At 65.3% G+C, this 452551-nt stretch carries 436 protein-coding genes, 4 tRNA genes and 1 riboswitch (1 of these 441 cut by a window edge); of the genes, 142 read left to right on the forward strand and 298 right to left on the reverse strand.

Annotated elements, in window-relative coordinates; translation table 11 throughout:
• Positions 1-93 precede the first annotated feature (93 nt).
• A complete protein-coding gene (locus ACWGQ2_RS03750; RefSeq protein WP_452014518.1) occupies positions 94-930 on the reverse strand; it encodes an IclR family transcriptional regulator in 837 nt (278 codons plus the stop codon).
• A 218-nt stretch (positions 931-1148) separates the two neighbouring features.
• On the opposite strand from ACWGQ2_RS03750, the gene ACWGQ2_RS03755 reads away from it, so the two are divergent.
• The 4 genes from ACWGQ2_RS03755 to ACWGQ2_RS03770 are packed head-to-tail and all read left to right on the forward strand — an operon-like array spanning position 1149 to position 5189.
• Entirely contained in the window at positions 1149-1964 is an 816-nt protein-coding gene (locus ACWGQ2_RS03755; RefSeq protein WP_452014520.1) for a 2-keto-4-pentenoate hydratase, read from the forward strand.
• Positions 1964-2953: an acetaldehyde dehydrogenase (acetylating) gene (locus tag ACWGQ2_RS03760; RefSeq protein ID WP_452014522.1), complete on the forward strand. Its 990-nt coding sequence runs from the start codon at positions 1964-1966 to the stop codon at positions 2951-2953. The genes ACWGQ2_RS03755 and ACWGQ2_RS03760 overlap by 1 nt, the downstream gene beginning before the upstream one ends.
• Before the next feature lie 2 nt (positions 2954-2955).
• The gene (gene dmpG, locus ACWGQ2_RS03765; RefSeq protein WP_452014524.1) at positions 2956-3966 is read left to right on the forward strand and encodes a 4-hydroxy-2-oxovalerate aldolase; all 1011 of its coding nucleotides are present in this window, start codon (positions 2956-2958) and stop codon (positions 3964-3966) included.
• A 32-nt stretch (positions 3967-3998) separates the two neighbouring features.
• Entirely contained in the window at positions 3999-5189 is a 1191-nt protein-coding gene (locus ACWGQ2_RS03770; RefSeq protein ID WP_452014526.1) for a flavin reductase, read from the forward strand.
• 7 nt (positions 5190-5196) lie between these two features.
• Here the strand turns inward: ACWGQ2_RS03770 and ACWGQ2_RS03775 are convergent, their stop codons facing one another.
• Entirely contained in the window at positions 5197-6576 is a 1380-nt protein-coding gene (locus ACWGQ2_RS03775; protein ID WP_452014528.1) for a TetR/AcrR family transcriptional regulator, read from the reverse strand.
• 160 nt (positions 6577-6736) lie between these two features.
• Here ACWGQ2_RS03775 and ACWGQ2_RS03780 point away from each other — a divergent pair, with 160 nt between their 5' ends.
• Positions 6737-8041: a glutamyl-tRNA reductase gene (locus ACWGQ2_RS03780; protein ID WP_452014530.1), complete on the forward strand. Its 1305-nt coding sequence runs from the start codon at positions 6737-6739 to the stop codon at positions 8039-8041.
• Between the two features lie 52 nt (positions 8042-8093).
• On the opposite strand, the gene moeB is transcribed toward ACWGQ2_RS03780, so the two are convergent.
• A complete protein-coding gene (gene moeB / locus ACWGQ2_RS03785; protein WP_452014532.1) occupies positions 8094-9269 on the reverse strand; it encodes a molybdopterin-synthase adenylyltransferase MoeB in 1176 nt (391 codons plus the stop codon).
• 150 nt (positions 9270-9419) lie between these two features.
• Between moeB and ACWGQ2_RS03790 the strand changes: the two genes are divergently transcribed.
• Genes ACWGQ2_RS03790 through ACWGQ2_RS03800 form a run of 3 tightly spaced genes read left to right on the forward strand, consistent with a single transcriptional unit; the run spans position 9420 to position 10613 of the window.
• Entirely contained in the window at positions 9420-10034 is a 615-nt protein-coding gene (locus ACWGQ2_RS03790; protein WP_452014534.1) for a TetR/AcrR family transcriptional regulator, read from the forward strand.
• Positions 10035-10080: 46 nt separating this feature from the next.
• Positions 10081-10305 (forward strand): DUF3107 domain-containing protein, encoded by a 225-nt coding sequence (locus tag ACWGQ2_RS03795; protein ID WP_325791789.1) that lies wholly within the window; start codon positions 10081-10083, stop codon positions 10303-10305.
• Between the two features lie 5 nt (positions 10306-10310).
• Positions 10311-10613: a hypothetical protein gene (locus ACWGQ2_RS03800; protein ID WP_452014536.1), complete on the forward strand. Its 303-nt coding sequence runs from the start codon at positions 10311-10313 to the stop codon at positions 10611-10613.
• Between the two features lie 3 nt (positions 10614-10616).
• On the opposite strand, the gene ACWGQ2_RS03805 is transcribed toward ACWGQ2_RS03800, so the two are convergent.
• Positions 10617-11699: a GDSL-type esterase/lipase family protein gene (locus ACWGQ2_RS03805; protein ID WP_452014538.1), complete on the reverse strand. Its 1083-nt coding sequence runs from the start codon at positions 11697-11699 to the stop codon at positions 10617-10619.
• A 139-nt stretch (positions 11700-11838) separates the two neighbouring features.
• Positions 11839-12552 (reverse strand): ferritin-like fold-containing protein, encoded by a 714-nt coding sequence (locus ACWGQ2_RS03810; RefSeq protein ID WP_452014540.1) that lies wholly within the window; start codon positions 12550-12552, stop codon positions 11839-11841.
• Positions 12553-12975: 423 nt separating this feature from the next.
• On the opposite strand from ACWGQ2_RS03810, the gene ACWGQ2_RS03815 reads away from it, so the two are divergent.
• Positions 12976-14610: a DEAD/DEAH box helicase gene (locus tag ACWGQ2_RS03815; RefSeq protein WP_452014542.1), complete on the forward strand. Its 1635-nt coding sequence runs from the start codon at positions 12976-12978 to the stop codon at positions 14608-14610.
• A 21-nt stretch (positions 14611-14631) separates the two neighbouring features.
• Positions 14632-15573 (forward strand): DNA-methyltransferase, encoded by a 942-nt coding sequence (locus ACWGQ2_RS03820; RefSeq protein WP_452014544.1) that lies wholly within the window; start codon positions 14632-14634, stop codon positions 15571-15573.
• Positions 15574-15659: 86 nt separating this feature from the next.
• On the opposite strand, the gene ACWGQ2_RS03825 is transcribed toward ACWGQ2_RS03820, so the two are convergent.
• The 3 genes from ACWGQ2_RS03825 to ACWGQ2_RS03835 form a co-directional block, all read right to left on the reverse strand.
• Entirely contained in the window at positions 15660-15791 is a 132-nt protein-coding gene (locus tag ACWGQ2_RS03825) for a putative transporter small subunit (RefSeq protein ID WP_452014546.1), read from the reverse strand.
• Between the two features lie 45 nt (positions 15792-15836).
• A complete protein-coding gene (locus ACWGQ2_RS03830) occupies positions 15837-17495 on the reverse strand; it encodes a sodium:solute symporter family protein (RefSeq protein ID WP_452015339.1) in 1659 nt (552 codons plus the stop codon).
• A gap of 463 nt (positions 17496-17958) precedes the next feature.
• Positions 17959-18807, reverse strand: a complete 849-nt coding sequence (locus ACWGQ2_RS03835) for a PHP domain-containing protein (RefSeq protein ID WP_452014548.1) — start codon at positions 18805-18807, stop codon at positions 17959-17961.
• A 134-nt stretch (positions 18808-18941) separates the two neighbouring features.
• Between ACWGQ2_RS03835 and ACWGQ2_RS03840 the strand changes: the two genes are divergently transcribed.
• Positions 18942-20513, forward strand: coding sequence for an aminopeptidase P family protein (locus ACWGQ2_RS03840; protein ID WP_452015341.1), 1572 nt, complete (start codon positions 18942-18944; stop codon positions 20511-20513).
• A gap of 87 nt (positions 20514-20600) precedes the next feature.
• On the opposite strand, the gene ACWGQ2_RS03845 is transcribed toward ACWGQ2_RS03840, so the two are convergent.
• A complete protein-coding gene (locus ACWGQ2_RS03845) occupies positions 20601-21581 on the reverse strand; it encodes a general stress protein (protein WP_452014550.1) in 981 nt (326 codons plus the stop codon).
• 120 nt (positions 21582-21701) lie between these two features.
• Between ACWGQ2_RS03845 and ACWGQ2_RS03850 the strand changes: the two genes are divergently transcribed.
• The 3 genes from ACWGQ2_RS03850 to ACWGQ2_RS03860 are packed head-to-tail and all read left to right on the forward strand — an operon-like array spanning position 21702 to position 24723.
• The gene (locus tag ACWGQ2_RS03850) at positions 21702-22988 is read left to right on the forward strand and encodes a magnesium transporter MgtE N-terminal domain-containing protein (RefSeq protein ID WP_452014552.1); all 1287 of its coding nucleotides are present in this window, start codon (positions 21702-21704) and stop codon (positions 22986-22988) included.
• A complete protein-coding gene (locus ACWGQ2_RS03855) occupies positions 22981-23571 on the forward strand; it encodes a DUF1003 domain-containing protein (protein ID WP_452014554.1) in 591 nt (196 codons plus the stop codon). The genes ACWGQ2_RS03850 and ACWGQ2_RS03855 overlap by 8 nt, the downstream gene beginning before the upstream one ends.
• A gap of 48 nt (positions 23572-23619) precedes the next feature.
• Positions 23620-24723 carry a P-loop NTPase gene (locus ACWGQ2_RS03860; protein WP_452015343.1) on the forward strand — a complete coding sequence of 368 codons (1104 nt, stop codon included), beginning with the start codon at positions 23620-23622 and terminating at the stop codon, positions 24721-24723.
• Between the two features lie 29 nt (positions 24724-24752).
• On the opposite strand, the gene ACWGQ2_RS03865 is transcribed toward ACWGQ2_RS03860, so the two are convergent.
• From ACWGQ2_RS03865 to sigE, 3 genes are read right to left on the reverse strand one after another with little or no spacing between them, the layout of a single operon-like run.
• Positions 24753-25196: a Sec-independent protein translocase TatB gene (locus tag ACWGQ2_RS03865; protein ID WP_452014556.1), complete on the reverse strand. Its 444-nt coding sequence runs from the start codon at positions 25194-25196 to the stop codon at positions 24753-24755.
• A 50-nt stretch (positions 25197-25246) separates the two neighbouring features.
• Positions 25247-26158 (reverse strand): anti-sigma factor family protein, encoded by a 912-nt coding sequence (locus ACWGQ2_RS03870; RefSeq protein WP_452014558.1) that lies wholly within the window; start codon positions 26156-26158, stop codon positions 25247-25249.
• 5 nt (positions 26159-26163) lie between these two features.
• Complete coding sequence (gene sigE, locus ACWGQ2_RS03875) at positions 26164-26775, reverse strand: RNA polymerase sigma factor SigE (RefSeq protein ID WP_452014560.1); 612 nt, start codon at positions 26773-26775, stop codon at positions 26164-26166.
• Between the two features lie 348 nt (positions 26776-27123).
• Between sigE and ACWGQ2_RS03880 the strand changes: the two genes are divergently transcribed.
• Positions 27124-27768 (forward strand): O-methyltransferase, encoded by a 645-nt coding sequence (locus ACWGQ2_RS03880; RefSeq protein ID WP_452014562.1) that lies wholly within the window; start codon positions 27124-27126, stop codon positions 27766-27768.
• On the opposite strand, the gene ACWGQ2_RS03885 is transcribed toward ACWGQ2_RS03880, so the two are convergent.
• The 5 genes from ACWGQ2_RS03885 to ACWGQ2_RS03905 form a co-directional block, all read right to left on the reverse strand.
• Positions 27765-29159, reverse strand: a complete 1395-nt coding sequence (locus ACWGQ2_RS03885) for a leucyl aminopeptidase family protein (RefSeq protein ID WP_452014564.1) — start codon at positions 29157-29159, stop codon at positions 27765-27767. The genes ACWGQ2_RS03880 and ACWGQ2_RS03885 overlap by 4 nt on opposite strands.
• A 232-nt stretch (positions 29160-29391) precedes the next feature.
• Positions 29392-29559 carry a DUF3117 domain-containing protein gene (locus ACWGQ2_RS03890; RefSeq protein WP_082413265.1) on the reverse strand — a complete coding sequence of 56 codons (168 nt, stop codon included), beginning with the start codon at positions 29557-29559 and terminating at the stop codon, positions 29392-29394.
• 183 nt (positions 29560-29742) lie between these two features.
• Positions 29743-30333, reverse strand: coding sequence for a DNA-3-methyladenine glycosylase I (locus ACWGQ2_RS03895; RefSeq protein ID WP_452014566.1), 591 nt, complete (start codon positions 30331-30333; stop codon positions 29743-29745).
• The gene (locus tag ACWGQ2_RS03900; protein ID WP_452014568.1) at positions 30330-30773 is read right to left on the reverse strand and encodes a DivIVA domain-containing protein; all 444 of its coding nucleotides are present in this window, start codon (positions 30771-30773) and stop codon (positions 30330-30332) included. The genes ACWGQ2_RS03895 and ACWGQ2_RS03900 overlap by 4 nt, the downstream gene beginning before the upstream one ends.
• A gap of 35 nt (positions 30774-30808) precedes the next feature.
• Positions 30809-31579 (reverse strand): LOG family protein, encoded by a 771-nt coding sequence (locus tag ACWGQ2_RS03905; protein WP_452014570.1) that lies wholly within the window; start codon positions 31577-31579, stop codon positions 30809-30811.
• Positions 31580-31758: 179 nt separating this feature from the next.
• On the opposite strand from ACWGQ2_RS03905, the gene ACWGQ2_RS03910 reads away from it, so the two are divergent.
• The 4 genes from ACWGQ2_RS03910 (at position 31759) to ACWGQ2_RS03925 (ending at position 35072) form a co-directional block, all read left to right on the forward strand.
• The gene (locus ACWGQ2_RS03910) at positions 31759-32508 is read left to right on the forward strand and encodes an amino acid ABC transporter ATP-binding protein (protein WP_452014572.1); all 750 of its coding nucleotides are present in this window, start codon (positions 31759-31761) and stop codon (positions 32506-32508) included.
• 81 nt (positions 32509-32589) lie between these two features.
• Entirely contained in the window at positions 32590-33429 is an 840-nt protein-coding gene (locus ACWGQ2_RS03915; RefSeq protein ID WP_452014574.1) for a glutamate ABC transporter substrate-binding protein, read from the forward strand.
• Positions 33430-33528: 99 nt separating this feature from the next.
• Complete coding sequence (locus ACWGQ2_RS03920) at positions 33529-34203, forward strand: amino acid ABC transporter permease (protein ID WP_325789145.1); 675 nt, start codon at positions 33529-33531, stop codon at positions 34201-34203.
• Positions 34200-35072, forward strand: a complete 873-nt coding sequence (locus tag ACWGQ2_RS03925) for an amino acid ABC transporter permease (protein ID WP_452014576.1) — start codon at positions 34200-34202, stop codon at positions 35070-35072. Before ACWGQ2_RS03920 ends, ACWGQ2_RS03925 begins: the two co-directional genes overlap by 4 nt.
• An 80-nt stretch (positions 35073-35152) precedes the next feature.
• On the opposite strand, the gene dapE is transcribed toward ACWGQ2_RS03925, so the two are convergent.
• The gene (gene dapE, locus ACWGQ2_RS03930) at positions 35153-36247 is read right to left on the reverse strand and encodes a succinyl-diaminopimelate desuccinylase (RefSeq protein ID WP_452014578.1); all 1095 of its coding nucleotides are present in this window, start codon (positions 36245-36247) and stop codon (positions 35153-35155) included.
• Positions 36248-36280: 33 nt separating this feature from the next.
• On the opposite strand from dapE, the gene dapD reads away from it, so the two are divergent.
• From dapD to galE, 3 genes are read left to right on the forward strand one after another with little or no spacing between them, the layout of a single operon-like run.
• Positions 36281-37252, forward strand: coding sequence for a 2,3,4,5-tetrahydropyridine-2,6-dicarboxylate N-succinyltransferase (gene dapD / locus ACWGQ2_RS03935; protein WP_452014580.1), 972 nt, complete (start codon positions 36281-36283; stop codon positions 37250-37252).
• A gap of 24 nt (positions 37253-37276) precedes the next feature.
• Entirely contained in the window at positions 37277-38152 is an 876-nt protein-coding gene (locus tag ACWGQ2_RS03940) for a hypothetical protein (protein ID WP_452014582.1), read from the forward strand.
• Positions 38153-38201: 49 nt separating this feature from the next.
• Positions 38202-39221, forward strand: coding sequence for a UDP-glucose 4-epimerase GalE (gene galE, locus ACWGQ2_RS03945; protein WP_452014584.1), 1020 nt, complete (start codon positions 38202-38204; stop codon positions 39219-39221).
• A gap of 138 nt (positions 39222-39359) precedes the next feature.
• Here galE and ACWGQ2_RS03950 read toward each other — a convergent pair whose 3' ends face one another.
• From ACWGQ2_RS03950 to fdxA, 3 genes are all read right to left on the reverse strand, one after another.
• Positions 39360-40652: a citrate synthase gene (locus ACWGQ2_RS03950; RefSeq protein ID WP_422402202.1), complete on the reverse strand. Its 1293-nt coding sequence runs from the start codon at positions 40650-40652 to the stop codon at positions 39360-39362.
• A gap of 187 nt (positions 40653-40839) precedes the next feature.
• Positions 40840-41994: a succinyldiaminopimelate transaminase gene (dapC, locus tag ACWGQ2_RS03955; RefSeq protein WP_452014586.1), complete on the reverse strand. Its 1155-nt coding sequence runs from the start codon at positions 41992-41994 to the stop codon at positions 40840-40842.
• A complete protein-coding gene (gene fdxA / locus ACWGQ2_RS03960; RefSeq protein ID WP_452014588.1) occupies positions 41994-42314 on the reverse strand; it encodes a ferredoxin in 321 nt (106 codons plus the stop codon). Before fdxA ends, dapC begins: the two co-directional genes overlap by 1 nt.
• A 124-nt stretch (positions 42315-42438) precedes the next feature.
• Between fdxA and ACWGQ2_RS03965 the strand changes: the two genes are divergently transcribed.
• Positions 42439-42687 carry a hypothetical protein gene (locus ACWGQ2_RS03965; protein WP_452014590.1) on the forward strand — a complete coding sequence of 83 codons (249 nt, stop codon included), beginning with the start codon at positions 42439-42441 and terminating at the stop codon, positions 42685-42687.
• A gap of 31 nt (positions 42688-42718) precedes the next feature.
• Positions 42719-43237, forward strand: a complete 519-nt coding sequence (locus tag ACWGQ2_RS03970; protein ID WP_452014592.1) for an ArsR/SmtB family transcription factor — start codon at positions 42719-42721, stop codon at positions 43235-43237.
• On the opposite strand, the gene ACWGQ2_RS03975 is transcribed toward ACWGQ2_RS03970, so the two are convergent.
• The 7 genes from ACWGQ2_RS03975 to ACWGQ2_RS04005 all read right to left on the reverse strand — a co-directional run bounded on the left by ACWGQ2_RS03975 (position 43234) and on the right by ACWGQ2_RS04005 (position 53402).
• The gene (locus tag ACWGQ2_RS03975) at positions 43234-43668 is read right to left on the reverse strand and encodes a hypothetical protein (protein ID WP_452014594.1); all 435 of its coding nucleotides are present in this window, start codon (positions 43666-43668) and stop codon (positions 43234-43236) included. The genes ACWGQ2_RS03970 and ACWGQ2_RS03975 overlap by 4 nt on opposite strands.
• A 76-nt stretch (positions 43669-43744) precedes the next feature.
• Positions 43745-45667, reverse strand: a complete 1923-nt coding sequence (typA, locus tag ACWGQ2_RS03980) for a translational GTPase TypA (protein ID WP_325789162.1) — start codon at positions 45665-45667, stop codon at positions 43745-43747.
• Positions 45668-45881: 214 nt separating this feature from the next.
• A complete protein-coding gene (locus ACWGQ2_RS03985) occupies positions 45882-47570 on the reverse strand; it encodes a dipeptide ABC transporter ATP-binding protein (RefSeq protein WP_452014597.1) in 1689 nt (562 codons plus the stop codon).
• Positions 47567-48520 (reverse strand): ABC transporter permease, encoded by a 954-nt coding sequence (locus ACWGQ2_RS03990; RefSeq protein WP_452014599.1) that lies wholly within the window; start codon positions 48518-48520, stop codon positions 47567-47569. The genes ACWGQ2_RS03985 and ACWGQ2_RS03990 overlap by 4 nt, the downstream gene beginning before the upstream one ends.
• Positions 48513-49439: an ABC transporter permease gene (locus ACWGQ2_RS03995; protein ID WP_325789166.1), complete on the reverse strand. Its 927-nt coding sequence runs from the start codon at positions 49437-49439 to the stop codon at positions 48513-48515. The genes ACWGQ2_RS03990 and ACWGQ2_RS03995 overlap by 8 nt, the downstream gene beginning before the upstream one ends.
• A gap of 142 nt (positions 49440-49581) precedes the next feature.
• Positions 49582-51213, reverse strand: coding sequence for a peptide ABC transporter substrate-binding protein (locus ACWGQ2_RS04000; protein ID WP_452014601.1), 1632 nt, complete (start codon positions 51211-51213; stop codon positions 49582-49584).
• Positions 51214-51569: 356 nt separating this feature from the next.
• Entirely contained in the window at positions 51570-53402 is a 1833-nt protein-coding gene (locus ACWGQ2_RS04005; RefSeq protein ID WP_452014603.1) for an ABC transporter ATP-binding protein, read from the reverse strand.
• 91 nt (positions 53403-53493) lie between these two features.
• Between ACWGQ2_RS04005 and ACWGQ2_RS04010 the strand changes: the two genes are divergently transcribed.
• Positions 53494-54123, forward strand: coding sequence for a PH domain-containing protein (locus ACWGQ2_RS04010; RefSeq protein ID WP_452014605.1), 630 nt, complete (start codon positions 53494-53496; stop codon positions 54121-54123).
• A gap of 35 nt (positions 54124-54158) precedes the next feature.
• On the opposite strand, the gene ACWGQ2_RS04015 is transcribed toward ACWGQ2_RS04010, so the two are convergent.
• The 3 genes from ACWGQ2_RS04015 to ACWGQ2_RS04025 all read right to left on the reverse strand — a co-directional run bounded on the left by ACWGQ2_RS04015 (position 54159) and on the right by ACWGQ2_RS04025 (position 58714).
• Positions 54159-55178, reverse strand: coding sequence for an ABC transporter permease (locus ACWGQ2_RS04015; RefSeq protein ID WP_452014607.1), 1020 nt, complete (start codon positions 55176-55178; stop codon positions 54159-54161).
• Entirely contained in the window at positions 55175-56716 is a 1542-nt protein-coding gene (locus ACWGQ2_RS04020) for an ABC transporter permease (RefSeq protein WP_452014609.1), read from the reverse strand. Before ACWGQ2_RS04020 ends, ACWGQ2_RS04015 begins: the two co-directional genes overlap by 4 nt.
• Positions 56717-56914: 198 nt before the next feature.
• Positions 56915-58714: an ABC transporter family substrate-binding protein gene (locus tag ACWGQ2_RS04025; RefSeq protein WP_452014611.1), complete on the reverse strand. Its 1800-nt coding sequence runs from the start codon at positions 58712-58714 to the stop codon at positions 56915-56917.
• A gap of 320 nt (positions 58715-59034) precedes the next feature.
• Here ACWGQ2_RS04025 and ACWGQ2_RS04030 point away from each other — a divergent pair, with 320 nt between their 5' ends.
• Entirely contained in the window at positions 59035-59646 is a 612-nt protein-coding gene (locus tag ACWGQ2_RS04030; protein ID WP_452014613.1) for an NAD(P)-dependent oxidoreductase, read from the forward strand.
• Positions 59647-59837: 191 nt separating this feature from the next.
• Complete coding sequence (locus ACWGQ2_RS04035) at positions 59838-60059, forward strand: hypothetical protein (RefSeq protein ID WP_452014615.1); 222 nt, start codon at positions 59838-59840, stop codon at positions 60057-60059.
• Here the strand turns inward: ACWGQ2_RS04035 and ACWGQ2_RS04040 are convergent.
• Positions 60056-61075, reverse strand: coding sequence for a hypothetical protein (locus tag ACWGQ2_RS04040; RefSeq protein WP_452014617.1), 1020 nt, complete (start codon positions 61073-61075; stop codon positions 60056-60058). The two genes, ACWGQ2_RS04035 and ACWGQ2_RS04040, sit on opposite strands and share 4 nt — an antisense overlap.
• A 91-nt stretch (positions 61076-61166) precedes the next feature.
• Here ACWGQ2_RS04040 and ACWGQ2_RS04045 point away from each other — a divergent pair, with 91 nt between their 5' ends.
• A complete protein-coding gene (locus tag ACWGQ2_RS04045) occupies positions 61167-61730 on the forward strand; it encodes a TetR/AcrR family transcriptional regulator (RefSeq protein WP_452014619.1) in 564 nt (187 codons plus the stop codon).
• Here ACWGQ2_RS04045 and ACWGQ2_RS04050 read toward each other — a convergent pair.
• The 3 genes from ACWGQ2_RS04050 to ACWGQ2_RS04060 form a co-directional block, all read right to left on the reverse strand.
• Positions 61727-62422 carry a hypothetical protein gene (locus ACWGQ2_RS04050; RefSeq protein WP_452014621.1) on the reverse strand — a complete coding sequence of 232 codons (696 nt, stop codon included), beginning with the start codon at positions 62420-62422 and terminating at the stop codon, positions 61727-61729. The two genes, ACWGQ2_RS04045 and ACWGQ2_RS04050, sit on opposite strands and share 4 nt — an antisense overlap.
• 73 nt (positions 62423-62495) lie before the next feature.
• The gene (locus ACWGQ2_RS04055; RefSeq protein WP_452014623.1) at positions 62496-63053 is read right to left on the reverse strand and encodes a dihydrofolate reductase family protein; all 558 of its coding nucleotides are present in this window, start codon (positions 63051-63053) and stop codon (positions 62496-62498) included.
• Positions 63054-63187: 134 nt separating this feature from the next.
• Complete coding sequence (locus ACWGQ2_RS04060; RefSeq protein ID WP_452014625.1) at positions 63188-63541, reverse strand: DUF1801 domain-containing protein; 354 nt, start codon at positions 63539-63541, stop codon at positions 63188-63190.
• Between the two features lie 242 nt (positions 63542-63783).
• Here ACWGQ2_RS04060 and ACWGQ2_RS04065 point away from each other — a divergent pair, with 242 nt between their 5' ends.
• Positions 63784-64281 (forward strand): hypothetical protein, encoded by a 498-nt coding sequence (locus tag ACWGQ2_RS04065; RefSeq protein ID WP_452014627.1) that lies wholly within the window; start codon positions 63784-63786, stop codon positions 64279-64281.
• Positions 64282-64299: 18 nt separating this feature from the next.
• Here ACWGQ2_RS04065 and ACWGQ2_RS04070 read toward each other — a convergent pair whose 3' ends face one another.
• The gene (locus tag ACWGQ2_RS04070) at positions 64300-64737 is read right to left on the reverse strand and encodes a VOC family protein (RefSeq protein WP_452014629.1); all 438 of its coding nucleotides are present in this window, start codon (positions 64735-64737) and stop codon (positions 64300-64302) included.
• 122 nt (positions 64738-64859) lie between these two features.
• Here ACWGQ2_RS04070 and ACWGQ2_RS04075 point away from each other — a divergent pair, with 122 nt between their 5' ends.
• A complete protein-coding gene (locus ACWGQ2_RS04075) occupies positions 64860-65504 on the forward strand; it encodes an NAD(P)-dependent oxidoreductase (RefSeq protein WP_452014631.1) in 645 nt (214 codons plus the stop codon).
• A 127-nt stretch (positions 65505-65631) separates the two neighbouring features.
• Positions 65632-66477: an SDR family NAD(P)-dependent oxidoreductase gene (locus tag ACWGQ2_RS04080; protein ID WP_452014633.1), complete on the forward strand. Its 846-nt coding sequence runs from the start codon at positions 65632-65634 to the stop codon at positions 66475-66477.
• Between the two features lie 139 nt (positions 66478-66616).
• Here the strand turns inward: ACWGQ2_RS04080 and ACWGQ2_RS04085 are convergent, their stop codons facing one another.
• The 5 genes from ACWGQ2_RS04085 to ACWGQ2_RS04105 form a co-directional block, all read right to left on the reverse strand.
• The gene (locus ACWGQ2_RS04085; RefSeq protein WP_452014635.1) at positions 66617-67603 is read right to left on the reverse strand and encodes a hypothetical protein; all 987 of its coding nucleotides are present in this window, start codon (positions 67601-67603) and stop codon (positions 66617-66619) included.
• 135 nt (positions 67604-67738) lie between these two features.
• Positions 67739-68704, reverse strand: a complete 966-nt coding sequence (locus ACWGQ2_RS04090) for a restriction endonuclease (RefSeq protein WP_452014637.1) — start codon at positions 68702-68704, stop codon at positions 67739-67741.
• A 308-nt stretch (positions 68705-69012) separates the two neighbouring features.
• Positions 69013-69972, reverse strand: coding sequence for a hypothetical protein (locus ACWGQ2_RS04095; protein WP_452014639.1), 960 nt, complete (start codon positions 69970-69972; stop codon positions 69013-69015).
• A gap of 99 nt (positions 69973-70071) precedes the next feature.
• Positions 70072-70917 carry a hypothetical protein gene (locus ACWGQ2_RS04100; protein WP_452014641.1) on the reverse strand — a complete coding sequence of 282 codons (846 nt, stop codon included), beginning with the start codon at positions 70915-70917 and terminating at the stop codon, positions 70072-70074.
• Positions 70918-71019: 102 nt separating this feature from the next.
• Entirely contained in the window at positions 71020-72072 is a 1053-nt protein-coding gene (locus ACWGQ2_RS04105) for a DUF4238 domain-containing protein (protein ID WP_452014643.1), read from the reverse strand.
• 188 nt (positions 72073-72260) lie between these two features.
• On the opposite strand from ACWGQ2_RS04105, the gene ACWGQ2_RS04110 reads away from it, so the two are divergent.
• A complete protein-coding gene (locus ACWGQ2_RS04110; RefSeq protein WP_452014645.1) occupies positions 72261-73019 on the forward strand; it encodes a hypothetical protein in 759 nt (252 codons plus the stop codon).
• A gap of 193 nt (positions 73020-73212) precedes the next feature.
• Here ACWGQ2_RS04110 and ychF read toward each other — a convergent pair whose 3' ends face one another.
• The 3 genes from ychF to ACWGQ2_RS04125 are packed head-to-tail and all read right to left on the reverse strand — an operon-like array spanning position 73213 to position 76311.
• Positions 73213-74298 (reverse strand): redox-regulated ATPase YchF, encoded by a 1086-nt coding sequence (gene ychF, locus ACWGQ2_RS04115; protein WP_452014647.1) that lies wholly within the window; start codon positions 74296-74298, stop codon positions 73213-73215.
• Between the two features lie 56 nt (positions 74299-74354).
• Entirely contained in the window at positions 74355-75428 is a 1074-nt protein-coding gene (locus ACWGQ2_RS04120) for a 4-hydroxy-3-methylbut-2-enyl diphosphate reductase (RefSeq protein ID WP_452014649.1), read from the reverse strand.
• A 58-nt stretch (positions 75429-75486) separates the two neighbouring features.
• Entirely contained in the window at positions 75487-76311 is an 825-nt protein-coding gene (locus ACWGQ2_RS04125; protein ID WP_452014651.1) for a hypothetical protein, read from the reverse strand.
• Positions 76312-76497: 186 nt separating this feature from the next.
• Between ACWGQ2_RS04125 and xseA the strand changes: the two genes are divergently transcribed.
• Complete coding sequence (xseA, locus tag ACWGQ2_RS04130; protein WP_452014653.1) at positions 76498-77769, forward strand: exodeoxyribonuclease VII large subunit; 1272 nt, start codon at positions 76498-76500, stop codon at positions 77767-77769.
• Positions 77770-77795: 26 nt separating this feature from the next.
• Complete coding sequence (locus ACWGQ2_RS04135) at positions 77796-78020, forward strand: exodeoxyribonuclease VII small subunit (RefSeq protein ID WP_325789197.1); 225 nt, start codon at positions 77796-77798, stop codon at positions 78018-78020.
• A gap of 56 nt (positions 78021-78076) precedes the next feature.
• Here ACWGQ2_RS04135 and ACWGQ2_RS04140 read toward each other — a convergent pair whose 3' ends face one another.
• From ACWGQ2_RS04140 to galU, 11 genes are all read right to left on the reverse strand, one after another.
• A complete protein-coding gene (locus ACWGQ2_RS04140) occupies positions 78077-79294 on the reverse strand; it encodes a pyridoxal phosphate-dependent aminotransferase (protein WP_452014655.1) in 1218 nt (405 codons plus the stop codon).
• Positions 79295-79425: 131 nt separating this feature from the next.
• The gene (locus tag ACWGQ2_RS04145; RefSeq protein WP_452014657.1) at positions 79426-80394 is read right to left on the reverse strand and encodes a glycine betaine ABC transporter substrate-binding protein; all 969 of its coding nucleotides are present in this window, start codon (positions 80392-80394) and stop codon (positions 79426-79428) included.
• Positions 80391-81140 (reverse strand): ABC transporter permease, encoded by a 750-nt coding sequence (locus tag ACWGQ2_RS04150; protein ID WP_452014659.1) that lies wholly within the window; start codon positions 81138-81140, stop codon positions 80391-80393. Before ACWGQ2_RS04150 ends, ACWGQ2_RS04145 begins: the two co-directional genes overlap by 4 nt.
• The gene (locus tag ACWGQ2_RS04155) at positions 81140-81832 is read right to left on the reverse strand and encodes an ABC transporter permease (protein WP_452014661.1); all 693 of its coding nucleotides are present in this window, start codon (positions 81830-81832) and stop codon (positions 81140-81142) included. The genes ACWGQ2_RS04150 and ACWGQ2_RS04155 overlap by 1 nt, the downstream gene beginning before the upstream one ends.
• A gap of 3 nt (positions 81833-81835) precedes the next feature.
• A complete protein-coding gene (locus tag ACWGQ2_RS04160) occupies positions 81836-83005 on the reverse strand; it encodes an ABC transporter ATP-binding protein (protein ID WP_452014663.1) in 1170 nt (389 codons plus the stop codon).
• A gap of 127 nt (positions 83006-83132) precedes the next feature.
• Positions 83133-83594, reverse strand: a complete 462-nt coding sequence (locus ACWGQ2_RS04165) for an NUDIX hydrolase (protein ID WP_452014665.1) — start codon at positions 83592-83594, stop codon at positions 83133-83135.
• Positions 83591-84514, reverse strand: coding sequence for an N-acetylglucosamine kinase (locus tag ACWGQ2_RS04170; protein WP_452014667.1), 924 nt, complete (start codon positions 84512-84514; stop codon positions 83591-83593). The genes ACWGQ2_RS04165 and ACWGQ2_RS04170 overlap by 4 nt, the downstream gene beginning before the upstream one ends.
• Positions 84515-84584: 70 nt before the next feature.
• Entirely contained in the window at positions 84585-85850 is a 1266-nt protein-coding gene (locus tag ACWGQ2_RS04175; RefSeq protein WP_452014669.1) for a phosphotransferase, read from the reverse strand.
• A gap of 5 nt (positions 85851-85855) precedes the next feature.
• On the reverse strand, positions 85856-86812 hold the full coding sequence (locus ACWGQ2_RS04180) for a hypothetical protein (RefSeq protein ID WP_452014671.1): 957 nt from the start codon (positions 86810-86812) through the stop codon (positions 85856-85858).
• A gap of 97 nt (positions 86813-86909) precedes the next feature.
• The gene (locus ACWGQ2_RS04185; RefSeq protein ID WP_452014673.1) at positions 86910-87527 is read right to left on the reverse strand and encodes a GNAT family N-acetyltransferase; all 618 of its coding nucleotides are present in this window, start codon (positions 87525-87527) and stop codon (positions 86910-86912) included.
• Positions 87528-87531: 4 nt separating this feature from the next.
• A complete protein-coding gene (gene galU, locus ACWGQ2_RS04190; RefSeq protein WP_452014675.1) occupies positions 87532-88434 on the reverse strand; it encodes a UTP--glucose-1-phosphate uridylyltransferase GalU in 903 nt (300 codons plus the stop codon).
• A 68-nt stretch (positions 88435-88502) separates the two neighbouring features.
• On the opposite strand from galU, the gene ACWGQ2_RS04195 reads away from it, so the two are divergent.
• The 3 genes from ACWGQ2_RS04195 (at position 88503) to ACWGQ2_RS04205 (ending at position 90400) form a co-directional block, all read left to right on the forward strand.
• Positions 88503-89105: a 5-formyltetrahydrofolate cyclo-ligase gene (locus tag ACWGQ2_RS04195; protein WP_452014677.1), complete on the forward strand. Its 603-nt coding sequence runs from the start codon at positions 88503-88505 to the stop codon at positions 89103-89105.
• Positions 89106-89196: 91 nt separating this feature from the next.
• Positions 89197-89502, forward strand: a complete 306-nt coding sequence (locus ACWGQ2_RS04200) for an FmdB family zinc ribbon protein (protein WP_452014679.1) — start codon at positions 89197-89199, stop codon at positions 89500-89502.
• A gap of 133 nt (positions 89503-89635) precedes the next feature.
• Complete coding sequence (locus tag ACWGQ2_RS04205; protein ID WP_452014681.1) at positions 89636-90400, forward strand: RcpC/CpaB family pilus assembly protein; 765 nt, start codon at positions 89636-89638, stop codon at positions 90398-90400.
• Between the two features lie 16 nt (positions 90401-90416).
• Here the strand turns inward: ACWGQ2_RS04205 and ACWGQ2_RS04210 are convergent, their stop codons facing one another.
• The 12 genes from ACWGQ2_RS04210 to groES all read right to left on the reverse strand — a co-directional run bounded on the left by ACWGQ2_RS04210 (position 90417) and on the right by groES (position 107278).
• Entirely contained in the window at positions 90417-90917 is a 501-nt protein-coding gene (locus ACWGQ2_RS04210; RefSeq protein WP_452014683.1) for a hypothetical protein, read from the reverse strand.
• On the reverse strand, positions 90889-94821 hold the full coding sequence (locus tag ACWGQ2_RS04215) for an AAA family ATPase (protein ID WP_452014685.1): 3933 nt from the start codon (positions 94819-94821) through the stop codon (positions 90889-90891). The genes ACWGQ2_RS04210 and ACWGQ2_RS04215 overlap by 29 nt, the downstream gene beginning before the upstream one ends.
• Before the next feature lie 87 nt (positions 94822-94908).
• Positions 94909-96498 carry a glutamine-hydrolyzing GMP synthase gene (guaA, locus tag ACWGQ2_RS04220; protein ID WP_452014687.1) on the reverse strand — a complete coding sequence of 530 codons (1590 nt, stop codon included), beginning with the start codon at positions 96496-96498 and terminating at the stop codon, positions 94909-94911.
• Between the two features lie 69 nt (positions 96499-96567).
• Positions 96568-96993, reverse strand: coding sequence for a DUF3817 domain-containing protein (locus ACWGQ2_RS04225; protein WP_452014689.1), 426 nt, complete (start codon positions 96991-96993; stop codon positions 96568-96570).
• A complete protein-coding gene (locus ACWGQ2_RS04230; protein ID WP_452014691.1) occupies positions 96990-97799 on the reverse strand; it encodes an SURF1 family protein in 810 nt (269 codons plus the stop codon). Before ACWGQ2_RS04230 ends, ACWGQ2_RS04225 begins: the two co-directional genes overlap by 4 nt.
• A gap of 56 nt (positions 97800-97855) precedes the next feature.
• The gene (locus ACWGQ2_RS04235) at positions 97856-98347 is read right to left on the reverse strand and encodes a PTS sugar transporter subunit IIA (protein WP_452014693.1); all 492 of its coding nucleotides are present in this window, start codon (positions 98345-98347) and stop codon (positions 97856-97858) included.
• Between the two features lie 16 nt (positions 98348-98363).
• A complete protein-coding gene (locus tag ACWGQ2_RS04240) occupies positions 98364-100085 on the reverse strand; it encodes a glycerol-3-phosphate dehydrogenase/oxidase (RefSeq protein ID WP_452014695.1) in 1722 nt (573 codons plus the stop codon).
• A 52-nt stretch (positions 100086-100137) separates the two neighbouring features.
• On the reverse strand, positions 100138-101277 hold the full coding sequence (locus ACWGQ2_RS04245; protein WP_452014697.1) for a GuaB3 family IMP dehydrogenase-related protein: 1140 nt from the start codon (positions 101275-101277) through the stop codon (positions 100138-100140).
• A 79-nt stretch (positions 101278-101356) separates the two neighbouring features.
• Positions 101357-102874, reverse strand: coding sequence for an IMP dehydrogenase (gene guaB / locus ACWGQ2_RS04250; protein WP_452014699.1), 1518 nt, complete (start codon positions 102872-102874; stop codon positions 101357-101359).
• A gap of 117 nt (positions 102875-102991) precedes the next feature.
• A complete protein-coding gene (locus tag ACWGQ2_RS04255; RefSeq protein WP_452014701.1) occupies positions 102992-105094 on the reverse strand; it encodes an acyltransferase family protein in 2103 nt (700 codons plus the stop codon).
• Between the two features lie 205 nt (positions 105095-105299).
• Positions 105300-106910 carry a chaperonin GroEL gene (groL, locus tag ACWGQ2_RS04260; RefSeq protein WP_452014703.1) on the reverse strand — a complete coding sequence of 537 codons (1611 nt, stop codon included), beginning with the start codon at positions 106908-106910 and terminating at the stop codon, positions 105300-105302.
• Between the two features lie 71 nt (positions 106911-106981).
• Positions 106982-107278 (reverse strand): co-chaperone GroES, encoded by a 297-nt coding sequence (gene groES, locus ACWGQ2_RS04265; RefSeq protein ID WP_055239413.1) that lies wholly within the window; start codon positions 107276-107278, stop codon positions 106982-106984.
• 372 nt (positions 107279-107650) lie between these two features.
• On the opposite strand from groES, the gene ACWGQ2_RS04270 reads away from it, so the two are divergent.
• From ACWGQ2_RS04270 to ACWGQ2_RS04285, 4 genes are all read left to right on the forward strand, one after another.
• A complete protein-coding gene (locus tag ACWGQ2_RS04270; RefSeq protein WP_452014705.1) occupies positions 107651-108604 on the forward strand; it encodes a siderophore ABC transporter substrate-binding protein in 954 nt (317 codons plus the stop codon).
• Positions 108605-108681: 77 nt separating this feature from the next.
• Complete coding sequence (locus tag ACWGQ2_RS04275) at positions 108682-109728, forward strand: ABC transporter permease (RefSeq protein ID WP_452014707.1); 1047 nt, start codon at positions 108682-108684, stop codon at positions 109726-109728.
• 28 nt (positions 109729-109756) lie between these two features.
• Positions 109757-110737: an iron chelate uptake ABC transporter family permease subunit gene (locus tag ACWGQ2_RS04280; RefSeq protein WP_452015345.1), complete on the forward strand. Its 981-nt coding sequence runs from the start codon at positions 109757-109759 to the stop codon at positions 110735-110737.
• A complete protein-coding gene (locus ACWGQ2_RS04285) occupies positions 110734-111492 on the forward strand; it encodes an iron ABC transporter ATP-binding protein (protein ID WP_452014709.1) in 759 nt (252 codons plus the stop codon). Before ACWGQ2_RS04280 ends, ACWGQ2_RS04285 begins: the two co-directional genes overlap by 4 nt.
• A 52-nt stretch (positions 111493-111544) precedes the next feature.
• Here the strand turns inward: ACWGQ2_RS04285 and ACWGQ2_RS04290 are convergent, their stop codons facing one another.
• The 5 genes from ACWGQ2_RS04290 to ACWGQ2_RS04310 form a co-directional block, all read right to left on the reverse strand.
• Positions 111545-112693 carry a MalY/PatB family protein gene (locus tag ACWGQ2_RS04290; RefSeq protein WP_452014711.1) on the reverse strand — a complete coding sequence of 383 codons (1149 nt, stop codon included), beginning with the start codon at positions 112691-112693 and terminating at the stop codon, positions 111545-111547.
• Between the two features lie 84 nt (positions 112694-112777).
• On the reverse strand, positions 112778-113917 hold the full coding sequence (locus tag ACWGQ2_RS04295) for a hypothetical protein (RefSeq protein WP_452014713.1): 1140 nt from the start codon (positions 113915-113917) through the stop codon (positions 112778-112780).
• A 149-nt stretch (positions 113918-114066) separates the two neighbouring features.
• Entirely contained in the window at positions 114067-114495 is a 429-nt protein-coding gene (locus tag ACWGQ2_RS04300) for a hypothetical protein (protein ID WP_452014715.1), read from the reverse strand.
• 81 nt (positions 114496-114576) lie between these two features.
• A complete protein-coding gene (locus ACWGQ2_RS04305) occupies positions 114577-115974 on the reverse strand; it encodes a hypothetical protein (protein ID WP_452014717.1) in 1398 nt (465 codons plus the stop codon).
• Positions 115971-116309 carry a DUF6507 family protein gene (locus ACWGQ2_RS04310; RefSeq protein WP_452014719.1) on the reverse strand — a complete coding sequence of 113 codons (339 nt, stop codon included), beginning with the start codon at positions 116307-116309 and terminating at the stop codon, positions 115971-115973. The genes ACWGQ2_RS04305 and ACWGQ2_RS04310 overlap by 4 nt, the downstream gene beginning before the upstream one ends.
• A 176-nt stretch (positions 116310-116485) precedes the next feature.
• On the opposite strand from ACWGQ2_RS04310, the gene ACWGQ2_RS04315 reads away from it, so the two are divergent.
• Positions 116486-117712 (forward strand): THUMP-like domain-containing protein, encoded by a 1227-nt coding sequence (locus ACWGQ2_RS04315; RefSeq protein ID WP_452014721.1) that lies wholly within the window; start codon positions 116486-116488, stop codon positions 117710-117712.
• On the opposite strand, the gene ACWGQ2_RS04320 is transcribed toward ACWGQ2_RS04315, so the two are convergent.
• Positions 117709-118521, reverse strand: coding sequence for a shikimate 5-dehydrogenase (locus ACWGQ2_RS04320; RefSeq protein WP_452014723.1), 813 nt, complete (start codon positions 118519-118521; stop codon positions 117709-117711). The genes ACWGQ2_RS04315 and ACWGQ2_RS04320 overlap by 4 nt on opposite strands.
• Positions 118522-118812: 291 nt before the next feature.
• On the opposite strand from ACWGQ2_RS04320, the gene ACWGQ2_RS04325 reads away from it, so the two are divergent.
• Positions 118813-119961: a glutamate--cysteine ligase gene (locus ACWGQ2_RS04325; protein ID WP_452014725.1), complete on the forward strand. Its 1149-nt coding sequence runs from the start codon at positions 118813-118815 to the stop codon at positions 119959-119961.
• 941 nt (positions 119962-120902) lie between these two features.
• Complete coding sequence (locus tag ACWGQ2_RS04330; protein ID WP_452014727.1) at positions 120903-121982, forward strand: DUF222 domain-containing protein; 1080 nt, start codon at positions 120903-120905, stop codon at positions 121980-121982.
• A gap of 237 nt (positions 121983-122219) precedes the next feature.
• Here ACWGQ2_RS04330 and ACWGQ2_RS04335 read toward each other — a convergent pair whose 3' ends face one another.
• The 14 genes from ACWGQ2_RS04335 to glmS all read right to left on the reverse strand — a co-directional run bounded on the left by ACWGQ2_RS04335 (position 122220) and on the right by glmS (position 138702).
• Positions 122220-122738 carry a hypothetical protein gene (locus ACWGQ2_RS04335; protein ID WP_452014729.1) on the reverse strand — a complete coding sequence of 173 codons (519 nt, stop codon included), beginning with the start codon at positions 122736-122738 and terminating at the stop codon, positions 122220-122222.
• Positions 122739-122843: 105 nt separating this feature from the next.
• A complete protein-coding gene (tsaD, locus tag ACWGQ2_RS04340) occupies positions 122844-123920 on the reverse strand; it encodes a tRNA (adenosine(37)-N6)-threonylcarbamoyltransferase complex transferase subunit TsaD (protein ID WP_452014731.1) in 1077 nt (358 codons plus the stop codon).
• Positions 123917-124396 carry a ribosomal protein S18-alanine N-acetyltransferase gene (gene rimI / locus ACWGQ2_RS04345; RefSeq protein WP_452015347.1) on the reverse strand — a complete coding sequence of 160 codons (480 nt, stop codon included), beginning with the start codon at positions 124394-124396 and terminating at the stop codon, positions 123917-123919. The genes tsaD and rimI overlap by 4 nt, the downstream gene beginning before the upstream one ends.
• 26 nt (positions 124397-124422) lie before the next feature.
• The gene (gene tsaB / locus ACWGQ2_RS04350; protein ID WP_452014733.1) at positions 124423-125091 is read right to left on the reverse strand and encodes a tRNA (adenosine(37)-N6)-threonylcarbamoyltransferase complex dimerization subunit type 1 TsaB; all 669 of its coding nucleotides are present in this window, start codon (positions 125089-125091) and stop codon (positions 124423-124425) included.
• Positions 125092-125173: 82 nt separating this feature from the next.
• The gene (gene tsaE / locus ACWGQ2_RS04355) at positions 125174-125716 is read right to left on the reverse strand and encodes a tRNA (adenosine(37)-N6)-threonylcarbamoyltransferase complex ATPase subunit type 1 TsaE (protein WP_452014735.1); all 543 of its coding nucleotides are present in this window, start codon (positions 125714-125716) and stop codon (positions 125174-125176) included.
• Complete coding sequence (alr, locus tag ACWGQ2_RS04360) at positions 125713-126918, reverse strand: alanine racemase (RefSeq protein WP_452014737.1); 1206 nt, start codon at positions 126916-126918, stop codon at positions 125713-125715. Before alr ends, tsaE begins: the two co-directional genes overlap by 4 nt.
• A 34-nt stretch (positions 126919-126952) precedes the next feature.
• Positions 126953-127459 carry an N-acetyltransferase family protein gene (locus ACWGQ2_RS04365; RefSeq protein ID WP_452014739.1) on the reverse strand — a complete coding sequence of 169 codons (507 nt, stop codon included), beginning with the start codon at positions 127457-127459 and terminating at the stop codon, positions 126953-126955.
• Between the two features lie 8 nt (positions 127460-127467).
• Entirely contained in the window at positions 127468-128514 is a 1047-nt protein-coding gene (mgrA, locus tag ACWGQ2_RS04370; RefSeq protein WP_452014741.1) for an L-glyceraldehyde 3-phosphate reductase, read from the reverse strand.
• 48 nt (positions 128515-128562) lie between these two features.
• Positions 128563-130332 (reverse strand): malto-oligosyltrehalose trehalohydrolase, encoded by a 1770-nt coding sequence (treZ, locus tag ACWGQ2_RS04375; RefSeq protein WP_452014743.1) that lies wholly within the window; start codon positions 130330-130332, stop codon positions 128563-128565.
• Positions 130329-132641 carry a malto-oligosyltrehalose synthase gene (gene treY, locus ACWGQ2_RS04380; protein WP_452014745.1) on the reverse strand — a complete coding sequence of 771 codons (2313 nt, stop codon included), beginning with the start codon at positions 132639-132641 and terminating at the stop codon, positions 130329-130331. The genes treZ and treY overlap by 4 nt, the downstream gene beginning before the upstream one ends.
• A complete protein-coding gene (gene glgX, locus ACWGQ2_RS04385) occupies positions 132638-134824 on the reverse strand; it encodes a glycogen debranching protein GlgX (protein ID WP_452014747.1) in 2187 nt (728 codons plus the stop codon). Before glgX ends, treY begins: the two co-directional genes overlap by 4 nt.
• 55 nt (positions 134825-134879) lie before the next feature.
• On the reverse strand, positions 134880-136421 hold the full coding sequence (locus ACWGQ2_RS04390) for an NAD(P)H-hydrate dehydratase (RefSeq protein ID WP_452014749.1): 1542 nt from the start codon (positions 136419-136421) through the stop codon (positions 134880-134882).
• 9 nt (positions 136422-136430) lie between these two features.
• Positions 136431-136781 (reverse strand): holo-ACP synthase, encoded by a 351-nt coding sequence (locus ACWGQ2_RS04395; RefSeq protein ID WP_325789262.1) that lies wholly within the window; start codon positions 136779-136781, stop codon positions 136431-136433.
• A 40-nt stretch (positions 136782-136821) separates the two neighbouring features.
• Positions 136822-138702, reverse strand: coding sequence for a glutamine--fructose-6-phosphate transaminase (isomerizing) (glmS, locus tag ACWGQ2_RS04400; RefSeq protein ID WP_452014752.1), 1881 nt, complete (start codon positions 138700-138702; stop codon positions 136822-136824).
• A 114-nt stretch (positions 138703-138816) separates the two neighbouring features.
• On the opposite strand from glmS, the gene coaA reads away from it, so the two are divergent.
• Together coaA and mscL are read left to right on the forward strand one after the other, a co-directional pair.
• Complete coding sequence (gene coaA / locus ACWGQ2_RS04405; RefSeq protein WP_452014754.1) at positions 138817-139797, forward strand: type I pantothenate kinase; 981 nt, start codon at positions 138817-138819, stop codon at positions 139795-139797.
• Between the two features lie 50 nt (positions 139798-139847).
• Entirely contained in the window at positions 139848-140255 is a 408-nt protein-coding gene (gene mscL, locus ACWGQ2_RS04410) for a large conductance mechanosensitive channel protein MscL (protein ID WP_452014756.1), read from the forward strand.
• A 22-nt stretch (positions 140256-140277) separates the two neighbouring features.
• Here the strand turns inward: mscL and glmM are convergent, their stop codons facing one another.
• From glmM to ACWGQ2_RS04480, 14 genes are all read right to left on the reverse strand, one after another.
• Positions 140278-141648, reverse strand: a complete 1371-nt coding sequence (gene glmM, locus ACWGQ2_RS04415; protein WP_452014758.1) for a phosphoglucosamine mutase — start codon at positions 141646-141648, stop codon at positions 140278-140280.
• 520 nt (positions 141649-142168) lie between these two features.
• Positions 142169-142666 (reverse strand): 30S ribosomal protein S9, encoded by a 498-nt coding sequence (gene rpsI / locus ACWGQ2_RS04420; protein ID WP_091602713.1) that lies wholly within the window; start codon positions 142664-142666, stop codon positions 142169-142171.
• 39 nt (positions 142667-142705) lie between these two features.
• Entirely contained in the window at positions 142706-143149 is a 444-nt protein-coding gene (gene rplM / locus ACWGQ2_RS04425; protein WP_422402461.1) for a 50S ribosomal protein L13, read from the reverse strand.
• Between the two features lie 279 nt (positions 143150-143428).
• Positions 143429-144358, reverse strand: a complete 930-nt coding sequence (locus ACWGQ2_RS04430; protein WP_452014761.1) for a tRNA pseudouridine synthase A — start codon at positions 144356-144358, stop codon at positions 143429-143431.
• 38 nt (positions 144359-144396) lie between these two features.
• Entirely contained in the window at positions 144397-144924 is a 528-nt protein-coding gene (gene rplQ, locus ACWGQ2_RS04435) for a 50S ribosomal protein L17 (protein ID WP_452014763.1), read from the reverse strand.
• Between the two features lie 64 nt (positions 144925-144988).
• Positions 144989-145999 (reverse strand): DNA-directed RNA polymerase subunit alpha, encoded by a 1011-nt coding sequence (locus ACWGQ2_RS04440; RefSeq protein WP_055239375.1) that lies wholly within the window; start codon positions 145997-145999, stop codon positions 144989-144991.
• Positions 146000-146184: 185 nt separating this feature from the next.
• On the reverse strand, positions 146185-146586 hold the full coding sequence (gene rpsK, locus ACWGQ2_RS04445) for a 30S ribosomal protein S11 (RefSeq protein WP_055239374.1): 402 nt from the start codon (positions 146584-146586) through the stop codon (positions 146185-146187).
• 67 nt (positions 146587-146653) lie between these two features.
• Positions 146654-147031, reverse strand: a complete 378-nt coding sequence (gene rpsM / locus ACWGQ2_RS04450) for a 30S ribosomal protein S13 (protein ID WP_055239373.1) — start codon at positions 147029-147031, stop codon at positions 146654-146656.
• A gap of 176 nt (positions 147032-147207) precedes the next feature.
• The gene (gene rpmJ, locus ACWGQ2_RS04455) at positions 147208-147321 is read right to left on the reverse strand and encodes a 50S ribosomal protein L36 (RefSeq protein ID WP_012397712.1); all 114 of its coding nucleotides are present in this window, start codon (positions 147319-147321) and stop codon (positions 147208-147210) included.
• Positions 147322-147390: 69 nt separating this feature from the next.
• On the reverse strand, positions 147391-147612 hold the full coding sequence (gene infA / locus ACWGQ2_RS04460) for a translation initiation factor IF-1 (RefSeq protein ID WP_055239372.1): 222 nt from the start codon (positions 147610-147612) through the stop codon (positions 147391-147393).
• A gap of 188 nt (positions 147613-147800) precedes the next feature.
• Positions 147801-148559: a glycerophosphodiester phosphodiesterase gene (locus tag ACWGQ2_RS04465; RefSeq protein WP_452014767.1), complete on the reverse strand. Its 759-nt coding sequence runs from the start codon at positions 148557-148559 to the stop codon at positions 147801-147803.
• A complete protein-coding gene (locus tag ACWGQ2_RS04470; RefSeq protein ID WP_452014769.1) occupies positions 148556-149932 on the reverse strand; it encodes an ABC transporter substrate-binding protein in 1377 nt (458 codons plus the stop codon). Before ACWGQ2_RS04470 ends, ACWGQ2_RS04465 begins: the two co-directional genes overlap by 4 nt.
• Before the next feature lie 72 nt (positions 149933-150004).
• Positions 150005-150898, reverse strand: coding sequence for a carbohydrate ABC transporter permease (locus ACWGQ2_RS04475; RefSeq protein ID WP_452014771.1), 894 nt, complete (start codon positions 150896-150898; stop codon positions 150005-150007).
• Positions 150895-151893 carry a carbohydrate ABC transporter permease gene (locus ACWGQ2_RS04480; RefSeq protein ID WP_452014773.1) on the reverse strand — a complete coding sequence of 333 codons (999 nt, stop codon included), beginning with the start codon at positions 151891-151893 and terminating at the stop codon, positions 150895-150897. The genes ACWGQ2_RS04475 and ACWGQ2_RS04480 overlap by 4 nt, the downstream gene beginning before the upstream one ends.
• Positions 151894-152154: 261 nt before the next feature.
• Here ACWGQ2_RS04480 and ACWGQ2_RS04485 point away from each other — a divergent pair, with 261 nt between their 5' ends.
• Positions 152155-152631, forward strand: coding sequence for a DUF2243 domain-containing protein (locus tag ACWGQ2_RS04485; RefSeq protein ID WP_452014775.1), 477 nt, complete (start codon positions 152155-152157; stop codon positions 152629-152631).
• Positions 152631-153476, forward strand: a complete 846-nt coding sequence (locus tag ACWGQ2_RS04490; RefSeq protein ID WP_452014777.1) for a cytochrome c oxidase assembly protein — start codon at positions 152631-152633, stop codon at positions 153474-153476. Before ACWGQ2_RS04485 ends, ACWGQ2_RS04490 begins: the two co-directional genes overlap by 1 nt.
• A gap of 31 nt (positions 153477-153507) precedes the next feature.
• Here the strand turns inward: ACWGQ2_RS04490 and map are convergent, their stop codons facing one another.
• From map to ACWGQ2_RS04615, 25 genes are all read right to left on the reverse strand, one after another.
• Positions 153508-154329: a type I methionyl aminopeptidase gene (gene map, locus ACWGQ2_RS04495; RefSeq protein ID WP_452014779.1), complete on the reverse strand. Its 822-nt coding sequence runs from the start codon at positions 154327-154329 to the stop codon at positions 153508-153510.
• A 20-nt stretch (positions 154330-154349) separates the two neighbouring features.
• Positions 154350-154922, reverse strand: a complete 573-nt coding sequence (locus ACWGQ2_RS04500; protein ID WP_452014781.1) for an adenylate kinase — start codon at positions 154920-154922, stop codon at positions 154350-154352.
• On the reverse strand, positions 154919-156232 hold the full coding sequence (secY, locus tag ACWGQ2_RS04505; RefSeq protein ID WP_422402105.1) for a preprotein translocase subunit SecY: 1314 nt from the start codon (positions 156230-156232) through the stop codon (positions 154919-154921). The genes ACWGQ2_RS04500 and secY overlap by 4 nt, the downstream gene beginning before the upstream one ends.
• 251 nt (positions 156233-156483) lie before the next feature.
• Positions 156484-156939, reverse strand: coding sequence for a 50S ribosomal protein L15 (rplO, locus tag ACWGQ2_RS04510; RefSeq protein WP_055239363.1), 456 nt, complete (start codon positions 156937-156939; stop codon positions 156484-156486).
• Between the two features lies 1 nt (position 156940).
• The gene (gene rpmD, locus ACWGQ2_RS04515; protein WP_055239737.1) at positions 156941-157153 is read right to left on the reverse strand and encodes a 50S ribosomal protein L30; all 213 of its coding nucleotides are present in this window, start codon (positions 157151-157153) and stop codon (positions 156941-156943) included.
• Positions 157153-157827, reverse strand: coding sequence for a 30S ribosomal protein S5 (gene rpsE / locus ACWGQ2_RS04520; protein ID WP_176697540.1), 675 nt, complete (start codon positions 157825-157827; stop codon positions 157153-157155). The genes rpmD and rpsE overlap by 1 nt, the downstream gene beginning before the upstream one ends.
• 29 nt (positions 157828-157856) lie before the next feature.
• A complete protein-coding gene (rplR, locus tag ACWGQ2_RS04525; protein ID WP_091602676.1) occupies positions 157857-158240 on the reverse strand; it encodes a 50S ribosomal protein L18 in 384 nt (127 codons plus the stop codon).
• A gap of 2 nt (positions 158241-158242) precedes the next feature.
• On the reverse strand, positions 158243-158779 hold the full coding sequence (gene rplF / locus ACWGQ2_RS04530) for a 50S ribosomal protein L6 (protein WP_055239360.1): 537 nt from the start codon (positions 158777-158779) through the stop codon (positions 158243-158245).
• An 18-nt stretch (positions 158780-158797) separates the two neighbouring features.
• Positions 158798-159196 carry a 30S ribosomal protein S8 gene (gene rpsH / locus ACWGQ2_RS04535; RefSeq protein WP_091602669.1) on the reverse strand — a complete coding sequence of 133 codons (399 nt, stop codon included), beginning with the start codon at positions 159194-159196 and terminating at the stop codon, positions 158798-158800.
• Positions 159197-159282: 86 nt separating this feature from the next.
• Positions 159283-159852, reverse strand: a complete 570-nt coding sequence (rplE, locus tag ACWGQ2_RS04540; protein WP_055239358.1) for a 50S ribosomal protein L5 — start codon at positions 159850-159852, stop codon at positions 159283-159285.
• Positions 159852-160211, reverse strand: a complete 360-nt coding sequence (gene rplX / locus ACWGQ2_RS04545) for a 50S ribosomal protein L24 (protein WP_055239357.1) — start codon at positions 160209-160211, stop codon at positions 159852-159854. Before rplX ends, rplE begins: the two co-directional genes overlap by 1 nt.
• A 3-nt stretch (positions 160212-160214) precedes the next feature.
• Positions 160215-160583, reverse strand: a complete 369-nt coding sequence (gene rplN / locus ACWGQ2_RS04550; protein WP_055239356.1) for a 50S ribosomal protein L14 — start codon at positions 160581-160583, stop codon at positions 160215-160217.
• Between the two features lie 389 nt (positions 160584-160972).
• Entirely contained in the window at positions 160973-161278 is a 306-nt protein-coding gene (gene rpsQ, locus ACWGQ2_RS04555) for a 30S ribosomal protein S17 (RefSeq protein WP_055239355.1), read from the reverse strand.
• Positions 161275-161595: a 50S ribosomal protein L29 gene (gene rpmC, locus ACWGQ2_RS04560; protein WP_055239354.1), complete on the reverse strand. Its 321-nt coding sequence runs from the start codon at positions 161593-161595 to the stop codon at positions 161275-161277. Before rpmC ends, rpsQ begins: the two co-directional genes overlap by 4 nt.
• A 2-nt stretch (positions 161596-161597) precedes the next feature.
• Positions 161598-162014: a 50S ribosomal protein L16 gene (rplP, locus tag ACWGQ2_RS04565; protein ID WP_055239353.1), complete on the reverse strand. Its 417-nt coding sequence runs from the start codon at positions 162012-162014 to the stop codon at positions 161598-161600.
• A complete protein-coding gene (gene rpsC, locus ACWGQ2_RS04570) occupies positions 162015-162842 on the reverse strand; it encodes a 30S ribosomal protein S3 (RefSeq protein WP_055239352.1) in 828 nt (275 codons plus the stop codon).
• The gene (rplV, locus tag ACWGQ2_RS04575) at positions 162843-163208 is read right to left on the reverse strand and encodes a 50S ribosomal protein L22 (RefSeq protein WP_055239351.1); all 366 of its coding nucleotides are present in this window, start codon (positions 163206-163208) and stop codon (positions 162843-162845) included.
• Positions 163209-163246: 38 nt separating this feature from the next.
• A complete protein-coding gene (gene rpsS, locus ACWGQ2_RS04580) occupies positions 163247-163528 on the reverse strand; it encodes a 30S ribosomal protein S19 (RefSeq protein WP_055239350.1) in 282 nt (93 codons plus the stop codon).
• Between the two features lie 12 nt (positions 163529-163540).
• Complete coding sequence (rplB, locus tag ACWGQ2_RS04585; protein WP_055239349.1) at positions 163541-164380, reverse strand: 50S ribosomal protein L2; 840 nt, start codon at positions 164378-164380, stop codon at positions 163541-163543.
• Positions 164381-164410: 30 nt separating this feature from the next.
• Positions 164411-164716 (reverse strand): 50S ribosomal protein L23, encoded by a 306-nt coding sequence (gene rplW / locus ACWGQ2_RS04590; protein WP_055239348.1) that lies wholly within the window; start codon positions 164714-164716, stop codon positions 164411-164413.
• On the reverse strand, positions 164713-165327 hold the full coding sequence (gene rplD / locus ACWGQ2_RS04595; RefSeq protein ID WP_152226477.1) for a 50S ribosomal protein L4: 615 nt from the start codon (positions 165325-165327) through the stop codon (positions 164713-164715). The genes rplW and rplD overlap by 4 nt, the downstream gene beginning before the upstream one ends.
• 4 nt (positions 165328-165331) lie before the next feature.
• On the reverse strand, positions 165332-165988 hold the full coding sequence (gene rplC, locus ACWGQ2_RS04600; RefSeq protein ID WP_055239346.1) for a 50S ribosomal protein L3: 657 nt from the start codon (positions 165986-165988) through the stop codon (positions 165332-165334).
• 16 nt (positions 165989-166004) lie between these two features.
• On the reverse strand, positions 166005-166313 hold the full coding sequence (gene rpsJ / locus ACWGQ2_RS04605) for a 30S ribosomal protein S10 (RefSeq protein ID WP_003803825.1): 309 nt from the start codon (positions 166311-166313) through the stop codon (positions 166005-166007).
• A gap of 507 nt (positions 166314-166820) precedes the next feature.
• Positions 166821-166949, reverse strand: a complete 129-nt coding sequence (locus tag ACWGQ2_RS04610; protein ID WP_452014789.1) for a hypothetical protein — start codon at positions 166947-166949, stop codon at positions 166821-166823.
• Positions 166950-167081: 132 nt separating this feature from the next.
• On the reverse strand, positions 167082-172226 hold the full coding sequence (locus ACWGQ2_RS04615; protein WP_452014791.1) for a hypothetical protein: 5145 nt from the start codon (positions 172224-172226) through the stop codon (positions 167082-167084).
• Between the two features lie 228 nt (positions 172227-172454).
• On the opposite strand from ACWGQ2_RS04615, the gene aroA reads away from it, so the two are divergent.
• Genes aroA through ACWGQ2_RS04630 form a run of 3 tightly spaced genes read left to right on the forward strand, consistent with a single transcriptional unit; the run spans position 172455 to position 178837 of the window.
• Positions 172455-175484 (forward strand): 3-phosphoshikimate 1-carboxyvinyltransferase, encoded by a 3030-nt coding sequence (gene aroA, locus ACWGQ2_RS04620; protein ID WP_452014793.1) that lies wholly within the window; start codon positions 172455-172457, stop codon positions 175482-175484.
• Positions 175481-176665 carry an acyl-CoA dehydrogenase family protein gene (locus ACWGQ2_RS04625; RefSeq protein WP_452014795.1) on the forward strand — a complete coding sequence of 395 codons (1185 nt, stop codon included), beginning with the start codon at positions 175481-175483 and terminating at the stop codon, positions 176663-176665. The genes aroA and ACWGQ2_RS04625 overlap by 4 nt, the downstream gene beginning before the upstream one ends.
• Positions 176666-176692: 27 nt before the next feature.
• A complete protein-coding gene (locus ACWGQ2_RS04630; RefSeq protein ID WP_452015350.1) occupies positions 176693-178837 on the forward strand; it encodes an oxidoreductase in 2145 nt (714 codons plus the stop codon).
• On the opposite strand, the gene tuf is transcribed toward ACWGQ2_RS04630, so the two are convergent.
• The 18 genes from tuf to rpoB all read right to left on the reverse strand — a co-directional run bounded on the left by tuf (position 178830) and on the right by rpoB (position 202074).
• The gene (tuf, locus tag ACWGQ2_RS04635; RefSeq protein WP_055239344.1) at positions 178830-180020 is read right to left on the reverse strand and encodes an elongation factor Tu; all 1191 of its coding nucleotides are present in this window, start codon (positions 180018-180020) and stop codon (positions 178830-178832) included. The genes ACWGQ2_RS04630 and tuf overlap by 8 nt on opposite strands.
• A gap of 223 nt (positions 180021-180243) precedes the next feature.
• Positions 180244-182358, reverse strand: a complete 2115-nt coding sequence (gene fusA / locus ACWGQ2_RS04640) for an elongation factor G (RefSeq protein WP_452014797.1) — start codon at positions 182356-182358, stop codon at positions 180244-180246.
• A gap of 113 nt (positions 182359-182471) precedes the next feature.
• Positions 182472-182942 carry a 30S ribosomal protein S7 gene (gene rpsG / locus ACWGQ2_RS04645; protein WP_055239342.1) on the reverse strand — a complete coding sequence of 157 codons (471 nt, stop codon included), beginning with the start codon at positions 182940-182942 and terminating at the stop codon, positions 182472-182474.
• A 1-nt stretch (position 182943) separates the two neighbouring features.
• A complete protein-coding gene (gene rpsL / locus ACWGQ2_RS04650; protein ID WP_055239341.1) occupies positions 182944-183318 on the reverse strand; it encodes a 30S ribosomal protein S12 in 375 nt (124 codons plus the stop codon).
• A gap of 326 nt (positions 183319-183644) precedes the next feature.
• The gene (locus ACWGQ2_RS04655; RefSeq protein WP_452014800.1) at positions 183645-184436 is read right to left on the reverse strand and encodes an IclR family transcriptional regulator domain-containing protein; all 792 of its coding nucleotides are present in this window, start codon (positions 184434-184436) and stop codon (positions 183645-183647) included.
• 20 nt (positions 184437-184456) lie between these two features.
• On the reverse strand, positions 184457-185137 hold the full coding sequence (locus ACWGQ2_RS04660) for a 3-oxoacid CoA-transferase subunit B (RefSeq protein ID WP_452014802.1): 681 nt from the start codon (positions 185135-185137) through the stop codon (positions 184457-184459).
• On the reverse strand, positions 185134-185817 hold the full coding sequence (locus tag ACWGQ2_RS04665; protein ID WP_452014803.1) for a 3-oxoacid CoA-transferase subunit A: 684 nt from the start codon (positions 185815-185817) through the stop codon (positions 185134-185136). The genes ACWGQ2_RS04660 and ACWGQ2_RS04665 overlap by 4 nt, the downstream gene beginning before the upstream one ends.
• Positions 185818-185832: 15 nt before the next feature.
• Complete coding sequence (locus tag ACWGQ2_RS04670) at positions 185833-187035, reverse strand: thiolase family protein (protein ID WP_452015352.1); 1203 nt, start codon at positions 187033-187035, stop codon at positions 185833-185835.
• A gap of 130 nt (positions 187036-187165) precedes the next feature.
• Entirely contained in the window at positions 187166-187525 is a 360-nt protein-coding gene (gene pcaC, locus ACWGQ2_RS04675; protein ID WP_452015354.1) for a 4-carboxymuconolactone decarboxylase, read from the reverse strand.
• 99 nt (positions 187526-187624) lie between these two features.
• Entirely contained in the window at positions 187625-188425 is an 801-nt protein-coding gene (locus tag ACWGQ2_RS04680) for an alpha/beta fold hydrolase (RefSeq protein WP_452014805.1), read from the reverse strand.
• Complete coding sequence (locus ACWGQ2_RS04685; RefSeq protein ID WP_452014807.1) at positions 188422-189813, reverse strand: lyase family protein; 1392 nt, start codon at positions 189811-189813, stop codon at positions 188422-188424. Before ACWGQ2_RS04685 ends, ACWGQ2_RS04680 begins: the two co-directional genes overlap by 4 nt.
• Before the next feature lie 4 nt (positions 189814-189817).
• On the reverse strand, positions 189818-190384 hold the full coding sequence (pcaG, locus tag ACWGQ2_RS04690) for a protocatechuate 3,4-dioxygenase subunit alpha (RefSeq protein ID WP_452014809.1): 567 nt from the start codon (positions 190382-190384) through the stop codon (positions 189818-189820).
• Positions 190384-191208 (reverse strand): protocatechuate 3,4-dioxygenase subunit beta, encoded by an 825-nt coding sequence (gene pcaH, locus ACWGQ2_RS04695; RefSeq protein ID WP_452014811.1) that lies wholly within the window; start codon positions 191206-191208, stop codon positions 190384-190386. Before pcaH ends, pcaG begins: the two co-directional genes overlap by 1 nt.
• Positions 191209-191343: 135 nt before the next feature.
• Positions 191344-192540 (reverse strand): 4-hydroxybenzoate 3-monooxygenase, encoded by a 1197-nt coding sequence (locus tag ACWGQ2_RS04700; protein ID WP_452014813.1) that lies wholly within the window; start codon positions 192538-192540, stop codon positions 191344-191346.
• A gap of 189 nt (positions 192541-192729) precedes the next feature.
• Complete coding sequence (locus ACWGQ2_RS04705) at positions 192730-193524, reverse strand: IclR family transcriptional regulator (RefSeq protein ID WP_452014815.1); 795 nt, start codon at positions 193522-193524, stop codon at positions 192730-192732.
• A gap of 51 nt (positions 193525-193575) precedes the next feature.
• The gene (locus ACWGQ2_RS04710; protein WP_452014817.1) at positions 193576-194301 is read right to left on the reverse strand and encodes a hemerythrin domain-containing protein; all 726 of its coding nucleotides are present in this window, start codon (positions 194299-194301) and stop codon (positions 193576-193578) included.
• A 194-nt stretch (positions 194302-194495) separates the two neighbouring features.
• The gene (locus ACWGQ2_RS04715; RefSeq protein ID WP_452014819.1) at positions 194496-198386 is read right to left on the reverse strand and encodes a DNA-directed RNA polymerase subunit beta'; all 3891 of its coding nucleotides are present in this window, start codon (positions 198384-198386) and stop codon (positions 194496-194498) included.
• A 187-nt stretch (positions 198387-198573) separates the two neighbouring features.
• Entirely contained in the window at positions 198574-202074 is a 3501-nt protein-coding gene (rpoB, locus tag ACWGQ2_RS04720) for a DNA-directed RNA polymerase subunit beta (protein WP_452014821.1), read from the reverse strand.
• 606 nt (positions 202075-202680) lie between these two features.
• On the opposite strand from rpoB, the gene ACWGQ2_RS04725 reads away from it, so the two are divergent.
• Complete coding sequence (locus ACWGQ2_RS04725; protein ID WP_452014823.1) at positions 202681-203901, forward strand: acetyl-CoA C-acetyltransferase; 1221 nt, start codon at positions 202681-202683, stop codon at positions 203899-203901.
• 2 nt (positions 203902-203903) lie between these two features.
• Complete coding sequence (locus ACWGQ2_RS04730; RefSeq protein WP_452014825.1) at positions 203904-204386, forward strand: aminoacyl-tRNA deacylase; 483 nt, start codon at positions 203904-203906, stop codon at positions 204384-204386.
• 88 nt (positions 204387-204474) lie between these two features.
• Here ACWGQ2_RS04730 and rplL read toward each other — a convergent pair whose 3' ends face one another.
• The 8 genes from rplL to ACWGQ2_RS04770 all read right to left on the reverse strand — a co-directional run bounded on the left by rplL (position 204475) and on the right by ACWGQ2_RS04770 (position 209722).
• Positions 204475-204852, reverse strand: coding sequence for a 50S ribosomal protein L7/L12 (rplL, locus tag ACWGQ2_RS04735; protein WP_091602597.1), 378 nt, complete (start codon positions 204850-204852; stop codon positions 204475-204477).
• Between the two features lie 61 nt (positions 204853-204913).
• The gene (gene rplJ, locus ACWGQ2_RS04740) at positions 204914-205480 is read right to left on the reverse strand and encodes a 50S ribosomal protein L10 (protein ID WP_152226442.1); all 567 of its coding nucleotides are present in this window, start codon (positions 205478-205480) and stop codon (positions 204914-204916) included.
• Positions 205481-205764: 284 nt separating this feature from the next.
• The gene (locus ACWGQ2_RS04745) at positions 205765-206856 is read right to left on the reverse strand and encodes a GNAT family N-acetyltransferase (protein ID WP_452014828.1); all 1092 of its coding nucleotides are present in this window, start codon (positions 206854-206856) and stop codon (positions 205765-205767) included.
• Positions 206857-206979: 123 nt separating this feature from the next.
• Positions 206980-207687 carry a 50S ribosomal protein L1 gene (gene rplA, locus ACWGQ2_RS04750; RefSeq protein WP_325789315.1) on the reverse strand — a complete coding sequence of 236 codons (708 nt, stop codon included), beginning with the start codon at positions 207685-207687 and terminating at the stop codon, positions 206980-206982.
• A gap of 136 nt (positions 207688-207823) precedes the next feature.
• A complete protein-coding gene (gene rplK, locus ACWGQ2_RS04755; protein ID WP_091602584.1) occupies positions 207824-208255 on the reverse strand; it encodes a 50S ribosomal protein L11 in 432 nt (143 codons plus the stop codon).
• Positions 208256-208381: 126 nt separating this feature from the next.
• Positions 208382-209179: a transcription termination/antitermination protein NusG gene (gene nusG, locus ACWGQ2_RS04760; protein WP_452014831.1), complete on the reverse strand. Its 798-nt coding sequence runs from the start codon at positions 209177-209179 to the stop codon at positions 208382-208384.
• A gap of 98 nt (positions 209180-209277) precedes the next feature.
• Positions 209278-209547, reverse strand: a complete 270-nt coding sequence (gene secE / locus ACWGQ2_RS04765; RefSeq protein ID WP_091602578.1) for a preprotein translocase subunit SecE — start codon at positions 209545-209547, stop codon at positions 209278-209280.
• 102 nt (positions 209548-209649) lie between these two features.
• A tRNA-Trp gene (locus tag ACWGQ2_RS04770) sits at positions 209650-209722 on the reverse strand.
• Between the two features lie 379 nt (positions 209723-210101).
• On the opposite strand from ACWGQ2_RS04770, the gene ACWGQ2_RS04775 reads away from it, so the two are divergent.
• Positions 210102-211325: a pyridoxal phosphate-dependent aminotransferase gene (locus ACWGQ2_RS04775; RefSeq protein WP_452014833.1), complete on the forward strand. Its 1224-nt coding sequence runs from the start codon at positions 210102-210104 to the stop codon at positions 211323-211325.
• Here ACWGQ2_RS04775 and ACWGQ2_RS04780 read toward each other — a convergent pair.
• Entirely contained in the window at positions 211322-211978 is a 657-nt protein-coding gene (locus ACWGQ2_RS04780) for a LuxR C-terminal-related transcriptional regulator (protein ID WP_452014835.1), read from the reverse strand. The two genes, ACWGQ2_RS04775 and ACWGQ2_RS04780, sit on opposite strands and share 4 nt — an antisense overlap.
• The gene (locus tag ACWGQ2_RS04785) at positions 211975-213252 is read right to left on the reverse strand and encodes an ATP-binding protein (protein ID WP_452014837.1); all 1278 of its coding nucleotides are present in this window, start codon (positions 213250-213252) and stop codon (positions 211975-211977) included. Before ACWGQ2_RS04785 ends, ACWGQ2_RS04780 begins: the two co-directional genes overlap by 4 nt.
• 134 nt (positions 213253-213386) lie before the next feature.
• Between ACWGQ2_RS04785 and ACWGQ2_RS04790 the strand changes: the two genes are divergently transcribed.
• From ACWGQ2_RS04790 to ACWGQ2_RS04810, 5 genes are all read left to right on the forward strand, one after another.
• Positions 213387-214916 (forward strand): PspC domain-containing protein, encoded by a 1530-nt coding sequence (locus ACWGQ2_RS04790; RefSeq protein ID WP_452014839.1) that lies wholly within the window; start codon positions 213387-213389, stop codon positions 214914-214916.
• On the forward strand, positions 214913-215209 hold the full coding sequence (locus tag ACWGQ2_RS04795; protein WP_452014841.1) for a hypothetical protein: 297 nt from the start codon (positions 214913-214915) through the stop codon (positions 215207-215209). Before ACWGQ2_RS04790 ends, ACWGQ2_RS04795 begins: the two co-directional genes overlap by 4 nt.
• Positions 215210-215291: 82 nt before the next feature.
• Positions 215292-215531 carry a PspC domain-containing protein gene (locus ACWGQ2_RS04800; RefSeq protein WP_452014843.1) on the forward strand — a complete coding sequence of 80 codons (240 nt, stop codon included), beginning with the start codon at positions 215292-215294 and terminating at the stop codon, positions 215529-215531.
• Between the two features lie 151 nt (positions 215532-215682).
• Positions 215683-216711, forward strand: a complete 1029-nt coding sequence (locus ACWGQ2_RS04805; protein WP_452014845.1) for a 6-phosphofructokinase — start codon at positions 215683-215685, stop codon at positions 216709-216711.
• 65 nt (positions 216712-216776) lie between these two features.
• Entirely contained in the window at positions 216777-217496 is a 720-nt protein-coding gene (locus ACWGQ2_RS04810; RefSeq protein WP_452014847.1) for a GNAT family N-acetyltransferase, read from the forward strand.
• A gap of 53 nt (positions 217497-217549) precedes the next feature.
• Here the strand turns inward: ACWGQ2_RS04810 and ACWGQ2_RS04815 are convergent, their stop codons facing one another.
• The 4 genes from ACWGQ2_RS04815 to ACWGQ2_RS04830 form a co-directional block, all read right to left on the reverse strand.
• A complete protein-coding gene (locus ACWGQ2_RS04815; protein WP_452014849.1) occupies positions 217550-217948 on the reverse strand; it encodes an ankyrin repeat domain-containing protein in 399 nt (132 codons plus the stop codon).
• Positions 217949-218037: 89 nt separating this feature from the next.
• Positions 218038-219135: a CAF17-like 4Fe-4S cluster assembly/insertion protein YgfZ gene (ygfZ, locus tag ACWGQ2_RS04820; RefSeq protein WP_452014851.1), complete on the reverse strand. Its 1098-nt coding sequence runs from the start codon at positions 219133-219135 to the stop codon at positions 218038-218040.
• Positions 219136-219196: 61 nt separating this feature from the next.
• Positions 219197-219796, reverse strand: coding sequence for a nitrobindin family protein (locus ACWGQ2_RS04825; RefSeq protein ID WP_152226415.1), 600 nt, complete (start codon positions 219794-219796; stop codon positions 219197-219199).
• A 223-nt stretch (positions 219797-220019) separates the two neighbouring features.
• Positions 220020-220769, reverse strand: coding sequence for a hypothetical protein (locus ACWGQ2_RS04830; protein WP_452014853.1), 750 nt, complete (start codon positions 220767-220769; stop codon positions 220020-220022).
• 136 nt (positions 220770-220905) lie between these two features.
• Here ACWGQ2_RS04830 and ACWGQ2_RS04835 point away from each other — a divergent pair, with 136 nt between their 5' ends.
• From ACWGQ2_RS04835 to asd, 10 genes are all read left to right on the forward strand, one after another.
• On the forward strand, positions 220906-221616 hold the full coding sequence (locus ACWGQ2_RS04835; protein ID WP_452014855.1) for a winged helix-turn-helix transcriptional regulator: 711 nt from the start codon (positions 220906-220908) through the stop codon (positions 221614-221616).
• A gap of 41 nt (positions 221617-221657) precedes the next feature.
• Positions 221658-222626 (forward strand): mycothiol synthase, encoded by a 969-nt coding sequence (mshD, locus tag ACWGQ2_RS04840; RefSeq protein ID WP_452014857.1) that lies wholly within the window; start codon positions 221658-221660, stop codon positions 222624-222626.
• Between the two features lie 93 nt (positions 222627-222719).
• Positions 222720-224945, forward strand: coding sequence for an RNA degradosome polyphosphate kinase (locus ACWGQ2_RS04845; RefSeq protein WP_452014859.1), 2226 nt, complete (start codon positions 222720-222722; stop codon positions 224943-224945).
• Between the two features lie 38 nt (positions 224946-224983).
• Complete coding sequence (locus ACWGQ2_RS04850) at positions 224984-226018, forward strand: NUDIX hydrolase (protein WP_452014861.1); 1035 nt, start codon at positions 224984-224986, stop codon at positions 226016-226018.
• A gap of 87 nt (positions 226019-226105) precedes the next feature.
• Positions 226106-226630 carry a ferritin gene (locus ACWGQ2_RS04855; RefSeq protein WP_452014863.1) on the forward strand — a complete coding sequence of 175 codons (525 nt, stop codon included), beginning with the start codon at positions 226106-226108 and terminating at the stop codon, positions 226628-226630.
• 141 nt (positions 226631-226771) lie between these two features.
• The gene (locus ACWGQ2_RS04860; RefSeq protein WP_452014865.1) at positions 226772-228487 is read left to right on the forward strand and encodes a hypothetical protein; all 1716 of its coding nucleotides are present in this window, start codon (positions 226772-226774) and stop codon (positions 228485-228487) included.
• The gene (locus ACWGQ2_RS04865; protein WP_452014867.1) at positions 228484-228885 is read left to right on the forward strand and encodes a GntR family transcriptional regulator; all 402 of its coding nucleotides are present in this window, start codon (positions 228484-228486) and stop codon (positions 228883-228885) included. The genes ACWGQ2_RS04860 and ACWGQ2_RS04865 overlap by 4 nt, the downstream gene beginning before the upstream one ends.
• Positions 228882-229688: a thymidylate synthase gene (locus ACWGQ2_RS04870; protein ID WP_452014869.1), complete on the forward strand. Its 807-nt coding sequence runs from the start codon at positions 228882-228884 to the stop codon at positions 229686-229688. The genes ACWGQ2_RS04865 and ACWGQ2_RS04870 overlap by 4 nt, the downstream gene beginning before the upstream one ends.
• 13 nt (positions 229689-229701) lie before the next feature.
• Positions 229702-230364, forward strand: a complete 663-nt coding sequence (locus ACWGQ2_RS04875) for a dihydrofolate reductase (protein ID WP_452014871.1) — start codon at positions 229702-229704, stop codon at positions 230362-230364.
• Positions 230365-230388: 24 nt separating this feature from the next.
• On the forward strand, positions 230389-231531 hold the full coding sequence (asd, locus tag ACWGQ2_RS04880; protein ID WP_452014873.1) for an aspartate-semialdehyde dehydrogenase: 1143 nt from the start codon (positions 230389-230391) through the stop codon (positions 231529-231531).
• Positions 231532-231639: 108 nt separating this feature from the next.
• On the opposite strand, the gene ACWGQ2_RS04885 is transcribed toward asd, so the two are convergent.
• The 8 genes from ACWGQ2_RS04885 to ACWGQ2_RS04920 form a co-directional block, all read right to left on the reverse strand.
• A complete protein-coding gene (locus tag ACWGQ2_RS04885) occupies positions 231640-232875 on the reverse strand; it encodes an MFS transporter (protein WP_452014875.1) in 1236 nt (411 codons plus the stop codon).
• A 51-nt stretch (positions 232876-232926) separates the two neighbouring features.
• Positions 232927-233406, reverse strand: a complete 480-nt coding sequence (locus tag ACWGQ2_RS04890) for a MarR family winged helix-turn-helix transcriptional regulator (protein WP_452014877.1) — start codon at positions 233404-233406, stop codon at positions 232927-232929.
• Between the two features lie 113 nt (positions 233407-233519).
• On the reverse strand, positions 233520-234593 hold the full coding sequence (locus ACWGQ2_RS04895; protein ID WP_452015356.1) for a UDP-N-acetylmuramate dehydrogenase: 1074 nt from the start codon (positions 234591-234593) through the stop codon (positions 233520-233522).
• A 5-nt stretch (positions 234594-234598) separates the two neighbouring features.
• Positions 234599-235030, reverse strand: a complete 432-nt coding sequence (locus ACWGQ2_RS04900; protein WP_452014879.1) for a MaoC family dehydratase — start codon at positions 235028-235030, stop codon at positions 234599-234601.
• A 2-nt stretch (positions 235031-235032) separates the two neighbouring features.
• Complete coding sequence (locus ACWGQ2_RS04905) at positions 235033-235482, reverse strand: FAS1-like dehydratase domain-containing protein (protein ID WP_452014881.1); 450 nt, start codon at positions 235480-235482, stop codon at positions 235033-235035.
• The gene (locus ACWGQ2_RS04910; RefSeq protein WP_422400607.1) at positions 235479-235709 is read right to left on the reverse strand and encodes a hypothetical protein; all 231 of its coding nucleotides are present in this window, start codon (positions 235707-235709) and stop codon (positions 235479-235481) included. Before ACWGQ2_RS04910 ends, ACWGQ2_RS04905 begins: the two co-directional genes overlap by 4 nt.
• 59 nt (positions 235710-235768) lie before the next feature.
• Complete coding sequence (locus ACWGQ2_RS04915; protein WP_452014884.1) at positions 235769-236680, reverse strand: DUF2797 domain-containing protein; 912 nt, start codon at positions 236678-236680, stop codon at positions 235769-235771.
• A 126-nt stretch (positions 236681-236806) separates the two neighbouring features.
• Positions 236807-237505 carry a maleylpyruvate isomerase family mycothiol-dependent enzyme gene (locus ACWGQ2_RS04920; RefSeq protein ID WP_452014886.1) on the reverse strand — a complete coding sequence of 233 codons (699 nt, stop codon included), beginning with the start codon at positions 237503-237505 and terminating at the stop codon, positions 236807-236809.
• Positions 237506-237817: 312 nt separating this feature from the next.
• Between ACWGQ2_RS04920 and ACWGQ2_RS04925 the strand changes: the two genes are divergently transcribed.
• The 4 genes from ACWGQ2_RS04925 (at position 237818) to catC (ending at position 241643) form a co-directional block, all read left to right on the forward strand.
• Positions 237818-239200 (forward strand): MFS transporter, encoded by a 1383-nt coding sequence (locus ACWGQ2_RS04925; protein WP_452014888.1) that lies wholly within the window; start codon positions 237818-237820, stop codon positions 239198-239200.
• Between the two features lie 113 nt (positions 239201-239313).
• A complete protein-coding gene (locus ACWGQ2_RS04930) occupies positions 239314-240237 on the forward strand; it encodes a LysR substrate-binding domain-containing protein (RefSeq protein WP_452014890.1) in 924 nt (307 codons plus the stop codon).
• Positions 240234-241337 carry a mandelate racemase/muconate lactonizing enzyme family protein gene (locus tag ACWGQ2_RS04935; RefSeq protein ID WP_452014892.1) on the forward strand — a complete coding sequence of 368 codons (1104 nt, stop codon included), beginning with the start codon at positions 240234-240236 and terminating at the stop codon, positions 241335-241337. Before ACWGQ2_RS04930 ends, ACWGQ2_RS04935 begins: the two co-directional genes overlap by 4 nt.
• 27 nt (positions 241338-241364) lie before the next feature.
• Positions 241365-241643: a muconolactone Delta-isomerase gene (gene catC / locus ACWGQ2_RS04940; RefSeq protein WP_452014894.1), complete on the forward strand. Its 279-nt coding sequence runs from the start codon at positions 241365-241367 to the stop codon at positions 241641-241643.
• Between the two features lie 43 nt (positions 241644-241686).
• Here catC and ACWGQ2_RS04945 read toward each other — a convergent pair whose 3' ends face one another.
• The 5 genes from ACWGQ2_RS04945 to benA form a co-directional block, all read right to left on the reverse strand.
• Entirely contained in the window at positions 241687-244509 is a 2823-nt protein-coding gene (locus tag ACWGQ2_RS04945; protein WP_452014896.1) for an AAA family ATPase, read from the reverse strand.
• Positions 244510-244568: 59 nt separating this feature from the next.
• Positions 244569-245399, reverse strand: a complete 831-nt coding sequence (locus tag ACWGQ2_RS04950; RefSeq protein WP_452014898.1) for a 1,6-dihydroxycyclohexa-2,4-diene-1-carboxylate dehydrogenase — start codon at positions 245397-245399, stop codon at positions 244569-244571.
• Positions 245396-246967, reverse strand: coding sequence for a benzoate 1,2-dioxygenase electron transfer component BenC (benC, locus tag ACWGQ2_RS04955; protein ID WP_452014900.1), 1572 nt, complete (start codon positions 246965-246967; stop codon positions 245396-245398). The genes ACWGQ2_RS04950 and benC overlap by 4 nt, the downstream gene beginning before the upstream one ends.
• Before the next feature lie 118 nt (positions 246968-247085).
• Positions 247086-247622: a benzoate 1,2-dioxygenase small subunit gene (gene benB / locus ACWGQ2_RS04960; protein ID WP_452014902.1), complete on the reverse strand. Its 537-nt coding sequence runs from the start codon at positions 247620-247622 to the stop codon at positions 247086-247088.
• Positions 247623-247656: 34 nt separating this feature from the next.
• Positions 247657-249039 (reverse strand): benzoate 1,2-dioxygenase large subunit, encoded by a 1383-nt coding sequence (gene benA / locus ACWGQ2_RS04965; protein WP_452014904.1) that lies wholly within the window; start codon positions 249037-249039, stop codon positions 247657-247659.
• Positions 249040-249363: 324 nt separating this feature from the next.
• Here benA and catA point away from each other — a divergent pair, with 324 nt between their 5' ends.
• A complete protein-coding gene (gene catA / locus ACWGQ2_RS04970) occupies positions 249364-250263 on the forward strand; it encodes a catechol 1,2-dioxygenase (protein ID WP_452014906.1) in 900 nt (299 codons plus the stop codon).
• 127 nt (positions 250264-250390) lie between these two features.
• On the forward strand, positions 250391-251647 hold the full coding sequence (locus tag ACWGQ2_RS04975; protein ID WP_452014908.1) for a benzoate/H(+) symporter BenE family transporter: 1257 nt from the start codon (positions 250391-250393) through the stop codon (positions 251645-251647).
• Positions 251648-251681: 34 nt separating this feature from the next.
• Here ACWGQ2_RS04975 and ACWGQ2_RS04980 read toward each other — a convergent pair whose 3' ends face one another.
• The 4 genes from ACWGQ2_RS04980 to ACWGQ2_RS04995 form a co-directional block, all read right to left on the reverse strand.
• Positions 251682-253133, reverse strand: a complete 1452-nt coding sequence (locus tag ACWGQ2_RS04980; RefSeq protein WP_452014910.1) for an APC family permease — start codon at positions 253131-253133, stop codon at positions 251682-251684.
• Between the two features lie 102 nt (positions 253134-253235).
• Positions 253236-254720: an aldehyde dehydrogenase family protein gene (locus ACWGQ2_RS04985; protein WP_452014912.1), complete on the reverse strand. Its 1485-nt coding sequence runs from the start codon at positions 254718-254720 to the stop codon at positions 253236-253238.
• 27 nt (positions 254721-254747) lie between these two features.
• The gene (locus tag ACWGQ2_RS04990) at positions 254748-255938 is read right to left on the reverse strand and encodes an acyl-CoA dehydrogenase family protein (RefSeq protein ID WP_452014914.1); all 1191 of its coding nucleotides are present in this window, start codon (positions 255936-255938) and stop codon (positions 254748-254750) included.
• Positions 255939-256004: 66 nt separating this feature from the next.
• A complete protein-coding gene (locus ACWGQ2_RS04995) occupies positions 256005-257384 on the reverse strand; it encodes an aminotransferase class III-fold pyridoxal phosphate-dependent enzyme (protein WP_452014916.1) in 1380 nt (459 codons plus the stop codon).
• An 81-nt stretch (positions 257385-257465) separates the two neighbouring features.
• Here ACWGQ2_RS04995 and ACWGQ2_RS05000 point away from each other — a divergent pair, with 81 nt between their 5' ends.
• Positions 257466-258974: a PucR family transcriptional regulator gene (locus ACWGQ2_RS05000; RefSeq protein WP_452014918.1), complete on the forward strand. Its 1509-nt coding sequence runs from the start codon at positions 257466-257468 to the stop codon at positions 258972-258974.
• Here the strand turns inward: ACWGQ2_RS05000 and ACWGQ2_RS05005 are convergent.
• The 5 genes from ACWGQ2_RS05005 to ACWGQ2_RS05025 all read right to left on the reverse strand — a co-directional run bounded on the left by ACWGQ2_RS05005 (position 258959) and on the right by ACWGQ2_RS05025 (position 263380).
• Entirely contained in the window at positions 258959-260161 is a 1203-nt protein-coding gene (locus ACWGQ2_RS05005) for a CaiB/BaiF CoA transferase family protein (protein ID WP_452015358.1), read from the reverse strand. The genes ACWGQ2_RS05000 and ACWGQ2_RS05005 overlap by 16 nt on opposite strands.
• A gap of 212 nt (positions 260162-260373) precedes the next feature.
• Complete coding sequence (locus tag ACWGQ2_RS05010) at positions 260374-260940, reverse strand: type 1 glutamine amidotransferase domain-containing protein (protein ID WP_452014920.1); 567 nt, start codon at positions 260938-260940, stop codon at positions 260374-260376.
• 91 nt (positions 260941-261031) lie between these two features.
• Entirely contained in the window at positions 261032-262930 is a 1899-nt protein-coding gene (locus ACWGQ2_RS05015) for an AAA family ATPase (RefSeq protein ID WP_452014922.1), read from the reverse strand.
• 231 nt (positions 262931-263161) lie between these two features.
• Positions 263162-263235 (reverse strand) — tRNA-Met (locus tag ACWGQ2_RS05020).
• 73 nt (positions 263236-263308) lie between these two features.
• Positions 263309-263380: transfer RNA gene (locus ACWGQ2_RS05025), tRNA-Thr, on the reverse strand.
• A gap of 234 nt (positions 263381-263614) precedes the next feature.
• Between ACWGQ2_RS05025 and ACWGQ2_RS05030 the strand changes: the two genes are divergently transcribed.
• Together ACWGQ2_RS05030 and ACWGQ2_RS05035 are read left to right on the forward strand one after the other, a co-directional pair.
• Positions 263615-265003 (forward strand): protein kinase domain-containing protein, encoded by a 1389-nt coding sequence (locus ACWGQ2_RS05030; protein WP_452014924.1) that lies wholly within the window; start codon positions 263615-263617, stop codon positions 265001-265003.
• Between the two features lie 46 nt (positions 265004-265049).
• Positions 265050-265334, forward strand: a complete 285-nt coding sequence (locus ACWGQ2_RS05035; RefSeq protein ID WP_452014926.1) for a PLDc N-terminal domain-containing protein — start codon at positions 265050-265052, stop codon at positions 265332-265334.
• A 49-nt stretch (positions 265335-265383) separates the two neighbouring features.
• On the opposite strand, the gene ACWGQ2_RS05040 is transcribed toward ACWGQ2_RS05035, so the two are convergent.
• The 3 genes from ACWGQ2_RS05040 to ACWGQ2_RS05050 form a co-directional block, all read right to left on the reverse strand.
• Entirely contained in the window at positions 265384-267312 is a 1929-nt protein-coding gene (locus tag ACWGQ2_RS05040; RefSeq protein WP_452014929.1) for a DEAD/DEAH box helicase, read from the reverse strand.
• Between the two features lie 317 nt (positions 267313-267629).
• Complete coding sequence (locus tag ACWGQ2_RS05045) at positions 267630-268283, reverse strand: MOSC domain-containing protein (protein WP_452014931.1); 654 nt, start codon at positions 268281-268283, stop codon at positions 267630-267632.
• A gap of 10 nt (positions 268284-268293) precedes the next feature.
• Positions 268294-269580, reverse strand: a complete 1287-nt coding sequence (locus ACWGQ2_RS05050; protein ID WP_452014933.1) for a glycosyltransferase 87 family protein — start codon at positions 269578-269580, stop codon at positions 268294-268296.
• 243 nt (positions 269581-269823) lie between these two features.
• Here ACWGQ2_RS05050 and ACWGQ2_RS05055 point away from each other — a divergent pair, with 243 nt between their 5' ends.
• Entirely contained in the window at positions 269824-270240 is a 417-nt protein-coding gene (locus tag ACWGQ2_RS05055; protein WP_452014935.1) for a hypothetical protein, read from the forward strand.
• 11 nt (positions 270241-270251) lie between these two features.
• On the opposite strand, the gene ACWGQ2_RS05060 is transcribed toward ACWGQ2_RS05055, so the two are convergent.
• Together ACWGQ2_RS05060 and ACWGQ2_RS05065 are read right to left on the reverse strand one after the other, a co-directional pair.
• Positions 270252-271400 (reverse strand): cystathionine gamma-synthase, encoded by a 1149-nt coding sequence (locus ACWGQ2_RS05060; RefSeq protein ID WP_452014937.1) that lies wholly within the window; start codon positions 271398-271400, stop codon positions 270252-270254.
• Positions 271401-271457: 57 nt separating this feature from the next.
• A complete protein-coding gene (locus ACWGQ2_RS05065) occupies positions 271458-272828 on the reverse strand; it encodes a cystathionine beta-synthase (protein ID WP_452014939.1) in 1371 nt (456 codons plus the stop codon).
• A 123-nt stretch (positions 272829-272951) separates the two neighbouring features.
• On the opposite strand from ACWGQ2_RS05065, the gene ACWGQ2_RS05070 reads away from it, so the two are divergent.
• The gene (locus ACWGQ2_RS05070; RefSeq protein ID WP_452014941.1) at positions 272952-273905 is read left to right on the forward strand and encodes a DNA-3-methyladenine glycosylase family protein; all 954 of its coding nucleotides are present in this window, start codon (positions 272952-272954) and stop codon (positions 273903-273905) included.
• Between the two features lie 39 nt (positions 273906-273944).
• On the forward strand, positions 273945-274223 hold the full coding sequence (locus tag ACWGQ2_RS05075) for a putative quinol monooxygenase (protein ID WP_452014943.1): 279 nt from the start codon (positions 273945-273947) through the stop codon (positions 274221-274223).
• A 42-nt stretch (positions 274224-274265) separates the two neighbouring features.
• On the opposite strand, the gene amt is transcribed toward ACWGQ2_RS05075, so the two are convergent.
• The 6 genes from amt to ACWGQ2_RS05105 all read right to left on the reverse strand — a co-directional run bounded on the left by amt (position 274266) and on the right by ACWGQ2_RS05105 (position 279370).
• Positions 274266-275855: an ammonium transporter gene (amt, locus tag ACWGQ2_RS05080; protein ID WP_452014945.1), complete on the reverse strand. Its 1590-nt coding sequence runs from the start codon at positions 275853-275855 to the stop codon at positions 274266-274268.
• A gap of 324 nt (positions 275856-276179) precedes the next feature.
• Positions 276180-277406, reverse strand: a complete 1227-nt coding sequence (gene fdhA, locus ACWGQ2_RS05085; RefSeq protein WP_452014947.1) for a formaldehyde dehydrogenase, glutathione-independent — start codon at positions 277404-277406, stop codon at positions 276180-276182.
• Between the two features lie 246 nt (positions 277407-277652).
• Positions 277653-278051: a thioredoxin gene (gene trxA, locus ACWGQ2_RS05090; protein ID WP_422402432.1), complete on the reverse strand. Its 399-nt coding sequence runs from the start codon at positions 278049-278051 to the stop codon at positions 277653-277655.
• 76 nt (positions 278052-278127) lie between these two features.
• The gene (locus ACWGQ2_RS05095) at positions 278128-278574 is read right to left on the reverse strand and encodes a MarR family winged helix-turn-helix transcriptional regulator (protein ID WP_452014949.1); all 447 of its coding nucleotides are present in this window, start codon (positions 278572-278574) and stop codon (positions 278128-278130) included.
• A 176-nt stretch (positions 278575-278750) separates the two neighbouring features.
• A tRNA-Tyr gene (locus ACWGQ2_RS05100) sits at positions 278751-278832 on the reverse strand.
• A gap of 91 nt (positions 278833-278923) precedes the next feature.
• Positions 278924-279370, reverse strand: a complete 447-nt coding sequence (locus tag ACWGQ2_RS05105) for a hypothetical protein (RefSeq protein ID WP_452014951.1) — start codon at positions 279368-279370, stop codon at positions 278924-278926.
• A gap of 150 nt (positions 279371-279520) precedes the next feature.
• On the opposite strand from ACWGQ2_RS05105, the gene ACWGQ2_RS05110 reads away from it, so the two are divergent.
• Complete coding sequence (locus tag ACWGQ2_RS05110) at positions 279521-280012, forward strand: YajQ family cyclic di-GMP-binding protein (protein ID WP_055239270.1); 492 nt, start codon at positions 279521-279523, stop codon at positions 280010-280012.
• An 88-nt stretch (positions 280013-280100) separates the two neighbouring features.
• Here the strand turns inward: ACWGQ2_RS05110 and ACWGQ2_RS05115 are convergent, their stop codons facing one another.
• From ACWGQ2_RS05115 to ACWGQ2_RS05125, 3 genes are all read right to left on the reverse strand, one after another.
• A complete protein-coding gene (locus ACWGQ2_RS05115) occupies positions 280101-280784 on the reverse strand; it encodes a histidine phosphatase family protein (RefSeq protein WP_452014953.1) in 684 nt (227 codons plus the stop codon).
• A 33-nt stretch (positions 280785-280817) separates the two neighbouring features.
• Positions 280818-281690, reverse strand: a complete 873-nt coding sequence (gene htpX / locus ACWGQ2_RS05120) for a zinc metalloprotease HtpX (RefSeq protein WP_452014955.1) — start codon at positions 281688-281690, stop codon at positions 280818-280820.
• A 139-nt stretch (positions 281691-281829) separates the two neighbouring features.
• Positions 281830-283101: an MFS transporter gene (locus ACWGQ2_RS05125; RefSeq protein ID WP_452014957.1), complete on the reverse strand. Its 1272-nt coding sequence runs from the start codon at positions 283099-283101 to the stop codon at positions 281830-281832.
• Between the two features lie 145 nt (positions 283102-283246).
• Between ACWGQ2_RS05125 and ACWGQ2_RS05130 the strand changes: the two genes are divergently transcribed.
• On the forward strand, positions 283247-283990 hold the full coding sequence (locus ACWGQ2_RS05130) for an MBL fold metallo-hydrolase (RefSeq protein ID WP_452014959.1): 744 nt from the start codon (positions 283247-283249) through the stop codon (positions 283988-283990).
• On the opposite strand, the gene ACWGQ2_RS05135 is transcribed toward ACWGQ2_RS05130, so the two are convergent.
• A complete protein-coding gene (locus ACWGQ2_RS05135; RefSeq protein WP_452014961.1) occupies positions 283987-284718 on the reverse strand; it encodes an esterase/lipase family protein in 732 nt (243 codons plus the stop codon). The genes ACWGQ2_RS05130 and ACWGQ2_RS05135 overlap by 4 nt on opposite strands.
• Positions 284715-285473, reverse strand: a complete 759-nt coding sequence (locus tag ACWGQ2_RS05140; RefSeq protein ID WP_452014963.1) for an alpha/beta fold hydrolase — start codon at positions 285471-285473, stop codon at positions 284715-284717. The genes ACWGQ2_RS05135 and ACWGQ2_RS05140 overlap by 4 nt, the downstream gene beginning before the upstream one ends.
• Before the next feature lie 111 nt (positions 285474-285584).
• On the opposite strand from ACWGQ2_RS05140, the gene ACWGQ2_RS05145 reads away from it, so the two are divergent.
• Together ACWGQ2_RS05145 and ACWGQ2_RS05150 are read left to right on the forward strand one after the other, a co-directional pair.
• Complete coding sequence (locus ACWGQ2_RS05145) at positions 285585-286052, forward strand: Fur family transcriptional regulator (protein WP_422402422.1); 468 nt, start codon at positions 285585-285587, stop codon at positions 286050-286052.
• Positions 286053-286094: 42 nt separating this feature from the next.
• Positions 286095-287585 carry a catalase gene (locus tag ACWGQ2_RS05150; RefSeq protein WP_452014965.1) on the forward strand — a complete coding sequence of 497 codons (1491 nt, stop codon included), beginning with the start codon at positions 286095-286097 and terminating at the stop codon, positions 287583-287585.
• A 167-nt stretch (positions 287586-287752) separates the two neighbouring features.
• Here the strand turns inward: ACWGQ2_RS05150 and ACWGQ2_RS05155 are convergent, their stop codons facing one another.
• Genes ACWGQ2_RS05155 through ACWGQ2_RS05180 form a run of 6 tightly spaced genes read right to left on the reverse strand, consistent with a single transcriptional unit; the run spans position 287753 to position 292919 of the window.
• Positions 287753-288640: a prenyltransferase gene (locus ACWGQ2_RS05155; protein WP_452014967.1), complete on the reverse strand. Its 888-nt coding sequence runs from the start codon at positions 288638-288640 to the stop codon at positions 287753-287755.
• Positions 288637-288975 (reverse strand): lycopene cyclase domain-containing protein, encoded by a 339-nt coding sequence (locus ACWGQ2_RS05160; protein WP_452014969.1) that lies wholly within the window; start codon positions 288973-288975, stop codon positions 288637-288639. The genes ACWGQ2_RS05155 and ACWGQ2_RS05160 overlap by 4 nt, the downstream gene beginning before the upstream one ends.
• On the reverse strand, positions 288972-289322 hold the full coding sequence (locus ACWGQ2_RS05165; protein WP_452014971.1) for a lycopene cyclase domain-containing protein: 351 nt from the start codon (positions 289320-289322) through the stop codon (positions 288972-288974). The genes ACWGQ2_RS05160 and ACWGQ2_RS05165 overlap by 4 nt, the downstream gene beginning before the upstream one ends.
• On the reverse strand, positions 289322-290932 hold the full coding sequence (crtI, locus tag ACWGQ2_RS05170) for a phytoene desaturase family protein (RefSeq protein WP_452014973.1): 1611 nt from the start codon (positions 290930-290932) through the stop codon (positions 289322-289324). The genes ACWGQ2_RS05165 and crtI overlap by 1 nt, the downstream gene beginning before the upstream one ends.
• Positions 290929-291849 (reverse strand): phytoene/squalene synthase family protein, encoded by a 921-nt coding sequence (locus tag ACWGQ2_RS05175; RefSeq protein ID WP_452014975.1) that lies wholly within the window; start codon positions 291847-291849, stop codon positions 290929-290931. Before ACWGQ2_RS05175 ends, crtI begins: the two co-directional genes overlap by 4 nt.
• Positions 291850-291851: 2 nt before the next feature.
• Positions 291852-292919: a polyprenyl synthetase family protein gene (locus ACWGQ2_RS05180; RefSeq protein WP_452014977.1), complete on the reverse strand. Its 1068-nt coding sequence runs from the start codon at positions 292917-292919 to the stop codon at positions 291852-291854.
• Positions 292920-292954: 35 nt separating this feature from the next.
• Here ACWGQ2_RS05180 and idi point away from each other — a divergent pair, with 35 nt between their 5' ends.
• Positions 292955-293485 carry an isopentenyl-diphosphate Delta-isomerase gene (idi, locus tag ACWGQ2_RS05185; RefSeq protein ID WP_452014979.1) on the forward strand — a complete coding sequence of 177 codons (531 nt, stop codon included), beginning with the start codon at positions 292955-292957 and terminating at the stop codon, positions 293483-293485.
• On the opposite strand, the gene ACWGQ2_RS05190 is transcribed toward idi, so the two are convergent.
• Positions 293433-294218: a glycosyltransferase family 2 protein gene (locus tag ACWGQ2_RS05190; RefSeq protein ID WP_452014981.1), complete on the reverse strand. Its 786-nt coding sequence runs from the start codon at positions 294216-294218 to the stop codon at positions 293433-293435. The two genes, idi and ACWGQ2_RS05190, sit on opposite strands and share 53 nt — an antisense overlap.
• 84 nt (positions 294219-294302) lie before the next feature.
• Here ACWGQ2_RS05190 and ACWGQ2_RS05195 point away from each other — a divergent pair, with 84 nt between their 5' ends.
• The gene (locus tag ACWGQ2_RS05195; protein WP_452014983.1) at positions 294303-294932 is read left to right on the forward strand and encodes a hypothetical protein; all 630 of its coding nucleotides are present in this window, start codon (positions 294303-294305) and stop codon (positions 294930-294932) included.
• Between the two features lie 174 nt (positions 294933-295106).
• Here the strand turns inward: ACWGQ2_RS05195 and ACWGQ2_RS05200 are convergent, their stop codons facing one another.
• The 9 genes from ACWGQ2_RS05200 to exaC form a co-directional block, all read right to left on the reverse strand.
• Positions 295107-296294 (reverse strand): TerC family protein, encoded by a 1188-nt coding sequence (locus tag ACWGQ2_RS05200; RefSeq protein ID WP_452014985.1) that lies wholly within the window; start codon positions 296292-296294, stop codon positions 295107-295109.
• Between the two features lie 182 nt (positions 296295-296476).
• The gene (locus ACWGQ2_RS05205; protein ID WP_452014987.1) at positions 296477-297100 is read right to left on the reverse strand and encodes a nucleotidyltransferase family protein; all 624 of its coding nucleotides are present in this window, start codon (positions 297098-297100) and stop codon (positions 296477-296479) included.
• Between the two features lie 102 nt (positions 297101-297202).
• Positions 297203-297502: a DUF4193 domain-containing protein gene (locus tag ACWGQ2_RS05210; RefSeq protein ID WP_055239253.1), complete on the reverse strand. Its 300-nt coding sequence runs from the start codon at positions 297500-297502 to the stop codon at positions 297203-297205.
• A gap of 120 nt (positions 297503-297622) precedes the next feature.
• Entirely contained in the window at positions 297623-300244 is a 2622-nt protein-coding gene (locus ACWGQ2_RS05215) for an MMPL family transporter (protein WP_452014989.1), read from the reverse strand.
• 36 nt (positions 300245-300280) lie between these two features.
• Complete coding sequence (locus tag ACWGQ2_RS05220; RefSeq protein ID WP_452014991.1) at positions 300281-300892, reverse strand: TetR family transcriptional regulator; 612 nt, start codon at positions 300890-300892, stop codon at positions 300281-300283.
• Positions 300893-301032: 140 nt separating this feature from the next.
• Positions 301033-301416: a hypothetical protein gene (locus ACWGQ2_RS05225; RefSeq protein WP_452014993.1), complete on the reverse strand. Its 384-nt coding sequence runs from the start codon at positions 301414-301416 to the stop codon at positions 301033-301035.
• Between the two features lie 104 nt (positions 301417-301520).
• Positions 301521-301925 (reverse strand): DUF779 domain-containing protein, encoded by a 405-nt coding sequence (locus ACWGQ2_RS05230; protein WP_452014995.1) that lies wholly within the window; start codon positions 301923-301925, stop codon positions 301521-301523.
• Entirely contained in the window at positions 301925-302944 is a 1020-nt protein-coding gene (gene adhP / locus ACWGQ2_RS05235) for an alcohol dehydrogenase AdhP (protein ID WP_452014997.1), read from the reverse strand. The genes ACWGQ2_RS05230 and adhP overlap by 1 nt, the downstream gene beginning before the upstream one ends.
• A gap of 59 nt (positions 302945-303003) precedes the next feature.
• Entirely contained in the window at positions 303004-304527 is a 1524-nt protein-coding gene (gene exaC / locus ACWGQ2_RS05240) for an acetaldehyde dehydrogenase ExaC (protein WP_452014999.1), read from the reverse strand.
• Positions 304528-304718: 191 nt separating this feature from the next.
• Between exaC and ACWGQ2_RS05245 the strand changes: the two genes are divergently transcribed.
• Entirely contained in the window at positions 304719-306383 is a 1665-nt protein-coding gene (locus tag ACWGQ2_RS05245) for a DHA2 family efflux MFS transporter permease subunit (protein WP_452015001.1), read from the forward strand.
• Here the strand turns inward: ACWGQ2_RS05245 and ACWGQ2_RS05250 are convergent.
• The gene (locus ACWGQ2_RS05250; RefSeq protein ID WP_452015003.1) at positions 306380-307708 is read right to left on the reverse strand and encodes a GAF domain-containing protein; all 1329 of its coding nucleotides are present in this window, start codon (positions 307706-307708) and stop codon (positions 306380-306382) included. The two genes, ACWGQ2_RS05245 and ACWGQ2_RS05250, sit on opposite strands and share 4 nt — an antisense overlap.
• Positions 307709-307914: 206 nt before the next feature.
• Complete coding sequence (locus ACWGQ2_RS05255; RefSeq protein ID WP_452015005.1) at positions 307915-309342, reverse strand: FAD-dependent oxidoreductase; 1428 nt, start codon at positions 309340-309342, stop codon at positions 307915-307917.
• Between the two features lie 138 nt (positions 309343-309480).
• On the opposite strand from ACWGQ2_RS05255, the gene rarD reads away from it, so the two are divergent.
• Positions 309481-310497 (forward strand): EamA family transporter RarD, encoded by a 1017-nt coding sequence (gene rarD, locus ACWGQ2_RS05260; protein ID WP_452015007.1) that lies wholly within the window; start codon positions 309481-309483, stop codon positions 310495-310497.
• 79 nt (positions 310498-310576) lie between these two features.
• Here rarD and ACWGQ2_RS05265 read toward each other — a convergent pair whose 3' ends face one another.
• The 4 genes from ACWGQ2_RS05265 to ACWGQ2_RS05280 all read right to left on the reverse strand — a co-directional run bounded on the left by ACWGQ2_RS05265 (position 310577) and on the right by ACWGQ2_RS05280 (position 316191).
• On the reverse strand, positions 310577-312049 hold the full coding sequence (locus ACWGQ2_RS05265) for a CAP domain-containing protein (protein WP_452015009.1): 1473 nt from the start codon (positions 312047-312049) through the stop codon (positions 310577-310579).
• Between the two features lie 339 nt (positions 312050-312388).
• Entirely contained in the window at positions 312389-313942 is a 1554-nt protein-coding gene (locus ACWGQ2_RS05270; RefSeq protein ID WP_452015011.1) for an APC family permease, read from the reverse strand.
• Positions 313939-314820 carry a universal stress protein gene (locus tag ACWGQ2_RS05275; RefSeq protein WP_452015013.1) on the reverse strand — a complete coding sequence of 294 codons (882 nt, stop codon included), beginning with the start codon at positions 314818-314820 and terminating at the stop codon, positions 313939-313941. The genes ACWGQ2_RS05270 and ACWGQ2_RS05275 overlap by 4 nt, the downstream gene beginning before the upstream one ends.
• 6 nt (positions 314821-314826) lie before the next feature.
• Positions 314827-316191 (reverse strand): flavin monoamine oxidase family protein, encoded by a 1365-nt coding sequence (locus ACWGQ2_RS05280; RefSeq protein WP_452015015.1) that lies wholly within the window; start codon positions 316189-316191, stop codon positions 314827-314829.
• 196 nt (positions 316192-316387) lie between these two features.
• Between ACWGQ2_RS05280 and ACWGQ2_RS05285 the strand changes: the two genes are divergently transcribed.
• A complete protein-coding gene (locus tag ACWGQ2_RS05285) occupies positions 316388-317035 on the forward strand; it encodes a TetR/AcrR family transcriptional regulator (protein ID WP_452015017.1) in 648 nt (215 codons plus the stop codon).
• A 140-nt stretch (positions 317036-317175) separates the two neighbouring features.
• Here the strand turns inward: ACWGQ2_RS05285 and gabT are convergent, their stop codons facing one another.
• On the reverse strand, positions 317176-318531 hold the full coding sequence (gene gabT / locus ACWGQ2_RS05290) for a 4-aminobutyrate--2-oxoglutarate transaminase (protein ID WP_452015019.1): 1356 nt from the start codon (positions 318529-318531) through the stop codon (positions 317176-317178).
• Between the two features lie 168 nt (positions 318532-318699).
• On the opposite strand from gabT, the gene ACWGQ2_RS05295 reads away from it, so the two are divergent.
• The 3 genes from ACWGQ2_RS05295 to ACWGQ2_RS05305 all read left to right on the forward strand — a co-directional run bounded on the left by ACWGQ2_RS05295 (position 318700) and on the right by ACWGQ2_RS05305 (position 321358).
• The gene (locus ACWGQ2_RS05295) at positions 318700-320124 is read left to right on the forward strand and encodes a PucR family transcriptional regulator (protein WP_452015021.1); all 1425 of its coding nucleotides are present in this window, start codon (positions 318700-318702) and stop codon (positions 320122-320124) included.
• Between the two features lie 79 nt (positions 320125-320203).
• Positions 320204-320836, forward strand: a complete 633-nt coding sequence (locus tag ACWGQ2_RS05300; protein ID WP_452015023.1) for a putative glycolipid-binding domain-containing protein — start codon at positions 320204-320206, stop codon at positions 320834-320836.
• Positions 320837-320932: 96 nt separating this feature from the next.
• Entirely contained in the window at positions 320933-321358 is a 426-nt protein-coding gene (locus tag ACWGQ2_RS05305; RefSeq protein WP_452015025.1) for a hypothetical protein, read from the forward strand.
• Between the two features lie 63 nt (positions 321359-321421).
• On the opposite strand, the gene ACWGQ2_RS05310 is transcribed toward ACWGQ2_RS05305, so the two are convergent.
• The 3 genes from ACWGQ2_RS05310 to ACWGQ2_RS05320 form a co-directional block, all read right to left on the reverse strand.
• Positions 321422-322432 carry a polyprenyl synthetase family protein gene (locus tag ACWGQ2_RS05310; RefSeq protein WP_452015360.1) on the reverse strand — a complete coding sequence of 337 codons (1011 nt, stop codon included), beginning with the start codon at positions 322430-322432 and terminating at the stop codon, positions 321422-321424.
• Between the two features lie 88 nt (positions 322433-322520).
• The gene (locus ACWGQ2_RS05315; RefSeq protein WP_452015027.1) at positions 322521-323858 is read right to left on the reverse strand and encodes a geranylgeranyl reductase family protein; all 1338 of its coding nucleotides are present in this window, start codon (positions 323856-323858) and stop codon (positions 322521-322523) included.
• Positions 323855-324586: a demethylmenaquinone methyltransferase gene (locus ACWGQ2_RS05320; protein ID WP_452015029.1), complete on the reverse strand. Its 732-nt coding sequence runs from the start codon at positions 324584-324586 to the stop codon at positions 323855-323857. Before ACWGQ2_RS05320 ends, ACWGQ2_RS05315 begins: the two co-directional genes overlap by 4 nt.
• Positions 324587-324729: 143 nt before the next feature.
• On the opposite strand from ACWGQ2_RS05320, the gene ACWGQ2_RS05325 reads away from it, so the two are divergent.
• The 5 genes from ACWGQ2_RS05325 (at position 324730) to ACWGQ2_RS05345 (ending at position 329544) form a co-directional block, all read left to right on the forward strand.
• Positions 324730-326049, forward strand: a complete 1320-nt coding sequence (locus ACWGQ2_RS05325; protein ID WP_452015031.1) for an isochorismate synthase — start codon at positions 324730-324732, stop codon at positions 326047-326049.
• A gap of 99 nt (positions 326050-326148) precedes the next feature.
• Positions 326149-326934: a basic amino acid ABC transporter substrate-binding protein gene (locus ACWGQ2_RS05330; protein ID WP_452015033.1), complete on the forward strand. Its 786-nt coding sequence runs from the start codon at positions 326149-326151 to the stop codon at positions 326932-326934.
• A gap of 189 nt (positions 326935-327123) precedes the next feature.
• On the forward strand, positions 327124-327909 hold the full coding sequence (locus ACWGQ2_RS05335; RefSeq protein ID WP_452015035.1) for a basic amino acid ABC transporter substrate-binding protein: 786 nt from the start codon (positions 327124-327126) through the stop codon (positions 327907-327909).
• An 81-nt stretch (positions 327910-327990) separates the two neighbouring features.
• Entirely contained in the window at positions 327991-328776 is a 786-nt protein-coding gene (locus ACWGQ2_RS05340; protein WP_452015037.1) for an amino acid ABC transporter permease, read from the forward strand.
• A 6-nt stretch (positions 328777-328782) separates the two neighbouring features.
• The gene (locus tag ACWGQ2_RS05345) at positions 328783-329544 is read left to right on the forward strand and encodes an amino acid ABC transporter ATP-binding protein (RefSeq protein WP_452015039.1); all 762 of its coding nucleotides are present in this window, start codon (positions 328783-328785) and stop codon (positions 329542-329544) included.
• Between the two features lie 75 nt (positions 329545-329619).
• Here ACWGQ2_RS05345 and menD read toward each other — a convergent pair whose 3' ends face one another.
• From menD to ACWGQ2_RS05360, 3 genes are all read right to left on the reverse strand, one after another.
• Complete coding sequence (gene menD, locus ACWGQ2_RS05350) at positions 329620-331329, reverse strand: 2-succinyl-5-enolpyruvyl-6-hydroxy-3-cyclohexene-1-carboxylic-acid synthase (RefSeq protein WP_452015041.1); 1710 nt, start codon at positions 331327-331329, stop codon at positions 329620-329622.
• Positions 331330-331430: 101 nt separating this feature from the next.
• Positions 331431-332435, reverse strand: a complete 1005-nt coding sequence (locus ACWGQ2_RS05355) for an o-succinylbenzoate synthase (protein ID WP_452015043.1) — start codon at positions 332433-332435, stop codon at positions 331431-331433.
• A gap of 18 nt (positions 332436-332453) precedes the next feature.
• Complete coding sequence (locus tag ACWGQ2_RS05360) at positions 332454-332975, reverse strand: MarR family winged helix-turn-helix transcriptional regulator (protein ID WP_452015044.1); 522 nt, start codon at positions 332973-332975, stop codon at positions 332454-332456.
• Positions 332976-333435: 460 nt separating this feature from the next.
• Between ACWGQ2_RS05360 and ACWGQ2_RS05365 the strand changes: the two genes are divergently transcribed.
• The 12 genes from ACWGQ2_RS05365 to ACWGQ2_RS05420 all read left to right on the forward strand — a co-directional run bounded on the left by ACWGQ2_RS05365 (position 333436) and on the right by ACWGQ2_RS05420 (position 346558).
• Positions 333436-334314, forward strand: a complete 879-nt coding sequence (locus ACWGQ2_RS05365; protein WP_452015046.1) for a transketolase — start codon at positions 333436-333438, stop codon at positions 334312-334314.
• Entirely contained in the window at positions 334314-335279 is a 966-nt protein-coding gene (locus ACWGQ2_RS05370; RefSeq protein WP_452015048.1) for a transketolase family protein, read from the forward strand. The genes ACWGQ2_RS05365 and ACWGQ2_RS05370 overlap by 1 nt, the downstream gene beginning before the upstream one ends.
• A gap of 41 nt (positions 335280-335320) precedes the next feature.
• Entirely contained in the window at positions 335321-336388 is a 1068-nt protein-coding gene (locus tag ACWGQ2_RS05375) for a zinc-dependent alcohol dehydrogenase (protein ID WP_452015050.1), read from the forward strand.
• Positions 336385-337914 (forward strand): sugar ABC transporter ATP-binding protein, encoded by a 1530-nt coding sequence (locus tag ACWGQ2_RS05380; protein ID WP_452015052.1) that lies wholly within the window; start codon positions 336385-336387, stop codon positions 337912-337914. Before ACWGQ2_RS05375 ends, ACWGQ2_RS05380 begins: the two co-directional genes overlap by 4 nt.
• Before the next feature lies 1 nt (position 337915).
• Positions 337916-338899, forward strand: coding sequence for an ABC transporter permease (locus tag ACWGQ2_RS05385; RefSeq protein WP_452015054.1), 984 nt, complete (start codon positions 337916-337918; stop codon positions 338897-338899).
• Positions 338900-339009: 110 nt separating this feature from the next.
• Complete coding sequence (locus ACWGQ2_RS05390) at positions 339010-340038, forward strand: sugar ABC transporter substrate-binding protein (protein WP_452015056.1); 1029 nt, start codon at positions 339010-339012, stop codon at positions 340036-340038.
• A gap of 14 nt (positions 340039-340052) precedes the next feature.
• On the forward strand, positions 340053-340874 hold the full coding sequence (locus ACWGQ2_RS05395) for an SDR family NAD(P)-dependent oxidoreductase (protein WP_452015058.1): 822 nt from the start codon (positions 340053-340055) through the stop codon (positions 340872-340874).
• Positions 340875-340948: 74 nt separating this feature from the next.
• Positions 340949-341731, forward strand: coding sequence for an SDR family NAD(P)-dependent oxidoreductase (locus ACWGQ2_RS05400; RefSeq protein ID WP_452015060.1), 783 nt, complete (start codon positions 340949-340951; stop codon positions 341729-341731).
• 12 nt (positions 341732-341743) lie between these two features.
• Positions 341744-342601, forward strand: coding sequence for a sugar phosphate isomerase/epimerase family protein (locus ACWGQ2_RS05405; RefSeq protein WP_452015062.1), 858 nt, complete (start codon positions 341744-341746; stop codon positions 342599-342601).
• Between the two features lie 153 nt (positions 342602-342754).
• On the forward strand, positions 342755-343828 hold the full coding sequence (locus ACWGQ2_RS05410) for a 1-phosphofructokinase family hexose kinase (protein WP_452015064.1): 1074 nt from the start codon (positions 342755-342757) through the stop codon (positions 343826-343828).
• A 158-nt stretch (positions 343829-343986) separates the two neighbouring features.
• The gene (locus tag ACWGQ2_RS05415; RefSeq protein WP_452015065.1) at positions 343987-345480 is read left to right on the forward strand and encodes an aldehyde dehydrogenase family protein; all 1494 of its coding nucleotides are present in this window, start codon (positions 343987-343989) and stop codon (positions 345478-345480) included.
• A 178-nt stretch (positions 345481-345658) separates the two neighbouring features.
• Positions 345659-346558 carry a phosphatase PAP2 family protein gene (locus ACWGQ2_RS05420; protein WP_452015067.1) on the forward strand — a complete coding sequence of 300 codons (900 nt, stop codon included), beginning with the start codon at positions 345659-345661 and terminating at the stop codon, positions 346556-346558.
• On the opposite strand, the gene ACWGQ2_RS05425 is transcribed toward ACWGQ2_RS05420, so the two are convergent.
• Genes ACWGQ2_RS05425 through pdhA form a run of 5 tightly spaced genes read right to left on the reverse strand, consistent with a single transcriptional unit; the run spans position 346555 to position 352306 of the window.
• On the reverse strand, positions 346555-347793 hold the full coding sequence (locus ACWGQ2_RS05425; protein WP_452015362.1) for an MFS transporter: 1239 nt from the start codon (positions 347791-347793) through the stop codon (positions 346555-346557). The genes ACWGQ2_RS05420 and ACWGQ2_RS05425 overlap by 4 nt on opposite strands.
• Positions 347772-348623, reverse strand: coding sequence for an MBL fold metallo-hydrolase (locus ACWGQ2_RS05430; RefSeq protein ID WP_452015069.1), 852 nt, complete (start codon positions 348621-348623; stop codon positions 347772-347774). The genes ACWGQ2_RS05425 and ACWGQ2_RS05430 overlap by 22 nt, the downstream gene beginning before the upstream one ends.
• 51 nt (positions 348624-348674) lie before the next feature.
• Complete coding sequence (locus tag ACWGQ2_RS05435) at positions 348675-350096, reverse strand: dihydrolipoamide acetyltransferase family protein (RefSeq protein ID WP_452015071.1); 1422 nt, start codon at positions 350094-350096, stop codon at positions 348675-348677.
• Positions 350093-351145 carry an alpha-ketoacid dehydrogenase subunit beta gene (locus ACWGQ2_RS05440; protein ID WP_452015073.1) on the reverse strand — a complete coding sequence of 351 codons (1053 nt, stop codon included), beginning with the start codon at positions 351143-351145 and terminating at the stop codon, positions 350093-350095. The genes ACWGQ2_RS05435 and ACWGQ2_RS05440 overlap by 4 nt, the downstream gene beginning before the upstream one ends.
• A gap of 12 nt (positions 351146-351157) precedes the next feature.
• On the reverse strand, positions 351158-352306 hold the full coding sequence (pdhA, locus tag ACWGQ2_RS05445; RefSeq protein WP_452015075.1) for a pyruvate dehydrogenase (acetyl-transferring) E1 component subunit alpha: 1149 nt from the start codon (positions 352304-352306) through the stop codon (positions 351158-351160).
• Positions 352307-352515: 209 nt separating this feature from the next.
• Between pdhA and ACWGQ2_RS05450 the strand changes: the two genes are divergently transcribed.
• A complete protein-coding gene (locus tag ACWGQ2_RS05450) occupies positions 352516-352965 on the forward strand; it encodes an Lrp/AsnC family transcriptional regulator (protein ID WP_452015077.1) in 450 nt (149 codons plus the stop codon).
• Positions 352966-353065: 100 nt separating this feature from the next.
• Here ACWGQ2_RS05450 and ACWGQ2_RS05455 read toward each other — a convergent pair whose 3' ends face one another.
• From ACWGQ2_RS05455 to paaA, 11 genes are all read right to left on the reverse strand, one after another.
• Positions 353066-353329 carry a DUF6480 family protein gene (locus ACWGQ2_RS05455; RefSeq protein ID WP_452015079.1) on the reverse strand — a complete coding sequence of 88 codons (264 nt, stop codon included), beginning with the start codon at positions 353327-353329 and terminating at the stop codon, positions 353066-353068.
• 94 nt (positions 353330-353423) lie between these two features.
• On the reverse strand, positions 353424-354662 hold the full coding sequence (locus tag ACWGQ2_RS05460) for a Dyp-type peroxidase (RefSeq protein WP_452015081.1): 1239 nt from the start codon (positions 354660-354662) through the stop codon (positions 353424-353426).
• Positions 354662-355255: a copper chaperone PCu(A)C gene (locus tag ACWGQ2_RS05465; RefSeq protein ID WP_452015083.1), complete on the reverse strand. Its 594-nt coding sequence runs from the start codon at positions 355253-355255 to the stop codon at positions 354662-354664. The genes ACWGQ2_RS05460 and ACWGQ2_RS05465 overlap by 1 nt, the downstream gene beginning before the upstream one ends.
• Before the next feature lie 115 nt (positions 355256-355370).
• Positions 355371-356006 carry a copper resistance CopC family protein gene (locus ACWGQ2_RS05470; protein ID WP_452015085.1) on the reverse strand — a complete coding sequence of 212 codons (636 nt, stop codon included), beginning with the start codon at positions 356004-356006 and terminating at the stop codon, positions 355371-355373.
• 54 nt (positions 356007-356060) lie between these two features.
• Positions 356061-356675, reverse strand: a complete 615-nt coding sequence (locus ACWGQ2_RS05475) for a hypothetical protein (RefSeq protein WP_452015087.1) — start codon at positions 356673-356675, stop codon at positions 356061-356063.
• Between the two features lie 190 nt (positions 356676-356865).
• Positions 356866-357633, reverse strand: coding sequence for an enoyl-CoA hydratase/isomerase family protein (locus ACWGQ2_RS05480; RefSeq protein WP_452015364.1), 768 nt, complete (start codon positions 357631-357633; stop codon positions 356866-356868).
• Between the two features lie 35 nt (positions 357634-357668).
• Positions 357669-358829: a 1,2-phenylacetyl-CoA epoxidase subunit PaaE gene (gene paaE, locus ACWGQ2_RS05485; RefSeq protein WP_452015089.1), complete on the reverse strand. Its 1161-nt coding sequence runs from the start codon at positions 358827-358829 to the stop codon at positions 357669-357671.
• 3 nt (positions 358830-358832) lie between these two features.
• Entirely contained in the window at positions 358833-359378 is a 546-nt protein-coding gene (gene paaD / locus ACWGQ2_RS05490) for a 1,2-phenylacetyl-CoA epoxidase subunit PaaD (protein WP_452015091.1), read from the reverse strand.
• A gap of 5 nt (positions 359379-359383) precedes the next feature.
• A complete protein-coding gene (paaC, locus tag ACWGQ2_RS05495; protein ID WP_452015093.1) occupies positions 359384-360202 on the reverse strand; it encodes a 1,2-phenylacetyl-CoA epoxidase subunit PaaC in 819 nt (272 codons plus the stop codon).
• Complete coding sequence (gene paaB / locus ACWGQ2_RS05500; RefSeq protein ID WP_325791826.1) at positions 360199-360561, reverse strand: 1,2-phenylacetyl-CoA epoxidase subunit PaaB; 363 nt, start codon at positions 360559-360561, stop codon at positions 360199-360201. The genes paaC and paaB overlap by 4 nt, the downstream gene beginning before the upstream one ends.
• Before the next feature lie 2 nt (positions 360562-360563).
• A complete protein-coding gene (gene paaA / locus ACWGQ2_RS05505) occupies positions 360564-361547 on the reverse strand; it encodes a 1,2-phenylacetyl-CoA epoxidase subunit PaaA (RefSeq protein ID WP_452015095.1) in 984 nt (327 codons plus the stop codon).
• Positions 361548-361761: 214 nt separating this feature from the next.
• Here paaA and ACWGQ2_RS05510 point away from each other — a divergent pair, with 214 nt between their 5' ends.
• Entirely contained in the window at positions 361762-362310 is a 549-nt protein-coding gene (locus ACWGQ2_RS05510) for a hypothetical protein (RefSeq protein ID WP_452015097.1), read from the forward strand.
• 92 nt (positions 362311-362402) lie between these two features.
• Positions 362403-364586 carry a S9 family peptidase gene (locus tag ACWGQ2_RS05515; protein ID WP_452015099.1) on the forward strand — a complete coding sequence of 728 codons (2184 nt, stop codon included), beginning with the start codon at positions 362403-362405 and terminating at the stop codon, positions 364584-364586.
• A 59-nt stretch (positions 364587-364645) separates the two neighbouring features.
• On the opposite strand, the gene ACWGQ2_RS05520 is transcribed toward ACWGQ2_RS05515, so the two are convergent.
• A complete protein-coding gene (locus ACWGQ2_RS05520) occupies positions 364646-365440 on the reverse strand; it encodes a DedA family protein (protein WP_452015101.1) in 795 nt (264 codons plus the stop codon).
• A 161-nt stretch (positions 365441-365601) separates the two neighbouring features.
• Between ACWGQ2_RS05520 and ACWGQ2_RS05525 the strand changes: the two genes are divergently transcribed.
• The 3 genes from ACWGQ2_RS05525 (at position 365602) to ACWGQ2_RS05535 (ending at position 368232) form a co-directional block, all read left to right on the forward strand.
• Positions 365602-366078: a hotdog fold thioesterase gene (locus tag ACWGQ2_RS05525; protein WP_452015103.1), complete on the forward strand. Its 477-nt coding sequence runs from the start codon at positions 365602-365604 to the stop codon at positions 366076-366078.
• A 96-nt stretch (positions 366079-366174) separates the two neighbouring features.
• Positions 366175-367518: a phenylacetate--CoA ligase PaaK gene (paaK, locus tag ACWGQ2_RS05530; protein WP_452015105.1), complete on the forward strand. Its 1344-nt coding sequence runs from the start codon at positions 366175-366177 to the stop codon at positions 367516-367518.
• A gap of 69 nt (positions 367519-367587) precedes the next feature.
• Entirely contained in the window at positions 367588-368232 is a 645-nt protein-coding gene (locus tag ACWGQ2_RS05535; RefSeq protein WP_452015107.1) for a TetR/AcrR family transcriptional regulator, read from the forward strand.
• 97 nt (positions 368233-368329) lie between these two features.
• Here the strand turns inward: ACWGQ2_RS05535 and paaZ are convergent, their stop codons facing one another.
• Positions 368330-370414, reverse strand: coding sequence for a phenylacetic acid degradation bifunctional protein PaaZ (gene paaZ, locus ACWGQ2_RS05540; protein ID WP_452015109.1), 2085 nt, complete (start codon positions 370412-370414; stop codon positions 368330-368332).
• Positions 370415-370692: 278 nt separating this feature from the next.
• Between paaZ and ACWGQ2_RS05545 the strand changes: the two genes are divergently transcribed.
• Both ACWGQ2_RS05545 and ACWGQ2_RS05550 read left to right on the forward strand, forming a co-directional pair.
• On the forward strand, positions 370693-371670 hold the full coding sequence (locus tag ACWGQ2_RS05545; RefSeq protein ID WP_452015111.1) for an SGNH/GDSL hydrolase family protein: 978 nt from the start codon (positions 370693-370695) through the stop codon (positions 371668-371670).
• Between the two features lie 140 nt (positions 371671-371810).
• Positions 371811-371944: riboswitch (SAM riboswitch) on the forward strand.
• A gap of 15 nt (positions 371945-371959) precedes the next feature.
• Entirely contained in the window at positions 371960-372346 is a 387-nt protein-coding gene (locus ACWGQ2_RS05550) for a hypothetical protein (protein ID WP_452015113.1), read from the forward strand.
• 61 nt (positions 372347-372407) lie between these two features.
• On the opposite strand, the gene ACWGQ2_RS05555 is transcribed toward ACWGQ2_RS05550, so the two are convergent.
• On the reverse strand, positions 372408-373154 hold the full coding sequence (locus ACWGQ2_RS05555; RefSeq protein WP_452015115.1) for a tyrosine-protein phosphatase: 747 nt from the start codon (positions 373152-373154) through the stop codon (positions 372408-372410).
• A 95-nt stretch (positions 373155-373249) separates the two neighbouring features.
• Between ACWGQ2_RS05555 and ACWGQ2_RS05560 the strand changes: the two genes are divergently transcribed.
• Both ACWGQ2_RS05560 and ACWGQ2_RS05565 read left to right on the forward strand, forming a co-directional pair.
• Positions 373250-374053, forward strand: coding sequence for a MerR family transcriptional regulator (locus ACWGQ2_RS05560; protein WP_452015117.1), 804 nt, complete (start codon positions 373250-373252; stop codon positions 374051-374053).
• A gap of 43 nt (positions 374054-374096) precedes the next feature.
• Positions 374097-374657, forward strand: coding sequence for a hypothetical protein (locus ACWGQ2_RS05565; RefSeq protein ID WP_452015119.1), 561 nt, complete (start codon positions 374097-374099; stop codon positions 374655-374657).
• A gap of 577 nt (positions 374658-375234) precedes the next feature.
• Here ACWGQ2_RS05565 and ACWGQ2_RS05570 read toward each other — a convergent pair.
• From ACWGQ2_RS05570 to ACWGQ2_RS05585, 4 genes are all read right to left on the reverse strand, one after another.
• Positions 375235-376083, reverse strand: a complete 849-nt coding sequence (locus ACWGQ2_RS05570; protein ID WP_452015121.1) for a 3-hydroxyacyl-CoA dehydrogenase family protein — start codon at positions 376081-376083, stop codon at positions 375235-375237.
• Positions 376080-376847, reverse strand: a complete 768-nt coding sequence (locus tag ACWGQ2_RS05575; protein WP_452015123.1) for an enoyl-CoA hydratase/isomerase family protein — start codon at positions 376845-376847, stop codon at positions 376080-376082. Before ACWGQ2_RS05575 ends, ACWGQ2_RS05570 begins: the two co-directional genes overlap by 4 nt.
• The gene (locus tag ACWGQ2_RS05580; RefSeq protein WP_452015125.1) at positions 376847-378058 is read right to left on the reverse strand and encodes a thiolase family protein; all 1212 of its coding nucleotides are present in this window, start codon (positions 378056-378058) and stop codon (positions 376847-376849) included. Before ACWGQ2_RS05580 ends, ACWGQ2_RS05575 begins: the two co-directional genes overlap by 1 nt.
• A 108-nt stretch (positions 378059-378166) precedes the next feature.
• Positions 378167-378496 (reverse strand): antitoxin VbhA family protein, encoded by a 330-nt coding sequence (locus tag ACWGQ2_RS05585; RefSeq protein ID WP_387012761.1) that lies wholly within the window; start codon positions 378494-378496, stop codon positions 378167-378169.
• A gap of 94 nt (positions 378497-378590) precedes the next feature.
• Here ACWGQ2_RS05585 and ACWGQ2_RS05590 point away from each other — a divergent pair, with 94 nt between their 5' ends.
• Positions 378591-379031 carry a VOC family protein gene (locus tag ACWGQ2_RS05590; protein ID WP_152226179.1) on the forward strand — a complete coding sequence of 147 codons (441 nt, stop codon included), beginning with the start codon at positions 378591-378593 and terminating at the stop codon, positions 379029-379031.
• Here the strand turns inward: ACWGQ2_RS05590 and ACWGQ2_RS05595 are convergent.
• Both ACWGQ2_RS05595 and ACWGQ2_RS05600 read right to left on the reverse strand, forming a co-directional pair.
• Entirely contained in the window at positions 379024-379338 is a 315-nt protein-coding gene (locus ACWGQ2_RS05595) for an AzlD domain-containing protein (protein WP_400486220.1), read from the reverse strand. The two genes, ACWGQ2_RS05590 and ACWGQ2_RS05595, sit on opposite strands and share 8 nt — an antisense overlap.
• Positions 379325-380011, reverse strand: a complete 687-nt coding sequence (locus ACWGQ2_RS05600) for an AzlC family ABC transporter permease (RefSeq protein ID WP_400486218.1) — start codon at positions 380009-380011, stop codon at positions 379325-379327. The genes ACWGQ2_RS05595 and ACWGQ2_RS05600 overlap by 14 nt, the downstream gene beginning before the upstream one ends.
• A gap of 68 nt (positions 380012-380079) precedes the next feature.
• On the opposite strand from ACWGQ2_RS05600, the gene ACWGQ2_RS05605 reads away from it, so the two are divergent.
• Positions 380080-380634: a helix-turn-helix domain-containing protein gene (locus ACWGQ2_RS05605; protein WP_400486216.1), complete on the forward strand. Its 555-nt coding sequence runs from the start codon at positions 380080-380082 to the stop codon at positions 380632-380634.
• A 55-nt stretch (positions 380635-380689) separates the two neighbouring features.
• Here ACWGQ2_RS05605 and ACWGQ2_RS05610 read toward each other — a convergent pair whose 3' ends face one another.
• The gene (locus ACWGQ2_RS05610; protein ID WP_452015129.1) at positions 380690-381442 is read right to left on the reverse strand and encodes a CPBP family intramembrane glutamic endopeptidase; all 753 of its coding nucleotides are present in this window, start codon (positions 381440-381442) and stop codon (positions 380690-380692) included.
• A gap of 45 nt (positions 381443-381487) precedes the next feature.
• A complete protein-coding gene (locus tag ACWGQ2_RS05615; RefSeq protein WP_452015131.1) occupies positions 381488-382168 on the reverse strand; it encodes a TetR/AcrR family transcriptional regulator in 681 nt (226 codons plus the stop codon).
• A gap of 218 nt (positions 382169-382386) precedes the next feature.
• On the opposite strand from ACWGQ2_RS05615, the gene ACWGQ2_RS05620 reads away from it, so the two are divergent.
• Positions 382387-383316 carry an NAD(P)-dependent alcohol dehydrogenase gene (locus ACWGQ2_RS05620; RefSeq protein ID WP_452015133.1) on the forward strand — a complete coding sequence of 310 codons (930 nt, stop codon included), beginning with the start codon at positions 382387-382389 and terminating at the stop codon, positions 383314-383316.
• 14 nt (positions 383317-383330) lie between these two features.
• Here the strand turns inward: ACWGQ2_RS05620 and ACWGQ2_RS05625 are convergent, their stop codons facing one another.
• From ACWGQ2_RS05625 to ACWGQ2_RS05655, 7 genes are all read right to left on the reverse strand, one after another.
• Positions 383331-384200 (reverse strand): NAD(P)H-hydrate dehydratase, encoded by an 870-nt coding sequence (locus ACWGQ2_RS05625; RefSeq protein ID WP_452015135.1) that lies wholly within the window; start codon positions 384198-384200, stop codon positions 383331-383333.
• A complete protein-coding gene (locus ACWGQ2_RS05630) occupies positions 384184-384909 on the reverse strand; it encodes a histidine phosphatase family protein (RefSeq protein WP_452015137.1) in 726 nt (241 codons plus the stop codon). Before ACWGQ2_RS05630 ends, ACWGQ2_RS05625 begins: the two co-directional genes overlap by 17 nt.
• Before the next feature lie 31 nt (positions 384910-384940).
• On the reverse strand, positions 384941-386182 hold the full coding sequence (locus ACWGQ2_RS05635; protein WP_452015139.1) for a nitrate/nitrite transporter: 1242 nt from the start codon (positions 386180-386182) through the stop codon (positions 384941-384943).
• Between the two features lie 20 nt (positions 386183-386202).
• Entirely contained in the window at positions 386203-386955 is a 753-nt protein-coding gene (narI, locus tag ACWGQ2_RS05640; protein ID WP_452015366.1) for a respiratory nitrate reductase subunit gamma, read from the reverse strand.
• A 104-nt stretch (positions 386956-387059) separates the two neighbouring features.
• Positions 387060-387758, reverse strand: coding sequence for a nitrate reductase molybdenum cofactor assembly chaperone (gene narJ, locus ACWGQ2_RS05645; protein WP_452015141.1), 699 nt, complete (start codon positions 387756-387758; stop codon positions 387060-387062).
• Positions 387755-389431, reverse strand: a complete 1677-nt coding sequence (gene narH / locus ACWGQ2_RS05650) for a nitrate reductase subunit beta (protein WP_452015143.1) — start codon at positions 389429-389431, stop codon at positions 387755-387757. Before narH ends, narJ begins: the two co-directional genes overlap by 4 nt.
• Positions 389431-393156 (reverse strand): nitrate reductase subunit alpha, encoded by a 3726-nt coding sequence (locus ACWGQ2_RS05655; RefSeq protein WP_452015145.1) that lies wholly within the window; start codon positions 393154-393156, stop codon positions 389431-389433. Before ACWGQ2_RS05655 ends, narH begins: the two co-directional genes overlap by 1 nt.
• 126 nt (positions 393157-393282) lie before the next feature.
• Here ACWGQ2_RS05655 and ACWGQ2_RS05660 point away from each other — a divergent pair, with 126 nt between their 5' ends.
• The 3 genes from ACWGQ2_RS05660 to ACWGQ2_RS05670 all read left to right on the forward strand — a co-directional run bounded on the left by ACWGQ2_RS05660 (position 393283) and on the right by ACWGQ2_RS05670 (position 396454).
• On the forward strand, positions 393283-394236 hold the full coding sequence (locus ACWGQ2_RS05660) for a 1,4-dihydroxy-2-naphthoyl-CoA synthase (RefSeq protein ID WP_452015147.1): 954 nt from the start codon (positions 393283-393285) through the stop codon (positions 394234-394236).
• Positions 394237-394242: 6 nt separating this feature from the next.
• The gene (locus ACWGQ2_RS05665; protein WP_452015149.1) at positions 394243-395379 is read left to right on the forward strand and encodes an AMP-binding protein; all 1137 of its coding nucleotides are present in this window, start codon (positions 394243-394245) and stop codon (positions 395377-395379) included.
• 190 nt (positions 395380-395569) lie between these two features.
• A complete protein-coding gene (locus ACWGQ2_RS05670) occupies positions 395570-396454 on the forward strand; it encodes a 1,4-dihydroxy-2-naphthoate polyprenyltransferase (RefSeq protein ID WP_452015151.1) in 885 nt (294 codons plus the stop codon).
• A 6-nt stretch (positions 396455-396460) separates the two neighbouring features.
• On the opposite strand, the gene ACWGQ2_RS05675 is transcribed toward ACWGQ2_RS05670, so the two are convergent.
• From ACWGQ2_RS05675 to ACWGQ2_RS05695, 5 genes are all read right to left on the reverse strand, one after another.
• Complete coding sequence (locus tag ACWGQ2_RS05675; RefSeq protein WP_452015153.1) at positions 396461-397144, reverse strand: response regulator; 684 nt, start codon at positions 397142-397144, stop codon at positions 396461-396463.
• A gap of 28 nt (positions 397145-397172) precedes the next feature.
• Positions 397173-397739, reverse strand: a complete 567-nt coding sequence (locus tag ACWGQ2_RS05680) for a sensor histidine kinase (protein ID WP_452015155.1) — start codon at positions 397737-397739, stop codon at positions 397173-397175.
• Positions 397740-397747: 8 nt separating this feature from the next.
• Complete coding sequence (locus ACWGQ2_RS05685; RefSeq protein WP_452015157.1) at positions 397748-398260, reverse strand: hypothetical protein; 513 nt, start codon at positions 398258-398260, stop codon at positions 397748-397750.
• 63 nt (positions 398261-398323) lie between these two features.
• Complete coding sequence (locus ACWGQ2_RS05690; protein ID WP_452015159.1) at positions 398324-399268, reverse strand: hypothetical protein; 945 nt, start codon at positions 399266-399268, stop codon at positions 398324-398326.
• 205 nt (positions 399269-399473) lie between these two features.
• Complete coding sequence (locus ACWGQ2_RS05695) at positions 399474-399782, reverse strand: DUF4229 domain-containing protein (RefSeq protein WP_452015161.1); 309 nt, start codon at positions 399780-399782, stop codon at positions 399474-399476.
• 125 nt (positions 399783-399907) lie between these two features.
• On the opposite strand from ACWGQ2_RS05695, the gene ACWGQ2_RS05700 reads away from it, so the two are divergent.
• Entirely contained in the window at positions 399908-400285 is a 378-nt protein-coding gene (locus ACWGQ2_RS05700; RefSeq protein ID WP_452015163.1) for a PLDc N-terminal domain-containing protein, read from the forward strand.
• 6 nt (positions 400286-400291) lie between these two features.
• Here ACWGQ2_RS05700 and ACWGQ2_RS05705 read toward each other — a convergent pair whose 3' ends face one another.
• The 6 genes from ACWGQ2_RS05705 to ACWGQ2_RS05730 form a co-directional block, all read right to left on the reverse strand.
• Positions 400292-401704, reverse strand: a complete 1413-nt coding sequence (locus tag ACWGQ2_RS05705; protein ID WP_452015164.1) for an MFS transporter — start codon at positions 401702-401704, stop codon at positions 400292-400294.
• Positions 401705-401950: 246 nt separating this feature from the next.
• Positions 401951-402982: a c-type cytochrome biogenesis protein CcsB gene (gene ccsB / locus ACWGQ2_RS05710; RefSeq protein WP_452015166.1), complete on the reverse strand. Its 1032-nt coding sequence runs from the start codon at positions 402980-402982 to the stop codon at positions 401951-401953.
• Positions 402982-404718: a cytochrome c biogenesis protein ResB gene (gene resB, locus ACWGQ2_RS05715; protein ID WP_452015368.1), complete on the reverse strand. Its 1737-nt coding sequence runs from the start codon at positions 404716-404718 to the stop codon at positions 402982-402984. Before resB ends, ccsB begins: the two co-directional genes overlap by 1 nt.
• A 68-nt stretch (positions 404719-404786) precedes the next feature.
• Positions 404787-405503, reverse strand: coding sequence for a cytochrome c biogenesis CcdA family protein (locus tag ACWGQ2_RS05720; protein ID WP_452015370.1), 717 nt, complete (start codon positions 405501-405503; stop codon positions 404787-404789).
• 77 nt (positions 405504-405580) lie between these two features.
• On the reverse strand, positions 405581-406180 hold the full coding sequence (locus tag ACWGQ2_RS05725) for a redoxin domain-containing protein (RefSeq protein ID WP_452015372.1): 600 nt from the start codon (positions 406178-406180) through the stop codon (positions 405581-405583).
• Between the two features lie 95 nt (positions 406181-406275).
• Positions 406276-406938 (reverse strand): histidine phosphatase family protein, encoded by a 663-nt coding sequence (locus ACWGQ2_RS05730; protein ID WP_452015374.1) that lies wholly within the window; start codon positions 406936-406938, stop codon positions 406276-406278.
• A 145-nt stretch (positions 406939-407083) separates the two neighbouring features.
• Between ACWGQ2_RS05730 and ACWGQ2_RS05735 the strand changes: the two genes are divergently transcribed.
• From ACWGQ2_RS05735 to ACWGQ2_RS05745, 3 genes are all read left to right on the forward strand, one after another.
• Complete coding sequence (locus ACWGQ2_RS05735; RefSeq protein ID WP_452015168.1) at positions 407084-407623, forward strand: YceI family protein; 540 nt, start codon at positions 407084-407086, stop codon at positions 407621-407623.
• 206 nt (positions 407624-407829) lie between these two features.
• Entirely contained in the window at positions 407830-408621 is a 792-nt protein-coding gene (locus tag ACWGQ2_RS05740; RefSeq protein WP_452015170.1) for a hypothetical protein, read from the forward strand.
• Between the two features lie 172 nt (positions 408622-408793).
• On the forward strand, positions 408794-409705 hold the full coding sequence (locus tag ACWGQ2_RS05745) for a hypothetical protein (RefSeq protein WP_452015172.1): 912 nt from the start codon (positions 408794-408796) through the stop codon (positions 409703-409705).
• A gap of 20 nt (positions 409706-409725) precedes the next feature.
• Here the strand turns inward: ACWGQ2_RS05745 and ACWGQ2_RS05750 are convergent, their stop codons facing one another.
• The gene (locus ACWGQ2_RS05750; protein ID WP_452015376.1) at positions 409726-410436 is read right to left on the reverse strand and encodes a redox-sensing transcriptional repressor Rex; all 711 of its coding nucleotides are present in this window, start codon (positions 410434-410436) and stop codon (positions 409726-409728) included.
• Between the two features lie 124 nt (positions 410437-410560).
• Positions 410561-410824: a glutaredoxin family protein gene (locus ACWGQ2_RS05755; protein WP_452015174.1), complete on the reverse strand. Its 264-nt coding sequence runs from the start codon at positions 410822-410824 to the stop codon at positions 410561-410563.
• 66 nt (positions 410825-410890) lie between these two features.
• On the opposite strand from ACWGQ2_RS05755, the gene ACWGQ2_RS05760 reads away from it, so the two are divergent.
• Entirely contained in the window at positions 410891-411703 is an 813-nt protein-coding gene (locus ACWGQ2_RS05760) for an HAD family hydrolase (protein ID WP_452015176.1), read from the forward strand.
• Between the two features lie 107 nt (positions 411704-411810).
• On the opposite strand, the gene ACWGQ2_RS05765 is transcribed toward ACWGQ2_RS05760, so the two are convergent.
• From ACWGQ2_RS05765 to ACWGQ2_RS05775, 3 genes are all read right to left on the reverse strand, one after another.
• Positions 411811-411909, reverse strand: coding sequence for a 30S ribosomal protein bS22 (locus ACWGQ2_RS05765; RefSeq protein ID WP_003792170.1), 99 nt, complete (start codon positions 411907-411909; stop codon positions 411811-411813).
• A gap of 190 nt (positions 411910-412099) precedes the next feature.
• Complete coding sequence (locus ACWGQ2_RS05770) at positions 412100-412312, reverse strand: helix-turn-helix domain-containing protein (RefSeq protein ID WP_055239164.1); 213 nt, start codon at positions 412310-412312, stop codon at positions 412100-412102.
• A 149-nt stretch (positions 412313-412461) separates the two neighbouring features.
• Positions 412462-413559 (reverse strand): 3-deoxy-7-phosphoheptulonate synthase, encoded by a 1098-nt coding sequence (locus ACWGQ2_RS05775; protein WP_452015178.1) that lies wholly within the window; start codon positions 413557-413559, stop codon positions 412462-412464.
• A gap of 284 nt (positions 413560-413843) precedes the next feature.
• Between ACWGQ2_RS05775 and ACWGQ2_RS05780 the strand changes: the two genes are divergently transcribed.
• Positions 413844-415097, forward strand: a complete 1254-nt coding sequence (locus ACWGQ2_RS05780) for an alpha-hydroxy acid oxidase (RefSeq protein WP_452015180.1) — start codon at positions 413844-413846, stop codon at positions 415095-415097.
• Here the strand turns inward: ACWGQ2_RS05780 and gdhA are convergent.
• The 3 genes from gdhA to ACWGQ2_RS05795 all read right to left on the reverse strand — a co-directional run bounded on the left by gdhA (position 415094) and on the right by ACWGQ2_RS05795 (position 418334).
• Entirely contained in the window at positions 415094-416434 is a 1341-nt protein-coding gene (gene gdhA, locus ACWGQ2_RS05785) for an NADP-specific glutamate dehydrogenase (protein ID WP_452015182.1), read from the reverse strand. The two genes, ACWGQ2_RS05780 and gdhA, sit on opposite strands and share 4 nt — an antisense overlap.
• 88 nt (positions 416435-416522) lie before the next feature.
• Complete coding sequence (locus tag ACWGQ2_RS05790) at positions 416523-417068, reverse strand: ArsR/SmtB family transcription factor (protein WP_452015184.1); 546 nt, start codon at positions 417066-417068, stop codon at positions 416523-416525.
• Positions 417069-417125: 57 nt separating this feature from the next.
• Complete coding sequence (locus tag ACWGQ2_RS05795; protein ID WP_452015186.1) at positions 417126-418334, reverse strand: acetoin utilization protein AcuC; 1209 nt, start codon at positions 418332-418334, stop codon at positions 417126-417128.
• A gap of 107 nt (positions 418335-418441) precedes the next feature.
• Between ACWGQ2_RS05795 and ACWGQ2_RS05800 the strand changes: the two genes are divergently transcribed.
• Both ACWGQ2_RS05800 and ACWGQ2_RS05805 read left to right on the forward strand, forming a co-directional pair.
• Positions 418442-419851: a TrkH family potassium uptake protein gene (locus ACWGQ2_RS05800; protein WP_452015188.1), complete on the forward strand. Its 1410-nt coding sequence runs from the start codon at positions 418442-418444 to the stop codon at positions 419849-419851.
• Positions 419844-420512, forward strand: a complete 669-nt coding sequence (locus tag ACWGQ2_RS05805) for a potassium channel family protein (RefSeq protein ID WP_452015190.1) — start codon at positions 419844-419846, stop codon at positions 420510-420512. The genes ACWGQ2_RS05800 and ACWGQ2_RS05805 overlap by 8 nt, the downstream gene beginning before the upstream one ends.
• A gap of 7 nt (positions 420513-420519) precedes the next feature.
• Here ACWGQ2_RS05805 and proC read toward each other — a convergent pair whose 3' ends face one another.
• The 6 genes from proC to ACWGQ2_RS05835 form a co-directional block, all read right to left on the reverse strand.
• Positions 420520-421365: a pyrroline-5-carboxylate reductase gene (proC, locus tag ACWGQ2_RS05810; RefSeq protein ID WP_452015192.1), complete on the reverse strand. Its 846-nt coding sequence runs from the start codon at positions 421363-421365 to the stop codon at positions 420520-420522.
• A 225-nt stretch (positions 421366-421590) separates the two neighbouring features.
• Positions 421591-422424, reverse strand: a complete 834-nt coding sequence (locus ACWGQ2_RS05815; protein WP_452015194.1) for a sugar phosphate isomerase/epimerase family protein — start codon at positions 422422-422424, stop codon at positions 421591-421593.
• Positions 422421-423470, reverse strand: a complete 1050-nt coding sequence (locus ACWGQ2_RS05820) for a Ppx/GppA phosphatase family protein (RefSeq protein WP_452015196.1) — start codon at positions 423468-423470, stop codon at positions 422421-422423. The genes ACWGQ2_RS05815 and ACWGQ2_RS05820 overlap by 4 nt, the downstream gene beginning before the upstream one ends.
• A gap of 87 nt (positions 423471-423557) precedes the next feature.
• On the reverse strand, positions 423558-426275 hold the full coding sequence (gene topA / locus ACWGQ2_RS05825; protein WP_452015198.1) for a type I DNA topoisomerase: 2718 nt from the start codon (positions 426273-426275) through the stop codon (positions 423558-423560).
• A gap of 162 nt (positions 426276-426437) precedes the next feature.
• On the reverse strand, positions 426438-428057 hold the full coding sequence (locus tag ACWGQ2_RS05830; RefSeq protein ID WP_452015200.1) for a DUF7059 domain-containing protein: 1620 nt from the start codon (positions 428055-428057) through the stop codon (positions 426438-426440).
• 121 nt (positions 428058-428178) lie between these two features.
• On the reverse strand, positions 428179-429636 hold the full coding sequence (locus ACWGQ2_RS05835) for an MDR family MFS transporter (RefSeq protein WP_452015202.1): 1458 nt from the start codon (positions 429634-429636) through the stop codon (positions 428179-428181).
• 123 nt (positions 429637-429759) lie between these two features.
• Here ACWGQ2_RS05835 and ACWGQ2_RS05840 point away from each other — a divergent pair, with 123 nt between their 5' ends.
• On the forward strand, positions 429760-430359 hold the full coding sequence (locus ACWGQ2_RS05840; protein WP_452015204.1) for a TetR family transcriptional regulator: 600 nt from the start codon (positions 429760-429762) through the stop codon (positions 430357-430359).
• Positions 430360-430375: 16 nt separating this feature from the next.
• Here ACWGQ2_RS05840 and ACWGQ2_RS05845 read toward each other — a convergent pair whose 3' ends face one another.
• Positions 430376-432145: an FAD-binding protein gene (locus ACWGQ2_RS05845; RefSeq protein WP_452015206.1), complete on the reverse strand. Its 1770-nt coding sequence runs from the start codon at positions 432143-432145 to the stop codon at positions 430376-430378.
• Positions 432146-432307: 162 nt separating this feature from the next.
• Positions 432308-433201 (reverse strand): oxygen-dependent tRNA uridine(34) hydroxylase TrhO, encoded by an 894-nt coding sequence (trhO, locus tag ACWGQ2_RS05850; protein WP_452015208.1) that lies wholly within the window; start codon positions 433199-433201, stop codon positions 432308-432310.
• A gap of 83 nt (positions 433202-433284) precedes the next feature.
• Between trhO and ACWGQ2_RS05855 the strand changes: the two genes are divergently transcribed.
• A complete protein-coding gene (locus tag ACWGQ2_RS05855; RefSeq protein ID WP_452015210.1) occupies positions 433285-433935 on the forward strand; it encodes a GNAT family N-acetyltransferase in 651 nt (216 codons plus the stop codon).
• Positions 433936-434004: 69 nt separating this feature from the next.
• Complete coding sequence (locus ACWGQ2_RS05860) at positions 434005-436380, forward strand: DEAD/DEAH box helicase (RefSeq protein WP_452015212.1); 2376 nt, start codon at positions 434005-434007, stop codon at positions 436378-436380.
• Positions 436381-436460: 80 nt separating this feature from the next.
• Here ACWGQ2_RS05860 and ACWGQ2_RS05865 read toward each other — a convergent pair whose 3' ends face one another.
• The 7 genes from ACWGQ2_RS05865 to ssd all read right to left on the reverse strand — a co-directional run bounded on the left by ACWGQ2_RS05865 (position 436461) and on the right by ssd (position 441562).
• The gene (locus tag ACWGQ2_RS05865) at positions 436461-436847 is read right to left on the reverse strand and encodes an Rv3654c family TadE-like protein (RefSeq protein ID WP_452015214.1); all 387 of its coding nucleotides are present in this window, start codon (positions 436845-436847) and stop codon (positions 436461-436463) included.
• Positions 436847-437218 carry a TadE family type IV pilus minor pilin gene (locus ACWGQ2_RS05870; protein WP_452015216.1) on the reverse strand — a complete coding sequence of 124 codons (372 nt, stop codon included), beginning with the start codon at positions 437216-437218 and terminating at the stop codon, positions 436847-436849. Before ACWGQ2_RS05870 ends, ACWGQ2_RS05865 begins: the two co-directional genes overlap by 1 nt.
• On the reverse strand, positions 437196-437576 hold the full coding sequence (locus tag ACWGQ2_RS05875) for a DUF4244 domain-containing protein (RefSeq protein WP_452015218.1): 381 nt from the start codon (positions 437574-437576) through the stop codon (positions 437196-437198). The genes ACWGQ2_RS05870 and ACWGQ2_RS05875 overlap by 23 nt, the downstream gene beginning before the upstream one ends.
• A gap of 205 nt (positions 437577-437781) precedes the next feature.
• Positions 437782-438384 (reverse strand): type II secretion system F family protein, encoded by a 603-nt coding sequence (locus tag ACWGQ2_RS05880; protein WP_452015220.1) that lies wholly within the window; start codon positions 438382-438384, stop codon positions 437782-437784.
• Between the two features lie 16 nt (positions 438385-438400).
• Positions 438401-439159: a type II secretion system F family protein gene (locus ACWGQ2_RS05885; protein ID WP_452015222.1), complete on the reverse strand. Its 759-nt coding sequence runs from the start codon at positions 439157-439159 to the stop codon at positions 438401-438403.
• Between the two features lie 73 nt (positions 439160-439232).
• Positions 439233-440441: a TadA family conjugal transfer-associated ATPase gene (locus tag ACWGQ2_RS05890; RefSeq protein ID WP_452015224.1), complete on the reverse strand. Its 1209-nt coding sequence runs from the start codon at positions 440439-440441 to the stop codon at positions 439233-439235.
• Positions 440438-441562 (reverse strand): septum site-determining protein Ssd, encoded by a 1125-nt coding sequence (ssd, locus tag ACWGQ2_RS05895; protein WP_452015226.1) that lies wholly within the window; start codon positions 441560-441562, stop codon positions 440438-440440. Before ssd ends, ACWGQ2_RS05890 begins: the two co-directional genes overlap by 4 nt.
• Before the next feature lie 162 nt (positions 441563-441724).
• On the opposite strand from ssd, the gene ACWGQ2_RS05900 reads away from it, so the two are divergent.
• Entirely contained in the window at positions 441725-443437 is a 1713-nt protein-coding gene (locus tag ACWGQ2_RS05900) for a bifunctional 3'-5' exonuclease/DNA polymerase (protein WP_452015228.1), read from the forward strand.
• Here ACWGQ2_RS05900 and ACWGQ2_RS05905 read toward each other — a convergent pair whose 3' ends face one another.
• From ACWGQ2_RS05905 to ACWGQ2_RS05915, 3 genes are all read right to left on the reverse strand, one after another.
• On the reverse strand, positions 443438-444121 hold the full coding sequence (locus ACWGQ2_RS05905) for an NUDIX hydrolase (protein ID WP_452015230.1): 684 nt from the start codon (positions 444119-444121) through the stop codon (positions 443438-443440).
• Positions 444118-444909: an endonuclease III gene (nth, locus tag ACWGQ2_RS05910; RefSeq protein WP_452015232.1), complete on the reverse strand. Its 792-nt coding sequence runs from the start codon at positions 444907-444909 to the stop codon at positions 444118-444120. The genes ACWGQ2_RS05905 and nth overlap by 4 nt, the downstream gene beginning before the upstream one ends.
• A gap of 76 nt (positions 444910-444985) precedes the next feature.
• Entirely contained in the window at positions 444986-446386 is a 1401-nt protein-coding gene (locus ACWGQ2_RS05915) for a hypothetical protein (protein WP_452015234.1), read from the reverse strand.
• A gap of 321 nt (positions 446387-446707) precedes the next feature.
• On the opposite strand from ACWGQ2_RS05915, the gene acs reads away from it, so the two are divergent.
• On the forward strand, positions 446708-448696 hold the full coding sequence (gene acs / locus ACWGQ2_RS05920; RefSeq protein WP_452015236.1) for an acetate--CoA ligase: 1989 nt from the start codon (positions 446708-446710) through the stop codon (positions 448694-448696).
• 103 nt (positions 448697-448799) lie between these two features.
• On the opposite strand, the gene ACWGQ2_RS05925 is transcribed toward acs, so the two are convergent.
• Entirely contained in the window at positions 448800-449222 is a 423-nt protein-coding gene (locus ACWGQ2_RS05925) for an organic hydroperoxide resistance protein (RefSeq protein ID WP_452015238.1), read from the reverse strand.
• Positions 449223-449350: 128 nt separating this feature from the next.
• Between ACWGQ2_RS05925 and ACWGQ2_RS05930 the strand changes: the two genes are divergently transcribed.
• The 3 genes from ACWGQ2_RS05930 to aroQ all read left to right on the forward strand — a co-directional run bounded on the left by ACWGQ2_RS05930 (position 449351) and on the right by aroQ (position 451842).
• The gene (locus tag ACWGQ2_RS05930) at positions 449351-449923 is read left to right on the forward strand and encodes a TetR/AcrR family transcriptional regulator (RefSeq protein WP_452015240.1); all 573 of its coding nucleotides are present in this window, start codon (positions 449351-449353) and stop codon (positions 449921-449923) included.
• 108 nt (positions 449924-450031) lie between these two features.
• Positions 450032-451360, forward strand: a complete 1329-nt coding sequence (locus ACWGQ2_RS05935) for an MFS transporter (protein ID WP_452015242.1) — start codon at positions 450032-450034, stop codon at positions 451358-451360.
• 8 nt (positions 451361-451368) lie between these two features.
• A complete protein-coding gene (aroQ, locus tag ACWGQ2_RS05940; RefSeq protein WP_452015244.1) occupies positions 451369-451842 on the forward strand; it encodes a type II 3-dehydroquinate dehydratase in 474 nt (157 codons plus the stop codon).
• Here the strand turns inward: aroQ and ACWGQ2_RS05945 are convergent.
• Positions 451832-452551, reverse strand: partial view of a MarP family serine protease gene (locus tag ACWGQ2_RS05945; RefSeq protein WP_452015246.1) — the 3' portion only. Its footprint extends 462 nt past the window's final position; the window shows 720 of its 1182 coding nt (coding positions 463-1182); the start codon falls outside the window, past its right edge; it ends in the stop codon at positions 451832-451834. The two genes, aroQ and ACWGQ2_RS05945, sit on opposite strands and share 11 nt — an antisense overlap.

Here is a 452551-nt window from a genome sequence, read left to right on the forward strand (position 1 = left end):
AACCGGATCCGAGCCGGATCCGAGCCGGAGCTGCGGCGCAGAAAGGGCGGGGGTGCAGCTGATCGCTGCACCCCCGCTCTTTGTTTTTTTGCCCTAGAGCCGGGCCGGCTGGCGGACCGGCTCAGCGGGATACAGAGCTGCCGACACCTGCCGGGCAACATGCAGGACCATCGGCGCCACCCGTTCCAGCGGATCTCCTGCACGCCCCACGAGGGAGATGCTGGCCACCGGCTCCCTTCGGCTGCGCACCGCCGCGGCTACACATCCGATGCCCGAAAAACTCTCACCCGTCTCATAGGCGACACCGCCGCGCTGTCGGACCCGGTTGAGCTCGGCGTAAAGGGCGGCCAGGTCGGCGATGGTCTGCGGCGTGGCCGGGGTGAGCCCTTCCCTGAACAGCTCATCAACCCGCTCGGGATTCATCCAGGCCAGCATCGCCTTGCCCAAAGCCGTGGCATGCGCGGGCGCGCTGCCTCCGACCCGGGACGGAACCGACACTGCTGACGGCCCGCCGATCTTGTCCAGGTAGTGCACGCTGGCGCCATCCATGACGGCCAGGTGCGCCACCATCCCGGTCCGCACAGACAGGCTGTGCAGGAGCGGTGCCGCTTCAGCACGAAGCTGGCTGTGTCCGTTGTCCAGCCCGCTGTACCGCAGTGACCTCCATCCCATGCCATATCCCTCGGGAGTGTGCTCAAGCCACCCCATCTGGGCCAGCTGGTCCAGGATCCGGTGTGTGGTGGAGCGGGGAAGGTGGGCGCGGGCTGCGATTTCATCCAGCAGCAGCTTCACGTTGCGGGGCTGGAACGCTTCCATGATCAGGGTCATGCGGGCAACCATCGACGGCGGGGCGCCGCCTGCATCCTGCAGCGGCCGGACAGCCGGCGCCTGGGCAAGCGCGCTCACCGGGACCGCCGGGAGTACGCGCATTCGGGACGCCGCAGCGCCGCCGTAAAGGAGACATTCATCCTTGAACCTCCAGTGACTGTTCTGACGGCACATGTGATGTGTGCCACTTCCAGCTTCACTGTACAGATCACTACAGGAGAGCGCCAGAGTTACACGCAGAACTGCATCCCGCTCTCCGGGACTGCCGGCGCAGGCCACCAGACACGGCGGCATACTGAAGCCTCGATCAGGGAGAATTCATGACTGCAACCACCGACACAGCAACCGTGAGCCAGGCGGACATAGCCGCTGTGGCCCAGCGGCTGCGCCGGGCCGAGAGCACCGGCATGCCCGTTGATCCCGTCCGCGGAATCCTTGCCGGCGGCGGCATCGACGCCGCCTATGCCGTCCAGCGCGCCAACGAAGACGCCTGGACCGCTGAAGGCAGGCGTATCGCCGGACGGAAGATTGGACTCACCGCTGCCTCGGTCCAGGCCCAGATGGGAGTGAACCAGCCGGATTTCGGGGTGCTCTTTGCCGACATGTGCCTCGCCGACGGTGAAACGATGGCGGCCACGGACGTCCTGCAGCCCCGGATCGAGGCAGAGGTTGCGCTGGTCCTGAAGAAAGACCTTCCGCACCCGGACACCACGGTTACCGAACTGGCAGCAGCGGTCGACTACCTGCTCCCCTCCATCGAAATCGTCGGCTCGAGGATCCGGAACTGGGACATCTCCATCCTGGACACCATTGCGGACAACGCCTCCTGCGGCCGGATCGTGACCGGGCTGAACCCCGTCCTCCCATCCGCCGTGGACCTCGCCTCCGCCGGCATGGTCGTGGAAGTCAACGGCAGGGTCGTCTCCGTCGGCTCCGGTGCAGCCTGCCTGGGGCACCCATACCGGGCCGCACTCTGGCTGGCCCGGCGCATGGCCGGGCTTGGCCGTCCGCTTCAGGCCGGAGAAATCGTCATGACCGGAGCCCTCGGGCCCATGGTCAGCTTCCCGCCCGGCGCCAGCGCCGTGGCAAGCATCCAGGGACTCGGCCAGGTCCGCATCAACCTAGAGGAGAAATAGTGGCAAACACGCAAAACGCCGGCAGCGAGCGCTGGCCGGTAGCTGTCATCGGCCCCGGAAACATCGGAACCGATCTGATGATCAAGATCCTGCGGGGCTCCTCCCGGCTTCAAATGGGAGCCATGGTGGGTATTGAGCCCGGCTCCGACGGTCTGCGCCGGGCAGAGAGCATGGGCATTCCCACCACGTCCGACGGCGTCCGCGGGCTGCTGGAAATGCCGTCCTTCAAGGACATCCGCGTTGTCTTCGATGCCACCAGCGCCTCCGCCCATGCCGCGAACTGGGAACTCCTGCGCGACACCGGGGTGCGGGTCCTGGACCTGACCCCGGCCGCCGTCGGACCCTACTGCATCCCCGTGGTCAACCTGCAGGACCATCTGGACGCACCCAACCTGAACATGGTCACCTGCGGAGGCCAGGCGACCGTTCCCATGGTTGCCGCCGTTTCCCAGGTGGCACCGGTGAGGTACGCGGAAATCGTCTCCTCGGTTTCTTCCCGCTCGGCCGGACCCGGAACCCGGGCGAACATCGATGAGTTCACGGAAACTACTTCCCAGGCGCTGGTCCACGTGGGCGGCGCGCAGGAGGGCAAGGCGATCATCATCATGAATCCCGCCGAGCCGCCCATGCTGATGCGCAACACGGTCTACTGCCTGGTGGAAGGAACCCCGGACCACGCGGCGATTGAAGCCTCGATCCTGTCCATGGCTGCACGCGTCCAGGAATACGTTCCCGGCTACAAGCTCAAGCAGGCCGTCCAGTTCGAGGTCTTCGGTGCCGGGAACCCCCTGCACCTGCCCGGTTCCGGAAGCTTCACCGGCACCCGCGTCACCGTGATGCTTGAGGTCACGGGCGCCGCTCATTACCTGCCCGCCTACGCGGGCAACCTGGACATCATGACCTCCGCAGCCAAGGCCGTAGCCGAGCGCTGGGCCGAACTGGCCGGGGTCGGAGAACACAGCAGCACACCGGCAATGCAGGAGGCGTAAGAATGGCCAAGCTCTATATCTCAGACGTCACCCTGCGTGACGGCATGCACGCGATCCGTCACCAGTACACCGTTGACCAGGCGGTTTCGATCGCCGCCGCACTGGATGCAGCCGGCGTCGCTTCGATCGAGGTGGCCCACGGCGACGGGCTCAACGGGTCCTCCTGTGTGTACGGCTTCGGCGCCCACACGGACCTCGAGTGGATCTCAGCCGTAGCCGCTGCCGTCAAACAGGCAAAGGTAGCCACCCTCGCCCTGCCCGGAATCGCAACGATCCACCATCTCCGGGATGCACGCAGCGCAGGCGCCTCCGTGGTCCGCGTCGCCACCCACTGCACCGAGGCGGATGTCTCCGCCCAGCACATCGCAGCAGCACGCGAGCTGGGGATGGACACCGTCGGGTTCCTGATGATGTCCCACATGTCCCCCGCAGCGGAGCTGGCCGCCCAGGCCAAGCTGATGGAGTCCTACGGGGCCACGTGCGTCTACGTTGTTGACTCCGGCGGAGCCCTGACCATGCCCGGCGTCGCCGAGCGGGTGGATGCCTTCCGCCAGGTCCTGGATCCCGCCACGGAAATCGGCATTCATGCCCATGAGAACCTTTCGCTCAGCATCGCCAACTCGCTCACCGCCGTCGAACACGGTGCCGTGCGGGTCGATGCGTCCCTGGCCGGGATGGGCGCAGGGGCAGGCAATGCACCTCTGGAAGCGTTCATCGCCGCGGCGGACAAGTTCGGCCTGGAACACGGCTGCAGCCTCCCCGCCCTGATGGACGCAGCAGATGACCTGGTCCGTCCGCTGCAGGACCGGCCGGTCCGGGTAGACCGCGAAACGCTTTCCCTGGGGTACGCCGGCGTGTATTCGAGTTTCCTCCGCCATGCCGAGGCCGCCAGCAGCCGCTACGGCATTCCAACCACGGACATCCTGATGGAACTGGGCAAACGGCGTATGGTCGGCGGCCAGGAAGACATGATCGTGGACGTAGCCCTGGACCTGATGGCACAGCAGCACTAACCGGTGAATGAACGTTTGTGAAAGGACAACTAATGAGCGCTGTCAGCACGCCAGAGCGCACGCCGTCGGGCAACCCGGTGGACTTCCGCAACGTCCTGGGCCACTTCCCCACCGGCGTTGTACTGATCACCGGAATCGCGGACGACGGTTCACCGGTGGGAATGATCGTCGGTTCCTTCACCTCCGTTTCCCTCGATCCGCCCCTGGTCGCTTTCCTGCCCACCCTGGCTTCCCAGACCTTCAGGAAACTGCGGACCGCAGGCTCCTTCTGCGTGAACGTCCTCGCAGCGGACCAGGAGGATCTGTGCCGCCGGTTCGCCGGCCGGGCTGAAGACAAGTTCGACGGCGTCAGCTGGTCCCCGTCGCCGTCGGGCGCTCCGGTGCTCGAGGGCAGTGTCGCCTTCATCGACTGCACGTTTGATTCGATCAACGACGCCGGTGACCACCACATCGTGATCGGTGCGGTCCAGGTCCTGGAAGTGCTCCGTCCGGTGGCACCGCTGCTGTTTTTCCAGGGCGGCTACGGCCGCTTCGCCCCGATGTCCATCAGCGCCGCCTTCGATGCCGACCTGATCGCAGGGGTGCGGCTTGCCGAGCGGGGACGGGCCGAGCTGGAGCGCCTGGCCGAAGACATCGGCGCCGAGTGCACCGCCATGGCAGTGATCAGTGACCAGATGGCGGTCACGGTGGCGGCCTGCGGCTCCTCTGCCGGATCCACCGCCCGGATCGGTGAGCGGATTCCGCTTATGCCGCCCATGGGAGAACTGTGCCTGGCCTGGGAAGAACCCGCTGCCATTGAGCGGTGGCTTGCCCGTGCCGTTCCCAGCGACGAGTGCACACCGGATCAGTACCGCGGGCGCCTGGCCGCGGTCCGGGAGCGCGGATGGTCAGTGACCATGCGGGGAAGCTACCGGGACGAGGAAATCTACGAGGCACTGCGCGAGTATTCCTCCGGCTGCTACACGCCGGCGCAGGAGCGCCGGATCCGGGAAATCATCTCCCGCACCTCCAGCAGCTACGCACCCGTAACCCTGGAGCCGGGACAGAGCTACGACGTCGATTCCGTCCTTGCGCCCGTCCGCGATGCTGCCGGGAACGTACGGCTGGTGCTGCGGCTCTCCGGCCTTCCGGGGCCGGCATCCGCCGAGTCCATCCAGGCGTGGGCACAGCAGCTGCTGCAGTCCGCGCGCAGTGCCGAAACGCTCCTGGGGTCCGGGAGCTGAGAACTGCCTAGTCCGCCGGCCCGGCCCCGGCCGGCGGACCCGTGGTTTCCAGCTCACACTGGGCGAGCGCGGCGGCACGGTACAGGGCTGCGCAGACCAGGTCGGTGAGCAGTTCCGGATCCCAGGGCTGGTCATCAATCTGCCGGCTGAGCATGAGGCCTTCCAGGAGCCTGAAGAGGCATTCGGAGAGATAGGCCGCCAGCCGCCCGGTGTCCGGGAGGCCTGCCGGGAGAACCGTCCGGAACCACTGTGTGGTGGTGTCCTGCATGTCCTGCAGCACCTGTTCCAGGCGGCGGCGTTCAGCTTCCGGCACCGCACCGCGCTGCAGCAGCAGGAGCAGGCCCAGCCGCAGCACTGAAGTTTCGCCGGCGAAACCGGCAACGGTCGGCAGGAGAACACCCTTCAGCACCGCGGACCAGTTCCCGTCCGCGGGGCGCGGGACGAAGACCGGGCGCCCGTCTTCCCAGCGCCGGCACGCGCTGGCAACCACAGCGGCCAGCAGCTCGTCCTTGTCCTTGAAGGACCAGTACAGCGAACTTGCGGGCAGCCCTGCCTTCTCGCAGACCCGGGCAACCGTGACACCGCCGTAGCCGTACTCTTCGATGGTCTCTTCCGCAGCCCGGAGGAACACTTCACGGGGTCCGTCCGGCTCCCCTGCGGTTCCCGGCTGGCGCGGTCCCTGTCCCGGTCCGGTGCCGGGGTGCGGGGCAGGCTGTGTGTCCAGCCCCCGTTCGGCCAACCGGTCCGCAGCGGCATCCAGACAGCAGGCGAGCAGCCAGGTAACCCAGCGTTCCTCGAGCACCTGGGATCCATGCCGCTGGATAAATGAGCTGTCACGGATGGCAACAGTGAAACGTCCCATCAGCACTCCCGCGTCCTGCCGCTTGTGCATGGCGGGAGGCAGCGAGCGTTCCCACCACTGCCCCAGCCAGGTGAAGCTCTCGCTGCGGATTTCAAGGAAACGGGTGCGGCACGTCAAGTTGGTCTGCGGACGCACCACGGACAGCTGCAGGCCGAAGCGCCAGTAGTCCATCCCTTCGTCTGCGGGAGGAAAGGCCAGAAGCTTGCCGAACAGATCCGCACGGCGGGGCTCAAGCGGCCGGGAGTCCAGCCAGTTGGGCGTGCCCTGGGCCTGCGTCCGGAAGGCGTGCTCCAGTGCAGCGGAAAGCAGCTGGTCCTTGTCCGGGAAATGCCAGTAGATGGAGCTGGCACTCAGCCCGGTGGCCTTGCGGATCATGGTGACCTTCGTCCCCTCATATCCGTGCCGGGCAGCCAGCGAAACCGCCGTTTCCAGGATCAGTTCCCTGGTCCGCTCACCCTGGGGGTTGGGTCGGTCGGTCTTGCGCTGCGCCAATGCCTGCCACCTGCTGTTCTCGGATCTGTCCACTCACCGTGCCTGCCCTGAGCCTACCCACATTCGGTCCGCGCCCGCCGCCGCCGTCCGGCTGCCTGGCTGCGCGCCACGGGCAAAGATGCGGACCAAATCACCTGTGACCGGTGTCTCGAATAACACCCTTTGCGCTCACAGTGGCTAGTATTAACCCACTGTGGTTCTCTTATCCCTCATCGCGACCCATTCTGACGTAGACCTGGAAACCGTCGCCCGGCTTAGTGCGGGTGCGCCCAAGGTCCCTTCCTCCCTGCTGGAAAACGGCCCCGCCGTCGCCGGTGCCGTGGTTCTGGCCACCTGCAACCGCTTTGAGGTGTACTGCGAGGCCCGTTCGGAGGCAGACGTCGAAGCTGCCCGTTCCGCGGCCATCGCAGAGATCAGCCGGCACTCCGGCCTGGACGAGGATCTGGTCTCCCGCTCCTTCACCACCAACACGGGCCAGGACGTCGCCAAGCACCTGTTCGCCGTTGGCGCAGGCCTGGACTCCGCCGTAGTCGGGGAACGCGAAATTGCCGGACAGGTCCGCCGGGCGCTCATTGAAGCCCAGGAGAAGGGCACCGCCAGCGGAACCCTGACCCGCCTGTTCCAGACAGCTTCCCGCACCGCCAAGGACGTCGGCGCGCTGACTGCGCTGGGCAAACGCGGGCTTTCAATCGTTTCGGTCGCCCTGGAGCTGGCCACTGACCTCTCCGTCGACGCCGACTGGCGGAAGAAGGCCGTTGTGGTCTTCGGTACCGGCGCCTACGCCGGAGCCACCATGGCCCTGCTCAAGGAGCGCGGCTGCACGGACATTTCCGTCTATTCCTCCTCCGGGCGCGCAGAATCCTTCACCGCTTCCCGCGGCGGAACCGCACTGGACCGGGACTCCCTCGGAGCGGCCGTTGCCCGCGCCGACGTCGTCATTGGCTGTTCGGGCTCGGACAACCAGGTCAGCGCCGATGACATTGCCCGCGTCCGCGCCGGTTCCACCAACCCCCTGATCATGATTGACCTGGCACTGACGCACGACTTCGATCCGGCTGTCAGGGAGCTCGACGGCGTGGACCTTATCACCCTTGAATCCGTCCGTCTGGCTGCTCCGGCCGAGCAGGCCGAGTCCCTGCAGCAGGCCAACCGGATTGTCACCGATGCAGCCCAGTCATTCTCTGAGGCCCAGCTCAGCCGGGAACTCGACTCCGCGATCGTGGCTCTGCGGCGCCACACCCTTGGCGTCCTGGACAAGGAACTTGAAAAGGTCCGCGCGCAGCACGGCTGCACCGGTGCCGCCCAGGAAGTTGAATTCGCCATGCGCCGGATGGTCAAGGCACTGCTTCATGTCCCGGCTGTCCGTGCCCGGGAACTGGCTGCCAGCGGCCAGCAGGAAGACTACATCCGCGGCCTTGAAGCCATCTACGGCATCAACGTGGACCAGCCGAAGGAAAAGCCCGGGGAAGACCCGGCGGATACCGCCAAATCCGCCTAAGGCAGGCGTGCGTACCGCCGTTCTGCGGCGTTCCGTATGTTCCCGACGGCGGTCAGTAAACCGGCTTATCCGGTTCCACCGTGCGGACCCAGTCCAGGATCCCCCCGTCCACGTTGAAGGCGCGGTCATAGCCCCTGCTGCGCAGGAACGCCGTCACTTCCGCTGACCTTCCACCGGATTTGCAGTGGACATAGACGGTGCGTCCAGGTTCCGGCATTCCCTCACCGGCAAGAATGTGTGCCCGCGGCACCAGCCGGGCGCCGTCGATGCTCACGATCCGGTGCTCCCCGGGCTCCCGAACGTCCAGCAGGTCGAAATCCGTCTCTCCTGCCGTTCGTGCAGCGAGCAGGCGGGAGAGCTCCGCGGCGCTGATGCCGGGGACCGCTGCCGGAGCCTGCGCTCCAAGGCCGCAGAAGACCTGGTAATCGAGCAGTTCCGTAACGGGTGCCCGTTCCGGATCCCGGCGCAGGCCCACCTCACGCCAGCTCATGTCCTGGGCATTGAACACCAGCAGTCTGCCCAGGAGTGTGCGCCCGGTCCCGGTTATGAGCTTGATGGCCTCGTTGACCATGACCGAACCAATCTGCGCGCACAGCACCCCCAGCACTCCGCCCTCGGCGCAGGAGGGAACGGATCCGGGGGCCGGGGGTTCGGGATAGAGGTCACGGTAGGTGGGTCCGTGCGCGGACCAGAATACGCTCACCTGGCCGTCGAAGCGCAGGATCGATCCCCAGACACACGGTTTGCCGAGGATCTCCGCGGCATCACTGATGAGGTAGCGGGTGGCGAAGTTGTCCGTTCCGTCCAGGATCAGGTCATAGCCGGAGAAAATCTCCAGGGCGTTCTGCTCATCCAGCCGGACTTCGTGGAGAATCACCTCCACCAGGGGGTTCAGGGCAAGGACGCTGTCCCGGGCGGAACGCGCCTTCGAGGTCCCGACGTCGTGCACGGAGTGGATGACCTGCCGCTGCAGGTTGGAGGTATCCACAGAATCATCATCGAGGATCCCCAGGGTTCCCACGCCCGCGGCTGCAAGGTACAGCAGAGCAGGCGAGCCCAGTCCTCCGGCACCTATGACCAGGACTTTGGCATTCTTCAGTCGCAGCTGCCCTTCCTCACCGAATCCCGGCAGGATCAGGTGCCGGGAGTAGCGTTCCTTCTCTTCCTTGCCCAGCCGCGGGGCGGGCTCGGTCAGGGGCGGCAGGGCGGTTGCCGTGTGAATGCTCATGGCATCCAATCTAAGCCCCCGGGACCGTGCATTCGAGGCTCTTCCCCGCCGGGGCGGCCCGGCTTGCCTTCCCCCGCGGTTACCCGCGGGTAAACTGTTGTTCGATGACCCGGGCCACTGTCCGGGCAAAGTTGGAGAGGTTCCTTACACGTGAGCAATCAGCCTGCCGGCAAGTCCACCCGGCTCCCCCGGGAAGAGCGGCGCCGGCAGCTGATGCGGGCAGCACAGGAAGTGTTCGTCAGCCGTGGCTTCCACGGAGCTGCGATGGACGAAATTGCGGACACCGCACAGGTCAGCAAGCCCGTGCTGTACCAGCACTTTCCCGGCAAGCGGGAGCTCTACCTCGCACTGCTGGACGATCATCTGGGCACCCTCACGCAGTTCCTCCAGACCGCGCTGACTTCCACCACGGACAACAAACTGCGTGTCCGGGAGACCATGCGGGCCTACTTCCGCTTTGTGGCACAGGACAGCCAGGGCCACCGGCTGGTCTTCGAGTCGGATCTGACCAGCGATGATGAGGTCAGTTCCCGGATCGAAGAGTTCAACGCACGGTTTGCCAGCGACATCGCGGACGTCATCGCGGAGGACACCAGGCTCTCCCACATCGAAGCCACCCTGCTTGGACGGGCGCTGGCCGGAATGGCGCAGGTCAGCGCGCGGTACTGGCTCGAAACAGACGGACACCTGGACATCGATGCGGCCAGCGAGCTGGTCTACCGTTTAGCTTGGCGCGGAATCAGCCGGTTCCCCAAGGAAATCTAGAGTAGATTCATCCCCACTTGAGTTCATTTAAACAGGAGGCACCACGGTGGAAGTAAAGATCGGTATCCAGAACGTCGGACGCGAGATCGTGTTCGAGTCCGGGCAGAGCGCGGACCAGGTCGCCGACACCGTCGCCGAAGCAATCAAGGGCTCCAAGGAACTGCGTCTGACAGACGAAAAGGGACGCCTCATCATCGTTCCGGCGGGAGTCATCGGCTACGTTGAAATCGGCGCCGAGGAAGTACGCCGCGTCGGATTCGGCGCCCTCTAGGCATCATGGCCGAAGTGCTGCTTGCTGCCGCCGCAACGGCGGCAGCCGGCTTTCTGGTCTGGGGCGCCGACCCGCGCCGCAGCACTTACGGCATTCTCCTGCTGCCGGGGATCTCCCTGGCAGCAGGGCTTGCCCTCTGGATCATCCTGCAGTTCACTCCGGCAGTCACCAGCGCCTCATTCTCCTGGCTGACCTGGGCCCTGCCCGTTGCGGCCGGGCCGGCAGCCGCTGTGGCTGCGGCTCTGCTAACCGTTTACAGGCGCCGTCCGAGGGACAGCGCCGAGCGTGAGCGGATCCTGAAACTCTAGCCCTCAGCCGTTCCCTTCGCTGCCGAGCACGGCTTTCAGCTCCCGCGTGAATACCGGGGCCACAGCTTCATGGCCGGCCCTGCCCAGGTGCAATCCGTCCTCGAGCTTTGAGTCCAGGGAGTACCTCTTCCACCAGTCCTTCGGGCTCACGAAGTCCAGCCCTTCCTCCGCAGCGACCCGCGCCAGCAGATCGTCGATCTCCGCGCGGCGGCCGGAGCCGTCACCGATCACGCCAACCATGACGATCCGTGTTTCCGGATAGGTCCGTTTGATCTCCCGAACCAGCTGCTTGGCGTTCTGCCGAATCTGTACATTCCCCGCTTCGGCTGCATCGTTGCCTCCGCCCTGGAGGATGACCAGGCCCGGGTTGCCCGCGGGCAGCAGCCATTCCTCGGCTTCGAGTGCCTCGGGATAGCTGTGCACCGTGCCGTTGCCCTTGGTGTACCCGGTGCCGCCGGCACCCAGGATCGCCGGCTTGTAACCCAGTGCCGCCAGCCCTTTCCCCACCCAGGTATCCCGGCCGGCCTGCGAATCCCCGATAACCACAGCTGCCTCTTCCACCGCCGGGTCGTAGGACATGATCCTTCCCAGCCGGGGCGCGAACATCAGGGTGCCCTTCTGGAAGTCGGTGCGGTAGTCACCGGCAAAGCTGTACTCAGATGTAACCGGCCAGCCCAGGGTCCGAACCGATGATTTCCACCGCTCAAAGATGTCCGTGCGAAGGGCGCGTATGCCTGTCTCCGGAGACCAGACCAGCGTCTCGGTCCCATAGGAGAAGTAGCATCCGGGGGCAGGCACCGAACACTGCGGAGCTGCGGCCGGTTCCGGCAGCGGCCGGCCGGCCTCCGCCCGGGCCTGGACAAAGATTTCCAGGGCCGACCAGGCCTCCGCCGGGACACCCTGCGGAGGCGGGGTCTTTGCGCCCGGTTCACTGCCGGGCAGCTCAGGTACCGGAACTTCTGCGGCGGCCGCAGGGAGCGGCTGCTGCGCCGGCAGGGCGCCGCAGCCCGACACCGCGGCCACGGCCCCGGCTGCTAGGACGGCGCAGACGATCCGGCGCAGCAGACCGTTTGAATCCGAACTCATGCTGCTCCCCAGCCTTTTCCTGCACATGCCTGTTGCGTCATGGCCTGCGCAGTCTTCCTGCACGGCACGGGATCAACGCTACAGGCGCATACTGCCGCCCCGGCGGAACCTGCACAAACGAATCGCCGCCGCTGCCGGGTCAGGCAGTAAGCCCCAGAAGCGACATCCGCCGCGAGTGGTTGCGGGTGAGCTGGCTGAAGAGGTCACGGATCTGGGCGTCGTAGGCCTCGCGGCTGGGGAATCCGTCCAGGCCCTGGGGCAGTGCACGTTCAATCACTACGCGCTGGGCCTGGGTCAGCGCCTCCCCCACCAGCCGGCGCCCCCACAGCGCAAGGCGGGACGCCAGACGCGGATCATCCTTCAGCGATTCCTGAAGCCGGGCAAAGAGCACTTCGCCCGGAGCCTCGCTGCCGGTTGTCTGCAGGGAAGCGATCAGTTCGGAGCTGGCCGGATCCAGAAGGGACCCAAGCGCGGCGTAGAAGTCATCGGAAATAGCGTCGGTGACGTAAAACTTCATTAGGGATTCGTACCAGTCCCCGGGCCGGGTCCGGTCGTGGAACGCATCGACGGACTGCTGGAACGGTGCCATGGCGTCCTCCGCATCGATGCCCATTGCCTCAAGGTACGCCGTAACCCGCTCGAAGTGGTTGTACTCGCGCACTGCGAGCCTCCCCAGCGCCGCGCGGTCCCGCAGGCTGGGCGAGAAGCGTGCGTCAGAGGACATCCGCTCAAAAGCGGAAAGTTCACCGTAGGCAATGACTCCCAGCAGGTCCGAGAGGAACCGGCGGTATGCCTCCGGTGTGCCGTCTGCCTGGTCCTGGCCCGTCGCCGGTGCTGCGTTGTTCTCGCTCATATGCCCAGCGTACCGGTGTGTCCGGGCTCTCATTCGCTTCGCCGGCGGCGGTGTCGCAGGAGCCTGCGCACCGGGCCGCCGCCCCGCCAAACTCGCTGGTGCAGCCTAATGCGGCCCGTCAGGGCTGTACCGGGTAGACTGGAAGGGTAGTAAATGGATGCCCGGTCGTTCCCACGTTCTTGAAACCTTCATGAAATGCCGGTTGGAGACACTAACCAGCCGGCTGTGAGACCCGCAGTACCTACGCGAACTTGATATTTTCCGGCCGCTGCCTTTGCCGAATGCAGTTGGAGTGGCCAGCAGTCCTTAGCCCGCGATCGGCTTCCGCTGGACGCATCACCTGCGCGCCATCCGCTCCGGGATGGGCCCCATGCCCTCTCGTCGAGCGCGGCGCCGCAGAATGCCTAACTGAACGGTATGTAATTGAACACTGAACTTTCCCAGGTCAGCGATGCGCAGCTGACCGCAGATGACAGCAATGAAGAACTCGAAGTCACCGAGACCATCGCAACCACGGATGCCGCGGCCGAAATCCCGGAACTGACGTTCGCAGATTTTGGTGTCCGCAGCGAGATTGTTGACTCCCTCGCCGAGGCTGGCATCACGCACCCCTTCCCCATCCAGTCGATGACCCTTCCGGTTGCCCTGGGCGGCCACGACATCATTGGCCAGGCCAAGACCGGTACCGGCAAGACCCTCGGCTTCGGCATCCCCGCGCTGCAGCGGGTAGTGGCCCCCGCCGACGAGGGTTACGACGCCCTGCCCGCCCCGGGCGCCCCGCAGGCCCTGATCGTCGTCCCCACCCGTGAACTCGCGGTGCAGGTTGCCAGCGACCTGACGACGGCGGCACGCCGCCGCGGCGCCCGGATTGTCACCATTTACGGCGGCCGGGCGTACGAACCGCAGATCGAAGCGCTTGAAGCAGGCGTTGAAATCGTCGTCGGCACCCCCGGACGCCTGATCGATCTGCACAACCGCCGCCAGCTCTCACTGAAGAACGTACGCATTGTGGTTCTGGATGAGGCTGACGAGATGCTGGACCTCGGCTTCCTGCCCGACGTCGAGACCCTCATGGCAGCCACCCCGGCCACCCGCCAGACCCTGCTCTTCTCCGCAACCATGCCCGGCCCCGTCGTCGCCATGGCCCGCCGTTACATGACCAAGCCGACGCACATCCGCGCCGCTGATCCCGAAGACGAGGGCCTGACCAAGAAGGACATCCGCCAGGTTGTTTACCGGGCCCACAACCTGGACAAGAGCGAAGTCGTGGCGCGCATCCTGCAGGCCCGCGGACGCGGCCGCACCATCATCTTCACCAAGACCAAGCGCACCGCGGCCAAGCTCTCCGAGGAACTGGTGGACCGCGGCTTCGCAGCCGCCGCCATCCACGGCGACCTGGGCCAGGGCGCCCGCGAGCAGGCCATGCGTGCCTTCCGCAACGAAAAGGTCGATGTACTGGTCGCCACCGACGTCGCCGCCCGCGGCATCGACGTCGACGACGTCACGCACGTGATCAACTACCAGTGCCCCGAAGACGAGAAGACCTACCTGCACCGCGTAGGCCGTACCGGGCGCGCCGGCAACAAGGGCACGGCCGTCACATTCGTTGACTGGGACGATGTTCCCCGCTGGGGCCTGATCAACAAGGCCCTGGGCATGGACCAGGCCGAGCCGCTCGAGACCTACTCTTCCTCCCCGCACCTGTACACCGACCTGGACATTCCCGAGGGAACCAAGGGCCGGCTGCCGCGCAACAAGCGTGTGCTGGCAGGTATCAATGCGGAGAAGCTTGAAGACCTCGGCGAAACCGGCAAGTCCGGCGGACGCCGCGCGCCGCGCTCCGATTCGGGCCAGCGCTCCGGCGGCCGTTCCTCCGACCGCAGCCGCGGCTCCCGTGAAGGTTCGCGCGACGGTGCCCGCCGCAGCCCGGAGAAGGCCGCTGAAGCGCCCGCCGCCGCAGCCGGTGAAACCGCCAAGGCAGACCGCCCGCGCCGGAACCGCAGCCGCACCCGCCGGCGCAACGGCGAGGTTGTCAGCAAGGCACCCGCCGCCGAATAGGCCGGGATCACCTCCACACGGATGAGCACACCTAACTGGACGCCGGACGGCGGGTCGCTGATAGTCCACGCAGACAATGCGGACTATCTGCCGACCCTGCCGGACGGCTCCTTTACCCTGATCTACGTCGACCCGCCGTTCAACACCGGGCGTGCCCAGCGCCGGCAGCAGACCACCATGGTCCGCAGCGCCGAAGGCACAGGCGACCGGACGGGGTTCAAGGGCCGCAGCTACACGACGGTTAAGGGCCTGCTCTCCAGCTACGACGACGCGTTCGAGGACTACTGGGCGTTCCTGGAACCCCGCATGGCAGAAGCCTGGCGGCTGCTGTCCGACGACGGCACCCTCTACGTGCATCTGGACTACCGCGAGGTGCACTACGTGAAGGTCATGCTCGATGCGCTCTTTGGCCGGGACTGCTTCCTGAACGAAATCATCTGGGCCTATGACTATGGCGGCCGGGCCAAGAACCGCTGGCCCGCCAAACACGACAACATCCTGGTCTACGTCAAGAACCCGGCTGCCTACCATTTCGACAACACCGAGGTGGACCGTGAGCCCTACATGGCTCCCGGCCTGGTCACGCCGGAGAAGGTAGCGCTGGGCAAGCTGCCCACGGATGTCTGGTGGCACACGATCGTCTCGCCTACGGGCAGGGAAAAGACCGGCTATCCGACGCAGAAACCCGAAGGCCTGCTGCGCCGTGCCGTGGCTGCCTCCAGCCGCGAAGGCGACTGGGTGCTGGACTTCTTTGCAGGCTCCGGGACACTGGGCGCGGTAGCCCACAAGCTGGGCCGCCGGTTTGTCTGCGTGGACGCGAATCCACAGGCGATCGAGGTCATGGAGCGCCGGCTGGGGCATGCGGCGCAGGTGCTCATTCCGGCCAGGCCCAGAAAGACAAGGCGAGCCCCGGCGAGTGTGCCGGCAGCAGCGCCGGCGGACGCCGTCGACGCCGGGCAGTAACTTTTTCGGACAAAAGCGCCGCCGGGGCAGGATTAGATCCTGCCCCGGCGGCGCTTTTTCAATCTCTGAACACGGCCGGGGGCTAGCTAGATGATGCTTCGGCCCTCGCGGCGGGACTGAATCCAGTCCCGGAAGAATCCCCGGCAGATGACCGCGAGGATACCGGTAACGATGACAGGCCACATCAGAACATAGACGGTAAGCCAGAATGCTGTCATGGGGTGTTCGCTCCTTACATGGTGCGGTTATTGGGTCGGTGAAGGTCAGGCTCGGGCGGCGGCTGCATCCTCTGCGGGCCGGCGGTCGTAGTCACCGATCCGCTGCTCAATAAGCCCGAAGTCGAACTCGTTCCGGTTGCGGAAGGACAGCAGGAAACAGAGCACCGTGCTGACGGCGTAAGCCACCAGGGACCCCGTGAGTACCTCATAGTCATGCAGGAACCCCATGACAAACGGCGCGGACAGTACTGCTCCGGCCGCACCGGCAGCCAGCGCCGGCCGCAGGCCAAAGAAGCCGAAGCACATAAGTCCAAGGACAACTCCAATGCCAACTACGGATATGGCGTCGAAGAGATACCCGGTGGCTCCGTCCATGGAGATCCAGCCGAACCGCACCGGGATAAAGACGGCCAGGGCTGCCAGCACCGAGATGGTGAAGGCCTTGTTCGTGACCTTGTTCCAGTAGAAGCTGGCCAGCACCGGGAAGACGAGCGCGCCCCAGAGCGCACCAACGAACACCAGCAGGTCGAGGATATTCATCCGGCCGCTGGCAAAGTAGAGGCCTGCTGCGGTGGCAAGCACCATGGAGATCCGGCCTATAAGGAGCATGGTTTTGGGATTTGCCTTACCCTTCCGGGCCACATTCTGGCCGTAGACGTCGGCCATCATGATCGATGAAAGGGCTGAGAGATCAGAATCGGCAGTGGACGAGAGTGATCCCAGGATCATGATGAAGAAGACGCCCAGGAGAATCGGCCCCAGATAGGTTGAGGCCATCTGCGGGATGAGGTTGTTCAGATCTCCTTCAGCCGGGTTGATGCCCAGATACAGGGCCATGACGCCGAGCATGCCGACGCCTATCACCGTGGCTCCGTAGCCGATTGTGGCGGTGACAAAAGTCTTCCTGATCAGGTCCTCCCTGACCGCGAACAGGCGCTGGGCTATGGTTTGGTTTCCGATGGCGTAGGCGAGGACCGCGGCGATGTAGGGAGCACCCTGGTTCAGGAACGCTTCGGAGGAGAAGAAGCTGGACTGCTCCGCCGTCAGGTTGACAGCACCCGACTCGAACATGCCCGGCCCTCCGGCCGCAAAGAACACCATGGGGATAATCACTGCCACGGCTCCGAGCATGGCCACCACCTGGGCAAAGTCGGTGAGGACTGACGCCCTGAACCCGGACCAGAGCGTGTACAGCAGGACCCCGGCAGCTACCGCGACGATCCCCTGCTGGAAGCTGAACGGCGACAGCAGCGCAACCAGGGCCCCGCCGGCAATGAAGTTTGAGGTCAGCGAAATAACGCTGCCCACCACGTTGGAGCCCGCCAGCATCAGCTGGCTGGATTTTCCATGCCTGGCCCTCATCACTTCTGCCAGGGTGTGCGCCTTGGGCGCGACTTTCCTGATCCGGCGTCCGAACGGGTAGATGAACAGGATCATCAGGGCGCCCCACAGCCCGTAATGTATCGGTCCCGAAATGCCGTAGGTGTACCCGGACGTGGCCGAGGCGTACATGGATGACGCCCAGATCCACGTGGCAGTCATGCTGGCGGCCGAAACACCGAATCCGATCTTGTTTCCCGCGGTCATGTAACCGTCGGCATTTTCATTCTTTTTGCCAATGAACGTGGACATAAGAAATGTCCCACCGTAAAAGAGGACAAACAGCGAAACTACTGTCCACGCCCCCAGCTGATAAAACTCCATTCCGTCGTCAACCACATTTTCCTCTCCTCCGCAGCCGGCTAGGCCCAGCGGGTCATCAATGCGAAAAGGCCACCGATTCGTTCGGCGGGCCTTGCGAAAGACGGCAGGCGCGGTGAGCGGAAGTGTTCCGCAAGACCCCATAAGGCTGCCTGCACATCGGGGAAGCGGCGCCCGCGGCGCCGTCAAGGGTGTGGTGAGTTCACTCAAACCACGGCCGGCAGCACAGCTGCCTTCAGGATGCCCCCTGTTGCGTCAAGGCACAGGTCTCCGTTCCGCGAACACCACCCCATGGCATCCGCGGACAATTGACAACATAACATATTTCATCAGCGAAATATGAAAAAGAATGGTATCCGGTTCCGCATCACGGCCGAACTACGCCGAATTCCAGAGCAATACCGCGGTTTTTTGAGAAATTGACGAAAATAGGCTAGCCGGCCTTCTTGGACGCGGCGGCGGTGTACTACGGAGTGACGATTGCGGTGCCCGTGCCGAGCTCGGCAATCCGTTCCAGCACCTCCGCGCTGGTGGTGTTCTCCCCCAGCAGATTGGGCTTGCCGGTCCCGTGGTAGTCGCTGGACCCGGTCACCAGCAGTGAATGCTCCTCGGCGAGCCGGCGCAGGTACGCGCGGCCGTCCTCCGGATTATCCCGGTGCTCGATCTCCAGCCCGGCCAGGCCTGCACCGATCATCTTCCGGTAGGTGGGCTCCCCCACCACGCGTCCGCGGGAGGATGCTTCCGGGTGGGCGAAAACGGGAACACCGCCGGCCTCACGGATCAGCCGCACGGCGTCGGCCGGGTCCGGAGCGTAGTGCGCCACGAAGTACCGGGAGCGGGCAGTCAGGATTCCGGTGAACGCGGCCGACCGGTTCGGCACCACCCCCGCCGCTACCAAAGCATCCGCGATGTGCGGACGGCCAATAGTGGCCCCGGGCGCGACCTGTTCCTGCACATCTGCCCAGCTGATCGGGTAGTCCTCGGCCAGCCGTTCCACCATGCGCTCAGCCCGGCTTACGCGGGCCGTGCGGGACTTTGCGATTTCGGCCAGCAGGCCCGGGTGGGAGGGGTCATGGAGGTAGGACAGCACGTGCACGCTGATTCCGTCCTCTGTGCGGCAGGAAACTTCCATGCCCGGAACGAAAACCAGTCCCAGTGCGCGTGCCGCTTCGGCTGCCTCGCCCCATCCTGCCGTGGAGTCGTGGTCCGTCAGGGCTACGGCGTCCAGGCCGGCAGCGGCTGCGGAGGCCATCACGGCTCCGGGCGCTTCGGTGCCGTCGGAGACATTGGAGTGGGTGTGCAGATCGATTCTCACACCTACAATCTACGCGGTCCGGGGCGCGGATCCGGTGCGCGGATCCGGTGCGGGCACCCCGCAGCCGCCGGCGGATGTTTGGCCCTGTTAACTGCCGGTGAGAGCATATACAGGTGAGTACTGAAGCCAATTCAATGAACCCCGCCCAGTCCGGCCTTGAGGAACTGTCCGAGGGACAGCCGCTTGAGGACCGCGTGAACAACCGCTCCCAGCGCCCCACGTCGCAGGCGTTCAAGGACTTTATGTCCTCCGGCTGGGCGTCCGCGTCCGATGAGCTTCCGGAGCAGTCCGCAGTAGCGCCGCACGCTGCCGCCCGGCGCCGTGCACTCTCCGAGCGTTTCAAGGGCGAGCGCCTGGTTATCCCGGCCGGCCCCCTGAAGGTCCGCTCCAATGACACCGATTACCGGTTCCGCCCGCACTCCGGGTTCGCCCACCTCACCGGTCTTGGCCTGGACCATGAGCCTGACGCCGTCCTGGTCATGGAACCGGTGGAAGAAGGAACCGGCGACGACGGCGGCCACCACACCGCCACCCTGTACTTCCGTCCGCTGGCCGGCACGGACAGCGAGGAGTTCTACTCCAACGCCCGCTACGGTGCGTTCTGGATCGGTTCGCGGCTGGGCCTGGAACAGGTCAGCGCACTGGTTGGCCTGAGCACCCGCGACCTCTCCGAAGCTGAAACCGCCATCACCTCCAACGTGGGCGATCCGCAGTTCGGCGGCGTATCCGTCCGGCTGCTGCGCAAGGTTGACGAGATGGTTGACGCCCTGGTGGACACTGTCCGCTACAACACGGCCATGGACCCGGAGAACATGGACTTCAGCGCACTCGATGCCCGCGATGAAGAACTCACCGAGGCCCTCTCCGAACTTCGCCTGGTGAAGGACGCCTGGGAAGTTGAGCAGATGCGCGAAGCGGTCGCCGCAACCGTGAACGGCTTCACGGAAGTTGTGAAGATCCTTCCCCGTGCCATTACCCACCCGCGCGGTGAACGTGTGGTTGAAGGCGCCTTCTTTGCCCGGGCCCGCGAGGAAGGCAACGATCTCGGTTACGACACCATTGCCGCCGCAGGCAACAACGCCACCGTGCTGCACTGGATCCGCAACAACGGTGAGGTCAAGGCCGGAGACCTGCTGCTGCTGGACGCCGGCGTGGAAGCGGACAGCCTCTACACCGCTGACATCACCCGCACGCTGCCGGTCAACGGCACCTTCTCCGAGGTCCAGCGCCGTGTGTACCAGGCAGTGCTCGACGCCGCCGACGCAGGCTTCGCAGCCGCGAAGCCGGGCAACAAGTTCCGCGACGTGCACGCCGCAGCGGTCCGTGTGCTGGCCGAGCGCCTTCAGGACTGGGGCCTGCTCCCCGTTCCGCTGGAGGAAGCCCTGTCCGAGAACGGCCAGCAGCACCGCCGCTGGATGCCGCACGGCACCAGCCACCACCTGGGCCTGGACGTGCACGACTGCGCGCAGGCACGCCGTGAGCTCTACCTGGACGGCATCATCGAAGAAGGCATGGTCTTCACCATTGAGCCCGGCCTCTACTTCAAGGAAGAGGACCTGACCATCCCCGAGGAGTACCGCGGAATCGGCGTGCGAATTGAGGATGACGTCCTGATCACCGCAGACGGCGCCGAAAACCTCAGCGCTGCCCTGCCGCGCGATCCCTCCGACGTTGAGGACTGGATGGCAGGCATCTACGCCTCCTAGCCTTCCCTTCTCACCCCGAGATAACAGAAACTGCCCGTTTGAAGCTCCAAACGGGCAGTTTCTGTATGTTCGGGAAGTGAACTGAGGCTAGCGTCCCTCACCGGGAGCGCTCGGGTTGTCCTCACCCGGAGCGGCCTCGCCGGAGGAAGGCTGCTGGTGCGCTCCTGCCTGAGGCGCGTGTTCCGGAGCGGGGCCTGCCTGCTGCTGGCCTTCCGGGGCCGGGCGCTGCTGCGCGGCTTCGGGAAGGCGCACTCCGTAGCGCGGGCGTCCGTCGGGCAAGTCCGGGAACTGTCCGCGGGGTGTGCCCGAGGCTGCTGCCGGCTGCGGCGCCGGCTGCTCCTGGCCCGGGTTCGGCTGGGCTGGAACCTGATGGGCTCCTGCCTCCGGGCCGGCCGCCGGTGCACCGGGCGTACCGTCGCTGCGTCCTGCTCCGCGGGTTCCGTACGGGTCAGCCCAGGAGGAAGGCCGCTCCGGCGCCTGACCGGCATACGGCGGCTGCTGCTGGTAGGGAGGCTGCTGCTGATACGGCGGCTGCTGGAACGGCTGGCCCGACGGCGGAGCCGGGTGTCCGCTCTGGCCCACCATGGGCAGCTGCGACAGCAGGCGACGGGCCTCGTTGGCAGCCTCAGGAGCCACAATTACGTCGTAGCTGGTGGCGATCACCTGGCTGGTGGAGGTGAAGTCGCGGCGGCCGCGCTGGAAGGCATATGCCAGGACGCCGAAAAGCAGCCAGAAAATGGCACCCAGCGCCATGGAGGGAATCAGCGACAGGTAGGAGTCACCGCCGCCAAAGAGCATCAGGGCAAGTCCCACGAAGAGGCCGAACCACGCACCGGTTGCCGCGCTGGACATTGCCACGCGCGGATAAGTCAGCCGGCCGGTCACCCGTTCCACGGACTTCAGCTCGTTGCCCACGATGCTGACCAAGTGGACGGGGAACTTCGAATCCGCCAGGTAGTCGACCGCCTTCTGGGCGTCCAGGTAAGCCGTGTAACGGCCCACCAGCTCACCCCTGGGAAGAGTTCGTCCGGGGTCCCGCTGCGATGAGGCGCCAAATAGGTTCGACATTCCCCTATTCTTTCGCAGTTAGGGGGTTTGTGGACCCATGTATCGCTGGCAGTGAACGTCCCACGCCAGTGCGGCCGTTCGAATGCGCCGAAGACGCCGCCGCCAAGTAGCCTAAGTAGGGTGAGCACTAATCCTACGCGCGTCTTTATTGCACGGCTGCTGGGCCTGGATGTCTTCGACCCCCTGGGCGACAGGCTGGGCCGCCTCCGGGATGCCGTGGTGCTGGACCGCGGGGCAGGCCGCCCGCCCCAGGCCGTGGGCATCGTCGTCGAGGTCCCGGGCAAGAAACGCGTCTTTGTGCCCATCACTCGCATCACCTCCATGGACCCCAGCCAGATCATCTGCACCGGCCTGGTCAACCTGCGGCGGTTCCAGCAGCGCGGCGCCGAAATGCTGGTGGTTGCCGAGCTGTTCGACAGCCGCGTTGTGCTGGCCGACGGCAGCGGCGAGGCGACCGTGGAGGACATCGCTATTGAGCAGAACCGTGCCGGGGACTGGCATGTTTCAAGTCTTTTTGTGCGGCGCGGGGGCGGCGGTTCCCGGCTGCGCGGACTGCGCCGCCGGGGCGAGCTGCTGATCATCGAATGGTCCGAGGTAGGCCAATGGGATATCACCGGCCCGCAGGCCGCCACTCAGTTCGTCGCCCAGCATGATGACCTCAAGGCCGCAGACTTCGCCGAGGCCCTCCATGAGATGAGCGGCAAGCGCCGCATCGAGGTAGCCAGCGAACTGCAGGATGAACGCCTGGCCGACGTGCTGCAGGAACTGCCCGATGACGACCAGGTGCAGATCCTGCAGTCCCTTGACGTTGAGCGTGCCGCCGATGTGCTCGAAGAGATGGACCCCGACGACGCCGCTGACCTGCTCAACGAACTCCCCGAGGAGCAGAAGGAAGAACTCCTGCAGCTGATGGAACCGGAGGACGCCCGTGATGTGCGGCGGCTCCTGCAGTATGAAGAGGACACCGCCGGTTCGCTGATGACACCGGTCCCGGTGATCCTGCCGCCCGAGGCAACGGTCGCCGAGGCCCTCGCGCACGTGCGCCGGGAGGAACTCACCCCGGCCCTCGCGTCCTCAATCTACGTGTGCCGTCCGCCGCTGGAGACGCCCACGGGCCGCTACCTCGGCGTCGTGCACATCCAGCAGCTGCTGCGCACCGCTCCCCCGGAAGCCCTGGGCAACATCCTGGATACTGATCTCGAGCCGGTGCGGGACTTCGCGAACATCGCCGAAATCTCCCGGATGCTGGCAACCTACAACCTGAACTCGCTGCCGGTGGTCAATGACACCGGACGCCTGGTGGGAGCCGTGACAGTCGACGACGTCCTGGACCACCTGCTCCCGGATGACTGGCGTGCCTCCGAAGACACCGGCCCCATAACGTGGCAGGGAAGGAAGAATGGCTGAGAAGAACCGCCCCCGCACTGACGGCCTCGACACCCCGCGCACCGCCCGGACCAGATGGTTCCCGCGGCTGTCTCCAAACCCCGATGCCTTTGGCCACGCCACTGAGAACTTCGCCCGGTTTATGGGCACCCCGCAGTTCCTGCTCTACATGACGGTATTCTGCGTTGTGTGGCTCGTCTGGAACACCTGGGGACCTGAGCCGCTGCGGTTCGACAGTGTGGCCCTAGGCTTCACGCTGCTGACCCTGATGCTCTCCCTGCAGGCTTCCTACGCGGCTCCCCTGCTGCTGCTGGCGCAGAACCGCCAGGATGACAGGGACCGGGTCTCCATGCGGCAGGACCGCGAGCGTGCCGAACGGAACCTGCTGGACACCGAATACCTCACCCGGGAGATCGCCGAGCTGCGCATCGCCCTGCGGGAAGTCGCCACCCGAGACTATGTCCGCTCGGAAATCCGCGGCCTCCTCGAGGAACTCCTTGAAGCCAATGACACAGACGGCCAGCGGCGCAGCAGCCGCCGCCGCGGCCAGGACGGCAGCACAACCCCGCCGTCCAAAGCCACCTCAGGTGCAGGAGAAGACTAGGCAGTGCCCGAAACACACGAACATCTGGCCCAGCTGGCCCGCGCGGCCATGGAACGGGTCATCGACCCCGAGCTGCGCCGTCCCATCACCGAACTCGGCATGCTGCGCAGCGTGGAGGTCGACGACGCCGGCAGCGCCCGCATTGGTGTCCTGCTCACCATCGCAGGCTGTCCGCTGCGCGGAACCATTACGGCCGACGTCGAACGCGAGCTGGCGGGCGTTCCCGGCATCACCTCCGTGCACGTCGATCTCGACGTGATGAGCCCGGCACAGCGTGAGGAACTCAAGGAGAAGCTGCGCGGTCCCGGCGGTGCCCGCGGCGTCCCGTTCAGCCGTCCGGGCTCGCTGACAAAGGTTTATGCCGTTGCCAGCGGCAAGGGCGGGGTGGGCAAGTCCACTGTGACCGTTAACCTGGCCGCGGCGATGGCTGCCTCCGGGCTGCGCGTGGGAGTGGTCGACGCCGATGTGCACGGCTTCTCCGTCCCGGGCCTGCTCGGCATTACGGCACCGCCCACTCGGGTTGACGAGATGATCCTGCCGCCGGTGGCGTACGGCATCAAGACGATCTCCATTGGCATGTTCCTGGACAAGAACCAGCCGGTTGCCTGGCGCGGACCCATGCTGCACCGTGCCCTGGAGCAGTTCCTCACCGACGTCTATTTCGGTGACCTGGACGTGCTGCTGCTGGATCTGCCTCCGGGGACGGGAGACATCGCGATTTCGGTCGGGCAGCTGCTGCCCTCTTCAGAGATTCTGGTGGTGACCACGCCGCAGGCGGCCGCAGCGGAGGTCGCGGAGCGTGCCGGTACGGTGGCGGCGCAGACCGGCCAGAAGGTGGCCGGTGTCATCGAGAACATGTCCTGGCTGGTCCTGCCCACCGGAGAGCGCATGGAGCTTTTCGGTTCCGGCGGCGGCGCCCTGGTATCCGAACGGCTGGGGTCCATCCTCGGCTATGACGTTCCGCTGCTGGGCAGCATTCCGCTGGATGTGCGCCTTCGCGAAGGCGGGGATGCCGGTCTTCCGGTTGTCCTGGATGAAGCTGCTGCCGGTCCGGATACGGCCGGGGGCGAACTCCGCCGGATCGCAGCGGAACTGGCGGGAAGGCCGCGGGGCCTGTCCGGGCTCAATCTTTCGGTGACTCCGCGCGGCTAGGCGCAGCAGCACGGCAGCGGGGGATGAACCTACGTGGCCTCGGCGTCGAACGGTGCAGGCTCGCCTTCGGCCAGGCGTTCAATGCGCTGCACGGGAGGCGGCGGCGCTGCTGCAGTGCGTACCGGTGCAGAGGCGGCCGGGGATTCGGCTCCGGTGCGGGCCGCAGCCGGGCGGACGGATCCATTGCTGCGGGCAGTGGCCGGGCGGACGGCGTCCTCAACGTCGTCGAGCAGCGCTTCCTTGATAATCCGGCGGGGATCGTATTGGCGGGGATCCAGTTTGCGCCAGTCAACGTCGTCAATTTCCGGGCCGACTTCTTCGCGCAGCTGTTCCCGCGCACCGGTAGCCATCCGGCGAAGCTCGCGGACCAGCCGGGCCAGCTGGGAAGCGTACTCAGGCAGGCGTTCGGGACCAAGAATGGCCACGGCGAGGATCGCCAGGATGATCAGCTCATAGCCGTTAATTCCGAACACTTTTGAAGGTTACCTTTTCCGGCTGGACGAGGGCCACTTTGAACGTGGACTCAAAGTGAACGTCCCGCACCGGCGAGCAGTGCAAGGCCGTGCATAACCCGGTCAACAGCGCCCGAATCCGCGTCCCTGGCGGGCACCAGCAGGCGGGCGGACTCGCTGAGGGAGAGTTCTCCCACAACTGAAGACAGGGTTTCTTCCGGGACCGAAGTGGCCAAAGTGTAAGTAACATTCCGCGCAGAGAGCACTGCCTCGCCAGGCCGGTCCTCATCACGCCATATCCGGGGGGCCGTCGCCGGCGCACCGGAGGGCGCGCTGAATCCCTCTTCCTCCACGGGTTTGCCGCTGACGGCGTGCAGGACCCGGGGGTTGGCGTCTCCCTGCCGCGGACGCTGCTCGTAGAGCGTGATGCTCTCCCCGTTGCGGGTCAGCTCCAGGGCCACGGCGGGATGTCCCGCTACCTTCAGGGTGCGCGCCGAGGCGAGCGTAAAGCCAAGTTCGGTGAGTTCCGGGCAGGACCATCCGGCGGCGCGCAGGTGTTCGACTTCTTCGCTGGACAGGCTCCGCTGCTCTGCAAGCTGGTTCCAGCCGGCCATCAGGTGTGCCTGCTGCGGAGCCGAGAGCGGTTCCTCGGCGAGGCTTCCCAGCACATAGGCACCGGCGAGCACAAAGCCTGAGACCATCGTCAGGATTCCGCCGATCGCCACGGCATAGCGTCCGCGCTCCCGGCCGGCCGGCGCCTGGAACTCGCCGGCAGCGGCTCCGTCTGCCACGATCCGGCTGGCCAGGTCTTCCCGCGGGGAGGGCACCTTCATTGCCTTCAGCCGGCTGCGCAGCCGGCGTTCTTCCTCCACCTGGCAGCGGCATGCAACGCAGCGTGAAAGATGGTTCTGGACGGCGGCACGTCTGCGTGCCGGCAGTTCCTCGTCCAGGAATTCGCGGAGATGGCGTTTGGGGTGGCGCATATGCTCTAGCTGGCTCCTGCCACGCGGGGAAGCTTCAGTCCTACTGAGGGGGTGCGGCGCTGGGCCGGGTCACGGTGCGCCAGCTTTTCCTTCAGCATGCTGCGGCCGCGGTGGATGCGGGAGCGGACTGTGCCCAGCTTCACGCCGAGGGCATGCGCGACCTCGTCGTAGGAGAGGCCTTCCAGATCACAGAGGACGACGGCGGCGCGGAAGTCCGGCGGCAGTTCCTCCAGGGCGCGCTGAATGTCCACATCCAGGTTGTTGAACTCGAAGCTGCGCTCCGGTCCGGGGCCCTGGCTGGGAAGCCTGCTCTCTGCTTCTTCGCTCATCCCGTCGAACCGAATGCGGCTGCGGCGCCGCGCCTGGTCCAGGAACAGGTTGGTGGTGATGCGGTGCAGCCAGCCGTCCAGGGTTCCGGGCTGGAAGTTCGCGAGGGAGCGGAAGACGCGGACAAAAACTTCCTGGGTGAGGTCCTCGGCGTCGTGCTTGTTGCCGGTTAGCCGGTAGGCCAGGCGATACACCTTGGCAGAATGGGTTTCCACCACTTCCTGCCAGGTCGGACGCACCCAGTCAGTTTCCGCGGATGCTTCAGCAGCAACGTCCAGTGTCCCCGTCACGGTCTTCCTCCCTTCGCAACGTAATCTGCGGCCCGCAGCAGTCGGCCGTGCACGCCTGCAGGCTGGTGATCGTCAGTAGGTTCACCATCCATGTTTGCGCATATTTCTGGGAGTTCGCTGTTAGCACGCCCTGTGGAGGGAGACAAGTGGAGGCGGGCAGTCTTTGTGCGCACTCCGGCTCCGCGGTACGGCGCACGGTGCCCGGCTGGGCGGAATAACGCTTCGGTGGCCTTAAGCTTGTAGTGCCGCAGTGTCCGCCGCGGAACCCGCGGCGCCCCGCCTGTTTTCTCCGGCGTTTCCGGCACGCGCAAAACTTCTGGATGATTCGAAGAAAGAGACAGTGCACCCATGAGCGCCGACAAGCAGAGCACGTGGTCCTACACGGAGGGACTGCCGTTCGAGGATGAAGTCCTGCTCCGCGCGCGCGAACGTTCCCATGAACTCGGTGTCACCCCGGTCAGCTCCGGGGTGGGTGCGGCGCTGACCGTGCTGGCGGCGTCGTCCAAAGCCCAGACGGTGGTGGAGATCGGAACCGGTGCTGGGGTCTCCGGCGTCTGCCTGCTGCGCGGCCTGGGCGCCGGTTCGGTGCTGACCACCATTGACTCGGACGTGGACCATCTGCGCGCGGCCCGACTGGCCTATTCGGAAGCCGGTATTCCCGGCAACCGCACCCGTACCATTTCCGGCCGTGCCGCCCAAGTGCTGCCCCGGCTGACGGACAATGCGTACGACCTGGTATTCGTCGATGCCGACAAGCCGTCCTTCCTGCTCTATGCCGAACAGGCGGTGCGGCTGCTGAAACCGGGCGGGCTGCTGATTATCAACGGCGCGCTGGACAATGGGCGGGTAGCCGATCCGGCTGCACGCGAGCCGCTGACGGTGACCATGCGCCAGGTGGGCCGGCTGATCCGGGACAACGATTCCCTGGTCTCAGCGCTGCTGCCCACCGGCGACGGACTTCAGCTGGCGGTAAAGACGGCACCGGCCCGTTAGGCGTTTTCGGCCCGCGCCCGCGCAGCCCGCGCGCGCAGGAACGAAATCAGCAGCCTGGCACCAAAGCCCGTAGCTCCTTTGGAGTACTCATGGGTATCCGAGGAGACTTCCATGGGTCCGGCGATGTCCAGGTGGATCCAGGGTGTTCCGTCGACAAACTTCTCCAGGAAGAGTGCAGCGAGGATTGCTCCGCCTCCGGCTTTGGCCCCAACGGGGGCAACATGGGCCAGGTCCGCGGTATCGGATTCAAGCAGATAGTCGTAGTCGGGCACCAGGGGCAGCTGCCAGAGCGGCTCTCCGCTGCTGCTGGCGGCAGCTTCCAGTGCGCTGAGCAGCTGCGGATCATTGCCGAAGAGAGCAGCGTGGCGTTTGCCCAGCCCCACCATCGCGGCACCGGTCAGCGTTGCGACGTCGATCAGCGCCGTGGGCTTCAGCTTCTGCACCGCGAAAGCAAGCGCGTCGGCAAGCACCATGCGGCCTTCCGCATCCGTGTTGCCGATTTCCACCGTGGTCCCGTTGTAAATGCGCACAACGTCACCGGGCCGGTAGGAAGCTCCGTCCAGGGCGTTCTCGGCAAGTGCCAGCAGCCCGGTCACTTCGAACGGAACCTGGAGTTCAGCGGCGGCCTGCACGGCAGCAAGGACCACGGCGGATCCTGCCATGTCCATTTTCATTGCCGGCATGGATTCGCGCGGTTTCAGGGAGATGCCCCCTGAGTCAAAGGTGATGCCCTTGCCCACCAGAACCACGCGGTCCGCCGCGGCGGAGCCATCCGGCCGGTAAGTGATGCGGGCCAGGCGCGGTCCGTTGGCCGAGCCGGAGCCGACGGCGGTGAGCCCGCCGAAACCTTCGGCCGCAAGTGCCTGCGGATCGCGGATTTCCACGTCCAGGCCGTGGGCGGCTGCCACGGCAGAAGCCTGCGCTGCGATCCACTCCGGCGTCGCAGTGTCCGGTGGAGTGTTGGTCAGGTCCCGGGCCAGCCATGCTGCACGTGCAGAGATTTCCGCAAGTTCCAGGGCCTGCGGCGCCAGGCCGGTCACTTCCATTTCCTCAGCCATCGGTTTTCCGGGCTTTTCCAGCCCGGTCCGTGGTGAACGGTAACCGCCCAGGAAAAAGCCTTCAAGGAACGCCTGCTGTGCCTGAGCGGTCAAAGAATCAATCACGCTCATCCGGATCTTCCGGGCGCCGAAGGTGGCACGGGCCAGGCTGGCACCGGCTCGCCGCAGGCTCTGGTGGGATTCATCCCCCACACCCAGATAGATGAGTTTGCCGGGCAGGTCGGTGGATCCCCGCGGCGGTTCAACAACGAGGTGCTCCCCCGCTTTGCCGGTGACACCGGCGGCCTCGGCCCGTGCGGCGACGTCGATCCCGTAGCGCACGGCAGCTTCCACTGCCCCCCCGCCGCGGTTCGGGAACCGCCCGGTCCCCGGACGGCCCGGGCGCTATGGCAACGGCGAGGACGTCAACGCCTTCCTCCGGCTTCGGGGATAGGCCTGAGTCCGGATCCCCGGGACGCTCCGCCAATGGAGCGATCCCGGAAACCCTTGTCATGGACATCCTGCGCGGTGCCCCGGGGGCACCCGCAGGCTTTGAATTCTGCCTGGAAGGACGCATGCACCCAGCCTAGCTGGTGACGCCGAGGAGGCATTCCTTGAGCTTGCCCGCTTCTTCAGCATTCAGTTCAACGACAAGCCGTCCGCCGCCGTCGATGGGCACCCGCAAGATCAGGCTGCGCCCTTCCTTGGTGACCTCCATAGGTCCATCACCCGTACGCGGTTTCATCGCAGCCATCTTGAAGTTCCCCTTTCAAAAGTGCACTGCGGGGTTATTCCCCGAGTAATCACCGTTCCTGCTGCCGCGCGCGCCCCCATGGTTGTTAGGGTGCCGAGCGGCATTTGGTGCCATTATTCCGCACAAACCGTAAGCAGGCGAAATTTCGGTGTGTCTGAGGACACATGTCGCAGGTGACGGGGATTACGCGGGAGGTTCAGGAATGGACCGGAATTCACATGCAGCGAGGTGATCGTTTGCGTATCCGGTGGCCTGCAGCATCGCATATGCGGTCACCGGGCCCACGAATCTGAAGCCCCGCCGCCGCAGTTCCCTTGACAGGCTGCGGGACTCTTCGGTCTCTGCCGGTACGTCGTCAGTGTCCAGCGGCGCCGGCCGCAGCGGGGTGCGGTGTTTTTCCAGCAGGGCGGCAAGCGTTTCACCGTCCGGCAGCGCCAGCAGGGCCCGTGCATTCTGAATCGTGGCGCGGATTTTTGCCTCATTGCGGACAATCTCCGGGTTGCCCATCAGCGAAGCCACCTCTGCCTCGCCGAAGCCGGCTACGGTGTGCGGATCAAAGCCTGCGAAGGCACTGCGGAAGGCTTCACGTTTGCGCAGGATGGTGATCCAGCTCAGCCCGGCCTGGAACCCTTCAAGACTCAGCCGCTCGAAGAGCGCGTTCTCCCCGTGTACCGGCCGACCCCATTCGTTGTCGTGGTAAGCCAGATACGTCGCACTGCCCAGCGCCCAGGGGCAGCGCAGCCGCCCGTCCGGACCCGCAAGCGCAGCGCTCACGGTTCCTGCCGCCCGGTGCCCTCTTCCCGCGGCTGCACCAGGGCATGGCGGCCAGTGCGCGGCTGCGTACGGGTCTCCGGCCCGGCATGCTCCGCCTGGCCCTCCTGCCGGTTCAGGGTCTCCGGCTCCCGCAGCTGGGCCAGGGCGGCATCACGCTCCAGCAGCGCGGAGGCCAGCTTTTGAAGGACCTCGTCCACTTCATCCATCCGGTATCCGCGCAGCGCCACGGAGAACTTCAGGTCCGCTATGTCCGCCGCACCGGGGTTCTCCGGAAGAAGCACCGGAGGAAGCCGCGCATCAGGTTCACCAAGCACGTCTGCAGGCACGGCACGGTACACCCCGGTGTCTTCAGCGCCGCGGCGCCGCGCACCAATCCGGCCGGATGCAAACACCGCCACGGCACCCACAGCGGCAATTCCAAGGAACGCAAGCAGGATCATCACCGGACCATCGTCGCAGATGTGTCCGCCGGCGGTCAGAGCGAGAGGTGCCCCGCACTGTCAGCGATGATGAGTTTCACGGCCTCGGCCGGGTCATCAACAACATGCACCAATTCCAGGTCCTTGGCGGAAATCATTCCCTCTTCCAGCAGCGTTCCGCGCACCCAGTCCAGCAGCGGCGCCCAGAAGTCCGTGCCGATCAGCACGATCGGGAACGATGTCACTTTCTGCGTCTGGACCAGGGTCATCGCTTCGAAAAGCTCATCAAGGGTTCCGAAACCGCCCGGCAGCACAATGAATCCCTGTGCGTACTTCACGAACATGGTTTTGCGCACGAAGAAATAGCGGAAGTTGATGCCCAGATCCACCCAGTCGTTGAGACCGGTTTCGAAGGGCAGTTCAATGCCCAGCCCAACAGAGACTCCCCCGGCCTCCACTGCGCCCTTGTTGGCCGCTTCCATGGAACCGGGGCCGCCGCCGGTGATCACGGCCAGACCAGCTTCTGAAAGCAGGCGCCCCACGGCCTCACCGGTCTCATACCAGCGTGAGCCCGGCAGGCTCCGCGCCGAACCGAACACACTCACCGCCGGGCCCAGCTCGGAGAGCGTGCCGAAGCCCTCAACGAACTCGCTCTGGATCCGCAGCACCCGCCAGGGATCAGTGTGGGTAAAACTCGTTCCGTCTGCGCTGTCGAGCAGGAACCGGTCCGACTGCGGAACACGGGCCTGCCCCCGGCGCAGTTCCACCGGGCCGCGTCGTTTCGCCGATGCCGGACGGGTGAAGCCTTCTTCGTCGCTGATAGCCATCTACCAAGGCTAGCGTCACAGGCGTGATGAGCACCTCATCGTGCATCCCCGGGCGGGGCCGGTGTCATTTGGTTTCTCTTGAGTCACGATTTGTCCACGTCAGAGTGATCGGGGACACCGGGGGTTGAATTGTTCGCTATCTTCTACCTATGACCAGTGACACAACATCAGGGCAGCCGGTGCCTGAGCAAGCAGGCCCCCTCGTCTCGCTGAAGAACGTAAACAAGCACTTTGGGGACCTCCATGTGCTGCGGGACATCAACCTTGATGTGGCGCGCGGCGAAGTAGTTGTGGTGATCGGCCCCTCGGGGTCCGGCAAATCGACACTGTGCCGCGCCATCAACCGCCTCGAGACCATTGACGACGGCGAGATCACCATCGACGGGAAGGCACTTCCTGCAGAGGGCAAGGCACTCGCCAAGCTGCGTGCCGACGTCGGCATGGTTTTCCAGTCGTTCAACCTCTTCGCGCACAAGTCCATCCTGGACAACGTGGCCCTGGGCCCCATCAAGGTCAAGCGGACCAAGTCCGCTGAGGCCAAGGAGAAGGCGATGGCGCTGCTCAAGCGCGTCGGCGTCGACAACCAGGCCAATAAGCTGCCCGCGCAGCTGTCCGGCGGCCAGCAGCAGCGCGTCGCAATCGCGCGGGCGCTGGCAATGAAGCCGAAGGTCATGCTTTTCGATGAGCCGACTTCGGCCCTTGATCCGGAAATGATCAACGAAGTCCTGGACACCATGGTGGAGCTGGCCCAGGAGGGCATGACCATGATCGTGGTGACCCATGAAATGGGCTTCGCCCGCAAGGCAGCAGACCGCGTGATCTTCATGGCTGACGGCCAGATCGTTGAGCAGGCTGCACCGGAAGAGTTCTTCACCAACCCCAAGAGCGACCGGGCCAAGGACTTCCTCGGCAAGATCCTCGCCCACTAAGGCGCCACCGGTTTTTCACCCACCCTTTGAGGCAAGGCTGCGGGCCCCCACGGGCCTCCGGCCGCAATGCAAGGAGAAAAAATGCGCAATACCCGTTACGCAGTTGCCGCCATGGCAGCAGCTGCCGCACTGACCCTGTCCGCCTGCGGCGGCGACTCCGGCACCGATTCGGCTGATTCCGGCGACGGTGAGACCATCCGTGTAGGCATCAAGTTCGACCAGCCGGGCCTCGGCTTCGACGAGGGCGGCTCCTACAGCGGCTTCGACGTGGATGTGGCCAAGTACGTAGCCAACGAACTCGGCTACGGCGAAGACCAGATCGAATGGATCGAGACCCCCTCCGCCCAGCGCGAGAACATGCTCGAAAATGACCAGGTCGACATGATCTTCGCGACCTACTCCATCACGGACACCCGCAAGGAAAAGGTCGCTTTCGCCGGACCGTACTTCGTTGCCGGCCAGGACCTGCTGGTACGCGCCGACGATTCCGAGATCAAGGGCCCGGAAGACCTCAACGGCAAGATCCTGTGCTCGGTCACCGGTTCCACCTCAGCACAGAAGGTCAAGGACACCCTGGCCAACGAAGCAGAGCTGGTTGAACAGCCGAGCTACGCCGAGTGCGTCACGGCCATGCAGGGCGGCGCCATTGACGCCGTCACCACCGATGACATCATCCTCGCCGGCCTTGCTTCCACGGACGCCAACAAGGGCCAGTTCAAGGTTGTCGGCAACACCTTCTCCGAAGAGAAGTACGGCGTCGGCATCCAGAAGGACAGCGACAAGTGTGAAGACATCAACGCTGCCATCGAGAAGATGATCGAAGACGGCGCGTGGGAAGAAGCCATCAAGAAGAACACTGAAGGCGCTGACTACACGTTCAACGCCGAGCTGAACCCGCCGACCATGGACGCCTGCGCCTAAGCGGCCCGCCTCCGCTTAGGTTTCGGCGGCAACGTTCGGGGCAGGGCTGCGGCCCTGCCCCGAACTCCGCTCCATATATTTTTACGGAAGAGGTGACATATGGAAGGTTTCCTCGAGCTCTTCGGCGAATACGACGTCGTCGGGGCCTTCTGGGTCAACATCCAACTGACATTCTGGGCCGCAATCTGGTCCCTGGTGCTCGGCACCATCCTGGCCGTGATGCGTATTTCGCCGATCGCCAGCCTGCGCTGGTTCGGCACCGCCTACGTGAACATTTTCAGGAACACTCCGCTGACCATCATCATGGTCTTCGGCACCCTGGCTCTCTGGTCCCAGCTCCAGGTCAGCCTCTCCAGCGATTTCAACCTCAACTTCTTCCGGCTCGCCGTCCTCTCCCTCTCGGTCTACCACGCAGCGTTTGTCTGTGAGGCAATCCGAAGCGGCGTGAACACCGTGCCGCTGGGCCAGGCCGAAGCGGCCCGCTCCATCGGCCTGTCCTTCCTGCCCGCGGCCTGGCTGATCATCCTGCCGCAGGCTTTCCGCGGTGCCGTTGCCCCGCTGGGCAATGTCCTGATTGCATTGGCGAAGAACACCACTGTCGCCGCTGTAGCATCGGTGGCTGAAGCCTCCGGGCTGATGAAGACCATGATCGAATTCCGGCCTGATCTCATGACGCAGATCTTCCTGACCTTCGCACTTGGTTTCGTGCTTATCGTGATCCCCATCGGCCTGCTGACAACCTGGGCCTCGAAGAAACTGGCGGTGGCACGATGAGCCAAAGTGTCCTGTTTGACGCCCCCGGACCCCGGGCGCGCCGCCGCATCATGGTCGGCAACATCCTGGGTGTGCTGTTTATCCTCGGCGTCCTGGCCGTAATCGTGAACGGCCTGGCCGAGAAGGGCCAGTTCGACGCCGCCAAGTGGGATCCCTTCGTCGAGGGCCGCACCTGGGAGTACTTCATGCTGCCCGGCCTGCTTGAGACGCTGAAGGCGGCAGGGGTCGCGATCGTCACCTCGATCGTCTTCGGCCTGGTCTTCGGGCTTGGACGGCTTTCCTCGGTGAAGGCCATCAGCTGGGTGGCCGGCGTGATCGTGGAGTTCTTCCGCGCCGTGCCGGTACTGCTGATGATGATCTTCTTCTACCAGTTCCTCTCGAAGTCCACGCCGGTCCCCTCCTCGGACGTGCCGTTCGTGGCCGTGGTCCTGGCACTGACCCTGTACAACGGCTCCGTGATTGCCGAGCTGGTGCGCTCGGGTGTGTTCGGCCTGCCCAAGGGCCAGCGTGAGGCAGGTCTGGCGATTGGCCTCACCCGCAGCCAGTCGCTGCGCATCGTAGAGGTGCCGCAGGCCCTGGTGGCCATGCTCCCGGCCCTGCTTAGCCAGTTCGTGGTCATCCTGAAGGACTCGGCACTGGGTACCTTCATTGGTTACACCGAGCTGCTTGGCTACGCCCGCAGGCTAGCCTCCGGCGAAGGCAACATCCTGCCGGCGCTGCTCGTCACGGCGGCGATCTTCATTGTTTTGAACATGATTCTGACTTTCGTGGCCCAGCGGCTCTCCCGCCGGCTTGGGGCACGTGCAGGAACCCTGCTCAAGGCTGACGACGCTGTTGAACCTGAAGGGGTTCCTGCACCCGCGAAGTAGTCCTCACCGCATCGAGATAACAGAAAGTGCCCTTTAGAAGCTTCTAAAGGGCACTTTCTGTTATCTCGATGAGGTGGCCGCTAGGAAGCGAGCCAGGTTTCCAGCGCGCGCAGGCAATGGCGGATGGCCCCGGCGCTGACGTGCTCATTGTCGGAATGGGCCAGCAGTGCGTCGCCGGGTCCGAAGTTCACGGCCGGGATGCCCAGGGCACTGAACCGGGCGACGTCGGTCCAGCCGTACTTCGGCTTGGGCTCGGCTCCCACGGCCTCAATAAAGCTCGCGGCAGCGGGCCGGTCCAGGCCCGGCCTCGCACCGGCGGAAGCGTCGGTGCGAACCAGGTCGAAACCGTCCAGCAGTTCCCGTACATATGCCTCAGCCTGGGCCACGTCCTTGTCCGGGGCGAAGCGGTAATTGATCTCCACCACTGCCGAATCAGGGATGACGTTGCCAGCGGTTCCGCCATGGATTTTCACGGCGTTCAGGGATTCGCGGTAATCAAGTCCTTCAACCCGGACGGTGGCCGGCTGATGGTCCCGCAGCCGCACGAGAATCTCGGCAGCGCCGTGGATTGCGTTCTCCCCCATCCAAGCCCGGGCCGAGTGTGCAGCCTTGCCGGTAGTGCGGGCCTGGAACCGCATGGTGCCGTTGCAGCCGCCTTCCACGGTTCCGTCCGTGGGCTCGAGAAGAATCGCGAAATCAGCTTTCAGCCACTCCGGAAATGACTTCTCCAGCCGGCCCAGGCCGCTGAGGGAAGCATCTACTTCCTCATGGTCGTAAAAGACGAAGGTAATGTCCCGGCTGGGGTCCGTGAGGCCGGCGGCAAGCGCAAGCTGGACGGCGACGCCGCCCTTCATGTCTGTGGCACCCCGCCCGTAAAGAACCTCCCCGTCCCAGCTCGAGGGTACGGTTCCGCGGGAACCCGGGACGGTCGGCAGCGGGACGGTGTCCAGGTGTCCGGCCAGGATCACCCTTTCGCTGCGGCCCAGGTTGGTGCGGGCCATCACGGAGTCGCCGTCGCGCACCACTTCCAGATGGTCCAGGCCCTGCAGGGCCGCTTCGACGGCATCTGCAATGGCGGCCTCGTTACCGGACACACTCTCAATGTCCATCAGCGCCGCGGTCAGGTCAGCGACGTCGTCGAGCAGGTTCAGGGGTTTGGCAGGTAATACGGTCACCGCTCCAGACTACCGCTCGGTAGAGTAGAACCCATGACTTCAAGCACTTCCTCAGCCCCCACCCCACGCACCGCGTCCGGTCTCGGACTGGCCACCGTAGCCGCAGACGGCACGGTCCTGGATGTCTGGTACCCCCGTCCCGCCCTTGGCACCCTGGAGAACGACGCCGCGCTGGCAGCCGAACTCGGGAAAACCGCAGAGGCCATGGCTGACGAGGTCCGGGGAACGCGCGGCGAGGTCGTCGAAACCCAGATCGACCTTGACGAGGCGCCGGCAGCAACCGCCGACGCGTATCTCCGCTTGCATGTCCTCTCCGCCCGCCTCGCAGCTCCGAACACCATCAACCTTGACGGCATCTTCGGTGTGCTCCCGAACGTTGTGTGGACAAACTTCGGCCCCTGCCAAGTGGCAGGTTTCGACCAGGTCCGCGTTGGGCTGCGCGCCCGCGGCGCGGTCACCGTCTACGGCGTGGACAAGTTCCCCCGCATGGTGGACTACGTCCTGCCCACCGGCGTGCGCATCGCCGACGCAGACCGCGTCCGTCTGGGTGCACACCTGGCCGAAGGCACCACCGTTATGCACGAAGGGTTCGTCAACTTCAACGCAGGAACCCTCGGCACCTCGATGGTAGAAGGCCGGATTTCGGCCGGCGTAGTTGTCGGTGACGGCTCCGACGTCGGCGGCGGCGCGTCCATCATGGGCACCCTCTCCGGCGGCGGCAAGGAGCGGATCACCATCGGCGAACGTGTGCTCCTGGGCGCCAATTCCGGTGTAGGCATCAGCATCGGAGACGACAGCGTTGTGGAGGCCGGCCTCTACATCACGGCCGGCACCCGTGTCAGCGTCTCAGACCCCGAAACCAACGAGGTCCGCACCGTCAAGGCAGCAGATCTCTCCGGCGTTCCCGGCCTGCTGTTCCGCCGCAACTCCTCCACCGGCGCCGTCGAAGCCCTCCCCCGGCTGGCCCGTACCGTTGAGCTGAACGAAGCCCTGCACGCGAACTAGGACCCGGACTAGGGAGGCAGGGCAGTGGCCCGCACCGTGCAGCCTGCGGCACGGCGCAGACGCATCAGCGTGCTGCTTCTTGCTGCCGCAGCCGCGGCGGCAGTTCTGCTCTGCCTCCTGGTCCTGGCCATCAACCGGAATGAGGAGCGCCCGGTGCGCGAACGCTGCACGGCAACAGTCAGCGGCGCTTCCTGGTCCCTGAACCCGGACCAGGCCGTCAACGCCTCCACCATCACGGCCGTTGCCGTCACCCGCGGCCTTCCGCCGAGGGCGGCGTCCATCGCCCTGGCCACGGCAGTGCAGGAATCCGGGCTCCGCAACCTCGATTACGGGGATGAAGCCGGCCCGGATTCACGCGGCCTGTTCCAGCAGCGCCCTTCACAGGGCTGGGGCTCGCAGGAGCAGATCATGGACCCGGTATACGCAGCTAACGCGTTCTATGACGCCCTGGTTCAGGTGCCCGGTTACCAGGATCTGCCCATCACGGTTGCCGCCCAGACCGTGCAGCGAAGCGCCTTCCCGGACGCATACGCAGACCACGAGCCGGAAGGCAGGGCATTCGCCTCAGCCCTGACCGGCCAGTCACCTGCTGCCCTCGCCTGTACGCTCAATCCCGCTCAGGCACCGGGAGATCCGAACGCTGTTCTTGCAGCTGTGTCTGCGCTCTACGGTGAGCAGCAGGCTATGGTCCTTGGCGAGGTGCTGGTACTAGGCGCATCAGGAGAATACGGCTGGTCACTCGCCCAGTGGGCCGTGGCAAATGCGAAGGCGCTGAACATCAACGAAGTGTCCTATGACTCCAGAACCTGGACCCGGGGCAGCGGAGAATGGACTGCCTCCGATGCTCCTTCCACCCAGGTAGCCATCCATATTGCACCGGTGTCAGTAGGCCAGGGCTAGCGGCCGGCCTGCACACACTCCTGCCCGGCGGACCCACTAGGCTGGAAGCATGCGAATACTAGTCACCGGAGGAACCGGCTACATCGGGTCCCACACCACGCTTGAGCTGCTGAACGCGGGGCACGACGTCGTTGTGATGGACAACCTCGCCAACTCCAGCACTGAATCCCTCAACCGGGTCCAGGAACTCACCGGGCGCACCGCTGCGTTCGTGCAGGCTGATCTGCTGGATCCCCAGGCGCTTGAAGCGATCTTCACCGAGCACTCCCCCGAAGCTGTCATCCACTTCGCCGGGCTCAAGGCCGTGGGCGAATCCGTGGCCAAGCCGCTCCACTATTACCGCAACAACGTTGCCGGCACGCTCAACCTGCTGGCGGCCATGGACCGGCATGACGTACGCACCATTGTCTTCAGCTCCTCAGCCACCGTGTACGGAGCGTCCGAAGAGGTGCCTCTGGTGGAGAAAATGCCGATGGACGCCGTAAACCCCTACGGACGCACCAAGGAACAGATCGAGGACATCCTCGCGGACCTCGGCGCCTCGGACGAGCGCTGGAGCATCGCCCTGCTGCGTTACTTCAACCCCGTTGGCGCGCACGAATCCGGTCGCATCGGAGAAGATCCCACGGGTATCCCCAACAACCTGCTGCCCTTCGTGGCGCAGGTAGCCGTGGGACGCCGGGACAAGGTCATGGTCTTCGGCAATGACTACCCGACCCCGGACGGCACTGGTGTGCGCGACTACATCCATGTGATGGACCTTGCTGCCGGCCACCTCGCCGCGCTCGATTACATCGCAGCACGCAAGGGGGTCAAGCGCTGGAACCTCGGCACCGGCAACGGTTCTTCGGTCCTGGAGGTCCTGGCCGCGTTCTCCAAGGCAGCCGGACGGGAAGTTCCTTATGAGTTCGCTCCGCGCCGCCCGGGAGATGCCGCAGTAAGCTACGCCGATCCCTCTGCGGCCCTGGCAGAACTGGGCTGGTCTGCCGGCCGGTCCCTGGACGACATGTGCCGGGACCACTGGAACTGGCAGAAGCAGAACCCGCAGGGCTACGCCGCACAGGCCTAGCCTCAACCGCCGAGAGGCCAGTTACGGCTCCTTTGAGGCTTCAGAGGAGCCGTAACTGGCCTCTCGCGAAGCGGAAAAGGACGGGCCCGCATCCTCATGGCTGAGGAAGCGGGCCCGTCCTTTAAGAAGTTGCCGGGTTTAGCGCTCCGGGTAGTTGCGTTCCGGAAGGCCCGTGTACAGCTGGCGCGGACGGCCAATCTTGGTCTGCGGGTCCTGCATCATTTCACGCCACTGGGCGATCCAGCCCGGGAGGCGGCCGATGGCGAAGAGCACGGTGAACATCTTCTCCGGGAAGCCCATCGCCTTGTAGATCAGGCCGGTGTAGAAGTCTACGTTCGGGTAAAGCTTGCGCTCGATGAAGTAGTCGTCCGCGAGGGCCTTCTCTTCGAGGCGCATGGCGATGTCCAGCAGCTCGTCATTGCCGCCCAGGTCCGCGAGGATCTCGTGTGCGGTGGCCTTGACGATCTTGGCGCGCGGATCGTAATTCTTGTAGACGCGGTGCCCGAAGCCCATGAGCTTCACGCCGTCTTCCTTGTTCTTGACCTTCTCCATGAAGTCTTCCGGCTGCATGCCGGTGGACTGGATGTCCCGCAGCATGTTCAGCACGGCCTCGTTGGCGCCGCCGTGCAGCGGGCCGAAGAGCGCGCTGATGCCGGCGGAAATGGAGGCGAACATGTTGGCGTTGGAGCTGCCGACCAGGCGCACGGTCGAGGTGGAGCAGTTCTGCTCGTGGTCCGCGTGCAGGATGAGCAGCAGATCCAGGGCCTTGACCAGCTTCGGGTTCAGTTCATACGGCTCAGCCGGCAGGCCGAAGGAAAGCCGCATGAAGTTCTCCACCAGGTTCATGGAGTTGTCCGGGTAGAGCATGGGCTGGCCGATGCTCTTCTTGTGGGCGTAGGCCGCAATCACCGGCAGCTTTGCCATGAGGCGCACGGTGGAGAGTTCCACCTGCTCCTCGTCGAAGGGATCCAGCGAGTCCTGGTAGAAGGTGGAGAGCGCGCTGACGGCGGAGGAAAGCACCGGCATCGGGTGGGCGTCGCGCGGGAAACCGCCGAAGAAGCCTTTGAGGTCCTCGTGCAGCAGGGTGTGGCGGCGGATCCGGTGATCGAAGGCCTCGAGCTCTGCCGGGGTGGGAAGGTTCCCGTAGATCAGCAGGTAGGAGGTTTCGAGGAAGCTTGAGTGCTTGGCCAGCTGCTCGATCGGGTACCCGCGGTAGCGCAGGATTCCGGCATCGCCGTCGATGTAGGTGATCGCCGAGGTGGTGGCCGCGGTGTTCATAAAACCGGGGTCAAAAGTAACGGTGCCGGTCTGCTTCAGCAGCTTCGATACGTCAAAACCGTCGTTGCCTTCTTTGGCCGCGATGCGGGGCAGCTCAAGCTTGTCCGCAGGGTCGGTCCCATAGTGCAGTTCGGCACTTGGTCGCTCAGTCATGTTTCTCCTTCAGGAGTTTGAAGAACCCACTGCTACGGGCCCGCATCCTCGTGAGAAGAGCGCCCATAGAACACATTCGTGCTTTTATCTATTTCGCTAAAACGCTACCGGGTTACCGGGGGATACCACTAATCGGCAGCCATGTTGTTGTGCAAGCGCAACATCAGTGCATAATGCCACCGGCCAATCAGCCTGCAGCTTCCGCCAGCCGCCGTGCAGCGGCTGCGACCCGTTCGTCGCTGCCGGTGAGCGCCACCCGGATGTAGCCGGCACCGGCGTCTCCGTAGATGACCCCCGGACCCACAACGATCCCCAGGGAGGCAAAACGTTCCACCGTGGTCCAGGTGTCCTCACCTGCGGTCGCCCAGAGGTACAGACCTGCTTCGGAGCTGCTGATCTTGAGTCCGAAGGCTTCCAGCGCCGGAACCAGAAGTTCGCGCCGTGCCCGGTACTTGTCCTTCTGCTCCGCGATGTGCCGGTCATCCGAGAGGGCTGCGAGCATCGCTGCCTGGACGGGTGCGGGGACAATCATCCCGGCATGCTTGCGGCTGTTGACCAGGTTCGCGATGATCGCGCCGTCCCCGGCCACAAAAGCCGCGCGGTAACCGGCCAGATTGGACTGCTTGCTCATCGAATAGACGGCCAGCAGCGACTCGTTGCTGCCGCCGCTGACCCGCGGGTCCAGGACGGAGGGAACCGGGGCCCCGCCGCGTGCGGTGTCCCATTCGCCCCAGCCGAGTTCGGCGTAGCACTCGTCCGATGCAACAACCGCACCGAGTGCACGGGCCTGGTCCACCAGGGCCGCCATAGATTCCGCACTGCGGACGCTGCCGGTCGGGTTTCCGGGAGAGTTGATCCAGACGAGGCGGACGCGCGCCCGGGTCTGCTCATCGAGTTCGGAGAGGTCATCGGCGGCCACGGGCGTTGCGCCGGCCAGCACGGCACCCATGTCATAGGTCGGGTAGGCAACGGTGGGACGGACGACGACGTCGCCGGCGCCCAGCCCGAGCAGCAGCGGCAGCCAGGCCACCAGTTCCTTGGAACCAACGGTGGGCATGATGTCCTGCGGGTCCAGTCCCGGCACCGACCGGCGCCGGGCGAACCAGTCGGCGATTCCCTGCCGCAGCGCGGGCGTACCGTGCGTGGTGGGATAACCCGGCGCGTCAGCAGCAGCGGCCAGGGCAGCCTGGATGAAATCCGGGGTGGGATCCACCGGTGTGCCGATTGAGAGGTTCACGGCGCCGTCAGCATGGGCGGAAGCCTGCTCCACGTAGGGTGCCATGGCTTCCCAGGGGTACTCCGGAAGATCCAGGCCAAAACCGCCGGAGGCCTTGGTACTCATTACTGGTTCTGCGGCGGCAGGGCGGCGATCATCGGGTGATCCTTGTGTGTGTTGCCAAGCTTGGCGGCGCCGCCGGGGGAACCCAGGTCATCGAAGAACTCGACGTTGGCCTTGTAGTAGTCGGCCCACTCTTCAGGGGTGTCGTCCTCGTAGTAGATGGCCTCAACCGGGCACACGGGTTCACAGGCACCGCAGTCCACGCATTCATCCGGGTGGATGTACAGGGAACGTTCACCTTCGTAGATGCAGTCCACGGGGCACTCTTCGATGCATGCCTTGTCTTTTACATCCACGCATGGCTGCGCAATTACGTACGTCACGTCCCTTTGCCTTCCTTGGTGTGCGGATTTCCGCGTAGCCGCAGATCTCCACGAGGTAATGCTTCCACGTTAGTAGTCCGTACCATTATCTCCCAGCCGGGAGGGTGCCGCGTACTATGTAACGGTGAGAACCCCATCCCCCGAGGAGCGGCTGCGTGCAGCCGGAACCGGGCAGCGCGCCGTCGTGCGTTACCGCATTGAGGGAGGCCTGACGGATGCTCTGGGCACCATCACCGCCCTGGACGCCGAGGGGTGCACCATCGAGACCCGGAGCGGCCCGGTGACCATCCAGTGGTCCCTGGTGACGGCGGGAAAACCGGTGCCGCCGGCACCGGAACGCCGCAGGCCGCGGTCCCCCCAAAGCCCGGCCTAGGCCGCCGCCCGGCCCGGCGTATGCTGGGTTGATGCCAAAGGATGATGTGATTCAGGCCCGGGGACGAGCGCTGAGCTCCCCTGTCCGCCTGCGGATCCTGCGTTTGTGCCTTCACGCGGACCGTACCAATCAGGAAATTGCCGAGGCACTGGAGCTGAACCCCGCGACGGCACTGCACCATGTGCGGACCCTGCTGGGCACCGGATTCCTCGCGGCCGGCACACCCCGCAGCGGCAACCGCGGCGCCAAGGAGATCCCCTACCGCGCCACGGGACTGAGCTGGAAAGCGTCCCTGCCGGAGAGCGCCAACATGGTCTTCATTGAGACATTCCTGCAGGAAATCGAAGGTTTGCCCCCGTCTGACATTGAAGTGGTGCGCATGGGGCTGTGCCTTAACGAGGAAAACCGCCGCGTGCTCATGGAGAAGCTGCGGGCGGTTTTCGACGATTATGCACTGCGTGGTCCGGATCCGGACGGCACACCTACATCCCTGATGCTGGCCCATCACCTGGACCGCACCAGCGAACGGCTGGCTTCAGGAGCCGCCTAGCCGGCCGGGCCCGGGCCCGGCCGGTAACCCGGGTCCGTCCCGTAAGGCAGCACCGGGTTCGCAGCAGAGGCACGCTCATAGCGGGCTTCCCGCCGGAGCACGACGGCGGTCACCAGGACCGCTGCCACTGTCGCCAGAGACTGGCCAAATAGCCAGATAAGCCCGGCGGTAACAACCGGCAGGTCCAGCCCGGAGGACGTCCCCGTGACGATCAGCGGACCGCTGAACATATCCAGGGAGAACGCACCAAGCAGGACATAGGTCAGCACGCCGGTGGCGGCGCTGACGGCCACCGAACGTGCCCACAGCCCGGCAAAGACTGCGACGGCGGCACTGAAGACCAGCGCGCCGACAGCACCCAGCGGCAGCGGGGTATCCCCTGCGTACAGCACCTGGGCGTGCAGTGACGTTCCCAGGATGCCGGCAGCCAAGGCACCAAGCACCACGGCAACAGGGCCCCGCCAGCGCGGGACTCTGTTGCCTGGTGCCTGGAACTGGACGATTGGACTAGGCCTTTGCGCGGGCGCGGTTGGCCTTGGCGCGCTCGTTGGCGTCCAGGATGAGCTTGCGGATACGGATAGCCTCCGGGGTGACCTCCACGCACTCGTCCTCGCGGGCGAACTCGAGGGACTCCTCGAGCGTCAGCTTGCGCGGCGGGGTCAGGTTCTCGAAGGTGTCCGAGGAAGCTGCACGCATGTTGGTGAGCTTCTTTTCCTTGGTGATGTTCACGTCCATGTCATCGGCGCGGGAGTTCTCGCCGACGATCATGCCTTCGTAAACCTCGGAGGTCGGCTCCACGAAGAACGAACCGCGTTCCTGCAGGTTGATCATGGCGAACGGGGTGACGACGCCGGCACGGTCAGCGATCATCGAACCGTTGGTACGGTATTCGATCGGACCGGCCCACGGCTCGTAGCCCTCGGCGATGGAAGCGGAGATGCCGGCGCCGCGGGTTTCCGTGAGGAAGCGCGTGCGGAAGCCGATCAGGCCGCGGGCGGGAACGATGAATTCCATGCGGACCCAGCCGGTGCCGTGGTTGGCCATGTTGACCATGCGGCCCTTGCGGGCTGCCAGCAGCTGCGTCACGGCGCCAAGGTATTCCTCGGGCACGTCGATGGTCATGTGTTCCATCGGCTCGTGGACCTTGCCGTCAACCAGCTTGGTAACAACCTGCGGCTTGCCGACGGTGAGTTCGAAGCCTTCGCGGCGCATCTGCTCCACCAGGATTGCCAGGGCGAGCTCGCCGCGGCCCTGGACTTCCCAGGCATCCGGACGCTCGGTGGGCAGCACGCGCAGGGAGACGTTACCGATCAGTTCCTTGTCCAGGCGGTCCTTCACCTGGCGGGCGGTGACCTTGGCTCCCTTGACCTTGCCGGCCAACGGGGAGGTATTGATGCCGATGGTCATGGAGATCGCGGGATCGTCCACGGTGATCAGCGGCAGCGGCTTCGGGTTCTCCACGTCGGTGAGCGTTTCACCGATGGTGATGTCCTCGATGCCGGCGACGGCGACGATCTCGCCGGGGCCTGCGGACTCCGCCGGAACACGCTCAAGTGCCTTGGTGGCCAGCAGTTCGGTGATCTTTACGGTCTTCAGGGTGCCGTCGTGGCGGGCCCAGGCAACCTGCTGCCCCTTGCGCAGGGTGCCGTTGAAGATGCGCAGCAGCGCCAGGCGGCCCAGGAAGGGGGAAGCATCCAGGTTGGTGACGTGAGCCTGAAGGACACCTTCGGGATCGTACGTCGGAGCCGGGATGTGGTCGATGATGGTCTTGAACAGCGGTTCCAGGTTGTCATTCGCCGGAGCCTGGCCGTCTGCCGGCTGCTCCAGGGAGGCTGCACCGACGCGAGCGGCGGCGTAGACAACGGGTACGTTCAGGACCAGGTCAAGATCCAGGTCGGGAACTTCGTCCGCGAGGTCGGAGGCCAGGCCAAGGAGCAGGTCCATGGATTCGCTGACAACCTCGTCGATGCGAGCGTCGGGGCGATCGGTCTTGTTGACCAGCAGCACCACGGGAAGCTTGGCGGCCAGCGCCTTGCGCAGCACAAAACGGGTCTGCGGCAGCGGGCCCTCGGAGGCGTCGACGAGCAGCACAACGCCGTCAACCATGGACAGGCCGCGCTCGACCTCTCCGCCGAAGTCCGCGTGGCCGGGGGTGTCGATCACGTTGATGGTGATGGTTTCGCCGTTGGCAGCCGGACCGTTGTAGAACACGGTGGTGTTCTTGGCCAGGATGGTGATGCCCTTTTCACGTTCCAGGTCACCTGAGTCCATCACGCGTTCTTCGACATCTCCGTGCGAAGCAAAGGAGTTCGTCTGCTTGAGCATGGCGTCGACGAGGGTCGTTTTGCCGTGGTCAACGTGGGCCACAATAGCAACGTTGCGGAGATCGCTACGCACTGCGCTGTTTACAGCCGTGTTGGTTTCTGACATGCGTGAAGACTCAATTCATAGGTAACAGTTCGGGGATAATTCACAGTGGTCCGGAATCGATCCGGAGAATCCGGCAGTTCTGTACAAATGCTGCGTTGGAACACACGTGTAAGAAGTCACCGAGAGGCCGCCGTCAGCGGGCACCATACCATTCTAGTCGTTTTGCCAAAGGTTCCCTAATGCGCTCTAAGCTGCGGCCCGCAGGCCGGGGAGCTTATGCCGCTTCCGGGGGCAGTTCCAGCCCCGCACCGGGGATCGCTGCGAGCAGGGCCTTGGTGTAGTCCTGCTGCGGGTTGCTGAAGACTTCATCCGTGGTTCCAGTTTCCACCACCTTTCCCTTCTGCATCACGCAGACGTCGTCCGCGATCTGCCGGACCACCGCCAGGTCATGCGTAATGAAGAGGTAGCTCAGGCCCAGGTCCGCCTGCAGTTCGGCAAGCAGATTGAGGATCTGCGCCTGCACCAGCACGTCCAGGGCGGAGACCGCCTCATCACATATGACCACTTCCGGATCCAGGGCCAGGGCACGGGCCACCGCAACGCGCTGGCGCTGGCCCCCGGAGAGTTCGTTGGGGAACCGGCGCATCACGCTCGAAGGCAGTGCCACCTGGTCCAGCAGCTTCCGGACTTTCGCAGCCCTGCTGGCCGCGTCCCCTATCCCGTGGACACGCAGCGGCTCTTCGATCGTGTGGAAGATGTTGTACATCGGGTCCAGCGAGCCGTAGGGGTCCTGGAAAATGGGCTGCACCCGGCGGCGGAACGCGAAGAGCTTCTTCCGGTCCAGGCTGGTCGTATCCACTCCGTCGAAGAGGATGCTGCCGCTGGTGGGAGTTTCAAGGTTCAGCATCATCCGGGCAACCGTTGACTTGCCGGAGCCGGATTCGCCGACGACGGCGGTGGTGGTCCCCCGCGGGACCGAGAAGGAAACATTGTCCACGGCTTTGAAATCCGTGTGCCGCCCCAGTCCGCTGCGCAGCCTGAAGACCTTGGTCAGGTTGCGGACTTCAATGATGCCGGGCTTGCCGGCATCCTCCGGCGCGGCCGGAGCTGGTGCCTCCAGGCCCCGGTCCCGGAGGCTGTCGATCCGCTTGGACGCGAGCGACGGCGCGGATTCAACGAGCCGCCGGGTGTAGGGGTGCTTCGGGTTCCGCAGGATCTCCAGCGCTGGTCCGGACTCAACGACACGTCCCTTGTACATCACCACCACGCGCTGGGCGCGTTCGGCGGCCAGGCCCAGGTCATGGGTGATCAGCAGCACGGCCGTTCCCATTTCCCTGGTCAGGGACTCCAGGTGGTCCAGGATCTGGCGCTGCACCGTGACGTCCAGCGCCGAGGTCGGCTCGTCCGCGATCAGCAGCCGCGGTGAGCAGGAAAGGCCGATGGCGATGAGGGCCCGCTGGCGCATACCCCCGGAGAATTCGTGCGGGTACTGCCTGGCCCGGGAGGCGGCGTCGGGCAGGCCTGCCTGGCTCAGCACCCGGGCAACGTCCGCGTCAGTGGCGGGACGGCCGTTTGCCTTCAGCGTTTCGCGGACCTGGAAACCGATCTTCCACACTGGATTCAGGTTGGACATCGGGTCCTGCGGCACCATGCCGATCGAATTGCCGCGAAGCTCCACGATCCGCTTGGCACTGGCGTGGGTGATGTCTTCACCGTCAAAAATGATCTGGCCGGCGCTTACCTGCCCGTTGCCGGGCAGCAGGCCGATGGCTGCGAGCGCCGTCGTCGATTTTCCTGATCCCGACTCCCCCACGATGGCCACGGTTTCACCCGGGAGCACGGTCAGGTTCGCATCCTGGACGGCGTTGACCGTGCCGTTGGAGGTATTGAAGGAAATCGCGAGCGAGCGGATATCCAGCAGCGGTGCCGGCTCGGTGGCCGGGTTCTGGGCAGTGGAGGTCATAGCTTGCGGGCTTTCGGGTCGAGGGCATCACGCACGGCGTCGCCGAGCATGATGAAGCTGAGGACCGTGACGGACAGCGCCCCGGCTGGCCACAGCAGCGCAGCGGGGTTGGCGCGCAGCGAGGTCTGGGCAGCAGAAATGTCATTGCCCCAGGACATGATGTCCGGCGGCAGGCCGATCCCCAGGAAGGACAGAGTGGCTTCAGCGACGATGAAGGTGCCCAGCGAAATGGTGGCAATAACGATCACCGGTGCCAAAGCATTGGGCAGGACGTGCTTCACCAGGGCCTGGAACCGGGAGACGCCCAGAGCGCGGGAGGCGACGACGAAGTCCGCGTTGCGCACGGAGATCACCGCTCCCCGGGTGATACGGGCAATCTGCGGCCACCCGAAGACCACCAGGGTCAGGACTACGGTCCAGATATTCCGGTTCTCGCGGAACATGGGAAGCTGCATCACAATGATGGCGCCCAGGATCAGCGGCAGTGCGAAGAAGATGTCGCCCAGCCGTGCGATGACCGCATCCAGCCAGCCGCCGTAGTAGCCGGCGAGCGCGCCCAGCGTTCCGCCCAGCAGCACCACCGAGGCAGTGGTGATAACGCCGACCAGCAGGGACGCGCGGGTGCCGTAGATCAGCCGGGCGTAGACGTCGCAGCCCTGCAGGGTGAAGCCCAGCGGATGCCCGGGGCTCGGCCCTGCGTTGGAGTCCGCCAGATAGCAGGCCCCGTCCGGCGGCGTCTGGGTGAAGAGCTGCGGAAAGGCCGCCACGGCAACAATCAGCAGGATCATCAGGGCAGAGATGATGAACAGCGGCCTGCGGCGCAGGTTCCGCCAGGCCTCTCCCCACATGCTCAGCGGGGCCTTGCCGTCCTGGACTGCGTCGGTTTCCGGAAGTACGTCCGAATCCGCCGCCGCAACAAAGTGCTCCTGGGTCCGGGAACTCTTACTCATAACGGATCCTTGGGTCCAGCCAGGCGTACAGCAGGTCTACCAGCAGGTTCGCCACCACATAGACCAGGACCAGCACGCTCACAATGGAGACAATCGTGGGCCCTTCGCCGCGGATGACAGCCTGATAGAGCTTCTGCCCGACGCCGGGCACGTTGAAGATGCCCTCCGTGACAATTGCGCCGCCCATCAGCGCACCCAGGTCTGCGCCCAGGAACGTGATAACCGGGATCAGGGAGTTGCGCAGAATATGCACGGTGACCACGCGCCCGCGGGAGAGGCCCTTGGCCGTGGCGGTGCGGACGTAGTCGGCATTCATGTTTTCAATGACTGAGGTGCGCGTCAGCCGCAGGACGTAGGCGAAGGACGCCAGTCCCAGGACGACGGCGGGAAGTATCAGATCGCTCCAGCCGGCACTGGCCCCCACTGTGGGAGCTGTCCAGCCGAGTTTGACGCCGATGATGAACTGCAGCAGGAAGCCGAGCACAAAGACCGGGATGGCGATGACCACCAGCGAAACGAAAAGCACGGTGGCATCAAAGATGCGGCCCTTCTTCAGACCTGCAATGAGGCCAAAGACAATCCCGAACACTGCTTCGAAGAGCAGCGCCAGGACAGCCAGGCGCATGGTGACCGGGAAGATCTGGGCCAGGACTTCGGCCACGGGACGGCCGGAGAAGTCGTTGCCCAGGTTAAAGGTCAGCAGGTTCTTCAGATACTCGAAGTACTGAACGATGAAGGGCTGGTCCAGGTTGTACTGTTCACGCAGCTGCGCGGCGACTACCTCGTTGACCGGCCGGTCCCCGAACAGTGCCGCGATCGGGTCCCCGGGGAGCGAAAAAACGAGGAAATAAACCAGCAGGGTGGCCCCGAAGAACACCGGGATCATCTGCAGGACCCGGCGTGCAATGTATCTGGTCATCAGCGGGCCCTGACCTGGTCAGCTCGAAGGGCTGGTTTGAACATGGAAATCCATCCTGTTCTGACGGCAGACGGCCGGGGCCGTTCCCGTTCCTGCCCCGGTGGACAGGAACGGGACTCGGCCGCCGGCTCGCCGGCCAGGCTTACTTGCGTGCGATGTTGTAGTAGACAGGCACGCCGTTCCAGCCGGTTTCTACGTCAGTGACGTTGCTGCTCCAGCCGGTCTGGGATACCTGGTACCACAGCGGAATTACCGGGAGGTCCTGCAGCAGGACTTCCTGGGCCTGGTTGAAGATGGCCGCACCTTCTTCAGCGGTCGGCGCAGACAGGCCCTTCGAGAGCAGGTCATCGAATACCTGGCTCGAGTAGTCGCCGTCGTTGGATCCGGCGCCGGTTCCGTAGAGCGGGCCGAGGAAGTTGTACAGCGACGGGTAGTCCGCCTGCCAGCCCGTCCGGATGGCTCCGCTCAGGGTCTTGGCTGTGGCATCCGAACGCAGTTCCTTGAACGTGGAGTACGCCTTGCCCTGAGCATCCACACCAAGGACGTTCTTCAGGGAGTTGCACACCGCGTCAACCCATTCCTTGTGGTCCCCGTCGGCGTTGTAGCCGATGGTGAAGGCCTTGCCCTCGGGCCACGGGGAGATGGCTTCTGCTTCTTCCCAGAGTTCCTTGGCACGCTCGGGGTTGTAGGCCAGCACTTCCGAGCCGGCAAGCCCGGAATCGAAGCCTTCAATGACCGGAGCGGTGAAGTCGGTGGCCGGCTCCCGTGCACCGGAGAAGATGACATCTGTGATCTCTTCGCGGTTCACTGCCATGGAGATGGCCTGGCGGCGCAGCGCACCGGCTTCCCCGGAGAACTCATCGAGATACTCGGGAATGGTGATCGTCTGGTTCTGGGCCGTCGGCTTCTCCGAGTAGCGCCCCTCACCCAGGTCTGACTTGAAGGTCTTCTGGGCTGCAGCCGGCATCTGGTCCAGCACGTCCAGGTTGTCCGCCTGCAGGTCCGCGTACGCGGCGTCGTAGGAGGAGTAGAACTTGAACGTCACCCCGGTGTTCTGCGGAACCCGGGTGCCCGTGTACTCGGGGTTGGTAACCAGGTCGATCTGGACTTCATGCTGCCAGGCGTTGTCTCCGGCCAGCATGTAGGGGCCGTTGCCTACCGGGTTCTCCCCGAACGCTGCCGGGTCCTCAAAGGCCTCAGCGGGCAGCGGGTAGAAGGCGGTGTAGCCCAGACGCAGCGGCCAGTCGGATTCCGGCTGGGAGAGCGTCACGGTGAAGGTCTTCTCGTCGAGAACCTGCAGGCCGCTCATGGTGTCTGCGGTTGCGCCCTCGGCACTGACTTCGTCATACCCTTCGATGCTCTCGAAGAAGTAGGAGTTCAGCTGTGCGTTCTTGGCAGCAGCCCCAAAGTTCCATGCATCCACGAAGGATGAGGCCGTCACGGGTTCCCCGTTGGAGAAGGTCTTTCCGTCCTTCAGGGTAATCGTGTAATGCTGCGAGTCCTCGGTCTCGATGGACTCGGCGATTTCATTTACTGTCTTGCCGTCGGCGTCGTAGCTCACTAGGCCTTCGAACAGAAGGTCCATGATCCGTCCGCCGCCCACCTCGTTGGTGTTCGCGGGAAGCAGCGGATTCTGCGGCTCGGTGCCGTTGGCCGTAATGCTCGTAGTGGTGGCAGCGGAGTTACTGCTCTCGGTTCCTCCGCCGCAGGCTCCCAGCGCTAGGGCGGCGACCACCGCCACGCTGACAACCTTGGATACGCGCTGTAAACGCATTCCGCCTCCTGGATAGAAAGGAAGCCGGTGTCTAGTTTCCGGCGCTGATGCCCGGGTAGCAGCTGCTGGGAGGGACCCAATGACTCTTCCTCAGACCTCAGCAAATGGTCCTTGGCTCCCGGGGTTTCCGGGCAACCAAAAGGGGACATGCCCGGACGAGCGACCCGTTGTTCAGGTGCTCTCGAAGCCTGTCCCCCTGTGTAAAAAGTATATAGACGCGCGGCGGCATATAACGATTCGAGGACGATGTTAGATCCGCCACGTGATTTGCTGGACAAATCACCAAACTTATAATAAGCGCGCTTAAACAGCGGAAGGGCCCTCCGAAGAGGGCCCTTCCGAATGGCTGCGGATGCCTACAAAACGTCTCCGGCGGAGGACATCAGTTTGGCCCGCAGCTCGCGGCGCTCACGCTGTTTGTCCGGATCCGGCAGCGGCACCGCTGCGATGAGGCGCTGGGTGTACTCCTCCTGCGGGTTGCGCAGGATCTGGTCACGCGTGCCCTGTTCCACGATTCGTCCGCTGCGCATCACGCAGATGTGATCTGCCAGCACATCCACCACCGCGAGGTCATGGGTCACGAACAGGCAGGCGAAGCCGAGTTCGCGCTGCAGGTTCTGGAACAGCTCCAGGACCTTGGCCTGCACGGACACATCGAGCGCCGACGTCGGTTCATCCGCAACCATCAGCTTGGGCTTCAGCGACAGAGCCCGGGCAATGCCCACACGCTGCTTCTGGCCGCCGGAGAGCTCATGCGGGTAGCGGTTCCGGTACGCACGGGGCAGCTCAACCTGGTCCAGCAGTTCCTCAATCCGCTGCTGCAGGGCAGCTCCCTTCGCCTCGCCGGCGAGGAACATCGGTTCGCCGATGCTCTCACCGATCGGCAGCCGCGGGTTCAGCGAGGACGAGGGGTCCTGGAAGACCATTCCCACCTGGCGGCGCAGTGCGTGCATGGCCTTGGAGTTCGGCTTGAGCTCGGAGATGTCCGTACCGACCACCCTTAGCTCGCCTTCGGCAACCGGAAGGAGCCCGACGGCGGCACGGCCAATGGTGGTCTTGCCGGACCCTGATTCACCCACCAGGCCCATGACCTGTCCGGGAAGGATCCGCAGATTGGCACCCTCCACGGCACGGAACGCGGCGACCCGGCCCTGCTTGGGGTACTCGATGGCCACGTTTTCCAGGACCAGCACAGGCTCGCCGCCGGCTTCGTCGATCTTGGCTGCGGCGTCGGTCCGCAGGCCGGAGAGGACCTCCGCTTCGCGCCGTTCAAGTTCAGCCTGGTCAACGGACTCAAGCTCAACATGCGTTGCAGCTGCCAGGGCAGCTACGACGTCGACGTCGCCGTCACCGTCAGCGCCCTGCCCCAGGTGCGGGACGGAGTCCAGCAGTGCCTGGGTGTAGGGGTGCTGCGGGTTGGCGAAGATCTCTTTCGCCGTTCCGGTTTCCACGATGACGCCGTGGCGCATCACGGCGATGCGGTCAGCCAGGTCGGCCACCACGCCCATGTCGTGGGTGATCAGCACAATGGCCGAGTTGAGCTTGTTACGCAGGTTGCGCATGAGGTCCAGAATTTCGGCCTGGACCGTAACGTCGAGTGCGGTGGTGGGTTCGTCAGCGATCAGCAGCTTCGGATCGCAGGACAGTGACTGCGCAATCATGGCACGCTGGCGCTGGCCGCCGGAGAGCTGGTGGGGGTAGGACTTGAAGGCCTTCTCCGGGTCCGGCAGTTCCACCATGTCCAGCAGCTTCAGCGCACGCTTGCGTGCCTCGTCCGGGGAGAGCTCATTGTGCAGCCGCAGTGTCTCCACAATCTGGAACCCCACGGTGTAGACCGGGTTCAGGGCCGTCATGGGCTCCTGGAAGATCACGGCGACGTCGTTGCCGCGCACCTGGCGCAGCTTGTGCTGGGACAGCCCCAGCAGCGGTTCGCCGTCCAGCAGGACCTCGCCGGTGACCCGGGAGTTCTTGGGCAGCAGGCCAAGCAGCGCCATGGAACTGGCGCTCTTGCCGGAACCGGACTCACCCACGATTGCCAGGACTTCACCTGCGTTGACGTGGTAGTTCAGGCCGATGGCGGCGGGGACCCATTCCTTGTCCACGCCGAAGTCGACGGAGAGGTCGCGGACTTCCAGGACCGGCGGCCGGCCAGTGGAGCTCGCCTGCGGTGTGCTGATGGTTTCAGTCATGGCGGTGGTTTCCTTCCGTCCAGGCTGCGCGCCGGCCCCGGATCACCGGGCCGATTACGGAGGCGCCTGAAAATGCTGTAACGATGGGGGTATGCCGAACCCGCAGAGCGAGCCCGTGACCGAAGTTTTCCGCCCTCGAACCACCAAATGGTTCGTAGGCATTGCCGTTCTCCTCACGGCCGCCGCGGTGGTCTCCGCCGGACTGAGCTCGGGTGCCGGAGGCGTTTTGGCCACCGCTCCCCTGCTCCTGATTCCGGCCGGCGCGGCGTGGCTGTTCTGGTATCCCAGTGTCCGGGTATCCGCCCTCGGTGTGAGGCTGGACAACCCGTTCCGGACCGTCCAGGTACCCTGGGCTGCCCTGATTCATGTGGATACCAAGTTCGCGCTGAAGCTCGTCACCCCGAAGGGCTCCTACACTGCGTGGGCTGCTCCCGCTCCGGGCGTCTGGGGTACCCATGCGGGCAAACCCGAACACCTGCGCAACCTCCCCGGAACCACGTACGGCGTAGGCGGCTCGGTGCGTCCCGGCGACCTCAGCAACACTGATTCCGGCCAGGCCGCGCGCATGGTGCGCGAACGCTGGGAAACCCTGGTCAACGCCGGCCGGATCGATCCCGACCAGACCGACACCGCCCGCGCTGCCGTGAGCTTCAACTGGCGCTGGATCCTGGGCCTTGGACTGGGGGCCGTGGTCCTGTTCGCCCTGGCGGGGCTGGCCTAGACCGGCCAGCCCCGCTTCGGCGGAAAGAGTTCCCACTAGTTGCCAGCCGTCTTGGTCTTGACCTTCTTGGCATTGAACTTCTTCTGCCGCGGGTCAAAGGCGTCGCGCAGGCCGTCACCAATGAAGTTGATGCACAGGCAGATGGCCACAATGAACAGGCCCGGCCACCAGAACAGCCACGGGCGGGTCTGGAACGCCTCCTGGTTCTGGCTGATGAGCAGGCCAAGGGACGTATCCGGAGGCTGCACGCCAAAGCCGATGTAGCTGAGCGAAGTCTCCAGCAGGATGGCCGTTGACATCAGCAGCGTCGTGTTGACAATGATCACGCCCACGGCGTTGGGCAGGATGTGCTTGAAGATGATCCGGTTGTTGGAGGCTCCCGCAATGCGCGCCGCGTCAACGAATTCCCGTTCGCGGAGCGAAAGGAACTCGCCGCGGACCAGTCGGGCAAGTGACGTCCAGGTGGCAAGGCCCAGGAAGATGCCGAGCAGCACCACGCCGATGCCTTCGCCGACCAGGCGGTTTGCGATCTGGCCCAGCACAGCAGCCATGACGATGATCGGGATGATGATGACGACGTCGGTCAGGCGCATCAGGACGGCTTCGGCCCAGCCGCGGAAGTAGCCCGCGACGGCTCCGACCACTGAGCCAACGATGCAGGCGATGACGCCGACCAGAACCATCACAATGATGGACTGCTGCGTGCCGCGCATGGTCATGGCGAACATGTCACGGCCAATGCGGTCCTGGCCGAACGGGTGCTCGCCCCAGTTGAAGAGGTTCACGAAGGTGGGAGCACCGCCGTTGATCTGTTCGGTGAACTGCCGGTGGTCGTACTTCCACCAGCCCGGAATACCGGCGAAGCCAATCGAGCTGAAGGCAAGGATGCAGATCAGCACAAAGACAACCAGCGAGATCATCGCCGCAGTGTTGTCAAAGAAACGCTTGCGGACGATCTGTCCCTGGGACAGGCCCTTGGTCTTCCCCTTGGCGTCCTGCGCGGGGTCTGTTCCCGGCGGGTTGGAGGGGGTTTCGGCGGAAAACGTAGTGCTCATGACTTCACCCTTACGCGCGGATCAAGGACGGTATAAACAAGGTCTGCCACCAGGTTGAAGACCAGGGCCAGAATGCCGGTCACCAGGAAGAAGCCCATGATCGGATTCGGATCCACACGGCCCAGGGCCTGGACGAACAGCTGGCCCATGCCGCTGAAGGCGAAGACCTGTTCTGTGATCACCGCACCGCCGATCAGCGCGCCGATGTCGAAGGCCACAATGGTGGCCAGCGGGATCAGGGCGTTGCGGAAGGCGTGCCGCATGACCACAGTGCGCTCAGAAAGACCCTTCGCGCGCGCCGTGCGGATGTAGTCCATGTTCATGATCTCCAGCATGGAAGCGCGGGAGTACCGGCTGTAGCTGGCAAGAGACGCGAGCAGCAGCGCAATGGTGGGCAGCAGCAGGTGGGTGAAGGTATCCACGCCGCTGATCCAGAAGTCCCCGTTCAGGCCGGGGGTGGACGCGCCCACGGTGGCGATCGGCCGGTCGCGGATGCGTGAGTTGTCCATGTAGGCCGGCCAGGCGTACATAAAGCGGTCCAGCACAATCAGCCCGCCAACCAGCAGGCCGGTCAGGGCCGCCCCGCGCATGCTCTGGCCGCGGTCGTAGCCGCCCATCAGGTAACCCACCAGACAGCCGACGGCGACTGTGGCCAGGGCCAGGAGCAGGATCATCAGCCAGGTGGCCGAGTTCAGCAGCGGCTGCACGGCGTAGTAGGCCACCATGCCGAGCGCAACGGTGATCAGGGCTGAGTAGAGGGCCTTGCGGTTTTTCAGTCCGGCACTCAGCAGCGTCACGCCATAGGCGATTGCCACGCCGGTGACGGCAATGACTACCGGTCCAAGGCTCGGGGTGGAGAACCATCCGGTGGCACCGAGGACAAAGAGCAGACCGGCTGCCGCGGCGAAACCTGCCACAAATGCTATGACCCGGCGCCGGATGCTGCCGCCTGCGAATACTACCCAGATTAGGCCGCTGGCTATGCCTACACCCAGCACGACCGAGGTTGGTATTTGTGGATCGGCGAGGAAGTTGTTGAAGCCGATGGCACCGTATTCCTTCAGCAGGACGGCCAGCCAGAAGATCGGCAGGGAGAAGAAGAGGAACGCCATGAAGGTGACGCCGTAGTCCAGCGAGCTGTACTGGCGCAGGGCAGTAATGATGCCCAGGGAGATGCCCACGATGATGGCAAGGATTGTTGCCGTGGTAACCAGCAGGATTGTGGCGCCCATGGCGCGCGCCAGGGCGTCCGTTACCGGCTCGCCCTGGATGCTCTGGCCCAGGTCGCAGGTCGCCGCGAACGGGGCGAGGCACTTGACCGCGCCGCCCAGCCAGTAGAAGTAGCGCAGCGGCGGTGGTACATCGAGATTCAGGAGTTCGCTCCTGGCCCGGATCAGTTCATCACGGTTGGGTGCGGGGTTCTCGCGCAGGTCGTGGAGGGGGTCGCCTGACGCCGCTGTCAGGAGATAGACCAGGAACGATGCCCCGAAGAGGATTAGTACGGCGGTCAACAGCCGCCGGACGATGTAGGTAACCATAGAGTGTCAGCCTCATTAGAACGGGTCCGGGGGTTCTCCCGGCACTCGCAGAAGTGTAGTGCAGGTCATAAGAGCGGGGAATTTGGGTAATCCCAATCACTTATCGGCTGCAGTGGGGGTTCGGGGAAAGTACAAGGCGCCGGGACCGTAAAGGCCCCGGCGCCTTGCGGGTTAGTGCTTATCCGTTAGGAGAAGCGCTTAGTCAAGAACTTCCCATTCCCAGAAGTTCCACCAGACACCGGTCTGGTTCGGCATGAAGGAATCGATTCCGCCGATCTTGTCGCTGTGAGCGTCAACGCCGGGCGCCTGGAACAGCGGCAGGCCGTAGGAGGAATCCCAGATCAGCTTGTCGATCTGGATCTGCAGTTCCTTCTGCTTCTCGGTGTCCGTCTCAAGGATGAGCTGGTCCATCAGAGCATCGGCTTCCGGGCTGGAGAAACCGTTGTAGTTCGAGGCAGCGCCGGTCTTGAAGATCTGCGGAACGCCGGTCACGCCAACGCCGGTGCTGATCCAGCCGAAGATGGAGGCATCGTAGGTGCCGGTGCCCAGGGCGGAGCCCCAGTCGGAGGCACCGAGGCCGCCGTCGACGACCTTGAAGCCGGCCTCGGAAGCGGACTGTGCGATCAGCGTGTAGGCATCTGCACGGTTGGGGTTGTCCTTGTTGTACATGATGCGTACTTCAGGAGTTGCGCCTGCGAGCAGTTCCTTGGCGCCTTCGATGTCAACCTCAGCGAACTCGGAAGAGCCGTTGTTTTCAGCAGACTCTTCGTAGCCCGGCTGGTCAGAGAGGAAGATCTCGGAATCCAGCGGAGCTGCATCCGGGTTCAGCTTCTTGATGATGGAATCAACGATTGCCTGGCGCGGGATGACCTTCATGAACGCGGTGCGCACGTCCTGGTCAGCGAAGACGCCGGTGTAGTTGAGGTCGACGTGGTCGTAGGAGAGCTGGTTGCCGGAGTTCATGGTGACTCCATCAATGGCTTCGATCTGCTCCACGGTGTCGGCAGACGGCTGCGGGGCGATGATGTCCACTTCGCCGTTCTTCAGGGCCTGGACCTGGGCGGGAGCGTCACCGATGTAGCGGACGATGATTTCGTCAACCTTGGGCTCCGGACCCCAGTTGTAGTCCTCGTTGCGGGTCAGCGTCATGGAGTTCTCGGGGTCGATCTCCGAGACAATGAACGGGCCGTTGGAGAGGTACAGGGAGGCATCCGAGGGCAGGGACTTGGTGTCGAAGCCGGTGTTCCAGAAGTCGGCCACAGCCTTCAGCTCTTCGTTGACGGGAGCCGGGTTCGCCGGGTCGCCTGCGGGAGTGTTCTGGATCAGTTCGATCAGTGCGTCGCCGTCGGCCAGGCCGGCCTTTTCGGCAACAACGTGTGCCGGGGTGCTCACGCCGCCGTCGGTCATTGCACCGAAGGCAACTTCCCAGTCTGCGAAAGGCTCGGAGTAAGTGAGAGTGATGGAACGTCCGTCGTCACCAATTTCCGGAACGTCAGTCAGGCCGAGACCCGAGGTGTCACCTGCGTAGTCGAAGTAGGTGGTACCGGAAACGGTTTCACCTTCCTCGTTGGTGGTGGCGTCGTTGAAGTGGCCGGAGTTGACGGCCCACAGCAGCATGAGGTCGTCTGCATCGACGGGCTCGCCGTCGGACCAGTTCACACCTTCATTAACGGTGTACTTGACCGTCAGGGGATCGTCGGAGACCTTCTCGTAGGTGCCGAAGTCTTCCTGCGGGATAACTTCAAGCTCGTCGCTGATGTAGTTGAACCCGGAATGCGTGGCGTACGCAATCTTGCCGTTGATATCGACGTTGCCGTTCGCTGTGTTGCTGTTGAACGAGCTGAAGGCGTTAACCTCCACAACGCGGACAGAACCGCCGGTGCTCTCGCTGTCAGTTGAACCGCCGTCGGTGGTCCCCTGATTCGCTGCACAGGCGCTCAGTGCGAGAGCGGCAACAGCCGCCACACCCACTGCTTTGGAAATACGTGCAAAACGCATTCCGCCTCCTATTTCTCAGTGCGTCATTGTCTCCGGCGGGATTACCGGAATCACGGACAGCGCAGATCCTGCGTGCCTCGTCGCATATGACTAAGAGAGTAGACCGCAGATAGCTACTGGTCCGTAACGTGGTTCCCGACGCGACACGGTTGTTACACGTTTGCAACCTGAAAATTATCATTACGCCGCGCACTCTGGCGCTGGGCTACAAGAAGGGTTTATTGTGCCCCCGCACACAGTCACAGCACCCAAAACAGGCGCAGCGATAGGATTATGGTGAGGCCGGAGACCCGGCTCACACCTACTCTTTGAGGATTCATGTGAAGCTCACAATCATCGGCGGCTCGCAGGGAACCGGAGCCCGGCTGGCTTCCCTCGCACAGGCTGCAGGCCACGAAGTGACAGTCCTCTCGCGCAGCGGCAAAGGTCCGGAGGGAGTACGGGTCCTCACAGGGGATGCCCTCGACCCGTCAGCTGCCGCATCCGCAGTGGCCGGCGCGGACGCCGTCGTTATTACCGTTGGCGGCACAAAGGGCAGCCCCGGTCACCGGGCCGCCGTCACCCGCAGCGTTATTGATGCCATGAAGCGCGAAGGTGTCCGCCGGCTGATGGTGCAGTCGTCCCTGGGCGCCGGAGATTCGGGATCCCAGATGCCTGCACCGCTGCGCATGGCCATGCGGGTTGCGCTGGCTAAGCCGCTGGCTGACCACAATGAGCAGGAAGCTGCGGTGCAGAGCTCCGGGCTGGACTGGACCATCGTCCGGCCCACCGGCCTCACGGACAAGGAACCGACCGGGTCCTGGCAGGCGCTGCAGACCTCGGAACCGGGCACGCTGAGGGGCTCCATTCCGCGCGACGATCTGGCGGCCTGCATGCTGGGGCTGCTTGAAGACCCGGCCTCCGTCGGCAAGGCAGTGGGAGTGAGCAGCTAAGCAGGACGCTTGCCACGGCGGGAGTGCGCTGGTTGCATAGCGGCGTGGAGACAAAATGGATCTGCCCGGCACTGCTGGGAATGCTGTCCGTCTTTCAGGCAGGCCTGGCCGCGGGAGCACCGTGGGGCAGGGTTTCCTATGGAGGCAAACACCCCGCACGACTCCCGGCAAAGTTGCGCAGGATCAGCGTGGTGTCTTCCCTGGTATATGCGGCAGGCGCTGCAGGCCTTGCTTCCCGGCGGACTCCCCCGGGCCTGAAACGTGCAATCCATATTGCATGCACTGGCCTTGGCTCGGTGGGCACGGTGGTCAACGCGATCTCGCCCTCGCGCCCCGAGAAGCTGTGGAGCATCTGGTCCCTGGGCTTGGGGGCAGCTGCCTGGAACCAGCTCAGGAGCGGCCGGCGGCCCTAACCCGCTGACGCCGGCTCGGGCAGCGGCGTATTCCTGGTGCGCGCGTCCTTAAAGCGCGGCCCCGCGAACCAGAGCACAATGCCAACGAGGACCCACGCGCCCAGCGTGAGCGCGGCGGCCCCTCCCCCGGCGCCGTCGAAATAGGCCACTGAGCGCACCAGCGTGCCTGCGGCGCCGGGCGGCAGCAGCTGGCCGATCACTGCGACGCCGGCCGGAAGCCACTGGGCGCTGGTGGCGATTCCGGCAAAGGGGTTGCCGACGAACATCATCGCCATGGCCGCAGCGGTGAACCCCTTCGTGCCGAAGCACTCGTTAAGTCCGGCCAGCGGCAGCGCCAGTGCTGCGATGCCGAGGGCCACGCTGGCCGCTACTGGCAGCACGTCGCCGTCGATACTGCCAAACAGGTACTTCAGGACGGCGGCGACGACGAACCCTCCGGCGATGGAGAATCCAGTCAGGCCGGCGAAGATCCAGCCCCTCTTCCCAGGGAGCATGGAGCGGAACGCGACGGCGGGCACAATGCCGCCGAAGACCAGCGGGAAAGCCAGTCCCCCAATACCTACGCCTGCGGGGTCAGCTTCGGGCAGCGGAACCACATCGGTGACCTCAGGCTGCCGCTGCAGGTCCTGCGCCAGTTCCGTTCCGGCCGCGCTGATTGTTCCGGAGATAACGGTGGAGCCTGCGCTGGCTACTGAGATGTCCAGGTTTTGGCCTGTGAGATTGAATCCACCGGCTATTTCGCGGTTGCGGATTCCTGCTTCCAGGGCGCCCTGATCTGGATACGGAAGTACCGAGAAGACGCCCGGCGACTGCACTTCCAGGGCTTCGGCGACTACCGTCAGCTCTTCACCGTCGCCAGCCACGCCCACGGACAGGTCTCTGGGGCCTGAGAGCAGGGACGGTGAGATGAAGAGCATCAGCAGCGCCAGCAGGATGATCGACAGACCTGCTGTGAGGCCTGCCCAGATGGCCGCATGCTTTCGGTGGGAACCTGATTCCGGGACTTGGGTTGTCATGAGTACCTTCGATTCCAATGGAGGTTTTTCCTCCACTTCCACCGGATGATATTCCTCCGGTTTAGACTGGAGGTCAACTTGAGGAGATTCAATGAGGGCTGACGCCGCACGCCGCAGGCAGAGCATCATCACGCACGCCAGGCACACTTTCGCTGCCCGCGGCGGTGACGTTGCGCTGGAAACGGTAGCTGCGGCCAGCGGCGTCGGAATCGCCACCCTGTACCGGAACTTCGCAACACGAGAGCTGCTGGTCCGTGCGGTGATCGAGGATACGGTGCAGCAGGTCCTTGAGGCGGTGGCCGGTGCGGAAGCCATTGCAGGACAGGACCCGGCGGCAGCCTGGGAGCAGCTGCTGACCAGTCTGATGGAACTCGAGCTTGGTGCACTTACCGACGGTCTCAGCCTGCAGGTCCAGCCCGGTTCGCCGGAACTGCCTTCGCTGGCGGACCTGCAGCGACCCGCTCTGGAGGCACTCGATGGGCTGCTTCGCCGGCTGCAGCGCAGCAAGGCCGTGCGGAAGGACATTTCAGCGCTGGACGTTGTGGTGTCCCTGGCGACGATCACCAGGCCGCAGTCCGGTCCTATCCGTGAGGCGGCCCCGGATGTGCAGGCGCAGATGGGCGCCGCATATCTGCTGTGGAGCCGGACGGTCTAGTCCTTCCAGGGAACGTACCGGGATCGGCCTTCCCACGTACCGTGCTCGGACAGCGGCCGAAAGCGCAGCGTGGTGAACTCGTGGTGGAAGTCCCGGCGTTCCCGTTCAACCATCGCCGTCGCATGGCGGCGGGCTGTTTCCCCGCCATCGCGTCCGGAGACCATCCCTGTCATCGCCCGGGTGCTGGACCAGATGGAGAACGTCGAGACCGTCCGGGGCAGGCGCAGGCCTGCCATGGCCAGTGTCGCCTCCGGATGGTCCCGGATCTGGCTTTCCACCGGCCTTCCCCAATGGATGAAGCGCGGAAGCTCGGGAAGGCGGAGCCGGGCAAGGGTCACGGCCACTACCGGCTCGTGCGGGTTGGCTGCTTCTGTCATTTCCGGCAGCCCGGAGAACTCAGAGACTTCGCCCCAACGTCGAAGGAACTGCATTCTGATGTGCCAGCCTTTATCGAGCTTCTGACCCAGCGGATTCTCCGCCAGGAAAGCGATCAGGGACTGTTCCTCGTCCCACTCCGCGAACACGGCGGTGCGTTTGAGCTGCATCCTGCGGGTTGAGACGATTGCCGCGCCCAGTTCCATCCCGGCGAACACCTCTGAGTGAACCAGCCCCTGCGCTCTGGGCGGGCGCAGCAGGGTTGCCATGGCGGTGAACGGCGGCAGGTGCGCGAGGTGGAAGGAGTAGAGGGTCATGCTGCCGGCGCTTCTTCTCTCCCCATGCCCTTAGCCTTGCCGGACGCGGCGGCACGCGTCAAATAACTGCCGCTCAGTCGGCCCGACGGTAGTGCACGGAGATCGCCCCGTTGTTCATCGTCTCGGCGGAGACCAGGTTTAGGCGGCGAGCGCGGTCGAGAAGGCCTCCGTACAGGGTCGGACCATGCCCGGTGATCATCGGGTGCACCAGGAACCGGTAATCATCAATGAGGTCCAGCTGGTCCAGCGCGGAGGCAAGTTTGCCGCTGCCGAGGAGAACGCCGTCGGGAGTCTGGTCCTTGAGCTCCTGCACGGTGGTGCGCAGGTCACCTTCGAGTTGGTGGCTGTTGTTCCAGGGGAAGTCGCTGCGCGTCGAAGAGATTACGTACTTGGGTTTGTCCTCAAGTGTGAGCGCCCACTGACGGATCGCCGTCGGCGCTTCGACTTCTCCGCGGGCAACCAGCGGCCAGTAGCTCTCCATCAACTCATAAGTTGTGCGTCCCCACAGCATGGCCCCGCTCTCGTCCAGGAGCCGGGTGTAATGCGTGTGGGTCTCGTCGTCGGCGACTCCTTCGAGGTGGTCGATGCAGCCGTCCAAAGTGATGTTGTAGCTGAATGTCAGGGAACCCATGGAGCGATTCTGCGGCGGCTCGGTCCCGTGTGCAATCCGTTTGCGGAATCGACCTTTGCAGTCGTGCGAAAGGCCGGTGGCCGGCCCGCCGCCGACGCCGTTCTGTGCCGTACGACGCCGGCGCGGCACCCGCCCTAGTCGAGCACGGAGCGGACGATCTCAGCGATGCGCTTTTCGGTATCGGCGTCGACCGTCTCGAAATACCAGGCGGCCGGCATAAGCGTGCCGTCCGGTCCGCCGGCTGGGCGGAACCGTGCCTTCTCCGTGACTGCCAGGTTCAAGCGTTCATCGTTGCGCAGGGTTAGCAGCGCCGGGGCGCCCGCAGAAGGCGCATAAGCCGGCATCCCGTACCAAATCCTCGGTTTCAGGTCAGGTGCTGTGTCCACAATGATCTCGTGCACCCGCTGCATCAGGCCCCGCTGTGGTTCATTCATGCCTGAGATCTTGTCGGTGACCTGGGCCAGGTTCTTCTCGTCCTTCGCTGACATATCGCGTCCTTTCGCCGGCCGACGCCGCGCATCGGCAATGAAGCTGGCGCATGAGTGCGCCGCACCCCATCCGGACGTGTCCTGGAAGGCAGGCCTCTCCGCGATGATTCACGTGGTCTTCACGTGGAAGCGCAAACGGTGGCGGTGCCACCGGGTTCAGGGTAACTCTTCCCGGGGCCGGGTTGAAGGACCGCGGGTTCGACGACGTTCGGACCCGGAGCACGTCGCGCAGGCTTCAGCCCATGTCTCACATCCGTGCCGCCGCTGCCTCTGTTCGCGGCGCGCCTGTCCCCCTGCCTCCGGTGAACGGATACAGGCGGATCGCGAGAGGCGCCGCTGCAGCCGTCGTAGTTTTGCTCCTGGCCGGGTGCACCCCAGCAGACCCCGTCGATGATTTGGAGCCCGGGCTTACGCTGAGTTCCTTTACTGAGTCCCTGTCCCGGCTCGATCTTGAGATCTACGGAGGTGCCGCCGGCGCCGGCGGCCGGGAGGAGAACGTTCAGATTGAGGTCCCGCTCGGCCGTGACGGGCTGGGCGTCTCCGGCCTGTGCAGGGGAGCCGAAGGAATCGCGTTGGTCACCCTCAACGCCGAGGGGCCCTTTGAACTGCAGTGCACGGAGGGCGGAGACGAACAGGAGCTCACCGATTCGCTGCCGCTGGAGGGCATCCGCCTGCTGATCACTGTAGAAGGCGCCCCGGACGGGGCTGTGTGGGCGGTAGCGGCCACCAGCGCACGCTAAGCCGCGGGCGGGGGCGCTTTAGTCTGTGTTCAGCTTCTGGGCGAGCATCACAAGGATTCCGCTGGGGCCGCGGACATAGGTGAGCCGGTAAAGGTCCTGGTAAGCCGCTATCCCGCGCAACGGGAAACAGCCATGGTTCGCGGCGATCATCAGGGCGGCGTCGAGGTCGTCAACCGAGAACGCCACACGGTGCATGCCAATCTCATTCGGCGCGGTGACTTCCCGTTCGATCGCCGCGGGGTGAATGTATTCGAAGAGCTCCAGCTGCCCGTGCCCGTCCGGGGTCTGAAGAACCGCGACCTTCACATGGTTGCCATCCAGCCCGACGGCGGTGTCCGCCCACTCCCCCTGCACAGTGTCGCGTCCAGTGGGTATAAGACCGAGGTCCGTGAAGAAGGCGACGGCGCCCTCAAGGTCCCGGACGGCGATACCGACATTCTCCAGCCGAATGCTCATGCGCTCGATGGTAGCCAGCCGGGCTGTTTGCCTGAAGTCCCGGCAGGGAATACCTCCCCACGGACGCAGGTTGTGTGTCTTCACCGGCGAACGCCGGCGTCACTGCGAAGGGAGCCCAGATAATGGCACGCGTAGTCATCTTTGGCGGAACCGGCTATGCCGGGAGCAACATCGCACGTGAGGCCGCTGCCCGCGGCCACGAAGTCATCTCCTACTCCCGCAGGCCACCGGAGCAGCCGCTGGACGGTGTGGAGTACCGTATTGGTTCGCTGGCGTCGGAGGGCGTACTCGCTGCAGCAGTGGAGGGCGCTGACGTCCTCGTCGTGGCTTTGCACGGAGCCGACGTCGACGGCGCCCCGCTCGCCACGTATGTACCCAGGCTTATCGACGCCGCGCGAAACAACGGCGTACGGCTCGCCTTTGTTGGCGGGGCCGGTTCGTCGCTGGTCGCTGAGGGCGGTCCGCGTCTGGTCGACACCCCGGACTTCCACGAAGACTGGAAGCCTGAGGCCCTGGCGCATGCCGAGGTGCTCGAAGAACTGCGGCAGGCCCCCGAGGACCTGGACTGGTTCTACGTGAGCCCCGCGGCGCTCTTCGGTGCCGCCGTCCCGGGTGAAACCACCGGCTCCTACGGGACCGGCGGCGACGTCCTGGTGACCAAGGACGACGGTTCGTCGGAGATCTCCGGAACGGACTACGCGCTGGCGTTTGTTGACGAGATCGAGAACCGCGCTCATCCGCGTCAGCGGTTCACCGTCGGGCACTGACGGACGCCTGCACTGCTGGACAAAACCACCCCTTGCCTGGACCCGGTAAGGGGTGGTTCGTTTCTGCGGCCCCTGGACAATGGTCAGTCTCTTGCTCGCCACTGGGGGCAGCGTGTACGAGAGAAGGATGGATACGCACAGACCCGCCCTCCACGGCCGGGTGGCAGTCGTCACAGGCTCTACGCGCGGACTTGGTTTCTCCATGGCGCGGCTGCTGGGACAACAGGGTGCCACGGTGGTTCTGGCGTCCAGGTCCTCAGAGGACGTCGGGGATGCCGTGGACCAGCTGGCGGCGGAAGGCCTCACGGTAATAGGAAGCCGCTGTGACATCGGCGAAATCAGCGACGTCGAAGCCCTCCGCGACCAGGCTCTGCGCCGCGGAACCCTGGACATCTGGGTCAACAACGCTGGAACTTCCGGAGTCTACGGTCCCACAGCCTCCACCCCGGTCGATGACTTTACACACGTGGTGCGCACGAACATCCTCGGAACGTTCCACGGCTCGCGGACTGCATTGCCGGTATTCCTCTCCCAGGGCCACGGAGACCTCGTCAACGTATACGGTCAGGGGGACCAAAGGCCGGTGGCGCTGCAGAACGCCTATGCGTCAAGCAAACGCTGGGTCCGTCAGTTCACTGAGACGCTGCGGATGGAAACCAAGGGCACCGGGGTCCGGGTGCACGGCATGAACCCCGGGCTGGTCATCACGGACTTTCTGGGACATGTCATGGCTCAGGAGGGGTACGAGAAGCGGCTGGCAGCGCTGCCGGTCGTCGCCGGCTTATGGGGTCAGAACGCTGACGCCGCCGCACGTCCCCTTCTTAACCTCGTGACCTCAGATACGCCCGAATTCCGGGTGGGCAAGACGGCGCTGGTCACCCGCGGGCTGCGCAACGCTTTGGCCGGGCGGCTCCGACGGGCCAACCGCATGCCCCTGGACATCACCATCGTCGGCGCGGACCGCCGGGGCTGAGTGGCTGGCCTGCGAACCTAGACGTTAAAGCGGAACTCCACCACGTTACGTAGCCGGATAACCTCTCCGTCGCGTCGGCTCTAGGTCTCCCTTTGCCGCCCTCCGCCAATGGCCGATGCCCATACCATCGTTGCCGGGGTCAGGCCGTGGCGAGCCTCGCTAGCGCACGCACACCGGCACTGAACTGGTCAAGTTTCAGTCGAACATGCCCGTTTTGGAGGGCCTGACCGCTCACACCAAGTTCGCCAAGTTTCAGTTCCATAAGTACGTGGGGCACAAGCCGAGGCTTTGTCGTGTTGATCCACGGCCATCTCGCTAGCGCATCGACGTCGTTGGCAGCAGTCCAGTCAGCGTAGTATTCCGGCTGGTACTCAGGTTCACCGGCAACTTCCACGACCGCATAACAGTCTCTGGTATCTTTCGCGCAAATGAACACGAGGTCGCCGGGACGAAACCCGGGCCTGCCTTTCTTGGGACTCGCGAACCACGTTTCTTCCCGCCACCCGTCTAGGGCAGGTTCACCGTACTCCAATTTCAGCCATAGCGACCGCTGGGGGTCGCGTGCGTCTATGAGAAGCTGCTCCGCAAGCTGAAGCGCCGAGTCTGCGTCTAGCCTATTGTCCTGGGTACGCCCGGCGTGACCCAGAGCGTTCGCCTTACTCAGGACGTCTTCAAGGTCGGCGGGCGCAACTACATTCGCGGGCCACGCCTCGATGAGCAAACGCGCCGCGTCGGCTTGCTCAATCGTCAAGCTGATCCCCAATTCCCGATTTGGATTCGCGGACGAGCCAAGCCCAGCGCCCGTGAGGTTGGCGGATCCGATCATTGCCCTCGAACCAAGAATGAAGCACTTTGCGTGGAGCCGACCAGAATGGCGGATCTCGACCTCGGCGTCGAGCAACAACTTCAGGCCTTGAACGGATAGGAACCCGTTTGCTACCGCACTCGGATCCAACTTCGTCAGAAGAACGAAAGGCTGCAACGATCTTCTCGCTGCAGCGGACAGCTGACGACACACCTCATATGTTAGGTAGGGGCTGGAAAGGAGTACTGGCCCGTCAGGAGAGGACATAGCCTCACTCAGCCATACGTCGGCGTGCTCGATCAAATGCGTCGAATTCATCATTCGGGCAGTCTAGACCGACTGCTTACGGTTCATGGGGACTCGGTCCAGTCGCACATAGCAGAGTCATCCGTGGGCGCGGACTCGACCCATCAGTGTCATGCTAGGACGCGAGAACGCAGTCAGCCGGCCATCGATCTAGCCTCGGGTGGGCCACTGTATCCAGTAGTCGATCAACTGAGGCCAGTCGTGGCCAAAGTTTTCGTCCAACATCTCGATTAGCCGTACCCCATCAACGAGGTCCAGTTTGCTGTTGCCAGAAGCTTCCTTCTTAGTGGCCTTCGAGAAATATCCGGTAGTCAGCAAGACAGCGGAGGTCGCGTGTTCGTTGTACGCGACACCCAGTATTGCTCGGGCCTTGGTTATGGGAACAGATCCTGCGTAGTGTGCGCAGTCAATGACCCGGTGTTCTCGCCTCCCGGGCAGCTCTAATCTAGCGATGACATCCCTGCCACCATCTCTCGTTGCCTGAGTCAACTCGCATTGGAACCCCATTTTCGTATAGAGGCTCGCAGCCAACTGTTCAAGTTGTCGCGGACTGAGGTTTCGCAGGGCCGCAGGACCGTCCTGGCTCTTACGGCTCATGTAACGTGCTGAGATAAGAGCAGCGGCGTCCCACAAACCGCTCAACCTCCCATCTGGCAAGGTCTGGCCATACGCCACTACATAGGCATCGATGACGTCGATCGCTCGCTGAGGGCTTCCAGGGAGGAGATCTAATACCCAGCGGACACCTGGATGAGCCATGTTGGGTCGCTGACGCAGCCGTCTGCCATGCTCCGTCGGCCTGAACTGGTCCATGAAATCGCTGCCACCGGTCTGGCGGAGGAAGTCCAGATACATCCCATCAGCACCGAAGGTTACGTACTCGAAAAGAAAGCATCGAAGTAGGTGGAGAACCTGCCCTTCAGGACGTGACTCGACATTGACGAGATATTCCTTGATGAGTGCGTCTGACGGGAAAGAGCAGGTAGGCGCTGCATCGCAGTCTTCAGCTCCGTAGGGATCGTACTGTCCTACAATTGCGAGCCATTCATCGAGCCGGTCGTCCCAGTCATGACCGAACGGCATTACGCTATTCTGCTGCACGTCCGTCTCTTCCACTTCTCTTATTTCGTTCCTTCGGAACCTCGGTAGGCCGCCGGCTCGCTGGCTGCCCGAATGCTCCAAATCCTCTGTCCGGGTGGTCGCTACTCAACTCTCGCGCAGCGGAGTCGAAGGTGCTCATGCCTAAGATCCTGTCACGCCGCAGGTTGGCAAACAATCCAACAGACAAGCTCCATGTTCGGGCATTGAACCCGTTTCCTTCAAGGCATATCAGCACATGGCTTGTGGACTGCGAACCGACGGAAGAACATGATCGCCAAAGACGAATGCGGTCGGCCGCCCAAGCCTCGAGACCGCTTCCTGGGTTACCACCTTCGATCGGCAATCAATGGCACGACGCCCAGGGAGCTGAGTAGGAGTATCACCGCTACTACTTCACCTACTCCTGGGGCCTGGGCCTCGATAGCATAGGACACCACCGGTACAGCCGTAAACCACATCAGAACGCCCCTGAAGCCGCTGACGATCGGACGCTTTGGTGGTTCGGGTTTGGTGTACCGGAGAGGGCTGGGTTCATTGGACCTTGCCTCTGCCGACTGCCTGATACTTTCCATAGCAGCTTCACTGCGGGCTCGTACAGGGGCGTTTTGGAACCACTTATAGTCCCGGATCTTTCCTTCGGGGTCCCGGAGTCCCTGGGGCACGGGATTTGTCCTGGGTCTGAGATGCTCTTCCCGGTACAGTCGTACATCCCCCGATCCATCGGCGGCATAAACAAAGTGCTCTCCCGGGCGTCTCCTCCAGCTCGTATGCGGACTGGGGTCGGGTCCAATCACGGAGTCCTCTAAGCGGACGTTCCCGTCGTCGGCAACTACCCAGTCGCCAATCTTGAGCCGCTCCTCTGGGCTGTTGGGGCTGCGGTACTTATACGTGAGGTGGGCGTCGCCGAAGAATGCTGACCGGTGCGGGATCGCCGTCCTGTCCGTGACTTTGTAGGGTCGGTCGGCATCGGCCACAAACTGCTCAACGACTGCGTTTTCGAATCGGGTGATTCCGTCGTCGGCGCGGACTTGATCATCGAGGTAGTAGCGCCCCACGCGCCAGGCATCATCCACGGAGCGCGGTTTCACTCCTCCTTCTGTGAAGAAATCCCCCATCTCCGGATTGCAGGCGTGCACCACGTAGTAGTCGTACTTTTTGCTGACATAATCGTCGTCTCCGGGATCCAGGACTCGGGCTATCACTCCGTCTTCGTATTGGACACCATGTTCCCAATGCTTGGCTTCTACTAAATCGCCAATTTTGAATTTTCTCTCTTCGCGCATCCCCGGTGGCCCTTCAGCTGAGTATTTCTGGCACTGATTTTCTACTACCCGGATAACACTCATCGATTATGAAGACAGTCCTAGCGTTCGAGTCCTGAATCACGAGTCAGGATTCGGTAGGTCCAAAGTTGCCCATCCCTGAGCAGCGCACCAGCGGTACACGGTGACGTTCCCGTTGTTGAAGTGCCGACCGATCCAAACCTCATCGACGGACCCCGCATTCAGAACACTTCCGCCGAGCAAGTCATTGTCCAATCGCCTTACGATGTCGAAGTGGCTCTCCGCATCTAACCAAAGGAATAGCACACGTCGATCCGCCGTTGCCCGCCCGAGTTTTTCTACATCCGACTTATGCTCGCCCGCTAGCTGCGCGGACACAAACCTTGAGACGTACTCGTCGTCCGACAGGTCCCACGCATGCCCGTCGTCAACTTTAAGTAGCAGGCACTGCCCCGCAGGGAGAGTAGGCTGCACCTCTGCGGACAATACCCCGGCTGCTTGCATTACATATAGCGTGTCGAACCACAAAGGACGGTGCGCTGCAGGACTGAAGACATACTCTTGCCAGCTCTCCGTCCGAACCGAAAACATGTCCAGGCGCTCAAGTTCCGCAAGCCAAGTTCCCAACTGCTGACGTGTCTTTCGAGCGTTCCCTCCGCCAGCGACCGTAACCAGCCAACCCTGCGTGATACTCCCAAGCTTGAGAGCAAGGTCCGGGAAGTGCCGATTCCATTCCGCGCTGTCACGGAGTGTGTCCGTCTTAGCGATCGTCGAAACCTCGACAGCGACCGTCGTCTTTCCGTCGTACAGGTCAAAATCGTGCGTTCCAGGAGGTGCACCGCCGATATCTCTCGGAAACATCTGCCACACGGCGTCAAAGACGGCACGGATTGCTTGGGCCGCACGAAGTTCGCGATCGTCGAGAGCAGAATTTCCCTTGGCCATACCGCAATGTAACAGACTGTTCGCTAACCCCGAGCGTGGCCGGGTCGGGGCACCACGCTATTGACATGACTGCGTCGAATTACCAAGTCACCAGTTCTGACGTCAGTGCTTTTCATCCTGATGAACCGTCTCAAACCAGGGTTCACCGTCGAACTCGGCGTCGAATAATCCGCCAGCCGCGCTGACGTTGATGAGGTTTGGTTCAGGTAAGTCGTCTGGCACGTACTTCGCGTCCTCGGGGTGGCAGTAAATGTACTCTCTAGCTGAGTGTGCCGAATGCTCGTTAAAGAGCTTCTCCATAGCTGTCGTCCCTGCCTGAATACCGTCCGCTTCCCCTCGAAGAACAGCAGCTCGGATATCTTGGACTCCGGAGTCGTCTGGCTTCTGACCTTCAAGTATCCGTGTCGGACTGTTCATGAGTAGCCCCAGCTCGCGAGTGAGGGGAAAGGCGATACCCCACGCTGTCATGTAACCCACACCGCCCCATCCCTCGTCCGTGGGATCTCGGATCAGACTCACCGGCGCGTCTGAAGTGACTAGCGAACGCCGCTCAAACTGCACCAAAGACCAGAGCCTGCGGGCGAAGTATGGGGTCAGTTCTTTCGCCATATCTAGCATGTGCTGAATGTGTTCAAGATTGGAGAAGGTAATTGGTGGCCCGTCCAGCTGCGTCGCGTCAGCCCAGATCTTGTCTTCCTGCTCAGGAGACGGGTCGTATCCAAAGTTCTTCTTAATCCAGTTACCGACGTTCGGTCGTCCGCCGGCACCGATCTCGAACCGTATAAGCTGTGCATTGAGATGCTCCGATGTCTTACGGGTGTCAGGGCCACGTACGCTCTGAAGCGCCATGTAATAGGAAAGAGTCAATCGATCATCCTCTGATGGAGGAAACTCTCTCTTTCCGAACTGCCCGATGATGCGTACAGCTTCCCCTTCAACCCCGCTTAGCGCTGTTTCGAACGCGTCCGGTTCCTCTAGCTCGTCAATCGTGTGGAAGTGCGTTTGAGCTGCCACGTTCTTCACCGAAGAGATGAAAGGATCCCGGGAGCGATCTAGGGGAACAACCTTGACTCGCCCCTTTGCGTTGGCAAATCCTCGGAGGTATGCCTGAGGTACGTAGTGGTGAAGCTTTGCCCTATTTCCGTTACCCGCCATGATTGGCATCCTTCCACAGGTCTACCGCATCACACACGGTTACGAGTGAATCATTCTGCTCGGATACCAGAGCGACTGTGTATTCGCCCCGGTGTCTGTAACGAGCGTTTCCCATCTCACTTCACATATATTCGGCATGACCGAATTGGCGCCGGGTTGCTGGGCATCGCCGAAGATACAGTTGTGCCATGAGTGGTAGTAGAGCAGCCAAGCAACGCCAGGCGAAGCAAGAGCGTCCCGCGCACTTGATCAATGCAGACTACGCTCTTCGTTCAGCAGATGCTGTACTTTCCGTTGACCTCAGCGAGGTGCAGATATCCCGTGTAAATCAGTTCGCAGTCGGCTGGATGCGTGCGGCTTTCGAGCAGAGTCGAGTCATCGCCAAGCTAACTAAAGCAGGAATAGGGCACGCCGCTGCTCCGAACCGTCGCGCGTTCTGGGAGCTGAGTATTCGACTGTTATGGTTCGCTGACCTTGCGAAGTCAGAACGTGGAACTGCTGCGGACACGATGCTTGAACATGGTCGTTCAACGGAAAAGACGACGCACAGTCATATGCAGTCAATGGGCATCCCCTCGGACATCGATATAGCAGCAATGGAAGATTTCGTTTTGGACGCAGCGAAAGAAAAAGCCATGCAACAGCAGGCGAAGAACTTAACCGAAGCGGTGAAGGCCACGGAAATCAACCTTGGAATGATTTACCGTCTGTGGCGCGAGGACTCGACGTGGGCGCATGCAACGGGGTTCCTGGCAGGCAGCTACGCGCCACTCGAGGGTGATAACACGATTGGAGTGGGCAAGCCCCGTCACGTCGATCGTGACTTGGAAGCACATCGTCTCGCCTCTGTGGCTATCGTATTCTCCGTCGGCTACATCCTTGCCGACGAGGGAGTCCCACGTGCCTTAGCCAGTGCTGTCGAAGTCGCCTTTTACAAGGTCTCCTAGCTTATTTCCTTAGTCCCTGGGCAACTCCAGCTCACGGTGGCGTTGGGGAGAAGGACCCATCGCTACAAGCCGAAGCCATTGCTGGGCGTCAGCGCCGCAAAACCATCAGCTCTGCTTCCGCTGCCGATTATAAGAAAAGCCCGGAATGCCACAGCATTCCGGGCCTTTTTCGCGAGCCTAGACCGAACCGGACTTATACATTAAATCTAAATTCAACCACATCGCCGTCGGCCATAACGTAGTCCTTGCCTTCGATCCGGACCTTGCCGTGGGCCTTGGCCTCAGCCATGGAACCGGCCTCAACCAGGTCCTCGAAGGAGACAACTTCGGCCTTGATGAAGCCGCGCTGGAAGTCGGTGTGGATCACGCCGGCGGCCTGGGGCGCGGTGTCGCCGCGGTGGATGGTCCACGCACGGGTTTCCTTCGGACCGGCCGTCAGGTAGGTCTGCAGGCCCAGGGTGTGGAAGCCGACGCGGGCCAGCTTGTCCAGGCCGGACTCTTCCTGGCCGCTCATTTCCAGCATCTCGCGGGCTTCTTCTTCGTCCAGCTCCACCAGGTCGGCTTCGAGCTTGGCGTCGAGGAAGATGGCATCCGCCGGAGCCACAAGTTCGCGCAGCTCGGCCTGACGGTCCGGGTTGCCCAGGACGGCGTCGTCAACGTTGAAGACGTAGATGAACGGCTTGGCGGTGAGCAAGCTCAGCTCACGCAGCTGGTCCATGTCCAGCTTGTCCTTCTCAATGGAGGAGAAGATCGTGTCACCGCGCTCCAGCACAGCCTGGGCGGCCTGCATGGCAGCCAGCTGCGCGGCGTCGCGCTTCTTGATCTTCACTTCCTTCTCCACGCGCGGAATGGCCTTCTCCAGGGTCTGGAGGTCCGCGAGGATCAGTTCGGTGTTGATAGTCTCCATGTCCGAGCGCGGATCGACCTTGCCGTCCACGTGCACCACATCGGGGTCGTCAAAGACGCGGATAACCTGGGCGATGGCTTCGGCCTCGCGGATGTTAGCCAGGAACTGGTTGCCCAGGCCCTCACCTTCCGAGGCACCCTTCACAATCCCGGCAATGTCCACAAAGGACACGGTTGCGGGCAGGATGCGGGCTGAACCGAAGATCTCGGCAAGCTTGGCAAGCCGCGGATCCGGCAGGGATACGACGCCGACATTCGGCTCGATCGTAGCGAACGGATAGTTCGCTGCCAGCACGTTGTTGCGGGTCAGCGCATTGAACAGGGTTGATTTGCCGACGTTGGGCAGGCCGACGATGCCAATAGTAAGAGCCACGTTAGTAAATGTTACCGGGGCAGCCCGCCAGAGCCGAACCGGGTGCGCACCGGCAGCTAGGAGCGGCGGCCGCCGAGTCCGCGGGAGGAGTCCCCCATGGCCTTGAGCGTGGCGCGGATTTCCTTGGGCAGGGAGAAGATGATGTCCTCTTCAGCCGTCACGACTTCCTCGACGTCCCCGTAGCCGTACTCGGCCAGCAGGTTCAGCACGTCCTGGACCAGGTTCTCCGGAACCGAGGCACCGGAGGTCACGCCCACGGTGGAAACGCCTTCGAACCAGGACTCATCGACCTGGTTGGCGAAGTCCACCCGGTAGGAGGCCTTGGCACCGTATTCAAGGGCCACTTCCACCAGCCGGACCGAGTTCGAGGAGTTCGCCGAGCCGACCACAATAACCAGGTCAGCGTCCGGAGAGATCTTCTTGATCGCGGCCTGGCGGTTGGAGGTCGCGTAGCAAATGTCGTCGCTGGGCGGATCCTGCAGGTTCGGGAACTTCTCGCGCAGCAGCTTCACCGTGGTCATGGTCTCGTCCACGGACAGGGTGGTCTGGGAGAGCCAGATGACCTTGTCCGGATCCCGGACCTGGACCTTGTCCACGTCTTCGGGTCCGTTAACGATCTGCATGTGGTCCGGCGCCTCACCGTAGGTGCCTTCGACTTCCTCGTGCCCCTCGTGTCCGATGAGCAGGATGTCAAAGTCATCGCGGGCGAAGCGCACGGCTTCGCGGTGGACCTTCGTGACCAGCGGGCAGGTGGCGTCGATGGTGCGCAGGCCGCGGTCTTCAGCAGACTGCACGACGGCGGGAGAGACTCCGTGGGCGGAGAAGATCAGCAGGGAGCCTTCCGGCACCTCGTCCGTCTCATCGACGAAGATGGCGCCGCGCTCTTCGAGCGTGCTCACGACGTGCAGGTTGTGGACGATCTGCTTGCGCACGTAGACGGGCGGACCGTAGTGTTCCAGGGCCTTTTCGACGGCGATCACGGCACGGTCGACGCCGGCGCAGTAGCCGCGCGGGGCGGCAAGCAGGACCCGGCGCGCTCCGGACACCGGCGCGGCGGCAGCAACCTCTGCAGGGCTGCGGCGGCGGCGGGGCACGGTGGGCATCGGCACGGAAACGGCTGTGCTGGTCATGACTCCATGCTAGCCGCTGGTCTGCTCGGCCCCGATTCGGCGGCGCCTTAGTCCGCTGTCAGCGCACAGCCCGGCGGGATCCGGCCACCAGGCGGAACACCAGTCCGACGGCGAAGGCCACGGCGCCGGCAATAAGCAGGACCAGCAGCCAGGACTGGAAGCTGGACTGGGCCAGCGGAATCAGGCCGTCGATGAACGTCGACGCCACCGGGTTTGCCGGTGTCTGTCCCTCCACAACCGCTGCTGCGGCTCCGGATGCCAGCCACAGGACACCGGCGAGCACTGCGGCGCCGGCACCGATCAGCGCGAAGGTGGTGGAACGGCGTCGGGCAACCAGCAGACCCACCAGTGCGGCGAGCACCGCTGCCGCTGCGAAGAGCGGCCATGAGTCTGCGAAGCGCACCAGGGTTTCGAGTTCGGCGCTGCGGTCGGCTCCGGATACGGACAGCAGCCGCTCCCCCGCGTCGGCCGGCTCCGTGCCGATCTCCCCGGCAACCTGCTGGCTCACCAGGTTGAGCAGCGGACCGATGTCCAGCGTAGGAGTTCCGGATTCAAACGTTGCCGCGTGAGAACGTTCCAGGGTCTGGGTCCATGCTTCCGGGTACCCCGGTGCCTGCTGGAATCCGGAGACAACTCGTTCCACCACCGGCTCCACCAGATCGGCGAGCCCGGAGGGCAGGCCGTCAGTAACGGCGGCACTGGCCTGGGCAGCCACTGCGGAGGAGAGCTCCGCCTGGAACGCCTCGTCTTCCCCCAGCGGCTGGGCAAGCTGTGCAAACCCCTGGGCGGACACGGCGTTCTGCGCCAGCCAGGCACTGCATACTGCGGCTCCGGCCAGCAGCAGGGCTGCCAAAACCAGGATTGCCGAACCGAAAGTGCGCATAGTTCCCCAAATCTCTTCCTACGGAGCCGGGTTGAACCGGCAGTGATCCCTGCACCCGTCCGTTGAGCGCTGTCCACGGCTCTCCGGCGTTGAACACGATGTGTCCCAGGCACCTGATAGACAATAACCTTAGGACCGGTACCGGAAAGGCACCGGCTGCCGCTGGACCAACAGGAGTGCGAAGAAATGCAGAGTGACGCAGGAGCGCAGGAACCGGGCCAGGCAGATGCCGGAAACACCCTCGCGCCCACGGCTGCCCTGACCTCCCCGGAGAATCCCTGGCCGTTGGCCCTGTTGTCCAAGAACCTCAAGGCCTACCTCGACCGGGCACCGGCCGCGTGGGTGGAGGGGCAGGTCATTGAGCTGAACCGCCGTTCCAACGCCTCCTTCATTACCCTTCGCGACGTCGATGCCGAAGTTTCGCTGTCACTGACGGTTTGGAGCACGGTCATGAACCGTCTGGAACTGCCGCTGGAGCGCGGGGCCCGGGTTGTTGCGCTGATCAAACCGGATTTCTATGTCAAGACCGGCCGGCTGTCCATGCAGACCCGGGACATCCGGCCCGTCGGACTGGGAGATCTCCTGGCCAGGATCGAACGGCTTCGCCAGGCTCTCGCCGCCGAGGGCCTGTTCGCTGCCTCCCGCAAACAGCGCCTGCCGCTGCTCCCCGGCCGGATCGGACTCATCACCGGGCGCAACTCGGACGCGATGAAGGACGTTATGCGCAACGCTGCCCTGCGCTGGCCCGCGGTGGAGTTCGAGGTCCGCGAGGTCGCCGTGCAGGGCGTGAATGCCGTCACCGAGGTGACCCGCGCCCTGGCTGCCCTGGATGCCATGCCGGAAGTGGACGTCATTGTCATTGCCCGCGGCGGCGGTTCCCTTGAGGACCTGCTGCCGTTCAGCCATGAAGACCTCATCCGCGCCGTCGCCGCGGCGCAGACACCCGTGGTCAGTGCCATCGGCCACGAAGCGGACCGGCCGCTGCTGGACGAGGTGGCAGACCTGCGTGCCTCCACCCCCACCGACGCGGCGAAACGGATCGTGCCCGACGTCGGTGAGGAACTCTCCCGGATCGGCACGGCACGGTCCCAGCTGCGCCGGATCATGGAACTGATGCTCAGCCGGGAAGCGGACCGGCTGGCGCATATCCGCACTCGTCCGGTCCTCTCCGCCCCGGAGACCATGCTGGCCACCCGGGCCGAGGACGTCACCCGGCTGCGGGACCGCGCATTTTCGGCCATGCGGTCCGAGGTCCGGCGCGACGCAGACAAAATCAGTTACCTGCGGGCGCAGGTCCGTGCGCTCTCACCGCAGAAAACCCTGGACCGGGGCTACGCCGTCGTGCAGCTTGCCGACGGCTCCGTGGTCCGCGACGCGGCCACCGTGGAGACCGACGCGCAGCTGCGCATCCGGGTGGCTGCCGGCGAGCTCGGCGCCGTAGCCACCGGTCACCGCTAACCGACTTCCCACATTAGGAGAACAGCATGAATGAAGCAGCAGCCCTGCCGGCAGACATTGAGGCCATGAGCTATGAGCAGGCCCGCGACGAACTGGTAGCCGTGGTAACCCGGCTGGAGGCCGGGGGCGCGAGCCTTGAAGAGTCCCTCTCGCTCTGGGAGCGCGGTGAAGCGCTGGCGACCCGGTGCGAGTCCTGGCTGGAGGGTGCCCGGGAGCGTCTGGAGGCTGCACGCGCGGCACGGGAAGCCTAAGCGCTTCGTAGCGTCAGCGCTTCCGCCTGCCGGAGCCGGCAGGCGGAAGCAGCCGGTTACGGCTTGTAGGTACTCAGGAACTCCGCCAGACGCGAGATGGCGTCCTCGATGTCTTCGAGTGCCGGCAACGTGACCATCCGGAAATGGTCGGGCCGGATCCAGTTGAACGCCGTGCCGTGCGAGACCAGGATCTTCTGCTGCTTGAGCAGGTCCAGCGCGAACATCTCATCCGATTCGATCGGATAGGCCTCGGGGTCCAGCTTCGGGAAGAGGTACAGCGCGCCCTCGGCGTTCTCCACGCTCACACCGGGAATGTCATTGAGCATCTTGTAGGCCAGGTCTCGCTGCGCCTTCAGGCGCCCGCCGGGCAGGATCAGGTCGTTGATGCTCTGGTAACCGCCCAGCGCCGTCTGGATGGCGTGCTGCGCCGGGACGTTGGCGCACAGGCGCATGTTGGCCAGCAGGTTGATGCCTTCGATGTAGTCAGCAGCTTCACGCTTCGGACCTGAAATGGTCATCCAGCCACTGCGGAAACCTGCAATCCGGTAGGCCTTGGAGAGGCCGCTGAACGTCAGGCAGAGCACGTCGTCGCCGGTCAGGGACGCAGCGTTAATGTGCACCGCGCCGTCGTACAGGATCTTTTCGTAGATCTCATCGGCAAAGATGATCAGTCCGTGCCTGCGGGCCAGGTCCACGATCTGCCGCAGCACGTACTCCGGGTACACGGCTCCGGTGGGGTTGTTGGGGTTGATGAGCACAATGCCCTTGGTGCGCGGGGTGATCCGCTCTTCCATGTCCTGGATATCCGGCCACCAGTGGTTCTCCTCATCGCAGAGGTAGTGCACGGCGGTGCCGCCGGCCAGGGAGACAGAAGCCGTCCACAGCGGATAGTCCGGGGTGGGCACCAGGATTTCGTCGCCGTCGTCCAGCAGCGCCTGCAGGGACATGGTGATCAGTTCGCTGACACCGTTGCCGAGGTACACGTCATCAACGTCGATGTTCTGGATGCCGCGGCCCTGGTAGTACTGCACCACTGCGGTGCGGGCGGAGAAAATGCCGCGGGAGTCACTGTAGCCCTGCGCGGTGGGCAGATGGCGGATCATGTCCACCAGGATCGCTTCGGGCGCCTCGAACCCGAACGGGGCCGGATTGCCGATGTTCAGCTTCAGGATCCGCTGCCCGGCCGCTTCCATCCGCTGGGCATGCTCAAGGAGCGGCCCGCGGATGTCATAGAGGACGTTGTGAAGCTTGTGCGACTGGGTAAATTCTGGCATCTACACAGAATGCCACAAGAGGTTGCTTCGCTCCCCCACCACTACGCCGAGAGGCCAGTTACGGCTCCTTTCGCGGGCGATTGGAGCCGTAACTGGCCTCTCGATGGAAGCGCGGGAGGAGACCTGGTGGGTTAGGCCAGGCCCTTTTCCTCCAGCCACGCCTTGGCGGCGTCCTTCGGGTCCTGCTTCTGGTCACCGGAGACGGCCTGGTTCAGGGCGATCAGGTCCTCGGTGGTCAGCACTGCGGAGACACTGTTGAGCACGTCCTGCGCTTCCTGGGTAACGGCATCCATGTTCACCAGAGGCACCACCTGCTGGGCGATGAAGTTGTTCTCCGGATCCTCCAGCACCACCAGCGAGTTCTCCTCGATGGAGGGAGTGGTGGTGTAGATGTCCGCGGCCTGGACCTTGTCCGTCAGCAGTGCCTGCAGCGTCGCTTCACCTCCGCCGTCGTTGATTGCTTCAAAGCCGGCCGGCTCACAGCCATACTTTTCCTTCAGCCCGGGCAGGCCGTAGGCCCGTTCCTGGAAGGTGGTGGGAGCAGCAATGGTGATCTCGCCGCAGACCTTCGCGAGGTCCTCCAGGGACGTCAGGCTGTACTTCTCCGCGGTGGCCTGAGTGACCACCAGGGCGTCCTTGCTCTCAGCCTCGGCCGGTTCGAGGACGGCAATGTTCATGTCCGGCGACTCTTCCTTCAAAGCATCCGGAAGCGCGTCCATGATTTCATCCGCGGACTGCGCCGTGGCCTCGGTGTCAGCGAAGAGGAGCAGGTTTCCGCTGTAGTCCGGAATGACCTGCACCGAGCCGTCTTCCAGCGCCCGGTAGTAGATTTCACGGGATCCGATGCCGGGCTGCGTGGTGGCCTGGATGCCCTCGGCGTTCAGCGCACCGGCGTAGATCTCGGCGATGATCTGGGATTCGGGGAAGTCTGCCGAACCCACCACCAGCGTGGCGGAATCCTCGACGCCGGTGGGCGCGGAGGATGACTCGACGCTCTGCGGATCGGAGTTCGCGCCGCAGGCGGCGAGCATCAGGACCGCGGTCAGCCCGGCAGCGCCGGTGAGGGTTTTCCGGGTGCCCGGACGGGTAAGTGTTCTCATGCTGTTGTTCCTTCTGGGAGGCCGGCAGGGGATGGCTGCCGGCGGCGGGGGGTGGCCGGTTTCCGGGATCTGCTGCGCAGGCCCGGCGAGAGTGCGAGGCGCTGGACGGCCGCCAGCACCAAATCGACGGCGAGGGCCAGCAGTGCGATGAGCAGCGCGCCGCCGAAAAGGCGCCCGTTGTCACGCAGCTGGGTTCCCTCAATCAGGTACACGCCCAGCCCGCCCAGGGATATGAACGCCACTACCGAGACGGTGGCCAGCACCTGCAGCACGGCGGCGCGGACACCGCCGAAGACAACCTTGAAGCCGTTGGGCAGTTCAACCCGGAACAGGATCTGCAGTTCGCTCATGCCCATGGCACGGGCTGCGTCCACGATGGTGCGGTCCACGGACGAGATGCCGGCGTACACGCCTGCCAGCAGAGGCGGGATGGCCAGCAGCACCAGCGCCCAGATGGGCGGCATCAGGCCGATTCCGGCCAGCAGCACAAACAGGAACACGAGCCCCAGCGTCGGCAGGGCACGCAGGATGCCGGCGCCTGAGACCACGACGACGCGGCCGCGGCCTGTGTGCCCGATGTACAGGCCCAGCGGCACGGCGATCAGGGCGGCGATCCCCACTGCGAGCGCAGTGTAGCCAAGGTGTTCCACGATCCGCTGCGGGATGCTGCCGATGCCGGTCCAGGAGCTCTCGGCGGTCAGCCACTCGTACATCTGGACCAGGACGTTGTCGCTTGAGTAGTCCATCAGCCGGCCGCCGTCCGTGCTTCAACAGTGTTCAGCGGCAGCTTCGGACCGCCGCGTTTCACGGCCCGGCTCCAGGGCGTCAGCAGACGCTGGGCCAGCACGAGGATCAGGTCCAGTACGAGGGCCAACAGCAGGATCAGGGCTATGCCGATCACGATTTCCGTGGGGAAGTTCCGGTACAGGCCGTCCATAAAGAGCCGGCCCAGGCTGTCGATGCCCAGCAGTGCACCCACGCTCACCAGGGACATGTTGGATACGGAGATCACCCTCAGCCCGGCGAACAGGACGGGCAGGGACAGCGGGAGGTCCACGGCGAAGAAACGGCGCAGCGGACGGTAGCCCATGGCCGTGGCGGCCTGCCGGACGTCGTCGTCCACGGAGTTCAGCGCATCCACGGTGGAGCGGACCAGCAGTGCCACGGCGTAGATGGTCAGGGCCACCACAACATTGGTGATGTCCAGGACCCGGGTACCCAGGATCACCGGCAGCAGGACAAACAGCGCCAGGGACGGAATCGTGTACAGGATGGCGGAGGAGCCGAGGATCGCTCCCCCGGCGAAGCGGTGCAGCCGGGCGAACTGGGCAAGCGGGACGGCGATCAGCAACCCGAGCACGAGCGGCACCACGGCCTGGAACAGGTGCAGCGCGGTTAGCCGGGAGATCATCTCCGTGTTGGCCCAGAACCAGTCCATGCCTTAGACCGCCGAGCCGTGCAGGGCCTTGCCGCGGCGCAGCCGCGCGGCTTCGATCAGTTCGAAGATTTCACCGGCCCGGACAATGCCAACGGCGGCACCGGCGTCGTCCACCACCACGCCCAGCCCGGAGGGCGAAGACAGCGCTGCGTCGAGGGCACTGCGCAGGCTCTCGCCCCGGCGGTGCAGGGACCCGCCGGGCACCAGCTCGGCCGGAGTTCTCACGTTCTCGCGGCTGGAGCCGGGTACCCAGCCCAGCGGGCGTCCGGCATCGTCAACGGCCAGCGCCCAGCCGCCGAGGACCAGAACGGCGGGGTCGGCCAGGGCGGCCGGGTCCAGGGTCTGGACGGGATGCACGGGCACTCCGGCGCCGGGCTGGAATCCAAGGTGGCGGAAACCTCGGTCCCGTCCCACGAAACCGGCAACAAAGTCATCGACCGGTGCGCGCAGGATCCCTTCCGGGCTGTCGAACTGGGCGAGCCGGCCGCCGACAGCGAAGACTGCCACTTTGTCCCCCAGGACGGTCGCTTCATCGATGTCATGGGTGACGAAAACGATCGTCTTGGCAAGGTCCCGCTGCAGGCGCAGCAGTTCCTGCTGCAGTTCGCTGCGCACCACGGGATCAACGGCGCTGAACGGCTCGTCCATGAGCAGCACGGGAGGATCTGCGGCCAGGGCACGGGCCACGCCGACGCGCTGCTGCTGCCCGCCGGAAAGCTGGGCGGGGTAGCGCTTGCCCATCGCTGATTCCAGGCCAACGACGTCGAGCAGTTCCGCTGCCCGGGCCTTGGCCTGCTTCCGCGGCACACCGTTTAGGCGGGGCACGGTGGCGATGTTGTCCAGGACAGAGCGGTGCGGGAGCAGCCCGGAGGACTGCATGACGTAGCCCATGGACCGGCGCAGGGCCGACGGCGCAATCTGTGAAGCGTCTTTCCCGTCGACGTGGATGGTGCCCGACGTCGGTTCCACCATCCGGTTGATCATCCGCAGCGACGTTGTCTTGCCGCAGCCCGAGGGGCCCACAAAAACGGTGATAGCACCTTTGGCGATGTCCAGGGAGAGCTTGTCCACGGCGGCAGTCTCCGAGTCCGGGTAGGACTTGGTGACGTTGCGGAAGCGGATCATGGGCTCGGCGGAGTCCGGCCGGGCTGCTGCGGCGTCCGGAATCGACATGGCTGCCTCCGTGGTTGGGTGCGACGGGCTCGCATACGGGTGAACAAACGGCAGTATGCTGACAAGCCGTGGAATTAAGCTATGTGCTTCCGTGCCCCGGCGTCCAGCGGATGCACGGGTTACGCGCCTAGCGTAGGGGCGCGGTGCCGCCTTCGGGCGCTGCCGCCAGCAGTTTCAGTGCTGCATCCACCAGCCCCACCCGTTCCAGCCCGGCCACTTCCTCGAGCGGGAACCAGGCCGCTTCGTCGGTGCTGCCCACGGCTTCGCTGACCAGGGTGCCGGAGGTAATCCGGGCCCGGTAAATCACCCGCAGCGCGTGGAGCATCCGGCCCTCACCGCGCATCCGCCGTTCAGCCGGCACAAAATGGCTGTCCACCCCCAGCAGGTTCTCCAGCTCCACCGTGAACCCGGTTTCCTCGCGGACCTCCCGCACGGCGGCTGCCGGGGCGTCCTCCGCGTATTCAAGCCCCCCGCCGGGGAGGGTCCAGGCCGAGTTGCCGTGCTGATTCCAGTGAGCCAGCAGGATCTGCCCGTCCCGGACGATCACAGCGTAGGCGCCTACCCGGACGTCAAAGGGCCGCTCGCTCATGCCGCCTCGCCCTGCAGCAGGTAACGCACGCCGAAGACGGGGTCCTGGCTCAGGAACCGGATGTCGGCCAGTCCCCGGGCAGACAACCCGGCCAGGAGCAGTTCCTGGAGCAGCGGCTGGTGAACGCCGATTCCCCCGCCCACCACCACGGGGCCGCTAATGCCAAGCCGGGCCGCGACGTCGGCCACCAGGGATGCCAGGTCACGTGCGGCGGTGGCGATAATGCTGCGGCTGGGCGCGTGGCCTTCCTGAGCGGCGTCGAACACCACCCGCGCCATGGATGCCCAGTACCGTCGCCCGGTTCCGGCGTGGAACCGGGCGATCAGCGCATCCGGTTCTTCAACGCCCACCGCGAGCAGCAGTTCAGCTGCCAGCCGGTCCGGCTGCTGGCCCAGATCATGCAGGCGCAGGGTGTGGCGCACCGCCTCGCGGCCGATCCAGTAGGCACTGCCTTCGTCGCCGAGCAGGTAACCCCACCCGCCCGAGCGGGCCTGCTCGCCGCCGGGCGTCATTCCCCAGGCCACCGATCCGGTGCCTGCGATGAGCCCGATGCCGTCCGGAGCCTCCCCGGCCGCAAGGATCAGCCGGGTGTCATGCACTACCCTCACGTCGGCCCCGGGCACGTGCTCAAGGATCAGCTCCGCCAGCGCAGCGGCGTCCTCCGGTGTATCCACTCCCCCGGAGCCCGCAATCACCCGGGTCACGCCGTTGGTGCCCAGCGCCGCGAAGATCTCCGCCAGGGCGTGCCGGGCCTGCTCGCGTGAAACGTTCTGCACATTCGCACTGCCGCTGACGGCTTCGGCCGCAACGGCGTGCCCCTCAAGCCGGATTCCATGGGTCTTGCTGCCGCCGATGTCGAGGCCAATAGCAGTTATTGAGGTGGTTGGATCGGGGCTGGATGCGCTGGTGCTCGATTGCATTCCTTTAGCCTACGCAGAGGAGAAGCCACACCGGATATTGTGAGGCATTTTGGCGGCCGGGCTGCCCGGATCAGGCCGTCCGTCCATGCAGGGCACGTTCCAGGAGGGCTTCTGCGGCAGCCAGCCGAAGCTCGGCGTTTGCTTGCCGGTCCAGCTGACCTGCCCGGGCCCCCGGAACAAGACTGAGCGCCACCCCTGCCGCACGGGCGTTCAGCGCCGCAGCGGAACTCCCCGCCTGCGCCGCGGCGGATTCGAATGCCTCGTGGAACACGGAGAGCGCGCCGGGCAGGGCAGATTCGGGGGAAATCCGGGCCAGCACTGCCAGATGCCCAAGAAAACATGCCAGGTCATCGACACGGTGTCCCGGTCCCAGACCGTCCACGTCCAGCACGCCGGTGATTCGGCCATCAGCAGTGAGCAGGTTCCCCTCATAGAAGTCCCCGTGTACGGGCACCACAGGCCCCGGGTCCAGGTCCGCCACCAGGGCTTTGATCTGCTTCGCGGTCCCGTGGACCCGCTTTTGCTGCCCGGGAAGGACACCGCCGGCAGCGCGCCCGTATGCCGGTGCCCGGTCCGCCCACGCCGGCCGGCGCCGCAGTGCCATTGCCGGTTCGGGCAGGTCATCCAGAAGGGCGGTGATTTCTGCCGGCGTGATCCGGCTGGTACCGGCTGCCAGCTCCGGGAGCAGAGGGCTTCCCGGCAGAGCGGCCAGCACGACGGCGCTGCGGCCCTCAGCGCCGGGGATCAGCACGGGTGCGGGGACCGCGGAAGCTTCCAGCAGTTCGTGCCGCCGCCGCAGCCCTTCGGCCTGACCGGGGAGCACGACTTTTATGTAGGCCAGCTCCCCGCCGCTGCGTGCCCGGATGACGGCTCTGCGCAGCGGCCGGTAGCCGGTCACACTCAGGGTGGTCTCCGCGGCGTCCGCTCCGGCGAAGACCTGCTCTGCGATCTCTGAAGGGGACAGCGCCCAGGGCAGGTCCGGCAGCAGCGGGTCGTGCGGATGGAGCCAGAGGAAAAGCGGGACGCCGGCTGCGGAGGTCCGCAGCACGGGTCCCTCCGCTGCAGCCGGCGCCGTCGTGACGCCGGCGTAGAGATTGATCCGGTCTCCCGCTGGGTCAAGGGCAACCACGCGGCAGAGAGCTGTGACGCCTGCCCCGGGACGGTCGAAGGTTCTCTCATGGGACCAGGAGTCCAGTACTAACCGACGTGCGGTGAGCAGTTCTGCCAGTGGAACAGCCAGGGCAGGGCTTTCCAGCAGCGCTCGTTGGGCTGATGCGGCATTTCCGGCACCGGGGTGGCCGCGCTTACCGCCCGGGCCGCCGGTGCGCGGAGTCATGCTTTCTAGGCGCGGCGCCGCTGCAGAACGTCGTCGAGGTTCAGGATGCCCGTTGCGGGGCGCGGTTCAATGGCGGTGCTGCCGGCTGCCGGTGCGGTGACCGGACGGATAGGTGTCTTGAGCACGGGCTTGGGTGAGGCGGGAACCGCCAGCGGAGCCGGCGCCGGACGCGGAGCCACCGGGGCATCCACATACGTCGGCTTCGGAACGGCGACTGGCTGCCAGGAAGAGGCTTCTGCGCTCTTGGCGGCTTCAGCAAGTGCTGCAGCGCGCAGTTCCTCCGCCGTCAGGCGGGGAACGGGCTTGGGTGCCGGAGCAGCGGGCCGGACCGGCCCTGCTTCTTCGGGCAGCTGTGCCCTGCGGACGGCTTCTTCACCGGCGGCGTCAAAGACGGTATCCGCTTTCGGATTGCTGCGCACCGGTGCAGGAGCAGCGGATGCCCGTGTCTGCCGCGCGGCGGCCGCTTCCCTGCGGGCACGGCGGGCACGCTGGTCACGGACAGCAAGGCTGCGGAGAGCGGCGACCGCGGCGACGGCACCAAGTGCCGCTCCGGCCGGAATCCAGCCTGAAACGGCACCAAAAAGAGCAGCGATACCCCCGGCCAGGACGGTCAGGGTGAAGGCAAGCCCCAGGACTGCCAGCGACAGGCGGCCGTAGCGAATCTTCAGGGGTCCGGGAGCGTTAACCGCGGCAGCCTGGCCCGCGGGGCCGGCTCCGGATCCGGAGCTTCCCTTCGGGTGCGGCGTGTGCTGGACGCCGGTGCTGGTGTTGTGCATGGTGTTCCCCTGAGAACTTGGGTCCGGTTCGGTGGCGGCACTGCTGGCTGCGAGGGCGGAGGTGCCTGTTCCTCCCCGGGACGGGGCAGGCACCTGCTTTCCATGCAGGTACTGGGGGGCAACCCACAGCAGCCAGAGCCCGACGGCTGCTGCCAGGACCAGGGAGCTGTTAAGAGGGAAGTCCACAACTACGACCGTATGAGAAAACGGCGGCGGTATCCGGCATTGAGCAGGGTGTGTCGAATCACAGCCGGAGAATGGCTGCGGTCTTCATAACCCGAAGTCAGCGCCCGGATGCCAGCCGGGCAAGCAGCCCGTCCGGGACTTCCTCTGCGGTAAGGGCAAAGCTCAGGTGGTCAGCCCATTTTCCGGCGATGTGAAGGTAGCGCTTCCTCAGTCCTTCCTCCCGGAAACCAAGCTTCTGCACCACCCGCAGGCTCGGCCCGTTCTCCGGCCGGATATTGATTTCCATGCGGTGCAGCCCAAGGACCCTGAAGCAGTGGTCAGTAGCCAGCGCAACGGCAGTGGGAGCGATGCCCCGTCCGGCCCGTGCCTGATCCACCCAGTAGCCCAGGGTCGCCATGCGCCCCGACCCCCAGATGATGGAGGAAACAGTCAGCTGGCCCACGATTGCCGGGGAGCTGCGGAGACCGCCCTGCCGCTCCGTAATCAGGAACGGGAGCGCTGTGTCCTGGCGGGCCTGCTGGTTCAGGCTGCGGACCATCCCGGCATAGGAAGGCAGCGGGCTGCCCGGCAGCGGATTAGTGGCTTCCCACGGCCCGATCCACTCAGCATTCCGGGACCGCACCGAATTCCATTCAGTGCGGTCCCGGTAGCGGATCGGCCGAAGAATGAGGTCGCCGCTTTCCAGCGTCACCGGCCAGATCGCCGACCCCAGCACGTGGCTAGCCTTCGTCGGAGGTGTTGAAGTCCTTCAGCCAGGCACGCAGGTCCGGGCCAAGGTCTTCGCGCTCGGAAGCGAGCGTGACAACGGCCTTGAGGTAGCTCAGCTTGTCACCCGTGTCGTAGCGGCGGCCGCGGAAGACGACGCCGTAGACGCCGCCGCCCTCACCCTCGGTGCCGGCCAGGGTCTGGAGGGCATCGGTAAGCTGGATTTCTCCGCCGCGGCCGGGGCCGGTTTCTTCGAGCACGCCGAAAACGGAGGGGTGCAGCACGTAGCGGCCAATGACGGCGAGGTTCGACGGCGCATCCGCGGCGTCCGGCTTCTCGACCAGCTTGTTGACGCGGACGTAGTCTTCGCCCTCGATGACCGAGATGTCGGCGCAGCCGTAGGCGCTGATCTGGTCAGGCTCCACCTCAATAAGGGCAACAACGGAGCCGCCGGTCTTAGCCTGGACCTCCACCATTGTCTCCAGCAGCGGGTCACGGGCATCGATCAGGTCATCACCGAGCAGGACGGCAAACGGGTCATCGCCGATGTGCAGCTTGGCGCGCAGCACGGCGTGGCCCAGTCCCTTGGGGTCTCCCTGGCGCAGGTAGTGGATTTCGCCCAGTTCGGACGACTCGCGGACCAGGGCCAGCTTCTCGTCGTCGCCCTTGTCCTTCAGAGTCTGTTCGATGAAGGGAACCCGGTCGAAGTGGTCTTCGAGGGAACGCTTGTTCCGGCCCGTGATCATCAGGATGTCGGGCATGCCCGCGTTGACGGCTTCTTCGACGACGTACTGGATGGCAGGCTTGTCCACCACCGGAAGCATTTCCTTTGGCATGGCCTTGGTGGCCGGAAGGAAGCGCGTACCCAGGCCGGCGGCGGGAATTACGGCTTTGGTGATCTTAGGGCGTGTGGTCATGACGGTAAGAGTACCTAAGTGAACGCTAAGCACGCCAAATGCAGCGCCGCTGAGGGCACAATGGATTCATGAGCGGCGAAACAAAAGAGCAGGTGCGTGCCAGGTTCAAGCAGCAGCGGCGGGACATGCACCGGCCGGCGCCGGAGCCGCTGGCCGCTGCCGCCGAGCCGCTGCTGCGTGCCCTGAAACCGGGGTCCCTGGTCAGCTGCTATCTCTCTGCCGGGAGTGAACCGGATACCTCAGCCCTTCTCTCTGCCCTGCATTCGGCCGGACACACTGTAGTGGTGCCCGTCTGCGAGCCCGGATACCAGCTCTCCTGGTGCCCCTGGACGCCTGGAACCCCGCTGGTCCCGGGCCTGTTTCCGGGCATCCCTGAACCCGAAGGCCCGCGCTGGGACCTGGCCCGGGTACTCGGGCTGGACCTGCTCCTCATCCCGGCGCTGGCAGTCGCCGAGGACGGCACCCGGATGGGCAAAGGGGGCGGTTATTACGACCGTTTCCTGACGCAGTACCGCGCCGGCGGCGGGACAGCACCGGTGGTGGCCGTCGTTCACGATCATGAACTCACAGCGCCGGGCACCCTCCCGGCCGATGCACTGGACGTACCTGTGGACGGGGTGCTGCGCCCGGCTGGGTATATGCCGGTGACCGGCCGCGAGGTGTATACTTAGCACTCTAGGCCGCAGAGTGCCAACCCAGCCCGCCCGGGCTGCGGAAACGACACTGCTGAGGCCTTCCTTTCGCCCTTCAGGAGGAGTAAGAGTGCCCACGTATGCCTATGCCTGCAAGGATTGCGGCCACGCGTTCGATATCCAGCAGTCCTTCACCGATGACAGCCTCACCGTGTGCCCCGAGTGCGGAGGCAACCTGCGCAAGAAGTTCAACAGCGTAGGTGTGGTCTTCAAGGGCTCCGGCTTTTACCGCACCGATTCACGTGACGCAGCTTCCACCGTTCCGGCCGCCCCTTCGAAGGACGCCTCCAAGGACGCCCCCGCCAAGGAAAGCACCGCCAAGGCTGCACCGGCATCCGCATCCTCGTCCGCGGCACCCGCAGCAGCTGCCAGCTGACCGGACCCCGCCGCCGCTAAGCAAGACTCAGCAAGGCGCCCCGCTCCTCCACAGGAGGCCGGGGCGCCTTTTCTGTACCCACCGGTTCCGCGGATCCGGCAGCCGGGGCGGATGCCCGGAGGATGCTGGGGGCATGTTCACTGCACTGCGGCTTGGCCGCGCCGCCAGAAAGCATGGCCGGGGCCGGCCGAACCCCGCGGCTGTGAACCGCACCGTGCCTTCTTCCCGCAGCCAGAACGGGCGCGGGCGTCGGCTCAGGTTTTTTATCCGCAGGCGCCGGCTGCTGGCCGGGCTGGCTGCGGCCGCCGCCGCGGGAATCACGGTCCAGGCACTGCTGCCCGCCGAACCACCCACCACGGCTGCGGCTGCTGCGGCCCGGGATCTGCCTGCGGGACACATTCTGTCGCATCAGGATCTCCGCCGGGCCCGGATTCCGGCGGATACCCTTCCGCCCGGCGCAGTTGCGGACATCCCGCTGGCAGTCGGTGAGCAGCTGGCCGTACCGCTTCCCGAAGGCACCGTGCTCACCGGGAACGTTCTGGTGGGCGAGGGCATGCTCACCGGAGCACCGGACGGTTCGGCAGCAGTTCCCCTGCGGCCTGCAGACCCTGCAGCGGCCGGGCTTCTCTCGCCGGGCATCCTGGTGGATGTGGTGGTGGCCCCGGATGAAGGGTTCGACGGAGAATCCGGACAGGCGGCGGTCCTGGCGGCCGGGGTGCCGGTGCTCTGGGTGACAGGCAGTACCGGTACCCGGGGCCCCTGGCCCGGAGCTGACTCGGGGCAGGCTGGGGAACAGCTGGTGGTGGTGGCAGCCCAGCGGGCAGATGCTGCTGCGCTCGCCGTCGCCTCAGTGCGGAAGCAGGTTTATCTGGTTCCCAGCGGCACGCAGCCGCCGTGAGAATGCCTGCCGCAGGCTAGCCCCAGTGGGGCGGACGCTGCTCACGCAGCCAGGCTGAGGTGTCCTCCGGGGAATCGCCCCAGGCACGAGGGTCATCTTCTCCGGCCGTCTGCGGCAGGATCCCGGTTCCCCGTCTTCCAGGACCCGCGCCTGACGGCGGGTTCGTTCCGGTTCGGGTGTCCGGGGTGTCCGCTGCAGGGTGCCCGCCGGTATGCCGGCCTCCCGGCCCGCCGTCCGAAGGCCGGTCCGCTCCGGCGGCGGTTTCTGATTCCGAGCCGGACCCGCGGGATGGTTCAGGCGCCGCGGCCGGAGCGGTATGCAGCAGTTCTGCTGCCTGCCTCAGCCGCGTGGGTGCCGATGTGCTGCGCCGCGGCCGCCTTTTGCCGGTCACCGGGGACGTTCCCGTTTGGGTGGATCCGGCTTCCGGCGGGACGGCATTTCCGCTGCCCGCGCCCGCTGCGGCCCCGTCAGTGGATGGGGCGTCCGGTTCAGGGCTGGTGTTCTGTTCCTGGCTCATGTTCTTTGTCGATTCCACCGGCTGCTGCCGCAGCGGCTGCCGCGGCGCGGATGGCCGGGTTGGGTTGTTCCTCTGAGCGCGGACGGATCCGGGTACTGCCGTGCGGCACCACTGTGGCCTGCGCGGGCGCCGGACGGGCTTCACGGATGGGTTCGGGCTCAGGGTCGGCTGCCGGCAGGCCCAGGTAGCGGCCCACCAGGTCAGCACAGGCTGCCGGGTCGGTGAAGACCTCGATGGTCCACAGCGGCATGTAGCGCCAGCCGAGCCTCTCCAGGAGCTGCGGGCGCAGCCGGCTGCGTTCGCGCACGCTCATGCTGCGGTAACGCGCCGTGCCGTCTGATTCGATGGCCATGGGAACGGCAGGGTCCGCATCCGCAGACCGGCGCACGGTGGCAACAATGTCAATCACGTCGTCGTAGTGGTCCCAGACCTCCGCACCGCGGGACCGCAGCCGGCCCACCAGGTCCGCGACCAGCGGGTCGTCTGCCATGATCGAGTTTCCGGCCGGGCGTTCCTTTGCTGCTTCGGCGGGGCGGGCATCAAGCTCTCGCACCAGAAGGCGGTAGAAGTCCAGGGCACCGTGCCCCAGCCTTGACTCGTCAAGGTCGGAGGGCTGGAAACAGGTCAAGACGTGGAGACGATGGCGGGCACGGGTCATAGCGTTGACGAACCGTCCCCGGCCGCCCGGCTCCGAGAGCAGGCCGAAGTTATGCAGGGCACGGCCGTGCGGGGTGCGGCCAAAGCCGAGTGAGAAGATCACGGCATCGCGGACCAGGCCGGCGGCGCGGTCCGCCGGGACTACCCGGAAGGATTCTGCACCGGGGGCGAAGAAATCCGCCGCCCACGGGAAGTTGGCCATCTGGACCCGGATAGCCTCCGCAACCCGTACAGCATGCCGCGGGCTTGCGGTGATGACTGCCAGCGACTGGCTGGGCCGGCGCCGGACGTGTTCAAAGACCAGGTCAACTACCCGGTTGACCTCTGCCGAGACGCTTTCCACGCCCTCCTGATCGGCACTGGGCATGCCGGTTCCGTCAGCAAGGTATTCCACGGTGAGCGGCCGTTCCCCGGTAGCTACTTCGTCTCCGCGGGGCACCCAGGACAGGCGTCCCTCATAGAACTCGTCGCTGAGCTGCTTGAGCAGGTGCTTGTCCGTACCGCGGTAGACCGTGGAGAGGCTGCGGACGGGCAGGATGCGGGAGAGCGCGGCGAAGGCACTGGGCAGTTCATCGTCGGCTGTTCCGGCCTCGGAGCGCTGGACATTGATGGTGAAGGGCCGGGGTCCGCCGAGGTTTCCGTCACCGAAGGCGATCACCTGTTCCGCGCGGGCAATCGCCGGCACCGCTGCCTGCAGGCTCATGGACTCCGCGTCCAGGATGATGACGGCGTCGAAGCGCCGGGATCCCGGAAGCATCATGGGCAGCAGCAGCGGGCTGGCAGCCCAGACGGGCAGCAGCGAAGCCACAAGCTCATCGGACTGGCCGGAAAGTGAGTCCACCGTGAGCGGACCCGTCTTGATGACGTCTCGCAGCCGTGCGGCATCCTTGGGACGGGACTTGATGCCTTCACGCCAGCGCCGCGCCAGTTCCCAGCGCAGCCGGGACGCACCGGAGGCAATGTGTGCGTTGTCTGCCAGACGGTACTCTGCTTCGAGCCGGCGCAGGCTGTCGCCGTCGGACATCGCCAGGTAATCATCGCCGCTGATCATGGCTTCCAGGGCGGACTGCCACCAGGCCAGCTCCAGTTCGTAGCCGACCTGGCGCGGGGTCACTTCGCGTTCTTCGAGGTCGTCCAGCAGCTCACCGAGGCCCTGCCCCCGCATCTCATCCACCAGGAGGGTCCGTTCGGGCAGGGTCTCCAGGGTTTCCTTGTCCCCGGCGAGGGCCCGCAGCTTCTTCTCCAGGTCATCCAGCGACTGCGCTGCCAGGTCCGGCTTGTCCGGGGTTCCGGCGAGTATTCGGGTCAGCTCGTCCAGCTGGTTCTTGACCTCAAGGTACGTCCGGTTCAGGTCGGCCAGGCCGGTCGGAACCGACGGGTGGCGCTGGGTGGTGGCGTAGCGCGTCCAGATGCCGCGCTGCTGCTGCACCTGTACCAGCGAGGTGTGGAGGTCGGAAATGTGCACGCCCGGACGGATGTACTCCTTCGCCACCCGGCGCAGGCGGGAACGGGTCATGGAACTCATGTCCACCCCGTGCTCACGCCGCCAGGAAGATGATGCGGTAGCGGAGATCAGGTCGGTAACCGGCCGGTCAAAGATATCCGGAGTGAACTTGTCCAGGCTTTCGCGGACGGCAACCAGCAGCTGCAGCTGTTCACCCCACTGGGCGAAGGTCTCCCCCAGCCGGATCTGGGAGTGCTCGGCAACTTCCTGTACCCGGGCACGCAGCCGGGGCAGCGCCTCGGCCAGCTCCTCGGTGAGTTTGTGGGCTGCCTCGGTTTCCTTGCGGTTCAGCAGCTTGGCCCCGAACCAGGGGCTCGAAACAGCTGCCCGCGAGAAGCTGCCCAGCTCCGCGGCCCGCCGCAGGCGCCCGGTCAGTTCCGTGCGGTCCGTGATGCTGTCCAGCACACTGCGCTTCAGCCGCACGGTAGTGGCCGGCGCAGGTGAAAGCGAGGTGAGCTCGGCGAGGGACTGCATTGCCTGGTACGGCGAGCATCCCCAGCGCTGACGGACGTTGTGCAGGGACTTAACGTGGTCGCGCAGCTGGTGGCGGCTCTCCTGCAGGACCTTGTGCAGGTTCCCCAGGTTCGGCTCGGCAGCCTTTTCGCTGCGCACGATCGCCCGGACGAGGCGGTCCCGCAGTGCTTCTTCGCTCAGCCCGGCGCCGAGCTGCAGCACCAGGGACCCCAGGTTCAGGCTGTCCAGGGCGGAGACGAACTCGTTCAGCGTGCCGCGGCGCTCAGCGACCACCAGCACGGATTTACCCGCGTTAACCAGTGCGGCGGCAGCGTTCACGGCAGTCTGGGTCTGGCCGGTTCCGGGGGGCGCCGACACCACAAGGGACGTTCCTGCCCCTGCCAGGTCCAGTACGTCCTGCTGCTCACGGTCCGCGTCCATGACCAGGAGCTCATCGGCCGGTGCGCGGTCATCAAGCGGCGGAAGTCCGGGATCGGCGGGTTCCGGCACGGCCGTACTGCCGCCAACTGCTGCGTCCATCAGGGCGCGCAGGACCGGATGGGAGGGATCCAGCGCAGTATCCTCGGCAAGGTCCGGGAGGTCAGCGAAGGTGGAGACCAGCAGGCGGTGTTCGATGTTCATGCCGCGGACCCCTTCCGTGAGGCCGCGGAGGCGTTCCAGGACCGGGTGCGGATCGAAGCGTGCCGTACCGTACGCCAGGCGTGCCAGGGAGTCGGCGTCGACGTCGAGCCCCTGCTGGTTTTCCAGGTGGCGGATCAGCGCAGGGTTGAGCTCGGCCTTGCCGGTGAGCTGGAGTTCGTAGTCGTCCTGCGAGGCGTGAACTGTGAGGCTGACGGCGGTGAGCATCACCGGTGCCGTGAGGGATTCGGGGCGCACGGCTTCATCGGAGGCATAGCGCCAGGAAGCAGTCCCGGCAGCGAGGTAGCCGACGTCGATGCCCCGGTCAGATCCCAGTTCGTAGATCTTGGCGCGCAGCGAGCGGGCTGCGCGCATTGCGGTGCGGTAGTGCTCCGCGTCGCGGAGCAGGGTTGAGAGCCTGGTCCGGCGTCCGGCCAGCAGCTGGGCCAGGCCGGAGGGGTGTGCGTGGGTCAGGTCGATGCTGTTCTCCGGCGTGACCGTGAAATGCAGCAGCGTGTCCGAACCGGCGTGCTGGCCCAGTCCGGCCAGCCACGGCAGCAGGAAGTCCGAGGCGCTGTCCCCGGGATTCTGCTCAGACACTGATGCCCTCTTTCCTGCACTTCCGCGCGACGATCTCGACCAAACTGGCATACCTTCCAAGCTATCGTCAATTAGGCGAATAGCTCCGGATAGCAACGCGGGGGACGGCTCTTCAGCCGTCCCCCGCGCCCTATGATGCTACTCCCACTCGATGGTTCCCGGGGGCTTGCTGGTTACGTCCAGCACCACCCGGTTAACGCCGTCCACCTCGTTGGTGATTCGGTTGGAGATCCGTGCGAGCAGGTCGTACGGAAGCCGGGACCAGTCAGCGGTCATGGCGTCCTCACTGGACACCGGACGCAGGACGATCGGGTGGCCGTAGGTGCGGCCGTCGCCCTGAACGCCCACGCTGCGGACGTCAGCCAGGAGCACAACCGGCATCTGCCAGACTTCCTCATCCAGGCCGGCCGCGGTGAGCTCCGCACGGGCGATCGCGTCTGCACGGCGCAGCAGGTCCAGGCGGCCCTTGGTAACTTCACCGATGATGCGGATGCCCAGTCCGGGACCGGGGAACGGCTGGCGGCCGACGATCTCCGCCGGCAGGCCGAGTTCGCGCCCAACGGCACGGACTTCGTCCTTGAACAGCAGGCGCAGGGGCTCTACCAGTTCGAACTGCATGTCCTCGGGAAGGCCGCCCACATTGTGGTGGCTCTTGATGTTCGCTGCGCCTTCGCCGCCGCCGGATTCGACGACGTCCGGGTACAGCGTGCCCTGGACGAGGAAGCGGATCGGCTCCCCTGCCGCGTTGGCTTCGGCCATGATGGCGCGTTCGGCTTCTTCGAATGCGCGGATGAATTCGCGGCCGATGATTTTGCGCTTCGTTTCCGGGTCGGTGACGCCGGCAAGGGCGCTCAGGAAGCGTTCCTGCTCATTGGCAACGTAGAGGTTGACGCCGGTGGCGGCGACGAAATCGCGCTCAACCTGCTCTGCTTCGCCTTCGCGCAGCAGTCCGTGGTCAACGAAGACACAGGTGAGCTGGTCGCCGACGGCGCGCTGCACCAGGGCGGCAGCCACCGCGGAGTCAACGCCGCCGGACAGGCCGCAGATCACGCGGGAGGAACCGATCTGTTCACGGATCCGTTCGACCTGCTCTTCGACGATGTTGCCGGTGGTCCAGCTGCGGTCCAGCCGGGCGCCCTTGAACAGGAAGTTTTCCAGCACCTGCTGGCCGTGGGCCGAGTGCTTCACTTCCGGGTGCCACTGGACACCGTAAAGCTGCTTCTCTTCGTTCGCGAAGGCGGCTACGGGGGCGCCGGCGGTGCTGGCGAGGACCTCGAAGCCCTCGGGAGCTTCGTGGACGCTGTCGCCGTGGCTCATCCAGGTGTTCTGGTGCTCGGGGGTTCCCTCGAGGATGGAACGGGAGCCGTTTACTGCGGCGGCGTCCGTGGAACCGTATTCGCGCATGCCGGTCTTGGCGACCTTGCCGCCGAGGGCTGCTGCCATGGCCTGGAAGCCGTAGCAGATACCGAAAACCGGAACACCTGCGTCGAACAGTGCGGGATCCACCTTCGGTGCGCCTTCGGCGTACACGCTGGAGGGTCCGCCGGAGAGGATGATCGCGGCGGGGTTCTTGGCCAGGAGTTCCTGGGTGCTGTAGGTGTGCGGCACGACCTCGGAGTAAACGTCGGCTTCGCGTACGCGCCGGGCAATCAGCTGGGCGTACTGGGCACCGTAGTCCACAACCAGGACGGGGCGCTCTTCAATGGGAGCAGTCGCGGGATTAGTCACGGTTTCAAGGATAGTCGCCCGGGCCCGCCGCCTGCACATTGTGCAGGTTGCAGGCGGTGAGGCGATGTCCTAGTACCGCTTGGCGGCTTCGGGGTGTGCTTCGAGTTCCGCGAGAACCTGCTTGTGGGTGCGGGTTTCCACGATGAAGGACAGGAACGGCACCACACCGCCCAGGGCAATGACAATGAACTTGGAGAACGGCCAGCGCATCAGCTGCCACAGCCGGAAGTCCGCGAACAGGTAAACCACGTAGAGCCAGCCGTGCGCGATCAGCACAGCCGTGTACAGGTTCAGGCCGCCCACGATGACCGGCGGGATTTCCAGCACGTACTTCATGATCATTTCGGCCACGAGCAGCAGCAGGAAGATACCGGTCACCCACGAGGAGACCTTGTAGAACGCCAGGGCCGTCCGGATCTGCGCGTGGGTGCCGCCGAAGCGGCGCTTCTTCTTCTTCTTCGGGCGCGGCTGCCGGGTGACTGCGGGGTCGCTCACTTCTTTACCTCACTGGTGGTTGTGCCGGGTTCGTCGTCGTACTCATCGTCTTCATATTCGTCGTCTTCGTACTCGTCCTCTTCGAGGCTGCGCTGGTATGAATCGGCCAGCAGGCGCCACCACAGGAAGACGGAGAAGCCGGCAAAGACCACCCATTCAACCGCGTAGAAGATGTTCAGCCAGTTGATGGTTGTTTCCTGCGGCTGCGGTGCCACGGTGACGGTCTGCAGTCCGGTCTCAACCGGAGCACCGTCCGCCGTGGTCTCGTGCGCAGTGACAAAGGCCGAGTACAGCGGCTGGTCCCAGATATTGCTGAGTTCGGCACTCGAAAGCGAGGCGACCGTGCCCTCCGGCACCGGTCCGGCGATCGGGGCCTCGGGCGGGAGCAGCCGGCCGGTAATGGTGATTTCCCCCTCAGGGGCGGTTCCGGCGCCGCCGGCTTCTTCCGTCCAGCCGCGCACCACGGGGATCGCTGCGTCCTGCGGGGCGCCGTCGACGTCGAACGCGGTGACCACCCAGTAGCCGTCTTCGCCGTCAAGCAGGCGGTTGTCGATCAGCACCTGGTCTTCGGGCTGGAAGGAACCGGTGAAAGTCACCATCTGGTCTGCCTGGCTGCCGTAGAGCGGTACGCCTGGGGTGAAGAACTCGGTCAGCGGGAGGACGGCTTCAGTGTCCTCCGCAGGCGGCGGACCCTCGTTCTCGGCTGCCGAAAACTGCCACTCGGAGAGCAGCACAAACACGGTGGATATGGCCAGGGCAAACAGCAGTCCGGCGATCCAGCGCGGTTGCAGGGCAGTCTTAAGCACGGCTTAACGGTACTTCGTAGTCGTGTAGAAAACCCAATGCGGCCTCCCCGCCGAACTCAGTGGTCAAAGAACACCAGCGAGGAATTCATGAGCTCGGCGATGACTTCCGGGTCCTGCGCGCGGCGCAGGGACTCCCGGAAGGACGGCCGGAACAGGGACCGGGCCAGCGTGGCCAGCACCTCCAGGTGCTCCGAGTAGGCCCCTGCCGGCGTGGCTATGAGCAGCACCACGGTCGCAGGGCCGTCGGAGGCACCGAAGTCCACACTGTGCCCGTATTTGCAGACGCCGACGGCGATCGAGGTCTTCACCGTGTGCGTGCTGCGGGCATGGGGCAGCCCAATGCCGCCGGGCAGCCCGGTGGCCATCTGGTGCTCCCGGGCCGTGACGTCCTTCAGGAAACCGTCCAGATCATCAATGCGTCCCTGGGCGTACAGCCGTTCGGCCAGCTGCGCCGCGGCGTCGTCCCTGTCAGTGGCCACCATTTCAAGGATGACCATTTCCGGCTCGGTAAGGACGGCGCCGGACGCGTTCAGGCTGAGCTCACTCATGCGTCAGTGCTCCGGTTCAGCGCGGCGCGATGTCCTGGACGGCCAGGCGGGCAGCGTCGGCGGAGACGTCGTCGGGCTGTTCCTGGCTGAGGCGTTCGGCTTCCACCCGGGCGAGGTAGTGGCGCACTTCCTCTTCGACGCGGGCTTCGTCCCAGCCCAGGATCGGTGCCATCAGCTCTGCGACGACCGGTGCTGCCGAGACTCCGCGGTCCCAGGACTCAATCGAGATCCGGGTACGGCGTGCCAGCACGTCCTCGATGTGGCGTGCGCCCTCGTGAGTGGTGGCGTAGACAACTTCGGCGCCAAGATAGTCGTCAGCGCCTGGCAGCGGTTCGCCCAGGGCCGGGTCCGCGGCGATCAGGTCCAGGACCTCACCGGAGAGCGCTCCGTAGCGGTTGAGCAGGTGCTCCACGCGGACAACGTGAATTCCGTATTCCTCCGCCGTGCGGTGCCGGCGGTTCCAGGCTGCCTTGTAGCCGACGGCGCCAAGCAGCGGGATGGTCTGCGTGCAGGATTCGGGGACCTTCTCATCCAGGGCCCGCGCGGCCTCGTCCACGGCGTCCTTGGCCATGACGCGGTACGTGGTCCACTTGCCGCCGGCCACAACCACCAGTCCGGGCACGGGGTGCGCGACGACGTGCTCGCGGGACAGCTTGGCGGTGGAATCGTTCTCCCCGGCCAGGAGCGGACGCAGTCCGGCGTAGACGCCCTCGACGTCTTCACGGGTCAGCGGCCGCTTCAGCACACGGTTGACGTGTTCAAGCAGGTAGTCGATGTCCGCGGACGTGGCGGCCGGATGGGACTTGTCCAGGTTCCAGTCGGTGTCCGTGGTGCCGATGATCCAGTGCCGTCCCCACGGGATGACAAAGAGCACGGACTTTTCAGTGCGCAGGATCATGCCAACGGTGGACTGGATGCGGTCCCGGGGAACCACCAGGTGGATGCCCTTGGAGGCACGGACCTTCAGCTGGCCGCGGTCGGTGACCATGGCCTGGGTTTCGTCGGTCCAGACACCGGTGGCGTTGACCACCTGGCTGGCGGCGACGTCGAACTCTTCACCGGTCTCCTGGTCACGGACGCGGGCACCAACCACACGCTCCCCCTCGCGGAGGAAGTCGACGACGGCGAGCCGGTTCACTGCGGCGGCTCCGTAGTGGACGGCGGTGCGGACCATGTTGGCGACGTACCGGGCGTCGTCCACCTGGCCGTCGTAGTAGCGGATGGAGCCGATCATGGCGTCATCCTTGAGGCTCGGTGCAGCACGCAGGGTCCCGCGGCGGCTGAGGTGCTTCTGCATGGGCACTCCGCGGGAGTTGCCGGACGTCATCCCCAGGGTGTCGTAGAGGAAAATGCCGGCGCCCACGTAGGGCCGCTCCACGAAACGCTTGGTCAGCGGGTAGAGGAACGGCACGGGCTTCACCAGGTGCGGAGCGATGCGCTGCAGCAGCAGGCCCCGTTCCTTGAGCGCTTCCTGGACCAGCGCGAAGTCCAGCATCTCCAGGTAGCGCAGACCGCCGTGGATGAGCTTGGAGGAGCGTGAGGAAGTTCCGGAGGCCCAGTCACGGGCTTCCACCATGCCAACCTTGAGGCCGCGGGTCACTGCGTCCAGCGCGGCCCCGGCACCCACCACCCCGCCGCCGACGATCAGGACATCCAGCTGGCCGCCGGGTTCTGACGTCGAACGCAGTCTTTGCAGGGCTTCTTCGCGGTATTCCGGACTAAGTGCATCTGTTGCCATGGTCTAGGTTCCTCTCTGAAGCGTGCCCCGCGGGTGGTGGGATTGGTCCTGCTCAGGTGTTGTAAAGGTATGGCGAGACCAGCACGTCTATACGCTGGAACGCCTTCAGGTCAGAGTAGCCGGTTGTTGCCATGGCCCGCCGCAGGGCGCCCATCAGGTTGGAGGTTCCGTTGGTGTGGTGCGAGGGGCCCCACAGGACTTCCTTCAGCGGGCCAACGGTGTTCAGGTGGACCCGGTCCCCGCGCGGCAGTTCGCTGTGGTGGGCTTCCTGTCCCCAGTGCCAGCCGCGTCCGGGGGCTTCCTCGGCGCGGGCCAGTGCGGAACCGAGCATGACGGCGTCGGCACCCATGGCGATTGCCTTGATGATGTCGCCGCTGGTGCCCATGCCGCCGTCGGCGATCACGTGGACGTACCGTCCACCGGACTCGTCCATGTAGTCCCGGCGGGCTTCGGCGATGTCAGAGATGGCGGTGGCCATCGGAGCGTGGATGCCCAGTGCGCGCCGCGTCGTCGTCGTGGCGCCGCCGCCGAAGCCGACCAGGACGCCGGCAGCGCCGGTGCGCATCAGGTGCAGGGCCGGGGTGTAGCCGGCTGCTCCGCCGACGATCACGGGGACGTCCAGTTCGTAGATGAACTGCTTGAGGTTCAGCGGTTCAACGTTCTTGGAGACGTGTTCGGCGGAGACCGTGGTTCCGCGGATCACGAAGATGTCCACGCCGGCGGCCAGGACGGTCTTGTAGAACTCCTGGGTCCGCTGCGGGGTCAGGGAGCCGGCTACGGTGACGCCCGCTTCGCGCATTTCCGCCAGACGGGAGGTGATCAGCTCGGCCTGAATCGGCGCAGCGTAGATCTCCTGCAGGCGGCGGGTGGCTGAAGGGTTGAAGTTCTCTTCGCTGAGGACGGCGATTTCGTCCAGGATCGGCTGTGGATCCTCGTACCGGGTCCACAGGCCCTCGAGGTTCAGGACGCCAAGTCCGCCCAGACGGCCCAGTGCAATCGCGCTGGCCGGGGACATTACCGAGTCCATGGGGGCGCCGATGACGGGCATCTCAAACTGGTAGGCGTCTATCTGCCAGTTGACCGAGACATCCTGGGGATCACGGGTGCGCCGGGAGGGCACAATCGCTACGTCATCCAGGGAGTAGGCTCTGCGCCCACGCTTGCCACGGCCGATCTCTATCTCGTTAGTCACTGCTCTAGGTTATCCCAGTCGCTAAAAGAAGCAGGCACCGTTCCGGCTGGAACGGTGCCTGCTTCACGAGTGGCCGGCTTTAGCGGCGGCCGTAGTTCGGTGCCTCGGCGGTCATCATGATGTCGTGCGGGTGGGATTCCTTCAGCCCGGCGGAGGTGATCCGGACGAAGCGCCCCTTGGCCTTCAGCTCGGGGATGGTGTGGGCGCCGGTGTAGAACATGGTCTGGCGGAGCCCGCCTACCAGCTGGTGCGCGACGGCGGACAGCGGCCCGCGGTAGGGAACCTGGCCTTCGATGCCTTCGGGGATCAGCTTCTCGTCGCTGGGTACGTCGGCCTGGAAGTAGCGGTCCTTGGAGTAGGACGTGTTCTTTCCGCGGGTCTGCATGGCACCCAGGGAGCCCATGCCGCGGTAGGTCTTGAACTGCTTGCCGTTCACGAACACCAGATCTCCGGGGCTTTCAGCGGAGCCTGCCAGCAGGCCGCCGAGCATCACGGTGTCTGCACCGGCGACGATCGCCTTGCCGATGTCACCCGAGTACTGCAGGCCGCCGTCGGCGATCACCGGAACACCGGCGGGAATGGCGGCCTTGGCCGCTTCGTAGATGGCGGTGATCTGCGGCACGCCAACGCCGGCAACCACGCGGGTGGTGCAGATCGAGCCCGGGCCCACGCCAACCTTGATGGCGTCAGCACCGGCGTCGATCAGGGCCTGCGCGCCTTCGCGGGTGGCTGCCTGGCCGCCGATGACGTCCACGTGGGCTGCAGCTGGGTCCTTCTTCAGGCGGGCGATCATTTCCAGCACGCCTGCGCTGTGGCCGTTGGCGGTGTCCACCACCAGGACGTCAACGCCGGCGTCGACCAGTGCCATGGCACGCTCGTAGCCGTCGCCGAAGAAGCCGACGGCGGCACCGACGCGCAGCCGGCCCTCGTCGTCCTTGGTGGCCAGCGGGTACTGCTCGGCCTTGTCGAAGTCCTTGACGGTGATCAGGCCCTGGAGGCGGCCGTCGTCGTCAACCAGCGGAAGCTTCTCGATGCGGTTCTTGCCCAGGAGCTCAACCGTCTCCTCCGGGGTGATGCCCACGCGGCCAGTGATCAGCGGCATCCTGGTCATAACTTCCCCAACCTTGCGGCTGGAGTACTCAGAACGCGGGATGAAGCGCGTGTCGCGGTTGGTCACGATGCCCAGGAGCTTGTTTTCCGGGTCGACGACAGGCAGGCCGGAGACGCGGAAGTGGGCGCAGAGATCATCGAGTTCCTGCAGCGTCGCATCCGGGTCGATGGTGACCGGGTTGGTGATCATGCCGGATTCGCTGCGCTTGACGCGGTCCACGTGCTCGGCCTGGTCGGCAATGGAAAGGTTGCGGTGGATGACGCCCAGGCCGCCGTGGCGAGCCATGGCGATCGCCATGCGGGATTCGGTGACCGTATCCATCGCTGCGGAGAGCAGCGGGGTCTGCACGGTGATGCGCTTGGTCAGGCGGGAGCTGGTGTCCGCCTCAGACGGGATGACGTCCGTGGGGCCGGGCAGCAGAAGGACGTCGTCATAGGTAAGTCCGACGAAGCCGAACGGATCGTGTTCTGGGGACTGCTGGCTCAAGTGCGCGCCTCTTTCAGGACCGGAGAGTTTTGTGGGGTGGCTGGGACAACACGCCCGCGTTTATCCAATCGTAGAACGAAATCAGCGCCCCTCCCTATTCCTTCGGCTGCTTTGGTCCTATGTGGTTCCCGGCACGCTGACACCTTCCCAGCCGGTGGCGGCCAGGATGCGCTCCGCCAGCACATGGGACGTGGTTTCCATGTATGTCCGGTTCAGGTGGTCATGGTCTTTGTAGACGATCACGTTGCCGATAATTCCGGGGCAGGCGTCGTCAAAACAGAACTGGTCGCTCATATCCAGGACCCGGACACCGGGGATACGCGCCTCGAGCCCTTCCAGCGGGGACACTTCGGCCAGCAGCTGGCTGCGCGGAACGTGGCACTCCTGCGCATTAAAGCCGTTGGATTCCAGGCACTTGAACATATCGAACTCGAACCGCGGGTTATCCCGCATGGCCAGGACCTGGATCCCGGCCTCAGCGAAGCCGCGCACACCCTCGTCATATCCGCCGGCCAGGGTTTCATCCGGCACGGATTCCCGTGTCACCGACGCCACGGTGAAGACTGCATCCGGCATCATCTGCAGTACGTACTCCCCCGCCGCCTGGTTAAAGGCGTTGCATTCCTCGGAGCGCTCCGGATCTTCGGCGCCGTACCGGCAGCCCATCTTCAGGACCGTTACAACGTGCCAGTCGTTGGCCAGTGCCACCGGGCCCAGCGCAGCAGTCCACTGCATTGCATGGGAATCGCCCAGGACTACCACCGTTTTCTGTGCACCGGCGGCCGCGCCGATCTGCTTGCAGTGCTTTTCCAGTACGCTCTCCGCGGTCGGGGCCACGCTCTCCTCGCAGGGCTCGTCCAGTTTCGCCCATTCCTCGTCCATCTCCGAGGGCGCGGGTTTCACCAGCGCCTGGGTGGAGGACGCGGTCTCGAAGTCCGGATCAAGGGACAGCGCTCCCGGGTTGTCCGCGATGGACTGCAGGCGCACTGCCTCGGCCTGCGCATCCACCTTGGCCTGCCAGCCGGCCAGCGGCGCGGCAACGAGGGCAAAGGAAGCTGCAAGGACCAGCCCGGAACGCCACGCGGCGGCCTGCGGCCAGGACCAGGAGCGCAGCGGCCCCTCCACCAGCTTGGTGGTGAGCACAGCCAGCACCAGCGAGACGGCAATGACGACGGCGCCGTCCACCAGGCCCGCGTTCTGCTGTTTGGAGGCAATCAGCCAGAACACCAGCACCGGCCAGTGCCACAGGTACAGGGCGTAGGAGTTATCCCCCAGCTTCACCAGGGGTTTGGCTTTGAGCCAGCGGTCCGCGCCTGCCCGGCTTCCGGTGTCTCCGCCTGCGATCACCATGGCAGCCGCCAGAGTGGGCCACAGTGCGAGGTAGCCGGGGAACTGCTGCTGGACCTGGAGGATGATGCCGCAGCTGAGCATGGCGAGCACACCGGCCCAGCCAAACAGGATCCGGACCCGGCGCCCGGGCCGCAGGTACGGCAGGGCCAGGGCCAGCAGGGAACCCAGCGCGAATTCCCAGAGCCTGGTCCGGGTGTCGAAGTACGCGTAGGCCTGGTTGGCACCGGTTTGCCAGACGGAGAACGCCAGGGACACCACAAACACCACGCTGAAGACCATGGCAAGCACCGACCGGTAGCTTCTGCCCAGCAGCCTGGCCGCCGGAAGGGCAGCGGCAAAGATCAGCGGCCACAGAATGAAGACCTGGCCCTGGATGGACAGGGACCAGAAGTGCTGTAGGGGGCTGGCTGCACTATGGTCCGCGGCCAGGTAGTCCACGGCGTTGTTCGCCAGGGTCCAGTTCTGGAAATAGAAGAGGGAGGACCATGTCTGTCCGATCAGGTCCTGGCGGGCGCTGGCCGGGAGCAGTGCCGCCGCGGCGGCCAGGACTGCCAGCATGACGACGGCGACGGCGGGCAGAAGGCGCTTGAACAGGTTCAGCCAGTACCGGCCCAGTGCCAGCGCCCGGCCGCTTTCGGCTTTGCGGACAAAGGAGCCGGTCAGCAGGAACGCTGAAATGAGCAGGAAGACATCCACGCCCCCGGAAACCCGTCCCAGCCAGACGTGGTAGAGAACCACCAGTACCACGGCCAGGGCCCGCAGGCCCTGGACTTCCGGCCGGTAACGGCGTTCGGCTGCAGGTGCGGCGGCATGCGGCGGGTTGTGCGGGGGGTTATGCGAAGCGGCAGCGTGCTGCACGGGTGCTGACACTTGCGGTGTCCTTTCAAAGCGGCAAATACCGCAAGAGTTTACCGGTCAGCCGGGCCGGGACCGTATTCCGGTATCTGAAGAGGGGTCCCGGGAGCGGCCCGGGAGCGGGCACAGGGCAGCTCATACAGCCCGCGGCGGACAAGACAAAAGCCCCGTCCCGCGCGGAGGAATCCGCGCCGGACGGGGCCTTTAGGCTCAGCCTGAATTAGTGGCTGTGGCCGTGCTCATCTTCTTCGTCAGCCGGCTTTTCGACGACGAGTGCCTCGGTGGTCAGCACCAGCGCGGCGATGGAAGCAGCGTTCCGCAGGGCGGAGCGGGTGACCTTGACCGGGTCAATGACGCCGGCTTCGATCAGGTTGCCATATTCGCCCGTGGCGGCGTTGAAGCCGTTGTTGACCTCCAGCTCGCCCACCTTGGACACAACAACCATGCCTTCGGCACCGGCGTTTTCAGCGATCCAGCGCAGCGGCTGGGCCAGTGCGCGGCGGACCAGGCCAACGGCTGTGGCGGCGTCGCCGTCGAGCTTTGCCACCTCGGAATCGGTGTCCAGGGCGCGGGAAGCGTGGACCAGCGCGGAACCGCCGCCGGCCACGATGCCCTCTTCCAGGGCAGCACGCGTGGAGGACACAGCGTCCTCGATGCGGTGCTTCTTTTCCTTCAGCTCAACCTCGGTTGCAGCGCCAACCTTGATCACGCCGATGCCGCCGGACAGCTTGGCCAGGCGTTCCTGGAGCTTCTCGCGGTCCCAGTCGGAATCGGTGCGCTCGATCTCGGCGCGGATCTGGGCCACGCGGTCAGCGACGTCAGCTTCGGAGCCGGCGCCGTCAACAATCGTGGTGTTGTCCTTGGTGACGGTGATACGGCGGGCAGAACCCAGCACCTCCAGGCCAACCTGGTCCAGCTTCAGGCCAAGGTCCGGAGACACAACCTGGGCGCCGGTGAGGGTGGCGATGTCCTGCATCATGGCCTTGCGGCGGTCACCGAAGCCCGGTGCCTTGACGGCAACAACGTTCAGCGTGCCGCGGATCTTGTTGACCACCAGGGTGGAGAGGGCTTCGCCGTCCACGTCTTCGGCAATGATGAACAGCGGCTTGGAGGCCTGCAGCGCCTTCTCCAGCAGCGGCAGGAATTCAGCCACGGAGGAGATCTTGCCGGAGTTGATTAGGATCAGCGCGTCTTCGAGGACGGCTTCCTGGCGCTCAGCGTCGGTGACGAAGTACGGCGAGAGGTAACCCTTGTCGAACTGCATGCCTTCGGTGATGACCAGTTCGGTGGACGTCGAGGAAGATTCCTCGATGGTGATGACGCCGTCCTTGCCAACCTTGTCGAAAGCCTCGGCCAGCAGCTGGCCGACTTCCTCGCTCTGCGCGGAGATGGCAGCCACGTGTGCAACCTGGTTGCCTTCGACTTCCTGGGCGTTTTCCAGCAGGCGTGCGGCCACTGCTTCAACAGCGGTCTCGATGCCGTGCTTCAGCGCGCCGGGAGCGGCACCTGCAGCTACGTTGCGCAGGCCTTCCTTGACCAGTGCCTGGGCCAGGACCGTGGCGGTGGTGGTGCCGTCGCCGGCAACATCGTTGGTCTTGGTGGCAACTTCCTTGGCCAGCTGCGCGCCAAGGTTCTCATACGGATCGTCGAGCTCGACTTCGCGGGCAATCGTGACGCCGTCGTTGGTGATGGTGGGAGCGCCCCAGGTCTTGGCGAGCACCACATTGCGGCCGCGCGGGCCGAGGGTGACCTTGACGGTGTTGGCGAGCTTGTCGACACCGGCTTCCAGTGAACGACGGGCGGAGTCGTTGAACTCCAACTGCTTTGCCATGTGTGTGTCCTTTCGAGAACTACATCTACAAAAGAAGACCCCGGCCGAATCTGGCCGGGGTCTTCAAAGACTTACTTGACGACGATGGCCAGCACGTCGCGTGCGGAGAGCACCAGGTATTCCTGGCCGCCCTGCTTGACCTCGGTTCCGCCGTACTTCGAGTAGATGACGACGTCGCCTTCAGCAACATCGATCGGCACACGGTTGCCGTTGTCGTCAACGCGGCCGGGGCCGACTGCTACGACTTCACCTTCCTGGGGCTTTTCCTTAGCGGTGTCCGGGATAACCAGGCCGGAAGCCGTGGTCTGCTCAGCTTCGAGCGGGCGAACAACGATGCGATCCTCAAGGGGCTTAATAGAGACCGACACTCGGGCTCTCCTTTGCTTAGTTACTAACGGGTTTGTGGACCGTCGGTAGGCGCTTGCCGTCGTCGCGGGTGCCGGTGGGCGCTTCCCTCAGGAATTAGCACCCTCACTAGGTGAGTGCTAGCTCCGACTTTATGCAACGGTTAGCACTCGGTCAAGGCGAGTGCCAACAAACGTTTTGGTGCGCCCGTTTTCCCGGTCCCGGCGAGTGGGACTGCGCTGCGTCGTTCGGTTACTCCCGTGCGTTCATGGAGTTGCTTAGCCTTGCCTAACAAGATAGTTTTCAAAGGCGCGCAAAATTAGCCAACGATTTTGTGACCTAATGCGGAGGCATCCGCATCAGGCCAAACCATAGAGATCATCTGGAGCACCCCCGTGAACACCACCCTCAAGTCCCGGCTGCTGGCCGGAACCGCCCTGGTTTCCCTGCTTGCCGTCAGCGCGTGCGGTTCGGAGACCGAAGCCGCTGCAGAGCCCGCATCCTCTGAGCCGGCAACCGTCACCGTGGAGCACACCCAGGGCACCACAGAGGTCCCCGTGAACCCCGAGGTTGTCTACACCTTTGATCTGGGCGCCCTGGACACCCTTGATGCCCTGGGCATTGAAGTTGACGGCGTTCCGGCAGCCAACTTCCCCGAAAGCCTCTCCCAGTACGGCTCGGATGACTACGAGAAGATCGGCAGCATGAAGGAGCCGGACTTCGAAGCCATCAGCGCCGGCGCCCCGGACCTGATCATCATGTCCGGCCGCACCGCCGACTCCTACGAGGAGTTCTCCAAGATCGCCCCGACGATCAACCTCAGCACCGACGCTGCGGATCCGTGGAACTCCTTCATCTCCAACACCGAGATCATCGGTGAGATCTTCGGCAAGGAAGCCGAGGTCGAGGAGAAGCTCGCCGCACTCGATACCAAGGTTGAAGAAACCAAGGCCACTGCTGCCGACGCCGGCAACGGCCTGATCATCATGACCAGCGGCGGCGAAATGACCGCTTACGGTGCCGGATCCCGCTTTGGCCTGATCCACGACGTCCTGGGTGTGGCCACTGCCGCTGACATCAAGTCCGAGGCCCAGCACGGCGAATCGGTCTCCTTCGAATACGTTGCAGAGATCAACCCGGACAACCTGTTCGTAATTGACCGCGACGTCGCTGTGGGCAATGCCGGTGAAGTTGCCTCCGCTGTTCTGGACAACGAACTCGTCATGGGCACCAAGGCTGCCGAAAATGACCGCATCACCATGCTGGATTCCTCCAGCTGGTACCTCGTGGGCTACGGCCTGAACAACGTTGACGCCATGGTCAGCGCTGTCCAGGACGGCATCTCCTAACCGTCCCTTTTCCTGCTAGATCCTTACCGGCCGGGTCCGCCTTAGCGGACCCGGCCGGTAAGGGAGACGGAACCCTCATGACAACACAGCTCACCACCCCCACAGCTCCGGCACCTGCCGGAGTTGCTGCCGTCTCCGGACAGCGGCGACGGCGGGTCCCCGGCCCGGCAGCCATGCTGGTCCTGGGCGGTACCGCCGTCCTCGCACTCGCCGTCGTGAGCATGTTTGTGGGGGTCAGTGATGTCTCCCTGTCCTCACTGCTGGCCGGCGACGAACACGCCTGGAACATTTTCTGGATTAGCCGGGTACCTCGGACCCTGAGCATCATCCTGGCCGGTATGGCGCTGAGCGTGGCCGGGCTGATCATGCAGCTGATGGCGCGGAACAAGTTCGTGGAGCCGTCCACCGTCGGCACGATCGAATCAGCGTCCCTGGGCATCCTGGTGGTAACGGTCCTCATCCCCGGCGCCTCGTTGTTTATGAAGATGTCCACCGCCACCCTCTTCGCCGTGGCCGGGACCGCCCTCTTCCTGCTCATCCTGCGCCGCATCCCGCTGCGCAACACGCTAATCGTCCCCCTGGTTGGCATCATGCTCGGCGGTGTCATCGCCGCTGTCACCACGTTCTTCGCTTACCGGTTCGACCTGCTGCAGACCCTAAACTCATGGATGACCGGCGACTTCTCCGGTGTGCTGCGCGGACGCTACGAGCTGCTGTGGATTGTGGGCGCCCTGACCCTGATCGGATTCCTGGCCGCGGACCGCTTCACCGTTGCCGGCATGGGCCAGGAATTCACCACCAACCTCGGCCTGAACTACAACCGCGTCATGACCCTTGGCCTGATCATCGTGTCCCTGATCAGCGCCGTCGTGGTGGTCAGTGTTGGTTCTGTGCCGTTCCTGGGACTGATCGTGCCCAACCTTGTCTCCCTTCTGGTTGGCGACAACGTCCGCCGTGCCATTCCCTGGGTAGCCATCTTCGGCGCAGGTTTTGTGCTGGCCTGCGACATCATCGGCCGGACCATCCGCTACCCCTACGAAATCCCGGTAGGAGTGATCGTCGCTGCCGTGGGCAGCGTCCTGTTCCTCTACCTGCTCCTGAGAAAGCGCTCCGCCCGTGCCTAGCTCCCCCACCAGCGTCCTGCCCTCGGCAATGACGGTGCAGCGCCGCCGTCCGGTGCGCAACCTCTCCCCCAAGTTCTGGATCATTGCCCTGTCCGTGGTGGCAGCCGTCCTCGTGGCCGTCTTTATGACCATCGAGCTGCGCGGAAACATCGGCTACGTGCTGCCCCGCCGCGCCATCAAGGTGGGGTCGATGATCCTGGTGGCCTACGCCGTCGGGGTTTCCACCGTGCTGTTCCAGACGGTCACCGCCAACCGGATCCTCACACCGTCCATCATGGGCTTCGACGCCCTGTACGTGCTGATCCAGACCGTCCTGGTGTTCACTTTCGGCGGCGGGCTGGTGCTCTCCATGTCCGAACCGCTGCGCTACGGAATGGAAGTGGCCCTGATGGTGGGTTTCTCCTTCCTGCTCTACCGCTGGCTCTTCACCGGCGGGGGCAAGTCCCTGCACCTGATGCTGCTGGTGGGAATTGTGCTGGGCACCATGTTCCGCGGCATGTCTTCCCTGCTGCAGCGGCTGATTGAGCCCAGCGAGTTCATCATCCTTCAGGACCTGTTCTTTGCATCCTTTAATAACGTCGACGGCGCGCTGCTGGGCTATTCGCTCATCGCCGTGGCGATCGTCAGCGTTCCGGCCTGGCGGATGCGGCACTCACTTGATGTGATGTCCCTGGGCCGGGATACCTCCATCAACCTGGGCGTGAACCACAAGCGGTCGGTCACCGGCGTCCTGGTGATCTGCTCCGTCCTGGTTGCCGTTTCCACCGCACTGGTTGGCCCGGTGACCTTCTTCGGCCTGCTGGTGGCCTCGCTCGCCTACCAGCTGTGCTCCCACTTCTCCCACAAAGCCGTGGTTCCCATCGCCGTCCTGCTGGGCATCATCGCTCTGGTCGGCGGCCAACTGGTCCTCGAACGCGTTTTCGCCTTCGACACCGCGCTGAGCATTGTTATTGAATTCGTTGGCGGGATCGTCTTCCTGATCCTGCTCCTGAAAGGCTCCCTCAAATGATCCAGGTCACCGGCGTCACCAAGCAGTACGCGGGCAACACGGTTGTGGACGAGGTGAGCTGCCACATTAAGGAAGGCGGCGTCACCTCGATCATCGGCCCCAACGGAGCCGGCAAGTCAACGCTGCTTTCAATCATCAGCCGCCTCCTGAAGTCCGACGCCGGATCGGTCACCGTGGACGGGCTGGACGTCTCCAGCGCCCCGGGCAAGGACCTGGCCCGCAAAATGGCCATCCTGCGGCAGGACAACCACCTCACCGTCCGGCTCACCGTACGCGACCTCGTCGGTTTTGGCCGTTACCCGCACAACGGCGGGCGCCCGACGTCGGTGTGCCGGGAAAAAATCGAACAGGCCATGGCCTTCCTGGATCTGACTGAGCTGGCGGACCGCTTCGTTGACGAGCTTTCCGGCGGCCAGCGTCAGCGTGCGTTTATTGCCATGGTGCTGGCGCAGGACACCGATTACCTGCTGCTGGACGAGCCGCTGAACAACCTTGACATGAAGCACTCCGTGGAAATGATGCGGCTGCTCCGCCGGCTTACCGATGAGCTGGGCAAGACCGTGGTCCTGGTCATCCACGACATCAACTTCGCGTCCTGCTACTCGGACGACATCATTGCCATGGCGGACGGCAAGCTGCTCCACCAGGGGCCGCCGTCAACGATCATGCAGCCGGAGGTCCTGAAGGACATCTACGAGATCGACATCCGGATCGAAGAGATCGAAGGCAACCGGATCGGCGTGTACTTCGCCTGATCCGCAGCTGAACCCGGCTGTCAGCCGGCCATCCGCCGGCTGTTGCAGAGCCCTAGGCTCTGGCAGCGCTCAGCCGCGCCACAGCCTCTTCCAGGACCTCAGGCGCGCAGCCAAAGTTCAGCCTGGCGTACCCCGCACCCGCCGTACCGAACTTCAGGCCGGGTTCAAGTGCCACTCGTGCCTTCTCCAGGGCATAGGCGGCCGGGTCTGTGCCCCAGCCCAGTCCACGCATGTCCAGCCAGGCCAAGTAGCTGGCATCGGGAATGCGGTAGCCCACTTCCGGCAGTTCTGCGGAGAGCAGCTCGCGGAGCAGTTCCCGGTTGGAGCTCAGGACTGCCAGTACGCCGTCGAGCCATTCCTCTCCCTCGGCATACGCGGCGGCCGCGCCGTGCAGGCCAAGAATTGAAGTCCGGAAGCCAACTTCCTCCGGCATTTCATCCAGCAGCAGCCGGATCTCAGGGGCTGAGGCGATCATCAGCGCGCACTTTGACCCGGCAATGTTCCATCCTTTGCTGGCCGCGGTGACACAGACACCGTGGGTACGGGCATCTTCCGAGACAGACAGGAAAGGGGTGAAATCCTTCGCCGTGTAGACCAGCGGCGCATGGATCTCGTCGCTGACCACGGAGGCTCCGTACTTCGCCGCGAGACGGGCGACGGCGTCGAGCACCTCCCGCGAATGCACCAGACCCAGCGGATTGTGCGGGTTGCAGAGCAGCAGTGCCTTCGCTCCGGAGGCGAACGCTGTTTCAAGCCCGTCCAGGTCCAGGGACCAGCCGGCGTCGTCCTGCAGCAGCGGCACCTCCCGGACCCTTCCTCCTGCTTCCACCGGAAGATCGAAGAAGGGCGGATAAACCGGCGGAGTGATGATGACTTCGTCGCCCAGGTCCAGAACCTGCCGGAGGGTTTCCACGATGGCCACGCTGACGTCGGTGGTGGTCCGCACGTCCTCCGGGTCCAGTTCCCAGTTCCAGCGCCGCTGCGCGAAGCCTGCAAACGCCGGACCCACCGGACCGGGGCCGGAAACGTAGCCAACGTCGGACGCTTCGATCCGCTCAATCATCGCGCGTGCAACGGGCGGCGCGAGGGGATAGTCCATTTCTGCTACGAACAGCGGCAGCACGTCACCGGGATAGGTGCGCCACTTGGCGCTGGTGCGGCGGCGGAGGACATCCAGGGGTTCAAGTGCCAGCTCAGTCATGAGCCCAACCTACCTGCTGCCGGTGACCGGGCAACCCTGTTCTGGCATTGCCGGCCGGTATGGCTGTGGACACGCGGTCCGGCTTTAGCGCCAGCTTCCCTCTACGGCGCGGTGGATGATTTCCAGCAAAAGATCCCACACGTCACCTGCCTGTTCCGGCACAAGTCTGATCGTCCCTTCGGATGCGGTTATCCGGAAATAACCGGCGCTGCCAGCGTTCAGCACGCTCAGCTGGCCGGTCGCGTTCAGGCCGAAATTCCACGCCGTCCACGGTGCGGACCAGAGACTCGACGGAACCCCCGCCGGTACCGGCTCCCGGGTTCCTGAAACCCTGCGGCCAAAGCTCTCCTCGGACATCAGGACAGGTTCATCGGTCAAAGACCAGGACGGAGCCAGACCGGCCCATCCGGCCAGTTCCCCCGGCAGTGCGGCGGCGGCGCCCAGCCGCAGTTCGAACCTGTCCTGCGGCGGCTCACCGGACAAGGCAGGTGAAGGACCGGCCCAGACCAGGGCAGCGCCGCCGCCCAGCCAGGCACGGACTCCGGTAGAGACCGCTCCGCCAACAGCGTGCACATCGACAACCGACGCGCCCGCGCGTATCGGGGCCAGATATGCCACGCCCTCGGGCGTGAGGCGTCCTGCGTCCGTGAGCAGTCCTGCCTCCACAAGTTCAGCAACCGCAGGGCGGTTCCCCGACCGGTCGAACGGTCCCAGGCGGTCCCGCTTCGACATGGAGAGGAAGAGCTCACCGGCCGCACGGGTGAGCACAGTGCCCGACACACGGTAGGGCTGGGCTTCCCGAAGGGGCACAACGTCCTCGACCGGTTCGCCGAACAGTCCGGTGGCTTGTGAATCCAGCCGCGGCTCGGCTGGTGCAACCGCTCCGACGCCGGGATCTGCCGGGGCTTCCGGGACAGGTTCCCGGCGCCTCAGGCCCGCCACCATGTGTTCGAACAGCGGACGCATACCCACGGATTGTTCGACGGCGTAGCTCGCTGTGGCTTCCACAGCGTCCGTGCCATCGCTAAACAGCCACCGGTCGGTGCACACAACCTGTCCCTCGGCGTCGCGTACGAACCTCTGCCGGCGTCCGTGTGCCAGTTCCCGTTCGGAGTCAGGTAACTGGGCCCACAGGTCGTTGGCGAAGATGTATGTCTTCGGGAGCTGAAGTGTGGCTGCGAGCGCCGCAGTCGACAGGCGTGGCAGCGATTCAGCTGCCCGCATCCGGCGGAGCACAAGATTGGGCCGGAAGTGCCCGACGGGCACTGGAGGATGAGCAATAACTTCCGTGCCGCCCGGACCCCTGGCTGTGTCCCATTCCGCGGGACAGGGCAGCTCCATACCCAAAACACTAAGAACAGGAAGTGTTGTGCTCACGGCCTGTCCTGACCACGGCGGGGCTCCGGGAGCGGGTCCCCGGGACGGGGTGCCGGATGCCTGTCCTGCAGATACGTCCTGGCGAACAGGTCGTCACCGGCGAGGATCCTTTTCCGTTCTTCCTGCATCCAGCGCGGCATCAGCCTGCCTGGATACCAGAGAAAACCGAGGATACCCGCGGCCAGGAGAAGGTTGCTCACCAAAGCGGACAATCCCCCCAGCACTCCGTAGTCCAGTACCAGCGGCAGCAGCGGCAGGGTCACGAGCCACAGACCCAGCCAGGTGATGGCGAGCGAAGGCGTCCCCGGCACCAGCCGGTCTATGCGAACCCAGCCAAGCCACCTTCTCCGGTGCACCATGATGCCTGAGACGGCCAGCGCAGCCCCGCCAAGCATCAGCACTGCCGAGGGCAGGAGATCATTCACGACTAACCAATCCGTTCTCGCGTTTCGCGGACGGACCCCGGATCCATCCGTTGCCCGTAGTTTTCGACTCTACCGGCCGTTCTAGTTGCCCCAGAGCCGGTTCCAGCCAGCTGCTATTGCTTCTGCCGCCGCTTCAGTTCCTTCAGCTATGGCTTCTGCGGCGGCTTCGGTACCTTCAGCTATGACTTGCGCAGCAGCTTCTGCTCCTTCGGCAGCAGACGCAGCAAGCTCAGTGGCCGTGTCCCAGCTTTGAACTGCGAGGTCCCTGGTCGTATCCCAACCCTGTACGGCAAGATCTCCGGTGAAGTCCTTGATGCTTCTTCCGTCGAAAAGGTCGAGATCCGTGATCAGGGAGATCCCCATGCCTACCCCAAATCCGACCGCTGTTCCCAGGGGACCTCCGATGGCCGTGCCGATCATCGCCCCGGTGACACCGGCAGCAAAATCCACACCTGTTGAGGCTGCCGTCTGTGCTGTCGCCATCTCCCTGGCCCGGCCCTCGAGCCTTTCTGCGTCCATGCCGGGGTCTGCCCGGAGCAGCTCGTTGCGGTTCTGCCGAAGATTATCCCCGAACGTCACGCCGGCCATGGCCAGGGCGCCGGCCCAGCCGGCTCCCTTGATGAGTTTCAGGGATCCTGGCTGGTCCGCCCACTTGATGGATTCCGGCACTGCCCACCGGTTCGGGTCGGCGTCCACCCGACGGCGGTAGCCTTCGTCCTGGTTGTACATGGTGCGGTTGAGCGTGGGGCGCCATTCCCGGACGGTCTCCACGACGTTCGTCGTATACCAGAACCGTCTGGTGCTGCCGTAGTCCGGATGCCTGGGGTCCAGGACTGAAATACGCTCGCCGTCCCTATAGAAGGGTGCAGCCCAGGCCGGCAGCTCCAGCGCGTTCACGGTCATTCTGGTTCGAGCCGTGTGCCGGTCGCCGAACTCCTGGACCGTGCCGACAGCCGCCGCGACCAGCGGACCGGCAAGGAAAGCCAGCGCCCCGCCCTCGTAACCGTCTACCGAGCGTAGGGCTGCCGCACACTCTATTTCCAGCTGTTCATAACGCCCGGCGAGGTACGTGAGACGGTTTTGCAGGGATTCACCCCTGGCAAAGTGGAATGCCTCAGCCGCAGGTTCATCATCAGAGTTAACCGGCTCGGGTTCGGCCCGGTAGGCGGCCAGGTCAGTCAGCAAGGCTTCCTTGGCAGGCAGCAGTCCGCGCACTCCCTCAGCGAAGTCCGACAAAGCACTGCTCACGGTTTCGGTCGCTGCTTCCAGCAGTTCGGCCTGGGCCGTGATGGGGTCGAAGGCTACAAGGACGTCAGCTTTTTCCGGCGCCTGGTAGCAACCGTCCAGGCCCTTCCAAGTGGAGGACAAAGAGTCGACCGAATCTTTGAACGCCTCGCCTCTGGCACGAATGCCGCTGGCCGCACCATCCACCGCAGCGGGATCTGCCCAGCCAGCCAGGACTGCCTGGTGCTCGTTCACTGCATGCCCGTCAAACCGTGCGGAACGGAAGCAGCGGCATCCCGCGCGGACTGCGCCATGCCGGCGTCCGCTTCGGTGTAGGCGTTGATCGCCGTACTGACTCCCTCGACGGCGCCGTAAATGCGGTCCTGAACCCCACGGGCCTGAGGGAGCAGCAGCTGGCGCGTGATCTCTTCCAGCGCCATAGTGATGACCGTGCTGTGTACGGCCTGCACCGCGGACTCAATCCCGGTCCTCAGCCGGTCCGCCGCCTCAGCCGGACCGGTGTCAGATCCAACCTGGTTCAGGATGGACCGGCAGCCTGCCAGGTCAATGTCGTACCCGCTGACGGGCATTGCTTCCCCCTCCGAAATCCTGTCGAGCCGCGGCTGCAATCCTCCGCGGCGGAGACCCAAGCAACACTATGGACAGTTCGGGTACCTCCGCAATGGGGAGTTCTACCCATCGGCTGCAGGCGGACGGGGGTTCTTCGGCTAACGGCCCGCTCGCTCGAAGAACTAGGCTTATTCCCATGCCCGATACCTCCCTTGCCCATGTCCTGACCCCCGAGGGATGGGCGCTGCTGAACTCTCTTGGCCCGTATCTTGAGTCCGAGTCCCTGAAACTGAACACCGAGCTGCGCAAAGTCGGGCACTCCCCCGAGCTGATTGCCGCCGTCCTCACTCAGGCCAGGCTCCGGATGAAGGCCCGCGCCAAATTCGGACCGTTCGCAGAGCACATGCTGTTCACTCCTGCCGGGCTGGAGCAGGCCACCCGGCTGAACGTCGCAGCGCTGCACGCCCAGCGCTACCAGGAAGCAGGTCTGGAGAAGGTTGCCGACCTGGGATGCGGAATCGGCGCCGATTCCCTCGCCCTGGCCACATTGGACCGCCAGGTCACCGCCGTCGAGCTTGATGAGATTACCGCCGCCGTCGCGACCATCAACCTTATGCCGTGGCCTGAGGCGAAAGTGGTGCAGGGCGACGCTGAGTCCTTTGACCTGACCGGGTTCGACGCCGTCTGGCTGGATCCCGCCCGCCGCACCACCTCGACGTCGGGCACCTCCCGTATCTTCGATCCGGAAGCTTTCTCCCCTCCCCTGTCCTTCGTGGAGTCCCTTGCCGAGCGCGGCATGCCCGTCGGCGTGAAGCTCGGCCCGGGCATCCCGCATGAGTCGATTCCGGCGGGCTGCGAAGTCCAGTGGGTGTCCGTCGGCGGGGACGTCACTGAGGCCACGCTCTGGTTCAATGAGCTGCGCCGTCCCGGCATCCGCCGTGCCGCTCTGGTGATCGGTGCTTCCGGCGCCGCGGAGCTGACCTCCCATGAGGACTACGTTCCCGGGGCCCAGGATGTACAGGTTGGTCCGGCTGAGGGTTATCTGTATGAGCCCGACGGCGCGGTGATCCGTGCGGGTCTGGTAGCCGACGTCGCGCGTTCCCTGGGCGGGCACCTGCTCGATCCGCAGATCGCCTACATCGCCTCGCCGGACCTGATGGAGACGCCGTTTGCCCGTGCCTACCGGATCCTGGAGGTGCGTCCCTACAACGTCAAGGCTCTGAAGGCCTGGGTCCGTGCCAACGGCATCGGGGTCCTGGACATCAAGAAGCGCGGCATGGCCGTCACACCCGAGGAGCTGCGCAAGCAGTTGCTGACCGGTTCCGGCAAGGGCCCGAACAAGGCCACCCTGGTCCTCACCCGGATCGGTGAGGACCGCGTGGCGATCGTCGTAGAGCCTGTTCCTTCACCGGTGGACGGCTAGCTGCGCGAGAACTCGCTGGCTTCCCGGACCTGTTCGGGCGTGGGGCGGACCCCGGTGTAGAGGACAAACTGTTCCTCGGCCTGGATCGCGATGACTTCTGCGCCGGTGATGACCTTCTTGCCGGCAGCACGGGCGGCACGGATCAGCGGTGTCTCCGAGGGAAGCGCGACGACGTCGAATACCGTCTGTGCGGCGGCAATGGTTTCGTTTTCGTAGGACTGCACGTCTTCGTCGGCTCCGGCCATCCCCAGGGGCGTGACGTTGATGAGCAGGTCTGCTGTTGCTTCGCCTGGTTCCGGGGCCCAGTTGAAGCCGTACAGGTCGGCGAGGGCCCGGCCGGTTCCTTCATTGCGGGCCACGATGGTGACGTCTCCGAAGCCAGCGTCGCGCAGTGCAGCGGCCACGGCTTTGGCCATGCCGCCGGAGCCGCGCAGCAGCACTGAGCTGGATGCGGAGACCTCGTGGTCTTCCAGCAGCCGGGCGATCGCGAGATAGTCGGTGTTATAGGCGGTGAGCACGCCGTCGTCATTCACGATGGTGTTTACGGAGTCGATAGCTGCGGCTGAGGGATCCATCCGGTCCACCAGCGCAATGACTTCTTCCTTGTACGGCATGGAGACTGCCGCGCCGCGGATGGGCAGGCCTCGGATGCCTGCGACTGCCTGGGCCAGGTCTGTGGGCGCGAAGGCCTTGTAGATGAAGTTCAGTCCGAGCTGTTCGTAGAGGTAATTGTGGAACCGGGTGCCGATGTTGCTCGGGCGGGCGGCCAGGGAGATGCACAGGGTCATGTCTTTGTTCAGGATCGGCATTGGACCATTATCGCGTGCGGCCGCCCGGCCGCGGGAGCATTACGGTGCCGGAGCGCTGGTTGGGGCGGCACGAAGGTGGGTGCCGCCGTCGGGCCCCACCGCTTTCCCCGGGTGCCGCCGTCGGGCCCCGTCCGCTTCCCCCGGGTGCCGCCGTCGGGCCCCGTCCGCTTCCCCCGTCCAGCGGCCGTGGAACCGCGCCTGCCTCGGCGGGGCTAGGATTGAACCGGGTTCTCAAACGCAAGGGTGCGGAACCGGAATTGACTATTAGGTACGCACACAGCAGGAGAGATATTGAAGATTGAGTTTGCGTCCTCGGCGCAGTCGACGCTCGGCGTCGAATGGGAACTGGCCCTGGTCGACCGTGAGACGGGCGACCTGGTTTCGGTTGCCGATGAAGTTCTGCGCGGGGTCAATGAAGACGATCCGTCGCTGAGTGCGGATGAGGAACACCCCCATATCAAGCAGGAGCTGCTTGAAAACACTGTCGAGCTTGTCACCGGTATCTGCAATACGGTTGCCGATGCCAAAGCCGACCTCGCCCGGTCCATGGATGCTGTCCGCCGGGTAACTGACCGGATGAACGTGGAGCTGTTCTGCGCCGGTACCCATCCGTTTGCCACTCCCCGTTCCCAGCCCGTTACGGATAAGGAACGCTACGCCAAGCTCATTGACCGCACGCAGTGGTGGGGTCAGCAGATGCTGATTTACGGAGTTCACGTCCACGTTGGCCTGAATTCAAAGGACAAGGTCCTTCCCGTTCTGGACGGTCTGGTGAACTACTTCCCTCACTTCCAGGCGCTTTCTGCTTCCTCTCCGTTCTGGTCCGGTGACGACACCGGCTATGCATCCCAGCGTGCCCTGATGTTCCAGCAGCTTCCTACTGCAGGTCTGCCGTTCCAGTTCCGTTCCTGGGATGAGTACGAGTCCTACGTCCAGGACATGTTCACCACCGGTGTCATCGATTCGATCAGTGAGATCCGTTGGGATATCCGTCCGGTTCCTGCGCTGGGAACAATAGAGATGCGGGTTTGCGACGGTCTTTCCACGTCCACCGATATTGGTGCCATTGCGGCCCTGACCCAGTGCCTCGTAGATGAGTTCTCCACCATTCTGGACAATGGCGGAACCATTCCGACCATGCCTCCGTGGCATGTGCAGGAGAACAAGTGGCGTGCTGCCCGCTACGGTCTTGACGCCATCATCATTCTCGATGCTGCCGGCAACGAGAAGCTGGTTACCGAGCACCTGCTTGAAGATGTGCTTCCCCGTCTTGCTCCTGTTGCCGAGAAGCTTGGCTGCAGAGCTGAGCTTGCTGATGTTGCCGGCATCATTGAGCGCGGTGCCGGTTACCAGCGTCAGCGCCGGGTTGCCGAAGCTAATGGCGGTGACCTGCGTGCTGTGGTGCACGACGGCGTTCGGCAGCTGCGCGGCGAAGGCTAGTTATGCCCGTTCTCGGCGCGGCCGCAAACATGACTCACGGGCGCCCGAAAAGCAGGTAAAACACCCGTACTTGAGGGTGCTGAAGAGGGCTAATTCGGGCCCTGAAATGTCAGTGGCAGCTGACAGTGTTGGGGTATGAACCGCCCCTCGGACACCACGTTTTCCCGGTCAGCTGACCGGGATCCCAGCGGTGCGCCGGGTGCGGAATCCGCCTTCTCTGCCGGTTCGAATCCAGAGGTTGTTCCTGCTGCCGGAGCGGTGTTCTGTGCCGATCCTGCGGTGGTCGACGATGTGTCGGCGTCGTCCTTGCCGGAAGGGTTCACTGGCCGGTTGTCGTTCCATGGTGCCGAACGCCTGGGCTACGAGGAGACTGTTTCCGCCCTGCAGCGCCTTGGAATGCTGATCTCCTGGGCGCAGGCGCAGCAGGTACATGCCGCGGCCCGCTTGGAGGTGCTTTTTGCCCGGGACATCGCCGATGCATCGGGCCGGGAAGAACCAGCCCTTGCCCTGAGTCTCGCGGCTGCTGAAGCGTCCACTGTCCTGAAGATTCCACACATGACCGCGATGCAGCTCATCAGTGAATCCTCAAGGTTGTGTACTGACGCTCCGGAGACCCTTGCCCGTCTGGCCGAGGGCAAGATCGGGATGCAGCACGCGCGGATCATCCTCGAAGAAACCCACAACCTCCCTACGGGGGTCCTTGAGGTTCCGGAGGTTGGGGCCGGGACAGGCGCCGGTCCGGCTGGGACGGCCTCCGACGACCTCACTGCGGGGAACCCAGCAGCTGGAGACTCATCTGCCGGGGATTCCGGGCAGATGGACCTTGGCCTCGATGATCTGGGCGGTCTGCCGGGCCCTGAAGGTAGCGGCGATGACGGGTCCGTCGGCGCTGCGGGTTCTAAGGCACAGCCGGTAATACTGACACCAATGCCGTCGCCGAGGTGCTCAGTGTCCGGGGCGCGTTTGAGCGCGATCTGCTCACGGAGGCTGAGGGCAGGACTGCTGCCGGGTTCGGGCGCCGGGCCCGCAGGCTTCGCGAGTCCCGGTTTCCGGATCTCATTCCGGTTCGTCACCGGCAGGCGAAGGACAAACGCCGCGTGTACCTCCAGCCGCTGCCTGACGGTATGTCCTGCCTCAGTGCGATCATCGCTGCTGAAAAGGGCCAGGCCATGTTCGCCGCCCTCACCGGTGCCGCGAAGGCCGGCAAACGAGCCGGAGACCCCCGCACTATGGACCAGCTCCGCGCCGACACCCTCACCGCACTCCTCCTCGAAGGCGAACCCACCCCGGACACCGAGACTCCCACAGATCTCAGCACTCGCACCGAGGCAGAGATAGAGACTCCCCCTGGGACTGGGCCCCGTGCCGGGAGTCCCGCAGAACGCAAAACCGGCTCCGCTAGCGGGCCCCGCACGAACAAACGTCCGCGGCGGGCGGAACGGCACCGCAACCGGAATCAAAACCGGTCGAAGGTCCGCACAGAAGTTATGGTCCTGATCAACGCAGATACCCTCGCCGGCATCGACGAGAACACCGCTGAACTCAACGGCTACGGACCCATCAGCGCCGACACAGCACGGGCCATGATCCTTGACGCACTGCACTGGACACCCCTGCTCCAAGACCCCACCACCGGTGAAATCCTGAACGTCGGACGCACACGCCGCATCCCCACCGGACTCAAACGCTGGCTCCAAGCACGGGACGGAACCTGCAGATTCCCCGGCTGCTCAGTAAGCGTCACCCACGCCGAGATTGACCACACCACACCCTTCTCACACGGCGGACCCACAGACCACTCGAACCTGGAGCACCTCTGTCCCAAACACCACCGGTTCAAAACCCTCGGACACTGGAAAGCACGCCAACCACAGGCGGGAACCATCGAATGGGACTCACCCACCGGCCGCACGTACGCCACCGACCCGGCCCTGGATTATGCACCTAGCCAACCTCCACCCAAACAACCAGACCGGTCCTTGGAAGCCCTGCAGGCAGACAACGACCCGCCGCCTTTCTGAGGCCCAACCGTCTGTCCTGCGGAGAACACGACGAACGAGGCGAGTGGAGCGAGGCAAGTGGGGCGAGTGGGGCGAGTGGGGCGCGGCGAGCGGGGCGAGTGCAACGCAGCGCGCGCGGCGATTGCAACGCAGCGAGTGGGGCGAGTGGGGCGAGTGGAGCGCGGCAACTGAAGCGTGGCGATTGGAGCGCGGCGCCACCGGGGACTATCCGGTTACCACCGAACCGATATGGCTGCTCTACTGACGGGCTTCCTCGGATTTCTTTGAATCCCTTGAATCCACGATCTGGTCCAGAATCAGGGAGCTCACAGCCGCGATAGCTGCCATCACGAGGCGTGGCCGAGACGCACCGCGCCGGACCAACCACATTTCCAACCGCTCATCCAGCACCACGCTCAGTGCCAAGACCCCGCTCACGGTGACACCTACCGTCGCACCCAGTGCGACCAGTACGGCTGCCGGCAGCCCTGCAGGGCGCGCGTCTGCACGCACGTAGGAAGGCAGTGTCGCGGTGCCCGCAGCACCGTCATCGGAGCTCGAAGTGGCCGGAGTAACCAGGTCGATTCTCCCTGCGGCAGCCAGCTCCTGTCCTTTCTGGCTGCCCCTCCGCAGGGCCTCGGCGGCGATGACGCCAAGGGCAGCACCAGGAGCGAGAACGAAGGCGCGGCGCATCCCCGGAGACCAGTCGGCCGGGCTGTTCAGGGTGAGCACACCGGATAAAGCGGCAAGCGAGAGGGACAGCGGAAGATTCTTCATGGCCTACACGGTACCTGCCATACGGCCGAGACCTTTTCCGATGAAAACCCCTGGCATGCGTCGGCCTGCCCGGCTGTACCGCCCGCTTTTCGGGCTTCCCGCCACCTAAGCGGCAGGCAAGTGAATGCTGGTCACCGGCTGGGACGGATCGGGAGTGAAATCAACGCCGGAAGGCTCGCCGCCAGCCATAACAATCTGCGCACCCAAAGCAGCAACCATGGCGCCGTTATCAGTACACAGACGGATAGGCGGAACACGCAGCGAAATACCGGCAGCGGCACAGCGCTCAGCAGTCAGCTCGCGAAGCCGGGAGTTCGCAGCAACACCACCGCCAAGCAAAAGATTCGTAATCCCCTGCTCAGTACAGGCAAGAACAGCCTTGGAGGTAATCACGTCCACAACAGCTTCCTGGAAAGACGCAGCGATATCCGCAACAGGAAGCTCCTGGCCGGCAGCCTCGTACTGCTCCACGCAGCGGGCTACTGCAGTCTTCAAACCAGAGAAGGACCAGTCATACCGGTGCGGACCGGGAACCTCAGCAGTTCCCATGTACTTCGGCTGGGTCAGGCCGCGGGGAAAACGGATCGCCTTCTGATTGCCTTCCCGGGCAAGCTTGTCGATAGCAGGACCACCCGGATAACCCAGGCCCAGAATGCGGGCAACCTTGTCATAAGCCTCGCCGGCAGCATCATCAATGGTGGAACCCAAAAGCTGGACATCCGAAGTCAGAGAACCAACACGAAGGATCTCGGTATGCCCGCCGGAAACCAGCAGGGCACCAAGATTCTCCGGAAGCTTACCGCCATCAAGGACACCAACACCCACATGGGCAACCAGATGGTTGATCGCATACAGCGGTTTGCCGGTAGCAACAGCCAGAGCCTTGGCAGCGCAAACACCAACCATCAGGGCACCGGCAAGACCAGGGCCGGAAGTCACAGCAATGGCATCGACGTCGTCGAGGGTCACGCCGGCCTCATTCAGAGCCTGACGCAGCGTAGGAACAAAGGCATCCAAATGCGCACGCGAAGCGATCTCCGGAATAACACCGCCAAAACGGACATGCTCCTCCATGGAAGAAGACACAGCATTGGTCAGCAGAGTGTCTCCTCGGACAATTCCGACGCCGGTCTCGTCACAGGAGGATTCGATGCCAAGCACCAGAGGTTCGGTGCGGTTCATTGGACGTCCTTCACAGGGTTGGTTCCGCGCGGCGGTGCACCATGCCAGGAGGAGAGCTCCAAACGCATAATCAGTGCATCGGCTCCGTCCCGGTAGTAGCGCGGACGGACATGGATCTGTTCAAACCCGAACCAGCGGTACAGCCGCTGCGCACGGGGGTTATCGGCACGCACTTCCAGCAGCACATCATCGGCACCGCGGATTTTCGCCTCGTCCAGAAGAGTGGCCAGCAGCCGGGAACCGGTGCCCGCACCTTCATGCGCAGCATCGACGGCGATGGTCTGCACATCAGCAATCGGCAGCACACACATCAGCCCGGCATACCCGATGACAGTGCCGTCCGGAGCCTCAGCCACATAGTAGGCGCGGGTATCGCGCTGCCGGAGTTCGTCATAGAACATCTCCGTGGGCCAGGCATCCACGGGGAACATGGCCTTCTCCAGCGCATCCACGGCAGGAATGTCCTCCTCCGTCATCTCCCGGATCACCGGCAACTGCCCGCTCACAGCGCGCGCTTCCGGGGTCCCGGAACCTTGGCATCGGATTCGCGCAGGTAGAGCGGCAGATCCGGCAGCAGTTCCAAACCCCGCACAAGAAGTACGACGGCGGTGCGCCCCAGCGCTGCAGCAGTCGGCTGGGCACCGGCAAAGTCCTGAACCGCATGCAGCACATCCGGATAGAGGCCAGCTCCGGCACCATAGGCCGGCAGCCGGGGAACCTCAGACGGTGAAGTGACGTTGGGCCCGTTCAGCAGCTCAGGGGTTCCGCCAGTGCTGCGGTAGTGCGCCCAGTAGACCTCTTTGCGCCGGGCATCTGTCGCCACGACGAACTCGTCTACTCCGGCACGCCAGGCGTCCAGGGCGGCATCAATGGCAATGGCATCCAGGCTCATGACCCCGTGCAGGGGTTTGTTCCAGGCGAAGGCGAGCGTCCGGGCGGTCGCGATCCCTGACCGGAGGCCGGTAAACGGACCAGGACCGACGCCCACAACCAGCGCATCGATGTCTGCACCGGAAACGTCCACGCTCTTCAGCAGGTCCTGAATGCCGGGGGCCAGGACCTCCGCGTGGGAACGGGTGTCTTCAGTGGCGAACTCTGCGAGGATTTCTCCCTCACCGGTGAGCAGGGCCGCGCTGGCTATGGCGGAGGTGTCGATGGCGAGGATAAGCACGGTTTCTATTTTACGCAGTTCCACAGCAGGCCTTGACGGAGGGCTTTCCACGGCATGCGCTCCACAGACCGGCGCTCAGCAGCTACCCCAGCGCCGGTGGCTGTTCCCAGCGCGGGCCATAGCCGGCAATCCGGATGGTGCGCTCCTCGTCGTCGTCTTCCGCACTGAAATCGGTAACCAGTTCCCCGGACAATCCGGCCTCGCCGCCGGTGGCACGAAGCAGAGTCACTTCAAGCCGGCTTTCGGACAAATGCTCCACCAGCCCGTGGCCCCACTCCACCACCGTCACCGAGGTGTCCATGGTGTTCTCCAGATCGATGTCATCGATCTCGCCGGATGAGCCCAGACGGTAGGCATCAACGTGCACCAGGTCCGGGCCGCTGCCCAGCGAAGGGTGGATCCGCACCAAAACAAAGGTCGGGGAAATGATCCCCGGACGGACACCCAGCCCCTCCCCCAGCCCCTGCGTGAACGTCGTTTTGCCGGCACCGAGTTCACCGGTCAGCAGCAGCAGGTCACCGGCCTGCAGGTCCGCCCCGAGTTTCTGAGCGAGGTCCTGGGTCTGGGCAGCACTGGCTGTCCGGTATTCGAGCTCCCACCGCGGAGCCGCTGCCTCCGCGCTCACGGCAGCACCGCTGCAGAATCGGCCTCCAGGGAAACTGCCGTTTCAGCGGCACCGGAGTCGACGTAGCTGCGCGTGACGCGGCCGCTGATCCGGGTAATGATTTCGTAGTTGATGGAACCGCTGGCCTGGGCCCACTCATCCACGCTGGGGAATCCGGCGGGGCCGAAAAGCACCGCTTCCTCACCCAGGAAAGAGTTCGGGGTTCCCGCTACACCGGTACGGCCCAGGTCAATGACCATCTGGTCCATGGCGATGCGGCCCACCACAGGGAAAACCTCACCGTTGACCATGACGGGCCCGCCGGTTGCTACGCGCGGAATACCGTCGGCATAGCCAACGGGAACGAGCGCCAGCGTGGTGGGTTCGGCAGTGCGGTAGTGCAGGCCGTAGGAGACACCCTGTCCTGCCGGTACTGCCTTGCAGTTGGCGATCCTGGTCTTCAGCGTCATGGCCGGGATGAGCCCCAGCTCCTCGGCGCTCTGTCCCGGGAACGGTGACAGCCCGTACATGCCAAGCCCCACGCGGACCAGGTCAAAGTGCGAATCGGGACGGGACAGGACGGCTGGGGTGTTGGCGATGTGCCGCACCTCGTGGTCCACACCGGCGTCTTCGGCCACGGCTACTGCTTCGCGGAACTTCTGCAGCTGCTCATCGGTTTCCATCCGGCGGGGCTCGTCGGCCACAGCCAGATGCGAGAAGATGCCGACCACCCGCAGCAGGCCGTCTTCCTGGTAGGCCAGGGCCGCACCCACGAAGGACTCCCACAGATCCTCCGGGCAGCCGTTGCGGCCCAGTCCCGTGTCAATCTTCAGGTGCACCCGGGCCGGAACTTCAAGTTCACGGGCAGCGGCCACCACGGCCTCCAGCTCCCAGCCGGAAACACCGATGTCGATATTCGCCGCGATGGCGGCTGAGAAATCACTGTCCGCAGTGTGCAGCCAGGCCATCACCGGAGCGGAAATACCCGCGGTGCGCAGGGCCAGTGCCTCGGAAATGTGCGCTGTCCCCAGCCAGGAGGCCCCGGCCTCAACGGCTGCGCGCGCCACTTCCAGCGCACCGTGGCCGTAGGCATCTGCCTTGACCACCGCCATCAGGCGGGCGGGCTTGGCAATTTCGGCAAGGTGGCGGACGTTGTGCCGGATCGCAGCAAGATCGACGACGGCGCTGCGCTCCGCCGCGGGGACAGTTTCGAGGTAATTCACGGGTCCATTCTTTCACTGCGGACCCGGCTGGGTATCACCGGCAGGGCTCCGCGAGGTCCTTGTGCATGATGTGGAGGCCGGTGAACCCGTGAACGGGGTGCCGGAAGGCGTCCGGAACTGTGGCGAGGATCCTAAAGCCGAGGGACTCCCACAGGGCCACCGCGCGCTCATTTGTCTGGACCACCGCGTTGAACTGCATGCTGCGGTACCCCTGCGCCCCGGCCTGTTCCAGAACGTGCGCGGCGAGTGCCCGGGCAACGCCCCGGCCGGAGGCAGGCGCGGCAGTCATGAAGGACGCGTTGGCCACATGGCTGCCGCCGCCGGCGCGGTTGGGATGGAGCTGGGCCGTACCAAGAATCTGCCCAGCGTCCTCGGCAACGTAGACGTACGCGGGACGCGGCTCCAGCCAAACGTCCCGCGCTTCGTCTTCTGCCATGTCCCGGTCCCAGCAGTACGTTTCACCGGCGCGGACGATTGGCTCCATCAGCGCCCAGATCTGAGGCCAGTCTGCGGCTGTTGCCTCCCGGATCCCTATCCCCAATGCCGGGCTCAGGCGTCCAGGGCAGCAGCCCAGAGATTGATGTCCGAGTCCTGGGCAAAGGTGTCGATGTCCGCAAGTTCCTTTTCGGTGAAGTCCAGGTTCTGCACGGCTGCCAGGCTGTCCTCGAGCTGCTTGACGCTTGAGGCGCCCACCAATGCCGATGTGATCGAGTTGCCGTTACGCTGGGTGCGCAGCACCCAGGCGATCGCCATCTGTGCCAGTGTCTGGCCGCGGGACTCGGCAATCCGGTTCAGTCCGCGCACCCGGTCAAGGTTCTCTTCGGAAAGCTGGGACGGATCCAGTGACTTTCCGGCGGCAGCGCGGGAGTTCTCCGGAACGCCGCCAAGGTACTTGTTGGTCAGCAGGCCCTGGGCAAGCGGGGAGAACGCAATGGACCCGGCACCGGTCTCCTCAAGCGCCTGGAAGAGGTTCGGATCACCCTGTTCCACCCACCGGTTGAGCATGGAGTAGGAGGGCTGGTGGATAAGCAGCGGCGTGCCCATCTCCCGCAGGATGCGCGCAGCCTCAATGGTCTTCTCGGCAGAGTAGGAGGAAATGCCCGCATACAGCGCACGGCCGGAACGCACAGCGGTGTCCAGCGCCCCCATCGTCTCTTCCAGCGGGGTCTCCGGATCCGGACGGTGGCTGTAGAAAATGTCCACGTATTCCAGCCCCATCCGCTCCAGCGACTGGTCCAGGCTAGCGAGCAGATACTTCCGCGAGCCCCAGTTTCCGTACGGACCGGGCCACATGTCATAGCCGGCCTTGCTGGAAATAATCAGCTCGTCACGGAACGGGCGGAAGTCGTCTTTCATGTGCCGGCCAAAGTTGGTCTCCGCGCTGCCGAAAGGAGGACCGTAATTGTTCGCCAGGTCGAAGTGCGTGACGCCCAGGTCGAAGGCCCTGCGCAGGATGGAACGCTGGGTCTCGAACGGTACATCGTCTCCGAAGTTGTGCCACAGCCCCAGCGAGACGGCAGGCAGCTGCAGTCCGCTGCGGCCAACGCGGCGGTAGGGCATGGAATCGTAACGGTCTTGCGCGGGCGTGTAGGTCATGGCTCCATCCTGCCACCGGTTCCCGCGCTAATCGAGAAAGCCGTCACATCAGTCCTGCCCGGTCCCGCTGCCGGAGATAATGGCCGCACCATAGGCAGGAAGCTCCACAACGCCGTCGTAGGTCAGGATAGGCGCCGTCTCCAGCAGGACCCGGGCCTGGCCCGGAACGGGCACCGGCAGCTCACGGGCTGCGTCCGCGAAGTTTAAAGCGACAATGACATCGCCGCGGTGAATGGTCAGCCAGCGCGAGATTTCGTCAAAGTCCACGCTGATGTTCCGGAAATCCGGTTCAGTCAGTTCAGGCACCGTCCGCCGCAGCCGCAGCAGATCACGGTAGAGCCGGTGCAGTCTGGCGTGCCCGTCATTGCCCACTTCGGACCAGTCGAGTTTTGACCTGGTGAACGTGTCCGGGTGCTGGGGATCGGGTACCAATGCGGGATCCCAGCCCATTCTTGCGAACTCCGCCAGCCGTCCCTCTGCAGTGGCCCTGCCCAGTGCCTCTTCAGGATGGGAGGTGAAGAACTGCCACGGGGTTGAGGCACCGAACTCCTCGCCCATAAAGATCATGGGAGTGTTCGACGACGCCAGGTTCAGGACCGCGGCGAGCGCCAGCTGGTCATAGCCCAGCACTGCCGTGTTCCGGTCACCGGCGGCCCGGTTGCCGATCTGGTCATGGTTCTGCACCGCAACCACCAGCTGGCGCGGAGTTACGACTGATTTATCCAGCGGCCGGCCGTGGCTGCGCTGCCGGAAGGAGGAGAAGCTGCCGTCGTGAAAATACCCGTTGGTGATGACCTTCGCGATGGCCTCCAGGGAATCAAAGTCGGCATAGTATCCCTGGGTTTCCCCCGTGAGGTTGCTGTGCACGGCGTGGTGGAAGTCATCGGACCACTGGCCCGAAATGCCGTAGCCGTTGAGGTTCCGCGGAGTGATCAGCCGGGGATTGTTCAGGTCCGACTCAGCGATCAGGAACAGCGTTCCGCCCAGATCGGCTGAGAGGTTGTCCGTCAGGGCGGCCATGTCCTCCAGGATGTGGACCGCCCGCTCGTCCCTGAGGGCGTGCACGGCATCCAGCCGGAGGCCGTCCACATGGTAGTCCCGGAACCACATCTCGAGATTGTCCAGGACATACCGGCGGACGTGGTCGGACAGGGGCCCGTCCAGGTTCAGCGAATCTCCCCAGGTGGTGGCGCTGCCCTGCTGCAGATAGGGACCGAAAAGGGGCAGATAGTTCCCGCTGGGACCAAGGTGGTTGTAGACGACGTCCTGGATCACCCCAATCCCTGCGGCGTGGGCGGCGTCCACGAAGCGCTGGTAAGCCCGGGGACCGCCGTAGGCTTCGTGGACCGCATACCAAAGCACACCGTCATAGCCCCAGTTGTGGGTGCCGTTGAAGGCGTTGACCGGCATCAGTTCCACGTACTGCACGCCCAGGTCAGCAAGGTAGTCCAGCTTCTCCGCGGCGGCATCCAGCGTGCCTTCGGGTGTGAACGTTCCGATGTGCAGTTCGTAGATCGCTCCCCCGGCCAGGCCGGGAGAGACCCAGTCCGAGTCCGTCCACTGGAACCGTGACGGGTCAAAAGTCCTTGAGAGACCGTGGACCCCTTCGGGCTGCCAGCGGGAGCGCGGATCCGGGACCGGAGTAGTCGCTTCATCGATCAGGTAGCCGTAATCGATTTCCGCACCGGCGGCCTCCTCCGCGGCAGTTACAGCATGCCACCAGCCTTCTTCCCCGGCGTCCATGGCCAGTTCCTGCCCGTCCGCCCGCAGCCTCATCGCGCGGGCCTGTGGTGCCCAGACGCTGAATACGGTGCTCACATTTCCTCCTGACGGACCAGCAGAGCCACGGGATAATGCTCAAAAATCTCTTCGGCTTTCACGCTGCCGCCGGTATGCTTCCTGCCGGTCAGCTGGTCAGTGTAAGTTCCCGGCGCCAGCTGCAGGAGGGTTCCCCTCCAGCCGCCGGCGGCCTCAAGGCCCAGGGGAAGCCGGGTCACCAGGGTGAGCGCGCCGCCCCGGTCGAAGCCGAACACATGTTCCGCGGCCGGCCCCTCGGATCCCACGGCAGAGTAACCACTGAACAGCTCGGGGCGGTCCCGGCGCAGGCGCAGGGCCTCCCGGGTGAGGTGGAACTTGGCACTGCCCGATGCGTCGACGGGTACCGCTGTGCCCGGCTCTGCAGCAGCCGCAGCCGCACGCAGGGAGTAGTCCACCGGACGCCGGTTGTCCGGGTCCACCAGGGAGTGGTCCCACAGTTCAGTGCCCTGGTAAACATCGGGGACGCCCGGCATGGTCAGCTGCACCAGTTTGGCGCCAAGCGCGTTTGACCAGCCTGCGGCGCTGATGCGTTCAGCCACGGAGGTCAGGATCGCATTCGCTTCCGGATGGTCGTAGGCGCCGTCGACCAGGGCATGAAGCTGTTTTTCGAACGCTTCATCCGGAGCCGTCCAGGTGGTGCTCTGGCCGGCTTCCCGTGCTGCCTTCTCCGCGTAGGCATGGGCACGTTCCCGCTCCAGCGGCCAGGTTCCGGCCAGCGCCTGCCACAGCAGGTCGGCCAGGGGCCGGTCGCCCAGCGGCAGCAGCTCCTCCAGCTTGCCAACGGCGTCGGACCACTGCTGCGGAATCTCGGACAGTACGCTGATCCGCGCCCGGGTGTCCTCACTGCGCTTGGTGTCATGGGTGCTGAGCGTGGTCATGGCAAGCGGGGCGTCCTGCTGCCTCACAAGCATCGCCAGGTGCAGATCATGCGGTTCAAGGGCGAACAGTGAGGGGTCGGCTCCCACCTCGTTGAGCGAGGTGAGCCGGGAGTACCGGTAAAACGCGGTGTCCTCCACGCCCTTCGCCATGACCATTCCGGAGGTCTGCTGGAACCGTACCGCCAGCTCCTTCAGCCCTTCGGAGGGCTCCGCGCCGTCTCCCCGGAGCAGCGGAAGCAGCACTTCGAATGCCGGTTCCAGGTCCGGCCGCCGTACCTTCGCATTCAGCGCGGCCTCTTCAAGATAGGCAGCGCCGTCGGGAAGATAGCTCCGGTAGACGGGGAAGCAGGCCAGCAGCTCGGAAATTGCGTCGGCTGCAGCCGCTGCGTCCAGGCCGGAGTCTTCGGGCAGCAGCCGCACCAGCCGCTGCACTTCGGAGTGCAGCAGGCCGTCGGCAACAGCCCGCTTGGTGTCATGAATCATGTGCCGGTAGGGCTCGGCGTCGGATGCATCCGTCAGCAGGGCCGCTGCCTGCGGATCCACGAACAGACGGTCAACCTCTGCGAGCGCGTCGTAGCCGGTGGTCCCGGCGACCGGCCAGCTTTCGGGAAGCTTTTCACCCGGTTCAAGGATCTTTTCGACCAGGACGTAGGCTCCGCCTGTCAGCTCACTGAGCTGGCCCAGATACGCGGCAGGGTCCGCCAGCCCGTCCGGATGGTCGATCCGCAGTCCGTCCACCAGGCCTTCGCGGAACCAGCGCGCTATCTCGGCGTGGGTTTCGTCAAAGACCCAGGGAACTTCCACGCGGACACCGGCAAGCGTGTTTACGCCGAAGAACCTCCGGTAGTTGAGCTCATTGTCGGCACGGCGCCAGCTCACCAGTTCATAGTGCTGGCGGTCGTGAACCTGCCGGGCGGTATCGCCGGGAGTGAAGGTTCCCGCGGCGATGGGGAAAGCCTGCTCGTAATAGCGCAGCTCGCCGTCTTCGATCCGCAGCTCCTCGAGGGCATCGCTGCCCTCCCCCAGCACGGGCAGCCGCAGCCGTCCCGCACCGGCGTCCCAGTCAATATCGAAGGCCTCGGCATACCGTGAGCCGCGTCCCTCCTGGAGCACCGACCACCACCACCGGTTGGCCGCCGGCGTTGCAATGCCCATGTGATTGGGCACGATGTCCGCCAGGACGCCCATGCCGGCCCGGTGCGCGGCATCGGCCAGTGCCTGCAGCCCCTCGGGCCCGCCCCGTGCCGGATCGACGGCGGACGGATCCGTAACGTCGTAGCCGTGGGTGGAGCCCTTCTCCGCCGTCAACAGCGGCGAGAGGTAGACCCAGTCTGCGCCCAGGTCCTTCAGGTACGGAACGAGGGCAGCGGCGTCGTGCAGCGTGAATCCCTCGTGCAGCTGCAGCCGGTACGTAGAGCGGGGCGCCCTCATACGGTGCTCTCCCGGGTCTTTGCCCCGGCAAGTGCCGCAAGGGAAGCTGCAACTGAATGGTCGTGGACTTCTTCCTCCTGCGGGTGGACCCGCAGCACGACCATGGACTTCGCCGCTACCTGCAGCTTGCCGTCGCTGCTGACGGGGTCCCCGTCCGCTCCCTCGCCGGCAGTGTCAATGACCTGATCCCAGAGATCGCCGTATTCCTGCGGCGGCAGATTGACCGTCACGGCGTCGTCGTCAGCGTTGAAGTACAGCAGGAAACTGTCATCGGTAATGGGTTGTCCGCGGCGGTCGTTGCCCCGGATGCCCTGTCCGTTCAGGAACACACCCAGGGAACGGCCCAGCTGGCTGTCCCAGTCTTCAGGCTTCATGGGCGTGCCGTCGTCGTTGAGCCAGACGATGTCCGGCAGGACGTCCTCTTCCCCGCGCTCAACCGGGCGGCCGTCAAAGAACTTGCGGCGCCGGAAGGTGGGGTGTTCCGCGCGCAGCTTGTTCACAGCGGCCGTGAACTCCATCAGGGGCGCGTCCATGTGTTCCCAGTTGATCCAGGTCAGCTCGGAGTCCTGCGCGTAACCGTTGTTGTTGCCGTTCTGCGTGCGGCCCAGCTCGTCGCCGTGGGAAATCATCGGAACGCCCTGGGAGAGCAGCAGCGTGGCCAGGATGTTGCGCTGCTGGCGGGCGCGCAGGGACAGGACTTCGGGGTCGTCCGTGGGGCCTTCGGCTCCGCAGTTCCACGAACGGTTGTGGGACTCGCCGTCGTTATTGTCTTCGCCGTTGGCCTCGTTGTGCTTCTCGTTGTAGGAGACCAGGTCCCGGAGGGTAAACCCGTCGTGGGCCGTGACGAAGTTGATGGAGGCCACCGGGCGCCGTCCCGAGGACTCGTAGAGGTCAGCGGAGCCGGTGATACGGGAGGCGAATTCACCCAGCGTCGAGGGCTCTCCGCGCCAAAAATCCCGGACCGTGTCCCGGTACTTGCCGTTCCATTCCGTCCACTGCGGCGGGAAGTTCCCCACCTGGTAGCCGCCGGGGCCGATGTCCCACGGTTCGGCGATCAGTTTGACCTGGGAGACAACCGGGTCCTGCTGTACCAGCTCGAAGAACGTGGACAGCTTGTCCACATCGTAGAACTCACGGGCCAGAGTGGAAGCCAGGTCGAACCGGAAGCCGTCTACGTGCATTTCAGTCACCCAGTAGCGCAGGGAATCCATGATCAGCTGCAGGGAGTGCGGGTTGCCTACGTTGAGGGAATTGCCGGTGCCCGTGTAGTCCATGTAATAGCGCTTGTCGTCCTCCACCAGCCGGTAGTAGGCAGCGTTGTCGATGCCGCGGAAGGAGAGCGTGGGGCCCATGTGGTTGCCTTCGGCGGTGTGGTTGTAGACCACGTCCAGGATCACTTCGATGCCGGCTGCATGCAGGGCCTTGACCATGGCCTTGAATTCCTGGACCTGCTGTCCGTCCTCCCCAGTGGAACCGTAGGTGTTCTGCGGAGCGAAGAAGCCAATGGTGTTGTAGCCCCAGTAGTTTGAGAGGCCCTTTTCCTGCAGCGTGGAGTCGTTAACGAACTGGTGCACCGGCATGAGCTCCAGGGCGGTCACGCCCAGCTTCTGCAGGTGTGCGATGACGGCAGGGTGCGCAATTCCGGCATAGGTTCCGCGCTGTTCCTCGGGAACCTCGGGGTGCTGCTGTGTGAGGCCCTTGACGTGCGCCTCGTAGATCACGGACTGGTGGTACTCGGTGCGCGGACGCCGGTCGCCGTCCCAGTCGAAGAACGGGTTGACCACCACGGCCTTCATCATGTGGGGTGCCGAGTCCTCGTCATTGCGGGAGTCTTCGTCGCCGAAGTTGTAGCCGAACAGGGACTGGTTCCAGTCCACCTGGCCCGATACGGCCTTGGCGTAGGGGTCCAGCAGCAGCTTGTTGGGGTTGCAGCGGTTGCCCTGCTCAGGATCGTTCGGTCCGTCAACCCGGTAGCCGTACTTTTGCCCGGGGACTACGTGGGGAAGGTAGCAGTGCCATACGTAACCATCTACTTCGGTTAGCTGGATACAGCTTTCAGTGCCGTCGTCGTCAAACAGGCAGAGAGTTACGGAATCTGCGACTTCGCTGTAGAGGGCAAAATTCGTACCGTTTCCGTCGTAAGTTGCTCCCAACGGGTAGGCATCTCCGGGCCACACTTCCATTCAAAGCTCCTGACTGCGGTGGTTGGCAGGCAAAATACTATGCCTGCTTACTTTTCTACAGTATGCCAGCTTCCCCGGACCCGGGACGCCACTGCTGCATGGCGGAAATTACCTCACGGACGGCGTCGGGCAGGAGGGAAGGCTGCACCGGTCCCTGACGTGCGGCGAGCTTCCCGGCGCGTCCGTGGATGCTGGCTGCAGCCGCCGCAACGCGGGCGTAGTGCCCGGGTTCAGGAGCGGAATCCCGGCCGGTGGAGAGCATGGCACCGAGGATGCCCGAGAGCGTGTCACCGCTGCCCGCGGTAGCCAGCCAGGACGTTGCTTCGGCCTGGCTGTAGACACCGCCGCCGTCGGGTGCAGCAACCAATGTTGCCCAGCCCTTCAGCAGGACGGTGGCGCCGGTTAGCTCGGCAGCTTTCTGTACCCAGGTCAACGGATCGGCTTCGATCGCCTCCCGTGCCGCAGGTTCGCCCAGCCTGCCCAGCAGGGCTGAGAGTTCACCGGCGTGCGGGGTCAGGATCACCTGCGGGCCGAGGCCCGGCTCGACGGCGGCGAGGGCGTCCGCGTCGATCACACACGGCAGCCCGGAGGCCATCGCATCCACAGCCCGGCGCCGCTGGGCTTCGTCCGTCCCCGCACCGGGGCCCGCAACCCAGGCCTGTACGTGGGTCAGTGAAACCGTGCTGTCTGCGCAGACCGCCTCCGGATGCACCTGGTTGATCAGCCGCCGAACCGGCTCCGGCCCCAGATACCGCACCATCCCTGTGCCCGTGGCCAGGGCAGCGCCGGTGGCCAGTACAGCGGCGCCGGGATAGGTGTCCGATCCGGCAGCTATGCCCAGCACTCCCCTGCTGTACTTCTGGTCCCCCGGGGCGGGGTGCGGCAGCAGCGCTGCAATGTCCGGTGCCAGGAGGCGCTGGACGGCGGGGGTACCCAGATAAGGGGTGATCCCGATGTCGATAAGTTCGATGCGTCCCGAGGCCGTGGCACCGGGCCCGGCTGTCAGCCCCGTTTTCAGAGCACCGAAAGTCACCGTCAGGTCCGCAGTAAGGTGCGGCCCGGGTGCTTGCCCGGTGTCCGCATCGATCCCGCTGGGCAGGTCGCAGGCGACGACGGCGGGAGACTGGCCCCGCCGCTGCCGCGCAGGAGTCAGGGCAGCCATCCCCGCTGCGGGCCCGCGCAGCCCTCCTTTTCCGCCGGTTCCAAGGATCCCGTCCAGGACCAGGTCGGCCTTCCGGCAGAGCATCAGAGCTGCAGCGGCAGTGTCCTCGTTCAGTGCCAGGACCCGTCCGCCCTGTGCCCGGAAGGCCGCCAGAGCCTCAGCGTGGGCCGACGAGGAGGTAAGCACCGCGGTGGCGGCGCACCCGCGCTGCAGGAGCCGCGTCCCGGCGTACAGGGCGTCGCCACCGTTGTTCCCGGCTCCGGCAAGGACCACGCACCGGGCGCCGTACGTCCGGCCGCGCCGTTCCTTGAGGAGCCGTGCCGCAGCTGCGGACAAGCCGTAGGCTGCCGCCTGCATAAGTTCCGCCCCGGCGCCTTCGTCCAGCAGCGGACGTTCGGCAGCCCGGACGGCGGTCCCGGAGTACGCACTGATCATGCGTACAGACTAGCCTTCAGCGACCACCATGGCAGTGGCCAGATCGCCGTCGTGGCTCAGGGACAGGTGCCAAACCCGGACACCTCGTGCTTCCGCAGCGGCAGCAACAGTGCCCTCCACACGGACCCGGGGCGCACCTGCGGCGTCAAGCTCAATCTGGCAGTGCTGCCAGTTCATTCCTGCCGGAGCACCAAGCGCCTTGGCCACCGCTTCCTTCGCAGCGAACCGGGCGGCCAGGGAACGCAGGTTCAGTTCGCGTTCTGCCGGGACAAACAGCCGGGCCCGCAGTCCCGGTGTCCGCTCCAGCTGGCGGCCAAACCGCGGGACGTCCACGACGTCCACTCCAATGCCGACAATCATGGCGCTCCCCCTGGTCCTTGTGGCTGACGGTTAGGTCGAATTACTCGACGGTGACGGACTTGGCCAGGTTACGCGGCTGGTCGACGTCGTAGCCCTTGGCAGTGGCCAGGGCGCAGGCGAAGATCTGCAGCGGAACCGTGGTCAGCAGCGGTGCCAGCAGCGTCGGCGTCTCGGGCACATAGAAGACGTGCTCCGCGTAGGCCTTCACGGCGTCGTCGCCTTCTTCGGCGATCACGATGGTCTTGGCGCCGCGGGCGCGGATCTCCTGGATATTGGAGACCACCTTGGCGTGCAGTGAATCGCGGCCGCGCGGTGAGGGCACCACTACAAAGACCGGCTGGCCTTCTTCGATCAGCGCGATCGGTCCGTGCTTGAGCTCACCGGCAGCGAAGCCTTCGGCGTGGATGTACGCCAGTTCCTTCAGCTTCAGCGCACCTTCCATGGCCACCGGGAAGCCAACGTGGCGGCCCAGGAACAGGACGGAGGAAGTGCCGGACATCAGGTTGCCGAGTTCCTTGATGTCTTCGGCGCTGTCCAGCACCTGCTGGATCTTGGCCGGTACCTTGCCCAGATCGGCCAAGATGTCCTTGATTTCGCCCTGGAACTTGTTGCCGCGGATCTGCGCCAGGTACAGGCCCAGCAGGTACGTGGCAGTGATCTGTGCGAGGAAGGCCTTGGTCGAGGCAACGGCGATTTCCGGTCCGGCGTGCGTGTAGAGCACGGCGTCTGCTTCGCGCGGGATGGTGGAGCCGTTGGTGTTGCAGATCGCCAGGACCTTTGCGCCCTGTTCCTTGGCGTAGCGGACGGCCATCAGCGTATCCATGGTCTCTCCCGACTGGGAGATGGCCACGATCAGGGTGTTTGCGTCCACGATCGGGTCGCGGTAGCGGAACTCGTGGCTGAGCTCGACCTCCACCGGGATGCGGCACCAGTGCTCGATGGCGTACTTGGCTACCTGGCCCGCGTAGGCGGACGTTCCGCAGGCAAGCACCATGATCTTGTTGATGGACTTCAGTTCCTCCGGGCTGACCCGGAGCTCGTCCAGTGTCAGGCGGCCGTCGGCGTCCGAGCGGCCCAGCAGGGTGTCTGCAACTGCCTGCGGCTGGTCATTGATTTCCTTCTCCATAAAGGACTCGTAGCCGCCCTTTTCTGCGGCTGCGGCGTCCCAGTTCACGTCAAATTCCGTGCCCTCAGCGGGTGCGCCGTAGAAGTCGGTGATCTCCACGGAGTCCGGGGTGATGGTGACAATCTGGTCCTGGCCGAGTTCCACGGCGCGGCGGGTGAAATCGATGAAGCCGGAGACGTCTGAGCCAAGGAAGTTCTCGCCCTCACCCAGTCCGACGACGAGCGGGGAGTTCCGGCGTGCGGCCACCACGGTGTCCGGTGAGTCGGCGTGGACGGCAAGCAGGGTGAAGGCACCCTCCAGCCGCTGGCAGGCAAGCTGCATGCTCAGTGCGAGGTCCCGGTTGCCCTCGCCGGCGTAGATGCTGCCAAGGAGCGCAGCGGCCACCTCGGTGTCAGTTTCGGAACGGAATACCGTCCCGGCTGCCAGGAGCTCTTCCTTGAGCTCGGCAAAGTTTTCGATGATCCCGTTGTGGATCAGGGCGAGGCGGTCATTGTCCGCCAGGTGCGGGTGTGCGTTGCCGTCCGTCGGACCGCCGTGCGTGGCCCAGCGGGTGTGGCCGATGCCGGTGGTCGCCTCTGGCAGCGGGGCAGCTTCCAGCTCTGCCACCAGGTTCGCCAGCTTGCCGGACTTCTTCCGTGAGTCGACGGCGCCGGCGGGCGTCAGCACCGCTACTCCCGCGGAGTCATAGCCGCGGTATTCGAGCCGCTTCAGGCCTTCCATGACAACGTCCAGGGCGTTGTGTCCAATTGCTGCGGCAGCACCCGGGCGGCCGGTATAACCTACGATTCCACACATGGTGCTAAGACTACCGGCAGCACCCGCTTACAACGTAAATGCGGCACCGTCCGGCGCCGCTCCGGGCCTGTTCACCGTTTGGAATGCCCGCCGGGGCAGTGCACAATTCCTAGAGTGACCGAACCAACCCCGAAGCCAACGTCCGGCAACGGCCAAGAGACAAACTTCACTCCGTTCGTTGAGCTGGACCGGCAGACCTGGTCACGCTTGTCCCACGAGATCGAGTCTCCGCTGAACCAGGAGGACATCACCCGTCTGCGCGGACTCGGAGACCAGCTGAACCTCGACGAGGTGCGTGAGGTCTATCTGCCGCTCTCCAGACTGCTGAACCTCTATGTGGCAGCGGCAGGCAAGCTGCACAGTGCCACCACAACGTTCCTGGGTGAGCAGACAACCCGCACGCCGTTTGTCATCGGTGTGGCCGGTTCCGTGGCCGTGGGCAAGTCCACGACTGCCCGCGTGCTGCGGGAGATGCTCCGCCGCTGGCCGGACACGCCGAACGTGGAGCTGATAACCACTGACGGGTTCCTGTATCCGAACGCTGAGCTCAGGCGCAGGGGTCTGATGGAACGCAAGGGTTTCCCGGAAAGCTATGACCGCCGCCGGCTGCTTCGGTTTGTCAGCGCGGTGAAGTCCGGCGCGGAGGAAGTCCGCGCGCCACGGTATTCGCACCTTACCTATGACATTGTTCCGGATTCGGAAATCGTGGTTCGTCGTCCCGATGTTCTTATTGTCGAGGGCCTGAACGTGCTGGCACCGGCACGTACGCGCCCGGACGGCCGCTCGGGGCTCGCCCTGAGCGACTTCTTCGACTTCTCGATCTACGTGGACGCCCGCACCTCATACATCGAGGAGTGGTACGTCCAGCGGTTCCAGTCGCTGCGCAGCGGCGCCTTTGCGAATCCCGCGTCGTACTTCCACCGTTACGCGGCGCTGACCGACCATGAGGCCCGGCAGACGGCACTGGACATCTGGAAGCGGATCAACGAGCCCAACCTGGTGACCAACGTCCTGCCCACCCGTGGCCGGGCGCAGCTGGTGCTCACCAAGGACGCCGACCACTCGGTAAGGCGCATGCTGCTCCGTAAGACTTAAAAGCGGGGAAAGGGCGGCGCGCCGCTCACTCCGGGGGCTACTCTGGCCACATGCTAAAGGGATTCAAAGACTTCATTATGAAGGGCAACGTCCTGGATCTGGCTGTGGCCGTGATCATTGGAGCAGCCTTTACAACCGTCGTGAACGCCCTGGTCTCGGCGGTGCTTATGCCGTTCATCTCCGGGCTGGTAGGTTCCCCGAACTTCGACAGTTTTGCCGTGGTGACCCTGAACGGCAACCAGATCCAGTTCGGGGTCCTGCTGACGGCGATCGTGAACTTCCTGCTGGTCGCGGCGGCCGTCTATTTCGCGATCGTCCTGCCTATGAACAAAATGATCGAACGGCGGAACCGGCGGCTGGGAATAACCCCGGAACAGTCAGCTGATCCTCAGGTAGCTTTGCTGACCGAGATCCGGGACGCCCTCACCGCGCAGTCACCGAGCGGGCCGAAACACTAGCAGCGTCCCGGCCCGGATCCGGCTATACGACGGCGTCCTGGGACGCTTTCAGGGACAGGTTGGCTTCGACAACTGCAGCAAGCCTTGCGGCTACGGACTGGGCTGTCTCCATGTCTGCTGCTTCAACCATGACGCGCACCAGCGGTTCGGTTCCGGAGGGACGCAGCAGGACCCGGCCGGTTTCCCCGAGCTTTTCCTGTGCGTCCACAACGGCCTGGCGGACGGCCTCGTTGGTCGCCGCTGAGGACTTGTCCACGTTCTTGACGTTGATAAGCACCTGCGGAAGCTTGTCCATGATGCTCGCCAGCTGCTTCAGGCTGCGTCCGGTCTTGGCAACCTGCGCGGCGAGCTGGAGGCCGGTCAGGACGCCGTCGCCCGTGGTCGCGTACTTGGAGAAGATGACGTGGCCCGACTGTTCGCCGCCGAGGCTGTAGCCGCCTTCGCGCATGGCTTCGAGTACGTAGCGGTCTCCCACCCCGGTCTCGCGGATGGAAATGCCCGCTTCGCGCAGCGCCAGCTTGAGGCCGAGGTTGCTCATGACTGTCGCTACGAGTGCGTCGTCCTTGAGCTGGCCCGACGCTTTCATGGCTACGGCCATGATGGCCATGATCTGGTCACCGTCAACGATGCTGCCTTCAGCGTCCACTGCAAGGCACCGGTCGGCGTCGCCGTCGTGGGCAATGCCAAGATCAGCACCGTGCTCCAGGACCGCGGCCTGCAGCGGTCCAAGGTGGGTGGAGCCGTAGCCGTCATTGATGTTGATGCCGTCCGGCTCCGCACCGATGACGATCACTTCAGCACCGGCGTCGGCGAATACCTGGGGCGAGCAGCCGCTGGCGGCGCCGTGGGCGCAGTCCAGAACCACCTTGAGTCCGTCGAGACGGTGGGGAAGGGTCTGCAGCAGGTGGACAACGTAACGGTCCTCCGCGTCCGCAAAGCGTTTAATCCGTCCGACTGCCGCACCGGTAGGACGGAACCCGGGAGCCTGCATCTCTGCCTCAATGGCATCCTCGAGCGCGTCGTCGAGCTTCTTGCCGCCACGGGCCAGGAATTTGATGCCGTTGTCCGGTGCAGCGTTGTGGGATGCGGAAATCATGACGCCGAAGTCAGCTTCCAGATCCGCCACCAGGAACGCGGCAGCGGGCGTGGGCAGGATCCCTGCATCGAACACGTCGATCCCTGAACTCGCCAGCCCAGCTTCGATGGCTGCGGAGATGAAATCTCCGCTGATGCGCGGATCCCGGGCAACGACTGCCACCGGGCGCTTGCCTGCGGTCACTTGCCGGTGGCCCAGCACCACGGCAGCAGCCTGGGCCAGGTTGAGAGCTACTTCGGCGGTAATCAGGCCATTAGCCAGTCCCCGCACACCGTCGGTACCAAACAGTCGTGTCATCCAATGAATCCTTAAAACATGTAGACGCCAGGAAAACCGGGAACGCGGGGGACTATCCGGCTCGGGGTCAGGCGCAACCCCCGCGCCTATTCTGCCACCTCAGTATCACCTGCGGCGAAACGCCCGCTCCCCTGCGCTTCAGCATGCTGGATTTCTGTGTCTCTCCGGTCCAGGAGGCCCCGCCGCTGGCTTGGGTTTACGCAGTGCCGGTGTCCGGTTCCGCACAAAGTCCGGTTTCCCGCTGTATGCGGCGAGTCGATGCGTGGTTTGTCCTGGCGGCAATCCCATTGCCGGGCACGCAGAAGGCCCCCGGCAACTGCCGGGGGCCTTCTGTATAACCCTCTGGTTCAACAAACCCTGAATTAGCGCTTGTGGAGCTAAGCGCCCACTCTGCTGAATTAGCGCTTGTGGAGCCAAGCGCCCACTCTGCTGAATTAGCGCTTGTGGAGCCAAGCGCCAATTCAGCGCGAGGGCCCCGTTCTGCAGGCGCTCCAGCGCCTGCAGAACGGGTAGCGCTGAATTAGCGCTTGGAGTACTGAGGTGCCTTGCGGGCCTTCTTGAGACCGGCCTTCTTACGCTCGATGACGCGTGCGTCGCGAGTCAGGAAGCCTGCCTTCTTCAGGGCCGGGCGGTTGTTCTCGCGGTCGATCTCGTTCAGCGAACGGGCAACGCCGAGACGCAGTGCGCCAGCCTGGCCGGAAGCGCCGCCGCCGTGGATACGGGCGATGACGTCGTATGCGCCGTCGAGGTCGAGGAGCTTGAACGGCTCGTTGACTTCCTGCTGGTGCAGCTTGTTCGGGAAGTAGTCAGCCAGTTCGCGGCCGTTGACGATCCACTTGCCGGTGCCGGGAACAACGCGCACGCGGGCGATTGCTTCCTTGCGGCGGCCAACAGCGGAACCTGCAACGGTCAGGGCAGGGCGTTCCTTGACGGCCGATTCGGCAGCGTCAGGGGTTTCCGAGGTGTAGCTGGTGAGCTCCTCGGTGTTTTCATTCAGCTCTTCAGTGTTCTGAGCCACGATTCTCCTTGAATTAATTTCTTAGTTGGCGGGCCAGAACTACTGGGCGACCTGGGTGATTTCGAAGGTCTTGGGCTGCTGGGCGCCGTGCGGGTGCTCGGCACCTGCGTAGACCTTCAGCTTGCCCATCTGCTGTGCAGCGAGGGAGTTCTTGGGCAGCATGCCGCGGATGGCCTTCTCAACTGCGCGCACCGGGTTCTTTTCCAGCAGTTCGGCATAGTTGACGGAGGACAGGCCGCCCGGGAAACCGGAGTGGCGGTAGGCACGCTTCTGTTCGAGCTTGGCGCCGGTCAGGGCAACCTTCTCAGCGTTGATGATGATGACGAAATCGCCCATGTCCATGTGGGGAGCAAAGGTCGGCTTGTGCTTTCCGCGCAGCAGTGTTGCGGTCTGGCTGGCAAGACGGCCTAGGACAACGTCGGTGGCGTCAATGACGTGCCACTGGCGGTTGATGTCGCCGGGCTTCGGGGTGTACGTACGCACGGTTTTTGCCTTCGTTTCTTCTTCTTAGGTGGCGCGCCGCATATGGATGCCATACGCAGTGCAGCTTCTCTATGCGTTACCGGATGGTCAGGTGAGGACTGAATTAACCAGTGGTCCTGAGATCTCGGCTATCTCCCCGGGGCCAGGTGGCTCTGCAACTGAGCCGCTCCCGTGGGCATAGGCCTATCGAGGTAGGACACGCACAACGACTATAAACAATAGCCTGCTTACCGGGTCAGGTCAAAAGTCCCGGCAGGCATGCTCTTGCCTGAGTCTATTCTATTCCCTGAGCGCCCTTGTCGTTTCCGCCCGGGCCCGCAGCTCCGCACCGCCTGGATACTTCACTTCTTCCAGCACCAGCGGATGAGGAGGCGCCAGTTTGGAGTTCGAGTCCCGGATCCGGGCGAACATACGTTCAGCCAGCCAGCCAGGCCGGCGCTCCCCCGTCCCAACCAGCAGCGCTCCCCCGATCAGGGACCGCACCATGTTGTGGCAGAAGGCGTCTGCCTTCAGGCAGGCTTCCAGGATTCCGTCCGGCCTGCGGGTGAAAGCGAACTCCTGGAGTTCCCGGATGGTGGTGGCACCCTCGCGGGGCTTGCAGAAGGACAGGAAGTCCTGAACCCCCAGCACGCCTGCAGCGGCCTCATTCATCGCCGCTTCGTCCAGGGGCGTCTTGTGCCACAGCGTGATGCTGCGCTGCAGCGGATCCCAGTCTGGGGTCCGGTCCGCGATGCGGTAACTGTAGCGCCGCCAGAGAGCTGAGAACCGCGCGTCGAAACCGGCCGGAGCGATGGAGGCCTCATGGATTTCGATGGCACCGGCCATGGCATCAACCGCACGGCGGGATAGGCCGGCTTCCTTGAGCGGTACGGTCAGTTCCCGGTTTAGGACACCGCGCAGGCGGCGACGGAACGCCTCGGCGGGCTCAAGGTCTGTGCTGCGGGCCTGGGCGGCCCACTTGTCCGGTGTGGTGTCGAAGTGGACAACCTGGCCGCGTGCATGCACGCCGGCATCTGTCCGTCCTGCAACGGTGACCCGGACAGGCTGCCGGAAGAGGACAGCGAGAGCGGTTTCCAGAGTCCCCTGGACCGTAGTCAGTCCGGGCTGGACGGCCCAGCCCGCAAAGGGCGCGCCGTCGTAGGAGAGGTCCAGCCGAATACGAAGAGGCCCGCCGTCCGGGTTAGGGACAGCGGGCCTCTCGATCGTCATACCCTCAATATTAAGGGCACAGCGAACAAATCGAAGAATTACTTCTTCTCTTCGGTTTCCTCAGCAGCTTCGTCAGCGGAGTCGGCAGACTCTGCGGAATCAGCCGAATCGCTGGAGTCAGCCGAATCGGCGGACTCAGCAACCGGAGCCGGAGCAGCGGCAGCAGCAGCGGTGGAAGCCTCTGCTACGACAGACTGCTTGGCGGAAAGCGGTTCCAGCACCAGTTCGATGACGGCCATGGGAGCGTTGTCGCCCTTGCGGTTGCCGATCTTGGTGATGCGGGTGTAGCCGCCGTCGCGCTGGGCGACAGCCGGTGCGATCTCGGTGAAGAGCTCGTGAACGAGACCCTTGTCAGAGATCAGGGCCAGGACGCGGCGGCGGGAAGACAGGTCTCCACGCTTTGCGAAGGTGATCAGGCGCTCGGCGTACGGGCGCAGGCGCTTGGCCTTGGTCACCGTGGTGGTGATCTGCTTGTGCTCGAACAGCTGGGCGGCCAGGTTCGCCAGCATCAGGCGCTGGTGAGCCGGGCTGCCTCCGAGGCGCTTACCCTTGGTGGGTGTAGGCATTACATTTTCTCCTCAAACGGTGCCGCGCAGTGCTCCTAGGCACTGACGGCAAGATTTTGCGTGTTTAGAGCTCGTCGTCCGAGAACTCGGACTCGTCCTCTTCGATGGCTGCGGCGCGGGCGGCCAGATCAAACCCGGGAGGAGAATCCTTCAGGGACAGACCCAGTTCAACCAGCTTCGCCTTCACCTCGTCGATGGACTTCGCACCAAAGTTGCGAATGTCCATCAGGTCAGCCTCGGAGCGGGCTACGAGTTCACCCACGGTGTGGATGCCTTCGCGCTTGAGGCAGTTGTAGGAGCGCACGGTCAGCTCAAGGTCCTCGATCGGCAGGGCCATGTCGGCTGCCAGTGCGGCATCCGTGGGGCTCGGACCAATTTCGATGCCTTCAGCTGCGGTGTTCAGTTCACGGGCCAGGCCGAAAAGCTCAACCAGGGTGGTACCGGCAGAGGCGACGGCGTCGCGCGGTGCAATGGCATCCTTGGTTTCGACGTCGACGATCAGGCGGTCGAAGTCGGTGCGCTGCTCGACACGGGTGGCCTCCACGCGGAAGGTCACCTTCAGGACCGGCGAGTAGATGGAGTCAACCGGAATACGGCCGATCTCCTGGTCGCCGGACTTGTTCTGGCTTGCGGAAACGTAGCCACGTCCACGCTCGATGGTCAGTTCGAGTTCGAACTTGCCCTTCGAGTTCAGGGTGGCGATGTGCAGATCCGGGTTGTGGAACTCGACGCCGGCCGGCGGAGCAATGTCCGCGGCAGTGACGACGCCGGGGCCCTGCTTGCGCAGGTAAGCCACGACGGGCTCGTCGTGCTCGGAGGACACCGAGAGGTTCTTGACGTTAAGGATGATCTCAGTGACATCTTCCTTAACACCGGGAACGGTGGTGAACTCGTGCAGAACTCCGTCGATCCGGATGCTGGTTACGGCAGCACCGGGGATGGAGGAAAGGAGCGTACGGCGAAGCGAGTTGCCAAGCGTGTAACCGAAGCCCGGCTCCAGCGGTTCGATGATGAACCGGGAGCGGTTGTCGGCTACTACTTCTTCAGTGAGGGTGGGGCGCTGTGCAATGAGCACTTGCATTTCCTTTCAGCGAGCGTCCGCTATATGACGCAACACAAATGGTGGAAACGACGACGACGGGGACACCCCCGCGCGCGTCTTGGACGGCTAGCAGCCTCGCACCCGGGCCTGTGCCGTGTCCGGGTCCCCTGCCAGGCAGGAAAACCGTTCACGGCACAGGCACCGGCAACGAATGCGAATTAGACGCGGCGGCGCTTCGGGGGACGGCAGCCGTTGTGTGCGCTCGGGGTGACATCCTGAATGGTGCCAACTTCCAGGCCGGTGGCCTGCAGCGAACGGATCGCGGTCTCGCGCCCGGATCCCGGACCCTTCACGAAGACGTCGACCTTGCGGACGCCGTGCTCCTGTGCACGCTTGGCAGCGGCTTCAGCAGCCATCTGCGCAGCGAACGGGGTGGACTTACGGGAGCCCTTGAAGCCAACCTCACCGGCGGAAGCCCATGAGATAACAGCACCGGTCGGGTCCGTGATGGACACGATGGTGTTGTTGAAAGTGCTCTTGATATGCGCCTGGCCCAGCGCGATATTCTTCTTATCCTTGCGACGCGGCTTGCGTACCGCTCCACGAGTCTTGGGGGGCATTACTTCTCCTACAAAGAGTTTGGTTTAGGTGACCTGGCTGTGCAGATCATGGCCTGGACCGCGTTATTTAGCGGCCGGCCTTCTTCTTACCGGCAACGGTGCGCTTCGGGCCCTTGCGGGTACGAGCGTTGGTCTTGGTGCGCTGGCCATGGACAGGCATGCCGCGGCGGTGGCGGATGCCCTGGTAGCTGCCAATCTCGACCTTGCGGCGGATGTCGGCTGCTACCTCGCGGCGGAGGTCACCCTCAACCTTGAAGTTGCCCTCGATGTAGTCACGCAGCTGAACGAGTTCAGCATCGGTGAGGTCCTTGACGCGAGTGTCCGGGCTGATGCCGGTCTCTGCCAGGGTCTGCTCTGCACGGGTCTTGCCCACGCCGTAGATGTAGGTAAGCGCAATGACAACCCGCTTTTCGCGGGGAATGTCTACGCCGGCGAGACGTGCCATATTGGCGGTTCTCCTTTGGTGTTACCGGAGGTCTGAAGCAGTACGTCCCTGTTTCCAGGTCCCCGGCCTCCGTACCGGGGGTGTGCGTCACGCGTATCAGACGCTGTACTGCCATATTCAATTACTACGCGTGGGCTTAGCGCGCTCCGGTTTGGGGCCGGAACAGTAGCCGCTTCTTAGCCCTGGCGCTGCTTGTGGCGCGGGTTCTCGCAGATCACCATGACTCGGCCGTTACGGCGAATCACCTTGCACTTATCGCAGATCTGCTTGACGCTCGGCTGGACCTTCATGGTTTTCCTTTGCGTGGTTGCAGGGTTGAACTCCAGTTCCCTCCTGGGAGTGAACCGGAGCCTTGGTTGTTACTTGTAGCGGTAGACGATACGGCCCCGGGTGAGGTCGTACGGGCTAAGTTCCACCACAACGCGGTCTCCGGGGAGGATGCGAATGTAGTGTTGACGCATCTTTCCCGAGATGTGTGCGAGCACAATGTGGCCATTGGCCAGCTCAACGCGGAACATCGCATTGGGCAGGGCTTCGTTGACCGAGCCCTCAATCTCTATGACGCCGTCTTTCTTGGCCATATCCTCCGCTAACGTCTGTGCCGCCCCTAATTGCCGGGGCAGCGGTTTTTGGTGTTTGATGGTCTCTCCCCGCGTGCCGCTCCAGCTGGCCGGGGCCGGTTGGAAAAGGGCACGAATGTAGAGACAACCAACAGATAACTCTACGGCACACCCCCGGATAAGTTAAATCCCGCTGCCCCTCCGGACTTTCAGCTGCGGCTTTGCCCCTGTCTGGACCACTTGGCCAGCTCCGCGGGCCGGTCGGTGATGATCCCGTCCACACCGGCAGCGGCTGCCGCTTCCCACTGGGCCTGTTCGTTGAGCGTCCAGGGGAAGACCTTCACGCCTTCGTTCTGCAGAGCGGAAACCAGGCGCGGGGCCGAGCCCAGTATCCCGCCGTGCGGATTGCAGTAGCCGGTGGCGGTTTCAGCGAGAAACGCCAGCAGCTGGCTTTCCTCCCCCGGAGCCGGCGGCATCATGATCAGCAATCCGCGGTCCATCTCCGGTGCGGCAGCGTGCAGGCTCCGCACTGTGCGTGGCGAGAACCCCTGCAGCACACAGCGTTCGGCCATACCGGCATCCCTCAGGATCTCCGCTGCCCCTGCTGCCTGGTCCGGCGTCCACTCGCCCTTGAATTCCAGCAGCCAGTCCAGCTCCGGATGCCCGGCGGCGAAGTCCGCCAGGTCTGTCAAGAGAGGGATTCGCTCCCCCGCGTACTCGGCCGAGAACCAGGATCCGGCATCTGCACTCTGCAGCTCAGACGCGGTGAGGTCCGCTACGCGGCCGTCCCGCCCGCCGGTGCGGTTCAGGGTGTCATCGTGGATCAGCACCACGGCCCCGTCCGCGCTGAGCTGCAGGTCGGTCTCGATCATCCCGGCCCCGGCCGCCGCCGCGGAGGCGAAGGCGGCCAGTGTGTTTTCGGGTGCGCGCACTGAGTTGCCGCGGTGGGCGATGTTCACCAGGTTCACAGGTACGGCTCGACGTTCTGTTCGAAGGACTTGGCAATGGCATCCGCGGCGGCGGCGAAGGCGTCCGCTGCCGGAGTGTCCTGAAGCATGATCTTCTCCAGTGCCGTGGTCAAGTGCTGGTCGCCGGAGGGAACAAAGGAGCGGGCCCAGTCCTGCACCCGGGTGGTTGCCAGCTGGTCCACGGCGGTGCGGAACTGCGGCGCCTTGGCGTAGACGGCCTGCATCTCTGCGCCGTCCGCGGCGGACGTCCGCACCGGCATGTAGCCGGTGTTGGCAGAGAAGTACGCCGTCTGCTCCGGCTCGCCGATGAACTTCAGGAACATGGCTGCTGCCAGCTGCTGCTCCGGGGCTATGTCAGCGGGGATGGCGATGCCGGTGCCGCCCGTGGGGCAGGCCGGGCCCGCGGGCCCTTCGGGCAGGAAGCCCGTACCGACGTCGAACTTGGCGGCTTCCATGATGCCGCTCAGTGAGCCGGTGGAAGCAATGGTGCAGGTGCTGACGCCGGCGGTGAAGTCGGCAACATAGTCCGCAGCGGAGACGGCCACGGATTTGTCCTGGTGGATCATCCGGCGCAGGAACTCTCCGGCTTCCAGGGTCTTGGGATCATCCAGGGTGATGTTCCATTCCTGCGAGTACTGGCCGCCCAGGCCCCACATGATGTTGCAGAACCACCAGGCGGACCAGGAGGTGTTTGAGCCCAGGGCCATGGGAACGGCGCCGCCGTTCGCTGCTGCCAGTGCCGGTGCCCAGGAGTTGTATTCGTCCCAGGTCTTCGGTGCACGGTCCGGCAGTCCGGCCGCCTTGAACAGATCCCGGTTGTAGTAGAAGAGCGGCGTGGACCGGGCGTAGGGGAAGGCCCAGTGCTTTCCGTTGAACTCGTAGTCGTTGTACAGGCCGGTGTTGTAGTCCGCGGTGTCGATTCCCAGGTGCGCAGCCACGTCATCGACGGGGAGGATCTGGCCGTTGATCATGTAGCGGAACCACCAGACGTCGCTGGCTCCGACAAGGTCCGGAACGTTGTTGGTGCCGGCAGAGGCCTGGAAACGCTGGGCAACTTCGTCGTAGTTGGCCCCTGCGGTTACCAGCTCAACCTCGATTCCGGTTTCCACGGTGAACCGGCGGATCAGCTCTTCTTCAATCGGTTTGGAAGCGCCGGGGTGGTTGGACCACCAGGTGATTTTCTTGGCGGGGGTGACGGACGCCCAGTCGGTGCCCGCGGTTTCCACCGCTCCCGGCGTCCCTGCAGTGGACGGGCCGCCGCAGGCGGCCAGTGCGGCGGAACCTCCCAGAATGCCGGCAAGGGCAAGGATGTTCCGGCGGGACAGGCCGGCAGGGGTGGCTGCGGCAACGGCGGGGGCAAGACGATTCTTCATGATTTCCTTTGGGATTCGCTGCGGGTTGCAGTAAGAAACAGGGGTTTGGGGTGGGTGCGGGCGGGACCGGGCTCAGCCGGTTACAGCGCCTGCGGTCAGGCCGGAGACGATCCGGCGCTGGAGGACAAAGAACAGGGCCAGGACGGGCAAGGTGACCAGCACCGTTCCGGCCATCAGCACGCCCCAGTTAGTGACGCCGTCGTTGTTCTGCAGGAGGGTGAGCCCCACCGGCAGCGTCATCATCTCGGCACGGTCCACCACCAGCAGGGGCCAGAGGTATTCGTTCCATTCGTTGACCACGGAGACCAGAGCGACGGCGGCGATCGTCGGTGCGGACATGGGAACCACAAACTGGAACAGCCTGCGGAAGTGGCCGGCGCCGTCGAGCACTGCAGCTTCCAGGACCGAGGGCGGCAGTGACAGGAAGTGTTGGCGGAACAGGAAGGTTCCAAACGCGCTGGCCAGTCCGGGCAGGATGATGCCCTGATAGGTGTTCAGCCAGCCGAGTTCGGCCACCAGCGTGTAGTTCGGAATGATCACGATCTGCTGCGGAATAAGCAGGGCGAAAATCACGACGGCGAAGAACACCTTCTTGAACGGCACGTCCAGGAAGACCAGCGCGTAGGCGGTTGTCAGGCCCAGGAAGATCTTCAGCCCGGCACCGATGAGGGTCACGAGCAGTGAATTCGCAAAGAAGGAGCCGAACGGAACCCGTTCTAGGGCAGCTGCGTAGTTGGACAGGTCCCAGCCGGCAGGCAGCCACTGGATCGGAACCGTATAGATCTCATCCGGTTCCTTGAAGCTGGCGAGCATCATCCAGCCCAGCGGCAGGATCATAACGGCCACTGCGGCGGCCATGGCTGTGTAGCCGCCCGCGGAGATCTTCCGCCTGGTGCCGGGGCCCGGCTGGGGGCCGGCAGCCGGAGCAGACGGGGCAGGCGGGGCGGGGGTCAGTACGGTGCTCACGAGTAGTGCACCTTCCGTTCAACGAATTTCAGCTGCAGGAGGGTGATGGCCAGGAGCACCAGGAACAGGATGGTGGCAATTGCGGATGAGTATCCGGCGGTTCCTGCCACAAAACCCTGCTGGTAGATCTGGTACATCATGGTGGTGGTGCCTTCCAGCGGACCGCCCTTGGTCATCGCCTGGATGATGTCGAAGGACTGCAGGGAGCTGAGCAGGGTCGTCACCGAGAGGAAGAACGTGGTGGGCCCGAGCAGCGGAAGGGTGATACCCAGCAGGGTCCTCAGTCGTCCTGCCCCGTCCAGGGACGCGGCCTCGAGCAGGTCCCTGGGAATTGCCTGCAGGCCCGCCAGATAAATGAGGGCTACGTAGCCCACGTTTTTCCAGAGGTAGACGATGATGACCATGGCCAGCGAGTAACCCGGATCGTTGTACCAGTCCGGAGAAGGCAGGCCCACGGCCTGCAGCAGCGCGGATGTGACACCGAAGTTCGGATCGAAAACGAAGAGCCACAGCAGGCCGACGGCGACGCCGGAGAGCACGTACGGTGCCACGATGATGGTGCGGGCCGCGCCCCTGAGGTTTAGCCTGCTGTTCAGGAGCAGGGCGAGGGCGAGGCCAATGACCATGCCTCCGCCCACAGTGGCCAGCGTGAAAACGACAGTGACGCCAATGACCTGCGGCGTACCGGGCGCACTCAGCCAGTCGGTGTAGTTCCGCAGCCCCACCGGACGGGCAACCGCCGACCCGATGTTCCACTGAAGTGTCGAGTAGTACAGGGACTGCAGCAGCGGCTTGTAGGTGAAGACCAGCAGCAGGGCGATGTTCGGTCCGGCCAGCAGAGCGAACAGCAGCCAGTTGGAGGTTTTGTTCCGGCGCCGGGCAGCCGGCCGGCGCGAAGACCGGCTGCGGCCTGGAGGCGGGCTGTCCGGAATGGATCCGGTTCCCCGGCCGGCGGCCCCGGCGTGTCCCGGCGGGGACAAAGTGGTGGATGACATAGCAGGTGCAAACCTTCGTCGGGAGCTGATTGACGCCTTCAGCGTAGGTTTTTGGCCAGGAGCAGAAAGCCCAAAACCGGGCATTCAAAGAAGACTTCAGCGCACGTTGGAAGTGCTTTCAGCCGGCGTTAAGAAGGCGTTCACTTTGTGACGTGGGGATACCCGCGCTCCAGTGTTCCAAGGCAGGAGGCTTCGAGAGACCGGGGCCGGCCCGCCGCTCGCCTGCTGCCGGGTCCGGGACGGTTTGCTAGTCTCGGGGCCATGAGTTCTCCCGGCACCGCTGTACTCAGGCCGCACCGCAGGAACGTGCTCTCCGGCGTCCTGGTGGGAATCGGCACCGCTGCCTTCATTGACGAGGTGGTCTTCCACCAGCTGCTGCAGTGGCATCATTTCTACGACCGGTCGACCGCTGCCGCGGGCCTGTTCTCCGATGGACTGTTCCACGCATTTGGCTGGTTCGCCGTGGTTGCTGGATTGTTCCTGTTCGCGGACCTGCGCCGCCGCGGCATCCTGATCCCCCCGCGCTGGGGCGGTGCCGTCCTGCTTGGTGCCGGTGCCTTCCAGCTTTACGACGGGACCGTTCAGCACAAGCTGCTGAACCTGCACCAAATCCGCTACGAAGTTGAGCTGCTGCCCTACGACCTGGCATGGAACACCGCGGCTCTGCTGATGCTCGGGGCGGGAATCGTCCTGCTGCTCCGCACCCGGGAAGCTCCCGCGGGCAGGCCCGGAAGCTGATGCACCATTCTGCGGGCGCTTTCCCGGCCGAGGTCCTTTTTTTGGTCCCGGCCCTGGCGGCTGCGGCAGCTTACACGGCGGGAGCCCGCTCCAACCGGGCGGCGGCCTGGCCGCTATACCGCACCGGCGCGTTTCTGCTGGGACTGGTCCTGGCCCTGCTGACCGTTCTGGGTCCGCTTCCTGCCCTGGCCCACACGAACTTCACCTGGCTGGCGCTCTCCCACGTGGCGGCGGGAATGCTGGCGCCGCTGCTGCTTGTACTCTCCAGGCCAGTGACTTTGGCACTGCGTGTCATGGACAAACGGCCGGCCCGCCGTTTGGTCCGCCTCCTGCGGAGCAGCCCTGCCCGGTTCCTTTCCCATGCGGTAACGGCGGCGGTCCTGAACGTTGGGGGCATGTTCCTGATGTTCCGGACGCCTCTCCTTGACGCAATGACCGCGCTGGCACCGGTGCACTGGCTGGTCACATTCCATCTGGTGGCCGCCGGATATCTCTGGACCGCAGCGCTGATTGGCCGGGACCCGAATCCGCACCGGGCCGGCACGCGGCTGCGGGCCGCGGTACTGATTGCAACCGCAGCAGCCCACAACATCCTGGCGAAGTCGCTGTACGCCGATCCGCCGGCGGGTGTTCAAGCGGCTGCTGCCGAATCCGGAGCCATGGCAATGTACTACGCAGGCGGAGCCGTGGAGATCGCAGTGATGGTGGTGTTCTGCCTGCAGTGGTACCGCAGTTCAGCGCCGGCGCGGTCCACCGCAGGGGCCATCCCCACCACCCCGGACACGCAAAAGGCCCGTTCCGCGGTGGGCGGAACGGGCCTTCGGACCGAAGATCCGGTGAGCTGAAGCCGGGAAACGGACCGGCAGCATCCAGTGGTTAGGGAATGGGCACCGGCGTGACGCCCAGCGGCGCGAGTCGCGACGCCCCGCCGTCGGGAGCCGTGAGCACCCAGATCCCCTTCTCGTGGATAGCTACTGAGTGTTCCCACTGGCAGGATCGGGCGCCGTCGGTGGTTACAACGGTCCAGTCGTCTTCCAGGGTGACGGTCTCGATGCCGCCGCGCACCAGCATGGGTTCGATCGCCAGGCACATGCCGGGCTTCAGCTTGGGGCCGCGGTGGCTGGTCCGGTAGTTCAGCACATCCGGGGCCTGGTGCATTTCCGAACCGATGCCGTGGCCCACGTAGTCCTCCAGGATGCCCAGGGGTTTCCCCGGAACGGAGCTGACGTAGTCATCGATGGCGGCACCGATATCTCCCACGAACCGGCCCTTGGCTGCGGCTGCGATGCCGTGCCACATGGCGTTCTCGGTAACGTCAGAGAGCCGCTGGTCTTCCGGGTCGGCCGTACCCACAATCACGGTGCGGGCCGAATCGGAGTGCCAGCCGTCCACTACGGCGCCGCCGTCGATCGAGATGATGTCCCCGTCCGCCAGCACCTTGTTCCCCGGGATGCCGTGGACGACTTCCTCGTTCACCGAGGTGCAGATGGTTGCGGGGAAATCGTAATAGCCCAGGAAGTTCGACGTCGCTCCCGCCTCGGCGAGAACACCGGCGAAGACCTTGTCGATCTCTGCCGTTGTAACGCCAGGGCGGGCGGCCGCGACCGCCGCATCCAGTGCCTTAATCAGCACCAGACCTGCCTCGCGCATGGTGCGCATCTGCGCGTTGGTTTTGTACTGGATCCGCGGCTGGGCCAACGTCTCGCCTTCTGTCTGTTCTAGCTGGTCTGCTTGAGTGCCTGCATAACGCGCTCGGTGACTTCGTCGATGTCGCCGAGGCCGTCAACGCGGGTAACAATCCCGCGCTTCTCGTAGCTGGCAACGACGTCGGCGGTCTGCTGCTTGTACAGCTCGAGGCGGTGGCGGATGACTTCCTCGTTGTCGTCCGTCCGGCCCTCGATTTCCGCACGGCGGAGCAGGCGCTGGACCAGCTCTTCGTCGTCGGCGGTCAGCAGGAGCACGGCGTCGAGACTGTCGCCTCCAGCTGCGAGGATGTCGTCGAGCTCCTCGACCTGCGCGGTGGTGCGCGGGTAGCCGTCAAGCAGGAAGCCGTCCTGGACGTCCTCCTCCTGCAGGCGGGAACGCACCATGTTGTTGGTGACTTCATCCGGAACGAAGTTGCCGGCGTCGATGTACTTCTTGGCTTCGATGCCGAGCGGGGTCAGGTTCTTCACGTTGGAGCGGAAGATGTCTCCGGTGGAGATTGCGCTGACGCCAAGCCGTTCCGAAATACGGGAAGCCTGTGTTCCCTTGCCGGCACCGGGAGGCCCAATAATGAGCAGACGTGTCATCGCAATAACCCTTCGTAGTGACGCTGCTGGAGCTGTGCGTCAATTTGTTTGACCGTCTCGAGTCCCACACCAACCATGATGAGGATCGAGGTTCCGCCGAACGGGAAGTTCTGGTTTGCCCCGACCAGCACCAGGGCAATCAGCGGAATAAGGGCAACAATGCCCAAATACATGGCGCCGGGCAGGGTAATGCGGGAGAGCACGTACTGCAGGTATTCGGCGGTGGGGCGCCCGGCACGGATGCCGGGAATGAAGCCGCCGTACTTCTTCATGTTTTCCGAGACTTCTTCGGGGTTGAAGGTGATCGAGACGTAGAAGTACGTGAAGAACACGATCATCAGGAAGTACACGGCCATGTACAGCGGATGGTCCCCGGAGGTCAGGTAGTTGTTGATCCAGACAACCCATTCCGGCGGCGCGGAGCCGTCCGTGGGGGTGTTGAACTGTGCCAGCAGGGACGGCAGGTACAGCATGGAGGAAGCGAAGATCACGGGGATCACGCCGGCCATGTTGACCTTGATGGGGATGTAGGTGTTTGTGCCGCCGACCGTGCGGCGTCCGACCATGCGCTTGGCGTACTGGACCGGGACACGGCGCTGGGACTGCTCCACGAAGATGACCAGGGCAACCGTCACAATGCCGATCGCAATCACGCCGAGGAAGATGGTCCAGCCCTGTGCCGTCAGGATGGCGCCCAGGGCGCTGGGGAAGCTGGCCACGATCGAGGTGAAGATGAGCAGGGACATGCCGTTGCCGACGCCCTTCTCGGTGACCAGTTCACCCATCCACATGATGAGGCCGGTGCCGGCAGTCAGGGTGATGATCAGCAGCAGGATCGTGATGATGTTGTCATCCGGGATGATCGGCACGGAGCACTGATTGTTGAACAGGGCACCGGAACGAGCCAGCGAGACTACGGTGGTTGCGTTCAGCAGGCCCAGGGCGATGGTCAGGTAGCGGGTGTACTGCGTGAGCGTTGACTGTCCCTGCTGGCCTTCCTCATACAGTGCCTGGAAGTGCGGGATCACCACGCGCAGCAGCTGCACGATGATGCTGGCGGTGATGTACGGCATGATGCCGAGGGCGAAGACTGAGACCTGCAGCAGGGCGCCGCCGCTGAAGAGGTTTACGAACTCGTAGAGACCACCCGAAGTGGCGCCAAGAGCCAAGCACTGCTGCACATTGCCGTAGTCAACACCCGGGGCCGGGATAAAAGCACCCATGCGGAAGATAGTGATGATTCCCAGCGTAAACAACAGCTTGCGTCGCAGGTCTGGCGTCCGGAAAGCCCGGCCAATAGCGCTAAGCAAGCGTCCTCCTGAAGAAAAGTGTGGAAATGAGTCCCGGCGGGACTCGAACAAAACCTGAGTCTATCCGCTCAGGGCCGCTGTTGCGTTATCGAACATAGCAGCGGCGGGAGCGTTAAAGGCACCAAGCCCCCGGCCGGCCGTTTTACGGCCTTCCGGGAGCTTAGTGGCATGCAGGAAAGCGCACAACCCGCCGCCGGCACCCGGGAAAACCCGGGGCCGGCAGCGGATGTGCGCGTTCAGGAACACGGTGCTTAGAGCGCCGTGGTCGATCCGCCTGCTGCAGCGATCTTTTCGGCTGCGCTTGCAGAGAATGCATCGGCCTTGACGTCAACCTTGACGGTGATGTCGCCGGTGCCCAGCACCTTGACGGGCTGGTTCTTGCGCACGGCACCCTTGGCAACGAGGGCCTCTACGGTGACCTCGCCTCCTTCGGGGAACAGCTCAGAGATCTTGTCCAGGTTTACAACCTGGAACTCAACCTTGAACGGGTTCTTGAAGCCGCGCAGCTTCGGCAGACGCATGTGCAGCGGCAGCTGCCCGCCTGCGAAACCGGCCTTGACCTGGTAGCGGGCGGCAGTACCCTTGGTACCGCGGCCAGCGGTCTTACCCTTGGAACCTTCACCGCGGCCAACACGGGTCTTAGCCGTCTTGGCACCCGGAGCAGGACGCAGGTGGTGGACCTTCAGAGCTTTGTTATCTTCGGCCATGTTACTTCGCCTCCTCAACCTTCACGAGGTGCGGAACCGTGTTGATCATGCCAACGGTCACGGCGTCTGCACTGCGGACGACGGAGTCGCCGATGTGCTTCAGGCCGAGTGAACGCAGCGTGTCGCGCTGATTCTGCTTACCACCGATGGTGGACTTAATCTGGGTGATTTCCAGCTGTGCCGAGCTGACGGCAACGCGCTTCGGAGTAGTCATCATGCACCAGCCTTCTGCATGTTGCGGATCATCGCTGCGGGAGCAACTTCGTCCAGCGGCAGGCCACGGCGGGCAGCCACAGCCTGCGGCTCTTCGAGGCGCTTCAGCGCGTCAACCGTGGCGTGCACGATGTTGATCGCGTTGGAGGAACCCAGCGACTTGGAAAGCACGTCGTGGATACCGGCGCACTCGAGGATGGCTCGGACCGGACCACCGGCGATAACGCCGGTACCCGGGGAAGCCGGACGGAGCAGGACGACGCCTGCGGCTGCTTCGCCCTGCACCAGGTGCGGGACGGTGCCGGCAATGCGGGGAACGCGGAAGAAGGACTTCTTCGCTTCCTCGACTGCCTTGGCGATAGCCGAGGGAACTTCCTTTGCCTTGCCGTAGCCAACGCCGACCATGCCGTTGCCGTCACCGACAACAACCAGGGCGGTGAAGCTGAAGCGACGACCACCCTTGACCACCTTGGCGACGCGGTTGATGGTCACGACGCGTTCAATGAACTTGTCCTTGTCATCATTGCGTCCGCCGTCGCGTCCGCCGCGTCCGCCGCGGTCACGGCCTCCACGGTCAGAGCGCTGCTCGCCCCGGCGGCCGCCGCGGCGGTCGTCGTTGCCTGCGGCAGCGGTTTCCTTGGTCTCAGTTGCCTCAGCAGATGTAGCTTCAGTCACCTGATTTTCCTTTTCCTTGTTTGCCTCGGTCACAGTGCCAGCCCACCTTCACGTGCGCCGTCTGCGACAGCCGCGATGCGGCCGTGGTAGCGGTTGCCGCCGCGGTCAAACACCACGGCTTCGACGCCGGCAGCCTTGGCACGTTCGGCAACGAGCTCGCCGACGCGCTTGGACTTGGCAGTCTTGTCGCCCTCCATGGAACGCAGATCTGCTTCCATGGTGGACGCGGATGCAACGGTTACGCCGCGGCTGTCATCGACAACCTGGACGAATACGTGGCGGGCAGAGCGGTTGACGACCAGGCGCGGACGGGCCGCGGTGCCGGCAATGCGCTTGCGGATCCGCAGCTGGCGGCGGCTCCGGGAAGCGGACTTGCTCTTGGAATTGCGCTTCTTATTGATGCTGATGGCCATGATTACTTACCAGCCTTTCCGACCTTGCGGCGGACAATCTCGCCGGCGTAACGAATGCCCTTGCCCTTGTAGGGGTCAGGCTTGCGCAGCTTGCGGATGTTGGCGGAAACCTCGCCCACCTGCTGCTTGTCGATGCCGGAAACGGTGAGCTTCGTGGGGCCCGTGACGGTGAGCGTGATGCCCTCCGGAGCCTTCACGGAAACCGGGTGGCTGTAGCCCAGGGCGAACTCGAGGTCCGAGCCCTTGGCCTGCACGCGGTAACCGGTGCCAACGATTTCCAGGTCCTTCTTGTAGCCCTCGGTCACACCGGTGATCATGTTGGAGATCAGGGTGCGGGTCAGGCCGTGAAGGGAACGGGATTCGCGCTCGTCATTGGGGCGGGCGACGGTGATGGTGTTCTCGTCCATGGAAACCGAGATCGGGCTGGGCACAACGTGGCTCAGCTCGCCCTTGGAACCCTTGACCGTGACGGTGTTGCCATCAATGGCAACGTCGACACCGGCGGGGACAGAGATGGGCAGACGTCCAATACGTGACATTATTCTTTCCCTTCCCTGCTACCAGACGTAGGCGAGGACTTCCCCACCCACACCCTTCTTGGCGGCCTGGCGGTCGGTCAGCAGACCTGACGACGTCGACAGGATGGCGATACCCAGCCCACCGAGAACGCGCGGCAGGTTGGTGGACTTTGCGTATACACGCAGGCCCGGCTTGGAGATGCGGCGTACGCCGGCGATCGAACGCTCGCGGTTCGGACCGAACTTGAGGTCCAGGGTCAGCGTCTTGCCAACCTGTGCCTCTTCTTCCTTCCAGCCCGAGATGTAACCCTCGGCCTTCAGGATGTCGGCAACGCGTGCCTTCAGCTTGCTGTACGGCATGGACACGGAATCGTGGTATGCCGAGTTTGCATTGCGCAGACGCGTGAGCATGTCTGCGACAGGATCTGTCATTGTCATGTGGGCTCTAGCCCTCCCTCGTAACGGTTTCTGCTGCTCGGCGCGGAGCGTGCCCCGCGTTGTGCAACAGACCTTTTACGTAGTAATTAATCTTCGGATTTGAACGGGAAGCCGAGCGCCTTCAGCAGCGCGCGTCCCTCGTCATCGGTCTTGGCGGTGGTAACCACGGTGATGTCCATGCCGCGTACGCGGTCGATCTTGTCCTGATCGATTTCGTGGAACATCGACTGCTCGGTCAGACCGAACGTGTAGTTGCCGTTGCCGTCGAACTGCTTGCCGCTCAGGCCGCGGAAGTCGCGGATACGCGGGAGCGCCAGGGTAACCAGGCGGTCCACGAATTCCCACATGCGGTCGCCGCGCAGCGTAGCGTGCGCACCGATCGGCATGCCTTCGCGCAGCTTGAACTGTGCGATCGACTTGCGTGCCTTGGTGATCTGCGGCTTCTGGCCGGTGATGGCCGTCAGGTCGCGAACAGCACCGTCAATGAGCTTGGAGTCCTTGGCGGCATCTCCAACACCCATGTTCACAACGACCTTGACGAGGCGCGGAACCTGGTTGACGTTTGCGTAGTTGAATTCGTCCTGCAGAGTCTGCTTGATTTCCGCTGCGTAGCGGGTCTTCAGACGGGGAACGATCTTGGTGACAGTCTCAGTCATTAGAGGTCCTTCCCAGAGCCCTTGGCGACGCGGATGCGCACGGTGCGGGTCCGGCCGTCTTTTTCGACGATTTCGGTGCGGTAGCCAACACGGGTGGGCTTCTTCGTCTCGGGATCCACGACGGCCACGTTGGAAACGTGGATCGGGGCCTCAACAACCTCGATGCCTCCGGTCTTGGAACCGCGGGAGGACTGGCCAACCTTGGTGTGCTTGGTGACGCGGTTGATGCCCTCAACGAGCACGCGGTTGGTCTCCGGGAAAACCTTCAGAACCTTGCCCTGCTTGCCGCGGTCTCCGCCGCGCTCAGCCTTGGCACCGGTGATGACCTGAACCAGGTCACCCTTCTTGATCTTTGCCATGATCTACAGCACCTCCGGAGCCAGCGAAATGATCTTCATGAACTTCTTGTCGCGAAGTTCGCGGCCGACCGGGCCGAAGATACGGGTACCGCGGGGGTCACCGTCATTCTTCAAGATCACTGCAGCGTTCTCATCGAACTTGATGTAGGAACCGTCCTGGCGGCGGCGTTCCTTCTTGGTACGGACGATGACGGCCTTGACCACATCGCCCTTCTTGACGTTGCCGCCGGGAATTGCATCCTTGACGGTGGCAACAATGGTGTCGCCAATGCCTGCGTAGCGACGGCCGGATCCACCGAGAACGCGGATGGTCAAGATTTCCTTGGCACCCGTGTTGTCGGCGACCTTCAGTCGCGACTCCTGCTGAATCACTTATTACTCCTGTCGTCGCGCCGGTTCTCAGTGCTTCTGAGCCTTGCGGAACGGATATGGGTGGACCCCGTAATACTGGTACTCAGCACCGGCCCCTACGGGCCGCTCTGCAGCGCAAGCCGCAGCACCATGCTGAACAAGATTATCGGGCTTTTGTCTTATTCGGCGGTGAGGAAGGGCATCCATAAGAGGACATGCTTCCGCACCACACAGACAAGATTTCAAGTTTACCGCGAAAGGGCCCCGGAAACGAAATCGTATGATTCCGCCGCCGGGGCCCTGACGCTGTGGACGGCGCCTGTGTGCCGAAGGAGCTGCTTTGCAGCCTCTCCCCCGGCACACGCTCCGGCCTGTTATGTGCTTTGCAGCTTTTGCCTTATGGCGTTTGGCTACTTGGCCTTTTCGATGATCTCGACCAGGCGCCACCGCTTGGTAGCGGACAGCGGCCGGGTCTCGGCGATCAGCACGAGGTCACCAATGCCGGCAGCGTTCTGCTCGTCATGGGCCTTGCGCTTCTCGGTGCGGCGAAGAACCTTGCCGTACAGTGCGTGCTTCACGCGGTCTTCGACCTCGACGACGATGGTCTTGTCCATCTTGTCGGAGACCACGTAGCCGCGAGCGGTCTTCCGGTACCCGCGGGCATCGGCTCCGTTTGCGTCAGTTGTCACTGCTGCCTCATTCTTGTTTTCGCTCATTTGGCATCATCCTCGGCAACCGCAGCTTCGGACTCCGCAGCCTTCTTCTTGGACTTCTTCTTCTCGGGAGCTGCTTCCTCGACGGGAGCAACTGCCTCGGGACGAATTCCCAGTTCACGCTCACGGAGCACCGTGTAGATGCGGGCGATGTCGCGCTTTACGGCACGGAGCCGTCCGTTGTTCTCCAGCTGCCCGGTGGCGGACTGGAAGCGGAGGTTGAACAGCTCCTCCTTAGCCTTACGAAGTTCTTCAACGAGACGCTCGTTGTCGAACCCGTCCAGCTGATCAGTTGCAAGTTCCTTTGAACCGATAGCCATTGCTATTCACCACCCTCGCGACGCACAATGCGTGCCTTCAACGGCAGCTTATGGATCGCCAGGCGCAGTGCCTCGCGAGCTACCTCTTCGGAAACACCGGAGAGTTCGAACAGAACCCGCCCCGGCTTGACGTTTGCAACCCACCACTCCGGCGAACCCTTACCGGAACCCATGCGGGTTTCGGCCGGCTTCTTCGTCAGCGGACGGTCCGGGTAAATGTTGATCCAGACCTTGCCGCCGCGCTTGATGTGGCGCGTCATGGCAATACGTGCAGCTTCAATCTGGCGGTTGGTTACGTATGCAGGCGTGAGAGCCTGGATACCCCATTCACCGAAGCTGACAGCGGTGCCACCGGTTGCAGCGCCGGAACGACCCGGGTGGTGCTGCTTGCGGTACTTGACTCGACGTGGGATAAGCATTTAAGCCTGTCCTCCTTCTGCTGCGGGGGCAGCTGCCTCAGCGGCCGGAGCCTCTGCAGCAGGCGCGGCGGCCTTGTCGCCGCGGTCGTTACGACGACGACGGTCCCCACGGTCGGCCGGGCCGCGGCCCGGACGGTCGTTGGAACGTCCGCGGGACGGTGCAGCAGCCTGCTGTGCAGCCAGTTCCTTGGAAGTGACGTCGCCCTTGTAGATCCAAACCTTCACGCCGATGCGGCCGAAGGTGGTCTTGGCTTCGAAGAAGCCGTAGTCGATGTTCGCGCGGAGGGTGTGCAGGGGCACACGGCCTTCGCGGTAGAACTCGGAACGGCTCATTTCAGCGCCACCCAGACGGCCGGAGCACTGGATACGAATACCCTTTGCGCCTGCACGCTGTGCGGACTGGATTGCCTTCTTCATCGCACGGCGGAAAGCCACGCGGGAAGAGAGCTGCTCTGCAACACCCTGGGCAACCAGCTGTGCTTCCATCTCGGGGTTCTTGACCTCGAGGATGTTCAGCTGAACCTGCTTGCCGGTGAGCTTTTCGAGCTCGCCGCGGATGCGGTCTGCTTCGGCGCCGCGGCGGCCGATCACGATGCCCGGACGTGCGGTGTGGATATCCACACGGACACGGTCGCGGGTGCGCTCGATCTCAACCTTGGCGATGCCGGCGCGGTCCATGCCGGTGGACATCAGCTGACGGATCTTGATGTCCTCGCGGACGAAGTCCTTGTAACGCTGGCCCGGCTTGTTGCTGTCAGCAAACCAGTGCGAAACGTGGTCAGTGGTGATGCCGAGTCGGAACCCGTGCGGGTTTACCTTCTGTCCCACTTAACGGTCCTCCTCGTTCTCGGGGGTTGCGACAACCACGGTGACGTGGCTGGTCCGCTTGTTGATGCGGTAGGCGCGGCCCTGGGCACGCGGCTGGAACCGCTTCATGGTGGGTCCTTCATCAACGAATGCTTCGCTGATGTAGAGGTCACCTTCGTCGAAGGCCACGCCGTCGCGGTCCGCGAGGACACGTGCGTTGGCCATTGCCGACTGAACTACCTTGAATACCGGCTCCGAAGCTGCCTGGGGGGCAAACTTCAGAATTGCCAATGCCTCATTCGCTTGCTTGCCACGAACAAGGTTGACGACGCGCCGGGCCTTCATAGGCGTTACGCGGATATGACGCGCAATTGCCTTGGCTTCCATTGCTTTCCTTCTCTCGTCTTCTGCCGAAAGAGCAGCGCCTAGCGGCGCTTGCCCTTGCGGTCGTCCTTCACATGGCCGCGGAATGTACGCGTCAGAGCGAATTCGCCGAGCTTGTGCCCGACCATCGACTCGGTGACAAACACCGGAATGTGCTTGCGTCCGTCGTGCACGGCGATCGTGTGCCCGAGCATGTCGGGGATGATCATCGAGCGGCGGGACCACGTCTTGATGACGTTCTTGGTGCCCTTCTCGTTTTCGGCCTGCACCTTAAGGAAGAGGTGCTGGTCGACGAAGGGGCCTTTCTTCAGGCTGCGTGGCATGTTTCCAGGCTCCTATCGCTTGTTCTTGCCGGAACGACGGCGACGCACAATAAGCTTGTCGCTCTCTTTGTTGGGGCGGCGGGTACGGCCCTCGGGCTTACCGTTCGGGTTGACCGGGTGGCGTCCACCACTGGTCTTGCCTTCGCCACCACCATGCGGGTGGTCAACCGGGTTCATGGCGACACCGCGGACGGTCGGGCGAACGCCCTTCCAGCGCATACGGCCGGCCTTGCCCCAGTTGATGTTGGACTGCTCGGCGTTGCCGACCTCGCCAATGGTGGCGCGGCAGCGGACGTCGACGTTGCGGATTTCACCGGAAGGCAGACGCAGCTGGGCGAAGCGGCCTTCCTTTGCAACCAGCTGAACCGATGCACCGGCGGAGCGGGCCATCTTGGCACCGCCGCCCGGACGCAGTTCAACGGCGTGGATAACGGTACCCACGGGGATGTTGCGCAGCGGCAGGTTGTTGCCGGGCTTGATGTCAGCCCCGGCGCCGGCCTCAACGAAATCGCCCTGCTTGAGCTTGTTCGGCGCAATGATGTAACGCTTGGTGCCATCAACGTAGTGCAGCAGCGCGATACGGGCGGTACGGTTCGGATCGTATTCGATCTCGGCAACGCGAGCGTTGACGCCGTCCTTGTCGTGCCGGCGGAAGTCGATCAGGCGGTACTGGCGCTTGTGTCCGCCACCCTTGTGCCTGGTCGTGATCTTGCCGGTGTTGTTACGGCCGCCCTTTTTGGGCAGCGGACGCACCAGCGACTTTTCCGGCGTCGACCGCGTGATTTCGGTGAAGTCGGCTACGCTCGAGCCGCGGCGGCCCGGGGTAGTCGGCTTGTATTTACGGATTCCCATTATTTATTCCTCGTTAAAGTGGTCTCCGCCCTAGCTGAGCGGACCGCCGAAGATGTCGATTGTGCCTTCCTTCAGGGTGACAATCGCACGCTTGGTGCTCTTGCGCTGTCCCCATCCGAATTTGGTGCGCTTGCGCTTACCGGCACGGTTGATGGTGTTGATCGAGTCGACCTTGACGGAGAAAATCTTCTCCACGGCCAGCTTGATCTCGGTCTTGTTCGAGCGGGGGTCGACCAGGAAGGTGTACTTACCTTCGTCGATCAGGCCGTAGCTCTTTTCCGAGACGACGGGTGCAAGCACCACGTCGCGAGGGTCCTTTGCGGTGGTCGCGCTCACTTGGCGTCCTCCTTGACAGTGTTCTTGCCGACGAACTCGTCGTAGGCGGCCTGGGTGAAGACCACGTCGTCAGCAACAAGCACGTCGTAGGTGTTCAGCTGATCTACGTAGATCACGTGAACATCGGTGAGGTTGCGCACGGACAGTGCAGCAACATCGTTGGCGCGCTCGATAACAACGAGCATGTTCTTGCGGTCGGTAAGTGAACGCAGCGCTTCGCGTGCAGCCTTGGTCGACGGCGTTTCGCCGGCAACCAGGGTTTCCAGCACGTGGATGCGGCCGTTGCGTGCCCGGTCAGAGAGTGCTCCGCGCAGTGCGGCGGCAATCATCTTCTTGGGGGTGCGCTGGCTGTAGTCGCGGGGCGTCGGTCCGTGGACAACGCCGCCACCGGTCATGTGAGGAGCACGGATTGAACCCTGACGGGCGCGGCCGGTGCCCTTCTGCTTGAACGGCTTGCGGCCTGCACCGGAAACTTCGGCGCGGGTCTTGGTCTTGTGCGTACCCTGGCGGGCAGCAGCAAGCTGGGCCACAACTACCTGGTGCAGCAGCGGAACGTTCGTCTGAACGTCGAAGATTGCTGCGGGGAATTCAACAGTTGCTTTGTTAGCCATGAGACTAAGCTCCCTTCACGGCGGTGCGTACGAGGACGACCTGGCCGCGGGCGCCGGGAACGGCACCCTTGATCAGCAGCAGCGACTTCTCGGTATCCACAGCGTGGACGGTGAGGTTCATCGTGGTGTGGCGGACGGCGCCCATGCGGCCGGCCATCCGAAGACCCTTGAAGACGCGGCCGGGGGTGGATGCGCCACCGATGGAGCCGGGCTTGCGGTGGTTCTTGTGGGCACCGTGGGAAGCGCCGACGCCGTGGAAGCCGTGACGCTTCATAACACCGGCGAAGCCCTTGCCCTTGGAGGTACCGACGACGTCGACCTTCTGGCCGGCTTCGAACATCTCAACGGAGAGTTCCTGGCCGAGCTCGTAGGTGTCAGCGTCAGCGGTGCGCAGCTCAACAACGTGGCGGCGCGGCGTAACGCCGGCCTTCTCGAAGTGGCCGGCCAGCGGCTTGGTGACCTTGCGGGGATCGATCTGGCCGTAGCCGATCTGAACGGCGGTGTAGCCGTCCTTCTCCGCATTGCGCAGCTGGGTGATGACGTTGGAATCAGCCTGGACCACGGTGACGGGGATGAGCTTGTTGTTCTCGTCCCAGACCTGGGTCATGCCCAGCTTGGTGCCCAGGAGGCCCTTAACCTGGCGGGTAAGTGAAGAAGACATAAGTATCTGCTCCCCCCTACAGCTTGATTTCGATGTTCACGTCTGCAGGCAGGTCAAGACGCATCAGCGAGTCAACGGCCTTAGGCGTGGGGTCAATGATGTCGATCAGACGCTTGTGCGTGCGCATTTCAAAGTGCTCGCGGCTGTCCTTGTACTTGTGCGGCGAACGGATAACGCAGTACACGTTCTTTTCCGTGGGCAGCGGCACGGGGCCTACTACCGTTGCGCCTGCACGCGTGACCGTCTCAACGATCTTCCGTGCTGATACGTCGATGACCTCGTGGTCATACGACTTCAGCCGGATGCGGATTTTTTGTCCCGCCATGGCGTCGTGCCTCTTTCTTCGAGTATTGCTCTCTGTACAGTTTTTGCCCCTGGCGGCCATGTTGGCCCCGGCGCTCCTCCAACAAGCTGAATCCGGAAGCTCCGGGTTCCTCAACCTGCCGAGGCTCCGACCCCCGCGCTCGGGCGTGTCGCAGATTCGAAACTGGCAACACCCGTTCAAGAATGGGGGCGGGTTATATATGGGCTTTTCCCCTGAAGGATCCGACCCTGCGCCAGGCATTATCCTGACCGGGACGCAATCTCATCACGCACACAGTGCCGTTTTCGCGGCCTGCTCAGCGCGTGCGGGCACAAAAGCGCTTGAACAACTTCTCTAGTCTGCCAGAAGTATGCGCAGAACGCGAATCAGCGTCCGTCAGCTGCCTCTGGCGTCTAGCATATGGATTCGCCGCGAGCCGGGATTGCCCGATCCGTGGCGAGTCATTTTCTCCCAGTCTAGCCGAGCGCGGTTCGGTGCTGAAATTCGGACCGGGCCGGCGTGCGGAGCCTAGGGCTCGTTCCGGTTGGCCCGGCGGATGCGCTTGGCCCGGTCAATCTCTGATGAGAAGTGGCGCCGGCCCCAGGCGAGGCCGCCTACAACTGCAGCAGCCACGACCAAGAAGATGAGAAGTTCCATCCACCGAGCCTATCGGAGCGCACTGCACCTTGTCAGGTCCCGCACGGCCCTGGTTCTCCGGCCCGAATTCCACGGGCACGCGGCTCTTCCCCTTTCCCCGGTCTGGCTGCACGCCACCAGCCCGGAGCAGTATCAGCGTTCCTCCAGGACTTCCTCGGATTCCTGCTCAGCTGCCGTACGTACGCGGCTCAGGCGCCAGACAGCCAGGGCGATCAATCCTGCCGCAAGCAGGGCCAGCAGCAGGAAGGTGTAGCCGCGCAGGTACCAGAGCACCGCCAGTGCCACGCCTGAGGCACCCCAGATGGTGAACAGCTTCCTGCTTGCAAGCAGGCCGAAGACAAGGAGTCCGGCGTGGGCCACGAGGGCCCAGAGCTGCTCCCCCGTTCCGCCTGAGACCGCGGTGATCAGCCCGCTTCCCGAAAGGATTACCGCTGCGGCCCCCAGCAGCACAGTCCCCCGGACCTGGCGCCGGCGCAGGTATTCCCACCCGGCCAGGGCCGCCAGCACAACGGCCCAGTACTGCACGGACCAGAACCATCCCGCGCCGCCAAGCACAAACCACACAATCCGTTCAACGGCCAGGGCAGCGAGAAGGCATCCTGCCTCAATCGCCGTCTCTCGGCTGGTCTGCGGCGTTTCCCTCACCGCCAGAGCCAGCGCCGCGAGCAGCGTGAGGGACCCGGCTACAGCGGAGCTGTTGTATTCAGCCATTGCCGGAACCGCGCCGGTAAGCAGGATCAGAGAGGACGCCGCCCCGAGGATCCTCAGCCGCAGCGGGGATGCATTTTCGCCGAGGGACAGCAGAAGCCGCACCGCCTGGAGGACAAGCGCCGTGGCCCAGACAGTCCAGAGCAGCTCATAGCCCGGCGGGAAGGGCCGGGGAAGGATCTCCTGCTCAAACCCGGCTGCAGCCAGTGCTGCTGCACCGAACAGCAGCGGAGGTGTCCCTGCAGCCAGCCAGGGGATGCCCCGGGAATGGGAAACCGTCAGTGCGCCGGCGCTGAGCACGGCCGGGGCCAGTGCCGCAAGCAGCAGGTTGCCGCCGGATGCTGCGGCTGCAGCCGGCACAGCCGCGCAATAGGCAACACAGGCACCGAGCAGCGCAGTCCTTAGCGAGGCGTCCCGGGCCCTGGCCTCCCCCGTGAGTGCCGCTGCCGCCAGCGCGGCAAGGACCAGTCCCGCTGCCACCACCGGCACGGCCGGATCCGGAAGCAGACCGCCGATCCCGAACCGCAGGACATCCGAAAGCACCAGCGGCAGCGCTCCGAGGGCGTACAGCCCTGGGTACAGGGCCGCAGCGCGGGTGGTACGGGCGTATCCGGCCGCGCTGACGGCCAGGAGCAGAAGCAGCAGCAGCGCGGTCACGTCCCGCTGGATCTCCCCCGGGGCAAGCGCAGCATAGAGAACGGGGGCGAAGACCAGGAGTCCCATGCTGGTCCACAGCGCGGCCCGGGCCCAGGGACCTGCCTGCCGCGGTTCCAGGACGGTACGCGCCAGCTGGGCTGCGGCTCCCGCCGCAGCTCCGGCAGCGACGACGCCGTGGATGTCCGCTCCCGCATCGGCCGCCAGCAGTACCGCCAGCACGGCCGTGAGCAGCTGCGCGGCCAGCAGATACTGCCCGCGGCGCGGCTGCCTGAGCCGGGCAAGGAACAGCGCACAGGCCAGGGCGGCCAGGACCAGCAGTTCGTAGCCGCGAAGACCCAGCAGCCCTGCTCCCGTGAGGGCTGCTCCGGCGAATCCTCCGGCGGCGAGGGCCTCCCAGCGGCCCGGGCCCAGCAGCAGCGATGCTGCAATGTTCGCACCAAGCCCGAGCCAGAGCAGGCCCAGCGCCCATGCCGCGTACGGGCCCTCAATCAGCCGCACGGCTGGCACGGCAAGCAGCACGGCCACGGCAGCGGCCAGGACCAGTTCGGCGGTATTGGGCAGCGCAGCTTTGCGGAAGGTCCTCCGTGCAGCGTCGAGCTGGGCCGCGGTGAACGCGGCTGCCGCGCTGAGCACCGTAATGAGCAGGGCAGCCGGTTCGGTCCCCCCGAACTGCATGTAGACCACCGGCACCAGGACAAGGGCAACCAGGCCGCCCCAGCGCAGCGGCTCAGCCGACCCGAGGGGGTGTACACGCCGGTGAAGGACTGTCCGCAGAATCTGGCCGGCTGCCAGGGCTATGCCCAGGGCAGCGAAGAAGACCGCAGTGGAATGTCCTGATACATCGGCTGCCAGCAGAGCGGCCAGGACTGCGCCGGCGCCCTGGGCACCGGCGAGGTAGATCCCCCGGGCCCGGCTGGCCCGGTCCCGGACCATTGCCGCGCAGTAGGCGAGCGCAGCCGCAAGGAGCAGCTCGTAGCCGCGCAGGCCCAGGATCCCGGTACCCAGCAGCATCGCTGCCAGGAATCCGCCCGGTGCCAGGAAAGCAAGGACACCGTACCGGTGCAGGGCAGCAGTAGTCAGGTTGGCCGCAAACGCCACCCACAGCACAGCTAGGGTCAGAGTGGTTGTCTGTCCTTCCACCACACGCATTCCCGCGCACAGCAGGAAAACCAAGGCAGCCGCTGCAGCCGGTTCGGAGCGCAGCGCTTCGGCCGGAGCCCGGCGCAGGGCCGCAGCAACCTGGGTAAGCACGGCCCCCGCAGCGGCGATGAGCAGGAGCATGCTGCCCGTCTGCTGCTCGGTTTCCGGGGAGAGGACCAGGTAGTACGCCGGCGCCGTGGCGGCCAGCGCCAGCAGGGTGCCCCAGCGCAGTCCATGAACAGGCCCGAAGCCCTCCAGCCTAGCGCCTAGAACGGTGCGTGCTGCAAGCTGCACGGCGAGGGCGGCTGCAACCACTGCGAAGACCTTGTGCGGTCCCAGGCCAAGGTCATGGGTGACCAGCCCTGCCAGGACTGTCAGCAGGACTTGTCCTGCCGCAAAGTACCAGCCCCGGAGCCTTGGCACTGCCGGTTTGAAGGACTGAAGCGCGCAGTAGGCCAGCGCTGCGGTGCAGAGCAGTTCGTATCCCCGTACCCCCAGCAGGCCAGCTCCCAGCACGCCGGCGAAAAGGAAGCCGGCGGGTGCATAGGCAACAGCCGTTTTCCCCCGGCCCCTGTCTACCGGCAGAGCCGAGTAAACGGCGTTCAGGAGCACAACGGTCCAGAGTGCTGTCAGGGCCAATGCCGTGGACGGGAACTCCTCGAACCGCAGCGCTGCAGCGCATAGCAGCGCTGCCGAAGCAAACACGGCGGGTACCGCCCGCGGGAAAAGTTCCCGGCGTCCGGTGGCTTCCGCCAGCACCGTCCAGGCCTGGTTGGCTGCCGCGGCCAGGAACGCCGCGGCAAGGGTCCAGGCCATCGCGTTCTCCGGGGCCGCGTTCTGCAGGAGTGCAAATACGGTCAGGGGCAGCCCCACCGCCGCCGATGCACGGGCTGCCAGTACAAAAGCGGCTCGTCCTGAACCCTGGGAGCGCGCTGCCCGCAGAACAAAGAAAGCGGTCAGTATGCCCAGGTTCACCAGTACCGGCCACAGTTCGGCGGTGCCGGTGAGCAGGCAGGCCACGGCCGGCAGCAGTACACCGGCAGGTGCAACATACTCGGCGTGCTGTGAAAGCCGCCAGGCCACCGTGCACAGGGTTAGCTGGACCACCGTGGCCGTCGCTGCGAAAAGCAGCGGGGTCCCCGTGCCGTTCTGTGCGTTCAGTGCATAGGCAACGGCTGCTGCCAGGCCAGCCACGAACTGGAGTCCGGTAACGGTCAGGAGATCAGCAACGTAGATGCGGGCACCCCGCTGACCCGGACCGCGGGTGGCTCCTCCGGTACGCGGATCCCCGGCCTGTGCCGCCCCGGGCAGGTCCGCCCGGGCAGCCATCCGAAGGTAGCGGCCGCTGCCCGCATTCAGTGCCGGCACCTGGATGCCAGTTATGATCACGGCTGCCAGAAGGGCCGCAGGCCAGCTGTCAGCAGCGTGGAAGACCAGGAAGACCATTCCGGCGGCCCCGGCAGCGCGCAGTCCGTAAGTATGCAGGAGCGTCTGGTTCCGCGGCCCCTGCCAGACCAGGACACCGTAGTACGCAGCAATGGCCAGGAACAGCACAGCCAGGGATCCCGGCCCCAGTTCAGCTGCAGTCAGCACGGCGGCAGCAGCGGTGGCAGGTACCAGGAACCGGTGGGACGCCACAAATGCTTCAAGGTAGATGTTCCGCAGCCAGCCCGGCCGGCGAACTGCAGCAAGAGAAATCAGGGTGGCAAGCAGGACCGTGCTGATGAAGTACCAGAGAATGCCTGAGCGGAGTGAGGCACCGGATGCCAGTGCGGTGGAGAGCAGGAAGGTCAGTGCGAGATACGTCACTACCCGGCTCTCCAGCCGGGCAGCTGCGTAGGCAAAGGCCGCTGTGCCGGCCAGTGAGGTGGCCAGCCAGGCCAGCACGGGATCCGGGAGGATGAGGTTGTAGAAGGCCAGTCCCACGACGGGGATCAGAGCCAGGCCTGTTCCGGTAAAGGCGACTGCTGCCGGGCGCAGGCTCTTCTTCCGGGAATGGATGACCAGTCCCGAGGCATAGAAAAGCGCGGTCATCAGGGCCACGCCGGCGAACCGTGCCTGTTCGGGAATCGAAATCCCGATGAACAGCGCCGCAGCGGCCACGAGCAGGAGGCTTCCCGAATACAGCGTGATGTTGATGTTGCGCAGGTCCCTGCGGCGTTTCTCTGCGGCCAGTTCCGCCGCTGTCCGGGGAGCGGCAGCGGGCGGAACGGCCCGGGGGTGGTCTCCGGCACCGGGGACTGCCGGCACCGGGTTTTCGGGACGCGGCGCACCGGGACCGGCGGCAGCGGGCAGCAGCGGATGCCCGGGCAGCTGTGCCGGGGCATCCGGGGTGGGATGCTGCGGCGGTGCAGGGTGTGCAGGTGCCTGGCCCTGAGCTGCCCGCTGAGGTGTTTCGGCCGACGGCTGGGAGGGCCGCCGCGTCTCAGGCAGCGGTCCGGGAGGAAGCAGTCCCCCGGGAAGCGGCTGCGGGGGCAGCGGCTGGGGCCGGTGCTGCCGGGGGTACGGCTGCGCCGGCGGCGCCGGCGGTGGCAGAAAGGCTCCCGGTGTGTCCGAAGAATTCGTCCCCGCACCCGCACTCCGGGCGCCCTGCTGGGCGAGGGCCGCTTCCCGGCGGCCTGCCTCGTAGCCCTCTTCGAAGATCCGGGCCGGATGCGGCAGCCCGCTTCCGTACGGGTAGCCGGAGGAAGCGCCGGCGCCCTTGCGCGACGTCAGCCTGCCCACTGCGAATCCAGCCGCGGCAACGACCAGAAAAATGATGAACTCCCCCATGACCTGCTGCTTTCCCCCTAAACGTAAAGACCCGCTTATCCTAAGGTGCCTTTCCAAATCGTGCGCGCAGGCATGCGCTCCGGTGCAAAAACCACAGTCCGGCAGAGGCAATGGTGCGGGTCCGGTGCCGGGGTGTCCCCTGCCTGTTCCAGCCCCAAGAGGCAACTGGTAACGTCGGCTCCGGGGGAGCCGCCAGAGAAGGACAGCCGGTGGAAAGGCCTAGACGCCATGCATCTTTCGGTCCTGGGAACACAGCAGCGCATCTATGGTGAAGCACAGGTGCCCAACTCCAAATACCACGCCCACCGGGCCCTGATCCTTGCCTCGCTGGCGCCGGGAATCAGCCGGATAACAGGCCTCACGGATGCACGCCACGTCCACTACACGGTGGCCATGCTGCGTACGCTGGGCACCCGGATCGACGTCGACGGCGGCACCTACGTGGTGCACGGCGGCTCCTACCGGCCGCTGAAAAACGAGGTCTCCGCAGGCAGCTCCGGCACCACCCTGTACTTCATGGTGGGACTGGCCGCTCTGGGATCCACCGATGTCACGGTGACGGGCCAGAAGTATTTCCAGCGCCGCCCCATCGGGCCGCTGCTCGCTGCCCTGACCCAAATGGGGCTCGACGTCGATTCCCCCACCGGGTGCCCGCCCATCCGGGTGCGTGCCCGCCGGCCTGCCGGCGGGGAAGTCCACATAGCCGGGACGCTCTCGCAGTGGATTTCCGGGCTGCTGCTTCTGGCCCCGTTCGCGGACCGGCCAACCACCGTGGTGGTGGACGGAACCCTGAATGAGCGCACTTACCTTGAACTGACTGTGCAGATGATGCGCCGCTTCGGCCTGCGGATCGATGTGCAGGAGGACTGGCACCGCTTTGAGATACCGCCCCGCCAGGAAGCCGTGCCGACGCAGATGCGGATGCCGGAGGACATCGGGTCCGCCGCCTTCGCCCTGGCAGCTGCTGCCCTGCACCCTTCGGATCTGCTGTTGCGCGGCCTGCGCTCGGTCACCGCAGAGAGCGCGGACCATCCGGAAGCAGACTTCCTGGACATTGCAGCTTCGATGGGACTGCCCATGGCTTACGACGCCGGTCCGGACGGTGTGCGTGTGCGGCACGACGGACTGCGGCTGCAGCCGGCAGACATTGACTGCCGTACGGTACCGGACATGCTTCCGGTGCTTTCCGCCATGGCGGCCTGTGCAGACGGCGAGAGCATCTTCCGGAATGTGGGCCATGTCCGGCTGAAGGAATCAGACCGGGTAGCTGCCATGGCACAGCTGAACTCCATGGGCGCGGCGGTGCGGACAGCGGGCAGCGACCTAATCATCCGCGGAACCGAAACCCTGACGGCTGCTGACCTGTCCTCCTTCAACGACCACCGGGTACTGATGTCCCTGGCCGTCGCGGCGTCCGGTGCGGTGGGACGAAGCACCCTGAGCTACCCCAATGCCTACCGGATTTCATATCCGGAGTTCCTTGATGCCATGAATTCGTTTGGACTGTCCATGCAGGTCCAGGACGGTCCCGTCCCCCGCCGCCGCCCCAGCGGGACCACCCGCCCGCGCACCGGAGCAACCCTGGTATCCACTCCCGACGCCGCGGCCCGGGTTCCCGCAGCGGACTGGGTGCGCCGCTGGGCCGCAGAACGTCCGAACCAGAGCGCAGTGGCGGACGGCCGGCCGCAGGACTCCGGCCACCTTACCTGGGCCCAGCTCGACGCCGGAGCTGACCGCGTGGCCGCACTGCTCCAGGATTTGGGCGTCGGTACCGGGGACCGGGTAGCGTTCCAGCTGCCGAACTGGACCGACTTTGTGCTCCTATCTACCGCGGTGCTGCGCATTGGCGCGGTGGCGGCTCCAATCATGCCGATCTTCCGGGAACGCGAGGTGGCCTTCGCCCTGCACCGCTCCCGGGCCGCCGTCGTCGTGGTTCCGGAAGAATTCCGCGGCCGGCACTATGCCCGGGAACTGGACGGTATCCTCTCGGCCGGAACGGGCACGGATCCCGGTTATGAGCTCGCTGTCCGCCACGTCCTGGTGATCGGCGGCGCGGCACCGGCTGTTCCGGGCAACCGCGGCGTTACCTGGCACGGGTGGGAGCAGGAACTGGCCGAAACCCGGGTGGACCGTGAACGGATTGATGCCGCAGCTCCGGCAGCGGACGCCGCAGCCCAGCTGCTCTTTACCTCCGGCACCACCGGGGAGCCCAAGGCCGTGCTGCACCGGCACTCCACCCTCTCCCGGGCTGCCGCCCTGCAGGCGCAGCACCTGGGGCTGCATTCCGGTGATGTGGTGTTCATCCCTTCGCCCCTGGCCCACCAGACCGGATTCCTCTACGGAATGTGGCTCTCGTTTGTGCTGGGGGTTCCGCAGATCCTGCAGCCGGTCTGGGAACCGGTCCGCGCCCTGAACATGCTGCAGGGCTGGAAAGGGAGCTTCGTACAGGCAGCCACGCCTTTCCTCGCCGACCTGGTGAAGGCAGTGGAAGCCGGTGCTCCCGTACCCTCCAGCCTGCGGATCTTCGTAAACACCGGCGCCGGTGTCCCCCGGCACCTGGCGGAACGGGCCACCCGGGTGCTGGGTGCGTGGGTCTGCGGCGCGTTCGGCACCACTGAAACCTGCCTGGGTGCGGTTTCCTCCCCGGGCGGTGATCCGGCCCTCGTCTGGGGCACCGACGGGCAGCTGCTGCCCGGGGTGCAGGCCCGGGTCGTCAGCGACGAGGGCCACCTGCTGCCCGCCGGCGTCGAAGGCAACTTTGAGCTGCTCAGCCCCACCATGTTCGAGGGGTATCTGGACCGCCCGGACCTGACCAAGGAAGCCTTCACCGAGGACGGCTGGTACCGCACGGGAGACCTGGCCACCCTGGACGATGCCGGCTATCTGCGCATCACCGGCAGGGTGCGCGACGTCATCAACCGCGGCGGCGAAAAGATCCCCGTGGCCGAAATCGAGCAGCTGCTGTACCGGCACCCGCTCATTGACGACGTCGCGCTGGCCGCCATGCCCGATCCCCGCCTGGGCGAGCGCGCTTGTGCCTTCGTGGTTCCGGTGCCGGGCAGCACTCCGACACTGGCCGAACTTACCCGGTATCTGGACAGCTGCCAGGTCTCCAAGCACTATTGGCCGGAGCGGCTGGAGCTGCTGGAGGCAATCCCCCGGAATCCCGTGGGGAAAGTCCAGAAGTTCCTGCTGCGGGAAATGGCACGGCAACTGGCCGGGAGCGTCCCGGCCGGCACAGACAGGAGCCAGGCGTGAAGACCAGCACGGTGCGAGCTGACGGACGCGGAAGTTCAATTCCTGACCCGGAGTACCAGGCTCTCCTGGACCGGGTGACCGGCTGGGTGGAGGGGCCCGGCGAGGTATGGGCCGAGGAGATCGAGGAGACCGGAGCGGTACCCGAGGAGCTCTGGAAACAGCTGCGCACCGAAGGTTTCCTTTCCCTCGCCGCGCCGCGGGACCTCGGCGGGGCCGGCCTGAGCTTCCTGCAGTGGATGGGGCTTATGGAAGTCTTTTCCCGCTCCCATGCGTCGGTGCGGATGATCGTCCACGTCCTGAACGGAACCTGGCGGGCCATGAACCCCTTTGCGGACGAGGCCCAGCGGCAGAAGTTCATTGTGCCTGCCGTCGCCGGGGAGTCCGTGGTTGCCTTCACCCTCACCGAGCCCGCCAACGGCAGCGGTGCGGACATCACGTCATCTGTCCGTCGCGACGGGGACACCTACTACCTCACGGGCGCCAAGCACCTCATCACGTTTGGTGTCCGCTGTGACTACTGGCTGCTCTTCGCCCGGCTGGAAGGCAGCGCTGGCCGTGAGGGTACAGTGGCGCTCCTGGTTGACCGCAACACCCCCGGTGCCGAGGTTGAGGACACCTCCCGGACCATGGGGGTACGGGGAACCGACCACGCTTCGCTGACGTTCACCAACGCGCCCGTCCCGGTAGCCAACCGGCTCGGTGCGGAGGGCGAAGGTTTGGCGGTGGCCCTGGGCGGTTTCCTGACGCCCAGCCGGATCTCAGTGGCCATGAGCTGTGTGGGCCTGGCCCAGCGTGCCCAGCAGCTGGCTATCGCCTATGCCACCGCACGCACCACCTTCGGCAAACCGCTCTCCTCGCGGCAGGCTATTGCGTTCACCCTGGCCGAGAATGCCGCAGACATCGCCGCGGCCAAAGCCCTCACCCTTACCGCCGCCGCAGCCTGGCAGAATTCCGAACCGGAGGCAGCCGCCCTCTCCTCCATGGCCAAGCTAACGGCTGTGGACATGCTGGGCCGGGTCACGGACAAGGCCCTGCAGGTGCACGGCGGCATTGGCTACTGGCAGTCCCAGACCATTGAACGCGTCTACCGAGATGCCCGTGCGCAGCGGTTCGAAGAGGGCACCAACGAGATCCAAAAGTCCGTCATCGCCAAGGCCCTGCTCGGCGGAATACCGGGCTAGGCGCATCCCGTGCCCTCGGACCCGCGGATGGGAGTGCGGCAGTACCCGCACGCTTTCGCCCCCGGCAGGATAGGCTCCATGACGCTGCCGCACCGGATCATCATGGGCAGCATGCACCTGAACTTCGAGGCCGACGCGGATGCGCTGGCCCGGTTCTACGCCGAGCGTGCCGCAGGCGGCGCTGCCCTGATCGTCAGCGGAGGTGCCGCCGTCAGCCGGGCGGGTTCCGGCGGCCGGACCTACCTGGTGAGCGGCGAACCGCCGTTTCTGCGGGCAGCGCAGAAAGCACTGAAGGCGGTGCACGACGCCGGGGGCCTGCTGGCCCTGCAGCTCTTCCACGCCGGGCGCTACGCCTTTCCCGGAACCTACGGGCTGCAGCCGCTGGCTCCGTCTGCCCTGTGGTCGGGTTATTCACGCAGCATGCCCCGGGCCATGGACGAGGCACAGATCCAGGACACGCTGCAGGACTTCGGCGCAGCAGCACACCAGGCCCGGGAGCTGGGGTTCGACGCCGTCGAAATCATGGGGTCCGAAGGTTACCTGGTCAACCAGTTCGCTTCCCCCGCAGCCAATCAGCGCGACGACGCCTGGGGAGGGGACGCTGTCCGCAGGCGTGCCTTTCCGCTGGCTGTCCTCGGGGCCGTCCGCCAGGCCGCCGGGCCGGATTTCCCGATCATTTTCCGAATGTCCGGGGCGGACCTGGTCGAGAACAGCGGGCCCCCTGAAGAGTACAGCGCACTGGCTGCGGCCCTGGCCGAGGCCGGTGCGGACGCGCTGAACATCGGCATCGGCTGGCACGAATCCCGGATCCCGACGGTCCAGTCGCTGGTCCCCCACGGCAGCTGGCTCCCCGTGGCCGCAGGAATACGGGCTGCCCTGCGCCGGATGGGATACCGCATACCGGTGATCGGTTCGAACCGGATCAACGCCGTGCACCAGGCCGAGGCGGCCCTGGCTGAGGGCAGTGTTGACTTTGTGTCGATGGCCCGCCCATTCCTGGCCGATCCGCGGATCCTCGCGAAGTCCGAGGCAGGACGGGCAGACCTGGTGAACACCTGCATCGCCTGCAATGAAGCCTGCATCGACCGCTCCCTGGGCACGGACCCGGTGTCCTGTCTGGTGAATCCCAGGGCCGGCCGTGAGCTGCAGTTTCCTGCCGGCGTCCCCGCCGCCGGCGCAGCCGGAAAGACAGTGGCCGTGGTGGGATCCGGTCCCGCGGGAATGCAGGCGGCAGCTGCCCTCGCCGCGGCAGGAATCCAGGTGCAGCTGTTCGAAGCAGAGGCTGAAATCGGCGGGCAGTTCCGTCTGGCCCGCAGTGTCCCCGGTAAGGCTGACTTCGAGCAGACCATCCGCTATTTCTCCGCTGAACTCCCCCGCCTCGGCGTTGCCATCCATTGCGGAGTGCGTGCCGGGCCCGCCCTGCTGAGCGGGTTCAGCCACGTTGTGGACGCCACCGGAGTCCTGCCGCGGACCGTGGCCCTGCCGGGCGCAGGGGTTGAGGTCCTGGACTACCGCCAGGCATTCGCCAACCCGGCCGCCCTGCCAGCCCGCATCGCCGTCGTTGGGGGCGGAGGCATCGCCGTGGACCTGGCCCATCTGCTGCTGCAGGAAACCGGACGCGCAATCCCGGCAACCGAATCCGGCCCGGAAGCCGCCGCGCGCTTCGCCCGGGAACACCTGACCCCGGACCGTTCCCGGCCGGCCGGCCGGCAGGTTACCCTGCTGCGCCGCGGAGCTCGGATCGGCGAAGGCATTGGGATCTCCACCCGGTGGGCTGCCCTTCAGGCCCTGCGTCATGCCGGCGCCGTCCTGCGCACCGGAATCAGCTACCGGGGACTTCTCCCCGGCGGCCTGCTGATAGAAGGGCCGGACGGTGCTGAACTGATCGAGGCCGACGCCGTCGTCATAGCTGCGGGCCAGGTGGAGAACACTGGGCTGCGGCATGCCCTGGCAGCTGCCGGCATCCCCCACACTGCGGTCGGCGGAGCTGCTTCAGCTGCGGGGCTGAACGCCGTCCGTGCCTTCGCCGAGGGACTTGAGACCGGAACGTCACTGGCGGCCCGGCTCGCGGGAAGCGGCACGGCGGGGACGCAAAAGGGCCCCGCTGCCGTAGCAGCGGGGCCCTTCAATGCTGAACCGTATGGTCCGGCGTCAGAACATCAAATTACTTGATGATCTTGGTGACGCGGCCGGATCCAACGGTGCGGCCGCCTTCGCGGATAGCGAAGCCGAGGCCCTCTTCCATTGCGATCGGCTGGATCAGTTCAACGGTCATTTCGGTGTTGTCACCGGGCATAACCATTTCCGTACCCTCGGGCAGGGTGATAACACCCGTGACGTCGGTGGTGCGGAAGTAGAACTGCGGGCGGTAGTTCGAGTAGAACGGGTTGTGGCGGCCGCCTTCATCCTTGGACAGGATGTAGACGTTGGCCTCGAAGTCGGTGTGCGGGGTGATGGAACCCGGCTTGACGACAACCTGGCCACGCTCTACGTCTTCGCGCTTGATGCCGCGGAGCAGCAGGCCACAGTTCTCGCCGGCCCATGCTTCGTCGAGCTGCTTGTGGAACATCTCGATACCGGTAACCGTGGTCTTCTGGATCGGGCGGATGCCAACGATCTCGACCTCGGAGTTGATAGCGAGGGTACCGCGCTCGGCGCGGCCCGTAACAACGGTGCCACGGCCGGTGATGGTGAAGACGTCCTCGATCGGCATCAGGAACGGCTTGTCCTTGTCGCGAACGGGGTCCGGAACGTTGTTGTCAACGGCTTCCATGAGTTCTTCGACGGACGCAACCCACTTGGGGTCGCCTTCCAGTGCCTTCAGGCCGGAAACGCGAACGACGGGAGCGTTGTCGCCGTCGAACTCCTGGGAGCTCAGCAGTTCGCGAACTTCCATTTCCACGAGGTCGAGGAGTTCCTCGTCCTCAACCATGTCGGACTTGTTCAGCGCGACCAGCAGGTAGGGAACACCAACCTGGCGGGCAAGCAGAACGTGCTCGCGGGTCTGAGCCATCGGGCCGTCAGTAGCGGCAACCACGAGGATTGCGCCGTCCATCTGAGCTGCGCCGGTGATCATGTTCTTGATGTAGTCAGCGTGGCCCGGGGCGTCAACGTGTGCGTAGTGACGCTTCTCGGTCTGGTACTCAATGTGCGAGATGTTGATGGTGATACCGCGCTGACGCTCTTCCGGCGCGGAGTCAATAGCAGCGAAGTCGCGCTGCTCGTTCAGGTCAGGGTACTTGTCAGCAAGCACCTTTGAAATGGCAGCGGTCAACGTGGTCTTTCCATGGTCAACGTGACCAATGGTGCCGATGTTGACGTGCGGCTTAGTCCGCTCGAACTTTGCCTTCGCCACGGGTTCCTCCTAGAAAGGTTAGAAGACTCAATCACCAGCCGCGCTTCTCGCAACTGATCCGATACAAGTCTACTTGGGGCTGTTTATTTGATGAAATTGCCTTGTGCCGCGGTTCCCGCAGGTCCCGCTCAGTCTGGCCGTGCGGCCCGTCCGTCCGGGTCTCCCCTTAGGACGGGCCACACACGGCCGGCGTTCCGGATTTCCCCGGAACGCCGGCGGGGTCTTACTCGCCGCGCGTCTTCTGGATGATCTCGTCGGCTACTGCCTTCGGGACCTCTGCGTAGCTGTTGAACTGCATCGAGTAAACGGCTCGGCCCTGGGTCTTGGACCGCAGGTCACCGATGTACCCGAACATGCCGGACAGCGGAACGAGGGCGCGAACAACCTTCACGCCGCTGGCGTCTTCCATCGACTGCATCTGCCCGCGGCGCGAGTTGATGTCACCGATGACTTCACCCATGTATTCCTCAGGGGTGCGGACTTCGACATCCATGACCGGTTCGAGCAGAACCGGGCTGGCCATCCGTGCAGCTTCCTTGAAAGCCTGGCGGCCGGCGATCTTGAACGCCATTTCCGAGGAGTCGACGTCGTGGTAAGCGCCGTCGAGCAGCGTGGCCTTGATGCCGACTACCGGGTAGCCGGCAAGAATGCCGTCGTTGAGTGCGCTCTGGATACCCTGGTCAACGCTGGGGATGTACTCGCGCGGAACACGGCCACCAGTGACCTTGTTGTCGAACTCGTACAGAGCGCCTTCCGAGGTGTCCAGCGGCTCGATCGCGATCTGGACCTTTGCGAACTGGCCCGAACCACCGGTCTGCTTCTTGTGCGTGTAGTCGTACTTCTCGACTGCGCGGCGGATGGTTTCGCGGTAAGCAACCTGGGGCTTGCCCACGTTGGCTTCGACCTTGAATTCGCGGCGCATGCGGTCCACCAGGATGTCCAGGTGAAGCTCGCCCATGCCGGCGATGATGGTCTGGCCGGTGTCTTCGTCGAGGGAGACCTGGAAGGTCGGATCCTCTTCGGAGAGCTTCTGGATAGCCGTGGAGAGCTTCTCCTGGTCACCCTTGGTCTTCGGTTCGATTGCCACGGAAATGACGGGCTCCGGGAAGCTCATCGATTCCAGGACGATCGGGTTCTGAAGGTCGCACAGGGTATCCCCGGTGGTGGTGTCCTTCAGACCGATGGCCGCGTAGATGTGACCCGTGGTGATCTCTTCAACCGGGTTTTCCTTGTTGGCGTGCATCTGGAAGAGCTTTCCGATGCGCTCCTTCTTCTGCTTGGTCGAGTTCATGACCTGAGCACCGGAAGCAGCCTTGCCGGAGTAAACGCGGATGTAGGTCAGACGGCCGAAGAACGGGTGCGTCACAACCTTGAATGCCAGAGCCGAGAACGGGGCGTCTGCGTCTGCAGCGCGCTCGAGCACAACTTCCTCGTCACGGATGTCGTGGCCCTTGATGTTCGGAACGTCAAGCGGGCTCGGCAGGTAGGCAACGACGGCGTCAAGCATCGGCTGAACGCCGCGGTTCTTGAACGCGGAGCCGCACAGCACCGGGTAGACCTCGGAGTTCACGGTCATCTTGCGGATGCCGGCCTTCAGTTCCTCAAGGGTGAGTTCTTCACCTTCGAGGTACTTCTCCATGAGTTCTTCGCTGGCTTCGGCAACAGTTTCCACGAGCTTTGCGCGGTACTCTTCGGCCTTTTCCTGCAGGTCTGCGGGGATCGGCTCAACTTCGTACTTAGCGCCCATGGTCACGTCACCCTTGGCGTCGCCGCGCCAGGTGAGTGCACGCATTTCGAGGAGGTCAACGACGCCCTCGAATTCGCTCTCGGAGCCGATCGGCAGCTGGAGAACCAGCGGCTTGGCGCCCAGGCGGTTGATGATGGTGTCGACGGTGAAGTAGAAGTCAGCGCCCAGCTTGTCCATCTTGTTGACGAAGCAGATACGCGGAACGTTGTACTTGTCAGCCTGGCGCCAAACAGTCTCAGACTGCGGCTCCACGCCTTCCTTGCCGTCGAAGACGGCTACGGCGCCGTCAAGCACGCGCAGGGACCGCTCAACCTCGACAGTGAAGTCAACGTGACCCGGCGTGTCGATGATGTTGATCTGGTTGTTGTCCCAGTAGCACGTGGTAGCTGCGGAGGTGATGGTGATACCCCGCTCCTGCTCCTGTGCCATCCAGTCCATGGTCGAAGCGCCGTCGTGCGTTTCGCCAATCTTGTGGTTGACACCGGTGTAGAACAGGATGCGCTCGGTGGTGGTGGTCTTGCCGGCATCAATGTGCGCCATGATGCCGATGTTGCGGACCTTGTTGAGGTCGGTAAGCACGTCCAGTGCCACGGTTACTCCCTAGTTTTGGTTCTGGCCCCGCCGGTCACCTATTCGGCCTGCGGCCCTGAGGCCCGCCGAAGCGGGCCGCAGGGCCTGGGCTGAAAAGATGTACGTGGTGCTTATTACCAGCGGTAGTGGGCGAAGGCCTTGTTGGACTCGGCCATCTTGTGGGTGTCTTCGCGACGCTTCACAGCAGCACCAAGACCGTTCGAGGCGTCCAGGATCTCGTTGCGCAGACGCTCGGTCATCGTCTTCTCGCGGCGGGCCTTGGAGTAGCCAACCAGCCAGCGGAGAGCCAGAGCGGTTGCGCGGCCCGGCTTAACCTCAACCGGAACCTGGTAGGTGGCGCCGCCGACGCGGCGGGACTTGACCTCAAGGCTCGGCTTGATGTTGTCCATGGCCTTCTTCAGGGCTGCAACCGGATCCTGTCCGGTCTTCTCCTGAGCACCGGCAAGTGCGCCGTAAACGATGCGCTCTGCGGTGGACTTCTTGCCGTCCACGAGGACCTTGTTGATCAGCTGCGTGACCAGCGGGGAGCCGTAGACGGGATCGACTGCGAGCGGCCGCTTGGGGGCCGGACCCTTGCGGGGCATATTACTTCTTCTCCATCTTCGCGCCGTAGCGGCTGCGAGCCTGCTTGCGGTTCTTGACACCCTGGGTGTCCAGTGCGCCGCGAACGATCTTGTAACGGACACCGGGCAGGTCCTTCACACGACCACCGCGGACCAGCACGATGGAGTGTTCCTGCAGGTTGTGACCCACACCGGGGATGTAGGCAGTAACTTCCACGCCGCCATTGAGGCGGACACGGGCTACCTTGCGCAGAGCCGAGTTCGGCTTCTTCGGGGTGGTGGTGTAAACACGGGTGCACACACCACGGCGCATCGGGCTGCCCTTAAGGGCAGGAGCCTTGGTCTTGGAGACCTTGGGTGAGCGGCCCTTGCGGACCAGCTGCTGAATCGTAGGCACTTATCAGTTCTCCGTTTTATCTCGAGAAAAATTCTCTGGTTGCGCTTGCTCCGGTCCGCTTCCAGCAGGCCCTGAGCGAGGCTTTTCAAAGTTGTTGCCGCAGTACCCCCGAGACGTTCCGTGATCCGAAGCGACCGTAGGCGTGCAAAAGTGTGGCATTCGTTGCACAAGAACCCTGCAACCCGGAAACAGGCCCCCACCCGCGCCTCGGAGACGGAATCCGAGAGAACATGCGAGCGGCCTTCATCCACTGCCACACAAACAATTATTAACAGTCTAGCAGACATCCCGGCCAGCTTAAGCCGGGGCTGCATTCCACCCCGGAGTCAGCTCCGGGCTGCCAGCGCCTGGGTGATTTTCCGGGACGCTTCCTGCAGATGCGGCAGCACCTGCGCCGCCGCTTCCTCCAGTGTAGGCCCGTCGAGTCCCAGGGTTGCCTGCATGGAAGTATTCAGCGCAGCGATCACTTCCCCGGCAGGGCTGAAGATGGGCACTGCCACCGAGCGCAGGCCCCGTTCGAGTTCCTGGTCCACCACGGCCCAGCCCTGCTCGCGGACCCGCTGGACTTCGCTGCGGAGGGCACCCTCGGCAGTGATGGTCCGCTCGGTCAGGGGCACCAGTTCCACTTCGGACAGGTACGCATCCAGTGCGGCGTCATCGAGTCCGGCCAGCAGCACCCGGCCCATGGAGGTGGCGTAGGCGGGGAAGCGGGTTCCCACGGTGATGCCCACGGTCATCAGGCGGCGGGTGTGGATCCGGGCAATGTAGACGATTTCATTGCCGTCCAGGATGGAGGCCGACGTCGATTCGTGGATTTCGCGGGACAGGTCCTCGAGCAGCGGCTGGGCCAACTGCGGCAGGGACTGTCCGGCCAGGTAGGAGTAGCCCAGCTGCAGGACGAGCGCGGTGAGTTCAAAACTGCGGCCGTCGGTGCGCACGTAGCCCAGTTCCACCAGGGTCAGCAGGAACCGGCGGGCCGTAGCCCGGGTCAGGCCGGTGCGGCGGGAAACATCGCTGAGGGTCATCTGCACGTGTTCGGCGTCGAACGCCCGGATCACGGACAGGCCGCGGGCCAGTGACTGGACAAACTGGTCACTGGCCGCGATCGTTTCGCTCATGTCTCCCCCGCTGTGGTTTTTTAGTCGGTGCCGGCGGACGGGCCGATCAGGGGCACGTCTACCTTCGCGGCAAGCTCCTCGAAGCTGATCCCAAAGGTCTCGCGAACGTGGACGCCGTCCTCCTTGATGAGGAACACCGCTTCATTAGTGTAAACGCGCGTGACGCAGCCAACGCCCGTCAGCGGGTAGGAGCACTCCGCTACCAGCTTGCTGACCCCTTCGCGGGTGAACAGGGACATCATCACATAAACGTCCTTGGCCCCGGTGGCCAGGTCCATGGCACCGCCGACGGCGGGAATGGCATCCGGTGCACCGGTGTGCCAGTTGGCCAGGTCGCCGGTGGCGGAAACCTGGAAGGCACCCAGGACACAGACGTCCAGGTGTCCGCCGCGCATGATCGCGAAGGAATCGGCGTGGTGGAAGTAGGACGCTCCCGGCAGTTCGGTGACGGGGATCTTGCCGGCATTGATCAGGTCGCCGTCGATCTGATCGCCCTGCGCCTCGGGTCCCATGCCCAGCATGCCGTTCTCGGTGTGCAGGGTGACCTGCTGCTCGGGCTTGAGGTAGTTCGAGACCAGGGTGGGCTGCCCAATACCCAGGTTGACGAAGGAACCGGGCGCGATGTCCCGCGCCACGAGTTCAGCCAGTGAATTGCGGTCCAGTTTTTCGCTCACGGTGGTGTTCACTGCCTTCTCGCTCATGCTGCTGCCGGTTCTTTCTCCTGCGTTACCGGAACCAGGGTGTTGACGTAGATTCCGGGGGTCACAACGATTTCCGGATCAATCTGCCCGACGTCGACGATTTCCCGTACCTGGACAATGGCGTTCCGGGCAGCTGCAGCCATGATCGGGCCGAAGTTCCGGGCGGTCTTGCGGTAGACGAGGTTTCCGGCGCGGTCTGCCTTCAGTGCTTTCACCAGGGCAAAGTCCGCATGCAGCGGGGTTTCGAAAACGTAGCCCCGGCCGTCGATCATCCGGGTTTCCTTGCCTTCGGCCAGCGGGGTGCCGTAGGCGGTGGGGGTGAAGAACCCGCCGATCCCGGCGCCGGCGGCACGGATGCGCTCGGCCAGGTTGCCCTGCGGAACCAGTTCGAGTTCGATTTCCCCGGCACGGAACTTCGCGTCGAAGATCTGGGAGTCGGACTGCCGCGGGAAGGAGCAGATGATCTTCCGAACCCGTCCGGCGCCGATCAGCGCGGCCAGTCCTTCTTCGCCGTTGCCGGCGTTGTTGTTCACGACCGTCAGGTCCTTGGCGCCCTGGCGGAGCAGCGCCTCGATCAGCTCGACCGGCTGCCCGGCCTTTCCGAACCCGCCGATCATCACGGTGGCCCCGTCGTGGATTGGCGCGACGGCTTCGTCGACGTCCTGCAGAATGTTCAGCACGGTTCTCCTAAGGAACTAGGCTTTGGTGTTTTCGAGTACGACGGCGAGTCCCTGCCCGACGCCGATGCAGATGGCTGCCACGCCCCACCGCTCACCGGTGGCTTCCAGCCGGCGGGCCAGGGTGCCGAGGATCCGGGTGCCGGAGGCGCCCAGCGGGTGGCCGATGGACACTGCACCGCCCCAGGCGTTGACGATTGCGGGGTCGATGTCCCAGGCATCAAGGCAGGCAAGGGACTGCGCGGCGAAGGCTTCGTTCAGTTCAACGGCACCAACCTCGCCCCAGGAGATGCCCGCGCGCTTGAGCGCAGTATTGGCTGCTTCCACCGGGGCGTACCCGAAGTACTGCGGTTCATTGGCGGCAGCACCGCGCCCGGCGATGCGGGCCAGCGGCTCCAGGCCCAGGATCCCTGCTGCGGCTTCACTGCCCAGCCAAGCGGCAGAGGCGCCGTCGTTCAGCGGCGATGCATTGCCGGCGGTTACGGTGCCGCCGGACGGTGTGTCGGAGACGGGGCGGAACACGGTCTTCAGCGTGGCCAGCTTTTCCACGGTCGAGCCGGCGCGGATGCTTTCATCCCGCTCCAGGTCGACGCCGTCGACGGCCACGGTCAGGTTGGCGTACCGGCCTTCGTCCCATGCACGGGCTGCCTGCTCGTGGGACTTGGCGGCAAATTCGTCCTGGCGTTCACGGCTGATCCCGTACTTCTCCCGCAGCTGTTCCGTGGCCTCGCCAAGGGAAACGGTCCATTCACGCGGCATGGCGGGGTTTACCAGCCGCCAGCCCAGCGTGGTGGAGGCGAGTGTCTGGTCCCCTGCGGGGAACGGCCTTTCGTTTTTCGGCAGTACCCACGGGGCACGGCTCATGGATTCCACGCCGCCCACCAGCATCAGGTCTGCTTCGCCGGTGTTGATCTGCCGTGAAGCGATCATGGCAGCGTCGAGGGAGGATCCGCAGAGCCGGTTAACGGTTGTGCCGGGAACGGAGACCGGCAGGGACGCCAGCAGCGTGGCCATGCGGGCAACGTTACGGTTCTCTTCGCCGGCTCCGTTGGCGTTGCCGAAGATGACTTCGTCAACGCGGGAGGGATCCAGTTCCGGCGCCCGGGCGACGGACGCCCGGATCACCTGCGCGGCGAGGTCGTCGGGGCGGACACCCGCGAGAGCTCCGCCGAAGCGCCCGAAGGGGGTTCGGACGGCGTCATAAATGTAGGCCTGGTTCACCATGGCTCCTTTGGCTGGTTGCTGCACCCGTATTCATGGACCGGCGCCTTCGCGCCCATCCATCGATGTTCAATCAGCGAACACGCGTACAAGATGCGAATTTATCCGAGATTGGCGTTTTCTGCCAGCCTCAGTTTTCGGCGGCGTCCAGTTCCGCGAAGACGTTCTGGGCAACCTTGAAGGCCGAATTGGCTGAGGGGACGCTGCAGTAAATCGCGGACTGCAGCAGGATTTCCTTGATCTCATCCCGGCTCAGGCCGTTGCGGACGGCAGCACGCACATGCATGGCGAGTTCGTCCAGGTGTCCGTGGGAAATCAGCGCAGTCAGGGTAACGGCGCTGCGCATCTTCCGGTCCAGCCCGGGGCGGGTCCAAATGGTGCCCCAGGCGTAGCGGGTGATCATGTCCTGGAAATCGGCCGTGAAGCTGTCCTTGGCGGCGTTGGCACGGTCAACGTGCGCGTCACCCAGGACCTCGCGGCGTACAGCCATTCCTTCGTCGTAGATTTCCTGCTGGGTCTTCTGGCTGGACGTCTCGTTCACTGTGCTGCCTGTTCTTTGGACTTCGTGGTTCTTGAATACGTTGGTGTTCTACTTCGCTGCGCGGAAGAAAGTGCCCAGCAGTTCGGCTGTAACGGCTGGCTGTTCGGCCGGCACGAGGTGGGCCGCATCGGGCACGACGGCGGACCGTCCGCCGGGCACGCCGTCGGCGATCAGCTCCGCGAAGGAGGCCGGGGTGACTACGTCTTCTGCACCCGCCACAGCCAGCACCGGGACCTGGATCTCCGGCAGCCGGCTGCGGACGTCGAAGCCCGCCAGTGCCTGGCAGCAGAACGCGTAGGAGAACCGGTCGGCGTCCTGCAGGGAGTGCAGCAGCGCTGCAGAGGCATCCTTTTCCCGCTCGATGAATCCCTCGGCGAACCAACGCTGGGCCGAGGAAATCAATACCGCGGGTGTGCCCTGGTTCCGGACAGTTTCCGCCCGGGCCTCCCAGCCTTCTGCGTCCCCTATTTTGGCGCCGGAGCACAGGATGGCCAGGGAGCTGAAGGCCTTGGGGAAGTCCAGTCCCAGCTGCAGCCCCACGGCTCCGCCCAGTGAGACGCCGGCGTAATGCACGGGCTGTGCCGCGGAAATATCCCCTGCGGCCACTGCATCCTCCAGCAGCTGGTGGACGGCTGTGGCCAGGTCCGCAATGGAGAATCCCTCCGTGGCTGCCGGGCTGTTGCCGTGGCCGGGAAGATCCCATGCGATGACGGTGAAGCCGTCCAGGAGTGCTGCGGTAGCGGCCCAGAGTGCGGTGCCGGCGGTTCCCAGGGAGGGACCGGCGATCAGCACGGGTGCCGACGGGCCGGCGTTGGAGAGTTGGGTTGCTTTGATCTGGGGGACGCTCACGCGTTCTTCCTTCCGGGGTAAGCCGAGGTGATTCGTTCGATCAGTTCAGCGGACTGGCCAATGTAGTTTGCCGGGTCCAGCAGGTCAGCGATTTCCCCGTCACTGAGGGCGGGCACTTCTGCACGCAGCAGCGCGGCAAAGTCCTCCCCTGCCAGTGACCGGGACACCAGTTCCTGGACCTTCTTCTTGCCCTGGCCCGGGGTGCCGTTATCCAGCAGCGGAGCCACGCGTGCCATGACCTTCTCACTGACAACCAGCGGTCCGGCCAGGGCAAGGTTCCGGGCGACGGCATCGGTATGGACCTGCAGCCCTCCCGTCAGCTCCGCGAGCTTGGCGGCAGCTCCCCCGGCCAGCCGCAGCAGCTGGCGCAGGGCCTGCCACTCGACGTGCCAGGATCCCCCGGGGCGTTCGTCGTCGGCTGCCCCGGCCGCTGCCTGCAGCATGGCGGTGTACCCGGGCGCGGCCAGTGCGGCGCTGCGGATCAGGACTGAGAGGACGGGGTTCTGCTTCTGCGGCATGGCAGATGACCCGCCGCGGCCTTCTTCGCGGGGTTCGCTGACCTCCCCAATTTCCGGCCGGCTGAGCAGCAGCACATCATTGGAGACCTTGCCGGCTGCAGCGAGCAGGTCTGCCAGCGCGCCGCCCAGGGCGGTGACCGGCAGCCGGTTGGTCTGCCACGGGGCCACCGGATCGGCCAGGCCGAGCCGGTTGGCGAGGTCCGCGGAGAGATCCAGCGGGGAGACAGCGGAGCCTTCCGCGGCAGTCGTCAGGGCCGCCATGGTGCCTGAGGCCCCGCCCCACTGCAGTGGCAGGGCAGCTGCAGCAGCTTCCAGGGCGGTGGTTGCCTGTCCAATGCCGTGCAGCCACTGGGCCGCTTTGAGGCCAAAAGTGGAGGGCAGCGAATGCTGGGTAAGGGTGCGCGCCACGCTCAGGGTATTCGCATGTTCCCGCGCGAGGCCTGCCAGGGCGGCCTGGGCGCGGTACACGTCGGCCAGGATCGTTTCCAGGGCTCGGGCGGACATCAGCATCAGCGCCGAGTCCAGGATGTCCTGGCTGGTGGCAGCCTTGTGGATGGGTCCTACGGCTGCAGGGGCTTCGTTGCGGACTTTTCCCCGCAGGTCGGCCAGCAGCGGAATGACGGGATTCCCGCCGCCCTGCGCCCGGGCTGCCAGGTCCGCAATGTCATAGCGGTTTGCTTGGCAGGCCGGGGCAACGGCGTCGGGAATCTCCGGTTTGATCAGGCCCGCGGAAGCGAGCACACGCAGCCACTCAAGTTCGACGTCGAGCATTGCCTGCAGCAGCGCCTCATCAGAGGTCAGTGCGGCGGCGCGGGTGCCGGCCCATGCCGGCGACAGCAGTCCGTAGTCGGCAGTTTCCGCAGAGGCCAAGGGATTACGCTCCCGGGTAGGCCAGGAAGACGGTCTCGTCTTCGCCCTGCAGCTTGATGTCCCAGCGCAGGCCGCCGTCGGCCTCGCGCGTGGCAATCAGGGTGCGGCGGCGTTCCTCGGGCAGCGAGGAGAGCAGCGGGTCCTTGGCCAGCGCTTCCTGGTCCTCCGGCAGATACATCCGGGTGTGGAGCTTGTTCAGCAGGCCGCGGGCGAAGATCACCACGGAAATGAACGGCGCGGAGCCTTCTTCCGTGGGCCCGGGATTAACCGTGGTGAAGGTGTAGTTGCCCGTGTTGTCCACGGCAGCGCGGCCCCACCCGGTGAAGGTGTAGCTGTCCCGCACCAGGGACCCGGTCTTCTGCGGGATGTTGCCCTGCTCGTCGGCCTGCCAGATTTCCAGCAGGGCGTCCGGAATGAAGTCATCGGCACCGTCACGGACGGTTCCCTGGATGCGGATGGCACCCTTGGCGCCCGGGTGGACCAGTTCATTGCCCTTTTCGAAGGGAAGCGCATAGCCGTAGAACGGGCCAACGGTCTGGCCCGGGGTTGCGGTGAGTTTCTGCTCGCTCATTACTCTGCGTCCTCGTCTTCCATCCAGGTGCGGTTGCTGCCGGTGAGCACAATGTCCCAGTTGTAGCCGGTGGACCACTCGTGCTGGGTGAGATTGTGGTCGTAGGTCGCTACGAGGCGGTCACGTGCCTTCTGGTCCGTGATCGACTGGTAGATCGGGTCCAGGGCGAACAGCGGATCACCGGGGAAATACATCTGGGTGATCATGCGCTGGGTGAAGTCCGTGCCGAACAGGGAGAAATGGATGTGGGCCGGGCGCCAGGCGTTGAAATGGTTCTTCCACGGGTAGGGGCCGGGCTTGATGGTGGTGAACCGGTAGTTGCCGTTTTCGTCCGTGATGCAGCGGCCCACGCCGGTGAAGTTCGGGTCGATCGGCGCCGGGTGCTGATCGCGCTTGTGGATGTAGCGTCCGGCTGAGTTGGCCTGCCAGATCTCCACCAGCTGGTTGCGCACCGGCCGGCCGTCGCCGTCGAGGATGCGGCCGGCAACCACAATGCGCTCACCTAGCGGCTCACCGTTGTGCTGGATGGTCAGATCGGATTCCAGGGCATGGACATCCTGGTGGCCGAAAGCCGGGGACCACAGTTCGATGGTCTCGGGATCGGTGTGGTGCGGGTCCTTGGTGGGGTGGCGCAGGATCGAGCTGCGGTACGGGCGGAAGTCCAGGCGCGGCTGGGTCTCTTCCGCTTCGCCGTTGTCCACGCCCTTGCGGTAGGCACTGTGCAGATCCTGGATTTCGGCAGTGATTTCATCCTGCGAGCTCTGGGCCGAGTCCGGGCCCTCCACTGTCTGGTCTTCGGGGAGCAGACCGTTTTCCGTCTCCATGTTTATTCCTTTCGGGAAGGATGCGTTCGCGGCGCGTCCTCGTCGTCGTCCAAGCATCCCAGTGGTGTCAACCACGTTACACGCTTGTTCACTTGGTGTACATGCGTTCACAATACGAACGCAGAAGGTGGGTGTCTAGTGTTCCGGCCATCCGGTGTAGCCCTCAGCCAGGTAGGCCTGGCCGTGGCGGGAAGATACGACGCCGTTCAGTTCACCCAGCGCACGCTTGCGTTCGAAGTCCGTAGCGTCCGGGCGGGTGTGCAGCATCGAGGTCATCCAGTAGGAGAAGTTCTGAGCGCGCCACACACGCTTAAGCGCCTTTTCGCTGTAGCCGTCCAGCAGGGCTGCGGACTTTGTGGCGTAGAAGGAATCGATGGCCTCGAACAGCACCTTGACGTCTGCCAGGGCAAGGTTCAAGCCTTTGGCGCCGGTGGGAGGAACCGTGTGCCCGGCGTCGCCGGCCAGGAACATGTTGCCGTAGCGCAGTGGTTCGCAGACGTAGGAACGGAACTTCAGCACGGTCTTTTCGAAGATGGGGCCGCGCTTGAGCTGGAAGCCGTCCGGGCCGTCGACGCGGCGCTGCAGCTCGTTCCAGATCTGCTCATCACTCCAGGCATCGGCGTCTTCGTTTGGGTCGGACTGGAAGTACATCCGCTGGACGGTGTCGTTGCGCTGGCTGATCAAGGCGAAGCCGTGCTCGGAGTTGGCGTAGATCAGCTCAGGTGCACTCGGAGGTGCTTCGGTGAGGATGCCAAACCAGGCAAACGGGTACTCAATGAAGTTATCGGTGCGCAGTTCCTTGGGAATTGAACGCTTGCAGATACCCTGGGATCCGTCAGCACCCACCAGGATGTCGCAGTGGATTTCGAAGTCCACACCTTCGGCGTCGGTAAAGCGGATCTTCGGAACCGAGGTGGTCTGGTCGAGGGCCTCAGTGTTGCTGACGGCGTAGCGGACGTCGCCGTTATCCCGTTCGCGGGCGGCAGCAAGGTCAACAAAGACCTCGTTCTGCGGGTAGAGCCAGACGGACTCCCCCACCAGTTCTTCGAAGTCGATGCGGTGGCTTTCCCCGCCGAAGCGCAGGTCGATGCCGTCGTGCTTGTAACCGTCCGTCAGCACGCGGTCGCTGACGCCGCCCTCGGTGAGCATCCGGACGCTGCCGTGCTCCAGGATGCCGGCACGGTGGGTGGTGCGGATCGTTTCGTGATCCCGCTTTTCCACCACGATGCTCTCAATGCCGGACTTGGCCAGCAGATGGGAGAGCATCAGTCCTGCCGGACCTCCTCCGACAATGCCGACTTTGGTCTTGAGGACGGTGCGGGCTGCAGCCAATGCAGGACTCCTTTGAGGACAGGCGGGAAGAACGGGGCGGATATGCCCTCCTATCAGTGTGAGGACCGGCACACCGCCCGCGCGACTCCCTTCCCATTCAATGAGAACATTCCATCGAGATGGCAGTTACGGCCCGTTTGAGCGCTCATAAGAGCCGTTTCTGCCATCTCGGTGAATTGGAGGGGCTGGTCAGTCCGGGGTCGCCGCGGCGGTGCCGTAGCGCGGACCGGCTTCGGCTGAGTCCGTGCCGAGGCCCCGCGATATCCCGCGGGCGGCGGTCATCAGTGCGGGTACTGTGGCAGCAGTATTCTCCCGGCCGCGCGGTACCACTACGCCCAGCGCCGCGACGGCAGAACCCTGCGGCCCGAAGATCGGCACGGCAATTCCCGTGGTGTCGGGGTCGACGACGCCGGGCAGGGTGGCGCAGCCTTCTCGCCGGATCTCCGCCCACTGCGCCCGCAGCGTTCCGGGATCCGGGAATGGCGCAGGATCGCTGCAGTGCCGGGCAAGAAACTCTTCCTGGACATGACGGGGTGAGTGCGCCATCAGCGCCATCCCGGAGGAGGAGATGTGCAGCGGCAGCCTGCCGGCAACTTTGGCGAAGTTGGATACGGATCCGCGGCTGGAGAGCCTCTCGATAAACAGCACCTCGTCCTCCTGCAGAACGGAAAGCTGCGTGTGCTGGCGGATCACGGCCTGGATGTCTTCCATAAACGGCATGGCTACCTGGCGCAGGTCCAGTGCGGCGGAACTTCGGCTCGCCAGTTCCCAGAGCCGCAGGCCCAGGCGCAGCTCACCGTTGTCCGAGCGCTGCAGCAGCCCCAGCGAGACCAGTTCCCCTGCCAGCCGGTGCGCGGTAGACAGCGGGAGGGCCGCCCGGCGGGCCAGGGTCGCCACGGGCATGGCCGGGTGCTCGGCGTCGAACGCTGAAATCATCCGGACGATCCGTTCCGCCATTGAATCGCCTGAGGGGGAATTGGCCATACCAGTACTTTGGCACAAGCCTGGACCGCCGAAGGACGCTGCGAAGGACGGCTAGAGCGTCTCCGGGATGCTGCGTCCGGGGAAGAGCGCCGAATACTGCCGCCGGTACATTCGGCGTCCCACAACCCGGTAGGCAAGACGGACCGGCAGCGGTATCTCCCTGAACAGTGCCTTCCGGTCCTCCACTGGATTCGTGGCCAGCACCATCCCGAGATAGCCCACGAGGAATCTCTTGTCGAACTGCGCGATCCCGTGCTGACCGACCGCGTTCATTTCCTTTTCACTGAGCACCCGGTCGGCAACAGGCATCATCTCAGTGACCTCGCGCCGGAGGTGGACCTTAAGCAGGACGGATAGCTCCTCGTAGCGTTCAGCGGCTTCCTGGCCGGCGCCCGTGTCTGCCGTCTCCATCCAGCGCCGCCGAACCGGTTCAATTTGTTCAACGCGCTGTGCCACCTGGCGGTGGTGCTCCAGCATCTGGGCGATATGGAGCGCGCATCCCGGCGCCCGGCTCTCCAAGCGGGGATACATCAGCAGGTCCTCGCCTTCATGGTGAATATGGAGGGCACGGTCAAAGTTGCCGAGCACGTCGCCAACATAGGCGGCGCGGACGGTATCCCCGGCATCCGCAGAGCGCACCAGGCCGGGTGCCTCGTCGTAGGCCCAGAGAAAGAAACGGTGGATACGCCGCATACCAGCGGTTCCCGTACAAAGGACCGGGCCCGGCGGCAACGGGGCCGGTGTCTCGCCGGGTTCGGCCGTAAAGAAGTCAGCCATTTGGATTGCCCCTTACAGAAACTACTGCGGGAGACGGGCCACTCCCCCGCCAAAACTCTAGGCCCGCTGCCTAAGCGGGACAATGCCCTCTGCAAGCAGGATTCGCCGGGCTCCGCGCTTAAACGGGGAAGGACCCCGCCTTTCGGCAGGGTCCTTCCTTCGCGGTATGCGGTTCCGTTGGGCTTTTCAGCTCTTTAGCGGAACTCGCTGCCCATGTCGTAGTCATCCAGCGGGATGGCGTGGAACTCAGGGCTCAGGCCACCGTCAACTCCGGCGTAGTCGAAGTCGCTGAAGGCGCTCGGGCCGGTGAAGAGGTTGGCCTTTGCTTCCTCAGTCGGCTCAACCGTGACCTCGGTGTAACGGGGCAGGCCCGTTCCGGCCGGGATCAGCTTACCGATGATGACGTTCTCCTTCAGGCCGAGCAGCGGATCGCTCTTGCCTTCCATGGCCGCCTGCGTCAGGACGCGGGTGGTTTCCTGGAAGGAAGCAGCGGAGAGCCAGGACTCGGTCGCCAGGGATGCCTTGGTGATACCCATCAGTTCCGGACGGCCAGCGGCCGGACGGCGTCCTTCGGAAACCACACGGCGGTTCTCGCTCTCGAACCGGCGGCGCTCGGCCAGCTCACCCGGGAGCAGGTCGGAATCGCCGGATTCGATCACGGTGACGCGGCGCAGCATCTGCCGGACGATGACTTCCACGTGCTTGTCGTGGATGCCCACACCCTGGCTGCGGTACACGCGCTGGACTTCGTCCACCAGGAACTCCTGAGCCTTGCGCGGGCCGAGGATGCGGAGGATCTGCTTGGGATCCACTGCACCTGCAACCAGCTGCTGGCCAACCTCGACGTGGTCGCCGTCGGCAACCAGGAGGCGGGCACGGCGCAGAACCGGGTAGGCGATTTCCTCGGAGCCGTCATCGGGAGTGACAACCAGACGCATCTGGCGGTCGGTCTCTTCGATGGTGACCCGGCCTGCCGTCTCGGAGATCGGAGCAACACCCTTGGGGGTACGTGCTTCGAAGAGCTCCTGGATACGGGGCAGACCCTGGGTGATGTCTTCCGCCGATGCAACACCACCGGTGTGGAAGGTACGCATGGTCAGCTGGGTACCGGGCTCGCCGATGGACTGTGCGGCGATGATGCCTACGGCTTCACCAATGTCCACGGTCTTGCCGGTGGCCAGCGAACGGCCGTAGCAGAGGGCACAGGTTCCGACAGCCGACTCACAGGTCAGCACGGAGCGGACCTTGATGTCGGTGACGCCGGCCTTGAACAGCTTCTCGATCAGCACATCGCCGACGTCGTCGCCGCCCTTGGCCAGGACGTTGCCTTCAGCGTCGGAGACGTCGGTAGCCAGCGTACGGGCGTACGCCGAGTTCTCGACCTCCTCGTGCAGGACCAGTTCACCGTTGTGATCCGGAACAGCAATCGTGACGTTCAGGCCGCGCTCGGTACCGCAGTCCTCTTCGCGGACAATGACGTCCTGCGAAACGTCCACCAGACGACGGGTCAGGTAACCCGAGTTGGCGGTACGCAGAGCGGTATCGGCCAGACCCTTACGGGCACCGTGCGTTGCGATGAAGTACTCCAGAACCGACAGGCCCTCACGGTAGGAGGACTTGATCGGACGCGGGATGATCTCACCCTTCGGGTTGGCCACCAGGCCGCGGATACCGGCGATCTGCCGGACCTGCAGCCAGTTGCCTCGTGCACCGGAGGAAACCATGCGGTTGATGTTGTTCTGGATCGGCATGTTGTCACGCATAGCCTTGGCAACCTCGTTGGTTGCCTGGTTCCAGATGTCGATCAGTTCCTGACGGCGCTCGTCTTCAGCGATCAGGCCCTTGCCGTACTGGCTTTCAACCTTTGCGGCACGTGCTTCGTAAACCTCCATGATGGCAGGCTTATCGATCGGAGCAGCGATATCCGAGATGGCGACGGTGACGCCCGAGCGGGTTGCCCAGTAGAAACCGGAGTCCTTCAGGTTGTCCAGCGTGGCAGCGGTGACGACCTTCGGGTAGCGCTCGGCAAGATCGTTGACGATCTTGGAGAGCTGGCCCTTGTCCGCAACAGCCTCAACCCACGGGTAGTCCGCCGGCAGGGTCTGGTTGAACAGAACCTGGCCGAGGGTGGTCGGGATGAGTGCAGGAGTGCCCTCTTCCCAGCCTTCCGGAGCCGGCTGCTCGTCGCTGGGAACAAAGCCTTCGACGCGGATCTTGACCGGAGCGTTCAGGTGCAGCTCGCCGAGGTCGTTCGCCATGACGGCTTCAGCCATCGAGGAGAACACACGGCCTTCGCCGGCTGCGCCTTCGCGCTTGGTGGTCAGGTGGTGCAGACCGATGATCATATCCTGCGAGGGCAGGGTCACCGGACGGCCGTCCGACGGCTTCAGGATGTTGTTCGAGGACAGCATCAGGATGCGTGCTTCAGCCTGTGCTTCGGGGCTCAGCGGCAGGTGCACTGCCATCTGGTCACCGTCGAAGTCAGCGTTGAAGGCGCCGCAGACCAGCGGGTGCAGCTGGAGGGCCTTGCCCTCAACCAGCTGCGGCTCGAAGGCCTGGATGCCGAGGCGGTGCAGGGTAGGTGCACGGTTGAGCAGCACCGGGTGTTCGGTGATGATCTCTTCCAGCACGTCCCAGACCTGCGGGCGGAAACGCTCGACCATACGCTTGGCGCTCTTGATGTTCTGTGCGTGGTTGAGGTCAACCAGGCGCTTCATCACGAACGGCTTGAAGAGCTCCAGCGCCATCTGCTTCGGCAGGCCGCACTGGTGCAGCTTCAGCTGCGGGCCAACAACGATCACGGAACGGCCGGAGTAGTCAACGCGCTTGCCGAGCAGGTTCTGGCGGAACCGGCCCTGCTTGCCCTTGAGCATGTCCGAGAGCGACTTCAGCGGGCGGTTGCCCGGTCCGGTGACCGGACGGCCGCGGCGGCCGTTGTCGAACAGGGAGTCAACAGCTTCCTGCAGCATGCGCTTTTCGTTGTTCACGATGATCTCGGGGGCACCGAGGTCCAGCAGACGCTTCAGGCGGTTGTTGCGGTTGATGACGCGGCGGTACAGGTCGTTCAGGTCGGACGTCGCGAAACGGCCGCCGTCGAGCTGGACCATGGGGCGCAGTTCCGGCGGGATCACCGGGACGGCGTCGAGGACCATGCCCATGGGGCTGTTGGACGTCGTGAGGAACGCGTTGACAACCTTCAGGCGCTTCAGGGCACGCGTCTTACGCTGGCCCTTGCCGTTCTGGATGATCTCGCGCAGGTTCTCGGACTCCTGCTGCATGTCGAAGTCTTCAAGACGCTTCTTGATGGCTTCGGCGCCCATGGAGCCTTCGAAGTACAGGCCGTAACGGTCGCGCAGCTCGCGGTACAGGCCTTCATCACCTTCGAGGTCGCCGACCTTGAGGTTCTTGAAGCGTTCCCAAACCTGCTCGAGGCGCTCGATGTTGTTGTCGGCGTCGCGGCGGACCTTGGCCATCTGGCGGTCGGCGGAGTCGCGGGCCTTCTTCTTATCGGCTGCCTTGGCACCTTCGCCTTCGAGGCGGGCCAGCTCGGTTTCGAGGTCCTTGGCGATGGCGGCAATGTCGGAGTCGCGCTGGTCAACCAGGTGCTTGCGCTCCAGGTCGTGCTCGGCCTGCAGGTTCGGCAGTTCGGCGTGGCGGTTCTCCTCGTCGACCGAGGTGATCATGTAAGCCGCGAAGTAGATGACCTTTTCGAGGTCCTTCGGAGCCAGGTCAAGGAGGTAGCCCAGGCGGGAGGGAACACCCTTGAAGTACCAGATGTGGGTTACCGGAGCGGCGAGCTCAATGTGGCCCATCCGTTCGCGGCGCACCTTGGCACGGGTAACTTCGACGCCGCAGCGCTCACAGATGATGCCCTTGAAGCGTACGCGCTTGTACTTGCCGCAGTAGCACTCCCAGTCACGGGAAGGACCGAAGATCTTTTCACAGAAAAGACCGTCCTTCTCCGGCTTCAGGGTTCGGTAGTTGATGGTTTCCGGCTTTTTGACCTCGCCGTAAGACCAGTTGCGGATTTCGTCCGCAGTGGCAAGGCCGATTCGCATGAGGCCGAACGTGGAATCGTTGGACATGGGTCCCTGTTCTCTCTTGTTCTCTAAATCTGAATGTCTCGGGTACGGGAAGAAGCGAAAGGCAACCATCCAACCGGCGCCGGGTGGTCCGGGTTAGGCGGCTTTAATATTCCGTGCGAGCTGAAGCGAGCTGCGGAATTTCGTTGCCGCCGTTCCGGGCCTCCCGGCGCCAGCCGGGATGGAAACGCTAAACCTCTTCTACTGAGCTCGGCTCTGCGCGGGACAGATCAATACCCAGCTCTTCCGCGGCCCGGAAGACTTCTTCATCCGAGTCACGCATTTCAATCGTGTTGCCTTCGGTGGAAAGGACTTCCACGTTCAGGCACAGCGACTGCATTTCCTTGATGAGCACCTTGAACGATTCCGGAACGCCGGGCTCCGGGATGTTCTCACCCTTGACGATGGCTTCGTAGACCTTGACGCGGCCGTGGATGTCATCGGACTTGATGGTGAGCAGTTCCTGCAGGGTGTAAGCGGCACCGTAGGCTTCCAGGGCCCAGACTTCCATTTCACCGAAGCGCTGGCCACCGAACTGTGCCTTACCACCCAGCGGCTGCTGCGTGATCATGGAGTACGGACCCGTGGAGCGTGCGTGGATCTTGTCATCGACAAGGTGGTGCAGCTTCAGGATGTACATGTAGCCAACGGAGATCGGATCCGGGAACGGCTGGCCGGAGCGGCCGTCGAACAGACGGGCCTTTCCGGAAGCACCGATCAGGCGGTCGCCGTCGCGGGTGACGTTCGTGGAGTCCAGGAGGTTGGTGATTTCGTCCTCGCTGGCGCCGTCGAACACCGGAGTGGCAACGGTGGTGGGACCGGTTTCACGCGGCAGTGCGGGCAGGTCCTTGACCCAGTCCGGCTCGCCTTCGATCTTCCAGCCCTGCTTGGCAGCCCAGCCCAGGTGGATTTCCAGGACCTGTCCGACGTTCATTCGGCCCGGAACACCCAGCGGGTTCAGGACGATGTCGACGGGGGTTCCGTCTTCCAGGAACGGCATGTCTTCGATCGGGAGGATCTTGGAGATGACGCCCTTGTTGCCGTGGCGGCCGGCCAGCTTGTCGCCGTCCGTGATCTTGCGCTTGTGTGCCACGTAGACGCGGACCAGCTGGTTTACGCCCGGGGGCAGCTCGTCGTCGTTGTCGCGGTCGAAGATGCGCACGCCGATGACGGTTCCGGACTCGCCGTGGGGAACCTTCAGGGAGGTGTCGCGGACTTCGCGGCTCTTCTCACCGAAGATGGCGCGCAGCAGGCGCTCTTCGGGGGTCAGTTCCGTTTCGCCCTTCGGGGTTACGCGGCCAACCAGGATGTCTCCTGCTTCAACCTCGGCACCGATGTGGATGATGCCGCGCTCGTCGAGCTGGGAGAGGACTTCCTCGGACACGTTCGGGATGTCGCGGGTGATTTCCTCGGCACCAAGCTTGGTGTCGCGGGCGTCAACCTCGTGCTCCTCGATGTGGATCGAGGTCAGGACATCGTCGGAGACCATACGCTGCGAGAGGATGATGGCATCTTCGTAGTTGTGGCCTTCCCAGGACATGAACGCAACGAGCAGGTTCTTGCCCAGTGCCAGTTCGCCCTGGTCCGTGGAGGGGCCGTCGGCGATGACGTCGTTGACCTCAACACGGGTGCCTTCGGAGACGATCACGCGCTGGTTGTAGGCGTTGCCCTGGTTCGAGCGTGCGAACTTCATGATCGGGTAGCTGGTCTCGGTGCCGTCGTCGTTCATGACGGTAACCAGGTCAGCCGAAACCTCGGTGACGACGCCGGCCTTGGCGGCGGTGACGGAGTCACCGGCGTCGATGGCTGCGTACTTCTCCATGCCGGTGCCCACAACGGGACGCTCGGAACGGAGCAGCGGCACGGCCTGGCGCTGCATGTTCGCACCCATGAGGGCGCGGTTGGCATCGTCATGCTCGAGGAACGGAATCAGGGCGGTAGCCACCGACACCATCTGGCGCGGGGAAACGTCCATGTACTCCACGCCTTCGGGCTCAACGAGCACGGGCTCGCCGGATCCGCCGCGGGCACGGACGAGGACGAGGTCCTCTTCGAAGTGCATGTCTTCGCGCAGCGGGGCGTTTGCCTGTGCAATCGTGCGCTCAACTTCATCATCTGCGGTCAGGTAATCAACCTGGTCGGTGACGACGCCGTTAACTACCTTGCGGTACGGGGTCTCGATGAAGCCGAAGGCATTGATCCGGGCGTAGGACGCCAGCGAACCGATCAGGCCGATGTTCGGGCCTTCAGGGGTTTCGATGGGGCACATACGTCCGTAGTGCGAGGGGTGCACGTCTCGGACTTCCATGCCTGCACGGTCACGGGACAGACCGCCCGGGCCCAGCGCGGAGAGGCGGCGCTTGTGCGTCAGGCCGGCCAGCGGGTTGTTCTGGTCCATGAACTGCGAGAGCTGGGAGGTTCCGAAGAACTCCTTGATCGCAGCAACGACCGGACGGATGTTGATCAGGGTCTGCGGCGTGATTGCCTCGACGTCCTGTGTGGTCATCCGTTCGCGGACAACACGCTCCATGCGGGAAAGGCCGGTGCGGATCTGGTTTTCAATCAGTTCGCCGACGGCGCGGATGCGGCGGTTGCCGAAGTGGTCGATGTCGTCAACCTCAACGCGGATGTCAACGTCTTCGCCGTTGCGCTTGCCCGGAACGGTCTTCTCGCCGGCGTGCAGTGCCACGAGGAACTTGATCATCGCGACGATGTCATCGATGTTCAGGACAGAGGCATCAGCGTCACCGATCGGCTTCTCGACGCCGAGCTTGCGGTTGATCTTGTAACGGCCAACCTTCGCCAGGTCGTAGCGCTTCGGGTTGAAGTACAGGTTCTCCAGCAGCGTCTTGGCGGCTTCGACCGTGGGCGGCTCTCCCGGACGGAGCTTGCGGTAGATGTCCAGCAGGGCATCTTCCTGGGTCTCCGTGGGGTCCTTCTCCAGGGTGGCGCGGATCGAGTCGTACTCGCCGAACGTTTCCAGGATCTGGCCTTCGGTCCAGCCGAGGGCCTTGAGCAGGATGGTTACGGACTGCTTGCGCTTGCGGTCCAGGCGGACGCCCACCTGGTCACGCTTGTCGATTTCCAGTTCGAACCAGGCACCGCGGGAAGGAATGATCTTCGCGGTGTAGATGTCCTTGTCACTGGTCTTGTCAGCGGCGCGCTCAAAGTAGGCGCCCGGGGAACGGACCAGCTGGGAGACGACGACGCGCTCCGTGCCGTTGATGACGAAGGTACCCTTGTCGGTCATCAGCGGGAAGTCGCCCATGAACACGGTCTGCTGCTTGATTTCGCCCGTGTTGTTGTTCATGAACTCGGCCTTGACGTACAGCGGTGCCGAGTACGTAGCGTCCCGGTCCTTGCACTCGGCCATGGTGTACTTCGGGTCAGCGAATTCCGGCTCCGAGAAGCTCAGGGACATGGTGCCCTGGAAGTCTTCGATCGGAGAGATTTCTTCGAAGATGTCCGCGAGGCCGGAGGTCGTCGCGAAACCCGCGTCGCCCTCTTCCTGGGCCTTCCGCAGGCGTTCCTTCCAGCGCTCGTTGCCTACGAGCCAGTCAAAGCTGTCCGTCTGCAGGGCAAGAAGATTGGGAACATCCAGCGGTTCGTGAATCTTTGCGAATGAAATCCGGGAAGCTGCGTTCTCCGGAGTGGTAGCGGTTGCATTATTAGAGGTGCTCGAGGCGACCAAGAGGGATCCTTCCACAGACCTTCAGGCGTGTTTCGCGCTCCCACTCTGCACTAACGGACCTGGTCCGCGTGCGTCCTGGCGGTCCCGGGCGCCGTAATTGCCCAGCGCATGTGCGTGAAACGCCTGCGTGAACACTCCGGACGCCGCCTGGCCCGTGACACAGCCCACCGCTATATGAAGGCTGAAGGTTAAGAGGGGGAAGCAAATATCCACTATAGGGCATTGGGGACACAGAAGTCTACCCGGTAATCGAAACCCCTGCCAGCTCAACCCTGAATCCTGCGGCCGGAACTTCAAAATTCCTCGGCTGCGGCTTCCTGTCGGGGAGCTGCGGGCGGTGCCAGCGAACCGATATGACGCGTGGCTACCCACATAGAGTACCCCAAGTCCGGCGGTTACGCGCGTTTTCTTTCCCGGGGTTGCCCCACCGCGGTCCCCCGGCCCCGCAGCGGGTGCCCGGCGCACCCCTGCCGGGTGCCCCCTGACAGGATCACTGCGGCCGGCGCGGGGCGGGATGAGTGTGTTCCGGACCACGGCAAGCGGGTAGCCTAATGGCAAAACCAGTTGCAGGATCCGAACCGCCTTCGATGAAAGTGGACTTACCGCATGAGCACTGAGGCATTTGCAGGACCCGGGACAGAGTCGATCCCCGAGGTAGTAATCGTCGGCGGGGCACGCACCCCGCAGGGCAGGCTCAACGGCCAGCTTGCCTCCTTCACCGCCGTGGAACTCGGCGCTTTCGCCATTTCCGGTGCGCTGGAGCGCTCCGGTGTGGACGCATCCCAGGTGGACAGCGTGATCATGGGCCATGTGGTGCAGGCCGGCTGCGGCCAGAATCCCGCACGCCAGTCCGCCATCAAGGCCGGTTTGGGCTGGGACGTCCCCACCGTGACCATCAACAAGGTCTGCCTCTCAGGCCTGGCAGCGGTCATCGACGCAGCCCGGCTGATCCGCGGCGGCGAGGCCACCGTGGTGGTAGCGGGCGGACAGGAATCAATGACGCGCGGACCGCATGTGCTCCCCGGCTCACGGCAGGGCTGGAACTACGGGAGCATGTCCATGCTGGACTCCGTGGCGCACGACGGCCTGACGGATGCCTTCGACAACGAATCGATGGGTGCGTCCACCGAGCGGGGCAACAGCGCACTTGGAATCAGCCGCACCGCCCAGGACGAAGTCGCGGCCGCCTCCCACCAGCGCGCCGCAGCGGCCGCTGAAGCCGGCATCTTCGACGTCGAAATTGCCCCCGTCACGGTTCCGCAGCGCAAGGGCGAGCCCCTGGTGCTTACTGCCGATGAGGGCATCCGCCCCACGACCACCGTGGACACCCTCGCGGGCCTGCGGCCAGCCTTTGACCCGGAAGGCACCATCACCGCAGGGAATTCCTCCCCCCTCTCCGACGGCGCCAGCGCGCTGGTGCTGACCACGAGGACCTTCGCGGAGGAGCAGGGACTTCAGATCCTGGCCACGGTGGGAATGCCCGGTCAGGTAGCGGGCCCGGACAACAGCCTGCACTCGCAGCCCTCCAACGCCATTTCCCAGGCGCTGAAGCGGGCAGGCTGGACGGCTGCAGACCTGGACTTCGTTGAGATCAATGAGGCCTTTGGGTCCGTGGCCGTGCAGTCCCTGCAGGAGCTCGGAGTTGATCTGGCGGACTGCAACATCCACGGCGGGGCCATTGCCCTGGGCCACCCCATCGGCGCCTCCGGTGCCCGGCTGGCCCTGCATGCCGCCCACGAACTGAACCGCCGCGGTTCCGGACGTGCCGCCGTCGGGCTCTGCGGCGGCGGCGGCCAGGGTGAAGCCCTGCTGCTGTACCGGAACTAGGTTTGGCTCCCTCCCCCACCGGCCGCGAACGGGTGCTGGCGGCCGCAGACCGCCTTGGCCTCGACGTCGAGATCACCGAACGGCCCGCGGCTGCCAGCCTGGCCGAGGCGGCGCAGCTGCTCGGTATCACCCCGGCAGACATCGTCAAATCCCTGGTTGTCCGTCGCCGGGCCGGTGAATATCTGTTCGTCCTCGTTCCCGGCGACGCCCAGATTTCCTGGCCCAAACTGAGGGCAGCTGCGGGTGCAAACAAACTGATGCTGCCGCCGGCAGAGGAAGCGTTCGAGGCCACCGGGTATACCCGCGGAACCATCACGCCGCTGGGCAGCAAGGTGGCATGGCCGGTTTTCGCCGCGCCGGATATCAGGGGCAGGCGCGTATCGATGGGTGCGGGCGAGCACGGTGCGAGTCTGTTCGTTGACGGGGATGCGCTGCTGTCTGCCCTGGACGCAACGGTTGCGGACATCACCGAACCGCTCCCCTAGGCAGCCCCAACCCGGGTACGCAAAAACCCCCGCCTCGAGAACGAAGCGGGGGTTTTTGCTGGTCTGCGGCAGTGCCGCAGAAGCAGTACTACTTGAGGGTAACCGTGGCGCCGGCAGCCTCGAGGGCTTCCTTGGCCTTGTCGGCGGTCTCCTTGTTGGCGCCTTCGAGGATAGCCTTCGGAGCACCGTCAACCAGGTCCTTGGCTTCCTTCAGGCCCAGGGAAGTCAGCGCGCGGACTTCCTTGATCACTGCGATCTTCTTGTCGCCAGCGGCTTCGAGGATAACGTCGAATTCGCTCTTCTCTTCAGCAGCTTCAGCAGCGCCGCCGCCAGCCGGACCGGCAACTGCAACAGCAGCAGCGGTGACGTCGAAGGTCTCTTCGAAGAGCTTCACGAAGTCGGAGAGCTCGATGATGGACAGTTCCTTGAAAGCTTCAATGAGCTCTTCGTTGGTGAGCTTCGCCATGATGTGGCGTCCTTCCTATAAGTGGTGCGCTAAGGCACCGGGAGTTGAGGGTGAAGAGTTATTACTCTTCGGTGGCTGCTTCGGCGGCCGGTGCTTCTTCTGCGGCAGCCGGAGCTTCTTCCGCAGCGGGAGCAGCAGCGCCGCCTTCTTCTTCGAGCTTGATGCGCAGGGCATCGACCGAGCGGGCCAGCATGGACATCGGGGCCTTGAGGACACCGGCGACCCGTGCAAGCTGGAACTCGCGGGACTCGAGCGCAGCCAGGGCAGCAACACCGGACGCGTCAAGGGCGTTGCCCTCGAAGATACCGGTCTTGATGATCAGCTGCGGGTTGGTCTTTGCAAAATCCGTCAGGCTCTTCGCAGCGGCGACTGCGTCACCCTTGATGAAGGCAATTGCAGTGGGGCCGGAGAGCTGGCCATCGAACGCGTCGATGCCGGCTTCCTTGGCTGCAATGCCCGTCAGGGTGTTCTTGACGACCGAGTACTTGGTGTCCTGGCCGAGCGAACGGCGCAGCTCCTTGAGCTGTGCAACGGTGAGCCCGCGGTATTCGGTTAGGACAGCAGCGGTTGAATCCTTGAAATCGTTGGCGATTTCTTCAACTGCTGACACCTTGGTTGGCGTTGCCATAACCCTCCTTCCGGGGAAATAATGCCGGTGGATCGGGTCCCAAACACAAAAAACGCCCCGGGCAGATGCACGGGGCGGCACTCAACGGACCTGGATCCGGAGTTCACTTCGTTCACCTGCGCAGGCCGCCCTTGGAAGGGACTTTCGGATGGTTCTCCAACCGGATTCCACGCGCGGAAGCTGAAGGTTCAGCTTTACTGTGGGATTGAAGGCACATCGACCGACGGTCTTTGGTAGTTCAAGAGTACGGGAGATCCCGGCAGAGACCAAATCCGGGGCCGGCCTTATCCTGCTGCCACGCCGGCCAGCCGCTTCTGCCATTGCCCTGCCCAGCCTACCGGGCGGAAACCGAGTGCTTCATTAATCTGCAGCATGTGCCGGTTCTCTTCGGCGTTCCAGGTGTAGACCCGTTCAACGCCGGGGTACTCAGACTCCAGCCGCAGCAGGTTGGCTGCCTTCAACACCATTCCCAGCCCATGGCCGCGGTGTTCGCGCAGGACCAGGGTGTCATCCTGCATGGCAACACGGGGCCGTTCCCGGCTTATCTCCAGCACGGTGTGGCCTGCGAGCCGGCCCGTGGCCGTTTCACGCACCGCGCAGCACAGCACGTCATACCCGGCCGCGGCGCGTGTCCTCTCGCTGAGCCGCACCCTTGCCGCATCCCAGACTTCCTCTTCCCAGTCCATGTCCCCCATAGGGGCATCGGTGCTCATCCGGCGGCGCAGCAGGGCGTAGTCCTCCAGCAGCTCTTCGGGCGCACTGCCCGTCCACGCCATCAGCTCATACCGGCCGCGCACCTGCTGCAGTAAGCGCTTCAGCACCGGCTCCGGATTGGCTTCGGATACCTGCAGCAGGCTAATCCTGTCTGCCTGCTCAAGTCCAAAGCCCGCCGCTGCCGCAAACCGGGCTGAGCGGTCCGCGGGCACCTCACCCGCTCCCGTGGCCGGGCGCAGCACCGGCGCGCTGTCCACAGCGAGGATATGTTCTGATTCGCCCTCCAGCACGGTCCGGCCCTGTTCTGCGGCGTACTTCTCGGCAGCCTGCAGCAGGGCCCTGCCCAGTCCCTGCCCCTCCGCCCGCACTTCAACCATTACTTCCAGCCAGGCCAGATGCGTGTTGTCGGCCAGCGGAAGGATCAGGACGGCCACCCCGGCAGGGTTTGGCCCGGCGGGTGCCAGGATGACCCTTACGCCGTCCTGGCGGGGCTGCATTACAGCCAGCTGGGCAGCTGCGCTCTCTTCGAAGTCTGAGTGCCCCCAGAGCCTTCTGGACCGTTCGTTGACCAAGCGGACGACGGCGAGGAAAGCGTCCGTGCCTTCCTCGCCAAGGGCCCGGGGCACTGGAGAGACCCGCACCGGGCCGAACATGGAAGTCATGGCTTAATCCTGCAGTCCGGGCCGATGCCTGTCATGCCAACACACTCCGGACACGCAAAAGCGGCCGCAGCGTTACGCTGCGGCCGCTTTGAGTGCTGCCGGCCGGGGCCGGGAGCGGTAAGGCTACGCTTCGGCGAGGACCTTGGTGACGTTCGGGTCAACGGCGATGCCGGGGCCGAAGGTGGTGGTCACGGTGGCCTTCTGGATGTAGCGGCCCTTGGCTGCGGACGGCTTGAGGCGAAGTACTTCTTCCAGGGCAGCGGCGTAGTTCTCTGCCAGCTTCTGGGCGTCGAAGGACGTCTTGCCAATGATGAAGTGCAGGTTGGAGTGCTTGTCGACGCGGAAGTCGATCTTGCCGCCCTTGATGTCGGAGACAGCCTTGGCGACGTTCGGGGTCACGGTGCCGGTCTTCGGGTTCGGCATGAGGTTACGCGGGCCGAGCACGCGGCCCAGGCGGCCGACCTTGCCCATCAGGTCCGGGGTAGCCACTGCGGCATCGAAGTCGGTCCAGCCTGCAGCGACCTTCTCGATCATGTCGTCGGAACCAACGAAGTCGGCGCCGGCAGCGATGGCTGCTTCTGCCTTCTCGCCGGTGGCGAAGACGAGGACGCGGGCGGTCTTGCCCGTGCCGTTGGGCAGGTTGACCGTGCCGCGGATCATCTGATCAGCCTTGCGGGGGTCAACGCCCAGGCGGAAAGCAACCTCAACGGTGGCGTCCGTCTTGGACGGGTTGGTTTCCTTGGCCAGTGCTACGGCTTCGACCGGCGCGTACAGCTTGTCCGCGTCGATCTTTGCCACAGCGGCTTCATATGCTTTGCTGCGCTTTGCCATCTGCTTTTTCTCCTTGTGCAGTTGTGGTCTGTCGGACCGCGCTCGGCCCTGCCACGTGCCGGTGACGCCCGTTGCGGGCGGTCCGGCTGAATGAATTTGGTTGTGCCCGGCTTCTCAGCCGTGCGGTGAGGCTTATTTAGCCTTCGACGGTGATGCCCATGGAACGGGCGGTGCCGGCGATGATCTTGGCGGCGGCCTGGACGTCGTTGGCGTTCAGGTCTTCCATCTTCTGGGTGGCGATCTCTTCGACCTGTGCCTGGGTCAGCTTCGCAACCTTGACGGTGTGCGGGGTGCCGGAGCCCTTGGCAACGCCTGCAGCCTTCTTGATCAGTTCAGCCGCCGGAGGCGTCTTGGTGATGAAGGTGAAGGAACGGTCTTCGTAGACCGTGATCTCGACCGGGATGACGTTTCCGCGCTGGGATTCCGTTGCAGCGTTGTACGCCTTGCAGAATTCCATGATGTTGACACCGTGCTGGCCAAGGGCGGGACCAATCGGAGGTGCCGGGTTGGCGGCGCCTGCATTGATCTGCAGCTTGATAAGGCCGGTGACCTTTTTCTTGGGGGCCATGAAAGGGTCCTTCTCTGAAATAAGTTCCCGAAGGACAGGAGCGTCCGTCCGGGTTGGTGGCCGCCGTGGCGCGGCGGCCGTACGCTGCCGTTCAGGATAAAGCGGTCCTGTACGGAGCGAAGTCTGTTACTGGATCTTGGTGACCTGTCCGAAGGAGAGCGTTACCGGGGTTTCGCGCTCGAAGATGGTCACCAGAACCACCAGCTGCTGGGATTCGGGCTTGATCTCGGAGATCGTGGCCGGAAGGGTCTCGAACGGGCCCTCGTTGACGGTCACGGACTCGCCCACCTCGAAGTCCACGGCAATTGCGGACTGTGCAGCCTGCGCCGGGGCGCCGGAGGCAGTGGTCTTCGGGGACACCACGGTGTGCTCAAGCATGGAGAAGACTTCGTCCAGGCTCAGCGGTACCGGGTTGTGCGCATTGCCCACAAAGCCGGTGACGCCGGGAGTGTGGCGGACGACGCCCCAGGAAGCATCCGTGAGTTCCATGCGCACCAGCACGTAGCCGGGGATGCGCACGCGGTTCACGATCTTGCGGGTGGTGTTCTTGATCTCGACGACTTCCTCCATCGGAACCTCGATCTGGAAGATGTTCTCTTCCATGTCGAGGGTCTGGATGCGGGTCTCGAGGTTGGCCTTTACGCGGTTTTCGTAACCGGCGTAGGAGTGGATGACGTACCAGTCACCTTCCTGGCGGCGCAGCTTTGCCTTGAAGGCTGCAACGGGGTCCTCTTCGGGCTCGGCAGCAGCAGGGGCTTCTTCCCCGGCTTCCGCTTCGTCGGCAGGAGCCTCGTCAGCATTCTCAGCGTCTTCGGCCGATGCGTCACCGGCATCCGCCGCGGCGTCTGCTTCGGTTACCTGATCCTCGGTGTCCAGATCAGCGGTTTCGTCATTGATCTGTGAATCGAGTTCTTGCTCGGACACGTAGATTCCTGCTTTCTTCTTCAGCTCTATTGGTCTGTCACTAGCTCAGTTCTTCGAACGGACCTTCCCCGCACAGCGGGCGGAAGGGAATTCGATGGCTAGCTTTCGCCGCCGCCCGAACCGAAGATCCACAGTGCGCCAGCACCAAAGACAAAGTCCAGAAGGGACACGATGATGATCATGACCACCACGAAGGCGAGAACCACGATAGTGAACCGGACCAGCTCCTTGCGGGTGGGGGTCACTACCTTCTTCAGTTCGGCAATGACCTGGCGCAGGAAGAGAGCGATGGCGCCGAAGAAGCCCCGCTTCTTCGCTGGCTTGCCGGAGGGGTGTCCCTTGGAGCTGCTGGCAGCTGTCTCGGTCACCTTTCGCCTCACTCATCTGTTCGGTTCACGGCCCCGCAGCCTCAGGCTGGGCACCGCTGCTTCATGAAGGACTGCTTTAGACGGCGAAACCGACGTCATGCGCAGGGCAGACAGGACTCGAACCTGCAACCTGCGGTTTTGGAGACCGCTGCGCTACCAATTGCGCCACTACCCTTCGGGAGATTCCACTTTACCGGTACATACCGCTTCCGGCCTAACCGGTCCGCGGGCATGATTCAGTATCAACAGAACAACACCGAGGAATTAGTCTACGCAATCTTTCGCCCGGAGTCGAACCGGGGTTCCGCCGCGCCCCGGCGCCCGTCCCGCCGCGCCGGATGTGCGCGCCAGCGGACGCAGAATTCCCGGCCCGGAACCCCGCCCGGGAAGAGTAAAAGACTGAAATGTGTCTCCGGCACGCCTAAGCTTGGCTTGCATAAATGAACTGCCGGGAATCGCCGGGCCGGACCAGGTTCCCGGAGACAACCCGCAGGTCGGACGCACACACAAACTCGATACTGCACGCATCCAGTACCAAACCAGACGGGAACGCCATGCCTTCCAACGGCCGAATCTCAGAGCGCATCGCCTCCATTGCAGAATCCGCCACCCTTGCAGTTGACGCGAAGGCCAAAGCCCTGAAGGCTGCCGGTCGTCCGGTCATCAGCTTCGGTGCCGGCGAACCCGATTTCCCCACTCCCGGGTACATCGTTGACGCCGCCGTTGCCGCGGCGCAGGATCCCCGCTTCCACCGCTACTCCCCCGCTTCCGGATTGCCGGAGCTGAAGAAGGCCATCGCGGAGAAAACACAGCGCGACTCCGGCTACTCCGTGGATCCTTCCCAGGTGCTGGTGACCAACGGCGGCAAGCAGGCGGTTTACGAAGCATTCGCCACGCTGCTCAATCCGGGCGACGAGGTCCTGGTGCCGACGCCGTACTGGACCACTTACCCCGAGGCAATCCGGCTGGCCGGCGGCGTTCCCGTTGAAATCTTCGCCGGCCCCGAGCAGGACTACCGTGTCACCGTTTCACAGCTGGACGCTGCCCTGACCGAGAAGACCAAGGTGCTGCTCTTCGTTTCTCCGTCCAACCCGACCGGTGCCGTCTACCCGCCTGACGACGTCGCGGAAATCGGCATGTGGGCTGCGGACCACGGCCTGTTTGTGGTCACGGATGAGATTTACGAACACCTCACCTACGGCGGCGTTCCCTTCACCTCGATTGCCGCCCGCTGCCCCGAGCTGGGCGACAAGGTGGTCATCCTCAACGGGGTGGCCAAGACCTACGCAATGACCGGCTGGCGGGTCGGATGGATGATTGCCGCCCCCGATGTCATCAAGGCGGCCACCAATCTTCAGTCCCACCTCTCCTCCAATGTCTCCAACATCTCCCAGATGGCAGCGCTGGCAGCCGTCTCCGGTCCGCTGACAGCGGTGGATGAGATGAAGATTGCCTTCGACCGGCGCCGCCGGGCCATGGTGGAGGCCCTGAACTCGATCGACGGCGTCGAATGCCCGATGCCGGAGGGCGCTTTCTACGCCTACCCGGATGTGCGCGGTCTGCTGGGGAGGGAATTCCCGAACGCCGCCGGGCCGGTTCGGCCGCAGACCTCCGCAGAGCTTGCCGCACTGATCCTGGAGGCGGCGGAAGTCGCCGTCGTACCGGGTGAAGCCTTCGGCCCTTCCGGGTACCTGCGCCTCTCCTACGCCCTCGGGGATGAGGACCTTGCCACCGGAATGGCGCGGCTGAAGGACTTCCTGGGCCAGGCTAAGCCCTAGAGCAGCCTGCGGGCTGCAGCCCACCTGGTCAGTTCATGCCGGGATGAGAGCTGCAGCTTCCGCAGGACTGCTGAAACGTGGGTTTCCACGGTCTTGACCGAGATGAACAGCTCCTTGGCGACTTCTTTGTAGCTGTAGCCGCGGGCAATCAGGCGCATGACTTCCCGTTCCCGCACGGAAAGCCGGTCCAGTTCATCCTCCACGCTCACGGTCGTGGAAGCCCCGAAAGCGTCCAGCACAAATCCGGCCAGCCGGGGCGAAAACACCGCGTCGCCTCCCGCCACCCGGACCACGGCGTCGGAGATCTCCGCTCCGGAGATGGTCTTGGTGACATAGCCGCGGGCTCCTGCCCGGATCACCGTGACAACGTCCTCGGCGGCGTCGGAAACACTCAGGGCCAGGAACCGGGTGGAGCCCAGCAGGTCCGCGCAACCGGCAATGACTTCCGCACCGCCTCCCCCGGAACCGCCGGGCAGGTGAACGTCCAGCAGAACCACCGAGGGCCTGGCTTCGCGGATCGCCGCAACGGCAGTTTCCACGGTTGCCGCCTCCGCAAGGACCCGGACTCTTGCATCCAGGTCAGCTTTCAGGCCGGACCTGAAAATGGCGTGGTCATCCACGACCACCACGTCGATTGGGTCTGCTGCACTCACGGGTTCTCTGCTTCCTTCTCCTGCGCCGCCTGGATATCCGCTCCGCCCAGCGGCAATGCCAAATGTATCTCGGTGCCGTTAGGACTGCTCCGCACCCGTGCCGAGCCGCCGTGGCGCCGCATCCGCCCCATGATCGATTCACGCAGGCCAAGCCGGTCCTCGGGGACGCGGTCCGGGTCGAAGCCCGGGCCCCGGTCCCGGACAAAGACCTCTGCCGCTTCAGGACTGCACTCGAGGTAAAGCGAAATCTGTCCTCCTGCGTGCTGGGCAGCATTGAACAGCGCAGCCCTGGCCGCCTGCACCAGCGCCGAACTCTGAACCGTCAGCTCCCCCGTGCCCACGGCCACATAGTCCACCGGATGCCCGTAGGCATCTTCGACTTCGGCAGCCACGGCCTTCAGCGCATCTGCCAGGGTGCCGGTGCCCTTCTCCGGATCGGCATAAAGCCACTGCCGCAGTTCCCGTTCCTGGGCCCGGGCAAGCTTAATGACCTCAGACTCGGACCCGGCGCGGTTCTGGATCATGGCCAGGGTCTGCAGCACCGAATCATGCAGGTGCGCGGCTATTTCAGCGCGTTCTGTCTGGCGGATGCGCCCGGCACGTTCAGCCTGGAACGCCCGCCACCACCGCACCGCCCACGGTGCCAGAACCAGCGCAATGCCGGCCAGGACAGCGATCGACGCCAGCGAGGCCGCCAGCAGCACGTCCCAGGTGACCGAGCCGGAGACCACCAGCAGGAATCCGGAAACCACCAGCACCAGACCGGTGATAAGGCGCAGCAGTCCCATCTTCCGGTCCGCTCCGGCTCCGGCCACCAGTCCGGCTTTTCGGCTGGCATCCAGCTGGGACCAGGCCAGCACCGCACCGGCAGCAATCACGGCGAACGGGAAGAGGAGCTGGAGGTTGATCTGCGCCCCTAGCCCCTGGGCCACAACGGCGGCGGCTACGACCAGGAGCGCGAGCCCAATCAGGATTTCACGACTGCCGATGAGACCGGCTCCGGTACCTGCCCGGTTCGCCTGGCCCTGCTGCAGATACCTGGCAAAGTTATCCGCCACGCTGCGCGGGTTCCTGTCCCCGGCCGCGGCCTGTTCTTCGGCGGTGGGCACCATGATCCACAGCCAGCCGTAAAGGATGATGCCCGCGCCGGCCACCAGCGAGAGCACCGCCATCAGGACGCGGACCGTCCCGACGGGCATGCCCAGGTGGACGGCCAGCCCGGAGCAGACACCGGCAACCACCTTCTCGGGCGGGCGGAGCAGGGGAGGTCTCATGGTCCAATCCAAGCACGCCGGGAGCCCTGAAACGGCACATATTTCCTTCCCTGTGCCCTGATCAGGGGTACGTTCAGGGGTGGCTCAGGGGAAACCCGGATGTCTTGGCGATGCCGGATTGGAAGACTGGAAGCATGAACTCGCATCCTACTGACCCCGGACTGCCCGGCGGGGAGCACCCCCGGCCGGTACCGCCGCCAACGCCCGGCGCAGCACCCTACGGCGGCCCCCCTGAGAATTCATTCTTCGCCTGGCTCCGGCAGCTGGGCATCCGGCGCTCTGCCGACCGCTGGATCGGCGGCGTCGCCGGCGGCATCGCGCAGCGCACCGGCCTCGACCCGGTACTGGTCCGCGGCATCGTGATCGTGCTCTCGATCTTCGGCGTCGGCGTCGTTCTGTACGGCGTCGCCTGGGCGCTGCTGCCGGAACCGGACGGACGGATCCATCTGGAAGAGGCTGTCCACGGCACCTGGACCTCCGGGATGACCGGAGCCCTGGTCTTCACGGTGCTTGGCCTAGGCGGACCCGGCATCTCCTTCTGGGCGAACGACAGCTGGCTGGGGTCCGTTTTCTGGGGTCTGTTCTGGGTAGCAGCGGTGGTGCTGGGCATTTACTGGCTCACCACCAGGGCCGGACGCGCCAAGAGCGCAGCCACCGGCCAGGCCGGTGCTCCCGGCCGGCCCGGGAATCCCCTGAACAACCCTGTGCCTGGCCAGGCCCCGTACAACCAGGGTCCGTACAGCCAGGGCCCCCCGGCGCAGCAGGGGTGGCCGTCCGCGGGAATGCACGCCGGCGGTTCAGAGCGGTCCGCCGGCACACCGCATTCTCCCGCGGGATCCATGCCCGGACCTGCTCCGGCCGGCTATCCCGGCCCGGATGCACCCACCATGCCGCTGCCCTTTGACGCCCATCCGGCCGGTCCGTCCGGCCAGGCGAAGGCATCAGACCGGGAGTTCGACGGCATCTACGTCCAGTTCCCTCCCCCCGGCAAGGAACCGAAACCCGTCAGCTGCCATCCGCCGGCGTCCTGGGTTGCCCTCATCTGCGGTTTTGCCCTCCTGGCGGCCGGAGTGCTGCTCGCCCTGGATTACACCGGCATTTACGAAACCGGTTCCCCGGTGTCCGTAGCCCTGGCGGCGGCCGGGGTGGTCCTCGGTCTGGGAATCGTAGGCCTCGGCGCGGCCGGCAGGTCTTCCGGGCTGGCCGGCGGGCTGGGCGTCCTCACGCTAATCGCCGCCCTGCTGTTCAATGGCAGCTTTGCGTATCGGAACCTGGTGGTGGCCAACGAATCCAACTGGAGCGTGTCCCAGTCCGGCACCGCGTCGGAGGGATACAGTGTTGCGGCGGCAGACGGAAACCTTGATCTGCGCGGTTTGGCTGATGACCTGTCCGACGGAGACATCACGGTCCCGGTCAGCGTCGCCGCAGGTGACCTGACCATCCTGGTGCCGGACGACGCACCGGTCTCCGTCTACTCCGAGATGGCGCTGGGCAACGTGGAACTCGAACACGGCGGAAGGTTCACATCCACCGGCGGGCTCTGGGTGGGCCCGCAGGAGCGCACCCTCAATCCTGATGCGCGCGGAAACCGCATCATCATCGAAATCAAAGGTGTCGCCAGCAACGTTCTGGTGACCACGGATGAAAGCAGCCTGGACCGATGAGCGAATCCAACAACGATCGGCCGCGCAGGTACGACGCGGACCCGGCCTCCTTTGAAACACCGTCGGAAGCCGGGTACCTCCCGGAGCCTGAGCCTGAGCATCGTCCGGTGCGGGTGGGCACCATCGTCTGGGGCCTGGTGCTGGCAGTCGCCGGCGCCCTGATCCTCACGGTGCAGCTCACCGGCCTGCGGCTGGACACCGGCATGGTTCTGCTGGGACTGCTGATCGGAGCCGGTGCGGCACTGGTGATCGGCGGCCTGCTGGCAGTCCTGGGAAAGAACCGCACCGGCTAATTCCTCCTCCACGGCTTTTCGCCTCTGGCCGAAACGGCCGCTCTACCGCCCTCAGAGCCCCAAAAGAAGAAAGAATGAATCGATGGACAAGTTTTTTGACGTGCTGCGTTCCTCCCCCATCAAACGTGCCCGCGGCGGCTGGCTGGCCGGCATCTGCGCCGGCATCGCCCAGAAGTTCGGCTGGGACGTCTCGCTGGTCCGCATTGTGGTCCTGCTGAGCTTCCTGCTGCCGTTCATCGGCGTCGGCACCTATCTAGTGGCCTGGCTGCTGCTGCCCACCACGGACGGCACCATCCTGCTGCAGAAGTTCATCAGCCGCTGATTCCGGGCGGGCCCGGCCCTGTGTTACGTGCCTTTGGCACTAATCCTCGTAATGCCGGGCCCAGGCGGAGCGCCGGATGCCGGGCGCCCGCCTGCTGGTGGCTAGAATCGTAGGAGGCCGCCGCCCACCTACCAGATCCAGGGGTCACGTAATGAAGATCGGCATCCTTACCAGCGGGGGCGACTGCCCCGGACTTAACGCGGTTATCCGTGGAGCGGTACTCAACGGGATCAAGACCCACAACGTGGAGTTCGTCGGTTTTCTCGACGGCTGGCGCGGCGTGGTCGACGGCGACATCATCGATCTGCCCCGAACCCGGGTCCGCGGCATTTCCAAACAGGGCGGTACCATCCTGGGAACCTCCCGGACAAACCCGTTCGAAGGCCCCAATGGAGGCCCGGACAACATCCGGAAGACACTGGAGCGGCTGGGAATCGACGCTGTCATCGCCATCGGCGGCGAGGGAACCCTTGCAGCCGCGCAGCGCCTGACCGACGCCGGACTGAAGATCGTCGGCGTTCCCAAGACGGTGGACAATGACCTCGATGCCACCGACTTCACGTTCGGATTCGACACTGCCGTCCAGATTGCCACCGAAGCAATCGACCGGTTGCGGACAACCGGCGAGTCCCACCACCGCTGCATGGTTGCCGAAGTCATGGGCCGGCATGTCGGCTGGATCGCGCTGCATTCCGGCATGGCCTCCGGTGCACACGCCATCCTGATACCGGAGAAGCCGGTGAGCCTTGACCAGATTGCCCAGTGGGTCAACGAGGCCCGGGAACGCGGCCGTGCACCCCTGGTGGTCGTGGCGGAAGGCTTCGTGACCACGGACATGGAAGCCCCTCATTCCGAACGCGGGCTGGATTCCTTCGGCCGGCCGCGGCTGGGCGGAATCGGTGAACTGCTGGCTCCGGAAATCGAAGCACGCACCGGCATCGAGACCCGTGCCACCGTTCTGGGCCACATCCAGCGCGGCGGTGTCCCCACTGCGTTTGACCGTGTGCTGGCCACCCGGCTTGGCATGGCTGCCGTGGACTCGGTTATGGACGGGCTGTGGGGGACCATGGTGTCCCTGCACGGCACTGACATCGTGCGGGTTGGGTTCGAAAAGGCCCTGGGCAACCTTAAGACCGTTCCGGAGAGCCGCTACGAGGAAGCCGCCATTCTTTTTGGTTAGGTCCCCTATTAGTTTGCCATCCGCACCTTGCGCCGCCCTGCGCACACCCGTGTAACTTGAGTTCTATGGACCTTGACCCCGGCACTATTGCCATTATCCAGCTTGCCTGGTCCCGCAGGCTGGGCTTGGAAGACGACGCGCTCTCCGCTGCTGAGGACGAAGAGCGCATATACGACGTGCAGGACGAAGCGAACGAAGTGAAGTTCGTCCGGCTCTTCGGCCGTGAGGTTTTTTCCGGACCGGAATGGGCGGCAGAGCAGGTTCGTTCCAAGAGCACGGCCGAGCTCAGCAGCTTTTCGGGCCTTTTGCGCCTCTCCCTGGACCACGGCGGACGCGGCATGGCCGAGGAACACCTGTATTACACGGATTCCTATCCCCCGATTCCCGTGGCGGAGGACCTGGCCATTGCGGATGACTTCCAGTATGCCGAAGCCCTGGAGCGCCTCTGCCCTCCGGACGACGTAGTGGAGGCCAAACTCTCCCGCCACGACATCCTCTTTGTCCTGGTTGATGACACAGGACCCGGCGCCCCGGTGCCGCTGGCCGGAGCCGGCTACACCATCCGCGAGGGCATCCTGGCCGACGTTGGGACACTAACCGCACCGGACCACCGGACGCGCGGACTGGGCTCCTACGTCACCTCAATCGCCGTCGAGGATGCCATGGCGGCAGGACTGATTCCACAGTCCCGAATCCAGTCCAACAACCTGGGAGCCAGCCGCACCGCTGCGGGGGCCGGCTTTGTCTCTGCCGGCCTGTGCACGTCGGTATCCCTGCCTGCCTAGGTACCCCGCTCGACGGCCGGCGGCGGCGCGTGGGCTGCGCTGCTACGGGGCGGCTAGCCCTCCAGCAGGTCCGCGCGCTGGAAGTACGCCGCCGTGGCCCGGGCAGAGGGGTTACCGGCGTCGGCATCCGCCCCGGCAGCCAGCAGGGTGCGGACAACGTCTGCGTACCCCTTGAACACGGCGCCTGCCAGCGGTGACTGTCCCCGGTCGTTGAGCGTATTGACATCCGCACCCAGTTCGATCAGCAGCTGCACCGTTCCGGCGTGCCCGTGGTAAGCAGCGAGCATCAGCAGCGAATCCCCGGCGGCGTTGGTCAAGGTGGCGGGCACACCGGCGCTAACGTAGGTCCGCAGCAGCTCTGTGTCCCCCTGGCGGGCGCCGTCGAACAGCCGTTCGGCGAGCTCCAGCATCTCCTGGTCCGCTGCGCCGCCCTGGGTGGGATTCTCAGTCATCTGGCTCGTCCTTCCGTACCGGCTCGCTGCCGGGTCGCTCGAATACTGTGTGCCGCCTCGAAAGACGCGAAGGCGCCGGCCCGGCCGCGCTAGCTGCGCGGACGGGGGGTCCGCAGCAGGCCCGTCGGGCGCCCGACGGCCTGTCCGGCGTTCGGGGAAACAATCAGTTCCTGGGCTGCCGCATAGAGTTCATCCTCGTCCTCGACCACCAGCTGGGCTTCCGGATCCACGGAGCGCTTAATGACAGCCAGGGCCACCGGGCCCATTTCATAGTGCTGCCCCACGGATGTCACACGGCCAACCACCCGCTCGCCGAGTTTGACCGGGCTTCCCGCTGCAGGGAGGGTGTGCTGCGACCCGTCCAGCTGCAGGAACACCAGCCGGCGCGGCGGATGTCCAAGGTTGTGCACGCGGGCAACGGTCTCCTGGCCCTTGTAGCAGCCCTTCGCCAGATGGACCGCCGTGCGGATCAGGTCCAGTTCATGCGGAATAGTCTTGTCATCTGTCTCTGCCCCCAGCCGCGGGCGCCAGGCGGCGATGCGGAGGGCCTCGGCTGCCATGGATCCGGCCAGAGAGTGCCCTGCGGCGCTGACTGCTGCCTCCAGGCTGTCCCGGGGAATCAGGTACTCGTACCAGGGGCGCTCGTATCCGGGGTGCGCAGGGTCAGCAGATTCCGTGTACGCATGTCCGCCCGGACCCACCTGGGGCCAGGGATCCGTCCAGACTGCAAAGTCCGACCACGCGGGCACCGGAGCCACCGAGCCGGCCACGGCCCAGTCGGCGGTTACATCCTGGACTTCCACCCGGAGCATGAACTTCATGCTGTTCAGCCAGGCAGCGAGTTCAGGTGCTTCAGCACCTTCAACAATCAGCCAGGCGCGTTCGCCGTCGTCGAGTATGCGGGCGTCGTGTTCGATTCTGCCCTGGATGCTCAGCAGCAGCAGCTCAGAGCTCTCCCCGGGTTTGAGGGCAGCCACCTGCTGGGAGGAAAGGGTGTTGAGCCAGCTCAGCCGGTCCGCTCCGGAGACGGTGACGACGCCGCGGCTGGAGAGGTCGGTGACGGCTTCACCGCGAGCCAGCGCACGCTGTTCACGCAGGGGATCGCCGTAATGGGCTGCCGTACCGGCATCGGCGCCGGCAGCTTCGACAGCGCCGGGGCGGGCAAGGAGGGGGCTTTTGATGCTCATGTCAGGTGCAACGTCCTAGCCTGGGAACGGTATTCCGTTCCCCTTCGAATCGAGCTCGGGATCAGTCCTGCTTCTTGAGGATCGCCGAGGCATGCGCTTCGAGCGCCTTCCCTTCGGCAGCGACGTCCCAGCGCCAGTACAGGTCCCCGTTCACCAGGCCGTAGATCCGGGTGGCGGCGGTGTATTCCTTGGAGTTAACGCCGCGCATCACGAGGTCGGTGGTGAGCTGGATCTGGGGGCCCTTGATCTGGCCATAGTAAAGTTCGGCGATTCCGCCGGGGTGCACGATCGTGGCGGTGATGTCGAACCCGCCGGAATCATTGCGCAGTTCCTCGACTTCGTCGGCACTGCGCAGCGCCGGCACGATGTCCGCCGGGATGAGTCCCGGCCCGCCGTCGGCGTCGTTCAGGGGGCGGTCCAGCGCCCAGAACCCGGTTTCCACGGCGAGCGGGCGCAGCACTGTGCCTGCCTCGTCCGTCAGCCAGCTCTCGGCTGTGTACTGCAGGTAGGGCAGACCGTTCTGCCGGAACGTTACCCGCTGGGAGAAGTGCTCGGACTCGGCATCACCTTCGCCGAGGCGTCCGGTTCCTTCCCAAACTCCCAGCAGCCAGGAGAGCGGAACAAGTTCGGGCGTGAGGTCTGTGGGGATCTCCATTGGCATGGCCGGACCCTTCCCTTTTCAGCTCGGGGTGGTTTTAGGGGTTCGAGTTACTTCTGGCCCTTGTACAGGCGAGCAACAACGAGGGCTGCGAAACCTGCCATAGCCAGGCCAGTGACACCCAGAAGGACGATGAAGAAGATTTCAAGAGCAAGAAGCGACATGCCTACATCCTAACCCGCCCGGCGGGTGCTTTGTCTCGTGTGACTCCGTGGGCCGGGGCCGGTTAGGGAACCAGGAGGCGGCCGGCAAAGTAGACAGCGGTGCCAAGCGCCAGCACGGGAAAAGCTCCCGCGGCCAGGATTCCCAGGAGCCCCGGAGAGTCATCCCGGATCAGCGCCAGACGGCGCACGGCCACAATGACGGCGGCGCAGAGAGCGCCCACAAAGGCTGCGGCCAGCAGCGGCAGCCCGGGAACCAGGGCCGCTGCTCCGGCGGCGGCAAGAGCACCGGCAACGACGCCGATGGGCGCCGTGATGCGGTCCGCCAGCGGTATCAGGGAGATCAGCATGGCCACGGCGATTGCAGCCGCACCGGAAATGATCAGGCTTTCCGATCCCCCGCCGGGAAGGCGGTCGGCAGCAACCCAGCCGGCAGCCATGCCGGCAACAAGGGTTCCGGCGATCACGCCGATGGTGGATTCAAGCCGGTGCGGCTGGCCGGTGCCGCGCAGCAGCTGGATGAGGAAAACGGCGCCCACTCCGACGGCGACGATGCCGGGCAGCCAGGTAAGCATGGCCGTAGCCGGGGCGAAGTAGGCCGCAGCGGTGCCTCCGGCACCAACGAGCGCCAGGACCAGTCCCTGGCTCTTGCGGGCGGGAACACCAAGCAGGTACGGCCAGCCGAACCCGGCAACCGCAGCTGCAGCACCGGTGAAAACTGCGGTGGCCTCGGGGGAAACAAAGGATGCCGCCACGATTCCGACAAGTACAGTTGCCGCCGGCACCGCTATGCTCCAAAGTTTCACCCTAGCCATACTGCCTTATTACGCAGCGTGGATAAAAGCTACGGGCTGCCGGGCCGCCGCTGGGTATACTTTCAACCACTCTTCGGCCGCTGGGGACCGGACGGGATACGTGCCCAATGATGTGCGCCCAACTTTCGGAGGATCTATGTCGCACATTCTGCTCCTGACCAACAGTCCGGGGTCATCTGTTGAGGTGCTGCCTGCCCTGGAACTGCTCAACCACAAGGTCCACATAGTCCCGGCAGAGCCCACTGCACTCCTGGACATCGATCCCTGCGACGTCGTGCTGGTTGATGCCCGGAAAGACCTCGTGGGGGCCCGGTCCCTGACGCAGCTGCTCAAGGCCACCGGCCTGGGCACTCCCCTGGTGCTCGTCCTCACCGAAGGCGGCATGGCTGCGGTCGCCGCCAACTGGCTGGCCGACGACGTCGTTCTGGACACCGCCGGGCCCGCCGAGCTTGAGGCCCGCCTGCGCCTGGCAGTTTCACGGACCCAGGCCGCCGCAGAGGAATCCAGCACCGAAATCCATGCCTCCGGCGTCGTCATCGATGAGGCGAGCTACACCGCACGCGTCAGCGGCACGGCCCTGAACCTGACCTACAAAGAGTTCGAGCTGCTGAAGTACCTGGCCCAGCACCCCGGGCGCGTCTTCACCCGCGACCAGCTGCTGCATGAGGTGTGGGGGTACGACTACTACGGCGGCACCCGCACCGTGGACGTTCATGTCCGGCGCCTGCGGGCGAAGCTCGGCCCCGACCATGAGAACCTGATCGGCACCGTCCGCAACGTCGGCTACCGCTTTGCCAAGGCCCGCACCCATGAGGAGCAGACGGCAGCCGCAGGGCACGAGGCCTGAGCCGTCTCCCAACCTGGGCCGTGAATGGTTAGTCTTCTTCAATGAGCGAGAATCCCCTGACCACATGGCCTGTCCTGACTACGCACGGCACCCCGGAGGAATCCGCGCTCGCCGGCATCCTGGAGCTGGCTGCTGCCGCCGCCGAGGCCGACGGCAACCCGCCCTTTTCCGAGCAGACGCTCGTTGACCTGCGTTCTGCGTCCGCTGATCCTGACCGGGTGCGGGTCTTCCTCGCGCTGACCCACGATGAGCACTCCGATCCGGCCACGGCACAGGAGCTCGCCGGAGCCGCCGTCCTCACTGCTTCCGCCGACGACGGCAGTGTGCTGGAACTTGTGGTGCACCCGAACTACCGCAACAAGGGCGTGGGAACGTCGCTGGTCCAGGCTGTCCGCCAGGACGCCGGGCAGGACTTCAAGGCGTGGTCGCACGGGAACCACGAGGCAGCGGTCAAGCTCGCAGCGCGGTTCGGTTTCCAGCCGGTGCGCGAGCTGTGGCGGATGAGGCTCTCCCACGACGCGCTTTCCCAGGGCCTGCCGTCAGCGAACCTGCCCGACGGCGTGCAGCTGCGGCCGTTCGTTCCGGGCCAGGACGAGGAGGCGTGGCTGGCGGCAAACGCAGCGGCCTTCGCCCATCACCCCGAACAGGGAGCGATGACCCGCGCCGACCTTGAAGCCCGCATGGCCGAGGACTGGTTCGATCCCAACGGCTTCCTGCTCGCCGTCCGCGAGTCCGACGGCGAACTGCTGGGCTTCCACTGGACCAAGGTCCACCCCCGCAGCGGCAGCCACCCCGCCATCGGCGAGGTGTACGTGGTTGGAGTGACCCCGCAGGCGCAGGGATCCGGGCTGGGAAAGGCCCTGACCCTGGCCGGAATCAGCTACCTGCACGAGTCCGGACTGGACGCCGTCATGCTCTATGTCGATGCGGACAACACCGCCGCGGTGGCTCTCTACCGCAAGCTCGGTTTTGTGCGCTGGGACGTGGACGTGATGTACGCGGCCGAATAAGCACCGGCTGCTTGTAGGGTTGAGGATATGGGCCTTGGCCGCCTGCGGTGCAGGGGGGCGCAGGGCCGGCCAGAACTGCCAGGGAGAAACACTATGGATTCCGACACCGCAGCCGCCGCACGGTCGCCCTTTGGGTCGTCCGAGGCGATGCCTGCCCCGCGGGCCACGCAGGACCGCATTGATATTCCGGATTTTGGCCCGGCCCTGGTGCCCAGCGGCGACATCACCCCGGACCGTTTCCTCGACCGGGAAATCAGCTGGCTGCATTTCAACGCACGGGTGCTCGAACTGGCTGAGGACCCGGACCTCTATCTGCTGGAACGCGTCAATTTCCTCTCAATCTTCGCCTCGAACCTGGACGAGTTCTTTATGGTCCGGGTGGCAGGACTTAAACGGCGCATTGCCACGGGGCTCGCCGTGCCCTCCGCCGCCGGCCTGAGCCCGGTGGAACAGCTGGAACAGATCACCGAGGCCGGCTACCGGCTGCAGCAGCGCCACGCCGAGGTCTTTGCCCGGCAGATCCGCCCGGCGCTGGAGAAGGAGAACATCCATCTGGTGGGCTGGCGGGACCTCGACGACGCGTCCAAGGCCCAGCTGCACCGCCAGTTCGCAGCCAAAGTCTTCCCCATCCTCACGCCGCTGGCCGTAGACCCGGCCCACCCGTTCCCGTACATTTCCGGGCTCTCACTGAACCTCGCCGTCGTGGTGCGCAATCCGGTGAGCGGCAAGGAGTTCTTTGCCCGCGTAAAGGTACCCGACCAGCTCCCCCGCCTGATCTCCGTGGACGGCCCGCGCGCCGGGAACGTTGCCGGCCGCACGGCACGGTTCATTCCGCTCGAAGACGTCATTGCCGAGCACCTGGACCAGCTCTTCCCGGGTATGGACGTTGTGGAGCACTACACCTTCCGGGTTACCCGCAACGAGGATCTTGAGGTTGAAGAGGACGACGCCGAGAACCTGCTGCAGGCGCTGGAAAAGGAACTGCTGCGCCGCAGGTTCGGCCCGCCCGTCCGGCTGGAAGTGACTCCGGACATCAACCCGAGCATCCGCCAGCTGCTGATCCGGGAACTGGGAGTGGAAGCGGATGAGGTCTACACGCTCCCCGGTCCGCTGGACCTGCGCGGCCTGAGCCCCATCAGCCAGATTGACCGTCCGGACCTGCACTACCCCAAGCAGGTGCCGCACACCTCGCTGCACCTGAAGGAATCCGAGACGTCCAAGCCGGCAGATGTCTTTGCTGCCATGCGCCGCAGGGACATCCTGCTGCACCACCCCTATGACTCCTTCTCCACGTCCGTTCAGGCGTTCCTGGAACAGGCCGCTGCCGATCCCAGGGTCCAGGCCATCAAGCAGACCCTGTACCGGACCTCGGGCGACTCCCCCATTGTGGACGCACTGATTGATGCCGCCGAGTCCGGCAAGCAGGTGCTGGCTCTGGTGGAGATCAAGGCCCGCTTCGACGAGCAGGCGAATATTTCCTGGGCGCGGAAGCTGGAGCAGGCCGGCGTCCACGTGGTCTACGGCATTGTGGGGCTCAAGACGCACTGCAAGCTCTCCCTGGTGGTCCGCCAGGAAGTCGACGGGCTGCGGCGCTACTGCCACATCGGCACCGGCAACTACCATCCCCGCACCGCCCGCTACTACGAAGACCTGGGCCTGCTGACTGCGGATGAGAAGGTGGGCGAAGACCTCACCAAGCTCTTCAACCAGCTCTCCGGCTACGCACCCAAGTCCACGTTCAAGCGGCTGCTGGTGGCACCCCGGTCGGTCCGTTCAGGGCTGATCGACCGGATTGAACGCGAGATCGCGAACAAGAAGGCCGGCCTGGACGCGCGGGTGATCATCAAGGTCAACTCCATGGTGGACGAGGCGATCATCGATTCCCTGTACCGCGCTTCGCAGGCCGGTGTCCGGGTGGACGTGATTGTCCGCGGTATCTGCTCGGTCCGCCCCGGCGTACCCGGACTCAGCGAAAACATCACGGTCCGGTCCATTCTGGGCCGTTTCCTGGAGCACTCCCGGGTCTTTGCCTTCGCAAACGGCGGCGATCCGGTGGTGTACATCGGTTCGGCAGACATGATGCACCGCAACCTGGACCGCCGGGTGGAAGCCCTGGTCCAGCTGGGCTCTGCCGAGGACATCGCAGACCTGATCGAGCTGATGGACCGGTATCTGGATCCCGGAACAGCCAGCTGGCACCTGGAGGATGACGGCATCTGGACCCGGCACCACAAGGACGAGGACGGCAACCCGCTTGAGGACGTGCAGTCCTGGCTGCTCGCCTCCCGTTCGCGCCAGCGCGCCCTGGCCCGCCGCTGATGCACGGCACCGAGGACCCCGCCGCGCGGGAGCTTCCTGTGGCAGCGCCGGGAGAAGGCCGGGACACGCCGGAAGACACGGCGGAAGACACGGCGGAAGACACGGCGGCGCTGCTGCTGGACGGAACCGAGACAGCCGTGAACCTGACCGGCGAGCCGAAGGTCATCGCCGCCGGGGCCCTGTGCTGGCGGGTGCGCGGAGACCAGCTGGAACTGCTGCTCATCCACCGGCCCCGCTACGACGACTGGTCCTGGCCCAAAGGGAAGCTTGACTCCGGAGAGACCATCCCCGAATGTGCCGTCCGGGAAGTCAAGGAAGAAATTGGACTGGATATCCGGCTTGGCATCGCCCTGCCGGAAACCCGGTATCCGGTTGCTTCGGGAATCAAGGCCGTCCATTACTGGGCCGCCAACGGCTCCACGGCCAAGCCGCGGCCGGACGGCAAAGAAGTGGACGGGGTCCGCTGGTGCTCGCCGGAAGAAGCGGCCTCCCTGCTGACCAACCCGACAGACAAGCTGCCGCTGGAGGCGCTGGTCACCGCTTTCGAGACCGGCGATCTGGACACCTGGCCGCTGATCGTCGTCCGGCATGCAAAGGCCAAGCCGCGCTCTTCCTGGGCCCGGGCCGAAGGCGACCGGCCGCTCGCTGCCACCGGCCAGCGCCAGGCCAAGGCGGTGGCGCGCCTGCTGCAGGCCTGGCACCCCGACCGGGTGGTTTCCAGCCCCTGGCTGCGCTGTGTCCAGACCATGGGACCGTACGTAAATACGCGCAAGCCCAAGTTCAAGACAGTGGACGCGATCACCGAGCACAATGCCAAGCGCAAACCCGGCAAGGCCCGCCTGGCAGTAGACGCCCTGTTTGAGAAGGCCAAGCCGGTGGCACTGTGCACACACCGGCCGGTTCTGCCGCTGGTGTTCGGCGTCCTGTCAGACCAGATGACGGACCGGATGGCCGCCCTGCTGCCGGACAAGGACCCATACCTGGCGCCGGGTGAGATGGTGGTGTGCCAGATCAGCCGGCGCAACCCCCGCCGGGTTATCTCCCTGGAGCGGTACCGTCCGTTCGACGACTAGCACCGGCCCCACCAAGCCAAGCCAAGCCTTAGCGAGCTAAGCCTATCCGTCCTTTTTTCCGCTGGTCAGCGGGCCTATTGTTGCCGCATGAGCAAATTCACTGAACTTCTGGAAGCCCAGATCGGCAACGAGTTCAATGCCTCGCAGCAGTACGTCGCCATGGCGGTGTACTTTGACGGCGAAGACCTCCCGCAGCTGGCCCGCCACTTCTACGCCCAGTCCGTCGAGGAGCGCAACCACGCCATGATGCTGGTGCAGTACATGCTGGACCGGGACCTCCCGGTGCGCATCCCCGGCGTCGCCCCGGTGAAGAACGACTTCAGCGACGTCGTCGAGCCCATCGCAATGGCCCTTGCGCAGGAAAAGCAGGTGACCTCCCAGATTGAGGCGCTGTTCGCGGCAGCCCGTGAAGAGGGCGACGCCCTGGGTGAGCAGTTCATGCTGTGGTTCCTGAAGGAGCAGGTGGAGGAAGTTGCCTCCATGAGCACGCTGCTGACCGTGGCGCGCCGTGCGGACAACCTCTTTGATCTGGAGAACTTCATGGCCCGCGAGCGTGTGGGAGACGGCGGCGGCGACCACGGCGCCCCCGAGGCTGCCGGCGGCGCCCTCTAACTAACGAGAGGCCAGTTACGGCTGCTTTCAGCCCTGAAAAGAGCCGTAACTGGCCTCTCGACGGAACCTCGAGGGTTGACCACCGGAGTTATGTACCAGAGACTTGGTACATTCTTTCGTCCATAGCTCCGGGGGATCCATATGGCTGAGGCCGCGTTATCGGTACTGGGCACCATCACGTTCTGCACCGTGATCGTTGCTTTTATGATGGTCACCGTCCGGCCGAGGCCAGGCACCGGCCCGAGGACGATCACGGAAGCAGCCCAGAAATACGCCCGGCGCATCGGGATGGTCGCGCTTGGCACGGCACTGTGGCTCCCCGGGGTGCTCCAGCCGGTGCTGCGGGAAACGGGCGGAGAACTCTGGTGGGAGGAGCACTACTCCTTCTCCTCGGCCGTGCTGCAGCTGGGAGCACCCACGGTCCTGGCCCTGGCCGTACTGGCAGTCGGGGAGCTCACCTGGCCACGGCCGCGCGGAACTGTCCGTACCGCCCGGCTGGAACACCGCGGTGTCCTGGCGCTGGTCCCCCGATACATGACCGGCGTTGCCGGATTTCTCTTGGCCTACAACCTGCTGATCCTTACCACCACGCTGGCCCGGGACCCCGGATCCGTTTACGCCTGGCACCTTCTGACGGGCTGGGCTCCGTGGATTCTGCTCACTGTGGCCGCCGTTGCCGGCATCCTCAAGCTCATCTCCGTCCGGCCCGCAGTTCCAGGCACCTCTCCGGAAGCCGACGCCGCACTCCGCCGGGCCTCCGCCCACCGGGTCCTGCGCACCGCAGCCGGTGTCATGATCGTGCTTGCCTGGTCCGGAGGCGTCTTCCTCTCGAACTACCCAAATCCGCCCGGACTCAGCGCAGGCGGCGAAGCGCTGCGGTACGTATCCCTCTGGGTCACCGTCGGCGGCATCCTGGTCCTGCTCAAGCGGGCTCCCCGGGTTCCGCTGCCGGAGCCGTCCTCCTCAGGCGGCCCTGCCCCTGTCTCTTCCCCTCAGGCGGTGAAGGCAACAGCCTCCAGCCTTCGCCTGACCATCGGCGGCACGCTGCTCGCGGCCATAGCCGGAATAGCCGTCTTTGCCCCGAGCTGGGAACACCGGAACTCCCTGCTCCTGGCCGTGGCAGCGGCGGCAGGCATCTTCACTCTGCTCTGTGCGCTGACGGAATTCACCCATGCGCGCCGAATTAGGAAACACTCCCCTGCCGCAGAACCGCTGGGTCCTGAAGCTCTGGAGTTCATCCGGCCGCCGCGCTGGCTGGGGTGGACCGGGACGGCAGCCGCAGCGCTGACGCTGGTTGTCCTCGTGGCGTCGGCACTGCTCGGCCCTTCCGTTGACCGGGCGGCACGAACCTTCCTCGAAGCAGCCTATCCGGGCGATGCAGGTCCCGGCGCCCCTGCGCCGGGTGCAAGGCAGGACCTCGAGCCGTTCTTTGACTGGCGCTATGCCCTGACGGCTGCCCTGCTGGTCCTGCTGCTGCCGCTGCTGACGGATCTGGTCCACCGATTGGTCCTTGCTCGTCCGGCTCTGCCCGATGACCGGGACGCCGACCTGCGGCTGCGCCGGGTCGCCCTGTTCCGCCTGGCCCGGACCAGCAGCGCCGCATGCCTCGCCGCTGCAGGACTGGTGTTCTATGACGTCTCCCTGCACAGCCCCTGGGCCAGCACCTATAACCGGGACATCCCCGTTGAACCTCCGCTGACCTGGCTCACCCCGCTGGTGCAGCAAAGCAACGCAGCCGGCACCCTCCTGCTGCTTGCAGCTGTCGTGGTGGCGTGGCGCCAGTTCGGCCCGTCCCACTTCCCGGATGATCCCCGCTACGCCGAGCAGGCGGACCTTCCTCCGGCCCAGCGGACATGAGCGCACAGATCCGGGTGGATCTGGCCTCTCCCGTCCCGCCGTATGAACAGATCCGTTCCCAGGTGAGTTCCCTCGCATCAGCGGGAGTCCTGGCACCGGGTGACCGGCTGCCCACCATCCGCACCCTGGCCGCGGACCTTGGCGTGGCTCCGGGAACGGTGGCCAGGGCCTACAAGGAACTCGAGGCCGAGGGAACCGTCACAGCGCTGCGCCGCCGGGGCACCGTCATCGCCCAGCGAAGTTTCCCGCCCGCCGAGCACACAGGTTCCGTCCCCGCAGAGGTGGACGCCGCCGTCGGGCAGCTTGCCGCGGCGGCACGCCGGCACCGGCTCAGCGATGCCGTTGTGCTCACGCTTCTGGCCGATGCACTGGCCTCCACTACTAGACTGGAGCCGTGACCACGATTCCCACACCGTACGAAGACCTGCTGCGCGACATCCTGGCGCACGGCACCCCTAAATCCGACCGCACCGGCACCGGAACCCGCAGTGTCTTTGGCCGGCAAATGCGCTTTGACCTCAGCGATTCCTTCCCGCTGATCACCACCAAGCGGGTGCATTTCAAGTCCGTTGCGCTGGAACTGCTGTGGTTCCTGCGCGGAGACTCGAACGTACGCTGGCTGCAGGAACGCGGCGTCACCATCTGGGATGAATGGGCGGACGACGACGGCGAGCTGGGCCCTGTTTACGGCGTCCAGTGGCGCTCCTGGCCCACACCGGACGGCGGGCAGATCGACCAGATCGCCAAGCTGATCGACGGTTTGAAAAACAACCCGGACTCGCGCCGGCACATTGTCACGGCCTGGAACCCGGCTGAGGTGGAGAACATGGCGCTGCCGCCGTGCCACGCCATGTTCCAGTTCTACGTGGCTGACGGCAAACTCTCCTGCCAGCTCTACCAGCGTTCGGCGGACACCTTCCTTGGTGTGCCGTTCAACATTGCCTCCTACGCACTGCTGACCCTGATGGTCGCCCAGCAGGTAGGACTGGAGCCGGGTGAGTTCGTCTGGACCGGCGGCGACGTGCACATCTATGAGAACCACCTGGACCAGGTCACAGAACAGCTGTCCCGGTCGCCGTTCCCGTATCCTAAACTGCGGCTGAGGCGGAAGCCTGCCAGCATTTTCGACTACGAACTTGATGACTTCGAGGTCCTGGACTACCAGCACCACCCCGGCATCAAGGCACCCATCGCCGTGTGAAAGGGCACCCGTCTTGACTGAACTGAACAGGTTCGCTGATTCCACCCGCTACTACCCCGTCGGCCGCGCCGGCGAGGAGGGCCTGGAGCTCGACGACGCTCTGGCAGCGCGCGGTTACGGAAGCACCGGTGTGCCGCTGGTCGGCATGATCTGGGCCCAGACCACCGACGGCGTCATCGGCAAGGACGGCGGGATGCCGTGGCACCTGCCCGAAGACCTCGCCCACTTCAAGGCCAGCACCCTGGGCCATCCGGTGATCATGGGCCGGCGCACCTGGGAGTCCTTCCCCGAAGCGTTCCGTCCGCTGCCCGGCCGGAAGAACATTGTGATCTCCTCCCGCGAGGGACTGGCCGCCGAGCTGGAGCCGTCCGGCGCCGTCGTCGTACCCTCTCTGGAGGCAGCGCTGGAAGCGGCCGAAGGCAGTGACGGCGGGGACCGGATCTGGATTGTCGGCGGCTCCCAGGTGTATGCCGAAGCCGAGCCGCTGGCGGATGTTGCGATTGTCACCGTAATCAACACCGAGACCGACGGCGACAGCTACGCTCCGCGGCTGGGCCCGGACTGGACGTTCAGCGGCGTCAGCCCGGCGCAGGACTGGTACACGTCCGCGAACGGGCTGCAGTACCGCTTCGCCCTGTGGACCCGGAACCGCAGCGTAACCGAGCAGGACGGCTGAGATCGCCTGCCCTAGACTGAAAGCATGACTTCAGCAGCTTCTTCTGTTCCCACCGCGGGCTTCGTCGGCTGGCGGGGCATGGTCGGTTCCGTCCTGATGCAGCGCATGCAGGACGAAGGCGATTTCGACCTGATCAACCCCGTCTTCTTCTCCACCTCGAACGCCGGCGGCGCAGCCCCGTCCTTCGCCGAAGGTGCCGGCACACTCCAGGACGCCTATGACATTGAAACGCTGGCCAAGCTGCCGATTATTGTCACTACCCAGGGCGGCGACTACACCTCCGAGGTGTACCCCAAGCTGCGCGACGCCGGCTGGGACGGCCTCTGGATTGACGCCGCCTCCACACTGCGCATGGATGACAGCGCGATCATCGTGCTGGATCCGGTCAATCGGGACGTCATCGACGCCGGACTGGCGCGCGGGGTGAAGAACTTCGTGGGCGGCAACTGCACTGTGTCCTGCATGCTGATGGGCCTGGGCGGACTGTTCCGCAACGGCCTCGTGGAGTGGGGCACGTCCATGACCTACCAGGCAGCGTCCGGCGGCGGCGCCCGGCACATGCGCGAACTGCTCAACCAGTTCGGCGCGCTGAACTCCGCCGTGGCAGCGAACCTGGCTGATCCGGCGTCGGCCATCCTGGAGATCGACCGCGCAGTGCTGGCCCAGCAGAAGGATCCGTCCATGGATTCCTCCCAGTTTGGCGTTCCGCTGGCCGGTTCGGTGATCCCCTGGATCGATGCCGACCTGGGCAACGGCCAGTCCAAGGAAGAGTGGAAGGGCGGCGCGGAGACCAACAAGATCCTGGGCCTCGGCACGGACTCCGGCCGGATCCCCTTCGACGGGCTGTGCGTGCGGATCGGTGCCATGCGCTCACACTCCCAGGCGCTGACCCTGAAGCTCACCGCGGACCTGTCCGTCGCCGAGATCGAGCGGATCATCGACGCGGACAACCAGTGGGCCAAGGTGGTTCCGAACACCAAGGAAGCGACCATGGAACAGCTCACCCCGGTGGCAGTGACCGGCACGCTGGACATTCCCGTGGGCCGGATCCGCAAGCTTGAAATGGGACCGGAGTACATCAGCGCGTTCACCATCGGCGACCAGCTGCTCTGGGGTGCCGCGGAGCCGCTGCGCCGGATGCTGCGCATCGCCACCGGCAACCTCTAGGGTTTCCGCTCCCCTCATCGAGAGGCCAGTTGCGGCTCTTTCCACACTTGGAAAGAACCGTAACTGGCCTCTCGCTGGTTGATGGGAAGGATGCCCGACGGCGGTGCGCTAGTCGGCGCCGACGGCGGCCGCAGCTTCCGGCACACTGTGCGGATCCGGGTCGCCTGCCCCGCTGCGCAGAAGCAGCAGTCCCGCAGCTACGGCGCAGCAGATGGCTCCCACCCAGAAGGGCGCACGCATGCCGAGCCACTGCGCAACGTGGCCCACCAGGATGGCCGAGACCGCTCCGCCGAACCAGCGCAGGAAGTTATAGCCGGCGCTGTTCACCGCCCGCGGCCCTGTGCCCGAGCTCATCGCCGTGCCGGTGAAGAGGGTGTTAAGGATGCCGGAGAAGATGCCTGAGACCACGATGCCGATCACCACGACCGTCTTGTTCCCGGCAGCCATGCCCAGCAGTACCAGCGCGTAGATGAGCACCGTAATCACCGCTCCCCCTCGTTCACCGAACCAGCCGGCCACCTTCGGTGCCAGCACCACGGATGAGACCGCCACGCACAGACCCCAGCCAAAGAAGACAAACCCAACGAAGAAGGCACCTTCTTCCAGCACAAACGGCGACCAGGCAATGATCGAGAAGAACGCCGCTGTGTAGAACGCCGAGCCCAGGGAAGTCATCAGCAGGTTCCGGTTGCGCAGGGCCAGGATCGGGTCGATGAGCCGGATCTTCTGCCGCGCGGACTTGTCTTTGTCCTTGGCCAGCATCGCTGTGCAGAGAATGACGCCGATCGCCATCAGCACAGCGGTTCCGGCAAAGGGCCCGCGCCAGGAAATGGTGCCCAGGGCAGCGCCCAGCAGGGGCCCGACGGCGAGCCCCACGCCGAGCGCTGCCTCATACAGCAGGATGGCTCCTGCCTGTCCGCCGGCTGCGGCACCCACAATGACAGACAGGGCCGTAGCGATGAAGAACGCGTTGCCAAGTCCCCAGACGGCCCGCAGCCACACGAGCGTCTCGATGCTGTTTGCCAGGGAGCAGGCACCCGCGGCCAGAACGATAAGCACTAGTCCGGTCACCAGGGTGCGTTTGGCGCCAAAGCGGTAGGACATCACACCCGTCAGCAGCATGGCCAGGACCTGGACTCCCAGGTAGGAGCCAAAGAGCAGGGTGGTTTCCGTGGGGGAAGCACCGAGTTCCTCGGTAATGGTGTTCAGGATCGGGTCCACCAGCCCAATGCCCATAAACGCGATCACTGCTGCGAAGGCCGTCACCCAGACTGTTTTCGGCTGGCCTCGCAGCGCGTCCGCCAGCCGGGGATGTGAAGGGGCTTCCCGCCCGGTCTTACTCATATCTGTGGTGCCTTTCAAGGGATGTATTTGACCGTCGGTTGGAGGAGGGAGTCACCCGGCCACGGGAGGGGTGCCGGCCAGCTGCAGGTCTTCGGTATCCGGTCCCAGGGACAGCAGCCGCACGACTGCCGGCAGGGCATCCTGAAGCAGTTTGCGGTCCTGCTCCGGCAGGCGCTCCAGCAGCAGCGCAAAGGATTGATTCCGGCGCTCCACGAGCTGGTCCACCTGTTCCCTTCCCTTCCGGGTCAGGTCAATGACGACCGCGCGCCGATCGGCGGGGTCTGCCCGCCGTTCCACAAGGTCCAGTTTCACCAGCCCGTTAACTACGGAGGTGGCTGAGGGCAGCTGTACACCTTCAAGGGCAGCGAGCTCCCCCATCCGCAGCGGGCCGCGGTCGACAAGGGTGCTCATGACAGAGGACTGCGAGGCAGTCAGGTCCCAGCCGGGGATGCGGCGGCGGCTCAGGTGGTAGAGCCGGGGCAGCATGGGCCGCAGCTGCCGGGATAGCTTAAGGGACTCATCAAAGCTCATAGTTAAAGATTCTAACTATTCGAAGCTCTAAGTTGTAACCCCGTACCCGGGTTAACGCAGAAACCGCCCGTTTGGAACTCCAAACGGGCGGTTTCGCTGTTTCGGCTTGCGGGTTACAGGGAGCAGTTTATGAGCAGGGGTTCCGGATGCAGCCGGATACCAAAGCGCTGCTCGACGCCGTCGGCCACCGCCCGGGCAACGGCCAGCAGGTCTGCAGCCGAGGCGCTTCCGCGGTTTGTCACGGCCAGGGTGTGCTTGGCGGACAGGGATGCCCGCCCGCCGGCCAGCTCCTCCCCCGCTGTGCCCGGGAGGCCGAACCCCTTGCCGAAACCTGCATGCTCGATCAGCCAGGCGGCGCTGAGCTTGACCATGCCCGGGTCAGCAACGGGATAACGCGGTGCCTCGGCGGGGAGCCGGTCAGCATCCGGTGCGGGCAGGATCGGGTTCGTGAAGAAGGATCCGGTGCTGTAGGTGTCCGGATCCGCAGGGTCCAGGACCATGCCCTTGCCGGCACGCAGCCGCAGGACCTCACGGCGGACAGCGGCGGTATCGGCACTCTCGCCGACCTCGACGCCAAGTGCGCGCGCCAGTTCCGCGTAGCGCACGGGTGCGCTGACGGTTCCCTTGGTCACGGCAAACTCAACGCTCAGGACAACGTAGCGCGGAGATCCGTTCACCGTGGTGCGCTTCAGCAGCGAATCCCGGTAGCCGAACTCCAGTTCAGCGGCGCCGAACCGGCGGCGTGAGCGTTCCTGCCGGTCCCAGGCCAGCACCGAGACAATGCTGTGCGAAACGTCGGCGCCGTAGGCACCCACGTTCTGCACCGGCGTCGCCCCGGCCAGCCCCGGAATACCGGAGAGCGCTTCAAGTCCGGCGTAGCCTTCGGCCACTGTCCGGGCCACCAGGTCGTCCCACGGGTGTCCGGACTGGACGTCGACGACGGCGGTGCCGCCGTCGCCTTCGCGGAACTCAATGCCGCGGTTGCCCACGTGGACCACCGCGCCGTCGAATCCTGCGTCGGAAATCAGCAGGTTGGAACCCCCGCCAACAATCAGCAGCGGTTCGGAGGCTTCATCTGCCGCCCGCACCATGGAGATAAGCTCATCGGCGGTTTCGGCGTTCAGGTAACGGCGTGCCGGGCCCCCCACACGGGACGTGGTCAGGGATGCAAGCTGCATCGAGGTCAGAGCGCTCACCAGACCCGTACAACCGCCTGTGCCTTGACCAGCACCTTCTGGCCATTGAACATCACCGTCAGGTCGATCCGGGCGGTGGAGTTGTCAGGGTCCACTGCCCCAACTGTTCCGGTGACTTCGACCACGGCGCCCGGGGCGCCGTCGACGTCCTCCACCGTGACCGGCCGGGTAAAGCGGGTCTGGTAATCCAGGACGGCGCCGGGGTCCCCGATCCAGTCGGTGACCAGCTGGACGGCTGCCCCCATGGTGAACATGCCGTGCGCTATGACGCCGGGCAGGTCCACGGACCGGGCGAAGCGTTCGTTCCAGTGGATTGGATTAAAGTCTCCGGAAGCGCCGGCGTAACGGACCAGGTCCGCCCGGCTGATTTCCAGGGTGGTCCGGCCGATTTCCTGGCCGGTCTGCAGTTCGCTGAGTGCAATGGACATGGCTACTGGCCCTCTCCCCGGACGAGGATGGATGAAACCGTGGTGGCGACCTTCTCGCCTTCCACGGTGGAGATCTCCGCGCGCGTGGTGACAAGGGCGCCGTCGCCCATGGCCCGCACATTATCCACGTGCAGTTCCGCCAGCAGGTCATCCCCTGCCACGATGGGGCGGTGGTGGGTGAAGCGCTGGTCCGCATGGACAACCCGGGAGAAGTCGATGCCGGCTTCCGGATCCCGAATCAGCTGGGCGTCGGCCTGCTGGGCCACGATGATCGCGAACGTGGGCGGAGCAACGAGGTCGGCGTAGCCAAGCTTCTGGGCAGCGGCGATTTCAAAGTGGGCGGGGTTCGTGGCCTTCACAGCCCGGGCGAACTCCCGGATCTTTTCCCGGCCAACCTGGTAGGACTCGCCTGCCGGGTATCTCCGGCCGGCCAGCTCGGGGTTGATGCTCATTTGTTTCCCTTCATCCGGCGTCGGGCGTCACGGGCCCGCACCACCATACCGCTCAGGTGCACGCTCATGCCCACAACAATCACCGGCAGGGCCAGGTACATGATGACTTGCTGGTTGGTCACCGCTCCCAGGAGGACCATGAGGATTCCCGCGCCGGTGACTGAAAGAGCAATGACAACGAGACGGCGGTAGAGCGGCGAACCGGTTTCCCAGGGGGTGTTAAGCATGGCTTCAGAATACAGTCGCGGCACCGGCACCGCCGAAACGGCAGTGCTCTGCAGGGCCACTAGAAAAGGTGCTGCTGGAGTGCCGGCAGCTCGGTCCGGAAGTCACCGAACTCAAGCCGCTGCCCTTTCAGGACGGTGAGGTCGGCCAGGAAGCTGAGGCCGGCGTCGTCGGTGGCCGCGAGCGCGGTGCTGCCCAGCATTCCACGGATAACCAGGCCGTGGTCCCCGGTGGACAGCGGAAGCGGGTACAGCGCCGGCGCCTTCTCCTCCAGTACCGTTTCGAAGGCCCCGGGCCGCGGCCATGTTTCCTTCACAACCTCGAATCCGTCCGGATCCCGGTCGAACAGGACTGCCCGGGCGCCGTCGGCGTGGCCCGCGTTGATGGCCCGGAGCTCTTCGGCGGGCAGCGGGGACGCCAGTGCCGCGCACTTGTGCCCGGCACGCACGGCCTGGGGCAGGCCGAGCGCGCTGGAAATCTCGTCCTCCAGGACCCGGATCTGCAGTCCGTTGGCGGCACGCGCCACGTACTGGGCTGCGAGCGCTCCCTGCTCGGTCAATCGCAGGACCTTCCGCCGGTCTGCCGCTGTGCCAACCTTGGTGGTCCCGTCCGCGAAGGTGGCAATGTAGAGCCACTGCGGCCGGGCAAGATAGTTCCTGAGTCCGTCCGGCAGCTCTCCGCCCCGGTGGCTGTTGTGCACCAGCCGGCCCTCGTCCTGAAAGAAGCACCGTTTGCACTGGTAGCCCCGCTCCGCAGCCGCGTTCGCCGGACACGGCTGGGACCGCCGCCCGTCCTCCCCCAGCAGCTCGTAACCCAGGCAGTACCGCGGCACCTCGGACCGGTTGCGGAAGCGCAGCTCTGATCCGGGCCCAAGCCTCAGTGTTGCCCTGTTTCCGCCGGGCTGAAGAAGGCGCAGGAAGGCGCCCTGGTCATCCCACGACGTGCCGCCGCAGAGGTACGTGGAATTCGTCATTCGGCAGAGGCCTCCGGGAAGCTAGGGGTTCAGTTTCACGGTACCTCACGGGCTGGTGTGCTTCCGGACGAGCTTTGGAACTGCCTCAGAACGGGCAGCCATATTGCCCGGACCCTCCTCGAGGGGTTACCAGGACGGCAGGGAGGGTACCGGACCGTCCAGCTCAAGGTGTTCTGCATCCCCGCGCGCCAGCCAGAGCAGCAGGCCCTCGCGGTCGGACAATATGCGCATTCCGCCATCCCCGATGGTCCACTCGTCACGCTCTTCGGTAACCAGCGTCATCCCCGGAGCGCCCTTCGCACTCAGGGCCCGCACCGCGGCCTCAACTGCGTTCAGCAGTGAATCCGGGTCCGCTTCCTCAATGGTCCACGCTGTATCGAGGTCGTGGTGGTGCAGCAGCACCTCGGAGATTCGGAGTTCCACGATGGATGTGGCGGGAATCGCCGTACCGTCCACCTGCAGTGTGGGCACGGCAAGGTCCCCGCCCAGCAGCTGGGCCGCCTGCCTGAACGCGGCAGCCGAAGCACCAAGTTCTTCGATCAGGTCCTCGCGGGGCAGGACACCCGTGTCAGCAGCCGCCTGGGACGAGGCGCCGGTGGAGGCATAACTGGTACACGCCCTGCCGGAGACAGCGTCGCTGATGAGTTTTGCCTGGGCCCGGGCACCGGAGGCAACGTGGGCAAGAACGTCAGCGCGGGTCCATCCCTCACAAAGTGAAGGAGCCGCCATCTCATCTCCGGCCAGAGACGTGGCCGTAGCCAGAAGCATGTCCGTCTCCCTGCCGAGACGGGAAAGATCCGAATGAAGACGTGCACGGTTGATCATTTTGTCAGCCTAGCGAGGCATTCGAATGCCGGCCAGCACCAAAGCACGCTTATCCATATCCACATTGTATGAACTGATACCAGTGCTCCAATCCGGATGGGAAGGCTTCATTCATTCGGCGGGACAGTTCGATTAGGAGTACGGAAATGACGCTTCAGTAGCCGCAGCCTCTGAATGCACCCCGGGCGAAAAGCCGGGCATTTCCCCGATATGGCGTGCATCACATGAGTGTCAGGCTGAAAACACCCGGAGGACGGCCTCGGGTCCCCGGTGACGCCGTCTTACGGCTCAATTCAGAGAGGACTCGGGACCATGACGAAGCCGCATGCCGTTGTTACCGAAAATTCCCAGCAGGAAGGCCGGACAGCCAGATGGGTGGCCTTCATCATCTGCACAGCTCTGCTGTTCGATGGATACGACCTGGTCATCTATGGCACAGTCCTGCCGGGACTGCTCAGCGATCCGAGCCAGATCGGTGAATTCGATGCAGCCACGGCCGGCCTTCTGGGGTCCTGGGCCCTGATCGGAGTCCTGGTTGGATCATTGATCTACGGCGCCGTCGGCGACTTCTTCGGGCGGCGGCGGCCGATGCTCCTTGGCATTGCCTGGTTCTCTGTCGGAATGCTGGCTACAGCCTTTGCCACCACAGTTCCTGCATTCGGGGCCCTGCGGTTTGCGACCGGGCTTGGGCTGGGAGTGGTGATCGCCTGCGCCGGCGCCACCATGGCGGAATTTGCACCGGCCGGAAGACGGCAGTTCTTTAATGCCATTGTCTACTCCGGAATTCCGGCGGGCGGTGTGCTGGCTTCAATCCTGGGCATCCTGCTTCATGACAGCATCGGCTGGCGCGGACTGTTTGTCATTGGATCCCTCCCGCTGGTCATCCTCCTGCCTATCGCCTGGCGGCAGCTCCCGGAGTCACCGAGGTGGATCCTCTCCCGGGGCCGCGAAGAGCAAGCACTGGCCGCCGCGCGCCGTACCGGCGTATCCCTCCTCGAGGAACGGGTCATCCAGCAGGTTGGCGCCGCACCGCAGAAGACCGGTTTCGCCGCGGTGTTCTCCCGCCAGTTCGCGCTGGCATCGATTCTGCTGGGCCTCATGTCCTTTTCAGGGCTGCTTCTGACCTACGGGCTGAACACATGGCTGCCAAAGATCATGGAGGGCTACGGCTACGGCCGGACGTACTCCCTGTTCTTCCCGCTGGCGCTAAACCTCGGCGCCGTTGTGGGCGGTTTGCTGGCCTCCCGGGTTGCCGACCGAACCGGACCCCAGCGAGTCATCGCCGGGACCTTCGTCCTGGCAGCGATTTCCCTTGGCCTCATGACCTTCAGCTTCCCGCTCCCCCTCCTTTTTGCCTTTATTGCCCTGGCAGGGGTGGGAACACTGGGAACCCAGGTGCTCGTCTACGGGTTCCAGTCCAACTACTTCACCACCAACGCCCGGGCTGCGGGCGTTGCCTGGTGCGCCAGCGTAGGCCGGCTGGGTGGAGTGCTGGGGCCAATCATCGGCGGATGGCTGGCCGCCGGGGGCATCGGAGGATCGACAGCCTTTTACATCTACGGAGGGGTGGCACTCATCGGCGCGGTGGTCACCGTCCTCGTACCCCGGCAGCGCAGGCTTGAGCAGGCCGAGCAAAAGGTGGACGAGATTGCAGAAAACCGCATGGGCACAAAGCTCCCCGTTCAGCTCAAATAGGACGCACGGTCACATCCCGTATTGATTCCTCCAGGCATCACATTCTAGATTACTATGGACGAAATCTGTATCAATACCGGATGTCACCACGGAGCATTAAGGACGGCAGAACGTTGGACATGCGCCAACTGAACTACTTCATTGCAGTTGCTGAGGAGAGGCACTTCGGCCGTGCGGCCAAGCGCCTGCATATGGCCCAGCCACCCCTGTCGCAGCAGATCCGCCAGCTGGAAGAACAGCTGGGGGTCCGCTTGCTCAACAGAACCACGCGCAGGGTGGACCTGACGGCTGCAGGCCAGCTGCTGCTGGACCGCGGCCGGCAGATCGTCAACGACGTCGCCGCCCTGGAGGCCGACGTCTATCAGGTTGGACAAGGTGCCACCGGGGTCCTGCGGGTCGGTTTCTCCGGGTCCGCGACCTACGGATTCATGCCGCAGATCGCCCGCCGGGTCAAGGAGGTCATGCCCGGCCTGGCACTGGCACTGCACGGCGAAATGCTCACTCCCTCCATGGAAGCCGGGCTGCGTGACGGCTCCCTGAACGCCGCACTGCTGCGTCCACCGGTGGCGTCCACTGACATCGACTACCTGAGCGTGGCCAAAGAGCCGCTCGTCGTCGCGCTTCCCTCGCTCAGTCCGCTCGCCGGAGCGGGACCGGTGGCAATGCATGAGCTTCAAGACCAGGATTTCATCGCGTACGGGACGGAGTCCGTGCTTTACCGCACTACTTTGGAGCTCTGCCGTGATGCCGGGTTCCAGCCGCGCATAGCCCAGATGGTCGGTGAGACGTCCACGATGCTGGCATTTGTTGCCGCCGGAAACGGGGTGGCCATCATGCCGTCCAGTGTGCAGGCATTCCAGCTGGCCGGTGTTTCCTACCGCGAACTTGAAAACGTTCCCGAAATCGAGCTTGCCGTCGCCTGGCTGCGGGGACAGAATTCCGCACTGCTGCAGAACTTTGTGGACGTTGTGGTTTCTGCAGCAGCGAATTCCCCGGCGTCCTCCGTTCCCACCAGTGAAAGGCTCAACCGGTCATGAAGATCGCAGCCATTGAAGCGATTCCCTACTCGATTCCGTACCGGCATCCGCTGCACTTCGCTTCCGGATCCGTGCATGAAGCCGACCACGTGCTCATCAGGATTCGAACGGATGACGGACTGGTGGGCACCGCTGACACCCCGCCGCGCCCCTACACCTACGGGGAGACACAAAAATCGATCATTGCGGTCGTGGAGGACATATTTGCTCCGCAGCTGATCGGGGTAGATGTCTTTGACCGTGAGAAAGTCCAGGCCCTCCTGCTGCGGACGGTGCACAACCAAACTGCCAAGGGCGCGTTGGACATTGCCCTCTGGGACATCATTGGGAAGGCCCTCGGGCAGCCCGTAACGAAGCTCCTCGGCGGGTACACGGATTCTCTGCGTGTCTCCCACATGCTCGGCTTCAAGCCGGCGCCTGATCTGCTGGCTTTGGCGCTGGAGTTCAGGCAGACCTACGGCATCAACACGTTCAAGCTCAAGACAGGACGCCGCCCCCTTCGCCTCGACATTGAGGCAGCCCGGGTACTGCGGGAAGGGCTCGGTGAGGATGCCGAGCTCTACATGGACGCCAACAGGGGCTGGTCTGCGAACGAGGCGGCCGAGGTACTGCGCCGTACTGCAGATTTGGGCCTCCAGTTTCTCGAAGAGCCGGACGACGCACGTGAGGTGCTCGGCCGCCGCCGCCTGGTAGCGAATTCACCTATCCCCATCGCCGCGGACGAGTCAGCCGGCAACCTGGGCGAAGCCGCAAGGGAAATACTCACCGGCGGCGCGAACCTCCTCGCGGTGAAGACGGCCCGCTCCGGTTTCACGGAGGCGGCCAAAATCGTGGGGATGGCGGAAGGGATGGGGATCGACGTTTATGTGGGCAACCAGATCGACACCCAGGTCGGTACTGCTGCCTCGGTCACTTTCGGCGCAGCCTTCGCGCACACTGCCAAACGTGCAGCTGAACTGTCCAACTACCTCGACATGGCCGACGATCTGCTGGCTGAGCCGTTGACCATCACTGACGGACGCATCCGCGTCCCCGAGGGCCCCGGCGCCGGCACCGCCGTCGACGAAGAAAAGCTCTCCCGCTACCGCACAGACCGTTAACCACACCGCTCCACCGAAAGGTCACCAATGAAATACCTGGTCCACATGGACGTGAACCTGCCGGCTGACATGCCCGCTCAGGATGCCTCCGAGGTCAAGGCTGCAGAGAAAGAGTATTCGCAGCAGCTGCAGCGCTCGGGTAAATGGCCCCATATATGGAGAGTGGCGGGGGCCTACGCCAACTACTCCATCCTGGACGTCGATTCGAATGACGAACTCCACGAGATCCTGCAGAACCTGCCGCTGTTCCCCTACATGGAGATCTCAGTGGTTCCTCTCGCCAAGCACCCGTCTGACATTAAGTAGCAGACGGAGCTGCGGTTGCCCCCGGGGCCAAGGACCCGTTCGGTCACGCCTCGGAGCGGAACACACCTGCGAGCTCGCTGCGGGACCGTATTCCCATTTTCCGGTAGAGCCGGGTGAGGTGGTACTGCACCGTCTTTTCCGCCAGGAACAGCGCCCGGGCTGCTTCCTTGTTGGTGGCACCGGCTGCAACGAGGCCGGCGACAGCCCGTTCCTGTGCTGTCAGCTGAGGGTAGTGATTGATGTGTGCTGGAGCTGCAGGTCCAGCTGCATGCCCGGTATCGAAGCCCGTCGCCGTGAGTTCGCGGTCGCACCGTTCAACGTAGATCCCCGCGCCCAGGGAGTCATACAGTTCACGCGCAGCACGCAGCGCTGACGACGCCAGACGCCGTTTGCCTGCCCGGCGCATGCTTTGACCGTAGGCGAAATTCACGCGTGCCCGCAGGTACGGCCGGTTGAGGCCCCGAAGGTGGCCCAGCGCTGCTTCGAAGTGTTCCCTGGCCGTGTCAGGGTCTCCCTGGGCGGCCATAAGCCGGCCTCTCGCCCACGCCATCCGTGCCATGTCTGAGGACACCTCGCGCTCGCGGGGAACTCCCTCGAAAGCGGTGAGGAACGACTCGGCTGCATCCAGCTGATCTGTCATAACAAGGGCGTTGACGTAAGTGTCCTGCCACGGCCAAAACGAAACCCGGTTCTCCGTCCACGGGTCCAGCTCGGTCAAGGGCTGAAGAACGGCCAGGACTCCTTCATAATCCCCTCTCGCCTCATGCAGGCGTGCCCGGGCCAGGCTCGCGGGGACCTGCATTGAACGGTATGCCCCTGGCTGCACCGCTGCCTGGGAAACGTAGTAACGTGCCCGGTCCCAGTCACCCCGCATGGACCACAGCTCGGCTGCTGTCCAGTACAGCAGGGGCCGGATAAGCGGCATTTGCGCGCTTTCCAGCCGGAGGGAAGCACGGGAGACTGTGGCGGCGGCAGCCTCCCAGTCTCCGAGGATCAGGTGAGTGCGCGCCAGCCAGGCCTCGGCCCACAAAGAGATCCGCATTGATCCGCCGCGGTACTCAGTCGGCACAGCCGCTTCGAAGTTCACCAGCGCAGTTTCAGCGTCGTCCAGACGGAGCGCCAGCCAGCCGTAGCCCATCTGGACACGCTGCTTCTGGGCGTTCTCAGCAGCATGTTCAAAAGCCTGCTGGTAGGAAGCCTCAGCGTCGGCCACCCGGCCCTCGGCGTAAAGACCCAGACCGTAGATGGCCTCTGATTCAACGTGGGCGGGAGTCCGCGGCTGCGTCAGTGCCATGGCCCGCTCTGCCCAGCCGGTAATCACCGGGCCGTTCCAGGACGCCACCCCGTGCAGGACGAAGCGCTGCGCTACCTGCGCGGCAGCGGCCGGATCACGCTGCAGGCTGGAAGTGCGCCAGGCCATATCAAGGTGCGCCTGGGCGTTGTCGTTCTGTCCGGAAGCGGTGGAAAGGTAGCCCAGCACTGAAGAACGAAGCGGCGAAGGAGGCAGAGCGTCCACTGCTGCCGCCCACATCTGGGCCTGCGCGATGTCGCCTGACCCCACCAGCGCGTCCACAGCCCTGAGGAATCTGTCATTCCGGAAACGAATGTCCTGGGAGAGCCTGGCTGCCGAAAACAACGCCGTGGAGGCATCCTGCCACGCTCCGACCATAGCCCGGGACCGCGCGAATTCCTCCAGCTCACTGGCCAGGGACTCGTCAGCCCCGGGCGTGGCAGAGGCGCGGTGGCCCAGACGCTGTCCCTCGGACCCAACGGCTCCGGATGCCAGACAGTGCAGTGCCATGCGCCTGCTGGGAACGATTTGTTCGTACGTGGCCTCTGCCATTCCCGGTTCAAAAAAAGTAACCGCGGACTCCGTCTGGTCAACGGTCAACCCGATGAGCCCGGCACGGTGCCCCTCGTCCAGTGCCGCTATGACGGAGTCGACCCCGCTTACCGCCGTCACGTCCGCCAGGCTGGCGCGGCGCCCGAGCACCGACGCCGCTTCGGCCACGGCAACAAGCTCCGGGGAAGCGGCGCGCAGCAGACTGCACACCCTGGCCCGGACGCGGGAGGTCGGCGGAAGGGAGGGAAACCAGGTCTGCCAGGTTTCGGGCGGCAGCTCCCGGAGCAGTTCCACTGTTGGTTCCGGAACCCCTCCCGTGTGGCGGACCAGGCCATGGGCCGCCGCCGCTGAGAGTTCGAGGCCGAGCATGGTGCGTGCCAGATCCTGGACCTGCTGCGGGGTCAAAGGGCCAAGGGTGAGGCTGATTACCCGGTGGCTGGCCAGGAAGTCCAGGGCCCCCGCGGGCAAAACGACCGGGTCATCGGGATTGAGCGTGAGCACGAACATGATTCGTTTTCCGTGCAGCCTGCGCATAACAAAAGTGAGGATGCGCAGGCTTTCCTCATCAAGCTTGTGGACATCGTCCACGGCAACCACGACGGTTCCGTGAGCCTGGAGTCCTTCCAGATGGGTGCTGAGCGTGAGAGCGTAATTCAGCACCTGGGCGGGTGTGAGGCCAGGACCCGGGCGGGAAGGCAGGGCCGCTCCGTCGTCGTAGTCCCTGGCTGAGCGCAGCGGCAACGTCACCATCAGCTGCGAATAACCGGCGAGCGGAAACTGGGCTTCCCAATCATCACCGACGGCGGAGAGTATTTGCACGCCACGAGCCGCCGAGCGGCAGTGTTCCAGAAAATGGTCAAGGAGTGCAGTCTTCCCGGCACCGGACGGGCCGGTGATAACCACCGCACCCACATTTCCCCTGCGGACGGTGCGGAGAATCTCCAACAGTTCACCGAAGACTTCCGACCTGCCGATGAGAGGCATGTCCTGCGCCATTTCACCGCGATTTGAGGTCACCGTCATGGCCGCAACTCTACCGGAGGAGGCCCCCCTGCCCCTTGGATCCATGCGGTCACAGGGCCTCAGCCCAAGTCCCCGCCGGCGACTGGAAGAATGCTCCCGGTCAGGTAGGACGCTTCATCTGATCCGAGGAATACGATGGGTGCGGCCTGTTCATCCAGAGTCCCGTAGCGCTTCATAAACGATGAGTCAACGCTTTGGTCAACGATCATCTGGTACCAGGCCTTTTCCTCGGCGGATTCGGCTTCCGGACCGCGTTTTACCCTGCGGGGCGGCGCCTCGGTCCCGCCGGGCGCTGTGGCCACCACACGGATGCCGCGGCCGCCCAACTCCATTGCCAAAGACTGCGTCAATGCGTTGACTCCGCCCTTCGCCGCCGCGTACGGCACACGGTTCAGGCCCCGGGTGGCCACCGAGGAAACATTCACGATGGTGCCGGACCCCTGCTCCAGCATCGCCGGCAGGACAGCCCGGCAGGTCCATAGTGTTGGGAACAGCGAGCGCCGGATCTCCCGCTCAATCTTGTCCTCATCGTATTCTTCGTACGGGCGGGCCCAGATCGTCCCGCCCACGTTGTTCACCAGCACATCGATCCGGCCGTGGGCGTCCAGCGCCGCCTGAGCTGCCTGCTGAGCCCCCGGGAACGTCTCCAGATCAGTGGTAACAGAGGTAGCTGAGCCTCCTGAACCGGATGTCCGGGCAGACTCCCGGATACCCTGCGCCGTCTCATGGACCAGATCGGCCCGGTCTGCAAGGACGACGGCGCCGCCCTCCGCGCTGATCCGTTCGGCCACCTTCTGACCGATTCCCTGTGCGGCTCCGGTCACCAGCACGACCTTGCCGTTGTACCGTCCCGGGGTCAGGAACTGTCCCGCATACGGCTGAATTGTCATGCGACGGCCCTGGCATCGATTGCTCCGGCCATGGTTTCCTTGGCAGCCCGAGCATGGGACATGATGATTTCGCGGACCCGCTCTTTATCCCGGCGCTCAAAGCCGTCGACAATATCAAGATGGTCCTGGACGACCCGTTCGAAGATCGGGCTTCCCTCTATCAGCGCCTCAGCAACCTGGGCATGGACGTCGAGCCGCCTATAGGACTCAAGCAGCATCGGGTTGTTGCACACCATAAAGAGGTATTCGTGGAACTCCTCGTTTGTGCGGGCGAATTCATCCGGCTGCTGGATGGTTCCTCCAGTCACGGACCGGGACGTGGCCTCGGCAAGCCTGCGGAACTGCTGCAGCTGTTCCTCGCTGAGGCGTCCCAGCATCAGCTCGCTCACCGCCAGCTCCAGCCCCATGCGGGCGTCCAGCTGGGCGAAGCTGTCCTCCTTGCCGAAATCCAGCCGGCCGGTCTCGAGGGAAGACACCGCCTCGCCCCGGCTCATCGTGTCTCCCTCGGCCTGAATCCTCTCCACTGGCGCCGGGGCGCCGGTCTCGGCATCGCCGCCGGTGGCTTCCTTGGGAGCAAAACGCTCGAAGTAGAAGTTCGCAGGCTTTATGCCTTCGTCGTCCAGCCATCGGGAGACGGCATTAACCATGGGAGGCGGACCGCACAGATAAATGTCAACATCGCCGTCGTTGAGGTGGGAGGGCTCGATGATCTGTGTGACGTAGCCCGTGTGGGGAGCAGTCGTACCCGGTTCGGACGCGATGTAGTCCCAGGTGAAACCGGGCACCCTCGATTCATAATCCCGTAGCCATTCAAGCCCGGCGATGTCTGCCTCACGGGTCACCCCGTAGATCAGGTGGACCGGTGCCGACGGCGGGTTTTCCGAGAGCTTTTCCAGAATAGACAGGAGCGGGGCAAGGCCCGTGCCTCCGGCTAGAAGCAGCAGCGGGCGCTTGGGCTCGCGCAGGAAGAAGGAGCCGTACGGTCCCGTGAATTCGATGGTGTCGCCCACAGCCGCCCGGTCGCGCAGATATTCGGACATCGCTCCCTGCGGCGTTACCCGCACCATAAATGAGGCATCCTGCACCTCGGGCCCGCTGCTGAACGAATAGGAACGTTCCGCATCGGTGCCGGGGACCTTGAGGTTCACGTACTGCCCTGGAAGGAAAGCCAGCGCTTCCCTGTTCTCGACCTCGAGCGTGAACGAAACCGTGGTTTCGGAGTGCTTGTTGAGCTGCTTCACGGTCGACGTAAAGGTCGCGGCCGAGGTTTTGGCGGATTCAGATGTGGCCGGAATCTGAATAGCAAGGTCAGACTCCGGAACTGCCTGACAGGTGAGCATGTAGCCCTTGTCGAGTTCTTCCTCTGTCATCGCGTCGTCAATGAAATCCCCCGGGTCGAAGGAACCGGAATCGCAGAATGCCTTGCATGTCCCGCAGGCTCCGTCACGACAGTCCGATGGAATATTGATGCGCGCTTTGTAGGCAGCGTCCATCACGGTCTCATAGTCGCCGACCTTGATGACTTTGGTAACGCCGTCCTCGAAGCTGAGGGCTACTTTGTGGCCCATAATGTCCTCCTGGCTGGGGCCGCGCCTTCGCGGCTCGGGATAATACGGATATGCCGTTAGGCAAGAGAGTCAACGGGGCCAAAGCCTGGCCCGGGGTGTACGGCTTTCGACGCCGCTCTCAGATCATGTAAATGTCGACTACGTGGTGGATGTAGTCGTTCTTAAGAACAACTTTCTTCTTCATGATCACCGGCTCCCGGCCGGACAAATCGATCGTGTAGAAGCTGCTCCCGAAGTACGTGTCTGTTGTGTTGTAACGGAAGTACAGGGTGAACCAGTTGAAACGCACTTTCACCTGGCCGCCGTCGTGCTCCATGATTTCTATGTCTGTGATGTTGTGCCCGGTGCGCGGCTCAGGGAGGGACGTGGCAGAGGACCTGTCCGTCTTGATCCGGAAGACGCGGTCCTCAATGCCGCCGCGGTTGTCGTAGTAGATCAGCGAAACCTCGTTCTGCGGATCTTCGGTCAGCCGGTCGTCGACGTCCCATGCGGGCATCCAGAATTCGGAGTCCGGGTGGTAGCACTGAAGCCACTCGTCGAACTGGCGGTCATCGAGGAGGCGGGCTTCTTTGTACAGGAAGGCGCGGACCGTTTCGAGGATAGCGATCTCATCGGCGGTCTTAAGCGCCGCCGCCGGGGATGTAAGACTGGTCATTGGTGCGGTCTCTCTCTGGTTTCCGTGTTCTTGGCTAGGCAATCGCGGGAACGCCATCCGGCGTTGAGCGGTCCTCTTCGGCCAGTGCCCGGTCCATTACTTCCTTCCAGTACCCGTGCTGGATTGGATAAAGTCCCTCATCCTCCGTGCGCACACCGGAGGCTATGACCCTGGTCATTCCCAGCGACTGGGCCTGCTCGTCCGGGCCGGCGATTTCATGGGTGGAGCCCCGCGTCATGTCATTCCAGGGCGCTGAAGTGGCCCAGTAGGTCTTATTGCAGGACCGGAACTCTTCGAGGTCATCCGGAGTAGCCATACCCGTGGCGTTGAAGAAATCCTCGTACTGGCGGATGCGCTTGGACCTGTTCTCCTGCGATTCACCCTTGGGTGCGATGCAGTAGATCGTCACCTCGGTCTGATCTGCGGAGATCGGGCGGAAATGGCGGATCTGCGATGAGAACTGATCCATGATGTAGACGTTCGGGTACAGGCACAGATTCCGCGAGATATTGATCATGAAGTTGGCCATCTCCTCGCCGTATTTCTCCACCAGCTCATCGCGGCGGTCCCACAGCGGGCGGTCCTCCGGGTTGGTCCACTCCTGCCACAGCAGCAGGTGTCCGTGATCGTAGGAATAGAACCCGCCCTTCACTTTGCCCCATTTGCCGGCATCCATGGCTTTGGTCTTATTGGTGGAATCACCCACGCTTCGACGGGCGGTCGTCGCAGCGTAGTTCCAGTGCACCGCGGTGACGTGATAACCGTCCGCGCCGTTCTCAGCCTGCACCTTCCAGTTGCCGTCATAGGTGTAAGTGGAGGATCCGCGCAGCACTTCGAGGCCCTCCGGGGACTGGTCCACGATGGAGTCAATTACTTTGGTGGCATCGCCCAGGTGCTCTTCCAGGGGTAGCACGTCCGCCTTCAGCGAGCCGAACAGGAAACCGCGGTAGGACTCGAAGCGGGCTACTTTGGTGAGGTCGTGGGAACCCTCTTTGTTGAAGGTTTCCGGATAGCCGGCGTTGCGGGAATCCTTGACCTTCAGCAGCTCACCGGAGTTCTTGAATGTCCAGCCGTGGAACGGGCAGGTAAAGGTCGTGCGGTTGTCCGTCTTCCGGCGGCACAGCATTGCGCCGCGGTGGGAGCAGGCGTTGACGATGCAGTTGAGATTCTCATCCTTATCGCGGGTAATCACTACCGGGGTGCGGCCGATGTACGTGGTGAAGTAATCCCCGACGTTCGGGATCTGGGACTCATGCGCAAGGTAAACCCAGTTGCCTTCGAAGATGTGCTTCATCTCGAGTTCAAAGATCTCCTGGTCGGTGAAGATCTCGCGCTTGGCCCGGATGACTCCGTTTTCACGATCGTCGACCACGGCGTCCGCGAGGACCTCACGGACATGGTTCAGGTTCTCGGTCATGGCGGCTCCTTCATTGGAGGGTGCGGGACGGAATCCGCGGTCGGTCATGGCCCGGCCGCGGTGCCCCGAAGGACGTTGCCAACCAACTCTTCCGGATCGTGAGCACTCTCACATCAGGGGAATACCTAGGTTTGACCAAGGGGTCCTTTATGTAAGGATCTTGACCAAAAAATGGCCTAATCGATATTTGTATCGTCCTTATCTCGGCTCTACGATGAGAGCTGCATCACGGGAGGACGGGCCGTTCGGCGCCTTGGGGCCGGAGGTTCGCAGAGGGCGCGGGAACTCTTTCCGGCCCACGTCAAGAAGGAGTATGAGAGCACCATGACTGAGACCCACGCCGACGCCCGCAACGAGACTGAGGGCACTGCCGGTGAAGCCGGCTCCAAAGCGACCGAGCGTTTCACGGCTTCCGGCAAGCTCACCCGGCTGGATGTGCCCAAGGAGCGGGTCAGCCTGCTGGCAGGGGCCCTGATCAAAGCCGCAAATGACATCGTTGTGGAACATGAAGTCACGTACGAGGAGTACAACGCGCTTAAAGCCTGGCTCATCAAAGTGGGGACAGACGGGGAATGGCCCTTGTTCCTCGATGTGTGGTTGGAACACACAGTGGAGGACGTGAACTCCCAGGACCGCCCCGGCACTGTCGGCACCATCGAGGGACCGTACTACGTACAGGACTCCCCCGTGCTCAAGACACCGGCCACCCTTGAGATGCGTGAGGATGAGCAGGGCACTCCCCTGCTCTTCCGTGGCCGTTTCACGGACACGGACGGCAACCCGCTCAAGAACGCCCAGGTGGAGATCTGGCATGCGGACAGCGCCGGGTTCTACTCGCAGTACGCCCCGGGGCTTCCCGACTGGCTCTTCCGTGCCACAGTCATGGCAGACGACGATGGCCACTTCGAAATCAACACGATGCGCCCGGCGCCCTACCAGATTCCCACCGACGGAGCCTGCGGCCAGCTGATCAATGCTGCAGGGTGGCACGCCTGGCGTCCGGCGCACATCCATATCAAGGTATCCGCGCCTGGCTACCAGCCCGTGACCCAGCAGCTGTACTTCCCCGACGATCCCCACAACGCCGACGACATCGCCTCCGCAGTCAAGCCGGAGCTTATGCTCGATCCCCGGCCCCGCACGGACGGCCAGCCCGGTGAAGAAGCGGTGTACGACTACGTCCTGGCCAAGGACGGCCAGCACAAGCAGGAGAACAGCCGCTAGCCAGCAGTGCCGAGCGAGCCGCTCAACTGCCGAAGGCGCTCCGGAACAGGGTTTCCGGAGCGCCTTGTTGTTGATGCGCCAGATGCCAGGAGCCACAATGCCCGTATTCCGCCCAAACCAACCAGCAATGCCGCTCACGGAGGCAACTGCGCCAGAGGCACGCCAGCCGTTACTTGAACGTCCCGGAGTTCGGCCGGCAGGCGCACGCCAGGTACTTGGTGACCTCGGCCTTCCCTATGTTTCCAACGGGGTAATTGGTCTTATCTTCACCGCCTCCGGCCCCATTGCGGTTACCCTCGCGGTTGGGGTGGCGGGAGGACTGTCCCAGAGTGAACTGGCATCCTGGGTCTTCGGCATCCTGCTCTCGGGCGGGGCGGCTACCCTGCTTGTGTCTCTCCTGTACCGGCAGCCGCTGGGTTTCGCCTGGTCTATCCCCGGTACCATCCTCCTGGGCCCGTCCCTGCAGCATCTGTCCTTTCCGGAGGTTGTTGGTGCGTTTTTCACCTCGGGAATTCTTATCCTCGTGCTGGGCGCAACCGGCCTCGTGCGGGCAATGATGGCAGCGATCCCAATGCCCATCGTCATGGCCATGGTGGCCGCTGTGTTTCTCACATTCGGCACGGACGTTGTTGCCGCCGCACAGGGGAACCCCGTTGTAGCGCTCCCGATGGTGGCCGCATTCCTGATCCTGACGGCAGTGCCGGCCCTGGGTAAGGTTCTCCCGCCGGTGCTCGGTACGCTCGCCGCGGGCTGTCTCGCGGTAGCAGCAAGCGGCCAGTTCACTCCCCTTGGGAACGGCCCGGTTTTTGCCATGCCCGTCTTCACCGTTCCGGAATTCACCTGGGCTGCCCAGCTCGAGCTGCTCCTGCCGCTCTCCCTCAGCGTGCTCTTTGTCCAAAACGGCCAGGGCATCGCAGTGCTGCGCGCCGCCGGGCACAAGCCGCCGGTTAATGTCTTTGCCGTCGTTTCCGGCGTGTTCTCCGTCGTCAATGCCTGCTGCGGCGCCGTTTCGGCCTGCGTAACGGGACCAACCAACGCCCTGATGACCTCCTCCGGGGCCCGGGAACGGCAGTACACATCCGCCGTGGTCTTCGGCATTCTTGCCATGACGTGTGCAGTCCTGGCACCAGCTCTTACCCGGCTTATGCTCGCCGCCCCCACAGAATTCATCCTGGCCCTCGGAGGCATCGCCATGCTCCGGGCGCTTCAGCAGGCCTTTATAACTGCCTTCGCCACGACGTTCACCCTGGGATCCCTGGTGTGCTTCGTAGTGACCATCTCCGGGCTGAGTCTTTTCAACATTCACCCGGCCTTCTGGGGTCTCGTCATTGGCTACGCAGTGTCTCGGCTGCTCGAACGCCCGGACTATGCCGGCGGCTCCTGAAACCGAAAGGCGGACGGACCCTGCCGCCGGCCGCTTACCGCCGGGACCTCCGCACCGCCAGGCGCGCCAGCAGGTTCTCCTCGGCGTCGACGCCGGGAGTGATCCCAGCCGGAATCCGGAAGAGGAACACCATGCCCAGCGCCCACCAGAGCCCGAACATCAGCCACGGCGCGGCTCCCAGGGCGGCGGGCATCGCGGGCAGGTAGAGCGAGAGCAGGCCCAGGCACAGGACAAATGCAGCCAGGCCAATGATCCGCCCGCCGTTGCCCCGGCCGCCGATCCGCAGCGGACGTTCCATGTTGGGTTCACGCGTCCGCAGCAGCACAAAGACCAGGGATACCATCGCGTAGGCGATCACGATGCTGGGCGAACCCGAGTCCACCAGCCAGCCCAGCATGTTCTGGCCGAAGAACGGAGCCAGCACGGAGATGCCGCCGATGAACAGCAGCGCGTTCGCGGGGGTGCGGTACCTCGGGTGCAGCTGCCCGAACCAGGCCGGCAGCATGCCGGAGCGCGCCATTGAGTACATCAGCCGCGACGCACCGAGCAGCAGCGAGTTCCAGGATGTGAGGATCCCGGCAATGCCGCCGGCGATCAGCACCTTGGCCATGGTGTCGCTGTTGAACAGGGCGCCCATGGCATCCGCGGTCGCGATGTCCGCGCCGGCCAGCTCGCTGGCCGGCATGGCGGATGAAGTCGTGAGAATCGCGCCGACGTACCAGACCGTGGCGAGCAGAACAGCGATGACCACCAGCCGTCCGATCTGCCGGGGCGGAATTTTGGCTTCCTCGGCTGACTGGGGAATGACGTCGAAGCCGACGAACATAAACGGAACCACTACCAGGACGGCGAAGAATCCGCCCATGCCGCCGGTGAAGAACGGTTCCATGTTTGCTGCGGATCCGCCGGTGAAGGACCCGAAGACCAGCATGAGGCCGATGATGAGCAGCAGCAGGACCACAAAGGTCTGCGCAAACCCGGCCTGCTTCACGCCCAGGATATTGATGCCGGTAATAACGACGGCGGCAATTACGCCTACCAGCGCCCAAGTCAGGTGAACCTGGTCCCCCGCCACTTCCCACAGGGGCACCGCGTTGAGGTTGGGGAACAGGTAGGTCGCGGTGCGCGGAAGGGCCACGGCCTCGAACGCGACAATGCTGATGTACCCGCCCGTGATGGCCCAGGAACCAATGAAGGACCAGCGCGGTCCCATGCCGCGGAGCAGATAGTTGTGCTCGCCGCCTGCCTTGGGCATCGCGGCGACCAGTTCGGCGTAGGTCAGGCCCACCACGGCCATGATCAGACCGCCCGCGGTCATGGCGAGTGCGGCACCCACGGTTCCGGCTGAGGATATCCAGTCTCCCGTGAGCACCACCCAGCCGAAGCCGATCATGGCTCCAAAGCCAAGTGCCAGGACGTCCCAGTTGCCCAGGACCTTCAACAGTGACGGTTCGGCCTTGGCGGCGTCCACCTCTGATCGAGCCATGTGATTACCCCTTATGTTGCGGTGCAGTGAGCGGTGCTGAAGGTGGTGCAGAACTGGCGGTCAGCCGGTGGTGCCGGCCGGTGTTTCTTACGTGGGAGCAGCCTAGGCGGGAGTGCCTCCGCGCAGGTAGACGGTGGTGGTGTGGGTGAAGAATTCTCTAGCAGCCTGGCCCTGTTCCTTGGGCCCGTAGCCGGATTTCCGGGCTCCGCCGAACGGAACATGCGGATCGGCGCCGGCTGATTCTGAATTCACGTGCAGGATGCCGACGTCGATGCCCTCCACGGCGTCGAGGACGCGGGTAACGTCCTGGGTGAAGACGGCGGCGGAGAGGCCATACTCTCCCTGGCCTGCCCATTCGAAGGCCTGGTCCGCGCTGGAGGCCCGGCGGACGGCCAGCACCGGACCGAAGAACTCCTCGGTCCAGCCCGGGTTGGACTCCGCGGCGTCCGCGTCGGAGGGCAGCTCCAGGACCGCCGGCGGAACGAACGCCGACTCAGCCCCGGCGCCGTCGGGCATTCCGCCCTGGAACAGCAGGCGGGCACCGCCGGCGAGGGCAGCATCAATTCCCGCGCGCACGTCCCGGGCAGCGGCAGCGGACACCAGCGGCCCCATCTGCACTGACGCCTCTGTGGGGTCTCCCGTGTTCCAGTCTCCGAGCCGGGCGGTGAGGCGGGCCAGGAAGTCCCCGGCCACGGACTCCTCCACGATCAGCCGCGAGGTTGCCGTGCACTTCTGGCCGGTGGACCGGAAGGCGCCGAACAACACCTGCTCGGCGGCCAGGTCTAGGTCAGCGCCGGCCAGCACAACAGCGGCGTTTTTACCGCCCATTTCGGCCTGGACCGGGACGCCCCGGGCGGCACCGGCGGCGGCGAGGCTCCGGCCGACTCCGGTGGAGCCGGTGAAAGTCAGTCCGTCCAGCAGCGGGTGTTCCACTATGGCCGTGCCCAGCTTGCCGGGCCCCATCACCAGGTTCAGGACGCCCTTGGGCAGTCCGGCTTCGTCCAGGGCTTCCGCCAGGCGCTGTGCCAGAAGTGGTACGGCGCTGGCCGGTTTCCAGACCACGGTGTTGCCGTAGACCAGCGCCGGGGCGATCTTCCACGCCGGAATCGCGATGGGGAAGTTAAAGGGCGTGACGACGCCGACCACGCCCAGCGGCTTGCGGACCACCAGGATCTGCTCCCCTCGCCGGGGTGAAGAGAACATCTCTCCGGCAGCACGGTCCCCCTCATTGCCGTAGTAGCGCAGGATCTGCGCAGCGCGGGCCACCTCTCCCCTGCCCTCGGCGAGGGTCTTGCCCTCCTCCCGGGCAAGCTCCAGGCCCAGCCCATCCGCTGCCGCCTCCAGCCGTGCCGCTGCGCGGAGCAGGACGGCGCCGCGCTCGTGCATGGGCGCAGCCGCCCAGGCGCGGGCAGCATCTGCTGCAGCTTCGACGGCCCGTTCCAGCTGCTCCGGCGAGGCCTGCGCTCCGGCGGCCACCGTTTCTGCGGGCCGGGCGGGGTTGGAGGAGACGAGCTCTGCGCCGCCGCCGTCTTCCCATTTGCCGGCGATGAACTGCCGCAGTTCGGCGGCGGGGGTATTGCTGGCCAAGGGTTTCTCCTTAGTTCTGCGGGCCGGTTAGCGGAAGGCGGGAACGCCGGTGAGGTGCTGGCCGAGGATGAGGGTATGGACTTCGTCCGTACCCTCATAGGTGCGCACCGATTCGAGGTTGTTGGCGTGGCGCAGCGGTGAGTAGTCCAGGGTGATGCCGTTCCCGCCCAGGATGGTCCTGGCTTCGCGGGCAATGGCGATTGCTTCCCGGACGTTGTTCAGCTTGCCGACCGAGATCTGGTGGTGCGCCAGCGCGCCGGCATCCTTGAGCCTGCCCAGGTGCAGGGCCAGCAGGAATCCCTTGTTGATTTCCAGTGCCATGTCCACGAGTTTCTGCTGGGTGAGCTGGTATCCGGCGAGCGGCTTGTCGAACTGCAGCCGTTCCTTGGAGTAGGCCAGCGCCGCTTCGAAGGAGTCCCGGGCAGCACCCATCGAGCCCCAGATGATTCCGTAGCGCGCTTCGTTGAGGCAGGAGAACGGGCCGCGCAGGCCGCGGGCATCGGGCAGGACGGCGTCGGCGGGCAGCCGCACGTCGGTCAGCTCGATTTCGCACTGGACACTGGCCCGCATGGACAGCTTGGGCTCGATCGTCACGGCTGCGTACCCGGCGGTGTCCGTCGGCACCACAAACCCGCGGATGCCGTCGTCCGTCTGTGCCCAGATCACAGCCACCGAAGCGACATTGGCCAGACCGATCCAGCGTTTGGTGCCGTTCAGGACCCAGTCCTCGCCATCCCGTCGGGCGAACGTCTTCATGGCCGAGGGATCGGAACCTGCGGTGGGCTCGGTGAGGCCAAAGCAGCCAATTTCTTCACCGCGGGCCATGCCGGGCAGCCACCGGGTCTTCTGTTCCTCGGAGCCCCATTTGGAGATGGCGCTCATGGCCAGGGACCCCTGAACGGAGACGAAGGTCCGCAGCCCTGAATCCCCCGCTTCAAGCTCTGCTCCGGCCAGCCCGTATTCCACCGCGGAACGGCCGCCGCAGCCGTAGCCGTGCAGGTGCATTCCCAGCAGCCCCAGCCTGCCCATTTCCGGAACGATCTCCAGCGGGAAATGTGCGGCTTCGAACCAGCCGGCGATGTTGGGCCGGATTGCTTCGTCCACAAAGCTGCGGACCTTCGCACGCAGTGCCAGTTCCTCGCTGCTGAGCAGGGAATCGAAGCTGATCAGGTCCGAGGGGTCCAGGGCCTGGGTGGCCGGGGTTGCTGTGGTGCTCATGGGGTTCTTCTCTTTCGAACTGCCGGCGGTGGCCGGCGGGGTTTGGGCGGGAATGCTGGGAGGTATTTAGGCCTCGGCCGTGCCGGAGGTTTCCAGGATTGCTGTGCGCAGCACCTGGAGCCCGTCCCGCAGCAGCTCCGGTCCGATGACCAGCGGTGGCAGCAGGCGGATGACGTTGCCGTAGGTGCCGCAGGTCAGAGTCAGGACTCCCTGGGCGTGGCAGGCGGCAGAGATGGCCTGGGCCAGATCAGGACGCGGTTCGAGGCTGCCGGGGTCGGCGAAATCGAGGGCGAGCATCGCTCCCCTGCCGCGGAACTGCGCCATGGCTGGAACACTTTCGGCCAGGGGTTCCAGAACGTCCCGGGCGGTGTCTTCGATGGCCCGGGCGTTAGCCAGAAGGCGGCCGTCCTCAAACTCCTCGAACACGGCGAGCGCGGCTTCACAGGCCAGCGGGTTGCCTGCGTAGGTTCCGCCCAGGCCGCCGGTGTGCACGGCGTTCATCAGTTCCGCCCGGCCGGTGACGGCGGAGAGCGGAAGGCCGCCGGCCAGAGCCTTGGCACTGAGTGTGATGTCTCCGGCTACGCCTTCGTATTCGCTGGCGAACAGCGCTCCGGTGCGTCCCATGCCGGCCTGGATTTCGTCCATGACGAGGACAATGCCGTATTTGTCCGCCAGCGCGCGCAGTCCCTGCAGGAAGCCCGGGGCGGGAACCACAAAGCCTCCTTCGCCCTGGATGGGTTCGATCACCATGGCGGCAAAGGTTTCCGGGCCGTGCTCGGCGAGCAGTTCCTCAACTCCTGCCAGCGCAGCCTCGGCGGCTCCGGCTCCCGGCTGTGCTTCCCGCGCCGGACGCAGCGGATTGGCTGAGGGTGCGCGCTTCACCTGTTCCGGCAGCGGACCGAAGTTGAGCCGGTAGGGGTTCTCCTTGGCCGTCATCGCCATGGTGAGCAGGCTGCGGCCGTGGTAGGCCTCGTCGAACACCAGGATGTTGGGGCGGCCGGTAGCGGCGCGGGCAATCTTGACGGCGTTTTCCACGGCTTCGGCGCCGGTAGAGAACAGGGCCGTGCGCTTCTGGAAGTCCCCGGGGGTGTGTTCGTTCAGCCAGCGGCAGACCTGGGTGAAGGAATCGTATTCAGTGACCATAAAGCAGGTGTGGGTGAACTTTTCGAGCTGCGCCGCAACCCGCTCCCGGACCCGGGCATTCGCCGCACCGACACTTGTCACTGCAATTCCGGAGGCGAAATCAATGAGACGGTTCCCGTCCACGTCCTGGAGGATTCCGCCGTCGGCCCGTTCTATGAAGACCGGCAGTGCGGTGCCGAATCCGGAACTCACCTGGTCCTGCCGCTGCGCGTGCAGCTGGCGGGAACGCGGGCCTGGAACCGTGGTTTCGAGGTGTCGGGACTGCGCCAGTGTGGTTTCGCCGGCGGGAGCGGTTGAAGTCATGAGCACACGCTACGGACGGGTGCGACATGCGTCATTGAGCATTCCGGCCAGATTTAGCCCGGATACCGGATGATTTATCCCATGGTTTCCCTTTCTGAGCTCTGCGCCGTCCTTGGAGCGCATCTGGTTCCCGTCAAAGGACGCTCCCTGCCGGCCCGTGAACTGACCGGCGTCCATGTCTCGGAACTTGTGGATCCCACCCCCTATCTCGACGGCGGGGAGCTGCTGCTGACCACGGGTATGCCGCTGGGAGGCAATCCCGCAGCGACCCGGCAGTACGTTGAGCGCCTCCGCTCCCGGGGCGTCCACGCGCTTGGCATCGGGCTGGGGCCCTGGCTCGCCGAAGTGCCGGAGTACCTCTCCGCTGCCTGCGACGAAGCGCAGATCCATCTGCTCGCCGTGCCTGACGGCGTTCCCTTCCAGAACGTCTCCCGGTCCTACTGGGGACTCTCAGCCCGCAGCGGCCAGGCGGAGCTGCTGGGCAGTTTAGGAACCCAGACGTCGCTGGCGCAGGCTGCCATGCGGCCCGGAGGTGCCGCAGCCGTCATCCGCGGCCTCGCCCAGGCTCTGGGCGGCTGGGCCGCCTTCCTTCCGTCCTCCGGAACGGAACCCGTGCGCTACTGGCCGGAGAGCACGGGTGCCCTGCTGCCGCTGCTTCGAGAAGAGACGATCCGGCTTAACCGGGCCGGCACCCATTCGGCCGCGACATTCGAGCTGCACGGCCAGCCGGTAGTTGAGTACCCCATTGCTGCCGGCGGCAAAATTCACGGATTCCTGGCCGTGGGTCCGGGACGCAAGCTCGCTGCCCCGGACCGGCAGGTCATCATGACCGTCTGCACCCTTCTGGCGCTGAAGGCACGCCAGCGCGAAGCTGCTTCCGGTGCAGCCGCCGTACTGGAGGGCGCGGTTGCCAAGCTGGTGCTCCACGGCCATACCGAAGCCGCGCGGATTCTGGCCGAAGACGCCGGCCATCCCGAGCTGCCGCGCCGCGTCCGGGTGCTGGCACTGGCGGCAGGTGAGGGCGCCGGTCCGGGGCCGGGAACCGGGGCGGAGGATCTGCTGGGGGCAGCGCAGGCCCTGAAACCGGCGCCCGGGGTTCCACCGCTTCCAGAGGACCTGACCGGGTGCTCGCTGCGCCACGAGCGCGACGGCGTGCTGTACGTCCTTCTGCCCGCGGAAGACCGCCCGGAGCGGGAATCCCGGACCCCGGCGGCAGAGATCCCGGAGCTGTCCGGCGCCGTCAGTGATCCGGTCAGCCTGACAGAGGTGCCCGCCGTGCTGCCCGGGCTGCGCCGGGCCCTGGCCCAGGCTGCGGCCGGCACCCTCGCCGGAACGGCCGGCCCTGCCCACGCTGCTGCAGAGGCCTGGGTACGGACGCTCTTGGCGTACCCCCGGGCCGATCTGGCCGGAACGGTCACTGAGTATCTGCGTCACCGCGGCCACTGGGAGAACGCGTCCCGGGCATTGGGGGTGCACCGGAACTCCCTGCGCCACCGCATTGCGCTGGCGTCCTCCCTGCTGGGTGTGGATCTGGATGACCCGGATGTTTTCGCGCCGCTGTGGCTGGAGCTGCGTCAGCGCGAAAGGTAGTCCTCCGGTTCCGGCACGGCGGCAGGTTCCCGGAGCCAGTTCAGGATCTCTTCGGTGTGCTGTCCCAGCTTCGGCGGGGCTTCGGCCCGCGGAGCCAGCGCAGGCTCCCACTGGGCGGGGTGGCGGATCTGCTGACCTGCCGCGGCGCCGTCGGCATCCCGGACCTCAAGCACCGGGTTCAGGCCCAGGGATTCCGCGAAGGCGATGCCCTCATCGATGCCGGATACCTTGCCGGCCGGGATCCCGGCACGGCTCAGGCGTTCCTGCCAGTGCGCCGCCGGTGCCGCTGCCAGGCAGCGCTCAAGCAGCGGGATCAGCGTCTCGCGGTGCTGCACGCGCGCACTGTTGGTTGCGAACCGCTCATCAGCTGCCAGTTCCGGGGTGTTCAGTTCCCGGGCCAGCCGGGCGAACTGAGCGTCATTGCCGCACGCCACGGCCAGAGGTACGTCAGCGCAGGCCAGCAGCTGGTACGGGACGATCGAGGGGTGGGCGTTGCCCATGGGGCCCGGCACCACACCGGCGCCAAGGTAGGCCTGCGCCTGGTTCGCCAGCGCACCCTGAAGGCTGGAGAGCAGGTTCAGCTTCAGATGGCTGCCGCGGCCGGTTGTCCGGCGGGCCTGCAGGGCCGCCAGGACGGCGATGGCGGTGTCCTTGGCCGTCAGCACGTCCACCAGGGCAACTCCGGCCTTCAGCGGGGTTCCGCCTTCCTCGCCGGTGATGCTCATCAGGCCGCCGAGGGCCTGCACCACAAAATCGTAACCGGGCAGCTCGCGTCCTCCGCGGTCCCCGAAACCGGAAATGGAGGCGTACACCAGTCCCGGGTTGGCGGCGCTCAGTTCCGTGTACCCCAGCCCCAGCCGGTCCATTCCGCCGGGTTTGAAGTTTTCCACCAGTACGTCGGCCCGCAGCGCCAGTTCGCGGGCTAGCTGCCTGCCCTCTTCATCACCCAGGTCCAGGCAGGCAGATTCCTTGTTCCGGTTCACGGACTCAAAGTAGGTTGCGCCGGTGGCGGACCAGGGCGGGCCCCAGCTGCGCGTGTCATCCCCGCTTCCCGGTCGTTCAACTTTGATCACCCGTGCACCAAGGTCCGCCAGGGTCATGGTGCACAGCGGTCCGGCCAGCACCCGGGAGAAATCGGCCACCAGGATTCCTTCAAGCGGACGCTGCCCCGACGGTTCGTTCTCAATGCTGGTCACTGCGGCACTCCCCTGTTCCCTGCCCGGGGTTTCCGCGGGCAGCGGTGTGGACGGTTTCCACCACCCTAGGTACTTGAGGGGAAAACGGACTTGGACGTCTCATCCAATCCGCTGGTCAACCCGCACACCGTACCGGCAGGGCCCGGACAGCACTCCGCCCCGGATGCCGTGGGCATCCGGGGCGGAGTGAAAGCGGGGAAACGTCAGGCGTGCTGGCCCGCGTGCTGCCCCTCGGAGATCTCTTCAACGACCTTGGCGTTGAACGCGTCCAGGTCATCCGGGGTACGGCTCGTGACCAGTCCCTGGTCCACCACCACTTCCTCGTCGCTCCAGTTGGCACCGGCGTTGCGCAGGTCGGTGGCGAGGGTATGGAAGGACGTAACGTCCCGGCCCTTCACTACTTCTGCGTCGATCAGCAGCCACGGTCCGTGGCAGATCGCTGCCACCGGCTTGCCCGCTTCGAAGAAGTCCCGGGCGAAGCGCTGGGCGTCCTTGTTCACGCGCAGGTAATCTGCGTTGACGACGCCGCCGGGCAGGACAAGTGCATCGAAGTCCGCAGCGTTGGCATCCGCTACGTCCAGGTCAACGGTGAACGTGTCTGCCTTGTCCACCCCGTTGAAGCCCTGCAGGGTGCCGCTGGCCGGTGAAACCAGGACCGGCGATCCGCCGGCTTCCTGAACTGCCTTCCAGGGGCTGGTGAGTTCGATCTGCTCCACGCCGTCCGTGAGCAGGAAAGCGACCTTCTTGCCGGAAATATCATGTGCTGACATTTTGCCTCCGTTCGTGGTCTGGCGGTCCGGTCTGAACCGCCGCTGCCTTCTACCCTAGGAAAAAGTGGGGATACTAAGCAAGCTGATCTTCCTACAGGCCTCCGGCAACCGCCGCTGCTGCCTTCAGCCAGGCACGCTGCGTGGCAGGCCGCAGCGAGGCATAACGGATCTGGCCCTTCACCAGTGCTGGGTCGTAGGGAATGGTCACTGCAGCACGCGCCAGCACCTTGAAGGCTTCGGCCACCCTGCGGGCCTGCGCTTCGGTGCCGTTGCGGTCAGCCTGGGACACAATGACGACGGCGCCGCGCGCCAGTTCGGCGTACCGGCCGCCGCGTTCCTGCAGCGCCTCCAGCAGCAGGGCACCAGCCTCTGCGTGCTCTTCCACCGTGGTGGTAGCGATGACCAGCTGGTCGGTGTGGTCAATCATCCGCAGCCAGCGCTCGGCGCTTTCGTCATTGCCCGAATCAACGATGTTCAGGCGGAAGTACTTCGAAGCCACCGCGTGGAGGGCATCAAAGTCTGCCCGGGTGACTTTCTGCTCGGATGCGAGCACATTCGGGTTGGAACGCAGAACGTCGTATTTGTCGTCCGTTTGGTGGTGCACGAACTTAGCCAGCATGGCCGACTGCGCTGCCGGAGAGAGCAGCAGGCCGGTTTCCGGGAGCAGGTCCATGACCGTTGCGTCGTGCTGGGCCTGCTCGGTACGCCAGCCAAGGGTCCCGCGGGTCTCATTGTTGTCCCAAGCCAGGACTGGCCCGCCGCCGTTGCGGGCAAAAATGGCAGCGAGCATCACGGTGGTGGGAGTCTTGTTCGCCCCGCCCTTGCCGTTGACCACGGAGATGGTCCGCGGGCCCGGCCAGTGCTGGCTGACCGTGCGGGTGTCCTGGCGTTCGTCGAGCTCGCGGGCCGAGGGCGAGATCCGGATGCCCAGCGAGGCGAGGAACCCCCGAAAACCGCGGGTTGCGGGGATCTTGGCTGTCTGGGTATCCAGGAAGGTTGCCCGGCGGACGTCGTTGGGTTCACCGCGGACCGCCAGACGGGTACGTTCCCGCAGATCTGAGGGCATCAGGACAGCGTCCAGCGGCAGCCCGTCAGGCTGACCAGCCTGCTGTGCCGGCTCACGGGTATCTGCAGGACCTTCCACCTCACTAGATTCAGCCCCCTGTCCGGGTTCCTTTGCCGGCCGAGCCGTTTCGGTTTCGATATCCGCTTCATTTCCCTCAGCCGCGGCGGTGTCCGCGGAAGTATCGCCGGCTTCCTGCGCAGAGCCGGCAGGCGGTGCCACGGGCAATTCAGGCAGCACAACAGCGCGCCGCTGTCCGTCGCCGGCGTGCTCCGACCCTTCCTCCGGCGCGGGAATGGCCCCGGTCCGGGGTTCTGGCCCGGCTTCAGGGTCGGCCGGATCGGGTTCAGCTGCGGCCACCGCTTCGGGTTCCGCTGCGGCCACCGCTTCGGGTTCCGCTGCGGGTTCTGCGCCGGCAGCGGTTTCCCGCTCAGCTTCGGCGTCCGGCTCAGGTTCAGGTTCGGGTTCGGCTTCGGCTTCGGGTTTGGCTTCGGCTTCGGCTTCGGCTTCGGCTTCGGGCGCAGTTTGGAGGTCCGCATCCGTCCCGGGCTCAGCCCGGCCGGACGTCGCTGCATCCTGATGCTCACCGGGCTCTTCAGGAACATCGCCGTGAACGGGTTCCTGCTCGATCAGCAGGACGGGCGGCTCGGGAACGCCGGCGCTTCCGGCGGCAGCGGATCCAGTGCCCCAGGAACGCAGCTCTGCCCGTGCCCGGCGGCGGGTCAGCGGCTGCTCATAATCGGCAGCGGCCTGCCCTGCCGGCTCCGCCGTCCCAGCCCCGGGGGCCGCCGCCTGCGGTGCCGCGGGCTCGGGACGCTCACGCACGCTGTCAGTGCCTACTCCGGGCCCTTCTGAGTTCTGTGCTGCCCGGCGGGCACGCCGGCTTGGCAGGGCCTGCTCGGCAGCGGCAGGGGTGTTCTCTGTCATCGGGTCTGCATCTTTCGTTCCGTGCTCGGGCGATTGACTTAGGACGGCGCTCTAGATGTGATCCTACAAGCCACCCCGTCCGGCCCGGGTGGCTGGGTGCGTGTCACCCGGGCGCGTTCCCGGGCGCGGTCCTGCGGCAGCGGAGGTGCCCGGCGTTCTCCGCGGCCCGGCACCGGACCCCGAAAAACAGAAAACCCCCGGAATCTCAACGATCCCGGGGGTTTTGCTCTGTAGCGGTGGGGAGGCTCGATCTCCCGACCTCACGATTATGAGTCGTGCGCTCTAACCAACTGAGCTACACCGCCATAAATGAGTCAAGCCCGCGTGCTTCGCCTAGTGTTGAACAACAGGCTTACAAACGCGGACCCTCCCATTGAGAGCCCCGACCGGGAATCGATCCCGGGACCTCCATCTTACCAAGATGGCGCTCTACCACTGAGCTATCGGGGCATCGCCCCTCACCGGGGCAACGACATAAGACTCTACCAGTACTTTCTCCGCATCACGAAATCGGGCCGGGCCGATTTGGCCTTCTGTGACCGAAGACACTGTCTTCGCAGGTCAGCGGCCCGTCTTGCCGCCTTCGGAGCAACCCCGAACGTAGAATAAGACACAGGAAACAACAGGGTTTCCTCACCGCCGTTTCCCCCGCCGGCAGGATCAGATTCTTACAGGAGTGCGCGGATGCCTAGGCAAATGGGTCCAGGAACGGTTGTGGGCGGCAGGTACCGCCTGCAGGAGCGGATCGGCACCGGTTCCATGGGATCGGTGCACCGCGCTCTGGATGAACTCCTGGGCCGGGAAGTGGCCGTGAAACTGATTGCATCCCTCGCCCGCACGGAAGAAGAACGCAGCCGGAACGAGGCCGAGGCCAAGGTCCTCTCCCAGCTCAACCACCACAGCCTGATCACGCTGTTCGACGCCGGCACGGAGGTCTCGCCGTCGGGCACCTCCATCGTGTGGCTGGCCATGGAGCTGGTCCAGGGCTCGGACCTGAGCCGCCGGCTGGCCAAGGGGACGCTGCCCCCGCGCCAGGTTGCGTACCTGGCTTATGATCTGGCAATCGGTCTGGACTACATGCACCGCGGCGGCATTGTGCACCGGGACATCAAGCCCGCCAACATCCTGCTCTTTGACTACCGCGAAGACGAGACCAGGCTGCGCGCCAAACTGACCGACTTCGGCGTCGCGCAGATGGCCGGGGATCCCAACCCGCAGGGTGACGAATTCACTGGAACTGCCGGCTTCATGAGCCCGGAGCAGGTGCGGTCCGAACCCGCTGGTCCGCCCAGCGACGTGTACTCCCTGGGGCTGGTGCTGCTGCGCTGCCTCACCGGCGAACGCGCCTTCCCGGGCATGGCGGTGGAAAGCGCCCTCGCACGCCTGTTCCGCGCCCCGGAGATTCCCGAATCCCTGGGACCGGAGTGGGTGGCAATCCTGAAGGCCATGACGGCACTGGATCCGGCTGACCGGCCCTCCGCCCACGAAGTCTCCGAGGTCATGCAGGATCTCACCAGGGCCGGGCGCGGACGGCGCAGCATCGCATCGGACCCGGAGCGTATCCGCGCTGCTGAGGAACTGGGCGCTTCGGGGGAAGCGGAAGCGGATCCGGTGCTGGATAGAATCACTGCCCTTACCGCGCGGCTGCTGGGCGTTCCCGTAGCCGCAGTTTCAATAGTGGGCGCGGACCGGGTCTGGACCATGTCCGGCAGCGGCACAGAGCGCGGTTCAGCGGACTCGGTTGACTCGCTCTGCCCGGTTACCGTGCGCGAGGACATCGCGTTCATTGTTGATGACGTGCAGCATGACCCGCGCACCGCCGAAGACCCGCTGGTGGCAGCCTCACCTGGTTTTGGCTTTTATGCCGGAGTGCCCCTGCACAACGCGGGAGGCCTGGCCCTTGGCACCCTGTGCATCATGGACCGCCGTGCCCGCAGCCTCACGGGGGAACAGGAGGCCACGCTCAGGGACCTCGCCGAGCTGGCGGCAGACGTGCTGCAGCTGCGGCGTGATGTCAGGGACGCCAGGCAAGCCGCTGATTCCCTCAGCGGCGAACCTGCTGTGGCAGACTGACTCGAAACCGCGCCGAGAGGCGGCGCCGTTTGCTGAGGAGGACCGCGTGGATCAAGGCGTCAACCCGATAATGCCCTTCTGGTGGGAGTTCGTGGTTACCGCCATGGGAGCCGTCATCCTGGCGCTGACCGTCGCTGCCGTTATTTCCCTGGCCCGGCAGAAACACCTGGCACCGGGCATAAAGCTCCTGTGCCTGCTGGGAGTCCTTGGCTTCCCTGCCCTGGGACCGGCCCTATGGTTCGTCCACCTGTACCGTGTCCGTCGAAGCCGCCCTGCACATCCGACAGAGGCTGTCCGGATGGCTGCCAGCCGGGGAGCAAACCGGCGTTAAACGCAGATTGGGTGCCCCCTTCCGGGGACACCCAATCTGTCAGGAACTCTTAGTCGCGGAAACGCGGCTTGCGCGCACCGGCACCGGCACCGGCCGGCTTGCTGAAGCTGCGGTCGCCGTCGAACTTCTTCTTGTACGGGCGGTCCGAACCGCGGTCACCGAAGGACCGCTCGCCGTCGCGCTTCTTGAAGTCCTTCTTGAAGCCGCGGTCAGCGCGGTCGTAGGAGCCGCCTTCGCGGGACGGGCGGCGTCCCTTGTCCAGTTCCAGGTGGATCAGCTCTCCGCCGATCCGGGTGCGGGACAGGGCACGCAGCTGGTCCTTGGAAAGGTCAGCGGGCAGTTCCACGAGGGTGTGGTCGGCGCGGATATCGATGCCGCCGATCTGCGAGGAGGACAGGCCGCCCTCGTTCGCAATGGCACCGACGATCGAGCCGGGCATAACACGCTGGCGGCGGCCGACGGCGATGCGGTACGTCGCGTTGCCTTCGGTCAGCGGGCGCGTCGGGCCGCGGGAGCCGAAGCCGTCGTTGCGGCCTTCGGAACGCTCGCGCTGGCGGGCCGGTGCCTGCGGAATTTCTTCCATCAGCAGCGGGCGTCCGCCCTGGGCCATAACGGCCAGTGCAGCGGCGATTTCTTCGGCGGGAACGTCGTTCTCGGCGATGTACTTGGTGACCAGGTCACGGAAGACGGAGAGGTCTTCGGTGTTCCGGGTCTCGGTAATGCGCTCCGAGAACTTGGCCAGGCGCTTGGCGTTGACAACGTCAACACCGGGCAACTGCATGTGCTCGACGGGCTGGCGGGTGGCCTTCTCGATGGCGCGCAGCAGGTACTTCTCCCGCGGGGTCATAAAGAGGATGGCGTCGCCGCTGCGTCCTGCACGGCCGGTGCGGCCAATGCGGTGCACATAGGACTCGGTGTCGTGCGGGATGTCGTAGTTGAAGACGTGGCTGATGCGCTCAACGTCCAGGCCGCGGGCGGCGACGTCGGTGGCGACCAGGATGTCGATCTTGCCGTCGCGCAGTGCCTCGACGGTGCGCTCGCGCTGCTGCTGCGGGATGTCACCGTTGATGGCGGCGGCCTTGTAGCCGCGGGACTTCAGCTTGTCTGCGAGGTCCTCGGTGGCCATCTTGGTGCGCACGAAGGCGATGACGCCGTCGAAGTCCTCGGTCTCGAGGATGCGGCTCATGGCGTCAAGCTTGTGCGGGCCCATGACCTGCACGTACCGCTGGCGGGTGTTCACGCCGGTGGTGGTCTTGGACTTGACGGTGATTTCAGCCGGGTTGTTCAGGTACTTCTTGGCGATCTTGCGGATCGCGCCCGGCATGGTGGCGGAGAAGAGGGCAACTTGCTTCTCATCCGGCGTGCTGGAGAGGATCTGCTCAACGTCTTCAGCGAAGCCCATGCGCAGCATTTCGTCAGCTTCGTCAAGGACGAGGTACTGCAGGTTGGACAGGTCCAGCGAACCCTTGGAGATGTGGTCGATCACGCGGCCCGGGGTGCCAACTACAACCTGTGCACCGCGGCGCAGGCCGGCGAGCTGGGGGCCGTAGGGGGAACCGCCGTAGACGGGCAGCACGGTGAAGTCGTCCATGTGCACGGCGTAGGAGGTGAAGGCCTCTGCTACCTGCAGGGCAAGTTCACGGGTCGGGGCCAGGACCAGGATCTGGGTGTCCTTGGTGGGTCCGTTGACCTCGGCGATCTCAGCCATGCGGGAGAGCGCGGGAACAGCGAAGGCTGCGGTCTTGCCGGTGCCGGTCTGGGCCAGGCCCACGACGTCTCTGCCTTCGAGCAGAACGGGGATGGTGGCTGCCTGGATGGGCGACGGGGTCTTGTAGCCGACGTCGGTCAGTGCAGCGAGGATGCGTGCATCCAGGTTGAAATCGGAGAACAGCACCTGTGCTTCTTCAGCTTCTTCAGCGGCGGCGGTGTTTTCTTCGAGAATTTCTTGGGTGTTCTCAGGCAAGGGGATATTCCTCATCAGTGGGGCCGGGCAGCCGGTTCTGGCGGCTGCGAGTACATAAGTCCGGGCACTGTTGCAATCCCAGGCAGGACTCTCCGTCACAGCTGTGGGCCAGTATCACTGGGTTGCGACCGCGGCTCGGTGTGACGATTTCTTTGCCGGCGCTCCCAGGAGATGAATCTGCCCGCATGTTTCATGCGGGCCCCAACACAACGTACCTGCAATGGACTCAAGTCCGCAGGGAAATCAGGGAATACCGGAGTGGGGGATTACTCAAGTGTACGGCATAAGAGCCGCTTGCCTGCAGATTCGGGCAGTGAGGTCCGGCACACGGCCTAAACGGGGTCCGTCACAGCGGGCTGCCGCCGCAGCACCTTACGGATTTCCGGTGACAGGTACATCCCTGCAGAACCCGCGTCTGACAAGCGGGAATGCTGCTCCGGAGAGAGCCCTTTGAACACGTCTGCCACGGTGACGCCGTGTTCCGGCCGGGAAACTATTTCCACGCTGTCTCCGGCCTGGATCGAGCCTCGGGACACAACGCGCAGGTAGGTTCCCAGCCGTCCAGCCGCTGCGAACCGCGCCACCCACCGCGGCTGGCCCATGTACTGCGCGAAGTTGCGGCAGGGTGTGCGCGGGCAGGTCACTTCCAGCACCACGTCCGCACCGATCCGCCACCGCTCCCCCACCACCGCGTGTGAGGCATCGATGCCCGCCACACGGAGGTTCTCACCGAAACGGCCCGGTTCCACCGGCTCGCCCAGCTCTGCAGCCCAGTAGTCCGCATCCTCCTGCGAATAGGCATAGACAGCCTTGGATTCGCCTCCGTGGTGCCTGCGGTCCGCCTGTATGTCGCCGGTGAGTCCCAGGGCGTAAACCTTGACGGGCCCCTCGACTGCCCGCTTGTCGATCGCGCTGACGCCAACCGCATCGGAGGTGGGCCGCAGGGCATGCACACGGCAGATAGCCAGCAGGGATCCGGAAGTCATGGGCAACAGTCTAGGTCCGGGGCACGCGGATATCGCGGGACACCTGTGCGGCGCGCCACCAGCGCCGTGGCCGGCCGGGCCAGAGCAGCACCAGGAACCAGAGGAGCATCCCCGCACCGCAGAACACCCCCGCACTGGCGGCCATCAGCCAAAACTCCGATGTCTGGGAGTCCAGGTTCTGCGCTCCGAGCAGACCCCCTATGCCCTTGGGCGTGAGGTAGAAGGCCACCGTTGTGGCTGCCAGCAGGATCCAGCCGGCCAGCCGCAGCACGCGCCGTTCCCTCGGCAGCCGCAGCACTGCGGCGGCAACAAGCGGCAGGAAGAGGGCAACCCAGACCCAGTGGTGGGACCAGGAGACCGGTGAGACCAGAAGCATCAGCAGGGCAGCGGCGCCGAGGCCAAGCAGGTCTGCGCCGGCCAGGGAGGCAAGCCGGATGACAACGCCGGCGGCGCCCACGGCCGCCACGGACAGCAGCAGCCACGGAAGCGTTACATCCGCGTCCGGTCCGGCGAAGTGCAGCAGTGCACCGCGCAGGGACAGGTTGTCCACGTAGCCGCCCCCGCCAACCCGCGAGGTGTCAGGCAAAAGCTCACCCCAGTAGATCTTCGATTCCCGCGGCAGGATCAGGAACCCGAGCCCGAAGGTCGCCAGGAACCCGAAAGCCATGTTCCGCAGCCCCTGCCAGTCACCACGGACCAGGAAGTAGAAGGCAAACGCCAGCGGGGTCAGTTTCAAACCCGCGGCCACCCCGGTTAGCAGCCCCCGCGGCCACTGTGCGTTCCGGTTCAGGAAGTCGAACAGAATCAGGGCGAACAGGATGATGTTGATCTGTCCCAGTGCCAGGGTGTCCCGCCAGGGGCCCAGCGCGGCAACCAGTCCAAAGGCAACCAGGGCCGCGGGCCGAAGCCAGAACCCCCGCAGCACGGCACGGATACTTCCGGCGCCGCTGAAGTGCGCAACCAGCCACAGTGCCGTCAGCGCAGTCAGGGCCAGGGAGATGCCGAAGAAAATGTTGAAGCCGATGACGTCCCCGAAGGGTGCCATGACGGCGAACAGCAGGGCAGCGGCGGGCGGGTAGGTGAACATGAGCGCCGGATTGGGCGGGTTCGGGATCCCCACCGAGTACAGCTCACCGCTGGCTTTCAGGACAGTCTGGCCTCCGGCACTGTAGACCCGGAAGTCGATGCCGTCCCGCGGCGCCAGGGTGAGTGCCAGAGCCAGCAGTCCGGCGCAGACCACGGCCGCGCCCAGTACCAGGGCGGCACCCGCGGCCTGTGAACGCAGTCCCTGCGCCATCTGCTTCCCTCCTGCGCCGCTGCCGGTCGGCAAGCGGGCGAGCGAGCCACACTCTACCCGCCGGCTATGGCGCAGATGGCTGAAGTCGTGAATTTTGACGCTGATCTGCCCGGATTCGGCGGCGGGTTACATCCGGGACACCCCCACCGGCGGCCGGCACCCTGCAGCCGCTACCGTTGTCAGTGAACGGGAATCCCGCCCACCTTCCAGCGGCGGCGGGAACCACAACAAGGAGAACCAGCTTTGAGTAAGACACATCCCCGGCCTCCGATGCCCGGAACCATGCGGCTGGCCGCGGCAGCGTGGCTGGTGGCCGCCGTCGTCCTGGTCCTGGCCGGCGGTTCATTCCTGTTCACGGCGCAGACCCAGCGCCAGGATTCCCAGGGTCTGCTCACGCTGGGCATCCTGGGCATTGCCCTGGGTGCCCTCACAGCCTTCTACGCCCTGCGGCTGGGCGCAGGAAAGCGGAGCAGCCGCGAAACACTGACCACACTGGGACTGATCGCCGGCGTGCCGCTGCTGTTCCGCGGCCCGTCGCTTATGGCACTGGGCGCGCTGCTGCTTGCCTGCGCCGTGCTGCTGTGGCTGCCGCAGAGCACCCGTTTCTACAACCAGACTGACCCCAAGGTCCGGCGGCGCCGCCTGACGGGGCGCCGCTGAACCACTTCGGGTTAGAGCTGCTTCAGCGCCTGGTCCAGATCGGCGATGAGGTCCTCAAGGTCCTCGATGCCCACGGAAAGACGCAGCAGGTTCTCCGGCACGGCCAGTTCAGTGCCCTTGACGGAGGCGTGGGTCATTTCCGAGGGGTAGTTCATCAAAGACTCCACCCCGCCCAGGGACTCGGCGAGCGTAAAGACCTTCGTTGACTCTGCAACCTTGCGGGCGGCGGCTTCCCCGCCCTTGAAGCTGACCGAGACCATACCGCCGAAGTCCTTCATCTGGGCCTTGGCAAGGTCATGGCCGGGGTGGTCTTCCAGCCCCGGGTAAAGCACCGACTCAACAGCCGGCTGATCCTGCAGCCAGCGGGCCACCGCCATCGCGTTGGAGGAGTGCCGGTCCATGCGCACTCCCAGGGTCTTGAGTCCGCGGGTGGTCAGCCAGGCTTCCATCGGCGCCGAAACGGCGCCGGCGGCGTACTGGATGAATCCGATCTTCTCCGCCGCGGCGTCGTCGTTCAGGATCACTGCCCCGCCCACGGCGTCCGAGTGCCCGCCGATGTACTTGGTGGTTGAATGCACCACGATGTCCGCGCCGAAGGCCAGCGGCTGCTGCAGGTACGGGGACGCGAAGGTGTTGTCCACCACCAGGAGGGCACCGGCGTCGTGCGCTGCCTGCGCCACTGCGGCGATGTCCGAAATCTTCATCATCGGGTTCGACGGCGTTTCCAGCCACACGATCTTGGTGTTCCCGGCCGCGATGGCCGTTTCCAGGGCCGCGGTGTCGGACATGTCCACGGCGGCGTTGGTGATGCCCCAGGCCGAGAGCACCCGGTTGATCAGGCGGTAGGTTCCGCCGTATGCGTCGTTGCCCAGGACAATGTGGTCTCCGGGTGCCAGCAGGGCACGGATCAGGGCGTCCTCAGCGGCCAGGCCGGAGCTGAAGGAGAACGCGTGGCGTCCGCCTTCCAGAGCGGCGAGCTGAAGCTGCAGCGAATCCCGCGTGGGGTTCGTGCCGCGGCCGTACTCGTAGCCGTTGCGCAGTCCGCCAATCCCGTCCTGGGCGTAGGTGGTGCTCTGGTACAGCGGCGGGATCACGGCGCCGGTGGTCGGGTCCGGGGTCTGCCCGGCGTGGATGGCGCGGGTGTTGAAGCCTTCAGTCATTGTTTTTCCTCCTGTGCCGGCTGAGCGGCGGTCGGGGTTAGTCTCTGCGGGCCGGGCCTACGCGCTGAGGTAGGAGAGCAGATCGCGGCGGGTGAGGATGCCGTGCCAGGTTCCACCGGAGGCGACCAGCAGGGTGTCTGCGTCCGCCAGGCGTTCCATGGCGGCGGAGACGGTTTCACCGGCACCGATCTGCGGCAGTTTGTCCGAGAGGTGGTCGCTGACCGGGTCGCCGGGCTTGGCTTCGCCGCGGAAGAGCTTTTCGGTCAGTGAGCGCTCGTCCACTGAACCGTGGACTTCGCCGAGCACGGCGGGCGGTTCGTGGACAAGCACCGGAAGGCTGCTGCCGTGGCGGGCCAGCAGTTCCACGGCCTCCAGCACGGTGGCGGTCTTGGGCACGAAGGGTGCTGCCTCCCCGCCGCGGGCTGCCAGTACATCCGCTACGGTGGCGTCCTGCTCCGTGTCGGCCAGGAAACCGTGGGACTTCATCCAGCCGTCGTTGAAGATCTTGCCAATGTAGCCGCGGCCGCTGTCCGGCAGCAGGACCACCACGACGTCGTCGGGGCCCAGGTCCTTGGCGGCGCGCAGCGCGGCCACTACGGCCATGCCGGAGGAGCCGCCCACCAGCAGTCCTTCTTCGCGGGCCAGGCGGCGGGTCATGGCAAAGGATTCGGCATCGTTGACGGCAATGACCTCGTCGGGAACCGAGGGGTCGTAGTTGCCGGGCCACATGTCCTCGCCCACGCCCTCAACGAAATACGGACGTCCGGTGCCGCCGGAGTACACAGATCCGTCGGGGTCTGCGGCGATGATCTTTACCGGTCCGGAGGCGCGGTCTGCAGAGACTTCCTTCAGGTAGCGTCCGGTGCCGGTGATGGTTCCGCCGGTGCCTGCGCCGGCCACGAAGTGGGTGAGCAAGCCGTCGGTGTCGTTCCAGATTTCGGGTCCGGTGGACTCGTAGTGGCTGGCCGGGGCGGCCGGGTTGGAGAACTGGTCCGGCTTGTAGGCGCCGTCAATTTCCCGCACCAGGCGGTCGGAGACACCGTAGTAGGACTCGGGGCTTTCGGGAGCGACGGCGGTGGGCGTCACTACTACCTCGGCACCGTAGGCGCGCAGTACGTCGCGCTTTTCCACGCCCACCTTGTCCGGGGTGACGAAGATGCAGTTGTAACCCTTCTGCTGGGCCACCAGGGCCAGGCCGACGCCGGTGTTGCCGCTCGTCGGTTCAACCACCGTGCCGCCCGGGCGGAGTTTGCCATCCGCCTCGGCCGCTTCGATCATTTTCACGGCGATGCGGTCCTTGATGGAACCGCCTGGATTGAGGTACTCCAGCTTCACCAGCACCGTGGCTTGAATGCCTTCAGTGACGTGGTGGAGTTTCACCAGCGGGGTGTTGCCGATCAGGTCCAGGACAGTGTTGGCATACTTCATGGGCACCACGTTACTGGCTGAGCCGCGAAGGAACAGGCCGGGCTGAACACGGCGTAGCAAACTTGCTTACGGCAGCCGTGGTTTTGGGACAGAAGTTCATACCGGACGTGCGAGCATGGTGGCATGTCTTCCGGTTCGGCCTCCAGCCTCGGTGAGTTTGAATTCTCGCGCCCGCTGGAGCTCGCCCGCACCCTGAGAACCGTGGCGCACGGATCCGCTGATCCCACGGTACGGATCCTGCCTGCCGGGGCCTGGCTCGCCTTCCGCACCGGCTCCGGTCCGGCCACCCTGTTCCTTTCCCAGCATGCCGGTGCCCTGCGTTCCCCGGCGCGGGTTTCCGCCCAGGCCTGGGGGCCCGGCGCCGCGGAGGCCGTGGCCTCTGTTCCGGCGCTGCTTGGCGAACACGACGACTGGTCTTCCTTCGACGAACCGGACTTTCTGGCGACCCTCCCGGCCGCGCTGCGGGAAGCCCGGCGGCGCCATCCCGGCCTGCGGCTGCCCACTACCGGAAGAATGCTGCAGACGCTGGTGCCGATTGTGCTGGGACAGAAGGTCACGCAGATGGAAGCCGTGCATGCCTGGCGCTACCTGGTCCAGCGCTTCGGCGAGCCTGCTCCGGGGCCGGTGCCTGCGGGGCTGATGCTTCCCCCTGACGCCGCCGGCTGGCGGAGAGTACCCAGCTGGGAGTGGCACCGCGCCGGTGTTGATTCGCACCGTTCCCGGACCATCCTGCGTGCCTGCGCTTCGGCGTCGGGCCTGGAACGCCTGGCCGGTCTGGCCGCCGGCGAGGCCAGTGCCAAGCTGCAGTCCCTGCCGGGCATTGGGCCGTGGAGCGCTGCGGAAATCCTGCAGCGCACGCACGGCTCCCCCGACCTTGTTGCCGTGGGGGACTTCCACCTGGCCGCGGAGGTAGGGGCGGCGCTCACCGGCAAGCGGACTGACGACGCCGGCATGCTGGCCCTGCTGGAACCCTGGCGCGGGCACCGGCAGCGGGTGGTGCGCCTGATCGGACTGACCGGTTTCCGCAAGCAGGCCTGGGGTCCGCGGCTGGCTCCGCAGGACCACCGCCGGCACTGACTATCCTCAGCGACGGCCGGGTCGCCTAAAGTTGGGTGAATGAGCGCACCCGTAGACCTGACTGCCGTATTTGTTCCCAACCCCGGAGAGTTCTTCCGCGTGAAGCTGGCCCTGGAGATCGCCATCGAGCAGGTCCAGGCCGAGCCGGGCTGCCTCCGGTATGAAATCACCGAGGAATCCGAGGACCGGATTGTCCTGACCGAGCAGTGGGCTTCCGAAGCGGACCTGGCCCGGCACGCAGTAGGCTCCGCCAAGCAGGACCTGGACGAATCCCTGAGCGCCCTGCTGGCCGAGCCGGTAGCACTGCACCGCGGCTGACCTGCCGTACCCGGGCCGCGCGCGGCCCGGACCGGCGGCGGCCTACGGGCTGATTTCCAAACGGTGGATCGAGTCCGGCTCGGCGCCGAAGCGGCGGAGCACGGCGGCAACGGCTTCTTCGTGTTCGTCGTCCACTGACGCGTACACACGCATCCGGTCCTCGAAGTCCAGCTTCCGCACGTCGGAGCGGAACACTTCGGTATGGACCCGTCCGGTGTAAACCGTTGTTTCCATCAGTTCGATGGACCGCGCACCGGCCATCAGCAGCGCATCGCGCAGTCCGTCGATCCGGTCGGTGTTGACGATCGCGCTGATGACGTGGCGGGCGTCCCCCGGCTGTGCAGCGGTTTCGTCCCGCGGTGCCTCGGCGCCGCGGCCGCTGGTGGTGGGATGGGCGGTAACCCCGCTGAGGGAGTAGGCCGCCTGCCCCTGCTGAACCCGGTCCAGGGAATCCTGCTCCGGACCCGGTTCGCGCAGCCCGATCGTCCGGTTGATGAGCGCTGCGGCCAGCCAGCTGAGCACAAAGGAGAAGGCCACCACGCAGACGATCGCCACCGTCTGGTGCCACAGCAGGATCCCGCCTCCCCCGGCAAACAGGCCGTCCGCGCTGACCGCGTTGACCCTGCTGTCCGCGAAGAACCCCAGCATGAACGAACCGATCAGCCCACCCACAAAATGCACGGCGATCACGTCCAGCGCATCGTCATAGCGCAGCAGGTGCTTGAGCCGGACGGCGAAGCAGCAGACGCATCCCGCGATCAGTCCGATCAGCACCGCGGAACCGGTGTTCACATAACCGGCGCACGGGGTGATCGTGGCCAGGCCGGCCACCGCCCCGGACACGGCGCCGACCAGCGTGGAGTGGCCGCTGGTCAGGCGCTCCACAATCAGCCAGGTGAGCATGGCGGAGCCGCCGGCCACGTGGGTGTTTATCAGCGCCTGCGCAGCGATGTCGTTTGCCTGCAGGCCGTCTCCGGCGTTGAATCCGAACCAGCCGAACCACAGGATGCCCGCGCCAACCAGCATCAGGGGCAGGTTGTTGGGCGAGGTCTTGAGGTGTGGCCAGCCCCGGCGCCGTCCCACCACCAGCAGGACTGCCACGGCTGCGGCTCCTGCGGAGGCATGCACCACCAGGCCGCCGGCCCAGTCCTGGGCACCAAGCTGCGTGAGCCACCCCTTGGGATTCCAGAGCCAGCGCGCGACCTGCGGATAGATCACGATCGAAAAGACCACCAGGAACACGGTCCAGCCGGCGAACTTCAGCCGTCCGGCAGTGGCGCCGGTGAGCAGGGCCGGAGTGATGATGGCAAACATCATCTGGTACGCCACGAACGCCAGGGCCGGGATGGTCACACCGGCCGCGACGGTGTGGAACTGCGGAGTGTCCACGTCCAGGAGCGCGAACGCATCGAACTCGCCCAGGACGGAGTTCCCCTGGTTGCTGAAGGCCAGTGTGTAGCCCACCAGCACCCAGGTGAGCGTGATGATGCCCAGCGGGATGATGTTCTGCATCATCATGGTCAGCACGTTCCGCACCGGAACCATGCCGCCGTAGAACAGCGCCAGCCCGGGCGTCATAAACAGCACGAGCCCGGCGCACACCAGGACCCAGGCGGTATCCGCCCCGTTCACTGTGCGGCTCCCGGTCCGTTATCGCCGCGGAGATCAGGTACCGGGTGCGGCGGGGACGAGCCCCGGCGGAGGGATTTGGCCCCGTCCCGGTGTGTGAGGAGTGCGCTCATAATGTCCCCGCTTCCAACTCGTGTCCCGCATGAGTGGTGCCGCCGGAGGTCCATGAGTCTGGAGGGGTGTCTCCGGCCCATCGAGTCTAGCGAGGCGGATCCGGCAGGTGGAAGACGCGGACGTGCAAAGGACCGCCGGGGAACGCAATTCGTACTGCTGCCGTCCCGGCGGCCCTCTGCTGTGGGTGCTTTGCTGTCGGTGCTTTGGCGGCGCCTAGTTGGCGTTGGCTCCGGTCACGCCGTGCGGATCGATGACGTACTTCCGCGCGGCTCCGGAGTCGAACTCCCGGTACGCCTCAGGTGCGTCGTCGAGCCGGATCGCGGTGGCATTTACCGCCTTGGCGATCTGCACCCGGTCGTTCAGGATGGCCATCATCAGATCCCGGTTGTACTTCATCACCGGACACTGGCCGGTGGTAAAGGACAGCGACTTGGCCCACCCGGTTCCCAGGCTGAGGGACAGCGAACCGACCTTGGCTGCCTCGTCCACTCCACCGGGATCGCCGGTGACGTAAAGTCCTGGAATACCCAGCGCACCGCCGGCAGCGGTGATGTCCATCAGCGAGTTCAGCACCGTCGCAGGCGCTTCGTGCCCTGCACCGTGTCCGTGGCCGCGGGCTTCGAAGCCCACTGCGTCCACGCCGCAGTCCACCTCCGGAACACCCAGGATCTGCTCGATCTGGTCCTTTGGATCGCCCTTGGACACGTCTACGGTTTCGCAGCCGAAACTGCGTGCCTGCGCCAGCCGGTCCTCGTTGAGGTCACCGACAATAACGACGGCGGCACCGAGCAGCTGGGCACCTGCAGCGGCGGCAAGCCCCACCGGGCCCGCCCCGGCAATGTAGACCGTTGAACCGGTACGGACGCCTGCCGTGACGGCGCCGTGGTAACCGGTGGGGAAGATGTCGGAGAGCATGGTCAGGTCCATGATCTTTTCCATCGCCTGGTCAGAATCAGGGAACTTCAGCAGGTTCCAGTCTGCGTAGGGCACCAGCGCGTATTCAGCCTGGCCGCCCACCCAGCCGCCCATGTCCACGTAGCCGTAGGCGCTGCCGGGACGGTCCGGGTTCACGTTCAGGCAAATCCCCGTTTTGCGTTCCTTGCAGTTCCGGCAGCGGCCGCAGGAGATGTTGAAGGGGACGGAGACCACGTCGCCAACCTTGATGAATTCAACATCAGGGCCGGTTTCCACCACCTCACCGGTGATTTCGTGGCCGAGGATCAGGTTCGCCGGTGCCGTGGTGCGGCCGCGGACCATGTGCTGGTCCGAGCCGCAGATGTTGGTGGTCAGGACCTTAAGGATGGCCGCGTGGGGCAGTTTCCGGCCCACATTGGCCGGGTTAACGCCCGGGCCGTCCTTCAGTTCGAAAGTGGGGTAGTCGATGTCCTGGACTTCCACAACACCGGGTTCGATATAAGCAACTGCTCGATTACCGCTCATTGGTATTCCTTGCCTTGTAACCTTGGTCGACGTTGACTGGGTTCCCCGGCAGGCGGGCAGCCGGTGGCCGCGCAGCTCCCCCGGGTTGTCCGAGCCTACAACCCAAAAGTGCGTCCGGCTAGGGCGATTATTGGCCCCACAGGTGTCCCCCGGAGCGGGATCCGGCGTGTGTTAATGCGCAGCAGGGAGCTCCTCCGCGAATGGAGGAGCTCCCTGCTGGTGTTTAAGCTGAGGGGCGCCGGAGCGCTAGCTGACCTGTCCGTCCTGGCCTGCGGCAGACTGGCCCTGTTCCTGGGCTGCGATCTGCTCGTGGACGGCCTTCATGTCCAATCCCTTGACGGCTTCAACCAGTTCACTGAACTGGTTGGCGTTGAGCGCGCCGGGCTGGGAGAACACCAGCACCTTTTCGCGGAACGCCATGAGCGTGGGGATGGAGGTGATGCCGGCAGCGGCAGCAAGGCCCTGCTCTGCCTCGGTGTCCACCTTCGCGAAGGTGATGTCCTCGTGCTGCTGCGAGACGGCGTCGTAAACCGGTGCGAACTGCTTGCACGGGCCGCACCAGTCCGCCCAGAAGTCAACGAACACAATGTCGTTTTCCTCAATGGTTTCGGGGAACGTTGCCTCGGTGATGTCAATAGTTGCCATACAAGCCACGCTATAGCCCACGGCGGGCGATGTCTGCAATTGTTCGCTCTGCGGTGAAGTGCGGATCAGCCGGCGATCAACTCACCGTGGAGAACCCCATGGCTGTCACCTTCGCGATGACCGGCAGTGCTTCACGGAGTTTTTCGCGTTCGCCGTCACCCAGCTGGCCGAGCAGTCCGGAGAGCAGCGACTCCCGCCGCTCCGTTTCAATGGTCAGTTTGCGGCGCCCGTCGGGCGTCAGGGTTACCCGTACCCCGCGTGAGTCCTCCGGGTCAGGGCTTCGGCGGACCAGGCCTGCGTGCTCCAGACGAATGATCTGTTCGGTGGCGCTGGGAACCTTGACGCCGAGGTTCCGGGCTATGTCAGAGACCCGCATGCCGTCCCCCGCCACCATCCGCAGGGTGCCGAGCTGATTCGAGGTAATGCCCAGCTCCGTATCCATGTGTCGCACGAGGAACACGGCTTCGCGCAGCGCTTCCCGGAACTGTTCGGCAAGGCGGTCCAGAGCCAGGTCCTCTTTCATGCTTAGAAACACTAGACGCCCTAGCGACTTAGTTCTTGGGGGCGTGCCCATAACGGACAGTTTTGTGCCGAGATTTTGGTACCGGCGCTGACCGCGGCCGCAGCTGCTGCGATGCTGCGGACTAAGGCAACAAAAAAGCATCCCCGGTCCTAAGACCGGGGATGCTCTCTCTTCGGTGGCAGATGAGGGATTCGAACCCCCGTAGGCATTGCCAGCTGATTTACAGTCAGCCCCCTTTGGCCGCTCGGGTAATCTGCCGAAGGCCTTCTTGCGAAGACTTTGTCCGCGGTAACCGCGGGCAAGACAACTTTACAGAACATTCGCCCAAGAATCGAATCGGGCCTTTGGGCTAGAGTCCGCGGGCGATGCGGGAGCTGATCTGGGCGTAGAAATGCTCCGCCTGCGACGCCGTCACGCTGCCCCAGGCGACGGCGTTGGCGAGGTCCTGCCTGACACCGGCAAGGCGTTCGGCGCCTTGCCGGACCTCATCATCCTGGACCGCCGCAACGGTCAGTGCAGTGTCGTCACCGGAAGGAAGGAAGACGGACGCTTCCTGGGGTCCGCTTGCCTGGGCCGCTGCGGTGCCCACCCCCGTCACCGAGACAGCCGCCAGGACCGAAGATGCCGCTGCCTGCCGCAGCCGGATTCCCGCCGAGCGGCGCGGCGACGCGGAGGACACCTGTGCTGCAGCACCGGGCGGAAGCGGTTGTCCGGGCGGCACTGGGGCCCGCTGTTCGTCAGCCGTCACGGCTGTCCGCGGAGGTTCCTTGGGGTCAGTGGGGCGCGTAGTGCTCATAAACCCCACCATTTCCCAGCCAGATGGGAGGATCGTCCACTGCGGCTGGGTGCTCCCTGTGAGCTGCGACGCTGCCCGCACACCGTGCCCACCTATTAGGCTGGAGGGCAGGAGATTCCAACTACCAATGCAGATCCTAAGGAGCGCACTATGGCCAGCGAGTCATCATTCGACGTCGTCAGCAAGATCGACAAGCAGGAAGTCGCCAACGCCCTGAATCAGGCCCAGAAGGAAATCGCGCAGCGCTATGACTTCAAGGGTGTCGGTGCGGAGGTCGATTTCAGCGGCGAAAAGATCCTGATGAAGGCCAACTCGGAGGAACGCGTCAAGGCAGTACTGGACGTCTTCCAGTCGAAGCTGGTCAAGCGCGGCATCTCGCTGAAGTCCCTCGACGACGGCGAGCCCTACGCCTCCGGAAAGGAATACCGGATCGAGGCTTCCATGAAGGAAGGCATCGCCCAGGACCAGGCCAAGAAGATCAACAAGATGATCCGCGACGAAGGGCCCAAGGGCGTGAAGTCCCAGATCCAGGGCGATGAGCTGCGCGTCAGCTCCAAGTCCCGCGACGACCTGCAGGCCACCATGGCAATGCTGAAGGGCGCAGACCTGGACGTGGACCTGCAGTTCATCAACTTCCGTTAGGCCTTCAGCCCGTCCCCACGGACAGCAGACGACGGCGGCGCTCCCCATGACCGGGGAGCGCCGCCGTCGTTGTTTGGTTTGAATCCGCTTAGGGCGCCAGCTCGACGTCCTCCGCTGCGGGCCCGTCGGTGTCCGGGTCTTCGAGGGCTGAACCGCCCACGGCGTCGCCCTGCCAGGTCAGCAGCTCCCAGGCATGCCCGTGGGCCTCGGGACGGGGCCGCGACTCAAGCACCACAATCCCGGTGTTGCTCAGTGTGTTGTGGACAATAAAGTCCGCAGACACGTTGCGGGCACGGGAAGTGGCCCAGGCCCGGATCATCGCCCCGTGGCTAAAGAGAACTGGGGTCTGCTGGCCGGCACGCTGCAGCTCGGAGACCACCTCGTCAAAGCGGCCAAGCGTCTCCGCGCCGTCCGGCCCGCCGGGCATCGCCACGGAAAGGTCACCCTGGACCCAGGCGTAGACGGTGCGCAGGTAGGCCTGGATGGATTCGCTGTCCCCGCGCATCTCCAGGTTCCCGGCGGAGATTTCGCGCAGCCCGTCCCGCACCTCAATGGGCTGGGCAAGGGCGTTGGCCAGCGGCGTGGCGGTGAGCTGTGTGCGCACCAGGTTTGAGGCGTAGACGCCGCTGATCTGCTCATGTCCCAGGGCCTGCGGCAGGGCCGCGGCCTGGGCCAGTCCCAGTTCGGTCAGCCCGGGGCCCGGGGCTCCGGTGTCCAGCAGCCGTTCAATGTTCGACGGCGTCTGGCCGTGGCGGACGAGGATCAGCCGCATGCGTGCTCACTCTCTGTGTGGATGCCGTTGCGCTTAGGAACCGAGGGGACGTCCGGCCATGTTTTCGAGGCGGCGGATCCGGTCGGCCATCGGCGGGTGGGTGGCCAGCAGGCCACGTACGCCGTTGCGGAACGGGTTGGCAATCATCAGGTGGGAAGTATTCACCAGCTTCTGGTCCGTGTTGGGAAGCGGTGACTGCTGAGTTCCGGTTTCCAGCTTCCGGAGCGCCGACGCCAGCGCCAGCGGATCGTCGGTCAGGGTGGCGCCGTCCTCATCGGCGTCGTACTCCCGGGTACGGCCGATGGCCATCTGGATCAGCGATGCTGCCAGCGGAGCGAGGATTGCCATGGCGATCATGGCCAGCGGATTCTGGTTGCGGCGGTCGCCGCCGCCGAAGAAGAGCAGGAACTGTCCCAGCGAGGTGATGACGCCGGCAATCGCGGCCGCCACCGAGGAAGTGAGGATGTCCCGGTTGTAGACATGCATGAGCTCGTGGCCGAGCACTCCGCGCAGCTCGCGTTCATTAAGCAGCGCCAGGATGCCCTGGGTGCAGCACACCGCAGCGTTCTCCGGGTTGCGGCCCGTGGCGAACGCGTTCGGCGCCATGGTTGGTGAAATGTAGAGGCGGGGCATCGGCTTGTTGGCCTTGGCCGAGAGTTCACGGACAATCCGGTACATTTCCGGGGCCTGGGCCTCCGTCACCGGAACGGCATGCATGGCGCGGATAGCCAGCTTGTCACTGTTCCAGTAGCTGTAGGCGGTGGTGGCAAGCCCGATCAGAAGGAAGATCCAGATGAACGAAGAATTGCCCGTGCCGCTGGAAAGCAGGCCGCCGATGCCCAGCAGCACGGCGAAGAGCACCCCAAAGAGGGCTGCGGTCTTCAAACCGTTGAAATGTCGGTGCACGGGTACACGATCCTTCCTGGGCGGAAGGCCCCGCCCTCCCATCAGGAGTGCAGGTCCAGAACCTTCCGCGGTACTTTTCGTAAGCCTTAACGTATCCGGGCCCCGCCCTGTTCCGCGCCTGCCGGGCTGGTGACGCGGCTTACGGCTCCGGATGCCGTGCGTCGTAGCGGGCGAACCCGGGCTGCAGCCGGGACAGGACCAGGACGGCGAGGGCGCAGGCCAGGCCCCCGGCAACTGCGGCCCAGCCTTCGCCGAGGAAGGACGCGTCGATCCCAGCTACCAGGTCCCCCAGGCGGGGACCGCCGGCCACCACCACCACAAAGACGCCCTGCAGCCTGCCGCGCATCGCGTCCGGCGTTGCCGCCTGCAGGATGGTGGAGCGGAAGACGCCGCTGATCGAGTCTGCGATTCCCGCCGCCCCCATGGCCAGCGCTGCCGGAAGAAGCCACGGTGAGACGCCGCCGCCGTCGTGCTCCCCTGCCAGCACCACCACTACGCCGAAGGCAGACACGGACAGCCCCCAGGCCACCACCGACCACATCACGGCCAGGCCCTGCCGGCGCACCAGTCCCAGCGGACCGGAGAACAGACCGGCCAGGAACGAACCGGCGGCGGTTGCAGCGAGCAGGATCCCCACCGTTTCCGCTCCGCCGCCGAGCATCAGGGCACCGATGGCGGGCAGCAGTGCCCGGGGCTGTGCCAGCACCATGGCAGCCAGGTCAACGATGAACGTCATGCGGATGTTGGGCCGTGTGCCCAGGAAGGTGAATCCCTCCAGAACGGATTTCAGGCCGGCCTTCTGCACCTGCCCCACGGGCGGCATCGGGTCCAGCCGGTACAGTGCCCACATCGCCGCGGTGAACGTGACGACGTCGATCGTGTAGGTCCAGCCGTAGCCAACCTGTCCCACAAGGACGCCGGCCAGCAGCGGGCCGGCTGCCATGGCGATGCCGAAGGTGATCATGCTCAGGGCATTCGCTGCCGGCAGCAGCTCGGGGCGCACCAGCCGCGGAATAATGGCGCTGCGGGCCGGATGGTTCAAACCACCGGCGCCGGCGTTCACTGCCACCAGGGCGAAGAGCAGCCACACACTCTCCAGGCCCAGCCAGGCCTGCACCGCAATGCCAAGGGTGGTCAGCCACAGGACAACGGCCGAGAACAGCGCAACCTTCCTGCGGTCGTACGCGTCCACGACTGACCCGCCGTACAGTCCGGCCAGGACCAGCGGCACCAGTCCCACCACTCCGAGCATGCCGACGTACAGGCTGGACTGGGTAAGTTCGTAGACCTCCAGGCTCACTGCTACCAGCGTCAGCTGCGTGCCGACGGCGGAAAGCGCGGTTCCGGTCCAGAGCCGGCGGAAGTCCCGGCTCTCCCGGAGCGGGGTGAGGTCAGCTAGCAGTCTGGGCACCAGAGCAGTCTAGGCGAGCGCGAGGGGGCTCTTTCGCCGGTTGACGCCATGCGTCGGCGCCGTCCGCCCCGCGGGGCCCAAAGCGTGCTTAGGATGTTGCTTTGAACGTCTGCCCGTGGACGCTGTCCCTGCCGAAGGAGGATCCATGCTGACCCGCAATGTTGCCGACGGCATTCACCTGATCGAGCACGCCTACACGAATGTGTACTTGGTTGAGGGCGGCGGTGAGGTGATGATCGTGGATACCGGCCTTCCGGCTGCCCAGCATGAAATCTCCTCTGCCGTGCGTTCCCTTGGCTACGGGCCCGGCTCGGTTAGCGCCGTCGTCCTGACCCACGGGCACTTTGATCACGTGGGCACAGCGGCGAAGCTGCGCACCGAGTTCCGGGCTCCGGTACTGGCACACCCGGCGGACCACTACATTGCGGCCCATCCTTACCGGTACGGCCATGAACGTCCCCGGTTCCGGTATCCGCTGCGGTTTCCGGGCTCACTCCGGCAGCTTGGCGCCATGACAATGGCCGGAGCCCTGCTGGTCCGCGGAGTAGCGGACGTCCATGACCTGAACGCCGACGCCGCAGCATCCCTGCCCGGTGGGCCGGTGGTCGTCCCCACGCCGGGGCACACCGCGGGGCACATTGCGCTGCACTTCCCGGACCGGGGTGCGCTGATCGCCGGGGATGCCCTGGTGACGCTGAATCCGTACACCGGGGGCCGCGGCCCCCAGATTGTTTCCGGCGCGGCGACGGCGGACAGTGCCGCGGCCCTCGCCTCGCTGCAGGCGCTGGCGGATACCGGCGCCCGGGTGGTACTCACCGGGCACGGCGACCCGTGGACCTCCGGTGTCCAGTCCGCCGTCGAGCGTGCGCTCGCCCAGGGGCCAAGCTAGCGTTCGGCTTCCTCCAGTTCGCGGACCACCAGCCGGTGGAGCTCCGGGTCGCCGAGCGGCCGAAAGTGTCCCATGGCTTCCAGCTGGATGTTGCGGGCGCCGTCGAGCCTGCTGCCGCCGGGAATATGCGGGTCGAAGGCCGCGTACACCGACGTGATCCGGGCATTAGCGTCCAGGCTTGCCTGCAGGCTGCGGAGCAGGGCGTTGCGCGGAGAGAACGCGCGGATAGAAGGAATCAGGAAAAACCGGGCATACGGTGAACCGGAGAACGGTGTATTGACGGCGACCATCCGGCGGATACGGTGCCCCTGAGGCCCCAGCATGACCCGCTTGCCGATCAGGCCGCCCTTGCTGTGCGCCACGATGACTGCGTCTTCAAGTCCTGCTGCGGCCAGATAGTGCTCCACCCGCCGGGCCATTTCATCGATCCTGCCGCGATTGTACCCGAGTGTCTTTATGGTGTGGACGGGGTGCCCCCGCCGGCCCAGGGCTGCCGCCAGCGGACGGAGCAGCTGCCAGTCCTCATAGACCCCGGGGATCAGCACCACGGGCTCCCGCCGCCCGTTTCCCCGTGCGGGTTCCAGGTAGGCGGCAGGATCCTCCCGGCGCAGGAATCCCTGAATCTGCCAGCGGGCCACATAGGCGTAGTCTGCCGCCCAGGCCGCGGCCAGGCACAGCCGGTGCAGTACGCGCTCGACGCCGGAACCCACTGCCTGCGTCCCCCTCACCGCGCGGCCTTGACGAGTTTGCGCACCCACTCGGCCGTCTGTGACGGATGGGTCCACATCATCACGTGCGGGGCAGCGGGCACCTCTCCCAGGGCAACGTCTTCGCGGGTTTGTTCCAGCCGCAGCAGCCAGGAGCGCGGAACAATGGGGTCCCGGCTGCCGCTGATCACCGCCACCGGGCACTTTGTCAGGGCCAGCCGTTCTTCCATCCGGTGGTCCATCATCCGGCGCAGCGTCCCGAGGTACCAGCGGGGACCGGCGCGGAGATAGTCTGTGAAGACAATCCGGTTCACGGCCGGCTTTTCGTGCAGGGTGTCCTGGGCCAGCCGGAGCCCCTGGGCTGCAATGCTGCGCTCGGCCCGGTTGACCGTCGGGGCCAGCAGCAGCAGCGATGTCACCAGAGAAGGGTCGGCGAGCGCAGCTTCGACCACCACCTGGCATCCCATGGAGTGTCCTGCCAGCAGGGCGTCGTCGATCCCGGCCTGCCGCAGGGCACCGGCAACTGCGGCACCGTAGCCGGCCATGGTCAGCGGCTCACGCGGCCGGTCCAGCCCCGCATGACCGGGCAGTTCCAGCGTGTGGACACTGTGGTCGCGGGAGAGTTCGCGTGCCAGCGGCTCAAAATAGCGGGAGGATGCACCAATGCCGTGGACCAGGACCACTGCCGGGCCGGATGTCCCAAACGTGCGCAGCCGCAGTTCGGATTCCCCCGCGCGCAGAAGGCGGTCCTGCCGCCGGGCAGCTGTTGCGGACACGTTTTGCCTCCTGATTCGCGGCAGCACCCCGCAGCCGCACCACCACCCTAAGCCGGGACGGTTAGGACCGCCTTATTATGAATAAATCAGAATAAGCGCTACTCTGGATACATGACTTCCACAGCAGCCTCCGCGGCAACCACTGACAAGTGGTCAGCGCAGCTGCGTGCACACGGACGCCGGGTCACCAAGCAGCGCCTGGCCGTGCTGGACGCCGTCGACCATTCACCGCACGCAGGTGCGGACGAAGTCGCAGCTATTGTGCGGACCACCCTTCCGGACATCAGCCTCCAGTCCGTCTACGTTGTCCTTACCGACCTCACCGAAACGGGCATGCTGCGCCGGATCGAACCGCCGCACTCCCCCGCACGCTACGAGACCCGGGTGGATGACAACCACCATCACGCGATGTGCACCGGCTGCGGTCGCATCGAGGACGTCGACTGCGCCGTCGGGCACGCACCGTGCCTGACCCCCAGCGACACCCACGGCATGACGATCCAGATTGCCGACGTGCTGTACCAGGGCCTCTGCGCCGACTGCGCAGCCAAACCGGCAGCAGCCGGCAAGACTTCCTGACCCCTCGGCTTTAACACTCCACCCAAAGAAGAAAGAGAGAGAATGTCGAACTTCACCACCACCCAGACCGGCACTCCGGTTGCCAGCGACGCACACTCGCTGTCCCACGGAGCTGACGGCGCGGTTGTACTCCACGACCGTTACCTGGTTGAGAAGCTGGCCCAGTTCAACCGGGAGCGCATCCCGGAGCGCATCGTGCACGCCAAGGGCGGCGGCGCATTCGGCGAATTCACCGTCACTGAAGACGTGTCCATGTACACCCGTGCCGCTGTTTTCCAGCCCGGCACCACCACCGAAACCATTCAGCGGTTCTCCTCCGTTGCCGGTGAAATGGGCTCCCCCGACACCTGGCGCGACGTACGCGGTTTCGCACTGCGTTTCTACAGCTCCGAGGGCAACTACGACATCGTCGGCAACAACACCCCGGTGTTCTTCATCCGCGACGGCATCAAGTTCCCGGACTTCATCCACTCGCAGAAGCGCCTCCCGGGTTCCGGCCTGCGCGACGCAGACATGCAGTGGGACTTCTGGACCAACTCCCCCGAGTCCGCACACCAGGTCACGTACCTGATGGGCGACCGCGGCATCCCGCGCTCCTGGCGCGAAATGCCCGGCTTCGGCTCGCACACCTACCAGTGGATCAACGCTGCCGGTGAGCGCTTCTGGGTGAAGTACCACTTCACCTCGAACCAGGGCAACCACGAGATCACCGGTGCTGAAGCAGAGCGCATCGCCGGCGCCGACGCCGACTACTACCGCCGCGACCTGTACGAGAACATTGCCGCCGGCAACTTCCCGTCCTGGGATCTGCACGTTCAGGTCATGCCGTACGAGGACGCCAAGAACTACCGGTTCAACCCGTTTGACCTGACCAAGGTCTGGCCGCACGCTGACTACCCGCTGATCAAGGTGGGTACCCACACCCTGAACCGCAACCCGGAGAACTTCTTCGCCCAGATCGAGCAGGTGGCACTCTCCCCCGCCAACCTGGTCCCGGGCATTGCAGCCTCCCCGGACAAGATGCTGATGGCCCGCATCTTCTCCTACCCGGACGCCCAGCGCTACCGCGTTGGCACCAACTACAACCAGCTGCCGGTCAACGCACCGAAGGCTCCGGTTAACAACTACTCCCAGGACGGCTACGGCCGCTTCCACTTCAACTCCCCGGAGACCCCGGTCTACGCCCCGAACACCCTGGGCGGCCCGGTGGCCGACCCGGCTCTGGCCGGCGAAGGCACGTGGGAGAACGACGGCGCGCTGGTGCGTTCCGCCGCGACCCTGCACTCCGAGGACAGCGACTTCGGCCAGGCCGGCACGCTGTACCGCGAGGTGTTCGACGACGCCGCCAAGGCCCGTTTCCTGGAAACCATCACCGGTGCAGTCTCCGGTGTGCAGCGCCCGCACATCCGCGAAGCTGCCATCCAGTACTGGACCAACGTTGACGCCGACCTCGGCGCCAAGCTCCGCGCCAACCTCGCCACCGGCGAGACCACGGCCAATGAGCAGGCTGAGTTCGTAGGCGTCGCAGACTAGTCTGCCCCGTCCTTACGGATACCAAAAGCGGCCGGTCCCTTCGGGGGCCGGCCGCTTTTTGCGTTCCCCGTCTGCCCTCCCCGCCATCGAGAGGCCAGTTACGGCTCGTTTCAGCCCCCAAAAGAGCCGTAACTGGCTTCTCGGAAGGGAGGGAGGGAGGGAGGGGGTTAGCGGGAAGGCCAGTACCAGATGAGCAGCATGGTCACGAGGAAACCGGTCAGGAAGTTCAGCTTCAGGAACCGCTTCCATCCGGCGTTGGCTTCCTCAGACCGTTCATCCGTGATCCCCAGGAACGGCACCAGGTTCAGCAGATACGACACCGCCAGCAGCGAACCGAGCTGGGCAGGCCACGGCGTGAGCAGCATCAACGCACCGGCCGCGGCGTAGGCGGCGAAAGCCAGCCGCACCACGGTCTTGCCGCCGAGGACCGTGGCGATGGAGGACAACCCGCCCTCCCGGTCCGGAATGATGTCCTGCACCGCTCCGAACGCCTGGCTGGCCATGCCCCAGAGGAAGAAGGCACCCAGCACGGCCCACAGGGCGGGGGTGAACTGGGCTCCGGCCAGCACCAGTCCGTAGACGGCAGGGGACACGAAGTGGGTGCTGGAGGTGATCGAGTCCAGGAAAGGCCGTTCCTTAAACCGTAAGCCGGGGGCGCTGTAGGCGATGACGGCGAAGACACTCACGGCCAGCACCAGCCAGGACAGCGGGGAACCCAGCAGCGCCAGCACCACCAGGAAGGGAACATTCGTGGCGACCGCTGCCCACAGCGTGATTCGGTGGAACCGGCGGTCCAGCAGCGCGCCCTCGACGCCGCCCTTGCGCGGGTTGCGCAGGTCGGATTCGTAGTCGAAGACGTCATTGATGCCGTACATGGCCAGGTTGTACGGGATCAGGAAGTAGAGCGTACCGATGACCCAGGCGGCGTCGATCCCGCCCGTGGTCAGCAGGTACGCCGCAGCGAACGGATACGCGGTGTTGACCCAGGACAGCGGCCGTGAGGAGAGCAGCAGCATCCGCAGGGTACCGGGGGTGCGGGTGGCGGGGGCGCTCATTGGTTCTCCTCGGAAAGGGCGGCGGTGCGCGGGGTCAGCAGTTCCCAGAGCGCCGGAAGCAGAAGGACGGCAGCCAGCGGATAGGCGAAGTCCTCCAGCGGCGCCAGGCCCAGGAAGGCTCCGGAGATCCGGTCAGGGTTGTAGCCGAACAGGTCCACGGCGATCATCAGGTTGTCAAAGACAGCGGTCAGCATCAGCAGAACGGCAGCAGTGCCGGCCAGGCGCAGCAGGAAGGACCGGTTGCTGCGGCCGGAACGACGGCGGCGCAGCAGGGCCGCGGCAAGCACAGCGGCCGCGGGGAGCAGGAAGCAGAGGTTCAGCAGCCAGTAGGTCACCGCCGGGCCGCCTGTCCGGACCGGTTCCGCCCGAAGTGTGCTGCCGCCGTTTTCAGCAGGCCAAAGAGCACCATGGTCAGGTAGCAGAGGAAGGCCAGGAAAAAGGCCTCTTCGAGCGGCAGGTGCGGCGCCAGTTCAATCCCCAGCATGAACTGGGTTTCGCCGCGGTAGAAGATGTCCAGCCCGATGCCAAAGAGGTCCCAGATCAGGAAAAACACCAGCCCGGCGGCCAGCACACCCGCGGCACGCAGCGGCGCCCCGGAGAAAAAGAAGAGTTTGAAGCGGTGGTCCAGCAGCATCATGCAGCCGATCGATGCGAGCAGGAACAGCAGGTACAAAGCACCCATCAGCGGGCCTGGTTCGGCGCGGAAGACGGCTCCGGAAGGGCTTCGGTGCTGGTGTCCCCGCGCAGCCGCTTAAGTACCAGCTCGGCGCTGATCAGGCACATGGGCAGGCCGATGCCGGGCAGCGTGGACCCGCCGGCGTAAAGCAGGTTTTCAACTTTCCGGCTGGCATTGCTTCCGCGCAGGAAGGCGCTCTGCTTGAGTACGTGGGCCGGACCGAGGAGTGTTCCGCGCCAGGAATTGAAATCAGCACTGAAGTCCCCCGGACCAACTGTCCGGCGGACCGTGATGCGCTCAGCCAGGTCCGGGATACCGGCCCAGCCGGCGATCTGCCCAATCACCGTGTCCGCCATCGCTTCGAGCCGCGGATCGCCGCCGCCGTCGATCCCACCGGTGCCCAGCGCCGGATCGGACGGAACAGGCACCAGCACAAAGAGGTTCTCTTGTCCGGCGGGTGCGGCGTCGTCGTCCGTCGCGGAGGGCCGGCAGATGTACAGCGACGCCGGGTCCGGAACTGATGTGTGCTTCCCGAAGATCTTCTCGAAGTTCGCTTTCCAGTCCTTGGTGAAGAGCAGGGTGTGGTGCGCCAGCTGGGGCAGCTCCCCCTTAACACCCAGGTGCAGCAGGATCCCGCCGGGACCCGGAATCCGGGATTCCCAGTATTTGGGCGGATAGGTCTGCAGCTGGGCCGGCAGCAGCCGGGTTTCCGTGTGGTGCAGGTCCGCGGCGGAAACCACCAGGTCGGCGTCGAGCACTGCGGGGGTGCCGGCTGCGTCGCGGTATTCAACTCCGGAGGCGCGGGCCTTGTCCTTGCCGGTGCTTTCCGTGCGGATCGCGGTGACGTTGGCATCCAGCTGGATCTTCACGCCCTCGGACTCAGCCAGTGACGCGATCACCGTGATCAGCCGGTGGAAACCGCCGCGCGGATAAAGCACACCGTCGGACAGGTCCAGGCGGCTCATCAGGTGGTACATGCTAGGCGTCGTAAACGGGGAAGAGCCCAGGAACACTGCCGGATAGCCCAGGATCTGCCGGATCCGCGGGTCGGTGAAACGCTTCGCAACGAAGGTGCTCAGCGGCTGTAGCAGCAGCTTGGCCAGCCGCGGCCCGCGGGAGAGCACGTCCGGGCGCAGCAGCGGAAGGAAGGAGGCAAAGGTGCTGTAGAGGAACCGCTTCTTGGCCATGTCGTAGACCTCGGCAGCGGAATCCAGATATTTTTCCAGCCGGGCACCGGCTCCGGGTTCCAGGGATTCGAACAGTTCAACGTTCTTCGCGCGGGTGGCCTGCACGTCCACAGGTGCTGCCTCGCCTTCGAAGTACACCCGGTAGCCGGGGTCCAGCTGCACCAGCTCCAGCTGCTCGGCCGCACTGGTGCCAAGCATCCGGAAGAAGTGGTCGAACACCTCGGGCATCAGGTACCAGGAGGGTCCGGTGTCGAAACGGAAGCCTTCGGTTTCCCAGTTGCCGGTGCGTCCGCCGGGCGTGCTGTTCTTCTCCAGGACGGTGACGTCCAGGCCCTCCCGGGCCAGCAGCGCGGCGGTGGCCAGACCGGTAATGCCGCCGCCAATGACGACGGCGGTGCGGGGGCTGGACTTGGGTTTTCCGGAGGTCATGGCGCCCTTTCGGCGTCGGGGGTGGAGAGAACCGGGGAGGAGGCGCGGCGCAGCCGGTGCCGGTAGACGGCATCGGCTGCTATGCGCAGTTTGACCGGGTTGGGCACCCGGATCCGGGTAGTGCGCAGCCGTTCCGCCGGGGTCTGGCGCAGCCGGCGGGCCAGCTCCGCGAATAGTTCCTGGGCCAGTGCGACGGCGGGGCGGCAGTCCCGGGGAAGCTCAGCGATGGCTGCGCCCGAGACGAGCAGGTCCGCTTCGATGTCATCGAGCAGCCGGTGCTTGTCCGCTTCGGTGAAGGCATCCACTGTGACTCCGGGAAAGTAGCTGCGGCCCAGGGCCTCGAAATCCTCGGCCAGGTCACGGAGGAAGTTCACCTTCTGGAAAGCGGATCCGAGCCGCTGCGCTCCCTCGCGCAGCCGATTTTCCTGGTCCGCCGGAACCGTGCGTCCGTCCAGGAAACACTGCAGGCACATCAGGCCGATCACCTCGGCGGACCCGTAGACGTAGTCCTCGAAGCTCGCCTGGGTGTGTTCGGCACGGGTAAGGTCCGCGCGCATGGACCGGAAGAACGGGGTGGTGAGATCCGTGCCGATTCCGGTGCGCCGCGCAGTCAGTGCGAAGGCGTGCACCACCAGGTTCACGCTGTAGCCGGTGCGCAGGGCGCTAGCCGTTTCCGCCTCCAGCTCATCGAGCATGCGGCGGATCTCGGCCGGAGGAATCTCTGCCGCCGCAGCCACGCCGTCCACAATCTCATCCGCCAGCCGCACCAGGGCGTAAATGGTTTCGATCTGGCGCCGGGTCCGCGGTGCCAGCAGCCGGGAGGCCAGGCCGAAGGACGTGGAGTAGGCGCGGATCATGACTGCAGCCGTGTCCACGGCTGCCTGGTTGTACAGCGGCAGCCCGGTTATCTGTCCCACGGCTACCTGCCCCGGTTCACGGAGGCGGAGACGACGTCGTCCAGCACCGCAGCAAGCCCGGCCGGCACTTCGGCGCACTCGAGGTGGCTGCGGGCGCTGGCCGCATACTCGGCGGCGAGGTCCTGGGCGTACTGGCGGGCACCACAGTCCACCAGGATCCTCCGGGCGCGGTCGGCGTCGCCCGGCCCCATGTCCGGGCGGCCGATGATAGTGGCGAGTTCTTCCCAGCACGGAGTCTGCGCGGCGTACGCAATCAGCACCGTGCGCTTGCCCTCGCGGAGGTCGCCCATGCTGGATTTGCCGGTGGCGCTTTCGTTCCCGAAGACCCCCAGCAGGTCATCCACCAGCTGGTAGGCGATTCCGGTGTCCCGCCCGAACCGGCCCAGTGCGGCAACAACCTCGGTGCCGGCCCCTGCCAGCACCGCGCCGGCGCGCAGCGGCGCTTCGAAGGAGTAGACGGCCGTCTTTTGCCGTTCCATGTCCAGGATCTCGGTGACCGGCGGCGAGCCCGCGGCGAAGGAGAAGTCGACGTCGATCAGTTCTCCCCCGGCGGAGGCAAAGACGGCGTCGTCCAGGATGCCCGCCAGCAGCTCGCGGGTGAGCGGATCCGTGGAGACCGAATCGAGCATCCGGAAGGCTCCGGTCAGGGCAAGGTCGCCGGCGATGATGCCCACGGACAGTCCGCGGTGCCGGGCCACTTCGGCCGGTTCCCCTGCAGTTTCGGCCATGCGCCGGTACACGCCGGAGACGTTGTCCTGTCCGCGGCGGACAAAATCCAGGTCGATGACGTCGTCATGGACGATCAGCGCGGTGTGCAGCAGTTCGAAGGCTGCCCCCACCCGGGCGGCTGCTTCCAGGTCGGTTCCGCCCAGGTGTGTATAGGCCGTCATGACAATCTGGGGGCGCAGCCGCTTACCGCCAACCGTGGATTTTTCGAGTGTCTCCCAGAGGCTAAGGTAGCTGGGACTGATCCGCTCCGCGCGCTCCTTGGCCGCGGTGAAGAACCCGTCCAGGACACGTTCCACCTGCTGTTGGCCAATTCTCTCGTCAGGCAAGTGTTCTGTCTCCATGCATAAAGTAAACACGTTGATCGTTAGGGGAAGAAATGCCGCAACGCCGGGAAGAAGTCATTCTGGTTGATAAAGAGGGCCAAATGATAGGTACCGCGGACAAGATGACCGTGCACACCCGGGATACTCCCCTGCATCTGGCTTTCTCCACGCACGTCTACCACCCGGACGGACGCATTCTGGTGACGCGCCGGGCGCTCTCCAAGCTGACCTGGCCCGGAGTCTGGACCAACTCTTTCTGCGGGCACCCCGGACCGGGTGAAGCCACGCAGGACGCGGTGGTGCGCCGGGCCGAACGTGAGCTGGGCCTGAAGCTGCGCAGCATCGCCGTCGCCCTCCCGGATTTCCGGTACCGGGCCGTGGACGCCTCAGGAATCGTGGAGAACGAAATCTGCCCGGTCTACACGGCCGTGGCAGAAGCTGATCCCGTCCCCGCAGCTGACGAGGTCATGGACTGGACCTGGGCTGACCCCGCCACGCTGGCTGAGTCCGTCCGCCTCACCCCGTGGGCCTTCAGCCCCTGGCTGGTGCTGCAGCTTCCCCTGCTGTACCCCGAAAACGCCTGATCCAGCGCTCCCACGGCGGTACTGCCTGCCAGTGCACGGCAAGGGTATGGAAGGCCCGGCGGAACCGCCGGGCAAGATTCGCCCGGCCGATCACGGCCCGCGGCGCCATGCCCACAACAAGCGTGCGGTCCCACGCACAGCGGTAGCCCAAACCCAGGTGGGCGCTGAGGCAGACGTCGTCGTGCTGCTCCGGATCATCCCGGTGAACGGTCTGCCTTAGGTCCTGCCAGACGCCGGCCCGCAGTGCCAGGTTGGATCCGAAGAGGGGCCGGTGAGCCAGGGCCAGGGTCATCGCCTGATAGTAGGAACCCAGGTAGAGAACGGAGAGCATCCGTCCCAGCCACGGCGCAAAACCGTAGAACCTTCCCGGCCCGCTGACGGCTGCCAGCCCGGGATCGGCAGCAAAGTGTTCAGCTAACTGCTTAATCCATTCCGGGGGCAGCACACAGTCCGCGTCGCATCTGGCAATGATGTCCGACGCCGCGGCGTCGTATCCGGCCGCAGCCGCCGCTGGGATGCCCGGGTGGGGCTCAAATACCACCCTGGCGCCAAACTCCTCCGCCACCCGCGCACTCTGGTCCGTGCTGTTGTTATCAACCACCACGATTTCGGCAGGCTGCAGGGTCTGCCCAGCCAGCGAGGCCAGGCACCCGCGCAGGGCCTCGGCGTCGTTCAGGCACGGGATGACGACACTAACCGAGGGAAGGGCAGGGGGAAGGGCGGGGGGTTGCATGCCAGTGATCCTACGTGCAATTCCGGTGCGCCTGCCGTGCGCGGAGGCTGGGCGCCTCCAACTCTGCTCGGCTACCGTAAGTACATGATTGATGCCCTCCTGCGCCGTCCGGCCTCTGCCGCCGAGGTGGCTTCGGACGGCATCCGTGTGCTCGGTGCAGTGAGCCTGCTGGCTGCACTGCTCTGGTACGGACCGGTTGAGGCTGCACTGTTTGCTCTGGTGCTGCTGGGACTCCTGGTCTCCCGGTGCCTGCCGGCAGCGCCGCTGTTCTCCTCTCTCTACGGCCTGACCCTGCTGCTGGCCGCCTGGAGCAGCGTGATGGACCTGTATGCGCGGATTTCATGGTGGGACCTGGCGGTGCACTTCGCTGCCACCGGCACCATCGCCGTCATGGCCTGGTACCTGCTTGCCGCCTACGGCGCCGTGACCGCCTGGCAAGATTCCGGCCGTCCGGTTCCTGGATTCGCTGTTCCCGCCGTGGTGACGTCGCTGGGCCTTGCCCTGAGCGTGCTTTGGGAATTCGGTGAGTGGTGGGGGCACTACTACGTCGATGCCACGATCAACGTCGGCTACCGGGACACCATCGGGGACCTCGCCGCCGGCGGACTCGGCGCACTGCTCTCCGGCATCCTGCTGGCCCGCCTGGTCCGGCGGAACCCGCCGGCATCCGCAGGTGCAGCCGGTCCTCCGCTTCAGCGCCGTCTGCAGAGCTGAAGCCCTCGAATCAACGAGGCGCGGCTGGCGATGGTCACGGCCGAACATTTGCGCTGCAAGCTACCCGCTTCGGCGCTCGTGTCCGTTCCGGCGCCTGCACTGCTGCCGCGCCGCCTAACGCAGGAAGGGCCCTCCCCAGCCTGACAGCTGCGAAGGGCCCTTCCCGGTAACTAACTACTTGCTGGAGTAGCGCGCATGCTCTTCGTGGGCACGGGCTACCTCGGCACGGATGTCCTCGATGTCCTTGACCTTGTCCCGGTACTTCTTGTCCATCTGCAGGATCTGCTTCTCTTCGTCGCAGAGGGCCCGGTAGATGCGCTCCCGCTCGGACTCATCCGAGGTGTAGGAGAGATCCAGGTAGTCGTTGGCGTGGCGGCGGGCGTTGTTGACGGCAGTTTGTGCCTTCCCCGCGGGACTGACCAGCGAGGCGATGACGGTGATGAGCAGGACGCCGATGATGACGCTCAGGGACAGGCCGGTGCTGACCTCGATGACTTCCACGTGCTCGCCGTTGTTGATGAACGGCAGGGTGTTCTCATGCAGGGCGTGCAGCACGAGCTTCACGCCAATGAAGGCGAGGATGGCGGCCAGCCCGTAGGAGAGGTAGATCAGGCGGTCCAGCAGGCCGTCGATCAGGAAGTAGAGCTGGCGCAGGCCCATCAGGGAGAACGCTGTGGCCGTAAAGACAATGAAGGTGTTCTGCGTCAGGCCGAAGATGGCGGGAATCGAGTCCAGCGCAAAGAGGATGTCTGTTCCGCCGATTGCCACCATGACCAGCAGCATCGGGGTGAGGACCTTCTTGCCGTTCTCAACGGTCATCAGCTTGTCGCCGTCGTAGTGGTCGGTGGTCGGCAGCACACGCTTGGCGATCCGGATGATGAAGTTGTTCGCCTCATCCTTCTCGCTGTCTTCGGGCTTGAGCAGGTTGCCGGCTGTGATCAGCAGGATCAGGCCGAAGAGGTAGAAGATCCAGGAGAAGGAGTTGATCAGCGCCGCGCCCAGGAAGATAAAGCCGGTGCGGGCGATCAGCGCGAAGACAATGCCGAAGAGCAGAACCTTCTGCTGGTCCTCGCGGGGCACCCGGAAGGACGCCATGATGATCAGGAAGACAAACAGGTTGTCCACCGAAAGGGCCTTCTCGGTGATGTACCCGGCGAAGTACTCACCGCCCATGGTCACCCCGCCGAAGACGAGAACCAGAATGCCGAAGATAATCGCCAGGCCCACGTATATGGAGGACCAGACGGCCGCTTCCTTCAGCGTAGGGATGTGCGCCTTGCGGATGTGGAAGAAATAATCGAAGGCCAGCAGGCCGAGGATGACGACGATCGTCACGCCCCAGATGAGGGGGGAAACAGTCATGGAGTCTCTGCTTTCGTAGGGTACGCCAAGGGACCGCAAGTCTCTCCGGCAGTTTGTGGCTGCCCGCTGGCCCCGGCCGGGCGTCGGTGCCCTACGTGTTGACGAGGTTCAGCGTGGTTGGATACTCCCCTACGAAGGCTCCACTTTACCTGATCCGCACTGCAGGCCTCGACAAACACCGCTTACCCCTCCGCTCCGTTCGTTCGCCGGCCCTCGAGCAGTGCCAGGTCTTCAGGTGTGTCGATGTCCCGCCCCTCGGTATCCGGACCACACTCCACCAGGTCCACCAGGCCCGGATGCGCGGCGAGGAAGGAACGTGCACCCGAGTCTCCCAATGCACCGGCGGCAGCAGCCCGGGCCAGCTGGGGTGCGAACAGCACGGGATGGCCGCGCATCAGGTTTCCGCCCGGCAGCCGGTACGCGGCACATGACACCCGGGCCGGGGCAGCCCGGGCGATCAGGCGGCCCACCGTTTCCCCGGTGAGTCCCGGCTGGTCGGCCAGAGCCACCAGCACGGGTTCCCGCGGCGCGAGCGTAATGGCCTCGGCTATGCCGGCACGGAAGGAAGATCCCATGCCGGTTTCCCAGTCCGGATTGATGACCACATGTGTACCGGCCAGGTTCGCTTCGGCCCTCACGCGGGTGGAACCGGCGCCCAGAATCACAATGACCCGGTCGCAGCCCCCGCGGCGAAGTTCGGCAGCCAGGTGCTCTACCAGCGGGCGGCCGTGAAAGGGCAGCAGCGCCTTGGGGCCGCGGCCAAGCCGAACCCCTGCCCCCGCTGCCAAAAGGACCGCGCTGACCATGCACCGAACAAAACCACACCTGCGGCCTTAACCACAACCGCCGCACCCGGATTCGTCCGGGTGCGGCGGTTGTGAAAGCGGCCCTGCACGGGGCCGGAGTTGTTAGCCTTCGCAGTCCTTGCAGTACTTGGTGCCGTTTTTCTCAACGGCAAACTGGGACCGGTGGCGGACCAGGAAACAGGAGCCGCAGGTGAACTCATCCTCCTGGGCCGGAACGACCCGGACCAGCAGTTCCTCGCTGGAGAGATCTGCTCCGGGGAGTTCGAAGGCTTCTGCGGCCTCCGATTCGTCCACGTCCACTACGGCTGACTGCTTGTCGCTCCGCCGGGCCTGAAGCTCTTCGATTGAGGCGGTTCCGGCGTCCTCTTCGGCCTTGCGCGGTGCGTCGTAATCAGTAGCCATATTCAGGCTCACTCTCCAATGCTTGGTGGGGGGACTATGGGATGGAGCGGTGCACCCCGATGGTAACCGGTACGCCTGGAAGTGCAGGTCAGAGGCGCAACAAGTGTGACATATTTCGCCTCATCGTCCAGTCGGGGCAAGCTCCTGTTCCGCTTTATCTCCGTCAGCGGCCGGAGTCTGGCTCAACAGCCGGGCGCCTTCAACGTCCACGTCCGGCAGGATGCGGTCCAGCCACTTCGGAATCCACCAGGCCGATTTGCCCAGCAGATGCAGAACGGCCGGAATCAGGGTCATGCGAATGACGAACGCGTCCAGCAGTACACCAATTGCCAGCGCAAAACCGATCGGGCGCACCATCGTCAGGTGGGCGAAGATGAACCCGGCAAACACGGAGACCATGATGATCGCTGCCGCCGTGACAACCCGGGATGCGTGGTCAAAGCCGGTCCGCACAGCCTGCCGCGGGTCCTCGCCGTGGACGTAGGCTTCACGCATGCCCGAGACCAGGAACATCTGGTAATCCATGGCCAGGCCAAAGAGCACGCCGATGAGGATGATCGGCAGGAAGCTCAGTACGGCTCCGGGGTTGTGCACATCGAAGATGCTTCCCAGCCAGCCCCACTGGTAGATCGCCACGACGGCACCGAAGCTGGCGGCAAGGGAGAGCAGGAACCCTCCGGTGGCAATCAGCGGCACCAGGACGGAGCGGAAGACCAGCAGCAGCAGGACCAGGGAGAGTCCCACAACGATCAGCAGATAGACCGGCATGGCATCCATCAGCTTGTCGGAGACGTCAATGTTGATGCCGGTCTGCCCGGTAATGGCGATCTCGACGCCGGTGTCATCCTTGATCTGCCCGGCATCATCGCGGATGGTGTGCACCAGATCCTCGGTGCCCTCGGCTGCGGGGCCTCCTTCCGGAATCACCTGGAAGACCACCATGGTTCCGTCGTCGCTGGTGGATGCCGGGACCACCGTGGTGACGTTCTCCAGCCCGCGCAGTGAATCTGCCACCTCATAGGTGAGGTCGGAGGCTTCACTGTCCGAGAGCCCGTCCGGGAGGTACCCGACGACGATCACGGGTCCGTTAATGCCTTCGCCGAAGCTGTCCCCCAGCCGCTGGTACGCCTGGTATGCGGTGGAATCCACCGGCTCCGATCCGCCGTCGGGCAGGCCTACGCGCAGCGAGCCGGCAGGAATGGCCATGGTGCCCAGCAGCAGGACGCTGAGGATCACGGTGATCACCGGATGGTTGGTGACCACGCGCCCCCAGCGGCGCGGGCTGCCGTTTTCCTTGTGCTCCGCGGCCGCTGCCTGGTCCTCCGGCCTCAGCGCGGCATGCGCAGCCGGCGGTGTGATGCCTGCCTTGGCCCAGGCCTTCTTTGAGAGGATGCGGTTGCCGATGAAGCCCAGGAAAGCGGGCGTCAGCGTCAGTGCGACGAGAATGGCCATAGCCACCGTCCCGGCGGCTGCGAGGCCCATCACGCTGAGGAAGGGCAGGCCCGGAACGGCGAGCGCGGCCAGCGCGATCACCACGGTCAGGCCGGCGAAGAGCACAGCATTGCCGCTGGTGCCCGTGGCGACGCCGGCGGATTCTTCCAGCTCCATTCCGTGCAGCAGCTGGGTGCGGTGGCGGTTGATGATGAACAGGGAGTAGTCGATTCCCACGGCCAGGCCCAGCATCAGCGCCAGCATCGGGGAGATGGAGGTCATTTCCACGACGCCGGTGAGGGCCATGGTGGTGCCAACACCGGCAATCACACCGACGATCGCCATCAGCAGCGGCAGTCCGGCGGCAACCAGCGTGCCGAGCATCAGGATAAGCACGACGGCGGCGACGGCCACGCCGATTGCTTCGGAAGGCCCAAAGAGGGAGGAAACGTCCTCGACGATTTCCTTGCTGTAGAAGACCTGGACACCGGAGTCCGTGATCCGGTTGGCGGTGTCCTGGACTTCCTGGCGCTGCTCCGGGGTGACGGAGTAGGACTGTTCCTGGAACTGGACCTCGGAGAAGGCGGTGACGCCGTCCTCGGAGACGAAGCGCAGCCCGTCCGTGGCTTCTGCCATGCGCTGTGCGTCCGTTAGCTCCTGTTCGCCTTCAGCCAGCTGGGCGACGCCGTCGTCATAGGCTGCCTGCTGCTCGGCGAGCTGCGCTTCACCGGCGCTGAGCTGTTCTTCCTGTGCGCTCAGCTGGGCACGGATGGCTTCGGCCTGCTGCGCCTGCCCTGCGGCTTCAAGCTGCTCGGCCTGCATCCGGGCCAGCGAAAGCTGCTCGCGGCCCGCAGCCAGCTGCGCTGCGGCGGCTTCGAGCTGCGGCTTGCCCGCCTCCAGCTGCGCCCGGGCCGCATCCAGCTCGGCCTGCCCGGCGGCGAGCTGCTCTCCGCTGCCGTCCAGCTGCGCCTGCATCTCGAAGGGATCGCTGACCGACTTCAGGAAGTCCAGGCTGTTCAGCTCCGCCACGGTATCCGTGACCGCCCGGCGTTCGGCCTCGGTAAAGGCCTCTCCCGATTCGGTTTCAAAGACGATCCGGCCGGATCCGCCGGCGGCATCCGGTACCCGCTCACGCAGTTCGTCCAGCACCCGCTGGCTTTCCGAACCGGGGATGGTGAAGTTGTTCGACGTCGGCGCGCTGAAGGCGGCAAACGCTCCGCCTATACCAAGCAGCAGCACAAGCCAGGAGCTCAGGAACCACCAGCGGTGCCGGAAGCTGAATTTACCGAGCCGGTAAAGCAGGGATGCCATGGAGTGTCTTTCTTTGAGCGGGTTGGGTTGCGGGATTTAGCGGCTGAAGCCGTCACGGAGGAATCCGATGGCTTCGGTAAAGAGTTCTTCGAGCAGCTCCAGGGTCTGCGGGTTGATCTCGCCCTGGGTGCGGCGCTGCCATTCGGCAAACGCGCTGCGCCCGCAGGCCAGCACGGCGGCTACGAGCGTGCCCGTATAAAACGGGTCCGTGTCCTGTCCGAGGCGGGCGCGCAGGGAGTCAACGATGCGGTGTTCAGCGTGGTCCCACGCTTCAAGGTGGACCCGGGCCATGTCAGGATGCTCTTCGGCAAGCCCGTGGAGCTCTGCCATGACAGCCAGATTCGCCGGATCGGCGGGCTGGGAGAGGGCCTTGAGCATCGAGTCAACGATGTTCTCGTCGTGCGGACGGGCCTGGAAGTGTCCGAGCACTCCGTCCAGGAAGTCCTCCATGGCCACGTTGAGGGCGGCGGAGGTGCTGGGGAAATAGTTGAAGAAGGTGCGCCGGGAAATTCCGGCGGCGTCCGCTATGTCATCGATGGTGAACTGGCCGGCACCCCTGGCGCGGACCAGTCCCAGCGTGGCGTCGGCGATAGCCCGGCGGGTTGCCGTCTTGTTCTGCTCCCGGCGCGAGATCTGCTGCTCTGTCACGCCGCTACACTATGTGCAAGTTTGCACGAGAGGCAAATTGCTCGACCGCAGGTGCCTGGACAGCGAAATGCCCGCCCCGGCGCCCCGGGGCGGGCATTCCTGCGGCTGGATTGAGGAGCAGCCGCTCCTGTCCTCGAGGCTTAGCGGCCGTCGGGCTGGGGGCGTGCCGGATCCATCGTGGAGCCGCCTCCGGAGGTGTGGGAGCGGTCGGCCGGATTGGCGGTTCCCGCTACCGTGGACGAGCCGTTGGAGCCGCCCGAAGACGACGCTCCGGAGCCGCCGCCGGAGACGCTGTCCTTGGCATGTGCGGCAGCATCCTTGGCCGAGGAGGCAGCATCCTTGGCAGCCCCCGTGACCTTTTCCTGCAGTCCCGGAACCTTGTCCTTGGCCCAGTCAGTGCCATGGTTTACGGTGTCCTGAACCTTCGGGTCGTTCCACAGGGACATAATCTTCTCCCGGCCTGCCTTGGAACCAATCAGGTAGCCAACACCGATCCCTGCCAGAAAAGTCATCTTCTTAACCATGGTGTTCCTCATTCCCGCCCCGATCGAGGCATCATGATGTACCGTGCAATCCTTCCCGGCCGGCGGCCGGAAAGGATTTAAACAGCAACCTTACTACTTGAGTGCTATCCGGGCACATCCAGGAGCTTCGAGCGGATCAGGAAACGCTTTCCCTCCGGAGCTTCCAGGGAGAATCCACTCCCCCGGCCGGTCACGACGTCGACCGTCAGGTGGGTGTGCTTCCAGTACTCGAACTGTTCGGCGGACATCCAGAACCCAATGTCCTCGCCGTCCAGATCGAAGACGCCCAGCAGCACGTCGGCTTCGGAGGTGATGAAGTCACCCTCGGGATAACACATGGGAGAGGAACCGTCGCAGCATCCGCCGGACTGGTGGAACATCAGGGGCCCGTACTGCTGTTTCAGTGTTCTGAGCAGCTCCTGGGCGGCGGGCGTAAGCCCCACCCGGGAAGTTCTCTCCCCGGGCAGGGCCGGCGCGGCGTCCAGGACCGAAGCTGGAAGCGGGTCCATCAGTACTGAACCACTACCCGTCCGTCGATCCGACCGGCGGCCAGTTCATCCAGGACGTCGTTGATGTCATCCAGCGGACGCGTGGCGATCTTCGGATGGATGAGGCCCCGGGCATAGAAGTCCAGCGCCTCAACCATGTCCTGCCGCGTACCGACGATCGAGCCCCGGATGGTCAGGCCCTTGAGGACGATGTCGAAGATCGGTGCGGGGAAGTCCCCCGGGGGCAGCCCGTTGAACACGATCGTTCCGCCCCTGCGCGCCATCCCGATGGCCTGTCCGAAAGCGGAGGGGTGCACGGCCGTGACCAGCACGCCGTGCGCTCCGCCGGTCTGGGCCTGGATGGCTTCGGCCGGATCCTCATTCAACGCGTTGACCGTAACCTCGGCACCGTATTCACGGGCCAGGGCCAGCTTGTCATCGGCAATGTCCACGGCGGCGACACGAAGCCCCATCGCCCTGGCGTACTGCACGGCTACGTGGCCCAGTCCGCCGATGCCGGAGATCGCCACCCACTGTCCCGGCCGGGCCTCAGTCACCTTCAGCCCCTTGTAGACCGTGACACCGGCGCAGAGCACGGGAGCAACCTCCACCGGATCTGCACCCTCGGGAATGTGCGCTGCGAACTTTTCATCCACCAGCATGTACTCCCCAAAGGACCCGTTGACGGTGTAGCCGCCGTTCTGCTGCTGCTCGCAGAGGGTCTCCCATCCGGTGCGGCAGTATTCACAGACACCGCAGGCGGACCACAGCCAGGCATTGCCGACCATGTCCCCTGCCTTCAGCTCGGTCACACCTTCACCGAGCTGCACCACGCGGCCCACACCTTCATGTCCGGGAATGAAGGGCGGGCTGGGCTTCACCGGCCAGTCCCCCTGCGCTGCATGCAGGTCCGTATGGCAGACCCCGGTTGAAATGAGCTTAACCAGGACCTGTCCCGGGCCGGGGCTCGGAATATCGTTCTCTCCTACCGTGAGCGGCTCGGCGAGGGTATTGACGACTGCGGCCTGCATACGTTCCATGTCGATCTCCTTGTTTGGGGGTAGCACTGCTGGGGGACTGGCAGGTGGAACCGGATTCTCTAGAAGAAGCCCTGCTTGGATTCGGCGTAGCTGACCAGCAGGTTCTTGGTCTGCTGGTAGTGGTCCAGCATCATGGCGTGGTTTTCGCGTCCGATGCCGGAGGACTTGTAACCGCCGAACGCCGCATGTGCCGGGTAGGCGTGGTAGTTGTTCACCCAGACACGTCCGGCCTGGATGTCCCGCCCGGCGCGGTAGGCGGTGTTGCCGTCCCGGGACCAGACGCCTGCGCCCAGGCCGTAAAGGGTGTCATTGGCGATCGCCATGGCCTCACCGTAGTCCGAGAACCTCGTCACCGATACGACAGGCCCGAAGATCTCCTCCTGGAAGATGCGCATGTTGTTGGTGCCTTCAAAGACGGTGGGTTCCACATAGAAACCGCCGGCCAGATCGCCGTCGAGCATGTTGCGCTTGCCTCCGGCAAGGACCTTGGCACCTTCCTGTCCGGCAATGTCCATGTAGGAGAGGATCTTTTCCAGCTGGTCGTTGGAGGCCTGGGCCCCCACCATGGTGTTGGTGTCCAGCGGATTGCCTTGCACCATGGCGGCGGTGCGGGCCAGGGCATCGGACATAAAGGAGTCGTAGATGGAGTCCTGGATCAGGGCACGCGACGGGCAGGTGCAGACTTCGCCCTGGTTCAGGGCAAACATGTTGAAGCCCTCCAGCGCCTTGTCATAGAACGCATCGTCCCGGGCAGCTACGTCGCCGAAGAAGATGTTAGGGCTCTTGCCGCCCAGTTCCAGCGTCACCGGAATCAGGTTCTGGCTGGCGTACTGCATGATCAGGCGGCCGGTGGTGGTCTCACCGGTGAACGCGATCTTGCGGATCCGCTTGGAGGACGCCAGCGGCTTTCCGGCTTCCACACCGAATCCGTTGACGATGTTCAGCACGCCCGCCGGAAGGAGATCGGCGATCAGTTCCGCCAGCACCAGAATTGAGGCCGGGGTCTGCTCTGCAGGCTTGAGTACGACGGCGTTGCCGGCCGCGAGCGCGGGGGCAAGCTTCCAGGTGGCCATCAGGATGGGGAAGTTCCACGGGATGATCTGTCCCACCACGCCCAGCGGCTCGTGGAAATGGTAGGCGGTGGTGTTGTCATCGATCTGGGAAAGGGTTCCCTCCTGGGCGCGGATGGCACCGGCGAAGTACCGGAAGTGGTCGACTGCCAGCGGCATGTCTGCTGCCAGGGTCTCCCGGACCGGCTTGCCGTTGTCCCAGGTCTCGGCGACGGCGAGCATCTCGAGGTTTTCCTCGATCCGGTCAGCGATGCGGTTCAGAATGTTGGCCCGCTCGGCAACGGAGGTCTTGCCCCAGGACGGCGCTGCCTTGTGTGCTGCGTCGAGGGCCAGGTCAATGTCCTCGGAGGTGCCGCGGGCCACTTCACAGAAGACCCTGCCCGTAACGGGTGAAACGTTCTCAAAGTAGCCGCCCTTGATCGGGGCGACCCATTCTCCGCCGATCCAGTTCTCATAGCGGGGCTTGAATGAAACAAGTGCCTCGCCCTGGCCGGGCTGCGCGTAAACGGTCATGACGTGTCTGCTCCTCATTTTGAGCGTTGGCACACGACCTCGGTGTCGTGTCCGTCGGTGTGCGCAACGGTACGCAGGGCGACGTAGCATCCGCGTAGCAGGCAGGATTGCGCATCATCTAGCAGCTTCCCACTAGCAGGTTTATGGTTACCTAGGGCAATTTCTTACGCATCGAGATACAAGGAACGCTAATGACTTCCGAACTCAGTGGCAGCGGCGCGGTGCCGCAGCCCAGCCGGTACATCCGCTACCGGTGGTGGGGCCTGCTGGCCATCAGCCTCGGGGTGGCCATGATCATCATGGACGCCACCATCGTGTCCGTGTCCGTCCCCTCGATTGTCGGGGACCTGGGCATCTCCAGCACCGAGATCCAGTGGGTCCAGGAGATCTACACCCTGCTGTTCGCTGCGCTGCTGCTGACCTGGGGCCGGATTGCGGACCGGGTGGGCCGCCGGCGGATCATGCTGATCGGCGTCGTGCTCTTCGTGGCAGCCTCTGTGCTGTGCGCCCTCGCTGAGTCCGGCGGTGTCCTGATTCTGGGCCGTGCCCTGCAGGGCCTGGGCGGGTCCATGATCCTCCCCACCACCCTGGCGCTGCTGAACGCGAACTTTCAGGGCCGGGACCGGGGCATTGCCTTCGCGGTCTGGGGTTCCACGATCGGCGGCATGGCTGCGATCGGCCCGCTGCTGGGCGGCTGGTTGACTGAGAATGCCAGCTGGCGCTGGGCCTTCGGCATCAACATTCCCGTTGGCGTGCTGGTAGTTGCCGGGCTGCTCCTGTTTGTGGCGGAATCTTCCGAAGCCATTACCGGCGCGGCCCAGCGCCTGGACCTCGGCGGCGCAGCACTATCCATTCTGGGCTTCGGTGCGCTGGTCTTCGGCCTGATCGAGGGCCGCAGCTACGGCTGGTGGAACGCCACCGAAGACGCCCCGTTCCAGATTGGGTCCCTCTCCCCCGTGCCGGTGGCCTTCCTCGTGGCTGCCGTGGCACTGGTGTGCTTTGTGCTGCTGGAACGTTCGCGCACGGAGGCAGGGAAGGGCGTCATCCTGGACCTCTCGCTGTTCCGCATCCCGTCTTTCGCCAACGGCAACGTAACCGCGCTGATCGTAAGCTTCGGCGAGTTCGGGCTCATCCTCTCCCTGCCTCTGTGGTTCCAGAATGTGCTGGGTTATACGGCCTTCGAGGCGGGCCTGGCGCTGCTTCCGCTGGCTGTTGGCTCCTTCCTGGCCTCCGGCGGCGTTGCGTCACTGGCCAGGAAGTACAGTCCCGTTGTTGTGGTGCGGATGGGCCTGGGCCTGGAGATCCTCTCCATTGCCGCGCTCGCCCTGCTGATCCGCCCGGACAGCACCGCCTGGCTCACCTCCCCGATCCTGCTCTTCTACGGCATCGGCGTCGGTCTGGCCACGGCCCAGCTGACATCGGTGATCCTGGCCGAAGTTCCGCTTGCCAAGAGCGGCCAGGGCTCCGCAACGCAGAGCACCGCGCGCCAGACCGGTTCAGCGCTGGGCATCGCTGTGCTGGGCACGGCGTTCTTCACGACGCTGCGGACCGGTACCGAGAACCAGGTAGCTGATGCTGTGGCCGACGCGCCCCAGCTGGCCGGGGCTGTGGATTCAGTGAATGCCACGTCCGGCGGGAGCATCTCGGCGCTGGCTGCCGACCCGCAGACCGCCTTCATTGCCGACGCCGCCCGGGACGCGATGACCAGCGGCGCCTCGCTCGCGGGCTGGATCGCCGCCGGCGCGCTGCTCATCGGATTCCTGACCAGTCTGCGGATCAAGCCCGTCATCGGCCCGCAGGCCGGCGAGCCGGCCGGTGTTCGGGCTCCGGAGCAGGGCGGGGAAACCCGCTCCTAGGCCAGCTCCCGTTCGATCCGCTGCAGCCCTGCGACAATCCCGGCCCGGCGCGGGGACCGCGCCGGGAGCAGCTGCAGCGCCAGCCGCCACGCCTCGGCGTCGTTCGCTGCTTCCTCGAGCCGAAGGTACTGCAGCACCGTCTCGATCCCGGCCTCGCCCAGAACCGCTTCGCGCAGTTCAGCGCTCAGGCCCCGCCGCAGTTCCACAATGCCCGGGGCCTGGGAATGCGGCAGCACAGGACCTTTGTAGATATTCAGGGCCAGCCGGTGCGCTCCGCGGGAGAGGCAGGCCCGGACCTGGCCCGCGTCCAGCACAAGCTCGGCGGGGAGGCGGTACGGCCGGGATTCCGGCACGATCCGTGCCGAGGCTGAACGGGACAGGAGTTTGCGCAGCCGCAGCATTTCCGCACGGACGCTGCCCACCGAAGCTTCCTCGGGGTACGCCAGAACGGCCAGTTCCTCGGCGGTCAGTCCCCGAGGGTGCAGGGCAAACAGGGTCATAAGTTCCGAATGGCGCTGGCTGAGCTGCACCCGGATTCCGTCCACGCACAAGTCTGCGGTATCCGTTCCGAGGACCTGCAGGCTGTCCTGGTACAGGCTGGAACGGGGAGTCCGGGCGGCGGAGCCGCGGCGGGAGGGGCGCGCCTCGCCGAGCTGAAGGCGTTCGACGCGGAGCTGGGCGGTGGCTGCCGCTACGGCGGCCTGGACCAGGGCCAGGGTGTGGACGGCAACCGCTTCTTCCTTGCCGGTGATGTCCACCACTCCCAGCACACTCCCGGATTCCGGGTCCTGGACCGGCACAGCAGTGCAGGACCATGGGTGCACCTGCGGGCTGAAGTGCTCCGCTCCCGCGATCTGCACGCTGCGGCCGGTGGCCAGCGCGGTCCCGGGTGCACTGGTGCCCACGGCGTTCTCAGACCAGTCCGCACCCGGCATAAACATCATCTTCTCGGCCCGGCGCAGCAGTTCCGGATCTCCGTCCACCCAGAGCAGCCGGCCCAGCTGGTCCCCCACGGCCACCAGCAGCCCGGTGTCCCGGCCGGGCTCCACCAGAAGCCGCTGGATCACGGGCATGATCGAGGCCAGCGGATGCGACTGGCGGTAGGCTGCCAGCTCTGCACCCTCAAGGACCAGGGCCGACCTCGCGGCGTCGGGATCAGGGTGGTGCTGCAGGGAGCGCTGCCAGGATTCGCGGACCCCCGGGCGCAGGACGTCCAGGACTTCGCCCTGGGCGCGCAGGCTTTCGTGGGCCAGCCAGGCATCACGCTGGAGTGTTTCGGGGCTCCGGAAAACCCTGCCCTGCAGAGCACTGGAAGACTGCTGCACCGTCCAACCTATCCGCGTTGATAAGGAGACCGTTCGTACCGGAGCCGGGCCGGGGTTCTGCCGCTGCTCCGGGCAGCCAGCGGCTACCCGTCCATAGTGACACGGCTCACGGTTCTGTTCCAGAGCTGACTGCTGCGCCCGCTCTGTTAACGCACCGAAGCCAGGCTCCGCAGTGCGGAGCCTGGCTTCGGTGAACGGCTTGGGTACTAGTTGGCGCCTTCGCGGGAGATGCGGGTCATCTCTTCGCGGTCAACAACCTTGACACGCTCACGGACCAGATCGCCGATTCCGGGATCGCCGTGGACGTAAGCGGCACCCAGCGACTTCTCGTGGGCATCGAGCCGCTTCCAGCCTTCCCAGGTGGTGTACTCGACGCCGCGTTCCTCGAGCAGGCGGATGATTGCCTCCGGCTCCGGCTCTTCGGCCGCCGGCAGGGTGCGGCGGTCCTCAAGCAGGTAACCGATGGTCTCCAGGGCGTCACCCTTGGTGTGGCCGATCAGGCCTACCGGGCCGCGCTTGATCCAGCCGGTGGTGTAGATGCCGGGAACCGGCTCACCGCTGGTGTCCACTACGCGGCCGCCCTCGTTGGGGATGACGCCGCGGCTTGAGTCGTAGCCGACCTCCGGCAGTTCGGAACCGAAGTAGCCCACGGCACGGTAGACGGCCTGGACCGGGTAGTCGATGATCTCTCCGGTGCCCCGGGCGTTGCCGGTGCCGTCCAGTTCAGTGCGCTCCATCTTGATGCCTGCAACCTTGCCGGGCGTGGCGGGATCGTCATGGATCTCCACCGGAGAGTGCAGGAAGTGCAGGTGCAGCCGGCGCGATGCCCCGGTGTCCTGTTCCTCGACCAGCCAGTTGGTCAGGGTGTTGACCATGGTCTTGGTCTGGTTGTTGGTGCGGATCTGCTCGTCCGACGCTTCGTCGAAGTCGAAGTCCTCCGGGTAAAGCACAATGTCCACGTCGCGGGAGTGGGAAAGCTCGCGCAGTTCCAGCGGCGTGAATTTGACCTGCGCCGGACCGCGGCGGCCGAAGACGTGGACGTCCGTAACGGGGGACTTCTTGAGCCCTTCGTAGACGTTGGACGGGATTTCCGTGGTCAGCAGGTCATCAGCGTGCTTGGAGAGGATGCGCGCGACGTCGAGGGCTACGTTTCCGTTGCCGATGACGGCAATCTCCTTGGCGTCCAGGGGCCAGTTCCGCGGCACATCGGGGTTGCCGTCGTACCAGGAGACAAAGTCTGCGCCGCCGAATGAACCTTCAAGGTCGATGCCGGGAATCTGAAGCGGGGCGTCCTTCAGGGCACCGGTCGCGAAGATGATCGCGTCGTAGAAGTGCCGGAAGTCCTTCAAGGTGAGGTCGCGGCCGTAGTTCACGTTGCCCAGGAAGCGGATGTCACCGCGGTCCAGCACCTTTTCCAGTGCGTTGACAATGCCCTTGATCCGGGGATGGTCCGGGGCCACGCCGTAGCGGATCAGGCCGTAGGGTGCCGGGTACTGATCAAAGAGATCAATGCTGACTTCGAAGTCGCGGTCCGCTTTGGTCAGGATGTCTGCGGCGTAAACGCCGGCCGGACCAGCACCGATAATTGCGACTCGCATGGGACGCTGCGAGCTGTCCGGAGCTGAGTTAGACACTTAGAGTCCTTCTACTTGGGAGTCGTGGCACGCAAATGGCGCACGTTTTTATATTCTAATTGTCCGCTTCCGCGGCGTCTAAACGGATACGGGTGAACCAGCGGGAATACGCCCACGGCGTAGCCGGTTGCAACCATCATGGCCAACGAGAACTCTTCCGGCACTTCCGTGCCCGAAGCCCCTGCGCATTCCGGACCGCAGGATTCACCGGGAAACATTTCCCCCTCCCCTTCCGGCGCTGATGACAAGCCAAGCGGCTCCGGTCTGCTCTTCGGGATTGGCGCCTACGGCATCTGGGGTGTGCTGCCGCTGTATTTCCTGCTCCTGGAGCCTGCCGGTCCGGTGGAAATCGTCGCTGCGCGCGTGGTTTTCTCCCTGGTTTTCTGCGCTGCGCTTCTGACGGTTATGCGCTCCTGGCCGCTCGCGGTCACGGCGGTGAAAGACCGTCGGGCCGTTCTGATCCTCACCGCAGCCGCGCTGCTGATCGGGGTCAACTGGCTGGTGTTCGCCTGGGCTGTCCTGAATGGCCACGCCGTCGAAGCAGCCCTTGGCTACTTCATCAATCCGCTCATATCCGTCCTGCTGGGAGTCCTTGTCCTCAAGGAACGCCTGCGTCCGCTCCAGTGGACTGCGATCGCCGTCGGCTTTATTGCCGTGCTTGTGCTGACATTCGGCTACGGGACGGTGCCCTGGGTGGCGCTGGCGCTGGCGTTCAGCTTTGGACTGTACGGCCTGGTGAAGAAAAATGTCGGCGGGAGGGTCGACGCCGTTTCCAGCCTCACTATCGAGACCGCCGTACTTACGCCTATTGCCGCCGTCGTACTGGTGGTCCTGGCCGCGACCGGCACCGGCACCCTGCTGACCGAAGGACCGGCGCATTTCTGGCTGCTGGCGGCCTCCGGCATTGCCACCGCCGTTCCGCTGGTGTTCTTCGGCGCTGCTGCACGGCGGCTCCCCCTGAGCACCGTTGGACTGCTGCAGTACCTGGCTCCGGTCCTGCAGTTCACCCTTGCCCTGCTGGTCTTCAAGGAAGCCATGCCGGCAGAGCGCTGGGCCGGGTTCGGACTGGTCTGGCTGGCGCTGCTGCTCCTGAGCATCGACATGCTGGGCTCTCCCCGGCGGGCGCGGCTGCGCCGTTCAGCCGCAACTGTCTGACTCCGTGCGCGCTCCCGGCGCTTAAACAGCGGACGGCGAGGGGATTCCCTCGCCGTCCGCTTTTTTGTGCTCGACGCAGTTAGCTCAGTGTTTCCACACCTGCCGGTTCCTGCCTGCTGCGCATCCGCAGCGAGTACAGGACAGCTGCACCGGAAAGCACCATAAGGACTCCGGCTGCGGCGATAAGGACCTGCGCAGGCGTCACACCGGTATGCGGCAGGGTCGCTGCGGCCGTCTGGATGTTGGCTGCGGGAGCTCCCATTACGGTGACCACCGGCTGGACCGAGAAGGACTGCCAGCCTGCCAGCGAGCCGTCCATGGCATACAGGGCAACACGGTGGTCCCCGGCTTCAAGCTGTGCCGGGATGGTCAGCGGCAGCACACCGTCTGCGTCCGCAGTGAGTGTCCCGACCTTCACCGGAGTGGAGTGCAGGAACACCTGGTACTGCTGGCCCGGGACCAGCCCGGAGACAACCAGGAGGCTGCCGGCGGCCTTGGCTTCGAAGCCTCCGCGGGCCGCAGGAGTCAGCAGTGCGGGGTCACTGGAAGCGAGCTCCACGACCTTCGGCAGGGTTGCCTCTTCAACCGGTTCTTCGGCAGGGGTCCCGTCGTCCTGGCCCTGCTCGGTGTCTGCGGGCTCCTGGGGCGCCTCTTCGCCGGCCGACGGCGCAGGCTCAGGTTCCGGAGTCGGCTCGGGCTCCGGAGCCGGGGCGGGTGCCGGCTCCGGTGCAGGTTCCGGGGACGGCTCGGGAGCGGGTGCCGGGGCCGGTTCAAGCTCGGGTGCGGGCGCCGGGGCTGGTTCAAGCTCGGGAGCAGGTGCCGGGGCCGGAGCAGGATCCGGTTTCGGTGCAGGAGCAGGCTCAGGTTCAGGCGCGGGGGCCGGAGCAGGCTCCGGTTCAGGCGCGGGAGCTGGTTCAGGCTCGGGTGCCGGAGCCGGTTCGGGCGCGGGCTCAGGAGCCGGAGCAGGTTCGGGTTCAGGTTCAGGCGCGGGCGCCGGTTCGGGTGCCGGAGCCGGCTCAGGTTCCGGCGCGGGCGGCACCGGTGCCGGTGCCGGTGCCGGTGCGTTGTATTCGCCGAAGTTCACCGTTGCCAGATAGACGCCCTTGTTGGGACCCTCGGTCAGCTGCACGACTCCGATGCCCAGATCCGTGTCTGCGGCCCGGAGCATGTTTGCCCGGTGCGGAGCCGAACCGACCCACCACTGGAAGGCCTGGTCAACGCTCATGTTCCAGGCGATGTTCTCCGAGGCGTGCTTGGCGCCGGCGGGATACTGGGATGCAAAGGCCGGATTATGCAGGAAGGTTCCTGCCCCGGATACCCGGGCGGTCTCCGCGGAGCGCATGGTCCATTCCTGAGCCACGCCGGCTATGCCGGGATTCCAGGCCAGGGGTTTGAGCGCATGGACCGCTCGGTAGTCATTGATAAGGGTGTGGAGCCGGGCCGCAGCCTGCCCGTCGGGTGATGTGGCCGATGCCGGAGGCAAAGCCACCGCCGTCGCCCCCAACGCCAGCGCGAGCGCAGCGAAAGCGCCCGCGAGTTTCCTCAGTCGCATTTTTAGTCCTTTGGTGCCTCGAGACCCATGGGGGTACCCCCGTTGAGGCCTGCATTGAGCGGCCGTCCCCAAACGGCCGCGACACGCCGCATGCGCGCGGTGCTTGACACTCAATTTAGCCCAAGGCCTCTTTCTTCACAACAGAAACTGTATTCACACAGGCCACAACGGAGTGCTGCCGGACGGTGACAGGCCTGGCAAAGTCCGCCTGCGGCGTCGCCCCTTGCTTCGCTTCCCCCGGTGACGGCGGGGATTAACCGGCGTGTGCCGCGACGCCTCCCGGCCGGCTTTAACGGGTCCGGCCCGCCCCGCAGAAGCAGGACGGGCCGGACTTTGCCGTTACAGGGCCGCGGACCGCTCGGCTTCTGCCGACCGTGAGTCTCCGGTGCGGAGCGTTTCCCCCCGGAAGAATCCGGGATTGATCCGGTACATGATGAGCATCAATACGGCGCCCAGGACGATCACGCCCATGCCAAGCACGAACACCAGGCCAATGCCGCCCACCGAGGAACCCGATCCGTAGTCGGGGTCCATGGAGTCGAAGGCCGTTTTGATGAACATGATGAACAGGATGATTCCGCCGAGCGCCGGCGCCAGGAACTTCAGCAGGAAGGACCGCACGCTCTCGAAGGCATCGCGGCGGAAGTACCAGACGCAGGCCAGCGCGGTAATGCCGTAGTAGAAGCAGATCATCAGGCCCAGGGCCGTGATGGTGTCCCACAGGGCGTTCTCCGACAGCAGCCGTGTGATCACATAGAACGCCGACGCCGCAATGGCGGCAGCGACGGTGGCGTAGCCCGGGGACTTGTAGGCCGGGCTGATCCGGCCGAAGCGCTTGGGCAGGGCACGGTAGTGGCCCATCGCCAGCAGCGTCCGTGCCGGGGAGACGAACGTGGACTGCAGCGAGGCTGCGGAGCTGGACAGGATGGACAGTGACATCAGGATCGCGAACGGACCCATTACCGGGGTGGCCAGGACGGCGAAGATGCTTTCCTGGTTCTCCGGGTTGCCGGCCCCAAGCTCGCCGTCGCCCACGCCGGCGTATGAGATCACGGCCAGCGCAATCATCATGTAGATGAGCACAATGACAAAGACCGTTGCTGTTGCCGCCCTGCCCGGGGTCTTGTCCGGATCCCGGGTTTCTTCGTTCATGGTCAGCGTGACGTCCCAGCCCCAGTAGACGAAGATCGAGAGCGAAACGCCGGCTGCGAAGGCTGAGAAGGACTCCACCGCGAACGGGTTGAACCAGTCCCAGCTGATCTGCGTCGCGTCGAAGGCAGTGCCCCCGGCCACGTGCGCGAAGGCCGCAACCGAGAACCAGGTCAGGACCACCAGCTGGAAGGCAACCAGCACGTACTGGACGGTCTTGGTGGTCTCCACCCCGCGGTAGGAAATCCAGCAGGCGATCGCCACGAAGACCAGCGTGGTGGCTATGTTCAGCGGCAGGTTCAGGGTCAGGTCCGCCAGCGAATCATTGCCCGTGACCTGCGCGAGCATGAGGTAGAAGAAGTCCACCGCCACCGCCGCGAGATTGGAGAGCACAATGATCGTGGCGGCGATCAGCCCCCAGCCGCCCATCCAGCCAACCCAGGGCCCGAAGGCACGGGTGGCCCAGGTGAAGGACGTTCCCGAGTCCGGCATGGCGTTGTTCAGTTCGCGGTAGCCCAGGGCCACCAGGATCATGGGGATAAAACCGACCAGGAAAATCGCCGGCAGCTGCACGCCAACTTCCGACACGGTGGGGCCCAGGCCGGAGGTCAGGGTGTACGCCGGTGCGATGCAGGAAATGCCAATGACGACGGCGCCGATCAGGCCGACCTGCCCGCCCTTCAGTCCTTTGCTGCTCAGTCCGGTGCCGCCGGCAGTGTTTCTGGTGCTGGTGCGGTTGCTCACTGCGGATCTCCTGACGTCTGGTGCTGCGGGGCAGGCGTGTAGTTCCGGGGCACAACAACCATGGGGACCGGCAGGCTGCGCAGGACCTTGGAGGCGGTGGTGCCCAGGAAGAGCTGGTTGGTCCGGGCGAGCCGGCTGGAGCCGATGATGAGAATCTCGCCGTCGTCGAAATCGAGGTCGTCCACGGCGTTTTCGATGGTCCGGCCCTGGGCCACCACGCCGGTGACCTCGCACTTGCCGCCGGTCAGGGACCGGGCACGCTGCACCCGGTCTGCAATGTGCAGCTGGGCCTCTTCCACGGCCGCATCCCCGGGAGCGTCCAGCGCCAGCAGGGAGAGCAGCCGCAGGGGCAGGCCGCGGCGGGCGGCCGAACCGCAGGCCACTTCCAGGACATCCTCGGCCCCGCGCCGCTCGCCCACTGCGCAGGTGATGCGGGTGAGTGAATCCATCCGGCTGTACCCGCGGGGGGCCAGGGCAACCGGCACACTCGCAGCATGCAGCAGCGCATTCGCCACGCTGCCCACGGTGAAGCGCTTGAACAGCCCGTTGCTTCCGGCTCCAACCACGATCAGTCCCGCTTTGAATTCCCCTGCGGCTTCAATCAGTCCGCGCGCGTCCGAGTCGGCAGTCCGGATATGGCCCCTGGCTTCAATGCCTGCAGGAACCAGTGCCAGTGCTTCTTCCAGCCAGTCCCGGAGCTGGCGGGCCAGCAGCGATGAATACGTCCGTTCCGGCGGATACACCGCGGTGTAGGGCGATTCCTCCGGGTCCACGATCACCAGGTCCAGGGAAGCGCCCTGGGTGCGGGCAATGGTGCAGGCCAGGAAAAGCGCGTCCCGGCCCCGTTCGGTGGCCGTATAGCCGACTACGTAGCGCACCGGGAATCAGCCCTTGAACTGAGCGATGATGCGCTCGGCGGTCTTGGCACCCATGCGGACCGCGCCGTCGACGTGCTGGTATCCCTCGGCTGCCAGGTCGGAGCAGGACCAGTGGATGGGGCCCACCGGTGCCAGCTGGTCCGGACCGTAGCGGTGCAGGCCGCCCAGGTCGTAGCTGGCGGCGTATGCGCCGCGGGTCCACTCTTCCGAGCCCCAGTCGGATTCGTAGTAGACCTCAGGGGTGAGTGCTTCCTCGCCGAGGTAACCCGCGATGGATTCCAGGATGGCCTGCCTGCGCTCGTCGGCGCTGAGCTCGAACATCGCGTCGGCCTTCTCGTCGGACACAAAACCCACCAGGGTGCCGCGGGTGTCCTCGTGGTTGGTGTTGTCGTAGACCTCCTGAACCAGCTCATGGGCGCCGAAGCAGGTGCCGGAGAGCCCGGCGTCGCGCCAGAACGGCTTGGAGTACACGGCGTGGACCTTGATGACCAGGCCCAGGGAGACGTGCTGGTGCATCTGGTGCTGGCGGCGCGGCAGCGGCGGGTCGAAGGAGACCCGTGAGTACAGGTTCGGCGGCACGGCCATGATGGCGTACTGGGCGTGGACGGTGACGCCGTCGGCTTCAGCAGTTACGGAGGGGCCCTCGGCGTTCCAGCGAAGCGTGCGGACCGGGGCGCCCAGCACGACGTCGTCGCCCAGTTCAGCGGCCATGCGCTCGGAGACCTGCTGCATTCCGCCGGCAACCCGGCGGTCGAGGATGAAGTTCTCATCCACCAGGTTGGAGAACGATCCGGCAGAGGAGGCCATCAGCAGTGCCTGCAGGGTGGAGAAGGAGTGTGCGGGCTTGGTGAGCATGCCGCCGGCCACGAACAGGCCGATGTTGTTGCATGCTTCTTCGTCGGTGGACTGCTGGCGCAGCCAGGCGGAGAAGGAGATGGTGTCCAGTGCCCGGGCGTCGGGGTGGGTCCACGGTGCTGCCGGATCGGTCTTGGCGGTGAGTTCGTCCAGGAGGGCGATCAGCCGTTCCATTTCCTGGGCGGTGGATTCTGCCACCGGGAACATGTCCCCGGAGTACCGGACGGCACGGTGGTCCGCTCCGATGTACACGGACTCGCCCTCGCGGTAGCGGGCGAAAGTCTCCAGTCCCAGCTCTTCAACAAGTTCGCTCAGTGCTTCCTGGTCCGGGGAGATCCACTGGCCGCCGATCTCAAGGAACGCTCCGTCGATGGTGTCCGACCAGGTGCGTCCGCCCACGCGGTCCCGCGCTTCGAGCACTGCCACGCTCAGGCCGGCGGCTTTCAGTTTCCGTGCCGCGGTGAGGCCGGAGGGGCCTGCGCCGATGACGACAACGTTACGTTCCAGGGTTCGCACTTTAGTTCCTCTCTCCAGCGGCCGACCTCCGGCCGCTCAAACCGAACGCTCTCTTTGGATCCATGTAACCGACAGGTAAATGAATAGCGTTCATTTTGTACGGACACTCTAGCCGACCCCCGGCGCCCCGGGGAGAGTCTGTGCGAATATTAATTTTTTGGGCAGCTCAGTGCCGCAGAATCTTGGAGGAACGCGAATGGCGGGAACTCGCACCCGGCGCGGCGCAGGCCGCCCGTCCCAGCGTGTGCTGACCCGGGAGAACATCGCCTCGGCGGCCCTTGAGGTCATTACCGCCCGCGGCTACGAGGGCTTCACCATGTCCTCGCTGGCCGCCAAGCTGCAGGTGGCACCGTCGGCCCTCTACAACCACGCCGCGTCCAAGGCGGAAGTACTGCGCTGGATCCAGGATGACCTGATGGCAGAGGTGGATACGTCCTGCTTCGCTGAACTCTCCTGGGAGGAAGCGGTCCGAACCTGGGCCCGGTCCTACCGTGACGTTTTTGCCCGGCACACTCCGCTGATTGCCGTAATCGCCGTCCTCCAGGTCTCCGGAGCTCCCCGGACCCTGGCCATGTATGAGGCAGTCACCGAAGGTTTCCTGCGGGCAGGCTGGGACCAGGCGCGGATCATTCCCGCAATCGTGGCCCTTGAGTCCTTCATCTTCGGGTCGGCGTTCGACGCCGTTGCGCCCGAGGACATCTTCGACACCGGTTCCCTGGCTGGGGAGAGCCCGCTCTTCACCGCCGCCGTGGCCGCAGCGCCGGGCCGGGAAAGCGGGAAGGCGGCCGAGCAGGCCTTCGAAACCGGCCTCGATGCCCTGATCCGCGGCTTCGCGGCGCTCTGAGGCAGACAGCCCCCGGTTCTGCTGCCGGTCCGGATGTCTGCTGCCGGATAGACCCGGCAGCAGCACCGCGAAGCGGCAGCAAAAGGGCGGCACCCGGATTCGCCGGGTGCCGCCCTTTTGAGCAGTGTTGCTGAGTGAGACTATGCCTGGGCGCGGATGGCCGCTTCCAGCACGTCAAGGCCGTCGGAGAGCAGTTCCTCGCTGATGACCAGCGGCGGGAGCAGGCGGATGACGTTGCCGTAGGTGCCGCAGGTGAGGATGATGACGCCCTCGGCGAGGCAGGCAGCCGCGATGTCCTTGGCGGCGGCGGCGTCGGGGGTCTTGGTTCCCGGCTTGACCAGTTCCAGGGCCAGCATGGCGCCGCGGCCGCGGACCTCACCGATTACTCCGGTTTCCTCGGCGACCTTGCGCAGGCGCGGAACGGTGAGCTCCTCAATCCGGCGGGCGCGCCCGGCCAGGTCCTGGGTCTCCATCGTGTCGATGGCTGCCAGGGCGGAGGCACAGGCCACCGGGTTGCCGCCGTAGGTGCCGCCCAGACCGCCGGGGTGCACGGCGTCGAGCAGGTCGGCGCGGCCGGTGACTGCGGAGAGCGGCATGCCGCCGGCGATGCCCTTGGCCATGGTCAGAATGTCCGGAACAACACCCTCGTGGTTCACAGCGAACCACTCACCGGTGCGGCAGAAGCCGGACTGGACCTCGTCCGCGATGAAGACGATGCCGTTGGCCTTGGCCCACTCGGCCAGGCGGGGCAGGAAACCAACAGCAGGAACGATGAAGCCGCCTTCGCCCTGGATCGGTTCGATCAGCAGGGCAGCAAGCTGGTCGGCGCCGATCTGCTTTTCGATGGCCAGGATGGCCCGGTCCGCAGCTTCGGCGCCGGTGATTTCCGGGTTCTCCTCGCGGTAGGGGTAGCTCATGGGCATCCGGTAGATCTCGGAGGCGAAGGGGCCGAATCCGGTCTTGTACGGCATGGCCTTGGCAGTGAGGCCCATGGTCAGGTTGGTGCGGCCGTGGTAGGCGTGATCGAAGGCGACGACGGCCTGGCGTCCGGTGGCCGAACGGGCAATCTTGATGGCGTTCTCCACGGCCTCGGCGCCGGAGTTGAAGAGCACTGTGCGCTTCTCGTGAGTTCCGGGGGTAACCTCGGCGAGCTTTTCCGCCACCGCAACGTAGCCCTCGTACGGGGTCACCATGAAGCAGGTGTGGGTGAAGTGGGCAGCCTGTTCCTGGGCCGCTGCGACGACGGCGGGGTCGGACGCGCCGACGCTGGTCACTGCGATGCCCGAGCCGAGGTCAATGAAGGAGTTTCCGTCAACGTCAACGATGATGCCGCCGTCGGCGTCCTGGACATAAACGGGAACGCTGGATGCCACGCCCTTGGCTACAACTGCGGCGCGGCGCTCGTTCAGCGCGGCGGACTTCGGGCCGGGGAAGGAGCCGGTGATGTTCCGCTTCTGTTCCAGCCGGAAGGCCGGGGCGGTAGCTGAGGTGCTCATGGGTGTTGCCTCTTTCGACGGAGATCTCGAATGCGGGAAGTGATGGATGCAATAGGCCGCAGTGATCCAAATTTACGCGTCGCGGCCACAGTCAGACACGGACACACGCACAATGACGCAGGTCTCTTGCGGTGCAGACGTCCAATAGATTCATCCTATAGTTGATCCGTGCCTATCTCCCTGACCGACCTGATCTCCGCCGAAGACCTGGACCTCGCCGTCCGCGGCAGTGCCGCCATCACGCCGGTGCCTGTGCAGTGGGTTGCCGTTACCGAGCTCGAGGACCCCTCACCGTTCCTCAGCGGCGGCGAAGTGGTGCTTACTACCGGGATGCGCCAGCGCACCGGAGCGGTACAGCGCAGGTTCGTGGAGAGCGTGCACCGGGCCGGAGCGCTGGCCATCGGATTTGGCACGGGGCTTAGCCTGGACCGGGTGCCGGGCCCCCTGCTTGAGGAAGCCAACCGGCTGGGCCTTCCCGTGTTCGAGGTCCCCTACCGCACACCGTTCATTGCCGTGGGAAAACTGGTGGCCGATGCCCTTTCCGCGGACCACGTCGAGCAGCTGCAGGAACTGCTCTCCGGCCATCAAATCCTGGCAAAGGCGCTGCTCTCCGGCCGGGGACTGACCGGGCTGCTGAAGGACCTGGCAGGAATCCTTGGCACGGACGTGGCCCTCCACCAGTACGGGACCGAGGTCTTCTCCACCACCCCGTCCGCTGCAGTTCCGGCGCAGACCAGCTGGCACCGGGTGCCCATCGCCACCGGCATGCGGGACCGCTGCACCCTGTCCGTCGCCGAACCGTTTGGACACCCGGACCTGATTGCCTACGCCCAGAGCCTCATCAGCGTGGAACTCAGCAACCAGGCCCGCCGGCGCGTCAGTGAGCGTGCAGTCAACGGACAGCTGCTCGATGACATTGTGGCCGGCAAGCTGGCCGGGCAGGACGCTGTCCACCGCCTGCGGGCGTCCGGTGTTGATACCGGCCGCCGGCAGCTGACACTGCTGGTGGAGGCTGCCGGACCGCAGGCCAGGCTCCTCGCGTCCCTGCCGTTGCCTCCATCCTTCCGGGACGCCGTCAGCGCCACCTGTGAGGACCGGCTGGCAGTGTGGATTCCGGACGGGGATCCGGCGGTGCTCGCTGCGGAGCTGGGTGAGTATCTCCAGGAGGCAGGGATCCCGGCGAAGGTCGGCGTGGGCGGAGCGTACACGGAACCTGCCGGACTGCGCTGGGGCTACTACGAGGCCAAGGAAGGCCTGCTCCGCGGCGGGGCTGTGAACGAACCGGACCGGCTGAGCCTTGCCTCCCTGCTCATGGCCAGCAGGGACGTCCCGCTGGCGGATCTGGCCGCGGAAGCACTGGATCCGCTGCTCGCCTTTGACCAAGCGCACGACGCCGAGCTGCTCCCGACGCTGGAAAAGTACCTGGCCGTTAACGGCTCGGTGGCGAAGGTTGCTCAGGCCCTCGGACTTCACCGAAACACTGTGCGGTACCGGCTGACGCAGATTGCCGATCTCTCCGGTTACGACCCCGCCGTGACCGCTGACCGGGTGCATCTTTACCTGGCGCTGAACGTGCGCCGCCTCACTGCTTAGGCATCCCGCCGCACCGCGGGGCCTCGTGCCCCTCGACCGCCGTTTTGTGCCGGTTTGAGCCGGACTTTACGCTGTAGGGATGGACTTGCCAGCTCAGCCCGCCCGGACCCTTCACTGGGCGGGCGTCGACGACCCCGGACGCCGGGATTCCGCGGTCGTTTCATTTCGCGAAAGCGAGCTGGCAGCCAGCGGCACCTCAACCTGTGATGACTACTGTGTAACGTGGTCCTTGTCCACCTCCCCCGGCTGGGTGACCCGCCGGCTGGAGGTCAACGTCACCGGCGACGGCTGGGCCCGCTCCCTGGAACTGACCCGCTCCGTGGACGGCCGCTGGGACTCCCATGTCACCGCCACCGGCACGGTGGACCTCCCGGCCCCCGGGATCGAGGATCCGCGGTCCCTGGACAACGCCCAGGACTGTGATCTTGGTCTTTGCCCGCTGACCAACACGATGCCCGTCCTCCGGCTGGACCTGCTGAACAACGCCGCACCGCCGGATGAAACAAGACTGACCATGGCGTGGGTGGAAATGCCCAGCCTGCGGGTGGTGGCCAGTGAGCAGGTGTACTCCCAGGTGTCTCCTTACCGGGAGGAACGCGGCAGCGCGATTGTTCTTTTCTCCTCGGATTCCGGCGGCTTCACCGCGGAGATCACCGTGGATTCCGACGGCGTGGTGCTGGACTACCCCGGGCTGGCCCACCGCACCGCCTGAGCCGCCGGTTCGGGCTGCACCCCTGGCCCGTCAGGCACCGTCCTCCCCCGCCGCTAGGATAGAAGTACGTCCGCCTGCAACGTTGGAGCCCCCGCAATGAGTGAAATGTTCCTCGAAAAGTTCCGTTCCCTGGTCCCGAAGTACCTTGAGGACAACTGGCGGCCCGACGACGGGCTGACCGCTGATGAACTGGACGAGATGCTCGACGAGCACGACTTTTCCATCCCGCTGGTGCTGCGTGAGTTCTACCTCTCACTGGGCAACTGTGAAGACCTCATGGAGGCCTACCACTTCTTCTGGGATCCCGATGAGCTTGAACTCGAGGATGGGTTCCTGCTGTTCCTGGAAGACGAGGACGAGAAGTTCACCTGGGGCTTCCGCGCCGACCAGCTTGACGTCCCGGACCCCATCGTCTGGCGGCGCAACAACGCCCGCGGCGAATGGCAGAGCGAAGAGGGAACGTTCAGCGAATACGTCTTCGACATGTTCGAGTGGGTCTTCGAGGACGACGAAGAAGACTAGATGTGAAGAAAATGACGGCTGTCCGGTGCGTACCGGACAGCCGTCATTTGTGTTTAAGGACTTCTAGGCTTCGCGCTCCACAACGGCTTCCGCGAAGGCAGCGAGGGAGGACTTGACCACGGAGTCCGGCATAGGTGCCAGCGCCGCAACGGCGTCGGCTGCCCACTGGCGGGCAACTTCCCAGGCTTCTGCGGTGGCGCGGTTGCCGCGGACGGCCGCCACTGCGGCGGCCAGTGCTTCATCGGAGGTCAGGTCGGCGTCGACCAGGTCCAGCACAGCGGCTGCCTCGGCATCTCCTGCCGCAGCGTTCCGGCGCAGCAGCAGCACGGGCAGGGTGGGCACCCCCTCACGGAGGTCCGTTCCGGGAGTCTTCCCGGACTTGTCCTGCAGGCCGGCCACGTCAATCACATCATCAGCGAGCTGGAAGGCAACGCCCACCTTCTCGCCGTATTCGACCATGATCTCCACGGTCTGCTCATCGGCTCCGCCGAACAGGGCGCCAAGCTGGCCCGAGGCAGCGATCAGCGATCCGGTTTTCCCGGCGATCACGGAGAGGTAGTGTGCCAGCGGATCCTCGCCGTCGGCCGGGCCCATGGTTTCATGCAGCTGGCCCATGACCAGGCGTTCAAAGGTGCGGGCCTGGATGCCCAGGGCTTCGGCGCCCAGGACAGAGACCAGTGAGGAAGCCCGGGCGAAGATCAGGTCTCCGGTGAGGACGGCAACGGAGTTGCCCCAGACTTCATGCGCGGTGGGTGCGCCGCGGCGCACGGGAGCAGAATCCATCACGTCGTCGTGATAGAGCGTGGCCAGGTGCGTCAGTTCGACGACGACGGCGGCCATGCGCACCTGCTCGTTGCCCGGGTTCGGACCGAGATGGGAGGCCAGGAGAACCAGCAGCGGGCGGACCCGCTTGCCTCCGGCTTCCATCAGGTGCCGGGACGTTGCATCCGCGAAGGGGTCGGAGTTGGCGATCGCCTCGCGCAGCTCTTCCTCAATCTTTTCCAGCCCGGACACGATGGCAGGGCCCAGGACGGGGTCTTCAGCGAGGGGGGTGAACCCGGGAGGCAGCGCCATCTCGGCGTCCCCGAGGGCATCCGGGCTGGCATTGGTGGATTCAGTCACTGTTCAAGGCTAACTTCTCGTGGGGACGGGTTGGCAGGGGTCAAACTTTGGCATCGCTGCCGGCGCCCCGAACGGGCTGCGGCGCGCCGTCCTGGTTGGAGGCGGCAGGAACCAGCATTTCCATCAACGCAATCACTCTATCCTCGATCCGGCGCGGCGAACCGTCCGTGAGGTTGGCCAGCATCCGCACCACAAAACGCATCAGCACCGGGATCGGCATGCCGGTGCGCAGCGCCAGCTTCATCACCGCGGGTTTGCCGATCAGGCCGGCGAAGACGCGGCCCAGGGTGAAGTGGCTTCCCCACTCGGACCGGACACGGTCTGCGTAACCCGCCAGCGCGGCGTCGTACGCTGCCTGCGGGGCGAGGATGCCCGGAGCTCTCCGGGCCTGTTCAGCGGAAACAATGTAATCCGCCGCGAAGCGCGCGGACTCCATGGCGTAGGAGATGCCCTCGCCGTTGAACGGGCTGACCATACCGCCGGCGTCGCCGAGCAGCAGCAGACCGGGAGAGTAGTGCGGGGTCCGGTTGAATCCCATGGGAAGCGCAGCGCCGCGGATCTCCCCCACCTGGTTCTCCGGGGTGAAACCCCATTCTTCGGGCATCCCGGCGGTCCAGTCGCGCAGGACCTGCCGGTAATCCAGGCGGCCGAACTCCTTGGAGGAGTTCAGGATGCCCAGGCCAACGTTGGAGGTGCCGTCGCCGACGCCGAAGACCCAGCCGTAACCCGGCAGCGGGTTTCCCGCGGCGTCGGGCAGTTCCAGCCAGCCTTCCATCCAGTCGTCGTCGGTGCGCGGTGAGGTGAAGTAGGTGCGGACGGCGACGCCCAGCGGGCGGTCATCGCGCTTCTCCAAACCCAGGCTCAGCGCGGTGCGGGTTGAGTTCCCATCCGCTGCCAGGACGACGTCGGCAGTGAAGTTCCGCGTTTCGCCGGTCTTCCGGCCCTTCTCATCCAGGATGTTGGCGACGACGCCGCAGACTCGTCCGGAATCGTCCCGGATGGCTTCGGTGACGCTGTGGCGTTCCAGGATGCGGGCGCCCGCTGCACGGGCATGCTGGGCGAGTTCCTCATCAAATCCCAGGCGGGTGCGGACCAGCCCGTAGTCGGGGAAGTCCTCCAGGTCCGGCCAGGGCAGTTCAATGGTGCGGCCGGCAGCGATCAGGCGCAGGCCCTTGTTCCGGCGCCAGCCGTCGGCTTCCTTGTGCGGCAGGCCCAGCAGCTGGATTTCGCGGACGGCACGCGGGGTGAGACCGTCGCCGCAGACCTTTTCCCGGGGGAAGGCGGTCTTCTCCAGGACCGTCACGTCGATCCCGGCCGAGGCCAGGTAGTAGGCGGCGGTGGAGCCGGCCGGGCCGGCGCCGACGATGAGGACGCTCACGCTCCGGTGGCCTCCGCGGGATCAGCAGGCTTATCTCCGGGCTTTACCGCACGGTGGATGGCAACGATTCCGCCCGAAAGATTACGGTAGACGACGCTCTCCCAGCCCTCGGCTGCGATCCAGGCGGCAAGTTCGTCCTGGTTCGGCCAGGCGCGGATCGACTCGGCAAGGTAAACGTAGGCGTCCGGGTTGGAGGCCACCTTGCGTGCGATCGGGGGCAGGGCGCGCATCAGGTATTCCGTGTACATGGTGCGCCACAGCGGCACCACCGGCGAGGAGAACTCGGCGATGACCAGTTTTCCGCCCGGCTTCGTGACCCGGAGCATCTCTGCCAAGGCCTTCTTCGGCTCGTTCACGTTGCGCAGCCCGAAGGAAATCGTGGTCGCGTCGAAGGAGTTGTCTTCGAACGGCAGGTTGGTGGCATCCCCGGCGACGAAGTCAATGTCCGGGCGGCGGCGCTTGCCCACCTTGAGCATTCCGAGGGAGAAGTCGCACGCGACGACTGAAACTCCGGCGTCGGCATAGGGCTCACTGGAGGTACCGGTACCGGCTGCCAGGTCCAGCACCCGGGAACCGGGGCGGGCGCCCACGGCGTCCACCACCAGGCGGCGCCAGCGGCGGGTCTGGCCCATGGACAGCACATCGTTAACGATGTCGTACTTGGGGGCCACCTCATCGAACATGGCAGCGACTTCATCGGGGCGTTTTTCCAAAGTTGCGCGCTTCACCCGCTCATTGTCTCAAACAATGTTCAGGCCACCGAACCGGCGGGTACTGGTTTGCTTTTGCCCACATACCCGTGTGTTCCCCAGCGCGGACGTGCTGGGTGGATGCGGGTCTCTCAGGGAGGCGGAGTAGGGTTGGAGACATTATGACCTCCCTGCGTTCCCTAACCATTCCTTTGGGCGTGCCGTCGGCCGCCATCGGGCTGCTGGAGTATCTGGTCCGCAATGACCAGTTGTGCTGGATCCGCCACGGCGAAGGCCTGGTGGGTTTCGGTGAAGTCCTGCGCCACACCTCCACCGGCCCGGACCGGTTTGATTCCGCCCGAACGTGGTGGAACGCAGTCAGCGCCGAAGCCACCGTCGAGGATGAAGTCCAGGTTCCGGGAACCGGTCTCGCCGCGTTCGGGTCCTTCGCCTTCTCCAAGCGCTCCCCCTTCCTCTCCCGTGTAGTGGTGCCCGAAATCGTTGTCGGCTCCCGCAACGGCACGGCCTGGATCACACAGACCACCCTCGATCCGGACGCAGTCCTGGACCGTGAATCCGTGGTCGCAGCTCTGGCCGGGTATCTGGAGGAGATCTCCTCGGACTCCCTTTCCCTCGGCAGCGACACCATCCTGCCCGGGATGCTGTCCGAGTCCGAGTGGAAAAACGCCGTCGCCCGTTCCGTGGCGCACATCGCCGCCGGCGAGCTGAGCAAAATCGTCCTGGCCCGCGACATCGTGGCCAGCCTCTCCGCGCCCATCGCCACAGCCCAGGTGCTGCGGGAGCTCGCCCTGCGGTACGAGAGCTGCTGGACCTACTCGGTGGACGGACTCATTGGGTCCACCCCGGAAATGCTGATCAAGGTTGAAGACGGCAAGGCCCGCGCCAGGGTCCTGGCCGGCACCCTGGACCGTGCAACCGCTCCGCTGGACGATCCGGGCTACGCAAAGCGCGTCCTGGCCGGTTCGGAGAAGCAGCAGCACGAACATGCGATCGCCATCGACTCGGTAACCCGCCAGCTGGAACCGTTCACCTCTTCCATGACCTCGCACAGTGAGCCGTTTGTGCTGGAGCTGCCCAACGTCTGGCACCTTGCCTCGGATGTCACCGCTGAGCTCCGGATCGAAGACGGCTCCGTACCCACGTCCCTGGACCTGGTTGAAGCGCTCCACCCCACAGCCGCCGTTTGCGGGTACCCGACCAGCGTTGCCGGGGAACTGATCAGTGAACTTGAACACATGGACCGCGGCCCGTATGCCGGTCCGGTGGGCTGGTTCGATGCCGCCGGCAACGGAGAGTGGGGCATCGCCCTGCGCGGCGCTGTGATTGAAGACCCGCAGGCTGTCCGCCTGTACGCGGGCTGCGGGATCGTCTCAGGGTCCAATCCGGCCGCGGAGCTGGAGGAAACCTGGTCCAAGTTCCGCCCCATGCTTGAAGCCCTGGGACTGGACCGGGCCCGGGTGCTCTCCGGCCAGCCTTCCTGAGCGGCGCGTACAATTTATTCCCGGAGTGCGGCTGTCTGCCGCCTTTTTCCTGCCCCCAACCGGAGCCTGACGCTCCGTTCCGACCTAAGGTTCTAACCCATGCACCACAAAGCACGCAAAGCCGTCGCCGCTGTTCTGGCCGTCGGCGCCCTCAGCCTCGCAGCCTGCAGCTCGGGGTCCGATTCGGCAGAGGACTCCGGTCTGGGACTGGTCAACGACGGCACGCTGACTGTCTGCTCCAACGTTCCGTTCCAGCCGTTCGAGTACGTGGATGACAACGGTGAGTACACCGGCTTTGACATGGACCTGACCCGCGAGATCGCTGCGGGCATGGACCTGGACTGGGAAATGCAGAATGTGAGCTTTGACGGACTGCAGAGCGGCACCGTGCTGGCCGCCGGCCAGTGCGACGTAATCGCCGCGGCGATGTCTGTTACTCCGGAACGCGAAGCAAAGATGACGTTCTCCGAGCCGTACTACGACTCCCTTCAGTCCCTGCTGGTTCCCGCTGACTCCTCCGTGAAGTCCCTCGAGGACCTGGCCGGCAAGAAGGTTGGTGTGCAGCAGGGCACCACGGGTGAGTCCTACGCACGCGAAAACGCAGGCGACGCCGAGGTTGTTTCCTTCCAGACCGACGCCGAGCTCTTCCCGGCACTGCAGGCCGGCGCCATTGACGCCGTTCTCCAGGACCTCCCGGTGAACCTGGACCACACCGACGGCGGCGCCTTCACCATCTCCGCGACCTACGAAACGGACGAAGTCTACGGCTTCGCCATGAAGAAGGACGGCAGCGAAGAACTGGTTTCCGAGGTGAACGCGAAGCTGGCAGAGCTGCGCGAAAACGGCCGCTACCAGGAAATCTACGACACGTACTTCACCGAATAGCCAATCAGCTGCTGCACGGCGGCGCAGGCCTTGTTCCGCTGGGCCTGCGCCGTCTGCTGTATCGGGCGCGGCGGGCCGCTGTGAGCCAAGGCACCCCAAACGGGATGGATGCGTACAATCGAGACTGCTTGCCATCAACGTTCGGGGCCGCCAGCGGTCCTGCCCAGCACCAAGAGAAGGTACCAATCCATGCCGTACAAAGCTCGATCCTCCGTCCTGGCCGCTGCGGCTCTTTCCGCGCTTGTTCTCTCTGCATGCGGCGGCGGAAGCGACTCCGCATCAGAGTCAGGAATGAACCTGGTTTCCGAGGGCACCCTCACCGTGTGCTCCGATGTTCCTTACGCTCCGTTTGAATTCGTGGGCGACGACGGCGAATACACCGGTTTCGACATGGACCTGGTCAAGGAAATCGCCACCGGCATGGACCTTGAACTCTCCGTCCAGGACGTCGGCTTCGACGGCCTGCAGAGCGGCACGTCCCTGGCCGCCGGCCAGTGTGACCTGGTCGCCAGCGCCATGACCATTACCGATGAGCGGAAGCAGAACCTCACGTTCTCCGATCCGTACTACGACTCGCTGCAGTCCATTTTGGTGCCCGAGGGCTCGGATATCACCAGCATCGAAGACCTCGCCGGGAAGAACCTGGGTGTCCAGCAGGGCACCACCGGTGAAGCCTACGCCCGGGACAACGCTCCCGAGGCCGAGATCAGCTCCTTCCCGTCCGACGCCGAGCTGTTCCCTGCCCTGCAGGCCGGACGTGTCGACGCCGTGCTCCAGGATCTCCCGGTCAACCTGGGCCATACCCAGGAAGGCGCGTTCACCATCGCTCAGAAGTTCGAGACCGATGAGTCCTACGGTTTTGCCATGGCCAAGGACGCCAATGAAGACCTGGTCTCCGCCGTCAACGCACAGCTCGCTGAGCTGCGTGAAAACGGCAAGTACCAGGAGATCTACGACAAGTACTTCACCGAATAGCATCCGACTGACCGATTGCCGTCCCGGGTGGAAGAACCCGCCCGGGACGGCACCCTTAACTTTCCGCGGAAGGCTCTCCCCTTGAAACCGTCCACCCGCAGACGCCTCACCCGGGGCATCCTGTATGCCGTCTTCGTCCTGGCTGTTCTTGCCGTAGTCCTGCTCGCGGACTGGAAGGCAATCGGGGTCAACTTCTTCGACCCCGAAGTGGCCCGCAGGGCGTTCCCGGACATCATCACGGTGGCCGTTAAGAACACCGTCGTCTACACCATCATCGCGTTCATCGGCGGCCTGATCCTGGGCCTGATCCTGGCGCTGATGAAGCTCTCGCCAGTAGGCCCCTACCGCTGGGCTGCGACGATCTACATCGAAATCTTCCGCGGCCTTCCGGCACTGCTGGTTATCTTCGCCATTGCCTTCGCCGTGCCGATCGCATTCAACTGGCGTCCGCCGGGCGGCAGCGCCGGAGCCGGCTTGATCGCCCTGATCATGGTTTCCGGTGCCTACATTGCCGAAACCATCCGCGCCGGCATCCAGGCTGTTCCGTCCGGGCAGACTGAAGCTGCCCGCTCCCTGGGCATGGGCCCGGCCTGGACCATGATCTCAGTGACCCTTCCTCAGGCGTTCCGCATCATCACGCCGCCGCTGACCAACGAGCTGGTTATCCTGATCAAGGACACTTCGCTGCTGTTCATCGCCGGCATGGCCCTGCAGGACAGGGAACTGACCACCTTCGCACGGGACTCCGTCTCCCAGTCCGCCAACGCGACGCCGCTGGTGCTGGCTGCGGTCATGTACCTGATCATTACCCTGCCGCTGACACAGCTGGTCGCGAAACTCGAACGCCACAACCAGAGAGGCCGGTAACCCAGCGTGAGCACAGCTGCCGCCAACCCGACCGGGAATGCTCCCGCCATCCAGGTCCGGAACCTGCACAAGTCCTTCGGCGACAATGAGGTCCTCAAGGGAATCGACTTCCACGTCAACCAGGGCGAAGTCGTCTGCGTGATCGGCCCGTCCGGCTCCGGAAAATCCACGCTGCTGCGCTGCGTGAACCGGCTTGAGGAACCGACGTCCGGAACCATCCTGGTTGAAGGCACCGACATCACGGATCCGGAGACGGACCTGGACGCCGTCCGCACCCGGATCGGCATGGTCTTCCAGCAGTTCAACCTCTTCCCGCACCTGAATGTGCTGCAGAACCTGACCCTGGCCCAGCGCCGCGCCAAGAAGCGCGGCAGGGCCGAGGCCGAGGAGACCGCCATGAAGAACCTGGCCAAGGTGGGCCTGGCGGACCGCGCCAAGGCGTTCCCCTCCCAGCTCTCCGGCGGCCAGCAGCAGCGCGTGGCAATTGCCCGCGCCCTGTCCATGGACCCGGACATGATGCTCTTCGACGAGCCCACCTCCGCTCTGGACCCCGAACTGGTCGGCGACGTCCTGGAGGTCATGCGCCAGCTGGCCCAGGAGGGCATGACCATGATGGTGGTGACCCATGAAATGGGCTTCGCCCGTGAGGTCGGAGACCGCGTGGTGTTTATGGACGGCGGCGTCGTCGTCGAACAGGGCGCACCGGAGGCAGTGCTGGGCAGCCCGCAGCACGAGCGGACCCGCTCCTTCCTCTCCAAGGTTCTCTAGCTCCGAGTCTCAAAACGGATGAGGCCTGCACCGTTCCCGGTGCGGGCCTCATCCGTTTTTACTGCCATTGCTGAGTCAGTCGACGGCGGTGTGCACCGCAGCCTGGACCCGGCGGTGCAGTGCGCGCAGGCCGGAGCGCTCCACCTTCACTTCGATGATGGACCGGCCCTTCACCGGTGCCTGCAGTGCAGCTTCCAGTTCCTCAGCCGTGCGTACAGCCTGGTGCCGCACGCCGTAGCCTGCTGCCAGCGCGGCAAGGTCGGCCCGGTGCGGAGTGCCGAAGAAACGCTCGACGACGTCCCGGTACTCCGCCCGCTCCCCCAGCTCGCCGTGCTCGAGGGTGGTAAAGATGCCGCCGCCAGAATCGTTCAGCACCACCAGCTGCAGGTCCGGCTCCGCCTCGCCGTCGCCGAGGAGGAGGCCGCCGGCGTCGTGCAGGAAGGTGAGGTCACCGAGCAGCAGGCGCGTGGGGATCCCGTTGGACAGGGCGATGCCTGACGCCGTGGAGATGGTTCCGTCGATGCCGGCCAGCCCGCGGTTGGCGTAGACGTCCAGCGGATGCCAGTTCCCGGAGGCCACCAGATCGACGTCGCGGATGGTGTTGGAGGAGCCGAGCACCAGATTGGCATCAGAGTTCTCCCACACCAGGCCGGCAACGTGCAGGCCGCTCAGTCCGGCTTCGGCAGCGAGCAGATTCCGGATCACAGCTGCGGCGGCATCGGAGGCCTGCTGCCAGGTCTCCAGCCAGCCGGGCGCCCCCCTCCCTGCGAAGGCAAGCAGCGAAGCGAGGTCCGTGACAATCGTTTCGGGCCGTTTGCCGGGTGTAAACCAGTTCACCGGGCGCGGGACGTAGAGGGCCTTCTTCACCTCAGGCCGGGCCAGCAGCGCAGACACCGGCCGGGAGAGTGTTGGGCGGCCGAAGATGACCACACGTTCAATCTCCGGGCCGAGGTCCGCCAGGAGCAGCCGGTACGCGGTGATGGAGTTGGGCCCAAAGCGGGCGTTGGAGGACGGTTCGGCCAGGAGCGGGAGCCCGGCCCGGCGGGCGAAGATAGCGGCTGTCTCTCCGGCGCCGTCGCCGGCGATCACCACCGTCCGGTGGGTTCCGCCAAGCTCCGCGAGGGCACCCGGGGTTTCCTCCGTCCCGGCAGGCGGAAGAACCTCGAATGAGCTCTCCACGGGAGCACCGAGCGCATCTGCCCCGGTGGGAATGAGCGGATCGCGGAACTGCAGGTTGATGTGCACCGGGCCGGCCGGAGCCCGTCCGTCCAGCTTTGCGAACGCCGCGGCAATGGGTCCGGCAGGGTCCATGCCAGCCTGGACATCAGCGGCCACGGCCGGAAAACGGCCAAAAATACCGTCCTGGACTGTGGTTTGGTTGGCTCCCGTGCCGTGCAGTTCGGCCGGACGGTCCGCGGAGAGGACAACCAGCGGAACGCCGGCGTGATGGGCTTCCATAACGGCCGGCAGCAGTTCACCCACCGCGGTGCCCGACGTCGTTACAACAGCTGCCGGGCGCGCCCCGCCGCGGGCCAGGCCGAGGGCGGTGAAGCCGGCAACCCGCTCATCAATGCGGACGTGTACCTGGAGACGGCCCTGTGCCTGGGCTTCAGCCAGCGCATAGGCCAGCGGCGCGCTTCGGGAACCCGGGGCGAGCACCACGTCCCGCACGCCGGTGCGGGCCAGGGCCGAGATGGCCGACCGGGCTGCCTGCAGGGAACTGAGGTCGTTTCCTTCCGCGGCACCGGAGGAGGACTGGCTGGACGATAAAGAGGATCCGGTCACTTCTCCATCCTAGGGTTCGGCGGTCCCGGGCGATGCCTTCAAGCCCGGTAACGGCCGCTCCATGACCTAACCACTGCCTGCGCCGGAAAGGCGCTAGCTGGTCATCCCTGCCGGGTCAGCAGCTGGATATGCACCCGGGCCAGCCGGTCCAGCCACCACTGCCTGCGCTCCGGTGCAGCCGCATAGCGCTCCAGCAGCTTTTCGGAGACCGGGACATCCCGCACGGCCAGGGCACCGCCGTCGGGCACCAGCGGCTCAGTGGTAACGTCGCCCTCCATCAGCGACAGAGTGCCCAGCCCGCAGGCGTAGGGCAGCTCGGGCAGGGAAGCAGCCAGTGCGACGCCGGTGCGGATGCCCACTGAAGTGTCCAGTGCTGAGCTGACGACGGCGGGAAGCCCGGCGGCTGCCACCACCTCCAGGGCGCGGCGCACCCCGCCCAGCGGTGCAGCTTTGACCACAATCAGGTCCGCGGCGTCCTCGCGGGCCACCAGCAGCGGATCGGTTTCCTTGCGGACGCTTTCATCCGCTGCCACGAGCACGGGAATACCGCGGCGGCCCAGCTCCTCGCGGACGGCACGAAGTCCCGGAATGTCCGGGACGGGCTGTTCGGCGTATTCGAGGCCGGCCTCGGCCAGGGCTTCCAGGGCGCCGACGGCGGTGGCAACGTCCCAGCCGCCGTTGGCGTCGACGCGGATCCCGGCGTGCGGCAGCAGCCGGCGGACCTCGGCCACACGGGCAAGATCTTCTGCGACGCTCTGTCCGCGTTCAGCCACTTTGACCTTGACGGCGGGGACGTCCCCGAACCGGGCCAGGACGGTTTCTACCTGCTCCACGCCCACGGCGGGGACTGTGCCGTTGACCGGAACGGAGGTGCGCACGGTGTCCGGGTAGCCCTGCCAGGCCGCCTCGACGCCCGCTGCCAGCCAGGCAGCTGCCTCCTGGTCGCCGTATTCAGGGAACGGGGAGAACTCTCCCCAGCCGGCCGGGCCGCGGAAGACAAGCGCTTCCCGGTGCAGGATGCCGCGGAACTTCACGCGCATGGGCAGGGAAACCACGTGGGCGTTTTCCCGCAGGTCGTTCAGGGAGGGCAAGTCAATCGGGTCCACCCGGCCAGCCTACCGCGGCTATTCCGCGTCGTTCTCGAGGGACTGAAGCTCGCGGGCCTGGTCTAGCATTCGCCGGAGCAGTTCGTTGAGCCCGTTGATCTCTGCATCAGACAGGTTTGCCAGGATTATTTCCTGCCCGCGCATTGAAATTGGCAGCATCTCGTCGTGCATCTCCGCCCCGGCGCGGGTCAGGTAGATCGGCCGGGATCCACGCGGCCCATCGGTCAGGAGCACCAGATCGCGGCGTAGGAGTATGTTGACGCTTTTCGATACGACGGCCTTATTGAGCCCCAGGAAATCGGAAATCTCACTAGAACTTGCGCCGGGGCGCAGCGCCAGCGCAGAGATGACCCGCCAATCGTTGGTGCCGAGATTGAAATGCCGGCGCAATTCCTGTGACTCACGCCAAACCAGCGCATTGGAGAGCAGAGAAATGAGCCGGGGTGTGAAATTCTCCGGGTCTATTCCTCCTGCCACGGGCTCCGTGACGGCTTCGGGAGGCGCCAGTGAGCCCGGCCGTGGAAACGTTTCACTCGACATAACACTTCTTTCTGAGGCCGCCGGATAGCGTACCACCACGATGGGCCTGACGGGTTTCTCTGGAATGCAGGACCCTCCACAAGCTGCCTCGGTGAGACCAAAGCTTCGTAGGAGTTATCTGTCGCCTGTGTGCTGAACCCGGGACCAGGTTCCCGTGGCAGTCAGCCACGCATCGCTTTGCGGATGCCCGACCATGCTGTGGCCCATCCCGCTCGCCGAACAGCTGCCACCTACTTGTCGATTCGTGAAGCATGCGATCCAGAGCTGTTTGTGGGGAATGCGGGAACTCCGACTCTACATAAAACGAATTCATTCGTAAACCTGTTTACTAGTCAACACGGCGCTGTTACTCTCGTCACAGTTGCCGCGGATCGAGGCGCCCAGGTGAGCCAGCGGACCCGACGGCAGCGACCAACGTCGTTTGGATCGGTCGCTGAGCCATTCGTTAAGGAGACAAAAGATGAGTCACAAAGTTCTGGACACCGGCGGAAGTCCGCATTCCGTTGAAGAGTTGGAAGACCTTGCTTTTGAACTGAGGTCAAAGCTTTTACATTTGTGCGGCACATATGAAGGCGCCGTCCACATCGGAGGCGATCTTTCGTCAGCTGACATCTTCACGGTTCTTTACCACTACGGTCTCGACGTCGACCCCACTGACATTGCAAATCCGGCCCGGGATCGGTTCGTGTTGAGCAAGGGCCATGCTGCCGTGTGCATGTATATCGCGATGGCAATGCGCGGTTTCTTCTCCTACGACGGCATCGTCAATACCTACGGCCAGCTCGACAGTGCCTATGGCATGCATCCCTGCAAGGTACAGCTTCCCGGAGTGGAGGCCTCGACCGGTTCGCTGGGCCACGGTCTCCCGTTGGCGGTAGGCATGGCACTGAGCGCCCGCGGCCGGGGTGAGTCGCACCGGGTGTTCACGTTGATGGGCGACGGGGAGACCGGTGAAGGGTCCGTGTGGGAGGCGGCGATGGCTGCCAACTCCAACAAGCTCGGCAACCTGGTCGCATTCATTGACCGCAACCGCCAACTGATGACGAGCTTCGACGAAGAGCGGGTCGTACTAGAGCCGTATCCCGACAAGTGGGCCGCGTTCGGCTGGAACGTTGTCCAAGTCGACGGCCACGACATGGGTGCGCTCGTTGCCGCGCTCGACGGCCTGCCGGCCGCCGACAGCGACCGTCCAACCGTGGTCATAGCTGAAACCGTCAAGGGTAAGGGCGTGGACTTCATGGAGCGCAACCTCGCCTGGCACGCCGGTTCGCTTGGCGCCGCCGATCTGGAGCGCGCGATGGCCGCGCTTGAATCATCCCGCCAGAAGGAGTCCGTCTGATGCCTGAAACCTTTACTTTCGGAGAGATGCTCTCCGCACGTTCCGTCATCGGGACGACCCTCGCCGAACTCGGGGAGGCCAACGAGAATCTGTGGGTGCTCACGCCGGACATCGGCGCAACGTTGGTCGAGTTTCGCGATAAGTTCCCTGAACGGTTCGTTGATGTGGGCCTTGCAGAACAGGCTTGCGTCGGCATCGCCGCAGGGCTCGCCTACGACGGCAATATCCCCGTCGTCTCGGGAATGCTGCCGTTCCTCTCCATGCGGGCACTTGAGCAGGTCCGCTCAGACGTCTGCTACCCGAACTTGCCGGTAAAGATCATCGGCACGCACGGCGGGCTCGTCGGCAACGGAGGATCTACGCACTATGCGGTCGAGGACCTCGCCCTGATGTGCGCGCTCACGAACATGACCGTCACCTCCGTCGGCGACCCCCTCATGGTCGGCGAGGTCATCCGCCAATCGATGACTATGCAGGGACCGATTTATATCCGTCTCGCCGTCGGCAAAAAAGACAAGGTCCTCTACGAGCCTGGACAGCACGAGGTCCGCATCGGCAAGGGCATCATCGCCCGCGAGGGCACTGACGCCACGATCTTCACGCACGGCACGGTTGTCGCCCAGGCCCTGGATGCCGCAGAGGAACTGGCGAAGGACGGCCGCTCCGTGCGCGTCGTCGACATGTTCACCCTTAAGCCGATCGACGAAGAGCTCATCGTACGGTGCGCTGCCGAAACGGACGGACGCTTCGTGATTCTGGAAGACCACCTCGCCTACGGTGGGCTCGCTTCCCGTGTTGCCGACGTCGTAGCCGACCGCGGCATCCGTCTCTCCGCGTTCGAACGCCTCGGTATCCCACAAATCTATGCAGGATTCGGCGATGACGAGGAACTGCGGGACAAACACGGCTATGGCCTCTCGGCCACGATCGCCGCCACTCGCAGGGTCATCTCCGCCGGTTCCTAACTCCAGTCCACATACACCGCTCTTACTCAACGGAGAGAAGAATGAGAACAGTCGCTGTCACCAAGATCGGGAGCCTCCGCGACCCCGACGAGTCGACGAGGGGAGTCATCGATCTTGTCGATCTGCCCGAGCCGGAACTGGGCCCTGAAGACGTCCGAATCCGCGTGGCTTACTCGGCCATCTGCGGATCGGATCCGCATCTGGCCGAGGGTTTCTTCGGCACCGATGTCCCGATCGGGCTGGGACATGAGCTGTCCGGGGTCGTTGAGGCATTGGGTCAGCGGGCGAACCGTAACGGACTGCAGATCGGCGACCGTGTCGCCGGCAATTTCCTGCGCTTCTGCGGTACCTGCACTGCGTGCCGTACCGGGCGGCAGCAGTTTTGTGAGCATGTGCAGGAGTACAACCGTCCTGGTATGGCGGAGACGGTCACGTGGCACGAATCGCAGGTCTACAAGCTGCCCGACGGCGTCTCGCTCCTGAAAGGCTGCCTCCTCGAGCCGACGTCGGTCGCCGTACGCATCGCCGACAAGACCCGCGTTAGGGTCGGCGATCGCGTGGCGGTCTGCGGGGGTGGCCCCATCGGCCAACTCGTGCTGCAGGTCATGAAGATGAACGGTGCGACTTCCCTCACCCTGATAGAGCCGATCGCCGAGCGCCGGGAAATGGCCCTGCGCCATGGTGCCGACGCGGTGATCGATCCGATCACGGAGAACCAGGCGCAGCGCGCAGACGAGATCACAGATGGCCGCGGCTATGACATCGTCATCGACGCTTCCGGTTCCCCGCGGGCAGTCAGCACCCTGCTGGACATCGCAGCTAAGGGAGCCACCGTTGTCTACGGCGCGATGTACCCGCACGACTTCGAGATGCCGCTGAATCTGTCGGACTACCTGTATCTCAAGGAGCTAACGCTGACCGGCGTGTTCATCTCGCCCTACGCCTTCCCGCGGGCACTGCAGATCCTTCCGTACCTGGACGTCGACGAGCTGACGCAATCGGTCTTCGACATTGAAGATGCCGCCGAGGCGTTCGCCGTGCATGTCAGCGGCCGCTTTCCGAAGGTCGTCCTCCGCTGCAATCAGATTGATGAGGAAGGACAACGATGAGCATGCTCACCGACATCGAAGCCGCTGCAGGGCCGTCCGTAGCGCCGATCCTCGAGGTCCGAGGCATCACGAAGCACTTCGACGGCGTCCACGCGCTTCGCGGAATCGATCTGCAGGTGCGGCCGGGAGAAATACACGCCCTGCTCGGCGAGAACGGCGCGGGCAAGTCAACCCTCATCAAGATCATCACCGGTCTCTACCAGCAGGATCAGGGGGAGGTACTGGTGGGCGGCGAAAGTGTGGACTTCGCCAATATTCGCGCGGCGCACCGAGCCGGCGTGGTGGCGCTCTACCAGGAACTCTCCATCGTTCCGACGATCAGCGTAGCGGAGAACATTGTGCTGGGTGCGGATGCACCCTCGACACTCGGATTCGTGCGTTGGAAGGAATTGCGTGCGGCCGCTCAGGCGCTGCTTGACCGCTTGGGCCAGCAGATAAACCTGCGCCGCCTTGCGGGTGGGCTTTCCCCCGTCCAGCAGACGATGATTGCCGTCGCCCGCGCGCTCTCGATTGACGCGAAGGTACTCATCCTGGACGAGCCGACCGCTGCTCTGACGGATACAGAGATCGAGGGTCTCTTCGCTGTCCTGCGAAACCTTCGGGATGAAGGCGTCGCCATTGTCTACGTCTCGCACCGGCTCGAAGAAGTCTTTGCGCTGTGCGACCGGCTCACTGTGATGCGCAACGGCCGCACCATCGTGACTAAGAATGTGTCCGCGTCATCAATCGATGATGTTATCTCGACGATGGTCGGCCGTGAGCAGAACGAACTGTACCCCGATCGCGGCACCGGCGGAGGCGACGTCGTACTGTCCGTCGAGGGGCTCTCGGGCCGTCGCGTAAGCGATGTGTCTTTCCAGGTGCGGGCAGGCGAGGTCGTGGGTGTTGGGGGTCTCGCGGGGTCGGGTCGAAGTGAGCTGTTGCGTCTGCTCGCTGGAGCGCAGAAGTCCTCCGCGGGCATGGTCCAGGTCGAGGGGATCCCGGTCCGTGGACGCGGAGTCGGCCGTGCCTTGGACGCAGGAATCGCTTTGGTTCCAGAGGAGCGCCGTGCGCAGGGTGTGATCCTTGCAGCACCGATCGCCGACAACATTGCGATTGCGAACCTGAAGTCTGTCAGTCCTGGCGGCATCGTGTCTCAGCGCCGTATTTCCCAGCTTGCGAAGCAGGGGCTCACGGAACTGCAAATCAAGGCAAGAGGCGTCCGTCAGCCCGTGGGGCAGCTCTCCGGCGGGAACCAGCAAAAGGTCGTGCTTGCGAAAATGCTCGCACGTAACCCGAAGGTGCTGCTCATGGATGAACCCACTCGAGGAATTGATGTGGGGACAAAGGCGGAGATCTACCGCCTTATCCGCGAGCTCGCCGCATCAGGAACGGCCGTCGTGGCCGTTTCCAGCGAATTGCCCGAACTCATTGGGCTTTCGGACCGGATCCTCGTGATGCACGAGGGCCGTATTTCCGGCGAAGTCAATGCAGACGGCGCCGACGATGAACTCATCCTCACTTACGCATACGGAAGGGACGCCTGACATGGCGCAGACAGAGACTCTCACGATTGCCGCGGTTGAGCGCGACCGGCCCTCTCCGCTCCAGTGGGTATGGCAGGGGAGCACGGTAATCGCCCTGGCCGTGCTGCTCATCGTGTTCACTGTCGCCGGCAACGGAGTGTTCCTCACCGCCGGCAACATGACGAACATCCTAAACCAGGTCGCGATTCTGACGATCATCGCTGTTGCGCAGACCTTCGTCATGGTCGTCGGTGACTTCGACCTGTCAGTAGGCACGACGGCCACCTTATCCGGAGCCTCGGCGGCCGCCCTCATGATCGCCGGTGTGCCTGTCCCGCTTGCCATCATCCTGGCTCTCGCAGTCGGAACGCTGGTCGGCGTGGTCAACGGCGTGCTCGTGGCATATCTGAACCTCTCGGCTTTTGTTGCGACTCTGGCGACCATGACCACCGTCGGCGGCCTCGCACTGATCGTGACCGGCGGAACGACCCTCTACGGCTGGCCGGAAGAGTTCGGCTTCCTGGGACAGGCGCGAGTGAATGGAGTGCCGTTTCCCGTCGTCTATGCCATCGTGATCGCTCTGATCGCCTGGGCCGCCCTGCGCTTCACAACAATCGGCCGTCGCTGGTATGCGATCGGCGGCAACGCCGAAGTCGCCCGGCTCTCCGGTGTCAGCGTGCGCTCCACACGCTTCCTTGCGTTCGTGGTCGCAGGCTTCCTCTCAGGACTGGGAGGAATCGTGCTGGTCAGCCGCCTGGGCAGCGCCGGTTCGTCGAGTGCCAACGATCTCATGATGTTCGCCGTCGCTGCGGTCTTCCTTGGCATGACCCTGCTGCGCTCCGGCCAGGCGAACATTGGCGGGACGATCGTGGGCGTCGCGATCATCGGCGTCGTTCAGAACGGCCTCAACATCGTCGGCGTCAACACCTACATCCAGCAGGTTCTCATCGGCCTGATCATCATCGCCGCAGTTCTCCTCTCGGGGCTCAAGCAGAAGAACGCATAGCCCTGTAACGGAGAAAAACGCCAAATACCGGCATCTTCTTTCCCCCTGCCGGGGCATCTGTCCCGGCTGTCCCACCCACACAGTACGAAACACGACAAAGGAGTCCGCTCATGCGCACTGTAAACAAGAAAAGGCGTCTCTCGACGGCCGTGCTCGCCATCGCCGCGGTAGTGGCCCTCGCGGGTTGCTCGGTGACCACCGGCGCATCCGGCGGCGGCACGAGTGGCGAGGGCAAGTCCGATGGCCTGGGAGACGACGGAGTCTTCAAGGTCGCGGCGTTTACCGCCGGCTATGCCACCCCCGGTGGCAAACTCACCCTCGATGAGTTCGTCGAACAAGGCAACGCTCAGGAGAACTGGGAAGTCACGCTTTACACCAGCGCGTTCGACTACGACAAGATCAACAGCGACGTGCAGACCGCCATCCAGCAAGGCGCGGACGCTATCCTCGCCGGCTTCCCGGATCCGCGTCAGATCGCGCCGCTCGTGCAGGCGGCGAAGGAGGCAGATATCCCGATCTTCTCGATCGACGGAGGCGTGGAGCCCAATGACGACTTCGTCGTTGACATCACCTTCAGCCAGGAGGTGACCGCAGACCTAACCGTTGGCGCGCTTGAAGAAGCCATGAACGGCCTCGCGGGCAAGAACGTCATGGTCATCGGACACGACCCGCACATCGGAATCCAGACCCGGTCGAATCTTGCACTGGACAAGTTGAAGGCGGCCGGCGCCATCATCGCTGGCGGAGGTATGAAGCAGGCACTCGATCCCGGAACCGGACGCACCGAGGCGCTTAACTTCGTGACCGACTACCTGCAGGCCAATCCTGAGGGCCTGGACGGTGTTTGGGTTGGATGGGATGACGCAGCCCTCGGTGCCGCACGCGCCATCACGGAGGCTGGCCGTGACGACATCTACGTCACCGGTGTCGATGCCTTGGGTGAGACCGCGGTTGAGATCAAGAAGAACGGCCCCATGTACGGGTCTGTCGCGCAGGACTGGGTCAAGGTTGTAGACCAGATGATCGCCCTGATGAACGAATACCGCGATTCCGCGACGTTGCCTGATGACAACTACATCCCGCTGGATGGCCAGCTGATCGACGGCAGCAACGTGGCCACTTACGAGCCAACCCTCTGATCGCGGACATGACAATGAGTGCTGCATCCTCGTCCGATCTGGCGGCATTGCTCGATCTCAGCGGCGACATCGTCGTCGTAACGGGCGCGTCCAGCGGTATCGGGCACACAGCGGCCGAGACCTACGCGGCCGCCGGCGCGACAGTTATCGTCCTCGGACGAAGCGAGGAGCGGGTGGCTGATGTCGCAGCGGGCATCGTTGCGGCCGGGGGTTCTGCCCATGGCTACGCGGTCGACGTGGCCGTGCGCGGCGCGCTGGATGCGCTTTTCGAGCGGATAGTCTCCGAGGTCGGTCGTCCGACGGTGGTCGTCGCAAATGCGGGGATCGCTGGCGGGGCGAGCTACCTCGGCGGGGGCCGGATGGCCGAATACACGGACAGGGAGTGGGATGAAGTCCTCGCGACCAACCTCACCGGCACGTTTGAGACGGTCCGTGCAGCAGCCCGCGTGCTCGAGTTCGGCGGCCGAATCCTGGTCACAGCGTCAACGGCGGGTCTTCGGACGGATCCGATGGTCTCCTACGCCTACGTCACCTCGAAGGCAGGCATCCTCAACCTGGTCCGCCAGCTCGCCCTCGAGCTGGCACCGCGCGGTATCCGTGTGAACGCAATTGCACCCGGTCCGTTCAAGGGCACGCGCATCGGCGACGGCAAGACAGAGATCTCGCCCGAGTTCGAGGCCGCGTGGGCAGACACCATTCCGCTGGCGCGGATGGGGACGATGGCCGAGATCCGGGGGCCCATGCTGTTCCTCGTTGCTCCGGCCTCATCCTTCATCACAGGCGCAGTCCTGGCTGTCGATGGCGGGGCGCTCGCCCTTTCCCACACCGGATTCTGAAAAAGAGTCCACCATCTCTGTCGGCGGGGAGTTCCGCTCCCCGCCGACAGACCAACATATAAGGAGTACTCAGAATGAGGCTTGAAGGTAAGGTTGCCGTCATCACCGGAGGCGCGAGCGGAATCGGCCGCGCGACCGTCATGAAGTTTGTGGAGGAGGGCGCGAAGGTCCTCATCGCTGATCTGAACCTGGCCCAGGCCCAGGCGGTTGTCGCTGAGGTCGAGGCCGCAGGGTTCGCGGGAGCGGCAGCGGCAGCGCAGGTTGATGTTTCCAGCTTTGTCGAGGTCGAGGCCACCGTGGCCAGGGCCGTCCAGTTGTTCGGCGGGCTCGACATCATCTTCAACAATGCTGGCATCGCGGGTGGCAAGCCGCTGCTCGACCACGATCCGGAGGTCGACTATGCACCGATGATCCGCATCGACCAGGACGGGGTCTACCACGGCATTCTCGCCGCGGGCCGGCAGTTCCGCGACCAGGGCAGGGGCGGTGTCATCATCAACACCTCGTCCGTTTACGGCGAACAGGCGGCAGAACTCGCCTTCTCCTACAGTGCGGCGAAGGCTGCCGTCATATCTTTCACCCGCTCGGCGGCCTACGAACTGGCGGAGTACGGTGTCCGTGCCGTAGCCATCACCCCGGGCCGAGTCGGCACGCCGATCATCAACCAGTTCAGCGACGAACTGAAACGAACGTTCGCCTCCGAACAACTGCGCGGTGTCATGACAGAACCGTCCGAGATCGCCGATGTCGTTGCTTTCCTTGCCTCCGACGAGGCAACCGTCATCAATGGAACGGTCGTGCATGTCGACGACGGGTACTCGAGCTTCAAGCAGCGCCTCCAGCTGCCCGTCTTCTAGGGAGAGACGGACATGTTTCCCAGCCTTGACCTGGCATGCCACCTAAACGTCCTGGTCCCCGATACATCGTTGGACCGGCTGCCCGCGGCCCTTGATGCCATCGCCGCAGCCGGGTACCGCCGGGTCGTGCTGCCGCCGGTTGACCCGGGCTCCGTCGACGTTGCGGCCCTGCGCGGAGCGTTTGCGGAACGCGGCCTGAGTCCAATCACGATCGCCGGCCAGGAGCGGGACGCAAACGTCTCCTCGGTCGATGAAGATGTGCGCAGAGCCGGCTCGAATCTGCTTCGGCGGGCCCTTGAGCTGACGGTGGCCCTCGGTTCGGACCAGCTGAACGGGGTGCCATACGGCATATTCGGTCCCCCGGACGGCCCAACTGACCGGGCCGCGTTCGAAAGATCCGCAGCTGAGGTTGGGCGGGTAGCCGATGAGGCCCATGAGCGGGGGGTCCGCATGACTTTCGAAGTACTCAACCGCTACGAGACATCAGCGATCAACACGGCCGCCCAGGCTATGGAGTATGTCGCAGCGAGCGGATCCGAGAACCTCTGGATCCATCTGGACACTTTTCACATGGCTATCGAAGAAACCGACATGTCCGCAGCCATACGGACCGCGTTGCCGAAGCTCGCTTTCCTTGAACTCGGACAGTCAGGGCGGGGAGCACTGAGCACAGGGGTGGTGGATATAGCTGCAGTTGTGCGTCAGGCGCTGGACGACGGCTACGAGGGCCGGTGGGGAGTGGAGGCGTTCTCGCGCCGGAACCTTGATCGAGCGGCTGCGGACATGCTCTCGATATGGCGCAACCCGTTTATCGACGGCCCAGCCACTGCGAAGGATACGGCGCAGTTTCTTTTGGCCGCGAGCAGGTAACGGCGGCATCCGACGATGACGGTTCGGCCGGTGTTCCATCGGCAGGTCACCACGGACCGTTCATTTACAGCGTCAAACAACTTGAGCCAAAGTCCCAGGATTGGCGGTGAGAACGGCGACTGGGCCTTATCGGATGAGAAGCGGGGAGTACGGATGAATGTCAGGGCACGCACTGGGCAAGCAGGCCCCAGTCTTGGCCGCGTCGGCCCACGTGAGCGGCCAGGTGGTCCCCCGAAGGGCGGATTCCTGGCGCCACGGGTGGTTACGTTTACCCCTGCGCCCTGCGTGGACAAGGTGTATTTCCTTGACCGGGTCACGGCAGGAGAAGTCCACCGCGCTGATCGGGTGGACACGTATTTCGCGGGAAACGGCGTGAACGTTGCGAGGTCCCTTCAGCTGGCAGGGAGCACGGTTTCAGCAGTCTTGCCAGTCGACCACCGACGCTTGGCGGAGTTCGGATACGGCAGCGGATTAGGTGGCGTGGTCCGGGGCGTCGACATAGGGAGCCCTCTTCGAACGAATGTCACCGTTGTTGACGAATCGGGCATGACCACCAACTTCAATTCCCGCCCGGCTCCTCTGAAGCCCGCGCAATGGTCCGGTTTGTGTGAGGCCGTCATAGACGAGGTCCGGCAGATGGACGCCGACTGGTTCGTGCTTGGGGGGTCCCTGCCCCTTGACGCGAGCACCGGTCTGCCAGTCGATCTTCGACCCCTCTTTGCACGGGTGCGTGATTTGGGCGTCTCCATCTGCCTGGATTCCCCGGTCGATAACGCCCTGCTTTTGACGTGGTCCAGCGGCTGGTGTCCGCACCTTGTGAAACCGAATGCCGCTGAGCTTTCAAAGATGACCGGCGGCCCCGTGCGCACTCTAAGCGATGTCGTGGTGGCAGCAGAGCGCGTACGGGAGTCCGGTGTAGACACTGTGCTGGCGAGCCTGGGTTCCGACGGCATTCTCGAGGTTGGCCCACGAGGCATCCTCTGGGCAAGTGGTCCCAGAACCGATGTAATCAACACCACCGGTGCAGGGGACGCAGCGCTGGCCGGGTACCTGAGTGTTGCCCACCCTGGTTTACCGATGGATCGGTGGCATGCCGAGGCGCTCCAGCGGTCAGTGGCGTGGGGAGCTTTAGCAGTCCGTCAGGCCACAACCGTCCTGCCGCACATTCTGACGGGTCCGCAGCGGGTCCAGATCCGCACCCCGGATCTGGACCACAGGCTGGCCTAGGCACAGCGCCCGGCGGAACCGGATGCAGGGAAAGGAGGGACTGACGGAAACGGTCACTGGACGCAGCCGTCATGGCACACCGGAAGGCGGTGCGGCCCTGAAATGCCGATAGCTCGGCGATGTAGCACGAACCTGAAAACTCTGAAAGGTAATGCGAAATGACTGATCTGACAACAAACGCCCGGACACAACTAATGACCGGCCTGTACATCGGTGGGAAGAGCCTGGACACCAGCGAAACTCTGGCGATCACAGATCCGGGCAAACCGGGATCCATCGTGGGATACGCGGCCAGCGCTTCCACAAAGGACGCGGAGGCCGCCGTGGCAGCGGCGAAGGCGGCCTTTGGCTCCTGGGCTGCACTCACTCCACAGGACCGGGCAGCTGCGCTTGCCGAAGCAATCAGCGGTCTGGCAGAGCTCCGGGATGAGGACGCCGCAGTCCTGTCCCAGGAGAACGGAAAAATCGTCCACGAGGCATGGGTGGATGCACTCGTCTTCGAAATACGCTGCCAGCTGGCAATCTCCCTGGCAGAGGAAATGACTGAGGTCAAAGTACTCGAACCAGCACCCGGCATCCCGGTGACCACCACCGTGTCCTATCAGCCGCTGGGCGTGGTCACCATCATCGTCCCCTTCAACTGGCCGGTGGCAATTCTGGGCGCAGCACTTCCGCAGGCGCTCATGGCCGGAAACACGGTGATCGTCAAACCTCCTTTGACGGCGCCCCTTGCTACCACCAGGATTGTGCAGCGGGTTGCCGAGAAGCTGCCGCCGGGAGTCCTGAACGTGGTAACGGGCAAGGACAGCGAGATGGCTCCGTTGATCCAGAACGAGGACGTTGCCAAGGTGTGTTTCACGGGCAGCGTGAACGGCGGCAAGCGCATGATGGAAATGGCATCGCAGTCCCTGACCAGAGTCACCCTCGAACTCGGCGGCAATGATGCTGCCATCTTCCTCGAGGACGCGGTCCTGGACGAGACCCACCTGGACCGGCTGTTCGCCGCGGTCTTCGACACCACCGGACAGATCTGCATGAACGCCAAGCGCATTTACGTGCACCGGTCACGCCTGGATGAATTGGTTGCCGGTCTCTCAGCCCGGTTGGAGAAGGTCGTCATCGGTTACGGGCTGGACAAAGCCACCACCATGGGACCCTTGCACTCCCCGGCGCAGAAGGCCTTTGTGGCTGAGCTCATCGCCGAAGCCAGGGCTGCCGGCGCTGACGTGCGCGAGTTCGGCACCCTGCCAACCGCGCCCGAGCTGGAGGGCGGTAACTTCCTTCGCCCGGCTCTCGTGGTTGATCCGGATCCGGGGCTGCGTGTGGTGACCGAGGAACAGTTCGGCCCGGTGATTCCCATCATCGGCTTCGACACCGAAGAACAGGCCATCGCCGCCGCGAACGATTCCTGGGCCGGCTTGGGCGGATCCGTCTGGACCTCGGATCCGGCCAAAGCCAATGCCGTGGGGTCGCAGCTGGTCTGCGGCTACGTTTGGGTCAACGACCATGGTGCGACGCGGCTGGACCTGCGGGCTCCCTTCGGCGGCATGAAGCAGTCCGGGATGGGACGTGAACAGGGCATCGAGGGCATCCGCGCCTTCCAGGACACCCGCTCAATCGCCCATCTCGAGCCCGGCGCCGCAACTCACTAATACCGCGCTCATCACGAAGAAGGTTCGCGTGATGGTGGCGGCCGGCACCGTCGAGGTGCAGGCCGCCACCCCGCTTCCACGGGGAATCCGTACACCCGCCGCGGGTAATGGAAGCTGCCCAACGGGTACAGGCCCGGCTCACAGGAAACCTGCACTGAGGTATGGCACGCTGGATGGGATGGATACGCGCAATCTCCTGAATCAGCGGCAGCCCGTGCAGCGGCCGGCCGGGCACAACCCTGCCCTCTTCCTCTTCGCGGCGCTGCTGGCAGCTGCCGGAGCCGCTGTTACGTACTTTGGGTTCGTCCGGACGACTACGGGCCAGCTGGCCGATGAATCCGCCTGGCGTGAGGCAGAACTGGTGGCTCCGGGCACCCGGCTCCCGGCACTGAAGTTCCTGGACAGCCTGCCGCTGGCTTCGGTATTCATCGCCATCGGCGTGATTGTCGCGGTGACTCTGTACCGCAGGCGTCTCTCCCCCGCAGTTATTGCCGTCTCCACAATGGCGGGCGCGAACCTGGCAACGCAGCTGCTGAAGAACCTGCTGCTGGACCGTCCTGACCGCGGGGTCATCACCCTTGCCTTTAATTCCCTGCCGTCGGGCCACACCACCATGGCTGCCTCGGCCATGGCGGTCGTCTTCCTTGTGTCTTCGCCGCGCTGGCGGCCCACAGTGGCAGCTCTCGGAGGAACGTACGCGGTCCTTGCGGGATCAGCCACGTTCTTCAATCTCTGGCACCGGCCGGCGGACGTCGTCGCCGCCTTCTTTGTGGTCTCGGCATGCACGCTGGTGGGCGGTCTGGTCATGATGCGCACCAACCGGGACTGGAACACCCTTCCTGCAGGCGGCCGCGGTGCCGCAGGGAGGCTCTGGACCTCCCTCACCGCCGGGGCAGGCCTGCTGGCCCTGGCGCTCTCCGCTGCCCTCTATGTCTATGCCCGCTGGGGCAGCGGAATCGCCGGCCTGGATGACCGTCCGCTGTACTTCTGGTGCGGGCTCTCACTGATCGTGGGAGTGGGTTACGTACTGTCCGCGCTTGGCTCTTGGCTGTTCACACAGCAGGCCGGGAACCGCTAAGGACCAATCCGGCGTCCCTTCGGCACGTACTTCCACAGCACCACCGCCCCGGCCAGGCCCATCAGCGCAGTGGCTGCGATTCCTGCGGAGAGTGACGCTGCCGCCGTTACCGCCGAAAGCAGCCCCGGGCCGCTGAGTATTCCGATGTCGGAGAGCAGCCGCCACAGCCCCAGGAACTTCGGCCGGCCCGGCTGCGGGGAGAAGTCCGCGCCCAGCGTCATCACGATTCCGGAGCCGATTCCGTTGCCGAAACCGATCAGCAGAGCGGCCAGGAGGAGCTGCAGCGGCGTGGAAGTCAGCGGCAGCAGGGCCAGCCCCGCGGCCATCAGCAGCATGCAGGGTACGGCCACGGCCCGGCGTCCGCGCAGGTCCATGACCCGTCCGGCGGGGTAGAAGATCAGCATGTCCACGCCGGCGGAGATACCGTAGATCAGGGCGGTCTGGGCCGGATCGATGCCAAGGTGCTGGGCCCAGAGGGGGATCACGGCCTGGCGGGTGGCCCGCACGGCTGCGATCAGGAGCACCCCGATGCCCACCGTCCGGAAGACACGTGAATGGCTGCGCAGAATCGAGCCGATGGTCGGCGGGGCCACTGCCTCGACAGCTTCTTCCAGCGGATCCCCACTGGATGCCGGTTTTCCGGTGCCGGGCGTCCGCACGCTCAGGTCCGGCACGGTCAGGCTCAGCAGACCGGCGGCGAACGCTGCCGCGGCGCCCACCCAGTAGGCCCCCGGAGTTCCGGCGAAGGTCATCACCCCGGCAGCGGCAAACGGGCCAATGAACACGCCAATGCGGTTGGAGCCGCCCAGTGTGGACAGCGCCCGGGCCCGGAAATGCATCGGCACCGCTTCGGTGACATAGCTTTGCCGGGCCAGCCCAAAGACGGCGCCGGCCATGCCGACCATAAAAACCGCCAGGGCAAAGACCCAGAGAACGGGTATGGAAGCAGCCAGCACCATGGCCAGCGCGCACCACGCAGCGGCCCCGACCAGGGCCCACTTCTCGCCGAACCGGGTGGTGACCAGGGTGGCAGGAACGTTGGTGAGCAGGGAACCGATCCCGGTCAGCGTGACGATTGCAGCTGCCAGGGCAACAGTGGCGCCCAGATCACGTGCGGTCAGCGCGACGACCGGCAGGATCGCCCCGATCGCCGTCCCGTAGAGCACCGTGGGGCCGAAGGCAGGGACGGCAATGCTCCGCAGGCTGAAGGTATCTATTGCTTCAGCCACTTCCAGCGCGCCAGGGTGCGCAGCCGGGTCAGCAGCGCCCGGGACTGCTCAGGGCCGTAAGGCAGGATCGGAATGGCCTTGGTCATGTCCGTTGACGCCTGGTCCATGGCGCTGCGTGTCACTGCGACGGCGGTGCGCATCTTGTTCATCTGGGTGGTCACGAAGGCCATGTCCACGGGTTTGCCGTGGCCGGGAACCACCGTGCTGTAGAGGTCCTCCAGCGCAACGATCTTCCCCAGTGTGCGGATCCATTCCTTGGGATAGGAATCACCGAAGTTCGGGTCGGCGCCCTGCTCCACCAAATCCCCGGTGAACAGCACATCTCCGGCTCCGACCAGCAGATCATGGTCGGTATGGCCGCGGCCCAGGTGGAACAGGGTCACGGACACGCCGCCCAGGTCAAGGTCCACGGGCGCTCCGTCAACCAGCTTCTGCGGCGCAACGATGGCCGTTCCCGGTCCGGTGCCGGTTGCCATGCCCGGCTCGACGCCGGCAACGGAGGAACGCTGTTCCTCACCCGTGGCGGTAATCGTCCGAGCGCAGTCGCTGGTCGCCCAGATTTCCTCGACGCCGTTGTCCACCAGGTAAGCGTTGCCGAAGAAGTGGTCGAAGTGCGCGTGGGTGTTCACGGCGATGACCGGCAGGTTGGTCAGCTTCCGGACGCCGTCCAGCAGAGCCTTCGCCTGGGCCGGACCGGCGCCGGTGTCCACCAGCAGCGCCCGCTCCTGCCCGATAACCAGGCCGGAGTTCATCCCCCAGCCCGGGCTTGACTGCACATACGTATTCGGTGCCAGCTCCAGCCAGTCATCGGGGGTTTGCGGGGTGGTCTGCTTCATGGCGTCCGTCCTTCAGGTATCTGCGCTAACCAACCTACCGTGTGCCGACGGCTACAGGTCAGCCAGGACGCTTCCCGGGTTCTCTATTGCATCCGCAACGTAACGAAGGAACCCGCCTGCTGTGCCGCCGTCGCACACCCGGTGGTCAAAGACCAGGGTCAGCTCCGTCATTTTCCGCACCATCAGCTGGCCGTCCACAACCCACGGCTTGTCGATAATGCGTCCGATGCCCAGAATCGCGGACTCCGGGTAGTTGATGATGGCGGCGCTGCCGTCGACGCCGAAGACCCCGTAATTATTCAGCGTGAAGGTGCCGCTGGTCAGTTCCTCCGGTGTGGCAGCGCCGGAACGGGCCGACGCCGTCAGCCGCCGGATTTCGGCGTCCAATTCCCTGGCGCTGAGCTTCTCGGCGTGCCGGATGGAGGGAACCATCAGGCCCCGGTCGGTCTGCGCGGCGAAGCCAAGGTTCACGCCGTCAAAGGCGACCAGCTCGGCGTCGGGTCCGGCGCCGGCCACGTAGCGGGTGTTCAGTTCGGGGAACCGCCGCAGACCGGCGAGGGTGAACCGGGCTAGGAAGGCCATCAGGCCGGGCGTGTTTTCCGGGTCGCGGCGCTTGAGGTCCGCGCGCAGTTCCAGCAGCGCGGTGGCGTCCACGTCCACCCAGACGGTGGCTTCGGGGATTTCGCTGCGGCTGGCGCTGAGGTTCGCGGCGACGGTGCGGCGCAGTCCCTTGACCGGGATGCGGGATGTGACGGCCAGTCCGGAACGGGGATCCGTATCGCCCGCGGCTGGAGCAGCCGGCGAAGCTGGAACGGGCGCGGTTGCCGGGGCAGGCGCGGAACTGCCGCTGATGGCCAGTTCAACGTCACGGCGCAGGATCAGGCCGTCGCGGCCGGTGCCGTGCACGGAGCGCAGTGCGATCCCGGATTCACGGGCCAGCCGGCGGACCAGCGGCGAGATGCACCGGGGAGCTTCGAGCGTAGCGGGAGCCGGGTCGGTGACAGCAGCAGGTGCAACCGCAGCAGGAGCCGGTGCCGGAGCTGTGGCGGCCTGGGCGGCTGCCGGGCGGCGCGGCGCCCGGGTGCGGCGGTTGGTGCCGTGTCCTCCGGGAGTTCCGTAACCGATCAGGACATTGCCCGAACCGGCCCGTTCCTCCTGGCGGTAGGCTTCCCCTGCCGGATCCGGGTCGGCCGGGGCAGCTGGTGCGGTCTCACCCGGTGCCGGGGCCTCCGCCGTCGTGCGTACGGAGATCAGCGGCTTGCCGACGTCGATGCTCTCCCCCGCAGCGCCGTGCAGGGTCTGCACTACGCCCGCGAACGGGGAGGGTACCTCCACCAGCGATTTGGCGGTCTCAACTTCGGCCACAGGCTGGTCCACGGTGATGGTGTCGCCCTCGGCGACGAGCCAGTTCACCAGTTCCGCGTCGGTCAGGCCTTCGCCCAGGTCAGGGAGCAGGAAAGTACGCACGCTCATTTGTCCTCCCACTGCAGTTCATCAACGGCGTCCAGGATCCGGTCAACGCCGGGCAGGAAGAAGCTTTCCAGCTTCGGGGCCGGGTAAGGGATGTCGAAGCCGGTCACGCGCAGTACGGGGGCGGCCAAGGAATGGAAGCAGCGTTCCTGGATACGGGCCACGATCTCCGAGGCCACGGACGCGAAGCCGGGGGCTTCGGAAATGACGACGGCGCGGCCGGTCTTGCGGACGGAGGCGCACACGGTTTCGTCGTCGAAGGGAACAATGCTGCGGACGTCAATGACCTCCAGGCTGCGGCCTTCGGCGGCAGCGGCTTCCGCGGCGGAAAGTGCCGTGGAGACGGAAGGACCATAGGCGATCAGCGTGGCGTCGGTGCCTTCGCGGGCAACGGCAGCCTTGCCGATCGCAGGGTCTGCGGCGGGGGCGTCTGCTTCGAAGGGCGCGCGCAGGGCTGCGAGGTCAACGTCCTCCTTGGTCCAGTAGAGCTTCTTGGGTTCCAGGAACACCACCGGGTCCGGGAACCGGATGGCTTCGCGCAGCATGGTGTAGGCGTCTGCGACGGTGGCCGGGGCCAGGACCGTCAGTCCCGGGGTATGGGCATAGTAGGACTCGGAGGAGTCGCAGTGGTGCTCCACTCCCCCGATGCCGCCGGCGTACGGAATCCGGATCACCAGGGGAAGCTTGACCTTGCCCCGGGTGCGGTTGGACATTTTGGCGACGTGGCTGACCACCTGCTCGAAGGCCGGGTAGGCGAAGGCATCGAACTGCATTTCGACCACCGGACGGATGCCGTTCATGGCCATTCCCACGGCCATGCCCATGATGCCGGATTCGGCCAGCGGGGTATCGAAGCAGCGTTCTTCCCCGAAGCGTGCGGTCAGGCCGTCGGTGATGCGGAAGACTCCGCCAAGCGGGCCGACGTCCTCACCGAACATCACCACGGTTGAATCCGCGGCCATTTCATCTGCCAGCGCGGTGTTCAGTGCCTTCGCGAAGGTGAGGCTGACGCGGGTGTCTTCGGGCGCAGGCGCCTGTGCTGTGACTGTCATTGGTGGCTCCTGTTAGTCCTGTGCCCGGGAAAGCTCGTCCGTGAGCAGTGCAGCCTGCTCGGTGAGCTGCGGGGTGCGGCGGTCATAGACAAAGTTGAAGAGGTCCATGGGCTCGGGCACGATGTCCGTGTTCAGGCCTTCGCGGATGCGGGCGGCGACGGTCTCCGCTGCTGCCGTCATGGTTTCCTCGGCCGCGGCGTCGAGCATCCCAAGACCGGTGAGGTAGGTGCGCAGCCGGGTCAGCGGATCGCGCGGAACCCACTTGGCGACGTCGTCCTCGGAGCGGTACCGGGTGGCGTCGTCGGCGTTGGTGTGGGCCTGCATACGGTAGGTGTGCGCCTCAACCAGCGCCGGGCCGCCGCCTTCGCGGGCCCGCTCGACGGCGGCGCCCAGCACGGCCAGCAGCGCCGCGGCGTCGTTGCCGTCCACCCGCTCACCGGGCATGCCGTAGCCGATGGCCTTGTGTGCCAGGGACGGGGCAACGCTCTGGTTCTTCAGCGGCACGGAGATGGCGTATTCGTTGTTCTGCACAAAGAAGACCACGGGCACGTGGAAGACGGCGGCGAAGTTCAGGGCCTCGTGGAAGTCGCCTTCGCTGGTGGCGCCGTCGCCGCACATGGCCAGCACCACGGTGTTCTCACCGCGCAGCTTGGCAGCGTGCGCAACGCCGACGGCGTGCAGCAGCTGGGTGGCCAGCGGCGTCGCCTGGGGTGCCACGTTGTGCTCGTACGGGTCGTAGCCGGCGTGCCAGTCGCCCTTGAGCAGGGTCAGCACCTGCAGCGGATCCACCCCGCGGTGGATGACGGCAACGGTGTCCCGGTAGGTCGGGAACAGCCAGTCGCCGTCGGCCAGCACGGCAGCAGCGGCGATCTGGCAGGCTTCCTGGCCGTGGGAGGAGGGATAGACCGCCAGGCGGCCCTGGCGGACCAGGGCGTTCGCCTGGTCATTGATGCGCCGGCCGGCCACCAGTCCTTCGAAGGCGGCCTTGAGGGCATCGCCGTCGGGCAGCGGGTACTTTTCGCTGTGCCGGTGGGCGCCGTCAGCGTCGATCAGCTGGACCGGTTCGGCGGAGGGCAGCATGGTCGCGGTGCGGTCCTCGTTGTCCTCCGGACGCGTGCCCTCTGCGGACCCGGTGCTTGTGTTCCCGGTGGGAATAGTCATTGGAATCTCCGTCTGCCGCGGCGGATGCCGGAGTGTTTCCGGGCGTCCCGGCTCCTCCGGCGTGGGTGGAATTTCTGTAAGCCCAGTATGCGGAAACGCACGATTCGCATCCAGTGGAGGGGAAAATCCTAGATTTTCTGTATCGTCCTGCGTATTGTGATGGACAAGTTGTAAAAGTGAGCTGGATTACTTTGAAGGACGTAGACACTATGGCCCAGGCGCCGGCGGCATTGGATGAAATCGACAAGCGGATCCTGGCGGAGCTCACCCGGGACGGCAGGGCCTCTGTCAGCGCCGTGGCAGAGGCGGTGCACATCTCCCGGGCACACGCCTATTCTCGTATCTCCAAGCTGACCAGCTCCGGCGTCCTGACCCGCTTCACTGCACTGGTGGACCCGGTGAAGGCGGGCCTGCGGTCCAGTGCGTACGTCACCCTGAAGGTGCGCCAGCAGTCCTGGCGGGAGCTGAAGGAAGTGCTGCGCAAGATCCCCGAGGTGCACCACGTTGCCCTGGTGGGTGGATCCTTCGACGTCATCCTGCTGGTCCGGGCGGAGGACAACCTGCACCTGCGGCAAGTCATCTTCGACCAGCTGCAGTCCGCTCCCGGTGTGCTGGACAGCCAGACGTTCCTGGTCTTCGAGGACCTCGACGTCCGCTAGCCCTGCCCGCCCTTCCCTCACCGAGATAGCAGAAACTGCCCGTTTGGAGCTCCAAACGGGCAGTTTCTGCTATCTCGATGAGTGGGGCGGGACGGGACGGTCAGTTCTCGTCGTGCCCCTGGTCCATGCTCATCTGATCCTCGGCCGGAGGCGTCTCCCCCGGAGGAACTCCCCCGCCGGGCTCCAGACCGGTGATGTTGCCTTCCGCCGGATCAGGGTTGACCCGCTTGCCCTTCTCACCGCTGCCGGCATGGTTGCCGGTGCCCTCTGCCGTGCCCGGGCCCTTCTGGGCTTCGGCGTGGTCGGCTTCCTTGGGCTTGTCCGGATTGGCGGGATCGTTGTTCGGATCGTAGCTTTGCGTCATCGTGGCCTTTCGGTGATGCCCCGCAGGGGAGGAAACATTTAGTCAGCATGCTGACATTTCCAACCTAGCGGGACCACCGGCGGGCGGGCAATCCCTACGCGAAGAGCTCCTCCCCCACGAATCCGCCCTCCCGGGCACCCGGCGGCACGGCGAAGACGGCCGAACCAATCGGCGTCGTCCACTCATTGAGCAGGTCCAGCTTGTCCAGGCGCTGCTGGATCGGCACGAACTGCGCCGCGACGTCAGCCTGGAACGCCACGAAGATCTGCCCTGCATTGGAGATCGGGCCGCCCGGCTCCGGCGCCGCGTCAAAGTTGTATCCGCGGCGGAAGATCCGCTGGCGGGGGTTCTCCGGCCGGGCCCGGCGCATGTGCGCGTATTCCGGGATGACCTTGAAACCGAGCCCGGTCACCGCGTCGAAATCCGGTTCGTCGTGCTCCTTTTCGCCGGTGAGCGGGGCGCCGTTGGCAAGCCTGCGCCCCACCGCTTCCTCCCGGCCACGCCGGTCCAGCTCATCCCAGGTGTCCAGGTTCATGGCGATCCGGCGGACGACCATCGAAGTGCCGCCTTCCAGCCAGGCCGGAATGTCGGCGTCGCCCCACACCACCCGGTCAAACTCGGGAGTCCCCGGCAGCGCGTTCGCTGAACCGTCCACCTGCCCAAAAAGATTGCGCATGGTGGTGCCCGCAGGTTCGCTGCCGTAGGCATGGCGGAACCCGGGCTGGATCCAGCGCACGACGGCGAACGCGCGGCTGTCCTTGAGCAGCATCCGCTGTGCATGGGCGAGGGACAACGGGTCATCGGAACACAGCTGAAGCAGCAGATCTCCGCCGCTCCAGCGGTCTTCGAGTGCATCGATGCTGAAAGCCGGAAGCGGTCCCAGCCAGGCGGGGGCCAGATGGGGTGCCGCGGCGGCCACCAGGCCGGGCCCGAACCCGAGGGTCACCGTCAGCCGTGCCGGGTTCCGGGCCAGCTCCGGCTCAGAGTCCGCCAGTGCCGGTTCCCCCTGGGTGAGGGCAGCGGCGTCGTCACTGAGCATCCGAAGCCAGGACCCGATCCGGTCCCGTTCGATGCCCTCACGCAGGTCAAGGGCAACAAAGGCCGCGTATGCCCCGGGAGGAGTGGCGATGCCGGCCTGGTGCAGCCCGTAAAACGGAACCGTTTCCCGGCCGTTGCTGCCTGCCTCGTCCAGTCCCGTCCGTTCCAGGTCCGCCGCGCCGCGGCTCCCAACCAGATGTCCGCCGGCAGCGGCGACGGCGCCCAGGCCTGCCGCCGCGCCGCCGAAGAGCAGGCGGCGCCGGGCTACGCCGTGGGGTGCGGTTTCCTGGCTCATCAGTGATCAGCGGAATCGTGGGTTTCCCCACCACCGTGCGTCTCAGTACCGTGCGTGTCAGTACCGTGGGTCTCAGTACCGTGGCCTTCGCCGCTGCCGTAGGTTTCGTTGGCTCCGGCAAAGTCCTTGGCTACGGCGTCGACGTCCAGGGTGGACCCGTCGGCCAGTTCCAGGGTGATGGTCACGGTGTCTCCGGCCAGCAGGCCATCCGTCAGGCCCATCAGCATCAGGTGGCTGGCTCCGGGCTCCAGGAGGTAGTCGCTGCCTGCGGGGACCACAAACCCGCCTTCGATTTCGCGCATCACCATGGCGCCGTCGTCGTCCATGGCCACCTCGTGGAGCTCCACGGTAGAAGCTGCGGAGGAGGTGGCGGCGACGACCGTGATGTCCTCGCCGCCGGAGTTTTCCAGTGTGCCGAAGGCTCCGGTCATCCCGCCTGCTTCGGCGGCTTTGGTCCATGCTCCGGACATGGACAGGGCCGCAGCGTCCTCTGCGGACGGGGAAGTTTCGGCTACAGGGGTGGATGATCCGCACCCGGTAAGGGAGGCAGCCGAGACAGCGAGGACGGCTGCGGCGAGGGTGAACTTCTTCATGATTTTCGGTACTCCAAAGGTGTGTTCCGCGCGTCAGGGCGCGGGCAAGGGTATGGGGCGGCCGGTGCCGGGGCAGGCCGCGGGAAATGACTGCCGCGCGCAGGCGGCGGATTGTTTAGGCCTTGGTGCTGCGGCGCTTCTTCACCTGGACAACAATTGCCCAAGCGGCCAGAGCTGCGGCGGCGCCGACTCCGGCACCGGCAAGGGCCCACGGCACGTGGGACTCGGACTCTTCAGCTGCCGGGTTCGCCGCTGCACTCGGAGCGGGTTCGCTGGCAGCCGGGCTGGCGGAGGCGGTGGCCTCCGGGGTGGCGGACTCGGTGGCCGACGCGGCGGGAGTTTCCTCCGCACCCGCCGGGGCGTTCACCGTGAAACTGAAGGTGCCGGTGATCGGATGTCCGTCGCTGGAGACTGCGCGCCAGTTGACCTTGTAGTCCCCGGCATCGAGTGCGGGGAGGGCCTGGACCAGGGTTTCCCGGGTCAGGACCGGCTCGGACTCGGCCAGGTTGGTCCCGGCGGCATCTTCAACGATGACCTGGTTGCCCAGGTCCATGAGCTCTGAGCTGAAGACCAATTCAATTTCGGAAGGAGCGGCTTCCAGGACGGCACCGTCCGCCGGGTTGGAGGACACGAGTTCATCGTGCGCATGTGCCGGCGCTGCGAGGAAGAGAACCGCAGCCAAGGCGGCGAGGAGAACTGCGGCGAGAAGCGAGGCACGCGTGCGGGCCTGGCGGTAAAAAGTGGTGGGCATAGCTGCTTTCCGTTCCGGAGCGGAACTGGGATTCGTGTGGATGCGCGGATGCGCCTAGGCGGACACGAATACAGCAGGTGGGCCCCGGTGCCGGAGCGTCAGGAGCGGAATGCCAAGGTTGCGCAGTCCCAGCGGTCGGACAGCCAGGACCGCAGCGGCGGGACGGGGCAGGTGGGCGGGGCGGAAGAGCGGCAGGAGTGCGCCGGGACGGACACCGAGCGCCTCGATGAGGCGCACCAGCGTCCGCTCGCCGTGGGCCACGATCCATACCGTTGCTGCGGCGGCCAGCGCGTGGCTGAGCCACATCATCAGGCCGTGTGCCGGGGCAGCTGCCGATCCCGCTGCTGCGGCCGTACCGGCGTCGGCCAGGTAGGTTCCTGCGTGGTGGGCGTGCCCGGATTGTGTGCCGACGGCGGCCGGCGCCGAGCCAAAGCTGAAAATGAGGTGGAACAGGCCCTGGCTGAAGACGACGGCGGTGCCGAGCCGGGGAAGTGAAAGTCCGCGTCCAGCCAGCAGACAGCTGACCATGCCGGAGACGGCGAGGCAGAACAGCACAAGGGCAGGTTCGGGGGCGGCTCCGCCGCCAAGCACGTGCGACGCAGCAGCTACGGCCGTGGCCGCGAATGCTCCGGCCCAGCCGCGCACCAACCGTGCGGCACGCGCTGTCATCGGTCCTCCTCAGGCACCGTGTGCCGGGCGGGGTCGCATCCGGCCCTGTAATTCTCCCGAAGTTTCGACGCCGTGTCGAATACGGGCGCCCCCAATCCCGCCGAGAGGCCACTTACGGCTCTTATGAGGCTCGAAAAGAGCCGTAACTGGCCTCTCGGCGGGTAATGACGGGGTGCAGAGCGGAGGTTGGTTAGCCCTTGAACTCCGGCTTGCGCTTTTCCTTGAAGGCGGCGAAACCTTCGGCGTAGTCCTCGGTGCCGCACAGCACGCCCTGGGCCTTGTTCTCGTCTTCAACGGAGTCCCAGAGACCCAGGCGGGCATCGCGGATCTGCGCAACGAGTTCCTTGGAGGCACGGAAGGCGCCGGTGGCACCGGACGCTACACGGGCGACCGTGACACGGGTGTTTTCAAGCAGCTCATCGGCCGGGAACACCCGGCTGAACAGACCGGCCGCCACGGCTTCCGCGCCGCTCATCAGGTCTGCCGTGTAGATCAGGTCCAGGGTGCGGTGGGCCCCCAGCCGTTCGGTGAACAGCCAGTGCCCGCCTGAATCCAGGGTGGCACCGAGGTTCGCGAACGGGGAGCCGATCTTGGCGTTGTCCGCCACGTACACCACGTCTGTGGCGACCAGCAGGCCCAGTCCGACGCCGAGGCAGGCACCCTGCGCCGCCGCGAAGGTGGGTGCCGGGAAGGCAGCCATCTTCTTCAGCAGCGGCGTGACCAGGTCACCCAGGTAGGCGTAGGCGTCGTCCTCTGCCGGTACGACGCCGGAGATGTCACGTCCGGCGCAGAAGGCCCGGCCTTCACCGCGCAGCAGCAGCGCACGGACACCGGCGGCAGCGGCGTCGTCGTAGGCCTTGGACAGGTCTGCCAGGGCCTGCTCGTCCAGGGAGTTCAGCTTCTGCGGGGCATTGAGGACAACCTCGGCGACCCCGTCCTTAATCGTCAGTTCGACCATGGACTGGTTCTGCTCGCTCATCGGTGGCTTCGCTCCTAGGCGTCGTAGTCGACGGTGACTTCGGGACTGGTGGGGCGGCTCTGGCAGGTCAGGATGTAACCCTTTTCGATCTCATCCGGTTCCAGCGCGTAGTTTTCTTCCATCTCCACGGTTCCGGAGACCACCTTCGCGCGGCAGGTGCCGCAGACGCCGCCGGCGCAGGCGAAGGGAACGTCCGGACGTACGCGCAGGGCGGCGTTCAGGATCGATTCGCGGGCGTGGGTGGGGCTGGCGACCTTGCCCTGCAGCCCGTCCAGCCGGAAGCTGATCTCGAAGTTGTCTGCCGAGGGATCAACCTGGATCGGACGGCCGATCTGGCCTTCCGGCTTCCCGGGCTGGCCGGTGGTGAAGAGTTCGAAGCGGACCTTTTCCGAGTCGACTCCGCGCTCGGCCAGGGTGTCGCGGCACAGCTGCACCAGTTCGAACGGGCCGCAGAGGAACCATTCATCAACGTCGCGGGTGGGCAGCACGGATTCGATCAGGGCGGAGAGCTTCTCCGCGTCGATCCGGCCGGAGAGCAGCGGGGAAATGCGCTGTTCGCGGGAGAGCACGTGGTGCAGGGCGAACCGGGCCGGGTACTTATCCTTCAGGTCCGCGAGTTCCTCGAGGAACATCACGTCCATGGCTGCCTTGTTGGCGTAGACCAGGTCAAAGCGCACGTTCTCGGAAGCGGCCAGCACGGTGCGGGCAATCGAGATGACCGGGGTGATGCCGGACCCGGCGGCGACGGCGACGAACACGTTCTCGTCGGTAACGTCGATGTCCTCAGGGTGGTTCAGCGCCGTCATGGGGTGCTTGGAGATGAAGCCGCCCGTGGGGCTCATGACGTCCAGGACGTCCCCAGCCTTCAGGTTTTCGTTCGCCCAGGTGGAGAACCGTCCGCCGAGGTCACGCTTGATGGCTACCCGGATTTCGCCGGGCTTGGGCTCGGCGCAGATGGAGTAGCTGCGGCGGATCTCAGCGCCGTCCAGGGTGGTGCGCAGGGCAACGTACTGGCCGGGCAGGTAATCGAAGGAGCCGGTCAGCTCTTCGGGGACCGCGAAGGTGACTTCGATGGCGTCTTCGGTGAGCCGGCGGACAGCACTGACCGTCAGCGGGTGGAAGGCGGTGCGGCGCGAGGCGGGAGCTGCGCCTGCCTCGGTGGTGGAGGTTGTCATGGTTTAGAGCACCTTGAAGTAGTCGAAGGGTTCCTGGCAGTCGCGGCAGACGTACAGCGCCTTGCAGGAAGTAGAGCCAAAGCGTGTCATTTCACGCGTGTTGAGTGAGGAGCACTGGGGGCACTTGACGCTCAGGCCCAGCCGGACGGGTCCGGCAGCTGCCCGGCCCGTGGGCGGAGCGATGCCGTACTCGTTGAGCTTGGTCTTGCCGGCTTCGCTCATCCAGTCCGTGGTCCAGGCCGGGGCCAGGACCAGGTCCACGCGGACCGGTCCGTAGCCGGCGGCAACCAGCGCGGCGGTGACGTCGTCGCGGATCGCGTCCATGGCGGGGCAACCGGAGTAGGTGGGAGTGATGGCCACGCGCACCGAGTTGTCCTGCTGCACATCCACGGCCCGCAGAACACCCAGGTCCTCAATGGTCAGGACCGGGATTTCGGGGTCGCAGACTGTCGCGGCGACGTCCCACGCTGCCGCTGCTGCGGGATCCGTGGGACGCAGCTGCGTGCTGGCTGCGGCGTCGGCGGCGGGTGCTGCCTCAGTCTCGTTCATCGCTGTTACCAGGTTGCGCCGGGATGCTGGCGGGCCAGGACCTGGAGTTCAGCCAGGATGTAGCCGAGGTATTCGCTGTGCTCGCCGCGGCGTCCACCGCCGGGTGCGGGCTGCACCTCGGGAGCCGTAAGCTCGGCCTCAGCCAGCACGGCACCGACCTTTTCATCAAAGGCTGCCCGCAGTGTGGAGGGCAGGACGGCGATTCCCTCGAGGGAACGAACCAGGTCGTCATCCTCGAAGAGCTCGCCAACATACGGCCAGATCAGTTCCAGGGCGCGGATCATGCGGGTGCGTGATTCCTCGGTGCCCTGTCCCAGGCGCAGCACCCACTGGGCGCTGTGGTCGCGGTGGTAGTCGACTTCCTTGACGGCCTTGGCTGCGATGGCCGCCAGCGTCTCGTCCTGGGAGGAGAGCATGGCGGTGTAGAGCTCGTACTGGAAGAAGGAGACCACCAGCTGGCGGGCGATCGTCTTGGCGAAGTCGCCGTTTTCCTGCTCAACGATGTGGGCGGAACGGTATTCCTCTTCGCCGCGCCAGTACGCCAGGTCATCCTCGGTCTTGTCCCAGGCGGTGCCGGCGTAGGTGAGGAAGGACCGGGCGTGGCCGAGCAGGTCCAGGGCGATGTTGGAAAGAGCGATGTCCTCTTCCAGCTCCGGAGCGCGGGCAACCCACCAGCCCAGGCGCTGGGCCAGGATCAGGGCGTCGTCGCCCAGGCGCAGCGCGTACTCTGCGACAGCTTCGGGCGCCTTGGCGTCAGAGGCCGCGATGTCCTCCGGGCGGAGGGCATTGCCCGGGGTGATCCGGGTGGCGCTGTCCGTGTTCACAGGTGCTTCACCCCTTCAGACTTGCGGTAGTACGTGGCGTGCCGGTAGTCCTTGCCCTGCGGGGACTCGAAGAACTGGCCCTTGGCGTCGGGATCGGAAGAGATGATCGCCTCGGCCGGAACCACCCAGAGGGAAACGCCTTCGTTCCGCCGGGTGTAAAGGTCGCGTGCGTTGCGCACTGCCATGTCGGCGTCGGGCGCGTGCAGCGAACCGGCGTGGACGTGGGAGAGGCCGCGGGAGGAACGGACGAATACTTCCCAGAGCGGCCAGGCCGCGTTGACGCCCGTGTCAGGAGCTACCGAGCCGGACGTTGCCGCCGTCTTGGTGCCGTCGTCGCCCGTTGTGGAACCGGAAACCATGCTTATGCCACCTCTGTCTTTCGTGCCTGCTTTGCCGCGTATGCGGCTGCTGCTTCGCGCACCCAGGCGCCGTCTTCGTGTGCTTCACGGCGGCGGGCCAGCCGCTGCGAGTTGCACGGGCCGCGTCCGGCGAGGACTTCCTTGAACTCATTCCAGTCCAGCGGTCCGTGCTCCCATTTGCCGGTCTCTTCGTTGAACCGGATCTGGTCATCGGGGAGGGTCAGGCCAAGGACCTTGACCTGCTCGTAGATCATGCCGACGAAACGCTGGCGCAGTTCGTCGTTGGAGAAGCGCTTGATGTTCCAGGCCATGGACTGGCGGGAGTTGGGGGAATCATCATCCGGCGGACCGAACATCATCAGCGCCGGTGCGTACCAGCGGTTGATGGCGTCCTGGGCCATCTGCTTCTGAGCCTCGGTGCCGTTGGCGAGTTCGAGCAGGATCTCGAAGCCCTGGCGCTGGTGGAAGGACTCTTCCTTGCAGATGCGAACCATGGCACGGCCGTAGGGTCCGTAGGAGGCGCGGCACAGCGGGACCTGGTTGCAGATGGCGGCGCCGTCAACGAGCCAGCCAATTGCACCCATGTCAGCCCAGCTGCGGGTGGGGTAGTTGAAGATGCTGGAGTACCGGGCCTTGCCGGCGATCAGGTCTTCGGTCATCTTCTCGCGCGGGGTGCCGAGGGTCTCGGCTGCGGAGTAGAGGTAAAGGCCGTGGCCGGCTTCATCCTGAACCTTGGCCAGGAGGATGGCCTTGCGCTTCAGTGAGGGTGCGCGGGTGATCCAGTTGGCTTCGGGCTGCATGCCGATGATCTCGGAGTGCGCATGCTGGGAAACCTGGCGGACCAGGGTCTTCCGGTAGCCTTCCGGCATCCAGTCACGCGGCTCGATCCGCGAATCGTCGGCGATGATCGCATCGAATGCTGCCTGTCCGGCTGCGTCATCATCCTGCTGGGCCGGGACTGCGTACAAGTCTGTCTGCGTAGCCATAGATGTCACCTCACTGTTTTCCACGGGCCGCGGACAGCTCCGCGGAAGTCGTTCGGCCAATAATTACCGACCGTTCGTTCAGAATATGCGTGTGAGCGATCGCACGTCAAGGCGGGAACCCTTTTTACGCCTGCGTTGCGCCGGCCCGGTGGCGGCTGCATGCCGTACCAGCGGATACCTTTGATCTATCGGCACAGGCAGGAGGAAGCAGAGCATGGCAGGCAGCGGTTCAAGCACCCGGATCCGGCCGGGCCTTGGTGACGCGTCTGCACCGGGCCTCGCCGTACACCTGCTGGTGCCGATCCTGCTGGGGCTGCTCGGCTTCTGCGCAGTTGCCGCCGCCGTGGCGTCCACCGGCGGGGTCCTGGGCATCACCGCCAGCGGCCTGGCCGTGGTGCTGACCCTCCTGCTCGCTGCCGGAGCTGCTCCGCGCTTCCTGCCCGTGGCGCTTGCCGGACGGGCCGGCCGCCCGCTTGCCCTGCTCGGCGTCGTCGTGCTGGCGCATTTGCTCCTGTACTGGACGGTGGGCGGCGCTGTGATCCTCACCCTCCCTGCCTTCCCTGTGGCCGCTGCCGGAGGCGGCCTGCTGCTGGCCACCTCGCTCTGGTCCCAGTTCCGGCGCGGTCCCGCCGCTGACGAGCCGGTGCGGGTGACTGGTTCAGTCCGCCGGCCCTTTACCCACACTCTGGTGCTGGTACTGGCCAACTGGGTGTTCTTCGCTGCCGCGGGCATGTTCAGCGCCTGGATCCTGCTGGGGCGCTAGCCGCACCTCCCAGCCGCACCGCCGCTCCGCCGCGAGCATAAAGCCGGCGCTGCCCGTCGCAAGCCGTTGGCGGGCTAGATATATTCGGGTTCATGACTACACCCACTCCCCCGGCCGCGAAAAAAGTCCCCGTCGAGCGCACCCACCACGGTGAAACGTTCACCGATGACTACGAATGGCTGCGGGAGAAGGAAAACCCGGAGGTGGTGGAGCACCTCAACGCGGAGAATGCCTACACCGACGCAGTCACCGCAGACCAGGAGCCGCTGCGGCAGGAGATCTTCGAGGAGATCAAGGCCCGCACCGTTGAAACTGATCTTTCCGTTCCGGCCCGCAAGCGCGGCTGGTGGTACTACACCCGCACCGTGGAGGGCCAGCAGTACGCGATCCACTGCCGCACCGCAGCCCAGGACACCGGCGACCTGCACGCGGACTGGACGCCTCCCGTCGTCGAACCGGGTGTTCCCGTCCCCGGAGAGCAGATCCTGATCGACGGCAATGCCGAGGCCGAAGGCAAGCCCTTCTTCGCGCTCGGCGGCCTGGCCGTCACCGAGGACGGCAACCTGCTGGCCTACTGCGAGGACAACGCCGGGGATGAGCGCTTCACCCTGCGGATCAAGGACCTGCGCACCGGGGAACTGCTGCCCGACGTCGTATCCAACGTCTTCTACTCCCTCACCTTCTCCCCGGACGGCACCCGCGTCTTCTACACCGTCGTCGACGATTCCTGGCGCCCGTACCAGATCAAGGCACACACCCTAGGTACGGATGTCAGCGAAGACACCGTGATTTACCAGGAGGACGACGTCGCCATGTGGACAGGCTTCGACCTCTCCGCAGACCGGAAGCAGCTGCTGATCGGCATCAGCTGCTCCGAGTACAGCGAATACCGGGTGATGGATTTCGACGACGCCGCGGACACCGTCCGGACCCTGATTCCGCGCAGCGAGCGGATCCTCTACGAAGCCGAGCCGTTCACCCGCGATGGTGAGCGCCAGTACCTGATCACCCACAACAGGGACGCCCTGAACTCCATGGTCTCCCTGGTCGCGGAGGGTGAGTTCGCCAAGCCGCTGTCCGGGCAGCAGTGGCAGACCGTGGTGGCGCACGACGACGCCGTGCGGGTCAACGGCGTGTCCGTCACCTCCACGCACATCCTGGTTTCGGTCCGCAAGGACACCACCGAGCGCGTGCAGATCCTGCCGCTGGCCGGGATCGGCACCCCGGGGCAGGCGGCACCCGCGGAGCCGGCCTTTGACGAGGAGCTTTACACCGCCGGGCTGACCAACGCCGAGTACGATTCGCCGATCATCCGGCTGAGCTATACGTCTTATCTGACGCCGCCGCGGGTCTATGACTACGTGCTGGCCACCGGCGAGCTTGAGCTGCGCCGGGAAACCCCGGTGCGCGGCGGCTATGATCCTGCGCAGTACGTGGCCGAACGCGACTGGGCGACGGCGGAGGACGGCACCCGGGTTCCGCTCTCCGTGCTGCGCCGGGCCGAGGTGGCCCGCGACGGGTCCAACCCCGCCCTGGTCTACGCCTACGGCAGCTACGAAATCTCCATGGACCCGGCCTTCAACATCGCCCGGCTCTCCCTGCTGGACCGCGGCGTCATCTTTGTGGTGGCGCACATCCGCGGCGGCGGCGAGATGGGCCGGGCCTGGTACGACCAGGGCAAGAAGCTGAACAAGAAGAACACCTTCACCGACTTCGTGGCCGCGACCGACCACATGGCAGCCTCGGGCTGGGTTGATCCGGCGCGGATTGCGGCCATGGGCGGCTCCGCAGGCGGACTGCTGATGGGCGCCGTCGCGAACCTGGCTCCGGAAAAGTACCGGGCCATCGTGGCGCAGGTCCCGTTCGTGGACGCGCTCACCACCATCCTGGATCCGAACCTGCCGCTGTCCGCCCTGGAGTGGGAGGAATGGGGCAACCCCATCACCGATCCCGAGGTCTACCGCTACATGAGCGAATACAGCCCGTATGAGAACGTACGGGCCGTCGACTACCCGCGCATCGCTGCTGTCACCAGCTTTAACGACACCCGGGTGCTGTACGTGGAGCCGGCCAAGTGGGTGGCCAAGCTGCGCGAAACGACCACCGGTTCCGAGCCGATTGTTCTGAAGATTGAAATGGACGGCGGCCACGGCGGCGCCTCCGGCCGCTATGAGGCCTGGAAGGACCGTGCCTGGGACTACGCGTTTGTGCTCTCGGCACTGGACGCCCGGGACCTGCTGCCCGGCGTCAGCTCGCCGGCCGCTGCGGCCCGGTAGCTCGGCAGCGAAGAACGACGGCGGAAGCCGGGTGCCGTGCGGGCGCCCGGCTTTCGGCGTTAATCCACCCCGCCCGCTTCCGACGCACCGGGGCGGGGGCGGGGCAGCGGCCGGGTTTTCCCTGTGCGGGGCTTGGGCGCGTCTTTCTCCGCCGCCCCTTCTGCTGCCGGCTTCGTCGCGCGCTGCTGCCGGCGCCCGGGGCGGAACAGGCCCAGGACAACAAATACGAGCGTCAGGCCGATGACCCCGAGGAAGATGAGGTCCAGGTTGTCCCGCACAAACGGAACACGGTCCCCCAGCACGTAGCCGAGCATCGTGACGCTCAGCGCCCAGACCACACCGCCGATTGCGTTGTAGGCAATGAACGTTGCGTAGTGCATCCGTCCGACGCCGGCCACCACGGGCGTGAAGGTGCGGATCACCGGAATAAAGCGGGCCAGCACCACGGCTTTGCCGCCATGGCGGGCAAAGAACGCCTCCGCCCGGTCCACATTCTCCTGGTGGAAGAACCTGGACTCCGGTCTGTTGAAGACCACCGGGCCCGCCTTGCGGCCAATGAAATACCCAAGCTGGTCGCCGGCGAAGGCGCACAAGGCGATCAGCAGGATCAGCACCCAGATGTTGATCTGCACTGCACCCGTGGCCACCAGCAGTCCGGCGGTGAAAAGAAGGGAGTCTCCCGGAAGGAAAAACCCGATAAGCAGGCCGGTCTCCACGAAGACGATTCCGCAGATCAGCAGCACTACCCACGGGCCGATGGCGGGGTCGGAAAGGAAAACCTGGGGATCCAGCCATTCCGGCAAGAGAGAGGACTTGGGCTGCAGGGCACCTGGCGCTGCTGTGGCAAAGGTCACTCCAACAGGTTAGACCATGGGCCTATGAGCAGGCTGGGAGGGCCGGGTTGTTACGCGGCGGGACGGGCGTCACACAGCACCGTGACCCGGCTTCAACTTGACAGTGATAACGCTCACAGGATTACCTAATGAACATTCGGTAAAGAAAAGAGAGGGTTCCCATGGCTGACTCCGGTGTCACCGCCCCGGTCCGCGAAAAGCGCCTGGCACATCCCATCCTTGAACACGACGCCACGTCCGAGTGGCTCGGCATCTCGGTCCAGGATCTGGCCGACGGCTACGCCGTCATCACCATGGACCTGCGCCCCGAGATGCTCAACGGTTTCTCCATCGCCCATGGCGGCATGGTGTTCGCCTTCGCGGACACCGCTTTCGCGCTGGCCTGCAACCCGTCCGGCGCAGACTCGCTGGCTAACATGGACACGATCACCGTGGCTTCCGGTGCCGATATCAACTTCATATCCTCAGCCCGTGCCGGCGACAAGCTGCGGGCAGAGGCCAGCCGCCGTGCAGCGGCAGGCCGCAGCGGCGTCTATGACATTGAAGTCACCGCCGAGTCCCCGGACGGCGCCACCCGCGTCATCGCTGAATTCAGGGGCCGCTCACGAACCATTCCCAATCCCGCCCGCCGAGCCTAAAGGGTCCGCCGCTCTCCGGCCGGATCCTGCCCTTTCGTTTTCCTTCCCAACACTGCACAATCAAGCCCCACCCCTCTCCCCCGAAGGTTCTACGCAATGAATACCGCCTCCGCAATTAAGGCCACCGCAGCAGATCCCGCCACCCTCGACGCCGAGGAGCTCATGAGCCGGGACCAGATCGAGGCCCTGCAGCTCACCCGCCTCCAGGAGACGGTCCGCTACGCCTATGACCGCGTGCCGCTGTACACGAAGAAGTTCGACGACGCCGGTGTCCGCCCGGAGGACCTCAAGGAACTCTCGGATCTGGCCAAGTTCCCGTACACCACCAAGGAAGACCTGCGCCAGAGCTACCCGTTTGGCATGTTCGCCGTGCCGATGGACGAGGTCTCCCGTATCCACGCTTCTTCCGGCACCACCGGCCGCCCCACCGTGGTGGGCTACACCAAGGGCGACCTTGACCGCTGGGGAACCCTGGTGGCCCGCTCGCTGCGTGCCTCCGGCGTGAAGTCCAACTACAAGGTCCACAACGCCTACGGCTACGGCCTGTTCACCGGTGGCCTGGGTGCCCACTTCGGCGCCGAGAAGCTCGGCTGCACGGTCATCCCGATGTCCGGCGGCCAGACCGAACGCCAGATCCAGCTGATCCAGGACTTCGAGCCGGACACCATTCTGGCCACCCCCACGTACCTGCTGACCATCGCGGACGCCATGAAGCGCGCCGGCATTGATCCGCGCTCCACCTCGCTGAAGAACGCCGTACTGGGCGCCGAGCCGTGGACCGAGGAAATGCGGCATGAGCTCGAACAGATGATGGACATCGACGCCTGCGACATCTACGGCCTCTCCGAGGTCATGGGCCCGGGCGTGGCCGGTGAATGCGTTGAGACCAAGGACGGTGCCCACATCTGGGAGGACCACTTCCGTCCCGAGATCATCGACCCGTTCGATGACACCAAGGTCCTGGCCGACGGCGAGCACGGCGAGCTGGTCTTCACTTCCCTGACCAAGGAAGCCCTGCCGATCATCCGTTACCGCACACACGACCTCACCCGCCTGCTGCCGGGCACCGCGCGTCCGGGCATGCGCCGCATGGGCCGCATCACCGGCCGCAACGATGACATGATCATCCTGCGCGGCGTGAACCTCTTCCCGAGCCAGATCGAAGAAATCGCACTGCGCATCCCGGCCCTGAGCCCGCACTTCCAGCTGGAGATCACCCGCCCGGACCGCATGGACGAACTGGCAGTAAAGATCGAGCGCCGTGCCGAGTCTTCCGCTGACGAGTGCGCCAAGGCAGCTGCTGAGCTGAAGAACCAGATCAAGATCCACATCGGTTCCTCCTGCGCCATCCACGTGGTGGAGCCCGGGTCCCTGGCACGCTCCAGCGGCAAGCTGCGCCGCATCTACGACCTGCGCAAGCAGGAGAACAAGCCGGCCTAGCAGCCGGGATGGCCATTCGGTTGGCCGGGGGTGTCCCGGCCAACCGAACGTTCATGCGAAAATATCCAGATGCCTAGTCCTTCGAGTTCCGCGACTTCCCCGTCCTCCACGACCGCAGCCGGCAACGGCTCCCGCCGCGGGCGCCCGGGGTACGACCAGCAGACCGTGCTGAACATCGCCGTCGACGTCTTCAACCGCCACGGCTACGAAGCGACGTCCATGGGCATCCTGGCGGAGAACCTGGGCATCACCAAGTCCGCCATCTATCACCATGTTCCGTCCAAGGGCGATCTGCTGCGCCTGGCGCTGGAGAACGCCCTTGGCGGACTCGAGGGCGTCCTGGATGACCCGCGGGCGTCCACCGGCCCGGCTGACGCCCGGCTTGAGTTCGTGCTGCGCGGGACCATCAATGTGTTGACGGAGCGCCTGCCGTTTGTCACCCTGCTGCTGCGCCTGCGCGGGAATACCGATATTGAGCGTGATGCGCTTGAACGGCGCCGCCAGTTCGACCGTCGGGTAGCCCAGCTCGTGGACGCCGCGCGTTCGGAGGGATCACTGCGCGGGGACATTGACCCGCGGACCACCACCCGCCTGCTCTTCGGCACCATCAACTCTATTGTCGAGTGGTACAAGCCCGGCGGCCCGATCGGCGCGGAGAAGCTTGCCGATGACATCATTTCCATGATGTTCGACGGCCTGCACGGCAAGCGCTGACATCGTCCCTCCCCCCTACTTCCCCACCGAGATGACAGAAACTGCCCGTTAGAAGCGTCTAACGGGCAGTTTCTGTGATCTCGATGTGTCGAGGAGGCTAGGCGCGCTTCTTCTCCACGAGGGTCAGCACGTCGTAGGTCGCCACGATCTCATCGTTCTGGTTGTGCAGGACGGCGTCCCAGGCAACCTCACCGTACTCGTCGGTCTCGCGCGGGGTGATGCGCTTGGCCGTCAGGGTGACGCGGATCGAATCGCCGGCTGCCACCGGAGTGATGAAGCGCAGGTTCTCCAGGCCGTAGTTGGCCAGCACCGGTCCCGGCGCCGGTTCCACGAACAGACCGGCACCCCAGGAGAGCAGCAGGTAACCGTGCGCCACAATGCCGGGGAAGAATGGGTTCGCTTCGGCGGCTTCCTGGTTGGTGTGCGCGTAGAACGTATCGCCCGTGCTGTTCGCAAAGGCGGTGATGTCTTCCAGGGTGACCTCGCGCAGCTCGGAGGCCATCGCGTCGCCGATCTTCAGCGTGGCCAGGTCCTTGCGGAACGGGTGTGTCTCATCGAAGTTCTGGTCTGCGCCGGTGTGCCAGACGCCGGTGATGGCCGTCAGCATGTTCGGCGAGCCCTGAATGGCGGTGCGCTGCATGTGGTGCTTGACGGCGCGGATGCCGCCGAGCTCTTCGCCGCCGCCGGCGCGGCCGGGTCCGCCGTGGACCAGGTGCGGCACGGGCGAGCCGTGGCCGGTAGAGCTGCGGGCGGTCTCGCGGTTGAGCACGTGCACACGGCCGTGGTGGCCGGCGATGCCGGTGACAACCTCGCGGACGGTTGCCGGGTCGTTGCTGCAGACGGTGGCAACCAGCGAGCCGCCGCCCATCGCAGCCAGACGCACGGCGTCGGCGGTGTCTTCGTAGCCCACCACAGAGGAAACCGGGCCGAAGGCTTCCACCGAGTGCAGCGCCTCAGCCTCGGGGTTGTCCCAGGTCAGCAGTACCGGCGCCATGAAAGCACCGTCTTCGGCGACCCCGCGGCTGCCGTCTGCCTGCACGGTTTCCGGGGCCTCCAGGCTGCCGAACGCGATCTTCGCGCCGGCATCGAGGAGGGTCTGCACGGAAGAGCGGACGCCGTCGCGCTGCTCCACCGATGCCAGCGCGCCCATGGTGACGCCTTCTGCGCGGGGGTCGCCGAGCACAACACGTTCTTCAATGCGCTTGGCAGCGGCAGCAACGACGTCGTTCACCAGTGCCTTGGGCACAATGGCGCGGCGGATGGAGGTGCACTTCTGGCCGGCCTTGACCGTCATTTCGGTGACCAGCGACTTCACGTACGCGTCGAACTCCGGGGTGCCGGGAAGAGCGTCCGGCCCCAGGATGGAGGCGTTCAGCGAGTCAGTTTCGCTGGTGAAGCGCACGCCGCCTTCGACGACGTTGGTGTGGTTCTTCAGCTTGTTGGCGGTCGACGCCGAGCCGGTGAAGGAGACCATGTCCCGGTAGTCGAGGTGGTCCAGCAGGTCCCGTGCGGATCCGGAGATCAGCTGGAGCGAACCGGCGGGCAGGATGCCGGATTCGATCATCATGCGCACGGCGGCTTCGGTGAGGTAGCCGGTGGGGGTGGCGGGCTTCACGATGGTGGGGACGCCGGCGAGGAAAGCCGGGGCGAACTTCTCCAGCATGCCCCAGACCGGGAAGTTGAAGGCGTTGATCTGCACGGCGACGCCCGGGATGGACGTGTAGACGTGCTCGCCGATGAAGGAGCCGTCCTTGGACAGCACCTCGGCGGTTCCGTCGATCACCACGGTGGAGTTCGGCAGTTCGCGCCGGCCCTTGGAGCCGAAGGTGAAGAGCACGCCGATGCCGCCGTCGATGTCCACGAGGGAGTCGATCTTGGTGGCGCCGGTCCGGGCGGAGATTTCGTAGAGTTCCGGACGGCGGCCGTTGAGGTACTGGGCCAGTTCCTTCAGCTTGAGCGCGCGCTGGTGGAAGGTGAGGCCGGCCAGTCCGCGGTGGCCCACGGTGCGGCCATGCTCGACGGCGGCAGCCGTGTCCAGTCCGTCGGTGCTGACCAGGGCGAGCAGTTCGCCGGTGGAGGCATCGCGGACTTCGGCGGAGCTGGCGGAGGTGTTCTCCGGGGTCCACCATTCGTCCTGGACGAAACTGGGGACGACTTGCACGTCTATGGCGGTTGAGGTCATCTTTGACGGACCCTTTCGATACTGGACGTTCGTTTGCCAGTCCGGGCCGGTTCCGCTGGCCGCAGCTGCGGCGCAGGCCGATAACTGACCGGACGGTCGGTAATGAATCCAGCCTACATGAGAGTGCCGTGCGGCACATCACCCGGACCTGAGCTGTCCTAACATTTCGCCTGCGGGCAGCGCCTGGCAGCGTTCATGTTCCGCCGTCGAAGCCCGGCCGTTACCGTGTTCCGTTACGCAGCACTGCACTGCGGACAACGACGGCGGAAGGCAAGGACATGTTCCGGTTGCGCAAGTGGGGGCGGGCAGCGGCACTGCTGTCCGCGGGAATCCTGCTCACGGGAGGATCCCTGGTGCTGCCTGCGGCCGGTGCGGCTGCTGAGGCTCCGCCGGGCTGGACCGCGGCCGGGTCCGGTGCAGACCGGGACCGCGGACACCATGGACCCAACAAAGGATGGGACCGCGGGCACAAGAGGACTGTCGACTACGTGGCGCTCGGGGATTCGTATGCGGCCGGCGTCGGCGGCGGAGCTTTCCTGGATGCCTGCGGCCGGACCGCAGAAGGGTATCCGGCCCTGTTGGATGCACTCCGGAAGGTTGAGCTGGATGCCAATGTGAGTTGCGGCGGTGCTACCGCTGCCAGCACTCCGCCGTCTGCTCCCGCCGGGCCGGTGGACCTGCCGGAGCAAATCGCAGCACTGCAGGCCGCCGGCAGCATCGACCGGAATACCGATCTGGTGACCCTGACCATCGGCGGCAACGACGTCCGTTTCACGGAGGTTGTCGCGGCCTGTGCCGGAGCGGCGCTTCCTGCCACCTGCGGGCCCGCCCTGGCCGCGGCGCAGGCGTACGCCGAAACGACGCTGGCCCCGCAGGTGCGTCAGTCGCTGGAACAGCTGCGGGCCCTGGCTCCGCGGGCCGAGCTGGTGTTGGTGGGCTATCCGCACCTCTTCGACGACGCCGGCGTTCCCGGCCTGCTGACGGCGGAGGCAGCCGGACTGTTCAACGCGGGCACGGATGCGCTGAATGCCGTACTGGCCGCTCAGCTGCCGGACCGGCGGTCCACCTACGTGGACGTGGTGGACGAGTTTGCCGGGCATGGCGTGGGGTCGGCCGATCCGTGGATCATCTTCGGCGATCCCCAGACCAACCTGCATCCGAACGCCACGGGTTACCGCGAGGGATACCTGGCCGCCATCACCGCCGACGTCGACCTGCACCCGGGTGGCGGCCATCCCTGCCGCGGCCGCCGGTGAAGCTGCGCCGGTTTTCCTGGCCACGTACCCCTCTCCCCCGTCGAAAGGCCAGTTACGGCTCTTTTCAGGCCCGAAAAGAGCCGTAACTGGCCTCTCGAGGGATGTACCGGTGTCCCCGGCACCTGCTAACGTAACTACTGCTTCACGAGACATGGCCTCCGCACCTTCCCGGGTGTGGAAAAGCTCCGACTGGCCATGCACCAACCCCAATGTTCGGCGGGTGGTTCGGATGACGAAGCGGCCCGCATCCAACCGGAGCGGGCAAGGACACTCCCACGAAGGACACGCTGTGATTCCCTCCAGTGACCCGCGCTGCACCGCTTTCTACCCCGGCCACAAGATCCACTGGATCCATGGTGGCCGCCTGCTCAGGTTCGACGACTGGATCGACGTCGAGGTCCACGCCGACCCCGAACTCGACCTGATCTACCTGGTCCTCGACGGCGAGCAGCAGCTGATGTGGCACCACGACGTTCCGCTAGTCGCAGAGGCGCTGGCGGCCAGCCCTGGCCAGCCCCAGTGGTGCCAGCGGTACTCCTCGCTGATGGTCCCGGGCGCCTACGAGGGCCGGAACCGGAGCTCTTTTTTCTACTTGGCCACAAATGACAGGGTGGTTCCCTGCCGCGGCCGGGAACCCCGGCGTGACGTGACTATGCAGGATCAGGGCTCGGCGTAGCTCCCCGTCCCATCGAGATGGCAGAAACTGCACGGATGAAGCCTGTATCGAGCAGTTTCTGTCATCTCGGTTCGGGGTCGAGCAGCCGGGACCGGAGCCGGGCGAGCGTTTCCTCCCCTATTCCAGCCCGGCGCAAATAGGCCGCGGCGTCGAAATCCTGCAGGAAACCCAGCAGTTCCCCCTCCGCTGCATCGGCGCGGGCGGCCAGTTCGGCGTCGTCCAGCGGTCGTTCCCGCGGCTGCTGCTGGGTCCGGTGCCAGTCGTTGATGCCGGTCAGGGCGGTTCGGTAGTCGGCGGCGATGTCCGTCGGCTGCACACCGGCCACGCCGAGCAGCAGCGCCGTCACCAGCCCGGTGCGGTCGCGTCCGGCAGAACAGTGGAGCACGACGCCGCCGGGCGGGGCATCCGCGACGGCGGCGGCGATTGCCGCGAACTTCTCCGGCCAGCGGCGCAGGTTCTCCGGATAGAAGCGCGGTGAGCTCATGTACGGGCCGGTCAGCGCGGTGAAGTCCGGGTCATCGGGTTCCTGGGTCGGAAGGTTCACGAACCGGATGCCGTCTACTGCCGACGGCGTCAGCACGGGGTCGGTATCACGCCGGCCGATCTCCGCCGCGTTGCGCAGGTCGATGACGGTGCGGACGCCGGCGTCATGCGCCTGCTGCCAGCCGCGGGCCGTGAGCCATTCGGAGCGGCCCATCCGGTAGATCCGCCCGGGCTGGATGTACCCGTTGACCGCGGGTATTCCGCCCAGGTCCCTCGCGTTAGCGGCGCCGTCCCAGTCCACGCTGCGCTTCCCCGGATTCCTCATGCTTCCAGCCTAGGCGGAGCCGTGCCCCGGCGCGCTGGAGGGCCTCCGCCAGCGATACTTGACTCTGACACTGTGGAAGGCAGGAGAACTGGAGCATGTTATCCATTGGAGCGTTCGCGCAGATCGGCCAGGTTACCCACCGCATGCTGCGGCACTGGGACACCGCCGGGCTGCTTGTGCCCGCCCACGTGGATGAGTTCAGCGGTTACCGTTCCTACGATCCGTCGCAGCTTCAACGGCTGCACCGGATCGTGGCCCTGCGTTCCCTTGGCTTCGGCCTGGACGATATTTCGGCGATGCTCGCTTCCGGGATGGACTCAGGCCGGATCGCCGGCCTGCTTCGTCTGCGGAAGGCGGAGGTCGCGGAAGAGGCGCGGGTAGCGGCGGCACGGCTCATCGACGTCGAGCGCAGGCTCCACCTCATTGAAAAGGAAAATGCCATGGCCCAGATCGAAATCATTGAAAAGCCCCTCCCTGCCATGCGGCTCGCCGCATGCAGCGCCGTAGTGGCCGAGCAGCCCGAGGTTCCCGGCGTCGTCGGGCCGCTCTTCGACAGTGTCGCAGCACTGCTGGCCCCCTCCGGCACGCCGGCCGGGGTTCCGGTGGCGCAGTACGACATGGGAGAGGACGGTATGCGGATCATTGCAGGCTTTGCGAGCTCCGGTCCCATTCCTGACGGCGCCGAGGAAGCCCTGCTGCCCGCTGTTCCAGTTGCCGTGTGCGGAGTTCACCTGGGCTCGATGGAGCACATCGGCGAAAGCTGGCAGGCGGTGCACGCCGAGATCATCGCCCGGGGATTCACGCTCTCAGGCCCGTGCCGTGAGGTGTACCTGCGGTCCGAGTCCGAGGATCAGGCAGATTGGGTGACTGAACTGCAGCAGCCAGTCGCCAGGGCTTAGTCCCGGCTGCATGCCGGCAGCCGCGTCAGCAGAGGAGGTATCGGTGGAGGCAACCGAGATCCGGCTGTGGTGGCTGCCGGTGGGCGCCGGCGGGCACGTGGTGATCCACACCAGCCGGTGGTGGGAGCTTTGGCGTTCCCTGCGGGAGCGGCGGCGCCCCCGGCCGCTGTTCCACTCCGCCTTGGAAATCCTGGCCCCGGACGGTCGCTACGCCGTCGAAATGGCGCCGGCCTGGGGCCGGGGCGCCGGCGGCCCCGGGGTGGTGGCCACGGGCCCGGTCGGCCTCCGGCTGCTGGGACGCTTCGGGCTCTTCCGGTATGAGGTGCGGTGCTGGCGCGACGGGATCATCCCCGACCTCGCGTACGCTCCGGAAGCGCCGGTGGTGTTCAATCTGGCCGCGTCCGACGCCGACGCCCTGCTTGCGCGCGTTCCCCAGGTTCCCCGCCTGGTGTGGGGCGCCAAAATGGCCGACGGCGACATGTGGAACTCGAACTCGCTGGTGTCCTGGCTGCTGCAGACGGCGAATATCGACGCCGCTGCCCTGTCACCGCCGAACGGGGGCAGGGCGCCGGGCTGGCTTGCAGGTATTGATGCCGCCCGGTGACAGTCTCCGGCGGTCTGCCTGAGACCCCACCGCGGCAGTCCACCCGCGGTGCCGTGTCAGATCATCCTGTGCTGCAATAACGTCGTTTAGGACTGCTCCTGCGAATCCTGTGCCGCGGTAACGCCGCTGTGAACGCTCCATAGCGACGTTGTTGCGACACAGGACGCTGCAGCCCCTTGCTGAGGGGCATTACTGCGACACAGGACGCGGACAACCGGGGCGGCAAGCTCCGGTCCGCCCCGGCAGCCGATGCCCGCAAGTCACTGTGCCAACCGGTACTGAGCGGCAGACCGGTTGGAAGATCAGCCCTCGTCAATTTTCGGGGAGATAAAGTCCCTCAGACCCCGCCCCCGGAAATCGTTCGGGGAGGTAATGCTGCTTTCAGCATCCCTAAACAGCGTTATGTCCCCAAAAGATGCGGGCCGCACCTCCATAAGCGCTTTATCTCCCCAAAGATTTCAGCGGAACCCTCGGTTGGGGAGGTCCGGCAAGGCGGGACACCAAGCGGCTCCTAACGCAGCAGCCCGCATGAGCCGGGCCTTGGGGCCGGGAGCATGCGGGCTGCCGTCTGCGGAAACTAGCTCCAGTCGAAGAAGCCCTTGCCGGACTTACGGCCGAGTTCACCGCGGGCCACCTTGTCCCGCAGGATCTGCGGCGGCTCAAAGCGCGGACCGAGGGTGGAGGCAAGGTACTCGGCGATGCCCAGGCGCACGTCCAGTCCCACAATGTCCGTGGTCTTCAGCGGACCGGTGGGGTGCTTGTAACCCAGGACCATGGCGGCGTCGATGTCTTCGGCAGAGGCCACTCCCTCTTCGACCATGCGCATGGCCTCAAGGGCGATCGCCACACCCAGGCGGGAGCTGGCGAAGCCCGGGGCGTCATTGACGACGACGGGTGTCTTGCCGAGGTCTGCCACCCAGGTCCGGGCGGCGGACGCAAGCTCCTCTGAGGTCTCCTTGCCCAGGACAACCTCGATCAGCGTGGAAGCCGGAACCGGGTTGAAGAAGTGCAGGCCGCAGAACCGCTCGGGGCGCTGCAGCTTCTCTGCCAGCTCAGAAACGGACAGCGAGGAGGTGTTCGACGCGAGCCAGGCATCGGCGTCGAGCTGTTCCTCCACAGCTGTCAGGGCGGTGGCCTTGAGGGAGAAGTCTTCCGGAACCGCTTCGACCACTAGGCCGGAACCGGCGAAATCGGCGTAGTCGGTGGACACGCTCAGGCGGGCCGTCAGCGCTTCGAGGGTCTCTTCCGTGGTGCCGCGCTCAACGCTCTTGGCGAGGTTGCCGGCTACGCGCTCGTAGGCGGCCTTCGCTGCGTCATCGTCGCGCTCGACGACGACGACGGACGCGCCGGCGGTGCAGAAGGCGTGGGCGATGCCGGCCCCCATGCGGCCGCCGCCGAGGACACCAACCTTGGAGGGAACTGTCATTTCTTTTTCTTCCTTTCCAGGAAAGCCTGCATACGGTCGAACTTCGCCTCGGACTCGAAGAGGATGCCCTGGGCGAGGGTGTCGATCACGGGGTGCGCCTCGGCGGGCGCAGCGAACACGGACTTGGTGATGCGTACGGCCAGAGGGTCCTGCTTGGCGATCCGGTCGGCCAGCGCATTGGCGGCCGTGAGCAGGTCAGCTGCCTCATGGACCTCGGCGACCAGGCGGGCGGCCAGGGCTTCCTCGGCATTCAGGATCCGGCCGGCAAGAAGGATTTCCTTGGCCAGCGGTTCTCCGACGAGTTCCTTCAGGCGCCAGGTGGCTCCGGCCGCAGCCATGATGCCCAGCGACGTTTCCGGGTTGCCGATCTTCACCGACGGCGTGGCAATCCGGAAATCGGCGGCGAAGGCCAGCTCCGCTCCCCCGCCCAGCGCGAAGCCGTCCAGCGCGGCGATAACCGGCATGGGCAGCTTGGCAATGCGGTGGAAGATGGTGGAATTGATTCCGCGCAGGGCGTCCTCGCGGCGGCGCTCGCGCAGCTGCGCAATGTCCGCGCCCGAGGCGAAAATACCGTTGGAGCCGGAGAGGATCAGGATCTTCGGGTTGTGTTCGAGTTCTGCGCACAGGGCGTGCAGTTCATCGACCATGGCCTGGTCGATGGCGTTGCGGACCTCGGGCCGGTTCAGGACCGCGGAGATGCGGTCTTCTCCGATGGTGACCTTAAGCGTGGTGAAGTGCGCGGAGACTTCCGCGAAGTCCTGCACTACACGGCCTCGATCAGCATGGCGGTTCCCTGCCCGACGCCGACGCACATCGTGGCGATGCCGTGCGAGGCGCCTTCACGTTCCATCCGGCCCAGCAGGGTGATGGCGATGCGGGAGCCGGAGGAGCCGAGCGGGTGGCCGAGCGCGATGGCGCCGCCGTCGTTGTTCACGATGCCCTCGTCGACGCCGAGGCGGCGGATGCAGGCCAGGGACTGCGTGGCGAAAGCTTCGTTGAGCTCGAAGGCGCCAACCTGGTCCAGGCTGATGCTGCTGCGCTGCAGGACCTTCTGCGTGGCCGGGACCGGGCCGATGCCCATGATTTCCGGCGGGACACCGGCGGAGGCGCCGTCTACGATCCGGGCGCGGGCGGTCAGCCCGTATTCCTTGATGGCGCGCTCGGAGGCGATGATGATCGCCGAGGCGCCGTCGTTCAGGGAGCTGGCGTTGCCTGCGGTGACGATTCCGCCGGGCTTGACCACCGGGCGCAGCTTGGACAGGACTTCCAGGGTGGTGCCTTCGCGGGGCCCTTCATCGGTGTCAACAACCGTGTCGCCCTTGCGGCCCTTGACAGTGACGGGAACGATTTCGTCCTTGAAGCGTCCGGCAGCGATGGCAGCCAGGGCGTTTTCGTGGGAGCGGACGGCGAACGCGTCGGCGTCTTCACGCGAGATGCTGTCTGTGGAGGCCAGTTCTTCGGCGGTTTCCGGCATCGAGTAGGTCATCTTCCCGTCGCGGGAGAGATCGCCGGAGACGAAGCGCTCGTTGGCGAAGCGCCAGCCGATCGAGGTGTCGAAGGTGTCTCCGGGCTTGGCGAAGGCCTTGGTCGGCTTCTCGGTTACCCAGGGAGCACGGCTCATGGACTCAGTGCCGCCGGCGATGACGATGTCCGCGGCGCCTGCCTTGATCATGTGCGAGGCCATGATGATCGCGGAGAGGCCCGAGGCGCAAAGGCGGTTCACGGTGATGCCCGGGACGGTGTCCGGGAACCCTGCCAGGAGGGCAGCCATGCGTGCCACGTTGCGGTTTTCTTCGCCTGCACCGTTGGCATTGCCGAGGATGACTTCGTCCACGACGGCGGGGTCCAGGCCTTCGCGGGCTACGAGTTCACGCAGTGTCAGTGCTGCGAGGTCATCGGGACGGACGCTGGACAGCGCACCTCCGTAGCGGCCCACCGGGGTCCGCACTCCGCCAACGAGAAAAGCCTCAGCCATGTCTGCTCCCAAAGAGTTGCCAGTTCGCCGCCGGGCTTCGCTGCCCGCACGGCTGCCGGATTTACCGACCAATCGTTCTATAAACAATCGCAGAACAGGCAGGGGCGGTCAAACACGTGACGGTTCTTCCGGGGCATTCGGGTAACGCAGCCGCATACGACGCCGATACTCCGTAAGGTCGATTTCGCCCCCGATCTCCGCCACAAGGTCCGCTACGTCCCGCCGGTCCGGAGCAGTCCATCCCGCACACCAGACGGCAGCACAGGCCTCCCGCACAGCAGTGGCCTCGCGCTGCGGCAGGTTCCGAAAAAGCGCCGGCCACCTCAGAAGGGCGTCCAAGCCTGCAGGAATGGGCTTTGGTGCCATCCAGTTGGGCTGCATGCCCTGCAGCCGCAGCATTGCGTCGTCGTGGAACTCAAGCATCATTCCCCCTGCCATATGTGCCGCCCAGTCTAGGGGCAGGCCCGATTCCGGACGGCACTTGTCCGCATTATGAAGGCCGCACGGCCGAAGCTGCTCTAGGTTTGGCCCTATGGCTTACGACATCCAGATCTGCATCGACTGCAAGAACGCCCACGACCAGGCCGACTGGTGGGCGGAAACCCTCGGCTGGCCGGTCGAGGAAACCAACCAGGACTTCATCGACGAAATGCTCGCGAAGGGCTTTGCCTCCCCGGATGACGTCATTGACCACAACGGAACCCGAATGTGGGCGGCCGGATCAGCGGTCCTGCAGCCGGTTCCGCCGGGATCCCCGGTGACTCCCATGCGCATCCTGTTCCAGCCGGTTCCGGAGCCCAAGACGGTCAAGGACCGGATCCACCTGGACATCCGGCTCTCTGGCGAGGACATCAACGCCACCCGCGCAGCCCTTGAAGCCCGCGGCGCCACGTTCCTCTGGGAGGCCAGCCAGGGTCCGCATCTCTGGTACACGATGGCCGACCCGGAGGGCAACGAGTTCTGCATCAGCTAAGCTGCCGCAGCACGCAGGCCGTGCCTCCTGCGACCAGGAGAACCACAATCAGGGGCAGCCGCAACACCGCGGCGCCAGCACCAGCCAGCACGCCGGCGATCCTCTGCCAATCTGCCGGCTGCTGTCCGTCGTACAGGGTCGAGGTGACGGCGACGCCGGCGAGCACCACTCCGATTGCTGCATCAGCCGTTCGGTCGGCAGCTTCGGACAAGGCGTCCCGCGGCCCCAGAGCCACTCCGGCCAGGCGCACCAGGTAGGTAGCACCGGCCAGGACTGCACAAGCAACCAGCACCTCAGCGTCCACCATGACGTCCTCCCACAGGAAGCATCAGCAGAGCGAGGGCTGCCAACGCCACCATGGGAGCTGCCCCGCCGGGAACCAGCGGGGCAGCGGCCGCGGCAATCACTGCCCCGCCGGCGACGGTCACCGCCGTGCGCCGGTCCCGCAGGTTCCCAAGAAGCATGACCAGGAGGACGGCGGGGAATACCGCGTCCAGCCCCAGCACCGCAGGGTCGGCGACCACATGCCCAAGAACTGTTCCCAAGCCGGCGCCAAGGGGCCACGCGCACAGGACCGCTCCGCCTAAGCCCCAAAAGGCCCTCCGCTGTGCGCTCAGGCCGTCCGCCCTCGAGGCGTAGGCAACGGTCTCATCATTGATCAGGTGCGCCCCTGCCAGACGTGCCCACCCCGACCCGAGGTACCGGGAGGCAGCAAATCCGTATACACCGTTTCGCAAATTGACGACCAGCGCTCCCAATGCAGCAGCCAAGGGCGATACCTCCGCTATAAGGCCTCCCACGAACAGCAGTTCGGCTGAGGCAGCCAGCACGGTGACGGCAAGCGCCACCGTCAGCCACGGGGGAAATCCCGCCTGGACGGCGAGGGCACCATAAGAGACCCCGACGACCAGCACGGCCGCTGCTATAGACCATGATTCGGCGGCGCTCCACACCGGTTTGCTTATTCTGAATGAACTCATGTTCATTATAATGAACACAGCACCTAACCATCGTCAACGTCCTGCAGGCAGTTTCGTATAGTGAACGGATGGCAGATCCCGAACTTCAACAGCGCATCGGAGCAGCAGTCCGAAGGGAACGGCTCCGCGCCGGCTGGAGCGCAGCCGAGCTGGCTCGGCGGGCTGGCATCTCCAAGGGGAACGTGTCCCAACTCGAATCGGGTACGGGCAACCCGACCGTGGAGACTCTGTGGGCGCTTAGTGATGCACTCGGCCTCCCGTTCTCTTCGCTGGTGGACCCCGGGGCCGCCGGACCTGTCCTGGTCAGGGCAGACGCCGCGCAGGAGGTTCCCGCCACGTCGGCCAACTACAACGCATCGCTGCTCTCCGCATGCCCTCCCGGAGCACGCCGGGACATATACCTGGTTAAGGCCGAACCCGGTGAGGCAAAGCGGTCCGCGCCACACCAACCGGGCACCGTCGAGCACGTGGTCCTCATCGCCGGATCCGCCGCCGTCGGCCCGGACACGGAAACCGTACTGCTGCAGCCGGGCGACTATCTGGCGTACCGCGGTGACGCACCGCACGTTTTTCACGCCAAGGAGCCCGGTACAGCGGCGATCATTGTGTCCGAGCTCCGCTGACCGTTCGGACTTATTCCCTGAACCGGGCTGTGACAGCAGCCAGGCACCGGCGTTACTACTGCAGCAGCTCCGCCGGCACAGCGTAGGTCAGGACCACGGCCAGCAGGTTCTTCGCCGCGTGCACAAAGTAGGACAGCATGAAGTTATTTCCTGCCCAGACGTAGACTCCCACCAGCACAGCTCCCATGGCCAGGTACGGCACCAGCACGGCCAGGGAGAACTCAGACTCCCCCAGCACGTGGATGCCGGAGAAGACAAGCACGGAGAGTAGGCTGCACACCCAGATATTCACCCGCCGCGACAGCTTTCCAATCAGCAGGTGGCGGTAGATGTACTCCTCCACAAACGGGGCAAGCACTACGAAAAGCGGCACGATCAGCCACGGGGACACCGACGTCATCAGGTCCTGTGCCGCAACTTGGTTCACTGCGGTTTCCGGCGGGCCGGTCAGGAGTACCAGGATCATCGTGGCGACCAGCATCGCGATGATGGACAGCGGAATCACGCCCAGCGTGAGCCAGGGCCGCGTCGCCAGGATCCTGGTTTCGCGCACCACGTACTCCCGGGCGGCAACCAGTGCGAGGATTCCGGCGATCAGGTAGAACGTGAAGTTCACGGCGTACGACGCCGTTACCGGGTCCGTGATCACGGCGGTCACCGCGAGCGCCACCGGCGTCAGGCTCAGCAGCAGCATCGCACCGACATAGAAGGCCAGGGCCGCGCCGTCGGTCTTGGTGAAGCGGTAGGACAGCGGCGCTTCCTGCAGGACAGTGCGGCGTGATTGGGCCGGGAGGTCAGGTGTTGCCATCAATCCACACTATCGGCCAGGCCGCGCGCAGGCATCAGCCGCCTGCTATTCCGCAGCCAACTCGCGCTCACGGGTCAGGAGCCCTTCCAGCCCGTCCAGGATGATCCCAAGGCCAAACCCGAACTCATCTCCGAAGGCATAGCCCGGCTGCATCACCCGATATATGGCCGTTTCGGCGAGATACGGCAGTTCGGACGGAGCGAAGGACCGCGCCATTGCCTCCACCACCTCGGGGTCTGAGTCCGGAGTACCGACCGGCAGGCCCGCTTCCTGCAGCGCGAATCCGTAGATATAGCTGTCCAGCAGTGCGTATGCATGCCCTGCTCCTTCAATGCTGAACCCGGCTTTCCGCAGCACACGCAGCACAGCATTGTGGTGCTCCAAGGTTGCAGCACCAGGAGACGTGCGCGTTTCCAGCAGCCCGACCGACCACGGATGCCTGCCGAGGGCGCTCCGCAGGGATGCAGCCCGGCGCTCCATCTCCTCGCGCCACGGCCCGTCGGAGGGGAGCTCAACTTCCGCGAAGACGAGGTCTACCAGGCCGTCCAGGATTTCCTCCTTGTTGGCCACGTGGTGATAGAGGGACATGGGCTTGACCCCCAGTGCCTGCGCGAGGGAACGCATGGTGAGCGCACCCAGCCCGCCTTCGTCGGCGAGTCCAGCCGCGCGGCGGAGCACCAATTCACGGGTCAGCGGCGGGCGGGAGGAATCCGGTTGTTCTTTCATTTCCGCCAACTCTACCGCTCCCGTACTAAGTAAGGTAGGTTCTCCCTTACTTAGTACGGTTTACGGACTGCAGCACGGAAGGACACCTTATGTTTGGAATCAGTTCCCGCCCTCCGCTTGACCGGCCCAAACCGGACCAGCCCGCCGGACTGCCTGCGCACATGCCGGCCATCGTTCAGAGCGGCTACGGCGGGCCGGAAGTCCTCAGCCTGCAAACAATGCCTCTTCCCCACATCACGGACAAAGAGGTTCTCGTGCAGGTGTATGCCGCCGGACTCGCCAGGGGAACCTGGCACGTCATGACGGGCAGGCCGTACCTGCTGCGGGCGTTCTTCGGTATCCGCAGTCCGCGCCGGTCCGTAGCAGGGCTGAACCTTGGCGGGATCGTGGCCGCCGTCGGAGCCTCAGTCACACGGTTTCAGCCCGGAGACCGGGTCTACGGAATCGGAAAAGGCACTTTCGCCGGCTACGCGGCAGCGCCCGAACATAAACTGGCCCCGATGCCGGCAGGGCTGGATTTCGAACAGGCCGCCGTGGTTCCGGTTTCCGGGCTGACCGCCCTACAGGCGGTGGCAGACGTCGCGAAGGTCTCCGGCGGGCAGCGGGTCCTCATTACCGGTGCCTCCGGCGGCGTAGGCAGCCTCGCTGTGCAGCTTGCGGTTGCCGCCGGAGCAGAGGTTACCGGTTCCTGTTCCGCGGCCAAGGCGGGTTTTGTTCGCGAACTCGGGGCAAGCCGCGTGCTGGACTACCGGTCGGAGGACTTCGCTGCGTCAGCGGAGACCTACGACGCGATCATCGATCTTGCCGGTAATCCTCCGCTGGCCAAGCTTCGGCGGGCCCTGAAACCGGGCGGAACCGCCGCACTGGTGGGCGGCGAGGAGGGCGGCAGGGTGACCGGAGGAATGATCGAGCGCCAGTTGGCCGGGGGTGTCCTCTCCCTGCTTGACCGGGGCCGCCGGCGGTTCAGGAATGTTCTTGCGAAGGAGAGCGGTGTGGAACTTCAGCGGCTGAACGGCCTGCTTGAATCCGGTGCAGTTAAGCCGCCTATTGACAGCCGGTTCCCCCTCGCCGACGCCCGGGCTGCCATGGACCGTCTCGAGTCCGGCATGGTTCAGGGCTCCATCGTCCTGACCGTCCGGCAGGATTAGCGGAGGGTACGGCTCTAGACCGTCAGTTCCGTCATCACGGAGGGCATGGCCTCGAGCAGTTCGCTCGCCAGGAAACTCAGCGGTCCCTTCGAGGAAGAGAGCCTGTCCCCCGCGGCGGCGTGCAGGTAGGTTCCCCAGCAGGCAGCCTGGTCCGGGGATGCTCCGCGGGCCAGGAATCCTGCCACGGCTCCGGCCAGGACGTCTCCGCTGCCGGAGGTTGCCAGGCCCGGGTTGCCGGCCGGGATCTCCCAGGCACGTCCGTCCGATGCGGTGATCCGTCCCTTGCTGGTGACCACAGCACCGTAGCGGCGGGCAATTTCCAGGGCAGCGGCGTCGGCGTCCTCCACCTCCCCGGTGTCCAGCAGGCGAGCGGCTTCGGTCTTGTTGGGTGTGAGCACCAGCCTGCCGGAGAGCACCTCCCTCAGTTCGGGCAGCCCTGGCAGGACACCCAGGGCGTAGGCATCCAGCACCAATGATGCGTCCTGGGGAATCCGGGAGCTGATGCTGCGCAGCAGGTCCGCAGTGTCCTCCGCGTTGTCCAGCCCCGGCCCCACCACCAGGACGTCAGCGGTTTCCAGATCGGTGCCCAGCGCGTCGGCGGCAGCTTTGCCGTTGATGCGCCCGCCGTTTTCCGGAAGCCCGACCGTGCCGCACTCGGGAAGCGAGACCGCGGAGGCGACGGCGGCCGCTTCGGCCACGGCCAGGGTCAGCCGGCCGGCGCCGGCACGCAGCGCTGTCCGGCCGGTAAGAATCGCGGCACCCGGCGTCCGGCGGGCACCGCCGACCACCAGGACCGTCCCGCGGTCGTCCTTGCCTTCAGCGTCGCGGGATACCTGCCAGGAGCGCAGCAGTGCAGGGGTGACCAGCTCAGCGCGGGTGGACATTTTCATCTCCTGCATGCTCGGTGACCGGGGCGCCGCCCGCGGCCAGATGGTCTACGCCGTTGAAGGCTGCCACGTTCCAGAAACCGGTGCCGGAGGGACGCACCAGACGGGTAATTGACCCGTTGCGCACGCTGTTCGCTGAGGCGATGTCCAGCAGTTCGGCTTCCAGCAGGCCTTCACAGACGTAGCGCAGCAGCAGGATCACCGCGTCGTGGCAGACCACCGCCACGCGGTGCCCGTCCTCGGCGTCGTCGAGGTCCCTCAGCAGCGAGCGCAGCCGAAGTGCGACGTCCGCCCAGGACTCCCCGCCCGGCGGACGGTAGGCGAATTTCCCCAGCCACTGTTTGCGTTCGGCTTCCACCGGATAGCGCACAGCGACCCCGCGGGAAGTCAGCAGGTCAAGGATGCCCAGTTCCCGGTCCCGCAGCCGCTCGTCCACCCGGAACGGGGACAGACCAGCCAGCTCAGCTGTCTGCCGGGCCCGCAGGTACGGCGAACACCAGACGGAGTCCGGCCGCTCTTCGCCGGGCAGGGACGCCAGCCAGGCGCCCAGCGCCATCGCCTGCCGTTCCCCGTCGCCGCTGAGCGGTACGTCCGGGTCGCGGAGCCCGACGTCGATCACCTCGGCGCCGGTGCGCTGGGCGTGGGTCGCGGCGACGTTGCCGGCGCTCTCGCCGTGACGGATGAGGATCAGCTCTGTTGCACCCATCGTCCGACTCTACTCCGGACCCGCTTCGGGCCTAGGCCTGAGGCTGCGAAGCGAGCCGTTCGTCGGTTCTTCCGCCGTTGCGCACCGTGAAGGTCAGCAGCAGGGCCAGCGCGGCGAAGACGGCCAGCAGGGTGAGGCCCACAAAGTAGCTGGAGTTCTCGGCGTCGTAGGTTGCCCCCATGACCAGCGGCGGGAAGTAGCCGCCCAGCCCTCCGGCGGCGGCAATGATCCCGCCGACGGTGCCCACGTCCTTCGGCGGGGCGGCCCGCCCCACCCAGGCGAAGACTCCTCCGGTACCCAGCCCCAGGAACAGCGCCATAAGCAGGAACGCGGTGCCGTAGACCCGCTCCTGGCTGGGCTGGAAAGCCACCACCATGGCCAGGACCACGGTTCCTGCGAAGGACACCAGGGTCACGATCTTGGGGCCGATCCGGTCCGCGATCGTTCCCCCGATCGGCCGGGCGATCACCGCGGCGACGGCGAAGCCTGCCGTCCGGGTGCCGGCGTCGGTGGCGTCCCAGTTATAGACGTTGCCCAGATAGGTGGGCAGGTAGTTGGAGAACGCCACGAACGCGCCGAACACAATGCCGTAAAGGAAGCACAGCTGCCAGGTGGCTTTCAGCGTGAACGCGTGCCGGATCTTGGGCAGCGTCGGTTCGGTGGGCCGGCTCCAGGCCGGGGATTCCCGGAGCACCAGCCAGCTGATCACGGCCATCAGCGCCACCACCCCGGCAATGATCAGGTGGGCATTGAAATACCCGACGCCGGCCACCAGCCGGGGCGTGAAGAACGCGGATACCGCGGTACCCACCATTCCGGCTCCGAAGACCCCGGTGGCGAACCCTTTCCGGCTGCGGTCATACCAGGCGGAGCAGAACGGAATCCCGATCGCGAAGACGGTGCCGGCGATGCCGAGGAAAAAGGCGACGATGATCAGCAGCGCGTAGCTGCCGGATTCACCGGCGAGCGCGGTGAGCAGGACCAGCGGCGCTGTCACGCCCAGGACCAGCGTGAACATGCGCCGCCCGCCGTACCGGTCGGTCCAGGCGCCCACCGGAATCCGGGCCAGGGAACCCACCAGGATGGGCATGGCCACCAGGATGGAGGCCTGGGAAGGATTCAGGTCCAGGGACTGGGTGTAGCGGGCGGAGAGCGGACCGATGATGGTCCAGGCCCAGAAGCCCACGGTGGAGGCCACGGTGGCCGTGATCAGGTTCAGCAGCTGCCCCGATTTCAGGTCCGGGGCGGCAGATGCGGATGGTGCCGATGCCATGGCTGTCCTCTCCGTGGTCCTTACTGCGGCGGAACGCCCCTGCGGTCCCGGTCCGGGGTGCCGACCGGAGCCCAGCCGCGTCGCGGCGGCACCGCCCCGGGAGCCTTCCGCTTCCCGCGGGAGCGGTACACGATATACGGGCGGAAGATGTACTGCAGCGGTGCGGTGAACGCGTGCACCAGCCGGGTGAAGGGCCAGATCGCGAACAGCGCCAGTCCCCACAGGGTGTGGATCTTGAAGGACAGACTCGCGGCGGTCATCCCCGCGATGTCCGGCTGGAAGATGAAAATGGACCGGAACCACGGCGAGACGGTTTCGCGGTAGTCGGTGATGTTCGGATCGAACACTGAAATCAGGGTGGTCGCCAGCCCGGCGAACAGCGCCGCAACCAGGACGATGTACATCAGCTTGTCATTGCGGGTAGTCGCCATAAAGACCGGGCCGGTGGTCCGCCGCCGGTAGATCAGCATGACCACACCCACCATGGTTCCAATACCGGCAATGAGCCCGATCCCCAGGGCCATGGCGTGGTAGAGACCTTCGGAAATGCCCGCTTCCTTGGTCCAGGACTGCGGGATGACCAGTCCGATGAAGTGCCCGGCGATGACCGCCAGGATGCCGAAGTGGAACAGCGGGGAGGCGATGCGCAGGATGCGGGCCTCGTAGAGCTGGGAGGAGCGGGTGGTCCAGCCGAACTGGTCGTACCGGTACCGCCAGATCGATCCCAGCACCAGGACGGCGATCACCACGTAGGGCAGCACGCCCCAGAGCATGACGTCCCCCAGGGTGACCTGGACGTTCTCCGGCGGAGCGACGTCGGCCGGCAGGGAGGCCGGCAGTGCGGCCGGAAAGTCGGCGGGCAGCATCCCGGTGCTTCTCATGGCCGGTTCCTTTCGGACAGGGGCAGCAGCCGGGAGCTGTACGGTTCAAGCCCCACTGTCTCGGTGGGCGGGCCGTAGCCGGCCGTGCGCATCACCGTCTGTGCGTCTTCCGGCGAGACCCCGGGGAGGGAGGAACAGACCAGGGCCAGCACATGGGTGTGGGGCAGGCCGGCATCCCGCAGCGCCAGCCGCAGCAGTTCAAGGGACGGGCGGTAGCGCTGGAGCAGCTCGTAGCCGTCTGCCGGGGACACCTTGGCCGCGAACTCCAGGACCAGGGGAAGATAGTCCGGCAGCTCCGTGCCCTCAGGGAGCAATCCGTGCTCCCGGTAAACCTCCTTGAAACCGGCCAGCGCCTGGCCCCGCCGCCGCGTGTCACCGTCAGTCCAGTACGTCAGGTGCAGGCTGTGCCGTTTGGAAAGGTCGAACTCCTGGACGTAACCGCTCTGCAGGGCCGGCAGCGGCCGGGCGGCAAACCAGGAAAACAGCTCCTCCATGCCTTCGGTCAGTGCTCCGGCTTCGTCCAGCGCGGTGCGCAGCAGCGGCAGCGAGGCCAGCAGGTCCTCATCCGGGTACTGCAGCAGCAGCGAAGCTACCTGGCGGACGACGGCGCTGCGCCGGGGATTGCTGTCCGCGTAGGCTTCCGGGGCCATGGTCCCCTTGCCGGGTTTGCCCAGCAGCTTCTCCAGCAGGCTCATCGCCGCTCGCCCCCGTTGCCCTGCCCGGGCGGGAAGAGCCCGCGCGGGGATCCCCGGCCGTCCCAGTTCAGCAGGTTCACGCGCCCGGCCATGTCCCGGTTTCCGGCCGGATCGTCCCCCTGCTGCCGCGCTTCCAGAGCCGCGAAGTTTTCCACGGCCACCGGCATCGGCCGTCCCGATGCTTCACCGAATACCCCGGTCTGGCCCATGCCCGGCCCGCCGTCGGTGTCCAGGGAGCAGCCAATTTCTTCCAGGTTGTGGGCGTCCTCCAGATGGGCGCTCGGAATGACGTACCGCTCCTCGTACTTGGCCACGGCCATCAGGCGGTACATCCGGACGATCGATTCGCCGGTCATGCCCACGTCCGTGGCAATCGATTCGTCCGGGGCGTCGCCGAGGGTGATGCTGCGCATGTAGGCGCGCATGGCAGCCAGTTTTCGCAGCACCGCCGTCACCAGGTCCGCGTCTCCCGCGGTGAACAGTTCCGCAAGGTATTCAACCGGGATGCGCAGCGCCTCAATGGCACCAAACAGGTTGGAGGCGTCCTCGCCGTCGTGCCCCTGTTCCTTGAGCACATCCACGATCGGGGACAGCGGAGGCACATACCAGACCATCGGCATGGTCCGGTATTCAGGATGCAGCGGCAGCGCCACGCGCAGTTCCTTGGCCAGGGCGTACACCGGTGACCGGCGGGCTGCGTCCAGCCAGTCCTCGGGGATGCCTTCGGCCCGGGCAGCGGCGATGACTTCCGGATCGTTCGGATCCATCATCAGGTCCAGCTGGGCCTCGTACAGGTCCTGCTCGTTGGGCGTGGCCGCCGCTTCGGTGACACGGTCGGCGTCGTACAGGAAAATGCCGATGTACCGCAGCCGGCCCACGCAGGTCTCCGCGCAAACGGTGGGCAGCCCCACTTCGATCCGGGGATAGCAGAACGTGCACTTCTCCGCCTTGCCGGAACGGTGGTTGAAGTACATCTTCTTGTACGGGCAGCCGGTAACGCACTGCCGCCAGCCGCGGCAGCGGTCCTGGTCCACCAGCACAATCCCGTCTTCCTCCCGCTTGTAGATGGCACCGGAGGGGCAGGAGGCCATGCAGGACGGGTTGAGGCAGTGTTCGCAGATCCGCGGCAGGTAGAACATGAACGTCTGGTCGAACTCAAACTTGACCTTCTCCTCGGCGTCCCGGCGGAGCTTCTCCACCACCGGGTCCTGCTGCGCCCGCTCCGGGGCGCCGCCCAGATTGTCATCCCAGTTCGCCGACCACTCGATCTTCATGTTCTGCCCGGTAATGAGGGACTTGGGCCGGGCCACCGGGAAATCATTCCCGGCAGGTGCCTGGATGAGGTTCTCATAGTCGTAGGTCCAAGGTTCGTAGTAGTCGCTGAGCTCGGGTTGCACCGGGGAGGCGAAGAGGCCAAAGAGCTTCGCGGCCCGGCCGCCGGACTTCAGCTTGAGGTTCCCGCGCCGGTTCACTTCCCATCCGCCGCGCCATTTCTCCTGGTCCTCCCAGCGCCGCGGATACCCCTGGCCGGGCCGGGTCTCAACGTTGTTGAACCACACGTATTCAGTACCGGCCCTGTTGGTCCAGGCCTGCTTGCAGGTCACCGAACAGGTGTGGCAGCCAATGCACTTGTCCAGTGCCATGACCATTGCCGTCTGCGCCATGATCCTCATCAGAAATTCACCTCCTGCGAGCGCCGGCGGACTACGGAGACTATGTCCCGCTGGTTGCCCGTGGGGCCCAGGTAGTTGAAGGCCCAGGACAGCTGGGCGTAGCCGCCGATCATGTGGCTGGGTTTGACCAGGATCCGCGTGACGGAGTTGTGGATTCCGCCGCGCCGCCCGGTCGCCTCGGACTTGGGGGTATCGATAATGCGTTCCTGTGCGTGGTGGACGTACACCACTCCGGCGGGCATCCGGCTGGAGACGATGGCCCGGCCCACCAGCACCCCGTTGGTGTTCACGCATTCCACCCAGTCGTTGTCCGCGACCTGGATCAGCTCTGCGTCCTGCGGGCTCATCCACACTGCTGTGCCGCCGCGGGAGAGCGAGAGCATAAAGAGGTTGTCCTGGTATTCGGAGTGGATGGACCATTTGTTGTGCGGGGTCAGGTACCGCACCGCCACGGACAGCTCGCCCCGGGTGCCAAGCTGGGGTTCACCGAAAAGCCGGTGCATGTCCAGCGGCGGCCGGAACACCGGCAGCGCCTCCCCCATGTCCCGGATCCAGTCGTGGTCCAGGAAGAAGTGCATCCGCCCGGTGAGGGTGTGGAAGGGCTTGAGCCGTTCAATGTTGATGGTGAACGGGGCGTAGCGCCTGCCGCCGGACTCCGAACCGGACCATTCCGGGGAGGTGATCACCGGCGTCGGGCGGTCCTGGGTGTCGCGGAAGGTGATGAGCTTGTCTTCCGCGCCGACCGCCAGGTCAGCCAGCGGTGTGCCGGTGCGCTGTTCCAGAGTTTCGAAGCCCTGGACCGCCAGTTCCCCGTTGGTGGTGCCGGAGAAGAGCAGGATTGCCTCGGCCATCCGGGCGTCGGTGTCCACCGCCGGCCTGCCGCGGGCGGCACCGGAATCGAAGACACCGTGTTTCTGCGCCAGCTGCCGCACCTGCTTGTCCACCTTGTAGGTGACGTATTTGGTGGTGAAGCCCAGCTTTTCCGCCAGCGGGCCCATGGCCGTGAACTTGTCCGCGATGGCCGTGTAATCCCGTTCGACGACGGCGAGGCTGGGCATGTTCTTCCCCGGCACCGCCGGAATGTCCGTGCCTTTCCAGTCCGGGGCGTGGCCGCCGGGCTGGGCGATCTCCCCCGGGGTGTCGTGGGTGAGGGCGGTGGCCACCAGGTCGTTCCGGACGCCCAGGTGGGCGGCAGCCTGCCGGGAGAACTCCACGGAGAGCAGCCGGAAGAGCTCGAAGTCCGATTTCGCTTCCCAGGGTGCGGGGATTGCCGGGGTGAAAGCGTGCACGTACGGGTGCATGTCTGTGGAGGAGAGGTCGTATTTCTCGTACCAGGTGGCGGCCGGGAACACGACGTCGGAAAGCAGGGTGGAGCTGGTCATCCGGAAGTCAGCGGAGACCAGCAGGTCGAGTTTGCCCTGCGGGGCTTCTTCCCGCCACACCACGTCCTTCGGCCGGGCATCCCCGTGGTCCGTGCCCAGCACGTTGTTCAGCGTGCCGAGCAGGTGTTTCTGGAAGTACTCCTCGCCCTTGGCCGAGGAGCCGAGCAGGTTGGACCGCCAGAGGATGAGGGTGCGCGGCCAGTTCTCCGGAGCGTCAATGTCCTCTACCGCGAAACGCAGCTGCCCTTCCTTCAGCCGGTCTGCCACCCAGCGGGCCGGTGTTTCGGCTTCCCCGCGTTCGACGCCGGCCGCCGCCTCGTCTGCCACATCCAGGGAGTTCTTCGCGTCGAACTGCGGGAAGAACGGCATCCAGCCCATCCGGGTTGACTTGGCAATCACGTCCGCCGAGTGCATGCCGCGCAGATGGCCCTCGGCCAGCGGGGACTGCACGCCGTCCGTGGAGTAGCCGTCGGAGCGGAACTGGTCCGTGTGCATGTACCAGAACGCGGTGCCGATCATAAAGCGCGGCGGCCGGTTCCAGTCCCCTGCCGAGGCCATGGCGGCCCAGCCGGTGATGGGCCGGCACTTCTCCTGGCCCACGTAGTGCGCCCAGCCGCCGCCATTGCGTCCCTCGCAGCCGCAGAGCATCAGCATGGCCAGGATCGCCCGGTAGGTCACGTCCCCGTGGTACCACTGGCAGATCCCGGCACCGAGGATGATCATGGACCGGCCACGGGACTTTTCAGCGTTGGCCGCGAAGTCCCGGGCGGTGCGGATCACAGCCGAGGGTTTGACGGAGGTCAGCTCCTCCTGCCAGGCCGGTGTGTAGGCGGTGGCGGCGTCGTCGTACCCGGAAGCCCAGTCGCCGGGCAGCCCGTCCCGGCCCACCCCGTACTGGGCCAGCATCAGGTCAAAGACCGTGGTGACCTTCTTCCCGGCGACCTGCGCCACCGGCACGCCGCGGTGCACCACGGTCCCGGTGCCGGAGGGATCGGAGAACACCGGCAGGTCCACCCCGGATGTGGTCCCGGTCCAACCGGCGGCGTCACCCAGGGACAGAGCGGGCACCACACCCCCAAGATCCAGGTTCCATTTGCCGGCGTCGGCGTCGTTGTACCGAAAGCCCAGCGATCCGTTGGGCACTACCGGAGCGCCGGAGGCCCGGTCCAGCAGCACAGTCTTGAACGCGGCGTCGGCGGCCGAACCCTCTCCGCCACCCAGGTCCTGGGCGGTGAGGAACTTTCCCGGCACGGTGGTGCCGTCCGGTCCGTCCACCAGGGTGACCAGGAACGGCAGGTCCGTGTACTGCAGCACGTAGTCCTCGAAGAACGGCACCCGCCGGTCCACGAAGTTCTCCTTGAGGATCACGTGCCCCATCGCCATCGCCATGGCGGCATCGGATCCGGCCTGGACCGGCAGCCACTCGTCGGCGAATTTGGTGTTGTCCGCGTAGTCCGGGCTGACGGAGACCACTTTGGTGCCGCGGTAGCGTCCTTCCACCATCCAGTGCGCGTCCGGGGTGCGGGTCACGGGAATGTTGGAGCCCCACATCATCAGGTAGGTCGCGTCCCACCAGTCCCCGGATTCCGGCACGTCCGTCTGGTCACCGAAGACCTGCGGGGAGGCGACGGGCAGGTCCGCGTACCAGTCATAGAAGCTGTTCATCACCCCGCCGATCAGGTTGATGAACCGTGCCCCCGCAGCGTGGGAGACCATGGACATCGCCGGGATCGGGGAGAACCCGGTGCAGCGGTCCGGGCCGAAGTTCTTGATCGTGGCAACGTGCGCGGCCGCGGTCATTTCCAGGGCTTCCTGCCAGCTGGACCGCACCAGCCCGCCCTTGCCGCGCGCCTGCTGCCAGGTGCGGCGCTTCTCGGGATCTGCAATGAGTGCTTCCCACGCCAGCACCGGATCGCCGCCCGAAGAACGCTTCGCGTCCCGGTACATTTCCAGCAGAACGCCGCGGATATAGGGGTAGCGGACCCGGGTGGGCGAGTAGGTGTACCAGGAGAAGGCAGCGCCGCGCGGGCAGCCGCGGGGTTCGTACTCGGGCCGGTCCGGGCCGACGGTGGGATAGTCGGTTTCCTGCGCTTCCCAGGTGATGATCCCGTCCTTGACGTAGACCTTCCAGGAACAGGATCCGGTGCAGTTCACGCCGTGCGTGGAGCGCACCACCTTGTCGTGGCTCCAGCGGTTCCGGTAGAAGGCATCACCCTTCCGTCCGCCTTCGCGGAAAACCGCCCGGCCGTCGGCGGTTTCATCCCAGCGGGTGAAGAACCTGCCGAGTTTGAGGAGTGCGTCTGATGCGGGGCCGTCTGTCCCCGTAGCGGAGCTGCTAGCCATTTTTACAAGCTACGCGCCGGTCTCCGGGACCAACAGCATGCAGGCTGATTCCCGTCCGGCGCAGGCGAAGATGCCGCCGCTGCCCTCCCCGAAGGGCGGGTTTTCAGGCCGCGATAAACTCGATCCGTGAGCACACAACTTCCCGAGCAGGTCTCTGACATCTTCGATCCCATGCAGTGGAGGGTGGTTGGCGGCTTCGACGACTTCACTGACATGACGTACCACCGTCAGGTGGAGCGCGACGCCGACGGCGCCGTCGTGCGCGACCTGCCTACCGTGCGGATTGCCTTCAACCGCCCGGAGGTTCGCAACGCGTTCCGCCCCGGCACCGTGGACGAGCTGTACCGCGCCATGGACCATGCCCGCATGACACCCGACGTCGCCACCGTCCTGCTCACCGGCAACGGCCCCTCCCCCAAGGACGGCGGCCACTCCTTCTGCTCCGGCGGCGACCAGCGCATCCGCGGCCGCGACGGCTACCGGTATGCAGACGGCGAGACCCAGGAAACCATCGACCCGGCCCGCGCCGGGCGGCTGCACATCCTGGAAGTCCAGCGCCTGATGCGCACCATGCCCAAGGTGGTCATCGCCGTCGTCAACGGCTGGGCAGCCGGCGGCGGGCACAGCCTGCACGTGGTGGCAGACCTGACCATCGCCTCCCGCCAGCACGGCAAGTTCAAGCAAACCGACGCCACCGTGGGCAGCTTCGACGCAGGCTACGGTTCGGCGCTGCTGGCCCGGCAGATCGGCCAGAAGCGTGCGCGGGAAATCTTCTTCCTGGCCCGTGAATACTCCGCCGAGGACATGGTGGCCATGGGTGCCGTCAACGAAGCGGTGGATCACGAGAACCTCGAAAAGGTTGCGCTTGAATACGCCGCGGACATTGCCCGGCAGTCCCCGCAGGCCATCCGGATGCTCAAGTTCGCTTTCAACCTGGCCGACGACGGCCTGGCCGGCCAGCAGGTCTTCGCCGGCGAAGCCACCCGCCTGGCCTACATGACGGATGAGGCGGTGGAGGGCAAGGAAGCGTTCCTGGCGAAACGGGATCCGGATTGGTCCAACTTCCCCTACTACTTCTAGGACGTCATGGAACTGCTTCCCGTCCACACACCGGCCGGCTTCAACGCCGGAGACCTGCTGCCGCCCCTGGCCGCGGCGCTGGCCGGGGAAGGCCCCGCCGTCGCCCCGCACGCCGACCCGGCGCAGACCTTCACCGGAGAACTGACCAATGACGACGTCGCGCTGGTGATCAGCACCTCCGGGTCCACCGGCACACCCAAGCAGACCATGCTCAGCACGGATGCGCTCGCAGCCTCCTCCATGGCCACCGCGATGCACCTCGGCAGGGACGGCCAGTGGCTGCTGGCCCTGCCCGTCCATTACATTGCCGGGGTCCAGGTGCTGGTGCGCTCCCTCTACGCCGGAACCGAACCGGTGCTGATGAACACCGGCGTACCGTTCAGCCCCGAAGCGTTTACCACTGCCGCACAGGCGATGACGGACCGGACCCGGCTGACGTCCCTGGTGCCCACCCAGCTGCACCGGCTCCTCACCGATCCGGCTCCGGACACGCTTGCCGTGCTGCGCCGCTTCGACACGATCCTGCTCGGCGGCGCGGCCGCCAGCCCGGCGCTGCTGGCGCAGGCGAAGGAGTCCGGGCTGAAGGTGGTGCGCACCTACGGCATGAGCGAGACCGCCGGCGGCTGCGTGTACGACGGCGTTCCACTGCCCGGCGTCGAGGTCCAGGAATACGAGGGCCGGCTCTGGATTGCCGGGGACATGCTGGCCGACGGCTATCTGGGTGCTCCTGAGCTAAGCGCTGAGCGGTTTGCATTCCACTCCGGCAAGCGCTGGTTCCGCACCGATGACACCGGTTCGGTGTCCGCAGACGGCATCGTCTCGGTCTCCGGACGGCTGGACGACGTGATTGTCACCGGCGGTGTGAAGGTTTCCGGTGCCGCGGTGGCTGCCGCTGCGGAGCAGCTTCCCGAGGTGCATCAGGCCGTGGCGATGGGGCTGGAAGACGCGGAGTGGGGCGCCGTGGTGGGCATCGTCGTCGTCGGCTCGGTGGACACCGGCCGGCTGCGCAGCGCCGTCCGCTCCGCGCTGGGTGCTCCTGCCGTGCCGAAGGTCGTGGTGGAACTTGAGCGTCTTCCCCTGCTGCCGGGTGGCAAGACCGACAGGATTGCCGTCCGCCGGCTGCTGTCTGCCGCCCGCGGCTAACACCCCTCTCACCCCCGTCGAGAGGCCAGTTACGGCTCTTTTGAGCGCTGGGAAGAGCCGTAACTGGCCTTTCGACGCGCGGACGGGGCGTTTTCGCACTCGCGGCGGCGGTGCGGGAGAATGAAGCTGGCCGGCAGGCCGGTTCCTGCCGTAGAGCATCAGCCCAAAGCTAACGAAGAAGGAATTGACTGTGGCCACAGCGGCGCAATGGTTCGAGGGGGCACGGCCCCGGACACTTCCGATGGCGGTTGCTCCGGTGATTATCGGTTCCGCGGCCGCCTTTGACCTCGGGTCCTTCCACTGGCTTAACGCACTGCTGGCCGCCGTCGTAGCGATCCTGCTGCAGGTGGGCGTGAACTACGCGAACGACTACTCCGACGGCGTACGCGGCACGGATGACAACCGGGTTGGCCCGCTGCGGCTCACCGGTTCCGGTGCGGCTCCCGCCAAGTCGGTGAAGTACGCCGCGTTCCTGTGCTTCGGGCTGGCGATGGCTGCCGGCCTTGCCCTGGTGATCCTCTCCCAGGCCTGGTTCCTGCTGCTGGTGGGCGTGGGCTGCATTGCAGCAGCATGGGGCTACACCGGAGGCCGGAACCCCTACGGCTACCTGGGCCTTGGCGACGTCTTTGTCTTCGTCTTCTTTGGCCTCGTAGCCACGCTGGGCACCACCTACACGCAGGCCGGCCAGGTGAATGCCGCCGCGTGGATCGGAGCCGTCTCCACCGGACTCATTGCCACCGCACTGCTGATGGCCAACAACGTCCGGGACATCCCCACCGACCGGGAGTCAGGCAAACGCACCCTTGCGGTTCGCCTGGGCGACGACGCCGCCCGCATCAGTTACGTCATGATGCTGGCACTGGCGCTGCTGCTTCCGCTGCTGCTGGTGGGCGACTATCCCTGGGTGCTGCTGGTCCTGCTGCTGCTGCCCGCGTGCCTGATGCCGAGCTGGCTGATGCTCAAGGGCAAAAAGCGCCGCAGCCTGATCCCTGTCCTCAAGCAGACCGGGCTGATCAACCTTGGCTTCAGCGTGATCTATGGTCTGTCACTGGTACTGACCCGGCTGCTGGCCTAGCTAATCTCAGCTGCCCAGCAGACGGCGCTCGTGGGCAAAGGAGACCAGCTGGATCCGGGTGCGCAGGTCCAGCTTGTCCAGCACATTTCTCAGGTGGGACTTCACGGTCGCTTCGGAGACAAACAGGCTCTGCGCGATCTCCTGGTTACTCAGTCCCTTGGCAGCAAGCAGGAAAACATCGCGTTCCCGCGCTGAAAGCACCTCAAGCACGGAAAGGTCCGGTTCCCGGGGCGGTGCGCTGCGGGCCGCGTGCTCGAACAGGGAGTGAATGGACCCCGGCGCGATCACCGAGTATCCCGTGTGGACTGTCCGGATCGATGCGAGGAGGAACTCCGGCTCGGCGCTCTTGAGCAGGTACCCGCTGGCGCCGGCCTGGACGGCCTGGACAACAGCCTGGTCACGGTTGAACGTGGTCAGCGCGATGATTCTGGGGGGTTCCGATCCGGCGCTTTGAGCTTCCGCGACGATCCGGCGGGTGGCCTCCACACCGTCCAGGACGGGCATCCGCAGGTCCATCAGGATCACGTCGGGGCGCTGTTCAGCGGCCAGCTGGGCCGCCTGCAGTCCTTCACCGGCTTCCCAGCGAAAGACCATGTCCTGCTGGCTCTCCACCAGCATGCGGATGCCGGCGAGGAAGAGCGGCTGGTCATCGACCAGAGCTACCGAGATCCGGGTATCCGGCTCAGGCATTCCTGGGTTTCTTCCTGCCCTGCGCCGCTCAGTGCCGGCCCGTGGTTTCCCCGGATCCGGCAACCGACTTGGCGCCTTCGGGGACAATTCTTGCGCCCGGCCGGTTGTCTGCGGCCCCATATGGCAGGAAAAGTGTCACCCGAAACTGCTCGCCGTCCGGGAGGGCCGTGAGCCAGCCACCGGCGAGGTGTGCCCGCTCCTGCATTCCGGGGATTCCGCGGCCCGGCCGCTGCTCCTGTGTGCCTTCCGGTGTGCGGGGATGCTCTGTCAGGTCTGATACTGCGAGGAGGGTCAGGCCCGGACCATTCCAGTCAAAGTGGAGCCGAACCGCCGTTCCGCGCCCGCCGTGCTTGAGCACATTGGTCAGGCGTTCCTGGACAATCCGGAACACCGCCAGCTGCTGGCCGCTGGAGAGTTCCCTGGGCTCTCCCGAGGTCCCCTCATCGATGTCCAGGCTGCTGCGCATACCGTCTATCAGGCCGGTGATGTCTTCAAGCTGGGGCTGCGGTGTCCTCAGTCCGTCATCCTCGGCTCCCTCGATCACCCGCTGGGCGTCCACGAGGGCGCTGCGTGCAGAGCCGGCGATGGTCTCCAAAGCCCGGATCAGCCTGCAGCCATCAGGAGCAGCAGGGAGAACAGCTGCGGACCAAAAGCGGTGAGCGTTGCCCGGTCTCCCCCATTCACCGATGGGAACCAGCCCACGCCTGCCCCGTACCGGTGGGAGAGCAGCAGAAAAGCCATTCCCGCAGCGAACACGGTGTTGGCGGCGAACGCGATGATCCGCATCCGCCGTGAACCGGTCCAGGCGATCAGCGCCAGCGACAAAAATGCACCAACGTAGATGGCCCAGTGGCCGGATTCCATGGGCGGCACCAGCCGCAGCAGCTGGCCGGCCAGCAGCAGCGCAGTCAGCGACAGGGAGACCAGAGGCCAGAGGGCCGCAACCCCGATCGCAGCCGTGATGAAGGCCAGGGGCACGGCACCGGTCCAGTATTTGGGGAGCAGGCTGGCCGCGGGACCAAAACGGCCCGCATGCTCCGCACACCACAGGACAAAGAAGACGGCGGCGGCACCGGGAGCCGCCCAGCGCCGTGCGCTGGAAAGGATGGTTTGCATAGCTGCAACCCTAGCTATGTTTAGGGGCCCAAAATGGGCGAATTCTCCCATCCGGCCGCCAATTCAAACCCCAGGCGTACCAGATTCATCCTGCGGGCCAGCCTGGTACGCATTTACCAGGGCGCAGGCGCGTCCGGCCGTCACGGCGTCCGGCATCGAAATAACGTACTTCTGCCTGGAACCGGCGGTCAGGACCAGCGCCGGGCCGCTGCGCACAATGAACCCCGTGCCGGCTGCGCTGATGCGGTATCCCCAGCCGCCGTAGTCCAGTGCCTGAATGTCCTGCACGGTCGCGCGGGTAATCTCACGGTGCGCAAGCGGCATCAGTTTCCAGAGCCCGCCCGCCAAAACCCGCACCCCGGCGTCGTCAATTACTGCCTTGCCCGAACAGAAGATCCATAGCAGGGCCGCGGCAGGAATTCCCAGCAGCGCCAGCGCCGGATGGATGAATACCAGGCTTAGGGCAACCACCGCTCCCGTGCCCGGGCTGACCAGCCACATAATCGGCCCCATTGAGACCTTGATGATGAGGCTTTCCCTGCCGGCAGCGGCCCGGCGCGCATCGGCGGCCAGGGATGAATCCCCGCTGGCTGCGGCGGCTTCGGCTGCCTGGGTGTCCGGGCTGGGCGTCCGGTCCACCTCCGAGGGACGGTACAGCCAGCCACAAAGGCCGCCGGCAACGCAGCCGGCGACGGCGCCCGCCCAGACCAGTGGAGCATAAATCTCCGCGCGGGAGGCGTCAGAGAGCCCGATCTGTCCGGCGACGACGGCGGCGGCCAGGCCCGTCATCAGGGTCCCGAGAGCGATTCCGAAGCCAACACCGATGCGGGCAAGAAGGGCGGAGTAGCCGCGGAGCAGTACTGACAACCCGGCGATGACGGCACCGGAGCCTCCACAGGCCAGCACGGCGACTGCTGCCATGCCCCACAGGGACGAGTAGCCGTCCACGCCGTCAGGACCCCAATGGCTGGCGAGACGCTCAGGGAGGCTGCCGGAAACCATGGCCATCCACGCGCTGCTGCGGCCAGTCCCAGGGTCAGAGGTCCGGCAGTTACGCCAATAGCCCAGCGCCGGTTATAGGCATTCCCGCGCTGCGCTGCATCGTTCCTGAGTTCTGTCTTCCCCACTATGCCCTCCCCCTGCGGCCCGGCAGCGCTGCCGGGCAAGACTGTCCGTTGACCCTAACAGGCGGGCCGGGAAGGCAGGTGCGGCGTCAGCTCTCGCGGGGCTTGCGGTCGGCGTCGATCGTGACGTCAGGGTTGGCGTCGTGCAGGGAGTCCTCCGCGGCGGAGTCGTCCAGCTCGGCGCGGTTCCGGGAGGGCGGTGTCTTTTCGCTGAAGCGGCTCTGCAGGCCTACGGCCGCGGCATCCCGCATATCCCGGAAGAACAGGTAGGTCACGCACCAGGCCAGGATGGCAGAGACAATGGCGGACAGCACCAGTCCCAGCTGCAGGAACATTCCGGCAACGAAGAAGACGGCCACCAGACCAAGGCGGAGAGCGGTAAATTTCCAGAAAGCCACGTGCCCATTCTACGGGCACAGCCCGGACCGGTTTCCCAGCCTGCTCCGGGAACGGAATATCGCGGATTAGATGCCTTTGGAAACTATTCAGGCTGCGATCAGCTGCCTCCACTACACTTGGGGGCATGCCCCGCTTCGTACTCCTCAGCGTCATCGTAGTCGCAGCCGTAATCATCTACGCCGTCATCGACTGCCTTATGTCCCGGGCCCATGAAGTGCGGAGCATCTCCAAACCCTTCTGGATTGCCGTAATCGTTCTCCTGCCGGTGCTCGGTGCAATCCTGTGGTTCCTGTTTGGCCGCCCGGGCCGCGGCCCTGAGCCGAAGCCGCGCACCCAGCGCCGCCCAACCGCTCCGGACGACGATCCTGAGTTCCTCCGCAACCTGGAGATCCGCCGCCGGCAGCAGGCCAAGGAAGAAGAGCTGAAGCGCCGTGAGCAGGAAATAGCGGACCGCGAGAAGCGCACCAAGCAGAACGACGACGAGAAGCCCAGCAGCAGCTAACCACCTTTAGCGGGAAGGCCCGTCCGGTGTGGTGGTGGTGCGGGTGCGGATCGGCTTGGTGCGGCTTCCCAGGGACGGGACGTTGAGGGCGGAGACAGCGACGCCGCAGATTACCAGCGCCGCCCAACCCCACCCGCCCACATCGCGGTAGGCGGACGCGAAGTCCGGCGACGCCGCGGACAGGATTGTGCCCACCGCCGCGATGCCGAAGAGCTGGCCGGTCTGCTTCGACGTCGAGAACAGCGACGAAGCCAGGCCCGCCTCCGAGTCGGGAAGCGATGCGAGCTCCTCCACGCTGAGCGGATCGTTGAGCAGTCCGTACCCGAATCCGAAGATGATGAACGCCGCCGCGACCACCCACAGCGAGCCGTCCGACCACAGCAGCAGCATCACCGAACCGAGTGCCATGACCACTCCGCCCGCCACCAGGTCCTGACCAGCCCGCCCGGCCGCGACGATCCGCCCGGACAGCTGGGCGGAAGCGAGAGCGGCGATCGCGAGCGGCAGCAGGAAGATGCCCGCCTCCAGCGCGCTCTCCCCGCGAATCGAGCGCAGATACTGCGGGGCGACATAGAAGAATCCTGCGGCGGCGGCGAAGCCGATGACCGAGGTGAGCGAGGCCCGGACGAAAGGGCGGTCGGCGAAGAGCCGGAGCGGGATCAGGGGATCCGGCCGGCGCCGGGCACGCAGCAGCCCGACGGTGAGGAGCACAGCCGCGGCCCCGAGCACGATCAGGATAGGCGCCGAAGTCCAGCCAAGCTGCGTGCCCTCGATCAAAGCGAAGGCCAGCGCAGCGAGGAACCCGGACAGCAGGATCTGCCCGACGGCATCGAACGGCTGCGGCGAAGGGTTGCGTGACTCCTTGACGGAGATCGTCACCAGAATCAGGCCGATCAGGGCGACCGGGACGCTCATCCAGAACACGCCGCGCCATCCGAAGTACTCGCTGAGGACGCCACCGATGAAGGGTCCGGCGGCCAGGGCGACACCGCCAATCGCGGCCCACCATGCGATCGCGCGGACCCGCACCGCGGTGTTGCTCGACCGGGCCGAGACGGCGGCGAGCCCCGACGAGGCGAGCATGGCTGCGCCGACCGCCTGCACCACCCGGCCGGCGATGAGCACGGCGACATCGGGACTCAGCGCGCAGACTAGGGAGCCGATCAGAATGACGGCGAGTCCGGCGATCAGGATGCGGCGGCGGCCGAGCCGGTCGGCTGTGTTGCCCGCCGCTGTCAGGAGGCACGCGAAAGCTAGGACGTAGACTCCTACCGTCCACTGCAGCAACGTCATCGAGGCGCCGAACTCCCTCGCAATGTCGGGAAGGACGATGCTCACGATCGAGCCGTTGACCGTCAGGACGAACTGCGCGATGCAGCAGGCGCTCAGCGCGATGATGGCTTTGCCCGCTGGCTTCATGAGGGACCAGACGTGTCGACCCGGACGAGTGCTGCTCGCCGGCTGTACCCTGCGCGGTGACTCATTGGCCCAGTCTGGCACCGTTCAGGGCGCTTGCGGAGTGGCTCCGGCGCAAAAGCCCGCGTGCCTAACCACGTTCCGCAGCCCCACGACATCGGCCGAGAGATCCGCCCCAAGCCGCACCCCACCTGAAACAGCAAAACCCCGCCCCGGCAGAAGCCGGAGCGGGGTTCAGCGTCGAAAGACCTAGACGCCCGAGTAGGAGTGCAGGCCCGCGAAGTAGACGTTGACGATCGTGAAGTTGAAGACCACGCAGAGGTAGCCGACGATCGAGAGCCAGGCGGCACGGGTACCGGTCCAGCCGCGCGTTGCACGGGCGTGCAGGTAGCCGGCGTAGACAACCCAGATTACGAAGGTCCAGACTTCCTTGGTGTCCCAGCCCCAGTAGCGTCCCCAGGCCTGCTCTGCCCAGACAGCACCGGCCATCAGGGTGAAGGTCCAGAGCACAAAGGCAACGGCGTTGATGCGGTAGGAGAAGTTCTCCAGGGACTGGGCGGAGGGAACGATCTTCAGGAACGCAAAGCGCTCCTTTCCGCCGGCGCGGGCCTTGGCCTCGCGGTCAGCCTGCAGCAGCTGCAGCACGGACATGGCGAAGGTCAGGGTGAAGAGTGCCGAAGCAATGACGGCCACGGAAACGTGGATGATCAGCCAGTAGCTCTGCAGTGCGGGAATCAGGTGCCCAACCGGAGTGGGGAAGCCGATGGTCGCGGCCATCATCATGATGAGCACCAGGCCCACTACGAAGGTGCCGAGGAAGCGCAGGTCGCGGCGCAGCAGCACCAGCAGGAAGACCAGCGAGACCACAAGCGCGCCGGTGGTGCAGAACTCGTACATGTTGCCCCAGGGCACACGGTGCGCGGCCAGGCCGCGGGCAACCACGGCAGCTGCGTGGATGAGCGTGGCCAGGGCGGTGAGGGCGACGGCGACGCGGGCTGCGTTGCGGCGCTCACCGGTGTAGCCCATCGCGTCGTCGGCGGTTACGGCCTCGCCGGTGTTCCACTGGCGGTTGGAGTCAGCCGGCCCGGACGACGGCGCTCCAGCGGTCGCCATGACCTTCGGAGCGGACTGGACTGCCGCCTTCTGGTCAATGGCCTTGAGCGTCTTACTGCTCTTGGCCAGGTCCCAGGCGAAGGCAAGCAGCGCGACCGTGTAGGTGAACGCCGCCAGCAGCATAAAGAGATCGCTGTATTCCGCGAGCTGGTAGTCAATGGAGGGCATTAGGAGTCCTTACCTGTTTCTTCCGTGCGTCCGGTGCTGGCGGCCACTGATGCATCGGCCAGGGTTTCCGGGCCTTCCGCAGGGGTTGCGGCGGGAGTGCCCGCCAGCCACTTCTTTTCAAGCAGGGTCCGCAGTGCTGCACCCTCAGTTACCAGCCGCGGATCTTCGCCGCGGGCCAGCAATCCGTACTCGACCATTATGCGGCCATCCTCGGCCGTTCCGGTACGAACCCAAACGCGCCGGCGTGCGATGAACAGGGAGCCGGTGAGCCCGGCGAGGCTGAGCGCCGCGAAGATTCCCACCGCTGTCTTGGCCGGATCATAGTGGACGTCCAGCGCGGCGTAGCGCAGCAGTCCGTCGAAACTGATGGAGCCCTTGCCTTCGGGCAGGTCATAGCTCTGGTTCATGCCCAGGACAATGCCGCCGGAATCCAGGTCGCGGTTGTTCAGTTCGGTGAGCTCCTCGGTGTCCAGGACAAAGACGTTGGACGGCACGCCGTCGTCCAGGCCCAGGTCACCGTAGTAGGAGTTCAGGTTCAGCTGCGGATTGACCGGGTCAGGGTCGCCAGAGAAGGAGACTCCGTTTGAATCCAGCATGGCCGTGGGCAGGAAGAACCCAACAAAGCCCAGCTGGTCCGGCTTGGCGTCCGGCGCCTTGATAACCATCAGCGAGGTGTACACGCCGTCGGTGGGAACACCCACTACGGGGCCCTGGAAGGCGATCTCGCCCTCGCCGTCGCGGACGGTGACAACCGGTGCGTAGCCGTTGCCGACCAGATAGACCTTGGTGCCGCCGATGTTCAGCGGTTCGTTGACCTTGAGCGTTTCGCTGCGGGGCTCTTCATCCGGGTCTTCCTGCACAGTGACCCCGGCAGTGAAGTCCAGCGGCTGGACGTTGCCGTTCGGCTGCCGGTCGAAGGTGACATCGAAGTCATCCAGTGTCAGCGAGTAGGGGCTCAGCTGGGACTCGGTGAAGTTGGTGCCGGGGGTGAAGGTGTCATAACCCACCAGGGTGTTCACGAAGGTATCCCCTTCCACCACGATCCGCTGTCCGTTGTACCCCAGCAGCCCGCCGACGGCGATGGACGCCAGCACGCCCACGAGGGAGACGTGGAACACAAGGTTTCCGGTTTCCTTGGCGAAACCGCGCTCGGCGCCCACGGACGGACGGTCGCCGTCCAGGTCGCGGGCCTCAACCCGGTAGCCGCGCTTGCGCAGGATGGCGGCGGCGTCCCGGGCAGCTTCGGCGGCGGTCAGCCCTGTTCCGGCCGGTACAGCCAGGGTGCCGTATTCGGGCAGCCGGGAGAGCTTGGTGGGGGTCCGCGGCGGCTTGGAGCGCAGGGCCTTCCAGTGCACCTTGGCACGGGGAATGACGCAGCCGATCAGGGAAATGAACAGCAGCAGGTAGATCGCGGAGAACCAGACCGAGGAGTACACGTCGAAGAGCTGGAAGCGGTCCAGCCAGGGTCCGGCGTCCGGGTTGTCCTGGATGTACTGGGTGACGGCCCCCGGGTTGGCCGGCCGCTGGGGGAAGAGCGAGCCGGGCACCGCTGCCACGGCGAGCAGCAGCAGCAGGAACAGCGCGGTGCGCATGCTGGTGAGCTGCGTCCAGGCCCAGCGCAGGGTGCCGCGCAGTCCCAGGGCGGGAAGCGCGACGTCGTTCTCAGCTTTGGTGCCTTTGCGGTCCGCGCGCGCGGGTTCCGCGTCCGCGTTGTCCGCGGGCGGCTGTGGCGTCATTTCGCTGTCCGGTTCAGGTTTCAACTGGTTCTCATTGTTCTCTGGGGACGGGTTTGGGGGTGTGTTCATCAGATGGGCAGGGTCACGCTGTCAAGCCAGCCCTGGAGCTGGTTGATCCAAAGGTTCCAGACGCCGGTGACCATCAGCAGGCCAAGGGCGATCAGCATGCCGCCGCCAAAACGCTGCAGGGCAATGCGGTGGCGGCGGAAGAAGCCAAGGGCACCCATGCCGCGCCGGAAGCCCAGCGCGATCAGTAGGAAGGGAAGCCCCAGGCCGAGGCAGTAGACGAAGGTAAGCAGCGCGCCTTTGGCTGCGGAGGCATCGTCACCGGAGAAAGAGAGCAGCTGCACGGCCGAGAGGGTGGGGCCCAGGCACGGAGCCCAGCCCAGTCCGAAGGTGACGCCAAGAAGCGGAGCGCCCCAAAGCCCTGCGGGCGGACGGGCCTCAATCTTGCGGTCGCGCTGGAACCAGGACAGACCGCCCATAAAAATGACGCCCAGCAGGATGATCAGGGCACCCAGCACCTGCTGGATCCAGGCCTGCTCAGCGCCGCGCAGCCAGGAACCCAGCTGCCCGATTCCGGCGCCGATGGCCACAAAGACCACGGAGAAGCCCAGCACAAACAGCGCGATCCCGGTGAACATCCGCCCGCGGCGCTGCTTCTGCAAATCAATTCCGGTCAGGCCGGTCACATAGCCCAGGTAACCCGGAACCAGCGGCAGCACACACGGGGACAGGAAAGAAACCAGCCCGGCCAGCACGGCAACGGGGATCGCCAGAAGCATCGACCCGTTCAGGATCGTCTCGGCGAAGACGTTGGCTGCCGGCACGGCGGCAGCTGGAAGCACGGGCGGCACGTCGGCTACGCGGCCAGCGCGTCGGCGATGAGCGTCTTCAGGGTTCCCTTGTCCGCCAGGCCCAGGATGCGCGCGGCAACCCTGCCCTCACGGTCAAGGACCAGCGTGGTGGGAACGGCCTGCGGCGGCACGAAGCTGGTCATGGCCAGCAGCACTCCCCCGTTGCGGTCCTCGAAGCTGGGGTAGGGAATGGCAAAGTTCCGCTCGAAGGCCTCGGCGGTCTTGGCCTCGTCCCGGATGTTCACGCCGTAGAAACGGGCACCCTCCGGGGCATAGGTATCGTGCAGTTCCACCAGGTCCGGAGCTTCCTTGCGGCAGGGAGCACAGGCGGCGTACCAGAAGTTCAGGACGACGACGTCGCCGGCCCAGTCAGCAGCGCTGACTTCCGTGCCGTCAAAGAGGGTTCCGCTCAGCCGGACAGGTTCACCGCGTTCGGAGGGAGCGTATTCAGTGACCGAACCGTCACCGGCAATGTAGTTCTTGTTGTCTCCGGCCTTGGCCTGTTCGGCCAGCGGGTCATCCGCTGAACACCCGGCCAGGGCGGCCGCCAGCGGCACGCCAACAGCCAGCCCGGCACCAAGGCGCAGGAAGGACCTGCGGTGCATGGCAGCAGGCTGTGTTTCGCTTGTCGGTTTCTTCACGGAGCTCCAGCTTTCATCGCGGCAGGGGGCGGCCACTTCTACAACGCGTAGTAATTGTATTATGCGCCGGGGAGGTTCGCTGCCCCGGGCAAAAGGTCGGCGGAGGGCTCGGCGTAGCGCACGCCGGTCAGTTCCATGTCATTGAAGTCCAGGGTGGTCACCGAGGTGAGTGTGCATTCACGGCTGCGGGGGTCATGCCAGAGCCTGCGCCCTTCTGCTGCGAGCCGGGTCACCCAGATGGGCAGCTGGTGGCTGACCAGCACAGCTTCTGCTCCGCTGCCGCCCAGTTCCAGAGCCCGGATCCGCGAGTCATGCACGGCCGCCATCACACGCTCCACCTGCTGCGCGTAGGGTTCACCCCACGAGGGTTTCATCGGATTGCGCAGCAGCGGCCAGTATCTGGGGTTGCGCAGCTGCCGCTTCACACCAGGCAGCCCTTCAAAGCGGTTCTCCGCCTCAAGGATCCGCTCGTCTGTGACGGTTTCCACTCCGAGCGCGCGCGCAATCGGGGCCGCGGTCTCCTGGGCCCGGGTCAGCGGTGAGGCGACCAGATATACCAGCTTCGCGCCGTCGTTCCGGCGTTCCTGAAAATGCTGTGCCACCCGGTCTGCCATTTCCCGGCCAAGGTCCGAGAGATGGAATTCAGGCAGCCTGCCGTAGAGAATGCCGTCCGGGTTGAAGACTTCACCATGACGGACGAGGTGGATCGAGGCGCGGGACATGCCTCCCAGTCTCGCAGACACGCCGGGGAAGATTAAATCTTCACAATCACTTGAACCTTTGACCATCGTGTGCAATAGTAAATGCAAATGCATCTACTGGTGGTGCGGCGAACCGTCTGCCACCGACTTACCCAAGGAGAAAAACATGATCCCCACCGGTCTCACCGCAGGCACCTGGAACCTCGACTCCTCCCACAGCGAGGTTGGCTTCACCGTCCGCCACGCAGGCATCAGCAAGGTCCGCGGCAACTTTGACAAGGTGACCGCAGTCCTGGAGGTTGGCCAGGAGCTCAGCGACTCCAAGATCACCGCCGTGATTGACGCCGCATCGTTCAACTCGAACGACGCCAACCGTGATGCGCACGTCAAGGGCCCGGACTTCTTCGACGTCGAGCAGTTCCCGGAACTGAGCTTCACCGCCACCGGCATTGAAGGTTCCGGCGAAGAGTACAAGCTCACCGGCGACCTGACCATCAAGGGCACTACCCGCCCGGTCACCCTGGATGTCGAATTCAACGGCGTAGCCGTTGACCCCTTCGGCGCCACCCGCGCGGGCTTCGCCGGCACCACGGCCATCAGCCGCAAGGAGTTCGGCCTGACCTGGAACGCAGCACTGGAGACCGGCGGCGTGCTGGTTGGCGACAAGGTCACCATCAACGTGGACGTTGCCTTCGTCAAGGCCTAATGACCCGCTGGGCATGACAGCAGGTCCGGAGCGCAGAAAGCGCCCCGGACCTGCTGTTCGTTAAGGGCTCCTTCCGGCCCGGAAAAGCCCTTGTCCGGTGTGATGCGGCGGGCGGAGGACTAGACTTGCTTCCGACTTCGCAGATGGGTTATCTGCCCTGCCGGAGGCTCTCCCGGCAGGCCATTCCTCACGGCAGGCGGGCCCAAATGAGCACTCCCAACGTTCCCGATCCCCAGGACCCCGGCAACTCCGTGCCCGGAGACGGCAGGCCTGGCCACCGCGGCCCGGAACAACGCCCCGAGCCGCGTTACGGCCAGTACGGGCAGCCGTCCGGCCAGCCGGGACAGCCGCACATTCCGCCGCCGCCCGGCCAGAACCCGGTCCAGGGAAATGACCCTGCCGGCGGCCGGTACGGGCAGGGCCAATATGGACAGAACCAGTACGGGCAGGGCCAGTACGGCCAGTCCTACGGTTATCAGCCGGCCCAGCCATCCGGCTACAGCTACCCCGGTTCCCCGGCGGGGCCGGGCCAGCCCAAGGGACCGGCGCCCCGGGAGGTGGTGATCGGCTTCTGGCTGATCATCGCGGCAGGTGTGCTTTCGCTGATCAACAACCTGGTGACTTCCTTCCGGATCCCGGACGTCCTGACCAGCGCGCAGATCAATTCGCTGCGGGACGCGAACGTCGATGTCCAGGATGCCGGCGGCTTCATCGTCTGGTTCTCTGTGGTGCTCAGCATCATTGGACTGGGCATCTACGTACTCATCGCCTGGTTCATCCTCAAAGGTCACAACTGGGCACGGATCCTCGGTACGGTATTCGCTGCCTTCTCCCTGGCAGGCTTGCTGGTGTCCTTCCCCGTCTATGTGCTGTCCGCGCTCGGCTGGCTCTCCATCCTGTCCTCGCTTGCCGGTATAGCCGGAATCGTCATGCTCTACCTGCGGCCCAGCATCCCCTACTTCCAGCGGCGGGGGTTCAATCCGTACCGCGCCTACTAGTGCCGTTCCCCGGCCCGTACCGGCGGCAGCGGAGAATCTGGCATCCCGGCGCACAGGTTCCGGGCAGCACAGGTCACAGCCGGCAGCGTGACGCGTAGCGTTGAGTCTCCGCCCGGCTCCTCCGGGAGGCGGCGGGTTTCGATTACCCGGTCTTGTGAAGGCGGCGAAGACTATGACGACTCCTGGCGCAACGCCCCGCTCCTCCGGAGCAGGCATCAACTCCCTCACCAACCGCCTGATACACCGCAGCTTCCGGCGGGCTCCGGAGGACGAGACTTCTTCCGGAAACCGGCCCCCGGCAGCACCGGCGAGGGAGGCAACCCCGCACCCGGAGCCGGCCACCTCGGGCCTGGCCCGCATCGGCGGGCGCCTGCTCAGCTGGCCCCGGTTTCCGGATGCCGTCATTCAGCTGGCGCTCTCTGCCCCCGCTGCCGCTGAACGGCAGGTGACGGCTCTGCCGGAGGCACCGGAAGCACCATCCGGGCCAGGCGAGGCGAAACCGGACTCCGCTCCGGCAGGCTCCGGCGCGGGATCAGTGACGCCGGCCAGAGGACCGGTGCAGCCGCGGCCTGCAGCGAAAACACCTCCGCGTCCGGACCGTTCGCCGTCGCCGCCCGCTGCGGCCGCGCAGCCGCCCCGAATCTCGGACCACAGAACCAGACGGCGGGCACCGCTTGCCGTTAATGCAGCAGCCATGCTCACTCTCGCCGGCGGTGTGCTGGGCCTGATTGCCAGTCTGCAGGCTGCGACGGATCCCCTGCGTCCTGTTCCGCAGGCCGCAATCCAGCTCCAGGAACTGGGCGCTCCGGTGGACACGATCCTCACAATGGCCCGGGCTGCGGACATCGCCGTGGCCGCCGTGGCCTTCGGCATCTATCTCCTGCTGGTCTCCCTTATCCGCGACGGCAGGAACTGGGCCCGTGCCGGGGCCTGTGTGCTGGTGGCAGCAGGCTTGTTCTTCGGGTTCCGCGACGGGTCCTTCCCGCATGTGGTGGCTGCGCTGGCAACGGCACTGGGAACCGGACTGCTGTTCCTGCCGCCCAGCGGCCGCTACTTTGCCACCCACGGCGGGAGGACGGTCTAAGGGGGCGAAATCACAGAGGATCAGCGCAGAAGACGCGCCTGGGCATCCGTCGCGAGGGCTGAAACCTGGGCACGCTGGGCGTGGTAGGCCAGGATCTGCAGCTCCGTTGCCATGTCCACCTTGCGGATCTGCACTTCCGGGGGTGCCTGCAGCACCACCGGAGCGAAGCTGAGAATCGACGTGATGCCGGCATCCACCAGGCGCGTGCACATGTCCTGCGCGGCTTCGGCCGGCACGGCCAGGACGGCCATGTTGGCCCGGGTCTTTTCCAGCACCGCTTCAAGCGACTGCACCGGGCTGATCCGCAGCCACCCGACTTCCTGGCCAACGGCCATCGGATCGGCGTCGAACAGGGCCACCACTTCGAAACCCCGGGAGCCGAACCCCGGATAACCGGCCAGCGCACGGCCCAGGTGGCCGGCACCGACGATTGCCACCCGCCAGTCAAGGGTCAGGCCCAGCGCCGCAGAGATCTGCCCGCTGAGATACGGCACGTCATAACCCACGCCGCGGGTCCCGTAGGAGCCCAGATAGGAGAGATCCTTGCGCAGTTTGGGCGAGTTCACCCCGGCAGCTTCCGCCAGCTCCTCGGAGGAGACCCTTTCGATGCCTTCGGTCAGCATTGTCCCCAGGACCCTCAGGTAAACGGTCAGCCGGGCCAGGGAGGCCGGAGGGATATGCCTGCTGTGCGCAGACGCGGCAGGACCCGCTGCGTCTGACTCATCCGGCATACTCACTTCGGCAACTTTCGTTAGCTATTCGGCTGCGGCACCGCTGGCGCGAACCGTCTGGTCCGGCAGGTTTCCCACTTTAGGACCGTGGGTGCTCCCCCACCAAGTGTGTTTAGTCTCCGTGTTACGCCGCCAGCAGGCGGCGCAGGCGGGCTTCATCGATCTGCCAGAAATCCCGCTGCACTCCGTCAATCATCAGCACCGGGATTTCTTCTGCGAAACGTTCCTGAAGCTCAGGGTCTTCTGCAATCGAGCGTTCCTGCCAGGGCACCCCCAGATCAGCGGAGACACGGTCCAGCACATCACGGGCTGCCTGGCACAGGTGGCACCCCGGACGGGTCAGCAGAAGCAGTTCAGGGATTCGTGCGCCGGAAGAAGCATCATTCATGACTCCCAACTTAGTCTCCGCGCTGCACATCCGCGTTCCGGTGAGGTTTTTCTATAGACTTCTTCCATGCCCCGTTCCACGCTCGTCCGTGCCGCCGATTCTCCGGCCGCGGCAGGCAACCCGGGAGAAGCCGCATTTTTCGACGTCGACAACACACTGATGCGCGGGGCCAGCCTGTTCCATGTGGGCCGAAAAATGTACCAGAAGAAGGTCTTCACCCTGCGCGAAGCCGCAGGGTTCGCGGTCAAGCAGCTGCGGTTTATGCTGCAGGGCGAAAACCTGAAAGACGTGCACAGCGTCCGCGACGCGGCCCTGGCTTTCGCGACCGGCCTGGCGGCAGAGGACGTGCGGATCCTGGGCGAGGAAGTCTATGACGAGATGATCGTCTCCAAGATCTGGCCGGGCACGCGGGCCCTGACCGAACAGCATCTGAAGGCCGGGCGGCCGGTCTGGCTGGTTACCGGCACCCCGGTGGAAGTCGCTTCGGTGATCGCCAGCAGGCTTTCCCTCACCGGCGCCCTGGGCACCGTCAGCGAGGTCACCGACGGGCTGTACACCGGACGGCTGGTCGGCGAATTCCTGCACGGTCCGGCGAAAGCGGCAGGCGTAAAGGAACTGGCCGAGCAGGAAGGCCTGGACCTGGACCGGTGCTGGGCCTACAGCGATTCCTACAATGACGTGCCACTGCTCAGCCTGGTGGGCCATCCCGTAGCCATCAACCCGGATGCCCGGCTGCGCCGCCACGCCCGTGACCACAACTGGCCCGTTTATGACTTCCGCTCGGGCCGCCGTGCCGCGACGCTGGGCCTGAAGACGGCCTCACTGGCCGGAGCCGCCTACGGTCTGTGGCGCGGCTTCTCCTGGGTACGCTCCCGCTAGCGGCACCCCGCCGGGCAGCGCCGGAAACCGGGGAGCAGGCTTAAAAAGCGGAAGCCCGCCGTGTCCTGGTTCGGATGGCGGGCTTCGGCGGCAGCTAAAAGAAGAATCTACTTCTTATTGCGGCGCTGGTGGCGGGTCTTACGAAGCAGCTTACGGTGCTTCTTCTTGGCCATACGCTTGCGGCGCTTCTTGATTACTGAACCCACAGAGTCCTCACAAACTTAGAAATTAGGAGCCATGCCGGTCCCCGCTTCCGTCAGGCCTCGTGGCCCGCCAGCTTCGGTTCCGGCAGTTACTAGCCAGAATGAAAACGTTCCTTAACAGGGTACCGCCTCCGCGCCGCCTTTATGGACAGCGCCGGGAGCACCCCAAAAACAGGTTACGGCCGGAAAGTGCCTAAGCCGTTCCGGACTGCCGGTCGATGACGGCGTTGCGCAGAACCTGCTGCACCGCAGACTCCGGAACGCGGTACGACCGTCCAAAACGGACCGCCGGGAGTTCCCCGGAATGCACCAGCCGGTAAACGGTCATCTTGGACACGCGCATGACATCCGCGACCTCTGACACCGTCAGAAACCGCACGTCCGAGAAATTGCTCTCGTCTGCCATTTATCTCTTGTTCCTTCGCTCGGAAGCAACCTGCGCCATACCCAACTCCGGCGGCGTGTCGCCTTGATGACCATCTCGTGACCGTCTAGCACTCTACTCTAGTGGCTGGAGTAACCATAGTGGAAGTTTTCCCCTCTATTCCGGTGCGCTTATGACGCATTCCGGCGGGTGCGCGCAGCCTGGGCCAGGACGGTCAGCACCCCCGCGGACGTGTCCCAGTCCATGCACTTGTCCGTAATGCTCTGGCCGTAAACCAGCGGAGCCGGATGTGCCGCGTCGTGTGGCTGGGCACCACCGACCAGGAAGCTCTCCAGCATGACGCCGGCCAGGATGCCGGCGCCCTCGGTTCCCGATTCCAGCTGGGCGGCCAGTTCCAGGGCAACCTCGGCCTGGCGGTGATGGTTCTTGCCGGAGTTCGCGTGGCTCGCGTCGACAATCAGGCGGGGGTTTAGGCCGCGGGCCGCCAGTGCCCCGGAGGCGGCAGCGACGTCGGCGGCGGAGTAGTTGGGTCCAGAGCTTCCGCCGCGCAGGATCAGGTGGGTGTCCGGGTTCCCGGCGGTGCGGACCATCGAGGCCCGGCCCGTGCCGTCGATTCCGAGGAACGACTGCGGAGCAGCTGCAGCCGCACACGCATCCAGGGCAATCTGCAGCGATCCGTCAGTGCCGTTCTTGAACCCCACGGGCATGGAAAGACCGGAGGCCAGCTGGCGGTGGATCTGGCTTTCGGTGGTCCGTGCGCCGATAGCTCCCCAGCTGACCAGGTCAGCGACGTACTGCGGGCTGATGGGTTCCAGGAACTCGGTGGCAACCGGGAGGCCCAGCTCACCGGCAGCGATCAGGAACCGGCGGGCGGCGTACAGCCCCGCCTCAATGTCATGGCTGCCGTTCAGGTGCGGATCATTGATCAGGCCCTTCCAGCCCACCGTGGTGCGGGGCTTTTCGAAGTAGGCCCGCAGCACGATCAGCAGGTCATCGCGGTGCTCCGCGGCCACAGCGGCAAGGCGCCGGGCGTAGTCCAGGCCGGCGTCCGGATCGTGGATGGAGCAGGGCCCGACGACGACGAGCAGCCGGTCATCAACGCCGTCGAGCACCGCGCGGACAGCCTCCCGGCCGCTGCGGACGGTCTGGGCGAGTTCCGGGGACAGCGGCAGTTCGGCCAGCAGCTGCTCCGGAGCCGGCAGCGGGCGGAACTCGCTGATGCGAAGGTCTGAGGTGGTCTGTGAGTGCTGCGTGGCGGTGAGGTTCATGGTCCCGTATCCGTTTGAGAATGGACCGGCGGGACTCGTCTTCAGAACCCGCCGGAAATGGCGAAGGACAGGGAATGATCCCTGTCCTGTTGGCTCTGAAGGTTGGCGTCAGCGTATTATCGCGCGGGCTCCTCCAGAGCCAACGAAAAATACGCATACCAACGGTTAGTCATGGATTAGACCGTAAGCCTGAACCCCGCCTGCCGCAAGTTCAGGTGTTCACATTCTTTCTTTGTGACGTGCGTCCCGCCGGATTCCGCGTAGGCTCGGGTGCCAGGAACACAGTGAAAGCGAGTTTGCCGGTGACGACCAAACCCCGGGCCCTGACCCGCCGGATTCCCCGCGTCCAGGATCTGGCGCCCCTGATGCAGTTCAAGAAGCCCCAGCTCGGAACGGCTGCCCGTCTGGAGCGTGCCAGTACAGTCTGGGACCTGCGGGACATCGCCAAGCGGCGTACCCCCAAGGCCCCCTTCGATTACACCGACGGCGCGGCGGAAGCCGAGATCACACTGCGCCGGGCGCGGGAGGCATTCGCTGACCTTCAGTTCCGGCCGGGAGTACTTCGTAACGTTGAGTCCGTGGACCTTTCCACCTCCGTCCTGGGAGCTCCGTCCGCGCTGCCGTTTGGCATCGCGCCCACCGGCTTCACCCGAATGATGCAGTCCGAAGGTGAATATGCCGGATCCCAGGCTGCTCAGGCCGCAGGCATCCCGTACACACTCTCCACCATGGGCACCGCATCAATCGAGGATGTCGCCGAGGCAGCGCCTCAGGGGCGGAACTGGTTCCAGCTCTACCTCTGGACTGACCGCGAACGGTCCCTGGAACTGATCAACCGCGCCGCCGCGGCCGGGTTCGACACGCTCATGGTCACGGTGGACACCGCGGTGGCCGGGGAACGGCTGCGGGACGTGCGCAACGGCATGACCATTCCCCCGGCGCTGACCCTGAAGACCGTGCTGGACGCTTCCTACCGGCCGGCCTGGTGGTTCAATTTCCTAACCCACGAGCCGCTGTCCTTTGCTTCGCTGAACCGGTACTCCGGAACGGTAGCTGAGCTCATCAACTCGATGTTCGATCCGACCCTGACCTATGAGGACCTGGACTGGCTCCGCGGAGTCTGGAAGGGGAACCTGGTGGTCAAGGGAGTCCAGACCCTCGACGACGCACAGCGCGCCGTGGACCACGGAGCCGACGGCATTGTGCTCTCCAACCACGGCGGACGGCAGTTGGACCGTGCGCCGATTCCGCTGCAGCTGCTGCCGGAGGTCGCTGCCCGGCTGAAGGGTAAAACCAGCATCATCCTGGACACCGGGATCATGAGTGGAGGGGACGCTGTTGCCGCCCTCGCGCTGGGCGCGGACTTCACCCTGATCGGGCGTGCCTACCTCTACGGACTGATGGCCGGAGGAAGGGCCGGAGTGGACCGGACCATCGGAATTCTCTCCGCCCAGGCGGCCCGGACCATGGCGCTGATGGGCGTGGCCGGCATCAGTGAACTGACACCGGACCACGTCCGTCTGGGGACTGCCCGCTAGATGACGCCGAGTGCCAGCATCGCGTCGGCAACCTTGACGAAGCCGCCGATGTTGGCGCCCACCACGTAGTTTCCGGGAGAACCGTACTCGTCCGCGGTGGCAGCGCAGCGGTCGTGAATGTTGACCATGATCTGGCTCAGCCGCTGCTCGGTGTGTTCGAAGGACCAGGCATCGCGGCTGGCGTTCTGCTGCATTTCCAGGGCCGAGGTGGCCACGCCGCCTGCGTTGGCCGCCTTGCCCGGGCCGAACAGCACGCCGGCTTCCTGGAAGATCTCAATGGCCTTGGGCGTGCAGGGCATGTTGGCGCCCTCAGCCACCGCAATCACACCGGACTTCAGCAGCGAGGTGGCATCGTCTTCGCCCAGTTCGTTCTGCGTAGCGCAGGGCAGCGCCACGTTGGCACCGGCGTCCCACACCGAACCGCCGGCAACGAAGGAGACGTTGCCGCCGCGGCGCTGGGCGTAGTCCGAAATGCGTCCGCGCTCGTGTTCCTTGATCTGGCGCAGCAGCGCGACGTCGATTCCTGCCTCATCCACCACGTAGCCGGACGAATCGGAGCAGGCTACGACCGTGCCGCCGAATTCCTGGGCCTTGGCGATCGCGTTGATGGCCACGTTGCCCGAGCCGGAGACGATTACCCGCTGCCCGTCCAGGCTCAGACCGCGGGTCTTGAGCATTTCTTCGACGAACATCACAACGCCGTAGCCGGTGGCTTCGGGACGGACCAGCGAACCGCCCCAGCTGACACCCTTGCCGGTAAGGACGCCGGACTCGTAGCGGTTGGTGATCCGCTTGTACTGTCCGAAGAGGAAGCCGATCTCACGGCCGCTGACGCCGATGTCCCCTGCGGGCACGTCGGTGTACTCACCAATGTGCCGGTAAAGCTCCGTCATAAAGGACTGGCAGAAGCGCATGACCTCTGCGTCTGACTTCCCGCGGGGATCAAAGTCCGATCCGCCCTTGCCGCCGCCGATCGGCATGCCGGTCAGGGCGTTCTTGAAGATCTGTTCGAAGCCAAGGAACTTAACGATTCCCAGGTAGACGCTGGGGTGGAAGCGCAGCCCGCCCTTGTAAGGGCCCAGGGCCGAGTTGAACTCGACACGGAATCCGCGGTTGATCCGCACGTGCCCCTGGTCGTCCACCCACGGGACGCGGAAGATGATCTGGCGCTCGGGTTCGCAGATCCGCTGCAGGATGGCAGCCTCACCGAACTCAGGATGCTTGCGCAGTACAGGTTCGAGGGTTTCGAAGACTTCGACTACCGCTTGGTGGAACTCTGTTTCGCCGGGGTTGCGGCGGAAAACTTCGTCGCGCACGCGTGTGAGTGTTGCGTCCATGTGTTGCTCCTTATCGATGCCCCCTCCCGGTTAATACGCTAGACCGGTCAACGCCGGTAAGCGATCCAGGACCGGGGAAGGGTGCCGCCTACGGGCGGCGCCGGCGGAACTTGGGCAGTGCTCCCAACAGATCAGCTGCGCGTTCCGCGGCGCGGCCTACAGTTCGGCCCAGCTGCTGCTGGACGCTGGCATCTACTGCTGCCGCCGGGATTTCGGCAGTACCTGACGGCAGCTTGGCCGTGGCTGCGGCAGCAGCGGTTTGCCGTGTTGTGCCGGGAAGTCCGGCAAACAGGGATCGGCCGCGGGCTTCGCCACTGTGTCCGGCGGCGACGCCTGCCAGGCGCGGAGTGGGTGCCTGGGCGGCTGTAAGTGATGGCAGATCAAATGCGCTTAGCCATAGTACTACTTCGTCGAGGGGACCCGTCTTCAGCGAGTAGTAGCGCCGCTGGCCTTCGGCCCGCATCTCCACCAGGCCTGCCTCACGCAGGACCTTAAGGTGCTTGGAAACCGTAGGCTGGCTGACCTCCAGTTCCTGGACCAGTGTCCCTACGGACTTGTCACCACAGCGCAGTGCGCCCAGGATTTCCCGCCGGGTTCCCTCTGCTATGACAGCGAAAACATCGTCAATCACCATATGCATTACCTTAGCGGCATATGGGGCGGACCCGGTTCCCGCCGGACGCGGGGCGGTTCAGTCGAACCAGGGATCCAGCCCGTGCAGCGGGAAGACTTCCTTGCGGGTGGCCATAACCGTGCGGTCAATGTCGTCATTGGGGTCGTAGCCGACTTCCCAGGAGCGCCACCACATGTCCACCCCGTCGCCCATGGCCGCGGGCGTGTCCACCCCGTGCCGTTCACGCACGTAGTCCCGCCAGGCCTGGGGTACGGGAGTGGTCAGGGGCATGCGGGTATTGGCCGCAACCGCGAGCAGCAGGGCCCATGAGCGCGGAACCACGCTGGCAACGTTGTAGCCTCCGCCTCCGGTGGCGATCCAGCGGCCTTCGCAGAACTGGTCTGCCAGGGAGGAAATGCTCAGGGCTGCCTGGCGCTGCGTGTCTACGGACAGGCGCAGGTTGGACAGCGGGTCATCGCGGTGCCCGTCGCAGCCGTGCTGGCTGATGATCACCTCGGGTTCGAAGGCGCCAGCCAGCTGGGGTACGACGGCGTGGAAGGCGCGCAGCCAGCCGGCGTCCCGGGTGCCGGGCGGCAGGGCGACGTTGACGGCGGTCCCCGGGGCGTCCGGTCCGCCTGATTCGTTGGCGAAGCCGGTTCCGGGGAACAGCGAGATCCCGGTTTCGTGGATTGAGATGGTCATGACCCGCGGGTCGTTCCAGAAGATCGCCTGGGTGCCGTCGCCGTGGTGCGCATCGACGTCGATGTACAGCACCCGTTTGTAGCCGGCGTCCAGGAAGCGCGCGACGGCGGCAGCGGCGTCGTTGTAGATGCAGAATCCGGCAGCCTTGCCCGCCGATGCGTGGTGCATTCCGCCGGCAAAGTTCACTGCGTGCCGAGCCCGGCCGGAGAGCACTGCCTCAGCCGCGGCGAGGGAGCCGCCCACCAGCCGGGCGCTGGCTTCATGCATACCCTCGAACGCGGGATCATCTTCGGTGCCGAGCCCTAGGGCGGCATTGGACTTCTCGGGGTTGCGGCTGATGTCCCGGACGGCTGCCACGTAGGCCGGGTCATGGACCCGCGCCAGCTGCGCGTCTTCAGCGACGTATGGAGCACCCAGGCTGACCTGGGGAAGGTCAAAGATGCCCAGCTCCTTTGCCAGGCGGGCGGTCAGATCCAGCCGCAGCGGACTCATTGGATGGTTCGGACCGAAGTTATACGCCAGCAACGATTCGTCCCACACAATGTGCGTCGGCACAGCGGCCAGGCTCAGCCCGTTACTCGTCATGGTCACAGGCTACGCGATCGGCCCTGCCTGTCCTGCACCCGCGGGCGCTGGGTTAAGTGGTTTACTACTTGGCAGGACCCCGCGCACAGAACTGGACTTTTCTACCCATGGCATCCCAACCGCAGCCTAGGCTGCAGACGCGGCAGCGCCGTCCCCTTGGCTTCATCGTCGCAGGGCGGGACTTCATCGATGCCGTGGCCAATTCGTCTCCGGCACGGCTGGCCCTGATCGTCTTCTCCCTGGTCATCCTGGTATTCACCGCCCTGCTGGCCTTGCCCGTGGCTTCCTCCTCAGGGCAGGCCACGGCCCTGCACGATGCCCTGTTTACGGCTGTCTCGGCGGTCTGCGTGACCGGATTGACCGTGGTCTCCACGGCAACCTACTGGTCAGCCTTCGGCCAGGTGCTCATTCTGGTGGCCATCCAGGTGGGCGGCCTGGGCATCCTGACCATGGCATCCCTGCTGGCCCTGGCCGTGAACCGGCGGCTGGGTGTGCGCGGCAAGCTGATTGCACAGGAGGGCATGAACACCGGGCGCCTCGGAGAGGTGGGCAATCTGCTCCGGATCGTTGTCAGCACTACGGTGCTGATCGAGCTGGCGCTGGCTGCGGTACTGGCTCCGCGGTTCATGATTCTGGGCGAGTCACCGGGCCAGGCCATCTGGCACGCGGTGTTCTACGCCATTTCCTCCTTCAACAATGCCGGCTTCACTCCGCACTCGGACGGCCTGGTGCCCTACGAACAAGACCTGTGGGTGCTGATCCCCATCATGGCTGGCGTCTTTATCGGCAGCCTTGGTTTCCCGGTGATCATGGTCCTGCTGCAGAGCCGTCTGCGGACCCGGAGCTGGAACCTGCATACCAAGCTCACCGTGCTGGTGTCGCTGATCCTGCTGGTCGCCGGCACACTGCTCTGGGCGGCGCTGGAATGGTTCAACCAGCGCACCATCGCAGGCATGGGCGTGGGCGAAAAGATCCTGCATGCCCTGTTCGCGTCCGTGATGATGCGTTCGGGCGGCTTCAGCCTGGTGGATATGGCTGACCAGGACGCCTCCACTCTGGTCATCACGGACATGCTGATGTTCGCCGGCGGCGGCTCGGCATCCACAGCCGGCGGCATCAAGGTGACCACGATTGCCGTGATTTTCCTGGCCATCATCGCTGAAGCCCGCGGCGACACGGATGTGCGTGCCTTCGGGCGCAACATTCCCGCCGGGGCACTGCGCGTGGCCATTTCCGTGGTGATCCTGGGCGCCACCATGGTGGCGGTAGCCACCATCGGCCTGCTGATCGTCACGGAAGAAACCCTGCAGCCGGTACTGTTCGAAGTGATCTCCGCCTTCGCTACCGTGGGACTAAGCATTGGGCTCAGTCCAGAGCTGCCGCCGTCGGGCAAGTACATCCTGGCCGGCCTGATGTTCGCCGGGCGCGTGGGCACGATCACCCTGGCAGCCGCCCTGGCGCTGCGGCAGCGCAAGCCGCTGTACCACTACCCCGAAGAAAGGCCCATCATTGGCTGAGAGACCGCCGCATAACGCCCCCGTCCTGGTCATCGGGCTGGGACGCTTCGGTTCTGCCACCGCCGAACAGCTGGTGAAGCAGGGCCGCGAAGTCCTGGCGATCGAGCGGGACCCGGATCTGGTGCAGAAGGCCTCCGGAAAGCTCACGCACGTGGTCCAGGCGGATGCCACCAACATCGATGCGCTGAAGCAGCTGGGTGCGCAGGACTTCTCCGCCGCCGTCGTGGGCGTGGGCACGTCCATCGAGTCCAGTGTGCTCATCACCGTGAACCTGGTGGACCTGGGCATCGAGCACCTGTGGGTGAAGGCGATCACCCCGGCACACGGAAAAATCCTCACCCGGATCGGTGCCAACCACGTGATCTACCCTGAGGCCGACGCCGGGCAGCGCGCAGCGCACCTGGTTGGCGGACGGATGCTGGACTTCATTGAGTTCGACGACGACTTCGCGATCGTGAAGATGTATCCGCCGAAGGAAACCCAGGGCTTCACACTGCGTGAATCCAATGTGCGCTCAAAGTACGGCGTCACCGTGGTGGGGGTGAAGTCCCCGGGCGAGGACTTCACCTACGCGCAGGCAGACACCAAGGTCTCCAGCCGGGACATGCTGATTGTTTCCGGGCACGTGGACCTGCTGGAACGCTTCGCGTCCCGGCCGTAGGCCCCGGTTACCGGGCGGCGCTGAGTTCCGCAGTGATCTCCGCCGAGCGGTCCGCTGCAGCCTTCATGCCCTCATCGATGATCCCCGGCAGGCCGCGTGCGTCAAAGACGCCGATGGCGGCCTCTGTGGTGCCATTGGGGCTGGTCACAGCCTTGCGCAGGGCCGCGGCGTCGGCGCCGGGCTCAGCCAGCATGGCTCCTGCACCGGCAACGGTCTCAGCAGCCAGCAGCGCCGCCAGCTCCGGGTCAAGGCCCAGCTCCCTGCCCGCCTTGGCCATCGCTTCGGCCAGGTAGAAGGCGTAGGCGGGTCCTGATCCGCTGACGGATCCGACGGCGTTGATCTGGTCCTCGCGCACCTCGACTACCCGTCCGGTACCCGAGAGCAGGGACGTCACCAGCTTCACGGAGTCCGGTGTGGCTGCCGATCCCGGTGCCAGAGCGGTGACGCCGCGCCCCAGCTTCGCGGGGGTGTTGGGCATGGTGCGGATGACCTGGGTCCCGGCCGGCAGGGCCGCTTCCATCAGTTCCAGCGGAACGGCCGCGGCAACGCTCACAACGACGGCGTCCGGCCGCAGCGCGCCGGCCACGCCTTCGAGCATGGAACGCACACCCACGGGCTTCACACCGACAATGGCCACGTCAGCGCTTTGTGCCGCAGTGCGGTTTGCTCCGGCGTCCTCGGACTCGGCCAGCACCGTGATTCCATGGCGCTCGCGCAGTTCAGCTGCGCGTTCGGCGCGCCGGACCGTGGCGGTGACCAGCTCGGCGGGGAAGCCTCCGGCGAGGATGCCGCCGAGGATGGCTTCGTTCATTGAACCGCAGCCAAGGAAGGTAAGACGGGGAAGATTCTGCATGCCCCGATTCTTTCACGGTGCCCTGCACGGACCCGAATACGCAGATTCAAAGCCTGCATTCAGCCCGCTTTATGCCTGCGCACAACTTCGCTTTGTAGCGTAGATACTGCCTCTTGGAGGTGCGAGTGATGAAGGGCCGGTCTACCGGCCCGGTGGTGCCGGCGATCTTCGGATGTTTCCCCCCAACCGTCCGACGTAATCGCCGGCACCCGCTCGTTTAAGCCGCTATTCGTCCAGCACCTGGTTCAGGTTCACACGGGCGAATTCAAGCGTCTGCCGCAGCATCTCTTCCCGCTCCCCCGGTTCCTTGGCCTTGCGGGTGCTCACTTCAATGGCCACGGTGCCGGTGTATCCGGTTTCCGAAAGGTACTGCAGTGCCTCGGCACAGCGCTGGGTGCCTTGGCCGGGCAGCAGGTGTTCGTCCCGGCCGTTGGGTGTGCCGTCCGTCAGGTGGACGTGGCTCAGCCTGCTCCCGAGCTTGCGGATCTCTTCATAGGAGTCCATCCCGGCAATCGCCGCATGGGAGAAGTCCCAGGTTACGTGCTCGTACGGTTCAGGCAGCGGGTTCCAGTGCGGAAGGTAGGCCTTCGCCTCGCGGCCCCGGACGCGCCACGGGTACATGTTCTCCACCGCAATGGTGACGCCGTACTCTTCGGCAATGCGGCGCACGCCCTCGGCAAAGTTCTCCGCATACCCGGACTGCCAGCGGAACGGAGGATGGGCCACCACAGTGGTGGCCCCCACTTCCGCGGCCATCGCCGCGGACAGCTCAATCTTGGTCCAGGCCTTGCCCCATACCTGCTGTGTGAGCAGCAGGGTCGGTGCGTGGATGGCCAGCACCGGCATCTGGTACCGCTCGATCAGGCCGCGGATGGTCTCCGGGCTGCGGCTGATCTGGCTTCCGGTCACCATCACCTCCACCCCGTCGTAGCCGAGGTCATGGGCGACTGCGAAGGTGTCATGGACGGAGAGCGGGTACACGGACGAGCTGGACAGCGCCACGGGGATCTGCGGCAGGTTCGCCGCGGGTTGCACGTTCTGGGGGGAGGTCAGCGTCATTGTGGTGCACTTCCGTTCGGTTCGCCGGCCGCGGCCAGGACCAGGGCCCCGGCCGGTTTCGGCGTGAGGATTTGCGGACCGGCCGGCAGCCGGGCCGGCGGGTCAACACGCGGGGTGTCGAAGCGCAGCGTGTCGAAACGCTGCAGGATCAGTCCCTCGCGGAGCGCCCAGGGGCAGATCCGCAGGGACTTGAGGTCAAAGGCTGTCATGGCGGCTTCCGCTGCCAGCGCGCCGGCCAGTACCTGCGGAGCGCGCAGGGCCGAAACGCCGTCGAGCTCCGCACGGCGGGCAGCGGTCATCTCTGCCAGCCTGGGAATCAGCGCGGTAAGGTCCTCCCGGCGCAGCCTGCGGCGGGCATACGGGCCGGCAGCCGACGGCGCAGCACCGGTGAGGCGGGCGAGGGAGCGGAAGGTCTTTGACGTTCCCGCCGCGAGATCCGGCGCACCGTATTCACGGAACTCGGCTGCTGCTTCCTCCACGACGCCGCGGATGTGCTTCCGCAGTGCCTCGACGGCCCGAGGGCCGGGAGGGTCTTCGCGCAGCCAGTCGCGGGTCAGCCGTCCGGCGCCCAGCGGTACGGAGACAGCGACGTCGGGCAGTTCATCCTGTCCCTGGGCCATCTCAAAGGACCCGCCGCCAATATCCAGGTCCAGCAGCGTGCCGGCGCCCCAGCCGAACCAGCGGCGGGCCGCCAGATAGGTCATGGAGGCTTCCTGCCGGCCGCTCAGTTCCCTGAGCTCCACGCCGGTTTCAAGTTCCACGAAGTCCAGGACGCTCTGGCCGTTGGCAGATTCGCGGATCGCGGAGGTACTGAAGGCAAGCATGTCCTGCGCACGGTGGCGGACGGCGAAGTCCCGTGCCTCGGCGACGAAGTCCGCCAGCAGGCGCTGGCCCTCGGCGGTGACGGCACCGGCGGCATCCAGGTGTGCCACCAGCTGCAGGGGGCGTTTGTAGGATGCGAACGGGACCGGGCGCGCGCCCGGGTGTGCATCCACCAACAGCAGATGCACGGTATTCGAACCGACGTCCAGGACTCCTAGTCGCATATTCCCATTATGCGGCTGGACCGGCCGCGCACCTTTTCAGGCCCCCTGGCAGGGAACCGGAGCAGGTGCACGGCAGCGGGCACAGTCTTACTTCTTGGCCGCGGCGCGCTTGCGGACTGGCTTCTTGGCCGGCCCCTTTTCACGCTTCTCCGCGAGCAGCTCAAGCGCCCGTTCCCGGGTCAGTTCCTCGATAGCCATGGACCGCGGAACGGTGATGTTCGTGATGCCGTCGGTGATGTAGGGGCCAAACCGGCCGTCCTTGACCACCACGGGCTTCTCCGAAACCGGGTCGGTGCCGAACTCGGCCAGCGGAGCCGCGGCCTGCCGGCCGCCGCGCTGCTTGGGCTGGGAGTAGATTTCCAGGGCCTGTTCCAGGGTGATCGTGAAGATCTCCTCCTCGGAACCGATCGACCGGGAGTCCGTGCCCTTCTTCAGGTACGGACCGAACCGACCGTTCTGCACGGTGATCTCGTTGCCCTCGGCGTCAGTGCCCAGCACGCGCGGCAGGCGCATCAGCTTCAGGGCCTCTTCGAGGGTGACCGTCTCAACGCTCATGGACTTGAACAGCGAACCGGTACGCGGCTTGACCTTTGCAGGCTTTTTCGGCGGCTTGGGCTTGCCGTTCTTGTAGTACTCCACCGGCTGGTTCGCCAGTTCCTCGGCCGTGGGCTCCGGAATGAGTTCAATGACGTACGGGCCGTAGCGGCCGTTGCGGGCCACGATGGTGCGCCCGGTCTCCGGGTCTTCACCCAGCACCCGTTCTTCAGGGCCGGCGCTGTTCATGAGCTCGATTGCCTTCTCGGCGGTGAGCTCGTCCGGGGCCAGGTCCTCCGGAACGTTGGCACGTTCGGGCTCAGTGCCTTCCGGGGCGTCAGCGGGCAGCGGGCGTTCCAGATACGGGCCGAACTTGCCCACGCGCAGCACAATGCCGTCGGCGATCTCGATCGAGTTCACCGCACGCGCGTCGATCTCACCGAGGTCGTTGACGATGGTGTGCAGGCCGGTGTCAACGCGGTCGCCGTAGTAGAACTGGTTCAGCCATTCCACCCGGCCGGCTTCGCCGCGGGCAATGCGGTCCAGGTCCTCTTCCATCTCGGCCGTGAAGTCATAGTCCACGTAGTCCGTGAAGTGCTCTTCCAGCAGGCGGACCACGGAGAACGCGATCCAGCTGGGCACCAGGGCCTGGCCGCGCTGGGTGACGTAGCCGCGGTCCATGATGGTGGAGATGGTCGCCGCGTACGTGGACGGGCGTCCGATCCCCAGCTCTTCGAGAGTCTTCACCAGCGACGCTTCGGTGAAACGCGGCGGCGGGGAGGTTTCGTGGCCGCTGGCTGCCAGGTCGGCAGCGCTGAGCGGATCGTCCTTCTTCAGGATCGGCAGCCGGCCGTCCTCGGAGCCTTCATCCTCATCCCGGGTGGCGTCGTGGCCTTCTTCGTAGGCGGCCATAAAACCGCGGAAGGTGATGACCGTGCCGGAAGCCGAGAACTCGGCGTCGCGCCCGTCCGTGGAGACGGCACCCAGCTTGACCGACGCCGTCGAGCCCTTGGCATCTGCCATCTGGGAGGCGACGGTGCGCTTCCAGATCAGCTCGTAGAGCTTGAACTCGTCCCCGCGCAGCGAGGAGGCTACCTGCGCCGGAGTGCGGAAGGAGTCGCCGGCGGGGCGGATGGCCTCGTGGGCTTCCTGCGCGTTCTTGGACTTGCCCTTGTACACGCGCCGGGCTTCGGGCACGTATTCGGGGCCGTAGAGTTCCGAGGCCTGGCGGCGGGCGGCGTTAATGGCCTGGTCCGACAGCGCCGAAGAGTCGGTACGCATATAGGTGATGTAGCCGTTTTCATACAGCCGCTGGGCCACCTGCATGGTCACGCGGGAGGAGAAGCGCAGCTTGCGGCTGGCTTCCTGCTGCAGCGTGGAGGTGGTGAACGGGGCTGCCGGGCGGCGGGTGTACGGCTTGGTTTCCAGGGACCGGACAGTGAACGACGCCGACTGCAGGCCTTCAGCGAGGGACAGCGCTGCCGCCTCGTCCAGGTGCGTGACGTTCTTGGACTTGAGTTCACCGCGGTCGGTGAAGTCCTTGCCGGAAGCGATCCGGGCTCCGTCGACCGAGGTCAGGCGGGCCTTGAAGGACTCCGAGGAAACCGTGGAGAAGGTGCCGAGCAGGTCCCAGTAGGAGGCAGAGCGGAACGCCATGCGCTCCCGCTCGCGTTCTACAACCAGGCGGGTGGCCACGGACTGCACACGGCCGGCGGAGAGCCCCCGGGCCACCTTGCGCCAAAGAACCGGGGAAATCTCGTAGCCGTAAAGCCGGTCCAGGATACGGCGCGTTTCCTGTGCGTCGACCATGGAAATGTCGATGTCCCGCATTTCCTGCAGCGCCCGCTGGATCGCTTCCTTGGTGATTTCCGGGAAGGTAAGGCGGTGGACGGGAACTTTGGGCTTGAGCACCTGGAGCAGGTGCCACGCGATGGCTTCGCCTTCGCGGTCACCGTCAGTTGCGAGGTAAAGCTCGTCGGCGTCCTTGAGCGCGGCCTTGAGCTCTGCGACTTTCTTCTTTTTGTCCGTGGAGACAACGTAGTAAGGCTCGAAGTCCTTATCCAGGTCCACTGCGAACTTGCCCACCGAGCTCTTCTTCAGCTCAGCAGGAAGGTCCGAGGGCTGGGGCAGGTCGCGGATGTGACCCATCGAGGCGGTGACCTCGAAGCCGTCGCCAAGATAGGCGGCGATCGTCTTGCCCTTGGCCGGTGACTCGACAATTACCAGCTTCTTCTTCTTGCCGGCTGACTTGTCCGTTGCCTTAACTGGCACTGTTCTCCTACGTACGGGGGTGGATCAAAACGAATGAGGAATGGCGCACAGCAGTGCTCCGCAGGCTCGCTCATTCTTAGACAGTATGGGGAATCCCCAAGCACAAGGGTAACCATAACCGCACTGCCGGGTGGACGCGGACCAATTTCGCTGTGCGCTGGGTTACGGTACTGCCGGCAGCAGGAAGCCGTCCAGGACGAGGTTGCGCACCTCTTCCTCCAGCGAACGCGCGAACTCCGGTTCCTCCCGGCCCAGCAGCGAACCCAGCGCCGCGATGATCGCCCCGGCGGGCAGGTCGCCGTCGCACGCTGACACAAAACCGGTGAGCTCCGTGCTCATCAGGTTGGTCCGGCGCAGGCCGGCGCCCTGCCGGAGCAGGATCACACCCGGATGCTCGGCTCCGGGGCGGGCGTGGCGTTCCTCGGTCACGTCCTCGGCCACCACCAGATGTTCCGCCCCCAGGTCCGGGTGCACGGCGCACCAGTCGAAGCGGTCGACGGCGGCGGCCAGGTGCGGGGCGAGCGGGGACTCCAGCGGGTGGGTGATTTCCTCGAAGCGGCGCAGCGGCGCTGCCTGCGGATCCTGCCGCCGGCGCATCCAGACCGAGCCGAAGCCGACGCCGGTGGTGCCGCGGGACGCGAAGTCGTTCAGGTACGCGGCATAGGAGGCTGCGTATTCGCTGCGGTCGCGGTTCTCTGCCGCGTCACGGAGCCACATTTCCGCGTACTCGGCCGGGGTGAGCACTTCACGCTGGATGACCCAGGCGTCCATGTTCTCCGGCAGCCAGGAGCGCAGCCGGAAACTCCAGGCGTCCTTGCCGTCCGCGTCGGCCGCGCCCTGGATTTCCCAGTTCCCCAGCATCTGGGCGGTGCCGCCAGGGGCCAGGACAGACTCGAGGTTCCGGAAGAGCGCGGAGACGATTCCGTCACCGGGCAGGCCGCCGTCGCGGTAGGTGAAACGGTCGTCCTCGTCCTCGCCTGCCACGCGCGGGGTGATCACGAACGGCGGGTTGGAGACCACCTGGTCAAAGCGCTCCCCTGCAACCGGCTCCAGCAGGCTGCCAAGCCGCAGGTCCACGCGCTGTTCCAGATGCTCCGGATCCAGTCCAAGCGCGGGCGCGTTCAGCACCAGGTTGAAGCGGGTGAAGCCCAGCGCCCGCTCCGAAATGTCGGTTGCGGTGACGTGCCGGGCGTGGCCCAGCAGGTGGAAGACCTGGATGCCGCAGCCGGTGCCCAGGTCCAGTGCCCGTTCCACCGGGCGGCGGATGCTCAGCTGGGCAAGGGAGAGGGAAGCCTGCCCGATGCCCAGCACATGGCCGTGCGGGAGGACGCCGGGGCGCTGGTGCGCGCCGAGGTCGCTGGCCACCCAGAGGTGCGTGGTGCCGTCGCCGGCTTCGAATTCGTAGGGCCGCAGGTCCACCGAGGCACGCAGCAGCTCCGGTGCCGCCGGGTCGTGTTCGATCAAACCGAGTTCTGCCAGGCCGTCGGCGCCGGTTCGCGGGAAGGCTTTTTGGACCTGCTGTACCGGAACGGAGAGCCCCACCAGCCAGAGCGCCACCGCAGCGGCCACCGGTGCCGGAGTGCCGCCGTCGGCCGCTGCCTGGCAGGCCAGCATGGCGGGAACCAGCTGGTCCCGGGACAGCGCGGAGCTGGCTTCCTCGCCGAGGAAGGCGGCGACGCCGTCGACCGTGTAGCCGGCGTCTCCCAGGTCAGCGGCCAGGGCCGCCAGCAGCGGGAGGTTGGAACTTTGGGGCGTGCCCGGAACGCGGGAGAAGTCAGTCACCCATCCAGTCTAGGTTCCGCGCTCCGTCCCTCTCTGCGCCTCCCAACCCATCGAGAGGCCAGTTACGGCTCGTTTGAGGGTGCAATCCGGCCGTAACTGGCCTCTCGTTGAAAAGACGGGATCAGGCGCGGCGGGGAATCCGGATGAACGGCGCCAGCACCAGAGCGGCTGTGGCCAGGAGCGCTCCGATGATGAAAGCGGTGTGCGCGCCGGAGAACAGCGACTCGGCCAGCGCAGATCCTTCCTCAAGACGGCTGGCGGAGAGCATGGACAGCACGGTCACAAAGATGGTGGTGCCAATCGCTCCACCCAGCTGCTGGCCGGTGTTGAAGATTGCCGATCCGTGTCCGTAGAGCCGGGGATCAACCGTGGCCAGGGCGGCGGAGAGCAGCCCGGTCATCAGCATGGCCAGACCGATGCTGAACACGACGTGGGAGACAGTGAAGATCCACAGCGCAGATTCGGGGGTAACGCTGACGTACATCCACTGCCCCAGTGCCAGCATGGCTGCGCCCGGGATGAGGACGGGACGGGGACCGAAGCGGTCAAAGACCCGGCCAAAGACGGGTCCGACGGCGGCCTGCACCAGCCCGCCGGGCAGCAGCATCATCCCGATGGTGAGGGTATCCAGGCCCCTGCCGGTCTGGAGCATAATCGGCACGATCACCACGGTTCCCAGCAGCGTGCCCATGGCCACCATGATCATCACGACGCTGAGGGTGAAGTTGCGGTTCCGGAACGGTGCCAGGTTCAGCAGTTCCCGTCCGGTCCGGGCCAGACGGATCTGGCGCCGGACGAACAGCACCAGGGCCCCGGCACCGATGACAACGCTGGCCGCGGCCAGGACAAGGTTGTCCGCCGCGTGCTCAATGCTTGAAATCGCGTAGACCAGGAAACCGAAGGCCAGGGCGGAGAGGATCACCGAGGGAACGTCCACCGGCAGCCTGCGGGAGGTACTGGGAATGCGGATGAAGATGATGCCCAGCAGCAGGATCAGCACGGCGATGGGCGTCATGAGCACAAAGATGTAGTGCCAGCTGAAGGCGTTGACGATTGCACCGGACACAGTGGGGCCGACGGCGGGGCCCACGGAGATGACGATCGAGTTCAGCCCCATAATGGCGCCGCGCTTGTGCAGCGGCACAAGGGTCAGTGTGGTGGTCATCAGCAGCGGCAGCACGATGGCAGTGCCCACGGCCTGGATGATCCGGGCCAGCAGCAGAATGGCAAAGTTCGGGGCGAAGACTGCCAGCACGGTACCGGCCAGGAAGCTTGCCAGAGCAAAGATGAACAGGCTCCGGGTACTGAAGCGCTGCAGCAGGAATCCAGTGGTGGGGATGACCACCGAGACGGTCAGCAGGAATCCGGTGGTCAGCCACTGCCCCGCCGCGGCGGTAACGTCGAGGTCCGCCATAATCGAGGGCAGCGCCACGGTAAGGACGGTTTCGTTCAGGATCATCAGGAAGGCGGCCAGAGCCAGCGCTCCAATGATCCCGGTTAGCTGCTTTGTGGACAGTGCCGGACTCTGCGGAGCAGGTGCTCCGGAGTCGGTTTCGGCGGTGGTGCTTTCGGTGCTCAAGGATTCCTCGGTTTCTTTCGAACTGAACCGAGAAATAGTGTCATAGACTGCCACCTTTAATCCAACGAAAGTGGCATACTGTGACAGAAGACAAGCGCAGGCCGGGACGAAAGCTGGAGCATCATGGGCAAACGCGAAGACCACAAGGCCGCTACCCGGCGGAAGATCCAGCTGGCCACCCTGGACCTGTTGGAGACCGCAGGCGCGGACACCACCACGGTGGCGCACATTGCCGAACGTGCAGGCATCTCTGAGAGGACGTTCTTCCGCTACTACGACTCCAAGGAAGCAGCCGCGGTCCCCGGGCAGAGTGAACTGCTCGACGCGCTTCTCTCCCGGGAACTCGCCCCATCACCGGCCCCGGCAGAAATCCTGCACGAGCTGATCGACGCCTGCCGGGAACAGTTCGCCTATGAGGTGGAACAGGTTGAATTCAAACGGATTTCGCGGCTGCTGCTGCGCGAGCCCAGGCTGCTGCAGGCGGTATCGCGCCAGGAGATGCATCTGGTGAACGTGCTGAGCGGTGCCCTGGAAGAACGCGGGCTGCTGCCCCGGATGCAGGCACAGCTCGTGGCGGAGCTGATCGCCTGCACCTGGCGGGTAGCCTGGCAGTGCTTCGCCAGCGAAGAGAGCGCCGGCCGCGCCGCGAATCCTGCAGACCTGTTTGAACAGGCAGTGCAGAACCTGGCCGAAATCACTGCACCCGCAGCGTTCGGCCGGTAGGGCCGGCCCCCGCCCCCTAGGCCATTGCCTCCCGGGCTTCGGTCTCCGCGACCAGGCCTGCTGCGGCATGCCTGGCCGCCAGGTAACCGAAAACCATCGCCGGTGCGATGGTGGAACCGGCACCCGGATACGTCCGGCCCATTACCGAAGCCGTAGTGTTTCCGGCCGCATACAGTCCCGGAATGAAGCTGCCGTCTTCACGGAGCACACGGGCATGCTCGTCCGTCAGCAGGCCGCCCTTGGTGCCCAGGTCGCCGGGATAGAGCCGAATCGCGTAGAACGGTCCCTTTTCCAGCGGGCCCAGGTTCGGGTTGGGCTTCACGCCGGGATCGCCGTAGTAGTTGTCGTATGCGGTGGCTCCACGGTTGAAGTCCTCATCGACGCCGGTCCTCGCGAAGCCGTTGAACCTCTCCACGGTCGCCTCCAGCGCGCCCTCCGGCAAACCCATTTGCTCCGCCAGCCCAGTCAGGGTGTCCGCCCGGAGCAGCAGCCCGGCCCTGCGCCACTTCTTCCGTCCGGAAATCAGCGAGGAGTTCAGGTAGCGCCGGGCGTGCCGGGCATCGGCGACCAGCCAGCTGGGAACCGACGGCGCCGCGGACTGGCGCTCGAGCATGTGGTGGCCAAAGTCCACATAGGATTCGGATTCGTTCAGGTACCGTTGCCCCAGCCCGTCCACCACCAGGGAGAACGGCATGGAACGCTCGGCGAGGGTAAACGTCACGCGGCCTTCCGGCCCCACAGTGGACGGGCCCCACCATGCGTCGTCCATCAGCGCCAGCGCTGCACCGTGCTGGCTCACCAGCTCGATCACCGTGCCCTGGTCGCCGTCGGGCGCCGACGAGTACTCCTGCTCCAGCCCGTGGTACTTCTGCCGCCAGGCGGCATTGCGGGCAAATCCGCCCGCGCCCAGGATCACGCCGGCCGTCGCGCGGATGCGCAAGGGCTTGCCGTTGCGCATGACGACGGCGCCGCTTACTCTTCCGCTGCTGTCCTCAGTCAGGCCGGTGAGCGGAGAGGAGAGCCAGACCGGGGTCTGCTGGTTACGCACGATGTACATCAGCGATGAGGTCAGTGCCCCGCCGGTGCCAAAGAGCCGCTTGCCGCGGGCGAGTCCGCCGAGGGTCCGGAAGACGAACCGGGCACCGCGGATGAACCCGCCAGGGGACGACCATGCCCGGGAGATCTCCCAGACGTCATCGGTTGTCAGCGGAACCGGCAGGCCGCTGTGCTTGGCGCGCGCGCTGTTGAACCAGGGGCCGAGCAGACGGGTGTCGAACGGCCGGACTTCCAGGGAACGCCCGATCATGCCGCCGGGCCGGTCCGGGTAGTAATCGGGGTAATCCTTGGAACGCATCCAGTCCACGCCCCGCGCGCTGAGAAAGTTCACCAGCTCCGGGATAGTCCGCAGGAAGGCCAGCTTCCGCTCGCGAGAGGAAGCAGGACCGGCGTCGCCGATCACTTCCTCCATGTAGCGCAGCGCCTTCTCCTCGCTGTCGCTGACGCCGTCTGCGCGCATCAGCGGGTTATTCGGCATCCACAGCCCGCCCCCGGAAATGGAGGTGGTGCCGCCCCACTGATCGGTGCTTTCAACAATGAGGACATCGAGTCCGGCGTCTGCGGCCGCGATCGCAGCGGTCAGGGAGGCGCCTCCGCTGCCGGCGATAAGGACGTCGACTATCCGGTCCCAGCCTTCCCCCGATGCTCCGCCGTCCGGCAGCCTTTCCGAATCCAGGTAGTCCTGCTTCTCCGCCCCGCCCGCCGGCACTGGCGTGTTCGTGTTTTCCATCCCCGCTGCCTTCCCTCAAGACACTGTTGGTCACCGGCTGAGGCAACGTTGCCTCAGCGGCCGTGCGCGGGATGCTACCGGGCAGGCGGCAGCGCAGAAAGGGGGGGCCGAAGTGCGATGACGGAGCGGCTCCTGGGAGCTGCCGGAAACCGGCAGGCAATGCTAGGCTTCGCAGCCGTCCGGGCAGCGCAACGTCGAGGGATCCGCAGCGCACTCGGCGCAGTACAGGGTCAACTTGCGGCAGGACGGATTGGAGCAGTTCTCGAACTTGCTGGTGGGCGCATGGCACCGCACACACTCACCGATGGTGACGGCGTCGTCCGTGAATTCCATGTGCATCCGCTTGTCGAAGACGTACAGCGAACCTTCCCACAGGCCTTTGTCCCCGAAGGTCTCGCCGTAGCGGACGATCCCGCCCTTCATCTGGTACACCTCGGAGAACCCGCGGTTCACCATCAGCGCGGAAAGCACTTCGCAGCGCACTCCGCCGGTGCAGTAGGTGACCACCGGCTTGTCCTTGAGGTCGTCGTACTTGCCGGACTCGAGTTCCTTGATGAAGTCGTGGGTGGTGGACACATCCGGCACCACGGCTCCCTTGAACTTGCCGATCTGGGCTTCGAAGGCGTTGCGGCCGTCGAAGAAGACGACGTCCTCTCCGGCTGCCTTCTTCGCTTCAACGAGTTCGTGCAGTTCTTCCGGGCGCAGGTGCGTTCCGCCGCCCATCACGCCGTTCTCATCCACCTTCAGTTCCCCGGGCGCTCCGAAGCTGACAATCTCTGGACGGACCTTCACGCTCAGGCGCGGGAAATCCTCGGCTGAGCCTTCGGAGTACTTGATGTCCATCTTCTTGAACGCGGGGTACTCGCGGGTGGCCTTGACGTAGGCCTTGACGGCACTGAGTTCACCGCCCACGGTTCCGTTGATGCCGTCCTGGGAGATCAGGATGCGGCCGCGCAGGCCCAGCTTTTCGCAGAGGGCGCGCTGCCAGAGCCGGATCGCTTCGGGATCCGGGAGCGGGGTGAAAGCGTAGTAGAGAGCAATTCGATTCATGGCCACGTATTAAGGGTAGACCGGTGGGCGAAATCCTGATTTGCGCGGCCGCCCTCCCGCCGGCCGGGGCAGCAGGCTAGTGTTTCCGCATGAACGGACTAACCGACGAACTCCTGGAGACCTGGGTGACGGGGTGGGCCAGCGCCCGCGGGTACCAGACACGCCACGAGGGTCGGTTTCCGGCCGCTTTCCTGCATGACAAAACCAATGACTGGGAGTACTTCGCGCTGGAGCCCTCCCAGGATGAGTTCGCCGCACTGGCCAATTCGGCCCGGCAGAGTGCGGGGCGGCTGTTCACGATCGTGACGTCAAAGGTGTCCGAGCTCTACGGCGCTGCCAACGTCTACGGGCTGTCCGTCCGGTCGACGGATGAGATGTTTATGATCCTGCCGATGGAGGGGCAGGACATAGAAGATCCGCTGCCGCCGGACGGGTTCAGCGCGCAGACCATCCGAAGTTCAGCCGGGGGCAGGGTCGAGGTGAACTCCGGGGATACGCCGGCAGCGCGGGGGCACGTGGCGGTAGTGGACGGATTCGCGGTCTATGACCAGATCGCTACCTCGCCCGAATTTCGCAGGCAGGGACTGGGCAGCTACGTGATGCGGGCACTGACTGCCCTCGCCCTGGAGCACGACGCCGAAACCGGCCTGCTGATCTCCCCCGCCACCGGGCTGGAGTTGTACCGGTACCTGGGCTGGGAGTCCCTGGCCAGCGTCATGATGTTCGAACCACGTCTCTAGATTTCGCCCGCCGCGGACCGGACCCGGTCTGTGTCCCGAAGTCCCGGGTGCCGGTGGGAGAATGGCCGCGTGGCCAATTCTGATTCCCTGATCCCGCTGCTCGGCGGCGGAGCCAACCCGGAGCAGCTGGTCCACATCCACCGGATTCCGGCCCGGGAAGCTCAGACCGCTCCCTGGCCGGAGTGGGTCCACCCTGACCTTATTGATGCCTACGCCTCCCTGGGTGTGCATTCCCCCTGGCAGCACCAGGCCGAAGCTGCGGACTGCGGCCACGCCGGGCGGCACACGATCATTTCCACCGGCACCGCGTCCGGTAAGTCGCTGGCCTACCAGCTGCCGGTGCTGGATGAGATCCACCGCACCGCCCTGGACGACCGGATTTCCCTGGAGCCCACCGGGTCCGTGGCCCTGTACCTCTCCCCCACCAAGGCGCTCGCCGCGGACCAGCTGGCCGCCCTGAACGCGCTTCACCTGCCGACGCTGCGGGCCGAAACGTACGACGGCGACACGGACCCGGGCGCCCGCCGCTGGATCCGGGACCACGCCAACCTGGTGCTGGCGAATCCTGACATGCTGCACTTCGGGGTACTCCCGAACCACTCCTGGTGGGCACGGTTCTTCCGCCGGCTGAAGTACGTCATCATCGACGAGGCCCACAGCTACCGCGGCGTTTTCGGTTCCAACGTGGCCAACCTGATGCGCCGGCTGCGGCGGATCTGCGCCTACTACGGCGCCGATCCGGTGTTCATCGGAGCCTCCGCCACCTCGGCGGATCCGGCACAGTCCTTCGGCCGGCTGATCGGCAGCGAGGTGCAGGCATTCACCCGCGACTATTCCCCGCACGGAGCCACCACCGTGGCCCTGTGGGAACCGCAGCTCACCGACGGCAAGGGCGAAAACGGTGCCCGCGAGCGCCGCACGGTTATCGCTGAAACCTCGGACCTGCTGGCCAACCTCGTCTCCGCCCAGATCCGGACCATTGCCTTCATCAAGTCCCGCCGGGGCGCAGAGACCATTGCCACCATCACCCGGCGGCTGCTGGACGAAGTGCATCCCTCCCTGCCCGACCGGGTGGCCGCTTACCGTTCCGGGTATCTGCCGGAGGAACGCCGGGCCCTGGAGAACCAGCTGCGCAGCGGTCAGCTGCTGGGCATTGCCAGTACCTCGGCACTGGAACTGGGCATCGACATTTCCGGGCTGGACGCAGTGCTGGTGGCCGGCTGGCCGGGAACCCGGGCCTCGCTGTTCCAGCAGATCGGCCGGGCGGGCCGCTCCGGGCAGGACGCCCTGGCGGCGTTTGTGGCCAGTGACGATCCGCTGGACACCTACCTGGTGCACCATCCGGAAGCGATCTTCGACATTTCCGTGGAGGCCACCGTCTTCGACCCCTCCAACCCGTATGTGCTGGGTCCGCATCTGTGCGCTGCAGCGGCTGAGCTGCCGCTGAAGCCTGAGGAACGCGAGATGTTCGGCCCCACGGCCGCGGGTCTGCTGGATTCCCTGGTGACGCAGGGGTACCTGCGGCGCCGTCCGGCCGGCTGGTTCTGGACGCACGCGGAGAGCGCGGCGTCGATGGTGAACCTGCGGGCCGCGGGCGGCGGACCGATCAACATTGTGGAGGCGGAGACCGGAACCCTGCTGGGCACCATGGACGGGGCGCAGAGCCAGTACCAGGCCCATACCGGTGCGGTGTATGTGCATCAGGGGCAGACCTTCCTGGTTGAGGAGCTGAACGAGGCAGACCACTGCGCCGTGGTCACCCGGGCGAACCCGGAGTTCTACACCCAGGCCCGGGACGTCACGCAGATTGAGGTGATGGAAACCGAGCGCTCCGTGCAGTGGGGCGAGGTGCAGGTGTGCTTCGGCACGGTGAAGGTCACCACCCAGGTGGTGTCCTTCCAGCGCAAGGCCCTGGTTTCCAATGAGATCCTCGGCGAGGAGCCGCTGGAGCTGGAGGCCAAGGAACTGTTCACCAAGGCGGTGTGGTTCATCATTGACGAGAAACTGCTGCTCGGCGCCGGTCTGGCTGCCGCCGACTTCCCGGGTTCGCTGCACGCCGCTGAGCACGCCTCGATCGGCATGCTGCCGCTGGTGGCAACCTCGGACCGCTGGGACATCGGCGGGGTATCCACCGCCCTGCACGCAGACACCGGCAAGCCGACCATCTTCGTGTATGACGGCCATCCCGGCGGCGCCGGCTTCGCCGAACGAGCCTACGAGGCAGCCACCATCTGGCTCGCTGCCACCCGGGATGCCATCCGCGCGTGCGAGTGCGACGGCGGATGCCCATCCTGCGTGCAGTCCCCCAAGTGCGGCAACAAGAACAACCCCCTGGACAAGAAGGGCGCCGTGACGCTGATCGAGGTGCTGCTGGCAAACGCTCCCGATGCCCGTGCCGCACAGCAGGGCGAACGCACTGAAAGCGTGGCCGGCACCCGCCCCTAAACTCCCGCGGATCGCCCCAGGGGGAGTCCGTCTCCGCTTCGTTCAGAGGCGGGCGCCCCTGGGGCATCCGTCAAGGGCCTTCAGCCGGGCCGCGGGAAGGGTCCTGGCGGCGGTCCCGCCCGGGCATCGGCAGAAGCCGGCCAGGGAAGCAGCGGAACGTCGGTGTGGACGGTGACGGTCAAGATCCCGGCCTGTGGCTCCGGCACGCATCGCACCACCTCTGCCTGGTTCCGAGCGGCAACGGCGGCCGCCGCCGCGCAGGAATCCCCAGCCCGCAGCCCGCGCAGGGCGTCGGCGCCGGCGAGCGCCGCGAGGTTGGCTGCCGTACCTGCCCTGGCTCCGCCCACAACCGCGCCAGACAGCAGCGCAGCGGCAACGGCCAGGGTGATGGCCGCCAGCGCGACGCCCAGCATCAGGACCGTCCCTGCACCCGCGTCACTTTCAGAGCCCGGGCCGGAGCGGTACATCACGTTCCCTCCTGCGGAGCGGAGGCTTCGGCGGCGAGGGTGATGGGCAGCAGCTCCAGCAATGGTGCCCTGAGAGCGGACTCCACCCGGACGTGAACCCAGCCTTCGCTCTCGGACAGCTCCAGGGCCGCCCCGTCACCGGCGAGACGGGCCACCGCCTCCGCCGCTTCACCACTGTCGCCGCGCATGACGAGACGGGCTGCTGCCCCGGCGGCTTCCTCCAGCCGAAGCTGGGTCAGCCCGGCTGCCGCGCCCGTGAGCAGAGCGGCCAGGAGAATTGCAGCCGCGGGCATCGCCACAGCCAGCTCGGCGGTGACCGCGCCCAGCTGGTCTTCCCCAGGACGGCACCTATCCGAAGCTGAGCGCAGCACGGATCAGCGACATCAGCAGCTCACGCACATCACCGCTGCTCAGAACGGCCACGAGCAATGCTGCGAAAGCCACGGCCGCCAGGGTAGCAATGGCGTACTCGGCCGTGGCCATGCCCGCTTCACGGTCCTCGGCCTGGAAAGCGCCATGTTTCCTTTCCTGCCGTTCCGGAAGAGGAATCACTTTGGCCAGCGGAACAGGTTCGGTCGTTGCCCGGGAACCGCCGGACCTGCGGTCAGTCCCCGGGGACACCGCGGGGTCCAGATGCTCTGAGCCGGGCTGCGGGACACTGTCTCCCGGCATTCCGCAGAGCCGGCGGGGGCCTGTCAGGGCTGTTGGTTCGAGCGGCATGGATGACATTTTCTTGCTCCTCCGTGGTGTGGATAGACCGTCGTGAACCGGGCGGTTCACGGCGTTAACCGAGTTTTGCCCGGTACCGATACGGCTGGAAAACCAATCCCCGCATTTCTGGAAAACCCGGTGACGCGAACCGGATTGTGGAGGACTCCGCAATCCACACTTGCCCTTCCTCCACAGCCAGAAGTCCCCGGGAAGAAAGAACACCTCAGAATTCCGGCAGCAGAGCCAACAGCAGCGGAACCACTGTGAAACAGAGGAAAGCCGGCAGGGCACACAGTCCCAGGGGCAGGACAAGGTGGATTCCGAGGGCAGCTGCGCGCCGTTCAGCTTCCCGGGCCCTGCGCCGGCGAAGCTGTGCTGCCTGTGCATGCAGGACCTGAGCCGACGGCGCGCCGCTCGACGCCGCGAAGGCCAGAGCACCGCGCAGGACCGCTCCCTGTGCTGCCGCGCCCCGGGCGGAAGACGTTCCCTGCCTGTCGGCCAAATCCCAGGCCTGTTCCCACGAAGCACCCAGTTCCAGCGCCGTTACGGTCCTGCGCAGGACCGCATCGAGCGGAGGTTCGGCTGCCTCTGAGAGCACCCGGAGAACAGCGTTCAGGGGACGGCCGGCGGAAAGCATGGCCGCCGCAAGGTCAAGCATCAGCGCCGGATCGCGGATCCCGGCTCCTCCCTGCGGTGGAACCCCGCCCTGACCTGAGGTTGGGGTGCGTGGCGCCTGAATGCCGTCCGGCCACGGAACGAAGGATGCCCCCGACCACAACAGGCCGGCGGCACCGCAAAGGAGGATCCCCACCATCAGCCCCGTCATGCCCTGTACCGGGGAATCATCCCGTCCCTTCCTCTTCCGGGACAGCCCGGGAGATCAGGTGCCGGGACCAGAGGCGTGCAGCCAGGCCCAGTGCTGTGCCGGTTCCTGCCGCCACCCAGCCAACCGGGCTCTGTGCCAAGACTGCCAGCGGATTGGCACCCAGCAGAAAACCCAGTCCAAGACCTGTCAGGGGCAGCCACGTCAGTAGCCGAACGGTGGCTTTGGGCCCGGAAAGGGCTGAGGCACGGGCTGCGCGGGAGTCGAGGACCGCTTCCAGGCCCTGGGCATAGCGGCCCAGGATTTCGGCCAGAGGTGCTCCGCTTCGTTCGGAAGCCTGTACACATGCCGCGAGGTCGCCCCAGAACATGGCAGGCAGGCCGGAGGAGGAACTCGCAGCCTGCTGCAGCACCGGCACGGGACTGAGCCCGAGTGCGGCTGCCCGTGCCGCGCGGTCAAGAGGCGTCGACAGCAGATCCCGGGCCACGGCACCCGCTGCATCCCGGTTCAGTTTGGACGCGTCAGCCCAAAGCTGGCCCGGGGTGCGTCCCGCCGCGAGCAGCCCCGCCAGCTGGTGGACCAGGAGCGGTAACCGGTGCAGTTCGTCCTCGGAAAATCGGCTCCGCCGCACAGCACTTTTCTTCGCTGGCGGAAGGATCCGGTCGGTCCCATCGGACGACCGGAAGCCGTTGCCGTTGGACGGCATCACGTGCCCACGCCCGGCAACCAGCAGAAGCCAGGCAAAGCCGAGCAGCCCGGCGATCCAAAAACCGGTCACGCGGCCGCCTGCCTCCGGCAGGGGCAGACCATCGGGCAGCCGCCGGCAGCGTCCGGTATCCGCTCGCCGGGGCTCACCGCGTCCGCCCGGATGTCAGACGTGCGTCCAGCTTGTCCCACCCCGGCCCCGGGCCGGGGTGCCCGGCACGGCAGTTCAGCGCGGTGAGGGTAACCAGCTCGCCGTCGCCCGGAGAGTCCAGCACCGCGATTTCGGCCACGCGGCGTCCCTCCGGTCCGCGTTCAAGGTGAATGACGGCATCCAGCGCTCCGGTTGCCTGCAGTGCCAGAGCCCTGGGGTCCAGACCGGCGAGCGCCCCGAGCGCTGCCAGCCGTGCGGGCACCGTGGAAGCCGCACTGGCGTGAATGGTGCCGCCCGCGCCGTCGTGCCCTGTATTCATGGCGGCGAGGAGTTCCCGCACTTCGGCGCCGCGGCATTCCCCCACCACCAGGCGGTCCGGGCGCATACGCATGGCCTGGCGAAGCAGGTGGGGCAAATCCACAGCGCCGGCGCGTTCAATGTTCGTGTGGCGTGTCTGGAGTCCGATGACGTGGGGGTGCCGGGGCAGCAGCTCGGCTGCATCCTCGATCAGCACCAGCCTCTCATCCGGCCGGCAGAGGGAGAGCAGGCTGGAAAGCAGGGTGGTTTTTCCGGTGCCGGTCGCACCGCTGATGAGGAAATTCTGCCGCGAGGCCACGATCCTGCGCAGGACGCCGGCGCAGTGCGCATCCATCATTCCTCCGGAGACAAGGTCTTCCAGTGCGAAGCTCTCCGCGGCTCTCAGTCTGATCGAGAGCAGTGTGGATCCGGTGGAAACCGGCGGGAGGACGGCGTGCACCCGGTACCCGCGCAGCTGCACGTCGGCGCAGGGGCAGGAATCATCGAGACGCCGCCCTCCGGCGGCAATGAGCCGCACCGCCAGCCCCTGCAGATCAGTCTCGGACGCGAAGGCAACCTCGGTCCGGGCCAGCCCCGTCCCGGTATCAATCCACACCTCGTGCGGACCGTTGACCAGAATGTCTGTAAGCCCGGGAATCCGAAGCAGGGGCTGCAGCGGGCCCAGCCCCTGCAGGTCAGCGTGTACCCGGTCCACGGCACGGAGCCCGCCCTCCGAGCCCAGCATCCGGCCGCTGGCGTGCACCGCGGCGGCCAGCCGTGCCCCGGTGACGGGGACATCGCCGGCCAGAACGTCTTCCCGGATCTGGTTGACCAGCCCGGCGGCATAGGTTTCCTGCTCACCGGTCAGTGGCACGGTGCGGCGCGCCCGCCGTCCCGGACCGCTCATGGCTCTCTGTCCGTCCCGGGCCCGGCAGCTTCCAGAATGAGGGAGACGGCCCGGCGGAGACCTCTGCGCCGTAGCTCCAGCAGCCGTCCACCGTCGGATGCCGCTGTCACCGAACGCAGCCAGGGGAGGTACCCCGCCAGCTCCATGCCCAGCAGGGCCGCAGCCCGCAGCTCGTCCATCCCCTCAGGCAGCGGGCCCCTGACCACAGCGAAGGTCCGCGGAGTGCCCGGTCCCAGGCTGTTCCACCATGACCGGGCAGCCAGCAGCCGTGCGGTCCCGCCGCCCACCACTGCCAGCAGCACGTCACATTGATCCAGCGTCCGCGAGTGCCGCGGCGGGCAGGACCCCAGGTCCAGTACGGTCAGGTCAAAGGCTGCCCGCGCTGCCTGCAGGACCGCCGGCTGCACCTCGGATTCCAGCCCTTCGGGCACAGGATCGCCGGAACCGTGGGTGAGCACAGCGAAACCCGCCGCTTCGGGGAGGGCAGCCGCCAGCTGGGCCGGATTGACCGTGCCCTCGATGCCTGCCAGATCGGACCACCGCAGTCCGTCCGCCTCTCCTGCGCCCAGCCGGTACTCGAGGCTTCCACCGTTGCTGCCCGCCTCTGCCAGCAGGACTTTCCGCCCTGATGCGGCTGCTTCCCTGGCGAGCAGACAGGCAAGGGTGGAGCCGCCGGCGCCGCCAAAGGTACCGGCGACCCCAAGGATGTGACCGGTGGGGCTGTTGCGGCGTGCGAGGTGTTCAGCCAGCCAGGCACCCGCCTGGGGCAGGACTGCGACGCCGTCCGCCCCGTAGCGCGCTGACTGTCTCCAGGGTTCATCAGCGTCGAACCCCACGCAGATGGTTTCCGTCCCGCGGAACGCCCCCAAGGTCCGGCCGCCGCGCTCAAGCGCGTTGGTATCCACCAGCAGGATGCCCGGGGAAAGCGCCAGTGCCCCGGCTAGGGTTTCGGTTGTTTGAAGCGCGATGCCTGCCGCTACTGCAATCCGGGCCACCTCGTCCTGCAGCAGCTGGTTCTTCGGCAGCACCAGCACTGCATCCGGGCAGCCCGGATCTTGGGACGACTGCCGCTCCGGCAATGACCGTCTGGCCGGCGGGGTCCAGGGAAGAGTGTCCGTCATGTGCTCCAGCATCCGGCCCCGGCTGCCGTCCTGTGGGAAAGGGCAGCAGCACTGGGGACAGAGATGGCGAAGGGCTGCCTCCGGCCGCCGCGTGGAGGGAAAGTCGCCGCCGCGGCTACCACCTGGTCCGACGGTGTCCCCGGGACAGGGAAGAATGAAGGCATGTACGTAGTCCTGGCTCCCGCTCCCGGGAGCTCCGATGCCTGGGCCCTGCAGCCTGCCGACGCCGCCGGGGCACCCACAGCACCGCCCGACGTCGTACCCGGAGCTGAGCTGCCGCGCGCCATAGCGAACGCGGAGCAGCAGCCGGTCCGCTGGGTTTGGGACCGGAGCCGGGACACCTACGGCAGACTCCTGGCCGCAGGGATCAGCGTGGAACGCAGCCACGACCTCACGCCGTGCCGGGAGATCCTGCGCAATTCCGAATTCGCCGCCGCAACCCCCTACATCAAGGAACTGCGGGCCCGGCGCCCGGAGGACGAACCGGATCTGGCACCCCGCCAGCTGCTCCCGCTGCCGCCGGCACCGGACCAGGGCTCACTGTTCGAAGGGCTCGACGGCGCCGAGTCCCTCGACCCGCGCTCCCGGCGCAGCATCCGCACGGTCGAGGAACTCACCGAAGAACTCCAGGACCAGCTCGCCGCCGTCGCCGGAAGCCCGGAACGCCGTCGGCTCACCCTGCTGCTCGCTGCCGAATCAGCCGGCGGCCTGATCGCCGCGGAAATGGAGCACGCCGGCATTCCCTGGCGCCGGGACCTGCACGAAGCCATGCTCGAAGACCAGCTGGGCGCCCGCCCGCCGGAAGGCCAGCGGCCGGCAAAACTTGAAGCCGCAGCATCAGAGCTGCGGGCAAAACTCGGCAATCCGTCCTTCAACCCCGATTCCCCGCAGGAGCTGCTGCGCGCCCTGCACCGCGCCGGCATCGAAGTCCGCACCACCCGCACCTGGGAACTGGAGCAGCAAAACCATCCCGCGATCGAACCCCTGCTGCGCTACAAGAAACTGGCGCGGCTGCTTTCCGCCAGCGGCTGGTCCTGGCTCGACGACTGGGTGGAGAACGGCCGGTTCCGCACCGAGTACGTGGTGGGCGGAGTGGTGTCCGGCCGCTGGTCCTCCCGCGGCGGAGGTGCCCTGCAGATCCCGAAGTACGTCCGCGACGCCGTGCGCGCGGATCCCGGCCACAAGCTGCTGGTGGCCGACGCCGCCCAGCTCGAACCGCGGGTCCTCGCCGCCCTGGGCCAGGACTCGGCCCTGGCCGCAGCTGCCCGGGGCAAGGACCTGTACCAGGGCATCGCGGACCAGGGTTTCAACGGGGACAGGTCGCTGGCGAAAGTCGCCATGCTCGGGGCCATGTACGGCGCGACCAGCGGCGAAGCCGGCCGTCTGATGCCCGTCCTGACCCGGAACTACCCCCGGGCCATCGCCGTCGTGGAACGCGCCGCACGCACCGGGGAAACCGGCGGCACGGTCTCCAGCCGGCTGGGGCGCAGCACTCCCCCGGCCTCCGAACGCTGGTTGGCCTCACAGCGCACGGCATCGGCCGAGGAACAGCGCCGGGCGGATAACCTGGCCCGTTCCCGCGGACGTTTCACGAGGAACTTCGTGGTGCAGGGCACCGCGGCTGAGTGGGCGACCTGCTGGCTGGCGGGGATACGACGGCGGCTGCGGGCGGCGTCGCGCACCGCGCCGGCGGGTGCACTGGTGTTCTTCCTGCATGACGAGGTGATGCTCCACGTGCCTGCCGAGCGGGTGGCAGAAGCCGAGGCGATCGTCACAGAAGCTGCTGCCGAGGCCACCGAGCTGATTTTCGGGAAGATTCCGCTGGAGTTCCCGGTGGTGTGTGCCGCCGTCGACTCCTACGCCGAGGCGAAGTAGCTACAGCGGGGGCACCATTTCCCGGGTCTCGTCCCAGGGCAGCGTCCAGCCGAGCTGGTTGAAGACCTCGTCCAGCAGCAGGGCGGTGAAACCCCAGACCACTACGCCGTTGACGAGGAACGCCGGGCCGCGGTGCTCCTGCCCGCTGTTGCGCAGCACCGTGGTCCGCCGGTTGGCCGGGTTCAGCAGATCAGCCACCGGCACCCGGAACACCGAGGCAGACTCAGCTTCGTCCACGACGTCCACGGGGGTGGGTTTGTCCCACCAGCCCAGGACCGGGGTCACCAGGAAGTTACTCACCGGCAGCCCCACCTTCGGCAGGGTGCCCAGCACCCGCACGCCGCTGGGATTCAGCCCGGTTTCCTCGTTCGCTTCGCGAAGCGCTGCGGCCACCGCGTCGGCATCGGCGGTGTCCACCCCGCCGCCGGGGAAGGCCACCTGGCCCGGGTGGTCGTTCAGGGTGGAGGCACGCTCCACGAGCAGGACATCAAGGTCGTCCGGAACGGCCTCCGAATGGAACCGCGCGGGGTTCTCATCCAGGACACCAAAGAGAATGAGCACTGCAGCCTCCCGGGCTACCGCCGGGTCGACGGCGCGGGTGAGGAAGCGCAGGTCGCGTCCGAAGCGTCCGCCTCCGCTGCTGACGAGGCTGCCGAAAGCTTCCAGCTGTGCCTGTGCGCTCATGCCTCGAGCCCGTAACCGGCAGCCCGCAGCTGGGCCCTGGTTTCGGAGGCCATCATCCGGGCCAGCAGGTCCTCGCGTCCCGGTGCCAGCTCATACTTGAGCAGCTTCCGGGCTTTGTCCGGGTCCGTTTCGCCTTCTCCGTAGGACGGGCAGAGCTGCGCGACGGCGCACGCACCGCACGCGGGCTTCTTGGCGTGGCAGACCCGGCGGCCGTGGAAGACCACCCGGTTGGACAGCGGCGTCCAGTCCTTGGGTTCAAAAAGCTCGGCCACATCCTGCTCGACCTTCACCGGGTCCTTCGACTCCGTCCAGCCGAACCGGCGGGACAGGCGGAGGAAGTGAGTGTCCACGGTGATGCCCGGAACTCCGAAAGCGTTGCCGAGCACCACGTTGGCAGTTTTGCGGCCAACACCGGCCAGCTTGACCAGGTCCTCGAGCTTGTTGGGCACCTCGCCGTCGTAATCGTCAACGATCTGGGTGGCCAGCTTCTTGATCGCTGCAGACTTGGCGCGGAAGAAACCGGTGGGCCGGATCAGTTCCTGCAGCTCGGCCTCATCCGCCTCCGCGAGGGCACGGGCATCCGGATACCGGGCAAAGAGGACGGGGGTGACGGCGTTGACGCGCACGTCGGTGGTCTGGGCGGAGAGCACCGTGGCGATCAGCAGCTCAAAGGCGTTGGTGAAATCCAGTTCCGCCACCGCGTAGGGGTACAGCTCCCCGAGCAGACGGTTGATCTTCCGTGCACGGCGCTTCAGTGCCAGCGGTGAGGCATCGTTGCCGGTGGGCATGTGTGTCCTTCGCAGTCAACGATGCCCCGGCGCTGTCGGAAGAATCCGGGCGCCGGGGCATCGGTGGGGTGGTTTATTAGTGGCCGGAGCTGTCGTCGCTGACCCGCTCGATGTTGGTCAGGTCCCGCAGCACGCCGATCCGTCCGGTGCGCTTGTCCTGGACCAGGAACTCGTGGCCGCGGTCTTCCAGGCCGAGTTCCCAGTCACCCGGGTAGAACATGAACAGCGGCAGGCCGGTGCGTTCGTCGACGATCTGCCGCGGCGTGCCGACGGCGAACCAGAAGGCCTCCACCACGTTCTCGTTCTCTTCGCGGGTGGCGGAGATGGATTCCTGGGACTGGGTGTTCGACGCCGCTGCTCCGCCCTGGACGGCAGGGTTCACCGTGGTGGCGGGAAGCGGGTCTTCGCCAGCCGAAACGGAGGTCTCCCGGTCCGTTCCGGGTGTACCGGTTCCGGTTCCACTTCCAGTTGCGCCGGTCCCGGTACCGGGGGTTCCGGGTGCTCCGGAGGTTCCCTGGGCGCCGGGGGTGCCCTCCTTGTCGGAGGAGCTGGAAGTGCCGGGAGTGCCGGGAGCCGCTGCGGCGCCGGCCGCTGCTGCACCGGCAGCAGCACCAGCCGCAGTGGCAGCGCCTGTACCTGCGCCGGCGCCCTGGGCTGAACCGGTCTGGGCTGAACCGGTCTGCACCGAACCCGCCTGCGCAGCGGTCCGGGCGTCCGCCGGCGCGCCTGCTGCGCCGTCGGGCCGGCCTGCGGTGCCGTAAGCGGCAGGCTGCTGCGGGGTTCCACCCGCGGTTCCAGCCTGGGGCGCGCCTCCGGTCTGGGGAGCGCCGCCCTGAACGGTCCCGGCCGGCTTGCCCTGGCCGAACATGCCCGGGGCGCTGGCCCCTGCCGGCGCACCGGCAGCATCAGGCTTGGGCGCCGGGGCCGGCTTGGGCACGCGGATAAGCGGCTTGGCCTCCCGGGCAACGGGGTGCGCGGGGATTTCGCTGCGGTCGCTGAACTCCGCGGCGAACGGCGGGATGTGGGGCGCGAAGGTGGTGGCGGCAAGCAGCGCCACCGAACCGATCAGCCCAAGCAGGGAGCCGATGCTGAAGACGTAGACAATCTGCAGGAAGAAGAAGATGGCGGCAAGCACCGCGATCACGGAAGCGAACTGGTCCAGGGAAAGGGACCCAACGCGCAGCCGGGCAGACGGGGCAAGGCGGCGGGCGATGAAGAGCCCGGCCACAATCAGGGGCATGATGATGCCGATCCCGACGTAGAACAGGCTGAAAGCGGTCCACAGGTTCCGTCCGGTGCCAATGGCGAAGGGAAGGACGCTTCCGATCAGCATCACCAGCACGGCGGAGCCCACAACTACGTCGCGCAGCCCGAAGGGCCCCGCTACCGCACGAACCCCTGATCCCGGTTCAGCGCCCTGGATGCCGGCGGCGTCCGCGGCAGCGCGCTCCTCGTGTTCAATATGGGGCTGGTTCATTCTGTTCTCCGTTCCGACAGCAGCCATCCGGAAGGCGGGTGCGCCGACCGTGCAGGGCACCGTCACAGCGGCGCCGCAAGCGGTTTGCTTTCAGTGACAGCCTAGTCAACGCCAGCAGGCCAGACTACCGCTTCACCCCCGTGCCGGGGCACCGGGGCTACCGTTTATCGCATAATCACCCCGTTTCACGGAGCCCGTTGTGACCGGTGCCACACCATCGCCGCTGCCGCGTTAGGGTAAGGACAACATCACCAACAGCCCCGCCGGCCGGGCGACAACCCGGTCCCGGCGCCGGGTCCAAGCCAACGGAAAGGGTCCGAGATGTCTGAACAGCCTCCGGTCAAGCAGCACGGTGACGCACTGGAGAACCTCTACCACGAGCGCCGCAGCTTTCCGCCAAGCGCAGAATTCGCCGCCTCTGCAGTGGCGCAGCCCGGGCTCTATGAAGAGGCTGCCGCTTCCGGACCGGAGTTCTGGGCCCAGCAGGCACGGGAGCTGCTCAGCTGGGATGAGGACTTCACCCAGACCCTGGACTGGAGTGAGGCACCATTTGCCAAGTGGTTTGTAGGCGGGAAGCTGAACGCTTCCTACAACGCCCTGGACCGGCATGTGGAAGAGGGCCGCGGAGACCGCGTGGCCATCTACTTCGAGGGCGAGCCCGGGGACACCCGCACCTACACCTACGCCCAGCTCACCGAGGAAGTGAAGAAGGCAGCGAACGCCTTTGAGTCCCTCGGTGTCACCAAGGGCGACCGCGTTGCCGTCTACCTGCCCATGATTCCCGAAGCCGTGATCACCATGCTGGCCTGCGCGCGCATCGGCGCCGTGCATTCGGTGGTCTTCGGCGGCTTCTCCGCTGACGCGCTGCGCAGCCGCATCGACGACGCCGAGGCCAAGCTGGTCGTCACCGCTGACGGCTCCTACCGCCGCGGAAAGCCCAGCCTCCTGAAGCCCGCAGTGGACGAGTCCCTGGTGAAGGAGGGGCACACGGTCACCAACGTCGTCGTCGTCAAGCGCAACGGCGAGCCCGTCGAGTGGACCGAAGGCCGCGACGTCTGGTGGGACGACGTCGTGGGTTCCGCCGGCACCGAGCACGCGCCCGTGCCGCATGATTCCGAGCACCCGCTGTTCATCCTTTACACATCCGGCACCACCGGGAAGCCCAAGGGCATCCTGCACACTACCGGCGGCTACCTGGCCCAGACCGCGTTTACCCACCGGGCCACCTTCGATCTGAAGCCGGAGAGCGACGTTTACTGGTGCACCGCCGACGTCGGCTGGGTCACCGGCCACAGCTACGTCGCCTACGCGCCGCTGGTCAACGGCGCCACACAGCTGATGTACGAGGGCACACCCGACACCCCGCACCAGGGCCGCTGGTGGGAACTGGTGGAGAAGTACAAGGTCTCCATCCTCTACACCGCGCCGACCGCGATCCGCACCTGCATGAAGTGGGGACGGGACATCCCCGGCAAGTTCAACCTGGACTCCATCCGCGTGCTGGGCACGGTGGGCGAGCCCATCAACCCCGAGGCATGGATGTGGTACCGGCAGGTCATCGGCGCCAACGGCGGCAAGAAAGAGGTTCCGGCGCCGATCGTGGACACCTGGTGGCAGACCGAGACCGGCGCGCACATGATCGCTCCGATGCCCGGTGTCACCGCGACCAAGCCCGGTTCAGCGCAGGTTCCCGTTCCCGGCATCTCTGTGGACGTTGTTGATGAGATGGGCGAACCGGTGCCGAACGGCTCCGGCGGTTTCCTGGTGGTCAAGGAGCCCTGGCCCGCCATGCTGCGCGGCATCTGGGGAGATCCGGAGCGCTTCAAGGACACCTACTGGTCCCGGTTCGACAACATGTACTTCGCCGGCGACGGCGCCAAGAAGGACGAGGACGGGGACATCTGGCTGCTGGGCCGGGTGGATGACGTGATGAACGTTTCCGGGCACCGGCTCTCCACCACGGAAATCGAGTCCGCACTGGTCAGCCATCCTTCGGTGGCTGAAGCTGCCGTGGTCGGTGCCACCGATGACACCACCGGCGAGGCAGTGGTCGCGTTCGTGATCCTGCGCGGCAGTGCCAAGGACGACGACGACATCGTCACCACCCTGCGCAACCACGTGGGCAAGGAGATCGGCCCGATCGCCAAGCCCAGGCACATCCTGGTGGTCCCGGAACTGCCCAAAACGCGTTCCGGCAAGATCATGCGGCGCCTGCTCAAGGACGTGGCGGAAGGCCGGGAGCCGGGCGATTCCAGCACCCTGGCGGACAACACCGTGATGTCCCAGATCGCGGAGTCCCTGCGCAAGTAGGTTCCGCGCCCTGCACGTCGAAATAACAGAAACTGCCCGTATCGAGCCTGATACGGGCAGTTTCTGTTATTTCGTTCTGTTATCCCCACGGGGAAAGGGCGGATTAGCCGACGACGGCGTCCACGTCCACCTCGATGTTGCCGCGGGTGGCGTTGGAGTACGGGCACACCTGGTGGGCTTCCTGGACCAGCTTGTCCGCCATGGCCTGATCAACACCGGACATCTCCACGTGCAGGGCCACGGAGAGCTGGAAGCCGCCCTCTTCCTTGGGATGGATGCTGACCTCGGAAGTCACGGCGCTGTCGCTGATCTCGGCCTTGGCCTGGCGGGCGACCATCTTCAGGGCGGAATGGAAGCACGCGGCGTAGCCCACGGCGAAAAGCTGCTCGGGATTGGTGGCGCCGCCGGCGCCTCCCATCTCGGTGGGAACCGCGAGGTCGACTTCCAGCAGGCCGTCGCTGGTGCGGGCTTCCCCGTTCCGGCCGTCACCGGTAGCCGTGGCAACTGCTGTGTAAATGGCGCTCATCGGGTTCTCCTTCACGTTGGAAACACTTGGCATTCGAAGAGCGGAGCTTTCCGCCGTTCTGCTAGTAGACTAACTAGTAAGTCTACTAATGGCCAGTCCCTCCGGACGGGCTACCACAGGAGGTTCGAATGGCAGCACAGCCCGCCGGCACTGCGGTGCCGGTCCGCGAGCGCATCCTCGACGCCGCAACCGAAGCCTTCTACCGCGAAGGCATCCGCGCCGTCAGCGCAGACAAGATCATTGCCGCCGCAGCCACCACCAAGGTCACCTTCTACCGGTACTTCCCCACCAAGGATGATCTGGTGGCCGCGTATCTTGACCGTCAGTCCGCCCTCATCCGGGAAGCCGCAGGGAACCTGCCGGAGGACCCGTGCCAGGCACTCAAGGCCCTGGCCCAGGCCATGGGCGCCGAAGCGTGCCGGCCGGGATTCCGCGGCTGCCCGTTCATCAATGCCGCCGCTGAATACCCTGCCGGTGACCACCCGGTGCGCGCCGCCGTCGCGCGCCACCGGGACTGGTTCCGGGAACTGGTTGCCGGGCTGGCGGACCGGCTGGGAGCGAAGGACCCGGAGCTGGCCGCGGACCAGCTGATCATGCTGCGCGACGGCGCCATGATCCACGGCTACGTCTCCGATCCCGGGGCGGTCGGTGATTCCCTGCTGCAGGCCGGGCAGGCCGTCCTGGAACGCCAGCTTCCATAGGAGCGGCAGCCGCCGTTCACCGCCGGCCGCCTGCGCCGGGCGGTCCAAAAAGTGACGTTCAGCTCAGCAACTGGCGAAAGCTGCCGGCACCTAGCACAATCAGCACTTGTGTCTACTTCCTCCACAACGGTGAACCCCGCACAGCGTTCCCGGATGGCCCGCAGGGTCGCCGGAGCATCCTTCGTCGGGACAGCACTGGAATCCTATGATTTCTACGTTTTCGGCACCGCTGCCGCGCTGATCCTGAACCGGGTGTTCTTCCCCGACGTGGATCCGCTGACCGGCACCCTGCTGGCATTCCTCTCCCTGGGCATGGGCTTCGTCGCCCGCCCGCTGGGAGCCGTTCTTTTCGGCCACATCGGCGACCGGGTGGGCCGGAAGAAATCACTCATCTACACGATCGTCCTAATGGGCCTGGCCACGGGCATCATTGGCCTGCTGCCTGATTACGCCGCGATCGGCGTCTGGGCCCCCATCCTGCTCGTCGCCCTGCGGCTGCTGCAGGGCCTGGCCGTTGGCGGGGAATGGGGCGGCGCCGTCCTGATCGCCAGCGAACACGCAGAGCCGCGCAGGCGTGCCCTCTACGCCGCCATCCCGCAGATCGGCTCACCGGTCGGCACCATCATGGTCACCGCAACCTTCCTGATCCTCACCCAGGTCTCCCCCGAGGCGATGGAGGCCGGTGTCTGGCGGATCCCGTTCCTGCTGGCCTTCCCGTTTATGGCGGTGGCCCTCTACCTGCGCCTGGCGATTGATGAGACGCCGGTGTTCAAGGATGTCGCCGAGCAGCACAAGGTGGCCCGCGTTCCGGTCCTGGAGGTGCTGCGCAGCCAGCCCGCCGCCGTCGTTATTGCGATGGCCGCCGCTCTGCTGGGCATCGGTTCCTACTTCCTGATGACCACCTATACCCAGGCCTACGGCGTCGGTGTGCTGGGACTGTCCGAATCCACCGTGCTTAACGCCGCCCTGGTTGGTTCGGTGCTTCAGCTGGCCACCATTCCGGCGTTCGGATGGCTTGCCACCCGAATCGGTTCCGCGCGTGTTGTGGCCGCCGGCGCGGCAGCCACCGCAGTCATTGCGTTCCCGCTGTACTACCTGATCAGCATCGCCAACCAGCCGCTGTATATCCTGACCATCCTGATCGGCGGCATCGCCCCAACGGCTGCGTGGGCGGCCCTGGGCGGGCTGATGGCGGACCTGTTCCCCGCAAGGACCGGCTACACCGCCATGTCCCTGGCCTACAGCTTCGCCGGCATTGCTGCAGGCTTCACCCCGGCTGTCACGCAGCTCTTCTCCGACGCGACTTCCGCAGCCTGGTGGCATCCCGGTGCGGTCCTGGCGCTGATGTCCCTGATCACCATCGCCGGCGCTCTGGCTGCTGGACGCCGTATCCGGGCACAGTCACAGACGGAAGCCGGCACCGGGGTTGCGGCATAGTTGAACCCATGACTACCGAACTCACCCGCAACCTTCTGGTCCTGAACGGTCCCAACCTCAACCTGCTCGGCACCCGCGAACCCGCCGTCTACGGGACGGAAACCCTGGATGACGTTGAGGCTGCCGCCGCTGCAGCCGCGGAAGCCCACGGCTGGAGCGTGGACTGCATCCAGTCGAACCACGAGGGCGACCTGATTGATGCCATTCACGGCGCGCCCGGGCTCGCCGACGCGATCGTCATCAACCCCGGCGCTTACAGCCACACCTCCGTGGCTATCCGCGATGCCCTCACCGGCGTGGGCCTGCCCGTGGTGGAGGTGCACCTGAGCAACATCCACAAGCGGGAGGAGTTCCGCCACCACTCCTACGTCTCCGCCGTGGCGGATGTGGTTATCTGCGGCGCCGGCGTTGCCGGGTACCGGATGGGCGTGGAGTACCTGGCAGCGAAGCTGGATGCTGCCGCCGGGACCGCTACTCGCTGATGCACTCCCCCGGAGACACCGCGCTGCGGTAATCCGGGGCGGCCTCGGCGATGGGGCCAAGTTCAGCCAGGGACAGCGCATAGCCGATCGGCTGGTCGCCGGTGGTCTTGGCGAACACCACGCCGGCCACCCGGCCGTCGATGTCCAGCAGCGGGCCGCCGGAGTTTCCCTGCTGTACGTTGGCGGCCAGCGTGTACACCTCGAGGACTTCCGGGGAGGTCCCGTAGATGCTGCGCACGGACACATCGCCGAGGTTCTGCACGACGGCGGTCTGAAGCCGGAACGGGCCGCCCGCCGGGTATCCGGCGAAGGCAGCAGTGGTCCCGTTGGGCAGCTCGGAGGAGAGCGCAAGCGGCTCCGCTGCCAGGTTCTCCACGGCAATGACCGCCAGGTCCCGGGCCGGATCGAAGTGAACCACACGTCCGGGAAGCACACCCCCGCCGGGCACCTGGACCACCGGTTCGCTCACCCCCGCCACTACGTGGGCGTTAGTGATGACCCGGTCCTCGGCTACGACAAACCCGGAACCGGTCTGGTTCTGCCCGCACTGGAACGCCGTGCCCGTGATCTTCAGGACCGACGCGGAGGCAGCGGTCAGCGCCTCGGAACTGATGCCCTCGGCAGGGAGCTCCACCGCCTGCGGTTCGGCGCCGTCGAAAATCCGCGGCAGCCCCTCGTCGAGGGTGAACGAACGCACCTGCGCTGCCAC

This window comes from Arthrobacter sp. NPDC055585, from assembly GCF_053619115.1.

Coding starts and splice junctions, on each gene's coding strand:
- pdhA (WP_452015075.1), bottom strand. CDS start 352,306: ATGACTATTCCCACCGGGAACACAAGCACCGGGTCCGCAGAGGGCACG.
- ACWGQ2_RS03755 (WP_452014520.1), top strand. CDS start 1,149: ATGACTGCAACCACCGACACAGCAACCGTGAGCCAGGCGGACATAGCC.
- ACWGQ2_RS05390 (WP_452015056.1), top strand. CDS start 339,010: ATGCGCACTGTAAACAAGAAAAGGCGTCTCTCGACGGCCGTGCTCGCC.
- narH (WP_452015143.1), bottom strand. CDS start 389,431: ATGAGGATCATGGCGCAGACGGCAATGGTCATGGCACTGGACAAGTGC.
- rplL (WP_091602597.1), bottom strand. CDS start 204,852: ATGGCGAAGCTCACCAACGAAGAGCTCATTGAAGCTTTCAAGGAACTG.
- ACWGQ2_RS04000 (WP_452014601.1), bottom strand. CDS start 51,213: ATGCGTTTACAGCGCGTATCCAAGGTTGTCAGCGTGGCGGTGGTCGCC.
- ACWGQ2_RS05395 (WP_452015058.1), top strand. CDS start 340,053: ATGAGTGCTGCATCCTCGTCCGATCTGGCGGCATTGCTCGATCTCAGC.
- ACWGQ2_RS05070 (WP_452014941.1), top strand. CDS start 272,952: ATGTCTTCCGGTTCGGCCTCCAGCCTCGGTGAGTTTGAATTCTCGCGC.
- ACWGQ2_RS04805 (WP_452014845.1), top strand. CDS start 215,683: ATGAAGATCGGCATCCTTACCAGCGGGGGCGACTGCCCCGGACTTAAC.
- aroQ (WP_452015244.1), top strand. CDS start 451,369: ATGACTACCGAACTCACCCGCAACCTTCTGGTCCTGAACGGTCCCAAC.
- ACWGQ2_RS03915 (WP_452014574.1), top strand. CDS start 32,590: ATGCGCAATACCCGTTACGCAGTTGCCGCCATGGCAGCAGCTGCCGCA.
- ACWGQ2_RS04995 (WP_452014916.1), bottom strand. CDS start 257,384: ATGACTTCAACCGCTCCCGCCGGCGAAACCACACTGGCGCAGTCCCGA.
- ACWGQ2_RS04135 (WP_325789197.1), top strand. CDS start 77,796: ATGAATGAAGCAGCAGCCCTGCCGGCAGACATTGAGGCCATGAGCTAT.
- ACWGQ2_RS04890 (WP_452014877.1), bottom strand. CDS start 233,406: ATGAGCTTTGATGAGTCCCTTAAGCTATCCCGGCAGCTGCGGCCCATG.
- ACWGQ2_RS04215 (WP_452014685.1), bottom strand. CDS start 94,821: ATGCCAGTTTGGTCGAGATCGTCGCGCGGAAGTGCAGGAAAGAGGGCA.
- rplR (WP_091602676.1), bottom strand. CDS start 158,240: ATGGCCATCAGCATCAATAAGAAGCGCAATTCCAAGAGCAAGTCCGCT.
- ACWGQ2_RS05685 (WP_452015157.1), bottom strand. CDS start 398,260: ATGCAAACCATCCTTTCCAGCGCACGGCGCTGGGCGGCTCCCGGTGCC.
- rpmJ (WP_012397712.1), bottom strand. CDS start 147,321: ATGAAGGTCCAGCCGAGCGTCAAGCAGATCTGCGATAAGTGCAAGGTG.
- ACWGQ2_RS05415 (WP_452015065.1), top strand. CDS start 343,987: ATGACTGATCTGACAACAAACGCCCGGACACAACTAATGACCGGCCTG.
- ACWGQ2_RS04775 (WP_452014833.1), top strand. CDS start 210,102: ATGCCTTCCAACGGCCGAATCTCAGAGCGCATCGCCTCCATTGCAGAA.
- ACWGQ2_RS04855 (WP_452014863.1), top strand. CDS start 226,106: ATGAGCAAATTCACTGAACTTCTGGAAGCCCAGATCGGCAACGAGTTC.
- ACWGQ2_RS05420 (WP_452015067.1), top strand. CDS start 345,659: ATGGATACGCGCAATCTCCTGAATCAGCGGCAGCCCGTGCAGCGGCCG.
- ACWGQ2_RS05015 (WP_452014922.1), bottom strand. CDS start 262,930: ATGACAGAGAACACCCCTGCCGCTGCCGAGCAGGCCCTGCCAAGCCGG.
- ACWGQ2_RS05630 (WP_452015137.1), bottom strand. CDS start 384,909: ATGGGTGCAACAGAGCTGATCCTCATCCGTCACGGCGAGAGCGCCGGC.
- ACWGQ2_RS05380 (WP_452015052.1), top strand. CDS start 336,385: ATGAGCATGCTCACCGACATCGAAGCCGCTGCAGGGCCGTCCGTAGCG.
- dmpG (WP_452014524.1), top strand. CDS start 2,956: ATGGCCAAGCTCTATATCTCAGACGTCACCCTGCGTGACGGCATGCAC.
- ACWGQ2_RS05815 (WP_452015194.1), bottom strand. CDS start 422,424: ATGACGCTGACCTCCCCCCAGAACGTGCAACCCGCGGCGAACCTGCCG.
- ACWGQ2_RS04975 (WP_452014908.1), top strand. CDS start 250,391: ATGCCGCTCACGGAGGCAACTGCGCCAGAGGCACGCCAGCCGTTACTT.
- ACWGQ2_RS04055 (WP_452014623.1), bottom strand. CDS start 63,053: ATGGGTTCCCTGACATTCAGCTACAACATCACTTTGGACGGCTGCATC.
- ACWGQ2_RS05180 (WP_452014977.1), bottom strand. CDS start 292,919: ATGGAGACAGAACACTTGCCTGACGAGAGAATTGGCCAACAGCAGGTG.
- ACWGQ2_RS04830 (WP_452014853.1), bottom strand. CDS start 220,769: ATGGCTAGGGTGAAACTTTGGAGCATAGCGGTGCCGGCGGCAACTGTA.
- ACWGQ2_RS03840 (WP_452015341.1), top strand. CDS start 18,942: ATGAACCCCGCCCAGTCCGGCCTTGAGGAACTGTCCGAGGGACAGCCG.
- ACWGQ2_RS05930 (WP_452015240.1), top strand. CDS start 449,351: ATGGCAGCACAGCCCGCCGGCACTGCGGTGCCGGTCCGCGAGCGCATC.
- ACWGQ2_RS05195 (WP_452014983.1), top strand. CDS start 294,303: ATGATTGATGCCCTCCTGCGCCGTCCGGCCTCTGCCGCCGAGGTGGCT.
- rplV (WP_055239351.1), bottom strand. CDS start 163,208: ATGGAAGCCAAGGCAATTGCGCGTCATATCCGCGTAACGCCTATGAAG.
- ACWGQ2_RS04010 (WP_452014605.1), top strand. CDS start 53,494: ATGCCGAACCCGCAGAGCGAGCCCGTGACCGAAGTTTTCCGCCCTCGA.
- treY (WP_452014745.1), bottom strand. CDS start 132,641: ATGAGGGCGCCCCGCTCTACGTACCGGCTGCAGCTGCACGAGGGATTC.
- rplC (WP_055239346.1), bottom strand. CDS start 165,988: ATGTCTTCTTCACTTACCCGCCAGGTTAAGGGCCTCCTGGGCACCAAG.
- ACWGQ2_RS04160 (WP_452014663.1), bottom strand. CDS start 83,005: ATGTCGATTCCGGACGCCGCAGCAGCCCGGCCGGACTCCGCCGAGCCC.
- tsaD (WP_452014731.1), bottom strand. CDS start 123,920: ATGAACCGCACCGAACCTCTGGTGCTTGGCATCGAATCCTCCTGTGAC.
- ACWGQ2_RS03830 (WP_452015339.1), bottom strand. CDS start 17,495: ATGGAGTTTTATCAGCTGGGGGCGTGGACAGTAGTTTCGCTGTTTGTC.
- ACWGQ2_RS05215 (WP_452014989.1), bottom strand. CDS start 300,244: ATGGCATCCCTGCTTTACCGGCTCGGTAAATTCAGCTTCCGGCACCGC.
- ACWGQ2_RS04800 (WP_452014843.1), top strand. CDS start 215,292: ATGGACAAGTTTTTTGACGTGCTGCGTTCCTCCCCCATCAAACGTGCC.
- ACWGQ2_RS03880 (WP_452014562.1), top strand. CDS start 27,124: ATGAGCGCCGACAAGCAGAGCACGTGGTCCTACACGGAGGGACTGCCG.
- ACWGQ2_RS03990 (WP_452014599.1), bottom strand. CDS start 48,520: ATGAGTAAGAGTTCCCGGACCCAGGAGCACTTTGTTGCGGCGGCGGAT.
- ACWGQ2_RS05585 (WP_387012761.1), bottom strand. CDS start 378,496: ATGGCAGGGGGAATGATGCTTGAGTTCCACGACGACGCAATGCTGCGG.
- ACWGQ2_RS04610 (WP_452014789.1), bottom strand. CDS start 166,949: ATGGAACTTCTCATCTTCTTGGTCGTGGCTGCTGCAGTTGTAGGCGGC.
- ygfZ (WP_452014851.1), bottom strand. CDS start 219,135: ATGAGCATCAAAAGCCCCCTCCTTGCCCGCCCCGGCGCTGTCGAAGCT.
- ACWGQ2_RS04015 (WP_452014607.1), bottom strand. CDS start 55,178: ATGAGCACTACGTTTTCCGCCGAAACCCCCTCCAACCCGCCGGGAACA.
- rplJ (WP_152226442.1), bottom strand. CDS start 205,480: ATGGCAACGCCAACCAAGGTGTCAGCAGTTGAAGAAATCGCCAACGAT.
- glgX (WP_452014747.1), bottom strand. CDS start 134,824: ATGGAAGTGTGGCCCGGAGATGCCTACCCGTTGGGAGCAACTTACGAC.
- ACWGQ2_RS05730 (WP_452015374.1), bottom strand. CDS start 406,938: ATGTCCCGCGCCTCGATCCACCTCGTCCGTCATGGTGAAGTCTTCAAC.
- paaK (WP_452015105.1), top strand. CDS start 366,175: ATGAATACCGCCTCCGCAATTAAGGCCACCGCAGCAGATCCCGCCACC.
- ACWGQ2_RS04065 (WP_452014627.1), top strand. CDS start 63,784: ATGTCTCACATCCGTGCCGCCGCTGCCTCTGTTCGCGGCGCGCCTGTC.
- ACWGQ2_RS05205 (WP_452014987.1), bottom strand. CDS start 297,100: ATGGTCAGCGCGGTCCTTTTGGCAGCGGGGGCAGGGGTTCGGCTTGGC.
- ACWGQ2_RS03995 (WP_325789166.1), bottom strand. CDS start 49,439: ATGACCAGATACATTGCACGCCGGGTCCTGCAGATGATCCCGGTGTTC.
- ACWGQ2_RS05775 (WP_452015178.1), bottom strand. CDS start 413,559: ATGAACCTCACCGCCACGCAGCACTCACAGACCACCTCAGACCTTCGC.
- ACWGQ2_RS04205 (WP_452014681.1), top strand. CDS start 89,636: ATGTTCACTGCACTGCGGCTTGGCCGCGCCGCCAGAAAGCATGGCCGG.
- galE (WP_452014584.1), top strand. CDS start 38,202: ATGCGAATACTAGTCACCGGAGGAACCGGCTACATCGGGTCCCACACC.
- rplA (WP_325789315.1), bottom strand. CDS start 207,687: ATGGCAAAGCGCAGCAAAGCATATGAAGCCGCTGTGGCAAAGATCGAC.
- ACWGQ2_RS05105 (WP_452014951.1), bottom strand. CDS start 279,370: ATGAGCACTACGCGCCCCACTGACCCCAAGGAACCTCCGCGGACAGCC.
- ACWGQ2_RS04615 (WP_452014791.1), bottom strand. CDS start 172,226: ATGGGGGAGTTCATCATTTTTCTGGTCGTTGCCGCGGCTGGATTCGCA.
- ACWGQ2_RS05890 (WP_452015224.1), bottom strand. CDS start 440,441: ATGAGCGGTCCGGGACGGCGGGCGCGCCGCACCGTGCCACTGACCGGT.
- ACWGQ2_RS05305 (WP_452015025.1), top strand. CDS start 320,933: ATGAGTGAAATGTTCCTCGAAAAGTTCCGTTCCCTGGTCCCGAAGTAC.
- ACWGQ2_RS05510 (WP_452015097.1), top strand. CDS start 361,762: ATGGCAGGCAGCGGTTCAAGCACCCGGATCCGGCCGGGCCTTGGTGAC.
- ACWGQ2_RS05145 (WP_422402422.1), top strand. CDS start 285,585: ATGACTTCCACAGCAGCCTCCGCGGCAACCACTGACAAGTGGTCAGCG.
- ACWGQ2_RS05375 (WP_452015050.1), top strand. CDS start 335,321: ATGAGAACAGTCGCTGTCACCAAGATCGGGAGCCTCCGCGACCCCGAC.
- crtI (WP_452014973.1), bottom strand. CDS start 290,932: ATGACCTCCGGAAAACCCAAGTCCAGCCCCCGCACCGCCGTCGTCATT.
- ACWGQ2_RS04725 (WP_452014823.1), top strand. CDS start 202,681: ATGAGCACTGAGGCATTTGCAGGACCCGGGACAGAGTCGATCCCCGAG.
- ACWGQ2_RS04655 (WP_452014800.1), bottom strand. CDS start 184,436: ATGAGCGAAACGATCGCGGCCAGTGACCAGTTTGTCCAGTCACTGGCC.
- ACWGQ2_RS04335 (WP_452014729.1), bottom strand. CDS start 122,738: ATGAAGAATCTTCCGCTGTCCCTCTCGCTTGCCGCTTTATCCGGTGTG.
- ACWGQ2_RS05570 (WP_452015121.1), bottom strand. CDS start 376,083: ATGACAGTTCCCTCCAAGGTTGGTGTCCTCGGCGGCGGCCGCATGGGG.
- ACWGQ2_RS05725 (WP_452015372.1), bottom strand. CDS start 406,180: ATGCACCGCAGGTCCTTCCTGCGCCTTGGTGCCGGGCTGGCTGTTGGC.
- galU (WP_452014675.1), bottom strand. CDS start 88,434: ATGACCACACGCCCTAAGATCACCAAAGCCGTAATTCCCGCCGCCGGC.
- ACWGQ2_RS05620 (WP_452015133.1), top strand. CDS start 382,387: ATGCCTCTTCCCCACATCACGGACAAAGAGGTTCTCGTGCAGGTGTAT.
- ACWGQ2_RS05165 (WP_452014971.1), bottom strand. CDS start 289,322: ATGGGTGCTTTGTACCTGCTGTTCCTGCTCGCATCGATCGGCTGCATG.
- ACWGQ2_RS04060 (WP_452014625.1), bottom strand. CDS start 63,541: ATGTCAGCGAAGGACGAGAAGAACCTGGCCCAGGTCACCGACAAGATC.
- ACWGQ2_RS05405 (WP_452015062.1), top strand. CDS start 341,744: ATGTTTCCCAGCCTTGACCTGGCATGCCACCTAAACGTCCTGGTCCCC.
- ACWGQ2_RS05225 (WP_452014993.1), bottom strand. CDS start 301,416: ATGGTTAAGAAGATGACTTTTCTGGCAGGGATCGGTGTTGGCTACCTG.
- ACWGQ2_RS05745 (WP_452015172.1), top strand. CDS start 408,794: ATGACGACTCCTGGCGCAACGCCCCGCTCCTCCGGAGCAGGCATCAAC.
- ACWGQ2_RS05155 (WP_452014967.1), bottom strand. CDS start 288,640: ATGAGCGCCCCCGCCACCCGCACCCCCGGTACCCTGCGGATGCTGCTG.
- dapD (WP_452014580.1), top strand. CDS start 36,281: ATGACTTCAAGCACTTCCTCAGCCCCCACCCCACGCACCGCGTCCGGT.
- ACWGQ2_RS05040 (WP_452014929.1), bottom strand. CDS start 267,312: ATGAGGAATATCCCCTTGCCTGAGAACACCCAAGAAATTCTCGAAGAA.
- rplB (WP_055239349.1), bottom strand. CDS start 164,380: ATGGGAATCCGTAAATACAAGCCGACTACCCCGGGCCGCCGCGGCTCG.
- rplF (WP_055239360.1), bottom strand. CDS start 158,779: ATGTCACGTATTGGACGTCTGCCCATCTCTGTCCCCGCCGGTGTCGAC.
- rpsM (WP_055239373.1), bottom strand. CDS start 147,031: ATGGCACGTCTCGCCGGCGTAGACATTCCCCGCGAAAAGCGGGTTGTC.
- asd (WP_452014873.1), top strand. CDS start 230,389: ATGACTTCAGCAGCTTCTTCTGTTCCCACCGCGGGCTTCGTCGGCTGG.
- ACWGQ2_RS05010 (WP_452014920.1), bottom strand. CDS start 260,940: ATGTCAGCACATGATATTTCCGGCAAGAAGGTCGCTTTCCTGCTCACG.
- ACWGQ2_RS05560 (WP_452015117.1), top strand. CDS start 373,250: ATGTTATCCATTGGAGCGTTCGCGCAGATCGGCCAGGTTACCCACCGC.
- ACWGQ2_RS03855 (WP_452014554.1), top strand. CDS start 22,981: ATGGCTGAGAAGAACCGCCCCCGCACTGACGGCCTCGACACCCCGCGC.
- aroA (WP_452014793.1), top strand. CDS start 172,455: ATGCATCTTTCGGTCCTGGGAACACAGCAGCGCATCTATGGTGAAGCA.
- rpsH (WP_091602669.1), bottom strand. CDS start 159,196: ATGACAATGACAGATCCTGTCGCAGACATGCTCACGCGTCTGCGCAAT.
- ACWGQ2_RS04710 (WP_452014817.1), bottom strand. CDS start 194,301: ATGGCTGACTTCTTTACGGCCGAACCCGGCGAGACACCGGCCCCGTTG.
- ACWGQ2_RS04175 (WP_452014669.1), bottom strand. CDS start 85,850: ATGACTCCGCGCACCGGCGGCCCGGGCGGTAAGCGCGGCCACCCCGGT.
- rpsG (WP_055239342.1), bottom strand. CDS start 182,942: ATGCCCCGCAAGGGTCCGGCCCCCAAGCGGCCGCTCGCAGTCGATCCC.
- ACWGQ2_RS04900 (WP_452014879.1), bottom strand. CDS start 235,030: ATGTCCATTGCACTCAGCGAACTGCAGACCGGCCAGGAAATCGGCCGG.
- ccsB (WP_452015166.1), bottom strand. CDS start 402,982: ATGCCCTCCATTGACTACCAGCTCGCGGAATACAGCGATCTCTTTATG.
- ACWGQ2_RS05115 (WP_452014953.1), bottom strand. CDS start 280,784: ATGCGGCTGATCCTCGTCCGCCACGGCCAGACGCCGTCGAACATTGAA.
- glmM (WP_452014758.1), bottom strand. CDS start 141,648: ATGACACGACTGTTTGGTACCGACGGTGTGCGGGGACTGGCTAATGGC.
- ACWGQ2_RS03890 (WP_082413265.1), bottom strand. CDS start 29,559: ATGGCTGCGATGAAACCGCGTACGGGTGATGGACCTATGGAGGTCACC.
- ACWGQ2_RS05000 (WP_452014918.1), top strand. CDS start 257,466: ATGGTTTCCCTTTCTGAGCTCTGCGCCGTCCTTGGAGCGCATCTGGTT.
- ACWGQ2_RS05060 (WP_452014937.1), bottom strand. CDS start 271,400: ATGACTGAAGGCTTCAACACCCGCGCCATCCACGCCGGGCAGACCCCG.
- paaD (WP_452015091.1), bottom strand. CDS start 359,378: ATGAACGAGACTGAGGCAGCACCCGCCGCCGACGCCGCAGCCAGCACG.
- ACWGQ2_RS05925 (WP_452015238.1), bottom strand. CDS start 449,222: ATGAGCGCCATTTACACAGCAGTTGCCACGGCTACCGGTGACGGCCGG.
- narI (WP_452015366.1), bottom strand. CDS start 386,955: ATGCTCTGGGGCGTGCTGCCCTACGTGGTGATCGCCGTCCTGGTGCTG.
- rplX (WP_055239357.1), bottom strand. CDS start 160,211: ATGGCAAAGATCAAGAAGGGTGACCTGGTTCAGGTCATCACCGGTGCC.
- ACWGQ2_RS04290 (WP_452014711.1), bottom strand. CDS start 112,693: ATGACTGAGCTGGCACTTGAACCCCTGGATGTCCTCCGCCGCCGCACC.
- ACWGQ2_RS04795 (WP_452014841.1), top strand. CDS start 214,913: ATGAGCGAATCCAACAACGATCGGCCGCGCAGGTACGACGCGGACCCG.
- exaC (WP_452014999.1), bottom strand. CDS start 304,527: ATGACCGTTTACGCGCAGCCCGGCCAGGGCGAGGCACTTGTTTCATTC.
- ACWGQ2_RS04790 (WP_452014839.1), top strand. CDS start 213,387: ATGAACTCGCATCCTACTGACCCCGGACTGCCCGGCGGGGAGCACCCC.
- ACWGQ2_RS04310 (WP_452014719.1), bottom strand. CDS start 116,309: ATGCCCGTCAGCGGGTACGACATTGACCTGGCAGGCTGCCGGTCCATC.
- ACWGQ2_RS05310 (WP_452015360.1), bottom strand. CDS start 322,432: ATGGCGCTGCCTCCCGGGTTCACCCCCCTCGCTGAAGACCCCGTCCTG.
- ACWGQ2_RS04660 (WP_452014802.1), bottom strand. CDS start 185,137: ATGAGCGAGAAGGCAGTGAACACCACCGTGAGCGAAAAACTGGACCGC.
- ACWGQ2_RS05095 (WP_452014949.1), bottom strand. CDS start 278,574: ATGAAAGAGGACCTGGCTCTGGACCGCCTTGCCGAACAGTTCCGGGAA.
- trxA (WP_422402432.1), bottom strand. CDS start 278,051: ATGGCAACTATTGACATCACCGAGGCAACGTTCCCCGAAACCATTGAG.
- ACWGQ2_RS05190 (WP_452014981.1), bottom strand. CDS start 294,218: ATGCAACCCCCCGCCCTTCCCCCTGCCCTTCCCTCGGTTAGTGTCGTC.
- ACWGQ2_RS05245 (WP_452015001.1), top strand. CDS start 304,719: ATGACTTCCGAACTCAGTGGCAGCGGCGCGGTGCCGCAGCCCAGCCGG.
- ACWGQ2_RS04950 (WP_452014898.1), bottom strand. CDS start 245,399: ATGACAATTCAGCCGTATGCGGGACAGTTCCTGACCCCGGGACGGTAC.
- ACWGQ2_RS04315 (WP_452014721.1), top strand. CDS start 116,486: ATGCCCGATACCTCCCTTGCCCATGTCCTGACCCCCGAGGGATGGGCG.
- ACWGQ2_RS04125 (WP_452014651.1), bottom strand. CDS start 76,311: ATGCGCACTTTCGGTTCGGCAATCCTGGTTTTGGCAGCCCTGCTGCTG.
- rplE (WP_055239358.1), bottom strand. CDS start 159,852: ATGACTGAGACTGTCACCAAGATCGTTCCCCGTCTGAAGACCCGCTAC.
- ACWGQ2_RS05450 (WP_452015077.1), top strand. CDS start 352,516: ATGGCCCAGGCGCCGGCGGCATTGGATGAAATCGACAAGCGGATCCTG.
- ACWGQ2_RS05720 (WP_452015370.1), bottom strand. CDS start 405,503: ATGCTTCTGGCGATCCCCGTTGCCGTGCTGGCCGGGCTGGTTTCTTTC.
- ACWGQ2_RS05705 (WP_452015164.1), bottom strand. CDS start 401,704: ATGAAGCCAGCGGGCAAAGCCATCATCGCGCTGAGCGCCTGCTGCATC.
- resB (WP_452015368.1), bottom strand. CDS start 404,718: ATGACGCCACAGCCGCCCGCGGACAACGCGGACGCGGAACCCGCGCGC.
- ACWGQ2_RS03900 (WP_452014568.1), bottom strand. CDS start 30,773: ATGATCCTGCTTGCGTTCCTTGGAATTGCCGCTGTGGGTGCCGTGGCG.
- rplQ (WP_452014763.1), bottom strand. CDS start 144,924: ATGCCTACACCCACCAAGGGTAAGCGCCTCGGAGGCAGCCCGGCTCAC.
- ACWGQ2_RS05075 (WP_452014943.1), top strand. CDS start 273,945: ATGAGCGCACCCGTAGACCTGACTGCCGTATTTGTTCCCAACCCCGGA.
- gdhA (WP_452015182.1), bottom strand. CDS start 416,434: ATGGACGCAACACTCACACGCGTGCGCGACGAAGTTTTCCGCCGCAAC.
- ACWGQ2_RS04165 (WP_452014665.1), bottom strand. CDS start 83,594: ATGAGCGAGCGGCCCTTTGACGTCCGGGTAGGCGCCTACGCTGTGATC.
- ACWGQ2_RS04490 (WP_452014777.1), top strand. CDS start 152,631: ATGCACCATTCTGCGGGCGCTTTCCCGGCCGAGGTCCTTTTTTTGGTC.
- ACWGQ2_RS04240 (WP_452014695.1), bottom strand. CDS start 100,085: ATGGCAACAGATGCACTTAGTCCGGAATACCGCGAAGAAGCCCTGCAA.
- ACWGQ2_RS05900 (WP_452015228.1), top strand. CDS start 441,725: ATGTACGTAGTCCTGGCTCCCGCTCCCGGGAGCTCCGATGCCTGGGCC.
- ACWGQ2_RS03820 (WP_452014544.1), top strand. CDS start 14,632: ATGAGCACACCTAACTGGACGCCGGACGGCGGGTCGCTGATAGTCCAC.
- acs (WP_452015236.1), top strand. CDS start 446,708: ATGTCTGAACAGCCTCCGGTCAAGCAGCACGGTGACGCACTGGAGAAC.
- ACWGQ2_RS04980 (WP_452014910.1), bottom strand. CDS start 253,133: ATGGCTCGATCAGAGGTGGACGCCGCCAAGGCCGAACCGTCACTGTTG.
- ACWGQ2_RS04885 (WP_452014875.1), bottom strand. CDS start 232,875: ATGAGTAAGACCGGGCGGGAAGCCCCTTCACATCCCCGGCTGGCGGAC.
- ACWGQ2_RS04285 (WP_452014709.1), top strand. CDS start 110,734: ATGATCCAGGTCACCGGCGTCACCAAGCAGTACGCGGGCAACACGGTT.
- ACWGQ2_RS04020 (WP_452014609.1), bottom strand. CDS start 56,716: ATGGTTACCTACATCGTCCGGCGGCTGTTGACCGCCGTACTAATCCTC.
- ACWGQ2_RS04480 (WP_452014773.1), bottom strand. CDS start 151,893: ATGTCATCCACCACTTTGTCCCCGCCGGGACACGCCGGGGCCGCCGGC.
- ACWGQ2_RS04715 (WP_452014819.1), bottom strand. CDS start 198,386: ATGTCCAACGATTCCACGTTCGGCCTCATGCGAATCGGCCTTGCCACT.
- ACWGQ2_RS05110 (WP_055239270.1), top strand. CDS start 279,521: ATGGCCAGCGAGTCATCATTCGACGTCGTCAGCAAGATCGACAAGCAG.
- ACWGQ2_RS05150 (WP_452014965.1), top strand. CDS start 286,095: ATGTCGAACTTCACCACCACCCAGACCGGCACTCCGGTTGCCAGCGAC.
- ACWGQ2_RS05600 (WP_400486218.1), bottom strand. CDS start 380,011: ATGAGTTCATTCAGAATAAGCAAACCGGTGTGGAGCGCCGCCGAATCA.
- dapC (WP_452014586.1), bottom strand. CDS start 41,994: ATGAGTACCAAGGCCTCCGGCGGTTTTGGCCTGGATCTTCCGGAGTAC.
- narJ (WP_452015141.1), bottom strand. CDS start 387,758: ATGAGCCTGCTGGAGAAGCTGCTGGGCAAACCCGGCAAGGGGACCATG.
- ACWGQ2_RS04705 (WP_452014815.1), bottom strand. CDS start 193,524: ATGGCCAATTCCCCCTCAGGCGATTCAATGGCGGAACGGATCGTCCGG.
- ACWGQ2_RS05655 (WP_452015145.1), bottom strand. CDS start 393,156: ATGGCTAGCAGCTCCGCTACGGGGACAGACGGCCCCGCATCAGACGCA.
- ACWGQ2_RS05915 (WP_452015234.1), bottom strand. CDS start 446,386: ATGAACCAGCCCCATATTGAACACGAGGAGCGCGCTGCCGCGGACGCC.
- rpsJ (WP_003803825.1), bottom strand. CDS start 166,313: ATGGCGGGACAAAAAATCCGCATCCGGCTGAAGTCGTATGACCACGAG.
- ACWGQ2_RS05460 (WP_452015081.1), bottom strand. CDS start 354,662: ATGAGCCAGGAAACCGCACCCCACGGCGTAGCCCGGCGCCGCCTGCTC.
- ACWGQ2_RS05455 (WP_452015079.1), bottom strand. CDS start 353,329: ATGACGCAAAGCTACGATCCGAACAACGATCCCGCCAATCCGGACAAG.
- ACWGQ2_RS05200 (WP_452014985.1), bottom strand. CDS start 296,294: ATGACTGTTTCCCCCCTCATCTGGGGCGTGACGATCGTCGTCATCCTC.
- rpsQ (WP_055239355.1), bottom strand. CDS start 161,278: ATGAGCGAAAACAAGAATGAGGCAGCAGTGACAACTGACGCAAACGGA.
- benA (WP_452014904.1), bottom strand. CDS start 249,039: ATGACCGAGAACCTGAACCATGTCCGTGAGGTCCTCGCGGACGCCGTG.
- ACWGQ2_RS05465 (WP_452015083.1), bottom strand. CDS start 355,255: ATGAAGAAGTTCACCCTCGCCGCAGCCGTCCTCGCTGTCTCGGCTGCC.
- ACWGQ2_RS05845 (WP_452015206.1), bottom strand. CDS start 432,145: ATGGAAAACACGAACACGCCAGTGCCGGCGGGCGGGGCGGAGAAGCAG.
- ACWGQ2_RS05615 (WP_452015131.1), bottom strand. CDS start 382,168: ATGAAAGAACAACCGGATTCCTCCCGCCCGCCGCTGACCCGTGAATTG.
- pcaC (WP_452015354.1), bottom strand. CDS start 187,525: ATGGCTGTACGCCGCGAGGTCCTGGGTGACGCGCACGTTGACCGTGCC.
- ACWGQ2_RS04745 (WP_452014828.1), bottom strand. CDS start 206,856: ATGACTTCCATGTTCGGCCCGGTGCGGGTCTCTCCAGTGCCCCGGGCC.
- ACWGQ2_RS03770 (WP_452014526.1), top strand. CDS start 3,999: ATGAGCGCTGTCAGCACGCCAGAGCGCACGCCGTCGGGCAACCCGGTG.
- ACWGQ2_RS03860 (WP_452015343.1), top strand. CDS start 23,620: ATGGAACGGGTCATCGACCCCGAGCTGCGCCGTCCCATCACCGAACTC.
- ACWGQ2_RS04085 (WP_452014635.1), bottom strand. CDS start 67,603: ATGATGAATTCGACGCATTTGATCGAGCACGCCGACGTATGGCTGAGT.
- ACWGQ2_RS05475 (WP_452015087.1), bottom strand. CDS start 356,675: ATGACAGCGCGTGCCGCACGGTTGGTGCGCGGCTGGGCCGGAGCATTC.
- benB (WP_452014902.1), bottom strand. CDS start 247,622: ATGACCAGTCTTACATCCCCGGCGGCGGCGCTTAAGACCGCCGATGAG.
- ACWGQ2_RS05030 (WP_452014924.1), top strand. CDS start 263,615: ATGCCTAGGCAAATGGGTCCAGGAACGGTTGTGGGCGGCAGGTACCGC.
- rpmC (WP_055239354.1), bottom strand. CDS start 161,595: ATGGCTATCGGTTCAAAGGAACTTGCAACTGATCAGCTGGACGGGTTC.
- ACWGQ2_RS04430 (WP_452014761.1), bottom strand. CDS start 144,358: ATGACGATCGAGAGGCCCGCTGTCCCTAACCCGGACGGCGGGCCTCTT.
- groL (WP_452014703.1), bottom strand. CDS start 106,910: ATGGCAAAGCAGTTGGAGTTCAACGACTCCGCCCGTCGTTCACTGGAA.
- ACWGQ2_RS04825 (WP_152226415.1), bottom strand. CDS start 219,796: ATGCCAATGGAGATCCCCACAGACCTCACGCCCGAACTTGTTCCGCTC.
- ACWGQ2_RS04990 (WP_452014914.1), bottom strand. CDS start 255,938: ATGAGCACCACAGCAACCCCGGCCACCCAGGCCCTGGACCCCTCGGAC.
- rpmD (WP_055239737.1), bottom strand. CDS start 157,153: ATGACTACTCCGAAGCGCGTTGCCGTCAGCTCGGCACAGCTGGAAATC.
- ACWGQ2_RS05905 (WP_452015230.1), bottom strand. CDS start 444,121: ATGAGCGCACAGGCACAGCTGGAAGCTTTCGGCAGCCTCGTCAGCAGC.
- rpsS (WP_055239350.1), bottom strand. CDS start 163,528: ATGCCACGCAGCCTGAAGAAAGGCCCCTTCGTCGACCAGCACCTCTTC.
- ACWGQ2_RS05635 (WP_452015139.1), bottom strand. CDS start 386,182: ATGGCATCGGCACCATCCGCATCTGCCGCCCCGGACCTGAAATCGGGG.
- ACWGQ2_RS03970 (WP_452014592.1), top strand. CDS start 42,719: ATGCCAAAGGATGATGTGATTCAGGCCCGGGGACGAGCGCTGAGCTCC.
- nth (WP_452015232.1), bottom strand. CDS start 444,909: ATGCCCACCGGCAACGATGCCTCACCGCTGGCACTGAAGCGCCGTGCA.
- ACWGQ2_RS05365 (WP_452015046.1), top strand. CDS start 333,436: ATGAGTCACAAAGTTCTGGACACCGGCGGAAGTCCGCATTCCGTTGAA.
- ACWGQ2_RS05610 (WP_452015129.1), bottom strand. CDS start 381,442: ATGGCAACACCTGACCTCCCGGCCCAATCACGCCGCACTGTCCTGCAG.
- ACWGQ2_RS04100 (WP_452014641.1), bottom strand. CDS start 70,917: ATGGCCAAGGGAAATTCTGCTCTCGACGATCGCGAACTTCGTGCGGCC.
- ACWGQ2_RS05770 (WP_055239164.1), bottom strand. CDS start 412,312: ATGGCAGACGAGAGCAATTTCTCGGACGTGCGGTTTCTGACGGTGTCA.
- pcaH (WP_452014811.1), bottom strand. CDS start 191,208: ATGGAGACGGAAAACGGTCTGCTCCCCGAAGACCAGACAGTGGAGGGC.
- ACWGQ2_RS05740 (WP_452015170.1), top strand. CDS start 407,830: ATGAGCACTCCCAACGTTCCCGATCCCCAGGACCCCGGCAACTCCGTG.
- ACWGQ2_RS04630 (WP_452015350.1), top strand. CDS start 176,693: ATGGGAGTGCGGCAGTACCCGCACGCTTTCGCCCCCGGCAGGATAGGC.
- ACWGQ2_RS05480 (WP_452015364.1), bottom strand. CDS start 357,633: ATGGTCGAACTGACGATTAAGGACGGGGTCGCCGAGGTTGTCCTCAAT.
- rplK (WP_091602584.1), bottom strand. CDS start 208,255: ATGGCCCCCAAGAAAAAGGTCACCGGCCTTATCAAGCTGCAGATCAAT.
- fdhA (WP_452014947.1), bottom strand. CDS start 277,406: ATGAGCGGTAATCGAGCAGTTGCTTATATCGAACCCGGTGTTGTGGAA.
- ACWGQ2_RS04075 (WP_452014631.1), top strand. CDS start 64,860: ATGGCACGCGTAGTCATCTTTGGCGGAACCGGCTATGCCGGGAGCAAC.
- xseA (WP_452014653.1), top strand. CDS start 76,498: ATGCAGAGTGACGCAGGAGCGCAGGAACCGGGCCAGGCAGATGCCGGA.
- ACWGQ2_RS05790 (WP_452015184.1), bottom strand. CDS start 417,068: ATGGTGATTGACGATGTTTTCGCTGTCATAGCAGAGGGAACCCGGCGG.
- rpsK (WP_055239374.1), bottom strand. CDS start 146,586: ATGCCCCCCAAGACTCGTGGAGCGGTACGCAAGCCGCGTCGCAAGGAT.
- ACWGQ2_RS04470 (WP_452014769.1), bottom strand. CDS start 149,932: ATGAAGAATCGTCTTGCCCCCGCCGTTGCCGCAGCCACCCCTGCCGGC.
- ACWGQ2_RS05840 (WP_452015204.1), top strand. CDS start 429,760: ATGGGCAAACGCGAAGACCACAAGGCCGCTACCCGGCGGAAGATCCAG.
- catC (WP_452014894.1), top strand. CDS start 241,365: ATGAAATACCTGGTCCACATGGACGTGAACCTGCCGGCTGACATGCCC.
- adhP (WP_452014997.1), bottom strand. CDS start 302,944: ATGGAACGTATGCAGGCCGCAGTCGTCAATACCCTCGCCGAGCCGCTC.
- ACWGQ2_RS05590 (WP_152226179.1), top strand. CDS start 378,591: ATGGCTTACGACATCCAGATCTGCATCGACTGCAAGAACGCCCACGAC.
- ACWGQ2_RS04945 (WP_452014896.1), bottom strand. CDS start 244,509: ATGACGGTGACCTCAAATCGCGGTGAAATGGCGCAGGACATGCCTCTC.
- ACWGQ2_RS05555 (WP_452015115.1), bottom strand. CDS start 373,154: ATGAGGAATCCGGGGAAGCGCAGCGTGGACTGGGACGGCGCCGCTAAC.
- ACWGQ2_RS04860 (WP_452014865.1), top strand. CDS start 226,772: ATGGCTGAGGCCGCGTTATCGGTACTGGGCACCATCACGTTCTGCACC.
- idi (WP_452014979.1), top strand. CDS start 292,955: ATGCCGCAACGCCGGGAAGAAGTCATTCTGGTTGATAAAGAGGGCCAA.
- ACWGQ2_RS05430 (WP_452015069.1), bottom strand. CDS start 348,623: ATGAAGCAGACCACCCCGCAAACCCCCGATGACTGGCTGGAGCTGGCA.
- catA (WP_452014906.1), top strand. CDS start 249,364: ATGACTGAGACCCACGCCGACGCCCGCAACGAGACTGAGGGCACTGCC.
- ACWGQ2_RS03845 (WP_452014550.1), bottom strand. CDS start 21,581: ATGTCGAACCTATTTGGCGCCTCATCGCAGCGGGACCCCGGACGAACT.
- ACWGQ2_RS03920 (WP_325789145.1), top strand. CDS start 33,529: ATGGAAGGTTTCCTCGAGCTCTTCGGCGAATACGACGTCGTCGGGGCC.
- ACWGQ2_RS04935 (WP_452014892.1), top strand. CDS start 240,234: ATGAAGATCGCAGCCATTGAAGCGATTCCCTACTCGATTCCGTACCGG.
- ACWGQ2_RS05385 (WP_452015054.1), top strand. CDS start 337,916: ATGGCGCAGACAGAGACTCTCACGATTGCCGCGGTTGAGCGCGACCGG.
- rplP (WP_055239353.1), bottom strand. CDS start 162,014: ATGCTTATCCCACGTCGAGTCAAGTACCGCAAGCAGCACCACCCGGGT.
- ACWGQ2_RS04905 (WP_452014881.1), bottom strand. CDS start 235,482: ATGAGCATCAACCCCGAGCTGGCCGGCCGGAGATACCCGGCAGGCGAG.
- ACWGQ2_RS05050 (WP_452014933.1), bottom strand. CDS start 269,580: ATGGCGCAGGGACTGCGTTCACAGGCCGCGGGTGCCGCCCTGGTACTG.
- ACWGQ2_RS03810 (WP_452014540.1), bottom strand. CDS start 12,552: ATGAGCGAGAACAACGCAGCACCGGCGACGGGCCAGGACCAGGCAGAC.
- ACWGQ2_RS04395 (WP_325789262.1), bottom strand. CDS start 136,781: ATGATTGTCGGCATTGGAGTGGACGTCGTGGACGTCCCGCGGTTTGGC.
- ACWGQ2_RS03870 (WP_452014558.1), bottom strand. CDS start 26,158: ATGCGCCACCCCAAACGCCATCTCCGCGAATTCCTGGACGAGGAACTG.
- ACWGQ2_RS05735 (WP_452015168.1), top strand. CDS start 407,084: ATGATCCCCACCGGTCTCACCGCAGGCACCTGGAACCTCGACTCCTCC.
- ACWGQ2_RS04320 (WP_452014723.1), bottom strand. CDS start 118,521: ATGCCGATCCTGAACAAAGACATGACCCTGTGCATCTCCCTGGCCGCC.
- ACWGQ2_RS05755 (WP_452015174.1), bottom strand. CDS start 410,824: ATGAATGATGCTTCTTCCGGCGCACGAATCCCTGAACTGCTTCTGCTG.
- ACWGQ2_RS04835 (WP_452014855.1), top strand. CDS start 220,906: ATGTCGCACATTCTGCTCCTGACCAACAGTCCGGGGTCATCTGTTGAG.
- ACWGQ2_RS05335 (WP_452015035.1), top strand. CDS start 327,124: ATGCCGTACAAAGCTCGATCCTCCGTCCTGGCCGCTGCGGCTCTTTCC.
- ACWGQ2_RS04110 (WP_452014645.1), top strand. CDS start 72,261: ATGAGTGGTAGTAGAGCAGCCAAGCAACGCCAGGCGAAGCAAGAGCGT.
- ACWGQ2_RS05625 (WP_452015135.1), bottom strand. CDS start 384,200: ATGTCCACCCGCGCTGAGCTGGTCACCCCTGCACTGCTGCGCTCCTGG.
- ACWGQ2_RS04120 (WP_452014649.1), bottom strand. CDS start 75,428: ATGACCAGCACAGCCGTTTCCGTGCCGATGCCCACCGTGCCCCGCCGC.
- ACWGQ2_RS04810 (WP_452014847.1), top strand. CDS start 216,777: ATGGACCTTGACCCCGGCACTATTGCCATTATCCAGCTTGCCTGGTCC.
- ACWGQ2_RS05045 (WP_452014931.1), bottom strand. CDS start 268,283: ATGACTTCCGGATCCCTGCTGGCTATCTGCCGTGTGCATGCCCTGCGG.
- glmS (WP_452014752.1), bottom strand. CDS start 138,702: ATGTGTGGAATCGTAGGTTATACCGGCCGCCCGGGTGCTGCCGCAGCA.
- ACWGQ2_RS05545 (WP_452015111.1), top strand. CDS start 370,693: ATGTTCCGGTTGCGCAAGTGGGGGCGGGCAGCGGCACTGCTGTCCGCG.
- ACWGQ2_RS05855 (WP_452015210.1), top strand. CDS start 433,285: ATGAACGGACTAACCGACGAACTCCTGGAGACCTGGGTGACGGGGTGG.
- ACWGQ2_RS05665 (WP_452015149.1), top strand. CDS start 394,243: ATGGAACTGCTTCCCGTCCACACACCGGCCGGCTTCAACGCCGGAGAC.
- ACWGQ2_RS05410 (WP_452015064.1), top strand. CDS start 342,755: ATGAATGTCAGGGCACGCACTGGGCAAGCAGGCCCCAGTCTTGGCCGC.
- ACWGQ2_RS04280 (WP_452015345.1), top strand. CDS start 109,757: ATGACGGTGCAGCGCCGCCGTCCGGTGCGCAACCTCTCCCCCAAGTTC.
- ACWGQ2_RS04500 (WP_452014781.1), bottom strand. CDS start 154,922: ATGACACGTCTGCTCATTATTGGGCCTCCCGGTGCCGGCAAGGGAACA.
- ACWGQ2_RS05330 (WP_452015033.1), top strand. CDS start 326,149: ATGCACCACAAAGCACGCAAAGCCGTCGCCGCTGTTCTGGCCGTCGGC.
- mscL (WP_452014756.1), top strand. CDS start 139,848: ATGCTAAAGGGATTCAAAGACTTCATTATGAAGGGCAACGTCCTGGAT.
- ACWGQ2_RS03750 (WP_452014518.1), bottom strand. CDS start 930: ATGCGCGTACTCCCGGCGGTCCCGGTGAGCGCGCTTGCCCAGGCGCCG.
- ACWGQ2_RS04920 (WP_452014886.1), bottom strand. CDS start 237,505: ATGATCAACCGTGCACGTCTTCATTCGGATCTTTCCCGTCTCGGCAGG.
- ACWGQ2_RS05690 (WP_452015159.1), bottom strand. CDS start 399,268: ATGGCCATGGTTTCCGGCAGCCTCCCTGAGCGTCTCGCCAGCCATTGG.
- ACWGQ2_RS05065 (WP_452014939.1), bottom strand. CDS start 272,828: ATGAAGTATGCCAACACTGTCCTGGACCTGATCGGCAACACCCCGCTG.
- paaZ (WP_452015109.1), bottom strand. CDS start 370,414: ATGACCTCAACCGCCATAGACGTGCAAGTCGTCCCCAGTTTCGTCCAG.
- ACWGQ2_RS04195 (WP_452014677.1), top strand. CDS start 88,503: ATGAGCGGCGAAACAAAAGAGCAGGTGCGTGCCAGGTTCAAGCAGCAG.
- ACWGQ2_RS05700 (WP_452015163.1), top strand. CDS start 399,908: ATGCCCCGCTTCGTACTCCTCAGCGTCATCGTAGTCGCAGCCGTAATC.
- ACWGQ2_RS05230 (WP_452014995.1), bottom strand. CDS start 301,925: ATGGACCCGCTTCCAGCTTCGGTCCTGGACGCCGCGCCGGCCCTGCCC.
- moeB (WP_452014532.1), bottom strand. CDS start 9,269: ATGAGCATTCACACGGCAACCGCCCTGCCGCCCCTGACCGAGCCCGCC.
- ACWGQ2_RS03925 (WP_452014576.1), top strand. CDS start 34,200: ATGAGCCAAAGTGTCCTGTTTGACGCCCCCGGACCCCGGGCGCGCCGC.
- ACWGQ2_RS04295 (WP_452014713.1), bottom strand. CDS start 113,917: ATGCGGGCAGCTGAATCGCTGCCACGCCTGTCGACTGCGGCGCTCGCA.
- ACWGQ2_RS04910 (WP_422400607.1), bottom strand. CDS start 235,709: ATGCTTAACACCCCCTGGGAAACCGGTTCGCCGCTCTACCGCCGTCTC.
- ACWGQ2_RS04390 (WP_452014749.1), bottom strand. CDS start 136,421: ATGATCAGTGCGTACTCCGGGACCGCCGTCCGGGCTGCCGAACGTCCG.
- ACWGQ2_RS04925 (WP_452014888.1), top strand. CDS start 237,818: ATGACGAAGCCGCATGCCGTTGTTACCGAAAATTCCCAGCAGGAAGGC.
- ACWGQ2_RS05325 (WP_452015031.1), top strand. CDS start 324,730: ATGACCTCCCTGCGTTCCCTAACCATTCCTTTGGGCGTGCCGTCGGCC.
- ACWGQ2_RS03950 (WP_422402202.1), bottom strand. CDS start 40,652: ATGACTGAGCGACCAAGTGCCGAACTGCACTATGGGACCGACCCTGCG.
- ACWGQ2_RS04070 (WP_452014629.1), bottom strand. CDS start 64,737: ATGAGCATTCGGCTGGAGAATGTCGGTATCGCCGTCCGGGACCTTGAG.
- ACWGQ2_RS05285 (WP_452015017.1), top strand. CDS start 316,388: ATGGCGGGAACTCGCACCCGGCGCGGCGCAGGCCGCCCGTCCCAGCGT.
- ACWGQ2_RS03905 (WP_452014570.1), bottom strand. CDS start 31,579: ATGGCTATCAGCGACGAAGAAGGCTTCACCCGTCCGGCATCGGCGAAA.
- ACWGQ2_RS05750 (WP_452015376.1), bottom strand. CDS start 410,436: ATGCCGGATGAGTCAGACGCAGCGGGTCCTGCCGCGTCTGCGCACAGC.
- ACWGQ2_RS04845 (WP_452014859.1), top strand. CDS start 222,720: ATGGATTCCGACACCGCAGCCGCCGCACGGTCGCCCTTTGGGTCGTCC.
- gabT (WP_452015019.1), bottom strand. CDS start 318,531: ATGAGCACCTCAGCTACCGCCCCGGCCTTCCGGCTGGAACAGAAGCGG.
- ACWGQ2_RS04025 (WP_452014611.1), bottom strand. CDS start 58,714: ATGCGTTTTGCACGTATTTCCAAAGCAGTGGGTGTGGCGGCTGTTGCC.
- ACWGQ2_RS04155 (WP_452014661.1), bottom strand. CDS start 81,832: ATGGACTGGTTCTGGGCCAACACGGAGATGATCTCCCGGCTAACCGCG.
- ACWGQ2_RS04915 (WP_452014884.1), bottom strand. CDS start 236,680: ATGACGAATTCCACGTACCTCTGCGGCGGCACGTCGTGGGATGACCAG.
- ACWGQ2_RS04815 (WP_452014849.1), bottom strand. CDS start 217,948: ATGACTGAGAATCCCACCCAGGGCGGCGCAGCGGACCAGGAGATGCTG.
- ACWGQ2_RS04485 (WP_452014775.1), top strand. CDS start 152,155: ATGAGTTCTCCCGGCACCGCTGTACTCAGGCCGCACCGCAGGAACGTG.
- ACWGQ2_RS05435 (WP_452015071.1), bottom strand. CDS start 350,096: ATGAGCGTGCGTACTTTCCTGCTCCCTGACCTGGGCGAAGGCCTGACC.
- ACWGQ2_RS04235 (WP_452014693.1), bottom strand. CDS start 98,347: ATGAGTGAGCTCAGCCTGAACGCGTCCGGCGCCGTCCTTACCGAGCCG.
- ssd (WP_452015226.1), bottom strand. CDS start 441,562: ATGACGGACACTCTTCCCTGGACCCCGCCGGCCAGACGGTCATTGCCG.
- ACWGQ2_RS05130 (WP_452014959.1), top strand. CDS start 283,247: ATGCTGACCCGCAATGTTGCCGACGGCATTCACCTGATCGAGCACGCC.
- ACWGQ2_RS04785 (WP_452014837.1), bottom strand. CDS start 213,252: ATGAGACCTCCCCTGCTCCGCCCGCCCGAGAAGGTGGTTGCCGGTGTC.
- ACWGQ2_RS05370 (WP_452015048.1), top strand. CDS start 334,314: ATGCCTGAAACCTTTACTTTCGGAGAGATGCTCTCCGCACGTTCCGTC.
- typA (WP_325789162.1), bottom strand. CDS start 45,667: ATGTCAGAAACCAACACGGCTGTAAACAGCGCAGTGCGTAGCGATCTC.
- paaA (WP_452015095.1), bottom strand. CDS start 361,547: ATGGCTACGCAGACAGACTTGTACGCAGTCCCGGCCCAGCAGGATGAT.
- ACWGQ2_RS04045 (WP_452014619.1), top strand. CDS start 61,167: ATGAGGGCTGACGCCGCACGCCGCAGGCAGAGCATCATCACGCACGCC.
- ACWGQ2_RS05210 (WP_055239253.1), bottom strand. CDS start 297,502: ATGGCTACTGATTACGACGCACCGCGCAAGGCCGAAGAGGACGCCGGA.
- benC (WP_452014900.1), bottom strand. CDS start 246,967: ATGGGCCACAAAGTAGCCCTCAGCTTCGAGGACGGCGTTACCAAAGTC.
- ACWGQ2_RS04005 (WP_452014603.1), bottom strand. CDS start 53,402: ATGACTGAAACCATCAGCACACCGCAGGCGAGCTCCACTGGCCGGCCG.
- ACWGQ2_RS05525 (WP_452015103.1), top strand. CDS start 365,602: ATGGCTGACTCCGGTGTCACCGCCCCGGTCCGCGAAAAGCGCCTGGCA.
- ACWGQ2_RS03825 (WP_452014546.1), bottom strand. CDS start 15,791: ATGACAGCATTCTGGCTTACCGTCTATGTTCTGATGTGGCCTGTCATC.
- ACWGQ2_RS03985 (WP_452014597.1), bottom strand. CDS start 47,570: ATGACCTCCACTGCCCAGAACCCGGCCACCGAGCCGGCACCGCTGCTG.
- ACWGQ2_RS04095 (WP_452014639.1), bottom strand. CDS start 69,972: ATGCGCGAAGAGAGAAAATTCAAAATTGGCGATTTAGTAGAAGCCAAG.
- ACWGQ2_RS05795 (WP_452015186.1), bottom strand. CDS start 418,334: ATGACGAGTAACGGGCTGAGCCTGGCCGCTGTGCCGACGCACATTGTG.
- ACWGQ2_RS04145 (WP_452014657.1), bottom strand. CDS start 80,394: ATGAGAACACTTACCCGTCCGGGCACCCGGAAAACCCTCACCGGCGCT.
- ACWGQ2_RS05800 (WP_452015188.1), top strand. CDS start 418,442: ATGGCATCCCAACCGCAGCCTAGGCTGCAGACGCGGCAGCGCCGTCCC.
- ACWGQ2_RS05400 (WP_452015060.1), top strand. CDS start 340,949: ATGAGGCTTGAAGGTAAGGTTGCCGTCATCACCGGAGGCGCGAGCGGA.
- mgrA (WP_452014741.1), bottom strand. CDS start 128,514: ATGACCTACACGCCCGCGCAAGACCGTTACGATTCCATGCCCTACCGC.
- mshD (WP_452014857.1), top strand. CDS start 221,658: ATGAGCGAGAATCCCCTGACCACATGGCCTGTCCTGACTACGCACGGC.
- ACWGQ2_RS04105 (WP_452014643.1), bottom strand. CDS start 72,072: ATGGCGGGTAACGGAAATAGGGCAAAGCTTCACCACTACGTACCTCAG.
- paaE (WP_452015089.1), bottom strand. CDS start 358,829: ATGACAACCTCCACCACCGAGGCAGGCGCAGCTCCCGCCTCGCGCCGC.
- proC (WP_452015192.1), bottom strand. CDS start 421,365: ATGCAGAATCTTCCCCGTCTTACCTTCCTTGGCTGCGGTTCAATGAAC.
- rplD (WP_152226477.1), bottom strand. CDS start 165,327: ATGGCTAACAAAGCAACTGTTGAATTCCCCGCAGCAATCTTCGACGTT.
- ACWGQ2_RS04865 (WP_452014867.1), top strand. CDS start 228,484: ATGAGCGCACAGATCCGGGTGGATCTGGCCTCTCCCGTCCCGCCGTAT.
- ACWGQ2_RS03800 (WP_452014536.1), top strand. CDS start 10,311: ATGGCCGAAGTGCTGCTTGCTGCCGCCGCAACGGCGGCAGCCGGCTTT.
- ACWGQ2_RS04080 (WP_452014633.1), top strand. CDS start 65,632: ATGGATACGCACAGACCCGCCCTCCACGGCCGGGTGGCAGTCGTCACA.
- ACWGQ2_RS05820 (WP_452015196.1), bottom strand. CDS start 423,470: ATGCGACTAGGAGTCCTGGACGTCGGTTCGAATACCGTGCATCTGCTG.
- ACWGQ2_RS05580 (WP_452015125.1), bottom strand. CDS start 378,058: ATGGCTGAGGCTTTTCTCGTTGGCGGAGTGCGGACCCCGGTGGGCCGC.
- ACWGQ2_RS05880 (WP_452015220.1), bottom strand. CDS start 438,384: ATGACGGGGCTGATGGTGGGGATCCTCCTTTGCGGTGCCGCCGGCCTG.
- paaB (WP_325791826.1), bottom strand. CDS start 360,561: ATGGTTTCCGGTTCCACAACGGGCGACGACGGCACCAAGACGGCGGCA.
- ACWGQ2_RS05675 (WP_452015153.1), bottom strand. CDS start 397,144: ATGCCTGAGCCGGATACCCGGATCTCGGTAGCTCTGGTCGATGACCAG.
- ACWGQ2_RS05300 (WP_452015023.1), top strand. CDS start 320,204: ATGGACTTGCCAGCTCAGCCCGCCCGGACCCTTCACTGGGCGGGCGTC.
- ACWGQ2_RS05470 (WP_452015085.1), bottom strand. CDS start 356,006: ATGCCCACCACTTTTTACCGCCAGGCCCGCACGCGTGCCTCGCTTCTC.
- ACWGQ2_RS04170 (WP_452014667.1), bottom strand. CDS start 84,514: ATGCAATCGAGCACCAGCGCATCCAGCCCCGATCCAACCACCTCAATA.
- ACWGQ2_RS05535 (WP_452015107.1), top strand. CDS start 367,588: ATGCCTAGTCCTTCGAGTTCCGCGACTTCCCCGTCCTCCACGACCGCA.
- rplO (WP_055239363.1), bottom strand. CDS start 156,939: ATGGCCGAAGATAACAAAGCTCTGAAGGTCCACCACCTGCGTCCTGCT.
- infA (WP_055239372.1), bottom strand. CDS start 147,612: ATGGCCAAGAAAGACGGCGTCATAGAGATTGAGGGCTCGGTCAACGAA.
- ACWGQ2_RS04140 (WP_452014655.1), bottom strand. CDS start 79,294: ATGCCAGAATTTACCCAGTCGCACAAGCTTCACAACGTCCTCTATGAC.
- ACWGQ2_RS05515 (WP_452015099.1), top strand. CDS start 362,403: ATGACTACACCCACTCCCCCGGCCGCGAAAAAAGTCCCCGTCGAGCGC.
- ACWGQ2_RS05875 (WP_452015218.1), bottom strand. CDS start 437,576: ATGTCATCCATGCCGCTCGAACCAACAGCCCTGACAGGCCCCCGCCGG.
- ACWGQ2_RS04210 (WP_452014683.1), bottom strand. CDS start 90,917: ATGAGCCAGGAACAGAACACCAGCCCTGAACCGGACGCCCCATCCACT.
- ACWGQ2_RS04275 (WP_452014707.1), top strand. CDS start 108,682: ATGACAACACAGCTCACCACCCCCACAGCTCCGGCACCTGCCGGAGTT.
- ACWGQ2_RS05440 (WP_452015073.1), bottom strand. CDS start 351,145: ATGACAGTCACAGCACAGGCGCCTGCGCCCGAAGACACCCGCGTCAGC.
- rarD (WP_452015007.1), top strand. CDS start 309,481: ATGGCCAACGAGAACTCTTCCGGCACTTCCGTGCCCGAAGCCCCTGCG.
- ACWGQ2_RS05360 (WP_452015044.1), bottom strand. CDS start 332,975: ATGTCGAGTGAAACGTTTCCACGGCCGGGCTCACTGGCGCCTCCCGAA.
- pcaG (WP_452014809.1), bottom strand. CDS start 190,384: ATGAGCGAGCAGAAACTCACCGCAACCCCGGGCCAGACCGTTGGCCCG.
- ACWGQ2_RS04150 (WP_452014659.1), bottom strand. CDS start 81,140: ATGGACTACTCAAGCGACAACGTCCTGGTCCAGATGTACGAGTGGCTG.
- ACWGQ2_RS05595 (WP_400486220.1), bottom strand. CDS start 379,338: ATGGTGGACGCTGAGGTGCTGGTTGCTTGTGCAGTCCTGGCCGGTGCT.
- ACWGQ2_RS04040 (WP_452014617.1), bottom strand. CDS start 61,075: ATGACAACCCAAGTCCCGGAATCAGGTTCCCACCGAAAGCATGCGGCC.
- ACWGQ2_RS03805 (WP_452014538.1), bottom strand. CDS start 11,699: ATGAGTTCGGATTCAAACGGTCTGCTGCGCCGGATCGTCTGCGCCGTC.
- rimI (WP_452015347.1), bottom strand. CDS start 124,396: ATGACGGAGGAGGACATTCCTGCCGTGGATGCGCTGGAGAAGGCCATG.
- ACWGQ2_RS05865 (WP_452015214.1), bottom strand. CDS start 436,847: ATGTACCGCTCCGGCCCGGGCTCTGAAAGTGACGCGGGTGCAGGGACG.
- ACWGQ2_RS05605 (WP_400486216.1), top strand. CDS start 380,080: ATGGCAGATCCCGAACTTCAACAGCGCATCGGAGCAGCAGTCCGAAGG.
- ACWGQ2_RS05760 (WP_452015176.1), top strand. CDS start 410,891: ATGCCCCGTTCCACGCTCGTCCGTGCCGCCGATTCTCCGGCCGCGGCA.
- ACWGQ2_RS04050 (WP_452014621.1), bottom strand. CDS start 62,422: ATGACCCTCTACTCCTTCCACCTCGCGCACCTGCCGCCGTTCACCGCC.
- ACWGQ2_RS05265 (WP_452015009.1), bottom strand. CDS start 312,049: ATGCGACTGAGGAAACTCGCGGGCGCTTTCGCTGCGCTCGCGCTGGCG.